Here is a 458,887-nt window from a genome sequence, read left to right as displayed (position 1 = left end):
GGTGCCGGATATGCTTGCTGCTGACCTTCGCCTGGAATACAAAGTCCGAGCCGCACTCTGCAAGGGCATTGAACTCTGTGAGCAGCACAACGACTATGTCACCCGTGAGATCCTGCGGGTGCAGTTGAATGACACCGAAGAAGACCACACCTACTGGCTGGAAAAGCAGTTGGGTCTGATCAAGCTGATTGGCCTGGAAAATTATCTGCAATCGCAGTTCTGATTCCGGCTATGAAAAAGCCCCTGCCACCGATGAGGTGACAGGGGCTTTTTATTGGGCCCGATAAATCAGGCCCGGTCGCGCTCCAGCAGTGGCTTCAAATAGTAGCCAGTATGCGATTGCGGCATTTCCGAGACCTGCTCCGGCGTACCGACTGCAATGATCTGGCCGCCCTTGGAGCCGCCTTCCGGCCCAAGGTCCACCAGCCAGTCGGCGGTCTTGATGACGTCCAGGTTGTGCTCGATCACCACCACGGTATTGCCGTGGTCACGCAAGCGGTGCAGCACGTCCAGCAGTTGCTGGATATCGGCAAAGTGCAGGCCGGTGGTTGGCTCATCAAGGATATACAGGGTTTTGCCTGTATCGCGCTTGGACAGCTCGCGGGACAGCTTCACCCGCTGCGCCTCACCACCCGACAGCGTAGTCGCCGACTGCCCCAGCTTGATATAGGACAGACCAACGTCCATCAGCGTCTGCAGTTTGCGCGCCAGCGCCGGAACCGCGTCGAAGAACACCCGCGCTTCCTCGATGGTCATCTCCAGGGTTTCGTGGATGCTCTTGCCCTTGTATTTGATCTCAAGGGTTTCGCGGTTGTAGCGCTTGCTCTTGCACACATCGCACGGCACGTAGATATCCGGCAGGAAGTGCATCTCCACCTTGATCAAGCCATCGCCCTGGCAGGCTTCGCAGCGACCACCCTTGACGTTGAACGAGAACCGGCCCGGCCCATAGCCCCGTGAGCGGGATTCCGGAACGCCAGCGAACAACTCGCGAATAGGCGTGAACAGCCCGGTGTAAGTCGCTGGGTTGGAACGCGGCGTACGCCCAATCGGGCTCTGGTCGATATCGACCACCTTGTCCAGGTGTTCCAGGCCCTTGATGCTGTCGTGGGCCGCTGCTTCCAGTGTGGTGGCGCCGTTCAGGGCGGTGGCGCTTAGCGGGAACAGCGTGTTGTTGATCAGCGTTGACTTGCCCGAGCCGGAAACACCGGTCACACAGGTCAGCAAGCCCAGGGGAATTTCCAGATCCACATTGCGCAAGTTGTTGCCACGGGCACCCTTGAGGTGCAAGGCCATCTTCTTGTTGCGTGGGGTGCGTTTGGCCGGCACTTCAATTTTTACGCGGCCGGACAGGTATTTGCCGGTCAGGGAGTCCGGGTGGGCCATTACCTCGGCAGGCGTACCTTCGGCGACGATATGCCCACCGTGTACTCCAGCCCCCGGGCCGATATCGACGACGTAATCCGCCAGCCGAATAGCGTCCTCGTCGTGCTCGACCACAATCACCGTGTTGCCGATATCCCGCAGGTGTTTCAACGTACCCAGCAGGCGATCATTGTCACGTTGGTGCAAGCCGATCGATGGCTCGTCGAGGATGTACAACACGCCCACCAGCCCCGCGCCGATCTGGCTGGCCAGCCGAATGCGCTGGGCCTCGCCACCCGACAAGGTATCGGCACTGCGATCCAGCGACAGGTAGTCCAGGCCCACGTTCACCAAAAACTGCAGTCGCTCGCGAATTTCCTTGAGGATCTTGTCGGCAATTTCCCCACGACGACCGGTCAGCTTGAGCACACCAAAGTACTCACAGGCATCGCCGATTGGCAGGTTGGTCACCGCCGGCAAGGTCTTCTCACCCACCCATACATGCCGCGCTTCACGGCGTAGGCGAGTGCCGCGGCAATCCGGGCAGGGTTGAGTGCTGAGGAATTTCGCCAGTTCTTCGCGTACGCTCGCCGACTCGGTCTCGCGATAACGACGCTCCAGGTTCGGCACGATGCCTTCGAACGGGTGGGAGCGTTTAACAATATCGCCCCGGTCGTTCAGGTATTTGAAGTCGACATTCTGCGAACCACTGCCGTTGAGGATGACCTTCTGCTGGTCTGCCGGCAGTTGATTGAACGGCACCTCCAGGCTGAACTTGTAGTGGGACGCCAACGACCCCAGCATCTGGAAGTAGTAGACGTTGCGCCTGTCCCAGCCACGTATCGCACCCTCGGCCAAGGTCAGGTCGCCATTGACCAGGCGCTTGATGTCGAAGAACTGCTTGACGCCCAGGCCGTCGCAGGTCGGACAGGCGCCGGCCGGGTTGTTGAACGAAAACAGCTTGGGCTCCAGCTCACTGATGGCGTGGCCGCAGATCGGGCAGGCAAAGCGCGCGGAGAAGATGATCTCTTCGCCCGGCTCATCGTCCATCGGCGCTACCAGGGCGATACCGTCTGCCAGCTTCAACGCGGTCTCGAACGATTCCGCCAGGCGCTGCTGCAGATCGGCACGCACCTTGAAACGGTCAACCACCACATCGATGGAATGCTTCTTCTGTTTGTCGAGCTTCGGCGCTTCATCCAGTTCATAGAGCTTGCCGTTGATGCGCGCACGCACGAAACCTTGCGCCCGCAGCTCTTCGAAGACCGACAGGTGCTCACCCTTGCGCTCGCGGATAACGGGCGCCAGCAGCATCAGCTTGGCACCTTCCGGTTGGGCCAGCACCAGGTCGACCATCTGGCTGACGGTCTGGGCTTCCAACGGAATATCGTGGTCCGGGCAGCGGGGAATACCCACCCGTGCATACAACAGGCGCAGATAGTCGTAGATTTCGGTAATGGTGCCCACGGTGGAGCGCGGGTTGTGGGACGTCGATTTCTGTTCGATGGAAATCGCCGGCGACAAACCTTCGATGGTGTCGACGTCGGGCTTTTCCATCATCGACAGGAACTGCCGGGCATAGGCCGACAGCGATTCCACATAGCGCCGCTGGCCTTCGGCGTACAGCGTGTCGAACGCCAGGGACGATTTGCCCGAGCCGGACAGGCCGGTGATGACGATCAGTTTGTCCCGGGGCAGGGTCAGGTCGATATTCTTCAGGTTGTGGGTTCTAGCCCCACGAATCAGGATCTTGTCCAAGATGGCCTCGCACGGCGGGCGTAAATAATGCCGGAGTATACGGCTAAAGACTGGATGAATATACACTGTCAAAAGGCCGCGTGCAGCCTTACATGAAAGCTGCGCGGCAAAGCGCCGCATATACCCTCTCAATCGATGGGACTGGTAGAATCGCCGCCGGTTCACACGAGGTTTTTCCATGCACGATCCCCACAGCGAACGCATGAGTAGCGGCGAGACCCGAGCGGCAAGCGGTCTGGCCCTGGTGTTCGCCTTCCGTATGCTGGGCATGTTTATGGTGCTGCCGGTGCTGGCGACCTATGGAATGGATCTCGCAGGCGCAACCCCCGCATTGATCGGCTTGGCGATTGGCGCCTATGGCCTGACCCAGGCGATCTTTCAGATTCCGTTCGGCATCATTTCCGACCGTATTGGCCGGCGCCCGGTGATCTACCTGGGGCTGATCGTGTTCGCCCTCGGCAGTGTGCTGGCGGCGCAGTCCGATTCGATCTGGGGCGTCATCGCCGGACGTGTCCTGCAAGGCGCCGGGGCGATTTCCGCGGCGGTGATGGCGCTGCTGTCGGACCTCACCCGCGAACAACACCGTACCAAGGCCATGGCCATGATCGGCATGACCATCGGTCTGTCGTTTGCCGTGGCCATGGTGGTCGGCCCGCTGCTGACGCGCGCCTTCGGCCTGCATGGGTTGTTTCTGGCCACCGGCGGCATGGCGTTGTTCGGCATCGTGATCGTGGCCTTTATGGTGCCGCGCTCTACCGGCACGTTGCAGCACCGTGAATCCGGCGTCGCGCGCCAGGCGCTGTTGCCGACGCTCAAGCACCCGGACCTGCTGCGCCTGGATTTAGGTATCTTCGTGTTGCACGCGATGCTGATGTGCAGCTTCGTCGCCTTGCCCCTGGCCCTGGTGGAAAAAGCCGGGTTGCCCAAGGAGCAGCACTGGTGGGTCTACCTCACCGCGCTGCTGATTTCGTTCTTCGCCATGATCCCGTTCATCATATACGGCGAGAAGAAACGCAAAATGAAACGAGTTTTGCTCGGCGCCGTCGCGACATTGATGCTCACTGAACTATTCTTCTGGGAGTTCGGCGACAGCCTGCGGGCGCTGGTGATCGGTACGGTGGTGTTCTTCACCGCGTTCAACCTGTTGGAGGCGTCATTGCCTTCGCTGATCAGCAAGGTTTCACCAGCGGGCGGCAAGGGCACGGCGATGGGTGTTTATTCCACCAGCCAGTTCCTCGGTTCGGCGCTGGGTGGGATCATGGGCGGCTGGATGTTCCAGCATGGCGGTTTGTCGGTTGTGTTCCTCGGATGCGCCGGGCTGGCTGCACTTTGGCTGGTCTTTGCTGTTACCATGCGCGAACCTCCGTATGTGACGAGCCTGCGCCTGCCGTTATCGCCTGAAGCGATGCGCGAGGCTGGCCTGGTCGAGCGCCTCAAGGCCGTCGTTGGAGTAACGGACGCAGTAGTGGTCGCGGAAGAAGCTGCGATCTACATCAAATTGGACACCGAATTATTGGATCGCGCGACGCTCGAGCAACTGGTCAACCCAGTGCCGACAGCGCGCCCAGCCTAGGAGAACGTTATGGCCCGTGGGGTTAACAAAGTCATATTGGTCGGTACATGCGGCCAGGATCCCGAAGTTCGCTACTTGCCCAACGGTAACGCCGTGACCAACCTGAGTCTGGCGACCAGCGAACAGTGGACCGACAAGCAGACTGGCCAGAAGGTCGAGAAAACCGAATGGCACCGCGTGTCGATGTTCGGCAAAGTAGCTGAGATCGCCGGTGAGTACCTGCGCAAAGGTTCGCAGGTGTACATCGAAGGCAAACTGCAGACCCGCGAGTGGGAAAAAGACGGCATCAAGCGTTACACCACTGAAATCGTGGTCGACATGCAGGGCACCATGCAACTGCTGGGCGGCCGTCCACAGGGCGACCAACAGGGCCAGGGCGGCATGTCCAACTCGGCACCGCGTCCTCAGCAATCGCGTCCGCAGCCAAGCCAGCAGCCTCAGCGTGAGTCGCGTCCAGCGCCACAACAGGCCGCTCCGCAGCCGGCTCCGGATTTCGACAGCTTTGATGACGATATCCCGTTCTGAGGCCTGAAACCCGGAACCCACAAAACCCCCGATAGCCCCTGGCTTCGGGGGTTTTTTATGGGGCATGCTTTACCGCTAAGAGAAGGAGAACCGTGATGACCTGGTCTGCCACGCAGTACACGATGTTCGAGCAGCAGCGCACTCGCCCCGTCCGCGACCTGGTGGCGGCGATTCCCAATACCGAGGTGGGCACGGCAGTCGACCTGGGCTGCGGCCCCGGCAATTCCACCCAGGTGTTGGCTGAGCGCTTTCCAGATGCGCACATCACCGGCATGGACAGTTCCGATGACATGCTGCGTGACGCCCGCAAGCGCCTGCCGGCCCTGAGCTTCGAACTGGCGGATATCGGCGCCTGGAACCCGACGCAACGGTTTGACGTAATCCTGGCCAACGCGTCCCTGCAATGGCTACCGGAACACGCCACGCTCTATCCGCACCTGGTTAAACAGTTGAACCCCGGCGGAACGCTGGCGGTGCAAACCCCGGACAATCTCGACGAACCCGCCCACCGGCTGGCCCGCGAGGTCGCGGCCGAGGGGCCATGGGCGGCGAAGATCGGCGCGGTCAAACATAACGAACGGCATTCAGCGAGCTATTACTACGAGCTGCTGAGCCAGCATTGCAGCACTGTCGACGTATGGCGCACCACTTACCAACACCCGTTGGCGGACCACGCGGCGGTGGTGGAGTGGTTCAAGGCTTCAGCGCTGCGGCCGTTCCTGGCGCCTTTGAACGAGGGCGAACAAGCTGCTTTCCTGCAGGAGTACCAGGCACGAATCACCCAGGCTTATCCAGCCTTGGCCAATGGCACGGTCCTGCTGCCGTTCCCGCGCCTGTTCATCATCGCCACTCGCTAACGGCACCCGGCGGTGGTCAGGCTACCGCCGCTTGGGCCTTCAGGAATTCATCGGTCGATACCACGCCCGCATACCCGAAAGCCAGCGAAGCCATGTACGCGCCGTGCACCTGCGCGGCGGGAATCACTTGCCCATTGAATTCCTGGTCACGGGTCGCGCAGGCGTCGTGAAGGACGGTGACCTTGTAGCCCAGGTCCGCCGCTGCCCGCACCACGGCGTCGATGCACATATGGCTCATGCTGCCGACCACGACCACGTCAGTGATGCTGCGCTGTTCCAGCAATTGGCGCAGGTTGGTTTGGCGGAATGAATTCACGAAATGCTTTAGAACCACCGGCTCATCGCCCTGGTTCAGCACCTTGGCATGCAAATGCGCGCCTTCGGAGCCCGGTGCGAAGAACGGCGCGTCATCGCCTGCAAATTCATGCCGTACATGAATCACTGCATCCCCGGCCTGGCGGAAGGCCTGCAGCACTTGCGCCGCCTTGTCTGCTGCGGCCTCTACACCGTCAAGTGGCCACTTGCCTTGAGGGAAGTAGTCGTTCTGGATATCGATTAGGATGAGTGCTTGCTTGGCCATGTGTATTGCCTCGTGATGGGTTGATGGGCCCAGTATCTTAGCTGGCGCCGCCGCCGGACATTGGCTGCACCGACAATAACAGGGGGAAAACTGACAATGGCCGCGGTTGAACTGGGCATATTGATCTACCAGGGCGCGCAATTAGCCGCCGTGCATGGCTTGACCGATTTGTTCGGCGTCGCCAATCGCATTGCCGCCGAGCACCAATCCGCGCAGTTGCCGACGTTGCGGGTCAGCCATTGGCAGGTCGATACCCAGGGCACGCCGGTGCGCGTGTTCGATACTCAGCCTGGCCCGGATGGCCCGATGGCTGCCGTGCTGGTGCCGCCCTCGGTGGGCGAATTCAGCGAAGAACAGACGCCCCCGGCGTTGCTCCAATGGCTGCGCCAGCAGCACGCGGCAGGCACTGTGCTCGGCGGCGTGTGTATCGGTTCGATCATGCTTGCCCGCAGCGGTTTGCTGGATGGGCGTAGCGCCACTGCCCACTGGTCGTCCGCCGAGAGCTTCGCTATCCGCTATCCGGCCGTGCGCCTGGAAGCCGATAAACCCATCGTCGATGACGGCGACCTGATTACCACCGCCGGGCTGATGGCCTGGTCCGAGCTGGGCCTGCGCCTGGTCGACCGCCTGCTGGGGCCCAGCATCGCTGCCGATACTGCGCGCTTTCTGGTGATCGAGCACAGCGACAGCGCCAGCCAATGCGGCAGCAACTTCGCGCCGATTCTCGGGCATGGCGACGCTGCAATCCTCAAGGTTCAGCATTGGTTGCAAGCCAGCGGCGCGGTGGATGTCAGTGTTGCCGCCATGGCGCGGGAAGCGGGCCTGGAAGAACGTACCTTCCTGCGCCGCTTTCGCAGCGCCACCGGTTTGAAACCTACCGAGTACTGTCAGCACCTGCGCGTGGGCAAGGCGCGGCAAATGCTGGAGTTCACCAACGGCACCATCGACCACATCGCCTGGACGGTGGGCTACCAGGACCCCAGCGCCTTTCGCGCCACCTTCAAGAAAATCACCGGCCTGGCCCCCAGTGACTACCGCAACCGCTTCGGTGTATGAATCGTGCAGAATGCCGAGTGCCCACAGCCGCGTCGTGCAAAATGGCGCAGGCTAATTGCTATTGCGTTTCTGGTAACCGGTTGATTTTAAAACGCTCCTCTTCTACGCGAGCTTGGCTTGATCCCTGCTAGTTTCCCCCTACATACATGGCCGGATGCCAAGGGGGACGCATGACCCCGATTTCACGTAAAAAACAGGTGGTCGCCCACTCAATCCGAAACGACGCACCCCAACATGAAGTTCAAACCAACCTCGCCCTGGCGCGCTGGCTAGCGCAAATATTGGGGCTCAAATTCGGCGGCAGCTACGATCCGCACAAACACGCCGGCCGCGATCTGTATGTGCTTCCCACTCAAACAGTGGTCGGCACTGCCCAGGCTCGGGCGCTGAATATCAAAGGCCCGCAAGACCTGTGGGGGGGCTATGTCGATCACGCCTTCATCTGCACCAAAGCCATCAGTCATGGCCTGTTAAGCCCTGAAGCCAAGGCGCCGGAGGGCTGGTCATCGTTGTTCAGTGAACGTGTACGTGACGTCGTCCTCGACGGCTTGAGTGTTTTCGCGCTGGAAGACGCGCGGCCTGCCGCCACGCGCTTGCTCTACAGCGGGCCGATTCGCCTGAAACCCCTGCACGCCAGCGCTGGGCGCGGTCAGCAGGTCATCCGCAGCCTCGACGAATTCGAGGCGCTGTTGGCGCGGCCCGAAGCGGCGGTTATGTTCAGCGAGGGCGTCGTACTGGAACAAGACCTGCACGACGTAGTCACTCACAGTGTGGGCCAGAGCTTTATCGGCGATCACGTGCTCAGCTACTGCGGCGAGCAATACCTGACCCGGGACGGGCAGGGTGAAGAGGTGTATGGCGGCTCCCGATTGCTGGTGGTGCAGGGTGGCTATGGCGACCTGCTCACGCTGGACTTGCCCGATGATAGACGTGAAGCCATCAGGCAAGCGCAGGTTTTCGACAGGGCCGCCGATGAAGCCTACCCCGGCTTCTACGCCTCGCGGCGCAACTACGACATCGCTCAGGGCCTGGACAGCGACGGCCAACGCCGCAGTGGCGTGCTTGAGCAGTCCTGGCGCATGGGCGGGGCCAGCAGCGCGGAAGTCGCGGCGCTGCAGAGCTTCGTCAACCACCCCGGCCTGCGCGCGATCCAGGTGGCCTCGGTGGAAAGCTACGTGGACCAGGCGCTGCCGGCGGATGCCATCGAGGTGTACCGAGGCCCGGCTGAAAACAGCGACTTTCTTCTCAAATATGTAACGGTTGATTCTTATGACGGCTAGAAGCGAGAGCATCGCGATCGATATAGACGACGAACAGATGAGCGGGACCTTCCTGAGCCCCAAATCCAAAGTGCCGGGGGTGTTGTTCGTGCACGGCTGGGGCGGTAGCCAGGAGCGCGACCTGGAGCGCGCCAAAGGCATCGCGGGGCTCGGCTGCGTGTGTTTGACCTTCGACCTGCGCGGCCATGCCGGCACCGGCATTCCGCTCTCCCGGGTCACCCGTGAAGACAACCTGCGCGACCTGTTGGCCGCTTACGACCGCCTGCTGTCCCACCCGGCGATCGACACTTCGGCGGTGGCGGTGGTGGGCACCAGCTATGGCGGCTACCTGGCGGCAATCCTTACCTCATTGCGCCCGGTGCGTTGGCTGGCGCTGCGCGTGCCTGCGCTGTACCGCGATCAGGAATGGCTCAAGCCCAAGCGTGACCTGGATAAAGTCGACTTGATGGATTACCGCAGCACGCTGGTTCATGCCGAGACCAACCGCGCCTTGCATGCCTGCGCGCAATTTAGCGGCGACGTGCTGATTGTCGAATCGGAAACCGACGACCATGTGCCCCACGCCACCATCATGAGTTACCGCGCGGCATGCCAGCACACCCATTCCCTGACCCATCGCATCATCGACGGCGCCGACCATTCGCTCAGCGATCCGGTGTCGCAGCAGGCCTACACCTCGATCCTGGTGAGCTGGATTACCGAGATGGTGGTGGGTGAACGCTTGAGCATCATTCAGTCGCAATGATTCATCTGTACCTGGGAGTAGCGGGAACGAGAAGTAACCTGTGGCGAGGGAGCTTGCTCCCGTTGGGTCGCTAAGCGGCCTCAAACAATGGGACTGCTGCGCAGTCCAGCGGGAGCAAGCTCCCTCGCCAGGTATCAGGCGGTCTTCTTCACCCGTAGCGCCTTGGCCTTGGCCTCCACCGCCAGGTACATCACCAGCGCGATCAGCAGCGGGCAGATAAAGTAGATCGCCCGATAGGCAATCAATCCAGCCAGCAAACTCCCCCGTGACGCCTCATGCTGCAGCAGGCCGATGAACACCGCTTCCAACACGCCCAGCCCGGCTGGAATATGCGTGAGCACACCGGCAATCGCGCTGATCAGCAGCACCCCCAGCACCAGCGGATAATCCAGTTTCGCCGGCAACAATGTGAAAATCACCGCCGCCATCAGCGACCAGTTCAACGCGCCCAACATCAATTGCAAACACGCCATGCGCAGCGACGGCAGGTTGATCTCCATGCCGCGAATCGTCCATGCGCGTTTTTTTGAAAACCGGCAGGCGGCCAGGTAACCCAGGCTGGCCAGTACCAGCAGCGCGCCGATGCCTTGCAATGCCGTGGTGCTGACCTTCCAACCCGGCGGCATGCTCACCAGCCCACTGCTGAACACCGCCCCGGCCAAGGCCATGTAGCCAAACCAGTTGGTCGCCAGGCTCAGCCCGAGGATCTTGGCGATATTGCCAGTGCTCACCCCGAGTCGCGAGTACAGCCGATAACGCATCGCGATACCGCCCACCCAGGCGCTGAGGTTGAGGTTGAACGCGTAGCTGATGATGCCCACCGGCAGGATCTGCTTCCAGCGCAAGGGCTGGCGAATGTAGGTGCGGCCGATCAGGTCGAAGCAGGCATAGACGATAAAGCTGCACAGGGTCAGCGCGCTGGCGATCAGCAAGGTGCGCACTTTGAATTCGCTCAAGGTGTGCAGCACTTCGCTCCAGTCGATGCGCCGTGCGAGCAAGGTGAACAGCACGATCAGCAACAGGAAGAACGCAACGGTCAGGGGTTTCTTCCAGCGCTGGAACCGTGAGCCGTGTTTTTCAGACGTCATGGGCCGGACTCTCGATAGGTTTCAAACGCGGCTTGTGTGCCGGCAACCAGCCGGTCAGCGCGGGGAAGTGGCGCATCACATGAAACACCAGGAAACCTACGGTCAGCCGCCACAACCACAGGCGTGGCTTGCGCTTTTCCGGCATCGTCTGGCAATGGTCCCTGGCGAGTGCTTCCAGGCTTTCGTACAACTGCTGATTGAAGGCCCGATCTCGAATCAGCACATTGGCTTCCAGGTTCAGGGCCAGGCTCAACGGGTCCAGGTTGCTGGAGCCCACGGTGCTCCAGTCATCGTCCACCAACGCGACCTTGCCGTGCAGCGGGCGCTGGCAATACTCGTGAATCACCACGCCATCCTTGAGCAAATAGTCATAGAGCATGCGCGCCGCCAGCTTGGCCAGCAGCACATCCGGCTGGCCTTGCATGATCAACTGCACGTGCACGCCACGGCGCGCGGCGTTGCGGATTTCGCGCAGCAGGCGATAACCGGGGAAGAAATACGCGTTGGCAATCACCGCCCGCGTACGGGCTTTGCTCAAGGCGTCGATATAGGCTTCTTCGATGTCATCGCGGTGCTGCACGTTGTCACGATAAATCAGGCGTACCAAGCCGTCTTCGTTAGACGTCGTCGATAGCCCCGGGCGTTGTGGGCGCCGCCGCCAGCCACGCCGGGCGCGCACCTGGCGACCGCTTTGCGCCAGGGCGAAGTGGTGCAGGTCGGCCACCGCCGGCCCAACGATCTGCACCGCATAATCCTGCTTGGCCTCAGGGCCGAAATCGCCCAGGTGGTCGGCGGAAAAATTGATGCCGCCGATAAAGGCCACCGCAGCGTCCACCACCACGATTTTGCGGTGCAGGCGGCGGAACCAGTTGGTGCGGATACCCAGCACTTTCGAGGCCGGGTCGAACATCTGCACCGCCACCCCGGCCTCGGCCAGCTCGCGCAAAAATGACGTACTCAATTCGCCACAACCAAAGCCATCCAGGCTGGCCACCACCTTCACGCCGCGCTGCGCCGCTTCGATCAGGATGCCTTTGAGCTCAAAGCCGACCTTGTCTTCGAAAAGGATAAAGGTCTCCAGCAGGATCTCCCGCTGTGCCGCGCGCATGGCCTCGAACACCTTGGGAAAGTAGGCCTCGCCGTTCTCCAGCAACTCGATGCGGTTGCCGCTCTGCCAGCCGTAATCCAGATCCCGCGCCTTGGCATCATCCGGCGGCTGGTCGGTGGCGATATGTTCTACAGCAACGTTCATAGCTCAATCTCCACCGACAGCGGCACATGGTCGGAAAGATGGGACCAGGGGCGCGTGGTCAGCACGCGGGGGTTATGCACCGTCAGGTTGCGCACGTAAATGCGGTCCAGCGGCAACAGCGGCAGGCGCGCCGGGAAGGTGCGCGCGGGTTTGCCCAGGGTTTGCACGAAGACCTCCTCGAGCCCGCTTTGGCTGAGGTCGGCGCGCTGGCGCCAGTCGTTGAAATCGCCGGCCACCACCAACGGCGCGTCGGCCGGAATTTCGCTGATGCGCTGCTCCAGCAAGCGCAATTGCTGCTGGCGATGCACCTCACGCAAGCCCAGGTGGATGCAGATCGCATGCACTTCCTGCCCGCTGCCTGGCAGGCGCAGGACGCAATGCAGCAGGCCACGGTTTTCATGGCCGCTTTGGGAAATGTCGAGGTTGTCGTAACGGATAATCTGGAATTTGGACAGCAACGCGTTGCCGTGGTCGCCGTGGGGGTAGACCGCGTTGCGCCCGTAGGCGAACTGCGGCCAGATGCTGTCGGCGAGGAATTCGTACTGCGGCATCTTCGGCCAGTCGCTGTAGCGTTGGGGGTGGCGTTCGTGGGTGCCGTGGATCTCTTGGAGGAATACCATGTCGGCGCCGACGCTGCGCACCGCTTCGCGCAATTCGGGCAAGATGAAGCGTCGGTTCAAGGCGGTGAAGCCCTTGTGGATATTCACCGTCAGCACGGTAAAGCGGGTGATGGCGGCGGTGGGTGTGATGGGGATCAATTCCGGCTGTGTCATGGCAGCACTCCCGGCTCGGGCAGTCGTCCGGGCTCGGTCAGCAGGTTTTTATCCAGCCCGAAGCGCTGCAGCAATTGGCGGGCATCGTAAGGCGCGCGCACCTTGATATCGTTGTCGAAAAAGCAGAACACGTCGCGCTCTTTGCGGGCGCGCGGTTTGTGTTTCGGATCGATCAAATGCGCATCTGCGGGCTGTTTGCCGTGCTGCCAACGCTCGATGCGATCGCCCCAGCGTTTGAGGGCTTCGTCGGTATAGCCGCTGGCGTACAACTGCTTGTCGCCATGCAAGCGCAGGTACATGAAGTTGGCGGTGACGTCTTCGGCATACGGCCATTTGCCGGCGGTGTCCGCCACCACCAGGGCTACGCCGTACTTATCCAACAGCTGCACAAACTCTGGCACAGCGAAACTTGCATGGCGAATTTCCACCGCATGGCGCAAGGGCTGCTTGCCATAAGCCTTCATGCTCGCCTTGCCATTCAGGCGTGGCTCATGCTGATGGGCGAGGGCGGCGGCCTGCTGGGTCGTGGTGGGCAGTTCGGCGAGGAAGGCTTCGAACACATCCGGTTCGAACTTGAAGCTGGGCGGGAATTGCCAAAGGATCGGCCCGAGCTTGTCCTTCAGTTCCAATACCCCGGACGCGAAGAAGTTCGCCATAGGCTTGTGCACATCCCGCAAGCGCAGGATATGCGTGATATAGCGCGGGGCCTTGACGCTGAACATGAACCCTTCAGGCGTGTCGCCATACCACTCGGCATAGCGCTTGGGCGTTTGCAGCGCGTAGAACGAACCGTTGATTTCAATAGCGTTGACGGCGCGTGACGCAAACTGCAACTCGCGTTTCTGGGTCAAGCCTTCGGGGTAGAAATCACCCCGCCAGGGCGTGTAGCGCCAGCCGGAAATGCCGATGTGAATCGCCGCCATGCTTACTCCCGTTGATGTTGGGTCGATTGACCTGCGTTTTGGGATGACTGCGATCTTTGGCTGAAAGTTTCCACGTTTCTACAGACGGTAAAGCAGGCGGGACAGCGTTCAGATGCAGGAGGGAGGGCGGTGAATCAGGGGAACGATCACGGCGCAAACCCGTCAGTTCCTTACAGACCCTCTGAAGGAGCCCGGTGTTTTGCTGAATATAAAGACTGCATTACTGCTCGGCGCGCTGCTGTTCTGCGGCAGCGGCGCACTGCAAGCCGCGGCCACCGCGCCTGAACCCGAGGCCCCGGCCAAGCCGGAATTGCTGGTGGAAGGCGGCCTGCTGGGGGCCATCAGTTCCAGCATCGATGATGTGCAGCAGAAGCTGGACCTCAACCAGAACTTCATTGACGAATGGCGCCTGCGTGCCGACCGGGCTGCCGACGAAGTCGGACGCCTGGTCAACCAGACTGCCGAGCGCTCGCCGTGGAGCGTGGCGGGGGATTTCCTGTTGCTCTCGGCCGTGTGGATCGGTGCCTTTGCGGTGCTGACGCTACTGGGGCGCCTGATCGTGCGGCGCTTGTGCCAGCGTGAATTTTTCCGGCGGCGCGCGCGCCTGCTGGGGCTGCTGGGGTATGTGCTGCCTTACACCATCCCGGCCGTTATCTGCCTGCCGTTGACGCTGTATGTCAGCCACTTGCTGGCCAACTCAGTGGGCCGTGCGCTGGCGCTGTGTTTTGCCTACGCCACCAGTAGCGGCATCTTCTCCACCTCGATCCTGCTGTGCGTCATCGTCATGTTCAACCTTGGCCACAAGCGCCCGGCGGTGCGGATAATTCGCGACTACTGCCCCAAGCCGCTATTTCTGATTGGCTTCCTCGCCGCCCTCAGCGATGCGCTGACCAGTCCGCAGATCGCCCGCCAGTTCGGCGGCAATATCACCAGCAGCGTCGCAGTGTTTACCGGCCTGTTCGCGACGGTGATCTTCGGCGTGCTGGTGGTGCGCCTGCGTCGCCCGGTGGCGCATCTGATTCGTAATCGGCCGCTGGCCCAGCGGCTCAAGCACCCGGCGTTGCAGCAGTCACTGCGGGTGTTTTCCGGGCTCTGGTACTGGCCAATCCTGCTGATGGTGCTGGTTTCGGCGATCAACCTGATCGGTGCCGGCGACGATAACCAAAAGGCCCTGCGCTGTGCGTTGTTCACCACGATCCTGCTGATCGGCACGGTGTTTCTCAGCACCGTGCTGCAACACCTGTTCAAGTCTCGCAGCCAAGTGGCGATCCAGCGCAGCAGCGCCTACAAGGAGCGCTTCCTCAGCCTGTTGCACGCAGTATTGCGCATCGTCATGGCCATCGCCTTTATCGAAATCCTCGGGCGGATCTGGGGCGTGTCGTTGTTTGAATTCGCCCAGCGCAACTCGGTGGGTCGGGCGATCAGCGATTCACTCAGCAGCATCGGCCTGATCCTGCTGATGACCTGGCTGTTCTGGGTGGTGCTCGATACGGCGATTCAGGAAGCGCTCAAACCCCCGGTGAACAAGCGCTCCAGCCGCCAGCCCAGCACCCGCGTGAAGACCATCCTGCCGCTGCTGCGTAACGCGGTGAAGATTATCCTGGTGGTGATTTGTGCGATCACCACCATGGCCAACCTGGGCATCAACGTTGCGCCGCTGTTGGCGGGTGCCGGTGTGGTCGGCCTGGCCATCGGCTTCGGTTCGCAGCAATTGGTGCAGGACGTGATCACCGGCCTGTTCATCATCATCGAAGACACGCTGTCGATCGGCGACTGGGTGGTACTCGACTCCGGGCATGCCGGCACCGTCGAAGGCCTGACCATCCGCACCCTGCGCCTGCGCGACGGCAAGGGCTTTGTGCATTCGGTTCCGTTCGGGCAGATCAAGGCCGTTACCAACCAGTCGCGGCAGTTTGCTTATGCGTTCTTCTCCGTGCAGTTCACCTATGACACCGATGTGGACAAAGCCGTGGAACTGATCCGCGAGGCCGGGCAATCGATACGTGACGATGTGTTCCTCAAGTACAACCTGCAAGGGCCGCTGGAGGTGTTTGGCGTCGACAAAATGGACCTTAACGGCGTGGTGCTGACGGCGCAGTTCCGCACCGTGTCGGGCGGGCAATATGCGGTGAGCCGTGCGTTTAACCAGCGTTTGAAAAAGCTTGTGGATAACTGCGATGAGGTGTTTTTTGCGCAGACTTATCCACAGCAGGTGTTTTTGCCCAAGCGCACTGCACAGGTGGATGAGACTGAGGCGGTGATGCTGAGCGAGCAGCCCAGGCCTCAATGAGGGGTGTTGTCTGTCATGGCCTCATCGGGGGCAAGCCCCCTCCCACATTTTGATCTGCGAACCCAATCAATTGTGGGAGGGGGCTTGCCCCCGCTGAGGCCCTCAACCTCAACGCCTGACCAACTTCTCCTGCACCGCCTGCTGCTCCACCTCCGACAAAATCTGCTGCTTGCCGCCCACCATCACCGCCGCCGGCACCCCATCCCGATACACGATCCGATTGCCACTCACCGCCGGCACTTTGGTTCCCGGTAACAGCGTGCCCACCAGGTTGAGCGGATCCGCCCCGCACACGGCAATCAAGCTACCGTCATGAGGGCGCCGCCGTACTTCGCGCAGCAGCGGGATAGCCTCCGGCAGCGCGAACTGTTCCCCCGCCAAGCCACTGACAAACCGCCCGCCGCGAATCTCGCCCCGCGCTTCCAGGCGGTGGAAGGTGCGCAGCAGTTCGCGCCAGCTCGGCAGCCAGTCCGCCTCGCGCTCCAGCAAGCGCCAGAACACCACGCCATAGCGGCGTAGCAGGGTCATCGCCACATGCTCCAGGGTCTCGGCCGAATGCGCGCCGGCGGCATTCGGCGTGCGGCGAATCAAGGCCCAGCGCCCGGCGTCATCCATGCCGCCGATAAAGGCGCCGCGGCCACGCCGGCTGCTGCGTGCCTGACGTTTGCTGGCGGGCGTGGTCAGGGCGCGCAGGCCGGCGAAGCTGTCGGCATTGACCAAACCCGCGCCGACCAGCTCCTGCAGGGCGGTCTCCAGTTCGCTGCGCAGCAGATGGGCTTCGTGCACCAGCTCATCGAAAAACAGCGCGCCCTGTTCGCGCAGGGCCAGATGGACTTTTTGCGCCTTGGGCGACAGCGTTGTGCTGTCCGTCTGTTCGGTCAGCCCGCTCCACAGCGGCACCTGGCTGCGCGGCAAGAGCACGATGGGCGTGCTGCGCAAGGCGATGGCGCTGGCCTTATGGCTCAGGCGCGTCCACACCAGCTTGCCGCTGCGGCACAAGTCATCCAGCCAGGTCGAGGTGTAATCCTTGATACGCGCGCTGAGCAGGTCACTGTCCCAGGCCGAGGTGGCGGCGGCATAGCCTTCGAACTGGCCGACGATTTGTGGCAGCACCGCGCTGCCCTGGCCGCGGGTGCTGTCGGACAGGTGCTGCCAGTCGAACAGAAAACGCATGAAGTCCTGTAGCGCCACCGGTTCGATTTCCCGGCGCAGGCGCTTGACCGTGTAGCGATGAATGCGCGCCAGCAGGTGCCGTTCGCACCATTGCTCCTCAACGGCGCCGGGGCTGAAGTGCCCGCGCAGCACATAGCCTTCCAGTTCCAGCCGCGCCAACGCCTGGGCCACGGTGGCGGGCGGCAACGCCAGGGGCGCGGCGATCTCGCGCAGTGTCAGCGGGCCGAACCCGCCCAGGCGCGCGCGCAGCACTTCCACCAGGGCCTCGTCGAATGCCCACGGCTCATCGAAGCCCGGCAGCAGCGGCAGGGTGTGGGGGTAAATCGCCTGCAGGCAGCTCAAGCGTTCCACGGCCACCCACAGGCTGTTTGGCAGCAGGTAAGCGCGCCCGGCCTGGGTCAACGCTTGCAACCACTCGGCCCATTGAGGCGTGAGTTCCGGCTCTGCAATGCAGGCCAGGCTCATCAGCGCTTCGTGCATTTCATCCGGCCCCTGGGGCGCCGGCCAGGCCTCCTCGCGCACGCCGGCGATTGCCTCGGCATCCAGTGCGCCGAGGTCGTCGGTACTTTGCGGGTCGCTCCAGCGACGGTTGAGCACGGCCTGGGTGCGGCGCTCTTCCAGCGGCGCGTCATCGAGAAAGGTGTAGGGCCGCGCACTGAGAATTTCAGCCGCCATCGGCGAGGGCGCGGGCAGGTCGCGGCTGACCATGCGCACCTCGCCCGCTTCCATGCGCCGCAGCAGCGCGAGCCAGCCCTCGCTGTCCATGGCTTCGTGCAGGCAGTCGTCGAGGGTTTGTTCCACCAGGGGATGGTCGGGCACTTCGCGCTCGCCGGCGAGGTTTTCAAGGCAAGCGATCTGGTCGGGAAACACGCTGGCGATCAGGTCTTCGCTTTTCATGCGCTGGATCTGCGGCGCCACCTTGCGCCCGCCGGTATAACGCGGCAAGGCCAGCGCCACCCCGGCGTTCCAGCGCCAGCGCACGCCGAACAGCGGCGCATCCAGCACGGCCTGGATCAACAGGTGTTCGGCGCTGTGGCTGTTGAGATAACGCCACACCTCATCCAGCGCGAAGCTGTGGCTGGTGGACAACGACAGCACAATCGCATTTTCGCTGGCCGCCGCTTGCAGCTCGAAGTTGAAGGTGCGGCAAAAGCGCTTGCGCAGGGCCAGGCCCCAGGCGCGGTTGATGCGGCTGCCAAAGGGCGTGTGAATGATCAACTGAGTGCCGCCGGACTCGTCGAAAAATCGCTCCATGATCAAGGTGTCCTGGGACGGCAAGGCGCTCAGGGCCAGGCGTGCGCGGGCCAGGTAATCGAGCAGTTGCTCGGCGCTGGCGCGGTTCAGGCCGAGCGTGCCGGTGAGCCAGGCCTGCGCCGGCAGCAGGTCGCCGGGGCTGGCGCTGAGCAACTGATCCAACTGCCCCTGCAAGCGGGCCACGGCCGCCGATAACTCGTGGCTGCGCCCCGGCGCTTCCCCCAGCCAGAACGGAATGGTCGGTGGCTGGCCGTGGGCGTCCTCCACCCGCACCTTGCCGGCTTCTACCCGCAGAATGCGGTAGGACGTATTGCCGAGCTGGAAGATGTCCCCGGCGATGCTTTCCACCGCGAAGTCTTCGTTGACGCTGCCGATGTTCAGGCTCTGGGGCTCCAGCAGCACGCTGTAGTCGGCGTTGTCGGGGATGGTACCGCCGCTGGTCACTGCAGTGAGCCGCGCGCCACGGCGGCCGCGCAGGGTGTGAGTCACGGCGTCACGGTGCAAATAAGCGCTGCGGATGCCCTGACGCCCGTTATAACCCTCGGCAAGCATGCGCAACAGTGCCTGGTAATGGCGCTCGTCCAACTCGGCATACGGCGCGGCGCGGCGGATAAGTGCGAGCAGGGCCGCTTCCGACCATTCGCACGCACTGACCTCGGCGATGATCTGCTGGGCCAGCACGTCCAGCGGCGCCACCGGGATGTGCAAGGTGTCGAGCTCGCCACGGCGCACGCAGTCGAGGAGTGCGGCGCATTCGATCAGGTCGTCGCGGGTGGTGGCGAACAGGCGGCCCTTGGGCGTGCCGCCGACCTGGTGGCCGGAGCGGCCGACCCGTTGCAGGAAACCATTGATCGAACCGGGCGAGCCGATCTGGCAGACCAGGTCCACATCGCCGATATCAATCCCCAGCTCCAGGGACGCGGTGGCGATCAGCACCTGCAGCTCACCGGCCTTGAGGCGTTGCTCGGCATCCAGGCGCATTTCCTTGGCCAGGCTGCCGTGGTGGGCGGCCACGGCAGTTTTGCCCAGGCGCTCGCTCAGGTGCCGCGCCAAGCGTTCGGCCAGGCGCCGAGTGTTGACGAATATCAGCGTGGTGCGGTGCTCACGGGCCAGTTCGGCGAGGCGGTCGTAGACCAGTTCCCACACGTCATTGGCCATCACCGCCGAGAGCGGCACCGGTGGCACTTCGATATCGAGGTCGCGTGGGCGAGCGTGGCCAATGTCGACGATGGCGCACTCGCGTGCAGTGCCCACCAGAAACCGCGACACCGCTTCGATGGGCTTTTGCGTGGCCGACAGGCCGATGCGCGTCAACGGCTCGGCGCACAACGCTTGCAGGCGCTCCAGGCTTAACGCCAAGTGGCTGCCGCGCTTGCCAGCGGCAATTGCGTGAATTTCATCGACAATCACCGTGCGCGTGTTGGCGAGCATCTGTCTGCCGGAATCCGAGCCGAGCAACACATACAGCGATTCCGGGGTGGTGACCAGGATATGCGGCGCACGCTTACGCATCTGCGCGCGGTCTTTTTGCGGGGTGTCGCCGGTGCGCACCGCCGTGCGGATCACCAGGGGCGGCAGGCCACGTTTGTGCAGATGCTCGGTAATGCCCGTCAGCGGATTTTGCAGGTTGATCTGGATGTCGTTCGAGAGCGCCTTGAGCGGCGATACGTAAACCACCAGGGTTTCATCGGGCAGTTGGCCGCCATTGGCCAGGCCCTGGTGGACCAGGTCGTCGAGCACCGCGAGAAAGGCGGTCAGGGTCTTGCCCGAGCCGGTGGGCGCTGCGATCAGCGTCGAACGGCGCTGACGGATCAGCGGCCAGGCCTGGGCCTGTGCGGCGGTCACCGAGGGGAAGGTGCTGCGAAACCAGGTACTGACGGCGGGGTGGAAGCCATCCAATGCATGGTCTGTTGATTGGGGAAGGTTCATGTAGTGATTGATGCCTCCTGCTGCCACAAGTTGCACGCACGTACTTTGTCCGTGACGGTTGCGCTACAAACCCGCAAAATGCAACGATTCTGGAATAAACCTACGGCAGCGCTCATGCGCCTGCCGACACAACCATCGTTCCAAACAGACCGGGCCTGCTCAATCTATGCGAATGCGCCTTATGTTACTGGGCGGCGGGAATGCCCTCGGGCAGGCGCTGATTCGCCTCGGTGCAGAGGAAGACATTGGTTTCCTCGCCCCCAAACCGCCCCAAGACGGCTGGGATGCCGCGAGCCTCACCCAATTGCTCGACGACACCCGTCCCGATGCGTTGATCAACCTCGCCTACTATTTCGACTGGTTCCAGGCCGAGGCGGTCAGCGAAACCCGCCTGGCGTCCCAGGAGTTCGCCATCGAACGCCTGGCTGAACTGTGCCAGCACCACAGTATTACCCTGGTGCAGCCGTCCAGCTACCGCGTGTTCGACGGTTCACGCGCCACCGCCTACAGCGAAAAAGACGAGCCGGTGCCCCTGGGCCTGCGCGGCCAGGCGTTGTGGCGTATCGAGCAGAGCGTACGCGCCACCTGCCCGCAACATGTACTGCTACGGTTTGGCTGGTTGCTGGACGACAGCGTCGACGGCACCCTCGGGCGCTTCCTGGCCCGGGCCGAAAAGCCGGATGAATTACTGATGGCGGACGACCGGCGTGGTAACCCGACACCGGTGGACGATGCCGCGCGGGTGATCATCTCCGTGCTCAAGCAACTCGATTGCGCGGCGCCGCTGTGGGGCACCTACCATTACGCCGGTCACGAGGCGACCACGCCCCTGGCGCTGGGCCAGGCGATCCTCACCGAAGCGCGCAACTTCCACCCGCTGGCCATCGAGTCGCCAACCGCCCAGGCCCACGCGGCCCGGCCGGATGCGGCGCAGGAACCGCAGCACGCGGTGCTGGCCTGCAAGAAAATCCTGCATACCTTTGGCATCAAGCCACGGGCGTGGCGGGCGGGCTTGCCGGCGCTGCTCGACCGCTTCTACCGCCACACCTGATACAACACAAAACCCAATGTGGGGGGGGCTTGCCCCCGATAGCGGAGTGTCAGTCAAAAGATTTCATGGACTGACCCACCGCCATCGGGGGCAAGCCCCCTCCCACATTTTGGTTATGCGTGTTGCTTAGAATTTGTAACCGATGCCCACCATGTAGACCATCGGGTCGACATCCACATTGACCTTGGCCCGGGTGCCCTGGCCCAGTGCGTTGTTGTCCACGGTGGCCTTGGTGCTGATGTCGATATAGCGCGCCTGGGCGTTGATCATCCATTTGTCGTTGATCATGTAGTCGGCACCGATCTGTGCAGCCCAGCCCCAGGAGTTTTCAGCCTTGAAGTTGCTGAAACCGGCTTGTTCGGCGCGGCTGCCGACGTGTTCGTCGTAGATCCAGGTGTAGTTGATACCGGCGCCCACATACGGTTGGAACGCCGACTTGTGGTCCAGCGGGTAGTAGACGACGCTCAAGGTCGGCGGCAAGTGTTTGAGTGTGCCGAGCTTGCCGTTGGCGGCGCCGAGGGCGGTGTTCTTGATCTTCACGTCGTGCTCGAACGGCGTGGCGGCCAGCAGTTCGATACCGACGTGGTCGGTGATCATGTAGGCGAAGTTCAAGCCCAGTTGGGTGTCGCTGCTCATGGTCGCCTTGCCGCCCAGGTTGGTGCCGGCCAATGGGCCTTGGTCAACCTTGACGCTGCTGCTGTCGGCCTTCGGGTTCACGGTGATTGCACCGGCGCGAACCAGAATGTCACCCGCCTGGTGGGCGTGAGCGACAGGGGCGACGAGGGCGAGCGCGAAGAGGGACGCGCCGAGCAGAGACTTGTTCATGGGAGCTCCAAAAGGACGTTAAAAGTTGTACGTCCAATGGTAAAGATCGTTCCGCTCGATCTTTTGACTCAGCTCAATGAAAGGCCAACCACGGCGCAAAAACTGTGGGAGGGGGCAAGTCCCCTCCCACAGTTTGATCTGCGGTGTGTTTGCAGGTAGGGGTTATTCCTGCAGTTCGTACATGTAGATTTTCTCGGCATCCATCTGGTAGCCGGCGTCGGCCAATTCACTGGACGACGGCTTGACCTGCATCGCCCCTTCGATCCAGTACGGCTGGTACAGCTCATCGAGTTTCACGCCGACTTCGCTTTTCACATGCACGATCTGGTTCGACGGCGGCGGTGGCACATGGATGCACGCGCCGAAATACGGCACCAGCAGGAACTCGGTGGTGCGGCCTTCCTCGCTCACCTCCAGCGGCACGATGTAGCCGGGCAGGCGAATGTGCTGGCCGTCGAGACTCTGCACCACCGGCGCGTTGGGCAGATCCTGCTTGGCAGCGGGCGCGGCCTCGACCGACAAGGCATCGGCCATGCTCGACAGGTCATGCAAAGGTTTCATATTCGGCACTTCCGGTGGCGCATCCGGTGGGATCATTTCCTGCCACGACAAGTCCTTGGGCTGCTCCTCGGCCCAGGCGGGCAGGGCCAGCAGCAATAGCAGGGCAAACAGGGCACGACGCATCGACAGCTTCCTCATAAACGGATGGACAGGCCATCGGCCAACGACTGGCGATAGGCACGCCACGCGGGCACGCTGCCCATCAACAGCGCCGCCGCCAGGATACCGGCGAGCAACGTCCATTCATATTCACTCGGCCATGCCATGGGCAGGTCCAGCCCGTAGTTGGCCTGCAGATAGCCGCGCGATGCTGCAATGCAGACGTACAGCAAACCCAAGCCGGCCACCACGCCGGCCAGGGCCAGGGCGAAGGCTTCGAAGATCAGCAGTGTTGCGATGTGCCACGGCCGTGCGCCCACCGAGCGCAGGATCGCCATTTCGCGGCGGCGTTCGTTGAGGCTGGTAAGGATCGCCGTGAGCATGCCGATCAAGCCGGTCAGCACCACGAACAACGAGATCACGAACAAGGCTTTTTCGGCCGTGCCCATCATGCTCCACAGCTCTTGCAGCGCCACGCCGGGCAGAATCGCCAGCATCGGCTCGCCACGGAACTCGTTGATTTCCCGTTGCAGGGCGAAGGTGGAAATCTTGTTGTTCAAACCGAGCATGAACGCAGTGATGGCTTGGGGGGTCAGGTCCATGTTGCGCGCCTGATCGGCGCTGATGCGGCCCTTGCCCTGGGCCGGTACGCCGTTGTGCCAGTCGATGTGGATCGCCTCCATGCCGCCGAGGCTGATGTGCAGCGTGCGGTCCACCGGCGTGCCGGTGCGCTTGAGGATGCCGACCACGGTGAAGGGCTTGTCATCGTGCTTGACCAGGCTGACGACCGCCACGCCATGGGCCAGCACCAGTTTGTCGCCGAGCTTGTAGTGCAGGGCGTCGGCGACTTCGGCGCCGAGCACCACCTCGAACGGGTCGGTGGCAAAGGCACGGCCGCTGGCCAGCTCGAGGTTCTGTTTGCGACCGTACTGGTAATGCTCGAAGTAGGACTCATTGGTGCCCATCACCCGGTAACCGCGATGGGAATCGCCGAGGGAAATCGGAATCGCCCATTTCACCTGGGGGCTGGCGGCGAAGTGCTCGTAGCTGTCCCAGCGGATATTGTTGGTGGCGTTGCCGATGCGGAACACCGAATACAGCAGCAGGTTCACCGAGCCCGAGCGTGCGCCGACGATCAAGTCCGTGCCGCTGATGGTGCTGGCGAAGCTGTTGCGCGCTTCCACGCGCACGCGCTCCACCGCCAGCAACAAGCAGACGGAAAGCGCGATGGCGAAAGCGGTGAGGATCGCGGTAAAGCGGCGGTTAGCCAGGCTGGCCATGGCTAGACGAAACAGATACATCTCAAACCTCTGCGAGCGTGGCGGCGCGATTGAGTTCGGCCAGCGACAGGTTGCGGTCGAACAGCGGCGCCAGGCTTTGGTCGTGGCTGACAAACAACAGGCTGGCCCCGGCTTCGCGGCATTCGGCGAACAGCAGCTGAATGAATGCCTCGCGCGCGTCGTAGTCGAGGGCGGAGGTGGGCTCGTCGGCGATCACCAGTTCCGGTTGGCCGATCAACGCACGGGCGGCGGCCACCCGTTGTTGTTGGCCGATGGACAGCGAGTCGGCGCGGCGTTCAAGCAGGCTCGGGTCTTTCAGGCCCAGATGAGCAAGCAAGGTGGCCGCGGCCTGGTCGACGCTGCCGTGGCGCTGAATCGCGCGCTGCGCCCGCAGTTTGGAGAAGTGACACGGCAACTCGACGTTCTCGCGCACCGACAAGAACGGCAGCAGGTTGAACTGCTGGAAGATGTAGCCGGTGTGGTCCACACGAAAACGGTCACGGGCGCCGGCCGACAATTCGGTCAGCTCCTGGCCGAGCAGACGAATACTGCCCCGGCTGGGTGTCTGCACGCCGCCGAGCAAGCCGAGCAGGGTGGTTTTGCCACTGCCGCTGGGGCCCTTGAGGAACAGGGTTTCCCCCGGCTCCAGGCGGAACGCGGGGATGTCCAGCAACTGCGGGTGACCGGGCCAGTTGAAGCTCAGGTCGGACAGTTGGATCAATGCTTGGGTCATGTGAACTCAGAACTTCAGGGTGGCTGCAGTGGCCGTCGCGTCAATACCTTGCTGGCCGCTCGGGCCGATCAGTTGTACCTGAATTTTCTGGGTGGCGGGGAAGGTCTTGAACACTTGGGTCAGGTCCAGGTTGCTCAGCGCCGTGGGGGTGGCGCAGGTGAGTTCGTAGTGGGCGTGGATTTCGCTGTGGTCGTGATGATGCTCGTGGGCGGCGGCGCCTTTGCCGTCGGTGGCGTGGTCATCGTCGTCGTCATCATGATCGGCTTGCGGCTTGTCGCCGAACAGCGGGCTGTTGAGTTCCTGGGAGCTGATAACGCAACCGGCGGCCTTGGGCAGGCTGAACAGCGCCAGCGGATCTTCCAGCTGTTTGCGCGCTGCGGCGACCTTGGCCTTGTCGGCGGCACTGGTTGGCGCGTGTTCGAAACCCACCAGGTTCATGGCCGGGCTGTCCAGCTCAAGCTCCAGGGACTGGCCGTCCAGCACCGCATTCAGGCGGCCGACGCCGTGTTCGTGAGCGCCGAGGCTGCCGTGCTCATGCTCGTGGTCTTCATGGGCATGAGCGACAGCCAGTGGCAGCAGGGCAAACGGCAAAGCGAGCAGCAGACGGCGCATGGCGGGACTCCAGAGATGAAAGTTTTGTTATGTAATCTTATAACGGAAGTGCCGAGAGTTTGACCGTCCGCTTGGCGTTGCGCAAGCTGCATGGGAGCATGCCCGTCAGAAAAAATGCTGGAGGAAGGACGATGTTGCGAATTCGTGGAACCGTCGGCGACCTGCCGGTGGACTTGACCCTGGAACTGGACGACGGCGATTGGGCACGGCTGGGCGCGCACTTGCAGGCTGCGCCGGCACAGAGTGCGCCAACCGTGGCACCGGCCAAGCCGAACGACGACCACTGGCAGAGCGCCCAGGCGCTGTTGCGCGATGCCGGGCAGCTCAGCGGCCTGGAATTACTGGACCGACTGGAAGGTTTGGCCGGCGATGCGGCGGCGGGCAAGCGCCTGCTGGTGCGCCTGCGCCATAGCGCGAAGGTGAAGGTGACCAGCGGCGCGGATACGCCGCTGTACACGTGGGTCGAACCTTTGTAGGAGCGAGCTTGCTCGCGAAAACCTCGTAGGCGCCGCGCTCATCCAGGATGTACGCGTTATCGTTGACGTTTTTCGCGAGCAAGCTCGCTCCTACAGGGTGAGGCTAGTACAACGCGGCAAACAATTTGCGGCGGTACACCGTGACCAGCGGGTGGTCATTGCCGAGCAGTTCGAACACCTGCAGCAAGGTCTTGTGCGGCAGGCCCTCGCTGTAGCTGCGGTTGCGCATGAACAGCTTGAGCAGGCCTTCCAGCGCAGCCTCGTATTGCTGGCGCGCCAATTGTTGAATGCTCAACTGATAAGCCGCTTCGTCGTCCTGGGGGTTCTGCGCCAGGCGGCTTTTCAGGTCGGCGGCGTCCGGCAGGTCGGCAGCCTGGCGCAAAAAGGTGATTTGCGCCTTGGCGCCGGCGAGGGCGGCCTTGTGCTCGTCGCTCTTGACCGCATCCAGCACGGCCTGGGCTTCACCCAGTTCACCGCGTTCGGCCAGGCAACGCGCGTACAGGATGAGCGCGGCGGCGTTGGTGTTGTCTTCGCCCAACAGCGCAACCAGCACGGCTTCGGCATCGCTGATGCGGCCCTCGGCAAACAGCGCCTGTGCCTGCTCCAGCGGGTCCGCCGCGGCCGGTGGCGGCATCGGCACATGAGGCTCAAGCATCGCCCGCACCGCCGACTCCGGCTGCGCCCCGGCAAACCCATCCACCGGCTGACCGTCCTTGAACAGCACCACCGTCGGCAGGCTTTGAATACCAAAACGCGCAACGATGTCCTGCTCGGCCTCGCAATCGACCTTGGCCAGCAGCAACTCGCCGCGATAGCTCTCGGCGATCTGCGCCAGCATCGGCATCAGTGCCTTGCACGGCGCGCACCACTCGGCCCAGAAATCCACCAATACCGGTCGTTCAAAAGAGTTCTGAATCACCGCCTGGTCGAAGTTGGCGGTAGTGACATCGAAGATGTACGGCGTGGGCTCACTCATGAGGCGTCTCGAATAAAGCGGGAATGGGGGCAACTATAAGGGCTGGCGCGGTTGGCCGAAAGCGAGCGCGATCAAATGTAGGAGCGAGCTCGCTCGCGAAAAACGTCCAGGCAACGCGTTCATTCTGAATAAACGCGGGGGCCTGAGTGCTTCGCGAGCAAGCTCGCGCCTACAAACGCCTTCGTGAATGGTACAGGCTCACCTTGCGAAACTCCCAAGGCTCGGCCAGGTCCGGCAGGGTCAGGGCGTCCAGCACCTCCAGGCGCTGATAATCGGGGTGCTGGAAGTCGCGCACCCGCGAATCCGCCACCAGCGCTTCGCGGCCACGGGTCAGGAACTGGTCCAGCAGCGGCAGGTTGGCGCGGTCGTAGAGCACGTCGGCCACCAGGATCAGGTCGAAGCGGTCGGCTTCGGCGAAGAAGTCCGCTGAATAACTCAGTTGCACCCCGTTGAGTTCGGCGTTCGCTCGGCAAGCCGCCAGCGCCAGCGGGTCCAGGTCGCAGGCCACGACCTCCAGTGCCCCGGCCTTGACCGCTGCAATCGCGGCCACGCCGGAACCGGTGCCGAAATCCAGCACGCGCTTGCCCGCCACCCACGCGGGGTTCGCCGCCAGATAGCGCGCCAGCGCCAGCCCGCTGGCCCAGCAAAAGCTCCAGTAGGGCGGCTCGTGCAGGATGCGGCGGGTTTCTTCCTGGCTGAAGGCGCGGTCCATGTTGTCGGCATTGAGCAGCCATAACGACAACTCCGTGCCCGGCAGTGGTCTGGGCACCAGCTGTGCGTCGCCGATCAACTCGCTCAGGGCACTTTGCAGGTGCAGCGGTGGCGTCATGGCGCCTTGACGAGCTGCAGGGGGCCGGTGGTCTGGGTGATCGCCTGGGTGATGCGCACGGCGGGCAGATGCAGGATCAACTGGCCGGATTGGCTGGCGCGACCGCGCAATTCAACCCGTGCACCGGCCGGGAACGCTTCAGGATTGAAGCGCAGGCGAAAGGCCAGGGGCTTGCCGTTGCCGGTCAACACGCTGCTGGCGAGCAGTTGCTGTGGGCGCGAGCGGTCGTCGATCACCAGCAACGCCAGCTCGACTTCGGCGCCGGCCGGCACGTTGGTCAGGTTGCCGCTGATCTCACGCTGGTAGGCGGGCAGGGGGCCCAAGTCTTCGATGCCCGGGACTTTTTTCTCTTGTGCAGGGGTTGGCTGAGGCGCGGCAGGCTTGGGGGCTTCGCTGCTGCAGGCGACCAGAAAACTGAACAGGGTAATCAAAACAAGTGGTCGTAACTGCATGTACGGCTCCAGAAAGGACAAAATCCGTGGCTTAAAAAATATGAAACATAATAACCAGCCTATATACCGTAAAGGCTATGGCTTGTCTTGCGACGGGGATGCGCTACCATGGCCCTCCCATTTTTTGTTGCCTGCCAACCATGCACTGTCCCTTCTGCGGTGCCAACGACACCAAGGTCATCGACTCGCGTCTGGTCGCCGAGGGCGACCAAGTGCGTCGCCGGCGCGAATGCCTGGCCTGTGGTGAGCGTTTCACCACCTTCGAAACCGCCGAACTGGTATTGCCACGTCTGATCAAATCCGACGGCAGCCGTCAGCCCTTCGACGAAGAAAAACTGCGCGCCGGTATGCAGCGCGCCCTGGAAAAACGCCCGGTGAGTGTCGAGCGCCTGGAAGCGGCGCTGGTGCACATCAAGCACAAGCTGCGCGCCACCGGCGAGCGCGAGGTCAAGAGCCTGGTGGTGGGCGAACTGGTGATGGGCGAGCTGCAAAAGCTCGATGAAGTCGCCTATATCCGTTTCGCCTCGGTGTATCGACGCTTCCAGGACCTCAATGAGTTCCGCGAAGAAATCGACCGCCTGGCGCGTGAGCCTTCCAAACAATGACCGCTGAACAGGCTGTGCTCGACGCCCATTACATGGCCCGCGCCCTCGAACTGGCGCGCAAGGGCCTGTACACCACCCATCCCAACCCACGGGTGGGCTGCGTGATCGTGCGCGATGGGCAGATAGTCGGCGAAGGCTGGCACGAACGCACCGGCGAGCCCCATGCCGAACCCAACGCCTTGCGCGCCGCCGGCGACAAGGCCCGTGGCGCGACGGTGTACGTGACCCTCGAACCCTGCAGCCATCATGGCCGCACGCCGCCCTGCGCCGATGCTCTGGTGAGTGCCGGTGTGGCGCGGGTAGTGGCCGGCATGCAGGACCCCAACCCGGAAGTGGCGGGGCGCGGCATGCAGCGTTTGGCCCAGGCCGGGATCGAGATTCGCAGCGGCGTGCTGGAGTCCGAAGCGCGTGCGCTCAACCCTGGCTTTCTCAAGCGGATGGAGCACGGCCTGCCGTTCGTGCGGGTCAAGCTGGCGATGAGCCTGGACGGGCGCACGGCGATGGCCAGCGGCGAAAGCCAATGGATCACCGGCCCCGCCGCCCGCGCCGCCGTCCAGCGCCTGCGTGCCGAAGCCAGCGTGGTGCTGACCGGCGCCGACACCGTGCTGGCCGACGGCGCCCGCCTGACCGTGCGCGCCGCCGAGCTGGGCCTGGATGCACAAACCACCGCCCTGGCCATGTCGCGCCCGCCGCTGCGCGTGTTGATCGATGGCCGCCTGCGCGTGCCGCTCAATGCGCCCTTCTTCAAGGCGGGCCCGGCGCTGGTCATCACCTGCGTGACCCCGGAGAACCAGTTTCCGCGTGGCCCCGAGTGCCTGGTGGTGCCGGGCGAGGAGGGTCAGGTCGACCTGCGTTCAGCGCTGGTGGCCCTGGCCGCCCGTGGCGTCAACGAAGTGTTGGTGGAGGCGGGCCCAAGCCTGGCGGGCGCGTTTGCCCAGCAGGGCCTGGTGGATGAGTACGTGATTTTTGTCGCCGGCAAGTTCCTCGGCTCCGCTGCCCGGCCGTTGCTGGACTGGCCGCTTGAGACACTCGCCGACGCCCCCCAACTCAAGATCACCGACATGCGCGCTGTTGGCGACGATTGGCGAATCACCGCCGTCCCGCTGCCGACAGCGAGCGTATAATTTGCGGCCTGCGCGTAAGCGTCAGCCCCCCGTTTTCAGGAGAACGAAATGTTCACCGGCATTATCGAGTCCATCGGCAGCATCCGTGCAATGACCCCCAAAGGCGGCGATATCCGCCTGCTGGTTGAAACCGGCAAGCTCGACCTAGGCGACGTCAAGCTGGGCGACAGCATCGCCGTCAGCGGTGTGTGCCTGACCGTCGTCGAGTTGCCGGGCAATGGCTTCGCCGCCGATGTCAGCCGCGAGACCCTGGACTGCACCGCAATGAGCGATCTTGCGGCTGGCAGCCCGGTCAACCTGGAAAAGGCCCTGACGCCGACCACGCGCCTGGGTGGCCACCTGGTCAGCGGCCACGTCGATGGCGTCGGTGAAGTCGTGGCCCGCAGCGAAAATGCGCGCGCCGTGGAATTCCGTATCCGTGCTCCGAAAGAGCTGGCCAAGTACATCGCCCACAAAGGCTCGATCACCGTCGACGGCACCAGCCTGACCGTCAACGCCGTCAATGGCGCCGAATTCGAACTGACCATCATTCCCCACACCCTCAGCGAAACCATCATGGCCTCCTACCAGCCGGGGCGCCGGGTGAACCTGGAAGTGGACTTGCTTGCCCGTTACCTGGAGCGCCTGCTGCTGGGCGAAAAGGCCGCAGAGCCTGCATCGGGTAACATCACCGAAAGTTTTCTGGCCGCTAACGGCTACCTGAAATCCTGACCAAGGGGGTGCCGCGTGGCGCTCAATAGCATCGAAGAACTGGTTGAAGACATCCGCCAAGGCAAGATGGTCATCCTGATGGATGACGAAGACCGCGAAAACGAAGGCGATATCATCATGGCCGCCGAGGCCTGCAAGCCTGAGCACATCAACTTCATGGCCAAGCACGCCCGTGGGTTGATCTGCATGCCCATGAGCCGCGAACGCTGCGAATTGCTCAAGCTGCCGTTGATGGCGCCGCGCAATGGCTCGGGTTTTGGCACCAAGTTCACCGTATCGATTGAAGCCACCACGGGCGTGACCACCGGCATCTCCGCCGCTGACCGCGCCCGCACCGTGCAAGCCGCGGCGGCGAAAGACGCCAAGGCCGAAGACATCGTCAGCCCCGGCCACATTTTCCCGCTGATGGCCCAGCCCGGCGGCACCCTGGCCCGCGCCGGCCATACCGAAGCGGCCTGTGACCTGGCGCGCATGGCCGGTTTCGAGCCCAGCGGCGTGATCTGCGAAGTGATGAACGACGACGGCACCATGGCCCGTCGCAGCGAACTCGAAGCGTTTGCCGCCGAACACAACCTCAAGATCGGCACCATTGCCGACCTGATCCACTACCGCATGATCCACGAACGTACCGTTCAGCGGATTGCCGAGCAGCCGCTGGACAGTGAACTGGGCCAATTCAATTTGGTGACCTACCGTGATTCAGTGGAAGGCGACGTGCACATGGCCCTGACCCTGGGCAACATCTGCGCCGAAGAACCGACCCTGGTGCGCGTGCACAACATGGACCCGCTGCGCGACTTGCTGCTGGTCAAGCAGCCCGGCCGCTGGAGCCTGCGCGCCGCCATGGCCGCGGTTTCCGAGGCAGGCAGCGGCGTGGTGCTGTTGCTCGGCCACCCGCTGGATGGCGATGTCTTGCTGGCGCATATCCGCGAAACCGCCGACCACGCGCCGGTGAAAAAACCGACCACCTACAGCATCGTCGGTGCCGGTTCGCAGATCCTGCGCGACCTCGGTGTGCGCAAAATGCGCCTGATGAGCGCACCGATGAAATTTAATGCGATATCCGGTTTCGACCTGGAAGTTGTAGAATACGTGCCCTCCGAATAAAGGCTGGCGATTTTTGCCCCTTGTTCGCGGTTAAATCATCACTGAGGGACGCACTTTTCGCGTCCCGGCTCTTTAAGAGATTTGTCGAATGACCCTGAAGACCATCGAAGGTACCTTCATCGCCCCCAAAGGCCGCTATGCCCTGGTGGTTGGCCGCTTCAACAGCTTCGTGGTTGAAAGCCTGGTAAGCGGTGCCGTTGACGCCCTGGTTCGCCACGGTGTGAGCGAGAGCGACATCACCATCATCCGTGCCCCTGGCGCCTTCGAAATCCCACTGGTTGCGCAAAAAGTTGCCCAGCAGGGTGAATACGCGGCGATCATCGCCCTGGGCGCGGTCATTCGTGGCGGTACCCCGCACTTCGAATACGTGGCTGGCGAATGCACCAAGGGCCTGGCCCAGGTGTCCATGGAGTTCGGCGTGCCGGTCGCATTCGGCGTGCTGACCGTGGATTCCATCGAGCAAGCCATCGAGCGTTCCGGCACCAAGGCCGGTAACAAAGGCGCTGAAGCTGCCCTGTCCGCCCTGGAAATGGTCAGCCTGCTGTCGCAGTTGGAGGCCAAGTGATTTCCGACGAAAGCGATCGTTTCAACCCACGCGACGAGCGCCCGGCCGACGCCGGCAAGCCTTCGAAAAGCGAAAAGCGCCGTGCGGCCCGCCAGCTGGCGACCCAGGCGCTGTACCAGCGCCACATGGCCGGTACGTCGCTGAACGAAATCGAAGCGCAATTTCGCGTCGATAACGATTTCACCTTCGCCGACCAAAGCTACTTCCATGACATCCTGCACGGCGTTCCGGCCAACCTGACCGAGATCGACACCGCGCTGGCGCCATGCCTGGACCTGACCCTCGAAGAGCTCGACCCGGTTGAACTGGCCGTTCTGCGCCTGTCCACCTGGGAACTGCTCAAGCGCGTCGACGTGCCGTACCGCGTGGTGATCAACGAAGGTATCGAACTGGCGAAGGTCTACGGTTCGACCGACGGCCACAAGTTCGTCAACGGCGTGCTCGACAAGCTGGCCCCGCGCCTGCGTGAAGCCGAAGTGAAGGAACACAAGCGCTAATCTGCGCTTGAGTCCTCGATGGGCGAGTTCGAGCTGATCCGCAACTACTTCGCCGCCGCGCCCTGTGCGCAAGGCGGCGAGGGCATTGCCCTGGGGATCGGCGACGACTGCGCCTTGCTTGCGCTCCCCGCCGGGGAGCAACTGGCAGTTTCCACCGATACCTTGGTGGCCGGCGTGCACTTTGCCGACCCGTGTGACCCGTTCCTGCTCGGCCAGCGCTCGCTGGCCGTGGCGGTGAGCGACCTGGCCGCCATGGGCGCCCATCCCCTCGCGTTCACCCTTGCCCTGACCACGCCGACCGTCGATGCCGATTGGTTGCAACGCTATGCCCAGGGTTTGAACGCCATGGCGCAACGCTGCGGCGTGGGCCTGGTGGGCGGTGACACCACGCGTGGTCCGCTGAGCCTGACCTTGACCGTATTTGGCCGAGTGCCGGCCGGGCTTGCCTTGACGCGCAGCGGTGCGCGGCCAGGGGATCTGCTGTGTGTTGGCGGGGAGTTGGGCAATGCGGCCGGGGCCTTGCCGCTGGTATTGGGCCAGCGCAGCGCGCAAGCCGCCATCGCTGAACCGCTGCTCGCCCACTATTGGTCGCCGCAACCGCAACTGGCGTTGGGCCTGGCCCTGCGCGGCAAGGCGACCTCGGCCATGGATATCTCCGACGGTCTATTGGCCGATTGCGGGCACATCGCCAGGGCATCGGCTGTCAGCCTGCTGATTGAACGTGACACCTTGCCGTTGTCTGCGGCGTTGCTGGCGTTTGTCGGCAATGAGCAGGCCCGTGTGGCCGCGTTGAGTGGCGGCGACGACTATGTGCTGGTGTTCACGTTGCCCCAGGCCGAACTGACCTCGTTGCGGTCGGATGGCTGGCCGATCCATGTGATCGGTCGCGTCGAGGCCGGGCAGGGCGTCACACTGCTCGACGCCGATGGCCAGGATGTCACCCCGGCCGTGCACGGCTATCAGCATTTTCGCGAGGCGCCGTAGCTGGCGTCCTGCGCTACCCTTCATATGAATATCTCCACGTAGGAAGTCGTCACTATGAGTGTGCGCTGGTTGCTGATCATGCTGTGCACCTTTACCGCTGTGCTTCAGGCGGATGAAGCCCCGGTGCCCGGCAAGATTGTGTTGGCCAGCGAGGCGTGGAACGACTACACCAACACAGATGGCAGCGGCCTGGCCTGGGACGTGCTGCGCCGGGTTTTTGAACCGGCAGGCGTCACGCTGCAAGTCCACAGCGCGCCCTATACCCGATCGATTGGCTTGGCCCAGCGTGGCGAGGTGGATGGCTGCGTAGGTGCCTATCGCGACGAAGCTGACCAGGTGCTGTACCCGCACTGGCCTTTTGACTCCGACCATATCTATGCCCTCGGGCTGGCAACCCTGCCTACCCCGAGCCTGGCGACGCTCGGCGATTACCGCCTGGCCTGGGTGCGTGGCTATAAATACGAGAAATACCTGCCAAACGTGCGCCGGTTCAACCAGGTCCAACGGCGCAGCGGTATTTTATCGATGCTGCAATACGGTCATGCAGACTTCTACATCGAGGCCCTCACCGAAGCCAAGTATGTGCTCGGTCATGCCGAAGATCCGTCACGATTCAGGCTCACCCATATCGCTGAACTGCCGCTCTATATAGGCTTTGCTGATAACGAGCGTGGAAGGGTATTGATGAAGATCTACGATGAGCGAATGACCGCCCTTGTAAAAAACGGCGAGTTGAAGCCGATTTTCGAGCGCTGGAAACAGCCTTATCCGTTCTAGTTTCCCTGTAGGAGCGAGCTTGCTCGCGAAAATCGTCAACGTTATGTGGATAGCCTGAATGAACGAGGTGTTCTTGCTTTTCGCGAGCCAGCTCGCTCTTGCATAGAACCAGGCCGAAGGCCAATCGAATCTATTGATCTTTATCAGCGATCATTCAGCTTAAGCGTCTGTAGGAACAGGCTGTTACAATGCCTGCCTCTGTGAAATCTGAAATCAGGAGCACACGGTGCCCGTCGTTTTCGTCGCCGCTTCCAAGCTGCCTACCCCCTTTGCCACATTCACCATGCATGGCTTTCTCGAAGAAGCCACCGGGCGCGAGCACGTTGTGCTCAGCCTGGGCGACATCGCTGACGGTGAGCCGGTGTTGGGCCGCGTGCATTCCGAATGCCTGACCGGCGACGCGCTGTTCAGTCAGCGCTGTGACTGCGGCTCGCAACTGGAGGCCGCGTTGCAGGCCATCGCCCGCGAAGGCCGTGGCGTGCTGCTGTACTTGCGTCAGGAAGGCCGTGGCATTGGCCTGTTGAACAAGATCCGTGCCTATGAATTGCAAGATGGCGGCGCCGACACCGTGGAAGCCAACGAGCGCCTGGGCTTCGCCGCCGACCAGCGTGACTACGCGATCTGCCTGCCGATGCTGGAGCACCTGGGCGTGAAGTCTCTGCGCCTGATGACCAACAACCCGCGCAAGGTCAAAGCCTTGACCGAAATGGGCATCACCGTGGCCGAGCGTGTACCGCTGCACACCGGGCACAACCCGCACAACAAGCTGTACCTGGCCACCAAGGCCAGCAAACTCGACCACATGATGGGCAACGAGCATCAGGGCGAGGTTGACCGCGCGTGACCCGTGGCCAGGTGAAACGGCGACTGTCCTTCAACTGGTGGCAGTACCTGGCCCTGGCGTTGCTGCCATTGTTTGTGATCAACCTGGTATTTGGCCGCGCCGAATCCCTGCTTCCCGTGTTAGCCATGCCGTTCTTTATCGCCGGCGTGGCCTCGATGTTTCTCAGCCTGCGTTATTTTCACGCCTATAAGCACGCCCTGATCGCCACCTCCAAAGCCCTCGACACGCCCGAAGAGCCCGCCGCCTGGATCGCCCTCGCGGCGCGCCGACGCACGGCCTTGCTGGTGGCAGCGTTACCGGCCTGGATCGGTGCGCTGGCGGTGTTCGTCGGCCTGGAAGCGGTGCCGCTGTTCCTGCTGGCGCTGTCGACGATGGTGTTGTTTTACCTGTATCGCATTCCGCGCCAGTTGGGATGAAGCGCTACTGGCTGGCGCTGCTGCTGGTGTTCAGCGCCCAGGTAGTGGCGGCTGAACGCGTGGTGAGCCTGGCGCCGTCGCTTTCTGAAATCGTGGCGGAACTGGGTGCCGCTGACTTATTGGTCGGTGTGCTCGATGGCGGCGAGCGTCCGGCAGCGCTGGCGGATGTGCCATCGGTCGGGCGCTACGGCCAGCTGGACATCGAACGCCTGCTCAGCCTCAAGCCCGATCTGATCCTGCTCTGGCCTGGCAGCGTCGGCGCGGCCCAGCGTGAACAGCTGCAGCGCCTGAACATCCCGGTGTACATCGCCGAACCCCATAGTCTTGATCAACTGACCTGTCAGGTCCAAACCATTGCCGAGCAATTGGGCCGCGGGGATGCGGGCCGAGCCTTGGCCGACAAGTTGCGCCAACGCCTCGCCCAACTGCGCCAGCGCTATCAGCGCGCCGAGCCGGTGCGGGTGTTTTATCAGGTATGGAACCCGCCGTTGTACACCGTGGGCGGTGGGCAGATCATCAGTGATGCGTTGAAGGTATGCGGGGCGCGCAATGTGTTCGACGACCTCAAGCTGCCGGCGCCGCAGGTCAATATCGAATCAGTGTTGCAGCGTGATCCGGAGCTGATCCTGGTGGGGGATCAGGCTCAGCTGGAGGCGTGGAAGGTCTGGCCAGGCATGGCGGGGCGGGTGCGGCTGGTGCCTGACAAGGGGCTGGAACGGCCCAGTGGGCAGATGCTGGAAGCGCTGGCGCGGTTGTGTCAGGTGATTGCGCCGAACTTGTGAGGCCGCCATCGGGGGCAAGCCCCCTCCCACATTTTGAATGTGTTCACAAATCAATAGGTGGGAGTGGGCTTGCCCGCGAAGAGGCGCCTTACATCTTCGGCGTCCACGTCACCCCGAACATCCACACTCGACCCTCTTCCCGGTAGTCCTGATTGTTCAGGAATGCCGGGTCGTCATAGCTGTAGCGCGCCCGTGAATAGGCCTTGTCCAACAGGTTGTCGACCTTCAACGACAGCAACACCGCAGGGTTCAGCGCCCAGCTGCTGCGCAGGCCCAGCAACGCATAACCGCCCAAGCGATTACGGTTGGCTTCGTCATCGTAGCTGTTGCTGATTGCCTGCCAGCTGGCGCCCACGCCGAGCTTGTCGAACTGCCGGTCCAGATCCAGATTCAACGTGCGCCGTGCGCGGCGCGCCAGGGTATGGCCACTGTCGCGATCACGCGGGTCGATCAGCGACACGCCCAAATTGCCCTGCCAACCAAACAGGTCCTGCTTGAGCGCCGCTTCAAAACCGTTGATGCGCGCCGAGGCCACGTTTTGCGGTTTGCCGCCGTCGAGGATGATCGCATCGCTCAGGTTGGTGCGGTACAGCGAGGCTTCCACGCGGGTGCTGTCGGTCAGTTGGCTGCGCCATTGCAGCTCGTAGCTCTTTGACGTCTCGGGCTGCAGGTTGGGGTTGCTGTACTGCGTATCGGGGTAGTAGAGATCGTTGAAGGTGGGCGCACGGAAGCCTTCGCTGTAGCTGAGCAACACCTCGTTGTCAGGGTTGATCGGCAGCGTCAGCGTGCCGCTCCAGCTGTTCTGGCCGCCAAACTGCTGGTTCTGGTCGCGGCGCAGGCCCAGTTCGGTGGAAAACCCCTCACCCTGGAAGCGGTGTTGCACAAAGGCGGCGCGGTTCCAGCGGCTGTCTTCGGTAAAGGTGGTAGAACCGTGGAAGCGGTCTTCGTACCAGTCGCCGCCGACGATCAGGCTGTTGCGCTCGTTGAGTGTCAGGTCGTTCTGCCAGTTGACCGAGTCGCGGTAGGTGTTGAACACGCTGAACTCATCGCTGAGGGTATCGCGCTTGGTGTCGCGGTTTTCGCTGTGGCCCAGTTCCAGGCGTGACTGCCAGCTTTCACTGAGCTTGGCGTCGAGATAACCGCTGGCACTGCTGACGGTGTAGTCGGTGTAGGGTTTCTGGCCGACGCTTTGCCCGGTAGCGAAGTCGTAGCGCCCAAAACTGTTGTCGTACTCCGACTTGCCGCGGTTATCCAATAGGTTAAAGCCCACTTCCAGGTCGTCGTTGAACGAATGGCTGAGGTTCAGGCTGAGGGACTGGTTGCGGTAGGCGTCGTGGTCGCCGTCGCTGGGAAACGACTGATGCGTTGAATTGATGCCGGCGGTTTCATCCAGGCTTGCGCCCAGGTTGAAGCGCGTCTGTTCATCGCCGCCCGACAACCCGAGGCTGCGCTCCCAGGTTTGATTGCTGCCAAAGCCCAGTTTCAAGCGCGGTTGCAAGCCTTGCTCGGCGTTGCGTCGGGTAAACACCTGAATCACCCCGCCAATCGCATCGCTGCCGTAGATCACCGAGCGTGAACCGCGCAGCACTTCCACGCGCTCGATCTGGTCGACGTTCAGGTACTGCAGGCCGCTGTCGCCGGACGTGGTATTGGCAATGCGCTGGCCGTCCACCAGCACCAGGCTTTGCGCGGATTTGGTGCCGCGAATATAAATCCCCGGCAAGCTGCCACGGCCACCGGTGGGCGCGACTTGTACGCCGGGTACACGGCTGAGTAGGTCAGTCAGGCTGGAAGGTTGCAGGCGGTCGATGTCGGCGCGGGTGAACACAGTGTTGGCGGCGCTGCTGTCGTTGCGCGCCTGCACCTGGCGGTTGGCGCTGATGACCACGTCGGAGAGCTTCAGGGCCTGGTCGCGGGTGTCGGCGAGCAGGTCCGAGGCGGGTAGAAGCAGCAGTGCAAGGTAAAGGCGTTTCATGGGCTGTCCATAGCGTTTGAAGGTTGCACACATCAAAATGTGGGAGGGGGCTTGCCCCCGATTGCAGTGCTTCAGTCAAAATAGCTACAACTGATACGCCGCTATCGGGGGCAAGCCCCCTCCCACATTTGGATCCGGTTACGAATTCAAGAGCGCCAAACGCTCGCGCACCGAAGCTTCGATACCGGCCTCATCCAACCCGCATTCCGCCAGCATCTGCGCCGGCTTGGCGTGTTCGACGTACACATCCGGCAAGCCCAGGTGCAGCACCGACTTGAGGATATTCTCCCGTGCCAGGAGCTCACTGACCGCCGCACCGGCACCGCCCATGATGGCGTTTTCCTCGACCGTCACCAGCAGCTCATGGCTAGCGGCAATCTCGCGCACCAACGCTTCATCCAGTGGTTTGACGAAGCGCATGTCGACCACGGTGGCGTCGATCTTCTCGGCGACCTTGAGCGCTTCGGCCAGTTGCACGCCGAACACCAGGAAGGCTGTCTTACTGCCTTGGCGACGCACGATACCCTTGCCGATTTCGATAGGCTCCAGGTCTTTCTCGATGACCGCATTCGGGCCATTACCGCGCGGGTAGCGCACCGCCGCAGGGCCGTTGTACAGGTGGCCGGTGCTGAGCATCTTGCGCAGTTCGTTCTCGTCGCTGGGCGTCATCACCAGCATGCCGGGGATGCAGCGCAGGTAGGACAGGTCGAAACTGCCGGCGTGGGTCGGGCCGTCTTCGCCCACCAAGCCGGCGCGGTCGATGGCGAACAGGACGTCGAGGTTCTGCACCGCCACGTCATGCACCAACTGGTCATAACCGCGTTGCAAAAAGGTCGAATAGATCGCGACCACTGGCTTGGCGCCTTCACAGGCCATGCCAGCGGCGAAAGTCACCGCGTGCTGCTCGGCAATCGCCACATCGAAGTAACGCAGCGGGAAACGCTCGCTGAAGGCCACCAGGTCGGAGCCTTCCTTCATTGCCGGAGTCACCCCCACCAGGCGTGGGTCGGCGGCGGCCATGTCGCACAGCCATTCGCCGAAAACCCCCGAATACTTCGGCCCGCTGGGCTTTTTTGGCGCGGCGGCGGGGGCGTCCAGCGGTTCCAGCTTGGTGATCGCGTGGTAGCCGATCGGGTCGACTTCCGCCGGCGCGAAGCCTTTGCCCTTTTTGGTGACGATATGCAGGAACTGTGGGCCCTTGAGGTCACGCATATTGCGCAGCGTGGCGATCAGTGTCGGCAGGTCATGGCCGTCGATCGGGCCGATGTAGTTCCAGCCCAGTTCTTCGAACAGCGTGCCGGGTACCAGCATGCCCTTGGCATACTCTTCGGTACGACGGGCGATTTCCCATGCGCCGGGCAGACGCGACAGCACTTTCTTGCTGCCTTCGCGCATGCTGGCGTAGGTGCGGCTGGAGAGAATCTTCGCCAGGTAATTGGACAGGCCGCCGACGTTTCGCGAAATCGACATGTCGTTGTCGTTGAGGATCACCAACATGTTGGCGTCCACTTCCGGCGCATGGTTCAAGGCTTCGAAAGCCATGCCCGCAGTCAGCGCGCCATCACCGATCACCGCAATCGCCTTGCGATCGCTGTTTTGCAGGCGGGCGGCAATCGCCATGCCCAGCGCTGCACTGATCGAGGTGCTGGAGTGGCCGACGCCAAAGGTGTCGTACTCGCTCTCGGAGCGACGCGGGAAGGCGGCGATGCCGTTCTTCTGGCGCAGGCTGGCCATGCGTTCGCGACGGCCAGTGAGGATTTTATGCGGATACGCCTGATGGCCCACGTCCCACACCAGCCGGTCGTCCGGGGTGTCGAAAACGTAGTGCAGGGCGATGGTCAGCTCGATCACGCCCAGCCCGGCACCGAAATGCCCACCGGTCTGGCCGACCGTGTAGAGCAATTCCAGGCGCAGTTCATCGGCCAGGGTTTCCAGCTCGGCTTCACCCAGTCGACGCAGGCCGTCCGGCGTGGCAGCACGGTCGAGCAGGGGCGTGGACGGGCGCTTGCGGGGAATCTCTTGGAACGTCGTGGGCATCAGGCGAATCGTTATAGGTATAGAAGAGGCGGCAGTTTACCTCAAGCATCGCAAACTGCCCACGCAGGGGGGCGAACTTGACCGATATGCGGCGCTGATCGCCGCCGCCATCAGTGGCGACGTTCGACGATATACCGCGCCAGGTCACGCAACGGCTCGGCGGCCGCGTCGAAAGGTCGCAGGGCGGCCAGGGCCTGATCGCGCAGTTCCAGGGCATACGCCTTGGCGGCTTCCAGCCCGAGCAGCGCAGGATAGGTCGGTTTGTCCCGGGCGATATCGGCGCCCTGGCGTTTGCCGAGGGTCGCGGTGTCACTTTCCACGTCTAGAATGTCGTCCTGCACCTGAAACGCCAGGCCGATAGCCTGCGAATAAGTCTGCAGCGCCGCCAATTGCGCGGCATCGGCCCGGCCGCTGGCCAGGGCGCCGAGGTGCACGGCGGCCTCAATCAGCGCGCCTGTCTTGTGGCGATGCATGTGCTCAAGGGCTTTCTGGTCCAGCTTGAGGCTGACCGAACCCATGTCGATCGCCTGCCCGCCGACCATGCCGGCCGGGCCTGCCGCCAGCGCCAGGGAGGTGACCATGCGCAGACGGATCTCGGCATTCACGCGGCTCAAGCGCGGGTCCAGCAACGCGCTGAACGCCAGGCTCTGCAAGCCATCACCGGCCAGGATCGCATAGGCTTCGTCAAAGGCTTTATGGGTGGTCGGCTGGCCGCGACGCAGATCGTCGTCGTCCATTGCCGGCAAATCATCGTGTACCAGGGAATAGGCGTGAATCAGTTCTACCGCACAAGCCGCGCCATTCGCCTCTTCGGCAGGTGCGCCCAGGGCTTCACACGCCGCATACGCCAGCAACGGGCGCACGCGCTTGCCGCCATTCATCACGCTGTAGCGCATGGCGTCGTAAAGGCGGCTCATTTCCGGGCCTGGCGCAACAAACAAAGGCTCCAGCGCCGCGTTCACCCGGGCTTGGCTACTGGCCTGATACGCATCGATCATTCGGGTTGTTCCGCATCGAAAGGTTCTTCGGCCAACTCCCCGTCGCGTTCAAGCAATACCTGCACTTTCTGCTCAGCCTGCGCCAACGCGCTCTGGCAGTCGCGAGTCAGGCCAATGCCTTGCTCAAACGCCGTCAACGAGTCTTCCAGCGACAACTCGCCGTTCTCCAGACGCTCGACCAGGGCTTGCAGGTCGGCGAGGGATTGTTCGAAATCGAGTGCAACTTTTTTGCGGGCCATGGCGGCAATTCCGGTAGACGGTAAACCGGCGCGACACTAGCAGACATGGGGAATGGGGGCAAATGAGTGGGGCGTCATTCGCCTTCGGTATTGGCCCGATAACGCGTGCTGCGGCCGCCTCCGGGAAGACGGACCAGGCAGTTTTTTTCCAGCAGATCGGCCAGATGTCGCGTGGCTGTCGCCTTGGACACTTTGGCCACTGCCTGGTACTGCGCAGCGCTGATGCCCTGCTCGAAGCCTTTCTCGCCACCGTCGAGCAGACGACTGAGCACCTTGATCTGTTCGGTCGATAACCCAGCGTCGCGGTGTTGGTCCCAGAACCGGGTCTTGCTCAACACACGGTCTATCTGCGCCATCGCCTGTTGCAGGCTGCGCAATAAAGTTCTGAGGAACCACTCCAGCCAGCCGGTAATATCGAGCGTGGCCTTTTGGCTGGACTCCAGTGCGGCGTAATAACCCGAGCGATCTTCAAGGATGCTGGCGGACATCGCATAAAAGCGTATCGCCTGATGTTCGCCCTGGGCCAAGGCCAAGTCAGTGATAGCGCGTGTCAGACGACCATTGCCGTCATCGAGCGGGTGAAGCGTGACAAACCAGAAATGCGCAACGCCAGCGCGTATGAACGGGTCCAGTTCCGGCTGATTGCGGCTCAGTTCGAACCACTCAAGAAACTCATCCAGGGCCTGCTCCAGTCCCAAGCGTGGCGGCGCCTCAAAATGCACGGTGGGACGGTCAAGACGCTCCGATACCACCTGCATCGACTCATCCCCGCGCAGCCCCCCGACATTTATGCTTCGCGCGGCAAGGCTCGTTTCCGGAGCCGGAAACAGCAAATGATGCCAGTGGATGAGGCGCGAGTACGTGAACGGCTCGGTGAACTGCTCGGTGGCATCGATCATCAGCTCAGCGAGGCCTTCACTACGGCGGCTGACCTGACCGTCTTTCGTCGCCTCCAAGCCTAACCGTCGCGCCAGGGAGGACCGCACCGAGCCGACATTCAGTTGCTCACCTTCGATGGCCGAAGAGGTCAGAATATTTTGCAGCAGCGTATCCAGTTCACTGCGCGCACTGGCTGCATCGGTGACGGAGCCCAGCATGCCCAGCAGCTTGCCTTGGGCCTGCCCACACTGGCGCAGCAAGGCCGCCAGGCGCCCAGGTTGCCAGTGAAAGTGCGGCCAGTCGGTGTGTTGCCAGATCCAGTGCGGGTGGTTCATGGAGAAAGTGCCTAGTGTATGAGCCGATTAAAAGGCTTATTCGGCTCACTTGGTGAGCCGACTGTGCGGGTTATTCGGCTCATCGTCTAGGGTGGTTCTGATCCAGATCGCGGTAAATTGGGATGGCCGGAACCTCTAGTGGAGACTTGGCAACAACGAAAGCCTGCTTTTCAGGGCAGGCTTGTCGTCTCATTCGGCTGACTTACTTCTGCTGCGCCGTCAGCGCCGCATACCCATTCATCAGGTTGCGATAGTTGGGAATGCGCTGCGACAACAAATTCCCCAGGCCTTCGATATCGTTGCGCCAGTCGCGGTGCAGCTCACAGGCCACCGAGAACCAGTTCATCAGCTGCGCACCCGCCTGGGTCATCCGGCTCCAGGCCGCTTGTTGCACCGTGGTATTGAACGTGCCCGATGCATCCGTCACCACAAACACTTCAAACCCTTCCGCCAGCGCCGACAAGGTCGGGAACGCTACGCACACATCCGTTACCACGCCAGCAATGATGATCTGCTTGCGCCCGGTGGCCTTGATCGCCTTGACGAAGTCTTCGTTGTCCCAGGCGTTGATCTGGCCAGGGCGGGCGATATACGGCGCGTCCGGGAACATTTCCTTCAACTCCGGCACCAGCGGGCCGTTGGGGCCTTGTTCGAAGCTGGTGGTGAGGATGGTCGGCAGGTTGAAGAACTTGGCCAGGTCCGCCAGGGCCAGCACGTTGTTCTTGAACTCGTTGGGCGAGAAATCTTGCACCAGGGAAATCAGGCCAGTCTGGTGGTCAACCAGCAGAACGATGGCGTCGTCTTTGTTCAGGCGGCTGTAGGTTGGTGTGCTCATGGTTGAATCCTTTTTTGTTTAGGTTGGTTGGGCGTTGCGTTCAACATGGGCGCAGATTAATGGTTGGGCCTGAGGTGATAAATCGGCTGTTGCGTGTCTTACCGTCAACCAGAATGAGACAATTCAAACACCGGCACTTTTTGCCCGTTGGGCGTCGAGGCGAAGGTCACCTTAAGTCGCTGGCCGATACGCAAACGGTGCGGGTCATCGCACTGGATGGCGGACAACATCGTCGGCCCTTCGTCGAGGGTGACGTAGGCAATGCAATACGCCTCATTGGCTCGCCCGCTGTAGCTGAAGCTGTACAGGCGGGCATTGCCGCTGGCGACGATCCAGTCGGTGGCCGCGCTGCCGGTAAACGGGCTGTGGTCGCGGGGGTAGAAGAACGCCTTGCCGGTGTCGAGGCAGCGGCGTAGCAGCAATTGTCCGCGATTGGCCGCCTCCCAGAACGGCGCGCTTTCGGGGGTGATGTGCGGTGAGGTCAGGTGCATATCAGCGTCGCTCCAGAATGAGTGTGGCGCTGCCGTGCCGTGAGCCCAGCAAGCCACCGGTGCCATGGGCCAGGGCCAGCGCGCAGTCGGGCCTTTGCACCGCCGGGTGCGCCTCGCCACGTAACTGACGCACCGCCTCGATCAACCTGGCCATGCCGCCGCGATGGCCCGGGTGGTTGTTGCACAGTCCGCCGCCGTCGGTGTTGACGGCCAAGCTGCCCACCCCGCTGATCAATTGGCCATCGGCGACGAACGCACCGCCGTGGCCGGGCGCGCAGAAACCGAGGTTTTCCAGCTGGATCAGTACGGTGATGGTGAAGCTGTCGTACAGCGAGGCGTAGCGGATATCGGCAGGCGTGAGCCCCGCCTCGGCGAACGCATCGGCGCCTGATTTCACCGCGCCCGAAGCCAGCAGGTCGAAATAGCCGCCGTTCAGATGGCTGATCGAATAACCCGCCCCAATCGGTGTGATCAGCGGGCGCTTGAGCGTCCGTGCGATGGACGGATGGACCACCACCAGCGCGCCACCGCCGTCGCTGATCACGCAACAGTCCAAGCGCCGCAACGGCGCGGCAATCAGCGGCGAACTCAGCACCTCCTGCACCGTCACCGGCGTGCGCAGCATCGCCTGGCGGTTGTGCTGGGCATGGTGTGACGCCGCGACCTTGATCCAGGCCAGTTGCTCGGCGGTAGTACCGTGTTCGTACTGATGGCGCATGGCGCACATCGCATACAGGTTGGTTACGGCGGCGCCGTAGGGTGTTTCGAACGGCGCTTCGCAGGCGGTCTGGGGTTGGCTGCGATGGCTGGCATCCGGTCGCTGGCGCTCGGCACGGGGGCGCCCGGCCTGGGTGATCAGGGCCACGGTGCAGCGCCCGTCGGCAATGGCGCGGGTAGCCTGGGCGACATGATGAAGGTAGGACGAGCCCCAGCTTTCTGTGGTCTCCAGGTAGCGAGGCTGGATGCCCAGATACTCGACCATGGAAAAAGGCCCTACACCCGGCGCGTCCCAACCGGGTACGTCGCCGGCGCAGAAGTAACCGTCTACATCGCTAAGGTTCAGCCCCGCATCGGCCAGGGCGCCACGGGCGACGTCCGCGTGCAGTTGCGCCAGGGAGCGGTCCACGGCGTGGCGCGTGGGGTGTTCGTAGGCGCCGACGATAAAGGCCTGGCCCTTCATGGTTGGCGCCTTTGGCTGGCGTATTCGACAAAAAACGCCAATGCCTGTGGATTGCGCATGGCGCTGGGATTGGCGACCGTTTTTGGGTCATGCCCCATCAGGATTCGGCGTACCGGCACTTCCATTTTTTTACCGGTAAGCGTCAGAGGAATCAGCGGCACGGCGAGGATCTGGTCCGGTACATGCCGGGGTGTGCAGGCCGACCGCAGACAATCGCGCACGCGCTCGCGCAAGGCTTCGTCCAGTACCGCACCCTGACGCAGTTGCACAAACAGCGGCATGAAGAAACCGCCCTCGGGCAAGTCCAGGTTCACGATCAGCGCGTCTTCGATTTCCGCCAGCGGCTCCAGGGCCCGGTAGATCTCCGCTGTACCGATCCGAACGCCAAAGCGGTTCAGGGTCGCATCCGAGCGCCCCAGCACCTGGCAGCCTCCGCGGGCATTGAGCAGGAAAAAATCCCCATGGCGCCACACCCCAGGCCAGGGTTGGAAATAGCTTTCCCGGTAGCGCTCACCGCCCGAATCATTCCAGAAACACACCGGCATCGACGGCATGGGCGAAGTCACCACCAACTCGCCGACCTGATCAACCACCGGGCGGCCATGTTCGTCAAACGCATGGGCATCCACACCCAGGGCGCGGGCCTGAATCTCACCGGCATACACCGGCAGGGTCGGCACGCCACTTACCAGCCCCGTGCAGATATCCGTCCCGCCGCTGCCGGTGGCCACCCACACATCGGCGCTGAGGTTGCGATAGAACCAGGCGTTGCACCCTGGCGAAACCGGCGAGCCCACCGGCATCACGGTGCGCAGCGCGCTCAGGTCAAAACGCTCGCAGGGCACTACGTCGTGGCGCTTCATCAGTTCGATGTAGGTGGGGCTGGTGCCGAAGAAACTGGCGCGGCTGTCTTCAAGAATGTGCCACAGCGTGTCGATGTGTGGCCAGGTCGGGTGACCGTCGTACAGCACTGGCCGCACCCTACAGAGCAAGGTGCTGAACAGGGTGTTCCACATCATCCAGCCGGTGGTGGTGTGGATGAACGCCGCTTCACCGGGGTGCAGGTCCACGTGCAAGTGCAGCGTCTTCAATTGCTCCAGCAGAATACCGCCATGGCTGTGCACGATGGCCTTGGGCAGCCCGGTGGTACCGGAAGAAAACAGCACCCACAGCGGGTGATTGAAGGGCAGTTGTTCACAATGGAAATCGGCTGCGGGCACGGTAGGACGCCGGTGCAATGCCTGCCAGTCGATGGCGTTGGCCAGCGTCAGCGGTTCATCGGGAAACAGCGTCGACAGCACGATCACGTGCTCGATACTGTCCATCTCGCGGGCGATGCAGCGTACCTGTTCGCGTCGATCGAACGCCTTGCCGCCATAGCGATAACCGTCCACCGCCAGCAGCACCTTGGGCGACAATTGCCGCACCCGATCCAGCACGCCCTGCGCGCCGAAATCCGGTGAGCAACTGGCCCATACCGCACCGATAGCCGCGCAGGCGCATAGCGCGATCATTGCCTCGGGGATGTTCGGCAGGTAGGCCACCACCCGATCACCCGGCACGATCCCCAGCTCGCGTAAACAGGTCGCCAGCATGCGCACCCGGCCGGCGAATTCGGCCCAGGGCAAGCCTTGCAGGCCGGTGGTTTCATTCAGGTAAAGCAGCGCGTCGCCGTCTTGCTCATTGCGCAAAATGTGTTCGGCGAAATTCAACTGCGCGCCAGGAAACCACTGCGCCCCCGGCATTGCGCGGGCACCCAGCACCGCCTGGTGAGGGCTGCTGGCCTGCACTTGGAAATGATCCCAGATCGATTGCCAGAACGCCTCCGGCTTATCGACCGACCACTGCCATAGCCCATGGTAATCGGCAAATCTGAGCGCGCGTTGGTGGCGCAGCCAATCCAGATAATGAGTGAGGTGGGCGTGTTGAAGACGCTCAGGGCAGGGCTGCCAGAGCAGTTCGCCCTGGGCCACACAATGGAATGCTGTTGCCACGATAAAAGACCTCTGACGTTCTTTTTATTGGGTCATGGGGTGCTCTTGCGTGACAGACTGTAGCGGCAAATTGTACGTCGTACAATTGTGAGGGTTTCCGGTTTTGCTGTGCGAATTTTCAGCGGCGGGCGGCCAGAGTTTCCAGGCCGCAGAGAATGGTGTCGACATAAAACGCAAAGCTTTCATCCAGCGCCGCGTCCACGCCGTTCTGCCAGCGCAGGCTGAACCCGCGATTGCTCAATTGGTCCATATTCTGCGCCAGGGTGGGGTGCTGTTGCGGGTCGACGGCGCGCAGGCTTTCCTGCACCTGGTGTTGCCATGCCTCGGTATTCTCCGGCAGCGGCGCGTACTCCAGCGTCGTGAAGCCGGCGAGGGCGGCGATAAACGTATTGTAGGCGCCGGACAGAGCGGCACCCCTGAAGCCGGCCTGCTGCAAGGCCGCCAACACGCCCTCGACCAACGTGAAGTCCGTGCTGGAGTTGGACACCAGTTGCGAACCCAACAACGGCGCGATGTTCGGATGCAGGCGCACGGCATCATGGCAGTTGACCATCGCCGCACGCAGGTAGTCCTGCCAGCGCTGCGCAGGTTCTGGCGCGACATGCTCCAGCACCTTGGCCAGCACTTCGCTCAGCAACAATTCGCGGGACGAGACGTACCAGTAGATGGCCGTGGGGTAAACGCCCAGGCTGCTTGCCAGGTTGCGCAGGCTGCATTTGTCCAGGCCGTCGCGGTCGATCAACGCCAGTGCGGCGGCAATGATGGTGTCTTTGTTCAACGGGCTTTGTGTGTCTGCGCCAGCGGCCTTTTTACGCCTGCCCCGTGGGTTTGCGGTCTTGCTGGTCATGGTGGTGGGTTCCGGTTGAGCGACGGCGAAAGGATAGCGGTTCACCGATTCGCTGTCGCTCTTGCGCGGCAGCCGTCAATCGCCGCCGTAGCGCTCGACAAACCCATGCGTAGCCGTTATCAGCCGGATCAGTTCGCGGTCAGTCAGCGGCAGGCTCAGCGCGAACAACCCGCGTCGCGCGCTGTAGATACCGCATTCGAGCAAGTGAAAGAAGAACAGGTCGCGCAGGTGGTTGCGGTGCGTTGGAAGATCCGAGGGGCGACGAATCGGGACGCCCGTGGGATGCAGATTCATCACCGAACCTTGCCCCGTAAATTGCATCGCCAGGGGCGCCAGCACTTCGTTGAGGTGCTCGCGCAAGCCGTCGCCGCGGGCATTGAGTTCCAGCGCCGCTTCGCGGGTGTACACCTGCTCCAGACCCGCGATACCCGCCGCCATGGTCAGCACATTATTGTTGAAGGTGCCGGCATGGGACAGGCACCCCTGGCGAGGGTCGAACTGCGCCATGATGTCCGCTCGCCCACCCAGTACGCCGCACGGCATGCCGCCACCGATGTACTTGCCCAGGGTCATCAGGTCCGGCGTGACACCGAGTTTTTCCTGCAGACCGCCGGGTGCCAGGCGCGAGGTCATCACTTCATCGAAAATCAGCAATGCGCCATGGGCCTGGCTCCTTTCACGCAGCCCTTGGAGAAAGCCCGGCTGGGCGCAGATACAGCCGCCGGCGCCCAACATCGGCTCCACCAAAATCGCCGCGATATCGACATGCTCATGCAGCAAGCGCTCGACGCTGTCCATGTCGTTGTAGTCGGCCAGGTACACACGATGCGGCACATTCATCGCCGTGTTCGCCCCGGCAAAGCTCAACACACCGCCGTGATAACCGCCGTTGAACGCGATGATTGCACTGCGTCCGGTGTAGGCCTTTGCCGCCGCCAACGCGAGAAGATTCGCCTCGGTACCGGAGTTGGTAAAGCGCACCTGCTCGATACAAGCAAAGCGCTCCACAATCAGGGTCGCCAGCCGTGCCTCCAATTCGGTGTGTGCGCTCAGGTTCAGCCCGTTCGCCATCGCCTTGGTCAACGCATGGGTGATCACCGGATGGGAGTGCCCATACAGCGCCGCTGTGTATTCCGCGAGGAAATCAACGTAGCGGTGCCCGTCCAGATCGTTGAGAAAGCAGCCGCTGCCGCCCCTCATCACCAACGGGAACGGCTCATAGAACAGCACCGAGCGCGTGTTACCGCCGGGCATCACCCGCGCGGCCCACTCCAATTGGCGTGCACTGTTGGGGTTGGCGCGGATATAGCGCTGAAGGCAACGCGTGAGCTCAAGCGTTCCAGACATCACTCACCCCCTTCGATGCGGCAGGTTTCGGATACACCAGCATCAACAACCCAAACCACGCCGCCGCCACATAGGCGGCCGCGCGCGTTTCCGGGTCGCGGATCACCAACACCGCCAGCACCGTCAAATAGCCCAACACCAGCACACTGCTGACCTTGGGCCAGGGCAGGCGGTAATGCACCTCACCCAACGTGCAGCGCTGCACCTTACGCCGATAGGCCATATGCGCCGCGATGATCACCACCCACACCCAAATCAACAGGCCCAGAATCCCGGTCATCAACAGGCTGAAAATGCTCTCCGGAATCAGATAATTGAGCAGCACCCCCACCAGCAAAATCGCCGTCGACACCATCAGGCAACGGGCCGGCACCTGGCGCGGGCTCAACACCTGCAACTGACGCGGCGCCTGCTGGATATGCGACAGCGCAAACAGCATGCGGCTGGTGGCAAACAGCCCTGTATTACACGAAGACGCCAACGCGCTGATCACCACAAAGTTGATGAACCCGGCCGCCACGCCCATGCCGATACTGTCGAACACCATCACGAACGGGCTTTGCGCCGTGTCGATCTGATTCCACGGATACAGCGCCATGATCACCGCAATGGACCCCAGGTAAAAAATCGCCATCCGCCACAAAATGCTGTTGATCGCCCGTGGCAACGTGCGCTGCGGCTCAGCCGTTTCCGCCGCCACCAGGCCGACCACCTCGATCCCCGCAAAGGTAAATGCAGCCACAGGCACCGCGAACCAGAAGCCGCTCCAGCCATTCGGAAAAAATCCATCATGGCGCCACAGATTGGTCACCGAAGGCGTCGTCGGCGCCGATGTTGGCAGCCCAAACAGCAGAATCGCCAACCCCGCCCCAATCAACCCGACAATCGTCAGCACCTTGATCAACGCCAGCCAGAACTCCACCTCGCCGAACGTCTTCACCGCAAACAGATTGATCACCATCAACACGCCCACCGTGACCAACGCCGGAATCCACTGCGGCAACTCCGGGAACCAATACTTCATCAACAAACCAATCCCGGTAACCTCCAGCACCCCCACCAGAATCCAGATCATCCAGTACGACCAGCCCGTGATAAACGCCACCCGCGGCCCCAGAAACTCCTCGGCATAGGTCGCAAACGAGCCACTGCTCGGCCGATACAACGACAACTCCCCCAGCGCCCGCGCAATCAGATAAACCATCCCCCCACACAACGCATATGCCAGCAACAACGCCGGCCCCGCCGTGGCAATCGCCTTGCCCGACCCCAAAAACAAACCGGCCCCGATAATGCCGCCGATCGCGATCAACATGACGTGGCGCTCTTTAAGCGAGCGCGACAAACCATGGTTGGAAGAGTGAAGCGGTGATGTGGACATCAGCATTCCCCCGAGCTGCAGTGAGCAGCGGTGATGGGTGTTGGCCCGGCTAAAGCCGGTTTTATTGTACGGTGTGCAATAAGCAGCTTCTGGGCCAAACGGCGAGGAATGCGGGCGATTCGGGTTTAAACGGTTTGTTTAGATATGTGTGTAGGACGTTTCATTTGGTGTTTATTGAATGGGGGAAGCAGCGGGGGCGTGTCACCGGAACACACAAGTGGGTGGGGGGAACACAAAGCGTGAAAATGCGCTGATTTTAAAGGGCCGGCAGGGCGGATCCCTTTCATTTGCAGGACGTTTCCGAGAGAATCCCAAGCGCATTGCGCCAGCGGGAATGGGTGACTAGGCTGCGGATCGTCACTGCCTATTCAGTGATCGGGTTTAGTCGCCCGGATTCGATTGGCGCATAAGCAACTCATGAGTCAGGCATCCCTTCGCCTGCATCTTATGGTGGCTGTGCGCAGGGCACCTTCGGGTGCGCCGGGTTCCCAATCGACCGGTCGACTAACCTGCGTACAGCTGCCGCCTTTCGTTTAGTCGCGGGAAATGGCAGCTCCACATTATCGATTGGAGTTTTTGCTATGGACAACGTTTGTTCAGAGTCATTGTCGTCGCCCGTGACCAAGCCATTTACCGTAAATGAAGAATTGAGCTTCGAGGACGCCTGGGTGCAGGTGGCTGAGCTGTTGCACTGTGCGGTGGCGACATCCCAAGTGCTCGGGGAGCCGATGGCTGCTCCGCAGAGAGCGGTGATGCATTTGGTGGAGATGGCGAAGATGGTGGCGGATCGGGCTGTGGGGTGTTTGCAGCGGTCATGACGCGGATTTAAAGGCTGAGCGAAGGCCCGCTTTTTTTAGCATTCAATTGTCCAGCGGCTGTTGGACAATTGAGCTGGATCGACGGGCATTAAAAAGCCGGCTTGTGGCCGGCTTCTCGGGGACTGCCTCAGCTTGTTTTTGACAAGCCTCACCAGCCTTCAAATCGCTCAGCCCACATTGCGTCGGGCTGAATAGTAGGGCATCTGCGGGAACTCCTCCGCATTGCCTGACAGGGCAAACAGCGTGAAGCCATTCCCCTGCCAAATGTGCGGCGCATGATACCCATATTCACCTCAGTTGCCCACCTCCGGTTCCGATTTAGAGCCTTCCCAGCCCAGCAGGTGTTCGTCCAGTGGTACCGGTGGGCGGCGGTTGTTGAGGGTGGACCACCAGAATACCCAGCCCACTATCTGGAAGTTCTGCTCGAAGCGCTGGTCGTAGGTGAGGTATTCGTCCGGGTGTTCGCTGGCGTTGTGGCTGCGCATGCGCAGGCCGCCGCCAGGGCGGTTGTAGAGGTATTTGATGCGCAGCATACCGTCGTGTTCGACGGCGTAGATTTCGCCGTCGATGATTTGGGTGCGGCCTTTGTCGACGGCGAGGGTGGCGCCTTGCTGGATGATGTCGATCATGCTGTTGTCGACCATGTAGGCGCCTACGGCGCGGTCGGGGTCTACGTTGAGGGTTTGGAGGGTGTGCTGGGAGACGCGGATGCGCTCGGTGGAGGTGAAGGTGGGGTGGAGGGGGATCTCCACGTCGGGGTTTTCCGGGCGGCAGGCGGGGCCTGTGAGGTATTTGCCGATGTCTTCGCGGGCGGGTGCAGTCCTTGCGGTGGGGCCGTCCAACAGGTAGTTGGCCGGTGGGTGTTTGGGGCCGCGGCCGTCGCTTAACCAGCGGCTGGAGACGCACAGCAGTTCTGCGATCTCGTTGAGTCGGCCCATGGGGACGCCGCGCTTGAACCAGTTGTTCACGTGCTGAGGCGTGACGCCGCGGTTCTTGGCGAAGTCGGAGGCGGAAAGATGAACTTCCCGTAGTAGCGCTTTTAAACGATCACCTGATGTATTCATGAACGCAGAGTTTACTGGCCGGGAAAGCTATTCAAATAAACCATGCGTTGACTTGCGCGTGTAGGCTTTTCCTTAGTTGTAGTCTTATTCTTCAGTTGCGCCGGTTAGTTGAACGTCACAAGTTAGAAAATGAACTCGATGTTTATTTTTCCCAAAAAAAAGCCCCGAATCATCGGGGCTTTTCTATTGCCGTGGCAATGCGGTGCGGGTATCAGCCTTTGTAGGCGGCAACCGACTTCATGATCTCGGCACGGGCGGCGTCTGCGTTGCCCCAACCGTCGATCTTCACCCATTTGCCTTTTTCGAGGTCTTTGTAGTTCTCGAAGAAGTGCTTGATCTGTTCCAGCAGCAGCGGTGGCAGGTCGGTGTATTCCTTCACGTCGACATACAGCTGGGACAGCTTGTCGTGTGGCACTGCGATGACTTTGGCATCGCCGCCGCCGTCGTCGGTCATGTTCAGGATGCCGACCGGGCGAGCGCGGATAACCGAGCCTGGCGTAACCGGGTAAGGGGTTACGACCAGCACGTCGAGGGGGTCGCCGTCGTCAGCCAGGGTGTTGGGGATAAAACCGTAGTTGGCCGGGTAGAACATCGGGGTGGCCATGAAACGGTCAACGAACAGGCAGTCGCTGTCTTTGTCGATTTCGTATTTGATCGGCGCGTGGTTGGCCGGAATTTCGATGGCGACGTAGATGTCGTTCGGCAGGTCTTTGCCAGCCGGAATCTTGCTGTAGCTCATTGGGCGTTGCCCCCGTAGTTGGCCATATGACATGGCCGGATTGGCCTAAAAGTGGCGGCGATTATAGGCATATTCTGACGCCGATGCCATGCGCCGAGCGTCGTACGGTCATTCGCCCTGTGGCTGGTAGCGCGGGTCGTGGGCTTGCAGTTGAGTCAGGCGGGCCAGGGGATCCTGGCGGTAGAAGCGGCTCAGTTGGGCGTACACCTGCGGGTAATGGCTGGCCAGTAAATCCGGGGCGCTGAAAAAATATTCGCTGGTCACGGCAAAGAATTCCGCCGGGTTTTCCGCTGCGTAAGGGTCGATCTCGGTGTCGGCGTCCGGGTTGGCGTCCAGTTGACGATTGAGGTCGTCAAACGCGCTTTGCATCACGCTGGCCCATTCCTGCACGCGCATGTCGTGGTGCAGCGGCGGCAGGCCGTTGGCGTCGCCGTTGAGCATGTCCAGTTTGTGCGCCAGCTCGTGGATGACCAGGTTGTAGCCTTCCCATTGTCCGCTGGCCAGTACGCCGGGCCAGGCGAGGATCACCGGGCCCTGTTGCCAGGCTTCGCCGCTGTGTTCGCCGTCCCATTCGTGTTCCACGCCGCTGGCATCGCGGTGGCGTTGCGGGCTGAGGAAGTCGTCGGGGTATAGCACGATTTCATGGAAGCCCTGATACCAGTCGAGGTCGCCCAGGTTCATCAGCGGCAGTTGCGCCTGGGCGGCGAGCAGCAGGCGCTGTTCCTGATGCAGTTCGACGCCGGGCAGGGCGGTGAGGTGTTTATCCGCCAGAAACAGCACACAGGCTTCGCGCAGCCACTGGTCTTGCTCGACCGTGATGCCATCGAGAAAGGTCAGGTGGTGACGCACCCGCTGCCAGGTGTCATCGGCAATCGGGTGCTTGGCCAGCAGGCGCCGGCGACGCCAGGCGCTGAGGGACCACACGGGCGATCAGTGCGGGTTGGCTTCGGAGGAGGTGCGGCCAAAGCGGCTGCGCACCACGCCGATGATCATCGGCACCAGGGACAGCAGGATGATGAACACCACCAGCAGCGACAGGTTCTTCTTGATAAACGGCACGTTGCCGAAGAAGTAACCCAGGGTCACCAGGCCACCGACCCAGAGGATGGTGCCGAGTACGCTGAACCCGAAGAAGCGCGGGTAAGGCATTTTGGCAATGCCGGCGACGAACGGCGCGAAGGTGCGCAAAATCGGCAGGAAGCGCGCCAGGGTCACGGTTTTGCCGCCGTGCTTGTCGTAGAAGTCGTGGGTTTTTTGCAGGTAGTCGCGACGGAAGATTTTCGAGTTCGGGTTGCTGAACAAGCGCTCGCCCACCGTTCGCCCGATCACGTAGTTGGTGCTGTCGCCGAGGATGGCCGCCAGCATCAGCAGGCCGGCCAGCAATACCGGGTCCATGCCGCCGCCGGCGGCAACGGCGCCGGCGATGAACAGCAGCGAATCACCCGGCAGGAACGGCATGACCACCAGGCCGGTCTCGCAAAAAATCACCAGGAACAGAATGGCGTAGATCCACGGACCGTAGTTGGTTACCAGCATGTCGAGGTAAACGTCGAGATGCAGGATAAGGTCTAGCGGGTTGAAATCCATGGATGGCACCTGTGTGAATGGCCCGGCTCAGCAGGCCAGTGCGGGAACGACGGGTAATAAGGCTACACGTGTATGTCGAGATTCTTACAACCCTGAGAGGTGCGCATTATACGGATTGAGAGGTGAAAAGCGTGTGGCTTTTGTAGCGGGGAGTGTCGCGAAATTGTGAAGGGGTTGGTGCCGGATTAATGTGGGAGGGGGCTTGCCCCCGATGGCGGTGGGTCAGTGATATTAATGTTGGCTGACACACTGCTATCGGGGGCAAGCCCCCTCCCACAGGGGCCCGGGGGTTATTCTTCGTTGATCGGCAGCACGTAGTTTTTGAATTCGGTGTCTTCGCGAAAGCCAATCGACTCGTAGGTCTTCTGCGCCACGTCATTGTCGCTGCTGGTGGATACCCGCAGCCGCACGGCGTGGGTTTCCTTGGCCATTTTCTTGGCGGTGCGCATCAGGTTGTCGGCGACCAGTTGCCGGCGTGCGTCTTCGGCCACATAGATGTCGTTGAGGATCCACACCCGTTTGAGCGACAACGAAGAAAAGCTCGGGTACAGCTGGCAGAACCCCAGCAGCCGCTTGTCATCATCATCGGCCAGCGCCAGGTAGATCACCGATTCCTTGCGTCGCAGGCGCTTTTCCAGAAAGGCCCGCGACGAGTCCGGGAATGGCAGGGCCCCGTAGAACTCGCGGTATTTGACGAACAGCGGGGTGAGCAGGTCCAGGTGTTCCAGGGTCGCTTGAGTAATCCGCATGCCAGGCCTCAACTTCCAAATGGGGGATGACCACACGCGCGGCCGTGACTCGATGCTGCCTAACGTCGCGAAAAAGCGCAATCGTGCCGCGATCAGCCCACAGGCGGGCTGAGCAGGAAATTGCCTTTCATCAGGTCCGGGTCATCCGACTCCAGGGTCTGCAGTTGAGCCTCGTCCTTGAGATTGACCCCGGACAGCTGCCGGCGACACGCCTCTCGCATCAGGTACAGCAGGCGATGGGCCGCCATTCCGTAACTCAGGCCTTCCAGGCGCACGTTGGAGATGCAGTTGCGGTAGGCGTCGGTGAGGCCGACCTTGGGGTTGTAGGTGAAATACAGGCCCAGGCTGTCCGGCGAACTGAGCCCCGGCCGTTCGCCGATCAGGATCACCACCATTTTGGCGCCGAGCAGTTGCCCGATCTCATCGGCCACGGCGACCCGGCCCTGTTCGACCAGGATCACCGGTGACAGCGACCAGCCTTCGGCGTGGGTCTGTTCTTCCAGGCGTGTCAGAAACGGGGCGGTATGTTTATGCACGGCCAGCGCCGACAGGCCATCGGCCACCACGATTGCCAGGTCCACGCCATCGGGGTGTGCTAAAGCGTAGTCGCGCAGGGTTTGCGCCGACTCATCACTCAGGCGGCGCCCGAGGTCCGGGCGCTGCAGGTAGGTATGCCGGTCCGTGGCGGCGCTGTGCAGCAACAGGCTGTCACGGCCGCGCTCGGCGAATTGGCGGCTCAGCCCTTCATGATCGAAGGGCAGGTGCACCGCGTCCCGCGCCTGGGCGTGGGCCAACTGGAAGTCCAGTTGCGCGCTGGTGGGAATGCTGGTGCCGGTGCGGCCCAGGGCAATGCGCGCCGGGGTCAGGCGGCGCAGTTGCAGCCAGGGGTTGTCAGGCAGGTCGAGTTGCACAGGCGGCTCCTTCATCCCAGTTGCGCCAACGCGTGGCGAAATGCCGGTGGCAGGTTGTTGCCGAAGCGTACCTTGCCGTCGGCTTGCGTAAAGATGCCCATTTTCGCCAGCCACTGCTCGAACTCCGGCGCCGGTTTCAAGCCCAGTGTCTGGCGGGCGTACAGCGCGTCGTGGAAGGAGGTGGTCTGGTAGTTGAGCATGATGTCGTCGGAGCCGGGGATGCCCATGATGAAGTTGATCCCGGCCACGCCGAGCAGGGTCAGCAGGGTGTCCATGTCGTCCTGGTCGGCTTCGGCGTGGTTGGTGTAGCAGATGTCGCACCCCATCGGCACGCCGAGCAGCTTGCCGCAGAAATGGTCTTCGAGACCGGCGCGGATGATCTGCTTGCCGTTGTACAGGTACTCGGGGCCGATAAAACCGACCACGGTGTTCACCAGAAACGGCTTGAAATGCCGGGCCACCGCGTAGGCGCGGGTTTCACAGGTTTGCTGGTCCACGCCAAAGTGCGCGTTGGCCGACAAGGCACTGCCCTGGCCGGTTTCGAAATACATCAGGTTCTGGCCCAGGGTGCCGCGCTTGAGGCTCAAACCCGCGTCGTAGCCTTCCTGCAACAGGCTCAGGCTGATGCCGAAGCTGGCGTTGGCCGCTTCGGTGCCGGCAATCGACTGGAACACCAGGTCCAGCGGCACGCCACGGTTGATCGCCTCGATGGAGGTGGTGACGTGGGTCAGCACGCAGGCCTGGGTGGGGATGTCGTAGCGCTGGATGATTGCGTCGAGCATTTCCAGCATGGCGCAGATCGAGGCGATGCTGTCGGTGGCCGGGTTGATGCCAATCATCGCGTCGCCGTTGCCGTAGAGCAGGCCGTCGAGAATGCTGGCGGCAATGCCGGCCGGTTCGTCAGTGGGGTGGTTGGGTTGCAGGCGCGTCGACAGGCGCCCGCGCAAACCCATGGTGCCGCGAAACTGGGTGACCACGCGGATCTTCTGCGCCACCAGCACCAGGTCCTGCACGCGCATGATCTTGGACACGGCGGCGGCCATTTCCGGTGTCAGCCCCGGCGCCAGTGCGCGTAGGGAGTGTTCGTCGGCTGCGTCGCTGAGCAGCCAGTCGCGCAGGCCGCCGACGGTCAGGTGGCTGACGGTGGCGAAGGCCTGTTTGTCGTGGGTGTCGATGATCAGCCGGGTGACTTCATCGCTTTCATAGGGAATCAGCGCCTCTTCCAGGAAGTGCTTCAACGGGGTGTTCGCCAGCGCCATTTGGGCCGCGACCCGTTCGCCATCATTGTGCGCAGCCACGCCGGCCAGGAAGTCGCCGGAGCGCGCCGGGCTGGCCTTGGCCATCAGGTCCTTGAGGCTGTCGAAGCGGTAAGTCTGTGCACCCACCGCGTGGGAAAAGCTTGCCATACAGTGTCTCCTTGACGACGCGGGCAAGGCGCCCGCGTCGAGGTTTACGGCAGTTAGTGCAAGGCGGCCTCTGCGGCCTGGATCGCCGCGAATTCTTCTTCCGGCGTGCCTGCTACCAAGTGATGCCGGCTGTAGAAAGCAAAGTAAGCAATTAATACTCCATAGATGATCGCCGCGCCAATCACCACGCGCGGATCCACCAGGAAGCCCGCCACCACGGCCACACAGGCCAGCACCAGCGCCACGCCCGAGGTGAAGATGCCGCCCGGCGTGCGATACGGACGCTCCATTTTAGGGCGACGGATGCGCAGGGTGATGTGCGCGGCCATCATCAACACGTAGGAAATGGTGGCGCCGAACACCGCCACCAGAATCAGCAGGTCGCCCTGGCCGGTCAGCGACAGGCCAAAACCGATGATGCCGGGGATCACCAGCGCCAGTACCGGCGCCTTGCTCTTGTTGGTTTCGGAGAGTTTGCGCGGCAGGTAGCCGGCGCGGGACAAGGCGAAGATCTGCCGGGAATAGGCGTAGATGATCGAGAAAAAGCTCGCGATCAAGCCGGCCAGGCCCACCAGGTTGACGAAGCTGCCCATCCAGGTCGAACCGCCGTAGGACAACGCCAGCGCTTCCACCAGAGGGTTGCCGGATTTGATCAGGGCGTAAGTGCCTGCACCACCCGGTGCAATCACGAGGATCAGCAGGGCGAAACTGGTCAGCACTACAATCGCGCCGATCAGCCCGCGCGGCAGGTCGCGCTTGGGGTTCTTGGTTTCTTCAGCGGCCAGGGGCACGCCTTCTACCGCGAGGAAAAACCAGATCGCATAGGGGATCGCCGCCCACACGCCGACGTAGCCGAACGGCAGGAAGCTGCTGGCGCCCTTGGCTTCGCTCACCGGGATATCCAGCAGGTTGGCGATGTTGAAGTGCGGCACCATCGACACCAGAAACACACCCAGCGCGATGGCTGCGATGGCGGTAATCACGAACATCAGCTTCAACGCTTCACCCACCCCGAAGATGTGGATGCCGATAAAGATGATGTAGAACGCCAGGTAGATCATCCAGCCGCCAATGCCGAACAGCGACTCGCAGTACGCGCCGATAAACACCGCGATGGCGGCGGGCGCGATGGCGTATTCGATCAGGATCGCCGTGCCCGTAAGGAACCCGCCCCAGGGGCCGAACGCGCTGCGGGCAAAGCCATAGCCGCCGCCAGCGGTGGGAATCATCGAAGACAGTTCGGCGAGTGAAAAGCACATGCACAGGTACATGGTGGCCATCAGCAATGTGGCGAGAAACATCCCGCCCCAGCCGCCCTGGGCCAGGCCGAAGTTCCAGCCGGCGTAGTCGCCGGAAATCACGTAGGCGACGCCGAGGCCGACTAACAGCACCCAGCCGGCAGCGCCTTTTTTAAGTTCGCGTTGTTGAAAGTAGTCGGTGCCGACTTTTTCGAAGTCGACGGAAGATCCAGTGGGTTCGCTAGGCATGGGGAAGTACCTTTCGTTGTTATTGTTTTAACTCGACCTCTGTGGGCCGAATGCAGTTCGCAAGTACTTATAAAGAACTAAGTGTGGGAGGGGGCTTGCTCCCGATGGCGGTATATCAGTTATTGAATGGTTGGCTGGTCCATTGCTATCGGGGGCAAGCCCCCTCCCACATTTTTAGTTGCATGCATAAATGTGGGAGGGGATGCTCAGTTAGTTAGAAAAAGCCCAGCGGATTAATGTCGTAGCTCACCAGCAAGTTCTTGGTTTGCTGGTAATGGTCCAACATCATCTTGTGCGTCTCACGGCCCACACCGGACTTCTTGTAACCGCCAAACGCGGCATGCGCCGGGTACAGGTGGTAGCAGTTGGTCCACACGCGGCCCGCCTTGATCGCGCGGCCCATGCGGTAGGCGCGGTTGATGTCGCGGGTCCACAGGCCGGCGCCCAGGCCGAACTCGGTGTCGTTGGCAATCGCCAGGGCTTCGGCTTCGTCCTTGAAGGTGGTGATGCTTACCACCGGGCCGAAGATTTCTTCCTGGAACACGCGCATGTCGTTGGTGCCCTTGAGCAGGGTCGGCTGGATGTAATAGCCGGTGGCCAGGTCGCCGCTGAGTTTCTCGACCTTGCCGCCGGTGAGCAACTGCGCGCCTTCGCCCTTGGCGATTTCCAGGTAGGAGAGGATCTTGTCGAACTGCTGCTCAGACGCCTGGGCGCCGACCATGGTGTCGGTGTCCAGCGGGTCGCCACGCTTGATCGACTCGATCTTCTTCATCACCACTTTCATGAAGTCGTCGTAGATCGACTCTTCCACCAGCGCGCGCGATGGGCAGGTGCACACCTCGCCCTGGTTGAAGAACGCCAGCACCAGGCCTTCGGCGGCTTTCTCGATGAATTGCGGTTCGGCTTTCATGATGTCGGCGAAGAAAATGTTCGGCGACTTGCCCCCCAGCTCAACGGTGGACGGAATGATGTTCTCGGCCGCCGCATGCATGATGTGCGAGCCCACCGGGGTAGAGCCGGTGAAGGCGATCTTGGCGATGCGCTTGCTGGTGGCCAGGGCTTCGCCAGCTTCCTTGCCGAAGCCGTGCACCACGTTGAGCACGCCGGGCGGCAGCAGGTCGCCGATCAGTTCCATCAGCACGTTGATCCCCAGCGGCGTTTGCTCGGCCGGCTTGAGCACCACGCAGTTACCCGCGGCCAGGGCCGGGGCGAGTTTCCACGCCGCCATCAGCAGGGGGAAGTTCCACGGGATGATTTGGCCGACCACGCCCAGCGGTTCGTGGAAGTGATAGGCGGCGGTGTGTTCGTTGATTTCGGCGCTGCTGCCTTCCTGGGCACGGATGCAGCCAGCGAAGTAGCGGAAGTGGTCGGCGGCCAGCGGGATGTCGGCGTTGAGGGTTTCACGCACGGCCTTGCCGTTGTCCCAGGTTTCGGTGATGGCCAGCAGTTCGAGGTTCTGTTCGATGCGGTCGGCGATTTTCAGCAATACCAGCGAGCGGTCCTGGGCCGAAGTCTTGCCCCAGGCGTCAGCGGCAGCGTGGGCGGCGTCCAGCGCCTTGTCGATGTCTTTGGCAGTGGAGCGCGGGAATTCGGCGATGGGCTTGCCGTTGACCGGCGAGGTATTGGTGAAGTAATTGCCATCGACCGGCGCAACAAATTCGCCACCGATGTAGTTGCCATACTTGGCCTTGAACGAAACGACAGCGCCTTCAGTACCGGGGTGTGCATAACGCATGGTGGGCATCTCCTGCTTTTATGTTTATTGGAGTAGAGCGCGGCAAGCGCGTGATAAAGCGTAGAGCAAAGGTTGGGCCACTGCGTTGCAGGCCAGGCAATTCAATGGGTTGGGGTTTGTTACCGGGCGTTGCTGTCACCCGCTTGGTACAGGCGCGGTGACACTTTGTGCCATAAACGGTACAGCTCGTGACCGACGGGTCGGCACAGGATTGCAATGGCCGCAGGCCTGGAGGATGCTGGGCGCTCTCACGCAGGGAGAATAATAAGAACATGCACAACGATCAGTTCAGCCGCCATGCCCAGCAAGTCTTGACCGTCGCCCGTGGGCATGACCTCGCCCAAGGCCCCGCCAGCGATCCGTCGATTGCTCGCTCCTGGCTGCGCTGCCTGGAGGACTACCACCTCGACCCCGCGCAGACCATCGCCCCCACCGTGCTTGAACAGGGCCGCCTGCTGGAAAGCCGCGAACGCCTCCAGCAAGTGCTGCACATTGCCGGCAACGAGATGAACAGCCTGCATCAGCAGCTCTCGGGGGCTGGCCATGCGGTGCTGCTCACCGACGCGCGCGGGGTGATCCTCAATTGCGTCACCGCGCCGTCCGAGCGCAAGATTTTCGAGCGCGCCGGGTTGTGGCTGGGCGCGGATTGGAGCGAGGCCCGCGAGGGCACCAACGGCATCGGCACGTGCCTGGTGGAGCGCCAGTCCGTGACGATTCACCGTGACGAACATTTTCGCGGCCGACACACCGGGCTGACCTGTTCGGCGAGCCCGGTGTTCGACCCTCATGGTGAACTGCTGGCGGTGCTGGACGTGTCGTCGGCGCGCGAAGCCGTGTCGCGCCAGAGCCAGTTCCATACCATGGCGCTGGTCAATCTGTCGGCCAAGATGATTGAAAGCTGCTATTTCCTGCGCCACTTTGAACACCACTGGCTGCTGCGCTTTCACCTGCAGGCCGAGTCGGTGGGCCTGTTCAGCGAAGGCCTGCTGGCGTTCGACGGGGAAGGGCGCATCTGCGCGGCCAACCAGAGCGCGCTGAACCTGCTCGGGCACGCGCGTAGCGGTTTGCTGGGGCAGCCGGTGGAAGCCTTTTTCGATTGCTCGCTGGACCAATTGTTGAGCCGCGCCAGCGCCAATGCGACAGCCAGTTGGCCATTGCGTACCCGTAGCGGGCGGAGTTTGTTTGCTGCCTTGCGAGGCCAGCCGCGCCGTTTGCCGACCCCGATTACGAGGCCTGAGAAGCCACCGCTTGCAGGTATCTGCCTGGGCGACCCGGCGCTGCAGGACGACATGCGCAAGGCGCTGCGGGTGTTCGAGCGCGATGTGCCGCTGCTGATCAACGGTGAAACCGGCTGCGGGAAAGAGGCGTTCGCCAAGGCCGTGCATCAGGCCAGCCAGCGTTCCGGCAAGGCCTTCGTTGCACTCAACTGCGCGGCCATTCCGGAAAACCTGATCGAAAGCGAGCTGTTTGGCTATCGCGGCGGCAGTTTCACCGGAGCCCTCAAGGAAGGCATGCGCGGCAAGCTGCAGCAGGCCGATGGCGGGACGCTGTTTCTGGATGAAATCGGCGACATGCCCGTGGCGCTGCAAACCCGTTTGTTGAGAGTGCTGGAAGACCGCCTGGTGGTGCCCATCGGCGGTGAGCCCCAGGCGGTGAACGTGCGAATTATCAGCGCCACGCACCGAAATCTGCTGGAGCGTGTGCAGGACGGCAGCTTTCGCGAGGATTTGTATTACCGCCTGAACGGCTTGGAAATCGCCCTGCCGGCGTTGCGCGAGCGCAGCGACAAGTCGCAACTGCTGGATTTTCTGCTGGCCCAGGAAGCGGGTGAGCGGTCGGTCGGATTGAAGCCTGCGGCGCGGGACGTTTTGTTGGGCTACGCCTGGCCGGGCAATATCCGACAGATGCGTACGGTATTGCGCACGCTGGTCGCGCTGTGCGACACCAGCCTGATCGAGCTTGAGGATGTGCCCGCGAGCATCCGTCAGGTTCGTTCGGCGAGTTCCGAGCCGGCCCTTTCACACTCGCCCCTGGACGATGCCGAACGCTCGGCGTTGCTGGCGACGCTTGAGCAGCAACGCTGGCACATGAGCCATACGGCGCAGCAGTTAGGGGTGAGCCGTAACACGCTGTATCGAAAACTGCGAAAGTATGACATTTCACGCAGCTCGCTCGCTCAGCGGTAAACGGTGCGGGCCACCCTGAAGTTTTGCCAGCCCGTCGACTGGCGGCGGGCTCGGTACAGTGACCTAAAGAGTGCCATTTCCTACGCCCTGCGCTAACCTGCCTCGATGTTTTACGAGGTCAACTATGCACATTCATATTCTTGGTATCTGCGGCACGTTCATGGGCTCGATGGCGGTGCTTGCCAAAGAGCTGGGCCATCACGTTACTGGCTCCGATGCCAATGTGTATCCGCCCATGAGTACCCAGCTTCAAGCGCAGGGCATCGAGCTGACGCAAGGCTATGACCCGGCGCAATTCGACCCGGTGCCCGACCTGGTCGTCATTGGCAACGCCATGTCCCGGGGTAACCCTGCGGTCGAATATGTCCTTAATAAAGGCTTGCCGTATGTTTCCGGCCCGCAGTGGCTGGCCGATCACGTGCTGCAAGGGCGCTGGGTGCTCGCCGTTGCCGGCACCCACGGCAAAACCACCACCAGCAGTATGTTGGCCTGGGTGCTGGAACATGCGGGCATGAGCCCCGGCTTCCTGATTGGCGGCGTGCCGCAAAACTTCTCGGTGTCGGCGCGCCTGGGCGATACGCCGTTCTTCGTGATCGAGGCCGACGAGTACGACAGCGCGTTCTTCGACAAGCGTTCCAAGTTCGTCCACTACCGTCCGCGCACCGCGATCCTGAATAACCTTGAGTTCGATCATGCCGACATCTTCCCCGATCTGCCGGCCATCGAGCGGCAGTTCCATCACTTGGTGCGCACCATCCCGAGTGAAGGCCTGGTGATCCACCCGACCACCGAACCGGCGTTGCAGCGTGTGATCGACATGGGCTGCTGGACCCCGGTGCAAACCACCGGCGCGGGCGGGCAGTGGCAGGTCAAATTGCTGCGTGACGACGGCTCCCGGTTTGAAGTGCTGTTCGAAGGCGAGGCGCAGGGCGTCGTCGAGTGGGACATGACCGGCCAGCATAACGTCGCCAACGCCTTGGTCACCCTGGCGGCTGCGCGGCATGTGGGCGTAGCGCCGGCCCTGGGCATTGCGGCCTTGAGCGCATTCAAAAGCGTGAAGCGCCGCATGGAGAAGGTGGCCGACGTGAATGGGATCACCATCTACGACGACTTTGCCCACCATCCTACGGCCATCGCCACCACCCTGGACGGCCTGCGCAAGCGCGTCGGTGAGGCGCAGATCATTGCCGTCGTCGAGCCGCGCTCCAATTCGATGAAGCTGGGTGCGCACCGTGATGGCCTGCCGGAAAGCGTCAATGACGCCGACCAGGCCGTCTGGTATGCACCGGCCAACCTTGGCTGGGACCTGCCGGCAATCGCCGCGCAGTGCACGGTGCCTTCGACCGTGTGTGACTCTCTGGAGGGCATCATCGAGCACGTCAAGCACCTGGCCAAGCCGGGTACCCACGTTGTGATCATGAGCAACGGCGGCTTCGGCGGCCTGCACGGTAAGCTGGCCGAGGCGCTCAAATGAGCGGCCCGGAACGCGTCACCCTGGCGATGACCGGCGCATCCGGTGCGCCGTATGGCCTGCGCCTGCTCGATTGCCTGGTGCGTGAAGACCGTGAGGTGCATTTCCTGATCTCCAAGGCGGCGCAGTTGGTGCTGGCGACGGAGACCGATGTGGCATTACCTGCCAAGGTGCAGATGATGCAGGCCTTCCTCACCGAATACACCGGCGCGGCGGCGGGGCAGATCAAGGTGTATGGCAAGGAGGACTGGATGTCGCCGGTCGCGTCCGGCTCCGGCGCGCCGGCTGCGATGGTGGTGGTGCCATGCTCCACCGGCACCCTGTCGGCGATTGCCACGGGCGCCTGTAACAATCTGATCGAGCGTGCGGCGGACGTGACCCTGAAGGAGCGCCGCCAGTTGATTCTGGTGCCGCGTGAAGCGCCGTATTCGAGCATCCACCTGGAGCACATGCTCAAGTTGTCGAACATGGGCGTGACCATTCTGCCCGCATCGCCCGGCTTCTATCACCAGCCGCAGACCATCGATGACCTGGTGGATTTCGTGGTGGCTCGGATTCTCAACCTGCTGAATATCCCGCAAGACATGCTGCCGCGCTGGGGCGAGCATCATTTGAGCAGCGATGAATAAGGCGTTGCTGATGGTGCTGGCGCTGCAATTGACCGGCTGCGCCACCGCTCGCACGCTGGATGCTGCGCAACCTGGCGCGCCAGTGGTGTATGCCGGCACGCGCCTGGATTTATATGCAATCAACGGCGGCTGTTGTGCCAAGGACCGTTTTGGCGCCGAGGCCCCGACTTATCCCCATGTGGACCTGCCAGCCAGCGCGCTGCTCGATACCTTGCTGTTGCCGCTGTCGCTGTTGACGGTGCTGGGGGTTGGCTTCAACGCTACCGGTGGGCTGTAACGCAACGCTCAACAGCACAAAAACCAATGTGGGAGGGTGCAAGCCCTCAATGTAGGAGCGAGCTTGCTCGCGAAAAACGTCCAGGCAACGCGTTCATTCTGGATAAACGCGGCGGCCCTGAGTTCTTCGCGAGCAAGCTCGCTCCTACAAAAAGCCTTAAGCCCCCTCCCACATTTATTGCTGTGTAGGCCTTATTTACCGAGCTTGCGCAGCTCATCCGACTCCACCACCCGCACCCCATCCTGCTCTTCCAGCGCCAGGCGCCACATCGCGCGGGCCAGTTCGCACACTTCGATACCGTGGTACTTGCCGGGAATCAGGCGTGACAGCGGCCCCGCCAGTTTTTCAGCCAGGCGCGGTTCCAGTCGTTCGCCCAGCAGCAGCGAGGGCCGCACGATGGTCAGTTGCGGCCAGTCTTGTGCCCTGAGCGCCTGTTCCATCTCCCCCTTGACCCGGTTGTAGAACACCGAGGATTTCGGGTCGGCACCAATCGCACTGATCACGATCAGGTGCCGCGCGCCCATCTCCCGTGCGCGCTTGGCGAAGGCCACCACCATATCCAGGTCGACGGCACGGAACGCCGCTTCCGAGCCGGCCTTTTTGATCGTGGTGCCCAGGCAGCAAAAGGCGATATCCACCTGGCCGCTCAGTTGTGGCAGGAATACGGCGGGGTCGCCCACCGGGTTTTCCAGGTGCGGGTGTTCAGCCAGTGGTTTGCGGCTGGGCGCCAGCACGCGGGTTACGGTAGGTTCGTTGAGCAGGCGGTCCAGCAAGTGTTCGCCGGTGAGGCCGGAGGCGCCGGCCAGCAAGATATGCTGCGGTGTCAGGTACATGGTGTTTCCCCCTTGTTACACGTTACAGCTTAGTTGCCTTTGGCTTCCTTGCTATTCATTGAGACGCTTTCGAGCGCCTTTCGTGCCTGCTGTTTACGTAATAATTGCCAGTGGGCGATCACGCCCTTGGGGGCCCAGATCTGCGGCTCGGAGGCTTCGAAATTGTCCGCCTGTTCGCGTTCGGCCACGTGCAGTTGTGCCAGTTTGAACGCGTGCTGCAAATCGTCCGTTTGGTTGAAGGCCTGTGCGAAAAGGGCATCACCGAAGTAAGTGAAGTCTGCCTCCTCCGAGCAGCCGAACGACACGCGATCGGCGCGCGAGGCGGTCATGATCAGCGTGTGTTCGTCCTTCAAGGCCGGGATGAACCCGCCGGAATAACAGGCGGAAATCACGATGATCTTGTCGCGGTTTTTCAGTGGCGCGAGCACGGCGGCCAACTCATCGGCCGGCAGGTCGGCCAGTTCCATGCGTGGCTGGTCGAGCACCAGTTCGTGTTCATGGGTGCCGTGGCTGGTCATATAGATAAACACCAGGTCTTCCGGCCCGCTGCGTTCGGCCAGGGTCTGCACGGCACGGCGCAGGTTTTCGCGGGTGGCCATGGGGCGGTCGGCGATATGGTCACGGTGGTTGACCAGACGGATCTGCCCATACGCACCGAAGCGGGTGGCGAGCATGTTGCTGACGTAGTCGGCTTCGCGCAGGAACACGCTTTGCTTGCCGTCGCCGGCCAAGGCCAGGGTGTACAGCTCGACGGCAGGCGTGGACGCCGGCACGGCGGCGAGGGCGTCAGCGAGTAAGCGGCCCTGGGCCAGTACGCCAATCTCCAGTGGGTCGGGCAGCAGCTTGCCCTCGGCATCGCGCACGCGCATGCCGTTGACCCAGGTGCCGGCCTGCACGGTGCCGTCGGTGAGTACCAGCGTGCCACGGCCCTGATAGCTGTCGCTGTCGAAGCCGCCGATATAGAAGCTGCCGTCGGTAAGGTTCAGGCGACCTTCGCCGCTGAAGCGCCAGTCACTGAACTGGCCCACGTAGTGGCTGCCATCAACGCCGATCAATTCGCCTTTGCCGCTCAGGGCGCCTTCCTTGAACTGGCCGATCCAGACGTCGCCGTCGGCATTTTCATAGCGACCCTTGCCGTTGAGCTGGTTCTGTTTGAACTGCCCGACGTAGATATCGCCGTCCGCGCTGTTGAAGGTACCGTTGCCTTCCAGCTGGCCATCGACAAAGTGGCCGCTGAACTGGTTGCCGCTGTCGTCGTTGCGCTGGCCTTCGCCGTTGGGTTTGCCGTGGGCGAATTGGCCCTGGTATTGGCTGCCATCGGCCAGCTCCAGGCGCCCGAGGCCGGAATACTGGTCGTCCTTGAATTCGCCGCGATAGGTCATCTGGCCCTCTTTGAGGGTGCCTTCGCCGTTGCGTCGACCGTTCTTGAAACCGCCCACGTAGCTGCTGCCCGCGGTGGTCAGGCTGCCCTGGCCGTCAAACAGGCCTTGCTTGAACTCGCCTTTGTAGACTTCGCCGTTGCTGCCGTGCCATTCGCCCTGGCCGTGCCACTGACCCTTATCGAACTCGCCGGCGTACCAGCTGCCGTTGGGGTAGTCGACGCGGCCCTGGCCTTGCAGCAAGCCGTTGACCACATCGCCCCGGTAGCGGCCGCCATCGGGCAGGCGCGCATCGGGCGGCAACAGCGATTCGCCGTCTCCGCAAGCGGTGAGCAACAGGGCAAGGGCAAGGGGAGCGAGTGGGCGCATAACGGGATCCGGATAATTAAGCGCCGAGTATGCCGCAGCCGGAAGATTCATACATAAATTTACATACACTGTGGCAAGGTTTATTGCCTCGCCACCGGCAACGTCCTACACGAAGCAGAGTGACAGCGATTCGGCAATGTAGGCAGGTTTCTCCTGGCCTTCGATTTCCAGGGTGGCGGTGGCCTTGAACAGCCACTGGCCGGGTTTTTTCTCGTTGACGTCGGTGAGGGTGACGTTCAGGCGCACCTTGGAACCGACCTTCACCGGCTGGATAAAACGCACGCTGTCCAGGCCGTAATTGACTGCCATCTTCAGGCCTTCGGGCATGATCAGGATGTCTTCCATCAGCTTGGGCATCAGCGACAGCGACAAAAACCCATGGGCGATGGTGCTGCCGAACGGGGTTTGCGCCGCCTTGACCGGGTCGACGTGGATGAACTGATGATCGCCGGTGGCCTCCGCAAACAGGTTGATACGCGCCTGGTCGATGGTGAGCCAGTCGGAACGTCCGAGTTCCTTGCCGACATACTCTTTGAGCTGCGCTACGGGTACATAGGGCATTGCGTCTCTCCTGGGTTCATCATTTTTATCCCCCCGCTGATGAGGGGTTTTTAAGGGATACAGAGAACCAATGTAGATCATCATGGGCAATCGGCCCGGTCAACGACATGCTTTTGGCGAATGCCGGAGCATAGGGCCGGCGTGCTTATAATGCGGATGGGTTTTGAGGGGGCAAAGAGGATGCTGTTACGTGGCCTGACCTGGCTGGTGCTGTTTCAATTGATGGGCACCGCGATCAACCATTTGCTGTTGCCGGTATTGCCGGGGCCGATCATCGGCCTGTTGCTGATGCTTGGCTTTTTGATCTGGCGCGGTGAAGTCAGCGAGCCGCTGAGCCTGGCGGCCAGCAGCCTGTTGCGTTATTTGCCGTTACTGCTGGTACCGCCAGCGGTGGGCGTGATGGTGTATGTCAAAGACATCGTTGCAGACTTCTGGGCCATCGTTGGCGCACTGGTGCTGTCGCTGGTGATCGCCATGGCCGTTGTGGGCGTGCTGATGCAACAGATGGTCAAGCGCAAGGAGACGGACCAATGATGTTCGACTGGCAGGGCGCCTGGACGGCGGTCATTCATCACCCGTTGTTCGGTATTGGCATCACCCTGGGCGCTTATCAACTGGTGCTGGCGGCGTTCGAGAAAACCCGCTGGATCTTTCTGCAGCCGGTGCTGGTCTCCATGTTGCTGGTGATTGGTGTGTTGCTCGGCTGCGGCCTGAGCTACGCCGAATACCGCAAGAGCACCGAGATCATGGGCATTCTGCTGGGGCCTGCGACGGTAGCGTTGGCGGTGCCGCTTTATCTGAACCTGCGACGGATTCGCCAATTGTTCTGGCCGATTTTTACTACGCTGGTAATAGGTGGGGTGCTGGCGACCGGCCTGTGCGTGCTGTTGGGCTGGTGGTTCGGCGCCGAGCACCGGGTGCTGATGACCATGGCGCCCAAGTCGGTGACCTCGCCGATTGCCATGCTGGTGGCCGAGCAGATTGGTGGCGTGGCGGCATTGGCGGCGGTGTTCGTGTTGATCACCGGGGTGGTCGGCGCGATGGTCGGCCCGGCGCTGTTGTCGCGCCTGGGCGTCTACAGCCCTGAGGCGCGCGGCATGGCCTTGGGCATGACCGCCCACGCCGTCGGCACCTCGGTGGCCCTGCAGGAAAGCGAGGAGTGCGGCGCCTTTGCGGCGCTGGCGATGAGTTTGATGGGCGTGGCCACGGCGGTATTCCTGCCGCTGGCCGTGTCGGTGATCGTTTAAACCGGGTTTAAGGAAACCTTTATGAGTCTGGCGCTGTTTCCCCTCAACACTGTGCTGTTCCCTGGCTGCACGCTCGATTTGCAACTGTTCGAGGCGCGCTACCTGGACATGATCAGTCGCTGCATGAAAAAGGGCGAAAGCTTCGGCGTGGTGTGCATCCTCCACGGCAAGGAAGCCGGCATGGCCACGGACGGCTACTCGCTGATCGGCTGTGAAGCGCTGATCCGCGACTTCAAGCAACAGGACAACGGCTTGCTGGGCATTCGTGTCGAAGGCGGGCGGCGTTTCCGCGTATATGACGTTGAGGTGCAAAAGGACCAGTTGCTGGTAGCCCAGGTGCAGTGGTTGGAAGAGCTGCCGGACCAGCCGCTGGAAGACGAAGACGCCGATCTGCTGGCGCTGCTGCAGGCATTGGCGGAGCACCCGATGGTCGCTTCGCTGGATATGGATGCCCGTGCCGAGGGCCAGCAGGCCCTGGCTAACCAACTGGCGTATCTGCTGCCATTCACCGAGTCCGACAAGGTCGACCTGCTGCAACTGGACGATCCGCAGCAGCGGCTGGATGCGATCCAGATGCTGCTGGATGAGTTGCAGGGTGAGTTGTTCACCTGAGATCTAGGCCAAGGCTCAATAGGCGTACCGGAGCAGCGCGTGCGAGGTGCCGGTAAAGGCGATGAAAGCGAGCACGGCCACCACCGCAGGCAATACCAGCCACCAGGCTTTTTGCGTCATCGGCGGCAAGGGGCTGCGGTATTGAATGACGGTGAGGCTGAACGCACACACGCTCATTGCCAACAGCGTGCCGGCCAGGATGTCCGTGGGCCAGTGAGCGCCCAGGTACACCCGTGACAAGGCAATGAACGCGGCGGGTATGCAGCCCAGCAGCAGCCAGGTCAGGCGTAACCGCGTGGGTTGGCCTCGACCGGCGAGTACCGCCAGGGCCAGAAAGAACGCAAACGAGCCTGAGGCGTGGCCGCTGGGCATGCTGAAGCTGGTGAGCGGGTCGATCAGGATTTCCGGGCGGCCACGGGCGAAGAACAGCTTGGTGCCGGTATTAATCACGGCGGCGCCGGCCAGCGTGGCGCCGACGAATACCGCGTGACGCCACTGTCGCGCCAGTAACAGCAGGCCGGTGAACACTGCGCTGGCCACGAACATCTTCTTGAATTCGCCCAACTGAGTGAGTTGCACCATCACCTGATCGAGCCATGGGCTGCGGTGTTCCTGCACCAGTGCGCTCAGGCCCTGGTCGAAATCGTTCAGGTGTGGGTAGCCGATAAACAGCGCGACCAGCAGAACCAGGCTGGCGCAGCCCACCCACAGGGTGGCGCGACGATGGCCGCGCAGGCTGCTGTTCAGGCTCAACCCCAGCAGTACCGCCAGGCAGGCGGCGACAATCGCCGCTTCCGGCCAGAAACCTTCGGGCAATGGCAGGCGGAACGCAGCGCCGGCGGCCCACCCCGGCAGCAGATAAGCCACGGTCCAACCTGCTGCGGCGACTACGCTCACGGCCGCGAAGCGCGGGAACGGCATGTCGCACATACCGGCCACCATTGGCAGCATGGGGCGCAGCGGGCCGATGAAGCGCCCGACCAGCAGGCTGGCGATGCCGTACTTATGGAAGTAGGTTTCCGCGCCATTCATCCATTCTGGATGCTGACGAAGGCCGGGCAGGCGCCGAATGTTCTGGTGGAAATGTCGACCCAGGTAGTAGGAAACCCCATCGCCCAATAAACCGCCGAGAAATCCGAGCAGCAGGGTTTCACTCAACGACAGCGCGCCGCTGCCGGCGAGTGCGGCAATCGCAAACAACAGCACGGTGCCCGGCACGATCAGCCCGGCGATGGCCAGGCACTCCACGCACGCGACGATAAACACCGCCGCCGCCAGCCATTGTGGGTTGAGGGTAAGCCAGCCGGTGATGCTATCGAGCCATTGGCCCATACAATCCACTCCATCAAGTGTGGGAGGGGGCTTGCCGCCGATGGCAATGTGTCAGGGAAACATTCATCCACTGTCACACCGCCATCGGGGGCAAGCCCCCTCCCACATTAAAATTCCTATGCGGCAGGTATCGATTCCGGCCGGTTCAGTCTGTTCAAATCAAAAAATAATCGCGGCCTTCGACCTGCCCGCGCCGCAGCGGGTTCCGCGTGCAGTAAGGCGCATAGCCAGCATCGACGAAGCGGTACATCAAATGCTCATCGCGCCCGCTGGGAATGCCCAGCCGCGTGGTCTGGATGATCTGCGTCGGTACCTGGCCCACGTCTTCCACATACAGCAGTTCCTGATCGAAGCGCTTGGCATCCCACATCGGCACTTTCAAGCCCAGGGCCTTGCACAGCAGCGTCTGGCCCGCACAGAGTTTCTGCGAGGCGCGCGGGCTACCGTCGGGGTTGGGGTTGTTCAAGAGCATTTGCGCCAGGCTCGCCGGGCCGGACACTTCATCGACCCAGGGGTAAGCTGATTTGATCAATACGGCATTGCCGGGGCCATGGGCGCTGAAGTTCAGCGAATCGCCACCACGGGCGTAGTACATGTAGATGTGCCCGCCATCCAGAAACAAAGCCTTACGTTTTTCTGTGTAGCCGAGGGAGGCGTGGCTGCCTTTTTCGGCCACGTAATAGGCTTCGGTTTCAATAATCCGCGCCGAAAGCCAGGTTTCGCCAACACGATGGCGGATGACTTTTCCAAGCAGTTCTTGCGCGAGCAACTGTGCGTCGCGGTCGAAGAAGCTGTCGGGGAGGGCGCTGGCGGGCAGTTCAGGGGTCATTCTGGACATAACGTTCAGGGTTATTACGGCTAAATGTGACGGAATCATAACAACTCCCACCTTAATTACCGCTGAACCCCGGGTTTTTACAGTTCATTTCGACCATCCGCCCCTCACCGCTGTCAGTCGAGCGGCGTCACAGCTATAATCTGCCGCTTTCCTCTTTGCCAAGACTCCCTGACTATGACTGAGTCCGTTCTTGACTACATGACCCGCCTGGGTCGCGCTGCCCGTCAGGCCTCGCGGTTGATCGCCCGTGCGAGCACCGCGCAGAAGAATCGCGCGCTGTTGGCCGCCGCCGACGCTCTGGATGCTTCGCGCTCCGAGTTGGCCGCGGCCAACGAACAGGACCTGGCCAACGGCCGTGCCAATGGCCTGGAACCGGCCCTGCTGGACCGCCTGGCACTGACCCCGGCGCGTATCGACGACATGATCGAAGGCTTGCGTCAGGTGGCCAAGCTGCCTGACCCCATCGGTGAAATCCGCGATATGCGTTACCTGCCGTCCGGCATCCAGGTCGGCAAGATGCGCGTCCCCCTGGGCGTGATCGGCATCATCTATGAGTCGCGCCCGAACGTGACCATCGATGCCGCGAGCCTGTGCCTCAAGTCGGGCAATGCCACCATCCTGCGTGGCGGTTCCGAGGCGATCAATTCTAACCGTGCCATCGCCGCCTGCATTCAGCAGGGCCTGGCCGTGGCCGAGTTGCCCGCCGAAGTGGTGCAAGTGGTGCAAACCACTGACCGTGCGGCAGTTGGCGCGTTGATCACCATGCCCGAATTCGTCGACGTGATCGTACCGCGCGGTGGCAAGAGCCTGATCGAGCGCGTCAGCCGCGACGCCAAGGTACCGGTGATCAAGCACCTGGACGGCGTGTGCCATGTCTACATCGACATTGCCGCCGACCTCGACAAGGCGATCCGCATCGCCGACAACGCCAAGACCCACCGCTACGCGCCGTGCAACACCATGGAAACCCTGCTGGTGCACGCCGGCATTGCCGAGCGCGTGCTGCCGCCGTTGGCTGCCATCTACCGCGACAAGGGCGTGGAGCTGCGCGGTTGTGAACGTACCCGTGCGTTGCTGGGCGCGGACGTGATCGAGGCGACCGAACAGGATTGGTACACCGAGTACACGGCGCCGATCCTGTCGATCCGCATGGTCGACGACCTGGACCAGGCCATCGAGCACATCAATAAATACGGCTCCAAGCACACCGACGCCATCGTCTCCGAGCATTTCAGCGATGCCCGGCGTTTCCTCAATGAAGTGGATTCCGCTTCGGTGATGATCAACGCCTCGACGCGCTTTGCCGATGGCTTCGAGTACGGCCTGGGGGCGGAAATCGGCATCTCCACCGACAAGCTCCATGCCCGTGGCCCGGTTGGCCTGGAAGGCCTGACCAGCGAGAAGTACGTGGTGTTCGGCGACGGTCATGTGCGCACTTGATGGGTAAACGCATCGGGCTGCTCGGCGGTACTTTCGACCCCGTGCACATCGGCCATTTGCGCAGTGCCCTGGAAGTCGCGGATGCCCTGGCGTTGGACGAGTTGCGCCTGATGCCCAATTTTCGGCCGCCCCATCGCGATACGCCGCAGGTTTCAGCGCAGCAGCGCCTGGAAATGGTGCGCGTTGCCGTGGAAGGAATAGCGCCGCTGGTGGTGGACGATCGCGAGCTCAAGCGCGATAAACCGTCCTACACTGTCGACACCCTGGAGCTGATGCGCGCCGAGTTGGCCGCTGATGACCAATTGTTTCTGCTTTTGGGCTGGGACGCATTTTGCGGCCTGCCCTCTTGGCACCGCTGGGAGGAACTCCTCCAGCATTGCCACATCCTGGTTTTGCAACGCCCGGATGCCGACAGCGAACCGCCGGATGCCTTGCGCAACCTGCTGGCCGCGCGGTCGGTAAGTGACCCCTTGGCCCTGACCGGGCCGAACGGGAATATTGCATTCGTCTGGCAGACCCCGCTTGCGGTGTCCGCCACCCAGATCCGTCAACTGCTGGCCAGCGGTAAGTCGGTACGTTTCCTGGTGCCTGACGCGGTCCTGGCCTACATCGATGCGCACGGGCTTTACCGTGCGTCGAACTGAAAAGGCGCGCTTGTCGCTACGCACCGTCGTGCAGCGAGCGCCCGAACATACGAGCAAAACGAGTTTTATATGACGAACAAAGACGTAAGCAAAGTTAAGCGCAAAGGCACCTTCAAAAGCGCGCCACTGCCGGTAGAAGCCCACGTTGGCCCGGAACTGGCTGGCGAAGAGCTGGTAAAGGTTGCCGTGGCTGCTCTGGAAGATGTGAAAGCCCAGGACATCCAGGTGCTGGACGTGCGCGACAAGCAGAGCATCACCGACTTCATGATCATCGCCACCGGTACCTCCAACCGCCAGATCGGCGCGATGCTGGACAAGGTTCGCGAAGCGGTCAAGGCCCAGGGCGTGAAGCCGCTGGGTGAAGAAGGCAAGGGCGACAGCGACTGGGTGCTGCTGGACATGGACGACGTGATCGTTCACATGATGACTTCCAACGCCCGCCAGTTCTATGACCTGGAGCGTCTGTGGAAGGGCGCCGAGCAGAGCCGTGCCGCCGATGGCAAGCACCACAGCCCGGAAGTGGGCCACGCGCACTTCGACAAGCTCAACAAAGACCAGGAATAAGGAACGGCTGTGCGCCTGCGTCTTATCGCTGTCGGTTCACGCATGCCCAAGTGGGTGGAAGAAGGCTGGCACGAGTATGCCAAGCGTCTGCCTGCTGAGCTGTCGCTTGAGCTGGTGGAAATACCGCTCAACACCCGGGGCAAGAATGCCGACGTGGCGCGCTTTATCCGTCAGGAAGGCGAAGCCATGTTGGCCAAGGTCGGCCCCAACGAGCGCATCGTCACCCTCGAAGTGCACGGCAAGCCCTGGAGCACCGAGCAATTGGCGGTGGAACTGGACCGCTGGCGCCTGGATTCGCGCACCGTCAACTTCATGGTCGGCGGCCCCGAGGGGCTGGCGCCGGAAGTCTGTGCGCGGGCCGACCAGCGCTGGTCGCTGTCGGCACTCACGTTGCCACACCCGTTGGTAAGGATTCTGATCGGTGAACAGCTGTATCGCGCCTGGACAGTTCTGTCCGGGCACCCTTATCACAAATAATCTGCGCCATTGCCGATGACCCAGCCGATCCGCATCAAGGACCACGAGAAAGACGCACGTCTTGTACGCGCGCGCGTGGTATTTGGCGCGGTCATGGTGGTGGCGCTGATTGCGGTGCTGATCGCGCGCCTGTATTACTTGCAGGTGATCCAGTACGAGTATCACTCCACCTTGTCGGAAAACAATCGGGTGCATGTGCAGCCGATTCCGCCGACCCGTGGGCTGATTTTCGACCGTAATGGCGTGGTGGTGGCGGATAACCGGCCCAGCTTCAGCCTGAGCATGACCCGCGAGCGTTCCGGCGACTGGCAGCAGGTTCTCGATGTGATTGTCGAGGTGCTGCAGCTGACGCCGGAAGACCGGGTCATCTTCGAGAAGCGCATGAAGCAGGGGCGCCGGCCCTTCGAGCCGGTGCCGATCCTGTTCGAGCTCAACGAAGAACAGATCGCCCGGATCGCGGTGAACCAGTTCCGTCTGCCCGGCGTGGAGGTGGTGGCGCAGTTGGTGCGGCACTACCCGCAGGGGCCGCACTTTGCCCACTCGGTCGGCTACATGGGGCGCATCAACGAGAAAGAGCTCAAGACCCTCGATCCGGTCAACTACAGCGGCACCCATCACATTGGCAAAACCGGCATCGAGCGTTTCTACGAGCCCGAACTGCATGGCCAGGTGGGTTACGAAGAAGTCGAGACCAACGCCCGTGGCCGCGTGTTGCGCGTGCTCAAGCGTACGGACCCGATACCGGGCAAGGACATCGTGCTGAGCCTGGACATCAAACTGCAGGAAGCCGCGGAAATGGCCCTGGGTGGTCGTCGCGGTGCGGTGGTGGCACTGGACCCGAAAACGGGCGAAGTGCTGGCCATGGTCAGCCAGCCGAGTTTCGACCCCAACCTGTTCGTGACGGGCATCAGCTTCAGGGCCTACGCCGAGTTGCGCGATTCCATCGACCGGCCGCTGTTCAACCGCGTGTTGCGCGGCCTGTATCCACCGGGTTCGACCATCAAGCCGGCGGTGGCGATTGCCGGCCTGGATTCGGGTGTGGTCACGGCGTCGAGCCGGGTCTATGACCCCGGCTACTACATGCTGCCCAACTACGATCACAAATACCGTAACTGGAACCGCACCGGCGACGGCTATGTCGACCTGGACACCGCCATCATGCGCTCCAACGACACCTATTTTTATGACCTGGCCCACAAGCTGGGGATTGATCGCCTGTCCGCCTACATGGGCAAGTTCGGCCTCGGCCAGAAAGTCTCCCTGGACATGTTCGAAGAATCCCCCGGCCTGATGCCGTCACGGGAGTGGAAGCGGGCGACGCGTCGCCAGGCGTGGTTCCCCGGCGAAACCCTGATCCTCGGCATCGGCCAGGGTTATATGCAGGCCACCCCGTTGCAACTGGCCCAGGCCACTGCGCTGGTGGCGAACAAGGGCATCTGGAACCGTCCCCATCTGGCCAGGACCATCGAAGGCGAGAAACCGGTGGATGAGAACCCGATCCCCGATATCGTCCTGCGCGATCCTTCCGACTGGACCAAGGTCAATCACGGTATGCAGCAGGTCATGCACGGCGCCCGTGGCACCGCACGCAAGGCGGCGGTCGGTGCGCAGTACCGCATCGCCGGCAAGAGCGGTACCGCCCAGGTGGTGGCGATCAAGCAGGGCGAAAAATACGACCGTTCCAAGGTTCAGGAGCGCCACCGCGACCACGCCTTGTTCGTCGGTTTTGCCCCCGCCGACGACCCGAAAATCGTGGTGGCGGTGATGGTGGAGAACGGTGAGTCCGGCTCCGGCGTCGCGGCCCCGGTGGTGCGCCAAGTGATGGACGCCTGGTTGCTGGCCGCCGATGGCAGGCTCAAGCCCGAGTATGGCGGCCCCCCTTCAAGCCCCGAGGTTACGGCCCGTGAAGAGTAATTTTGACCGCATCCTCTCCAGTGAGGACGTGATGCGTCGCCGTGCGACGTTGCTGCAACGCATGCACATTGATGGCCCGCTGCTGGTGCTGCTGCTCATATTGGCGGCCGGCAGTCTGTTCGTGCTGTATTCGGCCAGCGGCAAGAACTGGGACCTGCTGATCAAGCAAGCGTCGTCATTCGGCCTGGGCCTGTTGTCGATGGTGGTGATCGCCCAGCTCGAGCCGCGCTTCATGGCACGCTGGGTGCCGCTCGGTTATGTCGCCGGGGTCTTGCTGCTGGTGGTGGTGGACGTGATGGGTCACAACGCCATGGGCGCGACCCGCTGGATCAACATCCCCGGGGTGATTCGCTTCCAGCCGTCGGAATTCATGAAGATCCTCATGCCGGCCACCATCGCCTGGTACCTGTCCAAGCGCACGTTGCCGCCCCAGCTCAAGCATGTGGCCATCAGCCTGTTGCTGATCGGCGTGCCGTTCATTCTTATCGTGCGCCAGCCCGACCTCGGCACGTCGTTGCTGATCCTGGCGGGCGGCGCGTTCGTGCTGTTCATGGGGGGCTTGCGCTGGCGCTGGATTCTCAGCGTGCTGGCCGCCGCCGTGCCGGTGGCCGTGGCCATGTGGTTCTTCTTTATGCACGACTACCAGAAGCAACGGATCCTGACATTCCTTGACCCGGAGAGCGACCCGCTGGGCACCGGCTGGAACATTATCCAGTCGAAGGCGGCGATCGGTTCCGGCGGCGTGTTCGGCAAGGGCTGGCTGCTGGGTACCCAGTCGCACCTGGACTTTTTGCCGGAAAGCCACACCGACTTCATTATTGCGGTGATGGGCGAAGAGTTCGGTCTGGTAGGCATTTGCGCGCTGCTGCTGATCTATCTGCTGTTGATCGGGCGCGGGCTGGTGATTACCGCGCAGGCGCAGACGTTGTTCGGCAAGTTGCTGGCCGGCAGCCTGACCATGACGTTTTTTGTTTATGTTTTCGTCAACATCGGTATGGTCAGTGGCCTGCTGCCGGTGGTGGGGGTGCCGTTGCCATTCATTAGCTACGGCGGAACTTCGCTGGTGACATTGCTGTCAGCGTTTGGGGTTTTGATGTCGATTCATACGCATCGCAAATGGATCGCACAGGTTTGAATAAGGTGAAGATGTCAATGCAAGTAATGCGCGGCTGGGCGACTCGGCATGCGTCCTGGATGGGCCTGATCGGGCTGCTGGGCGCAACGCAGGAGGCGCAGGCCGGTGACTACGATGGTTCACCTCAGGTTGCCGAATTTGTCGGTGAGATGACCCGCGACTACGGTTTCGCCGGTGAGCAACTGATGGGCGTATTTCGCGAAGCCCAGAAAAAGCAGGCCATCCTCGACGCCATTTCGCGCCCCGCCGAACGTGTGAAGCAGTGGAAGGAATACCGCCCGATGTTCCTCACCGACGCCCGCGTGGCGCGGGGGGTGGACTTCTGGCGTCAGCATGAAGCGGTCCTGGCCCGCGCCGAACAGGAATACGGCGTGCCGGCCCAGGTCATCGTCGCAATCATCGGCATCGAAACCTTCTACGGGCGCAATACCGGCAGCTACCGGGTGATCGACGCCTTGTCGACCCTGGGCTTCGATTACCCGCCGCGCGCCGAGTTCTTCCGCAAGGAGCTGCGCGAATTCCTGCTGCTGGCCCGCGAAGAACAGGTCGACCCGCTGACCCTCAAAGGCTCCTACGCCGGGGCAATGGGCTTGCCGCAGTTCATGCCCAGCAGCTTTCGCGCCTACGCCGTGGATTTCGACGGCGACGGGCACATCAACATCTGGAGCAACCCGGACGACGCCATCGGCAGCGTGGCCAGCTACTTCAAGCGCCACGGCTGGGTTACTGGCGAGCCGGTGGTGATCCGCGCCGATGTGACGGGCGAACGCGCCGACGAAGGCCTGACCCAGGGTATCGACCCGGTGAAGACCGTCGGGGAGTTGCGAGCGCTGGGCTGGTCGAGTCAGAATGCGCCACGCGATGATATGCCGGTGACAGCGTTCCGCCTCGAAGGCGAAAATGGCCCGGAATACTGGATGGGCCTGAAGAATTTCTACGCAATCACGCGTTATAACCGCAGTGTGATGTACGCCATGGCCGTGCATCAGCTGTCAGATGAGCTGGTTCAAGCACGGGGCAACAAGTAATGCGGGTATCGCCGTTCAAAAAACCGCTCAAGCTGGTGGCGTTCGCCGCGTTGTCCTTGTTGGTCGCCAGTTGCTCCACCACGCCGAACCGTGCACCGGCCAAGAAGGCCGGTGGTACCGTGGTTCGCGCCCAGCCGGGCCTGGATATCAACCGTGCGCACAAAGACGGCGCGCCGTGGTGGGACGTGGATGTGTCGAAGATCCCCGACGCCACGCCAACCTTGCACACCGGCCCGTACAAGGCCAACCCGTACACCGTATTGGGCAAGAATTACTTCCCGCTGCAGGAATCCAAGACCTACGTGCAGTCGGGCACGGCGTCCTGGTACGGCACCAAGTTCCATGGCCAGAACACCGCCAACGGCGAAGTGTATGACCTGTATGGCATGAGTGCGGCCCACAAGACCCTGCCGCTGCCCAGCTATGTTCGCGTGACCAACCTGGACAACAACCGCACGGTGATCCTGCGGGTCAACGACCGTGGACCGTTCTATTCGGACCGGATCATCGACTTGTCCTATGCCGCCGCGAAGAAACTCGGTTACGCCGAAATCGGTACCGCACGGGTCAAGGTCGAAGGCATCGACCCGGCGCAGTACTGGGCCCAGCGTGGCAAGCCGGCGCCGTTGATGCTCAACGAGCCCGCCACACCGCAACCGCAAGTGACGGCGTCGACCGGCAAGATCGAACAATGGACACCGCCGCCCGCGCAGCATGCGCCGGACACGGTCGTCGTGCCCCATGCCGCGCCTGGCGCCTCCACCGTGGGCGGGCAGTACCTGCAGGTGGGCGCTTTCGCCAACCCGGATGCGGCAGAACTGTTAAGGTCCAAGCTCAGCGGCATGGTCAGCGCGCCGGTGTTCATCAGCTCCATCGTGCGTAACCAGCAGACCCTGCACCGTGTGCGCATGGGGCCGATCGGCTCGCCCGGCGAAGTTGCGCAAGTGCAGAACAGCGTGCGCCTGGCCAACCTGGGGTCGCCCAGCGTAGTGACTGCCGAATAAGGCAATGAAGGATTGAAGGTTCAGGCGCGTGCGCGTGCCGGGGCCCTGGTTGTTGGCTCGTTGAACAATAAAAACCCAGGGGCAAGGGGTGAGCGGGCAACCGAACACGTGACAGTCTGGAAGCGGGCTGTCTGAATAGTTTTGCCCGCGAGGGCAAGTTTCCATAAGCAATTTCGAGAGACGGATGAACATCACCACCTTAGCCAAACGTACGTGCCTGCTTATCTCGCTGATCATCACCCCGGCCGCCTGGGCGGTTGAGATGGTGCCGGCTTCCCCGCAACTGGCCGCCAAGGCCTGGGTCCTCATGGATGCCGCCAGTGGCAACGTGCTGGTGGAGAACGGCGGTGACGTGCGCCTGCCGCCTGCCAGCCTGACCAAGCTGATGACTGCCTACATCGCGACCCTGGAAATCCGTCGCGGCCAGATCGGCGAAAACGATCCGGTGACCGTCAGCGAGAACGCCTGGCGTACCGGCGGTTCGCGGATGTTCATCAAGGTCGGCTCCCAAGTCACCGTCAGCGACCTGCTGCACGGCATCATCATTCAGTCCGGTAACGACGCCAGCGTGGCCCTGGCCGAACACATCGCCGGCAGCGAAGACGCGTTCGCCGACATGATGAACAAGACGGCTGGCGATCTGGGCATGACCAACAGCCACTTCATGAATCCGACCGGCTTGCCGAACCCGGAGCACTACTCGTCGGCTCACGACATGGCGATCCTGGCGCGCGCAATCATCCGCGTCGACCCGGTGCACTACGCTATCTACTCCCAGAAGGAATTTTTCTGGAACAACATCAAGCAGCCTAACCGCAATCTGTTGTTGTGGCGCGACAAGACTGTGGATGGCCTGAAAACCGGCCACACCGACGAAGCCGGCTATTGCATGGTGTCGTCCGCGGTACGTGACGGCCAGCGCCTGATCGCCGTGGTCTTCGGCACCAACAGCGAGCAGGCTCGTGCGGCCGAGACGCAAAAACTGCTGACCTACGGCTTCCGCTTCTTCGAAACCCAGACCTTCTACCAGAAGGGTGCGGAGCTGGCGACCGCGCCGGTATGGAAGGGCGCAACCTCGCAGGTCAAGGCCGGCCTGGCTGACGATCTGACCCTGACCATGCCTAAAGGCCAGCTGAAAAAGCTCGCCGCCAGCATGACCCTGAACCCGCAACTGGTTGCGCCAATCGCCAAGGGCGACGTGATCGGCAAGGTTGAAGTGAAACTGGACGACAAAGTCGTGCACAGCGCTGACCTGATCGCACTGGACGCCGTCGACGAAGGTGGTATCTTCCGCCGCGTGTGGGATAGCATCCGTCTATTCTTCTACGGCTTGTTCAACTGATTGTGTGCACCTGCAAAGCCCCGCGTTGATCCAACGCGGGGCTTTGCCCGTCGCCACGGCTTAGCGCTTACGAGGCTGTTCTGCCATGACCGATAAAGAAGTAGAAGTAAAGGCGCCAAAGATCGAATTCCCGGTGACGGATTATCCCATCAAGGTAATCAGCGATACCGGTGTTGGCCGTAAAGACTTGATCATCGAGATTGTGCGTAAACACGCGACGATCAACGATGAGCGCGTGGATGAGCGTTCCAGCTCGACCGGCAAATACACCACGATCCAGTTGCACATCATTGCGATTGATCAAGACCAGCTCTACAACATCAACAGCGAACTGCGGGCTACCGGCTTCGTGCACATGGTGTTGTGATGTCACAGGTCCTGGGCTTTCGCGAGCTCGGCCGGATGGCTTACGAGCCGGTCTGGCACGCCATGCAGCGCTTTACCAACGAGCGCGGCAGCTCGGCACCGGATGAAATCTGGCTGGTCGAACACCCTCCGGTATTCACCCAGGGGCAGGCCGGCAAGGCTGAACATCTGCTACTTCCGGGTGATATTCCGGTGGTGCAGGTCGACCGTGGTGGTCAAGTGACTTACCATGGGCCTGGCCAACTGGTGGCTTACCTGCTGCTGGATGTGCGCAAGCTGGGGTTTGGCGTGCGTGACCTGGTAAGCCGCATGGAGGCGTGCCTGATCGAGCTGCTGGCCAGTTACGGCGTGACCGCCGCGGCCAAGCCCGATGCACCGGGTGTGTACGTGGATGGCGCGAAAATCGCCTCCCTGGGGCTGCGCATTCGTCACGGTTGTTCCTTTCATGGCCTGGCCCTGAATGTGGACATGGACCTGGCACCGTTCCGGCGGATCAACCCGTGTGGCTATGCGGGGCTTGCGATGACCCAGTTGAGCGACCATGCAACACCCATAGAATTTGCCGAGGTAAGTGCCCGGCTGCGCGCGCAGCTCGTCAAACACCTCGACTATGCTGAGCAGACGACCCTGACGGGCGGAATCGATTGATATGACTACTGATGTTGTGCAAACCATGATCCCGACGCTGGACGTTACCGAGCGTCCAGCCCCGGCCCCGCGTGCCAAGGTGGAAGCCGGCGTCAAGCTGCGCGGCGCCGAGAAGGTTGCACGCATCCCGGTCAAGATCATCCCGACCACCGAACTGCCGAAAAAGCCTGACTGGATTCGCGTGCGCATCCCGGTCTCGCCGGAAGTCGACCGTATCAAGGCCCTGCTGCGCAAACACAAGTTGCACAGCGTGTGCGAAGAGGCTTCCTGCCCGAACCTGGGTGAGTGCTTCTCCGGCGGCACCGCCACCTTCATGATCATGGGCGACATCTGCACCCGTCGTTGCCCATTCTGCGACGTAGGCCACGGTCGTCCGAAGCCTCTGGATGTCAATGAGCCGCAAAGCCTGGCCATCGCCATTGCCGACCTGAAACTCAAGTACGTGGTGATCACTTCGGTGGACCGTGACGACTTGCGTGACGGCGGTGCCCAGCACTTTGCCGACTGCATCCGCGAAATCCGCAAGCTGTCGCCGAACGTGATGCTCGAAACCCTGGTGCCCGACTACCGTGGCCGCATGGATGTGGCGCTGGAAATCACCGCCGCCGAGCCACCGGATGTGTTCAACCACAACCTGGAAACCGTTCCGCGCCTGTACAAGGCTGCGCGTCCGGGTTCGGATTACCAGTGGTCGCTGACCCTGCTGCAGAAGTTCAAGCAGATGATGCCGCACATTCCGACCAAATCCGGCTTGATGCTGGGCCTGGGCGAAACCGACGAAGAAGTCATCGAAGTCATGAAGCGCATGCGCGAACACGACATCGATATGCTGACCCTGGGCCAGTACCTGCAACCGTCCCGTAGCCACTTGCCGGTGCAGCGTTTCGTGCACCCGGACACCTTCGCCTGGTTCGCCGAGGAAGGTTACAAGATGGGCTTCAAGAACGTGGCTTCCGGCCCGCTGGTGCGCTCTTCGTACCATGCTGACGAGCAGGCCAAGCTGGTCAAGGCAAGCCTGGTTTCGTAACACAGACCCAATGTGGGAGGGGGCTTGCCCCCGATTGCGATGTGTCAGTCGATCCTGTATTGACTGTCACACCGCCATCGGGGGCAAGCCCCCTCCCACATTTTGTTGAGCGTCATCTATAGGGAGAATTGTGCATGACTGCCCCCGTACCCGCATTGCGCCCCGAAGGCACCATCGGCCTGATCGCCCCCGCCGGCCCTGCCGCGCTGGACGTCGAAAAAGCCGGGCAGTGGATGCGCGCCCGTGGCTACGAGCTGCGAATTTTCCCCGGTGTGTATGAGAACGACGGCTACCTGGCCGGCAGCGATCAAGTACGCCTCAACGACCTGCATGCGGCCTTCGCCGACCCTGCAATCGATGCAATTTTCTGCCTGCGCGGCGGCTACGGTACGCCACGTCTGCTGGACGCACTGGATTTCGACCTGCTGCGCGCGCACCCCAAACCCTTTGTGGGCTATAGCGACATCACCGCCTTGCACTTGGCGATCAACCGCTACGCGGGCTTCGTCACTTTCCATGGGCCGATGCTCAATGCCGACTTGCTCGGTGGCAAGCAGTCTCCCACCGAATCCTCGCTGTTCAGCCTGCTACGCGGCCAGCTTGGCGCCGGCAGCCTGCTGACGCACCCGGTGGCCTTCCCATTGACCACCATTGAGCCAGGCATCGCCTGCGGGCGCCTGCTGGGCGGCAACCTGTCGATGATCGCGGCGGTGATGGGGACGGCTTACGAAATTGACGCTGACGGCATCATTCTGTTCATCGAGGACGTCAACGAGCCGCTCTATCGCATCGACCGTTTGCTGACGCACCTGCGCCTGGCAGGCAAACTCGACCAGGTTGCGGGGGTATTGGTGGGGGATGTTGCGGGCGTGGATCAAGCGGGGCTTGAACGGCTGTTGAAGCAGACCTTCGCACCGCTGTGCATCCCGGTGCTGTCCGGCTGGCGCAGCGGGCATTGCGATCCGAACCTGACGTTGCCGCTGGGCGCTTTGGTGCGCCTGGATGCGGGGGGACAGCAGGTGGTGTTGGAGCAGGATGTGGTGTTGAACCGCTGATTTTTTAACGGCTGCCAAATCGTCATCGGGGGCAAGTCGAATCGTCGCACCGCCCCTCCCACAGTTGATTGCATTCCAAATGTGGGAGGGGGCTTGCCCCCGATAGCGGTAGCCGCCATACAACGATCTATCAGTTCTGCAACGACTCCAGCAACTTCACCGTCGGATACCCATCCGCCGGCCAGCCCAGCGCTTGCTGCGCCGCGCGAATCGCCTTGCGCGTGTTGGCGCCGATGATCCCGTCAGCATTGCCGGCGTCGTAGCCCTTGGCACTCAGCGCCGTCTGCAGATCGATACGTTGCGAGCGGCTCAGCGGCAGCTCGTCCTTGGGCCAGGTTCCGCGAATCACCCCACCACCACCGAACCGCTCCGACAGCAGGCCAACGGCCAGCGCGTAGGACGACGAATTGTTGTACTTCAGGATCGCACGGAAGTTATCCAGAACCAGGAACGCCGGGCCACGGTAGCCGGCCGGCAACAGCAGGGCGGCGGACAGTTGCTCGGCATTGGCAGGCAGGCTTGCGCCGGGCGGCAACTGGATGCCCAGTTTCAGCCATTCGGCGACGGTCTTGCGAATGCCGCCGTCGGCCAGTGAATAGTCGAAGCCTGGAGGCAGTTGCTGCACCTCGACGCCCCACGGCTGGCCTTTCTGCCAGCCGGAACTTTGTAGGTAATGGGCGGTGGAGGCAAGGGCGTCGGCCGGGCTGTTCCAGATGTCGCGGCGGCCGTCGCCGTCAAAATCCACAGCGTGGGTGTTATAGGTGGTAGGGATGAACTGGGTCTGGCCCATTGCGCCGGCCCAGGAGCCTTTCATCTGGTCGGCCTGGATATCGCCGTGCTGGATGATCTGCAGCGCTGCCAGCAGTTGCGCCTGCGCGAACGCCGGGCGGCGGCCTTCATAGGCCAGGGTCGCAAGGGAGCGGATCACCGAGTTATTGCCCTGGAACTGGCCGAAGTTGCTCTCCATGCCCCACACCGAGACCAGTGCCTGGCGATCAACGCCATAACGCTCTTCGATGCGCTGCAGGATATCGGCATACTTGACCAGCAACGCCTGGCCATTACGCACGCGCAGCGGCGACAACGCGCCGTCGATGTATTCCCACACCGGGCGGGAAAACTCCGGCTGGCTGCGGTCTGCACGAATCACCGCCATGTCCGGGGTAACGCCGGCAAAGGCGATATCGAAGACGTCCGCCCTGATCCCGGCTTGCAGGGCTTGGGCACGGAAGCCCGCCTGCCATTCGGCAAAGGTCTGGGTCGGTTGGATGTTCAGGTTGTCTACCGCCAGCGGCGCAACGACGGCAGGCGCAACGGCCGGTGCGGTCTTGAGCGTGGGCAGGGGTTGAGCGTCCGCGGCGGTGGGTTTTTCCGCGCAGGCGACAAGCAGAATGAGGCTGGAGGCAGCGATCAATTGGCGAACGTGCCAATGACGGGAAAGACGAGAGGGCATGCACAGGTCCAGGGAATTACAAATCAAGTACAGACCTTATCATGCCAGAGGGGCGCTTGCCTTCAGGCAGCCAGAAAGTAAGAAGCCTCCCAGCTATTAGACTGGAAGGCTTCGCGGCGGTAGGCGCCTTTGCCCTTGCCGGCGCGTTCCTGACGGCTGCGGAACAGTGGCTGGGCGATGATGGATTTGGCCTTGTTCGGGCCATGCTTGGATGGCTTTTTGCTCATGGTTGGTTCTCTCATTGAATGAAATGGAGCGGTGCAAATCATCTGCCGAAGTTGAGCGGCTGTAAAGCCCGGCGATCTGTAGGAAGAGTACGCGATCAAAATGTGGGAGGGGGCTTGCCCCCGATAGCGGTGGGTCAGACATTTATCGACCACTGATACGCCGCCATCGGGGGCAAGCCCCCTCCCACATTATTGAGTCTGTGGTGTTTTTGAGAGGGTTATTCGGCAGGTAACGTCAGGCGCTGGCCGGCCATCAACAGTGACAAGCGGCTCAGGCTCATCCAGGGCGAACCGGCCGCCTGGCCTTTGATCTGTGCGTCGATGCGCTGCGCTTCCAGCAACAGTTGCGCCCAGCGTTGCGCCGAGTGCCGTTGCAGGGCCTTGCTCATCAGGGGTTTGCGCTTGTCCCACACCGGTGGCCGGGCCTGGCTGAAGCATTTGTCCAGTGGCGTGCCCTGGCTGTATTGCAGCGCAATGTTAGCCAGCACTCGCAGTTCCCGGGCTAGCGCCCAGAGAATCACCGGCGGTTCCACACCCTCGCCGCGCAGCCCTTCAAGCATGCGCAGGGCATGGGCGGGTTCGCCGTTGAGGATGGCGTCCACCAACCCGAACACATCAAAACGCGCACTGTCAGCCACTGCGCCTTGCACGGTTTCGACGGTGATCTGCCCGTCTTCGGCCATCAGCTTGAGCTTTTCGATTTCCTGGGCGGCGGCAAGCAGGTTGCCCTCGACCCTGGCGGCGATCAGCTCGACAGCATCCTGCGTGGCCGATAAGCCGGACTGTGACAGGCGTTGGCGGATCCACTGCGGCAGCTGGCTGCTGTCCACCGGCCAGATCTGAATGAACTGGGTCTGCGGGCCTTCCACCAGCGCCTTGCCCCATTTGGTCTTCTGCGCGCTGCCGTCGAGCTTGGGCAGGCTGACCAGCAGCACCGTGTCTTCAGCCGGGCGCGAGCAGTATTCCATCAACGCTGCCGCGCCCTTGTCACCGGGCTTGCCCGAGGGCAGGCGCAGTTCCAGCAGGCGTTTTTCGGCGAACAGCGACATGCTTGCGCCGGCTTGCAGCAACGTTCCCCAGTCGAAACTGGCGTCGGCACTGAATACCTGGCGTTCGTCGAAACCTTGCTGGCGCGCCGCGGTGCGAATGGCATCGGCGGCTTCCTGGCACAGCAACGGATCATCGCCGCTGACAATGTAGACAGGCGCGAGGCCACCTTGCAGGTGTTTGGCGAGTTGGGCGGGAGCGAGTTTCATAGGCAGGGCGAACGGGGCGCCTTGGGCGCCCCGTATGGCTTACTCGACAGGCACTTCAACAGGCGACTGTTTCGGCGTGTTGTCTTCATACTCTTGGGCGGCCTTCAGGGCATCGGCGTCAGCCTTGGCCTTGTTGTCGGCGACCTGCTGCAGCTCGGCCAGTTTTTCCGGGGTCAGCGTTTGCAGGCGGGTCATCATGCGCTGAACCAGCTCACGACGCATTTCCTTGCGCACCTGAAGGGTCTCGGAGTCCGAACCCACCAGGTTGTTGCCGTCGTGGCTCACCACTTTCTGGACCTGGATCTTGTCACCCATCAGCGGCAGGTGGTCGCGGCCTTGTACTTCGAAGTTGACGGTGGTGGTCAATTCGACATCCGAGGCGCGGCCGGCACTGGCGTAGCTGATATTGCGCTGGGTTTCGCGCTCATCGACCAGGTTCAGCTTGTAGGTGGCGCCGGTATAGACGCGCACACCGCTGTTTTCCAGGGCCTGGCGCAGCTGAGTCACGGTCTCGCCGTAGGCATTGCGTGCGCTGACGTCGAGTTCCTTGAGCGACAATTCGTTGGTGCCGGTGCCGCGCAGCTGGAAGCCGCACGCGCTCAACAGAACGGCCAGGCCCATTACCAGCAGATTGCGTTTGATCATGTTGTTGCTCCCGTTGAAACCAGGCGGGCCTTATCGAGGCCCTGAAGGTTTAGTTCGGCGCAGGGCTCAAGCCCTGCGCCCGATCCGATTTAGCTGGCGACGATATTGACCAGTTTTCCGGGCACTACGATCACTTTGCGGATCGTCAGGCCTTCGGTAAAGCGCAGCACGTTCTCGTTGCAGCGTGCCGCCGCTTCGACTTCTTCACGGCTGGCGCTGGCTGGCATGTCGATCTGGCCGCGCAACTTGCCATTGACCTGAATGACCAGTTGCAGCGTGTCCTGTACCAGCGCGCTGTCATCCTGCACCGGCCAGCGGGCATCGATGACGGCACCGCTGTGGCCCAGGCGGCTCCACAATTGGTGGCTGATGTGCGGCGTGATCGGCGCCAGCAGCAGGGTAACCGTTTCCAGGCCTTCCTGGATCAATGCACGATCCTGTTCGGTGGCCTGCGCGGCTTTCTCCAGCACGTTCATCAACGTCATCACTTGGGCGATGGCGGTGTTGAACTTGTGGTTCTGCCCTACGTCCTGGCTGGCCTGGCGGATAGCCAGGTGGATGCTGCGACGAACGGCCTTCTGCTCGTCGTTCAAGGCTGCCACGTCCAGCTTGCCCGGCAGGCCCTGGCTGACGTGGGCATGGGCCAGGCGCCAGACGCGCTTGAGGAAGCGGTGCGAGCCTTCAACGCCGGAATCAGACCATTCGGCGCTCATGTCGGGCGGTGAGGCGAACATCATGAACAGGCGGCAGGTGTCGGCGCCGAACTGATCGATCATCGATTGCGGGTCGACGCCGTTGTTCTTGGACTTGGCCATCTTCTCGGTGCCGCCGATTTCCACCGGCAGGCCGTCGGACTTGAGCTTGGCACTGATGACCTTGGCTTTGCTGTCACGCTCGAGCTCGACGTCCGCCGGGTTGAACCAGGTGTAGGCGCCATTGGCTTCGCGGCGATAGTAGGTATCGGCGATCACCATGCCTTGGGTCAGCAGGTTCTTGAACGGCTCGTCGGAGCTGACGAGGCCTTCGTCACGCATCAGCTTGTGGAAGAAGCGTGCATACAGCAGGTGCAGGATGGCGTGCTCGATACCACCGATGTACTGATCCACCGGCAACCAGTGGTCGGCTGCGGATTTCTCGACCAGGCCACCTTCATAGTGCGGCGAGGCGTAACGGGCGTAATACCACGAGGACTCGACGAAGGTGTCCATGGTGTCGGTTTCACGCTTGGCCGGCGCGCCGCATTTAGGGCAGCTGCATTCATAGAATTCGGGCATGCGCGCCAGCGGCGAGCCGGCGCCGTCCGGCACCACGTCTTCTGGCAACACCACCGGCAACTGGTCTTCCGGCACCGGCACGTCGCCACAGCTTTCGCAGTGGATGATCGGGATCGGGCAGCCCCAGTAGCGCTGGCGGCTGATGCCCCAATCGCGCAGGCGGAACTGGGTGCGCGAGGCACCGAGGTTTTTCTTGATCAGCGCGACTTCGATGGCGTCGAACGCACCCTGGAAGTCCAGGCCGTCGAACTCGCCGGAGTTGATCAGGGTGCCGTGTTCGCCGTAGGCGTCTTGCCACGGGGCCGGGTTGGTGTCGCCCGAGCTGGTACGAACCACGGATTTGATCGGCAGGCTGTACTTGGTGGCGAATTCGAAATCGCGTTCGTCGTGGGCCGGTACGGCCATGACCGCGCCGTCGCCGTAGTGCATCAGCACGTAGTTGGCGACCCAGACCGGCAGTTTCTCGCCAGTCAGCGGGTGCTCGACGAACAGGCCGGTCGGCAGGCCTTTTTTCTCCTGGGTCGCGACGTCGGCTTCAGCCACGCTGCCGCCTTTGCATTCAGCGATGAACGCCTGCAGTTCAGGGTTGTTCCGTGCGGCCTGGGTGGCCAGCGGGTGTTCGGCGGCCACGGCGACGTAAGTTGCGCCCATCAGGGTGTCGGGGCGGGTGGTGAACACCTTGAGTGCGCCCGCTTCGCCGATCGAGTCGAGGTTGTACGGGAACTGCACTTCCATGCCCTTGGATTTGCCGATCCAGTTGCGCTGCATGGTCTTGACCTGTTCAGGCCAGCCCGGCAAGTCGTCGAGGCTCGACAAGAGTTCATCCGCATAGGCGGTGATCTTGAAGTAATACATCGGGATTTCGCGCTTTTCGATCAGCGCGCCGGAACGCCAGCCGCGACCGTCGATGACCTGTTCGTTGGCCAATACGGTCTGGTCGACCGGGTCCCAGTTCACGGTGCCGCTCTTTTTGTAGATCACGCCTTTTTCGAACAGGCGAGTGAACAGCCATTGTTCCCAGCGGTAGTAGTCCGGCTTGCAGGTGGTCACTTCGCGGGACCAGTCCACCGCCAGGCCCAGGCTGCGCAGCTGGTTCTTCATGTAGGCGATGTTTTCGTAGGTCCACTTGGCGGGGGCCACGTTGTTTTTCATCGCGGCGTTTTCCGCCGGCATGCCGAAAGCGTCCCAACCCATGGGTTGCAGGACGTTCTTGCCGAGCATGCGCTGGTAGCGGGAAATCACATCGCCGATGGTGTAGTTACGCACGTGCCCCATGTGTAGCTTGCCGCTGGGGTAAGGGAACATCGACAGGCAATAGTAAGTCTCCTTGCCTGGCTGTTCGCTGACTTCAAAGGACTTCTGCTCGTCCCAGAAGGTTTGTGCGGCATTTTCTATTTCACGGGGCTGATATTGTTCGTGCATGGCTACTTTTGAACTGAATAAGGGTGGCCTATTCCTCTTCGGTGCAGTGTCCGGGTTGTTCGACACCAAAAAGCGGCGCGTGCGTGCCCAAACCCTGCGGGAAGTGGAGTTACAGGAAGCGCCGTAGCATACATGACCCCACTCGATCGAGGGAAACCCTGATTGCGCAGCCAGGGCCGTCTGTCGCGGCATCGGGCAGGCGCAGCCACGGGGGCTACGCTGTTTATTGGGGAGCAAGTATTTCTTCAATGAGGTGAGGGGATGGCTGAATCGCAGCGAACTTTAATGAAACCGCAGTTATATGAAGGACTGATCGACCGTTTGGGTCGGGCATTGGATGCCGCAAGAACCGCAGGCCGATTGCGTGGTGAACGGCCTCTGGAGCTGGAGTTGCGAGGCTTGAGTCAGGCGGAGCTTGAACTGATCAAGAGCTACCTGGCGTTGCATCACCCACGCGCCTCTCATGGGCAGGCCTCCCCGCCAGTCCAGGAGCCTCGTTCAGCCAAGGTCATCTGGCTGAAGGACATGGCGGCCGGTCGCGGCCCGGAAAACTTCCGGTCCGTACGGCGCAAGTGACCCCGCGTTATCCGTTACTTTAGCAAAACAGATGGATAAGGATTGTTGCTGAACCCCGTTGCATCTAGGCTTCGGGCATCTTTGGAGATGCCCGATGCCTTTTCGTTATTTCATTAAACAACTGTTGTTGCCGCCCGGTATTTTCTTGCTGTTGCTGGCGCTTGCCTGGTGGTTGCGCCGCAGTCGTCCGCGCCTGGCGGGATGTTGCTTTGCCTTGGGGTTGGGCGGGATGTGGTTGATCAGCCTGCCGGTGATGGTGCAGTGGGGTGCACATGCCTTGGAAACCGTGCCGCCCCTGGCCCGTGAAGACTGGGCGAACCTGGCCCAGCGCGCCGATGCGATCGTGGTGCTCGGCTCTGGTCGTGAGCGCGGCGATATTGCGTGGGGCACCGATCAACCCACCGGCATCGGCCTTGAGCGTCAGCGTTTTGCGGCGCGTTTGGCCAAGGCATCCGGTTTGCCGGTGTTGACCACCGGAGGCTTGCACTACGGCACGCCGCCCAGCGAAGCAGAGCTGATGGCCGTGTCGATGCAGGATGACTTCGGCGTGAGCGTGCGCTGGAAAGAAGAGCGCAGCCGCACCACCTGGGAAAATGCGCAGATGAGCGCCGAGATTCTGTTGCCGCAGGGCATCAAGCGCGTGGTGGTGGTGACCCAGGCCTGGCACATGCCGCGTTCGGTGTGGAGCTTCGAGAAGGCCGGCTTTACCGTGGTGCCGGCGCCGGTGGGGTTCCTGGGCGTGGACAACGCGCGTCCGCTGGGTGGCTGGATGCCGGAGGTCAAGTCGGTGTGGCAGAGCGGGCAACTGATCAACGAGGCGGTGGGGCAGGTGGGGTATCGGTTGTTCTACAAATAGCGCCGAGCTACAAAATGTGGGAGGGGGTTGCCCCTAATTCCAGTCAGTGAAGCGAAAGTGATTCATTGTAGGAGCGAGCTTGCTCGCGAAAAATGCCCAGGCAACGCGCCCATTCTGGATAAACGCGGGGGTCATGAGTTTTTCGCGAGCAAGCTCGCTCCTACAAAAAGCTCGGGGACAAGCCCCCTCCCACATTTGCTTCGATTTGATTTTGTTAGACCGTTTTGGCCATCCGGGCCGCCAGCAGCGCCCAGCCGAACAGCAGCATGCACACGATGATCAACGGCCACGACCGCCATTGCAGGTATGGCGTCAGGTTGTGCATCGGCACCACTTCACCGTAGAGAATGCCGCGCTCGAACTGCGGGATCTGGGCGGTAATCTGCCCAAATGGGTTGATCAGGCCGGTCACGCCGTTGTTGGTGGCGCGGATCATCCAGCGGCCCGCTTCAAGCGCACGCATCTGCGCCATCTGCAGATGCTGCAGCGGGCCGATGGAGCGGCCGAACCACGTATCGTTGCTGATCGTCAGCAGCAGGTCGCTCTGGGCCGACAGGCCGGCGGCGAACTCCGGGTACACCACTTCATAGCAGATGAACGGCGCGATCTGATAACCCTTGGCCTGGAGCATCGGCTGGTCGGAAGGGCCGCGGGCAAAATCCGACATGGGCAGGTCGAAGAAGGCGATCAAGCCGCGCAACATATCCTGCAAGGGCACGTACTCGCCGAAGGGCACCAGCTTTTGCTTGAGGTAGGTGCCGTCACCTTCGCCGACCACGGTGATGCCATTGAAGTAGCGCTTTTCATGGCGCACCTCCTGACGAATCGGTACCCCGGTGATCAGCGCGGTATTACGGCCGGCGGCGAACTTGCCCATCATGCCGAGGTAGCCTTCGACCGACTCCTTGAGCACCGGCACGGCGGTTTCCGGCCACACCAGCAGGTCGACGCGCTTGGAGCTCAAGCTCATGTCGCGGTACAGAGCCAGCTGCGCATTGAGCTGATCCGGGTCCCACTTCATGCTCTGTTCGACGTTGCCCTGGATGGCGGCCACGCTCAGTGGCGGGCCGGAAGGCGAGGTCCAGGCATGATGCTTGAGCGCCAGGCCAATGGCCCACGGCGCAACGAGCAGCGCCAGGCCAGCGGCGATGAAGCTGTTGCGCTTGCTCGCCAACAGGCGCGGCAGATTGCACAGCACGGCGGCCGTCAGCGCCAGGGCGAACGAAATCAGCCACATCCCGCCCAGAGGCGCGAGACCGCTGAGCGGGCCGTCGAGTTGACTGTAGCCGGAGTACAACCACGGGAAACCGGTGAGGAACCAGCCACGAAACGCTTCCTGGCCGACCCACAATGCTGCAAAGGTCAGCGCATCGGCCAACGGCGCTTCATTGCGGCGCAGCCAGCGCGCCCACAGCCAGGCGGGCAGGGCGAAGAACCAGGCGATGGCGGCGGTGAACAGCAGCATCAGGAAACCCGCCAGCAGCACCGAAGCGCCGCCGAAGTGGTGGATGCTGTAGTAGATCCAGCTGGTGCCGGCGCCAAACAGGCCGAAGCCGAAGCACCAGCCGCGGCCCAGGGCCTGGCGCGGTGTCAGCTCACGCAGGCCAATATAGAACACACCAACCGCCACCAGCGCCAGCGGCCAGATGTCAAACGGCGCCAGCGCCAGGGTGGTAATGGCGCCGGCCACCACGGCCAGCAAGTTACCGGGCCAGCCGGGTGCAATCATACGGCGCATGTCAGTCCTTAGCGGGCAATCGGAGTCAGGCGGATCAGATGGATGCGACGGCTATCGGCATTCAGGATGCGGAAACGATACGCGCCGATCTCGGTGGTTTCGTTACGCTTGGGCAGATGCCCGAACGCACTCATCACCAGGCCGCCGACGGTGTCGAATTCATCGTCGGAAAATTCGCTGTCGAAGAACTCGTTGAAGTTCTCGATAGGCGTCAATGCCTTGATCAGGAAGTCACCGCTGGGCAGTGGCTTGATGTAGCTGTCTTCTTCGACGTCGTGCTCGTCTTCGATGTCGCCGACGATCTGTTCCAGCACGTCTTCGATGGTCACCAGGCCCGCCACGCCACCGTATTCGTCGATCACGATGGCCATGTGGTTGTGGTTGGCGCGAAATTCGCGCAGCAGCACGTTCAGGCGCTTGGACTCCGGCACGAAGGTGGCCGGGCGCAGCAGGTCCTTGATGTTGAAGTTGTCGCCGTTCTCCTTGAGGATCAGCGGCAGCAGGTCCTTGGCCAGCAGGACGCCCATGACGTCGTCATGGCTTTCGCCGATCACCGGGTAGCGCGAGTGCGCCGAGTCGATCACGGCCGGCAGGAATTCCCGCGGGGTCTGGGTCGCCTTGATGCTGATCATCTGCGAACGCGGCACCATGATGTCGCGTACTTGCAGGTCAGCCACCTGGATGGCGCCTTCGACGATGGCCAGCGCTTCGCTGTCCAGCAACTTGTTCTGATGGGCCTCGCGCAGCAGCTCCAGCAGCTCCTGGCGGTTTTTCGGCTCGTGGGCAAAAGCCTGGGTCAATTTACCCAGCCATGACTTTTGCCCGTTGCTCGATCGGTCTTCGCTCATAGCGATTACTCTAAATCCTTGATTGTTTCAGTTGAGTGTCGATTGGTTTTCGTCATCTGCATACGGGTCGCGGTGGCCCAGTTCTGCAAGCAACGTTCGTTCCAGTGCTTCCATTTCCAGGGCTTCGTCATCGTCTATATGGTCGTAACCCAACAGATGCAAGCAGCCATGGATGACTAGATGGGCCCAGTGGGCCTCGAGTTCCTTTTCTTGCTCCCGCGCTTCGCGCTCAACCACCGCGACGCAGATCACCAGGTCGCCCAGCAAGGGGATGTCCAGGAACTCGTCGGGCACGTCGGCGGGGAACGACAGCACGTTGGTCGCGTAGTCTTTTTGGCGCCAGGTGTGATTCAGCTCACGGCCTTCGGGTTCGTCCACCAGGCGAATGGTCAGCTCCGAATCGGCGGTGCGCTGGCGCAAGGCCAGCTCACACCACTGACGGAACTGCGCTTCGCTGGGCGCGGCCGCTTCGGTGGCCAGTTGCAGGTCAAGCTCAAGCATCGCGGCGTACGTCTTTGGATAGGCCGTCGTCGCGGTGTTCGAAGCGCTCGTAGGCCTCGACAATGCGCTGTACCAGCGGGTGACGCACCACGTCCTTGGGCATGAAATGCGTGAAGCTGATGCCTGGCACGTCCTTGAGCACTTCGATCACCTGGCCCAGGCCCGACTTGGTGCCCTTGGGCAGGTCGACCTGGGTGATGTCGCCAGTGATCACGGCCGTGGAGCCGAAACCGATACGGGTGAGGAACATCTTCATCTGCTCGACCGTGGTGTTTTGGCTTTCGTCGAGAATGATGAAGCTGTTGTTCAAGGTGCGACCACGCATGTAGGCCAGCGGCGCGATTTCGATCACCTGGCGTTCGATCAGCTTGGCCACGTACTCAAAGCCCAGCATCTCGTAGAGTGCGTCGTAGAGCGGGCGCAGGTACGGGTCGATCTTCTGGGCCAGGTCGCCAGGCAGGAAGCCGAGCTTTTCGCCCGCCTCGACGGCCGGGCGCACCAGCAGGATGCGGCGAACCTGTTCGCGCTCCAGGGCATCCACCGCACAGGCCACGGCCAGGTAGGTCTTGCCGGTACCGGCCGGGCCGATGCCGAAGTTGATGTCGTTGCCGAGGATTTCCTTGACGTACTTCTGCTGATTCAAGCCGCGTGGGCGAATCATGCCTTTCTTGGTACGCAGGGCCACGCTGGCTTCGGCCACGGGGTTGCTGGCCAGGTCTTGCACGGCGGATTCCTGCAGGTACAGGTGCACCGTTTCCGGCGACAGCTCACTGCCCTTGGTTTCGCGGTAGAGGCGACGCAGCAGGTTTTCCGCAGACGTGGTGTGCTGGGGCTCACCAATGAGCTCGAACTGATTGCCGCGGTTGCGGATCTCGATGCTCAGGCGTTGTTCGATCAGGCGCAGGTGCTCGTCGAACTGTCCGCACAGGTTGGCGAAACGGCGAGCCTCAAACGGCTCGAGGAGAAAACGATGGGGTTCTACTGTAGGTGCGTTCAAGGTCGCTTTTAGCCGCCCTTTGGCTGTTGAGGTGAAACAGAGAATAACGCCAGGCGCCGGTGTGCGAAAGCACTTACGTTATCGGAATGCTGCACGGTCCCAATGTGGGAGGGGGCTTGCCCCCGATAGCGCAGTGCCAGTCACCGCATGTACTGGCTGACACACCGCCATCGGGGGCAAGCCCCCTCCCACATTGGACCTGTGTTACTGGATCAACGACCCACGCAACGAGTGCGGTTGCGCCGCGTCGATATGCACATCGGCAAACTGGCCGATCAGGGTCGGGTTGTCGCAGCGGAAGTTGACGATGCGATTGTTCTCGGTGCGGCCCTGCAACTCGCCAGGGTCCTTCTTCGAATAATCGGTCACCAGGATGCGCTGGATCGAACCGACCATTTGTCGGCTGATCTCGAAACCCTGCTGATTCAGGCGATGTTGCAGCGCATTCAAACGTTCCTTTTTCAGCGCTTCCGGAGTTTCGTCCAGCAGGTCGGCCGCTGGGGTGCCCGGACGCTGGCTGTAGACAAACGAGTAGGAGAAGTCGAAACCCACGTCCTCGATCAGCTTCATGGTCTGCTGGAAATCCTTCTCGGTCTCGCCAGGGAAACCGACGATAAAGTCCGAGCTGATGCAGATGCCTGGCACGGCGGCGCGCAATTTGCGCAGCTTGGATTTGTACTCCAGGGCCGTGTGGTTGCGCTTCATCGCCGACAGGATGCGGTCCGAGCCCGACTGCACCGGCAAATGCAGGTGCTTGACCAACTCCGGCACTTCGGCGTGCGCCTGGATCAGGCTGTCGGAGAACTCCAGCGGGTGCGACGTGGTGTAGCGGATGCGCTCGATGCCCTCGACGGCGGCAACCACGCGGATCAGCTCCGCCAGGTCAGCCAGGCGGCCATCGTCGGTCACGCCACGGTAACCGTTGACGTTCTGGCCCAGCAGGGTCACTTCACGCACGCCGTTTTCGGCCAGGTGGATGATTTCCGCCAGCACATCGTCAAACGGCCGGCTGACTTCTTCGCCACGGGTGTAGGGCACTACACAGAAGGTGCAGTATTTGCTGCAGCCTTCCATCACCGACACATAGGCGCTGGGCCCGTCGATACGCGGCTCGGGCAAATGGTCGAATTTTTCGATTTCAGGGAACGACACGTCCACTTGCGGCAATTTGGTCATGCGCGCAGCGTCGATCATTTCCGGCAGGCGGTGCAGCGTCTGCGGGCCGAAGACCACATCGACATAGGGCGCGCGGTCGCGGATCGCGGCGCCTTCCTGGCTGGCCACGCAACCGCCAACGGCGATTACCATGTCCGGGTTGGCCAGCTTCAATTCGCGCCAGCGGCCCAGCTGCGAGTACACACGGTCCTGGGCCCGCTCGCGGATCGAGCAGGTATTGAGCAGGATCACGTCGGCATCTTCGGCGCGGGCGGTGACTTCCAGGGCCTGGTGTTCGCCCAGCAGGTCGACCATGCGCGAGCTGTCGTACTCGTTCATCTGGCAACCGTGGGTTTCGATGTAAAGCTTCTTGGCCATGGGAATCGTCAACTGGTGGTAAAGAACCGCGCATTATAGGGGGCATGCCCATTGGTTCCTAGCGCTGTGCATCGGGTGCCATGCTATAGTTCGCGCCCTCTTTTATATCCCCGATGTGTTGCTCGCCCACCATGACCAAACGTGAAGCTCCAATCTACAAGGTGATTTTCCTCAACCAGGGCCAGGTGTTCGAAATGTACGCCAAGCAGATCTATCAAAGTGATCTGTGGGGCTTTCTGGAGGTGGAAGAGTTCGTCTTTGGCGAGCGCACCCAGTTGGTAGTCGACCCGGGTGAGGAAAAGCTCAAGGCTCAGTTTGAAGGCGTGGTGCGCAGTTTTGTGCCGATGCATTCGATTGTGCGCATCGATGAAGTCGAGCGCCTGGGCACGCCCAAGATCAGCGAGGCGCGGGGCACCAGCAATGTGATGCCGTTTCCGATGCCGATGCCTGAGAAGTAAGGCAACGCTGAATCAGGGAAGGGGTGAAAAGGGCGAACGCCCGTCGGCGCTCTGCAGTTCCTGCAGGTAATTGCGGAAGATCTGCCCCAGCACCTGGGTCGCCACTTCCAGTTCATCGCGCTGCATGTGCTCGGCGACTTCGTCGGCGGTGTCCAGCGCGTCTTCGGCACCGTTGACTGCCGCCATTTTCAGCACGATGTAAGCCTGAACGTTATTGGCCGGTACGCCTTCGCCGCGAAAGAACATGTTGCCCAGCTGGAATTGCGCCTGGGCGTGGCCCTGGAGCGACGCCTTCTCGAAGTAGCTCAACGCTTTGTTGAGGTCGACGGCCGGGTTCTTGCTGTCGTGGTAGTACTCGCCCAACTCGTATTGCGCTTGCGCATCCCCCTCATCGGCCTGTTTCTGGCACGCGCTCAGGGCTTCGGCCTGGGTGTCCGGCTGGGTATTGAGGGTGCAGCGACCCATCGCTGGGATTAACAACGAGTTGCCGCCTGCTTGTGCATGTGCCAGCAGCGGTTGAAGGAGCAACAGGCAGCCCAGAACCAGGGTGCGGCCGGTGCGTTTCATGGGAATCGACTTACCTCTGACGGGGCGCGCGGACCCTCGAGGAGTCCAATAAGCGCGCATTATGAAATAAGCAGGCCTCTGCTTACAAAGTCTTTACTCGTTTTTCTGCTGCTTGGGCAAGTTATCCGCCGGATTGCAGGGCAATTCTCGAAAAAAGCAGGAAGTCTCTGTAAGCAAAGTAGCAAATCTGACGCTGCCACGGGCAACGTCGGATCAGCGCCGTCACTTATTTCAGGGCCGCAAAGGCGCGCTCGGCAGCATCCAGGGTCAGCTTCAGCTCGGCATCACCATGGGCGATCGAGGTGAAGCCAGCTTCAAAGGCACTTGGTGCCAGGTACACACCGCCTTCGAGCATCAGGTGGAAGAAGCGCTTGAACAAATCCGCATCGCTGCCCATGACGTCATCAAAGGTGACGATGTCGTCGGCGCCGCTGAAATATAGGCCAAACATGCCGCCAGCCTGGGTGGTGACAAACGGGATGCCGGCCGCGTCGGCGCGCACTTGCAGGCCGTCCAGCAGGCGGGTGGTGTAGTCGGTCAGCTCGGCGTGAAAGCCCGGGCGGCTGATCAAGCGCAGGGTGGTCAGGCCGGCGGCCATCGCCAGCGGGTTACCGGACAGCGTACCGGCCTGGTAGACCGGGCCCAGGGGGGCGATGTGCTGCATGATCTCGCGCTTGCCGCCGAAGCAGCCCACTGGCATGCCGCCACCGATGATCTTGCCGAAGGTGCTCAGGTCCGGTGTGACGCCATAGTGAGCCTGGGCACCACCGAGGGCGACGCGGAAGCCGGTCATCACTTCGTCAAAAATCAGCACTACGCCGTGCTTGTCGCACTGCTCGCGCAGGCCTTCGAGGAAACCAGGGGCTGGCGGTACGCAGTTCATGTTGCCGGCGACCGGCTCGACGATGATACAGGCCACTTCCTGGCCGACTTCACTGAGCATTTGCTCGACGGCGGCGATGTCGTTGAACGGCAGGGTCAGGGTGTGTTTGGCGAACGCCGCCGGTACGCCGGCCGAACTCGGTACGCCCTGGGTCAGCGCGCCGGAACCGGCTTTTACCAGCAGGCTGTCGGAATGGCCGTGGTAGCAGCCTTCGAACTTGATGATGCTGTCGCGGCCAGTGAAACCACGGGCCAGGCGGATGGCGCTCATGGTGGCTTCGGTGCCGGAGCTGACCATGCGCACCATTTCCATCGACGGCACGATCGAGCAGACCAGGTCGGCCATCTCGGTTTCCATCGCGGTCGGGGCGCCGTAGGACAAGCCATGCTGCAGTTGCTGGCGTACGGCGTCCAGCACGTCCGGGTGGCTGTGGCCGAGGATCATCGGGCCCCAGGAGCCGACGTAGTCGACGTAGCGCTTGTCATCTTCGTCGGTGACATAGGCGCCTTCGGCATGCTTGAAGAACAACGGCGTGCCGCCCACGCTCTTGAACGCACGCACGGGGGAGTTCACACCACCGGGGATGTGTTTCTGGGCGTTGGCAAACAGGGTTTCGGAACGGGACATGAGCGGGCTCTCTAAACTGAAGATTTAAGAAGGTCGTTGAATGCACGGGCGCGGCGCGTGACTTCCTGGGTGCTGTCGGCGCCGAACAGGCCGTGCACCACGGCGAGCAGGTCGGCTCCGTGGGCCACCAGCGGTTCGGCGTTTTCCAGGGTCACCCCGCCGATCACGCAGATCGGCAGGTGCAGGCGCTTGCGCGCCTCGGCCAGCATTTCAAGGCTGGCGGCAGGGGCGCCGGGCTTGGTCGTAGAGTTGAAGAAGCGGCCAAAGGCGACATAGCTGGCGCCCTCTTTGGCAGCCTGTTCGGCCAGTTCGATCTGGCTGTGGCAGGTGGCACCGATGATCGCTCTGGAGCCAAGCAGCGCCCGGGCCGGGGTCAGCGGGCCGTCGGTCTGGCCCAGGTGCACGCCCACGCCCAGGCGTGCGGCCAGTTCGGCATCGTCGTTGATGATCAATTGGGTCTTGTAGCGCGAGCACAGCTCCCGCAGTTTCTCGGCTTCACGCAGACGGCGCGCGTCGTCGCTGCTTTTGTCGCGGTACTGCAACAGTGTCACGCCGCCGTCCAGCGCCGCTTCGACGTAGGCGAGGAACTTGCCGGCCAACAGTTGGCTGTCGGTAATGGCGTAAAGGCCACGTAGTTTCATCGGGCAAGCCCCTTGCTGTGACGAGCGGTAAGTGGTGATGAACGGTGAACTACGAGCAGAAATCCAGTGGCAACCGACGCGGTACGAACTGGCCCTGGCCGAGTTGTTCGGCATCTCGCAGGGTGCGCCAAGTGTAGTTGAGCGCCGACTGTACGGCGCTGGCCAGGCCTTCGCCCTGGGCGAGTCGCCCCGCCAATGCGCTGGCCAGCGTGCAACCCGAGCCGTGATAGCTGCCGGGCAGACGCTGGCACGTGTAGGTATGGCGGCTGCCGTCGCGGCTGTAGAGGCGGTTGTGCACTTCGTGCTCGTCGCCGTGGCCGCCGGTGATCAGCAGGTGCTTGACGTACGGAAGCAGCTTCTCGGCGCATTCATCGGCGCTGCCGTCAGGCAATTCGGCAAGGATGCGGGCCTCAGGCAGGTTGGGCGTGGCGATCAGCGCCAGGGGCAACAGCCGCTCGCGCATCGCATAGCCGACTTCATCCTTGCCCAGGCTGCCACCGCCGCCGGCGCGCAGCACCGGGTCGCAGACCACCGGCAGGTGCGGGTGCGCCTGCAGCAGTTCGACCACCGTGTCGACCATCGCGGTAGACCCCAGCATGCCCAGCTTGACCGCCGCGACTTCGGAGTCGCCGAGCACGGCATTGGCCTGGGCCAGCACCCACTCGCGGTCGAGCACGCGGAAGTCGCTGACATTGACGGTGTTCTGCACGGTCAGCGCGGTGACGGCAGGCGCCGCGTGGCAACCCTGGGCGAGCAGGGCTTCGATATCTGCCTGCAAGCCGGCACCACCACTGGGGTCATGGCCGGAGAGACAGAGAACAACAGGGCGAGAGCTGTAGATATTCATGGTGCGCGAGCTTACCACCAAACGCTTTTTGCGTGGCCGTCCGGCGATAGGTGAATGTTGCTCAGTGGTGATGTTTTCGGGATGGCTGAAAATCCTCTGCAAATGCCCTGAAAGCCGCGTCCCAGGGCCATCCAAAAAATAGTTCCAATGGTGTCCAATGGCCTTTACCGGCTATGCTAGAGTGGATTCAAACAACTTACTGTATCGCCGGTATACGTCTTCTCAAAAGGATGGGGGGCTTTTTGACATAACCGGACAGGCCACGCTGGGGCTCTATGCGCTATTTGCTGATTTTATTATTGTGCGGTCTGCCGCTGCTGGCCGGCGCCGTCGAGTTCAATCAGAGTACCCGAAGCCTGCCACTGGGCCGAGTCATGCAAGTGCTCGAAGACCCGACCGGCAACCTCACCATCGCCGATGTCACTTCCCCCGCGTATGCGACCCAATTCAGGGCTCATGACAAGCCCACCCTCAATGCCGGTTATTCGCACTCGGTGTTCTGGTTGAAGGTCGACCTGCATTACACCGCCGTTGACCCTCGCTCCCCGCGTACCTGGTTTCTGGAACTGGCTTACCCGCCGCTCAATCGCCTGGACCTGTACCAGAACGACGGCACCGGCAACTATCGACTCACAACCCGCACCGGTAGTGCGTTACCGTTTTCCAGCCGTGAGGTGCGCCAGAGCAACTATCTGTTCAAGCTCAACTTCGTGCCCGACCAGCAGCAGACGGTCTACCTGCGCCTCCAGAGCCAAGGCTCGATCCAGGCGCCGTTGACCCTCTGGGCAGGCACCGCCTATATGGAAGAACAGCCGCTGCGCCTGTATGTGCTGGGTGCTATCTACGGCGTGTTGCTGGGCATGCTGGTCTATAACCTGTTTATTTATTTGAGCGTACGCGACACCAGCTACCTCTATTACATCCTCTATATCGCCTCGTTCGGCCTGTACCAACTGTCGGTCAATGGCGTGGCCGTGGAGTACTTCTGGCCGAACAACCCGTGGTGGGCGAACGCGGCGGTGCCGTTCCTGATTGGCTCGGCGGCCTTGTTCGGCAGCCTGTTCGCGCGCAGCTTCCTGCACACCGCGCAACACAGCCGCTGGCTCGACCGCATCCTGCTGGCGCTGGCGGCCTGTGGCGGGTTGGTCATGGTGCTGGCGCTGTTGACCAGCTACGCGGTGGCGCTGCGCCTGGCCACTGCGCTGGCGCTGGTGTTTACCGTGACCATCTTCGTGGCGGCGATCAAGGCCTGGTATTGCGGGCAGCGCATGGCGCGCTATTTCATCATCGCATGGTCGGCGTTCTTGCTCGGCGGGGTGGTCAATACGCTGATGGTGCTGGGCTATTTGCCCAACGTATTCCTCACCATGTATGCCAGTCAGATCGGCTCGGCCATCGAAGTCGCGCTGCTGTCCCTGGCCCTGGCCGACCGTATCAACGGTATGCGTGAGCAGCAGGCGCAGATCCTGTTCGACGCCAGCCAGAAGCTCGAAGTGCTCAACCAGCAACTGGCCCGCAGCAATCGACTCAAGGATGAATTTCTCGCTACCTTGACCCACGAATTACGCACGCCGATGAACGGCGTGATCGGCTCCCTTGAACTAATGCAAACCGTGCCTCTGGACGATGACCTGGCGCAGTACCAGCAAACTGCCGCAGGCTCGGCGCGGGACATGATGCGCATGGTCAACGGCATCCTCACCCTGACCGAGTTGCAGGCCGGCCGCCTGGCTGCCCGACCGCAGGTGTTCGGCTTGCGCGGCGCGCTTGAAAGCCTGCGTCAACAGTTCACCACCAGTGCCCAGGCCAAGGGCCTGGAGTTTTCCGTAGACGTTGCCGATGCCGTGCCGGACCGCGTGATCGGCGACGCCGACAAGCTGATCCAGTGCCTGGATTGCTTGCTGGACAACGCATTCAAATTCACCCACCACGGCGCCGTGCGCTTGCGCGTGGTAGGGGTTCCCCAGCCAGATGGCGAATTGCGCCTGAGCTTTATCGTGACCGATACCGGCATCGGCTTCGCCTTCCTGGACGAGGCCACGCTGTACCAGCGCTTCTTCCAGCTCGATGGCTCGATGACCCGCGAATACGGTGGCCTGGGCATTGGCCTGGCGATTTGCAGGCAGTTGATCGAGCTGGTGGGCGGGCGCCTCACCCATCATTCAGAGCCACGCAAGGGCAGTCGCTTCCAGCTGGAAATGGACGTCAAGACGGTCCCGCCCGAACCGAAGCCGGCCGCGCAGGGGCTGCCTGCACAACGAGCGCCGCAGGAATGCACGGTGCTGCTGGTGGATGACAACAGCGTGGCGCAACTGGCGGTGCGGGGCATGCTGCTCAAGCTGGGTTATCGGGTGAAGGCCGTGGACGGTGGCCCGGCTGCATTGGCAACCCTGCAGGATCACAGCTTCGATGCGGTGGTGCTGGATGTCCCCGAAGGTGGCTTCTCGTTGTGCTGTCAGATTCGCGCCTTGCCGGGCTGCGCTGAGTTACCGGTGATCGGCCTGAGCACGGCGCTCAATACCGCTGACCGTGAGCGTTGCCATGGCATCGGCATGAGCGAACACTTGGCCAAGCCGGTGCGTTTCGAGGCCCTGCAGGCTGCGCTGGAGCGTCTCGTGCTGTGCCCGCCTGAGGGCGAAAGCGCCGAACATTCGGCGCGTATGCCACTTTTTTAAGGGTTGTGACGGTGCTTAACTGAAATCAGGGCCTCGGCGTCACGTGGCCTTTTTCCAGGAGGCCCGTCATGAACCTGCACCGGTTTGCCGAAACCCACGACGTCACCAACCAGCCACCGTCCCTGGACGGTATCAACCTGTACCGCATCGACCTGCCCCTGCAAGAGTGGGCGCGTCGCTTTGGCGCCGGCTGGGCCGAGTCGCGTATCGATGCCTATGGTGCGCTGGCCGGCGGGCCTTTGATGGAGGCCGGGTTCCTGGCCAACCAGCACAAGCCGGTGTTCAACAGCCATGACCGTTATGGTCACAGGATTGATCTGGTGGAGTTTCATCCCGCCTATCACGAGCTGATGCGCACCGCCGTCGAGCATGGCCTGCCGTCGCTGCCGTGGGCCCATCCGCAATCCGGCGCCCATGTGGCGCGCGCCGCGATGACCTACCTGCACAGCCAGGCCGAAGCCGGCAGCGGGTGCCCGCTGACCATGACCTTCGCCTGCGTCCCGGCCCTGCGGTTGCAACCGGACCTGGCGGACCTCTGGCTGCCGAAGATTCTCAACACCCAATACGACCCGCGCAACGTCGGCATTGCCCACAAGGCCGGTGCCACCATCGGCATGGCCATGACCGAGAAGCAGGGCGGCACCGACGTGCGCGCCAACACTACCCGCGCCTACCCGGTGGGCGCGGGCGGCCCGGGGCAAGCCTACGAACTGGTGGGGCACAAGTGGTTCTGCTCGGCGCCGATGTGCGACGGCTTCCTCACCTTGGCGCAGACCGACAAGGGCCTGACCTGTTTCCTGCTGCCCCGGCATCGCCCGGATGACACGCGCAACGAGTTCTACATCCAGCGTTTGAAGAACAAGCTGGGCAACTGCTCCAACGCCTCCAGCGAAGTGGAGTTCCGTGGCGCTCTGGCCTGGATGATCGGTGAAGAGGGGCGCGGCGTACCGACGATCATCGAGATGGTCGCCATGACCCGCTTCGATTGCATGGTCGGCTCCAGCGCGCTGATGCGCCAGGCATTGACCCAGGCGAGCCATCACTGTGCCCATCGCTCGGTGGGCGGCCGCGTGCTGAGCGAGCAGCCGCTGATGCAGAACGTGCTGGCCGACCTGGCCCTGGAAAGCGAAGCGGCCCTGGCCCTGTGCCTGCGCATGGGCCGGGCGCTGGATCACCTGGGCAATGAACAGGAAGCCAAATTCGCCCGGCTGGTGACGGCGGTGGGCAAGTATTGGATCTGCAAGCGGGCGCCCGCCATGATCAACGAAGCCGCCGAATGCATGGGCGGCGCCGGTTATGTGGAGGACAGCATCCTGCCGCGTCTATACCGTGAGGCGCCGGTGAATTCGACGTGGGAAGGCTCCGGCAACGTGCAATGCCTGGACGTACTGCGGGCCTTGTCGAAAGAGCCAGGTGTTTTGGAAGCGTTGTTTGTCGAACTCGGCGATGGACAGGGCGACCAGCGACTGGCGCGGCACATCGAGCGGTTGAAGTCGGCGTTCATGGACACTCAGGATATTCAGTACCGCGCCCGCCAGCTGACCGAGGATATTGCCCTGGCGCTGCAGGCCAAGCTGTTGCTGGAGGCGGGCAATGCAGCGGTCAGTGATGGGTTTATTGCCAGTCGCCTGGGCGAGTCGTCGGGGCGGGTCTATGGCGCCTTGCCGCGCGGGGTGGATGTGCAAGCCCTTGTCGCCCGCTCAACACCTGCCTGAACACGAACCCATGTGGGAGGGGGCTTGCCCCCGATAGCGGTGTGTCAGCCAATACATCTGGTGGCTGACACACCGGCATCGGGGGCAAGCCCCCTCCCACATTATTGAAAGCATTCCAACTCTGATGTTTCAGTGAGGCAGGGATACAGGCAAGATAAAGGCCTGCAAGTCCAGAACACAGGATGCTTACCGTGACCGAAGCTTTTGTTGTCGTTCAAACCGCTGAAGAGGCCGTGGACCGGCTGGCCGCTCTGCATGAGCGTGCGACCGGCGCGCTCAATCAAGCCCTCAAGCAGTACCTCAAGGACCGCGTCGAACCCGACGCCGAACAACGCGCGTTGTTTCGCTACCCGGAACTGCGCCTGACTTACCACTGCCACGGCGAAGTCCCACAGACCACCCGGGCCTATGCCAAAGTGCAGCTGCCGGGTACCTACAGCGTAACCGTCACCCATCCGGCTGCCTTCCGTAAATACCTGCTGGAGCAACTGGTGCCGCTGATGCACGACTTCACCGTGACGGTGGAAGTGGGCGTCAGTCAGCAGAACATTCCTTACCCGTACGTGGTGGAGCAGGGCGACGAACTGGCCGGCTCCGGCGTGACCGCCGCAACCCTGGCCCGCGTGTTCCCCAGCACCGACTTGTCCGCCGCCACCGATGGCATCGCCGACGGCCTGTATGACTGGGAAAACACCGACCCGTTGCCGCTGGCGCTGTTCGACGCGGCCCGTGTGGACTTTTCCCTGCGCCGCTTGGTGCATTACACCGGCAGCGACTGGCGCCACGTGCAGCCGTGGATTCTGCTGACCAACTACCATCGCTACGTTGACCAGTTCATCCTGCATGGCCTGGAACAACTGCGCAGCGATCCACGGTTTATCCGCATGGTGCTGCCGGGCAACGTGGTAATCGACAAGGGCATGGTCCACGGCGAAGCGTCGGCGATTGCCGCAGGCGTGGTGTGGCACCGCTACCAGATGCCGGCCTATCACCTGCAGGCCAGTGACGGCCACGGCGTGACCCTGGTGAATATCGGCGTGGGCCCGTCCAACGCCAAGAACATCACCGACCACCTCGCCGTGCTGCGCCCGCACTGCTGGCTGATGATCGGGCACTGCGGCGGCCTGCGCCAATCCCAGACCATCGGCGACTACGTACTGGCCCACGCCTATATGCGTCGCGATGGGATCCTGGACCGTGTGGTGCCGCCGAACATCCCGATCCCGGCCCTGGCCGAGGTGCAGTTGGCGCTTCAGCAGGCGGCGGCGAACGTCACCGGCGAAAAAGGCGAAGAGCTGAAAAAACGCCTGCGCACCGGCACCGTGCTGACCTACGACGACCGCAACTGGGAGCTGCGCTGGGCCCAGGAACGGCCGTTGATCAACCTGTCGCGCGCCGTGGCGGTGGACATGGAAAGCGGCACCATCGCCGCCCAGGGCTACCGTTTGCGCGTGCCGTACGGCACCTTGTTGTGTGTGTCGGATAAACCGCTGCACAGCGAGATCAAGTTGCCCGGTTCGGCCAACGCGTTTTATGAACGTGCGGTCAGCCAGCACTTGAAGATCGGCATCGAAGCTGTCGACCTGTTGCGCACCGAACTCAACGCGCTGCACTCGCGCAAACTGCGCAGCTTCGACGAGCCGCCGTTCCGCTAAGCGGTGGGGATGGTCATTTAGCGGTCAGGCCACTAGCATTGTCGGTCCTGACCGTTAGATGTTTTGTTCGCCATGTCCCGTCCTACCCGTCCCGATGCGCGCCGCCCTGGCGTGAAACCCCCGCATGCAGGCCCGCGTCGTGTCGCCAAGGCGCCGCCCGCCGAGCCCAAGCTGATCCTGTTCAACAAGCCTTTCGATGTGCTGACCCAGTTCAGTGACGAAGGCGGGCGCGCGACCCTCAAGGATTTTATCGATATCCCCGGTATCTATCCGGCGGGCCGCCTGGACCGTGACAGCGAAGGCCTGTTGCTGCTGACCAACGACGGCCAGTTGCAGGCACGCATTGCCGACCCCCGGCACAAGCTGGCGAAAACCTACTGGGTGCAGGTCGAAGGCGAGCCCACCGAAGAGCAACTGCAACGCCTGCGCGACGGTGTGGAGCTTAACGACGGCATGACCTTGCCTGCCGAAGCCCGGCCGTTGACAGAGCCGGATTTATGGCCGCGCAACCCGCCCGTACGCTTTCGCAAAAGCGTGCCTACCCATTGGCTGGAGCTGGTGATTCGTGAAGGGCGTAATCGCCAGGTGCGGCGCATGACCGCAGCCGTGGGCTTGCCGACGTTGCGCCTGGTGCGCGTGCGCATTGGTGACTGGTCTATCGAAGGTCTCGACCAGGGCCAGTGGAGGGCCGTACCGGCGCGCTTATAACGCGCCGGACTCGATCAGGCCGATCACCACGCTCTTGATGATGAACGCGGCCACGCCCAGGCCCAGCACGAAAAACAGAATGAACGAGCCAAAGCGCCCGGCCTTGGATTTTTTCGCCAGGTCCCAGACGATAAAACCCATGAAGATAATCAGGATCGTGACCAGGCCGGTCATCATCCATTCTTCGAACAGGGCGGGGTCGATGTTGTTCATGGGGCTTCCTACTAAGGCAGGCGGGCAGTATAAGGCAGCGCTACCGACGCAACATTGACCTGGATCGAAGTGCAATCCAAATGTGGGAGGGGGCTTGCTCCCGATAGCTGAGTGTCAGTTGGTGCAGTACTGGCTGACATACCGCCATCGGGGGCAAGCCCCCTCCCACATTTGAATTTCATTTTCTCAGGTGCGCAGGTGAGTCAGGGGCAGTTCGGTACTGTTCAAGACTTGGTTGAGTACGAAGCTTGAACGCACGCTGGTCACGCCTTCAATCCGGGTCAGATGGCCCAGCAGCAGTTTCTGATAGTGGTCCATGTCCGGCACCACCACTTTCAACTGATAGTCGGCATCCATCCCGGTCACCAGGCTGCATTCCAGCACCTGGGGCAGGGTGCGGATGGCTGCTTCGAAATTCTCGAAACGTTCCGGGGTGTGCCGGTCCATGCCGATCAATACGTAGGCGGTCAGGCTCAGGCCCAGCATCTTGCGGTCGAGCAGCGCAACCTGACGGGCGATGTAGCCGTCGTCCTCCAATTGCTTGACCCGGCGCGAGCAGGGCGAAGGCGACAGGCCGATACGCTCGGCCAACTCCTGGTTGGAGATCCGTGCGTCACGCTGCAATTCCGCCAAAATACTCAGGTCGTATCGGTCAAGCTTGCTCATTGGGTTAGCCTTTGTCGTAACTATTGCGGTTAATTATCCATGAAGGGTTAAAAATTGCGCAAGCACTGTTTATTGACGCAATCTTCGCAATCATCCGTCGGGTGCAGGCAGGTATCTTTATCAACAGAATCACCGCCTGGACAACAGTCCACTGCAGCGGGCCCAATCAGGCCCGCTGCGGCCGCCACCCCAGCAGGGTTGAGCCGGCCTCCAGGCTGCACACTGTCCAGAAGACGGCGTGAGGTGAGCCAACGTCAAAAGCGTTGAGCCAGGACGAAATTCTCAAGGGGTGGCCGACGGGTCACCCCTTTTCTTTTCCTTCAAGAAAATAGTTCTCGTGACTGATAACCTCTCTCAGAACCGGGCGAGGCTTTTCCAGTCTCATGATCAAGCCCTAATCCGCAGTGAGGAAAAGCATGAAGCGCATCTGGCGTATGGCAGGTGTTGGTTTGCTGGTGGTCAGCGTGGGCGCCCAGGCGGTAGCCGACGAACGCGATAACTCACCGGGCCAGGGGCAGCGCCCACAGGGCGGCGGACAGCATGAACGGGGGCCGGAAGGCGGTGGGCGTGCGGAGAATAATCAGCCGCGCCCGCAGAACCCGCATGGCGATCACGCCGGCCAGAATGGCGGCGGCCAATGGCAAGGGCGCCCGCAGGCGAACGAACAGGGGCGGCCGCAACCGCAGCCGCAGCCGTCGAATAACCTGCCGATCCAGGGGCGGCCCGATACCGTGCGCCAGACCCAGGAGCCGCGCCAGGGCTATTACCGCGATATCCCACGGCGTAACGACGACAACCGACATTGGGAGGCGGGCGGTCCAGGTTCGCGGCCTGGCGACAACGGTCGTCCCGGCGACCATCGCTGGCCAGGTCGTCCCGATGGGCACGGCAATGGTTGGGGGGCGGGCCCGCAATATCGTCCAGGCTACGTCGTCGACCGTTTCCCCGACCGCAATTACCGCGTGCCCTACCGTGGCCAGGATTACTTCTACTCCGGCGGCTATTGGTATCGCCCGCAAGGCCCGCGCTATGTGGTTGTGACGCCGCCGTACGGCATCCGCGTGCAATACCTGCCGGATTACGCACGGGAAGTGTGGGTGGGCAGTTCGCTGTTCTTTCTCGCCGCCGGTGCCTATTACGCCTACGAAAGCAGCACTGCGCAGTACGTAGTGGTGCAACCGCCGACGGCCGTGCCAGCACCGCAACCTGCACCCCAGGGCAACGGTTATGACGTGGTGGCGTATCCCGCCAACGGCCAGTCACCGGCCCAGGTGCAACAGGACGGCTACGACTGTTATCGCTGGGCCGTGCAGCAAAGTGGGTTCGACCCTCGCACGGTCACCTACGCCCCCGACCCGGCGGTGGTGCAAACCTATCGCCAGGCCCAGGGCAACTGCCTGAGCAGTCGCGGCTATCAGGTGCAGTATTAGGCCTTGGCGCCAGTGACCACTTCCTGCGGGTCGGCATGCACCAGCACCTCGGCCTTCGGGTAGGCCTGATGAATGGCATCGGCGGCCTGGTCGCTGATGCCGTGTGCCACTGACAACGTCAGCTCCCCCGGCAATTCCAGGTGCAACTGCACGAACCAGTGGTTGCCGGACACCCGCGTGCGCAAGTCATGGGCACCCAGTACGCCCGGTACGCCACGGGCCAGGTCGAGCATGTGCTGGCTGATATCCACCGGCAACTCTTCGTCCATCAATACGGCAAAGCTTTCCCGGGCGATCTGGATGGCGCTCCACAGGATGTAAGCGGCAATCCCCAGGCCAAACCAAGCGTCCACCTGATGGAAGCCAAAACCTGCGAGCACCAGCGCCACCAGGATGCTGCCGTTGAGCATCAGGTCGGAGCGGTAATGCAGCGAATCGGCGCGCACCGCGTTGGAGCCGGTTTCGCGGATCACCCGATGTTGCAGCATCAGCAACGCCACGGTCAGCGCCAGTGAAAACACGATCACGCCAATGCTCAGCCAGGGCGCGCCCACGGGTTCGGGGTGCTGCAAACGTTGATACGCCTGGAACGCAATCAACACTGCACTGCCGCCGATAAACAGCGCCTGGGCCATGCCCGACAGTGACTCAGCCTTGCCGTGACCGTAACGGTGATCGTCATCGGCGGGGCGCAGGGCGTAATGCACCGCCAGCAGGTTGAGCAGCGAAGTTACGCCGTCGAGCAGCGAGTCGGTCAAGCCGGCGAGCATGGCCACCGAGCCACTGAACCACCAGGCGATGGCCTTGGTAATGATCAGCACACAGGCCACGCCCACCGAGGCGCGGGTGGCCAGGCGCAGGAGCCTGGCGTGTTCGGGACTGCTGGTCATGGGCTGTCCTTATGCGGCGGGTTGCAGGCCCAGGGACGCCAGTTGCTGCACGCTGCCCTTGAACTGGATCAGGCGTGGGTCGTCCAGCGGCAAGGTGCGGCCGGTTTCCTTCTGGATGATGCTCTGCAGCTTGGCGTTGTCGACCTTGCCGTCGGCGCCGATGGCCTCGTGCAGTTTTTCCGGCGCGACCTGGGCGGTCTTGCCCGGTTCGTAGTAGATCGCACCCGTGGCGAAGTCGACGCCGAACGCGATCAGGCCGGGGATCACATAAAACAGCAGGCCGACCGCATCGAGCACGGCAATCGTCGGGTCGATCTTGCCGTCGATCTGGCCGCGGCGATCTGGGTAGAAAATCGAACCGCAGGCGGTGAGTTGGCTCAGCAGGGTGACGGCCAAGACGCCGCCAATGACACGGGAAGCGATACGCATAAAACTCTCCTGAACACGATTTAAAGATGACTATAAGCCAGATCTGCCGAACGACGCCGATCCCACCTTTGATTGCATTCACAATTGAAGCGGGTGGCGTTTCTGAGACCACCACCGGCGCTCGGCAGTTCGCCGTTATACTCGTCGCTCTGCTTTGGAGCCAGTATGAATTCGTTGCCGATTGATGATGTTTTACCCGCCCTGCGTGATGCCTTGGCGATCCGCCACGAAGCCGTGCTGGAAGCGCCACCCGGCGCCGGTAAAACCACCCGCGTGCCGCTGGCCTTGTTGCACGAGCCATGGCTCGCCGGGCAAACCATCCTGATGCTCGAACCCCGGCGCCTTGCTGCACGGGCCGCTGCCGAGCGCCTGGCCAGTGAGTTGGGTGAGAAAGTCGGTGAAACGGTCGGCTATCGCATCCGCCTCGACAGCAAGGTCGGCCCCAACACCCGCATAGAAGTGGTCACCGAAGGCATCCTCACCCGTCGCCTGCAGGACGACCCGGCGCTGGACGGCGTGGGCTTGCTGATCTTCGACGAATTCCACGAGCGCAGCCTCGACGCCGACCTGGCGCTGGCCCTGAGCCTCAACGGACGCGAGCTGTTTCGCAACGATCAGCCTCTGAAAATCCTGCTGATGTCTGCCACCCTCGAAGGCGAGCGCTTGGCTGGCCTGCTGGACGACGCCCCGATCCTGCGCAGTGAAGGGCGTATGTTCCCGGTGCAGATGCGCTGGGGCCGGCCATATCAGGCCGGGGAATTTATCGAGCCACGGGTGGTGCAGACTATTCTCGAAGCCCTGCATGACGAGACCGGCAGCGTCTTGGTGTTTTTGCCGGGGCAGGCAGAGATTCGTCGGGTCAACCAGCAACTGGCCGATGCCTTGGGGGATGGCACGGATGTGCTGCTATGCCCGCTGCACGGCGAATTGGACCTCAACGCCCAACGCGCCGCCATTGACCCGGCACCGGCCGGCAAGCGCAAAGTGGTGCTGGCTACCAACATCGCCGAGACCAGCCTGACCATCAACGGCGTGCGCGTGGTGATCGACGCCGGGCTGGCGCGGGTACCGCGTTTCGACCCCGGCAGCGGCATGACGCGCCTCGATACTCAACGCATCTCCCGCGCCAGCGCCACCCAGCGTGCCGGCCGGGCAGGGCGGCTGGAACCAGGGGTGTGTTATCGGTTGTGGTCCGAAGACCAGCATGACGGTTTGGCCGCCTATGGCAGTGCGGAAATCCTTGCTGCCGACCTCGCCGGCCTGGCGCTGCAGTTGGCCCGTTGGGGGGTGGCCCCCAGCCAGTTGGTGTGGCTGGATGTGCCGCCGACTGCCGCCTATGCCCAGGCCCAGGATTTGCTGGTGCGCCTGGGCGCCTTGAATGGCGACAAACTCACCGCCCATGGCCAGAAAATGGCCGAGTTGCCGGCTCACCCGCGTATCGCCCATCTGTTGTTGCGCGGACAAGACCTGGGGCTGGCCGCCACGGCCTGTGACGTCGCCGCCCTGTTGGGCGAGCGCGATATCCTGCGCGGCGGCGGTGCCGACTTGCAAAGCCGCCTGGCGCTGTTGTCCGGTGAAGAACGAGCCCGAGGAACCCAGGGCGGCGTGCAACGGGCCAGGCAGTTGGCACGCCAATATCGCGGCTATTTAAGAGGCCAGGCAACCCAGGCGGTGGCCGACCCCGACCATCCGCGCTGGCTCGGCGCCTTGCTGGCGCTGGCGTACCCGGACCGCGTCGCCCAGCAGCGTCGTCCCGGTGGCGCCGAATATCGCCTGGCCAACGGCCGCGCTGCGCTGTTCGCCGAAGCCGACAGCCTGATGAAACAACCTTGGCTGGTGATCGCCGACCTGGGCAGCCGCCAGGGCCAACGCGAAGAGCGCATCTACCTGGCGGCGGGTTTCGACCCGGCGCTGTTCGACACGGTGCTGGCCGAGCAAGTGCGCATTGTCGATCAACTCGACTGGGACGAACGCGAAGGCGTGTTGCGCGCCGAACGCCAACGCAAAGTCGGCGAACTGGTGCTCAGCCGCGAGCCCCTGACCGGCCTGGACGAATCCGCCCGCAGCCAGGCGCTGGTCAACCTGGTGCGCCGCAAAGGCCTTGAGCTGCTGCCCTGGACCTCGGAACTGCGCCAGTGGCAAGCACGTGTGATGTTGCTGCGCCAGCTGGACGCCGGCAAAACCAGCGAATGGCCTGATCTCAGCGATAAGGCGTTGCTGGCCAATCTGGAACATTGGCTGATGCCCTATCTGGGCAAGGTTACGCGCTTGAGCCATTTCGCCAACCTGGACATTTCCAGCTACCTGCACAACCTGCTGCCCTGGCCGTTGCCCCAACGCCTGGAAGAACTGGCGCCGCAGCACGTGAAAGTGCCATCGGGCTCGTCGGTGCGCCTGGACTACAGCGAACAGCCGCCAATCCTCGCGGTGCGCTTGCAGGAGCTGTTCGGGCTGGCGGATACGCCGCGCATTGCCGGTGGGCGCCAAGTGGTGAAATTGCACTTGCTGTCGCCGGCGCGGCGGCCGGTGCAGGTCACACAGGATCTGGCGAATTTCTGGCGCAGTACCTATGCCGAGGTGAAGAAGGATTTAAAGGGGCGTTACCCCAAGCATTACTGGCCGGATGACCCGCTGGTGGCCGAAGCGACGGCCAGGATCAAACCCCGAAAGTAGCCACAATGGAAATCCCCTGTGGGAGGGGGCTTGCCCCCGATAGCGGTGTATCAGTAACAGCTTTACTGACTGACACACTGTCATCGGGGGCAAGCCCCCTCCCACATTTTATTGCGCAGCAGGCAACAGGAACCGGGCGATCACCGGCAGATGGTTGGAAATGCGCAACGTGTCCTGCTGCCGCACCTTGGCCTCTACCCGCTTGATTCTAGGGCTGTAGAACAGGTAATCCAGCGTACGATCCGGCCCTTCGAGGCTTGGATCGTTAGGGAAGTGCGTCAGCCATTTTTCCCGGTCGATCCCGCTGGATTCACTGTTGCTCGGGATCATCGGGTATTTGTCCCACAACAGATGCAGCTCACTGTCGGGCGAATATTGGCCGCGTTTTTGCGCATCCAGGCGCAGGAATTGGCCCAGCGGCAGCAAATTGAAATCCCCGCCGATCAGCCAGGGCGTGCCACGGCCTTCCAGTTTATCCAGCAGCTTCACGGTGGCCTTCACCTGCTCCTGAACGGCACTGCGCCCAGGCACGCCGCCTTCCAGTCGCGTGTTGAGCACGGCCAGTTGGCCACCGTCGCTCAGCGGCAGGTAAGTCAACAACAACGCAGGCTTGGGCTGGAACTGGCGGCTGATGAAGTTGGCCTCTGCGGTTGGCAGTTGCAGGCGCTCGGCGTGTTCGATCTGGTAACGGCTCAGGGTCGCCAATTTGCGCCCGACGCTGCCGAAGATAGGCAGGTTGGGGACAAAGTCGGCTTTCCAGTCGAAAGCCTGGGTGCTGCAGGGGTAGAGGTCGACCAGGCGCTCCTGCAACAGGGCGAGCTGATCCTGATAATGGGAGGGCTTGGCGCCTTCGTCGACTTCCTGCAACAGCAGGATGTCGGGCTGTTCGTCGCGGATCACCCGCGCCACTTCGTCGAGGCTGAAGGCCATGTCTTCAACCGTGGGGCGCTCGTCCGGGCCGCTGCCGTCGGGGGTGTCGTACCAGAACACGTAGTTCTTGCCGGCCAGGTATTGCACGTTCCAGGTCATTACCTTGAGCGCCTGCCCCGGCAGCAGGGTCGGCGCACGCGGCGCCACGCAACTGACGGGCAGGGTCTGCTTGTCGTCGGGGCGCCAGGTCAGGCTGTAGATCAGCGCCGTCAGCAGGCCCGCCATCAGCAGCAGACTCAACAGGGTGATGCGCAATAAACGGGTCATCGGCTCGGCTTATGTGCGTTTCAGAATGGGCACGGAGCATATCACCGCGCGTCGGCGTCGCCACCGATCAACATGAATAAACGGAACAGCACCACACTGGTAAACAGCTGCAGGAAACTGTGGGCGCTGTCCATCAACAGCCCCAGCAGCGGCGCGGGTTCGGGATAGGCCGCCACGCTGGCGCCCTTGAGCAGCCACAGCGGGGTCATCACGCACAGCAGGCACACCAGGATGCGCCAGAAATGCCCACGGGTCAGGCGCAGGCTTTCCTTCATCGCTTCAAGCGCCGACATGCCGCGCAGTACCAGCAAGTACTCGGCAAACGCCAGCACCACCATCAGCCACAGGCCCGGCAGGAAATACAGCGACAACCCGAGCAGAATCAGCAGCGTGCTCATGGCGGTCAGCAGGGCGAAGCGCGGCCACATCGCCAGGGCCATGGCCCACACATCCCGGGTGCGTGGCGACTCGCCACGGGTGCGCGCGTCGAGAAACAGGATCAACGCGCCGGTGTACAACGGGTACACGAGCAGTCCCACCACCACGCTGTAACCGCTGAAGGCATCCGGGCCCAGCGTGTGGTCGAGCACCTGTTGCAGCAGGGCTTCGAGGATCACCAGCGGCAGGCACAGCTGGACGATGGCGCCCAGGTTACGTTGGGTAAAGCGGAAGGAGTCGCGCAGCACGTCTAACGGATTCATCAGAGTCATCACAGGCCGAAAAAGCAGGGGCACACTTTAACCGATAGCTGGCGTGGGCAAGCAAACGTAAACCTTGAGTAAAGACCATTGAAACAATTGGTAACAGCCCCATAACTAACGCGTACCTTGCCTGATGCCAGGCGGGACCCTGATTTTTTTACCGGCAATCTAACGAGGTCGCCATGAACAGCGAAGAACAAACCCTGATCGACGGACTGTTTTCACGGTTGCAGCAAGCCGAAACGGACTCAGCCCCCCGCGACGCCCAGGCCGAAGCGCGGATCAAGGAACACATGACTCGCCAACCGGCCGCCGGCTACTACATGACCCAGTCGCTACTGGTGCAGGAACATGCGCTCAAAAGCCTCGATGCGCAGAACAAGCAACAGGCGCAGCAGATCCAGCAATTGCAGGAAGAATTAGAGCGCGCCAAATCCGCGCCAGCCGCCCCGGCGAGCGGTGGCGGGTTTCTGTCGAGCATCTTTGGTGGCGGTGGTTCGCGTGATGCTCAGCCTGCACCGAGCAACTCGGGCGGCGGTTGGCGTGAGCCGGCGCGACCCGCGTTCAACCAGCCCGCGCCGCAGCAGAATTATCAACAGCCGCAACCAACGGCCGCCGCCGTACCTGCGGGCGGCGGGTTCCTGGGGGGCGCGATGAAAACCGCAGCCGGCGTGGCCGGTGGTGTGTTGCTCGCCGAAGGCATCAGCAACCTGTTCCACCACAACCAACAGCCGCAGGTGGTGGAAGAGATCATCGAACAACCGGCGCCCGCCGGTGACCAGGGTGGCTGGGGCAACGATGACCAGAAGTTCGCAGGCAATGACAGCTGGGGCAGCAACAACGCGGACAGCTTCGCCGACAGCGATTATTCCGACGATTCCTCCTCCTTTGGCGACGACGATTCCTTCGTCTGACACACCCCAGCCGGAGCGCTGCGGCGCTCCGGTCTGATTTTTTCCCGGAAACCTTCCCTTGGCTGGCATACTGGCCCCCTTTCCGGGCGCTGGCGCCTGGCGGTCAATTGAGGAAGTGCGGTGAAAAAAATTGCAGTGTTCGCCGATGTGCAAAACCTCTATTACACCGTTCGCCAGGCCTATGGTTGCCACTTCAACTACGCCGCACTGTGGGCTGATATCAGCGCTCATGGGCAGATCGTGGAGGCGTACGCCTACGCCATCGACCGTGGCGACAGCAAGCAGCAGCAGTTCCAGCAGATCCTGCGCAACCTGGGTTTTACCGTGAAGCTCAAGCCTTACATCCAGCGCAGCGACGGCTCGGCGAAGGGCGACTGGGACGTGGGCATCACCATCGACATCATGGATGCCGCCGCTAACGTCGACGAAGTGGTACTGGCCTCCGGCGATGGCGATTTCGACATGCTGCTCGACCGCATCATTCACAAGCATGGCGTGCAAGCCGTGGCCTACGGCGTGCCGGGGCTGACGGCCAATTCATTGATACGCGCTGCCAGCCGCTATGTGCCGATCGAAGGCGCGTTGCTGCTCAAATAAGCGCGGCGGCCCACTACATTGTTAGACGGAGTTGGAACAGGTTTGGAACGTATAGCGGTCATCGACTTTGAAACCACCGGCATCACTCCGAGCAGCTACTGCCGGGCCACGGAAATTGGCGTGGTCATCCTTGAGCGCGGGCAAATCGTCGACCGCTACCAGAGCCTGATGAATGCCGGTGTACGCGTGCCGGCGTTTATCGAGCAGCTCACCGGCATCAGCAACGCCATGCTGCGCAACGCGCCACCGGCCGAGCGGGTGATGAATGAGGTCAATGAATTCGTCGGCACCACGCCGTTGATGGCGCACAATGCCGCGTTCGACCAGAAGTTCTGGGACTACGAGTTGGGCTTGATCCGCCGCACCCGCCTGCAAAAATTCGCCTGCTCGCTGCTACTGGCCCGCCGCCTCATGCCGACGGCGCCGAACCACAAGCTCGGCACCCTCAACGCCTACGCCCAACTGCCCCACACCGGCCAGGCCCACCGGGCGCTGGCGGATGCGGAAATGGCCGCCAACCTCACCGCGCACCTGGCCCAGGAACTGCGCCAGACTCATGGCCTGCGTGAGCTGTCACATGATTTGCTGTGCACCTTGCAGAAAGTGCCGGCGGCGAAGATCAATGAACACCTGAAGAAACATCGCGGGTTCTGAGCCTGGGCGCGGTTTCAAGGACACTGAAGCTCCAAATGTGGGAGGGGGGCTTGCCCCCGATAGCGGTGGATCAGCCAGCTTATGTGTAGCTGACCCACTGCCATCGGGGGCAAGCCCCCTCCCACATTTAGTTATGCGTCGCCTATCGAGCCTTTGTGCACGCCAGCGCCAGGTCCACCACCCGCTTCAGATCATTCCCTCGCGCAGCGTGGGAACGATCAGGTCAGCGACCAAGTGTATTGGCGTTTTAAACCTGTTTTGTAACTTAAGTTTATGCACCTTCGTTTCTAGAATAAGCCTCCCCCCTCCTGCCATAGAGCCACCCAATGCCTGGCCCACGTCGTTTCCCCTTACCCTTGATCGCCGCCTTTTTTGCGTTGTATGTGATCTGGGGTTCCACCTACCTGGTGATTCGCATCGGCGTGGAGTACTGGCCGCCGTTGTTGCTGGCGGGGATTCGGTTTTGCACGGCAGGCGCGTTGATGTACGGCTACCTCAGGTGGCGTGGTGTGCCGGCGCCGACGTGGACGCAATGGAAGGCTGCCGGGATGATTGGTATTTTGCTGCTTACCGTGGGCAATGGTGGCGTCAGCGTGGCGGAACATATGGGCGTATCGTCCGGCGTCGCCGCGTTGGCCGTGGCCACCGTGCCGTTGTTTACCTTGCTGTGTGGTTTTTTCTGGGGCGCCCGTAATACGCGGCTGGAATGGGCCGGGGTGATTCTGGGGATTATCGGCATCGCCATGCTCAATATGGGCAGCACCCTGCAATCGAGCCCGCTGGGTGCGGTGTTGCTCTTGATGGCGGCGGCGTCCTGGGCGTTTGGTTCGGTGTGGAGCCGTCACTTGCCACTGCCCCAGGGTGCGATGGCGAGTGCCGCTGAAATGCTGGTGGCTGGCGTAGCGTTGTTGATCGTCAGCGGCGTGTCGGGTGAGCACTTGCAGGCGATGCCGCCCTTGGAAGGCTGGCTGGCCCTGGCCTATTTGACGGTGTTCGGTTCGATCATCGCCTTCAACGCCTACATGTACCTGCTCAAGCATGTACGCCCGGCGGCCGCCACCAGCTATGCCTATGTGAACCCTGCGGTGGCGGTGTTGCTGGGGATTGTGTTCGTCGGCGAGTCCATCGGCCTGGAGGAAGCCCTGGCGATGCTGGTGATCATCAGCGCGGTGTTGCTGATCAGCCTGCCCCAGTGGCGCAAGCCGAAGGCGGAAATAAGGTAAACTGCGGCGCAATTGCGACCTTGCGCTGAATTTTTCCTACGGTAAACACATGACTTTCGCCTCCCTTGGCCTGATCGAACCCTTGCTGCGCGCCCTTGAGACGCTTGGCTACCAGACCCCGACGCCGGTGCAGGCGCAAGCCATTCCGGCGGTGCTGGCCGGTCGTGACCTGATGGCTGCGGCCCAGACCGGCACCGGCAAGACCGCAGGCTTTGCCTTGCCACTGCTGCAGCTGCTGACGATGGAAGGGCCGAAAGTCGCCGCCAACTCGGCACGTGCGCTGATCCTGTGCCCCACCCGTGAACTGGCCGAGCAGGTTCACACAAGCGTCGCCGAATACGCCCAGCACCTGCCGCTGACCACTTACGCGGTGTACGGCGGCGTGAGCATCAACCCGCAGATGATGAAGCTGCGCAAGGGCGTGGACATCCTGGTTGCCACCCCCGGCCGCCTGATCGACCTGTTCCGCCAGAACGCGCTGAAACTCAACCAGCTGCAAACCCTGGTGCTGGATGAAGCCGACCGCATGCTTGACCTGGGCTTTTCCGAAGAGCTGGCCAACATCTATCGCATGCTGCCGAAAAAGCGCCAGACCCTGCTGTTCTCCGCCACCTTCTCCGACGACATCCGTCTGCTGGCCGGGCAGATGCTCAATGACCCGCTGAGCATCGAAGTCAGCCCGCGCAACGTCGCCGCCAACACGGTGAAGCAGTGGGTGGTGCCGGTGGATAAAAAGCGCAAGGCGGAGCTGTTCGTGCACCTGATGCGCAAGGGTCGCTGGAAGCAGGTGCTGGTGTTCGCCAAAACCCGCAACGGCGTGGATGCGCTGGTGGATAAGTTGCAGGGGCTGGGCATCAACGCCGACGGTATCCATGGCGACAAACCGCAGGCCACACGCCAGCGTGCGCTGGACCGCTTCAAGGCCAGCGACGTGCAGATCCTGGTGGCCACCGATGTGGCTGCCCGTGGCCTAGACATCGAAGACCTGCCGCTGGTGGTCAACTTCGACCTGCCGATCGTCGCCGAAGACTATATCCACCGCATCGGCCGCACCGGCCGCGCGGGCAACACCGGCGAGGCGATTTCCCTGGTGTGTGCCGATGAAGTGAACATGCTCTCGGCGATCGAAATGCTGACCCGCCAAACCCTCACCCGCAAGATGGAACCGGACTTCGAACCGGAACACCGCGTGCCGGATACCGATGCCAGCGGGCAGGTGGTGAAGAAGCCGAAAAAGCCGAAGAAGCCCAAGACGTCGGGCGGAGGCGGTAAGCGCAATCTGGGCAAGTGGGTGGACAGCGGTGATGCAGCACCGGCGGAACCGTCGATCAAGCCAGTGCGCAAGGTGCCGGTTTTCAACACCGGGCCGCGTAAGAAGAAGTGATTTTGCGGTGTGGCTGATGGCCTCATCGGGGGCTTGCCCCCGATGGCGGCCTTGAATCCACCCCACCTCTCAGCGGTTAAGCCATTCCAACAGCCCAAGCCCAGCCGCCCTGCCACTGGCAAAACACCCCGTCAGCAGATACCCCCCGGTCGGCGCCTCCCAATCGAGCATCTCCCCGGCACAAAACACGCCCGGCAACTGTTTGATCATCAACCGCTCATCCAGCGCTTCGAACGGCACACCGCCGGCGGTGCTGATGGCTTCATCCAGCGGCCGGGTCCTGACCAATGTCAGCGGCAGCGCTTTGATATCCACCGCCAACTGCGCCGGGTCATTGAAATGCTCAGCAGGGGCCAGCTCACGCAACAGCGCTGCCTTGACCCCATCCAGGCCCAATTGACTGTGCAAATGCTTGCTCATCGACCGCGACCCCCGCGGTTTGGCCAATGCAGCCTGTACCTTGTCCAGAGGCCTGCTCGGCAGTAGATCGATATGCACGGTGGCGGCGCCGTCACGGTTGATCGTTTCGCGAATCGGCGCCGACAGAGCATAGATCAGGCTGCCTTCGATACCGGTAGCCGTCACCACGCATTCGCCCAGGCGCGGCTTATCGTCCCCCAGCCCAATGGCGACGTTTTTCAACGGAGCCCCGGCGAATTTGCTGACCATCAAATCGCTCCAGGCCGACACCTCGAAACCGCAGTTGCTCGGTTGCAGGCGCACATAGGGCAGGCCGCGACCTTCGAACAGGTTGAGCCAGGCGCCGTCGGAGCCCAGGCGCGACCAGCTGCCACCGCCCAAGGCCAGCAGCACCGCATCGCTGTGCACGGCTTGCTCGCCCTCCGGGCTGTGGATAAGTAAATCGCCTTCGGCATTCCACCCCACCCAACGATGCCGGGTGTGGATAACCACACCTTGCTCACGCAGGCGCTTGAGCCAGGCGCGCAGCAGCGGCGCGGCTTTCATGTCCGTAGGAAATACGCGCCCGGAGGTGCCGACAAAGGTTTGAATGCCCAGCCCATGAATCCACTCGCGCAACGCCTCGGCACCGAAGCTGCGCAGCAACGGTGCCAGGTGCGGTGCTCGTTCGGCATAACGCGAGAGGAACGCCGGGTAGGCTTCGGAGTGGGTGATGTTCATGCCGCCCACGCCGGCCAGCAGGAATTTACGCCCCACTGAGGGCATGCCGTCGTACAGGTCCACCCGCACGCCCGCCTGGCTCAGGATTTCAGCGGCCATCAGTCCGGCAGGGCCGCCGCCAATGATGGCGACACAATGAGGAGAAGTCTGAGGCATGGGCAGGGCTGCGGCGCTATGAATAGGCCGAGTATTCTACCCGACGATGGCGGCGCTGCCTGATCAAAAAATGTACAGTTTCCTGCAAGCCATACGGCTAACTGCTTTCAGACCGTTACGCTCAAGTTATCCACAGCTGGTTCCACAGGCATTGTGGGTAACGCCCACACTTCAATGACAGCCTGATGACGTCCACACACGCTGCGCGCTGTGGTGCAGGATGCCGTGGCGGCGGGCCAGGGCAGGGCGGTCCTTGCTGTAGCCGCCGCCGATCACGCCCATCACCGGAATGTCGCGGCCAAGGCAGTGACGCATCACGCTTTCATCGCGGGCGGCGACGCCGGCATCGGTGAGCTTGAGGTAGCCCAGTGCGTCGTCCTGGTGTACATCCACACCCGCGTCGTACAGCACCAGGTCCGGCTGGTACAACGGCAGCAGGTAGTTGAGCGCGTCATCGACAACCTTGAGGTAGTCGGCATCGCCCATGCCCATCGGCAACCCAATGTCCCAGTCGCTCTGGGCTTTGCGCGCCGGGAAGTTTTTCTCGCAGTGCAGCGAGACGGTGATGGCATCCGGCGTGTCATGCAGGATGCGCGCGGTGCCGTCGCCCTGGTGTACGTCGCAGTCGAAGATCAACACACGGTTGACCCGGCCGCTGGCCAGCAGGTAATGGCTGATCACCGCCAGGTCATTGAAGATGCAAAAGCCCGCCGGGTAATCGTAATGGGCGTGGTGGGTGCCACCGGCGAGGTGGCAGGCCAGGCCATGCTCCAGCGCCTGCTCCGCCGCCAGGATCGAGCCGCCCACCGCGCGCACGGTGCGTCGCGCCAGGGCTTCGCTCCACGGCAGGCCGAGGCGCCGTTGGTCTTCGCGAGACAACTTGCCGCTCATGTAGCGTTCGATATACCCAGGTTCGTGGGCCAGGCCCAGAATCTCTGCCGGGCACAACTGCGGGCGCAGCAAGTGGCGGTCCTCGGTCAGGCCACTGTCCACCAGGTGGTCGCGCAGCAGGCGAAACTTGTCCATGGGGAATCGGTGGTCCGCCGGGAACTCGGGGCTGTAGTCATCGTGGTAGATCAATGGCAAGGGCATGGGATTTTCTGACAGGAATCTGCGTCGGATCTTACCAGCGCTGTACACTCACGCACATCGCAAGGGAGGGGGACCATGGAGCCGATACTGGAGTTGGAAAGTGCACGGCTGATCATGCGCCAATGGCGTGACAGCGACCTGCAGGCCTTTGCGCAGATGTGCGCCGACCCACAGGTGATGCGTTATTTCCCGGCTAAATTGAGCCACCTGGAAAGCGCCGCACTGATTGGCCGGATTCGCGGCCATTTCGCCGAGTATGGTTTCGGCCTCTGGGCTTTGCAGCGCAGGGACACCGGCGAATTCATCGGCCTGACCGGGCTGCAGAACGTCAGTTTTGAAGCGGGCTTCACCCCGGCGGTGGAAATTGGCTGGCGCCTGGCCCGCGAGCATTGGGGCCTGGGTTATGCCAGCGAGGCGGCCTGGACCGCATTGCGCTGTGGTTTTGATCGCCTGAGCCTGGATGAAATCGTCGCCTTCACCACCGAAGCCAATCTGCCTTCACAAAAAGTCATGCAGGCCATCGGTATGCATTACGATCCGCAGGCAGATTTTGAACACCCCAAAGTCGCAGCCGATGACCCGCTGCGCCAGCATGTTTTGTACCGCATCACCCGCGCCCAATGGTTGGACACGCTGCATGGATAAGCAGCCCGGAATGCCCTATCGATTTTAGGAGTTGCTCTATGAGCCAAGTATTGGAAGATCTGGTGGACTTGCTGACCCTGGAGCCGATCGAGGAAAACCTCTTTCGCGGCCGCAGCCAGGACCTGGGTTTTCGCCAACTGTTCGGTGGCCAGGTGCTGGGCCAGTCGCTGTCGGCGGCCAGCCAGACTGTCGAAGAAGCGCGCCACGTTCATTCCCTGCACGGTTATTTCCTGCGCCCGGGCGACGCGGCATTACCGGTGGTGTACTCGGTGGACCGCGTGCGCGACGGCGGCAGTTTCAGCACGCGTCGCGTCACGGCGATCCAGAAGGGCCATCCGATTTTCACCTGCACCACTTCCTTCCAGTACGACGAAGAAGGCTTCGAGCACCAGACCACCATGCCCGTGGTGGTCGGCCCGGAGAACCTGCCGTCGGAGCTGGAACTGACTCAGCAGCGCGCGCACCTGATCCCCGAGCACATGCGCGACAAGCTGCTGTGCCCCAAGCCCATCGAAGTACGCCCGGTGACCGAAAAGGACCCGTTCAACCCGCAGCCGTCCGACCCGGTCAAGTACGTGTGGTTTCGCGCCGACGGTGCCCTGGCCGACACACCGGCGTTGCATAAATACCTGCTGGCCTACGCCTCGGACTTCGGCCTGTTGACCACCTCGCTGCTGCCCCATGGCAAGACGGTGTGGCAAAAAGATATGCAGGTCGCCAGCCTCGACCACGCGCTGTGGTTCCACGCCGACCTGCGCGCCGACGACTGGTTGCTGTACGCCATGGACAGCCCATGGGCCGGCAATTCCCGAGGGTTCTCCCGAGGCAGTGTGTACAACCGCGCCGGGCAACTGGTGGCGTCGGTGACCCAGGAAGGCTTGATTCGCCATCGCAAGGACTGGGCATGAGCCTGGCCGACGTCCGGCATTGGGTGTTCGACATGGACGGCACCCTCACGGTGGCGGTGCATGATTTCGCCGCCATTCGCGTGGCGCTGGAGATTGCGCCAGAAGACGACATTCTCACTCACCTGGCCGGGTTGCCGGCGGACATCGCGGCGGCCAAGCATGCCTGGCTGCTGGAGCATGAGCGCGAACTGGCCCTGGGTTCGGTCGCCGCCGAGGGCGCGGTGGAGCTGGTGCGTGAGCTGGCCGGGCGTGGTTATCGCCTGGGGATTCTGACGCGCAATGCGCAGGAGCTGGCGCATGTCACGCTGCAGGCGATTGGCTTGGCGGACTGTTTTGCGTTCGAGGACGTGCTGGGGCGTGAGGACGCGCCGCCCAAGCCGGATCCGGGTGGCCTGTTGAAGCTGGCGGCGGCCTGGGAGGTGGCGCCAAGCGAGATGGTGATGGTGGGCGATTATCGCTTCGACCTGGACTGCGGCCGGGCAGCCGGTGCGCGGACGGTGTTGGTTAACCTGCCGGAGAACCCGTGGCCGGAATTGGCGGATTGGCATGCCGAGGATTGCACGGTATTGCGCCAAATGATCCAGTCCAGCCAATAGAGATCAAAGGTGGGAGGGGGCAAGCCCCCTCCCACATTTTTATCCGGTTTCGGCAGCTATTGCGCGAACAGGACTTTCTGGCCCTCGGGCGAGGTGAACATCTTATCCCCGTCATGGCCCACCCCCGGCACTTCCACCAGCCTGTGGCTCAACTGCGGATGCCGTTGCTTGAGGTAGTCGAAATAGTTGTGCCCGCGGATCAGCCGGTAGGCGCCCTGGGTTTCGGCTTCGCAGCTTTTATCCAGCGCCGGATGGTTGGGGTCGGTGTCTTGCTGGCCCAGCAGGTAAGTGACATCACGTGACACATAGGCCTGTTCCAGTTGCTCGGCGCCTTGGCCCTTGGCGTACTCCGGCAGGCCTTGCATGCCGTACTTCCAGTCGTTGAAGCCAGGGCAACCGGCCGTCTCGAACTTCACCGGGCGTTGTGGGCTGAAGTAGGCGTAAGACGATGGATTGGCCACGACATAACGCAGGCGAATGCCCTCGGTCTGCAGCATCGGATGCGCGTGGCCGGTGACCGCGAAGCGCTGCACCACCTGGCCGCCACCGGAATGCCCGGCGACTACGATTTCTTTCAGCGCCGGGAACAGGGTGCGGTTGCCCAGGTGTTTGATGATCTGGTCGAGGGCGCCAAAGGAGCTGACCTGGCCGGGACCGATTGACTGCTCGCCGGCCATCCAGTCGTTGCCTTTCCAGCGCAGCACCTGGTTATCCAGATGGTTACGCTTCATATCCGACTGGTTGAGAAACTGTGGTGCAATTACCAGCACATCAGCACCAACCCCGGCATGAGCGGCGGCGTCGATACCGCTTTGCAGGTAAGTCTGCGCGTTGCGCAGGCGGCCATGCACGATAATCAGCGCGCGGGTGACCTCTGGCAGCGGCTGGCGCCAATCCTGGCTCAAGCCCAGGCTGAGATCGCCCGCATCCAAGTGAAAACGATCGGGGCTGACCATTTTGACACCGTGCTCGGCCGCCAATACTGAACAGGACATCAACAACGCGAGCAGCCACCCCATTCGTTTATTCATTTAGAGGCTCTTGGCTGCAAAGGTATCGCACTGGGTGATCTGACCCTGGGCGAAGCCCGCCTTGAACCAGCGTACGCGCTGGGCCGAGGTGCCGTGGGTAAACGAGTCCGGTACGACGCGCCCTTGGCCCTGTTGCTGCAGGCGGTCATCGCCAATGGCGTTGGCGGCATTGAGCGCCTCTTCGATATCGCCGGGCTCCAGCCAGTTCAGGCGTTTCTGCGCGCGGTTGGCCCATACGCCGGCAAAGCAGTCGGCTTGCAGTTCCTGGCGCACCAATAGGCCACCGTCGCCTTGCATCTGGCGACCCTGCTGGCGGGCGTCCTGGATCTTGGACGAGATGCCGAGCAGGGTTTGTACGTGGTGCCCGACTTCGTGGGCGATCACATACGCCTGGGCGAAATCGCCGGCGGCCTGGAAGCGTTGTGACATTTCCCGGAAGAAATCCAGGTCCAGGTACACCTGCTGGTCCGCCGGGCAATAGAACGGGCCGCTGGCGGAGGTGGCGCCCCCGCAGGCGGAGTTCACCCGGCCACGGAACAGGATCAGTTTCGGGTTCTTGTAGGCCAGGCCGTTCTCCTGGAATACCTGGCCCCAGGTGTCTTCGGTATCGCCCAGCACCGCGCGCACGAAGTCGGCCTGCTCGTCGTTGGCAGCTGGCGCCTGACGCGATTGCGGGCTGACGGACGGCGCCTGCTCCATCTGGCCGGTCAATTGGCCGAGGATCTGCATCGGGTCCTGGCCGGTGAGCCAGCCGATGCCGACGATCAGCACAATGGCGGTCAGGCTCAGGCCCTTGCCACCGCCGAAGCGCATACCGCCACCACCGCTGCCGCTGTCATCGCGGGCATCCACCACGTTGTCGCTGCGTCGGCCTTTTTTCCATAGCATGGGGCATTCCTCTTGATAAACGGTCCGGCAAAAATATGGGTGAAGTATGGTCGCAATTAGCGGCAATAGCCTTCGCCGGCGGCAACAATCAGGCAGTCTTTTTTATCTGCCAGCCATTTCAAGCCCGTGGCTGCACCATCCCCGGCGCGCAGCACCTGCGGGCCGTCCGGGCGGGTGAAGGCGATGCCGTCATCGGTGGCCTGGCCCTTGAACGTGCCGGAAGCGTCGGCATCGAGGCCGTACTGCATGGTGAGCAGGTAGTGGCCGCGGCCGATACTGTCGTCCTTGGCAATACTCAGGTTCAAGCCTTCGACGCCGATCCATTTGCCGACCCATTTATCAGTGGGTGGGGTTTGCGGTACCAGGGTCGCCTGCACGGACGCGGGGGCCGGCTTGGGCGCTTCTTTTGGGGTTTTATCGCAGGCCGCGAGCAGGGCAAGGGCAGAGAGGGCAAACAGGATTTTTTTCATAGCGGCAGGGCCTTGATTAAAAAGTGTGCAACGCCGGGGCGCGCGTGCAGGGTTGGACTCGAATCCACGGATTTAGTGCGCTGTTCGCCCGGTGTTTGGTTATGCTCTTGGGGCAGACGCCTGCCCGGCTGCTAGATTACTTCGGTTAAGTGCACCGCGTTCAGCTCGCCACACAAGAGAATTCAATGACTGTCAGTACCCCGCTTTCCGGCGTCAACCATCCGTTCAAGGGCATCCTGCTGATTGTGCTGGCGACGTTCCTGTTCTCCAGCCACGACGCGTTGTCCAAATACCTGGCCGGGTTCTACCCGATCGTGATGGTGGTGTGGGCGCGGTACATGGTGCACACCTTGCTGATGGCCGGGATCTTCCTGCCGCAATCGGGGCTGCGCGTGCTGCGCAGCAAGCGGCCGGGCATGCAGGTGGTGCGGGCGCTGTGCTTGCTGGGCACCAGCCTGTTCTTCACCACGGCGTTGCATTACATCCCCCTGGCGGAGGCCACGGCGGTGAACTTCCTCGCGCCGATCCTGGTGACAGCGCTGTCGGTGCCCTTGCTCGGCGAGCACGTCACACGAGGCCAATGGCTGGCGGTGATCTGCGGGTTTGTCGGCGTGGTGATCATCATCCATCCGGGCGGTGAGCTGTTCACGCCAGCGGTGCTGCTGCCGCTGTGTTCGGCGCTGTTCTTCTGCTTCTACCAACTGCTCACGCGCATCCTCAGCCAGTACGACAGCCCCACCACCAGCAACTTCTTCGCCGGCCTGTGCAACACCCTGGTGATGAGTGCGATGGTGCCGTTCTTCTGGCAGGTGCCGACCCTGTGGCATGGCGTGATGATGCTGGCGCTGGGCACTTGCGGGATGACCGCGCACTTGATGCTCACCCAGGCGTTCCGCTTTGCGGCGCCGGCCTTGCTGGCGCCGTTCGGCTATTGCCAGATCGTGTTTGCGGGGTTGTTGGGTTGGCTGGTGTTCAGCCATACCCCCGACATGACCACGGTGGTCGGTATCGGAGTGATCTGCATGAGCGGCTTGGCCGCTGCCTGGCAGCAGCGGCGGCGTTGATTACGCGTCTACCGTAGGAATCTTGCGTGGCGCCATGAAGTACATCCACACCAGCGCGATGAAATACATCGCCGGAATCAGGGTGAACAACAGCGTGTAGTTGTTGTTGGTCACGGTCAGGATGTGGCCGACGATCTGGGTCATGAACATGCCGCCGATGGCCGCGCACATGCCGCCGAAGCCGAACACCGTGCTCATCATGTGCTTGGGCGTGTAGTCCATGACCAGGCTCCAGATGTTGGCGGTCCAGGCCTGGTGCGCGCCGATGGCCAGGGAGATGGCGAACACCGCGACCCACAACTGACTGGAACCGGCCGCCATGATCACGCCGACGATGCAGCAGGCGAACAACAGCATCGACAGCAGCCGCGCCTTGATCGAGTTCATGCCGCGCCCGATCAGGAACGAGGACAGAATGCCACCCCCCACACTGCCGAAGTCGGCGGTGAGGTAGATGATGATCAGCGGAATACCCATCTGCGTCACGTTGATGCCCAGGTTGTATTGCTGGTTCAGGAACGGCGGTAGCCAGTACAGGTAGAACCAGAACACCGGAGCGGTCAGCGAGTAGGCCAGCGCAAAGGCCCAGGTGCCGCGCATGCGCAGGATGCGGCTGAACGGCACGCGGGGCTGTTCCGGCTCGACTTCCCGTTGCACGTAGTCCAATTCGGATTGTTTAACGGTGGGATGGTCTTCCGGGTTGTAGTACTTCAAACCCCAGAACACCAGCCAGATAGCACCGAGCGCGGACATGCACAGGAACGCCGCCTGCCAGCCCCACACGTGCAGGATCAGCGGCAGCAGCATAGGCGTCATCATCGCGCCGACGTTGGTGCCGGCGTTGAAGATGCCCGTTGCCACGGCGCGCTCGCCGGCCGGGAACCACAGTCGCGTGGTCTTCACGCAGGCCGGGTAGTTGGCGGCTTCGGTCAGCCCGAGGATAAACCGGCAAACCATGAACCCGACCGCCGAGGTGGCCAGGCCGTGGGCACCGGTGGCCAGGCTCCACAGCAGCACCGCGCAGAAAAACACACGCTTGACGCCCACCCGGTCGATCAGGCGGCCCTGTAGCACAAAGCCGATGGCGTAGCCGACCTGAAACCAGAAGTTGATGTTGGCGTAGTCCATCGCCGTCCAGCTCATTTCCTTGGCCAGAATCGGTTGCATCACGCCCAGGGCGGCGCGGTCGATGTAGTTGAGGGTGGTGGCGAAGAACACCAGGGCCAGCATGCCCCAGCGGGTTTTACCCACGGCCAGGGCGCCGCGGATCTTGTCGCCGATGCCGGCGTGCGGGGTGCCGGGGCGCGCGGCCAGGGCGGAGTTTTGCAGAGGCATGAGGTCGTACCCGTTTTTGAAATTTTTATGGTGTGTTCTGGGTCTTGGTGCAAGGTCGATGGTGCGCAGTGGTTAAAAAGTCGTCAATTCGCCAAAGGGGCATAGTGTTCGATAATCGCACTAAAAACTAACCGGTTCGTACATTTTAATTGCCGCGTGTAGGCTGGGGGCGAATAATTTGCCATAAACAACAAGTGCCGGGAGTGACCCATGCAACGTTCCATCGCTACCGTGTCGTTGAGCGGCACCCTGCCGGAAAAGCTCGAAGCCATTGCCGCCGCCGGGTTTGATGGGGTTGAGATCTTTGAAAACGACCTGCTGTATTACGACGGCAGCCCGCGTGAAGTCCGGCAGATGTGCGCTGACCTGGGCATCGCCATCACCCTGTTTCAGCCGTTTCGAGACTTTGAAGGCTGCCGCCGTGATCGCCTGGCGCGCAACCTCGAACGCGCCGAGCGCAAGTTCGACCTGATGCAGGAGCTGGGCACCGACCTGGTGCTGGTGTGCAGCAATGCCTCGGCCGATTGCGTGGGGGATGAGCGCATCCTGCTGGACGACCTCAGCCTGCTGGCCGAACACGCGGGCCGCCGTGGCTTGAGAATCGGCTATGAAGCGCTGGCCTGGGGCAAGCATGTGAACACCTGGCAGCAGGTGTGGAACCTGGTGCGTCAGGTGGATCATCCAAGCCTGGGCGTGCTGCTCGACAGTTTCCACACCTTGTCGCTCAAGGGCGACCCGAGCGGCATTGCCGAGATCCCCGGCGACAAGATCTTCTTTGTGCAAATGGCCGACGCGCCGATCCTGGCCATGGACGTGCTGGAGTGGAGCAGGCATTTCCGCTGCTTCCCCGGCCAGGGCGAATTCGACCTGGCGGGGTTTCTCGCGCCGATCATCAAGAGTGGCTACACCGGGCCCTTGTCCCTGGAAATTTTCAACGACGGCTTTCGCGCCGCGCCGACGCGGGCCAATGCGGCCGATGGTTTGCGCTCGCTGCTGTACCTGGAAGAGAAAACCCGCCAGCGCCTGGCCGCGCAGAAACCTGCTGCGCCCCTGGATATCCTGTTCGAGACCCCGGCGGCCAGCGAATACGACGGCATTGAATTCCTCGAATTCGCAGTGGATGAAAGCCTCGGCGCCAAGCTGACCCATTGGCTGGAGCGCCTGGGTTTTGCCAAGGCCGGCCAGCATCGCTCCAAGAATGTGAGCCTGTTGCGCCAGGGTGATATCAACCTGATCCTCAATTGCGAACCCTATTCCTTTGCCCACAACTTTTTCGAGGCCCATGGGCCGTCGTTATGCGCCACGGCGATGCGGGTCAAGGACAGCCCCAAGGCGCTGGAACGGGCGGTGGCCTACAAGGGCCAGCCCTATCGTGGCCTGGTCGGGCCCAATGAACTGGAGTTGGCCGCAGTGCGTGCACCCGATGGCAGCCTGATTTACCTGGTGGACCCCAGTGAAGGCGGGCTCTACGACACCGATTTCAACCTGCAACCCGCGACCGCCGCCAGCGGCGGTTTGCTGCGCATCGACCACATGGCCATGGCCCTGCCAGCCGACAGCCTGGACAGTTGGGTGCTGTTCTACAAAAGCCTGCTGGATTTCGAAGCCGATGACGAAGTGGTGCTGCCCGACCCTTACGGTTTGGTGAAAAGCCGCGCACTGCGCAGCCGCTGCAGCTCGATCCGCCTGCCGCTGAATATTTCCGAGAACCGCAACACGGCAATTTCCCACGCGCTTTCAAGCTATCGCGGCTCGGGCGTGCACCACATTGCCTTCGATTGCGCGGATATTTTCGCCGAGGTGCGCCGCGCCAAGGACGCCGGCGTGCCGCTGTTGGACATCCCGCTCAATTACTACGATGACCTGGCCGCACGTTTTGATTTCGACGATGAATTCCTCAGCGAACTGGCGTACTACAACGTGCTGTACGACCGTGATGCCCAGGGCGGTGAGCTGTTTCATGTCTACACCGAAGCCTTCGAGGGGCGATTCTTCTTTGAAATCATCCAGCGCAAGAACAGTTATGCCGGTTATGGCGCGGCCAACGTGGCAGTGCGTTTGGCGGCGATGGCCAAGTCGCGCAGCGGCGCAGTGCGCCAGGCACGTCTATAAGTCCTTCCCACATTTGAACGGCGAACACAATCAAAGTGTGGGAGGGGGCTTGCCCCCGATGGCAGTCTCCAAATCACCACCGAGGAGTGGGTAATACGGCAGGCAGGTGCTTCCTTCGGGCAGCGCCTCGGCCCATAATCGGGCCTGCATAAAACGCCGTGAGCGCACCATGACCCTGACCCCCGATCTCTCTGCCGTGTCAGACGCACCGCGCAAGAGTCGCAAGAACAATCCGGAAAAGACCCGCGAGAATATTCTCCAGGAAGCCATTGTCGAGTTTGTTCAGCAAGGCCTGTCCGGTGCCCGCGTGGACGCCATCGCCGAGCGCATCCACACCTCCAAGCGCATGATCTATTACTACTTCGGTAGCAAGGAGCAGCTCTACGTCGAGGTGTTGGAGAAGCTCTACGGCGATATTCGCAACACCGAAACCCGCATGAACCTCACGGCCCTGGAACCGCGCGAAGCGATCCGCCGGCTGGTGGAGTTCACCTTCGACCATCATGACCAGAACGTGGATTTCGTGCGTATCGTCAGCATCGAAAATATCCACAATGCCGAGTACGTCAAACGCACCAGCACGATCAAGGACATGAACAGCAAAATTCTCGAGGGGCTCGGTGAGACCCTGCGTCGAGGCGCCGACATGGGGCTGTTTCGCGAGGGGTTGGAACCGCTGGATGTGCACTTGCTGATCAACTCGTTCAGCTTTTACCGCGTCTCCAACCGGCATACCTTCAGTGAGATTTTTCAGATCGAACTGTCGGATGAGGCGATCAAGCAGCGGCACCGCGACATGATCTGCGAGTCGGTGCTGCGTTACCTGCAAGCCTGAATAATTCACAGTTTTTAGAGTAGAAATGCAAATCCTGTGGGAGGGGGCTTGCCCCCGATAGCGGTGGGTCAGTAGCAGATGCATTGCCTGACACTCAGCTATCGGGGGCAAGCCCCCTCCCACATTGGAACTGTGTTTTTTCAGTTAGCTTTCCATACTTTGGAAATGCGCCAACATCCTGCCGGCATCTGCCGCCTCGCCACTGAACAACTCAAACGCCTTTACCGCCTGAAACACCGCCATATTGCCGCCATCCAAGGTACGGCAACCCAGGGCGCGGGCGTCGCGCAGCAGCTCGGTTTCCAATGGGAAGTAGACGATTTCCGCCACCCACAGCCCTGCATGTAATAACGCGGCAGGCACCGGTGTGCCGGGCAGCTTGGCCATGCCCATCGGTGTGGTATTGACCAGGCCATCGGTCTCAGCCATGGCGTTGACCAAGTCGCTGCCGACCTGGGCGCGACCAGCACCAAAACGCTGGGCGAGGTTATCCACAAGCTCGCGGGCGCGGTGGGTGTCCACGTCGAAAATACTCAAGTGTTCCACACCTTCGGCCAGCAGCGCATGCGCCACCGCCGCGCCCGCACCGCCGGCTCCCATCTGCACCACACGCTGGCGCGGCACATCGTTCAAGTTGCGTCGGAAACCTTCGGCAAACCCCAGGCAGTCGGTGTTATGGCCGATGCGCTTGCCGTCCTTGAACACCACAGTATTGACTGCGCCAATGCCTTTCGCCTCGTCGGATAATTCATCCAGCAACGGCAGGATCGCCTGCTTGCACGGGTAGGTAATGTTCAAACCGGTGAAGTGCATCTGTTCGGCGGCGCGCAGCAGATCGGGCAGGGCGTGGCTGTCTAGGCGCAGCGCTTCCAGGTCGATCAGACGATACAGGTAGCGCAGGCCCTGGGCGTCGCCTTCCTGCTCATGCAGGGCGGGCGTGCGGGAGGCCTGGATGCCGGCGCCGATCAGGCCGGCGAGAACGCGGGGTTTCATCAGGCGCATCCTTTCAACGTGTGACTGAAGTGTTCCAGGGCCAAGTGGTAGCCGTGGCTGCCAAACCCGGCCAGTACCGCCTTGGCGATAGGCGAGACAAATGAGTGGTGACGAAACGCCTCACGGGCATGCACGTTGGATAAATGCACTTCGATCACCGGCACTTCGCTGGCCACCAGCGCATCGCGTATCGCCACCGATGTGTGGGTCCAGGCCGCCGGGTTGATCACGATCCCGGCGCAACGGGCGCGGGCGGCGTGGATCCAGTCGAGCAGCTCGCCTTCATGGTTGGTTTGGCGAAATTCGATGGTCAGCCCGAATTTTTCCGCGCTGCGACCACACAGGGCCGCGATGTCGGCCAGGGTTTCGTGGCCATAAGTGGCGGGCTCGCGGGTGCCGAGCAGATTGAGATTGGGGCCGTTGAGCACCAGCACGATGGGTGGCATCAGGTGTATCTCCACAGTTCTTATAGGTTGTGAAGATAAAATGTACTGAATGGTTAGTTTGGTCAAATGAAGTCGCTGAACCTGTTCGATTATCGAACTGTTAATCAGCAGGGCCGCTTCTGATGAAGTGTTACGTCGAATTGCAGTGTGAACACGATTTTTGGGCGCAGCCTGAGTACCCCTGGCCGTTGGCATGAGTGGTTACAACCCGGCGTTCGCCCGGTTGTTCGTCGTTACTAATCTTTGAAGCAGCTTCGTGAACATGAAGCTGGTTGTCGGGTGGCACGGAAAATTGTTACCTGGCGGAAAATAACCTAACGGATGGGTTACGATGAGAGTAGGTGCTTACAAGGGATATGTAATTTCGGTATTTCTCAGGGATGAGCATTGCCCGCCTCATGTGCATGTCAGGGGAAGGGCATGGGATGCGCGTTTTCGTTTCAGTTTTCTGGATGGGGACGTGGAGCTTTGGGATGTAAACCCTGAACGCCGCCAACCACCCAAAGCGGTCTTGGAGGAATTACGCGAGGCAATAATGCAGCGGCACTACTTGGCGCGGGCACGCAGGATCTGGTGGGAAAATCTGCAAACGGTTTGCCTGGAGAACCATTCCTGGGATTGGGAAGCCAGTGAATTGTTGCCGGGGTTGATCATTCGGCGGGGTGTCTATGTGATCGCACGTGCGCGGCACGATGTGGTGGGGCAAAAAACAATGTTGAGCCTGGTCAGGGCACCGGGGTCTGTGGAGATTGAATTATGAAGAAAATCGTAAAAGCCAACGTCAAACCCTACGTGCCTCTGAGCGATGCCGACGTCGACAAGGCAATCGCCCGTGGGCGCAAGCTCAAGCGTCTGTATGCCAACGCCAGCAACGTGCGCTATCAAGACGACTGCATCTCCATTGGCTTCAGCGATGGCAGCCGTGTCATGTTGCCGGTGGCCGGTCTGCCGGAGTTCAAAACGTTTTCCCCGCAGGACTTCCAGCAATTGGAGGTCGGTTTCGGCGGCAAGGCGCTTTGCTGTGAGGCCCAGGACCTGGACGTTTCGATCACTGGCCTTATCGCCACAAGCCAGCCTCTGATGGACCTCGCTACTAGCCTGGTAGCCTCCCGAAACGGTCGCAAACGCAGCGCCGCCAAATCGGCCGCCGCCCGGGCCAATGGCAAGAAGGGCGGCCGGCCGCGCAAGGAAGTTTTGGAACCCAGCGACTCGACGGATATATGAATTTCAGTGTGGGAGCTGATGATGCCTGACAGATTTTATCGGCGGGTCAGCAATACACCTGATTCCATATGGTGCGTCCACGGAAACTGGTCAAACATGGCGCACTGGGTAATGCGGTGCGTGTCATGCAGCTGCGCGATGTTGGCCGCCAGTGTTTCCGGGTTGCAGGAGATGTACAGGATGTTGTCGAAACGCCGGGTGAGTTCGCAGGTGTCCGGGTCCATGCCGGCGCGGGGCGGGTCGACGAATACGCTGCCGAATTCGTAGCTTTTCAGGTCGATACCCTGCAGGCGGCGGAACGGGCGCACCTCATTTAGGGCCTCGGTGAGTTCTTCGGCAGACAGGCGCACCAGGGTGACGTTGCCCACGGCATTCTCATCGAGGTTGCTCAAGGCGGCATTGACCGATGTCTTGCTGATTTCGGTCGCCAGCACGTTACGCACGCGGGTTGCCAGCGGCAGGGTGAAGTTGCCGTTGCCGCAGTACAGCTCCAGCAGATCATCCGGGCGATCGCCCAGGGCTTCGTACGCCCAGTTGAGCATCTTCTGGTTCACCGTGCCGTTGGGCTGGGTGAAGGCGCCTTCGGGTTGGCGGTAGCTGAAGGTGCGGCCGCCCACGTCGAGTTTTTCCACCACGTAGTCGTGGCCGATCACATCGCGCTTGCCCTTGGAGCGGCCGATGATGCTCACGTTCAGCTCGGTCGCCAGCTGGTTGGCGGCGGTGTGCCAGTGCTCATCCAGCGGGCGGTGATAGCACAGGGTGATCATCGCATCGCCGGCCAGTGTGGTAAGGAACTCCACCTGGAACAGTTTGTGGCTCAGGGCTGCGCTGGCTTGCCAGGCGGCCTTGAGCTGGGGCATCAACTGGTTGATGCGCTGACTGGCGATGGGGAACTCTTCGATCAGGATTGGCGTGCGCTTGTCGTCCTGAGCGAACATCGCGTAGTGGCGATCCCCGCCTTCACGCCACAGGCGGAACTCGGCGCGCAGGCGGAAGTGCTGCAGCGGCGAGTCGAAAACCTGCGGCTCGGGCGCATCGAAGGGTGCCAGCAGGTCACGCAGGCGCGTGACCTTGTCTTGCAATTGAGCGGTGTAGCGTGCGGCGTCGAAAGTCATGCGTTGAACCAGCCCAGCTTGATCACGAACAGAATCGACAGAATCACCAGTGCCGGGTTCAGCTCACGGTAGCGGCCCGAAAGCAGCTTGATGGCGGTCCAGGCGATGAAACCGAAGGCGATGCCGTTGGCGATGGAGTAAGTGAAGGGCATCGCCAGGGCGGTGATCACCACCGGCGCTGCCACAGTAATGTCGTCCCAGTCGATTTCAGCCAGGCCCGACGTCATCAGTACGGCCACGAACAGCAGCGCCGGCGCGGTGGCGAAGGCCGGTACGCTGGCCGCCAGGGGCGAGAAGAACAGCGCCAGCAGGAACAGGATCGCAACCACGATGGCGGTCAAGCCGGTACGGCCCCCGGCGCTCACGCCGGCTGCGGACTCGATGTAGCTGGTGGTGGTCGAGGTGCCCAGCAGGGAACCGGCCATGGCTGCCGTGCTGTCGGCGATCAGCGCACGGCCCATTTTCGGCATATGGCCATCCTTGCCCATCAGCCCGGCGCGCTTGGCCACGCCGATCAGGGTGCCGGAGTTGTCGAACAGGTCGACGAACAGGAAGGCGAAGATCACGCTGACCAGGCCGATGTCCAGCGCGCCCTTGATGTCCAGTTGCAGGAAGGTCGGGGCCAGGGACGGCGGCATCGAAGTCACGCCGCCGAACGGGGTGAAGCCCATGACGATGGACACGATGGTGACCGCCAGGATGCCGATCAGCACGGCGCCTCTCACCGCCAGGGCTTCCAGCGCCACGATCAGCGCGAAACCGAGGGTGGCGAGGATCGGCGCCGGTTGTTTCAGGTCACCCAGGCCGACCATGGTGGCCGGGTTGCTCACCACGATACCGGCGTTGTGCAGGGCGATCAGCGCCAGGAACAGGCCGATACCGGCGGCAATCGCCGAGCGCAGGGGCAGGGGAATGCTGTTGATGATCCACTCACGGATACGGAAGATCGACAGCAGGAAGAACAACACCGCCGAAATGAACACCGCGCCCAATGCCACCTGCCAAGTGTGGCCCATGTGCAGGACCACGGTGTAGGTGAAGAAGGCGTTGAGGCCCATGCCCGGCGCCAGGGCAATCGGGTAGTTGGCGATCAGGCCCATCACGGTCGAACCGATGGCCGCCGCCAGGCAGGTCGCGACAAATACCGCGCCTTTGTCCATGCCGGTTTCGCCGAGGATGCTCGGGTTCACGAACAGGATGTAGGCCATGGCCAGGAACGTCGTGATACCCGCAAGAATCTCGGTGCGCACGTTGGTGTTGTGGGCTTTGAGTTGAAACAGCTTTTCCAGCATGCCGGCTCCCTGTGACGCTATCTTGCGTCGTGATTTGTTGACCTCTAAGTCAAAGCACAAACTGCGCCAAGCGCTTGTGGTTTCAGAGAGGATCGGAAAAAGCGGCGCATCATACCAGCAGCCGAGGCTGTGTGGCGCATGGCCTTGAGGCATACTGCGCCGACGTTTAACAGCAGGTCATCGACAGCATGAAAAAAGCCAACGTGTGGAGTCTAGCTCTGATCCCTTGTCTGAGCCTGTGGCTCGGCGCGGCACCGGTGTGGGGCGCGGCTGCACCGGCCTTGAGCGAGGTGCGGGTGTTCAAGGTTGAATCGGCGAAGTGCAGCGAGACCATCCCGGAACGTGTGCAGACCACCCAGATGTGCGAGCACCGTGGGCCTACCAAGGTCTCTGTAATGGAGGTCGGCCTGGGCAATAGCCCCATGGGCCGTTTCAATGGCGCCGAGTTGAACGGGCAACGCACGGCGGTGTGCCAGGTGGGAAACATCAGTGAGGCCTGCAACGGCGTGGGCACGCTGATGGGCTACATCTATGTGTTCGACCTGAACGTGCAAGCCCAGGGCTGGTTCGAATTCACCAATACCTCGATTAATCCTCCGCAGAACACCTTGAAAGCCCAGCTCAATATCCGCTGATCAATTGGCTTGAACGCTCAAAACCCCGGGAAGTCGTACCCCTGAGACGGCGATTTTCCTGAACGCCGCGAATGTACACCAACCCGTGAGGTGTCTATGAGCGCGACCCCCAATGGCGCGGCGGCCCAGCCGTTCGTCGCCCACCCGATACGCTTGACCCTCAATGGCCAGGATCGCCAATTGAGTGTGTTGCCCTGGACCACCTTGCTCGACCTGTTGCGTGAACAGCTGGACCTGGTCGGCAGCAAAAAAGGCTGCGACCACGGCCAATGCGGCGCCTGCACCGTGTTGCGTGACGGCAAGCGCATAAACGCCTGCCTGACCCTGGCCGTGATGTGCGACGGCGCCGAGCTGACCACCATCGAAGGGCTGGCCCACGACGACCAACTGCACCCGATGCAGCAAGCCTTTATCAAGCACGACGCCTTCCAGTGCGGCTACTGCACGCCTGGCCAGATCTGTTCGGCCGTCGGCCTGGCCAACGAAGGCCGCGCCCACGACAGCGCACAAATCCAGGAATTGATGAGCGGCAATCTGTGCCGCTGCGGTGCCTACAACAATATCCGCGCGGCCGTCGAAGAAGCATTGCCGGCCTGCAGCAATGTGGGAGGCAAGCAATGAACCCCTTCCATTACAGCAAACCGGCCGATGTGCACGAAGCCGTGCATTTGAGCAGCGCGGCATCGCGTTTCATTGCCGGGGGCACCAACCTGCTGGACCTGATGAAAGAGAACATCAGCCGCCCCGAACACCTGATCGATATCACCGGATTGCCCCTCAATGCCATCGAAGAAACCGCCGAGGGCGGACTGCGCATCGGCGCGCTGGTCAGCAATGCCGACCTGGCCTGGCACCCGCTGATCGAACAGCGCTACCCGTTACTGTCCCAGGCCATTCTTGCCGGTGCCTCGCCACAGCTGCGCAACATGGCCAGTACTGGCGGCAACCTGCTGCAACGCACCCGTTGCTACTACTTCTATGACGCCACGGTGCCGTGCAACAAGCGCGAGCCCGGTAGCGGCTGCCCGGCGCGCACCGGCTTGAACCGCATCCATGCGATCCTCGGTGCCAGCGAGCAGTGCGTCGCTACCCATCCCTCGGACATGTGCGTGGCCCTGGCGGCGCTGGAGGCGCGGGTGCACGTCGAGGGGCGCGGCGGGGCGCGGGTGATCGAGTTTGCCGACTTCCACCGCCTGCCCGGTGATGCACCGCAACGCGACAACCAATTGGCTGACGACGAGCTGATCACCGCCATTGAGTTGCCTGCCGATAACCTGGCCCGCCACAGCCACTATCTGAAAATCCGCGACCGTGCCTCCTATGCCTTCGCGCTGGTGTCGGTGGCCGCTGCCCTTGAGCTGGACGGCGACGAGATCATCGACGCCCGCCTGGCCCTCGGCGGCGTTGCCCACAAACCCTGGCGCGACCGCGCGGTGGAAGCGTCGCTGATAGGGCGTACCGTCAGCCGGGAAACCTTCAGTAACGCCGCCGAGGCCCTGCTGCAAGATGCCGAGCCGCTGCAACACAACGGTTTCAAGATCAAGCTGGCGCGCCGCGCAATTATTCGTGCACTGAGCGACGCTGCGGTCGCAGGAGAACAGCCATGAGCGCCATCGGCAAACCCCTGGACCGTGTCGACGGTCTGCTCAAGGTCACCGGCAAAGCGCGCTATGCCGGCGAATTTCCCGAGAACGGCCTGCTGCATGGCAGCGTAGTGTCGAGCACGATCGCCAAAGGCCGGGTCATCCGTATCGATGCTTCCAGGGCCTTGGCGCTGCCGGGCGTGGTGGCGGTGATCGATCACCGCAACCGCCCGAAAATCGCCAGCTACGACGATGCCTTCGCCGATGCGGATGCCGCCGACGGCTCGCCGTTTCGTCCGCTGTACAACGACCGCGTGCTGTACAGCGGCCAGCCCCTGGCCCTGGTGCTCGCCGATAACCTGGAATTGGCGCGGCATGCCGGCTCGCTGGTCGACATCGAATACGCGGCCGAAGCCTTCGAAACGGACCTGATCACCCAGCAGGAACTGGCCCACCCTTCACCCCAGACACCGCCCGGGCCGCGTGGCAACTTCCAGGCCGAGTGGGCCGGTGCCGCCATCAGCCTCGACCTGCACTACAGCACGCCCATCGAACACCACAACCCGATGGAGCCTCACGCCAGTACGGTGCTGTACCAGCCCGACGGCACCCTGCATATCCACGACAAGACCCAAGGCCCGCAGAACTGCCAGGCCTATGTGCAAAAAGTGTTTGGCCTGGACAAAAGCCAGGTTCGCGTCTTCGCCGCGTTCGTCGGTGGCGCCTTTGGTTCGGGCCTGCGCCCGCAGTACCAACTGCCGCTGGCGGTGATGGCCTCGCTGGCGCTCAAACGCTCGGTGCGCGTGACCCTGACCCGCCAACAGATGTTCACCTTCGGCTACCGCCCGCGCACCTTGCAGCGTTTGCAGATGGGCGCCGCCGCCAATGGGCGTCTGCTGGCCCTGGGGCACACGGCGATTGGCCAGACTTCACGCTTCGAGGATTTCAGCGAACACGTGGTGGAATGGAGCGGCATGCTCTACCACTGCGACAACGTGCAGTTGACCTACAAACTGGTGCCGCTGGACGTCTACACCCCACTGGACATGCGCGCCCCCGGCGCCGCCTTGGGCGTGCTCGGCCTGGAATGCGCGATGGACGAACTGGCCTGCGCGCTGGCCATCGACCCGGTGCAGCTGCGCCTGATCAACTACGCCGAGCGTAACCAGAACGAAGACAAACCCTGGTCGAGCAAAGCCCTGCGCGAGTGTTACAGCGAAGGCGCCGAGCGTTTTGGCTGGAGCCAGCGCAACCCCGAGCCGCGCAGCATGCGCGAAGGCCGACAGTTGATCGGCTGGGGCATGGCCGGCGGTGTATGGGAAGCCATGCAGATGAAGGCCAGCGCCAAGGCGCGCATCGATGCACAGGGCAAACTTACCGTCAGCAGCGCCACCACCGATATCGGCACGGGCACTTACACCGTGATGACCCAGATCGCCGCTCAGGCCAGTGGCGTGGCCATGGCCGACGTCACTTTTCTGCTGGGCGATTCGTCCCTACCCACGGCGCCTTTGCAGGGCGGCTCGTTTACCGTGTCATCCGTCGGCACCGCCGTGCAACAGGCCTGCGAGGCACTCAATGCCAAGCTGCTGGCGACCGCTCGGCAGGTGTACCCGGTGTTCAAGGACGCTCAAACCGTTCGCTTCGAAGACGGCCAGTTGCACACCGGCGACGTGAGTGTGTCGTTGGCCCAGTTGGTCAAAGACAGCGGTGAAGACGCGCTGGAAGTGCAGGTCGACAGCGAACCCGACAAGAAACGCGAAGGCTATGCCACGGCCACCCATTCGGCGGTGTTCGTCGAAGTACGGGTGGACGAGGACCTCGGCACCATCAAGGTCAGTCGCGTAGTCAGCGCGATTGCAGCCGGGCGCGTGGTCAACCCGAAAATGGCGCGCAGCCAGATCCTCGGCGGGGTGGTGTGGGGCATTGGCATGGCGCTGCACGAAGAGACCCAGATTGACCATCAGCTGGGCCGCTATATGAACCACAGCCTGGCCGAGTACCACGTCCCGGTGAATGCCGATATCGGCGAGATTGACGTGGTGTTTGTCGAAGAGCACGACGAAGTGGTCAACGCGCTGGGGTCCAAGGGTGTGGGCGAGATCGGCATTGTCGGGGTCGCGGCAGCGGTGGCGAATGCCATCTATCACGCCACCGGCAAGCGAGTGCGGGAATTTCCGATCACCCTGGACAAGGTGCTCTAAAAAACAGCGCGTAACCTATGTGGGCCAAGTTCAGGTTATGCGGTGGGTTTTAAAGCGGGCTCTTCCAGCGGCACATGCATGCGGTCCCGATTGGCCAGGGTCGGGAACAGCTTGATCCACACCCCGGTCACCACCAGCGTACCAATCCCGCCCATGACCACGGCGGGCACGGTGCCGAACCAGTGGGCGGTGATCCCCGATTCGAACTCACCCAATTGATTGGACGCCCCGATAAACAAGCCGTTGACCGCACTCACCCGGCCGCGCATCTCATCCGGCGTTTCCAGCTGCACGAACGACGCGCGGATCACCATGCTGATCATGTCCGCCGCGCCCAGCACCACCAGCACCGCCAGGGAGAACCAGAACGACGTCGACAGCCCGAACGCGATGGTCGCCACGCCGAACACACCGACCGCGGTGAACATCACGCGGCCGACTTTGCGGTCCACCGCATAGCGCGCCAGCCACAGTGACATCAGCAGCGCCCCCACCGCCGGTGCCGAGCGCAACAGGCCCAGGCCCCAGGCGCCGGTCAACAGGATGTCCTTGGCGAACACCGGTAGTAACGCAGTGGCGCCGCCCAGCAGCACGGCGAACAGGTCCAGGGAAATGGCGCCGAGGATGTCCGGTCGGCTGCGGATAAAGCGAATCCCGGCCAGCAGCGAGTCGAGGGTGGCCTTGCCTTTGTTCAGCGGCGTCTGGCGCGCAGGCAGGTTCAGGGTCAGCACGCAGGCGATCAGGTACAGCGCCACGGTGGGGCCGTACACCCAGACGCTGCCGAATGCATAAAGCAAACCGCCGAGGGCCGGGGCGACGATGGTCGCCAATTGCTGCGCCGATTGCGACGAGGCCACGGCCCGGGGAAACAGCGCGCTGGGCACGATGCTCGGCAACAGGGCCTGGGTGGTGGGCATTTCGAATGAGCGCGCGGCGCCCAGCAGGAAGGCAAGGATGAAGATCATCTCGCGGGTCACGCTGTCTGTCAGGCCGCCGATGGCCAAAGACAGGGCAATCAGCGCCTGTACGGTCTGGCAGATGGCAGCGACTTTGCGCCGCTCATAGCGATCGGCCACATGCCCGGTGTGCAGCATGAACAGCACGCGCGGCACGAACTCCACCAGGCCGACCAGGCCCAGGTCCAGCACATTGCCGGTCAGTTGGTAGAGGTTCCAGCCGATGGCCACCGTCAGCATCTGGAAGCCGCTGGCGGTAAAGATCCGCGCCAGCCAGAACGCGATGAAAGGGCGGTGGTGACGTAAGAGCAACGCGGGTTCGCTAGGCATTGGGCGTACAGGTCGGGGACGAAAGGAACGGCGAGATTAGCATTATGTTGTAACAAAGAGTTGCAATAACCGAGGTGAGGCAAGCTGTCACGCGGCAAAAGACCACACAACCGGGCATCGGAAATGGGACTACTCTTTCAACGATGCTTGATCCAGATCAAACCCTGAACCGGGATTGTTCTGGCGGCCGAAAGGCCAGATTCCCTGCGTGACGGGTGAAAAAAGAAACGAATTGAAATTCGCCACACTCCATATCCCGTGGGGGCAGTGGGTGCAGGCTCCGAGCCCGCAGCCGGTATTACCTGACAGAGGAAGACTTATGTTCGGTTTGGAGGCGCTAGATCTCGCCCGAATTCAATTTGCGTTCACCATCTCGTTTCACATCCTGTTCCCGGCGATCACCATCGGCCTGGCCAGTTACCTTGCGGTGCTGGAGGGCTTGTGGCTCAAGACCCGCAACGATACCTACCGTGACCTCTACCATTTCTGGTCGAAGATCTTTGCCGTCAACTTCGGCATGGGCGTGGTCTCCGGCCTGGTCATGGCCTATCAGTTCGGCACCAACTGGAGCCGTTTCTCCGATTTCGCCGGCGCCGTCACCGGGCCGCTGCTGACGTACGAAGTGCTTACGGCGTTCTTTCTGGAGGCGGGTTTCCTCGGCGTGATGCTGTTCGGCTGGAACAAGGTGGGGCGCAACCTGCACTTCTTCTCCACTGTGATGGTGGCCATCGGTACGCTGATCTCGACCTTCTGGATCCTCTCGTCCAATAGCTGGATGCAGACGCCACAAGGCTTTGAAATCGTTGATGGCCGAGTGATCCCCACCGATTGGTTCGCCGTGGTCTTCAACCCATCGTTCCCCTATCGCCTGGCGCACATGGCCACCGCGGCCTTCGTGGCCACGGCGTTCTTCGTCGGCTCGTCGGCGGCCTGGCACCTGCTGCGCGGCAAGGACAACCCGGCGATCCGCAAGATGCTCTCGATGGCAATGTGGATGGCGTTGCTCGTCGCGCCTATCCAGGCGGTAATCGGCGACTTCCACGGGCTCAACACCTTGAAGCACCAACCGGCAAAAATAGCCGCGATTGAAGGCCACTGGGAAAACATCGGCAACGAGCCCACGCCGCTGATCCTGTTCGGCTGGCCGGACATGAAAGCCGAAAAAACCAAGTACGCGGTGGAAATCCCCTATCTGGGCAGCTTGATCCTGACCCACTCGCTGGACAAACAGGTGCCGGCGCTCAAGGAGTTCCCGCCTGAAGACCGACCTAACTCGACCGTGGTGTTCTGGTCGTTCCGGGTCATGGTTGGCCTGGGCTTTTTGATGATCTTCACGGGCTTGTTCAGCCTGTGGTTGCGCCGGGGCGACAAGATGTACACGTCCAGGCCGTTCCTGTACCTGGCGCTTTGGATGGGGCCGTCAGGGCTTATCGCGATTCTCGCCGGCTGGTTCACCACCGAAATCGGGCGCCAGCCATGGGTGGTCTACGGGCTGATGCGCACGGCCGATGCGTCCTCCGGGCATAGCCTGGCGCAGATGACCATCACCCTGGTGCTGTTCGTGGTGGTGTACTTCGCGCTGTTCGGCGCGGGCCTTGGCTACATGATGCGTCTGGTGCGCAAAGGCCCTGTAATTCACATCGCCACTGAGCCGGCCCATGGTGGTCCAGGCCAGAAACGCACACCGGCCCGTCCGCTCTCCGCTGCCGATGATGGCACCGGCAACGAGCACGACGACATCCAGCAAAAGGGGAATTGAGATGGGCATTGATCTTCCGCTGATCTGGGCTGTGATCATTATTTTCGGGATCATGATGTACGTGGTCATGGACGGCTTCGACCTGGGCATCGGTATCCTGTTTCCGTTCGTACAGGGCAAGACCGACCGTGACGTGATGATGAACACCGTGGCGCCGGTGTGGGACGGTAACGAAACCTGGCTGGTATTGGGCGGTGCCGGGCTGTTCGGCGCGTTCCCGCTGGCCTATTCGGTGGTGTTGTCGGCGTTGTACCTGCCGCTGATCCTGATGTTGATCGGGCTGATCTTTCGTGGCGTGGCCTTCGAGTTCCGCTTCAAGGCCAAGGACCACAAGCGTCACCTGTGGGACAAGGCGTTTATCGGCGGCTCGCTGACGGCCACGTTCTTCCAGGGTGTGGCGCTGGGGGCGTTTATCGATGGCATTCCGGTGGTGAACCGCCAGTTTGCCGGAGGCTCACTGGACTGGCTCACACCGTTCACGATGTTCTGCGGCGTGGCCTTGATCGTGGCGTATGCCTTGCTCGGCTGCACCTGGCTGATCATGAAGACCGAGGGCAAGTTGCAGGAGCAGATGCATAACATCGCGCGGCCGCTGGCCTTCGTGGTGCTGGCCGTGATCGGTATCGTCAGTATCTGGACACCGCTGACCCACCCGGAAATCGCTTCGCGCTGGTTCACCCTGCCGAACCTGTTCTGGTTCCTGCCAGTGCCGGCGCTGGTGCTGGTGACCATGTACGGGCTGATCCGCGCCGTGGCCCGCAATGCGCACTACACGCCGTTCCTGCTGACGCTGGTATTGATTTTCCTGGGTTACAGCGGCCTTGGCATCAGCCTGTGGCCGAACATCATTCCTCCGTCAGTCTCGATCTGGGACGCCGCCGCACCGCCGCAAAGCCAAGGCTTCATGCTGGTGGGCACCTTGTTCATCATCCCGTTAATCCTGGGTTACACCTTCTGGAGCTACTACGTGTTCCGCGGCAAGGTCACCCATGAAGACGGTTACCACTAGGAGGGTCGCAACATGCCGGGCAAACCTTCGTTGCACGACATCGAACAGGCCGAGAAGCAGCCACTGTGGCGGCGCCTCGGCTGGTTGGCGATGATCTGGACCGGCAGCGTGCTGGCCCTGTTCATCGTCGCCAGCCTGATGCGCATGTTCATGAATGCGGCAGGCCTGACCACCCATTGATATCCCGAGCCGGGCTTTTGTAGGAGCGAGCTTGCTCGCGAAGAACTCAGGGCACCGCGTTCATCCAGAATGGACGCGTTGCCTGGGTGTTTTTCGCGAGCAAGCTCGCTCCTACAACGGGTTTTTTATTTGCGGGCCTTGAGAATGACGAACTTGGGCGTAGATGCCACTTGTTCGACGCCGCGGAACAGGCGTGCCAATTTGCTGTGATAACCCAGGTGGCGGTTACCGACGATATACAGCGCGCCGCCCACCACCAGCGCTTCGCGCGCCTGCTGGAACATGCGCCAGGCGAGGAAGTCGCCCACCACCTGCTGCTGGTGGAAGGGCGGGTTGCACAGCACCACGTCCAGCGACTGCGCTTGCTGGCCGGCCAGGCCGTCGCCGGCACGCACGATCACCTCGCGGTCCCCCAGAGCGGCCTGCCAGTTTTCGCTGGCTGACTGCACCGCCATGAACGACTCATCCACCAGCGTGTACTGCGCGTCGGGGTTTTGCAGCGCGCTGGCAATCGCCAATACGCCGTTGCCGCAGCCCAGGTCCGCCACGCGGGCGCCACCCAGGTTGCTCGGCAAATGCGGCAGGAAGGCGCGCGTGCCGATGTCCAGGCCTTCGCGGCAGAACACGTTGGCATGGTTGAGCAATTCGACGGCCGGCGTATCCAGCGTATAGCGGGTAGGGTAGGGCGATACTGGCGCAGGGCGATCCGTAACGGTGGCGATCAGCAGCCGCGCCTTCTTGACCGCGAGGCTGGCATGCATCGGCCCGATATAGCGCTCCAGCAACTCGCCGGCGGCGCGTGGCAAGTGCTTGATCATCGCGCCGGCGATCACTTCGGCGCCCGGCGCCAACTGCCCGTGCAAGCGGATCAACTGCTCTTCCAGCAACGCCAGGGTTTTCGGCACTCGCAACAGCACCCGATCGAAAGGCCCCACCGGCACCTGGCTGGCGGGTACGAACGGCACCGCATCAAACGCCTTGCCGTTGCGCACCAGGTTTTTCTCAAGACCCTGGGCGGCGAGGAACGAGTCCCCGCTGGAGGTCACCTGCACCTTCCCTTCGAGGCTGGCCGCGAGGGCACCAAAGCTGTCATTGAGTACCAGCACACGGGTTGCCGCGCTGGGTTGCTGGCCGGCAAGATGGCTGAGCAGGTACTCGTCGGCGGCATCGAAGGCTTGCAGCGGGTCGTTGTGTTGCTCAGGCTGGCGGATCAAATCGAGCTGGGCGAAGGGGCTGTCAAGCAGGGGCATGGCGGGGGAGGCTCTGGGTAATCGACGGAACCGTCTGAGTGAACGGCGAGGCAACCTCTGAAAGGGCAGCATCAACACTCAGAATTGGCCATAAATGTTACTTTTTTTTGACCGCGATGACATGCGATGTTTCTTGCCTGGGCTAAAACAGGCCTGCCTTGGAGGCGCTGAGCACGGCCTGGATCTTATTGTGGACCCCCAGCTTCCTGAAGGTACTGCTGATATGAAAGCCCACCGTGCGCTCGGACAAGCAGAGAATGGCGGCGATTTCGGAAGCGGTCTTGCCCATGGCAGACCACTTGAGCACTTCCGTTTCCCGTGCGGTCAACTTGCTGGGCGCGCTGACTTGGGTTTCATCGGCGTATTTTTTCGCAACGACCGCATGCATCGCATGGCAGAGCCACAATACCTGGCCGGCTTTTTCGTAAAGCTCTTCAGGGCTGACCTCGCCTTTGCCTCGCGCCAGGGTCAGCATACTGAATACGCCCTGGAAATCATGGACCGCCTGGGTCCAGCCCAAGTGCACGCCAAACGACTGGGCTAGATCCCACAGTTGAGGGGTGCTGCTAAAGGTTTTTTTGTCCCAGATAATGGGCAGTACACTGTTTTTACACTGGGATACTACGGGATCTATATCGAAGAAATGTGCCTGCTTATAGAGGTCTCTCCATTCATTGGGATAGTTGCTAAGGAGTATGGGCTCTGTTTGGCTGTTTTGCGCTTGGGTACTGATCGTAAACGAGCAATATTGGAATCCCAATTCGTAGGTGTGATTGACGACCATTTCAAACACGCTAGTGATTTCGCTTTCGCCTTCCAGCTTGGGCAGCCGAGTATTGCGCCACTTGACCATCGGTAACTCTCCATAGATTCCCATCTGACTTGGGTACGTCCTGATCCCAATGCTGCTCGAAAACAAATTGTAGGATAAGTCTTGCAAGAGAGTCTGAAAATAATTCGTTTATTAGAGTGCTGTAAGACTTCGGTGGTGTACAAGAGCGACGATTTTGTATGAGTTAGTGAAGTGAGGCCTTTTTTTTCAATAGCTTGTAGGTGGTGTCAAAGTGATGTCTTTTTACAGGTTCAATTTCATCTAGTGGCGTATTCCGAAGGCGTTAATAGCAAAACGTTTAGTTGGGCGAAGGGCGCTATTGTCTTGTCAGACTGTTGTCACAAGCCTGTCGGAATCAATGCCGTTGGGTGCAATGCCAGTACAAATCAGCGGTGTTTGCGCGGCCTGCTTTGAGCCACACTAAGCCCCTGTGCAAAACGGAGTCCCCCATGACGGCCAGTGCTGAGAAATTTACCCGCCAGACCTTGCTCGACGTGCAATCGCTGACCCCCAGCCTCTTCACCCTGCGTACCACCCGCGATCCCGGTTTTCGTTTCACCGCCGGCCAGTTCGTGCGCCTGGGCGTCACCAAGGCGGATGGCAGTACGGTGTGGCGCGCTTATTCCATCGTGTCGTCGCCGTTTGACGAGCACCTCGATTTCTTTTCCATTGTGGTGCCGGGGGGGGAGTTCACCAGTGAGCTGAGCCGCCTGAAGGTAGGCGATACCTTGCTGGTGGAGCGCCAGGCCACCGGGTTCCTGACGCTGAACCGTTTTGTGGACGGGCGGGACCTGTGGCTGTTGGGCACCGGTACCGGCGTGGCGCCTTTCCTGTCGATCCTGCAGGATTTCGAGGTGTGGGAGAAGTTCGAGCGTATCGTGCTGGTGTACAGCGCTCGCGAGGCCAAGGAACTGGCGTACCAGTCGCTGATCACTGGACTGGGCACGCGTGAACACCTGGCTGAATACGCCCACAAGCTGACTTATATACCTATTGTGACCCGCGAGCAGCATCCGGGGGCGTTGAACGGTCGCATCACCGCATTGATCGAGAACGGCGAGCTGGAGCGTGCAGCCGGCGTCGCGCTCACTCCGGAACACTCCCGCGTGCTGATATGCGGCAACCCGCAGATGGTCGATGACACCCGTCAGTTGCTCAAGCAGCGCGACATGCAACTGAGCCTGAGCCGACGCCCGGGCCAGGTGGCGGTGGAAAACTACTGGTAAGAAAGCCTCACGCAGTAAGGCCTGCCAGGCAAACACCGTACCTGTGGCGAGGGAGCTTGCTCCCGCTGGGTCGCGCAGCGGCCCCAAACAATGGGCCTGCCGTGCAGTCCAGCGGGAGCAAGCTCCCTCGCCACAGGTTACTTCGCGCTGCTGCCTCTAATCCGCCGGTCAGAGCGGTTTGTCATGCTGTGCCTTGAGCAGGTCGCGGATCTCGCCCAACAGCACCTCTTCCTTCGTCGGCGTCGGCGGCAAGCTCGGGGCTACGGCCTCTTCGCGCTTCAAGCGATTGATCGCCTTCACGCCCATGAAGATGGCGAAGGCGACGATCACAAAGTCGATCACGCTCTGGATGAACTTGCCGTATGCCAGCACCACCGCGGGTACATCGCCCTGCGCCGCTTTAAGCGTGATGGCCAGGTCACCGAAGTCCACGCCACCGATCAACAGGCCAATGGGTGGCATCACCACGTCCCCTACAAACGAGGAAACAATTTTGCCGAACGCGGCGCCGATGATGATACCGACGGCCATGTCGACCACATTACCTTTGACCGCAAAGGCCTTGAACTCACTGATCACGCCCATAAGTTATTCCTTGTTACAGATGAGAAGGGTGGAGGTCAGTGTAAGTCAGTCGTAGCAGGCTTGCGCGACACAACCGTTAACACTGTTGGTTTTTATCGACACATTAAATCGCAATTAGTTTGCAAAGTGCCACCAATCGCGCGCGAAATACGCAGAATTTCAGCGGGTTACCATATTTTTTTCTCAATCGGCCCTGTGGGGTTTTTCTATTTATCTTCTGACCCGCAGGTCACTAGCCTCTGGCAAGCACAACTGAATGTGCACTAAAAAAACCAGAGGAAACCTCGATGAACAGTTCAATCAACCGCAGGCCCGTGTCGGCGCGCCAGGCGCTGGCGTTGGTGACCGCCAGCCTGCTGAGCCTTTCCGTGCAAGCCGCCAACCTGACCCGTGATAACGGTGCCAACGTTGGGGATAACCAGAATTCGCAGACCGCTGGCGCCAATGGCCCTGTGCTGTTGCAGGATGTTCAACTGATCCAGAAGCTGCAGCGCTTTGACCGTGAGCGCATTCCCGAGCGTGTGGTCCACGCACGCGGCACGGGCGCCCATGGCACCTTCACCGTGACCGACAACCTCAGCGACCTGACCAAGGCCAAGGTGTTCGCAGCCGGTGAAGCCACACCGGTATTCGTGCGCTTCTCGGCGGTGGTCCACGGTAACCATTCGCCGGAAACCTTGCGCGATCCACGAGGCTTCGCCACCAAGTTCTACACCGCCGAGGGTAACTGGGACCTGGTCGGTAATAACTTCCCGACCTTCTTCATCCGCGATGCCATCAAGTTCCCGGACATGGTCCACGCGTTCAAACCGGACCCGCGCACTAACCTGGACGATGACTCGCGTCGTTTCGACTTCTTCTCCCATGTTCCAGAGTCCACTCGTACACTGACCGAGTTGTATTCGGACTCCGGTACTCCGGCCAGTTATCGGGAAATGGACGGCAACGGCGTACATGCCTACAAGTTAATCAACGCCAAGGGCGAAGTGCACTACGTCAAGTTCCACTGGAAGAGCCTGCAAGGCATCAAGAATCTTGATCCCAAGCAAGTCACCGAAGTGCAAGGACGTGACTACAGCCACATGACCAATGACTTGGTCACCCATATCAACAAGGGCGACTTCCCCAAGTGGGACTTGTATGTGCAAGTGTTAAAACCTGAAGACTTGGCCACGTTTGATTTCGACCCGTTGGATGCCACTAAAATCTGGCCGAATGTGCCTGAGCGCAAAGTTGGGCAAATGGTGCTCAACCGCAACCCGGCCAATGTGTTCCAGGAGACCGAACAGGTCTCGATGGCCCCGGCCAACCTGGTGCCGGGTATCGAACCGTCGGAAGACCGCCTGCTGCAAGGCCGGGTGTTTTCCTACGCCGACACGCAAATGTACCGCCTGGGCGCCAATGCCTTGCAACTGCCGATCAACGCGCCACGGGTGACCGTCAATAACGGCAACCAGGACGGCGCAATGAATTTCGGCAAGACCACCACTGGCGTGAACTACCAGCCAAGCCGCCTGTTGCCACGGGAAGAGCCGCAAACTGCGCGCTACAGCCAGTCGCCGCTGTCGGGCAGCACCCAGCAGGCGAAGATCCAGCGTGAGCAGAACTTCAAGCAGGCCGGTGACTTGTATCGCTCCTACAGCAAGAAAGAGCGCCAGGACCTGATCGACAACTTCGGCGGCTCGCTGGCGACCACCGATGATGAGAGCAAGCACATCATCCTCTCGTTCCTCTACAAGGCAGACCCGGAATACGGCACCGGCGTGGCCAAGGTTGCCAAGGGCGACTTGGCACGTGTGAAAGCACTGGCTGACAAACTGAGCGACTAACCGCGCCCTCCTGTAGGAGCGAGCTTGCTCGCGAAGAACTCAAAGGCAACGCATTTATCCAGGATGCACGCGTTATCGTTGACGTTTTTCGCGAGCAAGCTCGCTCCTACAAGGGGATCTTTCTCAAGGATTTTGATCATGCGTACGTTCATATGGGCACTGCTGGCCTGCTGTTCGTTTAGTGTGCTGGCCGAACAACCCCCCTCCAATGACCCTGGTGCGCTCAAGGCGCAGCTTCAGGACTATTATTTCGACGCCGCCCGCCGTGGCGATCTCGACATGCTCAACACTTTCATTGAATCGGGCTACGCCCTGAATACTCAGGACGACAAGGGCTACACCGCCTTGATCCTCGCCGCCTATCACGGCCAAAGCACCTATGTTGAGCGCCTGTTGGCCGCCGGTGCCGACGCCTGCGTGCAGGACAAACGTGGCAACACTGCGCTGATGGGCGCCATCTTCAAAGGTGAACTGAAAATTGCCCAGCGCCTGCTGGCCACCGACTGTAACCCCGACCAGCGCAACGGCGCGGGGCAGACCGCCGCCATGTACGCCGGGCTGTTCAAGCGCGTCGAACTGCTCGGCGAACTCAAGGCCAAAGGCGCCGACCTCAACGCCGAAGACCCCATCGGTAACAGCGCTACACGCTTGGCCAATGGTGAAATCCGGACCCCGGCGCCGCGCTGAGCTATCATCGCGTTTTTTCGGTTGGAGGTTCTCGAATGGCAAAGGCCAAGCGCATGTACGGCTGCACGGAGTGCGGCGCGACCTTTCCCAAATGGGCGGGCCAGTGCGGCGAGTGCGGTGCGTGGAACACCCTGACTGAAACCATGATTGAAAGCGGTGGTGCTGCGGCGCCGACCGGCCGCGCCGGCTGGACCGGGCAACAGGCGCAGATCAAGACCCTGGCCGAAGTCAGCGTCGAAGAGATCCCGCGCTTCTCCACGGCCTCCGGCGAGTTGGACCGGGTATTGGGCGGTGGCCTGGTGGACGGCTCGGTCGTGTTGATCGGCGGCGACCCAGGCATCGGTAAATCCACGATCCTGTTGCAAACCCTATGCAGCATCGCCAGCCGCATGCCGGCGTTGTACGTCACCGGCGAAGAATCCCAGCAGCAAGTGGCCATGCGCGCCCGCCGACTGGGCTTGCCCCAGGACCAACTGCGGGTCATGACCGAAACCTGCATTGAAAGCATCATCGCCACGGCGCGCATCGAAAAGCCGAAGGTCATGGTGATCGACTCGATCCAGACGATTTTCACCGAGCAACTGCAGTCCGCCCCTGGCGGCGTCTCCCAGGTACGTGAAAGTGCCGCGCTGTTGGTGCGCTATGCCAAGCAGAGCGGTACGGCGATCTTCCTGGTGGGCCACGTGACCAAGGAAGGCGCGCTGGCCGGGCCGCGCGTGCTGGAGCACATGGTGGACACCGTGCTGTATTTCGAAGGCGAATCCGATGGCCGCCTGCGGTTGCTGCGGGCGGTGAAAAACCGCTTTGGCGCGGTGAACGAGTTGGGTGTGTTTGCCATGACTGACCGGGGGCTCAAAGAGGTCTCCAACCCGTCGGCGATTTTTCTCACCCGCGCCCAGGAAGAAGTCCCCGGTAGTGTGGTGATGGCGACGTGGGAAGGTACCCGGCCGATGCTGGTGGAAGTCCAGGCGCTGGTGGATGACAGCCATCTGGCCAACCCGCGACGGGTCACCCTCGGTCTGGATCAGAACCGTCTGGCGATGCTGCTGGCGGTATTGCATCGCCATGGCGGGATTCCGACGCACGACCAGGACGTCTTCCTTAACGTGGTCGGCGGGGTCAAGGTGCTGGAAACTGCCTCCGATTTGGCATTGATGGCGGCGGTGATGTCCAGCCTGCGCAACCGGCCGCTGCCCCATGATCTGCTGGTGTTTGGCGAGGTGGGGCTGTCGGGCGAAGTACGCCCGGTGCCCAGTGGCCAGGAGCGCTTGAAGGAAGCGGCCAAGCATGGCTTCAAACGCGCGATCGTGCCCAAGGGCAATGCGCCGAAGGAAATGCCGCCGGGGTTGCAGGTGATTGGCGTGACGCGCCTGGAACAGGCCTTGGATGCGCTGTTTGAATAATCACTAACACCGCGGAACCAATGTGGGAGGGGGCTTGCCCCCGATGGCAGTGTATCAGTGACCTATAAGTGCCTGACACACTGCCATCGGGGGCAAGCCCCCTCCCACATTTTGATCTGTGCTGAATGTTAGATTTCCAGCAATGCCGCTAACTCGCGATGCAGTTCCTCTTCGTCGCCCAGGTTCAATTCGATCAACCGTCGCAGATGGCTGATCGATTCCAGGTCGATGTGTTGGCACACAAAGCCCAACTGATCATGCTCTTCATGGGTCAGGCGTACCTGCATCTTTATATGAGCCTTCGGGTCCAGGCGTATATCGACGTCGAACGGCAGCGCCTTATTGCCTTTCCAGTCTTCAGGCCGCTTCGCCAATAAACCCTTGAGCGACAAATCCACCAACTGCACCGGCCATTCGTGTCCGTTTTGCCGAAGCTCGGTCTTGGCGTCAAAGGCAATCCGGCGAAAACGGCGGCGATCAGACGCTTGCTCGGTCATGGCGAAATCCTCTGTGGAATACAGCGATTGTAGCCCTAAGCCATCATCCGGCATTTATTTCTGCTTTTTTTGCGCCGGCAAGGCTCTAGACCAACGTAGGGGGGTGGCCTTTAAGGCCAACAGCGCTAAACTCGGGCTGGCTGTCCTTCTGTCCACCCTGGCTGGAATATAAAAATGAAAAATAATAATAGCCTGCTACGCCATCTACCCTGGCTGGTGCTGGCAATCGTAGGAGCGTGCGCCCTTGGCGTAGTGGCCTTGCGCCGCGGCGAGGCGATCAACGCCTTGTGGATTGTGGTCGCTGCGGTGGCCATCTACCTGGTCGCGTACCGTTACTACAGCCTGTTCATCGCCAATAACGTGATGCAACTGGATCCACGGCGGGCCACCCCCGCAGTGATCAACAACGACGGTCTGGACTATGTGCCGACCAACAAACACATCCTTTTCGGTCACCACTTTGCGGCAATTGCCGGCGCAGGTCCGTTGGTCGGCCCGGTGTTGGCGGCGCAGATGGGCTACCTGCCCGGCACGCTTTGGCTGATTGCCGGCGTGGTGTTGGCCGGTGCGGTGCAGGACTTCATGATCCTGTTCCTGTCCACCCGGCGTAACGGCCGTTCCCTGGGCGACATGGTCCGCGAAGAAATGGGCCGCATTCCGGGGACCATCGCGCTGTTTGGCTGCTTCCTGATCATGATCATCATCCTCGCGGTGCTGGCGTTGATCGTGGTCAAGGCCCTGGCCGAGAGCCCGTGGGGCATCTTCACGGTGATGGCAACCATCCCGATCGCGATGTTCATGGGCGTCTACATGCGCTACATCCGTCCGGGGCGTATCGGTGAAATCTCGATCATCGGCGTGCTGTTGCTGCTGGGTTCGATCTGGCTGGGCGGGCAGATTGCCGCTGACCCGGTCTGGGCCAAGGCCTTCACCTTTACCGGGATCCAGATCACCTGGATGCTGATCGGCTACGGTTTCGTGGCGGCGGTACTGCCGGTGTGGCTGATCCTGGCACCGCGTGACTACCTGTCGACCTTCCTGAAAATCGGCACCATCATCGCCCTGGCGATTGGCATCCTGGTCACCATGCCCGACCTGAAAATGCCGGCGCTCACCCAGTTCATCGACGGCACTGGCCCGGTGTGGAAAGGCGGCCTGTTCCCGTTCCTGTTCATCACCATCGCCTGCGGCGCGGTCTCCGGCTTCCATGCGCTGATTTCCTCGGGCACCACGCCCAAGCTGCTGGCCAGTGAAAGCCACGCCCGTTACATCGGTTACGGCGGCATGCTGATGGAGTCATTCGTGGCGATCATGGCGATGGTTGCCGCGTCGGTGATCGAGCCTGGCGTGTACTTCGCCATGAACAGCCCGGCGGCGATTGTCGGTAGCGACGTCGTTACCGTGGCGCAGACCGTCAGCAGCTGGGGCTTTGCAATTACCCCCGAGGCGCTGTCGGCCGTAGCCCATGACATCGGTGAAACCACCATCCTGGCGCGTGCCGGCGGTGCACCGACCCTGGCGGTGGGTATCGCGCAGATCCTGCACAGTGTGCTGCCGGGTGAAAACACCATGGCGTTCTGGTACCACTTTGCGATCCTGTTCGAAGCGCTGTTCATCCTCACGGCAGTCGACGCCGGTACCCGTGCCGGTCGCTTCATGCTGCAAGACCTGCTCGGCTCCTTCGTGCCGTCGCTCAAGCGCACTGAATCCTGGACCGCCAACCTGATCGCCACCGCCGGTTGTGTGGCAATGTGGGGTTACCTGCTGTACCAGGGCGTGATCGACCCATTGGGTGGCATCAACACCTTGTGGCCGCTGTTCGGCATCTCCAACCAGATGCTGGCGGGTATCGCGCTGATGCTGGCCACGGTTGTGCTGATCAAAATGAAGCGCCAGCGCTACATCTGGGTGACCATGCTGCCAGCGGTCTGGCTGCTGATCTGCACCACCACGGCAGGCTTTATCAAGCTGTTCGACGCCAACCCGGCGATCGGCTTCCTGTCGCTGGCCAAGAAATACAGCGATGCCCTGGCTAACGGCCAGATCCTGGCCCCGGCCAAGAGCATCGACCAGATGCAGCACGTGATCTACAACGCCTACACCAACGCAACGCTGACGGCGCTGTTCCTGTTCGTGGTGTTCAGCATCCTGTTCTATGCGCTCAAGGTCGGCGTTGCCGCCTGGGGCAACAAAGAGCGTACGGATAAAGAAGCCCCGTTCCAGGCTGTACCGGACGCATAAGCGAGGATTGCCAGCATGTTCAATGACATCAGTCGCCTCGGTAAATACCTCGGTCAGGCCGCGCGCCTGATGGTCGGCATGCCCGACTACGACACGTACGTCGAGCATATGCAAACCAAACACCCGGACAAACCGATGATGGACTATAAGGCGTTCTTCCGGGAACGCCAGGAAGCCCGTTACGGCGGCAAGGGTGGGCCCAAGTGCTGCTGACCCGTTAATTCGGGCTGGCGGTGATCCCCATGTGGGAGGGGGCTTGCTACCGATAGCGGTGTGTCAGTGACAGATAAGTGCCTGACACACTGCTATCGGGGGCAAGCCCCCTCCCACATTTGTTTTGTGTTTCTTCAGTTATAAGGAGAACTTTTTTGTCATCTCCCATACCCGTAACGGTCCTCAGCGGCTTCCTCGGTGCCGGCAAGACCACCTTGCTGCGCCATCTGCTCAAGGCCGAGCACGGCTTGAAGATCGCCGTGATCGAAAACGAATTCAGTGACGCCGGTATCGACACCCAGCTGTTGGGCGCGGAGCCGGTGCAGGTCATGACCCTCTCCAACGGCTGCGTGTGCTGCACCATCCACACCGATTTGACCAAGGCCCTCTACCTGCTCCTCGAGCGCCTGGACAGTGGCGAGATCGCTTTCGACCGCCTGGTGATCGAATGCACCGGCCTGGCAGACCCCGCCCCGGTGGCCCAGACGTTTTTCATCGACGAGGAACTGCGCGAGCGCTACATCCTCGACGGCATCATTACGCTGGTGGACGCGGCTCACGCCGAGCATCACCTGACCCAGACCATCGCCCAGGCCCAGATCGGCTTTGCCGACCGCCTGCTGGTGAGCAAGCGCGACCTGGTGGACGACGCCACCTTCGACGCCCTCAGCGAACGCCTGACCCGCATCAACCGCCGCGCCCCGATTCGGGTGGTGGACCATGGCGCCATCGACCTGGCCGAACTGCTCGACGTGCGTGGTTTCAACCTCAACGCCGGCATGAGCCTGCGCCCGGTCAGCGCGGCGCCGTCCATCGACCGCATCTCCAGCCTGGTGCTGCGCACCGACCAACCGCTGGATATCGACCGTCTCAGTGAGTTCATGAACGAGCTGCTGGAAGACCATGGCAAGCAATTGCTGCGTTACAAAGGCGTGCTGAACATTGCGGGGGAAGACCGGCGCCTGGTGTTCCAGGGCGTGCTGAAACTCTACGGTTTCGACTGGGATACCGAATGGGCCGAGGGCGAGGTGCGCGAGAGTGTGATCGTGTTTATTGCCGATGATTTGCCGGAAGACAAGATCCGCGAAGGCTTCCAGCGCCTTTACCAAGCCTGACCTGAAATACGGGCCAAATGTGGGAGGGGGCTTGCCCCCGATGACAGTGTGCCAGGCACTTATCTATCACTGACCCACCGCTATCGGGGGCAAGCCCCCTCCCACATTGATTGCATTTCACTTTGAAATTTGTGCCCATAAAAAAGCCCGGCTCAAGAGCCGGGCTTCTTATTCAAGCAACTGCCATCAAGCGCCGTACACCGGCAGCTTCTTGCAGATAGCCTTGACCTTCTCACGTACCGCGTCGATCACGGATTCGTTGTTCAAGTCGGCCAGGATGTCGCAGATCCAGCCGGCCAGTTCCTTGCACTCTGCTTCCTTGAAGCCACGCGTGGTCACAGCCGGGGTGCCGAAGCGCAGGCCGGAGGTGACGAACGGTGAACGTGGGTCGTTCGGCACGGAGTTCTTGTTCACGGTGATGAAGGCTTTGCCCAGGGCAGCGTCAGCATCTTTACCGGAAATGTCCTGCTTGATCAGCGACAGCAGGAACAGGTGGTTTTCAGTCCCGCCGGACACCACGTCAAAACCGCGTTCGATGAACACACCGGCCATGGCCTTGGCGTTCTTCACCACTTGTTGCTGGTAGGTCTTGAACTCAGGCTGCAGCGCTTCCTTGAAGCAGATCGCCTTGGCAGCGATCACGTGCTCCAGCGGGCCACCCTGGGCGCCCGGGAATACTGCGGAGTTCAGCTTCTTCTCGATCTCGGCGTTGGCACGCGCCAGGATCAGGCCGCCACGTGGACCGCGCAGGGTCTTGTGGGTGGTGGTGGTGACCACGTCAGCGTAAGGCACCGGGTTCGGGTACACGCCAGCCGCGACCAGACCGGCCACGTGAGCCATGTCGACGAACAGGTAAGCGCCAACCTTGTCAGCGATCTCACGGAAGCGTGGGAAATCCAGGATCTGCGAGTAGGCAGAGAAACCGGCCACGATCATTTTTGGCTTGTGCTCGACCGCCAGGCGCTCGACTTCGTCGTAGTCGATCAGGCCGTTGGCGTCGATGCCGTATTGAACGGCGTTGTACAGCTTGCCGGAGGAGGAGACGCTGGCGCCGTGGGTCAGGTGACCGCCGTGGGCCAGGCTCATGCCCAGAATGGTGTCGCCGCCTTGCAGCAGGGCCAGGTACACCGCGCTGTTGGCCTGGGAACCGGCGTGTGGCTGGACGTTGGCGTAATCAGCGCCGAACAGCTCTTTTGCACGGTCGATGGCCAACTGCTCAACCACGTCGACGTATTCGCAACCGCCGTAGTAGCGCTTGCCTGGGTAGCCTTCGGCGTACTTGTTGGTCAGAACCGAACCTTGAGCCTCCATCACCGCAGGGCTGGTGTAGTTTTCCGAAGCGATCAGCTCAATGTGCTCTTCCTGGCGCACGGCTTCTTGCTCCATGGCGGCGAAGAGATCGGCGTCGTACTTGGCAATAGTCAAATCACGGCTGAACATGGCGGTCCTCAAGGATCGGGGGCAGAAAAGGAGGGCATTCTAACCCAATGGGTTTTAGATGGCATATGAAAGGACATCATGTGGCGGACAAGTGGGGCTCATCTGGGGGATGGGCGGTGATTGTGCCGGCCTCATCGGGGGCAAGCCCCCTCCCACATTTGAAGGTATTCACAAGTCAAAAGGTGGGAGGGGGCTCCCCCCGACGAGGCCATCAGCCCCACACAAAATCTCAGTCAAACATGAACAGCGCATCATTGCTGAACTGTGCCTCGAACCGGTTCGCCGGCATCGGCCGCCCGAACAGGTAGCCCTGCACCTCATCGCAGCCATGCTCGCGCAGGAAGTCCAGTTGTTCGTGGGTTTCCACGCCCTCGGCGATCACCGCCAGGTTCAGGCTGTGGGCCATGGCGATGATGGCGCGGGCGATCTGTGCATCCTGTTCGCCGGATGGCAGGCCATCGACGAAGGTGCGGTCGATCTTCAATACGTCGATAGGGAATTGCTTGAGGTAATTGAGCGACGAATAACCGGTGCCGAAATCGTCGACCGCAATGCTCAGGCCGAGGTTTTTCAGGCTGGCGAGGATCTGCAAGGCCTCGTTGACTTCACGCATCAGGATACTTTCGGTCAGCTCCAGCTCCAGGCACGCCGGCGGCAGGCCGGTGTCCTTGAGGATGGTGGCGATGCGCGTGCCCAGTTGCCCGTCGGAGAACTGTCGTGCCGAGATGTTGACCGAGACTTTGGGCACCCGCACCTTGTTCTGGTGCCAGGTCTTGAGCTGGCGACAGGCTTCGCTGATCACCCAGTCGCCCACGTCCACCACCAGCCCCAACTCCTCCAGCACCGGAATGAAATCCCCCGGCGGCACCAGGCCACGGCGCGGGTGGCGCCAGCGCAGCAGGGCTTCGGCGCCGGTCAGGCGTTTGCCGTCGCCGCTGAACTGCGGCTGGTAATAGAGCACGAATTCGTTCTGGTCCAGGGCGTGGCGCAGGTCGCTTTCCAGCTCCAGGCGCTCCAGGGCGCTGGCGTTCATATCGGCCTGGTAGAACTGGAAGTTATTCTTGCCGCGCTCTTTGGCGTGATACATCGCCGTGTCGGCGTTTTTCATCAGTTGGCTCAGTTCGTTACCGTCCTGAGGGCTCAGGGCGATGCCGATGCTGGCGGTGACGAAGAACTCGCGGCCTTCCAGCACGAACGGCTTCACCAGGCTGGCCAGGATTTGCTCGGCCACGGTGATTGCACGGTTCAGCGCCATGTCGCGGCTGACGCGTGGCTGCAACAGCAAGGTGAACTCATCGCCGCCCATGCGCGCCACGGTGTCGTCTTCGGCCACGCAACCGAGCAGGCGTGTGGCCATTTCCTTGAGCATACGGTCGCCAGCGGCGTGGCCCAGGGAGTCGTTGATCGGCTTGAAGCGGTCCAGGTCGAGGAACATCAGCACCACCCATGACTTCTGCCGCTCGGCCGACTGCAGCGCGGTGTGCAGGCGGTCCTGGAACAGGGTGCGGTTGGGCAGGTGGGTCAGGGCGTCGTAATAGGCCAGGCGGTGGATGCGCTGTTCGCTGGCCTTGCGTTCGCTGATATCACTGAAGAAACACACGTAGCTGGCCAGGTCGCCTTCATCGTCGAACACCGCCGTGATGCCGACCCAGGCCGGGTAGTGCTCGCCGTTAAGGCGCTTGAGCCACACTTCACCTTCCCAGGTGCTGTGCTGGTGCAATTGCTTGAGCACGTAGCGCAGGTGGGCTTCTTGCTGTTCATCGACGGTGAGCATGTTCGGCAGCTGGTCGAGTACATCGCTCACGGCGTAACCGCTGACCCGGCTGAAGGCCTCGTTGGCCTGCACGATGTAGCCGGCCGGGTCGGTGATCAGGATCGCCGAGGTGGAGTGCTCGAACACCGTGGCCGCCATGCGCAGGTCTTTTTCGGCACGGCGTTGCTGGCTGATATCCCGGCCCACGCCGAGGATGCCCTCGAACGCGCCATGTTCGTCCCACACCAGCACCACACGCAGCTCGATCGGCACCTTGCGCCCGTCGGCGCGCAGGCAGTCGAACAGGAACAGTTGGGTCTGTACCTCATCGCGCAGGCTGTTCAATGCTTCCGGATTGCCCACGGCGCGGCTGACCTGCTCCATCAGCGCATAAATACCGGTGAGCTGTTGCGGGTTGGCAATGACGGACTGCCAGCCATTCTTGAACACCCAGTCCACGTCGTACCCCAGCACGGCGTTGACCGAGGGGCTGACGTAGTTGAGGGCCAGTTGGCTGTCGGTGGAACAGATCACGTCACTGATGCTTTCAGCCAGCATGCGGTAGCGCTGCTCGCTGTCGCGCAGGGATTCGCTGGCCTCGATCTGGTCGGTGATGTCCTTGGCCACGCCGATGATCCGCGTGACCACGGTCGACGTGTCCCTGGCCAGGGCCTGTTCGCGGATATCGAAGCGTCGCCACTGGTTATTGCGATGACGAAAGCGCAACTGGCAGTGCAGTTGGGTCGCGTAGCCCATCTGGCGTTGCTGCTGACGCGAGTCGTGGTAATGCTCGGCGTCTTCGGGGTGCAGCAGGATTTCCCAGAAGTACTCACCCATTTTCTGCAGTTCGGCCTTGTTGTAGCCGAGGGTATGGCCTAGGTGATGGTTGCTGAAAATCATGCGCTGGCTGATCACGTCCTGCACATACAGGTGATCGGGCACGGTGCGCACCACGTCCGACCAGAAACTCTCGCGCTCGACCAGCGACAGCTCGATCAGCTTGCGACTGGTGATATCGCTGATGCTGAGGATCACCGCGCGCACGTCATCCTGCTGTTCCGGCAAGCGCATCACGAGCCACAGGTACTGTTCATTGCCCGCCACATCGTTGAGCTGGATCTCCAACTCCAACTGTTTTTGCCGGGTCAGTACGGCTTCCAGCACCTGGGTGCCGATAGAAGTGGCATTGCGTGGAGAGTCGTCAATCAGGCGCTCCCAGGCTTCCTCGCAGGAACCCACGTTCAACAGGCGCACCGCCATCTGGTTGACCTCGGTGACGCGCAGCTCTTTAAGCAGTTTACGGCGCTCAATGGGGTTGGCCCCCAGCCAGGTGTGCAATTGTTCAGGGCTCTGCACCTGGGTCTTGTCGCAGAACGCCTTAAGCCCCGAAAGATCGAGCACGCACAAGGCCACGCCGGTGCCTTCGAAAATATCCTGATAGCGTCGCCGGCCTTCATGCACCTGGCGCTGGCGACGGCGCATGTTCAGCAGCACGATCACTGGGACCAGCGAAAAAGCCAGGCCCAACAGGCATTTGCCGATAAACGCAGGCAGCAGTTGTTCAAGTACTGCGTTGCGGTCGAACAGCCCGCGCAGTTGCCAGTCGCTCTTGCTCAACGGTGTGACCAGCACGGTTTTATTCAGCTCGTCCGGAGTCAACGCACTGGCCCACGGTGCCGGCATGCCGTTGTCACGGCTGACCACGCGCTGGTTCAGGCGGTTCTCGATCGCCCACATCGGGCGTTGGCCCTGGGCATCCTGGCGAGTCAGGTTAGCCAGGTAGGTGGGCGCCAGGCGCAGCGCCCAGTACATTTTCGACCCGCCGCTGGGCTGGTGCAGCAACAGGTAGATGACGGCGCCCTCGCTGTCGTTGCTCAGGTAATAGTTTTGGGCGTGGCTGCGCTTGACCAGCTCTTCAAGCAGGGCGCTGTCCTGGCTGTCGTTGGCGGTATCACTGATCAGTGCGCCGCTGGGGGCGAGCAGGGCGAAGCTGCGCAGCTCGGGTAATGAGCGCTGCAACGAGCGGATCAGGGCCTGTTGTTGTTCGGGGTTGCGCGGCGGCTCGACGATCGGCAGCAGATTCAAGGCGATCTGCGCGCTCAAGGCCATGTTCTGGCTGATCTGCTCGGCCAGGTCGGCGCTGTAGTCGATGGTGTATTGCTGCTGGTTTTTCTGGTTTTGCTGCAGTTGGTCGAGCAGTTGCCAGAACAATAACGCGAGCAACATCAGCACGAGCGTCGCCAACGCGCCTTTGAGGGTACCGTGCAGGGGCGCGCCCGGCGCTATATGAGCGGCGCGCAAGGGCGTTGGCGGCGTGACTTTGGACAAGCTGTGATCCTGCGGTTTGGCTGGACTGGCGCGCGACGTGCACTATAAGCCGGACGCCCGGAGGGCGGCTAGCATGCCTTGAGTTGTGGCAAAGTGCCAGTCCTGCCTGGCTGGACTGCCCCAGCGCATTCAGGTAGCTTTGCCGGTTACGCGGGGGCGTTCCAGCCCCAGATATTCAGGCTTTTTTCCGCTCGCTGGCATTGATGATAGTCAACGGCCCGCGCGGCGCATGGCCTGGCACGGGCTTCGTCCGCTTAATTCATCAGTCACTGACGCTAGGTTCACCATGGCTCAATACGTCTTCACCATGCATCGGCTGGGAAAAGTTGTTCCGCCGAAGCGGGAAATCCTGAAAAACATTTCGCTGTCTTTTTTTCCAGGCGCCAAGATCGGCGTGCTCGGCCTCAACGGTTCGGGTAAATCCACGCTGCTGAAAATCATGGCCGGCGTCGACACCGAGTTCGAAGGCGAAGCCCGCCCGATGCCCGAACTGAACATCGGCTACCTGCCGCAGGAACCTCAGCTGGATCCGTCCAAGACCGTGCGCGAAGTGGTCGAAGAGGCTGTCAGCGTGATCAAGGACGCCCAGGCGCGCCTGGACGAGGTCTACGCCGCCTACGCCGAACCGGATGCCGACTTCGACAAGCTGGCCGCCGAACAGGCCAAGCTCGAGGCGATCCTGCAGGCGGGCGACGGCCACAACCTGGAGCGCCAGCTGGAAGTCGCCGCCGACGCGCTGCGCCTGCCGGCGTGGGACGCCAAAATCGAATTCCTGTCCGGTGGCGAGAAGCGCCGTGTGGCCCTGTGCCGCTTGCTGCTGTCCGCGCCCGACATGTTGCTGCTCGACGAACCGACCAACCACCTGGACGCCGATTCCGTCGCCTGGCTGGAACATTTCCTTCACGACTTCCCAGGCACCGTGGTTGCGATCACGCACGACCGTTACTTCCTGGACAACGTTGCCGGCTGGATCCTCGAACTCGACCGTGGCGCCGGTATCCCTTACGAGGGCAACTACTCCGGTTGGCTGGAAGCCAAGTCCGACCGTCTGGCCGCCGAATCCAAGCAGCAATCGGCTCACGAAAAAGCCATGAAGGAAGAACTGGAATGGGTGCGCAAAGGCGCCAAGGCCCGTCAGTCCAAATCCAAGGCCCGTCTGCAACGCTTTGAAGAAATGCAGTCGCAGGAATTCCAGAAGCGCAGCGAAACCAACGAGATCTACATCCCGGCCGGCCCGCGCCTGGGTGACAAGGTCATCGAATTCAAGAATGTGTGCAAAGGCTACGGCGACCGCGTGTTGATCGATAACCTGTCGTTCTCTATGCCAAAAGGCGCGATCGTCGGCGTTATCGGCGGTAACGGTGCGGGTAAATCCACCCTGTTCCGCATGCTGATGGGCAAGGAAACCCCGGATTCGGGCAGCATCGAGATCGGCGAAACCGTGCAACTGGCTTGCGTGGACCAGAGCCGCGACGACCTCGACGGCAGCAAGACGGTGTTCCAGCAGATTTCCGACGGTTCCGACCAGATCCGTATCGGCAACTATGAAATCCCGTCGCGCACCTATGTCGGCCGCTTCAACTTCAAGGGCGGCGACCAGCAGAAGTTCGTCAAGGACCTCTCCGGTGGTGAGCGTGGCCGCTTGCACCTGGCTCTGACCTTGAAAGAGGGCGGCAACGTGTTGCTGCTCGACGAACCGTCCAACGACCTCGACGTCGAAACCCTGCGTTCCCTGGAAGAAGCCTTGCTGGACTTCCCGGGCGCCGCCATTGTGATCTCTCACGATCGGTGGTTCCTTGACCGCGTCGCGACCCACATCCTGGCGTACGAAGATGACTCCCAAGCGGTGTTCTTCGAAGGCAACTACACCGAGTACGAAGCCGACCGTAAGAAGCGTTTGGGTGAGGCCGCTGCCCAGCCGCACCGTGTGCGTCACAAAAAGCTGGCCTGATGCTGCAATAGCCGCAGCAGCCCGTTGAAAAAATACCCCTCACGCAGGGGTATTTTTTTGCCCGCGTTATGTCGGGAGCGTTGTGGGCGCCAGGGCCGGGCGGCTGCGCAGCAATTCTTCGACCACCCCCATAAACGCCTCGACCAACAGTGAGCGTGACTGCGAGCGTGTGAGTATCAGCAGGTGTGCCCAGGCATCGGGGTCTGCCAAGGGGCGGTAGACCACGCCTTTCCTGGCCAGAGTGCGGGTGCACTGGGGCACGAGCGAGACACCTTGGCCTGCCGCCACCAGGGCGATGATCGAGGTGATCTGGCGCCCCGCAGGGCCCGGGCGCAGCGCCAGGCCGCGGCGTTGATACAGGTGCTCGATGGAGCCGTTGAGGCCCGAACCGTAATCGCTGGGAAACAGAATCAACGGGTACTCACTGAGCTGGGCGAGGGTGACTTCGTCCTGCTCCGCCAGCGGGTTGTCGCTGCAAAGAGCCGCCACCAGCGGTTCTTGCCCCAACGACAGAGCCTCGACGCCGGTCTGCCCGGCCTCCGGCAGCAGGCGGCTCATGCCGACGTCGATGCGCCCGTCCAGCACGTGCGCGTGCAGGCTGCCGGAAGCGCTTTCCACCAAGGTCAGTTGCACATCGGGAAAACGCTGGGCGAAGGCTTGCAGGGTTTGGCTGAAGAGTTCCGACAGCGCGATCGAGCTGGCATAGCCTACGACCAGTTGGCCGGTCGAGCCGGCGGCCAGCTTGGCGGCGATATCTTGTGCAAGCCTGGCGTGTTCCAGCGCTGCGCGGGCATACGGCAAAAAATGCTGGCCTTGGGCGGTCAGTGTGACCGTGCGACTGGTGCGGTCGAACAGGCGAAAGCCAAGCTCGGTTTCCAGGGCCGAAATCTGCCGCGTCAGGGGCGGCTGGGCAAGGTGCAGGCGCTGGGCCGCGCGGCCGAAGTGCAGCTCTTCGGCGACCGTCAGGAAGTAACGTAACTTGCGTAGATCAAGCATTCTGTTTCCTGGGTATTGATCGGTCCGAATTCGGTATTGGTGTTCCCTGCGCTGGGTATTCTATAAACATCCTCGACTATAAGACGAGAGGTCACATGAACCCGCGCTTGCCTCACGCCCGCTTCGCCGTTTTCCTGTGTGGCTGTGCGGCGTTTCTGAATCTTTATGCGACACAGAGCATCCTGCCTGCGTTTGCCGCCAGCTTCCAGGTAAGTGCCCGACAGGCAGGGTGGAGCATCACGGTGACCACGCTGGCCGTGGCGGTGACCGCGCCGTTTGTCGGGCGCCTGACCGGACGTTTCGAGCAACGCACCGTGATTGCCGTGGCCGCGTTGCTGCTGGCGCTGCCGACACTGCTGACGGCCTATGTGGACAGCTTTGCCGAGCTGCTGGTGTGGCGTTTTGTGGAAGGGATGTTGATCCCCGTGGTGTTCGCCACCAGCGTGGCCTATATCGGCGATCGCTGGCGTGCGGCCAGCGTTACCGAGATCACCAGTTTGTACGTCGCGGGTACGGTGCTCGGTGGGTTTGCCGGTCGCTTTGTCTCGGGTGTCATGACCCAGTATGTGGGCTGGCGGGAAGCCTTCGAACTGTTGGCGGTGATCAGTCTGCTGGTCGGCCTGCTGATTGTGTGGCTGTTGCCGGCCAATCCGGTGGCGCGGCCCGGCGTCACGGCCGTGGGCATGCATGGGGTGCGCCGGCTTCTGCGCAAACCCTTGCTGGCGGCCTATGGCGTCGGTTTCTGCGTGCTGTTCTCACAAGTCGCAACCTTTACCTATGCCGGGCTGTATCTCAGCCAGGCCCCGTTCAACCTAGGCGCTGCAGCCTTGGGCACTTTGTATGCAGTGTTCCTGCTGGCGCTGGTGGTCATTCCTGTTGCGGGGCGCTTGAGCAAATCGCGACCACAATCGCAGTTACTGACCGGCGCTGTGGCGCTCGGCGTGTGTGGCTCGGCGCTGACATTGTTGCCGTCCCTGTGGCTGATCGTGCTGGGGCTGGCCCTGAGCTCGACCGGCGTATTCCTGGCACAGGCATCCGCCAATGCGTATATCGCCACCACGGCAGGCCCGGACAAGTCTGGCGCCGTGGGGCTGTACCTGACCGGCTATTACCTGGGCGGCAGCGCCGGCGCTGTGGCCCCGGCCATGCTCTGGAATCAATGGGGCTGGCCGGGCTGCGTAGCGCTGGTCGCAGGTTTTCAGCTGTTGTCGCTGGCGATCGCCCTGCTGGGCTGGAAACCGGTAAAGCCCCAGGCCCTGATCGCCGGACAGCGCGGCAAACCAGCCCGATTTCATCCAATAAAGGACTATGAGAGGTGAACATGACTAACACGGTGATCAAGCACAGCCAGTTGTTGAAGCTCATCGAGCCTGTATTGAACGACATGCCGGCCAGTGTCTTGCGCCACGCGCTGTTCGAATCCTTCTGGGCTGAGGAAGAGGCATTGGTGAGTATCGAAGACGCTTTTGCACGGCTCACCTCGCGTCGGCATTCGCCGGCGGTGCTGCGCAAGTTCTTCGCCAGTTGGTCCAAGACGAATAATTCGGCGGCCAGTGTGTCCGGCCTGGCCAACCGCATTACCTTGCTGGCGCGCTCCGATGAAGGCTCCGCTGCCGCCGCGCAGTTGTACCGGGCCTGCGGCAGCCTGCAACGCATCACCGATGAAGACCTGGGCGCGTTGGGCAACACCTTGCACGCAGACCTGTTCTACACCATGGCCACCGCGCTGTGCGGCGATGACCAGTGGATATTGAAGGACAATTGCCTGCCTTCGGCGCAGGCGTTCAAGGACTGGACCGACACCCGCCGCCTGCGCGATCGCGACCTGCTGCAGGGGTTACTGACCACGTTGATCCACGAGGTGTACACCCACGGCGAAGTGGAATTCATTCACCCGTTGTACTCGCAGTGGTTCGTGCGGGACATGGGCGTGCCGCCGGAGAAATCCCGCGCGACGGTGGCTTGGGTCACGGTGCACACCGGCGGTACCGAGAGCAACCATTTCGCCCATGCGGTGGCGGCGGTGAATGAGTTCACCACCGCCCTGCAGATTGAAGTGGACCCCGCCACGGCGCGCGACATTTTTGCCCAATACCTGCAGCGTAAAGCCAGTGTAATGAGCGACTGTGCGCAGTTGCTGGGTTAACCCGGCGTTTTGCCTGAGAGCCTCTGACCCAGATGAACATCCTGAAGCAGACCGTAGCTCCATCGTTGTCGCCGCCTGATCCGGTCACCGTGCGTCGCCGCGCTCTGGTGGCCGGCTGCGGCGCGCATGCCGTGCACGATGGGCTGACCGATGTGATTTATGTGCTGCTGCCGATCTGGCAAGCGCAGTTCGGCCTCAGCTACGCCCAGATCGGCCTGTTGCGCGGTGCTTACGCGGGCATGATGGCTGGTTTTCAGTTATTGGCCAGCCGGGCTGCCGCGCGCTGGGGGCGTGAACGCTTGCTGGTAGGTGGCACTGCATTGGCAGGCCTGGCCTACCTGCTGGCCGGCCAGGCTGGCGGGCTGGGCGTGTTGATGTTGGCGCTGCTGCTTGGCGGGCTCGGCGCGAGTACGCAGCACCCGCTGGCCTCGTCGTTGATCACCGATACGCACGAGGCCGGCGGAGGCGTCAAACAAGCGCTGTCGCAGTACAACTTCAGCGGCGATATCGGTAAGACCCTGATCCCGGGGTTGATCGGCCTGTTGCTGGCGGTCATCAGTTGGCGTGCCAGTGTCACCCTGCTGGGTGCACTCGGGCTGCTGGCGGCAGGCCTGTTGTGGTGGCTGATCCCGGCACGCACCGAGGCTTGGGCGGCGCCGGTGAAAGCCACCCATACGGGCGCTGGCGCCGGCTCCGCGAGCGGCTTGCGTGCGCTGATCGTGACCGGCACGCTGGACAGCGCAGTGCGCATGGGTTTCCTCACGTTCCTGCCGTTTTTGCTCAAGGCCAAGGGCGCCGGGCCTGCGGGCATCGGTCTGGCGCTGACGATGCTGTTCGTCGGGGGCGCCTTCGGCAAATTGTTGTGCGGTTACCTCGGTGCGCGCATCGGCATGATGAAAACGGTATGGGCCACGGAGTTCACCACGGCCGTGCTGATCGTCATGGCGGTGTACTTGCCCTACGCCGGCTTGATGGTGATGTTGCCGCTGCTGGGGCTGGCGCTGAACGGCACGTCGTCGGTGCTGTACGGCGCAGTCCCGGACCTGGCAGGGCCGGGCAGGCGCGACCAGGCGTTCGCCGTGTTCTACACCGGCACCATCGGTGGCGGCGCCTTGGCGCCGGTGCTGTTCGGCAGCCTTGGGGATGCCACCGGTGTGCCCATGGCCGTCCTGTTGCTGGCCGCCACCCTGTTGCTGACCTTGCCGCTGTCCTGGCGGGTTCAGCAAGGGTTGGAGGCCCAAGCCCGGTAGGGCGAACGAATTTTTCAGCGTGTTCTGGCAGGTATAACAATGAATAACAGTGAACCGTCTGCCGTGTCATTGCCGTTGTCCGAGCGTGCGCAACGTCTCAGCGCACCCGGCACGTCCAGCATGCGCAGTAAAGCCAATGCCTTGAAAGAAGCCGGCGTCAACGTGGTCAACTTTGCCGCTGGCGAATTGTCCTTCGATGCCTGCCCGGCCATGAAAGCCGCCGCGGCCGATGCGCTCGCCACTGCCCGCAACCGCTATACGCCGCCCATCGGCCTGCCCCAGCTTCGCCACGCGCTGGCGCAGCAGGTCACTCAGCGTTGCGGGGTGAGTTACGCCGCCGATGAAATAGCGGTGACCGCCGGTGCCAAGCAGGCGCTGTACAACGCCGCAATGGTGCTGCTCAATCCGGGGGATGAAGTCATCGTCGCGGTGCCGTACTGGGAAACCTTCCCCACCCAGATCCAACTGGCCGGTGGCGTTCCCGTCTATGTCGACACGGCTGCGGATGACTATCGCCTCACCTGCGCAGCGGTCCAGAAGGCCCTGACCCCGCGCACCCGGATGATTGTGATCAACACCCCGAACAATCCGACGGGCACGGTTTATCAGCGCGAAGAACTGTTGGGTATTGCCCGGCTCGCCTTCGCACACAGGCTTTGGGTGGTGTTCGACGAGTGTTACCGCACACTGGTGCGCGCGCCCCATGAACATCACAACATCGTGTCGCTGTTTGCGCCGCTCAAACATCAGACGGTACTGGTCGATTCGTTTTCCAAGAGCCACGCGGTCACCGGCTGGCGGGTAGGGTATGCGTGCGCGCCTGCCCCAGTCATCGCCGCCATGCACAACCTGCAAGGGCATACGACGTCCAACCCCAGCAGCCTGTCCCAATATGCCGCGCTCGGCAGTCTGATGGCTGACGCGCCGCACTTCACCCGCCAGGTCAATACCTTCCTCGACCAGCAACTGCTCGCAGCCTGCACCTGCCTGGGGCATGTCGACGGCATTCGGTGCGCCCCGCCGGAAGGGGCGTTTTATCTGTTTATCGATGTATCCCGCAAGTTGGGTGGCCGCTACCTGGGCACCGTTATTCGTGACGTCGACCACTTGGCCGATCTGTTATTGACCGAGGCCCATATCGCGGTGGTGCCCGGCTCTGGCTGTGGTGACGGCAATAGTATCCGTATCTCCTACGCCATTGAGCGTGAAGCGCTGATTGAGGGCCTCACGCGCTTTAGTCGCTTCATGTCAGAAATCGTTGCGCATTACCCCACCTTGAAAGGATATGAGCCGTGGAAAATCTGAGCCGCCAATTTATCGGGTACGTGAACCAGGCGCTGGTGGATGTAGAGGACGGACCTCTGGCCCAGGCCCTGCTCAGCGGTTTCAACAGTCAGACCGCCGCGCTGGACAAGTACTGCGAGACCTACGTCGACATGACCTCCAGTAATTGGAGCGAGTCGTCACTGTGTACGTTCTTCTGTGGCTGGCGCAGCCCGGACGGCGCCGCCCATGCCGTCTCGAGCATCATCGTGCGCATCCTCCAGGAGTCGGCATCCTTGGCGGATGACGCCCGGTTGAAAATGCTCGAGGCGGCGACCCATTGTGGGGAGATCATTGTCGAGGACATCGGGCTGGGTGAAATGCATGGGCATCCGCACCACTCCAAGCTGTATTACCGCATGGCTTCGGCCATCTGCGGCTCAGATGAATGGCGCCTGCAAGACAAATTCCTCAACCCGATCACCAAAGAATTCTCCGGTTGGGTGGGGGAAAAACGCCCGTTGGCGCCGCAACTCATCGAAGCGCTGGAAATGATGGCCATGACGGAGTTGTTCAATACCGGTGAATACAACCTGATGACCCCGCTATGGAAGCAGTGGTTGCGCGATGTGCGGGGCTATAGCGCCGGCGAGGCCAGCCGCGTCGCGAGTTTTCTCAGCGTGCATTGCGGCAGCGTGGAAGCGCGCCACTTCAAGCATGCCGCAGAGGCGTTGCGGCTGTATGCCAGCGCCACCGGGCAGGTCGTTGATTACGCGCGTATCGCACGGCTCTCCAGGGAGTACGTGACCAGGGCCTGTGAGCATCTGCAAAAGATGGCGTCGGTGCTCAAGTGCGAACAGCCCGCCTGGGATTGAGGCTGTCCGATAGCCCCCGTTGTGCCGCCGATAAGGAGCCTGAACCCTATGATGGATACCGAAGCGCGCCGACGCCCTCTGTCGGCGCTACTGGATAGCAACCGTTGCCTGCGCGTACTCGAAGCCCATAGCCCGATATCGGCGTTGCTCGCGCAACGCGCCAGGCTGGAAATCAGCCCCGGGCATACGGTGGGGTACGACGCCATCTGGTCGAGTTCGCTGACCGACTCGACCCAGCGCGGGTTACCCGACATCGAAATTCTTTCGCCCAGTAACCGATTGCCGGGGATTCGCGAAATTTTCGATGTGTGTTCGCTGCCGCTGATATTCGATGCCGATACCGGCGGCAAGGCCGAACATTTCGCGATTCATATCAAGATGCTGGAGCGCGCGGGCGTCTCGGCGGTGGTGATCGAAGACAAGTGCGGCTTGAAGAAGAACTCACTCTTGGGCATCGAGGTCGACCAGGCGCAGGAGTCCATCGAGGCCTTTTGCGCCAAACTCCAGGCCGGCTGTGCGAGTCGCACCGGATCAGGGCTGATGATGATTGCCCGGTGTGAAAGCTTGATCCTGGATCGCGGCATGGAGGAGGCGATGGCGCGGTGTCTGGCGTATGTCGAGGCGGGGGCGGATGGCATCATGATCCATAGCCGCAAGCAGGATGGTCTGGAAATACTGGAATTCGCCCGGCAGTTTCGCCTGCAACGGCCCAGGGTGCCGCTGATTTGCGTGCCGACCAGCTATGTTCACCTGAAGTTCGAGGTGCTGGAGCGAGCAGGTTTCAACGCGGTGATTTATGCCAATCACATGTTGCGCAGCGCCTATCTGGCTATGCGCGATACCGCCGTCGGAATACTCGCCAATGGCAGGACGCTGGAGCTGGAGCCACGTTGCCTGGGCATCGACGAGATACTCGATCTGGTGCCCGGGACGCGCTAGCGCGATGCGCGGGGCTGCCGTCCAGCCTTTCACTCATTGGTGCATGTGTCGTGTTGAAATCCCCGTTTCAGGGCGAAAAGCGCTGTTTATTTATATGAATGCACCATTTAAATTCATAAAGGCGACATTTTGCCCTGTCACGGTGCGAAACGAATTGATAAAGTCCGGCTCAATCTCTGTTTAACAACAATCATTTTCCCGAGACTTTTCATGCGCGAATCCGTCGAATCCTTCCTCGCCCGCCTCAAGAAACGCGACCCCGACCAACCGGAGTTCCACCAGGCCGTAGAAGAAGTCCTGCGCAGCCTGTGGCCGTTTCATGAAGCCAATCCCCACTACCTGACCTCGGGCATTCTGGAGCGCATCTGCGAGCCGGAACGCGCAATTACCTTCCGGGTATCGTGGGTGGATGATCACGGCAAGGTTCAGATCAATCGTGGTTTCCGTATCCAGATGAACAGCGCCATCGGCCCGTACAAAGGCGGCTTGCGCTTCCATCCTTCGGTCAACCTGGGTGTGCTGAAATTCCTCGCCTTCGAACAGACCTTCAAGAACTCCCTGACCTCGCTACCCATGGGTGGCGGCAAAGGCGGCTCGGACTTCGACCCCAAGGGCAAGAGCGACGCCGAAGTGATGCGCTTCTGCCAGGCGTTCATGAGCGAGCTGTACCGCCACATCGGTGCGGACGTGGACGTACCGGCCGGCGATATCGGCGTGGGCGCGCGGGAAATCGGTTTTCTGTTCGGCCAGTACAAACGCCTGAGTAACCAATTCACCTCAGTGCTGACCGGTAAGGGCATGAGCTACGGCGGCAGCCTGATCCGCCCGGAAGCCACCGGTTTTGGCTGTGTGTACTTCGCCGAAGAAATGCTCAAGCGCGACGGCCAGCGGGTCGAAGGCAAGCGCGTGGCAATCTCCGGCTCAGGCAACGTGGCGCAGTACGCGGCGCGCAAAGTGATGGACCTGGGTGGCAAGGTGATTTCCCTGTCGGATTCCGAAGGCACCCTGTATGCCGAGAGCGGTTTGACCGAGGAGCAGTGGTCGGCTCTGCTCACGCTGAAAAACGTACAGCGCGGCCGTATCAGTGAGCTGGCCGAGCGTTTCGGCCTGGAATTTCTCCCAGGCAAAACGCCGTGGGAGCTGGCTTGCGATATCGCGCTACCCTGCGCCACCCAGAACGAACTCGACGCCGACGCGGCCCGCGCCCTGCTGCGCAATGGCTGCCACTGTGTGGCCGAAGGCGCCAACATGCCGACCACCCTGGAGGCAGTGGATATCTTTATCGAAGCGGGCATTCTGTTCGCGCCGGGCAAGGCCTCCAATGCCGGCGGCGTGGCCGTAAGTGGCGTGGAGATGTCGCAGAACGCCATGCGCCTGCTGTGGACCGCCGGTGAAGTGGACAGCAAGCTGCACGCGATCATGCAGTCGATCCACCACGCCTGCGTGCATTACGGCGAAGAAAACGGCCGGGTCAACTACGTGAAGGGCGCGAACATCGCAGGCTTCGTCAAAGTCGCCGATGCGATGCTGGCCCAGGGCATCGTCTAAGCCTGGGGCTCGATGCGCAGCACTTCGATCAACTGATCGCCGACGGGGCGCTTCCACAGCACCTCGTCACCCACCTGGGCGCCCAGCAGCGCGCGGCCCAGGGGCGAACCCCAGTTGATCAAGCCCGCATTGGCATCGGCCTGGTCTTCGCCGACCAATTGGACGCGCTGCTGTTCGTCCTGCTCGTTGGCGAAGGTCACCCAACTGCCGATCTGCACCCTGTCGGTGGACGTCGCCGGTGCCACGACCTGAGCGCTCTGTACCCGCTGGTTGAAGTAGCGCAGGTCTCGCTCAATATCGGCTTGGCGTTGTTTATCGCTCTTGGCGGACTCGGTGCTGTATTCCTGTTGCAACTGCGCAACTTTGGCCTGCAATTGCGCCAACCCCTGTGCAGTCAGGCGATTGGGCTGCTCACTGACCTGGCGCTCTACCGGCTGATCAGCCTGGGCGGCGGCGTTATCTTCATTTACAAAAGCTCGGCTCATGATGTTCTCCCTCAATGGAGCTTGGGCCATGTTCGCCGTGCGATCGTTCCCACGCGTGGGAATGCCGCTTGGGACGCTCTGCGTCCGCTTCTAACGCGGCGCGCTATTGCGAGCGATAAGCCTTGGCCGCATCCCGATCTTTTTCCTGCTGCCATTCATGCTCGCGGTCGTCCCGGCGACGGTCCTGATAGTCGCGCAACTCCTCGTTCTCACGCATGGCCTTGCACTGGCGGAAACCGTCTTCCCAGCCTTCGGCGTATTGCCGGTCCTTCAGGTAGCGCGGAACGTTCTTGCGAAACTCCCCGGTGATCACCCCGGCGGCCTGGCGACCACTGCTGCAACCGTCGTCGAAGCCATCGGCAAAGGCGGGCGGATAACCCTTTGCCAGCAAATCCTGATGGGTTGTCTGGCAGCCCGACAGCCCAACCACCGCCCACAGCATGACCGCATACCGCCACATGGCGAACTCCCTTGCCGATCTACGGCTGATAGAGCAAGTCTAGAATGGGATTTGTCAGATGTATGTGAAAGGGGCGTCGGCGGGATGTGGGGTATTCGAAATTTTCTGGCTAGGCACAAACCAAATGTGGGAGGGGGCTTGCCCCCGATGAGTGACTGTCAGCCACTGCATCTGGTGACTGAGCCACCGCTATCGGGAGCAAGCCCCCCCCCCCACATTTTGATGTTTGTCCGGCTTGAGTCAGTAGTGGTACCACTTCACTTCGAGCATCACTTCATTCACCGGTGTCGACAAGTGGCTGTATTCGCGCTGGGCGCTCAAGCGCAGGCCCAGGTTGCGCGACAGTTCCCACTGCTGGTTCAGGCTGATGCTGCGCCGTACTTCACCATTGGTGAAGAAATCCCCCTTGGCTTCCAGGCTCAGGTTGCCCAGTGGGTTTTTCCACAACACGCCGGTGTTGAACCCGGCCGCCGGGGAGATGGCTTCGCTGAAGTCATTGTTGTGTTCCACGCGCACGGTGCCGAGGGCGAAGCCGAGCATGTCGTCGCTCAGCTGCCAGGTGCCGCCGGCGCCGCCGTTGACGTGGGCGACCAGGGTTTCGTCGTCATGCTTGCCCGGTACGCGCTCCAGGCCGCCGGTGACTTGCCATGACCAGGGTTGCAGCAGGGCGTTGCGTGGGGTCAGGGAGCGGATGGTGGCCAGGTCCAGTTGCTGCAGTTGCCAGTGGTTGCCTTCGTACTGGCGCAGTTTCATCTGCAGGATCTCGATCTGTGCGCCCAGGGGGAAGCCTTCGGCGTTGTCGTTGAGGTCGTGATAGGCCATGCGCAGGCCGTATTCGCCGAAGGCTTTGTCGCCACGGGTGCCGATGCCAGCTTGCCAGGTGCGCGACTCGTGACCGTTTTCCGGCAGGCCGGGCGGGGTGATCTTCAGGTCTGGCGCAGGGTTCTGGTTGATCGCGCGCAGCAGTTCAAAGCTGCGCTGGGAGCGTTCGGTGTCGCGTTCCAAACCGTTGGCGCGGTAGCGGCCGAGGCGATAGGCGGCATCGATGATCAGCGCCTGACGCTCGCGGGGCAGGGCTTTGAAAGCCGGCGCCTGCAATTGCTTCTGGTCGTCGCTGATGCTGAGCACCCATTGCTGCTCATCGCCATCCAGCGGTTTGGCACGCTCGAGCAGTTCGCGTTCACGGGAGGGGCGATAGTCGATTTTCTCCACCAGGCCCGCGTCTTTCACTGCCTTGACGGTGTCGGTGGGGATCGCAGTCAGCGGGAACTGCTCGGTCAGGCGCAGGCCGGGGCGCGCCACTTGCAGCAGTTCCAGCAGGCGGTAGGAGCAGTTTTCATCGAAGAAGAAATAGTCGAACTGGATCTGCTTGAGTTCCCACACGTGTTCGACCATGCGCTTGGTCTCGACTTCGGTGAGGTTCAGGCGGTATTCCCACAGGTCACGGTTTTCCAGGCTGCGGTATTCGGAGAGTTTTTCCTGGTAGGGCACCAGGGCGAACAGGCCGGGGTAGCCGCCCATCAGGCCCTTCCAGGCATACAGAATGCTGTTGTCCGAGCCTTCGATATAGGCGCCGAAGTTGATCGCGTAACTGAGCAGCGCTGTGTTGTTGCTTTGCACGTCGGCCTGGTCGATGCGCAGCAAGGTGTGGCCGAACATCGACGACGGGCTGTTGAGGTACGCCGCCGGGAAGATCATCACCGCGCTGTGGGGCGCGACGTCGTTGAACCATTGCTTGAATTCTTTGCAGTCCACCGCCGGCAGGTCGGTCAGTTGCAACTGGTCCTTGAGCCAGCGGGTGCGTGCGGGGTATACGCATTGGGCGTGTTTTTCACCCAGGCTGGCCGGCGCGTACAGCGCTTCCACGGTGGCCTTGAGTTCGGCGTCCGGATGGTGCGCGCCATCGGCGGCGAGGAAAAACTTCTTGTCGCTGACGTAGCTGCGCCAGCCCTTGATCTTGCCGGTTTCGTAATGGCCCAGGGATAACCAGAAAGGGTCATTGGCCAGTTGCTGCAAACGTTGATCGTCGAGGTGCGGTGCCGCATGCAGCGGGGCGCAAGCGAAGAAAGCCAGGCAAGCGAGGCGTTTGAGCATGGGGGCTACTTAAGTCGGACTGAAAAAAAGACCCAAGGGGGGCAGGTCGAAAAAATAAAACCCGCGCCTCGAAAGGCGCGGGCAGGTCGAGCTTAAGCCTGGGTAGCGTATTTCGCCAGACGGGCATCACTTTTCAGTACGGCAATGGTGTTGTTGTGCACGTCGTCAGCGGTCACGTCAGCCTTGCTGAAGATCTGCTGGAAGTGCTCGTGGGTCACGGCCGCGAAGTGCTCGCGGTCTTCCGGTGCCACGCCCAGTACCACGGCGTAGGTGGTCAGCGCTTCGCCGTTACCCTTGGCCATGTCTTCGGACAGCTCGTTCATCATGCCATTCATGGCAATCCACGACTTGCCGCCGTAGGTCAGTGCGCTGTTGGTGCTGCAACCGTTGGTGCCCGAGGTCATGCCGAAGGTGGCGTTACCCGAGGTGCCGTTAGTGGTGGAGGCCAGGAAGTGGGCCGGTGTACCGCGCTGGCCTTCGAACAACATGTTGCCCCAACCGCAGTTCGGGCCACCTGGTGATTCTGCCATTGCGTTGAGGGAGACGACGGTGAAGAGAGTACCAAGAAGGATCCGTTTCATAGCTTTGTTCTCTTTGTGTGCAAACCAATGGACAAGGGTTCAGGCGCTTCGCAACGCCCTAGGGGCCAGTTATTAGTCCAACCCGCGCAGTTTGGAGTTTAGGCAGGTTCCAGGGGTTCCGTGATTTTTTATAAAACATTCGGTCTTGAACGTTTTTTTTGTACGGCGCGGGTGCTGTCTACGCTTTCCCAAAAGCGCGCCTTGCCAGAGCGCGCAACCGAGAGCCAGAATGCCCCCATCTGCCCCGCCTGATGTAAGGAAGCCCGATGCCTGATCCTGTTGCTGCCAGCTTGCGCCTAGCGCCCGAAGCGCTGACTCGCCCTTTCTCCGCTGAACAGTTCAGCTTCTCGACCACCAATGATTTGGAGCCCTTTCGCGGTGTGCTTGGCCAGGAACGTGCGGTTGAAGCCTTGCAGTTCGGCGTGGCGATGCCACGTCCCGGTTACAACGTGTTTGTCATGGGCGAGCCGGGTACCGGTCGCTTCTCGTTCGTCAAACGTTACCTGAAGGCCGAAGGCAAGCGCCTGCAAACCCCGTCGGACTGGGTGTATGTGAATAATTTCGATGAGCCGCGCGAACCGCGCGCCCTGGAATTGCCAGGCGGCGGCGCGGCGGCGTTCATCGCCGATATCAACGGATTGGTCGACAACCTGGTGGCGACCTTCCCGGCGGTGTTCGAACACCCGACTTATCAACAGCGCAAAAGCGCCATCGACCGAGCGTTCAACCAGCGTTACGACAAGGCTCTGGACGTGATCGAGCGCCTGGCCCTGGAAAAGGACGTGGCGCTGTACCGCGACAGCTCCAACATCGCCTTCACCCCGATGCTCGATGGCAAGGCCCTGGATGAGGCTGAGTTCTCGCAACTGCCGGAAGTCGACCGCGAGCGCTTCCACACGGATATTTCCGAGCTGGAAGAGCGCCTCAACGAAGAGCTGGCGAGCCTGCCGCAGTGGAAACGTGAATCAAACAACCAACTGCGCCAGTTCAACGAAGAAACCATCACCCTGGCCCTGCAGCCTTTGCTCGCACCGCTGTCGGAAAAGTACGCGGAAAACGCTGCCGTCTGCGGTTACCTGCAGGCCATGCAGGTGTACCTGCTCAAAACCGTGGTCGAGCAATTGGTCGACGATTCGAAGACTGATGCCCAGGCGCGCAAACTGCTGGAAGAGCAGTACTGCCCGAGCCTGGTGGTTGGTCATGCGGTCAATGGCGGCGCACCGGTGGTGTTCGAGCCGCACCCGACCTACGATAACCTGTTCGGCCGTATCGAATACAGCACCGACCAGGGCGCGCTGTACACCACGTATCGCCAACTGCGCCCAGGCGCGTTGCACCGGGCTAACGGTGGTTTCCTGATCCTGGAAGCGGAAAAAATGCTCAGCGAGCCGTTTGTATGGGATGCGCTCAAGCGTTCCTTGCAGTCGCGCAAACTGAAGATGGAGTCGCCGCTTGGCGAACTGGGTCGCCTGGCCACCGTGACGCTCAACCCGCAAATGATCCCGTTGCAGGTCAAGGTGATCATCATCGGTTCGCGTCAGCTGTACTACGCGTTGCAGGATGCCGATCCGGACTTCCAGGAAATGTTCCGGGTACTGGTGGACTTCGACGAAGACATCCCGATGGTCGATGAAAGCCTGGAGCAGTTCGCCCAGTTGCTCAAGACCCGCACCTCGGAAGAGGGCATGGCGCCGCTGACGTCGGACGCGGTAGCGCGGCTGGCGACCTACAGCGCACGCCTGGCCGAACATCAGGGCCGCTTGTCGGCGCGCATCGGCGATTTGTTCCAGCTGGTCAGCGAGGCGGACTTCATTCGCCACCTGGCTGGCGACGAAATGACCGACGCCGGGCACATCGAACGTGCGCTCAAGGCCAAGGCCACGCGCACCGGTCGCGTGTCGGCGCGCATTCTCGACGACATGCTCGCCGGGGTGATCCTGATCGACACCGCCGGTGCCGCCGTGGGCAAGTGCAACGGCCTGACGGTGCTGGAGGTCGGTGATTCGGCGTTCGGCGTACCGGCGCGGATTTCCGCCACGGTGTACCCCGGCGGCAGCGGGATCGTCGACATCGAGCGAGAGGTCAACCTCGGCCAGCCGATTCACTCCAAGGGCGTGATGATCCTCACCGGTTACCTGGGTAGCCGTTACGCTCAGGAATTCCCGCTGGCCATCTCGGCGAGCATCGCGCTGGAACAGTCCTACGGTTATGTGGATGGTGACAGCGCCTCCCTGGGCGAAGCCTGCACCCTGATCTCGGCCTTGTCGAAGACGCCGCTCAAGCAGTGCTTTGCCATCACCGGCTCGATCAACCAGTTTGGTGAAGTGCAGGCGGTGGGTGGGGTCAACGAGAAAATCGAAGGCTTCTTCCGCCTGTGCGAAGCGCGCGGTTTGACCGGCGAACAGGGCGCGATCATTCCCCAGGCTAACGTGGCCACGCTGATGCTCGACGAGAAGGTATTGCAGGCCGTGCGCGCTGGGCAGTTCCATATCTACGCGGTGCGCCAGGCGGATGAGGCGCTGAGCCTGCTGGTGGGCGAGGATGCCGGTGAGCCGGACGCCGAAGGGCAGTTCCCGGAAGGCACGGTCAATGCCCGCGTGGTGGAGCGTCTGCGTGCGATTGCGGAGATGATCAGCGAGGAAGACTTGAAGGAAGCGGAAAAGGAACTGGCACAGCAGGCGTTGGCCGAGGCCAAGCCAAGCTGATTTCTTAAGGCCACCCGGGTCAAAAAATGTGGGAGGGGGCAAGCTCCCTCCCACATTTAGATTTGTGAATGCCATTAAATTGACGACGCTTCGGAGCACCGCGCCGTTGGTCCCTACAACCTTGGTTTGTCGCGTTTTTCTTCTATTCTCAGCATTAGGGATATCCACAGGAGTCGCAGGATAGAAACAGCCTCGCCTTTGCGCTGGGGCTGAACGCCGATCTACCGAGGGTCGCCGCCATGCCGCGCAACCTTTGCCTTACCCGCCAGTGCCTGGGCCTGCAAACCCGTATCGAATGCTCCATTCGCCCTCTCGCCGGGGAAAACGGGATGTGGACGTTATTGTTTGCCGCCGGCATGTCGGGCGAACAGCCTTCCACCGTCAAGTCTCAAGGCCCGTTCCACGGGCCCTTCGTGGCAGAAACCATGTTGGGCTCCATCGTCGATAGCCTGACCCTGCACGGCTACGAGCAGTTGGACGAACCGCAGATCTGGTGCCTGCACCTGCAGGCCCATCTACGCCAACTCAACGGCGGCCAGGAGCAATTGGCCCTGTAATCGCGGGCTATTTGCTTTCCGGTTTGTCCAGCTTGACCTCGAAGCCGTATTGCACGGTGTCGAGGTCGGTGCGCTGGTAGCTTTCCAGGGTGGTTGGTTGGCCGTAGAAATAATGCACGTCAAACATCGCGGTGCCGTATTCCTCGGCGCGGTGGCTTACGCCGAGAATTTCTTTGAGGTAGTTGCCGCTGCTGTCCTTGGCGTAGAAGCGCCAGCTGTCGGAGGGGAATGCGCGCTGGTCGACGATCAACGCGTTGTCCTTGAGCGACAGGCCCTTGGGCAATTGGGTGATATCAATCGAGGCCTTCTCGATGGTGGCGAGGAACAACGGCACTGAGCCGACCACGAACGCCGGGGTTTCCGGGAACAGGTTGAGGTCGTAGGTCAACGTGCCATTTGCCGCATTCAACTCAAAGGCCTCGGTCGGCAGCTCGATGGGTTCGCCGCGCTCGCCTTTATCGTCGGCCGCGAAAAAGGTGATCGGCGCATCGCTGTTGTTGCGCTCGGCGCCGACCAGGTCGTCGTTGAAGGTGAACGGGTGGTCGAACACGACTTTCGCGGCACTGGCGTCTTCGGTCGATTGGCTGATGGTGACGCTGCTTTTTAACTGTTCTTCGGTCATCGACGCGTCTTTGAGCCAACTGGCGGCAGCGTCGTCATACACCGTGACCGGCATCGGCAACGGTTGCACGGTTTGTTGCAGGCTGTTTTTGTCGAAGCGCATCACCGGCAGGTCCAGCTCTTTGCGGGTCACCGTGGTCTTGGAAAAATCCAGTACGTTGACCTGCAGGGTGTCGAGCAATCCGTTGAAGTACACCTTGGCGTAATGGCTGTTCTGTTTGTGTTCGAAGGCTTTTTGCGCGTCGGTGAGTTGTTTTTCGAACGCCTCGGACCAGGCCTTCTGCTTTTGCATCTCGGCCAACTGTTTCTCGTAGAAGGCCACTTGCGCGGCACTTTCGTTGATTGAGCCTGAGCGGGTCAAAAACTGGCCGGTGCCATCCCGTGCCTGCACCAGCAGAGGGTTAGGTGAGTCGTCGCCCAGCTCGGCGGCCAGGGGCTCGCTGTTGGTCAGTTCGAGTTCGGCGTAATTCTTCTCAAGCGAGAGCAGGTTCAGGGTGATGTTGCCCTCGGTACGCGGGTGCCCCACGTCCTTTTTCGATAAGTCGAAGGCCAGCACCTTGCCTGGCGCGGCGACTTCAATCGTACCTTTCAGGCTGACGGGCTGCGGCTGGCTCTTGTTTTCGGTCTCGATGCCCTCGATGAAGGGGTAGGTTACCGTCAGGTCGTCGGGGTTGGTCAGGTTGGAGCTGCTCGGGCTGAGCTGGATGCCGGGATCGGTTTCCGACCACTCAGGCTGGAAGGGAATGACTTTATTGTTGCTCAAGGTCACCGACTGCCATTCCAGGCCATGGGGAAAGGGGAACTGATCAGGGGCGTTGAACGTGAACGGGAAGACCGGCTGCAAGTCCGTGAGGTAGTCGGAATGGGAGGCCCTGCGCAACACGAACAGGCCATTGATGTAGGTGTCCACCAAAGCCTGGGGCGTGGGGTAGTGCTTGAGCAGGGCCAGGGTGTCTTCGCCGTATTCGGCTTCGATGGGCTTGGCGGCGAGCTTGATGCGGGCGCGTTCCAGCAACAGCAGCGAGCCGCCGAGGTCGGCGATGGCGTCGCGCAGCTTGGGGTCTTGGATGGTGTCGAGAGACTGTTCGAACTGGCTGGTTTTCTCTTCGAGGGTGGCCTGCTTCTGCTCTTCCTTGGGGGAGCAGCCGCTGGTCATCAGCAACGTCGCGAACAGGCCGAGCGTGGCCAAAGGGGATCGCACATCCATCATCAGAGTCTTCCTGTCCGACATCATCGAGCCGAGTTGATGGGCTCGACACTATCAGAAAAATTCTCTTACAGATGCCACTTTGGCTGAGTTTTCTCACGGTGACAGGTGCCGGGCGGCGGCTGGTATACTCGGCGCCATTTTTAGCCAAGCTGTGTGAGATTCAATGGAACGTTTTATCGAAAATGCTATGTACGCCTCGCGCTGGTTGCTGGCGCCCATCTATTTCGGCTTGTCCCTGGGATTGCTGGCGCTGGCGCTGAAATTTTTCCAGGAAGTGATCCACCTGCTGCCGAGCGTGTTCTCGATGGCCGAGTCGGAGCTGATCCTGGTGCTGCTGTCGCTGATCGACATGGCCCTGGTGGGCGGCTTGCTGGTGATGGTGATGATTTCCGGCTACGAGAACTTCGTTTCGCAGCTCGATATCGATGAAAGCAAGGAAAAGCTCAACTGGCTGGGCACCATGGACTCTTCGTCGCTGAAGATGAAAGTGGCGGCGTCCATCGTGGCGATTTCCTCCATCCACCTGCTGCGCATCTTCATGGACGCCAAGAACGTCGATCCCCAGCACCTGATGTGGTACGTGATCATCCACATGACCTTCGTGATCTCGGCGTTCGCCATGGGTTACCTGGACAAGGTCACCAAGCACTGATGACCCGCGCCGGCCTTACTGCTCGACGAAGTAGTAAGGCTGGCGGTTGACCGACATTTGCTTGATCACCGTTACTTGATGATCCAGTCGGTCGGTATGGTCCAGCAGCGCAACGTTGCCGGGCCTGGCGCTGAGAAATGCGCGCAGTTGGGGCTCGGTCTGCAAAATCGGCAGATAGGCCTGCAGATAAAACACGCTGGCACCGGCAATCCGCTCGTTGGGTTGGAACAGCGCCACCTCTTTACCTGCGTCTTGCAGGCTCTGCACCTGACTGATCACCGGCACGAATGATTGGCGCACATCGGCTTTCGGCGCAAACCAGAAAGCTGCGCTCAGGTAGCAGCCGACGGCCAGGCTGAACACGGCGCCGATGATGCGTCGGTGGTAGCGGTAAAGCGCTGGTTTGTGTGCTCTTACCCAGTCCAGCAGCACCTGCGCATATTCTGCAGCCAGCACGGCGGCAGCCGGAGTTAGCGCCATCAAGTAGACGGTGCGTTTGCTTGAGGCGAGTGTCAAAAGGGTGAACTGCGCCACCAGCCATACGCTGAAAAACAGGCGGTAGCGGTTGGTCAGCAGGCTTTTGCGAAAGTGCCAGAGGCCCAGGTACACCAGGATGTTCCACGGCAGGAAGGCCTCCGGCAGTTTAGCCAGGTAATAGTAGAACGGCTCGTAATGCCCGGCTTCGACAAACGAGCCGCTGAAGCGTCCAACACTGTTGGTCCACAGCACCTCCCCCACGGCCTGCATGCCGCCGCGCTGAAACAGAAACCCCAGCCAGATCAGCAGCGGCACCAGGGCCAGCAGCGTGAACAACGCTGGCTTGAGCCAGTCGCCGACACGCAGGCGTTTATCCATCAGGCTGGTGCAGGCCAGGTAGACGAAGATCACGATCCCCGGCATCGCCAGGCCCAGCACACCCTTGCTCAACGTGGCGATGACCATCCCCGCCGTAAACAACGCCCAGGCCCAAGCCGTGGAACCGTTGCGCTCGGACTCGGGGCGCATCGCCTGATAGAACCCCAGCAACGCGGCAGTCACCCCCAGGCTGAGCAACGAATCCTCGCCCACCCCGCGCACATTGCCCCAGTAACTGGCCATGGTCGCCAGGATCAACGCAGCGCTGAACGCCAGCGTCGTTGGCCGCCCGAACCGGCGCAGCATCCCGTAAAGCAGCATCACGCTGAACAACCCGGCAAAGGCTGACGCCAGGCGCACCGCCCCGGTGCTCGGGCCAAACACACGAATCGCCCCGGCATCCAGCCAAAGGCTCAGCGGCGGCTTTTCCAGGAACGGCTCGCGGAACAGGCGCGGCACTACCCAATCATTGTCCAAGTGCATGGCCATGGCGATCCCGGACACCCGGGCCTCGGTGGAGCCTTGCAGTTCATGATTGCCCAGGGCGAAGAAAAACAGCAGACCAGCGAGCAAAAGCAGCAGGGGAACGGGACGCGTCATGGAGTGGCTACCGGGCAGGGGACCGCTCGGGGGAGCGACCATGGCTGCCCGCCAGTATAGGGATGGGTTTCTTAACGATTCGTGAACGAGTGTGGGGTTTTTGTGCGGTCGGGCTAAACCGTGCCCTTGGCGGCAAACAACTCCCTGGCGTGCGCGAAACACTTCTCCGCGATGGCCGAGCGTGGTTCGGTCTTGCGCATCACCATGCCCAGTGGCGCGAGCACGCTGGCGTCCGGCAGTTGGATAAACGCCAGGTTTTCAATCGGGCTCTCCAGGGCGCTGTCCAACGGCATGATTGCGCAGCAAAAGCCTTCATGGATCGCCTGGAACAGCTGGTAGGTTGAGTCGCTTTCAAGAATAGGCTGGGGATCGAGGCCGCGGCTGCGAAAGCTCAGGTCAATGGATTTTCGATAGTGCATGCCTGTGCTGATCATCCCCAGGGGCAATGCGGCGGCGTCTTCCCAGCTCATTTCGCCGCCTTCGAAGTGGAAGTGGCGTGTGTCGTACAGTAGGCCGACACGGGTCTGGCCCAGTTCGAAAAAATCCAGGTAGTTGGGGTTTAGGTGGTCCAGGTAACACACACCCAAGTCCAGTTGATTGGTGCCCAGCGCTTCGATGATCTTGTCCGAACTCATGGACGTCAGGCTGAACTTGAGTTCCGGGAAGGTATGGGACAGGCCCTGGATATAGCTGATCGGGTTGAAACCGCTGAGCGGCACCAGGCCCAGGCGCAAGTTACCCACCAACTGGCCGCGGCACGCCGCCGCTTCGGCGAACAGCCCGTCATGGGCGGCAAGCAGGGTTCTGGCCCAGGCCAGCACGCGTTCACCGGCCTCGGTAAAGCCTTCGAACCGCTGGCCCCGAGTGACCAGCTCCAGGCCCAGCTCATCCTCCAGATTGCGCAGGCGCATCGACAGGGTCGGCTGGGTGATATGGCAGCGTGCGGCAGCCTGGCCGAAGTGGCGGGTTTGCTCCAGCGCGATCAGGAATTTGAGTTGCTTTATGTCCATCAAGGCACCTGCCAGTCAGCCGTCACGATTAGACAGCCATTGTTTAGGCGCTTTAGCCTCATGGCAATCGATTGATGGCGGCCTGCTGGAGAAAGACAGGAGCGTAACGTCAAATGCGTTGGGTGTACGGCTTCAATTCAATACACAGTCGACGGGTTCAAGGACCGGCGGCAGTTCTGTCGCGCCGTTGGCGTGCAGCACTTCGCGTTCGATCGTACGCACGATGGCGTTGCTCGGCAGATCGTTCTCGTCGTAGCCGAAGGGGTCTTCCAGCTCGTCGCCAATCGCGTCCAGGCCAAAAAATGTGTAGCTCACGATGGCGGTAAATACCGGCGTCAGCCAACCCAGCGGTTCGGCCATGGCGAAGGGCAACAAGATGCAGAACATGTAGCTGGTGCGGTGCAACAGGAGGGTGTAGGGGAAGGGCAGCGGGGTGCTTTTGATGCGCTCGCAGATGGTTTGCGTGCGAGTCAGGTTGCTCAGGTGCCCGGCCATGAGTTGATAACGCCATTCGCTCAAGGCGCCGGATTCCACCAGTGCCGAACACTGTTGAGTCACGCGGCCGACAATGCTTTCCGGGATATTTGGAGCATTGGCCGACGCCAGCCTGTCGATCCAGGGCGCTGCCGCGTCGGGCTCGTCTTCATGGCGCAGCCTGGCGTTCAAGGCATGGGCGAATCCGCACAGGTTGCGCAAGATCTCGCTGCGCTGGCGAGCGTCCTGGATTACCTGGGTTTCCCGGATCATTGCGCGTATATCCATCACCATCGCGCCGAGCGCTTTGCGCCCTTCGTACCAGCGGTCATAGCAGGCGTTGTTGCGAAAACTCATGAAGATCGAAAGCGACAAGCCCAGTAGCGTGAACGGCGTGGCGTTGACCTTGGAGAAATAGGCTGGATGAAGGGTTTCCACCAGCACGATCACCGAGGCCAGCAGTGTCACCAGCAGGCTGCGCAGTGCGATGCGCCGGGCCACGGAGCCCTTGAGCGAAGTCAATACACCGATCAGGTTGGGTTTGGCTCTGACGATCATGAGGGTAGCCTTCTGCAATGGGATGGAACCGGGTCGGTCAGCCGCCCGTCATGTTCATGAAGCGCACTACCTGCACGTCGTCATTGAGCGCGAAGGTGTGCCGATACGGTTTGAGTTTCATCGACTCGACAATCGCCTGCTCCAGCCGTTCCGGTTCGCCCGGATAACGCCGCAGCACCTGCTTGAGATCAACTGAATGCTCATTGCCCAGGCACAGCAAGAGCCGGCCTTCAACGGTGAGGCGCACGCGATTGCAAGTGCCGCAGAAGTTGTGGCTGTGGGGTGAAATAAAGCCCAGGCGAATATGCGGCGCTTCGGCCAGGCGCCAATAGCGCGAAGGCCCCTGGGTCGACTCTGCCGAGTCGATCAGCGTGTAGCGTTCGGCGATACGCTCGCGCACTTGCGCACTGGAATAGAACGCCTCGGCACGGCTGTGTTCGCTGATGACGCCCAACGGCATCTCTTCGATAAAGGACAAATCCAGGCCACGGTCGATGGCGAAGGCCACGAGGTCGTTGATCTCGTGGTCGTTGCGACCTTTCATCACCACGCAATTGAGCTTGGTGCGCTGAAAGCCCGCGGCATTCGCGGCATCGATACCGGCGATGACCTTGGCCAGGTCACCGGTGCGCGTCAGTTCCCGAAAACGCTTGGGGTCCAGGCTGTCGAGGCTGATGTTCAGGCGCTTGAGCCCGGCATCGAACAGCGGTACCGCGAGTTTGCCCAGTTGCGAACCGTTGGTGGTCATGCACAACTCGCGCAGACCGGGGAGCGCGGCGATGCGCTGGCACAGCTCCACCACGCCCTGACGAACCAAGGGCTCACCGCCGGTCAAGCGGATCTTGCGCGTGCCCAGCGCGACGAAACTTTGCGCCAAGTGATACAGCTCTTCCAGCGACAGGATCTGCTGGCGCGGCAGGAACTCCATGTCTTCGGCCATGCAATACACACAACGGAAATCGCAACGGTCGGTTACGGACATCCTGAGGTAGTCGACCCGGCGCGAAAAGCTGTCCATCAGGATTTGATCGGTCACTAAAAACCTCGGCGGCGACGTTGGGTTATATACCCAGGCGCTTCAGGCTAGAGGTGTTCTCTGCGAGCGTCTAATCACTCTTAGCAACCGGTTGATCGATGGGGTCTATGAGCGGTCAACTGACGGTTTTATTCAGCTTTTTAAGCATGGAACGCTCTGAGGTTTTACAGGCTCCAAACCAGACAGGCCCTCGATAGCGTCGGATCAAGGAGAGAGAGATGTCAGAACGTATTGATAGAGACCATCCCGTTAAATACGTGACGCAAAGCGGTGTCACCGTGATGATTGGCTTCAGCTGGAGCCCAGGGCTTGATATTCCTGTGGGTGCCCGGTTGACCTTGCCAGGCGAGGAAGCCCGGCCGGCGTACGTGGAAGGCGACCTTTGGCAGAGTTATGAGCAGGCGGTTGAAGGGGCGCAGGAGGCGGCGGAGCGGTGGGTCAAGTCTCCGCTTCGATGAGAGGCTTGGTCGGTTAGGGTTCAATAGCGTACCTGTGGCGAGGGAATTTGCTCGCCATAGGTATGGATTGGTCGCTCAACTGACAGGGATGTCTTTATGGATTTGCGCCAAGTGATTGTGTAGTGAATACCTGAGTGTCCAGCATCCGCTCCAGCAGTAACTCACCCAGCACGATCAGTTGCTGAGCACCCAGCAGCTTTTGGCGGTGCGAGCCTTCCAGTTCAAAGGCCAGATCGGTGGTCATGGCGTTCAGCGAGGCGAGGGTTTCACTGGCTTGGATAAGGAGGGTTTCGGCGGGGATGTCTGGGGCGAGGGTGAAGAGGGTTGTTGGGGGATTGGGGGTGATTTTTTTCATGACTGAAACTCCTTGATTGATGGAGTCGCCAGACATCGCTGCTAAACGAAAAGGGTGGCGACTGTACGCGGGTTAGCAGACCAGGAATCAAGGAACCCGGCGCACCCGAAGATGCCCCACGCACAGCCGCCATAACGCAATCCAGCGGATGCTGAAAGCATCGCTTGAAAGGAAGGTGGCTTTGCAGGCCTTGATATTAACCGAGCTGCTAAACCCGGTCGCTGATTTTGCAGCGACTGGAGGAGATTAGCGGGGTGGGGGGTGAAGGGGGAGTTCATTGAGGGCGTTACTTCTCGTGGGAAAATTCTGAAGGTCTGTCAGTTGGGCTTTTAAACCCCTAGAAACAACAAGCCCCGTACAAGGCGGGTTTTGTCGATGCATCAAATTGGTGGGCCGGGGGAAAGCTGAAAAGCTTTCTTATCTTATTAATATATAAAGAATAATAATCTTAAATTTTTGCTGGAATACCAATTGGAATACCGCTCTACCGGGCGATACTCACTACGATCGGTGGTATGAGTTCGCGAGAGCGGAGCTGACGTTAAGAAAGGATGTAAATCTCAAATATCTTGTAAGAAACTTCCTCATTTTTGGTAGGCTTTTGCCATCAGTCTAGAGGAAATGGAATGCCCGCAGTCATAGTTGAAAACGACACATCGCAATGGCAAGACGAAACCGGTGCTGTCTATCACTTCCCCAAGCGGTACCAAGCCTGGCTTGCTGAAGGAACCGAAGTGATCTATTACAAAGGACGCATCAAGGACAAAACCTTTGCTTCTGTCCGCCTCAGCGCCGATCCGCATTATTTTGGTAGGGCACGCATCGGCAAGGTCTACGCAGACCGGAGGAGTGATAAGGGTGACCTTTTTGCTTTGATCGAAAACTTCACTCCGTTTGAAGGCGCTATCCCCTCGAAAATTAACGGAGTGTACCTAGAGACGATCCCCGCTACTCGAGTGAACAACTATTGGCGTGACGGGGTTCGGTCTATTTCCCAACTGGATTACGATGCAATCCTAAGTCATGCGAAGCTCCTGTCTTCCCAGGCTGACCAGGTCGCACCAAATTTCGAAGGCGATCTATTGACCTTTGAATCGGCCAACGAAGGCAGCAAATTAAGTTACTTTGGAACCCGCTACGAGCGCCGGAAAGATCTGAGGGTGAAGGCCATGGCTATCCACGGCCTTGACTGCAAGGCATGTGGCTTTGATTTCGAACAGGCATACGGCGAGCACGCGAAGGGGTTCATTCACGTTCACCATATAGTGCCGATTTCGGACTTTGGTGGTGAGAAAGCCGTGAATCCTGAGACTGACCTCGTTACGTTGTGCGCGAACTGTCACGCGGTAGTCCATCGCAAGCGGCATATGACCCTGAGCGTTGATGAGCTGAAAGGAATGCTGCGCGTGCGATGGGTAATCGAGCCTTAGTTTTCTACTGTGCTCAACCTACGTTCTGTTGTGAGGCTGAACCCTGGATAGTTACATCCTACCGGCGGGCTAGCCGTTACTGTGCCTGGCAAGTCGGCTCTCAAAGTATTGCGCGGTCTCCTGATCAGTACAGTATAGGTAGCAGCCTTTCATCCCACGAGTCATCAATGTTCGATACGTGTTTTTGATGATCAGGTCTGTATCTTGCTGCGCCAGAGCAGGTTGCTCCTTCATCAACTTCTTCCAGCCACGAATCGATTTGTCGTTCTTATCTCGCTCATGCGGCGACGTTACCACCTGCCCATCACGCACGACCAGATCTGGTCCGATGATCACTCCAATATAATCAACTTCCAGCCCTTGGCAGGTGTGGATACAACCGACCTGTTCAATGGAATTCTCAGCGATGATCCACAAGCTGCCATCCTGATCCAGATTCCATTGGCGTGCGTAGTCATTGCCGATAACGATGTCATTGGCCTTGGAGTCTTTCTTGCTGAGCCAAGGCCAGCAATAGCCCGCGACCACACGAGCCTTGTTTCCATGGTTTTTCTCGTCAATGGCGTCATGCAGCGCCTGAGGTGAGTCGAATACCTTGAACTCGTACTCCGAGGTGTTGAGCGTCGGATTTGCTGTCGAGCGAATGCCAAGCATGTCATCCAGCCATGCCATGTAACCGTCAGAACCACTGCAGCGAAACTGTGAAGACAGCACATATTCCTCGACCACAGCACCCTTGGCTTTGGCAAAGGCGCGTATTGCCTGCTTGCTGCCTATGTCGCTCAGGGTCACACGCTGGTCTTCATCGATGAAGAAAATTGAGCATTTCGCTGATTCAATCAGCTCCTTGATCTGGTTTTCTCCAAGGTTCCCATAAAGCCCGCTTTTCTCATTCAGCCGGTGAGCTTCGTCCACGATAAGCGCATCGAATGTGTTGGGCTCAGTGTCGATGAACGCCCCAGAGCCTGAAAAAAAATTCGAGAAATGGCTGCGTTTGATGGTGCCAACCAGTTTGCTTTCGTAGACCTTGCGTGGGGCGGCATTCTTCGAGACATATTTGCTTAACAGCCTCAATTCTGTGAGCCTCACCAGTAAATTGATAGCCAGAACGGTTTTCCCGGTGCCCGGCCCCCCCTCAATGATCAGCACCTTTGGCGCCTGGTCCGAGGCTTCGCTTGCTGCCGCAAGCGCTGATTCAAAAATTGCTTTTTGATCGTCAATCAATACGAACTCTGGCTTGCCTGTCATCAGCCCTTCGAGGGCTTCGGCTAGCGCTTTGGACGGACGGATTTTCCCATCGGACAGTTCGTAGAGAACCTCTTTATTGTCGCCGTGAGCAATATGCTTTTTCAGGAAGCTTCTGAGTTTGGTGAGCTCATCCGGCCCTTTCAGGAACAGTGGGGCTTTGCTGATGTGGGGCTCGTAGTGAGCTGAGTCGATGATGCCGTCGCTGACGTAGTTATGAAGGTAGGCACACGGACGGATCTCGATGCTTTTGTCATACACCGCCTCGTTGAAGCCCTCCAGCAGCGCGGCGTATGACCATACTTGATAGGACGGGTGAATGGTCTCAACGAGGCCGCCACCCAATGCCGTTTTGACGATGGCATCCTTGGTAGTGGCGCTGGCCTTGCTCCATTGCTTCAATTCGATCAAGACGGCTTTTTTTGCCTGATTTTCGTCGCGACCGGTGAGCAGAAAATCGATTCGCTTCGACGACTGCGGAATGTGCAGCTCAATGGCCAGGCCCGCGTCGCTCGGCAGGCCTTCATCCCTAAGGACCTTGGCCATATACGTTAGAGATCCTTGCCACGACCTGATTTCCGACCTGCCAACGGTCTTGCCGGTGGCTTCCTTGAAATGCCTGAGGATCACCTCCTCAATGTCATCGTTATCGTTGTCTTTAAGAAATTGCTGTTTGGTCGCAGCGTAGACGATCACTGGCTGTCCTTAGATTCGAGTTGTTCAGAGTCGGTCGTACTTTTTGCTGCTGCTTTTGGCTTTATCCACGGGGTACTTCTGGCCGTTCGAGGCGAGTTTCCGTGTCACCGCCTCGTTGAGGTCGATGCCGAGCACGCTGCTCAGGCGAACCAGGTACATCAGTACGTCCGCCAGTTCGTCTTTTACGGCTAGGCCGATTTCGGGATCTTTAGCTACGGAGAGCGAATCGGCATCGCTCATCCATTGGAAAATCTCGCACAGCTCTCCTACCTCGCCAGTGAGCGCCAAGATGAGATTTTTTGGGGAGTGGAACTGATGCCAGTCGCGATCATCTGCGAAACGCTGAAGAGATGCGGCAAGCTTCACTACGTCAACCAGTGGCACGGATGAGCTGTCTGAGTCACTCACGGGGGCTATCTCTTGTGTATCAGTGGGGGCAAAAAATGTGTAGGAAATCCGATACTGGATTGTAAGAGTTTTTCTGCTCTCGCAGAATTTTTTGTATTTTTCTTACATGTTATCTGCTGGTAAGAATTGCTTGCAGTGGGGGCTACAAGCGCAGAAAGGCGGGAGCTTCTAGAGGTGCCCAGTGGGTTGAAATCCGCCGGCTCTAAGGTTTGTAAGACGAGAGGCTTATGAAAAAATGACGGACATTGGTCGTTGTTCAGAGTGACGTTGCTGCGTTGCGTGTGAGCCAGTCAGTACGCCAGCCAAGAACAACTCCATATCAAATGGCTTGCTCATGTCCGTCCACCAATGTAGGCAGCGACTACTCGATCCGGTCGTGCCCCAGCTCATAGCTGATTTGCCTTTGAGCTTCACGATCAAGGCTCCTGTCTGCCACGCAACATTGGCCGCCGTTGATCTGCGCTGCAAACCGTCACCGTCGGTGAGGACGTAATCCTTGGACGGGGGTTTGACTCCTTTGAGCCGTCGATCGGAGAGGCGGAGTTTTTGAGCAGGCATGAGATTGTCCTCAGGCTCTGATTTGGTATTCCAAAGATCAGCAACGGATGGCCTGGAATACCGTTTGGAATATCCGAATGGCTGGAATTTAAAAAATATCAGAAGACCGCAAAAGCGCTGGAAGCCCCGTATTTACTGGATTCCAGGCACAAAAAAAGACGTCCGTGGACGTCTTTAGATGATTATTTGGTGGAGCCGGGGGGATTTGAACCCCCGTCCGCCAGTACTCCGCTGTCGGTACTACATGCGTAGCCGTTTCTATTAAGTTAACCCTCAGCGACCCGAAGGGCAGGGTGCTTTGGGCGAGTTGTGTAAGTTTTAGCCGCTTCGTCCACAACGTACTGCACGGCGATTCTGTTCTATATGACAATCACTTTGGGTTTACAGACATCCCCTGGTGATTGCTGGACCCGAAGGTACCAGAAGCTCAGGATCTAAGGCTGCTTACGCAGCGAAAGACAATTCCTGGCCGTAGTTTTCGTCATTGGCAACTATAAGAAGTTGCAACAGTGGATTTACGAGTTCTGTTACCAACTCGGCATGCACCTAAAGTTTCGCGACCGGCGTCGAATCCTAAACGGCCCCGTGCTTGTAACTCGTTGTTTCTTAGTGAGTGACAAGCCTGTGTAGTGTACGCCAAACCTTCGCGGAAGGCCAACCCGAAGGTCGGCCCTATCGCTTACTGACCGCCTTTGTCGCTGTTCTGCAGGTCTTGCAGGGCCTTGGAGGTGATTTCGATGCACTTCTTGTGGTCACCGGCGGCACTGGCTGCTTTCGCTTGGGAGACGGCGGTGTCGATTTCGCCGCTTTTGCCGCTGGTGTCGGTGGCGAGCAGCGCTTTTCCGTTGTTGATTTTGTCCAGGTTGATCTGGCACAGGTCTTTGTCATTGGCCGCAAAAGCGGGGGATGCCAGCATCGCAGCGGTAACGAACAAGCCAGCAAGAGCGGAACGCTTCATCGGGTATCTCCTTGCGCAATAGGGCTCGACGCTGCTGGCGTTGCGGGCTTGCCAGCGACATCACGGATGAGCCTCGTTGGTCGAGGCTTATGCAGATGACTACGCCGGCGCGCAAGGGTTCGGTTTTTTTGCAAGGTTAATGGGCGCGGGCCTGGGTGACGCGGTCCACGAGGTACACCAGCCCGTGGTAATCAATGCCGCCGTGCTGGCTCAGGCCGATTTCGCAGGTGCGGCTGGTGGAGATGCCTTCGCTGCAATGCTGCACCGCGTCCTTGAGGGTGCGCAGTGAGTGGGCGTTGAGTTCCGGCGTGGTGAAGCCTTTGTCGCCGGCAAAGCCGCAGCAGTGAATGCCTTCGGGGATGACGACGGTTTTGGCGCAGCGTCGGGCGAGGTCGATCAACGCCTGGCTTTCACCCAGGTGTTGGGTGCTGCAGGTGACGTGCACGGCGATGGGCGCTTCCTGCGGGGTGAAGTCGAGGCGGTCCATAAGGTGGGTGCGGATAAAGCGTACCGGGTCGTAGAGGTCCAGGCGTGTCTCGCCCAGGTCTTGCACCAGGCGCAGGGTGCACGGGCTGGTGTCGCAATAGATCGGGTCGAGGCCGCCACGGCTGGCGTGGAGCAGGGCGCCGATCAGTTCCTGGCGCTTGTGTTCGGCCTGTTCGGCATAGCCTTTGGAGGCGAAGGGTTGGCCGCAGCACAGGCTGTCCTGATGGTCGGGAAACACGACTTGGTAACCGGCTTTTTCCAGCAGGCTGCGGGTTTTGTCGTACAGCGACATTTGCTCTTTATCACCCGCCGCCGGGCCCATGGCACGTGAGACGCAGGCCGCCAGGTAGACCACCCGTGGTCGCTCGTCGTTGACGGCCGGGCTGAAGCGAATGGCTTTTTCCGGTTGCGGCATGGCGTTGGTCCATTGCGGAATCTGCCCCTTGGACAGGCTGGTCAAGCTGGCCGATAACTTCGCCAGGCGCGGCGCCCCCAGCAGCATGCGGGCGCCATTGGCAACATGCAGGGTAAAGCGCGCACCTTGCAACGCCGTGGCGAAATGGGTGGCGAGCCATTCGGCGGTTTTCGTACGGTTGGCGTCGCGGCTGCGCAGTTTTTTCACCAGGTCGCCGGTATTGATGCCTACGGGGCAGCGTTGGGCGCACAGCCCGGTTGCGGCGCAGGTGTCGATGCCCTGGTAGTGGTAGGCCGCTTCCAGTTCGGTGGTGTCGATGCCATCGCGTTTTTTAGCCTGGATGTCGCGCCAGATCACGATGCGTTGGCGCGGGCTCAGGGTCAGTCCCTTGGACGGGCACACCGGTTCGCAGAACCCGCATTCAATGCACTTATCCACAAGCTCATCGGCGGCGGGCAGGGGCTTGAGGTGCTTGAGGTGAATCTGCGGGTCATGGCTGAGCACTACGTCCGGGTTGAGGATGCCGTTGGGGTCCAGCAGGCGCTTGAGCTGCCACATCAGTTGATAGGCATCACTGCCCCATTCCAGCTCGACAAAGGGCGCCATATTGCGACCAGTGCCGTGTTCGGCTTTCAGTGAGCCGCCAAACTCAACCGCCACCAACTGTGCAACGTCGTCCATGAACGCCTGATAGCGTGCGACCTCGGCGCTGCTGTTGAAGCCCTGGGTGAATACGAAGTGCAGATTGCCTTCCAGGGCGTGTCCGAAAAGGATGGCTTCGTCGTAGTGATGTTTGTCGAACAGTTCGATCAGGCGGTTAACGCCAATCGCCAGTTGCTCGACCGGGAAGGTGACGTCCTCGATGATCACGGTCGTGCCGGTTTTGCGTACGGCGCCCACGGCGGGGAAGGTGTCTTTGCGGATCGCCCAGAGCCGAGCGTTTTCCTGCGGGTCTTCGGTGAAGTCGACTTGTTTCTCCACGGGGAACGAGGCCAGGGAGGCCATGATCAGTTCCCGTTGCTCATGAAGTAATGACGGCGAGGCAGCGCGGGATTCGATCAGCAGCGCGCAGGCATTTTCCGATAGATGCTGTACGAAATCTGGCATGCCCGGCTTGTTCTGTACCGAGCGCAGGCTGCGCCGGTCCAGCAACTCGACCGCCGAGACCGGTTGGGTTTTCAGCACGGTTACTGCATTGCAGCAGGTCTCGACGTCCGGGAACACGATCAGCGCCGAGGCTTTGTTCGGGTGGTCGACCACTGTGTCGTAGGTCACCGCGCTGATAAAACCCAGCGTGCCCTCGGAGCCCACCAGCAAATGGCTGAGGATATCCAGCGGGTCATCAAAATCCACCAGGGCATTGAGCGACAGGCCTGTGGTATTTTTCAGACGGTATTTGTGGCGGATCTTTGCGGCCAGTTCGGTGTTTGCCCGCGTCTCGCGGCCCAGTGCTGCCAGGCGATCAAGCAGCGCGCCATGAGACTGGCGGAAGGCTTGGACGCTGGCGGAGTCTTCGGTGTCCAGGCGGCTGCCGTCGGCCAGCACCAGGCGCATGCCGGCCAGGGTGTGGTAGGTATTTTGTGCCGTACCGCAGCACATGCCACTGGCGTTGTTAGCGACGATGCCGCCGATTTTGCACGCATTGATCGACGCCGGGTCCGGCCCGATCTTGCGCCCGAATGGCGCAAGCCAGGCGTTGGCCTGGGCGCCGATGACGCCGGGTTGCAGACGGATCTGCGTGCCTTGCCCGCGTATTTCGCGGCCATTCCATTGGTCTCCCAGCACGATCAGCACCGAGTCGCTGATGGCCTGGCCGGACAAGCTGGTGCCCGCCGCGCGGAAGGTTACGGGGACGTGATCGCGCTGGGCCAGTTGCAGCAGCGTGACGACCTCGTCTTCAGACTCAACCCGAATCACCAACTGTGGGATCAATCGGTAAAAGCTGGCATCGGTGCCGAAGGCGAGGGTGGAAAGTGCATCGTCAAAACGACGATCTTTCGGAATCAGTTGTGTGACGTCGCTCAGGAATCCAGCAGGCAGGCTCATCGGTCCTCCAGAAATAGCTGACGCCGGCATGGTTGTCCGGCGTCGATTCTTACCCTATTACGTGCGCGTCTCAGTGCACCAGCATACCGGTGAACCAATACGCCTGCGCCAAGGTGATCAGCCCGACGAGGGTGGCAAAAAACAGGCTGTGCTTGAGGGTGAAGCGGAACAGGTCGGATTCTTTGCCCACCAGGCCGGTCGCCGCACAGGCCACGGCGATGGATTGCGGCGAGATCATCTTGCCGGTCACGCCACCGCTGGTATTTGCTGCGACCAGCAAGGTGTCGTTGACGCCGATCTGGTGTGCGGTGGTGGCTTGCAACGAGCTGAACAGGGCATTGGACGAAGTGTCCGAGCCTGTCAGGAAAACCCCAAGCCAGCCGAGGAAAGGCGAGAAGAACGGGAAGGCAGCGCCAGTGCCGGCCAGGACCAGGGCCATGGTGGACGACATGCCCGAGTAGTTGGTGACAAAGGCGAAGGCCAACACCATACCGATGGACAGGATCGGCCAGCGCAGCTCATAGAAGGTTTCTTTTAAAGTGGTAAGACCAGTTTTTAGGTCTATCTTCAGGACGATCATCGAGATCAGCGCGGAGAAGAAGATCGCGGTGCCGGTTGCTGAGATCGGATCCAGCTTGAATACGGCCGGGATGGCGGTGGGGTTGGTGACGATCGGTGCGACTTTGATCACCAGTTGGTCCAGGTGCGGGATTGCAAAGTTGAACACCCAGCTGTACATCGAGCCGCCCGCGGCAAACATGGCCTTGAAGGGTTTGAGGGTCCAGAGGGTGACCAGCACGGTGAGGATCAGGAAGGGTGACCATGCCTTGAAAATCTGCCCCAGGCTGTACGGCGAAACAAGGGTGCTGCGTGGCAAGCCGAAGCCGCCGGCGCTGGCGGTAACCGCAGTGCTCAAGGTGGCACCGGCAATCTGCGCGCCGGCGGTGCGCTTGGGTTGCCAGACTTTCAGGAACAAGGTCAGGGCGATCAGGCTGGCCAGTGCCGAAGTGATGTCTGGCAGTTCCGGGCCGATGAAGTTGGAGGTGAAGTACTGGGTGACGGCGAAGCTCAAGCCCGCCACCAAGGCTGCGGGCCAGGTTTCGCGAACGCCGCGCAAACCGTCCATCATGAACACCAGCCAAAAGGGCACGAACAGCGACAGCAGCGGCAGTTGGCGGCCGGTCATGGCGCCGATCTTGAAGGCGTCGATACCGGTGACTTGGCCTGCAACGATGATCGGGATGCCCAGCGCACCAAAGGCGACTGGCGCGGTGTTGGCAATCAGGCACAGGCCGGCGGCATAGAGTGGGTTGAAACCCAGGCCGACCAGCAGCGCGGCGGTGATGGCCACGGGCGCGCCGAAACCGGCCGCACCTTCGAGGAAGGCGCCGAAGCAGAAGCCGATCAGCAGTACCTGCAGGCGTTGGTCGTCGGTAATCGACAGGACCGAGCTGCGGATGATCTCGAACTGACCGCTCTTGACGGTCAATTTGTACAGAAATACCGCGGCCACGATGATCCACGCAATCGGCCACAAGCCATAGGCAAAGCCGTAGCCTGCGGCGGCCAGGGCCATGTCTACCGGCATCTGGAAGGCGAAAATGGCGACCAGGATCGACAGCGCGAGGGTGATGCTGCCGGCCACGTGCCCCTTGAGGCGGAACACCGCCAGGGCCAGGAAGAAAAATACGATGGGAATAACGGCTGCTAGCGCGGATAGACCGAGACTGCCCAGAGGGTTGTAGAGCTGTTGCCAGGTTTGCATATGGGGTGGCCCCTGATTGTTGTTGTTTGTATGGCTTGGTTAATTGGTAATACCAATTTACAGTCGCTGTGGGCTAGGTTAAGAGGCTTGGTGGGGGTGTGTCAATTTGCCGCCCGCAAAACTTTGGTCGTACCCAGGGCGTTGATTGCTCTGATCGGCTGAATCGAGGGCGTTCTGATAGGTGCCGCGAGCGCGGCGATAGGCCAGAATAGAGGCCCCGGCGAGTGGTCGGGATGGCGGAGAGTGGGTTATGGGGTTTGATCAGGTGCGTCAGCGCCGTTTGTCTGACGATATTGTCGAGCAGCTTGAGGGCATGATCCTTGAGGGCACGTTGAAGTCGGGCGAGCGTTTGCCGGCCGAGCGCGCTTTGGCTGAACAATTTGGCGTGTCGCGTCCTTCGTTGCGCGAAGCGATCCAGAAGCTTGCGGCCAAGGGGTTGTTGGTCAGTCGGCAGGGCGGCGGCAATTATGTCGTGGAATCGCTCGGGTCGACCTTTAGCGACCCTCTGCTGCATTTGCTGGAAAACAATCCTGAAGCGCAGCGGGACCTGCTGGAGTTTCGCCAGACGCTTGAAGCGTCCTGTGCTTATTACGCGGCGTTACGCGCAACGGAAGTTGACCGCGAGCGGCTGACGGCAGCTTTCGAGGCGCTGCAGGATTGTTACGCGCGGGTCGATGAGGTGAGTCGAGTGGAGGAGGGCGCCGCCGATGCGAGGTTTCACCTGGCCATTGCTGAGGCCAGTCATAACGCCGTGTTGCTGCATACTATTCGCGGGCTGTTTGATCTGCTCAAGCGTAACGTGGTGACCAACATTGGCGGCATGTATCAGCAGCGCACCGAGACCCGCGACATGCTGATCAGTCAGCATCGAGATCTGTACCTGGCAATTATTGAAGGGCGGGCCGAGCAGGCGCGGGAGATTTCAACACGTCACCTGCTGTATGTGCAGGAAGTGCTGGAGGAGGTTCGTCAGGAGGTTCAGCGCGTAGCCCGGGCGGAGCGACGCAAGGGCCTGTAGCCTCGGGCGAGTTGCCCGAAGCTACATTGTCACAAGGTTATTCTTCCTTGCCCTTGTTGCGCACCGCGCGATGCAATTCGCGATTGGAGTCGCGCTCGCGTTCGGTATCGCGTTTGTCGTATTCCTTCTTGCCCTTGCCCAGTGCGATTTCGCACTTGACCAGGTGCTTGCTCCAGTACCAGGACAAGCAGATGCAGGCGTAGCCTTTCTGTTGCACTGCCGCAGCGAGTTTTTCCAGCTCGCGGGCATTGAGCAACAGCTTGCGCGTGCGCACCGGGTCGGCAATTACATGAGTGCTCGCGGTGGTCAGCGGGGTGATATGACTGCCAAGCAGCCAAGCCTCGCCATCCTTGAGCAGCACATAGCTGTCGACCAGCTGCAGCTTGCTGGCACGCAGACTCTTTACTTCCCAGCCGGCCAGGACCAGACCAGCCTCGAACCGATGTTCGATGAAGTAATCGTGTCGCGCTTTTTTATTTTGCGCGATGGTCCCTGTGGGGTGTTTCTTTTGTTTAGCCATAGGGGCGGCATTATAGGGAGTTGCGAGCGTGTCGGCTACGGTCAACCTGCGTGCTTGAGCGTGTTGGACGAATCCCGGACAATACGGGCAGTTCTTTGGTTTTTTTCTCTCGCGGATCTGGCTGTTCTTTCGCGATGTTTGCCCGCTCAGCTGTGGAAATAACGCTCACATGACGACGCATATTCAACGTTCGGCCCTGCTGCCCTATCCCGCGCAGGCGCTCTATGACCTGGTCAACGACGTGGCGCGTTACCCGGAATTCCTGCCGTGGTGCTCCACTGCCGAGGTTTTGGAGAGCGGTGACGAGCACATGGTCGCCAGTGTCGGCGTAGCCAAGGGTGGGCTTAGCCAGCACTTTGTTACGCGAAATGTGCTGGTACCTGGGAAATCCATCGAGATGAATCTGCAGGAAGGGCCGTTTACCCAGTTGCATGGCGTATGGGTATTCAAGGCGCTGACGGACAAGGCCTGCAAGATCAGCCTGGATCTGTCTTTCGATTATGCGGGCCCTATTATACGGGCGACGTTGGGACCTTTGTTCAATCAGGCGGCGAATACGCTGGTGGATGCGTTCTGTGAGCGAGCCAAGCAGCTGCATGGTTGAGATTGAGGTGGTGCATGCCGCCGTTGATCGCCAGGTTTTGCTAGGGGTGGCGGTTCCGGTGGGCACGAGCCTGATGGCGGCGGTGCGAATGTCGGGGATCGCTGAGCAATTTCCCCAGTTGGTGCTGGCTGAATGCCCATTGGGGATCTTCGGTAAAGTCGTTGCGAACGCCCATGTGCGTGTTGTGCAGCCGGGTGACCGAATCGAAATCTACCGGCCGTTGCTGGCAGACCCCAAGGAAGTGCGCAGGCAGCGTGCGGCCAAAGCGGCGAAGGCCCGGCAGCAAAACTCCTAAACCACCAGACAGCAAAAAGCCCGGCATGCCGGGCTTTTTGTTGGGTGTAGCCTTGTTACTGCGGGCTGGTGTCCAGAGGCTGTGGCGTCGGGACTGGCACGGTTTCCACGCCATCGACGTCTTTCTGGATCTGGTCCAGCAAGGAGCCTGGCTTGGCCGGCACCTCGGATTTCGGCTTCTCGGCTTGCTGTGCAGGGGCGGTCACGCTGGTGCCGCTGTCCTTGCCCAACAGGGCTTCATCGCGGCTTACGCCAGGCATGAAGTCGCCGGACAGGCTGACAAGCTGGTCATTGCCATTGAAGATGACACTGACGCGCTCCTGCTGGCGCTCACCGCCGCCAGGCTGGATGCTGTAGAGATAATCCCAGCGATCGGCATGGAAAGTGTCGGTCAGCAGGGGATTGCCCATGATAAACCGTACTTGCCGTCGGGTCATTCCCGGGCGTAACTGGTCTATCATATCCTGCGTGACGACATTGCCCTGCTGGATGTCGATTTTGTAAACCCCGGGGAATGAACAACCGGCGAGTGCGAGCAGTCCCACAAAGGTGAAACTGGTTAGCAAGAGCTTGGTGTTTTGCATCGGTGGGCGACTTCCACTATCTTGGCTGGGACAACGTAAACGCCGATCATACCCGTATTAAGAGAAGCTGCGAAGCAGCATCCGCGAGAAAGCTAACCATGGTTGAAAATAGCGAACTACGCAAAGCCGGTCTCAAAGTGACTCTGCCCCGAGTCAAGATTCTACAAATGCTCGATTCTGCCGAGCAGCGCCACATGAGTGCCGAGGATGTTTACAAGGCGCTGATGGAGTCTAATGAAGACGTTGGCCTGGCCACGGTTTACCGTGTCCTGACCCAGTTTGAAGCCGCAGGACTGGTGGTTCGTCATAATTTCGACGGCGGTCATGCAGTGTTTGAATTGGCCGATGGCGGGCACCACGACCATATGGTTGATCTGGATACCAATGAGGTTATTGAGTTCACCAGCCCTGAGATCGAAGCGCTGCAGCATAAGATCGCTGAGGAGCATGGCTTCGATTTGGTCGACCATAATCTGGTGCTGTACATCCGTAAGAAAAAGTAAAAATCGACGCAGATTCGCTCTGTGAAACGATTGAAGGCGACCCTAGGGTCGCCTTCGTGCTTTATATAAGAAGCAAAATGCTCGCCTCAAGCCTTCGCGGCGACGACCATTTTCTTCGCGTGAGCCAGAGATTCCTTGGTCAAATCAATACCGCCGAGCATTCGCGCCACTTCTTCCACGCGCTCGGACTTGTTCAGCTTGGAAACCGCCGTGCGCGTCGCGTCGCTGCCTCGCACCTTGTGCACGAACAAATGCTGATGCCCCTGGGCTGCCACTTGCGGTAGGTGGGTCACCGTAAGCACCTGGCCACGATCCCCCAGGCGTCGCAACAATTGGCCAACAATCTCCGCTGTCGGCCCGCCAATGCCAACGTCCACTTCATCGAACACCAGCGTCGGTACGCGCGAGGTTTGCGCGGTGATGACCTGGATTGCCAGGCTGATCCGTGAAAGCTCGCCGCCGGAAGCGACTTTTGCCAGGGCTTTGAGCGGCTGCCCCGGGTTGGCACTGACCAGGAGCTCCACCTGTTCCAGTCCATGGGGTTGCAGCTCATTGCTGGTGTTGGCGTTTAACTGGATGGTGAAGCGGCCACCGGGCATGCCCAGGCGCTGGATTTCCTGCTCCACCGCGCCGGCCAGGCGGGTAGCGGCCTGCTGGCGGAGGTCGCTCAGCTCGCGTGCCTTTTCCTGGTAATGGCGCGCGAAGGAGGCGAGTTCTTCGCCGAGGCGTTCAATGGACTCGTCGTTCGCGTTCAGTGTCTCGATTTCGTCCAGCAATTTTTGCTGCATCGCCGCCACTTCAGTGGGCTGGATCCGATGCTTGCGCGCCAGGGTGTAGATGGTGTCCAGGCGCTCTTCTATTTCCTGCAGGCGTGCCGGGTCGGCATCGAAATGATCGAGAAAGCGGTTCAGCTCACCGACCGCTTCCTCTACCTGGATCTGCGCGCTGGTCAACAAAGTAGTGGCTTCAGTCAGCGAGCCGGATGCGTTATTCACGCTGGACAGGCGATTGAGGCTCGCCGTCAGTGCGTTAAGCACATTGCCCGAATCACTTTCGCTGCATTGCTCGACCACCTGGCGACAGATACCCAGCAGCGTCTCGGCGTTGGTCAGGTTCTTGTGTTCCTGCTCAAGCTGCTCCAGTTCGTTCTCGCCCAGGCCCAGGCTTTCAAGCTCTTCGAGTTGATAGCTGAGCAATTGATGGCGAGCGCGTTGCTCGTCGCCGGAGTTGGAAAGGCGCTCCAGTTCCTGGCGGGTCTGGCGCCAGCGCTGGGCAGCCAGTTGAACCTGGCGTGCAAGGTCGGTGGCGCCGGCGTACTCGTCGAGCAAGCGGCGATGAGTGTCGGTTTTAAGCAGGGATTGGTGTTCATGCTGGCTGTGGATATCGATCAGCAATTCGCCCAGGGCTTTCAGGTCGCCGAGGGGACAGGGCGTGCCGTTGATATAGCCACGTGAGCGTCCTTCGGCGGTGATCACCCGGCGCAGAATGCACGGCCCCTCATTGTTGAGGTCGCGCTCGGCGAGCCAGGTTTCGGCTTCGGGAATGTCCGCCAGATCGAAGGTGGCCAGGATATCGGCCTTGTCGGCGCCCGGGCGCACCACGCCGCTGTCGGCGCGGTCTCCGAGGGTAAGGCCGAGGGCGTCGAGCATGATTGACTTGCCGGCGCCGGTCTCACCTGTGATTACGCTCATGCCGCGATCCAGTTCGAGATCCAGGTGTTCAACGATGGCGTAGTTGTGTACGGACAGGTGCACGAGCATGAAGGTCGCTCCCAGGCTTTAGGTCTGGTTATTTATACAGTGTTTTGTTCTGGGCTGACAATCCTGTCGCTTAGCTCGATTTGCTTGGTTTTAGGTTTTTTTTAGCGCAATGCGCAATGACGGCGCGGGAAATGCTCCGCGGTGCACGAAAGACTTTTGGTAACGCCTGCGCCCTTGAACCTGAAAATTGTGGCCCCATATACCGGAACAGAAGCGCGAGTTGAGTTCGCGCATGATTTTGAAAGGAGAAATCTATGGCTGACGAACAGACGCAGGATACGCAAACGCCAGACGCCAATTCGGCTGCCGGCGATGAACTGGGGACTCGTGTGCAAGTGCTCGAAGAGCAACTGGCCGCAGCGCAGGATCAGTCGTTGCGTGTTGCCGCTGATCTGCAGAACGTCCGCCGCCGTGCCGAGCAGGACGTAGAAAAGGCTCACAAATTCGCGTTGGAAAAATTCGCCAATGACCTGCTGCCGATTGTCGACAGCCTGGAGCGTGGCCTTGAGTTGTCCAATCCGGATGACGAAAACATCCGCCCAATGCGCGAGGGGATCGAGCTGACCCTGAAAATGTTCCAGGACACCCTGAAGCGCTATCAGCTGGAAGCTATCGATCCGCAAGGCGGTGAGCCGTTCAACGCCGAGCACCATCAGGCCATGGCGATGCAGGAAAGCCACGACCTTGAGCCTAACAGCGTATTGAAGGTGTTCCAAAAGGGCTATCTGCTTAACGGCCGCCTGTTGCGCCCGGCGATGGTGGTGGTGAGCAAGGCTCCTGCACCCGTTTCGCCTTCTATTGATGAGCAGGCTTGAAATCCGCCGCAAGGCCCCCATTTATAAGTCAAGCGTTTAAGTGCTACCGCAGTTAGCCACAACTGCTGCGGCAACCAAATTCAAGTTTCGGGAGAGTGAATCATGGGCAAAATTATCGGTATCGACCTGGGGACCACCAACTCGTGCGTCTCGGTCATGGAAAACGGCAAGGCCAAAGTTATTGAAAACGCTGAAGGCGCGCGTACCACGCCGTCGATCATCGCTTACGCCAACGACGGCGAGATCCTGGTCGGTCAGTCGGCCAAGCGCCAGGCTGTGACCAACCCGCACAACACCCTGTACGCGGTAAAACGTCTGATCGGTCGTAAATTCGACGAAGAAGTCGTACAGAAAGACATCAAGATGGTGCCTTACAAAATCGCCAAGGCTGACAACGGTGACGCCTGGGTTGAAGTAAATGGCAACAAGATGTCTGCGCCACAGATTTCGGCTGAAGTCCTGAAGAAAATGAAGAAGACCGCCGAAGACTACCTCGGCGAGACTGTGACCGAAGCAGTGATCACCGTTCCGGCCTACTTCAACGACAGCCAGCGCCAGGCGACCAAAGACGCCGGCCGCATTGCGGGCCTGGACGTAAAACGTATCATCAACGAGCCGACCGCAGCTGCCCTGGCTTACGGTATGGACAAGGCCAAAGGCGACCACACCGTGATCGTTTATGACTTGGGCGGTGGTACTTTCGACGTTTCGGTCATCGAAATTGCTGAAGTAGACGGCGAGCATCAGTTCGAAGTATTGGCCACCAACGGCGACACTTTCCTGGGTGGTGAAGACTTCGACATCCGTCTGATCGACTACCTCGTTGACGAATTCAAGAAAGAAAGCGGCATGAACCTCAAGGGTGACCCGCTGGCGATGCAGCGCCTGAAAGAAGCTGCTGAAAAAGCCAAGATCGAGCTGTCGTCGAGCATGTCCACTGACGTGAACCTGCCGTACATCACTGCGGACGCTACCGGTCCTAAGCACTTGAACGTGAAGATTTCTCGCGCCAAGTTGGAAGCACTGGTTGAAGACCTGGTTCAGCGCACCATCGAACCTTGCCGCATTGCGTTGAAAGACGCCGGTATCGACGTTGGCTCGATCAACGACGTGATCCTGGTCGGTGGCCAGACCCGTATGCCGCTGGTACAGCAGAAAGTAACCGAGTTCTTCGGTAAAGAAGCACGTAAAGACGTGAACCCGGACGAAGCGGTTGCCATGGGTGCTGCCATCCAGGGTGCGGTATTGGCCGGTGACGTGAAAGACGTGCTGCTGCTGGACGTCAGCCCGCTGACCCTGGGTATCGAAACCATGGGTGGCGTGATGACCGCGCTGATCGAGAAAAACACCACGATTCCTACCAAGAAATCCCAGGTGTTCTCGACTGCCGATGACAACCAGGGCGCCGTGACCATTCACGTGCTGCAAGGCGAGCGTAAGCAAGCTGCGCAGAACAAGTCCCTGGGCAAGTTTGACCTGGCTGAGATTCCACCAGCACCACGTGGCGTGCCGCAGATCGAAGTGACCTTCGACATCGACGCCAACGGCATCTTGCACGTGGGTGCGAAGGACAAGGCTACCGGCAAAGAGCAAAAGATCACCATCAAGGCCAACTCCGGTCTGTCTGATGAAGAAATTCAACAGATGATTCGTGATGCTGAAGCCAACGCTGATGCGGATGCCAAGTTCGCTGAGCTGGCTGGCGCCCGTAACCAGGGTGACGCGCTGGTTCACTCGACGCGCAAAATGGTCGCTGACGCTGGCGACAAAGTGACTGCCGAAGAGAAGGCTGCAATCGAAGCCGCCGTGGTTGCTCTGGAAGCAGCTATCAAAGGCGACGACAAGGCTGCTATCGAAGCCAAGGTTGAGGAGCTGTCGAAGGTTTCCGCGCCAGTGGCTCAGAAAATGTACGCCGAGCAAGGCCAGCCGGCCGAAGGTGCTGCGCAACAAGCAGAGCCTGAAGCCAAGCATGACGATGTTGTCGATGCCGAGTTCGAAGAAGTCAAAGACCAGAAGTAACTTGGTCGCCCGGTTGACCGCTCACAAGCGGTGACTGGTAGGATGTCGCCGCGCGGGAGCTTGCTCCCGCGTTGGCGTGTCTGGGGTATGCGAATTTTTACAGTATGCGACAGCGTTCGGATGCTGGCGGTGTGATCGGGAATGCTCCTGCTTTCCGAGCAGTAAATACCGCATTTTTAGACGGGTGACCGGCTAAAAAGCAGTAATGACCAGGATCGTTGAATCGACGTGAGTTGGGTCCGGGCCTGCATAGGGGCTCAACGAGTTTGGCGAGGCTCAGGAGGGTCTGGCTGAACGTCCTTAAGAGTGCAAAGACTTATGGCAAAGCGTGACTATTACGAAGTATTGGGTGTGGAGCGTGGCTCCAGCGAGGCGGACCTGAAAAAGGCTTACCGTCGCCTGGCGATGAAGCACCACCCGGACCGTAATCCGGATAGCAAAGAATCCGAAGAAATGTTCAAAGAGGCCAATGAGGCCTACGAATGTCTGTCTGACCCCAACAAGCGTGCAGCCTACGACCAGTATGGGCATGCCGGTGTCGACCCAAGCATGGGCGGCGGCGGTGCCGGTTTTGGTGGCCAGAACTTCTCCGATATCTTCGGCGATGTGTTCAGTGATTTCTTTGGCGGTGGCCGTGGTGGCCAGCGTGGCGGCGCCCAGCGTGGCAGCGACTTGCGTTACACCCTGGAGTTGAACCTGGAGGAAGCCGTGCGCGGCACCAGCGTCAACATCCGCGTACCGACGCTGGTCAACTGCAAGCCGTGCGACGGCTCGGGTGCAAAGAAAGGCTCTTCGCCCATCACCTGCCCTACCTGCGGCGGTATCGGTCAGGTTCGTATGCAGCAGGGCTTCTTCTCGGTGCAGCAAACCTGCCCGCGCTGCCATGGCCAGGGCAAGATCATTTCCGATCCGTGCGACTCCTGTCATGGCGAAGGTCGTGTCGAAGAGTACAAGACGCTGTCGGTGAAAGTGCCGGCGGGTGTGGACACCGGCGATCGCATCCGTCTGTCGGGTGAGGGTGAGGCGGGTACGCAGGGCGGGCCTACAGGCGACCTGTACGTGGTCATCAATGTGCGCGAGCACTCGATCTTCCAGCGCGATGGCAAGCACCTGTTCTGTGAAGTGCCGATCAGCTTTGTCGATGCGGCGCTAGGCGGCGAGCTCGAGATTCCGACCCTCGATGGTCGGGTCAAGCTCAAGATCCCTGAGGGCACGCAGACCGGCAAGCAGTTCCGCATCCGCGGCAAGGGCGTTGCGCCGGTGCGCGGCGGTGGTGCTGGCGACCTGATGTGTCGTGTGGCGGTGGAAACGCCTGTCAATCTGAACCGCCGTCAGCGTGAGTTGCTGGAAGAGTTTCGCAGTTCGTTGGCGGGTGATGACTCTCACTCACCAAAAACCACGGGCTTTTTCGATGGTGTGAAGCGCTTCTTCGGCGACCTGTAAGGAATTGAGTATGCGACGTATAGCCGTAATGGGCGCTGCCGGGCGCATGGGCAAGACGCTGGTCGAAGCGGTGCAACTGCGCTCGCCGGCGTCAGGGCTGACCGCGGCGATCGTTCGCCCGGGCAGTACGTTGATTGGTGCCGATGCCGGTGAGCTGGCCTCGCTGGGTCGTATCGGCGTTTCGTTGTCCGGCAACCTGGAGCAGGTGGCGGACGAGTTCGACGTGTTGATCGATTTCACGCTGCCTGAGGTGATGCTGAAAAACCTCGCGTTCTGCCGTAAGGCCGGCAAGGCGATGGTGATCGGTACTACGGGTTTGACGCTTGAGCAGAAGCAACTGCTGGTGGAGGCGGGCAAGGATATTCCGATCGTCTTCGCCGCCAACTTCAGCGTCGGTGTGAACCTGTCGCTCAAGCTGCTTGATCTGGCGGCGCGCGTGCTGGGAGATGAGGCCGATATCGAGATCATCGAAACCCATCACCGCCACAAGATCGACGCACCGTCGGGTACAGCGCTGCGCATGGGCGAGGCGATTGCCGATGCGCTGGGTCGCGACTTGTCAAAAGTGGCGGTGTACGGCCGCGAAGGCCATACCGGTGCGCGTGCACGTGACACCATTGGTTTTGCAACCGTGCGCGGTGGCGATGTGGTGGGTGACCACACCGTGTTGTTCGCCACCGAGGGCGAGCGCCTGGAAATCACACACAAGGCGTCCAGTCGCATGACGTTTGCCAAGGGGGCGGTACGTGCCGCGCTCTGGCTGGAAGGTCGCGAGGCGGGCCTCTATGACATGCGTGATGTGCTTGATCTGCACTAATCAGTAGCTTAAACAGGGCCTCAAGCTTATGCTTAGGCCCCGTTTTTACCCGCTAGGCGACGCCCTGTCGCATTCTCCTGCCTTTAAGGCTCATTAGCGGTGGACCAAAAAAGCCTTTTTCTGTAAGCTACAGCTTTAGTGTGTCCACTAAAAGCGCGCAGAATAATTCAGTGAAGAAGCGGGGTGACGTGTCCATACGTCACTCCGCTTTTTTACAACCTGCGATCGCCCTTTCAGGCTTTATTTACGGGAGGTCTTCTTGACTAAGCCAGCCATACTCGCCCTTGCTGATGGCAGCATTTTTCGCGGCGAAGCCATTGGAGCCGACGGTCAAACCGTTGGAGAGGTAGTGTTTAACACTGCCATGACCGGCTATCAGGAAATCCTTACCGATCCTTCCTACGCCCAACAGATCGTTACCCTGACCTATCCGCACATCGGCAACACCGGCACCACGCCGGAAGACGTCGAGTCTGATCGTGTCTGGTCGGCCGGTCTGGTGATTCGCGACCTGCCTCTGGTTGCGAGCAACTGGCGTAACACGATGTCGCTGTCCGATTACCTGAAAGCCAACAATGTTGTGGCGATCGCCGGTATCGATACGCGTCGCCTCACGCGCATCCTGCGTGAAAAGGGCTCGCAGAACGGCTGCATCATGGTCGGTGACAATATTTCCGAAGAGGCGGCGATTGCCGCAGCCCAAGGTTTCCCTGGCCTGAAGGGCATGGACCTGGCGAAAGTCGTCAGCGTCAAAGAGAAGTACGAGTGGCGCTCCACTGTCTGGGACTTGAAGACCGACAGTCACGCGACCATCGACGCTGCCGAGCTGCCCTACCATGTAGTGGCCTACGACTACGGCGTCAAATACAACATCCTGCGCATGCTGGTCGAGCGTGGCTGCCGCGTCACCGTGGTGCCTGCACAGACCCCGGCCAGCGAAGTGCTCGCGCTGCAACCGGACGGTGTGTTCCTGTCCAACGGCCCGGGTGACCCTGAGCCGTGCGACTACGCCATCCAGGCGATCAAGGAAGTGCTGGAAACCGAGATTCCGGTATTCGGTATCTGCCTGGGCCACCAGTTGCTGGCCCTGGCCTCCGGCGCCAAAACCCTGAAAATGGGCCACGGCCATCATGGTGCCAACCATCCCGTACAGGATCTGGATACCGGTGTTGTGATGATCACCAGCCAGAACCACGGTTTTGCGGTGGACGAAGCGACCTTGCCGGCTAACGTGCGCGCCATTCACAAGTCGCTGTTCGACGGTTCCCTGCAGGGTATCGAGCGCACCGACAAGAGCGCGTTCAGCTTCCAGGGCCACCCTGAAGCCAGCCCGGGCCCGAACGACGTAGCGCCGCTGTTCGACCGTTTCATCAATGAGATGGCCAAGCGACGCTGACTGAGCGGCGTGCGGGCGGCCCCTGACTTCGGTGGCCCCCGCAGGCTCTTCAAGGATTGTTCAAGACGGCTTGCCGACTGACCTGCGGATTTGAGTGACAAACCCATGCCAAAACGTACAGACATAAAAAGCATCCTGATTCTCGGCGCTGGCCCGATCGTGATCGGCCAGGCCTGCGAATTCGACTATTCCGGCGCCCAGGCCTGTAAAGCCCTGCGCGAAGAGGGCTACCGCGTCATCCTGGTGAACTCCAACCCGGCCACCATCATGACCGACCCGGACATGGCCGACGCCACCTACATCGAACCGATCAAGTGGCAGACCGTTGCCAGGATCATCGAGAAAGAGCGTCCGGACGCGTTGTTGCCAACCATGGGCGGCCAGACCGCACTGAACTGCGCCCTGGACCTGGAGCGCGAAGGCGTCCTGGAAAAGTTCGGCGTAGAGATGATCGGTGCCAACGCCGACACCATCGACAAGGCTGAAGACCGTTCGCGTTTCGACAAGGCCATGAAGTCCATCGGCCTTGACTGTCCGCGCTCCGGTATTGCCCACAGCATGGAAGAGGCCAACGCGGTCCTCGAAAAGCTGGGCTTCCCCTGCATTATCCGTCCGTCCTTCACCATGGGCGGCACTGGTGGCGGCATTGCCTACAACCGTGAAGAGTTCGAAGAAATCTGCGCCCGTGGCCTGGATTTGTCTCCGACCAAAGAGCTGCTGATCGACGAATCCCTGATCGGCTGGAAAGAGTATGAGATGGAGGTTGTCCGCGATAAGAAGGACAACTGCATCATCGTCTGCTCCATCGAAAACTTCGACCCGATGGGCGTGCACACCGGTGATTCGATCACCGTGGCTCCAGCGCAGACCCTGACGGACAAGGAATACCAGATCATGCGTAACGCCTCGTTGGCGGTATTGCGTGAGATCGGCGTTGAAACCGGTGGTTCCAACGTTCAGTTCGGCATCTGCCCGGACACCGGTCGCATGGTCGTGATCGAGATGAACCCGCGTGTGTCGCGTTCTTCGGCGCTGGCATCCAAAGCGACTGGCTTCCCGATTGCGCGTATCGCTGCCAAGCTGGCGATCGGTTACACCTTGGACGAGCTGCAAAACGAAATCACGGGCGGCGCCATGCCGGCGTCTTTCGAGCCGTCTATCGACTATGTCGTGACCAAGCTGCCGCGCTTTGCCTTCGAGAAATTCGCCAAGGCTGATGCACGCCTGACCACCCAGATGAAATCGGTCGGTGAAGTCATGGCGATCGGCCGGACCTTCCAGGAGTCCTTGCAGAAAGCCCTGCGCGGCCTGGAAGTCGGTGTTTGTGGCCTGGACGAAAAGCTCGACCTGAGCAACCCGGAAAGCATGAGCATCCTCAAGCGCGAGCTGACCGTGCCGGGTGCCGAGCGTATCTGGTATGTGGCGGACGCCTTCCGCGCCGGCCTGAGCGTCGAAGATATCTTCGGCATGAACATGATCGACCCGTGGTTCCTGGTGCAGATCGAAGATCTGATCAAGGAAGAAGAGAAGGTCAAGACCCTCGGTCTGTCGTCTATCGACCGCGACCTGATGTTCCGCCTCAAGCGCAAAGGCTTCTCCGACCAGCGCCTGGCCAAGCTGCTGGGTGTGACCGAGAAGAACCTGCGTACCCATCGCCACAAGCTGGATATCTTCCCGGTCTACAAGCGCGTTGACACTTGCGCAGCCGAGTTCGCTACCGACACCGCGTACATGTACTCCACCTATGAGGAGGAGTGCGAAGCCGCGCCGTCGGGCCGCGACAAGATCATCATCCTGGGCGGCGGTCCGAACCGTATCGGCCAGGGCATCGAGTTCGACTATTGCTGCGTACACGCCGCCCTTGCACTGCGCGAAGACGGGTATGAGACCATCATGGTCAACTGCAACCCGGAAACGGTTTCCACTGACTACGACACGTCCGACCGCCTGTACTTCGAGCCGGTGACGCTGGAAGACGTACTGGAAATCTGCCGCGTCGAGAAGCCAAAAGGCGTGATCGTCCAGTACGGCGGCCAAACCCCGCTGAAACTGGCGCGTGCCCTGGAAGCGGCCGGCGTGCCGATCATCGGTACCAGCCCGGACGCCATCGACCGCGCCGAAGACCGCGAGCGCTTCCAGCAGATGGTTGAACGCCTGAACCTGCGTCAGCCGCCAAACGCCACCGTGCGCAGCGAAGACGAAGCCATCCGCGCAGCCAGCAAGATCGGCTACCCGCTGGTGGTGCGTCCGTCCTACGTACTGGGCGGGCGGGCGATGGAAATCGTCTACGAAGAAGAAGAGCTCAAGCGTTACCTGCGTGATGCAGTGAAGGTGTCCAACGACAGCCCTGTGCTGCTCGACCACTTCCTCAACTGCGCCATCGAGATGGATGTGGATGCGGTTTGCGACGGTACCGACGTGGTCATCGGCGCGATCATGCAGCACATCGAACAGGCTGGCGTTCACTCCGGTGACTCCGCGTGCTCGCTGCCGCCGTACTCGCTGCCTGCGCATATCCAGGACGAAATGCGCGAACAGGTCAAGAAGATGGCCCTGGAGCTGGGCGTGGTCGGCCTGATGAACGTACAGTTGGCGCTGCAAGGCGAAGACATCTACGTCATCGAAGTCAACCCGCGTGCCTCGCGTACCGTACCGTTCGTGTCCAAGTGCATCGGCGTGTCCCTGGCCATGATCGCTGCTCGCGTGATGGCGGGTAAGACCCTGAAGGAAATCGGCTTCACCAAGGAAATCATCCCGAACTTCTACAGTGTGAAAGAGGCGGTGTTCCCATTCGCCAAATTCCCTGGTGTGGACCCGATCCTGGGCCCGGAGATGAAGTCCACCGGTGAAGTGATGGGTGTGGGCGATACCTTCGGCGAAGCGTTTGCCAAGGCGCAGATGGGTGCCAGCGAAGTGCTGCCGACCGGTGGCACTGCGTTCATCAGCGTGCGTGATGACGACAAGCCACTGGTTGCGGGCGTGGCTCGTGATCTGATCAACTTGGGCTTTGAAGTCGTGGCTACCGCCGGGACCGCCAAGCTGATCGAGGCTGCCGGCCTGAAAGTACGTCGCGTGAACAAGGTGACGGAAGGCCGTCCGCACGTGGTCGACATGATCAAGAATGACGAAGTCACGCTGATCATCAACACCACCGAAGGTCGTCAGTCGATCGCGGACTCCTATTCCATTCGTCGTAATGCCCTGCAGCACAAGATCTACTGCACCACCACCATCGCTGCAGGCGAAGCTATCTGCGAAGCGCTCAAGTTCGGTCCGGAAAAGACCGTGCGCCGCTTGCAGGATCTACACGCAGGATTGAAGGCATGAGCATAACCAAATACCCGATGACCGTTCAGGGCGCTCGCGCCCTGGAAGAGGAGCACGCCCATCTGACCAAGGTCGTACGTCCAAAGCTGAGCCAGGACATCGGTACGGCCCGCGAGCTGGGTGACTTGAAGGAAAACGCCGAATACCACGCTGCTCGCGAGCAGCAGGGTATGGTCGAGGCGCGGATCCGTGATATCGAAGGCCGTATGCAGAATGCGGTGATCATCGACGTCACGACCATCCCGCATACTGGCAAGGTGATCTTCGGCACCACGGTGGAAATCGCCAACGTCGAGACGGATGAGCGCGTTGTCTACCAAATCGTGGGCGAAGACGAAGCTGACTTCAAACTCGGCAAGATCTCTGTTGGTTCGCCGTTGGCCCGCGCCTTGATCGCCAAAGAAGAAGGCGATGTGGTTGCCGTGAAAACGCCGAGCGGCGTGATCGAGTACGAGATTGTCGAAGTTCGTCACATCTGAAACACGGCGCCCGCTTCGCGCGGGCGCCATGCTTTGGCAGCTGTCCCAGATGCTTTGGGTCGGTGGCCTGTGGTTGTTGCACATTGGCGTGTTGCCGGCGCTGGGTTTGATAGGCCTGGCACCGTTGCTGATCGATGAGGTCGACGGACTGCTGAGTGCGTTGCTGGTGGGGTTTTCCGCAGCGTGCGTGACGCTCCAGGCGCTGGTGCTGGTCAGGGCTGAAGGCTTGGAGAGTTTGTGGCGGGATATTCGCGGCCAACTGCTGTTGATGGCGCTGTATGCGTGCGCAATGTATTGCATTGTGCATGTGTGGCTACCGCAAGCGTTGCGCTGGCAGTTATTCAGCTATCTTGTGCTAGGGTTTTCTGGCTTGGTGCTAGCGATACAGCCTGCGCTGGGATGGAGTGGCGGGGCGCGCAAAGCACGCCCTTGACCCTTGTCATCATTTGAAGCGATGAACGTTCGACAATTGCTTGTTGACGTTGAAGTTCTTGCGATGCAGCAGCGCCATCTTGCCGATAACCTGAACCAGGTCCGCTTTGCCAACCTTGCACAGTTCTGCAACGGCGGCCAGACGCGCTTCGCGATCAAGGATATTGACCTTGATCTTGATCAGTTCATGATCATTGAGTGCGCGTTCGAATTCGGCTAACACACCTTCAGTCAAACCGTTGTCTGCCACCATCAGAACTGGTTTCAGATGGTGGCCAATGGATTTGTACTGTTTCTTCTGCTCTTGAGTGAGCGGCATAATCTGACCCCTGCGTCTGATCTTGTAAAAAGCGGCGGCCAGTTTACCCGAGCGAGTCCGGGACCGCCCAGTTAATCACGACCCGTTTTATTTTCGAGGTGGCCCGTGGCCCGTTCCAAAACCAGCCTTAAGTGGCTACAAGAACATTTCAACGATCCTTACGTCAAAAAGGCGCAGAAGGACGGCTACCGTTCCCGGGCCAGTTACAAGCTGCTGGAGATCCAGGACAAGGACAAACTCATCCGGCCTGGCATGAGCGTTATCGACCTCGGCGCGGCTCCCGGTGGCTGGTCCCAAGTGACCAGTCGTCTGATTGGTGGGCAGGGCCGCTTGATCGCTTCCGACATCCTGGAAATGGACAGCATCCCGGATGTGACCTTTGTTCATGGTGACTTCACCCAGGACGCCGTGCTGGCGCAGATCCTCGATGCTGTGGGAAATTCCCAGGTAGACCTTGTGATTTCCGACATGGCCCCCAATATGAGTGGATTACCGGCTGTTGATATGCCGCGCGCCATGTTCCTGTGCGAGTTGGCGCTGGATCTGGCGGGACGGGTGTTGCGCCCGGGGGGTGATTTCCTGGTCAAGGTCTTCCAGGGCGAGGGTTTTGACGAGTACCACAAGAACATCCGCAAGCTGTTTGACAAGGTGCAGACGCGCAAACCTGACTCTTCCCGGGACAGGTCTCGTGAGCAATACCTGCTGTGCCGCGGCTTTCGCGGCGTGGAAGGCGCGGCGAGCGAAGAGCGTTTTTGAGGAATTCGAGGAGGGCGATAGGTTTTTTTATATCGCTTTCGTCACGAAGCTTTACGAATATTGTGTAGTCAAAGTTTCACAAAGGGTTACAGACGGCGCCTGCCAGTGGTGTAGGTAATGTAGTAAGTTAGGCCGGTGAATATCATGCGAAGCGCGCGCCAGTAGCGGAGCTTGCTTCAGAGGGTAGTTAATTGAACGATATGGCAAAGAATCTGATCCTGTGGTTGATCATCGCGGCTGTCCTGGTGACGGTGATGAACAACTTCTCCAGCCCTAACGAGCCGCAGACCCTCAACTATTCCGACTTCATCCAGCAAGTTAAGGATGGCAAGGTCGAGCGCGTAGCGGTTGATGGCTACGTGATTACCGGCAAGCGTGTCGATGGCGATAGCTTCAAGACCATTCGTCCGGCCATTCAGGACAACGGTCTGATCGGCGACCTGGTGGACAACAAGGTCGTTGTGGAGGGCAAGCAGCCTGAACAGCAGAGCATCTGGACTCAGCTGCTTGTAGCCAGCTTCCCGATCCTGGTGATTATCGCCGTGTTCATGTTCTTCATGCGCCAGATGCAAGGTGGCGCGGGAGGCAAGGGCGGGCCGATGAGCTTCGGCAAGAGCAAGGCGCGACTGCTCTCGGAGGACCAGGTAAAAACGACCCTGGCCGATGTCGCCGGCTGCGACGAAGCCAAGGAAGAAGTGGGCGAACTGGTCGAGTTCCTGCGCGATCCGGGCAAGTTCCAGCGCCTGGGTGGGCGTATTCCTCGCGGTGTGCTGATGGTTGGCCCGCCGGGTACCGGTAAAACCTTGCTGGCCAAGGCGATTGCCGGCGAAGCCAAGGTGCCGTTCTTCACCATTTCCGGTTCTGACTTTGTCGAAATGTTCGTCGGCGTCGGTGCCAGCCGTGTTCGCGATATGTTCGAACAGGCGAAGAAGCACGCGCCCTGCATCATCTTTATTGACGAAATCGACGCCGTTGGTCGCCATCGTGGCGCTGGCATGGGTGGCGGTCATGACGAGCGTGAGCAAACCCTCAACCAGTTGCTGGTAGAGATGGATGGTTTCGAGATGAATGACGGGATCATCGTCATTGCCGCAACCAACCGTCCCGACGTATTGGACCCTGCGCTGCTGCGTCCGGGCCGTTTCGACCGTCAGGTGGTCGTGGGCTTGCCGGATATCCGCGGTCGCGAACAGATCCTTAAAGTACACATGCGCAAAGTGCCGATGGGCGACGACGTGGCTCCGGGTGTAATTGCCCGTGGTACGCCAGGTTTCTCCGGTGCCGACCTTGCCAACCTGGTGAACGAGGCTTCGTTGTTTGCGGCCCGTACCGGCAAGCGCATCGTTGAAATGAAAGAGTTCGAGCTGGCCAAGGACAAGATCATGATGGGCGCTGAGCGCAAATCCATGGTCATGTCCGAGAAAGAAAAACAGAACACCGCTTATCACGAAGCCGGCCACGCCATCGTGGGTCGCGTTGTGCCTGAGCATGACCCGGTCTACAAGGTGTCGATCATTCCGCGCGGTCGTGCGCTGGGCGTGACCATGTTCCTGCCGGAAGAGGATCGTTACAGTCTCTCCAAGCGCGCGCTGATCAGCCAGATCTGCTCGTTGTACGGCGGTCGAATTGCAGAAGAAATGACTCTGGGCTTCGACGGGGTAACCACTGGCGCTTCCAACGACATCATGCGTGCCAGCCAGATCGCACGGAACATGGTGACCAAGTGGGGTTTGTCGGAAAAACTCGGTCCTTTGATGTATGCAGAGGAAGAAGGCGAGGTATTCCTGGGGCGTGGCGGTGGCGGTCAAAGCGCCAGCTTCTCGGGTGAGACAGCCAAGCTGATCGACTCCGAAGTGCGCAGCATCATTGACCAATGCTATGGCACGGCCAGGCAGATCCTCACCGACAATCGTGACAAGCTGGACGCGATGGCGGATGCGCTGATGAAGTACGAGACCATTGATGCCGATCAGATCGACGACATCATGGCCGGACGTACGCCTCGGGAGCCTCGCGATTGGGAAGGCGGTTCGGGTACCTCGGGCACTCCGCCAGTGGTGCAGAATGAGCGTCCTGAAGCCCCAATCGGCGGCCCTGCAGCTGACCATTAAGGTTTGAAATGATTTTCGCGTCGTCCTCCACCCGGTTGCCTTGCGGCAACCGGGTTCTTGATTTGGCCCATACGCATGTCATGGGCATTCTGAATGTCACTCCAGACTCATTCTCCGATGGCGGCCGCTTCAGCCAGCAGGATGCCGCGTTGCGTCATGCGCAGGCGATGGTGGCTGCCGGCGCGACGTTGATCGATGTCGGCGGCGAGTCAACGCGGCCTGGTGCTCGCGCTGTTTCTCCTGTGGAGGAGCTGGAGCGAGTGGCGCCGATTGTCGAGCGCATCGCCCGTGAGTTGGATGTGATCATCTCGGTGGATACGTCGACGCCTGCGGTGATGCGTGAAACCGCGCGCTTGGGCGCGGGCCTGATCAACGATGTGCGTTCGCTGCGGCGTGACGGTGCTCTCGACGCGGCTGCGGCAACGGGTTTACCTGTTTGTCTGATGCATATGCTGGGTGAGCCCGGCAATATGCAGGATAATCCGCATTACGACGATCTTGTCGGTGAAGTGAGTGGGTTTCTTGCCGACAGGGTCGCTCAGTGCGTATCTGCGGGTATTTCGGCGGAGAAGATCATCCTCGACCCGGGGTTTGGCTTTGCCAAGACCCTGCAACATAATTTAAGCCTGTTCAAGCATATGGAGGCTCTGCATGCCCTTGGTCGGCCGCTTTTGGTCGGTGTTTCGCGCAAGAGCATGATAGGGCAGGCCTTGAACCGCCCCGTTGGTGAACGCTTGTTTGGCGGCCTCGCGCTCGCTGCGCTGGCCGTGACCAAGGGCGCTCGTATTTTGCGTGTGCATGACGTTGCCGAGACGGTAGACGTGGTGCGCATGATTGCCGCTGTAGAATCAGCCGAATAAGAATGATGGAGCACTTATGACTAAAAAATATTTTGGCACCGACGGTATTCGTGGTCGGGTCGGCGAATTTCCGATCACTCCTGATTTCATGCTCAAGCTGGGTTGGGCGGCAGGTATGGCGTTCCGCAGCATGGGCGCGTGCCGCATCCTGGTAGGCAAGGACACGCGTATTTCGGGCTACATGTTTGAATCCGCACTGGAAGCAGGTCTGTCCGCTGCCGGCGCCGATGTGATGCTTCTGGGCCCCATGCCGACGCCGGCGATCGCCTACCTGACGCGTACCTTCCACGCTGAAGCCGGTATCGTGATCAGCGCATCGCACAACCCGCATGATGACAATGGCATCAAGTTTTTCTCGGGGCAGGGCACCAAATTGCCTGACGAAATCGAGCTGATGATCGAAGAGCTGCTGGATGCGCCGATGACAGTGGTCGAGTCCAGCAAGCTGGGCAAGGTTTCGCGTATCAATGATGCCTCCGGTCGCTATATCGAATTCTGTAAGAGCAGCGTTCCGAGCAGCACCAATTTTGCCGGGCTGAAGATCGTCGTCGATTGCGCCCACGGTGCGACGTACAAGGTGGCGCCGAGTGTCTTCAAAGAGCTTGGCGCACAGGTAACCGTACTGTCCGCTCAGCCTAACGGTTTGAACATCAATGACAACTGCGGCTCCACACATATGGAGCAGTTGCAGGCTGCGGTTCTTGCTGAGCATGCGGACCTGGGCATCGCATTTGATGGCGATGGCGACCGTGTGCTGATGGTGGATCACACCGGCATGATCGTGGATGGCGATGATTTGCTGTTCATCATTGCTCGTGACTTGCATGAGCGTAACAAGCTGCAGGGCGGCGTCGTTGGCACCTTGATGAGTAACCTCGGGCTTGAGTTGGCCTTGGCAGAACTGGGCATTCCCTTCATTCGCGCCAATGTCGGTGACCGTTATGTGATTGCCGAGCTGCTGGAGCGTAACTGGCTGGTGGGTGGCGAGAACTCCGGGCATGTTGTGTGCTTCCAGCACACCACGACGGGCGACGCTATCATCGCGGCACTGCAGGTGCTCCTGGCCTTGCGTCGTCGTGACGAAAGCCTGGCACAGGCGCGACAGGCGCTGCGCAAGTGTCCGCAGGTGCTGCTTAATGTGCGTTTTTCCGGCGGCGAAAATCCGATCGAGCACCCTTCTGTCAAAGAAGCTTGCGAGCGCGTGACTCAGGCGATGGCTGGGCGTGGGCGTGTGTTATTGCGCAAGTCTGGCACGGAGCCTCTGGTGCGCGTCATGGTCGAGGGCGAGGACGAAATACAGGTTCGCAGCCATGCCGAAGACCTGGCAAAACTGGTAACTGAAGTTTGCGCCTGAATTCGGCTTGCCAGTGATGATGTGGTTGGGTAACATCTGCGCCCACTTTGACCGACGGGGTACAGCATGCGTCGCACTATGGTAGCTGGTAACTGGAAGATGCACGGTACCCGCGCCAGTGTCGCTGAGCTGATCAATGGCCTTCGTCACTTGGCCTTGCCTAGCGGTGTTGATGTAGCGGTGTTTCCGCCTTGCTTGCATATCAACCAAGTGGTTGATGGCTTGAAAGGCAAGTCGATCCAGGTCGGCGCGCAGAATTCTGCGGTGGAACCCATGCAAGGTGCGTTGACCGGTGAGATTTCACCGAGTCAGCTGGTTGATGCAGGTTGTTCCTATGTGCTTGTCGGGCACTCCGAGCGTCGTCAGATGATGGGCGAGCGTGATGGGACCCTCAACCGCAAGTTCGCAGCGGCACAGGCTTGTGGCTTGATTCCAGTGTTGTGCATAGGGGAAACCCTTGAGCAGCGTGAATCGGGCAAGACTCTTGAGGTTGTCTCGCGTCAGCTGGGCAGCATCATCGAGGAGCTGGGTGTTGGTGCGTTTGCAAAAGCGGTCATTGCTTACGAGCCGGTCTGGGCCATTGGCACCGGGCTGACTGCTACACCGCAACAGGCGCAGGATGTGCACGCAGCCATCCGCGCGCAGTTGGCGGCAGAGAATTCTGAAGTCGCACAAGGTGTGCGTCTTCTATACGGCGGCAGCGTGAAGGCGGCCAATGCGGTCGAACTGTTCGGCATGCCGGATATCGATGGGGGGCTCATTGGTGGAGCTTCCCTGAATGCAGATGAGTTCGGTGCGATCTGTCGCGCCGCGGGAAACTGAAAAAATGCTGGAAACAGTCGTAGTCGTTTTTCATCTGTTGGCTGCCCTGGGCGTAGTTGCCCTGGTTTTGTTGCAACAGGGCAAAGGTGCGGATGCTGGTGCGTCTTTCGGTGCAGGTGCTTCAAATACTGTGTTCGGAAGCCAAGGTTCCTCTACCTTTCTTAGTAAGTTTACTGCTATACTTGCCGCAGGTTTCTTCATAACCAGCTTGGGGTTAGGTTACTTTGCTAAAGAGAAAGCTCATGTGCTGACTCAAGTAGGTTTGCCAAACCCAGCGGTGTTGGAAGTACCAAAAGCAAAACCGGCTTCTGATGATGTCCCGGTGCTTCAAGAGCAAAAGTCGGCTACTCCAGCGACTGACGTACCTCCAGCTCAAGAGCAGAAGTAAGAAGGGTTGTAAGCGCTGTATTGCCGAGGTGGTGGAATTGGTAGACACGCAACCTTGAGGTGGTTGTGCCCATAGGGTGTAGGGGTTCGAGTCCCCTTCTCGGTACCAATTATCAGGAGAGCCCGCTGTTGCGGGCTTTCTTGTAGGTGGAAGGTTACATTGACCCTGCAAGGGATCGGTCGTATACTTCCGCCCCAGCTTTGTCGCGGGGTGGAGCAGTCTGGTAGCTCGTCGGGCTCATAACCCGAAGGTCGTCGGTTCAAATCCGGCCCCCGCAACCAGTTTTAGCGGAGCCCCTTTTAAGGGGCTTTTTGTTAGCTGGATACTTTCAACGCCGCTGTTCGACGGCGTTTCAAGGATGGGCGTTTCGCCCATTTTTTTATTTTGCACAGCATGCACATACATGCACGAGGGGGTTCAGGTGTCGAGCAAGCTAGAAGAGTTGCAGGCCTTGCTGGCCCCGGTGGTCGTGGCCCTAGGCTATGAATGCTGGGGTATTGAGTTTTCGGCTCAAGGTCGCCACTCAATGTTGCGCGTTTATATCGATAAAGAGGGCGGTGTGCTGGTGGACGATTGTGCCATCGTCAGCCGTCAGATCAGCGGTGTGCTGGATGTTGAAGACCCAATCTCCGTTGAATACACCCTCGAAGTTTCCTCGCCAGGCATGGAACGCCCACTGTTCACTATTGATCAGTTTGCAAAATTTGCCGGTGAACAAGTGAAGATCAAGCTGCGATCGCCTTTTGAAGGGCGACGCAACTTTCAGGGCCTTCTGCGCGGTGTAGAAGAGCAGGACGTCGTGGTGCAGGTAGAAGACCATGAGTTCCTGTTGCCGATCGATATGATCGACAAGGCCAACATTATTCCCAGTTTTGACTGAGACGCGGATCCCGCGGATCCAATGGCTTGCGAAAGGCGAGGCGTACGATGAGCAAAGAAGTACTGCTGGTTGTTGAGTCGGTATCCAATGAAAAGGGCGTACCGGCAAACGTGATTTTTGAAGCGCTGGAGCTGGCCCTGGCCACTGCTACCAAAAAGCGTTTCGAAGATGAAGTTGATCTGCGTGTGGAAATCAACCGCCACACCGGTGCCTATGAGACTTTCCGTCGCTGGACGGTCGTTGAAGAAGCCGATCTTGATGATCCGGCGATTGAAACCTGGCCGAGCAAGGTTGCGCAAACGCATCCGGGCGCCAAGGTCGGTGATGTCGTTGAAGAAAAGATCGAATCGATCGAATTCGGCCGTATCGCTGCACAGACCGCCAAACAGGTCATCGTGCAGAAGGTTCGCGAAGCCGAGCGTGCTCAAGTCGTTGACGCCTATCGCGAGCGCCTGGGGGAAATCATCTCCGGCACCGTGAAGAAGGTCACCCGCGACAACGTGATCGTCGACCTGGGTAACAATGCCGAGGCACTGTTGGCCCGTGAAGACATCATTTCTCGCGAAACCTTCCGTGTCGGCGTTCGTCTGCGTGCGCTGCTCAAGGAAATTCGCACCGAGAACCGCGGCCCTCAGTTGATCCTGTCGCGTACCGCGCCGGAAATGCTGATCGAGCTGTTTCGCATTGAAGTGCCGGAAATCGCCGAAGGCCTGATCGAAGTCATGGCGGCGTCCCGTGACCCGGGTTCGCGCGCCAAGATCGCGGTCCGCTCCAAGGACAAGCGCATCGACCCGCAAGGCGCGTGCATTGGTATGCGCGGTTCGCGCGTCCAGGCAGTGTCGGGCGAGTTGGGCGGTGAGCGTGTGGACATCGTCCTGTGGGACGATAACCCGGCGCAGTTCGTGATCAACGCCATGTCGCCGGCTGAAGTGGCGGCAATTATCGTTGACGAAGATGCCCATGCAATGGACATCGCCGTTGGCGCAGACAATCTGGCTCAGGCCATTGGTCGTGGTGGTCAGAACGTGCGTCTGGCCAGCCAACTGACCGGTTGGACCCTGAACGTGATGACCGAATCGGACATCCAGGCTAAGCAGCAAGCTGAAACCGGCGATATCCTGCGCAACTTTATCGAAGAGTTGGAAGTCGATGAAGACCTGGCTCAGGTGCTGGTAGATGAAGGCTTCACCAGCCTGGAAGAGATTGCCTACGTACCGTTGGAAGAAATGCTCAACATCGACGGCTTTGACGAAGACACCGTCAACGAGCTTCGCGCTCGGGCCAAGGATCGTTTGTTGACTAAAGCCATCGCTACTGAGGAAAAGCTGGCAGACGCCCATCCGGCCGAAGACCTGCTCTCGCTTGAGGGTATGGACAAGGATTTGGCGATGGAACTGGCGGTGCGCGGCGTAATTACCCGCGAAGACCTGGCCGAGCAGTCTATTGACGATCTGCTCGACATCGACGGCATTGACGAAGATCGTGCCGGCAAGTTGATCATGGCCGCCCGAGCCCATTGGTTCGAGTAATTAGGCGCGGCCTGAGGAGAGAAGTGCATGACGCAAGTCACGGTGAAACAACTGGCCGATGAGGTCAAAACACCGGTAGAGCGCCTGTTGCAGCAGATGCGTGAGGCAGGTCTGCCGCACACCGCCGCCGATGAAGGTGTGAGCGATAGTGAGAAGCAGTCTTTGCTGACTCACTTGAAGAGCAGCCACAAGGCGAAAGTGGAAGAACCGCGCAAGATTACATTGCAGCGCAAAACCACCAGCACCCTGCGTGTTGCGGGTAGCAAGAGCATCAGCGTTGAAGTACGCAAGAAGAAAGTCTTCGTACAGCGCAGCCCGGAAGAAATCGAAGCCGAGCGCAAACGCGATCTTGAAGAACGTCGCGCAGTAGAAAATGCTGCTCGTCAGAAGGCTGAAGAAGAAGCCAAGCGTCGCGCCGAAGAAGAAGCGCGTCGCCAGCCTGCTGCTGCGCAACCTGCTAATACTGAAGCGGTTGCCGCTCCTGTTGAAGCTGTGCGTGAGGCCGCTCCGGTGGCTGCCGCACCTGCTCCTGCAGCAGACGCCCGCAAGCGCGATGAACCTCGTCGCCCGGACAAACCACGTGCCGACGATAACAATCGTCGCGGTGGTGGTGGCGATGGCGAGCGTAAAAACGCTCCGCATCGTGCCTCGGTCAAAGAGAAAGCGCCTGCTCCACGCGTTGCCCCACGTACCACCGACGAAGAGAGCGATGGCTTCCGTCGTGGTGGTCGCGGCAAGGCCAAGCTGAAGAAGCGCAACGCCCACGGTTTCCAGAGCCCAACCGGCCCTGTCGTGCGTGATGTGCAGATCGGCGAGACCATCACTGTTGGCGATCTCGCCAATCAGATGTCGGTCAAGGCTGCTGAAATCATCAAGTTCATGTTCAAACTGGGTACCCCGGCGACCATCAACCAGGTGCTTGATCAGGAAACTGCTCAGCTCGTGGCTGAAGAGTTGGGCCACAAGGTGACCCTGGTCAGCGACACCGCCCTGGAAGATTCCCTGGCCGAGTCCCTGAAGTTTGAAGGCGAGACGTTCTCCCGCGCGCCAGTTGTGACCGTAATGGGTCACGTTGACCACGGTAAGACATCCCTGCTCGACTACATCCGTCGTGCCAAGGTAGCCGCTGGCGAAGCCGGTGGTATCACCCAGCACATCGGTGCGTACCACGTTGAAACCGAGCGCGGCATGGTCACCTTCCTTGACACCCCAGGTCACGCCGCGTTTACCGCAATGCGTGCCCGTGGTGCCAAGGCGACTGACATCGTGATCCTGGTCGTTGCAGCGGACGATGGCGTGATGCCGCAGACCATTGAAGCTGTCCAGCACGCCAAGGCCGCTGGTGTTCCACTGGTTGTTGCAGTGAACAAGATCGACAAGCCGGGCGCCGATCTCGATCGCATCCGTAGCGAACTGTCGGTTCACGGCGTGACGTCCGAAGAGTGGGGCGGTGATACGCCGTTCGTTTCGGTCTCGGCCAAAGTCGGTACTGGCGTGGACGAACTGCTTGAAGCGGTCCTGCTGCAGGCTGAAGTACTCGAACTGAAAGCAACTCCGTCGGCTCCAGGTCGTGGTGTTGTGGTTGAATCGCGTCTCGACAAAGGTCGCGGCCCGGTTGCGACCGTATTGGTTCAAGACGGTACCCTGCGCCAAGGCGACATGGTGCTGGTCGGTTCGAACTATGGCCGTGTGCGTGCCATGCTCGACGAGAACGGCAAGCCAATCAAGGAAGCCGGTCCTTCCATCCCTGTCGAGATCCTCGGCCTGGACGGTACCCCGGACGCTGGCGACGAGATGAGCGTGGTTGCCGACGAGAAGAAAGCCCGTGAAGTGGCTCTGTTCCGTCAAGGCAAGTTCCGCGAAGTCAAACTGGCTCGTGCTCACGCCGGCAAGCTGGAAAACATCTTCGAGAACATGGGCCAGGCAGAGAAGAAGACGCTTAACATCGTCCTCAAATCTGATGTACGTGGTTCCCTCGAAGCGTTGAACGGCGCCTTGAACGGCCTGGGTAACGACGAAGTGCAAGTGCGCGTTGTCGGTGGCGGTGTCGGTGGTATCACCGAATCCGACGCCAACCTGGCACTGGCTTCCAACGCTGTACTGTTCGGCTTCAACGTGCGTGCCGATGCTGGCGCTCGCAAGATCGTCGAGCAAGAAGGCCTGGACATGCGTTACTACAACGTCATCTACGACATCATCGAAGACGTCAAGAAAGCCCTTACCGGCATGCTTGGCAGCGACGTCCGGGAGAACATCCTGGGTATCGCCGAGGTGCGTGACGTGTTCCGCTCGCCGAAATTCGGCGCGATTGCCGGCTGCATGGTTATCGAAGGTACCGTGTACCGCAACCGTCCTATCCGTGTGCTGCGTGAAGACATCGTTATCTTCGAAGGCGAGCTGGAATCCCTGCGCCGCTTCAAGGATGACGCTTCCGAAGTACGTGCCGGCATGGAATGCGGTATCGGCGTCAAGAGCTACAACGACGTCAAGCCTGGCGACAAGATCGAAGTCTACGAGAAGGTCCAGGTTGCTCGCAGCCTCTAACTCGCGCACTTCCGGAGCCACGCCGCGTGTGGGCATGCAAATGCCCCGCGCAGCGTACGGACTCTAAACGCAGCGCCCGGTCTGGCTTTTGTCAGGCCGGGCGTTTGCCGCTTTCAGACCCCACGGGTTTCACCGTGTGGCAGCAACAGGTAACAAGACATGGCAAAAGAATACAGCCGTACCCAGCGTATCGGTGATCAGATGCAGCGCGAGCTGGCCCAACTGATCCGTCGCGAAGTCAAAGACCCGCGCGTTGGCCTGGTCACCATCACCGCCGTTGAAGTGAGCCGTGACGTGGGTCACGCCAAAATCTTCATCACCGTGATGGGCCAGGACAACAGCGAAGAAATCGCGCAAAGCATCAAGGTGCTCAACTCCGCCGCAGGGTTCCTGCGCATGCAGTTGGCCCGTGAAATGAAGTTGCGCAGCGTTCCGCAGTTGCATTTCCACTACGACGAAAGCGTCGTGCGTGGTGCACACCTGTCGGCATTGATCGAGCGCGCCGTGGCTGAAGACAGCCAGCATCCGTCCACACCTGAAGACGCCAAGGAGTAAGCGGTGGCTCAGGTCAAACGTATCCGTCGTAACGTCAGCGGCATCATTCTGCTCGACAAGCCCATTGGTTTTACCTCCAATGCCGCTTTGCAGAAGGTTCGCTGGTTGCTCAACGCCGAGAAGGCCGGGCACACCGGCAGCCTCGACCCGCTGGCCACCGGCGTGTTGCCGTTGTGCTTTGGCGAGGCGACCAAGTTCTCGCAATACCTGCTCGATTCCGACAAGGGTTACGAAACCCTGATGCAACTGGGCAAGACCACCACCACGGCGGATGCTGAAGGTGATGTGCTGCAGGTTCGCGATGTGACCGTTGGTCGTGCCGATATCGAAGCGGCCTTACCCGCTTTTCGTGGGCAAATCAGCCAGATACCGCCGATGTACTCGGCGCTCAAGCGTGACGGGCAGCCTCTTTACAAGCTGGCGCGTGCGGGTGAAGTGGTGGAGCGTGAACCGCGTTCTGTTACTATTGCCCGGCTGGAATTGCTCGCCAGTGAAGGTGACACTGCCCGATTGGCAGTGGACTGCAGCAAAGGCACCTATATCCGTACCCTGGTGGAGGATATTGGTGAGCAGCTGGGCTGCGGCGCATATGTTGCCGAACTGCGACGTACACAGGCCGGACCTTTCACCCTGGCCCAGACGGTCACGCTGGAAGAGCTCGAAGCGGTGCACGCTGAAGGCGGTAACGAAGCGGTTGATCGCTTCCTGATGCCATCAGACAGCGGTTTGCTGGATTGGCCATTGCTGCACTTCTCGGAACACAGCGCGTTCTACTGGCTCAACGGCCAGCCGGTACGCGCTCCGGATGCCCCGAAGTTTGGCATGGTGCGAGTACAGGATCATAACGGTCGCTTTATCGGTATCGGTGAAGTGAGCGAAGACGGGCGCATCGCGCCGCGTCGACTGATTCGGTCAGAATGACCGAACGAGTGTGGCTGTTAACAGGCATGGTCAACACTCATTTTTAGATACAGGGATTTGTCCCTGGCCTGTTGAAACCATCCTTTGGGTGGTTTCCTGAAAAAAGGATTGCCTCATGGCTCTCGACGTTCAAGAAAAAGCACAAATCGTAGCTGACTATCAGCAAGCTGTTGGTGACACTGGTTCGCCAGAAGTGCAAGTTGCACTGCTGACCCACAACATCAACAAACTGCAAGGTCACTTCAAGGCCAACGGTAAAGACCACCACTCCCGTCGTGGTCTGATCCGCATGGTAAACCAGCGCCGTAAGCTGCTGGACTACCTGAAAGGCAAGGATCTGGGTCGTTATCAGGCTCTGATCGGTCGCCTGGGTCTGCGTCGCTAATCAGCGATTGCGCTAGAGGTTGGTTGTCTGCCGTGTGTCAGTGGGATTCCCGCTGGCCCATGGCAGGCTCCCAGCCTCAAGTTTTATCTGGATACACGTTTTACCCCTGGACAAGGGTTGGGCCGATTCCCGACATTGCCCAAGAATTTCGCAAGAAAACAAGTTCCCCAAGAGCCACAAAGAAGGTAGGACACCGTGAACCCGGTTATCAAAAAATTTCAGTTCGGTCAGTCGACCGTTACCCTCGAGACAGGCCGTATCGCCCGTCAAGCCTCCGGCGCAGTGCTGGTTACCGTTGACGACGACGTTACCGTACTGGTGACCGTGGTTGGCGCCAAGACCGCTGACCCGAGCAAAGGCTTTTTCCCTCTGTCCGTTCACTACCAGGAAAAGACTTACGCTGCCGGTAAGATCCCTGGCGGTTTCTTCAAGCGCGAAGGCCGTCCTTCCGAGAAAGAGACCCTGACTTCCCGACTGATCGACCGTCCGATCCGTCCGCTGTTCCCAGAAGGCTTCATGAACGAAGTGCAGGTTGTCTGCACCGTCGTTTCCACCAGCAAGAAGACCGATCCGGACATCGCTGCGATGATCGGTACTTCGGCTGCACTGGCCATTTCCGGCATTCCTTTCGATGGCCCGATCGGCGCAGCTCGCGTTGCGTTCCACGAAAGCACTGGCTACCTGCTGAACCCGACTTACGAGCAGCAGAAAGCTTCGAGCCTGGACATGGTCGTTGCGGGTACTTCCGAAGCCGTATTGATGGTTGAATCGGAAGCCAAAGAGCTGACCGAAGACCAGATGCTGGGCGCTGTGCTGTTCGCTCACGACGAGTTCCAGGTGGTGATCAACGCCGTTAAAGAACTGGCTGCCGAAGCCGCCAAGCCAACCTGGACCTGGGCTCCTGCGCCTGAAGCCACCGCACTGCTGGGCGCTATCCGCGCAGAATTCGGCGCTGCTATCTCGGACGCCTACACCATCACCGTCAAGGCCGACCGTTACGCTCGCCTGGGCGAGCTGAAGGATCAGGTCGTGGCCAAGCTGTCCGGTGAAGAAGGCCAGCCTTCCTCCAGCGAAGTCAAAGCGGCTTTCGGCGAAATCGAATACCGCACCGTTCGCGAAAACATCGTAAACGGCAAGCCTCGTATCGACGGTCGCGACACCCGCACCGTTCGCCCGCTGAACATCGAAGTCGGCGTTCTGCCGAAGACTCACGGTTCGGCGCTGTTCACCCGTGGTGAAACTCAGGCATTGGTTGTCGCGACCTTGGGCACTGCCCGTGACGCACAGCTGCTGGACACCCTGGAAGGCGAGAAAAAAGACCCGTTCATGCTGCACTACAACTTCCCTCCGTTCTCGGTGGGCGAGTGTGGTCGCATGGGTGGCGCTGGTCGTCGCGAAATCGGTCACGGCCGTCTGGCCCGTCGCTCGATCGCAGCGATGCTGCCGGCCGCCGATGTATTCCCTTACACCATCCGTGTGGTGTCGGAAATCACCGAGTCCAACGGTTCCAGCTCCATGGCTTCCGTTTGCGGTGCTTCCCTGGCTCTGATGGACGCCGGTGTGCCGATGAAGGCGCCGGTTGCCGGTATTGCCATGGGTCTGGTTAAAGAAGGCGAGAAGTTCGCCATCCTGACCGACATCCTGGGCGACGAAGACCACCTGGGCGACATGGACTTCAAAGTAGCCGGTACCGCCAAAGGCGTCACCGCGCTGCAGATGGACATCAAGATCAAGGGCATCACCGAGGAGATCATGGAGATCGCCCTGGGCCAGGCCCTGGAAGCGCGCCTGAACATCCTCGGCCAGATGAACCAGATCATTGGTCAGTCGCGTACCGAGCTGTCGGAAAATGCTCCGACCATGATCGCGATGAAAATCGACACCGACAAAATCCGTGATGTTATCGGTAAAGGCGGCGCGACCATTCGTGCGATCTGTGAAGAAACCAAGGCTTCGATCGATATCGAAGACGACGGCTCGATCAAGATCTTCGGCGAAACCAAGGAAGCGGCTGAAGCGGCACGTCAGCGCGTCCTGGGTATCACCGCCGAGGCCGAGATCGGCAAGATCTACGTCGGTAAGGTTGAGCGCATCGTCGACTTCGGCGCCTTCGTCAACATCCTGCCGGGCAAGGACGGTCTGGTTCACATCTCCATGCTGAGCGACGCTCGCGTTGAGAAAGTGACCGACATCCTGAAAGAAGGCCAGGAAGTGGAAGTGCTGGTACTGGACGTGGACAACCGCGGCCGTATCAAACTGTCCATCAAGGACGTAGCAGCAGCCAAGGCTTCGGGCGTTTAATCACCCCGCAAGCTTCACGCTGAAAAAAGGACTCCTCGGAGTCCTTTTTTTATGGGCGAGAGAAAGTGAAGCAGAATCAGCCGTTTAGCCCACCCCAAAAGCCGCAACTTGCATGCAGGCACGATGCGCTTCATGCAAGTTGCACGATTCCGAAAATTCAAGTGTTTTATAAGTCGTTGTTTTTTAACGGGTTATTTCGGTATGGCGACTTGGCACACTGCCTGCACTATCCCTGTTAGCGCTGCAGCACTAAGTTTTTATGAACTGCAGTCTTTCAATAAAACAGGAGTTACTCGTATGAAGAAGTTCGCTCTCGCTACTGCTACCGCTCTGACTCTGGCCATGGGTGCTAACGTAGCCTTTGCTCAGACTTCCCAGGCCCCTATGACTTTGGCGGCCGGTGAAGCTACCCACGCTAAAGAAAGCGTTTCGGATACTTGGATCACCACCAAGGTTAAAGCTGACCTGCTGACTGAAAAGGGCATCCCAGGTTCGGACATCAAGGTTGAAACCAACAAAGGCGTGGTTTCCCTGTCCTCGGACGTCGCTATCTCCGACTCGCAGAAAGCCACTGCCGTAGCGATTACCAAGAAAATCAAAGGCGTGACTGCTGTTTCGGCAGACGGCCTGCTGGCTGGCGGTGCTACCAAGGCTGACGGCATCGACAAAACCAAAGGCGCAGCGGCTGATGCCAAAGGCGCCACCAGCGACACTTGGATCACCACCAAAGTGAAGGCTGACCTGGTTACCGAGAAAGGTATTCCTGGCACCGACATCAAGGTAGAAACCAACAAAGGCGTAGTGTCCCTGTCGTCCCCTACCGCTGTGACTGCTTCGCAGAAAGAAACGGCTGTGGCGATCACCAAGAAAATCAAAGGCGTTAAAGCTGTATCCGCTGATGGCCTGAAAGCAGAGTAACGCACAGGTTTCGTCTGAACCGGATAGCGGCGGCTTAGGGTGAGTTAGATATCCACCCGATGCACCTCTGGAGTTCATGCGACCGACCACACGGATGTGGTCATTACAGGCCCCGGCACTTGTGTCGGGGCCTGTTCTATTTGGGCGCCATAATTTGCCGGCCAGGCAAGCAATTACAAATGTGGGAGGGGGCTTGCCCCCGATAGCGGTGTAATAGTCGACACATCATTGACTGACCTACCGCTATCGGGAGCAAGCCCCCTCCCACATGGGGTTACTCGGCATCCAAGTGCATCGGCGTAACGACTCGACCATCCTTCTCAGCCTGCCCCAACTGCGCATCAATGAAGTACACGCGGTCGTCCTCCAACTGAGCCTTATCCACCAGATAGTCCTTGATGGTACTGGCTCGGTCTTGACCCAGTTGGCGCAGAAGCACGTCGCTGCCACTCCAGAACTTGATCACGCCATCCTTGAGCTTGGCGGTGCGTTCATCGTTGCCCAAGTCTTTCCACTCGGCCGGTGGCTGTTGCTTCAGACGGGTGCGGTAGATGCCTTCCAGCAACGGCGCCTTTTCCTTCTCGGGCACGACAAGCAGTGATGCCTGAGCCGGGACTTTATCGCCGCGACGTTGCAGGATCTTGTAGTAGTTGTACTGGTATTCACGCTCAAGCCGTTGCGCAGCCAGGAATGGACCGTCACTGCTGGCTGCGGCGGTGCCCTCGATTTCCAGGCGCAGGGCAGGGCGTTCCTTGAGTGCCTTGGCGAGCGTGTTAAGGGCACCCTCGGCGTCTTTATTCAATTCACTAGAGCCGGCTGCGAACGATACGTTACCCAGGTCTTCTGAACCCCCGCCAGTGACCAGCCCGCCAATAAACTTGAAGGGCGCCGTCGCGGCACGCACCACCAGGTTACGCAGGGTTTGCCACACAATCGGCATCACGCTGAACTGCGGGTTGTTCAGGTCCCCGGTCACCGGCAGCTCGATGGAAATCTTGCCGTCGCTGTCCTTGAGCAGGGCAACCGCCAGGCGAATCGGCAAGTCCACGGCATCGGCGCTGTCGACTTTCTCACCCAGTTGCAATTGCTCGACCACCACCTTGTTCTCAGCCTTCAACTGGCCTTTGGTGATCATGTAATGCAAGTCCAGGTTCAAGCGACCTTTGCGGATGCGAAAACCCGCGAATTTGCCCGAGTACGGCGTCAGGGTGGTCAACTCGACACGTTTGAAGCTGGTCGCGATGTCCAGCGCCGCCATCGGGTCGAACGGGTTCACGCTGCCCTTGATGGTCACCGGCGCGTAGCGGTCCACCTTGCCCTTGATGTCGACGCTGGCCGGCTTGGCCTGGCGACTGTCGATGGTGCCGATCTGCCCGTTGAGCTGTTGAATCGCAGTGGCGAAATTGGGCGTGAGGCTGAAGTCGGCAAAATTGGCCGAGCCGTCGTTGATCGCGATCTGGCCGATGCGGATACCCAGCGGCTTGTCTTTGCTCGCTGCCGGCTTGGCAGAAGACTTGGCACCGTTGTCGGCGGGCTGTGGAATCAGCAGATCGTCAATGTTGGTGGTGCGGTCGTCGTTGATCATGAAGCGCGCATAGGGTTGCAGCAGGTTGACCTTGTCGATCGACAGGCTGTCGCCATGCTGGTAGTTGACGCCTTCGAGCACCAGGCGCTGCCACTTGAGGAAATCGCGCGACTTGAGGGTGTCGAGCGTATGCAACTGGTCCACCTGCGCGCGGCCGGTGACCTGAAGGGCCAGCGGCTCGGTGCCTTTAAGGTTGACATCCAGGTTGCTGCCCAGCATGCCGCTGCGCAGTTCCAGGCGGATGAACGGGCTGATATAGGATTGGGCGACGCGCAGGTCGATGTCCTGGGTGTTCACTTTCAGCTTGGCGCTGACCGGGTTGAGGTTGACCTCGCCGGTTGCCTGAATCTTGCCTTGCTTGCCCAGGCCGGTATCGACCTTCAAGGTAAAAGGGCTCTGGTTGAGGCTGTCGAAATTCTGCACGTCGACGTTCAACGGGCCCAGCTCCAGTGCTACTGCTGGCTTGGCCTGACGGTCGGCCAGGTGCACCTGATAGTTGCGCAGTTGCACGTCCTTGAGCAGCACTTGCCAGGGTTTGTTCGGCACGGCCGGTTTCGCTTCAGGCGAATCGGCGGTGGCGGGCGCAGAGGCGGGCTCCGGCGGCTTGGCCGGTTTGTTCGGTTGGCTGGCGAACAGCTTCTGCCAGTCGAGCTGCCCGTCGGCTTCACGGGCCGCCCAGGTTTCCAGTTTGTTGCTGCGGATCTTGCCGATCACTACCTTCTGCTTGGCCAGGTCTACCGTGGTCTCGCTGACATCCAGGCGTTCCAGGCGTGCCAATGGCCGGCCATCCGGCGCCTTGATCGCAAAGGGCGCGATGCTGGCAGCGGTGTTGGTCAGGTTCAGTTCGGTCTCTTTGGCCAGGCTGAAGGTGTAATCGGTGCTGAAATTGAGCACACCGTCCTCAAGCACCAGCGGCAAGGCGTCGCGCACATACGGCCACCAGGCTTTCATTTTGCCGTCGGTGACTTTCAGTGAGCCTTGGGAGGTGATCGGCACCAGGCTGAAATTGCCTTTCCAGTCGATCTGCCCGCCTGCGGGGCCAGCGGCCACCAAGGTCATGTCGGCGTTATCTTCGGGCAAGGTGCTGAGGTTTTTCAGCTCGAAGTCGAGTTTGTCGTAGAGAAATTCGATGGGTTCGCTGGGGCGCAGGTCCTCGAAGTGCACATAGCCGCCCGCCAGCTTGATGCTGTCGATACGCAGCGGGAAGGGCTTGGCGTCGGGATTGGTCGGGGTTGGCTCGCTCGCAGGCAATTTGAATAGCTGCGCCAGGTTCAATTGGCCGGATTTGTCGAAGAGCAATTCGGTCTTGGGTTGTTCCAGTTGCACATCGGCCAGGTGCAGGGCGCGGGTCCACAGGCTGTCGATCTGCAGGTTGGCATAGAGGCGCGCGAAACCCAGCTGTTCTTTGCCCGGGTCACCAATTTTCAGGCCCCATAGCGTCAGCTCCAGGCTGAACGGGTTGAGTTCGATACGCTCGATGCGTGCCGGCACCGTCGCGTAATTGGCCAACTGCTGGTTGGCAATGCGAAGGGCAATGCCGGGCAGAATCAGGAAGCCCAGCAAGCTGTACAACGCAAGGGCGGTCAACAAGGCGCCTAGGGCGCGGATCAATCCTTTGGGCATGGGTGACGCCATCTATGTCGAACGAGAGTGCCTTGGAGTATGGCACGTGATTTCGGTTCCGAAGAACAGCGGGGCTTGGGAAGCTTCCTACAATTGCAGCATCAGGGTCTTCAGTGGAGGTTGCTGGTCTTTCGATGGAAAGTCCGCTCCCGGTGCCATAACCTGCCAATCGCGTACCGGGCGACCGGCTTTTTCCGCGCAACGCAGCACCTGTTCGCGCCAGTCATCCATGCTCACTTTCGCCAGGTTGTTGCAGCAAATGAGTACGCCATTCTCGGCGGTTGCCAACAGTGCCGGCTTGAGCAGGCTTTGGTAGTCGCGCAACAGGTCGACGGTGCCGAAGGCGCTTTTGGCCCAGGCGGGAGGGTCGAGCACCACCAGGTCATACTGGCGCTGTTCCAGGCGCGGGTAGCTGGGCAGTTTCTGGCCACGGCGCTGAGTGATCGCGAGGCCGGCCAGTTGGCGAATGGCTGGAAAGTAATCGGACTGTACGAATTCCATGGTCGGCAACTGCGGGTTGAGCAGGCCGTTCTCGCGACCGACCGCCAGGTTCCCCTCGGCAAAGTCCAGGTTGCAGACTTCGCGCGCGCCACCGGCCGCTGCGCTCAAGCCGACACCACAGGTGTAGGCGAACAAGTTCAGCACGCTTTTACCGGCGCTGTGCGCCTTGACCCAGCCGCGGGTGTTGCGCAGGTCGAGGAACAGCAGTGGATCCTGCCCCGCATGGCGCCCGCGGACACGGTAGCTGAGGCCCCATTCGTGACCGACCAGGTCCTCCAGTGCGGCAGGCTCGGCGCGGTAGACGGTGTCTTCACGGTCGATCCGCGAATTGCCACGGGAGCGGTCGTTGTAGACCAGCAGCAACTCCAGGCCCATGTAGTGGTTGATCAGTTGGTGCAGGTCCAACAGATCAGCGCGCTCCAGGGATTGGTGGAAGCTTTGCACCAATAATTGCGGGCCGTAGCGATCGATCGTCAGGCCGCCGGCGCCTTCCTGGCTGCCATGGAACAGCCGGTAGCAATCGGTACCTTGGGCATGCAGTTCACTGATCAGGTCTTGGCGATGATCGAGGGCGGCGCGCAGCGCCTGGTTCAAGGGAGTCATGGAGCGCGCCTTGCTTGCAGGTAAATGAGGACAATTGCGGTCGCGCAGTTTAACAGCCCCGGCCTGAACAGGCCGGGGGTTATTTCGAGGCTATCGGTTCAGGCGTTCCTCGATCAAGCCGTCCACGACGCTCGGGTCGGCCAGCGTCGAGGTGTCGCCCAGGCTGTCCAGCTCGTTGCAGGCGATCTTGCGCAGAATCCTGCGCATAATCTTGCCGGAACGGGTTTTCGGCAGGGCGGGTGCCCACTGGATCAACTCCGGCTTGGCGAAGCTGCCGATTTCCTTGCTGACCAATTCCAGCAGGTGCTTTTTCAGTGCATCGCTGGGTTCGACGCCGTTCATTGGCGTGGCGAAGGCATAGATGCCCTGGCCTTTGACGTCGTGGGGGTAGCCGACTACTGCGGCTTCGGCGACCTGGTCATGCAGGACCAACGCGCTTTCGACTTCGGCCGTACCGATGCGATGGCCGGATACGTTGATGACGTCGTCGATCCGCCCGGTGATCCAGTAATCGCCGTCCTCATCGCGCCGCGCGCCATCGCCCGTGAAGTAGTAGCCGGGGTAGGGTTTGAAATAGGTGTCGATCATGCGCTGCGGATCGCCGTAGACGCTGCGAATCTGCCCCGGCCAGCTGGCTTTGATCGCCAGCACGCCACTGCCGGCGCCGCTGATTTCCTGGCCTTGTTCGTCCAGCAACACCGGTTGCACGCCGAACATCGGCTGGGTGGCGCAACCTGGCTTGATGCGCTGGGCGCTGGCCAGCGGGCTGAGCATGATGCCGCCGGTTTCGGTCTGCCACCAGGTATCGACAATCGGGCAGCGCTGTTCGCCGACCGCGTTGAAGTACCAGTCCCACGCCTCTGGGTTGATCGGCTCACCGACACTGCCCAGCAGGCGCAAGCTGGCGCGGGAAGTGCTCTGCAGTGGGGCATGGCCTTCACGCATCAAGGCGCGCAATGCGGTGGGCGCGGTGTAGAAAATATTCACCTGATGTTTATCGATGACCTGCCAGAAGCGCGAGCTGTCCGGGTAGCTCGGCACGCCCTCGAACATCAACGATGTCGCCCCATTGGCCAGCGGGCCATAGACGATGTAGCTGTGGCCGGTGACCCAGCCCACATCGGCGGTGCACCAGAACACCTCGCCCTCCTGGTAGTCCAGCACGTACTTGAAGGTCATCGCCGCTTGCAGCAGATACCCGCCAGTGCTGTGCAACACGCCCTTGGGTTTGCCTGTGCTGCCGGAGGTATAGAGAATGAACAGCGGGGCCTCGGCGTCCATTGGTTCGGGCGGGCAGTCGTCGCTCGCGGCATCCACGGCTTGTTGATAGTTGAGGTCGCGGCCTTCGCTCCAGTTCACGCTTGCGCCGGTGCGTTGTACTACCAGTACGGTGCTGACGTTCGGGCAACTGGCCAGTGCCTTATCCACGTTGTGCTTCAGTGCTACCGACTTGCCACCGCGTATGCCTTCGTCGGCGGTGATGACCGTGCGACAGTCGGCGTCCAGTATGCGGTCGCGCAGGGCGTCGGGCGAGAACCCGCCAAACACCACCGAGTGCACCGCGCCGATGCGTGTGCAGGCCAGCATGGCGTAGGCCGCTTCCGGGATCATCGGCATGTAGATGCACACCCGGTCGCCTTTGCTTACGCCACGGCTCTTCAGCACGTTGGCCAGGCGGCTGACGTGTTGATGAAGTTGACGGTAAGTAATGGTGGAGGATTTTGTCGGATCATCGCCCTCCCAGATGAAGGCCGGCTGATCGGCACGCTGTGCCAAATGGCGGTCGATGCAGTTGTAGCTGACGTTGAGCTGGCCACCGGCAAACCATTGCGCGGCACCCGTGCTGATGTCGGCGCTATGAACGGTGTGCCAAGGCGTTATCCAATCGAGGAAGCCCTTGGCCTGGTCGGCCCAGAAGGTGTCCGGCTGTTCGAGGGATTGGCGATAGAGGCGCTGATAGTCCGCTTGACTGAGTTGCGCAGCCCGACGGACGGCATCGGCGATAGGGAATTGGCTGATATCGAACATGAGCGCTCCTTATTCTTGTTTTGCGACAAGTTATAAAGATGCACCCTGAGGTGGGAGGGTTCAAGGCCAATGTCCGAACGGACATTGGCCTTGCCATACCTGGATCAGCCGCGGTGACGACCGCGGAAGTAGTTGATCAGGCCCTGGGTCGAAGCATCCTCGGCCGAGGTTTCTTCGGCGCCGGTCAGGCGGTTGTAGACGCCTTTGCCCAGCTCCTTGCCCAGCTCCACACCCCATTGGTCGAAGGCGTTGATGCCCCAGATAACGCTTTGCACGAACACCTTGTGTTCATACATGGCGACCAACGCACCCAGACGACGTGGGCTGATGCGCTCGACCACGAGGGTGTTGCTCGGGCGGTTGCCCGGGATCACCTTGTGGGGCGCCAGTTTCTGCACCTCGGCCTCAGGGATGCCTTTTTCGCGCAGCTCGGCTTCTGCTTCTGCGCGAGTCTTACCGAGCATCAGTGCCTGGCTCTGGGACAGGCAGTTGGCGTACAGCCACTGATGGTGGTCGGACACCGGGTTGAAACTCACGATCGGCACGATGAAGTCGGCCGGGATCATTTGGGTGCCTTGGTGCAGCAACTGGTGATAAGCATGTTGCCCGTTGCAGCCCACGCCGCCCCAGATGACCGGGCCGGTGTCGGTGGCGACCGGCGTGCCGTCCTGGCGCACGCTCTTGCCGTTGGATTCCATGTCCAACTGCTGCAAATGTTTGGTGATGTTACGCAGGTAGTGGTCGTACGGCAGGATCGCGTGGCTCTGCGAACCCCAGAAGTTGCCGTACCACACGCCCAGCAAGCCCAGCAGCACCGGCATGTTGGCTTCGAATGGAGCGTTCTGGAAATGCTGGTCCATGGTGTAGGCACCGGACAGCAGTTCCTTGAAGTTGGACATACCTATCGCCAGCGCAATCGGCAAGCCAATCGCGGACCACAGCGAGTAACGCCCGCCCACCCAGTCCCACATCGGGAAGATGTTTTCTTCGCGGATACCGAACGCCACGGCCGCTGCGTTGTTGCTCGACACGGCGATGAAGTGGCGGTAGAGCTCGGCTTCCGAACCGCCCTGCGCCAGGTACCAGGCGCGGGCGGCCTGGGCATTCTTCAGGGTTTCGAGGGTATTGAAGGATTTGGACGAGACGATGAACAGGGTGGTCTCGGCGCGCAGCTTCATGGTCAGCTCGTGGAACTCGCTGCCGTCGATGTTCGCCAGGTAATGGCAGCGCACGCCTTTGTGGGCGTAGGACAACAACGCTTCGGAGACCAGCTCCGGGCCGAGGAACGAACCACCGATACCGATGTTCACCACGTCGGTGATCGGCTTCTCGGTGTAGCCACGCCACAGGCCATCGTGAATGCGGCCGACCAGGTCAGTGATCTGGTTCAGCACCTTGTGCACGTCCGGCATGATGTTCACGCCGTTGACCGACAACTTGTCACCGACCGGGCGGCGCAGGGCGGTATGCAGCGCCGGGCGGCCTTCGGAAGAGTTGACTGGCTCGCCGGCATACAGCGAGTTGATCGCATCTTTAAGACCGACCTCGTTGGCCAGGCCCACCAGCAGGTCGCGGGTTTCGCGGGTGATCAGGTTTTTCGAGTAGTCGAGGAAAAGCCCGCAGCTGCTCAGGGTGAATTCTGAGAAACGCTGGGGGTCGGCATTGAACGCCTCGCGCATGCTGAAATCCTGCATGGCTTGGCGATGTTGATTGAGCGCTTGCCAGGCGGGCAGCGCGGTAACGTCATGAGGGGTGCGGTAGTACGCCATCGCTGCGGGTTTCCTTTTTATTACGGGGACTGCCTTTTAGGACACTTCGAAATCCGGAACATCCAGTCTTTTCACTGGCCACGGGTTCCAGACAGCGCTAACCATACGCGCAGGGCGATTACATTAAACCTAGCGTGTCGATATGTCTTGGCTTTGTCTGCGCTGTAGCCGGTACTTTTTTATACCGGCACAGCGTTCAGGGCAATCGGCGAGGTGTCAGGAGGGGTCAGTCGAGGTTCAAATGCAGATTGTCGATCAGGCGAGTCGCGCCCAGATAGGCGGCGACCAGGATCACAATGTCCCGATCTTCTGGCGTGGCTGGGCGAAGGTGCACGCCCTGGCGCACTTCCAGGTAATCCATGCGCAAGCCAGCGGCTTCGATCTGCTGGATGTGCTCGGCGCGCAGCCTGGCAAAATCATGCTCACCGTTTTTGATGGCGGCGGCGATCTGGCTGAGGCTGCGGTACAGCACGGGCGCAATCGCGCGTTGCTCTTGGGTGAGGTAACCGTTGCGCGATGACAGCGCCAGGCCATCGGCTGCGCGTACGGTCGGTTCGCCGATGATCTGGATCGGCATGTTCAGGTCATGCACCATGGCGCGGATCACCGCCAGTTGCTGATAATCCTTTTGGCCAAAGACGGCCATATCCGGCTGCACCATGTTGAACAGCTTGCTGACCACCGTGGCGACGCCTTCGAAATGCCCGGGACGGCTGGCCCCACACAGGCCTTCGGACAGCTGAGGCACGCTGACGCGGGTTTGTCCGGTCATGCCGTCGGGATACATTTCCTCGACCGTTGGCGCAAACAGCAGGTTGCAGCCGGCTTGCAACAGCATCTCCTGGTCGGCGGCGAGGGTGCGCGGGTATTTGTCCAGGTCTTCGCCGACGCCGAATTGCAGCGGGTTGACAAAAATGCTCGTCACCACGAAATCCGATTGCTGCGCCGCCTTGCTCACCAGGGTGGCGTGGCCATTGTGCAGGTTGCCCATGGTCGGCACAAAGCCGATGCGCTTGCCGGCGCTGCGCGCGTGGGTCACGGCGGCGCGCAGTTCGCGTAGGGTTTTAACGGTGTTCATGCAGAGAATCCGTGTTCAGTGCCAGGGAAGGTCACAGCCTTGACTTCGCTGACGTAAGCGCTCAGCGCGGCGTGAATGCTGGGCTGACCAGCCATGAAGTTTTTCACGAACTTGGGCACGTGGCCGCTGATCGACAGGCCGAGCATGTCGTGCAGCACCAACACCTGGCCATCGGTGGCGGAGCCGGCACCGATGCCGATCACGGGTACCTTGACGGCCTGGGTGATTTCGGCGGCCAGTTCACTGGGTACGCACTCCAGTAGAATCATCGCGGCGCCAGCTTGCTCCAGGGCAATGGCATCAGCGCGCATCTGGCGTGCCTGGGCTTCATTGCGGCCCTGCACCTTATAGCCGCCCAGAAGGTTGACCGACTGCGGGGTCAGGCCCATGTGCGCACAGACCGGTACGCCGCGCTCAGCCAGCAGACGGATCGACTCGGCGAGCCAGACGGCACCTTCGACCTTGATCATGTGCGCGCCCGCCTGCATCAGTTTGCCGGCGTTCTGGAAGGTCTGTTCGAGCGTGGCATACCCCATGAACGGCAGGTCGGCGATGATAAATGCACCGTCGTTGCCACGCTTGACGCTGGCGGTGTGGTACGCGAGCTCGTCGGTGGTGACGGGTAGCGTGCTGTCATTCCCTTGAAGAACCATGCCCAGGGAGTCGCCTACCAGCAACACCTCGACCCCGGCCTGGCAACTGGCGTGGGCGAAGGTAGCGTCATAGCAGGTCAGCATGGTGATTTTTTCACCCTTGAGCTTGAGGCTCTGCAAGGTGGTCAGGGTAATGTCTGGCATGAAAAGGGTCCTCGTTCAGGCGCTTGGAAACAGCGAGTAACGCGCGTGAGTCTTCGTTTATACAGGCGCACCGTCTTGAGAGCAGTGCTTATAAGGCCTGGATTGCGCCCTTTAGCGCCGGGTTGGCGGCAGCGGGACGCCTATAGTCGTGAGGAGGACACGGGAAGTCAATTGGATGTGTTACCGCATTGTTACGATGGCGGTGTTACCGCTGTTACTAACGCGATTGTAGGAGCGAGCTTGCTCGCGAAGAACCCACAGGCACTGCGTTTAATCAGGCTGGGCGAGTGATCGTTGACGATTTTCGCGAGCAAGCTCGCTCCTACAGAGGTAGGCGTTCCAGGCCGACGAATGGGCAGGCTGCCAGCAGTTCACTCAGCGTTTGGCCATCAGGCAACTGAAAATCGGCAGGCACCAACTCAGCCAATGGATAAAGCACGAACGCCCGCAGGTGCATCTGATAATGCGGCACCTTGAGGCGCGGCTCATCAATCGGCCGATCACCGAATAACAGAATATCCAGATCGAGGGTACGTGGCCCCCAGCGCTCAACGCGCTCGCGGCCCTGGTCGTTTTCGATGGTTTGCAGCGCATCGAGCAGGGCCAGCGGCGCGAGGGTGCCGTCCAGGGCTGCAACCGCGTTGGTGTAACGCGGTTGGCCGGGAAGCAGGGAGTCGCTTTGGTAGAAAGCGGATACACCGGCGAGTGCAGTGCCGGGCAGGTGCGCTAAGGCGTCGATAGCGCTGCGCAGTTGCTGCGCCGGGGCAGCCAGGTTGCTGCCCATGCCGATGTAGATACGTTCCACGTTTATTCGCCCGTTGCGCCCGAGGCATCGGCGGCGCTGCGCTTGCGCTTGCTGGTACTGCGGCGGCGCTTCTTCGGCCCTTCACCGGTGCTGTCGCCTTTGCTGCCGAGTTCACGAATCATCTCGCGGCGCTGGCTGTCATTGGCGTCCTGATAGTCGGTCCACCATTCACCCAGGCCGTCGGTCTGCTCGCCGGCGCTTTCGCGCAGCAACAGGAAGTCGTAGCCGGCGCGGAAACGCGGGTTCTCCAGCAACAGGTCGGCGCGTTTGCCGCTGCGGCGCGGCAGGCGCTCTTGCATGTCCCAGATTTCGCGGATCGGCAGGGTGAAGCGCTTCGGAATGGCGATGCGCTGGCACTGCTCGGTGATCAACTCGTGGGCGGCTTCCTGCATGGCAGGGATCGGCGGCATGCCACGGTCCTGCAGGCGCAGTACGCGTTTAGGCAGGGCCGGCCACAGCAGGGCGGCAAACAGGAACGCCGGGGTGACCGGCTTGTTCTGCTTGATGCGCAAGTCTGTGTTGATCAACGCTTCGCTGATCAGGGTGTGGGTGTACGTCGGGTTGTGTTCCAACGCCTCGGCGCTGGCCGGGAACAGTGGATCGAACAACTGCAGGTCGACGAGCATTTCAAAGGTGTCGGCGGCGTAGCCCGACAGGAACAGCTTGAGCACTTCTTCAAACAAGCGTGCCGACGGGATTTCCCGCAGCATCGGTGCCAGCTCGCGAATCGGTGCGGCCGTATGTTTTTCGATACCGAAGTTGAGCTTGGCGGCGAACCGCACGGCGCGCAGCATGCGCACCGGGTCTTCCTGGTAGCGCTGCGTCGGGTCGCCGATCAGGCGGATCAGGTTGTTGCGGATATCGTGTACGCCGTTGGCGTAATCGAGGATGCGCTCGCTGACCGGATCGTAATAGAGGGCGTTGATGGTGAAGTCGCGGCGTTGCGCGTCTTCTTCCAGCGTGCCGTAGACATTGTCACGCAGGATGCGCCCGCTTTCGTTGCGGGAAGACTGATTGGTGTCTTCCTCTTCATCGTTCTGCGGATGACCGGCGCGGAACGTCGCGACTTCGATGATTTCGCGCCCGAAATGGATATGCACCAGCTTGAAGCGACGGCCGATGATCCGCGCATTGCGGAATTCGGCACGCACCTGTTCAGGCGTGGCGCTGGTGGCGACGTCGAAATCCTTCGGCGTGATATTGAGCAGCATGTCACGTACGCAGCCGCCCACCAGGTAGGCCTGGTAACCGGCGTTCTGCAAACGTTCGACGATGTTCACGGCATAACGGCTGAACTGAGCGCGCTGCAATGAATGCTGATTGCTGTTAAGCACTTCAGGCGTGCTGCGAATGTGTTGCGTACGACGCAAGGGAGAACGGAATGACTGGAACAACTTCTTCAGCATGGGATGCACTGTTTGAAGGAATGTTCGGCCATAACGAAGAATGACCGCATGATGGGCCGGGATTCTAGCATTTAGTCAGGGGATGGTGTAGGAACAAGCTGCAGGCGTTGCGCCATAAGCGTTTGAAGGGCAATCCAGAGGAATCTATCGGAAACTACAAGGGGAGCCGAAGCTCCCCCAGAAGTAGTTGCGTGCTCTATTTTTATTATGGGTTTCGGGCTTCTTGTTTTTGTTGATCGCCCTCGCCATGAAGCTTCACCTTCATGACACTCCCAATCGGGAGTCAAGAGCAAACGGATTGCTTTGGTCGCTGTGTTGCTGATCTACGATCCAACCAGTTCAGGCTCTGCCTTAGGGCAGTTTTTGTTGTTCTCGGCCTGGTTGCGGGGCAAGCCCCAATGCAACGCCTCTCCAAAAGAATCAGTTAGCTGCGCCTCCGCCGTGTTGTTTTTGTTATGCGTGAGTCGATTCGTCTTATTTTTATTGTCTTGTACAAAGCTTGTTATTGTTTTTGTACTAAGCATATAGCAGGGTGCGTGCCAACTTTTGCGCCGCCCAGCAAAATCAGGGGTCCAAGGCGATTCTCGGCTTTTGACGGACGAAAAAAAGCCGGGGCTTCGTTACCGTAAGCCCCGGCTTTTGTTACGCGCAATGTCCGCGGTAACAGTTTTTTCACATAAGCAGGTGTTACCTGTGGCGCGGGCCCTCAACTCTCGCTGGCGACACCGGTCTTGCGCCGTGGAATGCCCAGGCGCTGGCGGCGTTCCCACAGGCACTTGCGGCTTACGCCCAGCTTGCGTGCCAGTTCGGTCTCGGTCATGTGGTCCTGGTGCTCGAGGACGAAATGCTGGAAGTAGTCTTCCAGGGACAAGTCCTCCGTTGGCTCATGGCTGGTGTTGCTACCAGTACCCTGTTGCGGCGACAGGCCGATGAAGTCGTCGTCGTCCAGGTCGCTGAGCTCGATATCGATGCCCAGCAGCTCGGCGGATATTTCCGGGCTTTCTGACAGGATGACCGCACGCTCGACCGCGTTCTCCAGTTCCCGCACGTTGCCCGGCCACGAGTAATGCCGGATTGCTTGCTCCGCGTCCGGGGCGAACTTCAGGTCGGTACGGTTGATGCGCGCGCTCTGGCGCAGCAGGAACGCATTGGCGATTTCGTTGACGTCGGCGCCACGCTCCCGCAGGGCTGGCAGCTTGAGCGCAATCACGTGCAAGCGGTAATACAAGTCTTCGCGGAACTGGCCGATCTTGGCCAAGCTCTTGAGGTCGCGGTGCGTCGCTGCGATCAGGCGCACATCGACCTTTTGCGATTGCACCGAACCGACCCGGCGAATTTCACCTTCCTGCAGCACCCGCAGCAGGCGCGCCTGTGCTTCCAGGGGCAACTCGCCGATCTCGTCGAGGAACAAGGTGCCGCCGTCGGCGGCTTCGACCAGGCCCGCACGCCCGGCGCTGGCACCGGTGAACGCGCCTTTTTCGTGACCAAACAATTCGGATTCGATCAGGGACTCGGGGATCGCCGCGCAGTTCACCGAGATCATCGGTGCCTTGGCGCGCTTGGACAGGTTGTGCAGGGCGCGGGCCACCAGCTCCTTGCCGGTGCCCGACTCGCCCTGGATCAACACATTGGAGTCGGTGGGTGCCACTTTGCGGATCTTGCTGTAAAGGTCCTGCATCGGCGGGCAGGAGCCGATGATGCCGATCTCGCCGTTGCTGTTGTCGACGCCCGGTTTGTCGGCGGCTTTTCCTGCTGGACGCGGCTCGGCTGGCGCACTGCTGGCCGACTGGCGGTCACGCAGGATGCGGGCCACGGCCTGAAGCATCTCGTCATGGTCGAAAGGCTTGGCGATATAGTCCACCGCGCCCATCTTCATCGAGTCCACGGCCGAGCGCAGGCTGGCGTAGCTGGTCATGATCAGCACCGGAGTGCCCTGGCCCAGCTTGATCAGCTCGGTACCCGGTGCGCCCGGCAACCGCAGGTCGCTGACGATCAGGTCGAACGTGGGAATGCTGAACCGCTCCTGTGCTTCCTGCACCGAGCCGGCTTCGCTGACCTGGTACTGATTACGTTCAAGCAGGCGACGCAAGGCAGAGCGGATAATGGTTTCGTCTTCGACGATCAAAATGTGCGGCATTGATTCAATTCTCTCGACGGTCTCAGTTCACAGCGGACGTCGCTTCGACATGACGCGGCAAGGTCACCCGGATACGGGTGCCGCGTTGGCTTTCGGTGTCAGCCGGGCTGTCGATGGTGATTTGTCCATAATGCTCTTCAACGATGGAATAGACCAGTGCAAGGCCCAGACCGGTACCTTCACCCGGGTCCTTGGTGGTGAAGAAAGGTTCGAACAATCGGTCCATGATGTTCTGTGGAATGCCGCTGCCTTCGTCTTCCACGATCAGGTCGACCGTGTGCTCGAAAGCCTCGCTCTTGACGCGTACCGCACTGTGCGGCGGGGACGCATCGCGGGCGTTGGACAGCAGGTTGATCAGCACCTGCGCCAGGCGTTGTGAGTCGCCATCGACCCAATGGTCCGGATCGCACAGGTTAAAGAACTGTACTTCGAAATTGCGCCGGTTCAAGGCCAACAGCCCAATGGCATCCTGCGCCACTTCGGCCAGGCATACCGCTTCGTCCTGATGCTGATGGGCGCCGGAGTGGGCAAAGCTCATCAGCGACTGCACGATGCGAGACACGCGCTTGGTCTGCTCGAGGATCTGCCCGCTGATCTCGGTGATTTCGCCGTCCTCCTCGCGCTCCTCGCGCAGGTTCTGCGCCAGGCAGGCGATACCGGTGATCGGGTTACCGATCTCGTGAGCCACGCCGGCGGCCAGGCGACCAATGCTGGCCAGGCGCTCGGAGTGCACCAGCTTGTCTTCGAGCATCTGGGTGTCGGTCAGGTCCTCCACCAGTAACACCAGGCCGCTGTTGCCAGGGGCCAGGGGCTCGTCAATCGCGGCCTTGTGCAGGTTGAGCCAGCGGGTCTGGCCGTCGAGGGCCAGGTGTTGCTTGTGCAAATGCTCGTCGGGCAGGTTGATAAAGCCTTGCAGCAGTTCCTTCCACGGGTCGCCCAGGGTATTGAGACGAGAGCCCACCACGCGTTGTGCGGCGATGCCGGTCAGCTCCTCCATGGCCTTGTTCCACATCAGGATTTCCTGGTCCTTGGCCAGGGAACACACGCCCATCGGCAGTTCTTGCAGGGTCTGGCGGTGGTAGCGGCGCAGGGCGTCGAGCTCGGCGGCAAGGCCGGTGAGGCGTGAGTGATAGTCCTCCAGCCGGCTTTCGATGAAGTGAATGTCTTCGGTCACGTAGTTTTCGCCGCCGGCCTTGTAGGGCAGGAAGGTTTCCACCATGTCCTGGGACACGCTGGGGCCCATCAACCCTGACAAGTTGGCTTCGATACGGTCACGCAAGCGCCGCAGGGCATAGGGGCGGCGCTCGTCGAACGGCAGGTACAGATCGCGCAGGGCCTGCTCCACTTCCTTTTGTGCGGCCTTGGCACCCAGTGGCTTGGCCAGTTGCGTGGCGAATTCCTGGGGCGAGGCTGCATGCAGCTCGCGGCGTTGCGGGCGGCGCACGTTATCTACCGCGCAGGCCTCGGCGGCGCTGGTTTCTTCGGGGCTGGCGTTGGTGAACAGCGAGATCAGGGTGAACATCAGCACGTTGGCGGCCAGCGAGGCGATTGCGGCCATGTGCCAGCTGGTGTCGTCCAGCACGTAGATCATGTTCAGCAGCGGTATGTAGAAGCCCTGCAGGTTGCCGACCAGCGGTAGCAGCATGGTCACCAGCCACACCAGTACGCCCGCCAGCAAACCGGCAATAAAGCCGCGGCGATTGGCGGTTGGCCAGTACAGTACCGACAGCACGCCCGGCAGGAACTGCAGGGTGGCGACAAAGGCCACGATGCCCAGGTTGGCCAGGTCCTGCCCGGCACCCAGCAACAGGTAAAAGGCATAGCCGGCCATGATGATCGCGACGATCAGCGCGCGGCGTGTCCATTTCAGCCAGCGGTAGATGTTGCCTTCGGCGGGCGGTTGGTACAGCGGCAGCACCAGGTGGTTAAGCGCCATCCCGGAAAGTGCCAATGTGGTGACAATGATCAAACCACTGGCCGCCGACAAACCGCCGACATACGCCAGCAGCGCCAGGGCCGGGCTGTTGGCGGCGATGCCGATGCCGAGGGTGAAGTACTCAGGGTTGGTGGTTGCCCCCAGTTTCAGGCCGGCCCAGAGAATCAGCGGCACTGCCAGGCTCATCAACAGCAGGAACAGTGGCAAGCCCCAGCTGGCGCTGACCAATGAGCGCGGGTTGAGGTTTTCGGTGAAGGTCATGTGGTACATGTGCGGCATTACAATCGCCGAGGCGAAGAACACCAGCAGCAGCGTACGCCAGGGGCCTTCCTGCAACGGCGTGTGCAAGGCGGCGAGGGCGGTCTGGTTTTGCAGCAGCCACAATTCCAACTGCTGCGGGCCGTCGAACACGCCGTAGAGCGCGTAAAGGCCAACGCCGCCAATGGCCACGAGCTTGATCACCGATTCAAAGGCAATCGCAAACACCAGGCCCTGGTGTTTTTCCCGGGTGGCGATATGGCGTGAGCCAAAGAAAATGGTGAACAGGCTGATCAAGGCGCAGAAGGCCAGAGCCACGCGATGTTGCACGGGCTCACGGGTGAGAATGCTGATGGAGTCGGCCACTGCCTGGATCTGCAGGGCCAGCAACGGCAGCACGCCGATCAACATGAAAATCGTGGTGAGCGCGCCGGCCCAGGTGCTGCGAAAGCGGAAGGCAAACAGGTCTGCCAGCGACGACAGCTGGTAGGTACGGGTGATTTTCAGGATGGGGTACAGCAACACCGGCGCCAGCAGGAACGCGCCGGACACCCCCAGGTAGCTGGACAGGAAACCATAGCCGTATTGATAGGCCAGGCCCACCGTACCGTAGAACGCCCAGGCGCTGGCGTACACGCCCAGGGACAAGGTGTAGGTCAAGGGATGGCGAATGATCGCCCGCGGAATCATTCCGCGCTCACTGATCCAGGCGACGCCGAACAGCGCAGCCAGGTAGGCGGCGCTGATCAGCAGCATCTGGGTGAGGCTAAAGCTCATCGGCATCTTTTTGGCTCTGCAGAATGAAAGTCACGACGATCAGGATCAGCCAGAGCAGGTAAGGGCGGTACCAGGCGCCCGTGGCATCGATCCACCAGTCCATGATGGCGGGGGAAAACAGGTAGATCCCGACGACCAGCAGCAGGACCAATCGATAGATGTACATGTTGGCCTCTGATTGAAGAATTGCGGCGATGGTAACGGATGGCTGGGAAGCTGCAAGCGCCTTCAGTTCAATTGCGCTTCGGCCAGCGTGAGTGTGCGAGGGATCAGTGTGGCATCCCACTGCCGGGTGCCCCAGTCCAGCAGTTCCCTGGGGCTTGCGTAAAGCAGCTCGTCCCCGGCCGGCTGGCCGAGGGCGCGCAGCGCTCTGAGCAATAACGGTGTGGCCTGGTCCGCCGTCAGCGGTGGCGAGCGGTACGACTTGCCCAGTTTGTTACCGTCCGGCTGGACGATCAGCGGCACATGCAGGTAGCGCGGCTGGCGCAGGCCCAGTAATTCCTGCAGGTAAAGCTGGCGTGGCGTAGAGTCGAGCAGGTCGGCACCGCGTACGATGTCGGTAACGCCCTGCCAGGCGTCATCCAGGACCACGGCCAGTTGATAGGCGTACAGGCCATCGCGGCGGCGGATGACGAAGTCGCCTGAATCGCGCCCCAGATGCTGTCGGAACTGGCCCTGAACACGGTCGGTAAAATGATACTCAAGCTCGGGCACGCGCAGACGGATGGCGGCATCCTGCTGCTCATGGCCGGCATTGCGGCACAGTCCGGGGTAAATCCCGTTGTAGGGTTCCAGCTGTTTGCGCGAGCAGGTGCAGGCGTAGGCCAGGCCGTGGTTGAACAGCTCGTTCAATACCTTGGCGTAGGCCTCGTGTCGCTCGCTTTGCCGAACCAGTTCGCCATCCCATTCAAAGCCGTAGCTTTCCAGGGCATGCAGGATTGCCGCCTGGGCGCCGGGTTCTTCACGGGGTGGGTCGAGGTCTTCCATGCGCATCAGCCAGCGGCCTTGATTGGCGCGGGCGTCGAGGTAGGACGCGAGGGCGGCGACCAGGGAACCGAAGTGCAGGTGGCCGCTGGGCGTGGGGGCGAAGCGCCCGATATAGGTAGAGGCAGTCATGGGCCGGATACTACTGGAAAACGGGTAAACGCCAGCAACAAAAATGGGGCGTTCGCACGCCCCATTCGTTCAGCTCAGCCGCTATTACTTGCCGACCTGTTTTTCCTTGATTTCAGCCAAGGTCTTGCAGTCTACGCAGAGGTCCGCGGTTGGGCGGGCTTCCAGGCGACGAATACCGATCTCGACGCCGCAGGATTCGCACCAGCCGTATTCTTCGTCTTTGATCAGTTGCAGGGTCTTGTCGATCTTCTTGATCAACTTGCGCTCGCGGTCGCGGGCGCGCAGTTCGAGGGCGAACTCTTCTTCCTGGCTGGCACGGTCGGCCGGGTCGGGGAAGTTGGCTGCTTCGTCCTTCATATGGTCAACCGTGCGGTCGACCTCCTGCATCAAATCCTGTTTCCACTTGTTCAGGATTTTGGTGAAGTGCTCGCGCATGGGCTCGCCCATGTACTCCTCGCCCTTTTTTTCCACATAGGGTTCGAAGCCGCCGAGGCCTTGAGTCTGCTGTTGCTTTGCTTGGGTGGACATGAATAGACCGCCTCTCACTCTTCTAATCCATTGCGCAGGATTGCAACGTCACCGACACCTGCCGGCCCTGCGGCTGCAAGCGGGCGAACTTACCAGATAGATTCGGGGTGCGCCACTCCCGGTTGTCGAGCCTGTCGCGCCGGGGTTGTAAACTACTGCGCCCCGTCGTGGCTGGCTATGTCCTGTCTGGAATGTTGATTTTAGTCGTTTTACCGGCGCTTGCCCGGCCCGTAAAGTGGGCTGGATAGGCAATAGAGCATGTTTTAACGCGGGGGTTCGGTAGAATCCGGATTTGTCCTCACCGTCTAAGGAAGGCTAATGGCTCAGCCCTACAGTGCGCGCAGTCGCGCCATCGAACCTTTTCATGTCATGGCATTGCTGGCGCGCGCCAATGAGCTGCAGTCAGCCGGCCACGATGTGATCCACTTGGAAATCGGCGAGCCGGATTTCACCACCGCCGAACCGATCATCCAGGCAGGCCAGGCCGCGTTGGCCAATGGCAAGACCCGCTACACCGCCGCCCGTGGGCTGCCCGAATTACGCGAGGCGATCAGCGGTTTCTACCAGCAGCGCTACGGGTTGAACATAGATCCGCAGCGCATTCTGGTCACGCCCGGTGGCTCCGGCGCGTTGCTGTTGGCCAGCAGCCTGCTGGTGGATCCGGGCAAGCACTGGCTGCTGGCGGACCCAGGCTACCCCTGCAACCGGCATTTTCTGCGCCTGGTCGAAGGCGCGGCGCAGTTGGTGCCGGTTGGCCCGCAGCAGCGCTACCAATTGACCGCCGACCTGGTGGCTCAACACTGGAACCAGGACAGCGTCGGTGCGCTGGTTGCCTCTCCGGCCAACCCTACCGGGACGATCCTCACCCGGGACGAATTGGGCGGGCTGTCGAATGCCATCAAGGCGCGCGATGGTCACCTAGTGGTTGACGAGATCTATCACGGGTTGACCTACGGCACCGACGCCGCCAGCGTGCTGGAGGTCGACGACGATGCATTTGTTCTGAATAGTTTTTCGAAGTATTTCGGCATGACCGGCTGGCGCCTGGGCTGGCTGGTGGCGCCACCCGAAGCAGTCGGTGAATTGGAGAAGTTGGCGCAAAACCTCTACATCAGTGCGCCTAGCATGGCCCAGCATGCGGCCCTGGCCTGTTTTACCCCGCAAACCCTGAGTATTCTGGAAGAGCGCCGCGCCGAATTTGGCCGGCGCCGTGACTTCCTGCTGCCGGCCCTGCGGGAGTTGGGGTTTGGCATCGCCGTGGAGCCGGAAGGCGCGTTCTATCTGTATGCGGATATCAGCGCGTTTGGCGGTGATGCCTTCGCGTTCTGCGGCCATTTCCTGGAAACCGAACATGTGGCCTTCACCCCGGGGCTGGATTTTGGTCGTTATCAGGCGGGGCATCACGTGCGTTTTGCCTACACGCAAAACCTTGATCGGCTACAAGAAGCGGTTGAGCGAATTGCCCGTGGCTTGCAGAGCTGGCAAGGCTGATGCGTTTTCATCCTCCCCTCGAAGAAGGTCGGCTGATCCGCCGCTACAAGCGCTTTCTCACCGATATCCAAACCCTTACCGGCGAGTTGCTCACCATTCACTGCCCGAACACCGGTTCGATGCTCAACTGCATGGTGGAGGGTGGCCAGGTGTGGTTCAGCCGTTCCACCGACCCCAAGCGTAAATTGCCTGGCACCTGGGAAATCGCCGAAACGCCCCAGGGCCGGCTGGCGTGCGTCAACACGGCACGCGCTAATCAGTTGGTCGAGGAAGCATTGCGCGCCGGGGTGATCACTGAGCTCAACGGCTTTACCGCGCTGAAACGCGAAGTGCCTTACGGTCAGGAAAACAGCCGGATCGATTTTCGCCTGGAGTACCCCGATGGGGCCGCGTTTGTTGAAGTCAAAAGTGTCACTTTGGGCTTTGATGGCAGCTCTGTGGCGGCTTTCCCGGATGCGGTGACCCAGCGCGGTGCCAAGCACCTGCGGGAGTTGGCGCACCTGGCGCGCGAAGGTGTTCGGGCCGTGCAGTTGTATTGCGTCAATTTGTCGGGAATTGACGCGGTGCGTCCGGCGGTGGAGATCGACGCGGGTTATGCCGCCGCGTTGCGCGAGGCCAAGGCCGCGGGTGTCGAGGTGCTGGCGTACGGTGTGCGCGTCACGCCTGAAGAAATCTGTGTCGAACGTGCATTGAAGGTGCTGCTGGGCAACTAGAGTTCAACCCACAGGCCGTGTTCGTCCTCGCGGCCGGGCAGGGCGGTGAGGCTTTGGCCTGCGCAGGGGCCGGCGATGCATTCGCCGCTTTCGATCAGGAACAGCGCGCCATGGGTGGCGCATTGGATCAGGCTGGCGCTGGAATCGAGGAAGCTGTCCGGCTGCCATTCCAGCGGGATGCCACGATGGGGGCAGCGGTTGATATAGAAGTAGGCAACGCCAGCGCGCCGCACGGCCAACAGTTTGCAGCCGTCGATATCAAAACCGAGGCTGCTGTCGGGCGCAAGGGCCGCGGAGGGGCAGAGAAACTTCATATCAATCCTTAAGTGCCTTGACGTGCAAATGCAAACAATTATCAAATGCCCGCTTCGCCCGTCAGCTGATCGGGTGCTCATTACGATGCCGGGTAGGGGTTATCTGTCACATTGGTGAGTACTTGAATGGCCCTGCCTTGGAAGGAAACCCTGTTATGCGCCTGAGTGCCAGTGTTATTGCGCTTGTTGCCGGACTGCTGGTCAGCCATGCGGCCCAAGCCCTGGACCTGCCGCAACGCTGGGTGAGCGCCGGTGGCGCGTTATCGGAATGGGTGACGGCATTGGGAGGTGAGTCGAAGCTGGTGGGCGTGGACACCACCAGCCAGCATCCTGCATCGCTCAAGGCATTGCCCAGTATCGGTTATCAGCGCCAGTTGTCGGCCGAAGGCATTCTCAGCCTTCGCCCAGAGGTGCTGGTGGGCACCGAAGAGATGGGCCCACCGCCGGTGCTGGCGCAAATCCGTGGCGCGGGGGTGCAGGTAGAGATGTTCTCGGCGCAGCCCGATTTACCCAGCCTGAAAGCCAACCTGCTGCACTTGGGCAAGCTGCTGGGCAACGAAGCCACGGCCGGCGAATTGTTTCGCGGCTATGAACAAACGTTGGATCAGCAGAAAACCACGGTGGCCAAGGCCCGGTTGACGCAAAAAGCCCCCGGTGTGTTGCTGTTGCTCGGGCACGCTGGCGGCAAACCGTTGATCGCCGGTAGGGATACTGCCGCCGATTGGATACTGCAACAGGCCGGCGGGCATAACCTGGCGACTCATACCGGTTACAAACCGTTCTCGGTGGAATCGCTGGCCGGGTTGAGTCCTGATGTGCTGGTATTTGCCGATCGGGCGCTCAGCGGTGAAGCGGCCCGTGCGGCGCTGTTCAAGGAAAACCCTATCCTCGCTTCCACGCCAGCGGCCAAACACGGCCGGGTGATCGAGTTGGATCCGACGCTGCTGGTGGGCGGGCTCGGGCCGCGCTTGCCGCAGAGCCTGGTGCGGTTGTCCGCCGTGTTTTATCCGGCACAGGCTGAACCCGCCCCATGACGACGTTGGTTAAACCGAAAACCCTGTTTATCGGGCTGGCGCTGTTATGTCTGCTGGCGGTCTGGCTTTCATTGGCCCTGGGGCCGGTCAGCCTGCCGTTGTTCGACACCCTCAGGGCGGCGTTGCGATTGATGGGCGTGCCGATTGAGCCCCTGGGGCTCGAGCAGGCCGAACTGATCCTGGGGCAGATCCGTTTACCACGCACGCTGCTGGGCCTGGCCGTGGGGGGTGTGCTCGCGTTGTCGGGCGTGGCGATGCAGGGATTGTTCCGCAACCCGCTGGCCGACCCTGGCTTGGTGGGCGTGTCCAGTGGCGCGGCGTTGGGCGCTGCGGTGGCAATCGTCGGGGGCTCGTTTTTTGGCGGGCTGCCGGATGCATTTGGGCCCTATCTATTGTCGATTTGTGCGTTTCTGGGAGGGCTGGGCGTCACGGCGCTGGTCTACCGATTGGGGCGGCGCAATGGCCAGACCAACGTCGCGACGATGCTGCTTGCCGGCATTGCGCTGACGGCCCTCGCCGGTTCTGCGGTGGGGCTGTTTACCTACCTGGCGGACGATGCCACCTTGCGTACCCTGACGTTCTGGAACCTGGGCAGTCTCAATGGCGCCAGCTACTCGCGGTTATGGCCGCTGCTGCTGGTGAGTGCGGGTGTGGCGCTGTGGTTGCCGCGCCGAGCGAAGGCCTTGAATGCGCTGCTGCTGGGTGAATCCGAGGCCAGCCATCTGGGCATTGATGTGGAAAGGCTCAAGCGTGAGTTGGTGTTCTGTACGGCGTTGGGCGTTGGCGCGGCCGTGGCTGCAGCGGGCATGATCGGCTTTGTCGGGTTGGTGGTGCCGCACCTGGTGCGGTTGCTCGCAGGGCCTGATCACCGTGTGCTGTTGCCTGCGTCGGTGCTGGCGGGCGCGAGCTTGCTGCTGTTTGCGGACCTGGTGGCGCGCTTGGCGCTGGCGCCGGCGGAACTGCCGATCGGTATTGTTACCGCGTTTATCGGCGCGCCGTTTTTTCTGTATCTGTTGCTGCGAGGGCGCGCCTGATGCTGCGGGTGGAAGCGTTGCAGATCCGCCGCGGGGGCAAGACCGTATTGGCGGATATCAGCCTGAAACTGCTGCCGGGCGAAGTGTTGGGTGTACTGGGGCCCAATGGTGCAGGCAAAAGTACCTTGCTGAGTGCGCTGTGCGGCGAATTGACCCCCGATCAGGGCACGGTCTGGCTGGATCAGCACGAGCTCAAGCATCTGAGCGGAGCGCAGCGCGCCCGGCGCCTGGCGGTACTGCCGCAGAGTTCGACGCTGGACTTCGCTTTCCGTGTCGAGGAGGTGGTCGGCATGGGGCGTTTGCCCCATCAGACCGGGCGAGTGCGCGATGAAGAAATCATCAGCGCGGCACTGCACGCAGCGGATATCGGGCACCTGAGTGGTCGCAGTTACCTGGCTTTGTCGGGCGGCGAGCGCCAGCGGGTGCACCTGGCCCGCGTCTTGGCGCAATTATGGCCGGGCGAAGCAGGGCAGACGCTGTTGCTGGATGAGCCGACGTCAATGCTCGACCCGTTACATCAGCATACGACCTTGCAGGCGATCCGCAGCTTTGCCGATCGTGGCGCAGCGGTGTTGGTGATCCTCCATGACCTGAACCTGGCTGCGCGTTACTGTGACCGTATCCTGTTGCTGGAAAATGGACGCCCTCATGCTCTGGATACGCCGAAGCGAGTGCTGCAACCCGAGCCGCTCAAGGCAGTGTTTGGTCTGGATGTGCTGGTGCAGTCGCATCCGGAGCGGGGGCACCCCTTGATCATCGCGCGTTGAATTCAGTTTTCACAGGCAAAAAAAGACCCGGCAAGAGCCGGGTCAAATAACCGTGATTAGCCTGATGAGGAGATAATCTGAGAGTCCGAACCAATGGTCTTTCAGTTATCGGCTGATCTCGCGACCAGTTGTGGTAATCATAACGATTCTCATTTGAGAGTCAACTACTGTTTTATCCCTCTGTGTATTTTTGTCAAAAACGCCTAGGTTTGATCGCTGGCTCTAAATCTTCTGGCGCGTCGAAAGCGCATCCAACTGACGGTTCAGCGCCTCCTTGCGCTCCGTAGGAATATCGTTCCAGTGCACATCCATCAATGCGCCTTCAATCGCATACAGCAACACTTTCGATGCCCGGAACCCGCGCGTGCGCACGGCCCGGTAAGCATCGACCGCTCCCAGCCGGCGCAGGTCGGACGCACTGTGGATGCCCGCCGCATGCAACCACTGCGCCGAGGTCTTGCCAAGATTTTTCAGGTGTTGCAGCTCATCGTTCATCAAGCCTCCTTGCGACGGCCGAATGGTGCGGTGGGTATCGTGACCAGCAAGCCTGAAAATGAGTGTAGCGCTCAGTAGGAAAAGCGTGATTCTTTGGTTTGGAACTACTCAAAAGCTTATAAGAATGGCGCTGCATGTCAGGCAGGGGAAAGCGCCCGGCAGGCTTGATGCGCAGCCGGGAGCAGGCGGTTTCGGGGTTATTTGGTGCGGTAACGCAGGCGGGTACCGAAATTCACCGACATCAGGATCTCGTCAGCCGTCAGGTCGGGTGAGAAGTACGTACCGGAAATCTGCGCATGAGCCAGGCTGGCACCTTCCAATGAGCAATCGCGTAAATCCAGCCCACGCAGGTCGGTGGAGCGGAAGTAGGCGTCGGTAAAGTCGATACCCGCAGCGTTCAGCTCACGCAAGTCCAGGCCGCGGAAGTCACCGCCGCGCATGTCGATCACGCCGTTTTCGGGGCGCTGCTGATTGAAGCCCCGAATGTCGTCTTTGTGCAGGAGCGCGTAGAGCGGGGTATCAAGAAGCTTGGGCTGACTCATGACAGGCGACTCCTGTTGGAATTATGACGCCATTATAGTGCCACTATCGCGCGGTCGTGCGCCAAAGTAGGCGACACGACCGAGAAATATTTCTTACAGGCCAGGCAAGTGCTGACGAATATGCGCAACCAACGCATCGAGGGTCCCGCTTTCATTGGTCTCGACGCGTTTGCTCAGCAGCAGCTCCTGCGCTGTCAACGGGTCACGATTGGCCTGTTGTTCTTCGACGACTACCAGCGTTGCGTCGGACGGATCGTTTTTATCGGCCTGACGTTGTGCCAACCAACTGGCGATGACGGCCTGTGGTGCATTGCAATCGAGGATCAGGAACGGGGCGCCGGTGGCTTCGGCAACGCGGGCCGCCGCGTCACGTTGTTCGCGTTTGAGGAAGGTCGCATCCAGTACCACCGGGAAACCGGCGCGAAGCACGGTGTCGGCGATTTCGTTCAGGCGTGCGTACGTTGCAGCACTGGCGTCATGGCTATAGATGCCGGCTTGCAGGGTGTTTTCCACCTGCTGTTCGCCAAACAGGCGCTTGCGCTCCACGTCCGAACGCAGGCGAACAGCACCCAGGGCCTCGACCAGGCGCATGGCGACATGGCTTTTGCCCACGGCCGAAACACCATGGGTGATCGCCAGGAAGCGCGACGGAATCGTGCTGTAGCTTTCAGCCAGGTTGGCATAATTGCGGTATTGGCGCAGGGTGGTGGCGCGTTGCACGGGGTCGGCTTCGCTTGGCATGCTGAACAGGGCCACTTTCGCCCGCACCAGTGCACGATAAGCCTTGTAGAAGTTCAGCAGCTCCAGGCCCTGATAGTCGCCGGTCAGTTCCAGGTACTGGCTGATAAAACGGCGCGCCAGGCATTTGAGGCCACGGTCTTCCAGGTCCATCGCCAGGAACGCGGTGTCGGCGTACACGTCGGTGAAGCGGAACGGCTCGTTGAATTCGATGCAGTCGAAGATCACCACATGGCCATCGATCAGCGTGGCGTTACCCAGGTGGATATCACCGTGGCACTCGCGCGTGAAGCCATTGAGCTTGCGCTGTTCCAGCAGCGGCTTGAGCCGTTCGAAGCTGCTTTCGGCCCAGGCTTGCAGGGCTTCAAGCTGAATGAGGTCGGCCTTGTCACTGAGGAACGGGCGGATCTGATCGAAGTTCTGGCGTACCGGTGCCATTACTTCTTCCGGGGTGCCGGCCGGGTGCTCCTGCGCGACCTTGGGAGCGTTGAGGTGGAAGTGCGCAATCTGCTCGGCCATTTCGTCGATGTGCGCGCTGGTGAGCTCACCGTTGGCTTGCAAGGTGCTCAACATCTGGCTTTGCGGGAACTGACGCATTTTCAGCGCATATTCGATCACCGGGCCGTCGCCCGCCAATTGCGGTGCGTCGGCCGTGCCGGTAATTGGCAACACTTCGAGATACAAATTTTCGGTGAGACGCTGGTTGAGGCGCAGTTCTTCGTTGCAGAAATGGCCGCGCTTTTCCAGGTCGGTAAAATCCAGGAACCCGAAGTTCATCGGTTTCTTCAGTTTATAAGCATAGGGGCCGGTCAGGATCACCCAGGAAATATGGGTTTCGATGACTTGAAACGCTTGCACCGGATGCGGGTACAAAGCCGGGTTTTGCAGGGCGGCAATCAGGGACTGGCTCACGGGCGATCCTTCAAAGTCTGGGAGAAATCATGGCGGGCATTATGGCCGCTACGGGCGGTCGTGCAAACCGCTGTCCGGCTCATGTTGATCATCAATAAAGTGCGTATAATCCGCCGCCATGACTCGAACCCGATCTCCCCGTTCCCGTAAAAAACCTCCTTCGCGCAGCCTGCGCCCTTGGCTAGGCTGGGCGCTCAAGCTCGGCCTGGTGGGCCTGGTAGCGCTCGCCGGCGTTGCGGTGTATCTCGACGCCGTGGTCCAGGAGAAATTCTCCGGCAAGCGCTGGACCATTCCGGCCAAGGTGTATGCACGCCCGCTGGAACTGTTCGCCGGCCAGAAGCTGAGCAAGGAAGATTTCCTCACCGAGCTTGATGCGTTGGGCTATCGACGCGAGCCCGTGAGCAACGGCCCGGGCGCGGCGGCGGTCAGCGGCAATACGGTTGACCTGAACACCCGCGGCTTCCAGTTCTATGAAGGTCTGGAAAAAGCCCAGCCGGTACGCGTGCGTTTTTCCGGCGACTACGTGGCCGAGCTGTCGTCGCTCAACGGCGCCAAGCTGCCGGTGGTGCGCCTTGAGCCGCTGATGATTGGCGGTATCTACCCGAAGAACCTTGAAGACCGGATTCTGATCAAGCTCGATCAAGCGCCTCCGTACCTGCTGGAAACCCTGGTTGCAGTGGAGGACCGCGACTTCTACAGCCACTGGGGCGTTTCGCCGAAGTCGATTGCCCGCGCGGTCTGGGTCAACACCTCCGGCGGCAAGATGACCCAGGGCGGCAGTACGCTCACCCAGCAATTGGTAAAGAACTTCTACCTGACCAATGAGCGCAGCCTGACCCGCAAGCTCACCGAAGCCATGATGGCGATGCTGCTGGAGCTGCATTACAGCAAGCAGGAAATCCTTGAGGCCTACCTCAACGAAGTCTTCGTCGGCCAGGATGGTCAGCGCGCGGTGCACGGTTTCGGCCTGGCCAGCCAGTTCTTCTTCGGCCAGCCGTTGTCCGAATTGAAGTTGCACCAGGTTGCGTTGCTGGTGGGGATGGTCAAGGGGCCGTCCTACTATAACCCGCGTCGCAACCCTGAGCGTGCGCTGGAACGCCGCAACCTGGTGCTCGATGTACTCGAGCAGCAAGGCGTTGCCACGGCCGAACAGGTCGCCGCCGCGAAGAAAATGCCCCTGGGCGTCACCACCCGCGGCAAGCTGGCAGACAGCTCCTTCCCCGGCTTTATCGACCTGGTCAAACGTCAGCTGCGTGAAGACTATCGCGACGAAGACTTGACCGAAGAAGGCCTGCGCATCTTCACCAGCTTTGACCCGATTCTGCAGATGAAGGCCGAGGCGTCGGTCAATGACACCTTCAAACGCCTGACGGGCCGTAAAGGCTCCGATGAAGTAGAGGCCGCCATGGTCGTGACCAACCCGGAAACCGGTGAGGTGCAGGCCATGATCGGCAGCCGTCAGGCCAGTTTCGCCGGGTTCAACCGCGCTCTGGATGCCGTGCGCCCGATCGGCTCGCTGGTCAAGCCGGCGGTTTACCTGACCGCCCTGGAAAAACCGAGCAAGTACACGCTGACCAGTTGGTTGTCGGATGATCCGTTGTCGATCAAAGGTGCCGATGGCCAGGTATGGACGCCAAAGAACTTCGACCGCCGCTCTCACGGCACCGTATTCCTGTATCAAGGGTTGGCGCATTCCTACAACATCTCGACGTCGCGCCTGGGGCTCGAAGTCGGTGTGCCGAATGTCCTGAAGACGCTGGCACGATTGGGGATCGAACGAGAGTTCCCGGCGTTCCCGTCGATGCTGCTGGGTGCGGCGGCGATGAGCCCGATGGAAGTGGCCACCATGTACCAGACCTTGGCCAACGGTGGTTTCAATACGCCGATGCGCGGCATTCGTAGCGTGCTGACGGCCGAGGGCGAACCGCTCAAGCGTTACCCGTTCCAGATCCAGCAGCGTTTCGACGCGGGCTCCATCTACCTGATCCAGAACGCCATGCAGCGCGTGATGCGTGAAGGTACCGGGCGTTCGGTCTACAGCGTGCTGCCGTCGAACCTGACGCTGGCCGGCAAGACCGGCACCAGTAACGACTCGCGCGACAGCTGGTTCGCAGGGTTCGGCCAGGACGTACTGGCCGTGGTATGGCTGGGCCGTGACGACAATGGCAAGACCCCGTTCACCGGTGCGACCGGTGCGCTGCAGGTCTGGACCAGCTTCATGCGCAAGGCTGACCCGTTGCCGCTCAACATGCCGCAGCCGGATAACATCGTGCAGGCCTGGATTGATCCGCACACCGGCCAAGGTTCGGATGCCAACTGCCCGGGCGCGGTGCAGATGCCGTATATTCGTGGCAGCGAGCCACCACCCGGTGCCGCATGCGGGGGCAGCGCCCCGGCGGACGCGGACTCGGTGATGGATTGGGTCAAGGGCTGGATGAATTAAGCAAAGAGGGTTTCAAGTGAACAAGTTGTGGATTCCAGCGATTACCGTTCTGGCTTTGCTCGGCGGTTGCTCCAGCGTGCAGCGCGGCTCGATCCCGGTTGTGGATTCGAGTACGAACGTCTCCAGTAACGACCGTATTTCGGCCAATGGCGGGTTTCGTCAGACGGTGACGAACCGTCCGGCACAGGCCAAGCCTCAGGCAATGCCGCAGGATTCGGGCGTAGTGGTGATGGTGCCGGGCAGTGGGGCTGCAACCGCAGCGCCGATCAGTGCCGAACCCTGGACCCCAGGGCCGAGCACGTCGGGGCCGATCGATTCGACGCCGATGCAAGCGGCGCCGATCAACCAGGGCACCTACACCATGCCATCGACGCCAAGCGGCATCCCTTCGTCGTCCGCTGCTGGCGGCCTGTCGGCGGACGAGCAACTGGATGGCCCGGTATTGGCGCTGCTCACCACCGCCCAGCAACAGCAGGCCGGTGGCGATCTCAATGGCGCTTCGTCGAGCCTTGAGCGCGCCCAACGCGTTGCCCCGCGCGAACCCCAAGTGTTGTATCGCCTGGCGCAGGTACGCATGGCCCAGGGTGATGCGCCGCAAGCCGAGCAGTTCGCGCGTCGCGGTTTGACAATGGCTAATGGTCGTCCGGACCTGCAAGCCAGTCTGTGGGCGTTGATTGGAGATGCGCGTGCCGCGCAGGGCGATGCCGCCGGCGCTGCCCAGGCGCGAGCAAAAGCCAAGGTCAATCTCTGATGGATGCACGTTTTCCGGCAATTGCTGAACAATTGTTGTTGATCGAACGAGAGTTGCGCGTGCAGGGCTGGTGGGACGAGGTGCCCCCCAGCGCTGAAGCGCTCGGCAGCGTCGAGCCGTTTTCGGTCGATACCCTGGATTTCCACCAGTGGCTGCAATGGATTTTCCTGGTGCGCATGAAGCAGATCCTCGAGCAGGACCTGCCTCTGCCCAATGCGTCCGGCATTCTGGAAATGGCCGAGATGGTGTATGCCGACCGTCCTCGCGAGAGCCTTGGCTTGCGTAACGCGCTGAAAAAGTTCGACCAACTGATCGCTGACGCTCGTTAATTGCCTGACTGCCGGGTTTTCCGGCAGTCTTGCGCACATTTCTACCGCTTGACGACATTCAGGCGAGTTTTATCCCTCCTCAAAGGCCTTTCTTCTACGTTCTCATGCGCTTAGTTGGAAAAAAGCGCAATTATTGCTTGACTTGAAGGGCCTGAAACAGAAGAATCCAAAGTCCGCTGTATCGGGACTGCCAGAAGCAGGCCCGCTCAGCAGATCATGAGGCGCACATCCGCGCCGACCTGTAACACCCGCAACGCGTTACCTCGCGCTGGGTGGGAAAAGCCCGCAACACTTGGGACGATCCCAATACTTGCTCAGTCAGTGCTGACGTAGTCGGCGACCACCGTCGCTCATGCTCTGTTGAGAAGTAAACCTATTAAGACCCGTCGGTTTTCAACGGACGGTATTCTGGCGTTTTAGAGGTGAACAACGTGGAGCTTTTATCTGGCGGTGAGATGCTCGTCCGCTTTTTGCGTGACGAAGGCGTCGACTATATCTACGGGTACCCGGGTGGTGCTCTGCTGCATGTCTACGACGCACTGTTCAAGGAACCGGCTGTTACCCACATCCTGGTTCGCCACGAACAGGCCGCGACCCATATGGCTGACGGTTACGCCCGTGCCACCGGTAAAGCCGGCGTGGTACTGGTAACGTCTGGCCCAGGCGCAACCAATGCCATCACCGGCATCGCGACGGCCTATATGGACTCCATTCCGATGGTGATCATTTCCGGCCAGGTTGCCAGCACCATGGTCGGCACCGACGCGTTCCAGGAAACCGACATGATCGGTATCTCCCGGCCGATCGTGAAACACAGTTTCATGATCAAGCACGCGTCGGAAATCCCGGAAGTCATGAAGAAGGCGTTCTACCTCGCACAATCCGGTCGTCCGGGTCCTGTCGTGGTGGATATCCCCAAGGACATGACCAACCCGGCCGAGAAATTCGAATACGTTTTCCCGAAGAAAGCCAAGCTGCGCTCCTACAGCCCGGCCGTGCGTGGGCACTCTGGGCAGATCCGCAAGGCCGCAGAAATGCTCCTGGCGGCCAAGCGCCCGGTGCTGTACTCCGGCGGTGGCGTGATTCTGGGGGGCGGTTCCGCACCGCTGACCGAATTGGCCAAGCTGCTCAACCTGCCGGTCACCAATACCCTGATGGGCCTCGGCGCCTACCCGGGTTCTGACCGTCAGTTCGTCGGCATGCTCGGCATGCACGGCAGCTACACCGCCAACCTGGCCATGCACCACGCCGACGTGATCCTGGCGGTTGGCGCACGGTTCGATGACCGCGTGATCAACGGCGCGAGCAAGTTCTGCCCGAATGCCAAGATCATCCATATCGACATCGACCCGGCGTCCATCTCCAAGACCATCAAGGCCGACGTGCCGATCGTAGGTCCGGTGGAAAGCGTGCTGACCGAAATGGTCGCCGCGCTCAAGGACATCGGCGAAGCGCCGAACAAGGAATCCGTTGCCAGTTGGTGGAAGCAGATCGACGAATGGCGCGGTGATCGCGGCCTGTTCCCTTACGACAAGGGTGACGGCAGCATCATCAAGCCGCAAACCGTGATCGAGACCCTGTGCGAAGTGACCAAGGGCGACGCCTTTGTGACCTCCGACGTGGGCCAGCACCAGATGTTCGCCGCGCAGTACTACAAGTTCGACAAGCCTAACCGCTGGATCAACTCCGGTGGCCTGGGCACGATGGGCTTCGGTTTCCCGGCGGCCATGGGCGTCAAGCTGAGCTTTCCGGATGCCGACGTGGCCTGTGTCACCGGTGAAGGCAGCATCCAGATGAACATCCAGGAGCTGTCGACGTGCCTGCAGTACGGTCTTCCCGTGAAGATCGTCTGCCTGAACAACGGCGTGCTGGGCATGGTTCGTCAGTGGCAGGACATGAGCTACGGTAGCCGTCACTCCCATTCCTACATGGAATCGTTGCCGGATTTCGTCAAATTGGTTGAAGCCTATGGCCACGTCGGCATGCGCATCACCGATTTGAAAGATCTGAAGCCGAAGATGGAAGAGGCGTTCGCCATGAAGGACCGCCTGGTGTTCATCGATATTCAGGTGGATACCAGCGAGCACGTCTACCCGATGCAGATCAAAGACGGCTCTATGCGCGACATGTGGCTGAACAAGACGGAGCGTACTTAATCATGCGGCACATTATCTCCCTGCTTCTGGAGAACGAACCCGGCGCTCTGTCTCGTGTTGTCGGCCTGTTTTCGCAACGCAACTACAACATCGAAAGCCTGACCGTGGCCCCGACCGAAGACCCGACCCTGTCGCGCCTGACGTTGACCACCGTGGGCCACGATGAGGTGATCGAGCAGATCACCAAGAACCTCAACAAGCTGATCGAAGTGGTCAAGCTGGTCGACCTGTCGGAAAGTGCTCACATCGAGCGCGAGCTGATGCTGGTCAAGGTCAAGGCCACAGGCGCCCAGCGTGCCGAGATCAAGCGCACTACCGATATTTATCGCGGGCAGATCGTCGATGTGAGCGCCAGCGTTTATACCGTGCAACTGACCGGTACGAGCGACAAGCTGGACAGCTTCATCCAGTCGATCGGGACGGCCTCGATTCTGGAAACCGTACGCAGTGGTGTCACCGGGATTGCCCGTGGCGACAAAGTACTCAGCATCTAACCCAATTAGCGAATGGCCTTACGGCCTGGATATATAGAGGAACCTCATGAAAGTTTATTACGATAAAGATTGTGACCTGTCGATCATCCAGGGCAAGAAAGTCGCCATCATCGGTTACGGTTCCCAGGGCCACGCTCAAGCGTGCAACCTGAAAGATTCCGGCGTTGACGTTACCGTTGGCCTGCGCAAAGGCTCGGCTACCGTTGCCAAGGCAGAAGCCCACGGCCTGAAAGTGACTGACGTTGCTTCCGCTGTTGCGGCTGCCGACCTGGTCATGATCCTGACCCCGGACGAGTTCCAGTCCGCGCTGTACAAGAACGAAATCGAGCCGAACATCAAGAAGGGCGCCACCCTGGCCTTCTCCCACGGCTTCGCGATTCACTACAACCAGGTTGTGCCACGTGCTGACCTCGATGTGATCATGATCGCGCCGAAGGCTCCGGGCCACACCGTGCGTTCCGAGTTCGTCAAGGGTGGCGGTATCCCGGACCTGATCGCTATCTATCAGGACGCTTCGGGCAACGCCAAGAACGTTGCGCTGTCCTACGCGGCCGGTGTTGGCGGCGGCCGTACCGGTATCATCGAAACCACCTTCAAGGACGAGACTGAAACCGACCTGTTCGGCGAACAAGCCGTACTGTGCGGCGGTACCGTTGAACTGGTAAAAGCCGGTTTCGAAACCCTGGTTGAAGCTGGCTACGCGCCAGAAATGGCCTACTTCGAATGCCTGCACGAACTGAAGCTGATCGTTGACCTCATGTACGAAGGCGGTATCGCCAACATGAACTACTCGATCTCCAACAACGCCGAGTACGGTGAGTACGTGACTGGCCCGGAAGTGATCAACGCCGAGTCCCGTCAGGCTATGCGCAACGCCCTGAAACGCATTCAGGACGGCGAGTACGCCAAAATGTTCATCAGCGAGGGCGCTACCGGCTACCCTTCGATGACCGCCAAGCGTCGTAACAACGCCGCTCACGGTATCGAAGTCATCGGCGAGCAACTGCGCTCCATGATGCCGTGGATCGGTGCCAACAAGATCGTCGACAAAGCCAAGAACTAAGTCGTACGTATCAAGGGAAAACGCGGCTTCGGCCGCGTTTTTTCGTTTGGGCAAGCCGGTTCTGGTATAAAGCTGCATCGTTTGCCGGCGAACACTCGCGGCAAGTATCTGTCGAATTTTTTTCACACCGTTGCAAGGTAAAGTCCATGAGCGAACGTCCCGAAGAGCCAAACCAGGCTTCTGACGCCGAAAGCCTGCTACCGATCGATGAACATGTCGAAGAAGGGCATGACGCGGAAGGCCGCAAGGTCCGGCATCGTGGCATCTATCTGCTGCCCAACCTGTTCACCACGGCGAACCTGTTTGCCGGCTTCTATTCCATCATCAACTCGATGAGTGCCCAGAGCGCGCTGGCGGCAGGGGATGCCGCGAGTGCCAGCAAGTACTTTGGTTTTGCGGCCATCGCCATCTTCGTCGCCATGGTGCTTGATGGCCTGGATGGTCGTGTCGCGCGCATGACCAATACCCAAAGTGCCTTCGGTGCCGAGTACGACTCGCTGTCGGACATGGTTGCCTTTGGTGTTGCCCCTGCGTTGCTGGCGTTCGCCTGGGCGCTGGGTGATATGGGTAAGGTCGGCTGGATGGTGGCCTTCATCTATGTGGCGGGCGCAGCGTTGCGCCTGGCGCGCTTCAACACTCAGGTAGGCACTGCCGACAAGCGCTACTTCATTGGCCTGGCCAGCCCGGCGGCTGCTGGCGTGGTGGCGGGAATCGTCTGGGCGTTCAGTGACTACGGCATCCAGGGTTCGAAGATGTCGTTCCTGGTGGCGTTGATGGTTGCGGCGGCCGGCATGCTGATGGTCAGCAACATCAAGTACAACAGCTTCAAGGAGCTCGACCTGAAGGGCCGTGTACCGTTCGTGGCGATTCTTGTTGTGGTGCTGGTGTTTGCGGTGGTGTTCAGTGACCCGCCGAGAATTCTATTGCTGGCCTTCCTGGTCTACGCTGCTTCCGGGCCGATTCAGTATCTGCTGCATCTGCGCCGGGACAAAACGTTGCCTTAATGTAATTTCCCTCATACTCCGCAGTCTATTGGTGCACCTGTCCTCCAATGCTGCGGAGTTGCCATGTTAATCAAATTGCCCAAAGCGTCCGATTGCCACGAGTCGGATGTCACGCCTGAATCCTTCTATCTCTCTCGCCGCAGCTTGCTCGGTGGTGCGCTTGCCGGTATTGCCGCCAGCAGCCTGCCACGTTGGGCCAGTGCCGAAGAGGCGGCACGTTATGCCGATGTCGAGCCGGGCAAGGCGCCCAGCTGGTTTGCGCAAAAGTTACCAGGCACGAAGTGGCAGGCAGTTACGGTCAAGGATGAGGCCATCACGCCGTTCAAGGATGCGACCCACTACAACAACTTCTATGAGTTCGGCACAGACAAGGGCGATCCGGCGGCAAACGCGGGTTCACTCAAGACTGAGCCCTGGAGTGTTGTGATTGATGGTGAGGTCGGCAAGCCTGGGCGCTACGCCCTGGAAGACTTCATGAAGCCCTACGAGTTGGAAGAACGCATCTACCGTCTGCGTTGCGTCGAGGCGTGGTCGATGGTTATCCCCTGGATTGGTTTTCCTATTTCCGCCTTGCTCAAGCAGGTTGAACCTACCTCCAAAGCAAAATTCATCCGCTTCGAGACGCTGCAGGATCCGAAGAGCATGCCGGGTCAGCGCTCCAGCTTTGGCCTGATCGACTGGCCTTATATAGAAGGGCTGCGTCTGGACGAGGCGATGAATCCATTGGCGATCCTCGCCGTAGGTATGTACGGGCGAGAGCTGCCTAACCAGAACGGTGCGCCCTTGCGTTTGGTGGTGCCTTGGAAGTATGGCTTCAAGAGCGTGAAGTCGATTGTGCGGATCAGCCTTGTGAGCGAGCAGCCTAAAACGACCTGGCAAAGCATCGCTGCCGATGAGTACGGATTTTATGCGAACGTGAACCCTACGGTTGATCATCCGCGTTGGACACAGGCGCGTGAGCGTCGGTTGCCGAGCGGCCTTTTCAGTCCGAACGTGCGTGAGACGCAGATGTTCAATGGCTATTCGGATGAGGTTGCTTCTCTCTATACAGGTCTCGACCTGAAGAAGAACTACTGATGCGGTATTCGGCCTGGCGCATCGGCGTCTTTATTGCAGCTGCCGTATGGCCGTTGTTCTGGCTATATGAGGCCTGGAGTTTTGCCCTGGGGCCCGACCCGGGCAAAGTGCTGGTTGATCGCCTAGGGCTGGGCACCTTGATTCTTTTGTTGGTCACGCTCGCGATGACGCCGCTGCAGAAGTTGAGCGGTTGGGCGGGGTGGATAGCGGTGCGTCGTCAGCTGGGGTTGTGGTGCTTTGCCTATGTGGTACTGCATCTGGCGGCTTATTGCGTATTCGTCCTCGGGCTTGACTGGTCGCAGCTGGGTGTGGAATTGCGTAAGCGCCCGTACATAATTGTCGGTGCGTTGGGGTTTTTGTCTCTACTGGTTTTGGCTGTGACCTCCAATCGTTACAGCCAGCGTCGGCTGGGCAGTCGCTGGAAGAAATTGCATCGCTTGGTGTACGTGATTCTGGGGCTCGGTTTGCTGCACATGCTGTGGATAGTCCGGGCTGACCTTAAGGAGTGGGCTATCTATGCTTCTATAGGTGCGCTACTGCTGATTTTGCGTGTGCCGCCGGTGATGCGTCGGATCCCGCGTCTTATTACTAAAAAAGCGCCCTCAGCAACAAAAGCGTAATTAACCCTTGACGGCAGATTCTGGAAGCCTATAATTCGCCCCACTTCCGGCGCAGTCGAAACGGAAAACTCCTTGGTAAACAATGAGTTAAGTAGGTTTCAGCAGCAGGGTGCTTCAGTTCATCGAAGCCAAAAGGAAGTTGAAAAAGAGGTGTTGACAGCAGCGTGTAACGCTGTAAAATTCGCCTCCCGCTTACGAGAGATCGCAAGCGCAAGTGGTTGAAGTTGTTGAAGAAATCTTCGAAAACTTCTGAAAATAACCACTTGACAGTAAATGAGGCTGCTGTAGAATGCGCGCCTCGGTTGAGACGAAAGATCTTAACCAACCGCTCTTTAACAACTGAATCAAGCAATTCGTGTGGGTGCTTGTGGAGTCAGACTGATAGTCAACAAGATTATCAGCATCACAAGTTACTCCGCGAGAAATCAAAGATGTAACCAACGATTGCTGAGCCAAGTTTAGGGTTTCTTAAAAACCCAAAGATGTTTGAACTGAAGAGTTTGATCATGGCTCAGATTGAACGCTGGCGGCAGGCCTAACACATGCAAGTCGAGCGGTAGAGAGAAGCTTGCTTCTCTTGAGAGCGGCGGACGGGTGAGTAATGCCTAGGAATCTGCCTGGTAGTGGGGGATAACGTTCGGAAACGGACGCTAATACCGCATACGTCCTACGGGAGAAAGCAGGGGACCTTCGGGCCTTGCGCTATCAGATGAGCCTAGGTCGGATTAGCTAGTTGGTGAGGTAATGGCTCACCAAGGCGACGATCCGTAACTGGTCTGAGAGGATGATCAGTCACACTGGAACTGAGACACGGTCCAGACTCCTACGGGAGGCAGCAGTGGGGAATATTGGACAATGGGCGAAAGCCTGATCCAGCCATGCCGCGTGTGTGAAGAAGGTCTTCGGATTGTAAAGCACTTTAAGTTGGGAGGAAGGGCAGTTACCTAATACGTGATTGTTTTGACGTTACCGACAGAATAAGCACCGGCTAACTCTGTGCCAGCAGCCGCGGTAATACAGAGGGTGCAAGCGTTAATCGGAATTACTGGGCGTAAAGCGCGCGTAGGTGGTTTGTTAAGTTGGATGTGAAATCCCCGGGCTCAACCTGGGAACTGCATTCAAAACTGACTGACTAGAGTGTGGTAGAGGGTGGTGGAATTTCCTGTGTAGCGGTGAAATGCGTAGATATAGGAAGGAACACCAGTGGCGAAGGCGACCACCTGGACCAACACTGACACTGAGGTGCGAAAGCGTGGGGAGCAAACAGGATTAGATACCCTGGTAGTCCACGCCGTAAACGATGTCAACTAGCCGTTGGGAGCCTTGAGCTCTTAGTGGCGCAGCTAACGCATTAAGTTGACCGCCTGGGGAGTACGGCCGCAAGGTTAAAACTCAAATGAATTGACGGGGGCCCGCACAAGCGGTGGAGCATGTGGTTTAATTCGAAGCAACGCGAAGAACCTTACCAGGCCTTGACATCCAATGAACTTTCCAGAGATGGATTGGTGCCTTCGGGAACATTGAGACAGGTGCTGCATGGCTGTCGTCAGCTCGTGTCGTGAGATGTTGGGTTAAGTCCCGTAACGAGCGCAACCCTTGTCCTTAGTTACCAGCACGTCATGGTGGGCACTCTAAGGAGACTGCCGGTGACAAACCGGAGGAAGGTGGGGATGACGTCAAGTCATCATGGCCCTTACGGCCTGGGCTACACACGTGCTACAATGGTCGGTACAGAGGGTTGCCAAGCCGCGAGGTGGAGCTAATCCCACAAAACCGATCGTAGTCCGGATCGCAGTCTGCAACTCGACTGCGTGAAGTCGGAATCGCTAGTAATCGCGAATCAGAATGTCGCGGTGAATACGTTCCCGGGCCTTGTACACACCGCCCGTCACACCATGGGAGTGGGTTGCACCAGAAGTAGCTAGTCTAACCTTCGGGAGGACGGTTACCACGGTGTGATTCATGACTGGGGTGAAGTCGTAACAAGGTAGCCGTAGGGGAACCTGCGGCTGGATCACCTCCTTAATCGACGACATCAGCTGCTCCATAAGTTCCCACACGAATTGCTTGATTCATTGAAGAAGACGAAAGAAGCAGCCCGAAATTGGGTCTGTAGCTCAGTTGGTTAGAGCGCACCCCTGATAAGGGTGAGGTCGGCAGTTCGAATCTGCCCAGACCCACCAATTTTGTGTGGGAAACGCCTGTAGAAATACGGGGCCATAGCTCAGCTGGGAGAGCGCCTGCCTTGCACGCAGGAGGTCAACGGTTCGATCCCGTTTGGCTCCACCACTACTGCTTCTGTCGGTATAAAGCTTAGAAATGAGCATTCCATCGTTGTGATGGTGAATGTTGATTTCTAGTCTTTGACTAGTTCGTTCTTTAAAAATTTGGGTATGTGATAGAAAGATAGACTGAACGTTACTTTCACTGGTAACGGATCAGGCTAAGGTAAAATTTGTGAGTTCTCTTAACTGAGAAATTCGAATTTTCGGCGAATGTTGTCTTCACAGTATAACCAGATTGCTTGGGGTTATATGGTCAAGTGAAGAAGCGCATACGGTGGATGCCTTGGCAGTCAGAGGCGATGAAAGACGTGGTAGCCTGCGAAAAGCTTCGGGGAGTCGGCAAACAGACTTTGATCCGGAGATGTCTGAATGGGGGAACCCAGCCATCATAAGATGGTTACCTTACACTGAATACATAGGTGTATGGAGCGAACCAGGGGAACTGAAACATCTAAGTACCCTGAGGAAAAGAAATCAACCGAGATTCCCTTAGTAGTGGCGAGCGAACGGGGACTAGCCCTTAAGTGGCTTTGAGATTAGCGGAACGCTCTGGAAAGTGCGGCCATAGTGGGTGATAGCCCTGTACGCGAAAATCTCTTAGTCATGAAATCGAGTAGGACGGAGCACGAGAAACTTTGTCTGAATATGGGGGGACCATCCTCCAAGGCTAAATACTACTGACTGACCGATAGTGAACTAGTACCGTGAGGGAAAGGCGAAAAGAACCCCGGAGAGGGGAGTGAAATAGATCCTGAAACCGTATGCGTACAAGCAGTGGGAGCCCACTTTGTTGGGTGACTGCGTACCTTTTGTATAATGGGTCAGCGACTTATTTTCAGTGGCGAGCTTAACCGAATAGGGGAGGCGTAGCGAAAGCGAGTCTTAATAGGGCGTCTAGTCGCTGGGAATAGACCCGAAACCGGGCGATCTATCCATGGGCAGGTTGAAGGTTGGGTAACACTAACTGGAGGACCGAACCGACTACCGTTGAAAAGTTAGCGGATGACCTGTGGATCGGAGTGAAAGGCTAATCAAGCTCGGAGATAGCTGGTTCTCCTCGAAAGCTATTTAGGTAGCGCCTCATGTATCACTGTAGGGGGTAGAGCACTGTTTCGGCTAGGGGGTCATCCCGACTTACCAAACCGATGCAAACTCCGAATACCTACAAGTGCCGAGCATGGGAGACACACGGCGGGTGCTAACGTCCGTCGTGAAAAGGGAAACAACCCAGACCGTCAGCTAAGGTCCCAAAGTTATGGTTAAGTGGGAAACGATGTGGGAAGGCTTAGACAGCTAGGAGGTTGGCTTAGAAGCAGCCACCCTTTAAAGAAAGCGTAATAGCTCACTAGTCGAGTCGGCCTGCGCGGAAGATGTAACGGGGCTCAAACCATACACCGAAGCTACGGGTATCACGTAAGTGATGCGGTAGAGGAGCGTTCTGTAAGCCTGTGAAGGTGAGTTGAGAAGCTTGCTGGAGGTATCAGAAGTGCGAATGCTGACATGAGTAACGACAATGGGTGTGAAAAACACCCACGCCGAAAGACCAAGGTTTCCTGCGCAACGTTAATCGACGCAGGGTTAGTCGGTCCCTAAGGCGAGGCTGAAAAGCGTAGTCGATGGAAAACAGGTTAATATTCCTGTACTTCTGGTTATTGCGATGGAGGGACGGAGAAGGCTAGGCCAGCTTGGCGTTGGTTGTCCAAGTTTAAGGTGGTAGGCTGGAATCTTAGGTAAATCCGGGATTCTAAGGCCGAGAGCTGATGACGAGTCATCTTTTAGATGACGAAGTGGTTGATGCCATGCTTCCAAGAAAAGCTTCTAAGCTTCAGGTAACCAGGAACCGTACCCCAAACCGACACAGGTGGTTGGGTAGAGAATACCAAGGCGCTTGAGAGAACTCGGGTGAAGGAACTAGGCAAAATGGCACCGTAACTTCGGGAGAAGGTGCGCCGGTGAGGGTGAAGGACTTGCTCCGTAAGCTCATGCCGGTCGAAGATACCAGGCCGCTGCGACTGTTTATTAAAAACACAGCACTCTGCAAACACGAAAGTGGACGTATAGGGTGTGACGCCTGCCCGGTGCCGGAAGGTTAATTGATGGGGTTAGCTAACGCGAAGCTCTTGATCGAAGCCCCGGTAAACGGCGGCCGTAACTATAACGGTCCTAAGGTAGCGAAATTCCTTGTCGGGTAAGTTCCGACCTGCACGAATGGCGTAACGATGGCGGCGCTGTCTCCACCCGAGACTCAGTGAAATTGAAATCGCTGTGAAGATGCAGTGTATCCGCGGCTAGACGGAAAGACCCCGTGAACCTTTACTATAGCTTTGCACTGGACTTTGAATTTGCTTGTGTAGGATAGGTGGGAGGCTTTGAAGCGTGGACGCCAGTCTGCGTGGAGCCAACCTTGAAATACCACCCTGGCAACTTTGAGGTTCTAACTCAGGTCCGTTATCCGGATCGAGGACAGTGTATGGTGGGTAGTTTGACTGGGGCGGTCTCCTCCTAAAGAGTAACGGAGGAGTACGAAGGTGCGCTCAGACCGGTCGGAAATCGGTCGTAGAGTATAAAGGCAAAAGCGCGCTTGACTGCGAGACAGACACGTCGAGCAGGTACGAAAGTAGGTCTTAGTGATCCGGTGGTTCTGTATGGAAGGGCCATCGCTCAACGGATAAAAGGTACTCCGGGGATAACAGGCTGATACCGCCCAAGAGTTCATATCGACGGCGGTGTTTGGCACCTCGATGTCGGCTCATCACATCCTGGGGCTGAAGCCGGTCCCAAGGGTATGGCTGTTCGCCATTTAAAGTGGTACGCGAGCTGGGTTTAGAACGTCGTGAGACAGTTCGGTCCCTATCTGCCGTGGACGTTTGAGATTTGAGAGGGGCTGCTCCTAGTACGAGAGGACCGGAGTGGACGAACCTCTGGTGTTCCGGTTGTCACGCCAGTGGCATTGCCGGGTAGCTATGTTCGGAATAGATAACCGCTGAAAGCATCTAAGCGGGAAACTAGCCTCAAGATGAGATCTCACTGGAACCTTGAGTTCCCTGAAGGGCCGTCGAAGACTACGACGTTGATAGGTTGGGTGTGTAAGCGCTGTGAGGCGTTGAGCTAACCAATACTAATTGCCCGTGAGGCTTGACCATATAACACCCAAGCAATTTGCGTCGAAAGGCCAGATTGCGGTGTGTGAAGACGCAATGAACCGAAAGTTCGACGCTCGCAAAACACCGACTTCTATTACATACCCAATTTGCTGAAGCGAGGCCAGCTGGTCACGACTCAGTACCCGAATTTCTTGACGACCATAGAGCATTGGAACCACCTGATCCCATCCCGAACTCAGCAGTGAAACGATGCATCGCCGATGGTAGTGTGGGGTTTCCCCATGTGAGAGTAGGTCATCGTCAAGATTAAATTCCAGAACCCCAATTGCGAAAGCAGTTGGGGTTTTGTTTTGGGCGGTCGAAAAGTGTCTGGACGCTCATTGCAGTGGTCTTCAGTGCTAAAGTCCATGCCTCGATTTTTGCTTTTCCAAGGAAACCGTTATGCCGGGTGCGACGTCCCTCAGCGCTGGATTCATGGTGGTTCACGGTAACCGCCTGGACGAGTTGCGCAGCCTGGTCGTGAGCTGGATGCGTCGCTATCCCCTGGCGCCTCTGGAAAATGAAATCGCCCTGGTCCAAAGCAACGGCATCGCCCAATGGCTCAAGCTTGCCCTGGCCGAAGACCCGCAAGAGGATGATATGGGCGGCTGTGGCATCGCAGCGGCAATCGATGTGCAACTGCCCGGCAGCTTCATGTGGCAGCTCTATCGCATGGTGTTGGGGCGTGACGAAATCCCCTCCAAGTCTCTCCTTGATAAGGCCCCGTTGACCTGGCGCCTCATGCGTCTGCTCCCCGAGCTTATCGACCAACCCCACTTCGAGCCGCTGCAACGCTTCCTGACCCACGACACCGACCTGCGCAAACGCTACCAGCTCGCCGAGCGCCTGGCCGACTTGTTCGACCAATACCAGGTGTACCGCGCCGATTGGCTGGAAGACTGGGCAGCGGGCCGTCATCAGTTACGCAACGGACGCGGCGAAGCCAAACCGCTTAACCCCGCCAACTGTTGGCAGGCCGAGTTATGGCGCGCATTGCTGCTCGACGTAGGTGCACAGGGCATGGCCCAGAGTCGCGCGGGCGTTCACCAGCGCTTTATCGAACGCATCAACACGCTCGAGCAAGCGCCTCCTGGCTTGCCTTCCCGCGTGATCGTCTTTGGCATTTCATCGCTGCCCGCCCAAGCGCTCGAAGCCCTGGCGGGCCTGGCCCGTTTCAGCCAAGTTCTGCTGTGCGTGCACAACCCTTGCCGCCATCATTGGTCGGACATCGTGGCCGACAAGGACCTGCTGCGTAACGAATACAAGCGCCAAGCGCGCAAAGCGGGCATGCCGGTCACCATCGATCCACAAACGTTGCACCAGCACGCCCACCCCCTGCTCGCCGCCTGGGGCAAGCAGGGCCGTGACTACATCAGCCTGCTGGACAGTTACGACGACCCCAACAGCTACCGCGCCGCCTTCCGTGATGGTCGTATCGACCTGTTCAGCGACAGCCAGCCCACCACGCTGCTCAACCAGCTTCAGGACGATATTCTCGAACTGCGCCCACTCGATGAGACCCGCGAGCGCTGGCCGGCGGTCGACTTGCAGAATGACTCATCCATTCGCTTCCACATCGCCCACAGCGCCCAGCGCGAAGTAGAGATTCTCCACGACCAATTACTCCAGCGCTTCAGCGCCGACCCCACATTGCGCCCTCGGGACATCATCGTTATGGTCCCCGATGTCGACAGCTATGCACCCCACATTCGCGCGGTTTTCGGCCAGCTGGAAAGAAATGACCCACGCTTCATTCCGTTTACCCTGACAGACCAGGGCCAACGCGGCCGCGACCCGCTGTTGATCGCCGTGGAGCACCTGCTCAAACTCCCCGACAGCCGCTTCCCTGTCAGTGAGATTCTCGACTTGCTCGACGTTCCCGCCCTGCGCGAACGTTTCGCCATCCATGAGCGCGACCTGCCGACGCTGCACCGCTGGATTGAAGGCGCCGGCATCCGCTGGGGGCTCAATGCCGAACAGCGCGCCGGCTTGGGGCTACCCACGGAACTGGAGCAGAACAGCTGGCGTTTCGGCCTGCGGCGCATGCTGCTGGGTTACGCCGTCGGCACCGGTGTCGCATGCGATGGCATTGAGCCCTACGACGAGATCGGTGGGCTTGATGCCGCACTGATTGGCCCACTGGTCGCCTTGCTTGATGCGTTAAACGACGCGCATCACGCCCTGTCACAACCAGCGCCTCCACAGGCGTGGGGCGAACGCCTGCAACGCTTGATGCAGCTGTTTTTCCTGCCCAGCAGCGAGCACGATGACTACCTGTTGGGCCAACTCGAGCAATTGAGAGAGACCTGGCTGGAAACCTGCGAGTCCGTCGGCCTGCAAGACGAATTACCGCTGACTGTGGTCCGCGAGGCTTGGTTAGCCGGGCTTGACCAGGGCCGCCTGTCCCAGCGTTTCCTCGCGGGAGCGGTCAACTTTTGCACCCTGATGCCCATGCGTGCGATCCCGTTCAAGCTGGTCTGCCTGCTCGGCATGAACGACGGCGACTACCCGCGCGCCCAACCCCCGCTGGACTTCGACCTGATGGGCAGCGATTACCGTCCCGGCGACCGTTCCCGCCGTGAAGATGATCGCTACCTGCTGCTCGAAGCTCTGCTTTCCGCGCGCGACCAGCTCTATATCAGTTGGGTCGGCCGCAGCATCCGCGACAACAGCGATCGCCCGGCCTCGGTGCTGATCGGCCAATTGCGCGACCATCTCGCCAGCGGCTGGCATAACGCCCAAAGCGAGCACCCCCTGATCGAAGCGATGACCCAGGAACACCCGCTCCAGCCTTTCAGCGCTCGCTACTTCCATGAAGGCGACCCGCTGTTCAGTTACGCCCGCGAATGGCAGTTGCTGCACCAAGCCCCCGCCGCAGTGACACAGGAGCACGCGTTGGCGCCGCACCACCAGGAAGATCCCCTGAGCCTCGGCCAGTTGCAGGATTTTCTGCGCAACCCGGTAAAACATTTCTTCAGCCAACGTCTGAAAGTCTTCTTCGAAGCCGCCGAAGTCCCGCTGGCCGACGAAGAACCTTTTGTCCTCGACGCGCTGCAACGCTACAACCTCAGCGACAGTCTGCTGAACGCGGCACTGACCCGGCCCGACCAGTTCGACCAGGCCCTCAACGCCCAAGCCCTGCGCCTGCAGGGCAGTGGCCTGCTGCCTATGGTCGGTTTCGGCGAATGCCTGCGTAACGAGCTGATCGAGCCGTTGCCGGATCTGCTGCAGCGCTACCAACACCTCCTGGCGCTCTGGCCAACCCCGCATACCGGCGCGGAACCTATCAGTTTTGAATATCAGGGCATCCAACTCGAAGGCTGGATCAGCGGCCTGCATCGCCGCAGTGATGGCGGATTGTTAAGCGTTACCACCATCCCTAACAGCATCGGCTCGATCAAGACGCGCAAGTGGCACCGTCTGATTCGCCCTTGGGTCAATCACGTGGTCGCCTGTGCCTGCGGCGTGCCGTTGAGTACCGGTTTGGTGGCGAGTGACGACACCCTGCTGCTGGCCCCCCTCGACACATCCGCCGCTCGGAGCATCCTCGGAGACTTGCTGCTCGCCTGGCACACCGGCATGAGCCAACCGCTGCCCGTCGCCGTCAAAACCGCCTTTGCCTGGCTCGGCCAAACCGACCCGGCCAAAGCCCAGGCCGCTGCCTGCAAGGCCTACGAGGGCGACGGTATGACCACCGACGGCGAACGCCGCGAAACGCCCGCGCTCACTCGCCAATTCCCCGACTACGCCGCGCTGGTTGCCAGCGAAGAATTCGAAGGCTGGTGCGAAACCCTGTATCGCCCGCTGATCAACGCCCCATGGCGTTCACTGTCCAGCGAAGGGGCCGACGCATGAATGGCAAACCCTTGGCCTTGGCCTTCCCGCTCAAAGGCAGCCAGCTGATTGAAGCCAGCGCGGGCACCGGCAAGACCTTTACTATTTCGGCCTTGTACCTGCGCCTGGTCCTCGGCAACGGCGGTGATGAGTCCGGCTTCGGCCGCGAATTGCTACCGCCGCAAATCCTGGTGGTGACCTTTACCGAGGCGGCCACCAAGGAATTGCGTGAACGTATCCGTATTCGCCTGGCGGAAGCCGCGCGCTTCTTCCGGGGCGAAATCGAGCAGCCCGACGCCTTGATCGCCGACCTGCGCGGCCAATACCTCGAGGAACAGTGGCCCGCCTGCGCCAATCGGCTGGACATCGCCGCGCAATGGATGGACGAGGCCGCAGTCTCGACGATCCACAGTTGGTGCCAGCGCATGCTGCGCGAACACGCCTTCGACAGCGGCAGCTTGTTTACCCAGACCCTGGAAACCGATCACAGCGACCTGCTCGGTGAGGTGCTGCGCGACTATTGGCGTCTGTTCTGCTACCCGATGCACGATGACGCGCTCAACTGGGTGCGCAACCACTGGGGCGGCCCGGCCGCGCTGATGCCACGGGTGCGCGCACTGTTCGGCAGTGAGCGGCCCGCCGAAGACAGCCGCGAGCCGGCTGAAATGATCACCGCCTGCCTGCAAGAGCGCCGCGAGGCCTTGGCCAGCATCAAGGCACCATGGCAGCAGTGGGCCGCAGAGCTGCGTGATCTCTGCCTGCAAGCTGTTGCTGCCAAGGCGGTCGACGGTCGTAAAATGCAGGCGCGTTACTTCGAGCCCTGGTTCGAAAAAATCAGTGCCTGGGCCGCGGACGAAACCCTGGAGCAACTGGACATCGGCACCGGTTTCACCCGTCTGACCCCCGAAGGCATGGCCGAAGCCTGGAAAGGCGAGCCGCCGCAGCATCCCGGCATCGATGCCATGGCCGGTCTCAAAGCTGCCCTTGACGCCTTGCCAACCCCGGACGCTGCCGTGTTGCAACACGCCGCCGCCTGGGTGGGCAAGCGCTTCGAAGAGGAGAAGCGGCGCCGCGCTGAAATGGGTTTCGACGACATGCTGATCCGCCTCAACGCCGCGCTGCAGGCCGACGGCGGCGAGCGCCTCGCCAGTGTGATCCGCGATCAATTCCCGGTGGCCTTGATCGATGAATTCCAGGACACCGACCCGGTGCAATACAGCATCTTCGACAGCATTTACCGCATCGAAGAAAACCACCTGGACAGCGGCCTGTTCCTGATCGGCGACCCCAAACAGGCGATCTACGCTTTCCGCGGCGCGGATATCTACACCTACCTGCGTGCCCGGCAATTCACCACCGGTCGTCATCACACCCTGGGCACCAACTTCCGCTCCAGCCATGCGATGGTCGAGGCGGTGAACCATGTGTTCCAACGCGCGGAAACAGGCCGAGGCGCATTCCTGTTCCGTGAACCCGACGGCCATAACCCGGTGCCGTTTCACCCGGTGCTGTCCCAAGGCCGTAGAGAACAGCTGCAGGTCGACGGCCAAACGCTAGCGGCGATGAACTTATGGCACCTGCCCACCGACCAGCCGATTTCCAATGCGGTGTATCGCCAGCAACTGGCCGCCGCTTGCGCCACGCAGATCGTCGCGTTGCTCAATGGCGGTCAGCAAAGTAGCGCGGGTTTTGTAAAAGACAGTACCTTCAAAGGGGTGCTGCCGTCAGACATCGCCATCCTCGTGCGAGATGGCAAGGAAGCCCAGGCCGTGCGCGCCGAACTGGCGGCGCGAGGCGTGCGCAGTGTGTACCTGTCAGATAAGGACTCGGTCTTCGCCGCCCAGGAGGCCCACGATCTGCTGGCCTGGCTCAAGGCTTGCGCGGAGCCGGACGTGGAACGCCCGCTGCGCGCGGCCCTGGCCTGTGTCACCTTGAACCTGTCACTGGCGGAACTGGAACGTCTGAATCAGGACGAACTGGCGTGGGAAAGCCGCGTGATGCAGTTTCGTGGCTACCGCGCGATCTGGCGCACCCAAGGCGTACTGCCAATGCTGCGCCGCCTGCTGCATGACTTCCAGCTGCCGCAAACCCTGATCGCCCGCAGCGACGGCGAGCGTGTGCTCACCAACCTGTTGCACCTGAGCGAACTGCTGCAACAGGCCGCGTCCGAACTGGACGGCGAACAGGCGTTGATTCGCCATCTTGCCGAGCACTTGGCGCTGTCGGGGCAGGCCGGCGAAGAGCAGATCCTGCGCCTGGAAAGTGATGAGCAACTGGTCAAGGTGGTGACGATCCACAAATCCAAGGGCCTCGAATACGATCTGGTGTTCCTGCCCTTCATCTGTTCGGCCAAACCCGTGGACGGCAGCCGCTTGCCACTGCATTACCACGACCAGCAGGGCAAATCCCAGGTGAGCCTGCGGCCCACCGCTGAGTTGATCGCCCAGGCTGACGATGAGCGCCTGGCCGAAGACCTGCGCTTGCTTTATGTGGCACTGACCCGCGCCAAGCATGCCTGCTGGCTGGGCATCGCCGATCTCAAGCGGGGTAACAGCAGCAGCTCGGTGCTGCACCTCTCGGCGCTGGGTTATTTGCTTGGCGCCGGTGCGTCGCTGGGTGAGTCCGCCGGCCTGGCACGCTGGTTGATGGATCTGCAGGAGGGTTGTCCGGCGATCAGCTATGCTCACGTGCCGCAAGCGCAAGACATCGTCTTCCATCCGCCGCGCAATGAAGCCACTTTGCTGGCCCCGCTGCTGCCCAAGCGCAAGGCCGCGGAGAACTGGTGGATCGCCTCCTACAGCGCGTTGCGCATTGGCGACAGCATGAGCGCGGTAAATCTCGAAGCGCCTGAGAGCCCGCAGGCCCAGAAACTGTTCGATGACGAGCGCCTGGACCCCGACGCACCACGGGAAGTGGCAGCGTCTGGCGGTGATATTCATCGATTCCCACGCGGTCCGAATCCAGGGACCTTCCTTCACGGCTTGCTGGAGTGGGCCGGTGAGGAAGGTTTCAACGTGAGCCCCGAGGCCATCGAAAAAGCCGTCGGAGCCCGTTGCAACCGCCGCAATTGGGAAGGCTGGATCGTTACCCTCAGCGCTTGGCTTGGCCACTTGTTGCAAACGCCACTGCCGCTGTATGACGGTCGGGTCAGCCTCAGCACCCTGCAGCAGTATCAGATCGAGATGGAATTCTGGTTCGCCAGCCATAAGGTCGACGTACTGGCCCTCGACAAACTGGTGTGCCAGTACACCCACAACGGCGTTTCCCGCGTGGCAGCCGAACCGGTGCTGCTCAACGGCATGTTCAAGGGCTTTATCGACCTGACCTTCGAGCACGACGGCCGCTATTACGTGGCTGACTACAAATCCAACTGGCTAGGCCCCGACGATTCGGCCTACACCCTGGATGCCATGGAACAATCGATCCTCGAGCATCGGTATGACCTGCAATACGTGCTTTACCTGCTGGCACTGCATCGTCAGCTCAAGGCGCGCCTGCCTGACTACGACTATGAACGCCACATCGGCGGTGCCCTTTACCTGTTCCTGCGCGGCACGCAATCGGTGAGTCAGGGCGCGTATTTCACCCGGCCGCCGCGAGAGCTGATCGAAGGGCTGGACCTGTTGTTCCAGGGCAAGCCTATCCCGCCCAAAGCCGAGCCTGCCTGGGAACAAGGAGTGCTGCTATGAGCCTGTCGCCGCTACTGCTGGAGGAACTGACGCCCCTCAGCCGCGCCGCCGACCTGGTGCACCTGCTGGAGCGTTGGGTCGAACGTGGCTGGCTGCGGGCGCTGGACAAAGCGTTCGTGGGCTTCTTGCATGAGCTTGATCCAGAGGCCGATCCCCTAGTGCTACTGGCGGCGGCATTGACCAGCCACCAATTGGGTCACGGCCATGTGTGCCTCGACCTGTTCGAAACCCTCAAGGCGCCGGACTTTGCCTTGTCGTTGCCGCCCGAAGGTGACCTGCAAACCGGTGCGATGCTGTTGCCGTCGCAATTGCTCGAAGGTCTGGACGGCGCCCACTGGTGCCATACGCTGGCCTCCAGCCGCTTGGTTGCGCTGGCGGTCGATGGCAGTGAGTCGGCCCAAAGCCGTCCGTTGGTGCTGTCCGGAAAGCGTCTCTATCTGCGCCGCTATTGGGCTTACGAACGGCGCATCGACAGCGCCTTGCGTCGGCGCCTGGCCAGCCACGAAAGCGTCGCCGCCGACTTGCCGCAGCGCCTGAACGGTTTGTTCGATCAACCGGCGCCCGAGGGCGTGATCGACTGGCAAAAACTCGCCTGTGCCCTGGCCACCCGTGGCGCATTCAGCATCGTCACGGGTGGCCCCGGCACCGGCAAGACCACCACCGTGGTTCGCCTGCTCGCGCTGTTGCAGGCGCCGGCCGTGGAAACCGGCAATCCCTTGCGTATCCGCCTGGCCGCGCCCACCGGTAAAGCCGCCGCACGTCTTACCGAGTCCATCAGCCAGCAAGTGCTGTCGCTGAAAGTGCCCGACACTGTGCGCGAAAAAATCCCGACCCAGGTCACCACGGTTCATCGCTTGTTGGGCAGTCGCCCGGGCACTCGGCACTTCCGTCATCACGTCGGCAACCCTTTACCGCTGGATGTGCTGGTAGTGGACGAAGCGTCAATGATCGACCTGGAAATGATGGCCAACCTGCTCGACGCCTTGCCGCCCCATGCTCGCCTGGTGCTGCTGGGGGACAAGGACCAACTCGCCTCGGTAGAGGCGGGCGCCGTGCTGGGCGACTTGTGCCGCGATGCCGAGGCCGGTTGGTACAGCCCGGCCACTCGTCAATGGCTACAAGCGGTCAGCGGCGAAGACCTCGGCAACAGCGGCTTGCAAGAGGATCTCGATGGCAGCCATCCCCTGGCCCAGCAGGTGGTGATGCTGCGCTACTCCCGTCGTTTCGGCGAGGGCAGCGGCATCGGCCAACTGGCGCGTTGGGTGAACCAGCAGAACGCTGAAGAAGCGCGCAAGCTGCTGGCCGCGCGCAGTCATGACGACCTGTTCTGCCTCAGCCTCAAGGGCGAGCACGATCATGCGCTTGAGCGCCTGGTACTGGATGGGCAGGGCGACGGCGCCCAGGGCTATCGCTATTACTTGAACCTGTTGCAGTCGGCGCGTCCTGCAGTGGCGACCCCGCGTGACGACCACGCCTGGACCCACTGGGCGCAACAACTGCTGCAGGCCTTCGACGCGTTCCAGCTGCTCTGCGCAGTACGCAAAGGCCCTTGGGGAGTCGAAGGGCTGAACCTGCGCATCACCGCCGCCTTGCGCAAGGTGCGGCTGATCGAGGGCGATGAGCAGTGGTATGAAGGCCGCCCGGTGTTGATGACCCGTAACGACTACGGCCTCGGCCTGATGAACGGTGACATCGGCATCGCCTTGAAGCTGCCCGAAAGCGACGGTGGCCCCCAGGTGCTGCGCGTGGCCTTCCCGCGAAATGACGGTCAGGGCGGTGTGCGCTTCGTGCTGCCCAGCCGGCTCAACGACGTGGAAACGGTCTATGCCATGACCGTGCACAAATCCCAGGGGTCGGAATTCACGCACACCGCGCTGATCCTGCCGGACGCGTTGAACCCGGTACTGACCAAGGAGCTTATCTACACCGGTATCACACGCGCCAAACGCTGGTTCAGCCTGATCGAACCGCGTGCCGGGGTATTCGAGGAAGCCGTACGGCGCAGGGTCAAACGCTTGAGCGGGCTGATGCTTGAGCTGGACGCCACACCCGAAGAAACTGACTGAACGGTCATGTAATATTTTTGATTCAGTTGTCAGACTTTTCTGAAAAAATAGGCGGTCCCGCGAAAGGCTCGCTTCGTGGGGGCTTCCGCCGCTGTGCTATCGTTGCGGCATCACTTTGAAATTTCTTGAGAGAATCGCTGCATGAACGTGGCCGTCTCGCTCACCGAGCGTAGTTTGAGCTGGAGGCGCCTGTTACAGGTGGTGGTGCTATGCCTGCTCACTCCGCAGGCGTGGGCGCAAACGCCCAGCCCGGCTGAGCAGCGCGCCCAGGCGGTCACTCAAGTCGTGCTCGGTATCCTCAGCTATGCCCGTTGGCCGGTGGAGCCTGCGCAATTGCGCCTGTGTATCGTCGGGCCCACCCAATACACCGACGATCTGATCAAAGGCACCACCCAGGCGACCGGCCGTCCGGTGGTCGTGCGGCGCCTGCTGGCGAACAACCCCGATATCGTCAGTGCCTGCGATGCCGTTTACATCGGCAAACTCAGCGCTGACGAACGCACCGCGTTGTTTGCCTCATTGATGGGGCACCCGGTGCTCAGCATCAGCGAAGGCGGTGACCATTGCACCGTGGGTAGCCTGTTCTGCCTGCGGGTGAGTGATGCGCAGGTGTCGTTCGAGGTGAACCTGGACTCCGTCGCCCGCAGCGGCGTACGCATTCACCCCAGCGTGCTGCAACTGTCGCGCCGTCGAGCGCCGGCGCCGTGAGGCCTTTTAAAGCGCGGCCGACCCTGGGCTCGGTCATCGGCAGAGGACACTTGATCCTGGCCCTCGTGGCAGTGACCCTGGCCAGTGTGTCCCTGACCCTGCTCGGCGTGCTGGCACTGCGGGTGTACGCCGAACATAACCTGCACTTGATCGCACGCTCGATCAACTACACGGTGGAAGCGGCAGTGGTGTTTGACGACAGTGCTGCAGCCACTGAAGCCCTTAGCCTGATCGCCTCCACCGAAGAAGTCGCCCAGGCCGAAGTCTTTGACGCGAGCGGCAAACTGCTTGCGCAATGGGTGCGGCCGAACACGGGCATGTTGTCACGGGTTGAGCTTGAGCTGGCGCATGCTTTGCTCGAACAGCCCATCAGCCAGCCGATTCTTCATCAAGGGCAAACGGTCGGCAGCATTCACCTGACCGGTCATGGTGGCAGCCTGTTGCGCTTCCTGCTCAGTGGCCTGGCAGGCATTGTGATCTGCACCGCGCTCAGCGCCTGGATAGCCCTGCACCTGGCACGGCGTCTGTTGAAGGGGATCACCGGGCCGCTGCAAAGCCTCGCCGCCGTGGCCCACGCCGCACGCAGTGAGCGCGATTTCGACCGCCGCGTACCGCCTGCGAAGATCGCCGAACTCGACAGCCTTGGCAGCGACTTCAACGCCCTGCTTGGCGAGATGGAAGCCTGGCAGAGTCACCTGCAAAGCGAAAACGAAACCCTTGCCCACCAGGCCAGCCACGACAGCCTCACCGGCCTGCCCAACCGTGCGTTCTTCGAAGGCCGCTTGATTCGGGCCTTGCGCAGCGCCGCCAAGACCAACGAGCGGGTGGCGGTGCTGTTTCTCGACAGCGATCGGTTCAAAGACATCAATGACAATTTCGGCCACGCCGCCGGCGATGCCGTGCTGATGGCCGTTGCAGACCGTGTGCGGGCACAACTGCGCGAAGATGACTTGGTGGCACGCCTGGGCGGCGATGAGTTCGCCGTCCTGCTCGCGCCGCTGCACAAAGCCGAAGATGCGCAACGCATCGCCGACAAGATCATTGCCAGCATGGACAAGCCGATCCCGCTGCCCGGCAACACCCAGGTCGTGACCTCCCTCAGTATCGGCATCGCCATTTATCCCGAGCATGGCGCCACGCCAGGCACCTTGCTCAATGCCGCCGACGCGGCGATGTACCAGGCCAAACGGCTGTCCTCGGGCAGCCAGCAAACGGCGGAGTCGGAGCACCCTGTCGTCAATGTCCAACACAGGAGTTAATCCCTTGTTCTCTAATCTACGCGTTCTATTCATCACCTTGCTCGTCGCCTGCCTCGCCCTCGGCGGCTGCCAGACCCCACCGCCCAAAGGCCTCACCCCGGCGCAAGTGGCAGTGCTCAAGCAGCAGGGCTTCGAGCTGACGGACGAAGGTTGGGCCTTCGGCCTGTCTGGCAAAGTGCTGTTTGGCAGCGACGTCGAAACCCTCAACAAGCCCAGCACCGACATCGTCGAACGCATCGGCAAAGCCCTGGTGGGCGCGGGCATCCAACGCGTGCGCGTCGACGGTCACACCGACGCATCAGGCAAAGAAACCTACAACCAATCCTTGTCCCTGCGCCGCGCCAAAAGCGTGGGCAAGGTGCTGACCAGCGTGGGCATGAAAGAAGAAAACATCCAACTGCGCGGCCTGGGCAGCAGCGAGCCGGTGGCGGCGAATACAACCACGGCGGGTCGCACCGAGAATCGTCGCGTATCGATTGTTGTCATCGCGGACTAAGGCATTTCACCTTTTCCAATCTGAAATGCATTCCAAATGTGGGAGGGGGCTTGCCCCCGATAGCGGTGTAACAGTCAGCGATTTTTTAACTGACAGACCGCCATCGGGAGCAAGCCCCCTCTCACATTTCCACTTGTGCGGTGCTATCAATCGGCGAACCGCATCTCCCGCGTCTGCCCCATCAACAAGCCCTGGTTCTGTTCCGTCACTTCCCGAATGTAATCCCACAACAACGTAATCCGCTTCAACTTGCGCAAATCCTCCCGACAATACATCCAGAACTGCCGCGTAATCGCTATCTGTTCCCCCAGCACCGGCAGCAAGCGCGGGTCCTGCGCCGCCAGGAAGCACGGCAATATCGCCATCGACCGCCCTTGCTGCACCGCGACGTACTGTGCGATCACACTGGTGCTGCGCAGGCTGGCGCTTGCCCCGGGCACTACGTTCGCCAGGTACAGCAGCTCCGAGCTGAACGCCAGGTCATCCACATAGCTGATAAACGGATGCTCGGCCAAATCCGCCGAGCGTTGGATGGGCGCGTGTTGGTCCAGATAATCCTGGGTCGCGTACAGCTGCAGTTTGTAATCGCACAGTTTGCAGCACACATAGGGCCCGTGTTCCGGGCGTTCCAGGGCGATGACGATGTCGGCTTCGCGCTTGGACAGGCTGATGAAGTGCGGCAGTGGCAGGATGTCCACCGAGATCGCAGGGTAAGTATCGACAAAGTGACTCAATTGCGGGGTGACGAAAAAACTGCCGAAGCCTTCGGTGCAGCCCATGCGCACGTGCCCGGACAGTGCCACGCCGGAGCCGGAGACCTGCTCGCATGCCATGTGCAAGGTGCTTTCGATGGATTCGGCATAGCCCAGTAAACGCTGGCCCTCGGTGGTGAGCACAAAACCGTTGGTCCGGGATTTTTCGAACAGCAGGGTGCCGAGCGACACCTCCAACGAGCTGATGCGCCGCGACACGGTGGTGTAGTCCACTGCCAGGCGCTTGGCGGCCACGCTGGCCTTGCGGGTGCGGGCCACTTCGAGGAAAAACTTCAGGTCATCCCAATTCAGGGAGCCCAGTGAGGTGATGTTTTTTTGCATATTGGACCGGCTTTTATGTGCGTTCTTATTAGAGATTTGCACATCTATACTCCAAAAACAGTCCGAACGCCTCATCCTCAAGGCGATTCACCGCCTTGGTTCTCTGCATAATTATAAAAGTTGGAGACCCCATGAACGCATCTGCCGATATTTCCGTTAAACAGGTCAAGTTGTTGATCAACGGTGAATGGGTCGAGTCCAGGACCACCCAGTGGCAAGACATCGTCAACCCGGCCACCCAGCAAGTGCTGGCCAAAGTCCCGTTCGCCACGGCCGATGAAGTCAACGCTGCCATCGACGCCGCCCAGCAAGCCTTCCAAACCTGGAAACTCACCCCGATCGGCGCGCGCATGCGCATCATGCTCAAGCTGCAAGCCTTGATCCGCGAGCACTCCAAGCGCATCGCCGCGGTGCTTAGCGCCGAGCAGGGCAAGACCATTGCCGACGCCGAGGGCGATATTTTCCGTGGGCTTGAAGTGGTGGAACATGCCTGCTCCATCGGCACCCTGCAAATGGGCGAGTTCGCCGAGAACGTCGCCGGTGGCGTCGACACCTACACCCTGCGCCAGCCCATCGGCGTATGCGCCGGTATCACGCCGTTCAATTTCCCGGCGATGATTCCCCTGTGGATGTTCCCGATGGCCATCGCGTGCGGGAATACCTTCGTCCTGAAGCCGTCTGAGCAAGACCCGCTGTCGACCATGCTGCTGGTGGAGCTGGCGCTGGAAGCCGGTGTCCCCGCTGGCGTGCTTAACGTTGTGCACGGTGGCAAGGACGTGGTGGATGCGCTGTGCACCCACAAAGACATCAAGGCCGTGTCCTTCGTCGGCTCGACCGCCGTGGGCACCCACGTCTATGACCTGGCCGGTAAACACGGCAAGCGCGTGCAGTCGATGATGGGCGCCAAGAACCACGCAGTAGTGCTGCCGGATGCCAACCGCGAGCACACCCTCAACGCTCTGGTCGGTGCCGGGTTCGGCGCGGCGGGCCAGCGTTGCATGGCCACCTCGGTGGTGGTGCTGGTGGGCGCGGCCAAGCAGTGGCTGCCGGATCTCAAGGCGCTGGCGCAGAAACTCAAGGTCAACGCCGGCAGCGAAGCGGGCACCGATGTCGGCCCGGTGATTTCCAAGCGTGCCAAGGCGCGCATCCTGGAGCTGATCGAAAGTGGCGTGAAAGAAGGCGCGAAGCTGGAGTTGGACGGCCGCGATATCAAGGTGCCGGGTTTCGAGCAAGGCAACTTCGTCGGCCCGACGCTGTTTTCCGGTGTGACCACCGATATGCAGATCTACACCCAGGAAATCTTCGGCCCGGTGCTGGTGGTGCTGGAAGTCGACACCCTCGATCAAGCCATCGCGCTGGTCAACGCCAACCCGTTTGGCAACGGCACCGGCCTGTTCACCCAGAGCGGGGCGGCGGCGCGTAAGTTCCAGAGCGAAATCGATGTGGGCCAGGTGGGCATCAACATCCCGATCCCGGTGCCGGTGCCGTTCTTCAGCTTCACCGGTTCGCGCGGTTCCAAGCTTGGCGACCTGGGCCCGTACGGCAAGCAAGTGGTGCAGTTCTACACCCAGACCAAAACGGTCACCAGCCGCTGGTTCGATGACGACACGGTCAACGATGGCGTCAACACCACCATCAACCTGCGCTGAGTCCGGGAGGCAACCATGAACATTGCATTTATCGGCCTGGGCAACATGGGCGCGCCCATGGCCCGCAACCTGATCAAGGCCGGGCACGCGCTGAACCTGTTCGACCTGAACCAGACCGTGCTCAAGGAGCTGGCCGAATTGGGCGGGCGCATCAGCGCCTCACCGCGTGACGCGGCCCAGGGCGCTGAGCTGGTGATCACCATGCTGCCGGCCGCGGCGCATGTACGTAGCGTGTGGCTGAATGAAGACGGTGTGCTTGCCGGCATCGGCGAAGGCATCCCGGCTGTGGATTGCAGCACCATCGACCCGCAGACCGCCCGTGATGTCGCGGCGGCTGCGGCCAGGCAAGGCGTGGTGATGGCCGACGCGCCGGTCTCCGGCGGCACCGGCGGGGCGCAAGCCGGGACGCTGACCTTCATGGTCGGCGCCACGCCCGAACTGTTCGCCACCTTGCAACCGGTGCTGGCGCAGATGGGCCGCAATATCGTGCACTGCGGCGATGTCGGCACCGGGCAAATCGCCAAGATCTGCAACAACCTGCTGCTGGGCATCAGCATGGTCGGCGTCAGTGAAGCCATGGCCCTGGGCGATGCGCTGGGTATCGACACAAAGGTGCTGGCCGGAATCATCAACAGCTCCACCGGGCGCTGCTGGAGTTCGGACACCTACAATCCGTGGCCGGGCGTGATTGAAACTGCGCCGTCGTCGCGTGGCTATACCGGTGGTTTTGGCGCCGACCTGATGCTCAAGGACCTTGGGCTGGCCACTGAAGCGGCGCGCCAGGCACACCAACCGGTGATCCTCGGGGCAGTGGCGCAGCAGTTGTACCAGTCAATGAGCCAGCGTGGGGAAGGCGGCAAGGACTTCTCGGCGATCATCAACAGCTATCGCAAACCCGCATAAACACTGTGGCGGGGGAGCTTGCTCCCTCGCCACAACGGGTTGCTCAAGCAAACACAAAATACTTGCGCACCGTCTCCACCACCTCCCACGTCCCTTTCATCCCCGGCTCCACCACAAAGATATCCCCAGCCCGCAGATGGATCGGCGCCATGCCTTCGGGTGTGATCACGCAGTAGCCTTCCTGGAAATGGCAGTACTCCCACTTCACGTATTCCACGTACCACTTGCCCGGCGTGCAGATCCAGGTGCCCATGATCTTGCTGCCGTCTTCGCTGGTGTAGGCGTTGAGGTTGACGGTATGGGGGTCGCCTTCGAGCTTTTCCCATTTGCAGGCATCCAGGACCGGCAAGGGGTGGGTATCGCGCAGTACGGTGATGGGCTGGGACATGATGACTCCGAGGCAAGGAAACAGAAGTCGAACCCTATAGCGCCGAGCTGTTTGCCAGTGGTCTGAACTCGACATCCGGATGCCCAGAAGCGCAGCAGCATGCGATCCCCCAGACACAATGCAGTCAAATGTGGGAGGGGGCTTGCCCCCGATAGCGGTGGTTCAGTTAACCAACCCGTGACTGACACACCGCCATCGGGGGCAAGCCCCCTCCCACCTGAGTCATCGTGAGCATTTCCGAGCGTCAAGCAGCTCTTTTCTCGCAGTAAGTGCGAAAGATTTCCCGCTTCACGGCAGAATTCGCAAGAAAATTCACAGCGGGCCCTCGTATCATTCACTCCAGTGACAGCCGAGAGCCTTGAAATGAATCCAATAAAAACGTGGTGGGATATCAGCCCGCCCTTGAGCGTGGCGACCCCGACCTGGCCGGGCGATACGCCGTTCCAGGAAGAGCGCGTGTGGCAGTTTGGTCCCGAGTGCCCGGTGAATGTGGGGCGCGTGACCCTGTCGCCGCACACCGGCGCCCACGTGGATGCGCCGTTGCATTACAGCGCCGACGGCGCCCCGATTGGCGAGGTGTCGCTGGACGTGTACATGGGCCCGTGCCGGGTGTTGCACTGCCTGGGCAGTGGCGCCCTGGTGCAACCGCATCAGCTCGAAGGACGTGTGGATAACCTGCCCGAACGGGTTCTGCTGCGCACTTATCCACAAGCGCCATTGACGCACTGGGATTCGAACTTCACCGCCATCGCGCCGCAAACCATCGAGCTGCTCGCCGGCCTCGGTGTGCGGTTGATCGGTATCGATACGCCGTCCCTGGACCCCCAGGAGTCCAAGACCATGGATTCGCACAATGCCGTGGCGCGCCATGGCATGGCGATTCTCGAAGGCATCGTGCTCGACGACGTACCGGAGGGCGACTATGAACTGATCGCGCTGCCGCTGCGTTTTGCCAACCTGGATGCCAGCCCGGTCCGCGCAATCCTGCGCCCGCTTTTGGAGCCCTCGCGATGAGCCAATGTCCTTTCTCTTCAGAATATAAGCCTGCCGACGGCCAGTCTCAGGAAGAATGGCACAACGCTGAACTGAATTTTTCCGAGTCCATGAGCTACGGCGACTACCTGGACCTGGGCAAAGTGCTCAGCGCCCAGCACCCACTGTCGCCGGACCACAACGAAATGCTGTTCATCATCCAGCACCAGACCTCGGAGCTGTGGATGAAGCTGATGCTGCACGAACTCAAGGCAGCCCGTGAGCACGTGCGCCTGGGCGAGTTGCCGCCAGCGTTCAAGATGCTGGCGCGGGTCTCCAGGATCTTCGACCAACTGGTGCACGCCTGGGCGGTGCTGGCGACCATGACACCCTCGGAATACATGGCGATCCGCCCGTTCCTCGGGCAATCGTCGGGGTTCCAGTCGTTCCAGTATCGAGAGATTGAATTCATCCTCGGCAACAAAAGCCCGGCGCTGTTGCGGCCCCATGCGCATCGCCCCGAGTTGTTGCAGCAGCTGCAGGTGGCGATTGCCACGCCGTCGCTGTATGACGAGGCGATCAACCTGATGCTCAAGGCGGGCCTGGCGATCGATCCCAAGCGCGCCGAACGCGACCCAACGGCCGCCACGGTGCACGATGACTCCGTAGAGGCCGCGTGGCGTGAGGTGTACCGCGACCCGAGCCGGTATTGGGATTTGTATCAATTGGCCGAGAAGTTCATCGACCTGGAGGACTCGTTCCGCCAGTGGCGCTTCCGGCATGTGACCACGGTGGAGCGCATTATCGGCTTCCAACCAGGCACTGGCGGCACCGAAGGCGTAGGCTATTTGCGCAAGATGCTCGACACGGTGCTGTTCCCCGAACTGTGGCGAGTACGTTCCACCCTCTAACCAAGAAAGCCCCGGATCACCGGGGCTTTTCATATGCAATGCAATCCAATGTGGGAGGGGCAAGCCCCCTCCCACATAGGTTACTGCGCTGTCACGACCTGCGTGTTTCGGACCCGCAACCGGTAGGCAACGTAGATAACCCCCACCCACACCGGCATCGCATACACCGACTCGCGTATCCCCGGGATCGCCAGCATCACGCTGACGATCATCAGCATGAACGCCAGGCACAGGTAATTGCTGAACGGGAACCAGAAGGTCTTGAACGACGGCGTCACGCCTTGCTCGCCCATGGCCTTGCGGAACTTGATGTGGGTGATGCTGATCAGCGCCCAGTTGATCATCAGCGAGGCAACCACCAGGGCGAACAGCAGCTCAAGTGCACTCTGCGGCGCGACGTAGTTGACCACCACGCACAGCAGGGTCACTGCCGCCGAAATCGCCAGCGCCCGCAGCGGCACGCCTTGCTTGTTGAGCTTCATCAGCGCCTTGGGCGCATCGCCTTGCTCGGCCAGGCCGAACAGCATGCGGCTGTTGCAGTACACGCCGCTGTTGTACACCGACAGCGCCGCGGTCAGCACCACGAAGTTGAGGATGTGTGCCGCGGTGTCATTGCCGATCAACGAGAAGATCTGCACGAACGGGCTGCCGCTGTAGGCATCGCCCGACGCGCCGAGGGTTTGCAGCAGTTGATCCCACGGGTACAGCGACAGCAGCACGGTGAGGGCGCCGACGTAGAAGATCAGGATGCGGTAAACCACCTGATTGATCGCTTTCGGGATCACCTTGCGCGGTTCGCTGGCCTCGGCGGCGGTGATGCCCACCAGCTCCAGGCCGCCGAACGAGAACATGATGAACGCCATCGACATCAGCAGCCCCATGCCGCCGTTCGGGAAGAAACCACCGTGGCTCCACAGGTTGCTGATCGACGCCTGCGGGCCGCCGGTACCGCTGAACAGCAGGTAGCAGCCGAGCACGATCATGCCGACGATCGCCACCACTTTGATGATCGCGAACCAGAACTCGGCTTCGCCGAAGAACTTCACGTTCAAGGTGTTGATCAGGTTCACGGCGACGAAGAACACCAGTGCGCTGACCCAGGTCGGGATTTCGGGCCACCAGAACTGGATGTACTTGCCCACGGCCGTCAGTTCGGCCATGCCCACCAGCACGTAGAGCACCCAGTAGTTCCAGCCCGCGAGAAAGCCCGCGTAACCGCCCCAGTATTTATGCGCAAAGTGGCTGAAGGAACCGGCCACCGGTTCTTCGACGATCATCTCGCCGAGCTGGCGCATGATCAGGAAGGCGATGAAGCCGGCAATCGCGTAGCCCAGGATCATCGACGGCCCCGCCGACTTCAGCACCCCGGCCGAGCCGAGGAACAATCCCGTACCAATCGCCCCTCCCAAGGCGATCAGCTGAATATGCCGGTTCTTCAGGCCACGTTTGAGGCCCACCGGGTTAACCATGTCATCCGCCATTAACGTTCCCTTCTACTTGTTTTTCTTAAGGGTGAGTGCAGGCCGCATCAGCCCCTCAGAAGTGCTGAGGGTCAGATATTACTCTGCGTAAACTTTTCGTAATACAGTTGAACGCTATCAAGTGCCTGATCCGCCAGCCATTGTTGGATCGATTCGACCATGGGCGGCGGGCCGCAGACGTACATATCCGCCGATCTGTCCCGCAGTTCGGCCAGGTCGAAATGCTCGGTGAGGTAGCCGCGCTTGCCCGTCCACTGCGCCGAGGCGTCGCTGAGCACTTCGGTGTAGCGAAAATCGGCGATCTTCGATGCGTAGCCGCTGATGCGTGCGGCTTCGCACAGGTCCTGCTCGGTGCGTACGCCATAGTAAAGGTGCACGGGCTGATCGCAGCCGTTGGCGGCCAGTTCATCGAGCATGCCCAGCAAGGCCGACAACCCGGTGCCGCCGGCGACCAGTACCAGCGGCTGGGTGACGTGCCGCAGGTAGAAAGCCCCCAGCGGCGCCTCCAATACCACCTCATCCCCGACCTGGCAGCGCTCGCGCAAGTAGTTGCTCATCACCCCGTCGGGCAACAGGCGCACCAGAAACTGCAGGTAATTGCCCGGCAGGTTGGCGAAGGAGTAGGAGCGCCAACTGTCGATGCCGGGCACGGACAGCCGCGCATACTGGCCCGGCAGGAAATCCAGCGACGCCTCCACCTGCACTTGCAGGATCGCGGTACTGGCTGACACCAATTGCACTTCACTCACCGTGCCGCGTACGTGCACCGGCCCCGGCACGTTGCACAGGCTCGAATCAAAATCGAAGTAGAAGGTTGCGTCGGACTTCACTCGCGTCTGGCAACTGAGCATTTTGCGCTGTTGCAGGTCGAGGCTCGACAGCGCTTCCTCGTCGACATCGTCCTGAGTGTAATCGCCGGATTCGCAGCGGCCCTGACAGGTGCCGCACACGCCTTCGCGACAGTCCAGCGGGATCTTGATGCCGTTGCGCAAGGCTGCGTCCAGCAGGATCTCATGGGCGCCCACCGGGAAGAACAGGGTCTTGCCATCGGCAAAACTGAAGGCCACTTTGTGATTCATCCACAGTACTCCGTGGGTTAAGTGTGATCTCCTGTAGGAGCGAGCTTGCTCGCGAAGAACGCAAGATCACCTCGTGCATCCAGCATGCCCGCGTCATCGTTGACGTTTTTCGCGAGCAAGCTCGCTCCTACAGGGAGGAACCTGTTTGATCAAAGGTGATAAAAATCCAGCACCGAATTGATGGTGTCGTTGAGCAATAACGCGTGCTTGCGGGTGATCAGCCAGCTGTCGCCATGGGGCTTGAGGCGATAGGTAGCCTGCCCGTAGAACTGCTCCGAGGTGGCCAGCCGATAGAACAGCGTGTGCCAATTCAACCGTACCTCCAGCCCGCCATCCGCCAGCTCGCCAATGCGCACGTTGTTGATCAGGTGCAAGGTGCGTGGCATCGGCGTGGCCGACGCCGCCTTGCCGGTACGCAGGCGAAATACCCGGTCCTCCAGCCCCGAGCGGTTGGCGTAATAGATCAGCGACATCTCGCGCTTGGGGTCCTGGGTGTAGACATGTTCGGAGTCCCATTGCGGCAGGTGGAATTCACTCTGCGGGTCGAACAGCTGCACATAGGCATCCCAGTCCTGGGCGTCGCACAGTTCGGATTTGCGGTAGAAGAATTGCTCGATCTGGTACTGCAACTGGGCATTCATCACTTCACCTCCCGCAGTTTCAGCGCTTGCTGGTCCAGGCCGTCGAGCAGGAACTGCTGCCAGTTGCGGTGCTGGTTGACGTAGAGGCCTTCGTGGGTGAATTCGGTGCCGGTCATGGCGGGCTGGATGCCAATGGCTTCGCTGTTGGGCGTCGGCCCGGTTTCCCAGCGATGGCTGCCGCGCGAGATATCGCTCCAGCGCTCCAGGCGGCCCTGGAAACCCCGTTGGGCCTCGCGAAATTCCACCAGGTCATCCGGCGTGCCCATGCCCGACACATTGAAGAAATCCTCGAACTGGCGAATGCGGTTTTCGCGGTCGGCCTCGGACTCGTTCTTCACCCCCAGGCACTGGCTGATGATCTCGGTCTTGTTCCACGCCAGCGGGCGGATGATGCGCAGTTGGGAGCTGATCTGGTCGAGAAAGAACAGGCTCGGGTAGATATTCAGGTTGCGCAGGCGGTGCATCATCCATTCGGCTTTCTGCTGGCCGTGTTCCGCCACCAGGCGCGGCATGATGGTGGCGTAGCCGGAGCGCACGCTGGGGTTGGGCATGTCGCTGAACAACAGGCTGTGGCCGTTCTTGAAGGCGAACCAGCCGTCATCGGTGTTGGCATCGCCGGCGCCGAGCTTGCTGTAGTCCAGGGTGCTGCCAGCACTGGAGCCATTTTCGGTATTCACCTGCTGGCGATGCTGCACCGTGGCCACGTAGTTGTAGTGCACGGTGCTGACGTGATAACCGTCCAGGCCGTTTTCGTTCTGCAGCTTCCAGTTGCCGTCGTAGGTGTAGGCGGACTTGCCCGGCAGCACCTCCAACTCACCGGTGGCGGACTGGGCCACCATCATGTCGAAGAACACTTTGGCATCGCCCAGGAAGTCTTCCAGGCTGTCGGTGCCGTTCACGTCGAGGCTGATAAACACAAAGCCCTTGTAGCTGTCGATGCGCGCCTTTTTCAGGCCGCGCGTGGCCTTGTCGAAACCTTCCGGGTATTCCCCCGGCGCCTTGACCTTCACCAGCCGGCCGTCGCTCTTGTAGCACCAGGCGTGGAACGGGCAGGTGAACGTGGACTGGTTGCCCTTGCCTACGCGAGTAAGGGTGGTGCCGCGATGCTGGCAGGCATTGATCAGCGCATTGAGCCGACCTTCGCCGTCGCGGGTGATGATCATCGGCTGGCGCCCGGCGCGCAGGGTCACGAAGTCGTGGTTATTGGCCAGCTCGCTTTCGTGACAGGCGTAGATCCAGTTCTTCTCGAAGATCAGTTCCATTTCCAGGTCGAACAGTTCGGGCTCGGTGAACATGTCGCGGGCGATGCGGAACACCTCATCGGCCGGGCGAAAGTCCAGGCAACTTTCGATAAAGGTTTTCCACTGCTCGACGTTTCTTGCACCACTCATGGGAGGCACCTTTTTTGGTCAGGGCTAATCGGTGGTCCATTAGAGGCAGTGGGGCAGGGCGCGGGCTATCCGCTTAATCGGGGAAGATGGGCCGCAAAGTTGGGCAGCAAATACCCACTGCGGTGCGGTGGGCGAAGGTGATGCGCTACTGTGATGGGCGGTAAGGGTCAAAAACAGCCGTGAGTTATCCACATAGTCGGCCTTTGCTATCCGCCCAGTGACGACCGCGCTGGCGTGGCGTGGAACTTGCTGTCGAACACTGACGACGCGCCGCCAGAGCGCGCAAACGCCTAACCGCCGTGGGTGCACCCCGATGAGTAGCCAGACACGTGATATCCGTATTCAACGCTTCGACCTGGAGGGCGCCTGCAGCTGGATGTCCGGCATCTGCGGGCCCCATCGTTTGGCGACGGCCACGCCTGAACGCTTGCGTTTTCACCACAGCGCCAACGTGTTCAAGTCCCGCGCCACCACCCTGGGCGTGATCGAATATGGCACCGACGTGACCATCGACATCGAAGACGCCGAACACTTCAGCAGCTACAGCCTGAGCCTGCCGCTGATCGGCGAGCAGGAGCTGAGCAAGAACGGCGAGCGCCTGAGTTCCAACCGTGACCAGGGCGTGATCATCGCCCCCAACGAGCATCAGGTGCTGGCGATTTCCGGTGACTGCCGCAAGTTGCAGGTGGTTATCACACGCGCCGCCATGAGCGAGTCGCTGGAAGGCTTGCTGCAACGGCCGATCGAGGCGCCGCTGCGCTTCGAACCGGTGATGGACGCAGTGGACGGCGCCCCGGCCTCGTGGTGGCGCATGGCGCGCTACTTCATTGCCGAGTTCGAGCGCAGCAGCGAGCTGTACGAGCAAGCGGCCTTCACCCGAGACCTGGAAAGCTCACTGATCAAGGGCCTGATCCTGGCGCAGCCGAACAACTACTCCGAAGAACTGCGCGACGTGCTGGGCGTGAAGCTGCCGCACTACCTGATCCGTGCGCGCCAGTACCTGCATGACAACGCGCGCGAGGCGGTGCACCTGGAAGACCTGGAGGCGGTGGCCGGCGTGTCGCGTTTCAAGCTGTTCGATGCGTTTCGCAAATACTTCGCGCTGTCGCCCATGGCGTATCTGAAAAAGCATCGGCTGGGGGCGGTGCGTCAGGAAATCCTCGAGCATGGCGACACGCGGACCATCTCCGAGATTGCCTTGGGCTGGGGCTTTACCCACTTGGGGCGGTTCTCGGCGGAGTACCGCAAACTGTTCGATGAATCCCCCAGCCAGACCCTGCAACGCAAGCGCCTGCGCAGTCTCTAAAAACCATGGAGATCCAATGTGGGAGGGGGCTTGCCCCCGATGGCGGCATGTCAGTAAACAAATCACTGACTGACCCACTGCTATCGGGGGCAAGCCCCCTCTCACATTTGAACTGTGGTGTCTGGAGGGTTTCAGATCAGTTCTTCGACCAGTTGCAAGCAATGCCGCAGCCCCGGCGACTGGTCATTCACCCGTCGGCTGAGAATGATCGGCGAGGTCGCGGTGGCTTCTACTATCGGTGTGTAACCAATATCCGCCCGGTGCAGCACCTGCACCGAAGCCGGCACCAACGTCACGCCCATGCCTGCGCCCACCAGGCCGATAGCGGTCTGCAGCTCGTTGGTCCATTGCGCCACTTGAAGACTCAGGCCGTGGGCGTCGAACAACGCGATCACATGGTCGGCATAGCTGGGCCGCGGGTTGCCGGGGTAGAGCACAAACGGCTCGGCGGCCAACTGCGCAAGGCTCGCGGGCGCGCCCAGCAACGGATGACCGCTGGGCAATACGGCCACCAGTCGATCTTCCACCAGTACACGCTGGACGATAGCCGGGTCGTCGATGCGGATTCGCCCGAAGCCCACGTCGATGCGCCCGGCCTTGAGGGCTTCGACCTGCTGCAAGGTGGTCATCTCCGACAAGCCCAACTCCAGCTCCAGCGACTCATGGCTGCGCAGCTGGCGAATCAGTTCCGGCAGCACGCCGTACAAGGTCGACGGCGCAAAGCCGATGCCCAGCCAGGTCTTCTGGCCCAGGCCGATGCGCCGGGTGTTGTCGCACACCTTGCCCAGCTGTTCGAGCAGCACGCTGGCGTGCTCATAGAAAAACCGCCCGGCCTCGGTGAGTCGCAGCGGTCGGCCGCGTTCGAGCAGCACCACGCCCAATTCATCTTCCAATTGCTGGATCTGCCGACTCAACGGCGGTTGGGCGATGTGCAGGCGCTCGGCGGCACGGGTGAAGTTGAGGGTTTCCCCCAGCATCTGGAAATAGCGCAGGTGACGCAGTTCCATGTTGGCTCCTTTAATACCTTGAAGGTATTGAATCAGACCAATTCTATATTGGAACCCGTCAACCCTGCAGCACAGAATCGGCGCAAACCTATAAAGAACCCAACGGGTATTGCCATGCCGATTTGCCCCATCGAGTCGATAGAAACCGTCATCGTCGATCTGCCCACCATTCGCCCGCACAAGCTGGCGATGCACACCCTGCAGAAGCAGACCCTGGTGATCATCCGCCTGCGTTGCGCCGACGGCATCGAAGGCATTGGCGAGTCCACCACCATCGGTGGTCTGAGCTATGGCAACGAGAGCCCCGAAAGCATCAAGACCAACATCGACCAGCACTTTGCGCCGCTGCTGATCGGCCAGGACGCGAGCAATGTCAATGCGGCCATGTTGCGCCTGGAGCGCAGCATTCGCGGCAACACCTTCGCCAAGTCGGGTATCGAAAGTGCCTTGCTCGACGCCCTCGGCAAGCGCCTGAATCTGCCGGTGAGCGAACTGCTCGGCGGCCGTGTGCGCGATGCGTTGCCGGTGGCCTGGACCCTGGCCAGCGGCAACACCGCACAAGACATTGCCGAAGCCGAGAAGATGCTGGAGCTGCGCCGCCACCGCATCTTCAAGCTGAAGATCGGCGCGGGCGAAGTCGGCCGCGACCTGGCCCATGTGGTCGCGATCAAGCAGGCGCTGGGTGAGCGCGCCAGTGTGAGGGTCGACGTCAACCAGGCCTGGGACGAAGCCGTGGCGCTGCGCGCCTGCAAGGTACTGGGTGATCACGGTATCGACTTGATCGAGCAGCCGATCTCGCGCAATAACCGAGGCGGCATGGCGCGGCTGAACCTGTCGAGCCCGGCGCCGATCATGGCCGATGAATCCATTGAATGCGTCGAAGATGCCTTCAACCTGGCCCGCGAAGGCGCGGCCTCGGTGTTCGCCCTCAAGATCGCCAAGAACGGCGGCCCACGGGCGGTACTGCGTACGGCGGCGATTGCCGAGGCGGCGGGCATCGGCCTTTACGGCGGCACCATGCTCGAAGGCGGCATCGGCACCCTGGCCTCGGCTCACGCGTTCCTCACGCTGAACCAGTTGGCGTGGGGCACCGAGTTGTTCGGCCCGTTGCTGCTCACCGAAGACATCCTCACCGAGCCGCCGCTGTATCGCGATTTCCAGCTGCATGTCTCCACCGCGCCGGGCCTGGGCCTGGCAATCGATGAAGAGCGCCTGGCGTTCTTGCGTCGTGACAAACACTAAGAGGCGCCTGCCATGTTGTTCCACGTAAAGATGACCGTGAACCTGCCGCTCGACATGCCAGCCGAGCGCGCCGCTGGCCTCAAGGCCGAAGAAAAAGCGCTCGCGCAGCGCCTGCAACACGAAGGCAAATGGCGCCACCTGTGGCGCATCGCCGGGCACTACGCCAACTACAGCGTGTTCGATGTCGATAGCGTGCAAGACCTGCACGACACGCTGATGCAACTGCCCTTGTTTCCCTATATGGCCATCGAAGTGAACCCGCTGTGCCGGCACCCGTCGTCGATCCATGATGACGACCGCTGAGTCTGTATCGCACCCAATAATTACAAGATGAGGATTGCACCATGTCCATCCGACTATCCCAGACGGCCCACGCCCAGCAGTTTCTCGAAGAAGCCAGCGGTAACCTCAATGACGGCGGCAACCCGCGCACCAAGGCACTGATCTACCGGATCCTGCGCGACACCGTGAACATCATCGAAGACCTGGAAGTGACCCCGCAAGAGTTCTGGAAGGCGGTCAACTACCTCAACGAGCTAGGCAAAAACCAGGAAGCCGGCTTGCTCGCCGCCGGGTTGGGCCTGGAGCATTACCTGGACCTGCTGATGGACGCCGCTGACATCGAAGCCGGCAAATTCGGTGGCACTCCGCGCACCATCGAAGGCCCGCTGTATGTGGCTGGTGCGCCGCTGTCCACATACGAAGCACGGCTGGACGATGGCAAGGACGATGCCGTGCCGCTGTTCATGCGCGGGCAGGTGCGCGACACCGATGGCAAGCCGTTGGCCGGGGCGATTGTCGATGTGTGGCAGGCCAATACCGGCGGCACCTATTCCTGGTTTGATCCCAGCCAGTCGGAATTCAACCTGCGCCGACGCATCGAGACCGACGCCCAGGGCAACTATCGTTTTCGCAGCATCGTGCCGTCCGGCTACGGCTGCCCGCCGACGGGGCCGACCCAGCAGTTGCTCGACCAGTTGGGGCGCCACGGGCAGCGTCCGGCGCACATTCACTTCTTCATCTCGGCGCCGGGCCATCGGCATTTGACCACCCAGATCAACCTGTCGGACGACCCGTACCTGCATGATGATTTTGCCTACGCCACCCGCGACGAATTGATCGCCGAGATTCGCTTCAGCGACGATCCGCAACTGGCGCGGGAGTTCGGCGTGGAAGGGAGGTTTGCACAGATTGATTTCGACTTTGAACTGCAGGTAGCCGCTGCCCCGGTAGAGCAACAACGCCTGCAGCGCGTACGCGCCCTCGAGGACTGAACGCGGTCAAAAAAATGTGGGAGGGGGCAAGCCCCCTCCCACATTTGAACGGTGGTGTTGCGGGTTATTTGCGAATGACCAGGTCCAGCACCTCATCCCGATCCTTGATCTTCTGCAACACAATCTCCGAACGTATATCCATCACCCCCGCCGTGCGGTTCAGGTGATTCACGATAAAGTCCGAAAAATGCTTGAGGTTGCGCGCCTGTACCCGCAGCACATAGTTGCTGGCGCCGGTGATCACATAGGCGCTGGCCACTTCCGGCCAACCCTGCACTTTCTTGATGAACGTCTCATGCCAGTCTTCCACATCCTGGCGCAATGACAGGTGCACGATGGCCTCCAGCTCGATGCCCAACTGCTCGGCGTTGAGCACCGCCCGATAGCCGCTGATCACGCCTTCGCTCTCCAGCAGGCGTAAACGGCGCAGGCAGGCGGAGGGCGACAGCGCGACTTTTTCCGCCAGTTCCTGGTTGCTGATACGGCCATCCTGTTGCAGGAAATGCAGGAGGCGCAGGTCGGTGGCGTCAAGAATCATGGTTAGAATAAATCCGCGTGTTTAGTGGCTAAATTCGAATTTCCTACGGCTTAAATAGCCGGTTGCCCACCAGTTTGCACGAAAATTCTCTAAAACTTCGTTCATTATTTGGTCCATATTCCTCATAAAAACCAGGACCGCTCATGACCACCCGAAGCCATTGCCAAACCCTCGACACCCAAGACCCGCTGGCGCCATTGCGCAGCGAATTTGCCTTGCCCGAGGGCGTGATCTACCTCGATGGCAATTCCCTGGGCGCGCGCCCGGTTGCGGCGTTGCAACGGGCACAACAGGTGATCGAGCAGGAGTGGGGCAATGGCTTGATTCGCAGCTGGAACAGCGCCGGCTGGGCAGAGCTGTCCCAGCGCCTGGGCAATCGCCTGGCGCCGCTGATCGGTGCACGGGAAGGCGAAGTGGTCATCACCGATACCACCTCCATCAACCTGTTCAAGGTGCTCAGCGCCGCGCTGACCGTACAGCGCCAACGCCAGCCTTCGCGCAAGGTGATCGTCAGCGAAGCGAGCAACTTCCCCACCGACCTGTACATCGCCGAGGGCCTCGCCGAGCTGCTGCAACAGGGTTACTCCCTGCGCCTGGTCAACAGCCCGGACGAGCTGCCCCAAGCCATCGACCAGGACGTGGCGGTGGTGATGCTTACCCACGTCAACTACAAGACCGGCTACCTGTATGACATGCGCGCACTCACCGCCTTGAGCCATGAATGCGGCGCGCTGAGCATCTGGGACCTGGCGCATTCGGCGGGCGCGGTACCCATCGACCTGCACGCGGCCGGGGTGGATTACGCGATTGGCTGCACCTACAAGTACCTCAATGGCGGCCCCGGCTCCCAGGCGTTCGTGTGGGTCAACCCGGCATTGGTGGACCTGGTCCGCCAGCCGCTGTCGGGCTGGTTCGGGCACACCCGCCAGTTCGCGATGGAATCCAACTATGCGCCGAGTGCCGGCATCGCCCGCTACCTGTGCGGCACCCAGCCGATCACCTCGCTGGCCATGGTGGAATGCGGCCTGGAGATTTTCGAACGCACCGATATGAGCCATCTGCGCAGCAAGTCGCTGGCTTTGACCGACCTGTTTATCGCCTTGGTCGAAACCCGCTGTGCGGCCCATGGCCTTGTGCTGATCACACCCCGTGAGCATGCCCGGCGCGGCAGCCATGTGAGCTTCGAACACCCCCAGGGCTATGCCGTGATCCAGGCCCTGATCGCCCGTGGCGTGATCGGCGACTATCGCGAGCCGCGCATCATGCGATTCGGTTTCACCCCGCTGTACACCAGCTTCACCGAAGTGTGGGACGCCGTGGAAATCCTCGGTGACATTCTCGACAACAACACCTGGGACCAGCCGCAGTTCAAGATTCGCCATAGCGTTACCTGAAAACAACGCCGATCAAAATGTGGGAGGGGGCTTGCCCCCGATGGCGGCGTATCAGTAGCCACATCAGTGACTGGCACACTGCTATCGGGGGCAAGCCCCCTCCCACAGGGATCTGTGACAACCGCTAAATAGTGCAACCACAATAATAAAAGGGGCACATCACGTGACCACGCCAGACAACGGCTTTGCAGAAATTACCCACCGCGAACTGGGCCTCCGGCGCCAGCTCACTTCCGGGCAGATGAGCATGATCGCCATCGGCGGCGCCATTGGCACCGGGCTGTTCATGGGCAGCGCCTACGCGATTGGCTACGCCGGCCCCAGCGTGTTGCTGAGCTACGCCATCGGTGCGCTGATCACCTTGATCCTGATGGGGTGCCTGGCCGAGATGACGGTGGCCCATTCCACCTCCGGCTCTTTTGGCGCCTACGCCGAGTTCTACATCAGCCCGCTGGCCGGGTTCCTGGTGCGGTATGCCTACTGGGCGGCGATCGTGTTGGCCGTGGGGGCCGAGGTGACGGCGGTGGCGATGTACATGAAGTACTGGTTCGCCAACGTGCCGGAATGGGTGTGGATCGTGTCGTTTTCCAGCGTGCTGATTCTGCTCAACGCGATCAGCGTGAAGACCTTCGGCAACTTCGAGTACTGGTTCTCCACCATCAAGATCAGCGCCATTGTCGGCTTCATTATCCTGGCGGTGTACGTGGTGTTCGGTTCGGGCAACCCGGATTACGGCGTGCAGAACTACACCGCCCATGACGGGTTTTTCCCCCATGGGTTGAGCGGTATGTGGATGGCGGTGATCGTGTCGATCTTCAGTTATTTGAGTGTGGAGATGATCGCAGTGGCGGCCGGTGAAGCGGCCGACCCGGAACAGGCGGTGAAGAAAGCCTTTCGCGCAACCATCGTGCGCCTGGTGGTGTTCTACCTGCTGACCCTGGCGCTGATGCTCGCCATCGTGCCGTGGAACCAGGCCGGTCAGGCCCAGAGCCCGTTCGTCACGGTGATGCAGACCATCGGCATTCCCGGCGCCACCGGGGTGATGAACTTCGTGATCCTGATCGCCGCGCTGTCGGCGATGAACAGTCAGCTCTACATCACCACGCGCATGATGTTCAGCCTGTCGCGCGCAGGTTTTGCGCCCAGGTCCATGGGCGCGTTGAGCAAGAGCGGCATCCCGCTGAATGCGTTGCTGCTGTCCAGCTCCGGTATCGCGTTGGCGACCCTGCTCAACGTGGTGTACCCGGAAAGCTCGTTCACGCTGATGATGGCAATCTCGATGTTCGGCGCAATCTTCACCTGGTTCATGATCTTCCTCACCCACCTGTTTTTCCGGCGCTACCGCAGGCGCCATGGCGGGCCGAGGCTGTCCTTCGAGCTGCGCCTGTTTCCCTACAGCACGCTGCTGGGGCTGGTGCTGATGGGCGCGGTGATGATCACCACGTATTTTACCGAAGCGTTCAGGATGACCCTGGTGTTTGGCGTGCCGTTCCTGCTGATCCTCAGCGCGGTGTACTACGGGTTTTTCCGCAAGGGCAGGGCCAAGGTGTCGAACAAGGCCCTGGCATAACCGGGCAGTTGGTCGAACGATCGCGCGCAGAGCAGCAGTTGGCGACAGGCCCAGTCTTCCTTGAGGGGCTGGGCCTTGATGCAACCTTGCTGCGGCCAGCGGTCCAGGGCGGCCTGGGGCACGATGCCCAGGCCCGCACCGCGGGCGACCATGCGGATCACCCCGTCGAAACCTTCGGCGCGAATGCGCGTTTGCAGACGAAACCCCGCATGCAGTGCCTGCTCCTCAAGGTAAACCGCCAGCGCACTGCTGGCGGCGAGGCCCACATAGTCGTGTTGCAGGCTGTCGATGAAACTCACCGTGCTGCTCGCCAGCGAATGCCCCAACGGCATGATCAGCACCAGCGGGTCGTCGTGAAAGGGCAGGGTCTGCAAGCCGGAGGTGTCAACCGCATCGGAGATGATGCCCAGGTCGGCCGTACCCTGGCGCAGCGCCTGGGTGATACGCAGGCTGGGCAACTCCTGCAGGTCGATATCCAGGTTGGGGTGCTCGCACAGAAAGTCGGCCAAGCGTTCCGGCAGGTATTCGCTGAGGGCGGTGGTATTGCACAGCAAGCGCACCTGGCCTTTGACGCCGTTGGCGTACTCCGCCAGGTCGTGTTGCAGATGCTCGGCCTGTTGCAACAGCAGGCGGGCGTGGCGGCCCAGGGCTTTGCCGGCCGGTGTCGGGGTGACGCCACGCCGGCCACGCTCGAGCAACTCGATGCCCAGTGACGCCTCCATCGCCCGAATGCGGGCGCTGGCGGCGGCCAGGGATAAATGGCTGCGGGCGGCGCCGGCGGTGATGTTGCCGGTGTCGAGTATGTTCAGGTAGAGGCGCAGGTCGGTCAGGTCAAAGTGCATGCTCAGGTTGTCCTCAGCCTCATTCAAAACAAGAGGCTGCCTCAGTATATGGTGAATTTCCAGCGGCTCAGCAACATCGCACAATCGGGTCATGACTACTTTCCTGACGTTCTACCAAACCCTCGGTCCAGCCCTGACTCTGCTGGTGATGGGCACCTTCCTGCTGGCCGGCACCGTCAAGGGCGTGATCGGCCTGGGCCTGCCCACCGTGGCCATGGGCATGCTCGGCCTGGCTATGTTGCCGGCGCAGGCTGCGGCATTGCTGATCATTCCTTCGACGGTCACCAACCTCTGGCAACTGGCGCTGGGTGGTCACTTGAGTGCCTTGCTCAAGCGGTTGTGGCCGATGTTCGTGCTGATTGCCCTCGGCACCGGGCTGGGCACGCTGTGGCTGGGCATGGACGCTGGGCCGTGGGTGGTCCGCGCGCTGGGCGGGGCGCTGTTGGTGTATGCGCTGAGTGGTTTGTTCTTGCCCACCTTCAAGGTCGCGCCCCGAACCGAGCGCTGGCTGGGCCCGCTGTGTGGGTTGATCACCGGCCTCATCACTTCGGCCACCGGCGTGTTCGTGATTCCTGCGGTGCCGTACCTGCAAGCATTAGGCTTGAGTCGCGATCAACTGGTGCAGGCGCTGGGGCTGTCGTTCAGCGTGTCGACCCTGGCGTTGGCCGCCGGGCTGGCCTGGCGCGGTGCGCTCGGCGGCGGTGAGGTCGGTGCGTCGTTGTTGGCACTGGTGCCGGCATTGCTGGGCATGTGGCTGGGCCAGGCGCTACGCCAGCGCATCAGCGTGCTGTGGTTCAAGCGGGTTTTTTTCACGGGCATGGCTCTGCTGGGCGCTCATTTGTTGCTGGTTGGTTAATAATGAGCGCTGATTCGTGAGCCGATGAGAAGGACTGCCCATGAGAGCCCGATCCGATGAACTGCAGATTTTCGTCAGTGTGATTGAATGCGGCTCGATTTCCGCTGCCGCCGAGCAGGTCGGGCAAACGCCGTCGGCGGTCAGCCGCAGCTTGTCGCGCCTGGAAGCCAAGCTCGACACCACCCTGATCAACCGCACCACGCGACGCATGGACCTGACCGAGGAGGGCCGTTACTTCTTCGAGCAGGCCAAGGTGATCCTGGCGCAGATGGAAGCGCTGGAGGAGCGTCTGTCGTCACGCCAGAAAAAACCCGCCGGACGGCTGCGCATCAATGCGGCGGTGCCGTTCATGCTGCACGGGATCATGCCCTACATCGGCGAGTTTCGTAGCCTCTACCCGGACATCCAGCTGGAGCTGAACAGCGACGACCTGATCATCGACCTGTTGGAGCAAAGCACCGACATTGCCATCCGTATCGGCACCCTGGCCGACTCCACCCTGCATGCCCGCGCGCTGGGCAGCACGCCGCTGCACATCCTGGCCAGCGCCGACTACCTCAAGCAGCGCGGCACGCCGAGCACCGTCGCCGAACTGGCCGAGCATACGTTGCTGGGGTTCACCCAGACCGACTCCCTCAACCATTGGCCGCTGCGCCATGTGGAAGGCGACCGCTGGCTGATCCAGCCGGACATTGCCGCCTCCAGCGGTGAAACCCTGCGCCACCTGGCCCTTGAGGGGCAGGGCATTTGCTGCCTATCAAACTTCATGACCCATGAAGACATCGAGGTCGGGCGCCTGGTACCGCTGCTGGAAACGTTCAATAGCGGCTATCGCCAGCCGATCCATGCGGTGTACTACCGCAACTCGCAACTGGCATTGCGTATCCAGTGCTTCCTGGATTTTATCCAGGCCAAGCTGGCGCGTTATGCCCTTTGATTCGTGACTGCCACGCAAGAGTGAATTGGCCGACACGGGCTTATTCGGCCGCATAGGCTGCTGGATACTGGGCCCATCACTTACCCAGTCAGGAGCACTCTCCATGCATGTATTCGTTACCGGCGCAGCCGGTTTTATCGGCGGCTCCATCGCCACCGGTCTGGCCAAGGCCGGGCACACCGTCACCGGCTTGGTGCGCAGCGCCGAGCAAGCCACTGAAATGACTGCGCTCGGTATAATCCCGGTGATCGGCACCCTGGATGACGCCGCCGTATTGACCGAACAGGCGCAGCACGCCGATGCGGTGATCAATGCCGCCAGCAGCGACCACCGTGCTGCCGTTGAAACCCTGCTGGCCGCCTTGAAAGGCTCCAACAAGGTGTTTCTGCACACCAGCGGTTCAAGCATCGTCGGCGATGCGTCGGGCGGTAAGGCCAGTGATGTCATTTACTTTGAAGACAATCTGCCGCAGCCGACCGTCGACAAGGCCGCTCGCGTGGCGATCGATGACCTGGTCCTGGCCGCGGCCAAGGACGGGGTGAATTCGGCGGTGATCTGTAACACCCTGATCTACGGTCACAGCCTGGGCGTGAAGCGTGACAGCGTGCAATTGCCGCGCTTGCTCAAGCAGGCCCGCAAAAGTGGCGTGGTACGCCATGTGGGGCCGGGGCAGAACATCTGGTCCAACGTGCATATCGAAGACGTGGTCGCGTTGTATCAGCTGGCGCTGACGAAGAATGTGCCGGGCACGTTCTACTTCGTGGAAAGCAGCGAAGCTGCGTTCATCGACATGACCACCGCCATCGCGCAGGCGCTTGGCCTGGGCGAACCGCAGGACTGGCCACTGGCCGAGGCGGAGGCCGAGTGGGGTTATGAAATGGCCAACTATGGCCTGGGCTCCAACAGCCGGGTGCGCGGCAAGCAGGCCCGTGAACTGCTGGGCTGGGCGCCGAAGCGTACGTCGGTGGTTGAGTGGATTCGCAACGAGATGGTGTGATGTTCGGGTGATACCGAGGTGCGGCCATCGGGGTGTAGAACCGTAGACATCGTTTACATCTGAAACCGGGGACATCGTTTACACATTTGAGGCCTGGACGCGGGTCATACCTCGCCCAAGCCTCCCCAGGGGATAATCACACAGGTACAAATCCCAAACATCATCTTCAACTTCTTTGAGTCCTATCCTTTCCCCAGATAGTGCCTCGCTGACAAATAACAACTTGCCGTTCCATTTGATCGATCCGTCCTGTCTGACGCTGCGAACCCTCATTTCTGCGGGATACTCCACATCGGGCAAACAGCCTGGGTAAAGTCGGGTAGACGGCACATATAGGTCTCCCGGACGTTTCATGCCGAGGGCTTCATGAGGGCGTACGTAATTGAACTCATGCCTGAAATGCTCCAGCAAAAGCTGCTGCTCGACTAAGTTTTTCCCTATGGGCAGCTCAAGTTTCAAACTACGGTGCATTCGCTCATGGCGACCATTCTGGGCGGGTCTTCCTGGCATGGTGCGCTCCGGATAGATGCCCAGACGAATCCACCAAACTGCCAATGTGGACATTCTTGCCAGACCCGGAGAGGCGAACGGAACCCCGTTGTCCGAACGGATAACTTCCGGCATGCCGTACTCCTGAAAAAGCCTTTCAAATGCTTGTTTTACTGGCTGGGTCTTGATCTGGGGATGGGCCCTGCACGCCAGAATCATCCGGGACGCGTGGTCTGTAACGGTCAAAGGGAAGCACATCTGCGCGTCAAGCATCTTGAATTGCCCTTTGTAATCAGCGCACCAAGTCTTGTTAGGTTCGTTGGCCTCTCGCATTTCTGCCTGGGAAATACTGTGCCGGCGCTTGAAACGTCGTTTGTTGACGAGCCCAAGTCGTTCAAGCCACTGGCCCGCTGTACTTGGAGAAGGCCAGGCGACGGAAGGATCTTCAAGCCGTAATAGTTCGAGAAGCTTCTTAGGCCCCCATTTATCGTGGGCCTCCTTCATCGCCACCACACGAGCCAAGATCTCGTCGTCGGTTTTATTTGGGCTGTTGTGAGGTCGTCGGGACAGCTCGGATAAGGACTTTAAATCGCCGTTGTGCCGGGCAATCCATTTGTCGACCGTAGGCCGACTAACGTCAAAGCGACGTGCCAACTGGCTTTTGGTGTAGTTGCCAGAAAGCCAGTCGGCAACCAGTCTGATTCGTTGATTCATCGGAGACTCTTGGTTCCAGGGCATGATCAGTTACCTCCTGATCATGCGTATTAACCTGTAAACCATGTCCCCGGTTAGAAATGTAAACGATGTCCCCGGTTTGTACCGGGGCAAGCCCCCTCCCACACTTGACGGTGTTCCAACTCTGGAATGCATTCAATGTGGGAGGGGGCTTGCCCCCGATTGAGACGACCGAAGTCCTCGAGGCTAGCCCCACCTCGCTCAATTCCGTACCATTCCCCGCCTCATCCCCGCAATTCCCGGTATTCCATGAACCTCACCCGTCTGCGCGCCGACGCCCTGGCCGGCCTCACCACGTCATTTGCCTTGCTGCCCGAATGCATCGCCTTCGCCCTGGTGGCCCATCTCAACCCGTTGATGGGGCTCTACGGCGCGTTCATCATCTGCACCCTCACTGCGCTGTTCGGTGGTCGCCCCGGTATGGTCTCCGGAGCGGCCGGTTCGATGGCTGTGGTGATCGTGGCGCTGGTGGTGCAGCACGGCATGGAGTATTTGCTGGCGACGGTGCTGCTGGGCGGATTGATCATGGTCGCTTTCGGCCTGTTGCGCCTGGGCAAGCTGGTGCGCATGGTGCCGCACCCGGTGATGCTGGGGTTCGTCAACGGCCTGGCGATTATCATTGCGCTGGCGCAGCTGGAGCACTTCAAGAGCGGTGACACCTGGCTCAGCGGTACGCCGCTGTACGTGATGGCCGGGCTGGTTGCGGCCACCATGGCCATTGTCTACCTGCTGCCGCGCCTGACTCGCGCCGTGCCGCCTGCCCTGGTAGCGATCCTCGGCGTGGGCCTGGCGGTGTACCTGCTCGGCCTGCCCACCCGTACCCTTGGCGACATGGCACACATCGCCGGCGGCCTGCCGACCTTCGCGCTGCCGCAGATCCCCTGGACCTTCGAAACCCTGGGCATCATTGCGCCCTATGCGTTCCTGATGGCCATGGTCGGCCTGCTGGAAACCCTGCTGACCCTCAACCTTACCGATGAAATTACCGAAACCCGTGGCTACCCCGACCGCGAAAGCGTGGCCCTGGGCGCTGCGAACATGGTCTCGGGCCTGTTCGGCGGCATGGGCGGTTGCGCGATGATCGGGCAAACCGTGATCAACCTCAGTTCCGGCGGGCGTGGACGGTTCTCCGGGGTGTTCGCCGGGGTGATGATCCTGTTGTTCATTCTGTTTCTGTCGCCGCTGATCGAGCGGATTCCGCTGGCGGCGCTGGTGGGGGTGATGTTCGTGGTGTCCCAGCAGACCTTTGCCTGGGCGTCGTTGCGGGTGATCAACAAGGTGCCGCTCAATGACGTGCTGGTGATCATGGCGGTGACGGTGATCACTGTGTTCACTGACCTTGCGACCGCTGTGCTCTGCGGCATCGTGATTGCGGCGCTGAACTTCGCCTGGCAACAGGCGCGTGAGCTGTATGCCGATGAACACCTGGAAGCCGACGGCAGCAAGCTCTACCGTCTGCACGGCACCTTGTTCTTTGCCTCGACCACGCCGTTCCTGAATCAATTCGACCCGGCCAACGACCCGGCCCAGGTGACGCTCGATTGTCGTCACCTGAGCTTCGTCGACTATTCAGCGATTGCCGCGCTGATGACCTTGCGCGAGCGCTACAGCAAGGCGGGCAAACATCTGCGCGTGCTGCATTTGTCGGAGCGCTGCAAGAAGCTGCTCAAGCGTGCAAAGGTGCATCACGATTGATCGGGTGCGGTGGCAGGCCACCGTGTTACGGCCCGACCAGGTCTTCCAGTTCCTGGGCGCGGGTCTGGGTCATGTCCAGCACGCAGCCGGAGCCGTTGACCTGATCGATGGTGCCGCCGGTGGCACTGCCGGCAAAGGCGCAATTGGCGTCACGGTACTTGATCCACAGGCGCTGCAGATCCTGCAATTGGTCCCTGCGGTTGCCTTCCTGGGCGGCCAGCGCGGTCTTGTAAGCCTTGTTCAGCCGGGCGTCCTGCACCTTGGCCTCCTTGACGTTGCAACCGACCATCTCTGCGGTGGTGTTGGCGCCGTCCATGCATTTTGTCAGCGCCGGGTTATCGGCGGCGGCCGCAGTGCCGCACACGGCAAGAAACAGGGCGCCGGCGGCGAGTGTCGTGCGAATCATCTGTGTTTTTCCTGGCATCGATGGATGTGCAGTGTATGACTCAACCGCGCTCGTTGAGTTTCCAGCCTTGTTCTCGGACGTCATGTAAGAACACCCCCTGAATTTTCATCTGGCTGCGTCGGGCATATCCCATCGCGACAGTGCTTATCCGTGGGCGAAAATTATTTTCATGAGGTTTGAAAATCCTCCTCGGTAATGATTTATGAGTTTCACAACCTATTCGACGTGACCCTTTCCGAGGAGTACCGCATGGCCGCATCACCGGGCTTCGGGCTGTTGGCATACGCTGCCATCGCCATCATCGCTTTGATCGTGCTGATCGCACGTTACCGACTCAACCCGTTTATCGTCATCACCCTGGTGTCCATTGGCCTGGCGCTGATGGCCGGGATGCCAGCGGACACCATCATGGGCTCCTACGAAGCCGGGGTTGGCAAGACCCTGGGGCATATCGCCCTGGTCGTGGCGCTGGGCACCATGCTCGGCAAGATGATGGCCGAGTCCGGTGGCGCGGAGCAGGTGGCGCGTACGTTGATCAACCGTTTCGGCGAGCGCAACGCCCACTGGGCGATGGTCTGCATCGCGTTTCTGGTGGGGCTGCCGCTGTTTTTCGAGGTGGGCTTTGTCTTGCTGGTGCCGATCGCTTTCACCGTGGCACGGCGCGTGGGCGTGTCGATCCTGATGGTCGGCCTGCCGATGGTGGCCGGCCTGTCGGTGGTGCATGCGTTGGTACCGCCGCACCCGGCGGCGATGATGGCGGTGCTGGCGTATAACGCCTCGGTCGGGCAGACCGTGCTGTATGCAATCCTGATCGGTATTCCGACGGCGATTATCGCCGGCCCGGTCTACGCCAAGTTCATCGTGCCGCGTATCCACCTGCCGGCGGAAAACCCGCTGGAACGCCAGTTCATCGAGCGCGAACCACGGACCCGTCTGCCGAGCTTCGCACTGACCATGGCCACCATCCTGTTGCCGGTGGTGCTGATGATGATCGGCGGCTGGGCCAACGTGATTTCCACGCCGGGCACCGGTTTCAACCAATTCCTGTTATTCATCGGCAACTCGGTGATCGCGCTGCTGGTGGCGACCCTGGTGAGTTTCTGGACCTTGGGCCTGGCCCAGGGCTTCAACCGTGAGTCAATCCTCAAGTTCACCAATGAATGCCTGGCGCCTACGGCGAGCATCACCCTGCTGGTGGGCGCGGGCGGCGGCTTGAATCGCATTCTGGTGGATGCCGGTGTCACCCATGAAATTCTCGGCCTGGCCAACGCGTTCCAGCTATCGCCGCTGGTGATGGGTTGGTTGTTCGCCGCGCTGATGCGTATCGCCACGGGCTCGGCCACGGTGGCGATGACCACGGCGTCGGGTGTGGTCGCGCCGGTTGCCCTGGGGATGGGTTATCCACACCCTGAATTGCTGGTACTGGCGACGGGTGCGGGTTCGGTGATCTTTTCCCACGTCAACGACGGCGGCTTCTGGCTGATCAAGGAATACTTCAATATGACGGTGATCCAGACCTTCAAGACCTGGACCGTGCTGGAAACCCTGATTTCGGTGGTTGCCTTCGGTCTCACTTATGGTCTGTCCTGTCTCTTGTAACCGGAGCCCCCATGGACATCCTCTACCAGATCCGCGCCCGCCAGGATTCCTTCAGCGCCGGCGAAGGGCGCATCGCCAAGCTGATGCTCGATGACGTGGGCTTTGCCGCGTCGGCCAGTCTGGAAGAGCTGTCGCAACGGGCCGAGGTCAGCACGGCCACCTTGTCGCGTTTTGCCCGCAGTGTCGGTTGCCGCGATTTGCGTGACCTGCGCCTGCAACTGGCCCAGGCCAGCGGGGTGGGCAGCCGCTTCCTGGACCCGGCGGGGTTGCCGGAACAGTCGGCGTTTCATCGGCAGATACTCGGCGATATCGAAGCGACGTTGCGCCAGCACCTGTCGGGCTTCAATCAGCACAGCTTCGCCGACGCCGTCAGCCTGCTCGGCAAGGCCCGCATGATTCACGCGTTTGGCATGGGCGGCCCGTCGAGCCTGTGCAGCGATGAACTGCAGGTGCGCCTGGTGCGCCTGGGCTATCCGATTGCGGCCTGCCATGACCCAGTGATGATGCGCGTGACCGCCGCGACCCTCGGGCCGGAACAGGCGCTGATTGTCTGCTCGCTGACGGGTCTTACCCCTGAACTTCTGGACGTGGTGACGCTGGCGCGCAACTACGGCGCGCGCATTATCGCCATCACCCTGGCGGATTCGCCCCTGGCCGGGCTGGCGGATGTGCTGCTGCCGCTGCAACCGGCGGAAACCAGCTTTATCTACAAACCCACGGCTGCGCGCTACGGCATGTTGCTGGCCATTGACCTGCTGGCCACCGAGCTGGCACTGGCCAAGCCTGACGCCAACCAGGAACGCCTACGCCGGATCAAACTGGCCTTGGACGACTACCGCGGCGGCCCCGACAGCCTGCCGCTTGGAGACTGAAATGAAGTACGACACGCTGATTCGCCAGGCGCTGATCATTGATGGCAGCAACAGCCCTGGGTACCTCGCGGATGTGGGCGTGCGCAACGGGCGTATCGAGACGATCGGCGACCTGTCCACGGCGGTGGCGGAGCATGTGATCGACGCCGCTGGCCGCGTCCTGGCGCCGGGCTTTATCGATGTGCACACCCACGACGACACGGTGGTGATCCGCCATCCGCAGATGCTGCCCAAGCTCAGCCAGGGCGTGACCACGGTGATTGTCGGCAACTGTGGCATCAGCGCATCGCCTGTCAGCCTGCGCGGCGATCCGCCGGACCCGATGAACCTGCTGGGCAACGCCGAAGCGTTTGCCTACCCGCGTTTTGTCGATTATCGCGCCGCCGTGGAACGCGCCCACCCTGCGGTCAATGTCGCTGCACTGATCGGCCACACGGCACTGCGCAGCAACCATATGGACGACCTGCACCGCACCGCTTGCGCAGATGAAATCGCGGCCATGCGGGTGCAGCTGCAGGAGAGCCTTGACGCCGGCGCCCTCGGTTTATCCACAGGCCTGGCCTACGCCAGCGCCTTCAATGCAGAGACCGATGAGGTGTTGCAACTGAGCGAAGAACTGACGGCTTACGGCGCGGTGTACACCACCCACTTGCGCAGTGAATTCGAACCAGTGCTGGACGCGATGGACGAAGCGTTCCAGATCGGCCGGCATGCCAGGGCGCCCGTGATTATTTCCCACCTCAAGTGCGCGGGTGCGGGTAACTGGGGGCGCAGCCCGCAGCTGTTGGCGGCGCTGGAAGCCGCGGCGAAAACCCATCCGGTGGGGTGTGATTGCTATCCCTACGCGGCCAGTTCTTCGACCCTGGACCTCAAGCAGGTCACCGACGCGTTTCGCATCACCATCACCTGGTCCACGCCACAGCCTGAAATGGGCGGGCGTGACCTGCAGGACATTGCTGGCGAGTGGGGCGTTTCGCTGATGGACGCCGCCCGCCGCCTGCAACCGGCGGGGGCGGTGTACTACGGAATGGATGAAGCGGACGTGCGACGTATTCTCGCGCACCCGCTGTCGATGGTGGGCTCCGACGGTTTGCCCGAAGACCCGTTTCCGCACCCGCGGTTGTGGGGCGCGTTCCCTCGGGTGCTGGGACATTTCAGCCGTGATGTCGGCTTGTTCCCGTTGCACACGGCGGTGCACAAGATGACCGGGCTCTCGGCGGCGCGCTTCGGCCTCACTGAACGCGGGCAGATTCGTGAAGGGCACTGGGCCGACCTGGTGTTGTTCGACCCGCTGCGCGTGCGCGACGTGGCGGATTTTATAGAGCCGCAGCGTGCCGCCGAAGGGATCGAAGGGGTGTGGGTCAACGGGGTGTTGAGCTACCGCGAAGGGCAGGTGACGGGCCAGCGGCCGGGTCGATTCCTGGCGCGTAGTGGGGATTTGCGGCGGGGGTTTTCAACTCTATAGTGGGCGCTCTCAAACATGGAGCGCGCGCGATGCACTTAGGAAAAGTCACCCCTGTCCTGCGGATTTTCGACGAGGCCAAGGCATTGGAGTTCTACGTCGACTTCCTGGGGTTCAAGGTCGATTGGCAGCATCGCTTCGAGGCCAATTTCCCGTTGTACCTGCAGGTGTCGCTGGGTGAGTGCGTGCTGCATTTGTCCGAGCACCATGGCGATGCGTCGCCGGGCGCAGCGGTGCGGATCCAGGCGCAAGGGGTGGACGCGTACCAGCAGCAGTTGCAGGCCAGGGATTACCGTTATGCCAAGCCTGGCGTTGAGCAAACACCTTGGGGCTCGCGGGAGATGAGTATCAAGGACCCGTTTGGAAATCGGCTGGTGTTTGTTGAGGAGGGCGAGGGCTGAGAGCCGTAACGCGGGCAATAAAAAACCGCCTCGGTTAATGCCGAGGCGGCTTCTTTGGTTCTTACACCCGGAAATGACTGACCATCTGCTGCAACTGGCTCCCCAGCCTCGCCAGTTCCACACTCGACTTGGCCGTCTCGTCACTCGCCGTAGCGGTCTGCTCAGACACATCGCGCACGTTCACGATGCTGCGGCTGATCTCTTCGGCCACGGCGCTCTGCTCTTCGGCGGCGGCGGCGATCTGCTGGTTCATCGACTGGATGTTCGACACTGTGCGGGTGATGTTTTCCAGTGATACGCCAGCCTTGCGGGTCAACTCGACGCTGCTGTCGGTGAGGCTGCGGCTGTTGTTCATCACATTGGCCACTTGCTGGGTGCCGTTCTGCAAACCGGCCACCAGGCCTTCGATTTCTTCGGTGGATTTCTGCGTACGCTGGGCCAGGCCACGCACTTCGTCGGCAACCACGGCGAACCCACGTCCGGCTTCACCGGCGCGCGCCGCTTCAATCGCGGCGTTGAGGGCCAGCAGGTTGGTCTGTTCGGCCACGGCCTTGATCACATCCATGACGCTGCCGATCTTGTTGCTCTCCTGTTGCAGGTGCGCCATGGCGTCGGTGGAGCGTGCCACTTCAGCGGCCAGGCGTTCGATCTGGGCGATGGCCTCGGCCACCACTTTGTCGCCCGCACGGGCCTGCCCATCGGCATCGGCTGCGGCCAGGGAAGCCTGTTCGGCGTTGCGCGCCACTTCCTGCACGGTGGCGGTCATCTCATGCATCGCCGTGGCGACCTGGTCTGTCTCGATCTTCTGGCTGTTGACGCCGGCGCTGGTCTGCTCGGTGACCGCCGACAGCTCTTCGGCGGCGCTGGCGATCTGGGTCACACCATCACGGATCCCGCTGATCAGTTCACGCAAGGTGGTGCCCATGCGTTGGATGCCTTGTTGCAGCACACCCAGCTCATCACGGCGGGTGACCTGGATGTTGTGGCTCAGGTCTCCGGAGGCAATGCGTTCGACCACGGCCAGGGTGTCTTGCAGCGGACGGGTGATCTGGCGAGTGATCACCAGCGCCGCGATGATGCCGACCAACAGCGCCAGCAAGGTACTGATCAATTGCAGGCTACGGGCCTGGGCGCTTTCGGCGTCGCGGCGTTCCAACTGGATGTCGTACAGCTTGTCGCTGATGGTGACGATATCGGTGCCTTGGGTGGTCATCTCGGCACGGGCTGTGACGATATTAGCGTTGGCCGCCTTGTAGCTCTGCACGGCGCTGCGATAGGCGCCGAGTGCGGTGTCCAGCGAAGCCAGCGCGGTTTGCTGGCTGCTGCCGAAGACGGCGTTGAGGCTTTTCAGCACGGTGATGGTTTTTTCGATTTGTGCAGCGGCGCGGGCTTCATTTTCTGCGTTGACGTTGTTGGTGTAACCACGCACTTCGTAGCGCGCCAGCAGGAACTCTTGCTTGGCGTTGGCCACGGCCTGGAATTGTGCGAAACGCTCCGGGCTTTCCGGCATCTGCTGCACGTTGGTGTCCAGTGCGTTGATTTGTGCGTTGGCGACGTCGGCTTTATCGCCCATCACCTGTCGCGCAGCGTTACCGTTGCGATAGGCCTCGCGCATTTTGTTCAGCGATTGCTGATACGCGTTGATGACGGCTTTCTGTTCATTGAGCAGCTTGAGGTTTTCCGGGCTCTTGAAGCTATCCAGCAGTTTTTGTTGCTGGGCGGCGAAGGCATCAAGGCTGGTCTGTACGTTCTGCGCCACGGCTTCATCACCGTTGGCCAGCATATATTGCAGGCGCACGATGCGCAGTTTGGTCAGTGAGGCGTTGAGCTGGGTGATATCGCTCATCCAGTTGCTGCGGTCGATCAAACCGCCCAGGCTGGTCCAGCCGGTCAGGGCCAGGATCGAGGTGAGGACCAGCACCAGGCCGAAGCCAAGGCCGAGTTTGAGGTTGACGCTGATGTTGCCGAACCAGCTATTCATTGAATGCTCCGCAAGAATGAGGGGGGGCTGGGCGGTTATTGATTTTGGAGCCAGCTGCAGGGTGTGGAGTTGTATCGGCAGCTGGGCGTGAATCTGAAACGACTTTTTTGTTTGGGGCTTCATTGCTCAGAAAAGCCCTGCGAGCCATTCGCAGGCAGGGCGTGTCAGGCGATCAGTAAGGTTCGAGCGGCGTCAGCTTGACCACGTTAATCAGATCGTCGATCAGCTCTTCCAGGCTTTCATACCTGTTGTTCTGGATCGATGTCCAACGGTCAATATGGAACAGGCCGTTATCGTCAATCTGGATCGGAGTATTCTTCACTTGGTCGTCCAATGAACGATGCCAGAGTTTTATTTCTGAGGGGGATGACTGATGTATCAGAAACTCACCCTTGTGTTTGATCCGGCTTGTGTCCAGCGCAGAGGGTGCGCGCTGGCCGGCGATGCTGACGTCCAGCTTGAAATCACTGCGTGATGCGTACGTGAGTTGCTCTCCGATAGCTTTGGGTTTGACTCGCCAATAACCCGTATGCAATTCCCGGCCAAGACCTGGCGCTGCGTCCTCAATATCCAAGCTGACCGCATCCTGTAGCTGGGCGACACCGGGTATTTTCATATACGTGTCGGTGTGAGAGTTCCCCATGAACGCGACCCATTTGTGCGGACCTTGCGCGGCCTGGTCGGCCTCGATCACTTTGTGGGCGTGGAAGTTGAATAGGCGGGTGCGCGCTATTTTTGACTCTTCCATGCCTTTGAGATAGTAGCTGGCGCTGCAATCCAAAGCGCGTATGCGTATGCCCAGTTTGTTGGCGGCCTCCAGCACGTTGGTGTAATTATCAGGCCCCGAATACTCCCGCATGTGCCCTCTGTTCTGGCTGATGAGGAAGTTTTTCAGGTTGTCGGGCATGCGCCCGGTGCGGTTGAAAAGATCCAGGTCAGCTTGATGCAGGTCGGTTTGCAAGTGTTCCACGTACAAGGTTTTGACCTTTTGCTGTTTCAGGTCGGTAAGGTGTTCGATCAGCCATCTTTTGCTGCTCTGGTGCGCATGGGTCTCACCGATTATCAGGCCGTTACCTCGCTTGTAGACGGCCTTCAAAAAGTCCTTGAGCTTGCCGGAAGGGCCCAATGTTGGCAGCGCGGCGCGGACTCTCGAGGTGTAATGGGTGAAAAAGTCCCTGGTTGCACCGTCCAGTCGTACGCGGTTATTTACGAAGGCTATTTGTGCTCGTTGCTCCGGGGAACCGATCGGTGCCCCGTACCGACTGTCCGCCCCATGCTGCCTCCCTTCCACACGCCTGAACGGATCCAGATGCTGCTCATCGAGATCAAACTGACTGAAGTGCGGTTCCACGGCTGGCGGCTGAAGTGTCCTCGACGTACCCGGCTGCGGCGCGGCGCGGTAGCTGGACGGCACCGTCAATTTGAAATCGGCTTTGGCGGCAAGATCTCCCGGTATTGAGCCCGGCAAGTCCTTGGCGATCGCGGCGGGCTGGCCGATGGCGATGTCTTCGATGCGGATGCTGACGGTCTTTTGCAAGTCCGCCAGCCCCGGCACCTTGTTGTAGGTGTTCACGCGTTGCTGATCGGTAAGGACTACCCAGCGTTCTGTGGGGGCGGCTTTAATGTCGGCCTCAAGGACTTTGCTTGAATAGAAGTTGCGTACGAAATTGGGCTGGGGCACCCAGGTGCGGTTATCGCCCAGGCTCAAAAGGTTATCCATGTCGTAGGAGCTGCTGGCGTCAAGGCCGTGCAGATTGACACCGTGTTCACGAGCTTCACGCATCAAGGCCCGATAGGAGTAGGGCGCGTCCTTGGCAAAGCCCAGGCTTTCATCCATAAGCTTGAGGTGCTTATCGATGTGTTTTGAGAGCTTGACGGTGTTGTGCTTGGTCAGCTTGAGTTTGAAAACGTCCCGTGGCAGAAACTCGATGTATAACCGCTTGACCCCCAGGTCGGCGAGCTGCTTCATGTTCTGGATCAAAAACTGCTTGCTGGCAATGGATGGGGCTATTTCACCGAGGATTATGCCGTTGGCTTCGCTGAACGCCTTGGTCAGAATCTGTGCGTGAGTGTCTGTGTCGGCGAAGTCCAGAACATCGACGCGCGGTGGTTCAACCGGCCGGTTGCTGAAGAAATCTTGCGCATCTGCCTTCAACTGTTCGACCTGTTTGAAGTGCATTCTGCGCTGCGGTTCCAGGGCTGCGGCGCTGTTTTGCAACTGCGCTTTTTCGAAACCCGCAGCGGCATAAGAAGCCAGATCGCGCTGCTGTTGAGCAAAACGTGGGTCCAGCACGGCTTCAAAATCGCGCCATTCGCCCGGCGGTATTTCGTAGCGGGCCAGTGGGTGCAGTTCTTCCGGAAGTTTTTTATAGGGGCGGCCACCGCCGGGCACGGCGAAACGCACCCAACGCCCTTCATTGTCGGGGCTGACCAGCCTCGAGGTGGACAATAGCTGGTCACTGGCGGCGTCGTAACGGTACAGCAGATAGCGCCCCATCGAGTTAGGTTGCCGTGTGGTCCAGAGCGACTGGCCCTCGAACATCACCGGTTGCATGCCGGCCAGGGTGGGCGACTCGGGCTCCAGTTGCTTGATCAATCTGGCGGCCTGCTCATTCACCGTGTTGCGTAGTAGTAAACGGGGGGCCTTTTTGATGATATTGGCGGCTGTCAGCGCGGGGCGCAGGTCGGTCAGCAGCCCGCCGGCACTGTTGAGCAGGTAGCTGAATAAATGTTGCAAGGCTTCGCTGTGGTCGCCCTGGTTATAGGCGTGCAAGGCGAGCATGGCATCCTTGAACGCCAGCAACAGGCCGGTGCTCAGGCTCAGTATCGGGAACGGAGCCGTGACGACGGCGGTGACGAGCTCGATACAGGTCCACAAAATATCGGTGATCATCTTCGTGCGATTGACCGTGGTGGCATGCACGTCGTCGATCTTGCGTTGCAGCTTCATGTTGTACAGCGACTGACGCAGGTCGGTCAGCGGAGCAATGTGTTCGAGGCTGTCATAACGCGGGGTACTGGACGTGGTTTTATCCAGCGTTTGAGGCAGTTGCTCCCTGGCCTGCGCCAGCCATTGCCGAATGCGCGGCTGCGAAGCTTTTGCCGTTTTAAGCACAAGGTAGTCGAGCATCCCCTCGGTGTGCTTCAGCAGGAAGTTGAACAGTCGCGCTTCACGCCAGGCGATATTGTCCGGCGCATTGGGCGTGTAGAGCAGGCTAGGCTTGCCTTCATGGCTGAACACATACAGGTCCATCAGCCATTCGCCGTCAACCAGCAGGCGATGGATAGGGTAGCGCTGCCGGGTGGCGGTGTCGCTGTCACCCATGCCCTTGATACTGGATTGCAACCAGTCCAGATCGACACTGGCCAGATGGCCTTGCAGCTGGCTTCCCAGCGCGCCATAGAGCATCTGCAGTTGAGTGATAGCCAGGGTTGCATCGCGCCGGTTCCGGTAGCCGAGGCTGCTGGTGCTCAACAATTTTGCGCGCACTTCGTCAGCGTAGCGTTGGCCGATCCAGACGCCGGTCACCGAGCGTGCGACGATTTGCGGTGTCAGCGCAGACAAGTCGATGTCCGCAGGGCCCGTAAAGGTGGCCGAGGTGGAAAACTTGTTGTTGATAAACCCAATGCCATCCTCATAACCGTCCCGGTACAACTGGGTATAAGTCATCGGCGGGGTGGTGAACCGTTCGAACAGAGCCTTTGGGGAGTGCACACGTATATCGTCCGGGTCGACGTCGTTGGCGGGGCGGCCCAGCAGGCGGTTGATGCTGAGCTTGGCCTGAGCCTTCAGGTAGGTCTTGAACGTCGGGAAACTCGCCGCCGAGAAGGACAGCGCGTCATGCGCGCGGGTAGCGCCGTCGATGTCCTCGGCGAGGCTGGCCAACCGTGTGCGTTGCGCATCGGTCGCTGAGTGATACCAGGTCGGGCTGGCCAGCAGGTAGTCGTCGAGTTGAGTGGAAAGGAAGTGGCCTGTCATCGACTTCAGGCATTCAGCGTGCGTGCAGGAGGGCCCGAGCACCACCTTCAGATGCTCCTTGTCCAGGGGCTTGAAGCTCAAGCCCGTCAGGGTCTTTCTCATGCTCGGGCGAAAGCGCAAGGCCACGCGCCCCACCAGGTAGTTCCCCATGGTTGGCGTGGCTGAAACCGGGTCGTCCTCGCTCCATTTGAGTACAAAGGCCTGGCAGTCGAACGCCCGGTTGAAGCCAAAGAATTGTTGCGTATTGGGTGCGCCCGGCGCGCAGAGCAGTATGCGTTCGGTTTGCCCTTCGTCATCGATATGGCGCAGCAGCCACAAATCATTGAGCTGGGCGCCATGGAATGACAGGGTAACGGCACTCAGGTTGCTAGTCTGGCCGCCACGCAGGTCTTGAATAAGTTGGTAATCGTCTTTGCTGATGTGGTTCTGCAACATGGCGACATAGGCCAGGGCGTTGATTCGCAGGTCCAGCATACGGCCGATGGCCTGCTTGAGTTGAGGCGAGCTGTGAATGTGTTGCTGCACTTCCCGAAAGCGCAGGCGTGGCTGCAGGCGGGCGAGCAGTTGGACCAGATAACCAGGGGTCAGCTCCGAATACTCTTCAGGCAGGGTATCGCCGTTGTAGGTGATGCGGGTATGGCTCAGGAAGTCCGAACCCGCCACCTCGTCGTCGGTGTGCAGGCCACGCAGTGCGAGTTGGACCAGGCTGCTCTGTTGCTCATAGTCGCCAACCCCGGCCACGGTCCGACGGGTGCTGACTTGCACGTGTTCGGGGTCAAGGTCGTTTATTTCAAGATCCTCGGCCAAGTGCTCAAGCACTTGGTAGCGCGCCAGGGCTTCGGGGCTGGCGGCGGGGCCGAACGATTCGAGCAGGTCCGTGCGTGCGCGGTTGTAGGCGCCCAGGTGTTGGGCGACCGAGGTGCGTTCGGCGACGGTGGCGCTGCGATACCAGTCGGGTGCGCTGAGCAACAGGTGGCGGTCCAGCAAGACCTGGGCGCGAAGTTCCAGGCGGGCGCTGAGGTCCGGTGCGGCGGCGGTGATGGCGCGTTCCAGGTCGGCCGACAGCTGGCGGGCGCTGTGGGTTGGATTGTCTTCCAGGGACAAGGCCCAATCGATATCCAGGCTGCGCTTGTCGAGCAGGGCATCGTAGGCGTGTTCGAACACGGGCTCGCCCTCAATCGGCAGCAGGACCAACGGCCAGATCGCTCCCGTTGCCAGGGATTGATAGCGCCGGGGCAGTAAGTCGGCAAATTCTTCCCTGCCCAAAGGGCTATCCAGGCTCTGGCGCAGGCGATCGTTCAGGTCGGCCAGGCTGGTAAAACTGTCCAGGCCTCGACGTGGGGTAAACAGCAGGACGCCGCCCACGGCTTCGGTGCTGGTTAATGTGCTGATCACGGGGGTATTTTTTTCAACGATCACAAACGCACCGGCCAGCTCCACGGTTTTTTCGCGGTAATCGAAGGTCAAGGCATAGAGGCCTGGGCGCAGGTCCGGGCGCAGGCCGATGGCATTGACCCAGCCGGCTTCATTCGGGTGTAGCAGGCGATCCCGCTGACCGAGACTGGCTTCCTTCTCCAGGGCCAGTTGCCCGGCTTGGGCGGTGAGGTAGGTGCGGCGCCCTTTGCCGTCGGCCACCGACGTCTGGTCGAGGGTTTGCAGGCGTTTATTCAGGTTGGCTTTCAAATCGGCCAGCAATTGCAGGCCTGCGGCGCTTTTCAGATCGGCATCCGGCACGGCTTTATAGAGCGCGCGGCAACTGTCGAGAAAGGTCTGGTTGTGTGACTTCAACGCGGTGTCGAAGGCCTCCAGCGCGACCAGCTCGGGTGGCGGGTCGGGCTCGGCGAAGTCTTCAGTCTCCAGCAACTGGTGGCCGATCTGGTGGAGGTCGCTGCGAAGGTGTTCGAAGCGGGGGTGTGTGGCAGTGCTCATCGGTACAGTCTCCAGGGTGACGTATGAGCCGTGAGCATGGGATGGCGATGATGGGGCAAGGCTTTAGATAGTTATGGGCGCGCGTTCGCTGAAATGGCCAAGACAGGGCGGGGCTCATCAAGCGTCGGACTTGTGTGCTAGTCTGCTGGCCCTTTTAGTTCTGGGCGGTCAGAAAAATCCTGCTGTGCTGGGGTTTTTCAGCGTCGCCCTACAGCGGAGCCTCTTCATGTCCGAAGTTAATCTGTCCACCGACGAAACCCGCGTCAGCTACGGTATCGGCCGTCAGTTGGGCGACCAACTGCGTGACAACCCGCCACCGGGTGTGAGCCTGGACGCAATCCTGGCCGGCCTGACCGACGCGTTCGGCGGCAAGCCAAGCCGTGTTGACCAAGAGCAAATGGCTGCCAGCTTCAAGGTGATCCGCGAAGTCATGCAAGCTGAAGCGGCCGCGAAGGCTGAAGCCGCTGCGGGCGCCGGCCTGGCATTCCTGGCTGAAAACGCCAAGCGTGACGGCATTACCACCCTGGCTTCCGGCCTGCAGTTTGAAGTACTGACTGCCGGTGATGGCGCCAAGCCGACCCGTGAAGACCAAGTGCGCACTCACTACCACGGCACCCTGATCGACGGCACTGTATTCGACAGCTCCTACGAGCGTGGCCAGCCTGCGGAATTCCCGGTCGGCGGCGTCATTGCCGGCTGGACCGAAGCGTTGCAACTGATGAATGCCGGCAGCAAATGGCGCCTCTACGTGCCGAGCGAACTGGCTTACGGCGCTCAGGGCGTTGGCAGCATCCCGCCGCATAGCGTTCTGGTGTTCGACGTCGAGCTGCTCGACGTTCTGTAAGATTGGCTGTTGAACACCTGTAGGAGCGAGCTTGCTCGCGAAAAACGTCAACGATGACGCGGGCATCCTGGATGAACGCGTTGTTTATGCGGTCTTCGCGAGCAAGCTCGCTCCTACAAGGTATTGCAGGGTGGTTCATGGGTGGAACTTGCCACTGAGTTCCGTCGCCGGGCGCAACGCTCGGGCGTAGCAGAATAGAAACAAGTTACGCACCACTTCCTTCAGCACGCCGGGCTCACTTGAGCTCAGGCCATTCACATCCAGGTCACCCTGGTCCTGCAGTTCATTCAGCGCTTCTTCTTCCAGCACAGCACATACTTCGCCGGTTTCCCGATGCAGGATCCGCAGGTAGGGGTGTGGGCGGTCCAGCCAGGCGTCTATCAAATAAGTCATGGTCGTTCTCCTTGATGGGTTTCAATGAGAATAATTCTTATTCGTAGAATAGCAAGCGCCTATTGGCGGTTTCCGAGCTTTTCTGGGTGGCGATTGCGATGGGTCAACGAAGAGGGCGAAACGCCATCCCACGGCGGGCGTGGGATGGATGCGACAAAATCAGACTTTACGCACGAACTCGGACTTAAGTTTCATCGGGCCGATGCCGTCGATCTTGCAATCGATATCGTGGTCGCCGTCGCACAGGCGGATGTTCTTGACCTTGGTGCCGACCTTGACCACCAACGAAGTCCCTTTGACCTTGAGGTCCTTGATTACGGTGATGGTGTCGCCGTCCTGCAGGACGTTGCCCACAGAGTCTTTCTTCACGGTTTCATCGCTGCTCACGTCGGCTTCGCCATTGGCGGACCATTCATGGGCGCATTCCGGGCAGACCAACTGGGCCCCGTCTTCGTAGGTGTATTCGGAATTGCATTTCGGGCAGGGTGGCAACGTGCTCACTAAAGCTCCTTGAGAGTCAGGATGACTAAAAGTCGCACATTATATAGGGTTTTTTTGTCTTGCAGACTGTATGAAATTCAAATGTGGGAGGGGGCTTGCTCCCGATGGCGGTGCAGCAGCCAACTTCTCCATTGGCTGACACTCTGCTATCGGGAGCAAGCCCCCTCCCACATTGTCCTGCGGCGCTGGTGCTTTAGTGTGTACGGGCGACCGCAAACTCACTCAGCTCGACCAGGGCATCCCGGTACTCGCTGGCGGGCAGGGCTTGCAGGCACTGGATCGCACGGGCCACGTAGTCACGTGCCAGTTGTGCGGTGTACTCCAGGGAACCGGAGGCTTCGACGGCGGCGCGGATGGCCTCCAGATCTTCGATGCCGCCTTTCTGGATCGCCTTGCGCACCAGGGCAGCCTGTTCCGGCGTGCCTTCGCGCATGGTGTAGATCAGCGGCAAGGTCGGCTTGCCCTCGGCCAGGTCGTCACCGACGTTCTTGCCCAGGGTCTCGGCGTCGCCACGGTAGTCGAGCAGGTCGTCCACCAGTTGGAACGCCACGCCCAGGTGGTCGCCAAAGGTGCGCAGGGCTTCGGCCTGTTCGGCGCTCGCCCCACACAGCGCAGCGGCGCTGTGGGTGGAGGCTTCGAAGAGCATCGCGGTTTTGCCGCGAATCACTTCCATGTAGGTTTCTTCGGTGGTGCTGGCGTCGCGCACCTTCGACAGCTGCAACACTTCGCCTTCGGCGATGATGCGCGTGGCCTGGGACAGAATCTTCATCACCGGCATCGAGCCCAGCTCGACCATCATTTCGAACGAGCGCGAATACAGGAAGTCGCCCACCAGCACGCTCGGGGCGTTGCCCCACATGGCATTGGCGGTCTCGCGGCCACGGCGCATGCCGGACATGTCGACCACGTCGTCGTGCAGCAGGGTGGCGGTGTGCAGGAATTCGATGGTGGCCGCCAGCAGGCGCAGGTCATCGCCTTCGCGGCCCAGGGCCTTGCCGCACAGCAACACCAATAAAGGACGCAGGCGTTTGCCGCCGGCCGACGTAATGTAGTCGCCAATTTTGGAGACCAGCGGCACTTTAGACGTCAGCTGCTGCTTGATGATGCCGTCGACGGCGGTAAAATCGTCCGCGACCGCGCGGTAGAAAGCTTGGGGTTGCATCAGCGACAGTCGCTCCAGAAGGGTTGCGCGGCATGCTAGGACCCATGTCCCTGGGTGTCAAGGCGCGATGGACGGCCTCTTGCAACACTTCTGTTGCTTGCGTACAATCGCGCACCCTGAACTTCCTGGGCAGCACCTGCCTTACGCAATTGCATTCGGGACGTCCATCCCATGCAGCCATGCCAGCCAATACCTCTTCTTATAAAGAGCTGGGTGAGCAGGATTATCGGAGAAATACCATGTCGTACGCAGTAATTGTTACTGGTGGCAAGCAATACAAGGTCGCCCCAGGTGAATACCTGAAGATCGAAAAACTGGAAATCGCTACCGGCGAATCCGTTACTTTTGATCGCGTTCTGTTGGTCGCCAATGGCGATGACGTGAACATCGGCGCTCCAGTTGTTGCTGGCGCTACCGTTGTGGCTGAAGTGATCTCCCAAGGTCGTCACGATAAAGTCCGCATCATCAAGTTCCGTCGTCGTAAGCACCACATGAAGCGTATGGGCCACCGCCAGTGGTACACCGAGATCAAAATCACCGGTATTCAGGCTTAATTTCAGCCTAATTCCTCACTAGGAGAATTGACTCATGGCACACAAAAAAGCTGGTGGTAGTACCCGTAACGGTCGCGACTCAGAAGCCAAACGCCTTGGCGTGAAGATGTATGGCGGCCAGAAAATCATTCCGGGCAACATCATCGTGCGTCAGCGCGGCACCCAATTCCACGCCGGTTACGGTGTTGGCATGGGTAAAGATCACACCCTCTTCGCTAAAATCGAAGGCGTGATCAAGTTCGAAGTAAAGGGCGCGTTCAACCGCCGTTACGTGAGCGTTGTCGCAGCTTAATTGCGAGATCGCTGGGAAAGCCCTGTCTTGCGACGGGGCTTTTTCGTTTGTGGAGTGAGTCTCTTGCAAAGCTGTTTGTAATGGGCGAGGGCAGCAGGATTTGCGGTCGTTGCTTGAGGTCGCTGCGCTCATTTTTGCAAGAGTCTTATGTCTTGGTTTCTTAAGCTCGTCCGTGCGGCGAGAGGCGTTTTGTTATGAAGTTCGTTGATGAAGTTTCCATCCGAGTAAAAGCAGGCGACGGCGGTAACGGTTGCATGAGTTTCCGTCGCGAAAAATTCATCGAAAACGGTGGCCCCAACGGCGGTGATGGCGGTGACGGCGGTTCCATCTACATGATGGCCGACGAAAACCTCAACACCCTGGTCGACTACCGTTACACCCGGCACTTCGATGCCGAGCGTGGCTCCAACGGCGGCAGCACCGACTGCACCGGCAAGAAAGGCGAAGACCTGGTGCTGCGCGTACCGGTCGGCACCACGATCATCGACTCCGCCACCCAGGAAGTGATCGGCGACCTGACCAAGGCCGGCCAGAAGCTGATGGTTGTGCAGGGCGGCTGGCACGGGCTGGGTAACACCCGCTTCAAGTCCAGTACCAACCGTGCGCCACGCCAGACCACGCCGGGCAAGCCGGGCGAGCAGCGTGACCTCAAGCTGGAAATGAAAGTACTCGCTGACGTCGGCCTGCTGGGCCTGCCGAACGCCGGCAAAAGTACCTTCATCCGCTCGGTCTCGGCCGCCAAGCCGAAAGTTGCCGACTACCCGTTCACCACCCTGGTGCCAAACCTGGGCGTGGTCAGCGTCGACCGCTGGAAAAGCTTTGTGATCGCCGACATCCCCGGCCTGATCGAAGGCGCTTCCGATGGCGCGGGCCTGGGGATTCGCTTCCTCAAGCACTTGTCGCGTACCCGTTTGCTGCTGCACCTCGTCGACATGGCGCCGCTGGATGAAACCAATGCCGCAGACGCCGCCGAAGTGATCGTCAGCGAACTGACCAAGTTCAGCCCGGCCCTGGCCGAGCGTGACCGTTGGCTGGTACTGAACAAGTGCGACCAGATCCTCGAAGAAGAGCACGAGGAACGCGTCAAGGAAATCGTTGATCGCCTGGAATGGGAAGGCCCGGTCTATGTGATCTCGGCCATCGCCAAAGAAGGCACCGAGCGCCTTTGCCGCGACATCATGCGCTACCTCGAAGACCGCGCCGACCGCCTGGCGGCCGACCCGGTATTCAAGGCAGAACTGGCTGAACTCGACCAGCAGATCGAAGACGAAGCCCGTGCCCAGCTCCAGGCCCTGGACGACCAGCGTGCCCTGCGCCGCAGCGGCGTGAAGTCGGTGCATGACATCGGCGACGATGATTGGGACGAAGAAGACGTGGATGATGAAGACGGTCCGGAAATCATTTACGTGCGCGACTGATTCGTTGCGATAAACTTGAACGCCGCTCCCTGGAGCGGCGTTTTGGTATCCGGGTATAACGTTATGGGCGGCGCTGGGTCGCGCGGCCCTCACTCTAAGGTTGAAGATGATGCGGAGCAAAGTGACAGGCGCGCAGCGCTGGGTCGTAAAGATCGGCAGCGCATTGCTGACGGCGGATGGCAAGGGTCTGGATCGCGCAGCCATGAGCGTCTGGGTCGAGCAGATGGTGGCCTTGCATGAGGCCGGTGTCGAGTTGGTGCTGGTATCGTCCGGGGCGGTTGCCGCCGGGATGAGCCGCCTCGGCTGGACCGCGCGACCCAGCGCGATGCACGAACTGCAAGCCGCCGCCGCCATCGGCCAGATGGGCCTGGTGCAAGCCTGGGAGTCGAGCTTTGCCGAGCACGGCCGCCACACGGCGCAGATCCTGCTGACTCACGACGACCTGTCCGACCGCAAGCGCTACCTCAACGCCCGCAGCACGTTGCGTGCGCTGGTGGAGCTCAAGGTCATCCCGGTCATCAACGAGAACGACACCGTGGTCACCGACGAAATCCGTTTCGGCGACAACGACACCCTGGCCGCGCTGGTGGCCAACCTGGTGGAGGCGGACCTGCTGGTGATCCTCACCGATCGCGACGGCATGTTCGACGCCGACCCGCGCAACAACCCCGACGCCCAGTTGATCTACGAAGCGCGCGCGGATGACCCGGCGCTGGACGCCGTGGCCGGCAGTGTCGGTGGCGCATTGGGCCGTGGCGGCATGCAGACCAAGTTGCGCGCCGCTCGTCTGGCCGCGCGTTCCGGCGCCCATACCATCATCGTCGGCGGGCGCCTGGAGCGCGTGTTGGACCGTCTCAAGGCCGGCGAGCGCATCGGTACGCTGCTGTCGCCGGAGCGCGGCATGCTGGCGGCACGCAAGCAGTGGCTGGCCGGGCACCTGCAAACCCGTGGCACTCTGGTGCTGGATGCCGGGGCGGTGTCGGCGTTGTCTCAAGGCAACAAGAGCTTGCTGCCGGTGGGCGTCAAGTTGGTGCAAGGCAGCTTCCGCCGCGGCGAGATGGTGGTGTGCGTGGCGCCGGATGGCCGTGAGATCGCCCGCGGCCTGGCTAACTACAGTGCGCTTGAGGCGCAGAAAATCATCGGGCAGTCGTCTGACGCGATTGTCGGTCTATTGGGTTATATGGCCGAACCGGAACTGGTTCACCGCGACAACCTGATCCTGGTTTAACCAAAGGAATACACGATGCGCATCATGAAGGGATTGCTCGGCCTGTTACTGGCCATGCCACTGCTGGCCTCGGCCGAAGAGATCGGCCAGGTGTCGACGGTGTTCAAGTTTGTCGGCCCCAACGACCGGATCGTGGTCGAAGCCTTCGATGACCCCAAGGTCGACGGCGTGACGTGTTACCTGTCGCGCGCCAAGACCGGCGGGGTGAAGGGCGGCCTGGGCCTGGCCGAAGACCGCGCCGAAGCCTCGATTGCCTGCCGCCAGGTCGGCCCGATCCACTTCAAGGGCGAACTCAAGGACGGCGACGAAGTGTTCAAGGAGCGCACTTCCCTGGTATTCAAGACCATGCAGGTAGTGCGTTTCCTCGACAAGAAGCGCAATACCCTGGTTTACCTGGTGTACAGCGACCGCCTGATCGAGGGCAGCCCGCAGAACGCGGTGACGGCGATTCCGATTTTGCCCTGGCCGACCGCTCAGTGATCAGTAGGCGAGTTTTCTAATCGGCGTCTATGATTGCTGACTTGCGGGTTGTAATCTCGACGTGCCGCAACGCAAAGAATATAGGATATCTGGAGTTCGTCATGAGTGCTTTCCACGACCTGAAACTCAAAGCTTTGGACGGACAAGAGCTGCCGCTGGCGCCTTTCAAGGGCCAAGTGGTGCTGGTGGTCAACGTGGCCTCCAAGTGTGGCCTGACCCCGCAATACGCGGCGTTGGAGAACCTCTACCAGCAATACAAAGGCCAGGGTTTTACCGTGCTTGGCCTGCCGTGCAACCAATTTGCGGGCCAGGAGCCGGGCAGCGAGGACGAAATCCGCGAGTTCTGCAGCCTCAATTACGGCGTGACCTTCCCGCTGGGCAGCAAGCTCGACGTCAATGGGCATGATCGCCACCAGCTCTACCGCCTGCTGGCGGGCGAGGGCGCTGAATTTCCTGGGGACATCACCTGGAATTTCGAGAAATTCCTGCTCGGCAAGGATGGCCGCGTATTGGCGCGCTTTTCGCCACGTACCCCGCCGGACGATCCCTCGATCATCCAGGCCATCGAAAAAGCCCTGAGCTGACCCTGCTCCCTGCAGGAGCGAGCTTGCTCGCGAAAATCGCCAACGATAACGCGTGTGCCCTGAATATACGCGGCGTCCTCAGGTTCTTCGCGAGCACGCTCGCTCCTACAGGTATTCGGGTGCTTTTATCGCGTTAATCACCCAGATCAATAGTGCTATTCAGCCAGCCGTGGCGCCCATATTATCTACATCATAAATCCGTCTGATGTGGAGTGCTCCATGCCCGTTCAAGCCCTGTTCAAACCGTTCCAGCTCGGTGCTCTGCAGCTGTCGACCCGTGTGGTCATGGCGCCCATGACGCGTTCGTTCTCACCGGGCGGCGTACCTAATTCCAAAGTGATCGAGTATTACCGCCGTCGCGCTGCTGCCGGTGTAGGGCTGATCATCACCGAAGGCACCGTGGTCGGCCATCGGGCCTCCAACGGCTACCCCAACGTTCCGCATTTTTACGGCGAAGCGGCGCTGGCAGGCTGGAAGAAAGTGGTCGATGCGGTCCACGCCGAAGGCGGCAAGATCGTTCCGCAGTTGTGGCATGTGGGCAGCGTGCGCCGTATCGGCACCGAACCGGACGCCAGCGTGCCGGCCTATGGCCCGATGGAAAAGCTCAAGGATGGCCATGTCGTCGTCCATGGTATGACCACCCAGGACATCAAGGACGTGATCGACGCCTTCGCCCAGGCGGCCAAGGACGCCCAGAGCATTGGCATGGACGGTGTGGAAATCCATGGCGCCCACGGCTACCTGGTCGATCAGTTCTTCTGGGAAGGCAGCAACCAGCGTACCGACGAGTACGGCGGCAGCCTGGCCAACCGCTCACGTTTCGCCATCGAACTGATCCAGGCCACCCGCGCTGCAGTCGGCCCGGACTTTCCGATCATCTTGCGTTTTTCCCAGTGGAAGCAGCAGGACTACACCGCGCGCCTGGTGCAAACCCCCGAGGCGTTGGGCGAATTCCTCAAGCCGCTGTCCGACGCCGGCGTGGATATTTTCCATTGTTCCACGCGCCGTTTCTGGGAGCCGGAATTCGAAGGTTCCGACCTCAACCTGGCCGGCTGGACCCGCCAACTTACCGGTAAGCCGACCATCACTGTGGGCAGCGTCGGCCTGGACGGCGAATTCCTGCAGTTCATGGTCAACACCGACAAAGTTGCGCAGCCGGCCAGCCTGGAGAAACTGCTCGAGCGCTTGAACAACGACGAGTTCGACCTGGTCGCCGTGGGCCGCGCGCTGCTGGTAGATCCGGATTGGGCCGTGAAGGTGCGTGAAGGGCGTGAGGCTGACATCCTGCCGTTCAGTCGTGAGGCGTTGACGAGCCTGGTGTAAGCGACGCCCGGGTGGGCACCGGGTGCCCGTCCTGGCATACATCGCGCAACTGGCGCTCGAATTGCTCGATGATCGCCGGCCACCCCTGGCGGCTGGCGTGCTGTCGCGCATTCAGGCGCGCCCGGCGCAGCGTCTCGCGCTCTTCGAGCAGCCACACGGCTGCATCGCAAAACGCGTTCTCATCCCCCGGCATCGCTAGCACACCGTTGTAACCATGGCGAATATGCTGGGTCGCGGCCGCCTGGTCGTACGCCACCACGCCCAGCCCGCAAGACATGGCTTCCAGCACCACATTGCCGAACGTCTCGGTCAGGCTGGGAAACAGAAACAGATCGCCCGAGGCGTAATGCCGTGCCAGTTCTTCACCGCGCTGGGTACCGCAGAACACTGCTTCGGGCAAATCGCGCTGCAACAGGCTGCGCTGCGGTCCATCGCCGACAATGACCAGCTTCAGTCGCCGTGATGGATAAGCGCTCTGCAACGTATCGAAACAGCGTTTGAGCAGCCCGAGATTTTTCTCTTGGGCCAAGCGTCCTACGTGCAGCACCACAATATCGTCGCTCTCCAGGCCCCAGCTTTCGCGCAGGCTATAGTCGCGTTTGGCTGGGTGGAACAGTTGGCTATCGACCCCCCGCGACAACATTCCAAGACGCTCGAAGTGCCGGCGCTCCAGCTCCAGGCGCTGGCTCGCGCTGGGCACCAGCGTCAACGTCGAGCGGTTATGAAACCAGCGCAGGTAATGGGTGACCAGGCGACTTAACAGACTCAAGCCGTACTGGTTCGAATACTGTTGAAAGTTGGTGTGAAAGCCGCTGACCACGCTGATGCCCAAGCGTCGCGCCGCCCGTAACGCCGACAGGCCCAACGGCCCTTCGGTGGCGATGTACAAGACATCCGGACGCGAACGGGTCCAGCGCCGCAGGAGTTTGTGCATTGACGATTGGCCCCATTGCAGCCCCGGATACCCCGGCAACGGCCAGCCCCGGCACAGCAGCAACTCATCGTCACTCGGTCGGCTCTGATCGACACCCTGGCGCGGGCGCACCAGTTCGATCTGGTGGCCACGTGCGCGCAAACCGTCGCACAGGCGGCCAAGGGTATTGGCCACCCCGTTGATTTCCGGCGGGAAGGTTTCGGTGATCAGGGTGATGTGGAGCGAGGCTGTCGTCATGACCCACAGTGTCGCTGCGGGCCATGTCGTCATTGTGTCACTGGGATGATGGATTTATGACCGGGCCACCTGTTGCCCCGCCATCGCCTCAGCACCTTGCTCGCGCACCCAGAACAGCGTGGCCCCGGCCACCGCCGCTGGCATCATCAGCAAATTGACCACCGGCACCAGCAGCACCAGGTAGACGATCCCGCCAAAACTCATGCTCTGCCAGCGCTTCTGGCGCAGCCAGGCGAGCATTTCGTTCCAGCCTAGCTTGTGGTTATCCGCTGGGTAGTCGATGTATTGGATCGCCATCATCCACACGCCGAACAGCAACCATAAGGGTGCGGCGATCAGGTTGACCACGGGAATGAACGACAGGATGAACAGGCCGATGGCCCGTGGCAGGAAGTAGCCCAGCTTGCGCATTTCCCGGGCCAGGGTGCGCGGGACCATCGCTACCAGCTCGCCCCAGCTGAACGGCGGGAAGTCGTCGGTGCCGCGCACCACGACCTCGACTTTCTCTGCGAGAAAGCCGTTGAATGGCGCCGCGATGATATTGGCCAGCATGGTAAAGGTGAAAAACACCATCAACACCACCAGCACCACGAACAGCGGCCACAGCAGGTAATTCAAAAAGCTCAGCCAGCTGGGCAGCGTGGGCATCAGGTGATCGACCCACAGGCTGAATTGGTGCCCTGCAAAGTAGATCAAGCCAAAAAACAGCACCAGATTGATCGCCAGCGGCAGCAGCACGAACAGGCGCAGGCCTGGGCTTAACACCAGTTTGAGGCCTTCACGCAGGTATTGCGGACCGGAAAGAACGGGGGCAGGCATGGAAGACTCCGAGCAGAAGGGCGAACGCGCCGACCTTACCGGCTTTGCCGTGACGGTGAAAGTGGCGACATCAGCAGTAGCACCTGAGTTAGGACAAGGTCGATCAAACCAGTGGACTACATAGAGACTACCTATGAGCTGGATTGTTATTGCGTATTTCCTTAATCTTGCCCCCCTCTATACGCTGCACCCATTATTTTCAGGATCCGCGAGTTCAAGCCTTCCCCAAGTGCTTCGCGGTCCTTTTTTATTCCAGCCGTCCTGTTGTGCGGGCGGTCGATAGGAGTGAGTCATGTCTGATACCCGTCATTCGCGAGTGATTATTCTCGGTTCCGGCCCTGCCGGTTACAGCGCTGCTGTCTACGCTGCCCGGGCCAACCTCAAGCCGCTGCTGATCACCGGCATGCAGGCGGGCGGTCAGTTGACCACCACCACTGAAGTCGACAACTGGCCGGGCGACGTCCACGGCCTGACCGGCCCGGTGCTGATGGAGCGTATGAAAGAACACGCCGAGCGCTTTGAAACCGAGATCGTGTTCGACCACATCAACAAGGTCGACTTCTCCAAGAAGCCTTACAGCCTGACCGGCGACAGCGGCGTGTACACCTGTGACGCGCTGATTATCGCCACTGGCGCCAGCGCCCGTTACCTGGGCCTGCCATCGGAAGAAGCGTTCATGGGCAAGGGTGTTTCCGCCTGCGCGACCTGCGACGGTTTCTTCTATCGCAACAAGCCAGTGGCTGTGGTTGGTGGCGGCAACACTGCCGTGGAAGAGGCGCTGTACCTGGCCAATATCGCCAGCACCGTGACCCTGGTGCACCGCCGCGAAACCTTCCGCGCCGAGAAGATCCTGATCGACAAGCTGCACGCCCGTGTCGCTGAAGGCAAGATCATCCTCAAGCTCAACGCCACGCTGGACGAAGTCCTGGGTGACAACATGGGCGTGACCGGTGCCCGCCTGAAGAACAACGACGGCAGCTTTGACGAGCTGAAAGTCGACGGTGTGTTCATCGCCATCGGCCATACCCCGAACACTTCGTTGTTCGAAGGTGTGCTGGAAGCCAAAGACGGTTACCTGGTGGTGCAGGGCGGCCGTGAAGGCAATGCCACAGCCACCAACATCGAAGGTATCTTCGCTGCCGGTGACGTGGCTGACCACGTCTACCGCCAGGCCATCACCTCGGCCGGCGCCGGTTGCATGGCGGCCCTGGACGCCGAGCGTTACCTCGATGGGTTGAAAGACGCTTCGTTCTAAGTTGTTGAAATAAAAAAACCGGCTGAGAGGCCGGTTTTTTTATGTGCGCAATTTAAATGTGGGAGGGGGCTTGCCCCCGATGGCCATGTATCAGTTGATGAATGGTTGACTGATACACTGATACACCGCTATCGGGGGCAAGCCCCCTCCCACATGTTGATCTGTGTTTGACTCAGGATTTGCGCGTCAGAGGCTGTGCGGTGAATTTCACACCGGCCAGACCATGGGCGATCAACGCGCGGATATTTCCGTGGTCAGTGCCTTCAGGCGTCGCCACCACCGAGCGGTAGTGTTCGCCAAACGCCAGCAGTGCCTCCTGATCGCTCAGGCCTTCCAGTAACGCCAACCCCAGGGTCTTGCACGAACCTTCGTTTTGCCCGGCAGCGTTTTCGACGTCGCCGTTGGTGAAAGCTTGCTGCTGGTAGTCGTAACCTGCGGCGACAAACGCCAAGGTGTCGGCAAACGCGTGGTTACCGCTGGTGAGGTTGGCGCGCAGGGTGTTCAGGTCAGTCATGGGTTTTTCCTTTGGCAAACGCCGCTTGCTGGTCGACGCTGGCTTCTTGCTGGTATTGGGCTTTCCACTCGGCGTACGGCATGCCGTACACCACTTCACGGGCGTCATCGAGGCTCAGCTCGATCTGGCGCTCATCGGCCTCGGCCTTGTACCACTTGGACAGGCAGTTGCGGCAGAAGCCGGCCAGGTTCATCAGGTCGATGTTCTGCACATCCTTGCGGCTGTCCAGGTGAGCTACCAGCCGGCGAAAAGCGGCGGCTTCGAGTTCGAGGCGTTGTTGGTCGTTCATAGGGCTCACTTGAGTATCAGCGGCTGGCCGCCAGAGTGATCGAAACCGACTCGGCAAAGCGCAGCGCGTGGGGCTTGTCCACTTCGACTTCGGCGTACAGCACCGATTCGTTGCTCATCACCAGGTCCAGCAGCTCCTGGGTCAGGCGCTCGAGCAAGGCAAAACGGTTGCCCTCTACGTGCGCGATGATCGCCTTGGTGATGGTGCGGTAGTTCAGCGCGTGATCGATGTCATTATCGCGCACGGCTTCCTGGGCGGCATACAGGATGGTCAGGTTGATCAGCACGTCCTGCTTGTTGAGGATTTCGTCTTCGTTGATGCCGATAAAGGTGCGCAGGCACAGGTCCTTGACCCGGATGCGCGCCATGCCTGGTTGAAGTTGTGGCATTGCTACTTGCTCCGTCCAATCAGTTGCAGGAACTCCATGCGAGTGGTGTTCGACTCGCGGAACGCGCCGAGCATCACCGAGGTGTTCATGGTTGAGTTCTGTTTTTCCACGCCGCGCATCATCATGCACATGTGCTTGGCTTCGATCACCACCGCCACGCCGGCCGCCTGGGTGACCTGCTGGATCGCGTCGGCGATCTGCCGCGTGAGGTTTTCCTGGATCTGCAGGCGCCTGGCGTACATGTCGACGATGCGCGCCAGTTTCGACAGGCCCAGCACCTTGCCGGTCGGAATATAGGCTACATGGGCCTTGCCGATAAAGGGCAGCAGGTGGTGTTCGCACAGCGAGTACAACTCGATGTCCTGCAGGATCACCATCTCGTCATTGTCGGACGCGAAGAGCGCGCCATTGACGATTTCTTCCAGGTTCTGCTCGTAGCCGTGACACAGGTATTGCATGGCCTTGGCGGCGCGCTTGGGCGTGTCGAGCAGGCCTTCGCGCTCGGGATCTTCACCCAGGCCCTTGAGGATTTCTCGGTAATGGTGGGGCAGGGACACAGTCATACAACATCCTCAAATACGGCTTACTTGATATGCCGCCCGCCGTTGACGGTCAGGGTGGTCCCGGTGACATAGGGGTTGTCCAGCAGGTAACGCACGCTCTGGTAGATCACCTCGGCCCCGGGCTCGATGCCCAGCGCCGACTTGGCCAGGACCTTGGCGCGGTAGGCCGCGTCGTCGTCCTCGTTGAACATCACCATGGCCGGCGCAATGCCGTTGACCTTGATCAACGGCGCGAACTGCGCAGCAAACGACAGGGTAAGGCTGTCGAGACCGGCCTTGGTGGCGCAATAAGCAATATGCTGACGGCTGCCCTTGCGCACCACATCGTCGCTGATATGCACGATATCGGCGGGTGTCGAGCGTTGCAGCAAAGGTGAACAATGCCGGTTGATCAGGTACGGCGCAAGCATGTGCACGCTGAACATGTCGGTAAAGGCATGGCTTTCGTCGTCAGGCGTTTCTGCGATCCAGGCCGAGGCGTTGTGGATGATCGCGCGCAGCGAATCGGTGTGGGTCTTGAGCGCGGTGATGAACGCCAAAATCCCTGCTTCGCTGGAGAAGTCGGCAAACACGCCGACCGCGCCGCGTTCGCGCAGCAATTGCACACCCGGGCGTTCACTGCGGTAGCTGAATATCACCGACTGTCCTTCGTCCAGCAGGCGTTCGGCGCAATACAGGCCGACACGCTGGCCGGCTCCGGTGATCAGGATCGGGGCGTTGGTTGCAGTCATGGGAAGCTCGCGTCGCTGGCAGGTGGAAACTATACCAGCGACGCGTCTGCCCTGTACTCAAGCAGCCGCTTCGCTGGCCTTGCGGGGTGGCGTGGGATGCAGCCAGTTTGCCAGCAGGTGTGTCGACAGCGGAATAAAGAAGTACACCATCAGCGGTGTGAGCGCCAAGGTGCTGACCAGCACCCGGCTGAACAAATCCAGGTCGCCGAGCAAGGGGGCCAGGCCAAAGTTGAACAGCAGCGACACCGGGAAAAAGGCCAGCCAGATTGCCACTGCCTGTTTCCAGCGGGGCGGACGGGCGCCCACGGCACCGAACCAGCCATCGATGCCGCTTACCCGATGTTCGGACGGGTCGGCGAACAGCTCGCTGCCACGGCTCAGCCAGGCGCTGCGCGAGGCGGAAAACTCCCAGGCATGCAGGGTTTTTTCATCGGCGAAGCGGAAGATGATCTGGAATTCGTCGTCATGGGGCGGCGGAGCCAGCACGCCGGAACCCAGGTAACCGGGGAAGTCGGTAGCCAATTGCTCGCCTTCGCGCAGCCAGGCCATCAGCTCTTCGTAGCGACCCTTGGCCACGCGGCGCGCGACCATCAGGGTGACGGGTGAGGTAGACATTGTGTATCTCCAGATAGACGGGTGCGCTGAACCGGGTAGGTGGCGCACAAAGAGGGAGCCGGATAAGGCCACCCTCTGAAAAACAGGCAAGGATTATTCCTCTTTTGCCGAAATACACCAGAGACATTGGTCCGATAAGTACGGGCCTTGAAAAAGACAGCTCTAAAAGCGTTAAATAAGGTTCATTCAGCGCTGCACATTTGGTCAACAATGCCCGTGATTATTGCTCCGACTGATAGCATTTCGCGACTAACTCCGACAGATTCGAATCAGCTGTTTCCAATTCGGGAAGTCTCGAGATTGACAGGCGTCAACCCAGTCACCTTGCGTGCCTGGGAGCGGCGCTACGGGCTGATCCAGCCCACGCGCACCGAAAGCGGGCACCGCCTCTACTCCAGGACCGATATTGAAACCGTCAATCGGATTCTCGACTGGATCGAGCGCGGCGTGACCGTGAGCAAGATCGGCAAGCTCCTCGCCCGTGACGATGAACAGGCCCAAGCGGTCCACGCCGAACGCGACGGCGTGGAGGAGAACCAATGGTCGCAGTGGCAGGTGCGCTTGATGCAGGCGGTCAAAGCCTTTGACGATCGTCAATTGGCGAGCCTCTATGCGCAAGTCAACGCCACATACCCGCTTCACGTTGCCTTTCAAGACGTTTTCATGCCCCTCTGGAATGACCTGCTGCGCCACCAGGGCTATTTCGGCCAGGCCAGCGAGTGGCTTTTTTATGATGCCTTCCTGCGCATGCAGGCGTTCGAACAACTGAACCGGGCGAGCACCTGCGCTGCACCGCGCCTGCTGCTGGCGGCTATGCCCGGTGAGTGCCGTAAACTGGAATTGCTCATCGCGGCGCTGATGCTAAGCGGCGATGACCGGGTAGTGAAGGTGTTGGGCATGGGCCAGCCGTTCGAGGAATTGACGCTGGTGTGCGAGCGGATGAAGCCCCTGGCGCTGGTAGTGTTCTCCAACCACTCGCACAACCATGACTTGGCCGGGCGTTTGAATCGCCTGGGGTTGACCCTGGATTGCCCGTTGTTTCTGGCCGGTGCCGCGTCGGACCTCGCTGAGGAAGACCTGCAGGATTCAGCCGTGGGCTGCCTGGGCAATGACGGGCGCTTGATGCCGCAACGCTTGCAGCAGTTTCTCGATGGGCGCCTGGACAGCTGAAATCAGGCGTGGACCTGGGGATGGACCAGGCGGTGCTGGTGCAGAATGAACTGACGCAGGCGCTCGATCTCGTCGACATCGCTCTGGCTCAGGCGATAGGCGAACAAGCCCCGGGCGGTTTCCCGCTCCAGCGTGCCACGCAGCGCAATGCGCTCGTAACCGGATGGGCTGAACCATAAAGAAAAAGTCTTCGGCGGTTTGGCTCGGCCACGCCCTTCTACCAGCACACCCTTGAACGACACTTCGTGCACCCACAGTGCGCTGGCGTAGCCCTTGACGTTCTCCAGGGCTACCGGTGTTTCCAGGGCCAGGCGCCACGGGCGGACCATCGGCCCGTCTTCAAAAATACTCGGCACGCCCAGGCGAAGATGCACCGCATGAAACTCATCTTCCACCAGATGCAGGGGGAAGGTCAGTTGCTGGTTGTCGAACTGCGCCTGGATGGTGACTTGGTCGTGAGCGGCCAGCCGAGTGAGCAAGTCGCGAATCTGCGCACCGCCATTGACCGTCAGGCTCGACCATGCATCCCGCAGGTTGAGCTGCGGGTTGTGCTGCATATTCTGGATAAAATCCAGCTCGTCCTGAGTCAGTAGAGCATCGCGGTGCATTGATATAGCTCAAGGGTTGGGCATTAAAAGGCCATTATCGCTCTAAAGACCGCCATTTTTACAGCTTGTTAATTCCGCTCGTCGCCTTGAGCGCCGCCAGCTCAGCTTTAAGCTCGGCTACCTGGGCTTCCAGCTGGGCGACGCGCTGTTGCGCCTTTACCTGCGTGGTGACGTCTTTTTGCACACCGACGAAATACGTCTGCTGGTCGGCCGTGTTGTACACCGTTGACAGTGAAAGCTCGTTCCAGAAATGCGTGCCGTCCTTGCGGTAGTTGCGCAGGATCTCCCGGCACGCGCCACCGTTGTCGAGCGCCTCGCGGATCGCCATCAGGGCCGGCTGGTCACGGTCGCCCGACTGCAGGAAGCGACAATCCTGGTAAAGAATCTCGTCCAGGGTATACCCGGTCAGGCGTTCGAAGGCCGGGTTGACGTAGATCAGCGGCTTGTCCGCACCTTCTCGTTCGGCGACGACAATCCCGTCGTTGGAGGCGTTGATCACCATTTGCATCAGCTTGGCGTTGATCATTGAGCGGTCCATGGCTTGTTATTGAGATCTGAAGTTTATGACACGTCTTGAATGTTGCACGGCGCGCACTGAAAAATCTGCACCAGCTGCTAATATCCCACGCTTTCGCTCAACTACAGGATCAGATTGATGAAAGTCGCCATCCTTTCCGGCTCGGTCTACGGTACGGCTGAAGAAGTCGCCCGCCACGCCCAGAAAATCCTGGAAGCTGCGGGTTTTGAAGCCTGGCACAACCCGCGTGCCACGCTGGCGGACGTACAGGCCTTCGGCCCCGAAGCGTTCCTGGCGGTCACATCGACCACCGGCATGGGCGAGCTGCCCGATAATCTGCAGCCGCTGTATTCAAGCATTCGCGACCAACTGCCCGCCGCCTGGCGCGGCCTGCCCGGTGCGGTGATCGGCCTGGGTGACGCCAGCTACGGCGACACCTTCTGCGGCGGCGGCGAGCAAATGCGCGAACTGTTCGCTGAGTTGGGCGTACACGAAGTGCTGCCGATGCTGCGCCTGGACGCCAGCGAAAGCGTGACTCCGGAGGCCGACGCCGAGCCGTGGCTGGCCGAGTTGAGCACTGCACTGCAGCGTTGACCGGACGTGAGGCGCTGCCCCCGCGTGCTTTTATTGGCGGCGCTTCTCTGACGCCCGTTTGGACTATTCTCTTGGCTGACTCGCTCAGTCATCAAGCTGGCTGCCAAGGCAACTCCGCAAGCCAGGGCGTCTGACTAGACTGGCCTCTCACTCGCAAAACAATAATAAGTGCGCCAAGGAGGTCCTTATCGTGAGCCTAGCCCCCGTTCTATCGTCGCAGAATGTCAAAGACCAGGTCAGCGCGGCCGAATGGCAAGCCCGAGTCGACCTGGCGGCCTGCTATCGCCTGGTGGCGATGCACGGCTGGGATGACCTGATCTTCACGCATATTTCGGCCAAGGTGCCGGGCACCGATGACTTTCTGATCAACCCGTACGGGCTGATGTTCCACGAGATCACCGCCTCGAGCCTGGTCAAGGTGGACCAGGCCGGTAACAAGCGCATGGACAGCCCCTACGAGATCAACCCCGCAGGCTACACCATCCACAGCGCCATCCACGAAGTGCGCCATGACGTCACCTGCGTGCTGCACACCCACACCGCTGCCGGTGTCGCCGTGTCCGCGCAAAAGCAGGGCGTGTTGCCGATCAGCCAGCAATCGCTGTTTGTGCTGTCGAGCCTGGCCTATCACGCTTATGAAGGCGTGGCACTCAATCACGATGAAAAGGCGCGCCTGCAGGCGGACCTGGGCGAAAACAACTTTCTGATGCTGCACAACCACGGCCTGCTGACCTGCGGGGCGACCATTGCCGACACCTTTCTGATGATGTTCACGTTCCAGCGTGCCTGTGACATCCAGGTGCTGGCACAGAACGGCGCTGCCGAGTTGATCTCCATCGAGCCGCAGGTGCTGGCCGGTGCCAAGGCGATGGTGGCAGCTGTCACAAAAAGCGCCCAAGGTATGGGGGGGGCGCTGGCCTGGCCGGCGTTGCTGCGCAAATTGGACAGTCAGGACCCCGGGTATAAAAGCTGATGCCACTTGCCGAAATACCGCTCAGCGCCTGGCGCAAACGCGGCCAGGATTTCGTCTTTCGCGGCCGCTCCATTCGTTATTGGGTGGCCGGACAGGGCGAGCCGCTGCTGCTGATTCATGGTTTTCCCACAGCCAGTTGGGATTGGCATTACCTGTGGCAGCCCCTGGCCCAGCGCCATTTGGTGATTGCCTGCGACATGCTCGGTTTTGGCGACTCGGCCAAGCCGCTGGACCACGAGTATTGCCTGCTGGAGCAAGCGGACCTGCAACAGGCGCTGCTTGAACACTTGGGAGTGGCAAAGCCGGTGCACGTATTGGCCCATGATTACGGCGACAGCGTTGCCCAGGAACTCCTGGCCCGGCATTACGAGGGCCGGTTCCAAATGGCCAGTTGTGTGTTCCTCAATGGTGGGCTGTTCCCTGAAACCCACCGCGCAACCTTGGTGCAAAAATTATTGCTCAGCCCCCTGGGCTGGATGATTGGCCGCGCCACTGGACGAAACGGCCTGGCCAACAGTTTCAACCAGATATTCGGACCTAAGACGCGGCCCAGCGAAAGCGCGCTGGATGATTTCTGGAGCCTGCTTGAACACAACGACGGCCCGCGCATCCTGCATAAACTGATCAACTATATTCCCCAGCGCCGGCGCCTGCGTGACCGCTGGGTGGCGGCGATGCAACGTGATGAAGTGCCGCTGCGCGTCATCGACGGTGAGGTCGACCCTATTTCCGGCGGGCATATGGTGGAGCGCTATCAACAGCTTGTGCCGCATGCCGACGCGATATTGCTGGCCAACATCGGCCATTACCCACAGATCGAGGCGCCGGTACAGGTGCTCAGGCATTACCAGGTGTTTCGCGAGCGTATCGGTCAGCGATCAGCGCGTGTGGCCTGTTCCTGAGCCTCGCGCCGGCCGACGGCATCATCCCGCTGCCTTATTGAGCACCATTCAGCGTCGGCCGTATTTATTGTGACCAAAGGCCCCGTGCCTGACACTCTGCCCATCGCCATCGTCGCCACAGGAGTTCGGTATGAGTCAGTCAGTGCAGTTGCAGGATAAGGTCGTGATCGTCACCGGTGCCGGCGGTGGATTGGGCCGGGCCCATGCACTGCTGTTTGCCCGGCACGGTGCCAAAGTACTGGTCAACGATCTCGGTGGCTCGACCCAGGGTGAGGGCGCCAATGCCTCGGCGGCCGACCGGGTGGTGGCCGAAATCCGCGAAGCGGGTGGTATTGCGCAAGCCAACCATGACTCCGTCACCGACGGCGATAAAATCGTGCAGAACGCGCTGGATGCATTCGGCCGTATCGACGTCGTGGTGAACAACGCCGGTATTCTGCGCGACAAGACCTTCCACAAGATGGAGGACAGCGACTGGGACCTGGTTTACCGGGTGCATGTCGAAGGCGCCTACAAAGTCACTCGCGCCGCCTGGCCGCATCTGCGCGAACAGGCGTATGGCCGGGTGATCTTCACCGCGTCCACCTCGGGCATCTACGGCAACTTCGGCCAGTCCAACTACGGCATGGCCAAGCTTGGCTTGTATGGCTTGACCCGCACCCTGGCGCTGGAAGGACGCAAGAACAACATCCTGGTCAACGCGATTGCCCCCACCGGTGCTACGCGCATGACCGAAGGTCTGATCCCGCCGCAGGTGTTCGAGCGCCTCAAACCGGAACTGATCAGTCCATTGGTGGTGTACCTGGGTAGCGAAGCCTGTCAGGAAACGTCGGGGTTGTTCGAGGTGGGCGGCGGCTGGATCGGCAAGACCCGTTGGGAGCGCAGTCTGGGCGTGGGGTTTGATCCTGAGGCGGGCTTTTCGCCAGATGACGTGGCGGCGCACTGGCAGCAGATCTGTGACTTCGAAGGCGCGGCGCACCCCAAGGACACGATCGAGGCATTGAAGGAGATGATGGCCAACTTGCAGAAGTTCAGTCTCTGATCGTTGCCATAAGAATAGTGAATCTCACGGGGCGTCGACGGCGCCCCGTGTTTATTTCAGGCATAAAAAAGGCCGCTGCAAAGGCAGCGGCCGAAGTAAGACGTTGGATCAAGGAGCGATAAATCAACGTCAGTGAACACCGGTAACAGATTGAATATACGAGCAATCCGTTGAATTCAGGCTTTTCTCCCGAGTCTGGAAGCGGGCCGTTTGCCCTGAAAGCGAGTTAAGAATAGTCGCTTGTAACAGAATGAGTAATAGCAAATCAGGACAATGACTGTTACCAAAACGACAATAATTGCCACCACGCCATCGATTCTTCTGATAGCGCCTCATCCATCCAATCCATGACACCTGCCGCAACCCCAGCCGGCGCGGCTTGTCATCCTTTCGAGCGACAACACGAATACCTCCTTGGTGCGCTTATCGCTCCCCATGGGCGGCAGTAGGGTGGGGCCTTCTGTCACTCACCGGGGAAGACGCATGACAAAAACAACAATGCGCGCCATCTTCAAGCCAGAGGCGCTGGCCGCAGCGGTTGCACTGGGCTGCTGTGCCCAGGCTCAGGCTGTTTCGTTCAACATTGGCGAGATCGAAGGGCAATTCGATTCCTCGCTGTCGGTCGGTGCGAGCTGGGGCATGCGCGATGCCGACAAGAGCCTGGTTGGCACCGTCAACGGCGGCACAGGCCAGGCGTCCACCGGGGATGACGGGCGGCTCAACTTCAAGAAGGGCGAGACTTTCTCGAAAATCTTCAAGGGCCTGCACGACCTTGAGCTGAAATACGGCGACACCGGTGTGTTCGTGCGGGGCAAGTACTGGTACGACTTCGAACTCAAGGACGAAGACCGCGAGTTCAAGCCCATCAGCGACCACAACCGCAAGGAAGGCGCCAAATCCAGCGGTGCGCAGATCCTCGACGCCTTCGTCTATCACAACTATTCCCTGGGCGACCTGCCTGGCACCGTGCGCGCCGGCAAGCAGGTGGTCAGTTGGGGCGAAAGTACCTTCATCGGTAACTCCATCAACAGCATCAACCCGATCGACGTGTCAGCGTTTCGTCGTCCGGGAGCCGAGATCAAGGAAGGGCTGATCCCGGTGAACATGCTGTTCGCCTCCCAGAGCCTGACCAATCAACTGACCGTCGAAGGCTTCTACCAGCTTGAGTGGGACCAGACCGTGCTGGACAACTGCGGCACCTTCTTTGGTGGTGACGTAGCGGCGGATGGCTGCACCGGTAACTACACGGTGGGCAGCCCGGCGATTGCACCGCTGCAACCGATCGCAGCAGCGCGTGGCCAAGGCTTTGTCGTCACCCGCGAAGGGGTGGTGGTGCAGCGCGCCGCCGACCGTGATGCGCGTGACTCCGGCCAGTTCGGCGCCGCCTTGCGCTGGCTGGGCGACGACACCGAGTACGGCCTGTACTTCATGAATTACCACAGCCGCACCCCGACCGTGGGCACCATCACCGCCAATACCAACCTGGCGACCATCGGCGCCATTGGTGCCGCCGCCCCGCCGGGCTTTGGTTCGGCGCTGGCCCAGAGCACCATGCTCGGACGTGGCCAGTACTACCTGGACTACCCGGAAGATATCCGTCTGTTCGGCGCCAGCTTCTCCACCACCTTGCCCACAGGCACGGCGTGGACCGGAGAAATCAGCTACCGCCCCAATGCCCCGGTGCAGCTCAACACCACCGACCTGACCCTGGCGCTGGTCAACCCCATCGCCGGCAATACCGCGTCGCCGATCCGCAGCTCGTTTGGCGCCGACAACAAAGGCTACCGCCGCAAGGAAATCACCCAGATCCAAAGCACCATGACCCAGTTCTTCGACCAGGTGCTGGGCGCCGAGCGCTTGACGTTGGTGGGCGAGGCGGCCGTGGTGCACGTCGCGGGCCTGGAAGACAAAACCAAGCTGCGTTATGGCCGCGACTCGGTGTACGGCGCCTATGGTTTCCAGGGGGATACCGACGGTTTCGTCACCTCCACCTCCTGGGGCTACCGCGCGCGGGCGATCCTGGATTACAACAACGCGATTGCCGGGGTGAATCTCAAGCCCAACCTGTCCTGGTCCCATGACGTCGCCGGCTACGGCCCCAACGGCTTGTTCAACAAGGGCGCCAAGGCCATCAGCGTCGGCGTGGATGCGGACTACCGCAGCACCTACACCGCTAGCCTGAGCTACACCGACTTCTTTGGCGGCGACTACAACACCCTGACCGACCGCGACTTCCTCGCCCTCAGCTTCGGCGTGAACTTCTGATTTGGCTTAAAGAAGGACAAGAACCTATGCGTAAGACAATTGCAGTGCTGGCCCTGAGCCTGTTGGCCGCCCACGTGATGGCCGCGGTATCGCCGGAAGAAGCCGCCAAGCTCGGCACGACCCTGACCCCGGTGGGCGCTGAAAAAGCCGGCAACGCCGATGGCTCGATCCCGGCCTGGACCGGCGGCATCCCGAAAAACGCCGGCGCGGTGGACAGCAAGGGCTTTCTCGCCGACCCGTTCGCCAGTGAAAAACCGCTGTTCGTGATCACCGCCGCCACCGTCGACAAGTACAAGGACAAGCTCTCCGACGGCCAGGTGGCGATGTTCAAGCGCTACCCCGAGACCTACAAGATCCCGGTGTATCCGAGCCACCGTACGGTCAACCTGCCGGCGGATATCTACGAGTCGATCAAGCGCAGCGCACTGAACGTCAAGGCGATCAACGACGGCAACGGCCTGGAGAACTTCACTGGTAACCGCTACTACGCCTTCCCGATTCCAAAGAACGGCGTGGAGGTGCTGTGGAACCACATCACCCGTTACCACGGCGGTAACCTGCGCCGCATCATCACCCAGGCCACGCCGCAGACCAACGGCAGCTACACACCGATCCGCTTCGAAGAAGAAGTGGCGGTGCCCCAGGCCATTCCCGATATCGACCAGGCCAAGGCGGCCAACGTACTGAGTTACTTCAAGCAATCGGTCACGGCGCCCGCGCGGCTGGCCGGCAACGTGCTGCTGGTGCACGAAACCCTCGACCAGGTGAAGGAGCCACGCCTGGCCTGGATCTACAACGCCGGCCAGCGCCGCGTGCGGCGGGCGCCGCAGGTTTCCTATGACGGGCCTGGCACCGCCTCGGACGGCCTGCGCACCACCGACAACTTTGACATGTTCTCCGGCGCGCCCGACCGCTATGACTGGAAACTGGTGGGCAAGAAGGAACTGTACATCCCCTACAACAGCTACAAGCTCGATTCGCCGAGCCTCAAGTACGACGACATCATCAAGGCCGGGCATATCAACCAGGACCTGACCCGCTACGAGCTGCATCGCGTCTGGGAAGTGGTCGGCACCGTCAAGCCGAGCGAGCGCCATATCTACGCCAAGCGCCACATGTACATCGACGAAGACAGCTGGCAGGTGGCCCTGGTGGACCACTACGACGGTCGCGGCCAACTGTGGCGCGTCGCCGAAGGCCATGCCCAGTTCTATTACGACCACCAGGTGCCGGCCTACACCGTGGAAACCCTGTACGACCTGATCGCCGGGCGCTACCTCGCGCTGGGGATGAAGAACGAGGAGAAGAGCAGCTTCGTCTTCGGCTTCGCGGCCAAGGCCGCGGACTACACCCCGGCGGCGCTTAGGTCCGAAGGCGTACGCTGATTCTGGACGTGAAATGTGATCACACTGTGGGAGGGGGCTTGCCCCCGATGAGGGAGTGTCAGTCAATGGATGGGTCGACTGATGCACCGCCATCGGGGTGTAGAACCGTAGACATCGTTTACATCTGAAACCGGGGACATCGTTTACACATTTGAGGCCTGGACGCGGGTCATACCTCGCCCAAGCCTCCCCAGGGGATAATCACACAGGTACAAATCCCAAACATCATCTTCAACTTCTTTGAGTCCTATCCTTTCCCCAGATAGTGCCTCGCTGACAAATAACAACTTGCCGTTCCATTTGATCGATCCGTCCTGTCTGACGCTGCGAACCCTCATTTCTGCGGGATACTCCACATCGGGCAAACAACCTGGGTAAAGTCGGGTAGACGGCACATATAGGTCTCCCGGACGTTTCATGCCGAGGGCTTCATGAGGGCGTACGTAATTGAACTCATGCCTGAAATGCTCCAGCAAAAGCTGCTGCTCGACTAAGTTTTTCCCTATGGGCAGCTCAAGTTTCAAACTACGGTGCATTCGCTCATGGCGACCATTCTGGGCGGGTCTTCCTGGCATGGTGCGCTCCGGATAGATGCCCAGACGAATCCACCAAACTGCCAATGTGGACATTCTTGCCAGACCCGGAGAGGCGAACGGAACCCCGTTGTCCGAACGGATAACTTCCGGCATGCCGTACTCCTGAAAAAGCCTTTCAAATGCTTGTTTTACTGGCTGGGTCTTGATCTGGGGATGGGCCCTGCACGCCAGAATCATCCGGGACGCGTGGTCTGTAACGGTTAAAGGGAAGCACATCTGCGCGTCAAGCATCTTGAATTGCCCTTTGTAATCAGCGCACCAAGTCTTGTTAGGTTCGTTGGCCTCTCGCATTTCTGCCTGGGAAATACTGTGCCGGCGCTTGAAACGTCGTTTGTTGACGAGCCCAAGTCGATCAAGCCACTGGCCCGCTGTACTTGGAGAAGGCCAGGCGACGGAAGGATCTTCAAGCCGTAATAGTTCGAGAAGCTTCTTAGGCCCCCATTTATCGTGGGCCTCCTTCATCGCCACCACACGAGCCAAGATCTCGTCGTCGGTTTTATTTGGGCTGTTGTGAGGTCGTCGGGACAGCTCGGATAAGGACTTTAAATCGCCGTTGTGCCGGGCAATCCATTTGTCGACCGTAGGCCGACTAACGTCAAAGCGACGTGCCAACTGGCTTTTGGTGTAGTTGCCAGAAAGCCAGTCGGCAACCAGTCTGATTCGTTGATTCATCGGAGACTCTTGGTTCCAGGGCATGATCAGTTACCTCCTGATCATGCGTATTAACCTGTAAACCATGTCCCCGGTTAGAAATGTAAACGATGTCCCCGGTTTGTACCGGGGCAAGCCCCCTCCCACATTGGGTTTTGCGCATGTCTTTCAATCACCCCGCTGAATACTTCTTCAACAACCGCCCACCACAGGACTAGGGTTGCATCACAATAAAAAAGCAGGATGCAGCAATGACCGCCATGACACGCTGCCTGGACCGTCCTGGATTCATGCCTCGGCTGTCCGCTCACCACGTTCTGCGCCCGCGTCTGGCTGCGCCTTTGCTCGCGGCGCCGACGCGGGTGAAGTTGCTGTGCGCACCGGGCGGCAGTGGCAAGAGCGCGCTGCTCGCCGAGTGTGCATTGCAGGCGCCGCCTGGGTGTCAGGTTCATTGGCTGGCGCTCAATGGTGTGGTTGCATGCCCTGGCGATTTCTCCCGGCGCCTGGCCCACAGCCTGGGGCTGCCGTATACCGATGAAGCGACGTTATTGCTGGATCTGGAGCGATGGCAGCCCACGGCCTGGTTGTTCCTGGATGATTTTTGCCGTCTACCCGCCCCTGAGCTGGACGCCTTGCTGGATCGGTTGCTCACCGCCAGCAGCCCGGCGCTGACCTGGTGGCTGGGGGCGCGACGGCGGCCGGCGTGCAATTGGCCGCGACTGCTGCTCGATGACGAACTGCTGGAGTGCGGCAGTGCTGAACTGGCTTTCAGTGCTACGGAAACCCAAGCCTTGCTCAGCCCAGGGCAGAGCGTCGATAGCATCATGCAATTGAGCGCAGGCTGGTGTGCCGGCGTGCGCATCGCGCTGCTCAGCGACGGCCATCCCGATAAAACCGTGCTCGATTATCTGCAACACGAAGTGTTCAGCAGCTTGCCGGCGGAATTGGCCGAAGCCTGGCGGGTGCTGGCCAATCTGCCGCGTTTCAATACGAGCCTGTGTGAACACCTGTTTGGCTCGGGTGACGGCGCGCAGTATTTGCGGGAGTTGCAAACCCTGGGTGCGTTTATCCAGCCCTGGGAGGGCACCACTGAATGGCTGCAGATCTTTCCCCCGCTGGCGCGCGTGCTGCGCGACGAGCCCTGGGCCGCCAAGCGCGCCTGGCACCGGCGCGCTTGCCAGTGGTTCAGCACTGAGCAGGACTGGCAGGCCGCCTTCGAGCAAGCGCTGCTGGCGCAGGAATATGAAGGGGCGGTGAGTCTGTTGCAGCACTTCAGTTTCGAAGACTTGTTTCGCGGGCAAAATGCCCAGTTGCTGTTGCGCCTGCATGAACAGCATGGTGATGAACTGATGCTCGGCTCGGCGCAATTGGTAGGCCTGGTCACGGCCGCACTGCTGTTTGCCGGACGGTTCGAGCAGGCGGCGTTGTGCATCGACCAGTTGGCGCGCTTTGCACCGCGCCCGACCGCGACTGCGCAGCGCCACCTGGTGGCGCGCTGGCAGGCGCAAGTCGGCTGGTTGTTGCACTTGAGCGGTGATGCCGAGCCTTCGCGCGAGCATTTCCTCGAAGCGCTGCAAGCCTTGCCCGAGAGTGCCTGGACATCGCGCCTGATGTGCTTGTCGGGCCTGACCCAGCAAGCCATGCTGCGCGGTGAACTGGACATCGCCCAAGCCCTGAACCGTGAAGCGCTTTGCCTGGCCCGCGCCCACGGTTCGCTGGTGCTGGAAGCCTTGCTTGAGCTGGATCACGCCCAACTGCTGGAACAGCGTGGTGCGCCTTACCGGGCGCAAAGCCTGTTGGAAGGCGTGCAGGCGATGCTGGTCGGGCAGCGCTTGCAGGCTGGGCCACTGATGGGGCGGATTGCCCTGCGGCGCGGGCATCTCGCGTTGCGTCAAGGGCAGGACGCCCTGGCGAGCGAGTGTTTCGAGGCCGGTTTGAACCTTTGCCTGCACAGCCAGGACAAGCGTGTGCTTTACGGGTTTCTCGGGCTGGCGTTGCTGGCGGCCAATCGCGGTGATTACGCCCAGGCGTTTATCCAACTGCGCGATGCCGAGCGGCTGATGCAGCAGCGCCACGTCCCGGTCCTGGTGTACCGCGCGGTTCTTTTGCTGGTTAGCGGGCATTTCTGGTTGCAGCAAGGGCGCGCGGAATTGACCGTGGAAGCGGTTCGTCGGGTGCTGCGTCACTTTCAAGGGCCATATGCCAAGCAGGCGCCGCCGGCCACACTGGAATTGATCCCGCGTCTTGAGTACCTGCTGGTGCTGGCCGAGGTCAGCCTGGGCTGCGCCGAACACCCGCTCGAGCGGCTCAGCGCCTTGCTCGACAGCACCCGGCAACGTGGCATGCTGTGCCTGGAAACCGAACTGCAACTGGTGCAGGGGGAGGTGAGCTGGCGGCTGGGAGAGCCGGTCCAGGCGCGACTGGCGCTGCAAGCCGGACTGGAATTGGCCGCGCGTTGCCAGGTGCAGCAGGCGGTTCGCGAGTTGCGTTTACGTGCACCGGGACTGCTCAGTGAGTTGGGGCTGGAGCCGCAAGCCTCGCCAGTCGGTGTCACGGAAAACCCGCTGAGCCAGCGCGAACTGGAAGTGCTGCAGTTGATCGCCCTGGGCAATTCCAACCTGGAAATAGCCGACCGTCTGTATATCTCCCTGCACACCGTCAAGACTCACGCGCGGCGTATCCACAGCAAACTGGGGGTGGAACGGCGCACCCAGGCCGTGGCCAAGGCCAAGACCCTGGGCCTGATGGGCTAGCGGCGAAACGCCTGACGATAGTCCCCCGGCGCCGCCCCCACGGCCTGGCGAAAGCGCTGGTTGAAATGACTGGCGCTGGAAAAACCGCACCTCCAGGCAATCTCGCCTACGGCCAGGGCGCTGCTGCGCAACAGGCTCTGCGCACGGGCCAGCCGGCGCGCCAGCAGGTACTGGTGCGGCGGCAGGCCGAAACTCTGCCGGAACATGCGCGCAAAATGGTACTCCGACAGGGCGCACAGATCGGCGAGTTGGCCGAGGCTGATGGCGTCTTGCAGATGATGATCGATGTACTCCACCAACCGCCGCCGCTGGTGCGCGGCCAGCCCACCTTTGACGCGCAGCCCCTCGCGGGCGCCGACCTGGCTGAGCAGGGTGTGGCTGAGCATTTCGTGGGCCAGGCTGCTGGTCAGCAGGCGTTCGCCGGGTTCGTGCCAGTTGAGGGCGATCAATTGGTGAAAGCGTGCGGCCTGGCTGGCGTCTTCGAGGAAGGTGCTTTCGCGCAGTTGCAGCTCGCGAGGTTCGCGGTCGAGCAGGGTGACGCAGCCGAGGGCGAATTGTTCGGGGCTGAAGTAGACATGGGCCAGGCGAATTTCGCCATTGATCACCCAGGCCGACTGATGCTCGGCCGGCAGGATGCACAGTTTGTCGGGCCCACCCTTGGTGCCCGGCTGGTCACGGCGAAAGGTGCCGGTGCCGCCGCCGATGTAGCACGACAAGGTGTGATGGCTGGGCGCCTGGTAATCCTGGGCGTCGTGGTGGTTGCTCCACAACGCCGCGGACACACCGTCACCGAGCTCGGCGCAGGCTTCCAGGCGTGCGTTGGGCGAGCGGTTGAGGGCTTGGAAGACGTGTAGGGATTCGAGCGCTGGCATGGTGTGATCTCCGACCTTTTGCATCCTACTCCGCCGCCAGGGCGCTGTGATCCCCGCCCCCGACAAAAGCGCAAGAATGTGCAAGAGATCCGTACGCCATGAGGGCGACACTGTGGCTCTATCACCGGAGCCTGTTATGAACCTTTTCCTGTACTTACTCACTGTGCTGATCTGGGGCACCACCTGGATCGCACTCAAATGGCAGTTGGGCGTGGTGGCAATTCCCGTGTCGATCGTTTATCGCTTCGCCCTGGCGGCCCTGGTGCTGTTCGTGCTGTTGCTGCTCAGCCGCCGGCTGCAAGTGATGAACCGGCGCGGGCACCTGATTTGCCTGGCGCAGGGCCTGTGCCTGTTTTGCGTCAACTTCATGTGTTTTCTCACCGCCAGCCAGTGGATCCCCAGCGGGCTGGTGGCGGTGGTGTTTTCCACGGCGACCTTGTGGAACGCACTGAACGCCCGTGTGTTTTTCGGCCAGCGCGTCGCACGCAATGTGTTGATGGGCGGCGGCCTTGGCTTGCTCGGCCTGGGCTTGCTGTTCTGGCCAGAGCTTGCCGGCCACGCCGCCAGCCCGCAAACCCTGCTCGGCCTGGGCTTGGCGCTGTTGGGCACGATGTGTTTTTCGGCGGGCAATATGCTTTCCAGCCTGCAGCAGAAAGCCGGGCTGCGGCCCTTGACTACCAACGCCTGGGGCATGGCCTATGGCGCGGCGATGCTGGCGGCCTATTGCGCCGTGCGCGGTATTGCGTTCGAGATGGACTGGAGCGCACGTTACCTGGGGGCCTTGTGGTACCTGGTGATTCCGGGCTCGGTGATCGGCTTTACCGCCTACCTGACACTGGTGGGGCGCATGGGCCCGGAGCGGGCGGCGTATTGCACGGTGTTGTTTCCGGTGGTGGCGCTGAACGTGTCGGCATTTGCGGAGGGCTATCAGTGGACGGCACCGGCGCTGGCGGGGTTGGTGCTGGTGATGCTGGGTAATGTGCTGGTGTTCCGTAAGCCTAAGGGTGTGAGCCCGGTCTTCAAGGCCAAGACAGTCTAAATGTGGGAGGGGGCTTGCCCCCGATGGCGGTGGGTCAGTTGCCAATGTGCTGGCTGACACACTGCTATCGGGGGCAAGCCCCCTCCCACATTGGTTATTTCATTCCAAGGCGCTTGGCCATGCGGCCGAGGTTGGCGCGGTCCAGGCCCAGTTCGCGGGCGGCGCCGGCCCAGTTGTGGTGATGGCGTTCCAGGCAGGCGTTGATGATCTGGCGCTGGTAGTGCTCGGTGGCCTGGCGCAGATCGCCGGTGACTTCGGTGACGGCGGCGGCCGGTGCTTCGACGGCTGTTGCACTGACATCAGGCAGATCCAGATCCGCAGCACTCAGGCTCAGAATTTTCGGCCGTTCGCGGCAGTGACCCAAAGCTTTGAGTGCACTGCGTCCGATCAGGTGTTCCAGCTCACGCACATTGCCCGGCCAGTCGTAGGCCAGCAGCGCCGCCTGGGCATCGCTGGTCAGGCGCAGGCTGCCCAGGCCCATGCGTGAGCGGTTCTGTTCCAGAAAGAAGCCAGCCAGCAGCAACACATCGCGCCCGCGTTCGCGCAACGCAGGCACCTGCAGCGGGTAGACGCTCAAACGATGGTAGAAGTCGGCGCGGTAGCGGCCATTGCGCACCTCTTCGGCCAGGTCTCGATTGGTGGCAGCGATCAAGCGTACATCCACCTGATGCTCCTTGTCCGACCCCAGGCGCTGCAACTGGCCGCTTTGCAACACCCGCAGCAGCTTGGCCTGCACGGCCAGCGACAGCTCGCCCACTTCATCGAGGAACAGCGTGCCGCCATTGGCCAGTTCGAATTTGCCTCGGCGTTCATTCAGCGCACCGGTGAAGGCGCCGCGCACATGGCCGAACAGCTCGCTTTCCACCAGGGTCTCGGGCAGCGCGGCGCAGTTGAGGCTGATCAGGGGCTTGTCGGCACGCGGCGACGCAGCGTGAATCGCTTGGGCGACCAACTCCTTGCCGACCCCGGTTTCACCGGTTATCAGCACGGTCAGGTCGCTGCCGCCCACCAGTTTGATTTCCTCGATCAGGCGTTTGTGCGTCTTGCTCTGGCCGATCATTTCTGTGTGTTGCTGGCCGCTGGCCTGGCGATAGATCTCGGCGCGCTGGTGCTCGTCTTCGGCGCGCAACGCCAGGCGTTCAATGCGCTCGGCGACGTTGACCGTGGCCGCGGCGAGGCTGGCGAAGGCTTGCAGGGCGTCGAGTTCGACCCGTTCGAAACGCTCGGTGTCCAGAGCATCCAGGGTCAGCAGGCCCCATGGCTGATCATCGATAAACAGCGGGCAGCCCATGCAGTCGTGAACTTCCAGATGCCCGTGCAGGCCGTCGACCAGGCCGTCATAGGGGTCGGGCAATTGGCTGTCGCTGTCGAAGCGGGTAGGGCCGGGGCTACTCAGCAGCACCTCGAAACGCGGGTGTTCGCTGATCTTGAAGCGTCGGCCCAGGGTGTCGGCGCTCAAGCCGTCCACGGCCAGCGGCACCAGCCACTCGCCCTCCAGGCGCAGCAACGCGGCGGCATCACACGGCAGCAAGGCGCGCATGGCTTGCAGCAGGCGTCGATAACGCTCGCCTTCGGGCAGTTCCCGTGACAAGTCAGCGACCAGGGGCAGCAGTGTGGTGAGCAACGATTGTGCGGTCATAATGACTCCTTGTAGTCCTTGTGACTATAAGCTGTAGGAGGTCAAACTGACTACATGAGTTTTAACTGGCTGAAAAATAAAGATTTATGAGTTGGCACGATTACTGAGTACCTAAACGCAATGAGTTAAAAGACCTAGGAGTCTCCCATGCTGAGTGCCCAAGACCGTGCCATCGTCAAATCCACTGTGCCCCTGCTGGAAAGTGGCGGCGAAGCGTTGATCACCCATTTCTACCGCATGATGCTGGCCGAATACCCTGAAGTGCGCCCACTGTTCAACCAGGCCCACCAGGCCAGCGGCGACCAGCCCCGTGCCTTGGCCAATGGCGTGCTGATGTATGCGCGGCACATCGACCAGCTGGACCAGCTGGGCGATCTGGTGGCCAAGATCATCAACAAGCACGTGGCCCTGCAGATCCTGCCGGAACACTACCCGATCGTCGGGGCCTGCCTGCTACGGGCGATTTCCGAAGTACTGGGCAGCGAGATTGCCACCCCGCAGGTGATGAGTGCCTGGGGCGCGGCGTACGGCCAGTTGGCGGATATCCTGATCGGCGCCGAAGCGGCGATCTACGAGGAGAAAGCCCAGGCGCCCGGCGGCTGGCGCGGTGCGCGGCCGTTCCTGCTGGTCAAGCGCGTGGAGGAGAGCGACGAAATCACCTCGTTCTACTTCGCCCCGGCGGACAACGGCCCGATCCTCGAGGCTGCTCCGGGCCAGTACATCGGCATGAAACTTAAGCTCGATGGCGAGGAAGTGCGGCGCAACTATTCCCTGTCGGCGTTGAGCGATGGCGGCCTGTACCGCATCAGCGTCAAACGCGAAGCCGGTGGGCGCGTGTCCAACTACCTGCACGACCAACTGCATGTCGGCGCGAGCATTGACCTGTTCCCGCCTTCGGGTGAATTCACCCTGGTCGCCAGCGATAAGCCGTTGGTACTGATCAGCGGCGGGGTGGGCATCACGCCCACCCTGCCGATGCTCGAAGCGGCACTGGCCACCGAGCGCCCCGTGCACTTTATCCACTGCGCGCGTAACGGCGGGGTGCATGCATTCCGTGACTGGGTAGACGCCCTGGCGGCCCGGCACCCGCAGCTCAAGCGCTTCTACTGCTACGCCGAGGATGACGGCGTGAGCCCCGCAGCGGACACGGTCGGCCTGCTGAGCCAGGAGCAACTGGCGGCGTGGTTGCCCGAGCAGCGTGACATCGATGCCTACTTCCTGGGCCCTAAAGGGTTCATGGCGGCGATCAAGCGCCACCTCAAGGCCCTGGGCGTACCCGAGAAACAGAGCCGCTACGAATTCTTCGGCCCGGCTGCAGCCCTGGAGTAACACGCTTAACAATGTGGGAGGGGGCTTGCCCCCGATGGCGGTGGGTCAGCTGCACATACGCTGGCTGATCCACTGCTATCGGGGGCAAGCCCCCTCCCACATTTAACGCTTCATTTTTGCTGATTAATCCGTTGTTAACCCCTCTCTGTTTTAACGAGTGCCTGTGTGTAAACTTGCGCCATTGGCACAATAGAGAAAGGGAACCGGGATGACTGACGAAATGCGTTTGGGCAGGGAGCGGCGCTTTCTGGTGTTGCTGGGCATCATCTGCCTGGCGCTGATCGGCGGGGCGCTGTACATGCAAGTGGTGTTGGGCGAAGCGCCGTGCCCGCTGTGCATCCTGCAGCGCTACGCCTTGCTGCTGATCGCGGTCTTCGCGTTCATCGGTGCTGCGATGCGCAGCAAAGGGGCGGTCACCTTTTTTGAAGGGCTGGTGGTTGTCAGCGCACTGGGCGGTGTGGCTGCGGCCGGTCACCATGTGTACACCCAGTTCTTCCCGCAGGTCAGTTGCGGCATCGACGTGCTGCAGCCGATCGTCGATGACCTGCCCCTGGCCAAAGTGTTTCCCCTGGGCTTTCAGGTCGACGGCTTCTGCAGCACACCCTATCCGCCGATCCTTGGCTTGTCCCTGGCGCAATGGGCGCTGGTGGCGTTCGTGCTGACGGTGATCCTGGTGCCCCTGTGCATCTATCGTAATCGCCACCCCAAAGCCTGACCCCGTTCCATGAAACGCTCCGGTCTCCCTAACGGAAGGCCGGGGCGTTTTTGTTCGCAGGGTTTGTGAAAGAGCCGTGACGGGCAGCAACAAATGGTGCGCGCAGCGTGCGACATGTTGTCACACGAAGGCTGTCGCAGGTGGTTTCTGACCGGCCGAACCGGCCTGTGGATTTGCATCAGCTGCGCAAATTGTGCTGTCAATTCGTGGCTTGGAAGACACCGCGAGGCGCGTGGGGTCCGAGCACGGCCACGCTCTGTAAATGCCTTGTTTTATGGGCACTTCGCTCCGTTTGTTATGCCCTTACCAGCTGTAAGGGGAGTGGCAATCTGCCCAATAGCAGCGCAATTTTTGTGGTTTTTGTTGAGAATTGAACGCGATAAGATCGCGAACCGTTGCAAGAATGGTGAAGGATTATTGCTGTAATCGATAAAAATTATTTCTTTCTCAGACATGGTTTATACATCGCTAGCTAACTACAATCGCCCGCACTGAATGTCCGGTGCTGTTCAATATTTGAGCATTGGAGCGGTCGAGGAGCAGATGGAAGGCTCTGTGCGACCCCAGGTTCCGGCAGCCTTTCAACTATCCGCACCAAATGGAATTGGTCTGTAACAAGGCCTTTAGCCACGAAATCGAATAAGAACTCACCGCAGGTCCGTGAAACGTGCAGCTATGACGTGACGGGCAGGCTCTTATTCAATCGAAGAGAAATGCCAACCCTTGGCAGGGTGAAGTGTTGGCGATCAAAACCCAACTGCATTGCGCAAGCTGCTTTAGAGGTCGTGAGATGAGTAAAAACAGGTACCCCCGATTACTAGGCTTTTTGCCGCTGCTTGGCATGATGTTAATGCTGGGAGGCTGCAAGTGGACCTTGATGGACCCGAAAGGACAGATCGGTCTGGATCAACGAAACCTGATCATCACCGCCACGCTGCTGATGCTGTTGGTCGTGGTGCCTGTGATTATCATGACCTTCGCCTTCGCCTGGAAATACCGCGCGTCGAACACCAGCGCGACCTACGCGCCGAAGTGGTCGCACTCCACCAAGATTGAAATCGCGGTGTGGCTGGTTCCGGTCCTCATCATCATCGCCCTGGGTTACATCACCTATAAGTCGACCCACGAGCTGGACCCGTACCGTCCGCTGGAATCCGACGTCAAGCCGATCAACATCGAAGTGGTCGCGCTGGACTGGAAGTGGCTGTTCATCTACCCGGACCTGGGTATCGCCACCGTCAACGAAATCCAGTTCCCAGAGAACACTCCGCTTAACTTCCGGATCACCTCCGACGCCGTGATGAACTCGTTCTTCATCCCAGCCCTGGGCGGTCAGATCTACGCGATGGCAGGCATGCAGACCCGCCTGCACCTGATCGCCAACGAAAAAGCTGAAATGGAAGGCATCTCCGCGAACTACAGCGGCGCTGGCTTCACCGGCATGAAATTCAAAGCGATCTCGACGAGCCAGGAAGATTTCAACGCCTGGGTAGCCGAAGTCAAGGCCGCACCTAAACAGCTTGATCAAGCTGAATACGACGCCCTGACCAAACCGAGCCAGAACAACCCAGTCGCCCTGTACTCCGCGTACGAGCCGAACCTGTTTCAGAAAATCGTCGACAAGTACGAAGGTATGAAGCCAGGCAAGCCGGTCAAGCACGAGAAGAAAGAAGTGGCCGTGGTTGAAGGTTCTGACACGGGCTCGCATTCAACTGCTGGGGCAGAGGAGTAAACGATGTTTGGTAAATTAAGTTGGGACGCGGTCCCATTCCACGAGCCGATCGTAATGGTGACCATCGCCATGATCGCGCTGGGTGGTCTGGCACTGTTTGCAGCCATTACGTATTTCAAGAAGTGGACCTACCTGTGGACCGAGTGGTTGACGTCGGTCGACCACAAGAAAATCGGTGTCATGTACGTCATCGTTGCCATGGTCATGCTGCTGCGTGGCTTTGCCGACGCCATCATGATGCGTACCCAGCTGGCCATGGCCACCGAGGGTTCGCCTGGCTACCTGCCGCCTGAACACTATGACCAGATCTTCACCGCCCACGGTGTGATCATGATCATCTTCATGGCGATGCCATTCTTCACCGGCTTGATGAACCTTGCCTTGCCGCTGCAGATCGGTGCCCGTGACGTTGCCTACCCGTTCCTGAACTCCCTGAGCTTCTGGCTGCTGGTATCCGGCGTTGTACTGATCAACCTGTCCCTGGGCGTCGGCGAGTTCGCCAAGACCGGTTGGGTTGCGTATCCACCTCTGTCGGGCCTGCAATACAGCCCGGGCGTGGGTGTGGACTACTACATCTGGGCGCTACAGCTATCAGGACTCGGGACGACATTGACGGGGGTCAACTTCCTGGCCACCGTCCTCAAGATGCGCGCCCCTGGCATGAAACTGATGGACATGCCGATCTTCACCTGGACCTGCACCTGGGCAAACGTGCTGATCGTGGCTTCGTTCCCGATCCTGGCCGCTACCATGGCGCTGCTGTCGCTTGACCGTTACCTGGATTTCCACATTTTCACCAATGAACTTGGTGGCAATCCAATGATGTACGTGAACCTGTTCTGGGCATGGGGTCACCCTGAGGTGTACATCCTGATCCTGCCAGCGTTCGGTATCTTCTCCGAAGTGATCTCGACCTTTACCGGCAAGCGCCTGTTCGGTCACCACTCGATGGTCTATGCATCGGGCGCAATCTCGGTACTGGGCTTCATGGTGTGGTTGCACCACTTCTTCACCATGGGTTCGGGTGCCAGCGTCAACGCCTTCTTCGGCCTGGCGACGATGCTGATTTCCATCCCGACGGGGGTGAAGCTATTCAACTGGCTGTTCACCATCTACCACGGTCGTTTGCGCATGACCAGCCAGGTCCTGTGGACCCTGGGCTTCATGGTGACGTTCGCCATCGGCGGCATGACCGGCGTACTGCTGGCCATCCCGGGTGCTGACTTCGTACTGCACAACAGCCTGTTCGTGATCGCTCACTTCCACAACGTGATCATCGGTGGTGCGGTATTCGGTTACATCGCTGGTTTCAGCTTCTACTTCCCGAAAGCGTTCGGCTTCAAGCTGCACGAAGGCTGGGGCAAGGCTGCATTCTGGTTCTGGATCTCGGGCTTCTTCGTCGCGTTCATGCCGCTCTATGCACTGGGCTTCATGGGCATGACCCGTCGTCTGAACGCTACGACCAACCCTGAGTGGGTGCCGTACCTGTACGTCGCCATGTTCGGTGCGCTGATGATCGCTGCCGGCATCGCCTGCCAGTTGATCCAGCTGTACGTGAGTATCCGTGACCGTAAGCAGAACGCTTGCGACTCCGGTGACCCATGGAATGGCCACACCCTGGAATGGTCGACCTCGTCGCCACCGCCGTTCTACAACTTCGCCGTGATCCCGACTGCGAACACTATCGATGCGTTCACCGAAGCCAAGGAAGACGGTACTGCGTACCAGCGTCCCAAGCATTACGAACCGATCCACATGCCAAACAACACCGCCACTGGCGTGGTGATGGGCGCGCTGTTGACCGTGTTCGGTTTCGCGATGATCTGGCACATCTGGTGGCTGGCAATCGTAGGCCTGGTGGGCACTATCGGTTACTTCATCATTCACGCAGCGCGTGATGATCAAGGCTACATGGTGCCGGTCGAAACGATCGAACGCATCGAAGCCGAGCAGCACGCTCGCCTGGTAGCCGAGAAGAAGATCCCGGCCAACCGTGTAGAAACCTCGTTGGAACAGGCTTAAACCATGTCGAACTTAGTGACCAATGCTGGACACGCCCATGTCGATGACCATGGGCACGATGACCATCACCACGACTCGGGGCCGATGACCGTTTTCGGTTTCTGGCTCTACCTGATGACCGACTGCATCTTGTTTGCGTCGATCTTCGCGGTGTACGCGGTACTGGTAAACAACGTAGCGGGTGGCCCGTCGGGCCACGACATCTTCGAACTGCCTTACGTGCTCGGCGAAACCGCCTTGCTGTTGTTCAGCTCGATCACCTACGGCTTCGCCATGTTGGCCTTCTACAAGGGCAACAAGAAAGGCGTACTGAGCTGGTTGGCACTGACCTTCCTGTTCGGCCTGGGCTTCATCGGCATGGAGATCAACGAGTTCCACCTGCTGATCTCCGAAGGCTACGGCCCGCACCGTTCCGGCTTCCTGTCCGCGTTCTTCACGCTGGTAGGCACCCACGGTCTGCACGTAACAGCCGGCCTGCTGTGGATGGCGGTGATGATGTATCAGGTCAATAAACACGGCCTGACCAACACCAACAAGACTCGCCTGAGCTGCCTGAGCCTGTTCTGGCACTTCCTGGACGTGGTCTGGATCTGCGTCTTCACCGTTGTTTACCTGATGGGGACCCTGTAATGGCTAATGCACACTCCCATGACCATGACAGCCATGATGCAAGCCACGGCAGCGTCAAGTCGTACGCCATCGGCTTCATCCTGTCGGTAATCCTGACGCTCATCCCGTTCGGTCTGGTGATGTACCCGACCCTGCCGAAGTCGATCACCCTGATGATCGTACTGGCGTTCGCGGTGATTCAGGTGCTGGTTCACCTGGTGTACTTCCTGCATTTGGATCGTTCCAAAGAGCAGCGCGATAACGTGATTGCGTTCGTGTTCGCAGGCTTGGTCATCCTGCTGCTGGTTGGCTTGTCGATCTGGATCATGTTCAGCATCCATACGTTCATGATGGCGAAGTGAGGTAAAACCCGATGTCGCTTAAGCACTTTATCCAAATCACCAAACCGGGGATCATTTTCGGTAACGTGCTTTCTGTGGCGGGCGGTTTCTTCCTGGCCTCCAAGGGACATGTCGATCTGGCCATCTTCCTGGCTGCGATGATCGGTACGTCCCTGGTGGTTGCTTCCGGTTGCGTGTTCAACAACTGCATCGACCGTGACATCGACATCAAGATGGAGCGCACCAAGAATCGTGTGCTGGTCCAGGGCCTTATCTCCCTGAAACTGGCACTGATCTTCGCGACCGTCCTGGGTGTTGCGGGCGTGGTGTTGTTGTACAAGGTGGCCAATCCGCTGGCGGCGCTGTTTGCCGTGATCGGTTTTGTCATCTACGTCGGCCTCTACAGCCTCTACCTCAAGCGCAAGTCGGTACACGGCACGCTGGTGGGTAGTCTGTCGGGGGCAATGCCGCCGGTGATTGGTTATGTGGCTGTAACCAATAGCTTCGACATGGCAGCGCTGGTGCTGCTGGTGATGTTCAGCCTGTGGCAGATGCCGCATTCCTACGCCATCGCGATTTTCCGCTTCAATGACTACCTGGCTGCGTCGATTCCGGTTCTGCCGGTCAAGCGTGGCATCCAGGTAGCCAAGAAACACATCCTGCTCTACATCCTGGCCTTCCTCGTGGCGACCTTGATGTTGACCTTCAGTGGCTACGCCGGCATGAGCTACCTCGCCGTCGCCGCGGCCATGGGCATGTACTGGTTGTACATGGCCTGGACCGGCTACAAGGCGGTGGATGACACCGTCTGGGCGCGCAAGCTGTTCGTGTTCTCGATCTTCACCATCACCGCGCTCAGCGTGATGATGTCCCTGGATTTCCAAGTGCCGAAAGAGCTGTTGCTGACCTACGCACACTGAGTGGTCTTGCAGTGAAAAGCCCCGCCTTCGGAAGATGCGCGGGGCTTTTTATTGAGTGCTGTGTCAAACGGGATGCGCTGCGTTATCGTTGACGTTTTTCGCGAGCAAGCTCGCTCCTACTTAATTCCACGACTGCGGGAAGCCATGCAATGAGTAAAAAAGCCGTTATGGTGTTCAGTGGCGGGCAGGACTCGACCACCTGCCTGATCCAGGCGCTGAAGCTGTATGACGAAGTGCACTGCATCACCTTCGATTATGGCCAGCGCCACGTGGCGGAAATCGAAGTGGCCCGCAAGCTGGCCAAGCAACTGGGCGCCACCGTGCACAAAGTGATGGATGTGTCGCTGCTCAATGAGCTGGCGATCAGCAGCCTCACCCGCGACAACATCCCCGTGCCGACCGTGAACAGCTCAGGTGAGAGCCTGCCGAGCACCTTCGTGCCGGGGCGCAATATCCTGTTCCTGACCCTGGCCGCGATCTACGCCTATCAAGTCAAGGCGCAGACCGTGATCACCGGCGTCTGCGAAACCGACTTTTCGGGCTACCCGGATTGCCGTGACGAGTTCGTCAAAGCGCTCAACCAGGCCCTCAAGCTGGGCATGGAATACGACGTGCGTCTCGACACCCCGCTGATGTGGCTGAACAAGGCCGAGACCTGGGCCCTGGCCGATTACCATGGGCAACTGGAGCTGGTGCGCGAGCAGACACTGACCTGCTACAACGGCATCATCGGCACCGGCTGTGGCGAATGTGATGCGTGCAACCTGCGCGCGCGAGGCTTGAATGAATACCTGCAGAACAAGGCGGATGTGATGCAAAGCCTCAAGCACAAGTTGCAACTGAAGTAGCTCGATCCAGAGCCAGGTGATCAAATGTGGGAGGGGGCTTGCCCCCGATGAGGCCGTGTCAGTGAATGGATGTTCAGCTGACACACCGCCATCGGGGGCAAGCCCCCTCCCACATGAGCAGCAGCCCATAGAGCTTATGCGCTGGCACTGGTCAGATAGCGTTTGAACAACGAACGCGCCCCATAGGCGGGCAGGATGTTGAAGAACGCAAAGCCGACTTTGATCGCGATCTGTACATAGATCATGCTCAAGATGTCGCTGGTCTGCATGACGCCATAGAAAGCGATAAAGCAGAACAGGAAGCTGTCGATGATCACCGCAAAGAACGTACTGAGGAAAATCCGCAGGTACAGGTATCGGGAGTTGGTCAGTTCCTTGATTTTGCACAGCAGGTAGGAATTGATGTTCTCCGACACCAGGAACGACACCGAAGAGGCGATCAGCACCGACGATACTTGCAGGATCACGTCGTTGTAAGGTCCATCGAGTTTCCAGCCCGGCAACCCAGGCAGGAACGTCGAGCCATAGAGCAGGATGATGATCATCGCGTTACTGGCAAACGCAAACAGAATCGCCCTGCGGGCCAGGCGCAGGCCGAAGTTCTCGTTCAGCAGGTCCACGATCAGGAAGGTCAACGGGTAGAGAAAAGTGCCCGGCGTGACGATGATGCCCATCGATTCCAGGTAAATCGGTTTGGTCGCGGCGATGCTGGTGAAAATATAGAACGTGAACAGCAACAGGTTCAGGATGATGTAGATCATCCACGAGTTTTCATTGCGGTCGTTCATCTCGTACGCGGTGAGTGTGCCGGCCTGTGAGTAGAACTTCTTGTAGAGGTTCTTGATTTCCAGCTTGTTGAAGTTGTCCATCATTTCGCTGTTGAGCACTTCGCTGAGCTTGATCTTGATGACCTTGCCGGTGGCGATCACCATGACCACCGCCAGGCGCTTGTCATTTTCAAAGCCCAGCAGCTTGTATTTGCTGTTTTCAATGCTTGTTTCAGCCGTGGTCATTGAAGCGCTCCTCGAGAATATCGCCGATGACACACAGGCGATCTGAATGTGCACAGGGTTCGAGGCTAATGAACAGTTTTTTGGTGGCACGGTCGTACACCAGCTTTTCCTTGTCGTCGCTGGACGCACCCTTTTGCACGATCAGCAGGTCCCCTGGCTCATTGAGGCCCGGAATCCCGTGTTCCAGCTCTACGCCGATCAAATTGCAGGACACGCCGAAGTAGTACGTCAGCGGAAACAGCGTGGCCAGCTCGCCGATACGCTTGCCCAGGTTCTGCATCAACAGGCTTTCCTTGAGCACCGGCACCGCCGCCGGGTTCATATTGCCCAGCGGAGAAACATTGCTCTCGATGATTTCCTTGGCTTCGAAGTTGATGGTCTCGATTTCTTCGTAGGAGACGCCGAAAAAGTCGGAGATCTTGCGAATGGTCGACTGCTGTACGTTGGCGACCTTGCCCTCCAGGATGTTGTAGATGGTGGTCCTGGTCAGGCCTGCGGCGCTGCTTAACGAAAGCTGGGTTTCGCCGCGACTTTTGATCAAGTACCTGATGTTGCTTTTCAGGTGCTCGGTTTTTTCCCGTCTGTGCATCACGTGCTCACCCGTTCCTTTTTCCTGATCGTCCATTGCCGCGTGAGACCCGCAGCCTAGAGCGTGTCGTGAAGCATTTCTGGCTTCCCGGCGAGGAGTGTTACATGCGTCCTCCTCGACAATAAAGCGTTGAGTGCATCGTGCTGGCAGGTCAGGCGTGGTGGACGGCGCTGGCGTGGCTAAGCGGGTGTTGCTAAATCGGGCGACATTTTCCTCGTCATACTCCTCTGTACGACTCGTACGAATTTCCCGTTCGCCTACAAGGAGTAGTCACCATGGTCAGCGTCAGTCGTCGGTCCCTTCTCGCCCTGGGCGCGGCCTTGCCTGTGCTTGGGCATCTCGATTGGGCGGTCGCCAGCCCTGCGCCGACGGCGTCTGGCCCTGTATTGCTCAATTACAACGAAAGCCCTTATGGGCCATCAAAAGCGGCGCTTGAGGCGATGCAGACGGGGATGGCGGCATCGGGGCGTTATCCTTACCCGCACATGTATGCGTTGGCGGCGCTGTTTGCCCGGCAGCAAGGCATCAACGAGGACAACGTGGCGGTGTTCGCCGGCTCCATGGCCGCTCTGCGCTATGCCGTGTTGGCATTCACCAGCCCGGCCCGAGGCCTGGTGATGGCCACGCCGTCCTACGAAGTTCCTCGCCAGGCCGCCGAATCGAACAAGGCAGCGGTGCATGAAGTGGACCTCAATGCCCAGCATGCCCATGATGTACCGGCCATGCTCGCGGCCAATCCCCAGGCCGGCATGCTGTACCTGTGCAACCCGAACAACCCGACCGGCACCCTGACTCCCACCGAGGCCATCCGCCAGGCACTGGCGAACAAACCCGAAGGCAGCGTGCTGGTGGTGGACGAAGCCTATATCGACTTCTGCGATGCCCCCAGTTGCGTGAGTTGGGTCAAGGATCACGACGATGTGCTGGTTTTGCGCACCTTCTCGAAGATTTACGGTATGGCCGGCGCGCGCCTGGGTTTGGCGATCGGCCATCCCAGGCTGTTGGAGCGCCTGGCGGTGTTCGGCGGCGACAACGTACCGGCCGGCACCAGCCTGCTGGGTGCGCAGGCCAGCCTGGAAGACGTCAAGTTGCTGGGCCAGCGCAAGGCGCTCAATGCCAGCTTGCGTGATGAGACGATCGCTTGGCTCAAGGGCCGGGGCTATGCCTGCACGGCTTCACAGAGCAATTGTTTCATGATCGACGTGAGGCAGCCGGCAGAGCAGGTGGTTGAGCGCCTGGCTGTCCAGCAGGTGCTGGTCGGACGGGTGTGGAAGAACTGGCCGCAGTGGGTGCGGGTGACGGTGGGTAATAAGCAGCAAATGCAGCGGTTTTGCGAGGTGTTCGCGGCACAGATAGCCTGATTGAAAACGGCTGCACCTGCTCGCCGTCGGCTCACCATCGCAAGCACTGGACAAGTTCGCTAGGCGTGTTTCATTCTTTCCCTTGTATAGAGGAATTTTCCTACGGTGTGGGTCGGTTCTGGTCGGAAGCTTACGGATTGAAGCTCTCCTGTCGGATCGTTAACCTCACCCGTTGTCACTCATCAGGGACGATATTCATGCGAAGCGATGGACAAACCAATAACAACACGCTCATGCAACCTGCCGATGTGCATCAATTGCTCGATGCCGAGCTGAGCCGACGTGGCCTCGGGCATTTTGAGGTCTATCAGTGTGGGCCCACGCTGGATGAAGCGGAAATCATCACTAACTACCCCGATGCGCTGGACCGTGGTGACACTGCGGATGACTTTTACCAGCGTGGTCAATTGCTGTCCTTGTCCAAAAACCGCATAAAGCCGTTTTTCTGGAGCGATGAAAACATCCTTGCACCCGCGGCAGAAGCGGTCCCGGTGCCAGGGCCGTGTGCCCCCGTCGCTGAGGGTGCCAGTTTTATCGTGCATGGAAACCGGGGGTTTTATTCCATCCTCAACTTGTGCAGTTTTGGCGAACATCAACAGTTTCGTGATCGGGTGCTCGCCAATAAAAGTGAACTGCAGATGCTGCTGGTCTCGGTCTATGACGAGGCCCTGGAAGCGGCGCAAGCCGTGGTCCCCACAGAAACCGTGCTGACACCTCGGGAGACGGAGGTATTGTCCTGGACCAGCCTGGGCAAGACCTATAATGAAATAGCGCTGCTGGTTTCAATGAGTCCGCGCACGGTCAAGTTCCATATGAAGAATATCTTCAGCAAGCTGGATGTGACCAACGGGAAGTCCGCCATTCGCAAAGCCCTGCAGCTGGGTTATATCCGCCAACAGGCCTGACCCTCAGGCATTTTCTTTATTACCCCCGCGCCCTCCAGTGAATTTTCACCGGAGGGCGCGTGCCTGCGCCTGTGTTTTGGCGCTACCTGTCTAAAAGGGCAGCTTGTTCACTATCAAGCGGTGCTTTAGTTTTTTTGCAGCCAATGAGTTTAGCTCAGGCAAAAAAACAAGAGCCGCAACACCCCAAAAAATCATCGTCGCTCTAGGCGATAGGCGTGTTGCAGCGTGCCGCTTAATTATGGAGTGATTATGCTGGTCGATAAAAACATAGAGCCAGGTGGCCAAAACGCTGCGGGTATTTCCCGTGAAACCTTCGGGATGCTCAAGCACCTGTGCAAGAAAGATAACTACCATTGGGCGATAGCACTGGGTAAGGATTATTCAATCATCGCCTTTGCCATTTATCTGTCCGTGGGCGTCAGCTATTGGTTTTATCCCGTTTCGCTGTTTCTCATCGGCACCACTCAACGTGCCCTGGCGAACGTGTTGCACGAGTCAAGTCACAAACTGTTGGCGAAAAACCGGGCGATCAACTGGTTTGCCGGTACCTTTCTCTCGGGGTACCTGATCTTCCATCTTTACCAGTCCTACAGCACCTCGCACGTCAAAAACCACCATGTGCACCTGGGGCACCCGGAAAAAGACCCGGACTACAATTTCCATCTCAAGTGCGGCCTGTACGACCTCCAGCAAAGCGAGCGCGAGTTCTTCCTGAAGAACGTGGTGATGGCGTTATCGGGTTACCGCACCCTTCAATACATCAAGTACATCGTCAAGGACCGGCTCCAGGGCCAGGACGCGCGCATCCGCAAGGAACGCGTGCTGATGTGGGCCTACTGGGCAGTGATTTTTGCAGTGGTTGCCTGGTTTGGCCTTGCGGTTGAACTGGTGCTGTTCTGGTTCGTGCCGCTGTTCACGGCCGCCGTAGCCGTGGGTTGGATCATCGAGCTGGCCGAGCATTATCCGTTGCCCGCCGTTGAAAGCGAAAAGCTCCTGCTGACCCGTAACCGTAAGGGCAATGCGCTGGAAAACTTCTTTTTCGGCCGCCACGACGATAATTACCACCTCGTGCACCACCTGCACCCGTCTATCCCCCACTGGAACATGCGCAAGGCCCATGAGCTGCTGATGTCGCACCCCGAGTACGCGCGTTGGGACAACCTCTGGGCCGGGATTTTTACCCGTGACCGGCATAGCCGCCACAAGGAAACCCTGCTCAGTTACGCGGCCAAATTCCGCGCTCACAAAATTGCCAACCACGCCGACGACTCGAGTTTCGCACGTCGCATGCTCAACCAGGCCTACGGGGTTTAATGCCATGAACACGACCGACAACAGCCTGCTGGCAACCTTGGCCCTGAAGAAGCTGGCGGCGAACAAGACCTATCGCGACTTGTTCCTGGCCAGCGAGACGCTGCGCGATTTCCTGCGTCCTGCAGCCCTTCGCTACATTATTTCCGAAGACCGCCTGGAGATGCTCGACAAGCTGGGCGCCCTGTTGGAGAAGGGCTATCGCACCGGCGTCGAGTTCGTCGGCGAGGAAGCGACTACGCTGGCCGAGGTGACCACCGCAACCGATGAGTACCTGAAGCTGATCGACTTGATCGCGCAGCACCCCAAGCTGGGCGAGCCGCCTCAGTTGGGGTTTGACCTGTCCAACGTCGGCACCATCATTTCCAGGGAGCTGGCGATCGAGAACTGCTCGAAGATCCTGGCCCATGCAGACGACAAGAATGTCGGTGTAATCATCAGCATGGAGCGCTCCCAATGGACGGATTCGATCCTCGATATCTTCCTGCAACTGAGCGGGCGTTTTCCCAACGTCGGTATCACCCTCCAGGCGCAATTGAACCGCACCCCGGATGACTTGGGCGCGGTCCTGGAAACCGGCTGCAAGGTACGCCTGGTCAAAGGCGTCTATGCTGAGCCTGCCGCCATTGCCTTACCCCGTGGCGAGGCGCTCAACGAGCGTTACCTGGGGTTGCTGGACCGGATCAACGGTGGCCGCGGGCCGTTTGCTTTCGCCACCCAGGACCCACTGCTGGTTGAAGAGATTCTCACCAGCCGCATCGCCGACCGAGGCGAGCTGGAGATGCTCCACGGCGTGCGCCCTGAACTGATCAAGGCGGTAAAGGACCAGGGCCAGGTCAAGGCCCGGGTGTCGGCGGTGTACGGCACCAACTGGTACTTGCACCTGCTGCACCGTGTGGCTGAGTTTCCGCAGAACATTTTCCTGGCGCTGGATGACGTAGCCTCGCAGCGGGCCTCTGAAACCGCCACTCATTACTGAAAAGGATATTCTTATGAAGCAGTACGTCGCATTGGTGGATGTCTACTCGAGCGGTAATTTCCTGCCCCAGTATTTTCGAGATGCCGGTTTCAGCCTGATCCATGTTCAGAGTACGCCCGAGCTGATGCCGAGCATGCTTGGGCCGAACCTGTCCGAGTTCGAGCACAATTTGGCGTTCAACAACAACGCTGAAGAGATCGTGCAACGCCTGCGTGAATTCAACGTCACCGCCGTCATTGCTGGCCAGGAGCCGGGCGTGCCATTCGCCGACTACCTGAGTGAACAATTGCAACTCTCCACCACCAACGGCAGTGCAGGTTCGCGTGCTCGCCGCGACAAGTTTGAAATGATCAACAAAGTCGCCGCCGCGGGGCTGTTGACCGCACGCCAGATCAAATCCTCGGACCCCGCCGAGCTGCTGGCCTGGGTAGAAGCCGGCCAGGTGTTTCCCTGCGTGATCAAACCGTTGAGCTCGGCGTCCACCGACGGGGTTTCCATCTGCCACAACCTTGAGGACGTCAAGCGCGCCTGTGAGGAGGTGGTGTCCAACCTGGATATCTTCGGCCTGCCCAACACGGAGATTCTTTGCCAGTCCTACCTCAAGGGGTCGGAGTACATCGTCGATACCGTCAGCCGTGATGGACAGACCTACGTGTGTGGGATCTGGCGCTATGTGAAGCGAGAAATCAGCGGCGGCAAGAACATCTACGACCGCGACGTGCTGATTGCCCCGGACAGTGCCGAGGCCAACGTGCTGGTGGACTACATCGTGCAAGTCCTCAAGGCATTGGGTATCAATAACGGCCCGGCCCATTCGGAAGTCATCCTCACCGAAGCCGGCCCCGCGCTGGTGGAAGTCGGTGCGCGCTTGAACGGCAACATGGAACCCAGGTTCCATGACATCAGCCTGGGCGGCAACCAGGCACAGCTCACCTACCTGGCGTACTGCGACGGTGAGGCGTTCAAGGCAAACTACGCCGCCAAGCGCTACCACAAGCTGCGGGAAGCTTGTGTCATCAACACCGACACCACGCTTCAAGGCGAGGTGACCGGCTTCAACGAAGAGGCGATCCACCTGATCGAGGGGCTGCCCTCGGTGCATAAGCTGAGCGTCAAATACAAGGCCGGCAAGCTGATGAAAAAGACCGTGGACCTGCTCAGCAGCCCGCTGCGAGTGTTCCTGTTATCGGAGAATCAGCGCGATATCGATCAGGATTACGAGCAGATCCGCCAATACAAAGACAACGTTTATGTGATTCGCTGATGATGGGCACGTATCGCGCGTTGCGCGGGCTCAACGCTCGCCTGCAGTTGCTGTTCCTGATCACCCTGGTGTTCCGCATGGGCACCATGGCGTTCCCTTTCTACGCGGCGTACCTGATTCATCAGCACGCCGTATCGGCGGCAACCGCAGGGCTGCTGGTGGGCGTATATGGCGCGGGCGCGTTGTTCGTGGACTTGATCATCGGCGGCGTGATCAAGCGGTTTTCCGCCAATCGGGTGATCCTCGGTTCGTTGCTGCTTAATGCGGTGCTGCTGCTGATCATTCCGTCGGTGGATAACACGGCGGTGCTGTTTGTACTGTCGTTCCTGTGGGGCGCCTGTTACGAGGCCTTCACGCCGGCGACGTTCTCCGAAACGGTCACCCACAGCAGCAGCGAATCGCGCAAAGTGGCGTTCTCTTGCAACCGTCTGGCGATCAATATCGGCATGGCGATCGGGCCGCTGTTGGGTAGCCTGATCTTCCTGAGTAATGCCGACGCGGTGTTCTACCTCAACGCGGCATTGTCCCTGGTGGCGTTCGTGGCCTGCCTGCGGTTCGGGCGCGCGGTGCCGGTGGCCCAAGGCGCCGCCGTCGCCAGCAAGGGCAACGGTTTGCCGGAGAGCGCATTGCACGAGCGCTCGCGCTTGTTGGTGATTTTGTTGGCTGCATTGCCGGTGCACATTGCCTACGCGCTGCCGCCGACGTTTCTGTCCGCCTACATCATCAATTACACCGATTTGCCGGCGTACTACGTCGGGATCATCTTTTTCATCAATGCACTGCTGGTGATTCTGTTCGAGGTGCCGATCAATCAGCGGATGTCGCACCTGTCGAGCAGCCGAGCGCTGGTGGCCGGTTTTCTGTTCGCGGGCGTGGGGTTCTTCCTCATGGGCTTCAGCCATATCGGCGCGTTGCTGCTGGTGGCGACCGTGCTCTGGAGCCTGGGCGAGATGATCATCTTTCCCGGCATCACCCATTACGTCAGCAGTATCTCCAGCCGTCACACCGTGGACCGTAACCTCGGCTATTACTCGGCGGGGGTGAATATCGGCGTGATGATCACCCCTTCGCTGGCGTTCATGCTGGTATCACAGCCATCCCTGCCTTCGCCCTGGTTGCTGGCGGGCACGATATTGCTGTTGTTCGCGGTGGCGGTGGGCGTGATGAAGGGCTCAGCTGTGTTGTGGAACAAGGAAGCATGAAAATGAATAGAGTTCATCTGAACACCGCCGGCGCAGGGCTGATGTCGCCGGCCACTGTGAATGCGATGCAGCGCTTCATGTCCATGGAAGCGCAAATAGGCAGCTACGAAACCGAGCTGGCCTACGAAGAATTGCTCAACGTCGACCTGTACCGGGTGATGGCCGGCCTGCTGAATGCGCAGCCTTCGCAGATTGGCTTTTTCAGCAGCGCCACCGAAGCCTGGACCAGCATTCTTGGCAAACTGCAATTTCCTCAAGGCAAGCGGGTGTGGGTGTCTACCTCGGAATATGCCGCGAACCTGATCTTTTTCAACTACCTCAAGCTATCGCGTGGGATTCGCGTCGAAGTGATACCGACCACGGCCACCAGCCCGCTGGACCTTGAATGGGTACAGCGCCATCTGGACGACGACGTGTTTCTGGTCAGCGTGTCGCACCTGCCTTCGTGCTGTGGGGTGATCAACCCGGTGGAAGCACTGGGCGCGCTGCTCAAGGGGTCGAACGCGTTGTATGTGGTGGATGCGTGCCAGTCGCTGGGGCAGTTGCCGTTGGACGTGCGTGATATGCACTGTGATTTATTGACGGGCGCGGGGCGCAAGTTTCTTTGCGGGCCGCGTGGCAGCGGGATTGCCTATGTGTCGCCACGCCTGCTGGGTCAATTGCAGCTCAATTTTGCCGATCTGCACGCTGCCAGCACCGATGGCCAGGTTAACCGGGTAGACGCGTGTGGCGCTCGGGTGCTGGAGATCGCAGAAAAGAGTTTTTCGTCCCTGGTGGGTTTGCACACCGCATTGCAGGAATACGCGCAGGCAGGAGGCGGGCAAGTGAGCACGGAGCCCTATGGGCTGCTGGCGCAGGAGTTGCGCCGCCTGCCGCAGTTGACCCTGATGTGCGACCAGTTCGAACAGACCGCAATTGTCTCGTTCGTGCCGCACAACAGACCAGCCAAGGCATTTGTGGGCCAGGCCCGCGAACTGGGGCTCAATCTCTGGGCGGGCACGGCCGCCCATACCCCGTTGCTGCTCAAGGACCTGGGCGTCACCCACTTCGTGCGTGCCTCGGTGGGCCGGCACGTCACCCTTGCCCAGGTCGAACAGGCGCTGGTCATCCTGCGCAGTCTATAGCGTCGAGCGCTTACTGGGCGGCGATGGAGTAACCGTCAAAAGCGCTTTGTTGTTGCAGTGCGGTCACGATGCTCCTGCGCGTGACCGGCTGCTCCACACCGCTGTTGTCAACGAAGGTTTCACTTTCCAGCTCCGCCTCGCTGCCTTCACCCACGAAGGTAAGTCCCAGGAACTCCAGCGCTTCGCGGTCCACATTGAGCTTGGAGCGCGGTGTGCGCAGCGGCAGGGTGACGCTGATGCCATCCTTGCTGATCACAAACACCTCGGCTTCCTTCTTGCCGCGTGCGGCCTTGCCCTTGCCGGCGCTTGGGTTGCTGATGGCCTGGTGTGACTGGTTCAGCACCTTCAGGGCCAGGCCGTAGACCAACTCCTGGAATTGGGGATCGTCCTTGAAACTGGACAGAATGCGACTGATGGAGAACTGGCTGCTCAGGTCTTCCAGGGCGGCGTTATCGGCGGCTTCGGCGTCTTTCAATTGCTTGAGCTGGCCCATCAGCTCGTAGGCTTTATCATCGTCGAAGGCGTCATGGGCCTGGCGGATGGCCACGCGCAACTCGCGGATCTGGTCGCTTTCCTTGGAGGTATGAAACGCGTCCAGCACCATTTCGCTGATGATCTTGGCCGCCGGCACATGCTGTGAAAGATGGATGGCATTTTCGTACTCGGCTTTGGCGTGCAAGGCGACTACGGAGGCTTCGGCGGATTCAGCGGTGTACGAATCGGACATTGAAATTTCACTACTTCAGTAAACGGGGAGACAAAAAAGCGTCGGGCATTTTCAGGGGGCAGGGGAGTCAGGTCAAGGCGCCCCGTCAGAGAGCTCAGTGAGCGTACGCGTCTAGTCCAGTTGCTCGAGGCAGGCTTGGAGTTTGTCCAGCCCTTCGGCCAGCACCGCCGGTTCGGTGGTCAGTGGTGCCAGCAAGCGGATGATATGCCGTGACTTGCCACTGGGCATCAGCAGCAGGCCGGCAGCGCGCGCCAGGTCCAGCAATTGGGCCAGCTGCCGGGTGGCCGGCGTGCCGTCGGCATGCGCCAGTTCAATGCCGCGCATGGCGCCCACGCCGGTGAGACGGCCTAGATAAGGCGACAGGCGCTGCGCGCGCCACGCGTGATAACGTTCCATGATGGCCGCTTCCTGCTGCGAGCCCCATACCTGCAGGCGCTCATCGGTCATGACCTCAAGCGTCGCCAGGGCGGCGGCGCAGGCGATGGGGTTGCCGGAATAGGTACCTCCCAGGCCGCCTTTGGGCAGGTTGTCCATCAGTGCCTTGCGCCCCACCACCGCTCCCAGCGGCATACCGCCGGCGATGCTTTTGCCGAGCAGGATCAGGTCGGGTTCAATGCCCAGGCGCGAGAAGGCAAATCGCTGCCCGGTACGACCGAAACCGGACTGGATTTCGTCGGCGATCAGCAGGATCTCGTGCGCGTCACAAAAGCGTCGCAGGGCCTGGGCGAACTCGATATCCAGGGCGAGGAAACCGCCTTCGCCCTGTACCGGTTCAATGATGAAACAGGCCACATCGTTGACGTCGATTTCCACGCTGAACAGGCGGTCCATGGCCTTCAGCGCTTCGGCGCAGGTCACGCCGTTATCGGCGCTGGGGTAGGGCAGGTGATACACGGGACCTGGCAGTACGCCGACCTTTTGCTTGTAGGGCGCGACCTTGCCATTGAGGTTGAGGGTGGCCAGGGTGCGGCCATGGAACGCGCCGTCAAACGCGATCACCGCCGTGCGGCCGGTGGCGCCGCGTACTATCTTCAAGGCGTTTTCCGCCGCTTCCGCGCCGCTGTTGGTGAGCATGCCGCTGACCGGGTAGCTCACCGGAATAAACGCAGTCAGGCGCTCCATCAACTCGATGTAGGGCCTGTGCGGCGCGGCGTTGAACGCATAGTGGGTGAGCTGGGTCGCTTGCTCGCGAATCGCTTCCACCACCGCAGGGTGGCAATGGCCGAGGTTGAGTACGCCGATGCCGCCGACAAAATCGATGTAGCGCTTACCCGTGGTATCCCAGACTTCGGCGTTTTTACCGTGGCTGAGGCTGATGGGATGGACGATGGAAATCGACTGGCTGATCGTTTCGCGGCTCATGAATCGTTGACTCGGCAGTGATGGGCTGGGTTTTATCTAAGCCGCGCAAGCGCCCTTGCCGCAAACGAAATAAAGTCGCCGGATCATTATTAAAAGTCGGGATGTGCGCTCGGGGCGCCACGCTCCAGTACACACTGACCGGTGGCTAACGGTTATCTATTCCGACACTCCATTCTTCCCCGCCGCCTTGGCCCGATAAAGCGCTTGGTCAGCGCGCGCCATCAGGGCTGCCGGTGACTCGCCCAATTGCCGCTCCACCACGCCCAGGCTCAGGGTAATCCGGGTATCACCAACGGCGGCCGTTTCCTGGACTTTATGGCGCAGCCTTTCGGCCAGCTCCTTGGCCGTCTGCAGAGTAGTGTTGGGCAAAACCAGCATAAACTCGTCGCCGCCCCAGCGTGCCAGCAAGTCACCTGCACGTACGCAGGCTTCCAGGCCCTCCACTACCCGGATCAGCGTCTGGTCGCCTACTTCATGGCCATATTGGTCATTGATTGGCTTGAAATCATCGATATCCATAGCCACCAGCGCCAGTGGCAAGCGAAAGCGCTCGGCACGGTCGCACGCCTGGAGCATTACGTTTTCCAGGCGATAACGGTTGGCGATGCGCGTCAGGGCATCCCGTTCGGCCAGGGAGCGGTTTTCGTCCAGTTGCAATTGCAACTGCTGATTGACTCGTGACAATTCAAGGGTGCGCTCGACCACCAAGGCCTCAAGGGTCCGGTTACGCTTTTCAAGGCGTTCGATGGAACACTTGCGTGCATGGATATCGCGGTGCGCGCCCACCATGCGCGCTACCGAATTGTCAGGATTGCGCGCAAGGATATAGCCGCGGTCTTCGACCCAGAGGTAAGTGCCGTCGTATTTTCGACAGCGGTATTCGGCTCGGTAATGGGGGGTGCGTTGGCAGATATAGTCATCAAACCCGGCCATGACAAGTGCGTAATCTTCAGGATGGATTACGTTCTCCCAGGTGAATACGCTGTTTTCCAGGGAGTGCCGCGGATAGCCCAGCATTTCGTACCAACCGGGATTGCGGTAGACGAACCCGGTATTGGCGTTCCAATCCCATATCCCGTCGCTGACCAGTTCCATGATGGCGTGCAACATGTCGGCACTGAGGTCGGAAATGTCATTGCGCAGCGGCTCGTTGCCGGCTGTATCGTCCATCTACGCGCTTCCTGCGTGAACCGGCTTCCAAGGCCAGCTGTCGTTGACGCCGATACTCCATGGCTGACGCTACTGTACACCGCGGTCGGCGGCCTTTGAATAGGGAACATGGGGTGTTTTTTAAGGGCGCGGCGCCATCATTTTCGTCCGAGGCTTCCCATCGGCGTTGTGCTGATAAATCGCCTCAGGTTGGCCCTGTTCGTTGAAAAACACCTGGCCGATCCCGGCTGAGTTCCACAATCGCTCGCCGGCCTCGGCATGTTCCGGAATGTGCGGCACCACTTGCATGGTGCGGCGCCGGGTAAACCAGTTGAGTGGCGAGCGTGGGGAGTAGAGCCAGCGGTTGAGACGGTCGAACCATTCCAGCAGGCGTGGCGGGAATTCATTCTTGATGCCGCTGCTGGTGATCTGCCAGATCCTGGGGCCAGCGTTGCGGTGGCGAATCAGCACCTCGTAGACGAACGAATAGTGCACATCGCCCGACAGAATCACGTAGTTACCCGGTGTGCGGGAGTGGCGGAAAATGTTGAGAATCACCTGGGCGGCGCCGCGATGGGCCATCCAGTTTTCGGCGTCCACCAGCAGCGGATAACCGCACCAGCTGAACACTTTTTGCACAGTCTCGATCAGCTTCACGCCAAAAATCGGTGCGGGCGAGACGATGATGGCCGAAGGGTGGTCGAGCAGCGCCTGCTGCAGTTCGCTCAGCGCTTCCCAGTCCAGCAGGCCGGAGGGTTGCTTGAGGGTGAACTCGCTGCGCCAGCGCCGGGTGCGGGTGTCCAACACCAGCAACGCTGGGGTGGTGGGCAGTACGTAATGCCAGTGTTGGAATCTGCGCAGCGCTTCGAGTAATGCGTCCTGGGCGGCTGCGTCCAGGTGGTTGGCCTGGGTTTGGGTGGTCAGCGCTTGGGTTTGGCGCAGCAGTTCGGCAAACGCATCCGGCTGGTTGCCCCAGCCCTGGCACAGCAGATAAGCAAGCAAGGCATTGCCGATGATGCGCCTGGAGAAGGGGTGGCCGTACGCGGTTTCTTCCCATTGGGCGCTGAGGTTCCAGTCGTCGGTGATGTCATGGTCGTCAAAGATCATCAGGGTCGACAGGTGGGCAAATACCCGCGCGACGCCGGGCAAGCCGTCGCGGAATCGCTCGATCCGCACCTCTTCGCTGGCGTAACGCTGCTGTCGTTCAAGGCTCAGCGGTGGGCGCTCAAGGGTGATCAGCGTCCAGGGCGTGGGCGACCACACCAGCAGGTACATCGCGATGACTTCGGCGAAGCTCACCAAGTGGTTATCGGCGGTGCTGCTGGTGAAAATCGGCTTTTTCACGCCACCGAAGAAGCGCTCGCGCAAGGTCTCGTTGCTGTCCAGTGCCGGCAGCAGATCGGCGCGCTGATAGTAACTGGCGGCGTGCCCGTAGAGGCTGGCGCTGTCATCGACCACCGCGCCTTCGAGGTATTCATCGAACAGCCCCAGCCGTGCAATCAAGCCGTGTATCGCATGCAGCATCGGCCCGGCGACATCGTCGGCGTAAACCTGATCGCCACTCATCATCAACAAGGCCGGACGTTCGGCTGGGGTTCTGGCCTCGGCCAGCAGGCGGTCGACGCACAGCAACCCTTCGTCGGCACTGTGATGGGGTTTGCGGCATGAGCCGTGCACCAACTGATGGATACGGCTATGCAACACGAAACTGGGGTATTGAGCGTCGGCGTACAGCAGGTGCGGTGCCCAGTCGGCGATGCCGGTGTTGTCAAACACCAGGTCGTAGCTGATCGCGACGTCCAGGGGCAGCGTTTCGTCCAGCGACACATCGATCAAATGAATGAACGCCTGGCGCCCCACGGGGACGACCTGGCACTGGTCCAGGGTAATGTCCAGTGCGTGCGTGGGCAGGTGCAGCTTCAGGGTCAGTTCCAGTGGTCGACTGGCTACCAGCCACAACACCAGACGCCGAGCTTCAAGGCGTCGCAGCAGTGGGCCGGCCAGTACGGCGGGTAGTGTGTCGGAGTGCGACATGCAGACGGTGGTTCCAGGCTGGATTGAACCGGAGTTTAAGCGAGCGAATGTGATGGCAGTGTTAAGTAGGGTACGAAAGGCCGTGCACCTGCCCCTCGTACACGGCAGGTTAAAGTATGTTGCCGCGGCCTAGGCTGTCCAGCCCACCACTTCTTTTCTTGCTGTGGTCACTGGCCTCCATGCCGTCAAGCCCGGTGGTATTCAGTTGCACCTGTGTGGTGTCGATGCTGCGCTTCCTTCGCTGGGGCCCTGCATCATCCTGCTGCAGGGGAGGGTATTGAATGTTGCCCAGTGAGTGGTTGATTCCGCTAATCATGGATGTTTCCTTCTTTGAAGAGAGGATGACTTCGCCTCTTGGAGCGAAGCCAGGCCAACCTTAATAGCGGTGCAAGCGAGGCCGCTATAAACGCGTCGCTGCAAAATATGACTGCGATATTGAAGAGTGTTTCAGAGAACAATGTTCCCATGGCGGCCTTGGGCGAAGATGTCAGGTTTATTACGTGGTTGACGCTTTATTGCACGGTTGAAATATATGACGGGCCGCGTCGAATAGTTTTAGATGGCGCCTTTACCTAGCCGAGTGAAGCCTGCCGGTGAGCAATCTGTTAATTGTCGACGATGACCTTGAAGTCCTCTCCCTGCTTAAGAAATTTTTCCTGCAACACGGCTATTCGGTAGAGACCGTCGCCAGTGGCCCCGAGTTGTGGACGGCCATGGAACATCAGCCCGCCGACCTGATCATCCTTGACCTGATGCTGCCCGGCGATAACGGTCTGCTGCTGTGCCAGCGCCTGCGCCAGCAATACGCTACGCCCGTGATCATGCTCACGGCCATGGGTGAGCTCAGCGACCGCGTGGTGGGCCTGGAAATGGGCGCCGATGATTACCTGAGCAAACCCTTCGACGCCCGCGAACTGCTGGCGCGGGTGCGTGCGGTATTGCGCCGAGCGGGTGAAAGCCGACCGTCTGCGGGGCAGACCGCGCGCCCGCTGATCCGTTTTGACGGCTGGCAACTGGACCTCACGCGCCGGGAGTTGCGCTCGCCCGACCAAGTGATGATTGCGCTGTCGTCCGGTGAGTTCGACCTGCTGCTGGTGTTTCTCGAACACCCGCAACGCGTGCTCACCCGCGAACAGTTGCTGAGCCTGGCGCACGGCCATAGCCATGACGCCGTCGACCGCAGCATCGACGTGCAAGTGAGCCGTCTGCGCCGCAAGCTGGAGTTCGATACCAAGCGCCCGGCAATGATCCGCACCGTGCGCAACGGCGGTTATCAGTTCACCGCCAGCGTGAGCCGCTCATGAGCCAGCGTCCGCGCGACACCGTGGCGCGTTGGATCGCGCTGACCGTGCTGGTCGCGATGATCACCGCGCTGGCGTTCAATGCTTTGTTCGTGCAACTGGCGGGGGTGTGGGCCAGGCCACCGCTGACCGAAACCGGCCTGCTGGAAAAAGTCGCCGTGGTGGTGCGGGTGATCGAGGCGTCCGAGCCGGCGCAGCGGGCGCGTCTTGCTCAGGTGATGGGCGATGGTTCTTTCAGCGTGACCTGGGCGGCGCAGCGAGCGACGTTTGGTTTGCCGGTGCTTACTGATCCGGATCTCAGCACGGGAGAAGAGGTGTTCAAGCACCTGCTGGATGGCCCGACGCGGCCCACGGAAGTGTATGGGCCTGCCGACTGGCCGGACGGCAACGGCCAGTATGTGCTGCTGATGCAACTGGCCGATCGATCCTGGCTGATGTTCAGCACCGGCACCCGCAGTTGGGGACTGGACGATGAAGTGCGCGGCCTGATCGTGGTGCTGCTGGTACTGGTTTCTACCGCGATCGTCACCCTGGTCGCCACCCGGCGACTGGCGCGCCCTCTGCAACACTTCGCCCAAGGTGTGCGGCGCTTTGGCAGCGACTTTCGCGCGCCGCCAATCGAACCGGTGGGGCCTCACGAAATGCGTCAGGCGATCCTGGCCTTCAATAGCATGCAAGCGCAGTTGCGCCACTTCATCGAGGACCGCACCCAGATGCTTGCCGCCATCTCCCACGACCTGCGCGCACCGCTGACCCGCCTGCGCCTGCGCGGTGAATTCATCGAGGATGCCGACCAGCAGCAGCGACTGTTTCGCGACGTCGATGAAATGCAGGCCATGATCAACACCGCCCTGGAATTTTTCCGCGACGATGCCCGCCTGGAGCAAGCCACCCAGCTGGACCTGGCGGAGTTGCTGCAGACCCTGATCGACGATTATCGCGACCAGTCCATCGACCTCACCTTCAATGGCCCGTCGCGCCTGGTGTACTTCGGCCGGCCCCTGGGCCTAAAACGGGTGATGACCAACCTGATGGACAATGCGATCCACTACGGCACGGCGCCGCAGATCGAGTTGCACAGCAAGCATGGCGAGGTGGTGATTCGCGTGCTGGACCGTGGGCCGGGCATTCCTGCCGCGCATCGCGAAGACGTATTCCTGCCGTTCTATCGCCTGGAGGGGTCACGCAACAAAAGCACGGGTGGTGTAGGCCTTGGGCTGTCGACCGCCCGAGCGATTGTGCTGGAGCACGGCGGCAGCCTGACGCTGTGCGAGCGCCAGGGCGGCGGGTTGGCAGCGGTTGTTATATTGCCAGTATGAGATTTACCCGCTCACACATTTTTACCGCATCAGGTCAGTAAGCCTTCAATCACCCTGGGCACTGTAAACCGGAACTCACTGCCCCGACCCACCTCACTTTCGGCAACGATTTGGCCGCCGTGGGCCTGGACGATGCCCTGGGTGATGTACAGCCCCAAACCGCTGCCGGTGGGGTTGTTTTCGGTTTTTGTCCAGTAGCGTTCGAACACATGAGGCAACTGGTCTGGCGCGATGCCTTCGCCGGAATCGCGCACCGAGAACACGATTTCTTCACCGTTGCTCATGGCGCTGATGCCGATATTGCCTTGGCGCGGGGTGAACTTGATGGCGTTGCCGATCAGGTTCGACAACACTTGGAACAAGCGCTCCGGGTCGGCATTGATCAGCAGGCCGGGCTCGGCGTTGAACGACAGGTCGATGCCTTTTGCCATCGCCAGCGGGGCGAGCAGCGAGTAGGCCTCATCGAACATCTGGCTCACATCCAGCGGCACAGGCTTGACCACATAGCGCCCGGCCTCGATTTTCGAGGTGTCGAGCAAGTCCTCCAGCAGCACGTTCATGCGCCCGGCGGCCTGTTGCATGGTGTCGATGGCTGAGGAGATCCGTCGCGAGGTGTGCGGGCCTTCGGAGCTGAAGGCTTTTTGCATCATGCCGCAAAGCATGGAGATGACGGTCATCGGGTTACGCAAGTCATGAGACACCACGGCCACCAGGTCATCACGCGCACGCACCGCCAACTGCTCGCGCTTTACCTGGCGGGCCAGGTCGTTCTCCAGGGCCGAGCGGCGCAGGTCGTTGGCGGCGAACAGGTCGCCATGGCTCCACTTGGTGGAAATGCCCGCCATCACCACTTTCCAGATTTCAAACGAGGTGCGTGGGCGAAGGCGCAGGCTACCGTCGGAGTTTTCCAGGTCCAGCGGCTTTTGCGGGTCGCCGCTCCAGTTGATGTTTTCCTTAACTTCCGGGCGGAACCACAGCACACCGTTGTCCACCGGCTTGGGCAGGTGCAGGGCCAGCACGCCACTGGCCAATTGCTGGAACTCGGCGGCCGGTGGGTAGACCGAGGCCAGGTTGTGGCTGGAAAACACCGGTTCGTCGCGTTCCTGCAGCCATTTGTGCAGGGCTCGGATCTGCGCCGGTTCCGGACAGTTGCCGTAGCGGTGCAACTGCCGGTCCTCGATGATCGCCACGCCGCCCGCCCGAGTCAGGTCCATCAGCAACCGGCCTTGTTGGGCCAGGCCGTCGAACACAGTGTCTTGCGAGCCCTTCATTGCCTGGTCGAGCAGTGCCAGCGCCTGGACCTTTTCCTCGCGCTGACGACTCAGTTCCAGGGCCTCCATGGCACTGATCTGCAACGACAGCACCTGGCCGATCGTCTGGCAGGCGGTGCGCAACTCGTTTGGCACCAGCAGCGGCTCGCGGTTGCCGCAACTGATCAGGCCCCACAGCTTGTCGCCCTTCATCAGCGAGATGCTCATGGACGACAGCACGCCCATGTTCTTCATGTATTGGCAGTGAATCGGCGACACGCTGCGCAGGGTGGCGAAGCTCAGGTCCAGCGGCGTGCCGGTGTCTGGCCGTAGCTTGGGTAGCAGCGGTACCGGCTCGTAGGCCGCGTTGGGGATAATCCGCAGCCAGTTGGTGCGATACAGCTCGCGGGCCTGCTCCGGGATGTCGGACGCTGGGAAGAACAGCCCGTTGAAAAGCTCCATGGACGGCGCCGACGCTTCGGCGATCACTTGGCCATGGCCTTCGTCTTCGAAGCGGTAGATCAGCACGCGGTCGTAACCGGTCATGGCCTGGATTTCATTCACGCTGATTTCGTACAGCGCTTGCAGGGTTTTCGCGGCCTGCAAGCGTTGCAGCATCTTGCCCAGGTTACTGGTGCGACCGTTCAGCGCACGCGGTTTGAAATTTTCCAGGTGCGGCTCGAATTCAAGTATCAGCACGTTTTGATGGCGGTGCAGCAGGCCCTCGAAGGGCGTGCCGTTAAGCGTGACATGCAGCGCTGGCGCGTCGAGAAACGTGTTGTGCTGCGCCATGGCCTGCACGGCGTGCGCCTGCTCCGTACCGATCAGCGTGTGCAGTGGCTGGCCCAGCAGCGCCTCGGGCGCACGGTTGAACAACGTATCCACGTTGGCGCTGACCTGGATGATGTTCAGGTCAGGCTCCGACAAGGTCAGCAGCGCACCATGAGGCTGGATCGCCCCCGGAAAGCGGATGGGCTCGTCAGCACAGTTGGCAAGCAGCTCTTCAAAATCGTCGGGTTTCATAGCAGTACCTCCTGGCTGTCGAGCCATTGCTCAAAGCCGCTGAATGTGGAACGCGCAGCGATGACTGCGCGCTCTCTGGCGGTCGCGTCCAGCGGCAGGCGAGCCAGGTAGTCGAGAAAGTCTTTCCAGCGTCGGCCGGTCTCTACGCCATAAATATCCAGAAACGCACCGCCGTTATCGGCATCCACCGCCAGGCGTAACGCCATTTCGCGGCGCAGCACCTGCCCACCGAGGGTCGCGCCTTCCAGCACATACAAGGCGCCCAGGCAGGCAGCTGGTGTATCCAGGTCGGGGAGCTGGGTGCAACGGGGCAGGGTGCGCAGGGTGTGCTCGTTCAGGCCGAGGGCGTAGAGGTCGTTGACCAGTGTGGGCGTTTTCGTACGCAATGCAGCGTCATAGCCATCGGGAATCAAGCCGCTGTCATACAACGCAGCTTCCATCGGCTGATAAAAACCGTAATACGCCTGCAACAAGCGCCGGTACCAGTCGGTGCTCAGGCGTTCGGAAAAGAACGGCAGACGCTTTTCCAACGCGACATGCAGCAGCCCCGTGCCTGTGCGCAACGTTTCCAACAAGGAGGGCGCACCAACGTCATGGGCCTTTGAATGCATTCAATGAGCTCGAACTGTGGGCCTCTCGGCCATGAATGACGCGTGAAAATGGGCGACGATTCTACACAATTCATGGTCGTCAGCTGAACGCGAGCAGCGAAAAGGCTGACCAGCGGATCAGAAATGTCGCTCCTTTCGGGTTTAGTGACCGCAGAACGGGCCGCGAAGTTCGATTTAAGTGATATCGCGACGCTATCAATGCATCGACAGACCTTGCTGGCTCAAAGCGGTCTGCACGCATTCAATCAAGTGGTCGGTACTCCAGGGCTTGGGCAAAAAACGCACCGACCCGCCCAGTTGCGACGCTATAGTGGTGTTGCCCGACGTCAGTACCACCTGAACCTCAGGCCAGCGATGAGCCACCACACGGCTCAAGTCATAACCGTTAAGCAGGCCGGGCATCTGCACATCGCTGACAATCAGGTCCACCGGCTCGTCGCCCCGCTCCAGATAAATCATCCCTTCATCGGCCGAAGGGAACGACGTTACCACTGCGCCGAAGTCCTCCAGCACATCCACCATTAACGCCCGAATGATCTCGTCGTCTTCCAGCACTAAAATCGATGGCTGAGCCATGATCCTTACTCCACCATCAGGGTTCAGTAGGTGGAGTGGGGGCCGGGCATATAGGTTCGATTGGATGTTTTTTAAACGATGGGTGGTCGTTTGGTGGTTTGCTTGAGAGTACGAAGGGGGAGTCGCTTTTAAACAGGCATAATCGCAGGCAACACTCGATGCGGAGCCCTCTAATGAAGTATGCCTTGTTGACCCTAGCCCTGATCTTCAATGCCCACGCGGCGTTTGCTGCCGGCGACGCCGAGGCGGGCGGCAAGCTGTTCACCAAGACGTGCGGCGGCTGTCACAGTGTCGGTGAAGGCGCACGGGGTGGGTTCGGGCCGCAACTCAACGGCATCATCGGCCGGCCGGCGGGAACGACCACGGATTACCAATATTCCGACGCGATGAAAAACTCCGGTGTTGTCTGGACCCGCGACAAACTGGCGGCCTATATCGAAGCACCGAAGAAGGTGGTGAGTGGTACGCGGATGATCTTCTGGGGTATTAGTGACCAGGAGAAGATTGAAAATATATTGGCGTATCTTGAGACGTTTCAGTCCAAATAAGCGTTGAGGCACAGCTGATCAATTTTGGACGCTGTCGTGCCCCAGCGAAGCGGCGACTGGCCACCGTTCGCGCGGTAAAGCGTGCGCGAACACCACACCGTTAAACGTTTGCGTGCAGCAGTCGTAAAAGTGTGTCATGTGCTCGGGCGTTAGCTGCGGGTTGACCTTTTGCAGCAGGCCAGCCTCGTCCACCCACAAGCCGCTGTAGTAGCTGTTTTCGTCCGTTCTTACGTATTCCTGCTTGTCGCTTTCATGCAGCGCAACCATCCAGAACACCGGGTCCGGACGGTCCAGGCGAGCGTTGGCTTCGCTGAAAACCTGGCTCCATGGGTGGCCGACTTTGGACAGGAGAAAGCGGAATAGTGGTGTGTAATCGAGCCCGTGTCGTTGATGGCTGTGCATTGATCCGCGAGTTGATAGCGCGCGCTTTTCATCTTTGCTGTGCCGTTCGTACCGGTAAGCGCCGCAGCTTCCGTGGCGTACACCATGGGTTCGGGTGTTGACTGAGCGATAAAGAGGCTTTTGCGATGCAGGTCTCATTGCATCATGACTCCTTCTTAGGTTGTTTCGGGGGCGGTGGCCACGCGCCTTGGTAACGGAACGAAATCTGGTAGTCGAACTGGCCGGGTTCAATCGTGTGCTGGAAATACGGCTGGATGATCGTTATCCAGTTAGGCAGCAGGTTGAATACATCCGCATATATCGCGGCTTCCTCACCTAAACCCAACGCGTCCAGAATACCGTCCGAGTCTTCGATAGCCGCTGAGTACTCATCCGCTTTCAAGTTATCACTGTGTTTTTCGTACCACCGCAACCTGATTTTCATCGCCATTTGCGCGTTCCTCTTTATTTGTAAATCCGACGTTTTGGGTCCGCAGGTCCTCGACGCTCGGCGGTGTAAGGGTCAAACGCGCCGAGGTGTTCCAAATCACTTTTTCGATAGACTTCCAGTTCGCCTTTTTTGGAATCCCATTCAAATATTCTCCTTCCTTTTGCGTCTATCCATCGTTCACGTAAGCCCGCTCCGCCTTTTCTTGGTGTCACCGGCTTTTGGGGGATCAGCCCAGGGAAGCCTGTTATGTCTTCGGCTTCGAGTGCAGGGAAGTAATTATGATCTGGGTTTCGTAGCCCCTTCCTCGGCTCATTAACCACCACATACAACGACCGAACCCCCGACTCCACCGGGAACACCAGAATAAAATCCCGGTACTGCGGCGGATAAATCGGGTTCACCAGAATCTGCGCGGCCTTCTCCGTCGGCGGGTAGATCCACACCACCGGCGCTTGGGGCGCAGCTTCCAACGCCGGGATGCCAAGGGTGTCGCCAGGGTCAACCGCAGGCGTCCAGATCAGCTCGACGCCCTGGCCCAAATCCGCCACAAACTGATCGCCACGGCTTTGGAATTGCACGACATCGATCATCTGCCAGTTCGGGTGGTTGCCGGTGTAAAAACCGTACCCCTTGAGCGTGCCGTCCTCGCGTTGCTCGATATGCAAGCGCATCTGCGAGCGTGCCTTTTGCATCGAGCGCAATTGCTCTTCGCTATAAAGCGCGCTATCGCCCAACGCCGATGGCCAAACCAGCCCCACCAAACCTGCCAGCAGGCCAGCGCCTACGGTGCCTGCAGCCGCAGCAGCGGACTCCACGACGGCCGAGCGCAACGCCAACTGACCCAAGCCAACCGGGAGCGCGCTGCCGCTGATCTTGCGCAGGGCCACCGCGCCTCGGCTGTCCAATTCGCGCCCACCCAGCAGGCTGAAATGGCCGTAGTCTTTGATCAGTTCAAGGGGGACGTAACCGGCAGGGTCGGCGTAATGAATGATTCCATCGGGTAACTGGCAGGGTTTGGTGAAGGTACAGCCGGGCAGCTTCTCGGGCGCTGATATAGGGCCGGGGAGTGGCTCGGATAGGTCAATGAGTGGCGAATAGGGCACGCGTTTGGGCTGCGGCGACAGGATGCGCCTTCTGAGCTGTTCTTCTTCGGTGATGGGGTATGCGCGTTCTGACATGACGGCTCACTTCCTTGTGCGAGGCAGTGAGACTACGAGGCAGAATCGGGGGCTGATATTGGCTTTGTTCGATGGCTTGCGTGGGAAAAGTCAGTTGGTTGAAGCTATGCGTAGCGCGGACTGCTTAGGTGTAACACTGAGAGTTTGGCGGCGTTTGGGCTGGCGTCTTCGCAGGCAAGCCAGCTCCTACAGGGTGAGCGGTGTACAGGGATTGAATTGGGCCAGTTGCTCAGACTGACGAAGCCTTTGTTATTGAAATCGATCATGGGCCTGCCCTGGTTGAGTGGTGTCGCTTGTGTATGACGTTTTGATCACGGATCTGTGTCTAACGCGCGCATTTTGAACGCCCTACCATGGCGTCCAACCTTACAACGTTGACCAGATGTTTAGCGTCGACAGAACAGACCTCCCCAGAGCCCAACCATGCCTGAATCGTCCAATTGGCTCGCTTATGCGCTGATATCACTCGGCATGGTGCTCACACCCGGCCCGAACATGATTTACCTTATTTCGCGGTCGATCTGCCAAGGGCGCGCGGCCGGGTTTATTTCCCTGGGCGGCGTTGCGTTGGGGTTTCTGGTTTATATGCTGTGCGCGGCCTTGGGCATTACCGCGTTGGTGATGGCGGTGCCCTTTGCGTACGACGCGCTGCGGTTTGGCGGGGCGCTGTACCTGGCTTATCTGGCCTGGCAGGCGGTAAAACCGGGCGGACGCTCGCCGTTCCAGGTGCAAAGCCTGCCCCAGGACAGCCCGCGCAAACTGTTCACCATGGGCCTGGTGACCAACCTGCTGAACCCCAAGGTGGCGGTGATGTACTTGTCGCTGCTGCCCCAGTTCATCGACCCGAACGGCCACGGCAGTGTGCTGATGCAATCGTTGGTGCTGGGCTTCACGCAGATTCTGATCAGCGTGAGCGTGAATGCAGTGATTGCCACGCTGGCCGGGTCCATCGCAGTATTTTTCGTCACCCGGCCGGGCTGGCAAGTGGTGCAGCGCTGGCTGATGGGCTCGGTGCTGATGGGGCTGGCGATGCGGATGGCAGTGGAAGGGCGGCGGTAGGCTGCGGGCGATCTCGATTTACTGGATATCTTTTAGGTTCCCTTTAAGGGTGGTTAGCGGAACGGAAGCTCCCAAACACCGCACCGCATAATTTTATGACGATTTTCAAGTATACGTTTTGACGGTGGGGTAGGTCGCTTCGAATAGTAGAAACAGCGTACGAGAAGCGGACAAATTTTAGTTCAAAGCCGAACCAGCCAGGCGACCAAGAAGCGTCGAGGCAAAACAAAAGAGGGTGATAGACGTGACCCGGTTGATCTTCAATGTGGTAAACCGCGTTTGATGGAAATTTTTAAACCGAGCGCCCAAAAATATCCAAGCAGATCCCACCGAAATAGTCACCAACGAGAGAGCTGCCATGAATTCGACGTAATTCTCCAACTCCGTGAACGTATGAATTGGAGCAATAAATGAAACGATCAGAAGGCCTTTAGGATTCATCAACGTCAGCAGGAAAAAATAAGGCCCGGAGAACCGATCCTTGGCTGTGTTGGTTATACTGTTTTTGCGTTGCCACAGCTTATAAGAAATATAAAGGAGATAGCATGCTGCGCCAAACTGGACGATTTTCACGGTCAAAGGAGAGTATGCCGATAGGTAGAGTAATGTGATTCCCCATAGCGATACTTGAATCAGATAAGCAAGAGATTCGATAAAAGCAAGGCGCTGCGACACGCTGAACCCATACAGTACCCCTGCACGAAACAATAGCGTGTTAGTTGGGCCGGGTATTATTAATAGCAGTAAAAGAGCGGAAAGGGTAGCTAGCATACGGAAATCCTCTTTAGGGAACGATCATACTGTAATTCTGCTTTATCTATAGCGTTAATCTGTCAGCATAAATGACCAAGCTACCGTCGCGACCATTAGCACCGCGAAGCTGACATTGAGTATTCGGCTCCAAGTGGGGTGAATGAATAATTTACGGAGCTTGCTTCCCGCAAGAAGCCAGAAAAAATCGAATATCACGCAAACCAATTGGCAGATAGCTGCCTTGGTAAACAGCTCCCATGTTGGCGTAACACCTAACGTAAAACTGCCCAGTAACGCAGCAAAGGCAGCGTACGCTTTAATGTTTTTTGCTACACCCAGAGCAAAACCCGCACCCAGCCCCGGAGTGACCGTTTTTTGCTCATCGTTAATGGGGGGCGCAGCAATGGTATAAGCCAGATAAAGAATGTAAAGAATGGATACTTCAGCGAGACCAACGCCCAATAAGGGAAAACTGTGCACACATATAGCCCCGTGGAGACTAATGCCATGGCGATGACCAATCCCACGGTAATACCCACGAAAAATTGAATAGAGCGTTTCATGCCATAGGCGTCGCCACTCGCCGCCAAGGCCAGGGTGGCCGGACCGGGACTGGCGAGAAGCGCGATGGCGGCACGGCGAATGTTAGCGTCGCCTGATAGACAGAAAATAGAGTTTCGAGCATTTATGTATTCCTGAACATACGAATAAAAGTGCCTGTGGGGGTGATCCAACTGACAATCGATTACCCATTGAATGCATTATTGATGAGCTGACGCAAAGCCTCGTTTAAAATCAATTTCGGACGAGCTCATCGCGCGGTAAGAATATCCGACCTTCAGGAAACGCTCGTCGTAAAACTTTTTAAGTAGTCGCAAGTACAAGATCATTTCAATTGCTTTAAAAGTTTAAACTGAAATATAGGCGATGATGTACGCCTTGCTATGCAGCGCCGGCTGATGGCCTCGGTGCTGATGGGCTTTGCCGTGTAGATAGCGGTTGAAGGGCGCAAGTAGTTCAGCGCGCCATCACATTTACGATCACATGCAAAATGAACTCAGGGCCGTAGCACGGTTGCCCGTGTTCATCCTCTATCCGCCAGATGGAAGTGACCGCGCAGGTTTCCTTGGGCGCGGCGAATTCCACAGTGATATGCACCGGTTGCCCAGGCAGTGTTTCTGCGATGAGGGTTTCGTTGTTAAGGCTGCGCAGGTGCGTGTCCATCACGACTTCCAATGGCGCGCCCGTGGCGGTGCGTCGGGCTATGACGTATTCACCGTCAATGCGTACCAGTTTTCGGCCTCGCCACGGGCGTATACCGAGGTTCTGGATCTCCCATGTTTTCTGAAAAATCTCGCCAGGCAGCACGACGGTCTGGTCGGGCGTGGTGACGTCTGCGTTGAAGACGGCGATGTCGCTTGAATCACACAGGCCTACAGCCCGGTTGGTGGTCGCCATTGAGTTGGAGTCAACCGGAGCGCCCGCCAAGTCGGCGAAGTAACGGAACAGCAGCAGCGGGGAAACCTGCAGCACTTTGGCCAGTTTGATCAAGGTGCGTACCGAGGGATCTTGTGAGGCGCCGCCTGCCAGCCCGTATAGGTAGGTCCGGGAAATGCCGGCCTCCTTGGCCAGGGTTGTCATGGACTTACCCAGTTCCCGGCTGCGCCGTACGACCAGGGATCGGAGGGTGTCGCGTGTCTTGATACTCATACTCGGTTGTGATCCCCAGTCCTCGGTGAGGCTGCTCACCTTGTTCGCCAAAAAGAACAACCTGCTCGCCGCCACGTGTAATGAGCAATGCACACTCACTCCCAGCTGGCGACGTTGTGAAGGACATGGATAGGTCCCTATGGTTGGCTATATCCAGTGTCGCGGTTTCTCACATGCTTGCGAACCTAGTGTGTGTTGCATTCCTTTACATCTATCTTTGGATATAGCTATGACTCAAATAAAAAAATGCTGTGAATCCATCGTCCGATCAGGCTTCGGTATCTTGCAAATACCTGAAGTCATGCTGGGAAACTACAAACAAATTGTTGATGGATACTCGTCAATCTCCCAAGCAACCAAGGCAGAATTTTCGTTCAGTCAGGACACAGACGGTTTTTTCCCATTTGGTGCTGAGTATTCAGGTATTGAGGACCAGCCTGACCTCTGTGAGCGATTCTGTTACTGGCCTGCGCATGCGTCCAAACGAATAGGTTTTGAATTCGCCCGAAGTGGCTTTTTCGCGGCGGTGGATATCTTTGAACAACAGATCAGCACGTTAGCGCAGGAGTTAATGGACGGCATCTGCGACGAGTTTGGAGTGGCCCCACTTGCCCCATTTCGCTTGGCTTCCTACGTGCAGGTGTGTGTCTACGGTGCTCAGGCTGTAAACATTGAGCGTCGATTCGCCCAGGATCCTCATGAAGACGGTCATATGTTGTCTTTTATCAAACCTACCCGCGAAGGGCTGGTTTTGGTGAAAGGGGGCTCGCTTGAACCTGTGCGTCTTTTGGAGAATGAGATTGCGGTGCTAGCAGGGTCTTTGCTGACTGAGCTGTCTGATCATGCAATTCCTGCGGCTTATCACGCGGTTCTCGCGCCTCAGAGGCCGATAGCCAGAAGCTCGTTGATCTACTTTGCGAACCCGAGCCCAGGGCAAGTGCTAACCAGTTTTTTCCGCAGGCAGGCAATTGACATGAGTGGCGCCGTAAACGCCCGTCACATCCGGTTTGGTAACCAACCTATTCAGCTCCTCTAAATGTGCCCATGGGCACGGACACTTTATGGCTCCCTACTTCAGTGCGCTCTACCTCGAAGGCTTGCTCCTGGGCATCGGTCTGTTCGCAGCCCCAGGCCCGAAAGACACCTTGGTCATCCGCCAAGGTGTCAGCCGTGGCCCCATCTGGGGAGTGGTCGCCATCTGCGTAGTCTCCGATATGCTGTTGATCGCTATGGGCATCACGGGCTTGGGTTCGCTATTGGACAGCCGTCCCAAGCTGGTAGCGCTCTTGCTACTTTCCGGCGCGGCCTATTTGCTTTTGTTCGGTGGCCAGCGCCTGCTGGCTTGCCTGCGTGACCAGTCCATGCCGGCCACCCAAGTCGGCCATTCGCAACGAGGGCTGTTGCGTGCGGCAATGGTGCTGGGTTTTGCCAACCCCTATGCGTGGCTTGATACCGTCGTGCTGATCGGCTCGATCGGCGCCGCTAAACCGGCAGGCCAGCAAGTACTCTTTGCGACGGGGGCGATGACCGCATCGCTAGTGTGGTTTGTAGTGTTGGCGCTTGGCTGTCAGCGCTTGACGGGGTTGTTTCGAACGCGGGCGGTGTGGCGCTGGCTGGATGCGGGCGTGGCGGTGTTGATGGTGTACCTCGCCGGAATGCTGATCACCGATTCACTGGATGTCTTTCAGGTAGTCCTTGAGGGTGGTTAGCGGTGCGCTCAATGCATCGAGCTGATCCGTATTGTGTACGGCGGTCGCGAGCCTTTGCAGTTCGCGCCCCATTACCGTATCGGTTCCACCCAGTGCAGTCAGCGCCTGCCTGATGCACTCATCGATTTTGAGCTGAATTGTCCCCACATCCCCCTGGCGCACCAACAACCCAAACACCTCACGGTCATACGCTTGCATCACCAGATCATCCCGCAAAACCGGACTGCCGCCGTCTGTCTCATGCACAAGCTTCAGTGCAAAGAGCGCAACCGCTTCCAGCGTCAATTCCATGGTCTCTGTTCCTGGGGATTTAAAGGAGGGCGATGATCACTGTTCCAAGCGCGAAAAAAAAGAACCAAATGCTGCGAATCGTTTGGCTTGAACTTCTTGGTGATGGCTGGGGCGAGCGAAAAGGGGACGATTCATTTTTCCTGAAAATAATCCGTCCCCTCTTTTCGTTTTTACAGTGGGGTAGCGAGCGGTAAAACCAGGCCTAACTGGCCGCCGCAATCAATCCGCGCCGTTCCAATGCCACTTGCGTCTGCTCTGGATTCATCCGCACCAGGTTCACCGGGATGGATTTCGCCGCCGGTGTGTTACTGCGGCTGTCCCGATTCGCCAGTGGCAGCAAGCCATTGGTCTCCGGGTAGTAGGCGGCGCAACAGCCTTGCGGTACGTCGAAGGGGATGACTTTGAAGCCGGGCGCACGACGCGGCGTTGTCTCGTCGAGGGCTGTCTGGAATTCGACGTAGTCCCCAGCCTTGAGTCCCAGGCGCTCGATGTCCTGCGGGTTGAGCATCACCACCATGCGGTCGCCGTAGATACCCCGGTAGCGATCATCGTTGGAATACACCGTGGTGTTGAACTGGTCATGGCTGCGGATCGTCATCAACTGCAGATGATCAGCGCCCGGTGGCGTGTCGTCTTCGTCAAAAACCCCCTCGGGAAAGAGGAAGTTGGCCTTGCCCGAATGGGTGTTCCACTGGCGCTCGCTGGCGCCATTGGGCAGGCGGAAACCGCCTGGCTCTTTGATGCGCTGATTGAAGTCATAAAACTGCTCGGGCAGCACGGCTTCGATCTTGTCGCGGATACGCGCGTAATCGCTCACGTAGCTGTCCCAATCCACGTTGGGGTTGGGTGCAAGCGTCGCCTTGGCCATACCGGCGATAATCGCCACTTCGGAGATCAGGTGTTTCGACGCAGGCTCCAGCATGCCGGTCGAGCCGTGCACCATCGACATCGAGTCTTCCACCGTAACGGTTTGCGCCACGCCGTTTTGCATGTCCAGCTCCGAGCGGGCGATGCACGGCAGCAAAAACGCTTTCTGGCCATGGACCGTTGCACTGCGGTTGAGCTTGGTATTGACCAGCACGGTCATTTTCAGGCGCTTGACGGTCGGGCACACCACGTCGATATCCGGGATGGCACGGAAGAAATTGCCGCCCATCGAAATAAACGCTTCCACCTCGCCGCGCAGCAGCGCTTCACAGGCCTCGGCCACATCATGCCCACCTTTGCGGGACGCCTCGAAACCGAACACCTTGCTCATGCTGGCCAGGAACGGCTCGCCGGCTTTTTCGTAGATGCCCATGGTGCGGTCACCCTGCACATTGGAGTGGCCGCGAATAGGGCAAGCCCCCGCGCCCAGCTTGCCGATGTTGCCGCGCAGCAGCAGCAGGTTAATGATCTGCTGCATCGCGTCGCCACCGCGCTTGTGTTGCGTAATGCCCATGCCCCAGCAACAGATCACCCGCTGCGAACGCATATACACCGCCGCCACCTCTTCCAGCGCCTGACGCGTCAGGCCCGAATGACGCTCGATGATCTCCCACGGCAGCTGCCGGCAGTAATCAGCGAACCGCTCAAGGCCGTGGGTGTGCTCCTCGATGAAGTCGACATCCAGCACACGCGGCAGCCCTTCACGCTGCGCCGCATCGTCCGCCTCGATCACCGCTTTGCAGATGCCCTGCACGGCAATCATGTCGCCGCCGATTCTGACCTGATGGTATTGCGAGCTGATCTTCACGCCGCTGCGACTGAGCATATCGCGCGGGTCCTGGGGTGACGCAAACCGCACCAGCGCCTTCTCGCGCAGCGGGTTGAACGAGATGATGCTCGCACCCCGGCGCGCGGCGGCGTGCAGCTCCGACATCATGCGCGGGCTGTTGGTACCAGGGTTCTGACCGAAGATGAAAATCGCGTCGGCATTCTCGAAGTCCTCCAGCGTGGTGGTGCCTTTGCCAACCCCGATCGACTCGGGAAGCGCCACGCTGGTGGTCTCGTGACACATGTTCGAGCAGTCAGGAAAGTTAGCCATGCCATACAAGCGGCCAAACAACTGATACAAAAACGCCGCTTCGTTTGACGTACGCCCCGAGGTGTACAACTCCAGCTTCCACGGGTCGCTCAATTGGCGCAGCTCCTGCCCGATCTCGGCGAAAGCCTCGTCCCAACTGACCGGCAAGTATTTGTCGCTGCCCGCGTCATAACGCATCGGCTCAGTGATACGGCCCTGATCCTCCAGGTCGTGATCGCTCCAGGTAGCCAGCTCACTCACCGTATGCTGAGCGAAAAACTGGGGCGTGACCCGCTTTTTGGTCGACTCCCACGCCAGCGCCTTGGCCCCGTTCTCACAGTATTCAAAGGTGTGCGGCTTCTTTGGGTCTGGCCAGGCACAACTGGGGCAGTCGAAACCGTCCGGCTTGTTCATGGATAGCAAGGTGCGGTTGCCCTTGAGCAGGACGTGCTGGTGGAGCAGGTGCTTGTTGACGGCGTTTAGTGCAGGCCAGCCGCCGGCGGCAGAACCGTCGGACTGGGAGCCTTGGAGCTGGGGATTTTTGGGTTCAGACATTGCGGAGATTCTCCCTGTTGACGCCCGTGGAGGCGTGGTGCGTATGGTTGTGATGCATACGCATGGGGAGAATTCGGCTTGATCGACGAGCGTTAGCGACCAGGTGGATGGGTGGGAGGTTCAGCTAGGGGGCGAGCTGTTCAGACGAAACTCAACTCCACGTTGAAACGTTTCCCAGAAATAAATCCGTCTCCTTTTTTCCTGTGAGCGTTGCAGTTACGCGACCCCATATCTCGGTATGGATCAACTGGTTATCGCATGGATCGCAGCGCGGGACGCCGAAATGGGAGAAAACTGCGCAGCTATAAAGCTGCTTCCCTTAGTCAAGGGCGGCTTTCGGCCAAAAGCAGCCTCTCAGAGAATGAGGTATCTCTCCTGACGATCCGCCGAGCAAGCTCTAGGGAGAATAAGCTGCCAGGTTGAAAGCTCGCGCAAAGCCTACATACCTGCTAAGTCCTTTGGCTCATAGCGTACTGCTATATTGAGATGCCAAAGCCTCATATAAAGCTGCTTTCCATAAGTTCTTTTTCTTAGCTCGCTCAACTGTAGCAATCGTGGCAAACTCCTTAGCTCTCGACGATAAGTCGCCACTATAACTAAGCAAGTCTGCTATTTCGGATGCTGCGCGCTTTGCATATCGACTCTCAAGTTCCAAATCCTGGAAATAATTCGATATTCTTTTCTTTAATTGTGGTGACCAATGCGCAGGGGGATCTACGAAAAACTTCGCCACTGGTAGTGCGGTCCCTTTCAACTGAGCATAGAGCCATGGCTCGCTAGTGAGAATTGAATGCTCAAAATATGGGTGTAAAGATTCATTTTTTTTCGATATTACGGAAGCACCCTTGCTTTTATTGCACTTCATACAAGCTGGCACTAGGTTGTCTACAAGAACAGAAAAAAGTGGATATCGAGACTTGGAGGCGAAATGATCAACACTGTCGACATGAGTCAAATCGCACAGCGGACACATACTAAGAGGTATACTATTTAGAATTTTGTCATAATAAACTCTCCCGTTACTTTCGGGACCAACCATGCACTGTGTATAAAGTTGCTTGAAGTGCCCTTTAGTTAGAGACTTAATTATAGTTTGCCAGTCTTTTCCATGTTCGCAGGATTTCAAACAGGATAAATTCTCCAAAGCTGCGTGGCCGACATAGCTCCGAAACTCAGCTAGAATATCGTTCTTTGAGTCAACGAATTTGGCGCGAAGCCCGGGATCTTTAATACTGCTAACACAGGCATCGAAAACATCAACCGAGTCAATATTCAGTTTGGGCAGGATATTCATTCAGTCAATCCCCGACTGACTTTTCGACTCAAGCATTGCTCTTAATATTAACTGCCCTTCCAGCCCTAAATGTCCGGAATACTCAGATAGAATTTCTTCGAATGACTGTCCGCTTTGTACTGAGCTCGCTAGAATGTCATGAAATCCGGATTTTATTGATTCTAACCCAAATACTGATTTGGTGAGCGCCCCAACATTTTCCCCAAAAGTCTCTCTTTCGGGCGGATCGATCCGCTGTTGATCGCCGTTTCGCGTCAATACGAAAGCACATGAATTTGGCACCTCTTGCAAGACCACTGGTGAATGCGTGGCGATAAGAGCAATAGCGTTGCGATCCATTAGGAGATCTGCCAGCGCCCTCATGAATGCAGAAAGCAGCGGTGGGTGCAGGTGGGTCTCTGGCTCATCCATGAGGACGAGCGTTTTTTCTTCTACTACGTCAACCAAATGCGTAATAGTGTGCAAAATTATAAAGTGGCCTGAACTGGCGCTTCTTATTTTTTCAATAATTTTATCTTTAACCCATTCAAAAGGCTGCAAGGAGAGTTCGGCTAGGTTCATCTCGGCAAAATTCAAGTCTGACTCTAGTCGTTTGATCGCTGCGACCCACCTACTGCGCTTTCTTTCCTGGCTCCAGCAGGACTCAATAGACTCTAATGTTTCAGCGAGGAAATCTGAGGGCCCCTTTGCTATAGCGGAAATCTCTCCATTATCGCAAATAACTCGGCGCTTCATACCGATATAAAAGTAAGCTACTCCTTCAGATCTATTTTGGCGATTATCGGGTGGCATGAACGTATCAAATGCGCTGAAAGAGACAGAAACCACGCTACTGAAATATTGCTTGGGCATTTCTGAATACACTCCTGCCACACTTACCAGAAAACCTCCATCGCAACAATGAACTCTATCAACAATACTTGAAACCATAGAGTTAAGTATCGTTGTTTTGCCAGCTCCATTCCTCCCAATAAGAACATGTATGTTAGTTGGCGGCATTGAGCCAGGCTTAACATTAAAGCCTAACGATATATTGCTGCCATTTTTTTTTGAGTGATTATAGCAAAACTTGTAAGGGGTGAGGGGTGGAAGGCCTCTGGCAGTTCTTTTATATTGAGGGAAAGCTGCCAGGCTCACCGTTCTTAATAGTGAGTAACGGAAAACTTCATGTTTCTGGGACTGGCGTAATACCTCATCCATCCACGAGGCGTCACGCATTGATTCCAATATGTTATTAACATCGCTTGGGCTAAAGTTCTCATGTAGAATTTCGTAATAGGCGATATCTTGGCCTATCGAGAAAAAATTCTTTGGAAGACCTAGTAGCTCTTTACCTTTAAGAACATCCCGAGTCCATCCAGCCGGTTGATCTTCATACCCGATTTTTACTTCACCAAGGCGGAGTACTGAACCTTGGCAGAGCACAGATACTGAAAATGTTGTCTTGAAATTATAATCATCCCAGCTGCTAGGCGATAAATAAACCCACCCTGACGATGGGTGTTTATTATAGTCACTCTCTAATAATATTTTGTACACAAACTTCCCTTTTATATGTTATTCACGATTAGCGATTTGGCGCCTTCCGATCGTCCTATCAACGCCGTTCAACTCCTGCGCTCCGCCTTGCCTACTGATTGGAAAATGTTCCTTCCATATCGTCCATTTCGCGAAAAACCTTAAACTTCGTCGCGCTAGCAAGTGACGACACGTGCGCTCCAGTACCTATCCACCGTCATTTTTTACATCTACGGGGGGCCTTACTTCGCTCGCGAGAACCGGTTATGGCTGGCAGCTTCTGGCCGAAAGCGGCCCGCCGGTGTATCCCCTCACCCGGTAAGCGTGATAGGAGGGGCTGACCACCATGTCGTTTCCGCCGACGCTCGCCTAATCCCGGTCTGCCTGCCAGAAACTTCTCGCCACAGATCCAGCCTTCCAGCCCCAATCCCTCCTGCGCTACCTTCCACCGTCGCTTCCAATCCAGCGACCGGACCTGATAATCCGAAAACAATAGGCTCACTTACTTAGGAGCTTATTAATGAGCGTTTCTGATCAGTCGTACCCTCGCAATTCCGTAGTCTACGCCTCCACCCACCTGGGAGGTGCCCAATGATCAACCCACCCCTCAACAAAACCCTCGGCGTCATCACCTTTTCCACCTGCGGCAAACAGCCCAACCTCCACCGTCTATTCCGCGTCAATTCCGGCGTACCCATCCGCGATGCCCTGGAGCATGCCTCCGAGCTTCTGCACTGTTCCAAAATGCTGGCTTTGGACGCAGCGATGGATAACAGCGCAGATCGCTACGCCTGGGCGGCGCATTATTTGGGGGAGATGGCGAAGGCGGTGGTCGATGATTTGGCGAAGGGGATGTTGCCCAATGGGGTGGTGGAGGAGGGGGAATCGGTTGGTGTGTAGGCAGGTGGTTTTGAGGGTGTTTGGGCTGGCGTAATCGCAGGCAAGCCAGCTCCCACATTTGGATCGTGTTTCAGGTTGAAAGGGGGTGGTGGGCGATGAAGCAGCCGACTGCCCACTTTTCTGCAGGCGAAAAAAAGACCTTGAATTTCAAGGTCTTTTTTTAAGATGGTGCCCCGAGGGAGACTCGAACTCCCACTCCTTTCGAAAACGGATTTTGAATCCGCCGCGTCTACCAATTCCGCCATCAGGGCTCAATGGCGGCGAAGTATAGAGATGAGATTACCGTTGGTCAATCACGTTTCATGGTCAATTTTGACTATTTCGGCTAGACTTCCCGGCCCTGCTAGACGAACCCCATCATGCGCGTTGCTGACTTTACTTTTGAGCTCCCTGATTCGCTGATCGCTCGCCACCCTTTGGCCGAGCGTCGCGCCAGTCGACTGCTGACCCTGGACGGGCCGAGCGGTGCCCTCGCACACCGTCAATTCACTGATTTGCTTGAGCATTTGCGCCCGGGCGATTTGATGGTGTTCAACAATACCCGGGTGATTCCGGCGCGGCTGTTTGGCCAGAAAGCCTCCGGCGGCAAGCTGGAAATTCTGGTGGAGCGGGTGCTGGACAGCCATCGTGTGCTGGCCCATGTGCGCTCCAGCAAGTCGCCCAAACCGGGGTCGAGCATCGTGATCGATGGCGGTGGCGAAGCCGAGATGGTGGCGCGTCATGACGCGCTGTTCGAGCTCAAGTTTGCCGAAGAGGTGTTGCCGCTGCTCGAACGCGTCGGCCACATGCCGTTGCCTCCTTATATAGACCGCCCCGACGAAGACTCGGACCGCGAGCGCTACCAGACGGTGTACTCCCAGCGCCTCGGTGCCGTGGCGGCGCCGACGGCCGGGTTGCATTTCGACCAGCCGCTGCTGGACGCCATCGCCGCCAAGGGCGTCGAGACGGCCTATGTGACCCTGCACGTGGGGGCCGGCACGTTTCAGCCGGTGCGTGTGGATAACATCGAAGACCACCACATGCACAGCGAATGGCTGGAAGTCAGCCAGGAAGTGGTGGACGCGGTTGCCGCGTGCAAGGCGCGTGGCGGTCGGGTGATTGCCGTGGGCACCACCAGCGTGCGTTCGCTGGAGAGCGCGGCGCGGGATGGCGTGCTCAAGCCGTTCAGCGGCGACACCGATATCTTCATCTACCCAGGCCGGCCGTTCCATGTGGTCGACTGCCTGGTGACCAACTTCCATTTGCCCGAATCCACGCTGTTGATGCTGGTTTCGGCATTTGCCGGCTACCCGGAAACCATGGCCGCGTACCAAGCCGCCATCGACAATGGGTACCGTTTTTTCAGCTACGGTGATGCGATGTTTATCACCCGCAATCCGGCGCCGCGCGGCCCTGAGGACAACTTATGAGTCGTATGTCGTTTGAATTATTGGCCACCGATGGCAAGGCCCGTCGTGGTCGCCTGACGTTCCCGCGCGGCACCGTCGAGACCCCGGCCTTCATGCCGGTCGGCACCTATGGCACCGTCAAGGGCATGCTGCCGCGTGACATCGTTGCCACCGGCGCCGAGATCATCCTGGGCAACACGTTCCACCTGTGGCTGCGCCCGGGCACGGAAGTGATCAAGAAGCATGGCGATCTGCATGACTTCATGAAGTGGCAAGGCCCGATCCTCACCGACTCCGGTGGTTTCCAGGTGTTCAGCCTGGGCGCCATGCGCAAGATCAAGGAGGAGGGCGTGACCTTCGCCTCGCCGGTGGACGGTTCCAAGGTGTTCATGGGCCCGGAAGAGTCGATGCAGGTGCAGCGCGACCTGGGCTCGGACATCGTGATGATTTTCGACGAGTGCACGCCGTACCCGGCCGACGAAGACGTCGCGCGTATTTCCATGGAGCTGTCGTTGCGCTGGGCGCAGCGCTCCAAGAATGCCCACGGCGATAACACCGCCGCGTTGTTCGGCATCGTGCAGGGCGGCATGCATGAAAGCTTGCGTAAACGCTCGCTGGAAGGCCTCGACAAGATTGGTTTTGACGGCTTGGCCATCGGCGGTTTGTCGGTGGGCGAGCCCAAGCACGAGATGATCAAGGTGCTGGATTACCTGCCGGGCCTGATGCCGGCAGACAAACCTCGTTACCTTATGGGCGTTGGCAAACCGGAAGATCTCGTAGAGGGTGTGCGCCGCGGTGTGGACATGTTCGATTGCGTGATGCCAACCCGTAATGCCCGCAATGGGCATCTGTTCATCGATACAGGCGTGCTGAAGATCCGTAACGCGTTCCATCGCCATGATGATTCGCCGCTGGATCCCACCTGTGACTGCTACACCTGCCAGAACTTCTCGCGTGCTTATCTGCACCATCTGGACAAGTGCGGGGAAATGCTGGGTAGCATGTTGAATACCATCCACAATTTGCGCCATTACCAAGTCCTGATGGCTGGTTTGCGCGAGGCTATTCAACAGGGTACATTGGCCGCCTTCGTCGATGCCTTCTATGCCAAGCGCGGGCTCCCTGTGCCGCCCTTGGACTGAGTTTCCCGACCCTAAGATTCACTATTTGCAACTGGAGTGCTAAATGAGCTTTTTTATCTCTAACGCCATGGCTGACGCCGCTGCGCCTGCCGCTGCCGGCCCTATGGGCGGTGGTTTCGAGTGGATTTTCCTGGTCGGCTTCCTGGTCATCTTCTACCTGATGATCTGGCGTCCACAGGCCAAGCGCGCCAAAGAGCAGAAGAACCTGCTGGGCAGCCTGCAGAAAGGCGACGAAGTCGTGACCACTGGCGGTATCGCCGGCAAGATCACCAAGGTTTCCGATGCTTTCGTGGTACTGGAAGTCTCCGACACCGTGGAAATGAAGTTCCAGAAGGGCGCCATCGCCGCCACGCTGCCTAAAGGCACGCTCAAAGCGATCTAAGTAACAACCTTTACCAATCGACGGGGCGCGCAAGGCGCCCCGCGTTATAAGCGGGCGGCGTGATGCTGAACAAATACCCTCTGTGGAAATACGTACTGATCCTGGCGGTGCTGGCGATCGGTTTTATTTATTCCGCTCCCAATCTCTATCCTGATGACCCGGCGATCCAGATCACTGGCGCCAGCACTGCGCTGCAGGTCAATCAGGCTGATCTGGAACGCGCGAGCAAAGCGCTCACTGACGCGGGCATCCAGGTCAAGGCGGCAACATTGGCGGCTGGTGCGAAGGGCGGCTTGTTGCGCCTGGCCAAGCAGGAAGACCAATTGCCGGCCAAAGACGTTGTGCGCAAGGTCATGGGTGATGACTACGTTGTCGCCCTCAACCTGGCACAGACCACGCCACAATGGTTGCGCAGCATTGGCGCGCACCCGATGAAGCTGGGTCTGGACTTGTCCGGCGGTGTGCACTTCCTGCTGGAAGTCGACATGGACAAAGCCCTCGACGCGCGTCTGAAAGTCTACGAAGGCGACGTGAAGAGCCTGCTGCGCAAAGAGAAGCTGCGCTATCGCAGCCTGCCGCAACTCAATGGCGCCATTCAGCTGGGTTTTGCTGACGAAGCTTCCCGCGAACAGGCCCGTGCGCTGATCCGCAAGAACTTCAATGATTTCGACATCGTGCCGGCTGACCTGAATGGTCAGGCGGTGCTGCGTCTGGCGATGAGCCCGGCCAAGATCGCGGAAATCCGCGAATACTCGATCAAGCAGAACTTGACCACGGTGCGTAACCGCGTCAACGAACTGGGTGTGGCCGAGCCGATCGTGCAGCGCCAGGGTGCCAACCGTATCGTGGTTGAGCTGCCGGGCGTGCAGGACACCGCTGAAGCCAAGCGTATCCTGGGTAAAACCGCCAACCTGGAATTCCGCCTCGCGGCTGAGCCGGGTGCTTCGCGCGCGACTTCCGAAGAGTTTGAATTCCGTGAAGGCAACCGTCCTCCTGCATTGATCGAGCGTGGCTTGATCATCACCGGTGACCAGGTCACCGACGCCAAGGCCGGTTTCGGCGAGCACGGTACCCCTGAAGTGAACATCCGCCTGGATGGTCACGGCGGCGAACTGATGAGCCGCGCCACGCGCAGCAACGTCGGTCGCAGCATGGCGGTGATCTTCATCGAGCAACGTCCTGTTACCACCTACACCAAGCAGATGGTCAACGGCGTCGAAAAAGACGTGCCGGTGCAGACCTTCAAGGAAGAGAAGAAGATCATCAGCCTGGCGACCATCCAGTCGCCGCTGGGTGCGCAATTCCGTATCACCGGCCTGAACGGCCAGGGCGAGTCTTCGGAACTGGCCTTGCTGCTGCGTGCCGGTGGCCTGGCTGCGCCGATGTACTTCGCTGAAGAACGCACCATCGGCCCGAGCCTGGGTGCCGACAACATCACTAAGGGTGTCGATGCGGCGCTGTGGGGCATGTTGTTCGTGTCGCTGTTCATCATCGCCATCTATCGCTTCTTCGGCGTGATCGCCACGGTGGCCCTGGCGGGCAACATGGTGATGCTGCTGGCCCTGATGTCGCTGCTGGGCGCTACGCTGACCCTGCCAGGCATCGCCGGTATCGTGCTGACCATGGGTATGGCGGTTGACGCCAACGTGCTGATCTTCTCGCGGATTCGTGAAGAGATCGCTGCCGGCATGACCGTACAGCGTGCAATCAACGAAGGCTTCGGCCGGGCATTCACCGCGATTCTCGACTCCAACCTGACCACGTTGCTGGTCGGCGGGATTCTCTTTGCCATGGGCACCGGCCCGGTCAAAGGTTTTGCGGTGACCATGTCCCTCGGTATCTTTACCTCGATGTTCACGGCCATCATGGTGACCCGCGCAATGGTCAACCTGATCTTTGGCGGGCGTGACTTCAAGAAGTTGTGGATTTAAGGGGCTGCCATGTTACGTACAATCAACTTCATGGGCGTTCGCAACATTGCGTTCGGCGTCACCGTGCTCCTTACCGTTCTGGCGTTGTTCAGCTGGTTCCATAAGGGCCTGAACTACGGCCTGGACTTCACCGGCGGTACGCTCATCGAGCTGACCTACGAGAAGCCGGCCGACGTAACCAAGGTGCGTGACGAGCTGGTCAAGGCCGGCTATCACGAGGCGGTGGTGCAGAGCTTTGGCGCCACGACCGACCTGCTGGTGCGCATGCCTGGCGAAGACCCACAACTGGGTCACCAGGTGGCCGAGGCCTTGCAGAAGGTCGGTGGCGACAACCCGGCGTCGGTCAAGCGCGTCGAGTTCGTCGGCCCGCAAGTAGGCGAAGAACTGCGCGACCAGGGCGGCCTCGGCATGCTGATGGCGCTGGTCGGCATCATGATCTACCTGGCGTTCCGCTTTCAGTGGAAGTTCGGTGTCGGCGCCATTGTGTCGCTGATTCACGATGTGATCGTGACCGTTGGCATCCTGGCGTACTTCCAGATCACCTTCGACCTGACGGTACTGGCCGCGGTACTGGCGATCATTGGTTACTCGCTCAACGACACCATCGTGGTATTCGACCGGGTTCGTGAGAACTTCCGCGTACTGCGCAAGGCGACGTTGATCGAAAACATCAACATCTCCACCACCCAGACGCTGTTGCGGACCATGGCCACGTCGATCTCCACCTTGCTGGCGATCGCGGCACTGATGATCTTCGGTGGCGACAACCTGTGGGGCTTCTCCCTGGCACTGTTCATTGGCGTTCTGGCGGGTACCTACTCGTCGATCTACATCGCCAACGTGGTGCTGATCTGGCTGAACCTCAACAGCGAAGACCTGATCCCTCCGGCCAGCACTGGCAAGGAGGTCGACGACCGTCCTTGATGGGCGTTTGTTGATCCAAGGTTGCAAGAAGGGCGCGAGATTGAACTCGCGCCCTTTTTTTTGCTCCAAGGCTGGGTATAGCGCGGATCTTTCGATCCGTTTGTGATGGTCAGGAGGTTCAACGTGAACAAGTCGTTGCTGGTTGGTGCGGTATTGGGTGCTGTCGGTGTGACTGCCGGGGGTGCTGTTGCCACCTACAGCCTGGTAAAAAGCGGCCCTGAGTATGCGCAAGTACTGGCGGTACAGCCGGTGAAAACCCAGATCAAAACCCCGCGTGAGGTCTGCAAGGACGTCACAGTGACCCGGCAGCGTCCGGTGCAGGACCAGCATCAAATCGCCGGTACCGTGGTGGGCGCCCTTGCCGGTGGCCTGCTGGGCAACCAGATCGGCGGTGGTAACGGCAAGAAGCTGGCTACCGTAGCCGGTGCGGTTGGTGGCGGTTACGCGGGTAACAAGGTTCAGGAAGGTATGCAGAACCGTGATACCTACACCACTACCCAGACCCGTTGTAACACCGTGAACGACATCAGTGACAAGGTTGTGGGTTACGACGTGCGTTACAACCTGGACGGCAAGGAAGGCACGGTACGTATGGAGCGTGATCCAGGCGGCCAGATTCCGGTCGACAAAGAAGGTCGTCTGATCCTCGGCCAGAACCAGTAGTAACAGATTCAAAAACCGATACAGCTCAAAATGTGGGAGGGGGCTTGCCCCCGATAGCAGTGTATCAGCCAGCCAATCAGGCTCTGACCCACTGCCATCGGGGGCAAGCCCCCTCCCACATTTGAATGGTGGTGTTGCTAGAGTTTCACTACACAGCAAATCCCAGGCATAAAAAAAGCACCCCTCGGGGTGCTTTTTTGTGCTCGCTCGCTTAGCGCTTCAGCGAAGCCGGCAGGTGCGGCTGGATCGCCGTCAGTACTGCCTTGAAGCATTTGGTGTTGCCGGCAACCACGTGGCCTTTTTCAAGGAAGTCATGACCGCCGGTGAAGTCGCTCACCAGGCCGCCCGCTTCCTGGATCAGCAGGGCGCCTGCAGCCATGTCCCATTCGGACAGGCCCGACTCCCAGAACGCGTCGAAACGACCGGCAGCCACATAAGCCAGGTCCAGGCTCGCTGCGCCAGCGCGACGGATACCTGCGGTCTGGCCGACCAGGGCGCGAAACATGCCCAGGTAGTTTTCCAGGTTGTCCATTTGATCGTCGCGGAACGGGAAGCCGGTGCCCAGCAGGGCGCCATCCAGGCTGGTGCGGCCGCTGACGCGCAGGCGACGGCCATTGAGCTGGGCGCCACGGCCACGGCTAGCGGTGAATTCTTCCTGGCGAACCGGGTCCAGAACAACGGCGTGTTCCAGGCGGCCACGGTATTTGCAGGCGATGCTCACGGCAAAGTGTGGGATGCCGCGCAGGAAGTTGGTGGTGCCATCCAGTGGGTCGATGATCCACAGGTAGTCTTCGCCTTCGCCGCTACCTTTGTGCAGGCCGGTTTCTTCACCGAGGATGCCGTGGGTAGGGTAGGCCTTGCGCAGGGCGTCGATGATTTTCTGTTCGGCGGCGCGATCCACCTCGGATACATAATCCTTGGCGTCTTTTTCGTCGACCTTGATGGTATCCAGGCGCTCGATAGAGCGGAAGATCAATTCACTGGCGCTGCGGGCGGCGCGCAGCGCGATATTCAGCATGGGCTGCATGGATGTGTCACCTAAGGTTGTTAAAGAAAGCCGGGCATTCTAGCAGAAACTTTCTTCAGGTGAAGGACGACGTTAGCTTTCGTGGCATAACCTTGGGCGGTTCTGTAAGATTTGCTCCCCTTTCCCGTGTCCGAGAGCGCCTCCCTTGCTGCAAAACATTCGTGTCGTCCTGGTCAATACCAGCCACCCCGGCAACATCGGCGGGGTAGCTCGAGCCATGAAAAACATGGGGCTGACACGCCTGGTGCTAGTCGAGCCGCGTGTATTTCCGCACCACGAGGCCGATGCGCGTGCATCCGGCGCCAATGACATCCTGGAAAACGCCCAGGTTGTCGCCACTCTGGAAGATGCCCTGGTCGGCTGCAACCTGGTGCTCGGCACCAGCGCTCGTGATCGTCGCATTCCCTGGCCGCTGCTGGATCCGCGTGAGTGCGGCACCAAAGTGGTGGAGGAGGCCGCCGGTGGCGCAGAAATCGCCCTGGTGTTTGGCCGTGAAGACTCCGGTCTGACCAACGAAGAGCTGCAGCGATGTCACTACCACGTGCACATCCCATCAGACCCCGAGTTCAGTTCGCTGAACCTCGGCGCGGCGGTGCAGGTGCTGACGTACGAAGTGCGCATGGCCTGGCTGGCAGCTGCCGGTCAGCCCAGCAAGATGGAGAAGGAAGAGGTTGCATCGACCAAAAGTGGCGAGCTCGCCACCATGGACGAGCTGGAACGATTCTATGAACACCTGGAGCAAACCCTGGTGGCCATCGAGTTCCTCGATCCTGAAAAACCACGGCACTTGATGGCGCGCCTGCGTCGCCTTTACGGACGCAGCTCGGTCAGCCGGGCAGAAATGAATATATTGCGTGGCATCCTCACGGAAACCCAGAAAGCGGCCCGTGGCGAGCTCCTTAAGCGGAAGGATTAAAAATGTTCGAGCGTTTGCGAGAAGATATCCAGAGTGTTTTCCACCGTGACCCGGCGGCGCGCAACGCCTTTGAAGTGCTGACCTGCTACCCGGGCATGCACGCGATCTGGATTCACCGTCTGTCCGGCGCCTTGTGGGGCATGGGCTGGAAATGGCTGGCGCGCCTGGTGTCGAACTTCGGGCGTTGGTTGACCGGGATCGAAATCCATCCGGGCGCCAAGGTTGGCCGTCGCTTCTTTATCGACCACGGCATGGGCATCGTGATTGGCGAGACGGCTGAAATTGGTGATGACGTGACGCTCTATCAGGGCGTGACCCTGGGCGGTACCACCTGGAATAAAGGCAAGCGCCACCCGACGCTGGGCGATGGCGTAGTGGTGGGTGCTGGCGCCAAGGTGCTCGGCCCGTTCACTGTAGGCGCCGGTGCCAAGGTGGGCTCCAATGCGGTGGTCACCAAGGCAGTGCCACCCGGTGCCACGGTGGTGGGCATTCCTGGGCGGATCATCGTCAAGCCCGAAGTTGGCGACGAGCAGGAAGCCAAGCGCAAGGCCATGGCCGAGAAGATCGGTTTCGACGCTTACGGTGTCAGCGAAGACATGCCCGACCCGGTGGCTCGCGCCATTGGCCAACTGCTCGATCATCTGCAAGCGGTGGATGGCAAGTTGGACGGGATGTGCGGCGCGCTGAAGGACCTGGGCAGCCCTTACTGCGCCAAGGAATTGCCTGAGTTGCGCGAAGAAGACTTCGCCCAGATCAAGGACGAAGCCGCCACCAAGGCCGGCTGAGTTCTCGTCACCACCACAGATCCCCTGTGGGAGGGGGCTTGCCCCCGATTGCGGTATGTCAGGCCCCCATGTATTGACTGATCCACCGCTATCGGGGGCAAGCCCCCTCCCACATTTTGATCTTCATTGGTCTGGGAATTCCTGCCCTGTCCTGTTCCTGCTGTTCGCTTGCGCCCCGTCCTGCTATGATTCGCGCGCCCTTTTTACGGGTAATCCTGACTAAAGTACTAGGTCTTATAGTTGACTTAAATACTCGGGAATCGCATACTTGCTCCCATTCTGAAACACCTTGGTACTTGTCCATGAGACTGACTACAAAAGGCCGATACGCGGTGACTGCCATGCTCGACCTGGCTTTGCACGCGCAAACTGGGCCGGTGTCCCTGGCCGATATCTCCGAGCGCCAAGGCATTTCCCTGTCCTACCTCGAGCAGCTGTTCGCCAAGTTGCGCCGTAGCAACCTGGTTTCCAGTGTGCGGGGGCCGGGTGGTGGCTATCAGTTGTCCCGCGACATGCAGGGCATCCAGGTGGCTCAGGTGATCGACGCGGTCAACGAATCCGTCGACGCCACCAAATGCCAGGGCCTGGGTGACTGCCACGCCGGCGACACCTGCCTGACGCACCACTTGTGGTGTGACTTGAGCCTGCAGATCCATGAGTTTTTGAGTGGTATCAGCTTGGCTGATCTTGTGACTCGCCGTGAGGTGCAAGAAGTAGCCCAGCGTCAGGACCAGCGCCGTTGCAACACCAAGGCGCCGCGTCTGGACAAGATCGAAGCGTCCGCCGTCGAGTGACAGCCGCAGAGCTAACGGCACGCCAGCCAGCCTGATTTAGGAGAAAGTCCATGAAATTGCCGATTTACCTTGATTACTCAGCGACCACCCCGGTTGATCCACGTGTCGCGCAAAAAATGAGCGAATGCCTGCTGGTTGACGGAAACTTCGGCAACCCGGCCTCCCGCTCCCACGTATTCGGCTGGAAAGCCGAGGAAGCGGTCGAGAACGCTCGTCGCCAGGTCGCCGACCTGGTGGGCGCCGACCCACGTGAAATCGTCTGGACCTCCGGTGCCACCGAGTCCGACAACCTGGCGATCAAGGGCGCAGCGCATTTCTACGCGACCAAGGGCAAGCACCTGATCACCACCAAGATTGAGCACAAGGCTGTCCTCGACACCATGCGCCAACTGGAGCGTGAAGGTTTTGAGGTCACCTACCTCGAGCCGACCACCGACGGTATCGTCACCCCGGCCATGATCGAAGCCGCGCTGCGTGATGACACCATCCTGGTGTCCGTGATTCACGTGAACAACGAAATCGGCACCATCAACGACATCGAAGCGATCGGCGAACTGACCCGCTCCAAGGGCATTCTGCTGCACGTCGACGCTGCTCAGTCCACCGGCAAGGTCGAGATCGACCTGTCCAAGCTGAAAGTCGACCTGATGTCGTTCTCGGCCCACAAGACCTACGGCCCTAAAGGCATCGGCGCGCTGTACGTGAGCCGTAAGCCACGCGTGCGTATCGAAGCCACCATGCACGGTGGCGGCCACGAGCGCGGCATGCGTTCCGGTACCCTGGCGACCCACCAGATCGTCGGGATGGGCGAAGCCTTCCGCGTAGCCAAGGAAGACATGGCTGCCGAAAACGTGCGCATCAAAGCGTTGAGCGATCGCTTCTACAAGCAGGTCGAGAACCTTGAAGAGCTGTACATCAACGGCAGCATGACTGCACGTGTACCGCACAACCTGAATTTGAGCTTCAACTACGTCGAAGGCGAGTCGCTGATCATGGCGCTCAAGGACCTGGCGGTATCGTCCGGTTCGGCCTGCACCTCGGCATCCCTTGAGCCTTCGTATGTATTGCGCGCCCTGGGCCGTAACGACGAACTGGCACACAGCTCGATCCGCTTTACCTTCGGCCGCTTCACCACTGAAGAGCAAGTCGACTACGCCGCGCAGAAAGTCTGCGAAGCCGTCAACAAGCTGCGCGTTCTGTCGCCGCTGTGGGACATGTACAAAGACGGTGTCGATATCTCCAAGATCGAGTGGGCGGCACACTAAATATAGAAGCCGCCACCCAAGCTCTGTAGGAACGTGGCGGAAAACGCAGGCGTTTCTACAGGGTTCCAGAGCGGCCCTGATGAGTGAGGAATCAGTACCATGGCTTACAGCGAAAAGGTCATCGACCACTACGAAAACCCGCGCAACGTCGGCAAGATGGACGCGCAAGATCCTGATGTCGGCACTGGCATGGTTGGCGCTCCGGCGTGCGGCGATGTGATGCGCCTGCAGATCAAGGTCAACGACGCTGGCGTTATCGAAGACGCCAAGTTCAAGACCTACGGCTGCGGTTCGGCTATCGCCTCCAGCTCCCTGGCGACCGAATGGATGAAAGGCAAGACCCTGGATGAGGCTGTCACCATCAGCAACACCCAGCTGGCCGAAGAACTGGCCCTGCCGCCAGTTAAAATTCACTGCTCGGTACTCGCAGAAGACGCCATCAAGGCGGCCGTTCGCGACTACAAGCAGAAGAAAGGCTTGATCTAAGCATTTGGCGACGAGTAAGGAGTCAACGATGGCTATCAGCATGACAGAAGCGGCTGCGCAGCACATTCGCCGCTCCCTGAATGGGCGCGGTAAAGGTGAGGGGATTCGTCTGGGTGTTCGCACCACGGGCTGTTCCGGCCTTGCCTACGTGCTGGAGTTTGTCGACGAGGTAGTGGCGGAAGACCAGGTGTTCGAAAGTCACGGCGAGAAAGTGATCATCGACCCGAAAAGCCTGACCTACCTGGACGGCACCGAGCTCGATTTCGTCAAGGAAGGGTTGAACGAAGGCTTCAAGTTCAACAACCCCAACGTACGCGGTGAATGTGGCTGCGGCGAAAGCTTCAACATCTGAGGCTTCTTGTGGGTACTCCTTGTCATTTCGCTTTATTCGAGCTGCAACCGAGCTTTCGGCTGGACCTCGAGCAGCTTGCCACGCGCTATCGAGAATTGGCGCGTGGCGTGCATCCGGACCGTTTCGCTGACGCTTCCGAGCGTGAGCAGCGCCTGGCGCTGGAGCGGTCAGCCAGCCTCAACGAAGCCTATCAGACGCTCAAGAGTCCGCCCAAGCGCGCGCGTTACCTGCTCGCGATGAACGGTGGCGAGCTGCCGATCGAGGTCACGGTGCACGATCCGGACTTCCTGATGCAGCAGATGCAATGGCGCGAAGAACTCGAAGACTTGCAGGACGAAGCCGATGTGGCCGGAGTCGCGGTGTTCAAGCGTCGTCTGAAAACCGCCCAGGATGAGCTCAACGAAAGCTTCGCGGCCTGTTGGGATGATGCAGCGCAACGCGAGCAGGCCGAGCGCCTGATGCGCCGCATGCAGTTCCTCGACAAGCTCACCTACGAAGTGCGCCAGCTAGAAGAGCGCCTCGACGATTAACCCAGTGCTGCCCGTGATGCACGCCTGATAGACAGATAAGACCTGATTACCATGGCTCTACTGCAAATCGCCGAACCCGGCCAAAGCCCTCAACCGCACCAGCGTCGCCTGGCGGTCGGGATTGACCTGGGCACCACCAATTCCCTGGTCGCCGCCGTGCGCAGCGGCCTGTCCGAGCCGTTGCCCGACGCCGATGGCCAGGTGATCCTGCCGTCCGCCGTGCGTTATCACGCCGACCGCATCGAAGTGGGCGAGTCCGCCAAGCTGGCGGCGTCTACCGACCCGTTGAACACCGTGCTGTCGGTCAAGCGCTTGATGGGTCGTGGGTTGTCCGACGTCAAGCAATTGGGCGACCAGCTTCCGTACCGCTTTGTCGGCGGCGAATCCCACATGCCGTTCATCGACACCATTCAAGGCCCGAAAAGCCCGGTGGAAGTGTCAGCCGATATCCTCAAGGTACTGCGCCAGCGCGCGGAAACCACATTGGGTGGCGAACTGGTCGGTGCAGTGATCACGGTTCCGGCCTATTTCGATGACGCTCAGCGCCAAGCCACCAAGGATGCGGCAAAGCTTGCCGGCCTGAACGTGCTGCGCTTGCTTAACGAGCCGACCGCTGCTGCCGTGGCTTATGGCCTTGATCAGCATGCCGAAGGCCTGGTCGCGATTTACGACCTGGGCGGCGGCACCTTCGATATTTCGATCCTGCGCCTGACCGGCGGTGTCTTTGAAGTGCTGGCCACCGGTGGCGACAGCGCCCTGGGCGGCGATGACTTCGACCATGCCATCGCAGGCTGGATCATCAGCAGTGCGGGCTTGTCTGCCGACCTGGACCCAGGCGCGCAGCGCAACCTGCTGCAAACCGCCTGTGCTGCCAAGGAAGCGCTGACGGATGCTGCAACCGTTGAAGTTTCCTACGGCACCTGGTCGGCCCAGCTGACCCGTGAAGCCTTCGATGCGTTGATCGAGCCGATGGTTGCCCGCAGCCTCAAAGCCTGCCGCCGTGCCGTGCGCGATTCCGGTATCGAGCTCGAAGACGTCGGTGCTGTGGTCATGGTGGGCGGCTCCACCCGCGTTCCCCGCGTTCGTGAAGCCGTGGCCGAAGCCTTTGGCCGCCAGCCGCTGACTGAAATCGACCCGGACCAAGTGGTCGCCATCGGTGCCGCGATCCAGGCCGATACCTTGGCTGGCAACAAACGCGATGGTGGCGAACTGCTGCTGCTCGACGTGATTCCGTTGTCCCTTGGGTTGGAAACCATGGGCGGCCTGATGGAGAAGGTGATTCCGCGCAACACCACCATCCCTGTCGCGCGTGCCCAGGACTTCACCACCTATAAAGACGGCCAGACGGCCATGATGATTCATGTGCTGCAAGGCGAGCGCGAGCTGATCAGCGACTGTCGCTCCCTGGCGCGCTTCGAATTGCGCGGTATCCCAGCCATGGTTGCGGGTGCGGCGAAGATTCGCGTGACCTTCCAGGTAGACGCCGATGGCCTGCTCAGCGTCGCGGCTCGCGAACTGGGTTCGGGCGTCGAGGCCAGCATCCAGGTCAAGCCGTCCTACGGGCTGACTGACGGTGAAATCGCCAAGATGCTCAAGGACTCGTTCCAATATGCCGGCGATGACAAGGTCGCCCGCGTGCTGCGTGAGCAGCAAGTCGACGCCCAGCGCCTGCTCGAAGCGGTGCAGGGCGCGCTTGATGCCGATGGCGAGCGTCTGTTGGATGCCGAAGAGCGCATGGTCATCGACCTGCAGATGCAGGAACTGGCCGAACTCATGAAAGGCAACGATGGTTACGCCATCGAGCAGCAGACCAAGCGCCTGTCACAAGTCACCGATGCCTTTGCCGCCCGCCGTATGGACCAGACGGTAAAAGCCGCCCTGGCGGGTCGCAACCTGAATGAAATTGAGGAATAACTGATGCCGCAGGTCATTTTTCTGCCACACGCCGAGCATTGCCCGGACGGTATGGTTGTTGAGGCTGAGACCGGCAAGTCCATCCTCGAAGTCGCCCACGACAACCATATCGAGATCGAAAGCGCTTGCGGCGGTGTGTGCGCCTGCACCACCTGCCACTGCATCATCCGCGAGGGCTTCAACTCCCTTGAGGAAGCAGACGAACTGGAAGAGGATTTTCTTGACCGCGCCTGGGGCCTGGAGGCGACTTCTCGCCTAAGCTGTCAGGCAAAGGTCGGCACTGAAGACATCACTGTCGAAATCCCGAAATATTCGCTCAACCATGCGGCCGAAGCGCCGCATTGATTCAAGGAACTGTCATGAGCCTGAAATGGGTTGATGTACAAGAAATCGCTATACAACTTGCCGAAGCTCATCCTGAGGTCAATCCTCTGACAGTGAACTTCGTCAAATTGCGTGATCTGGTGATGGCGCTGCCGGACTTTGACGACATCCCTGATCGGGGTGGCGAAAAGGTCCTGGAGGCGATTCAAGGCCTGTGGATCGAAGAAGCAGACTGAGCCGCCTTTTTACGCAGTTAGGCAATACCCAATAACCCGCGTATAATTCGCGGGTTTAATTTTTCGTAAATTACCGTTTCTGGAGTTACACCATGGCTGTTCAACGTACTTTCTCCATCATCAAGCCTGACGCTGTTGCAAAAAACGTCATCGGCGAGATCACCACTCGTTTCGAAAAAGCCGGCCTGAAGGTTGTAGCTTCGAAACTCAAGCAACTGTCCAAGGCTGAAGCTGAAGGCTTCTACGCTGAGCACAGCGCTCGTGGCTTCTTCGGCGACCTGGTTGCCTTCATGATCTCCGGCCCTGTTGTTGTTCAGGTTCTGGAAGGCGAGAACGCTATCGCTCTGAACCGTGAGCTGATGGGTGCTACCAACCCTAAAGAAGCGGCTGCCGGCACCATCCGTGCTGACTTCGCTGAATCCATCGACGCCAACGCTGTACACGGTTCGGACTCCGAAGCCGCTGCTGCTCGCGAAATTTCGTACTTCTTCGCCGCTACTGAAGTAACCGCTCGCTAAGCATCGGCTTAAAGAGTGAGGGTGAATCCATGACGACATCGACTGTTAAAACCAACCTGCTGGGTCTGACTCAGCTGGAAATGGAGAAATTCTTCGACTCAATCGGGGAGAAGCGTTTCCGTGCCGGTCAGGTAATGAAGTGGATTCACCACTTTGGCGTCGACGATTTCGACGCCATGACGAACGTCAGCAAGGCCCTGCGCGACAAGCTCAAGGCCATTGCTGAGGTCCGTGGTCCCGAAGTGGTCAGCGAGGACATCTCCAGCGACGGCACCCGTAAGTGGGTGGTGCGCGTGGCGTCCGGCAGCTGCGTCGAGACCGTGTACATTCCCCAGGGCAAGCGCGGCACCTTGTGCGTTTCGTCCCAGGCAGGCTGTGCCCTGGACTGCAGTTTCTGCTCCACCGGCAAGCAAGGCTTCAATAGCAACCTCACCGCCGCCGAAGTCATCGGCCAGGTGTGGATTGCCAACAAATCCTTTGGCAGCGTCCCGGCGACCGTCGACCGTGCCATCACCAACGTGGTGATGATGGGCATGGGTGAGCCGCTGCTGAACTTCGACAACGTGATTGCGGCCATGCACCTGATGATGGACGACCTGGGCTACGGCATCTCCAAGCGCCGTGTGACCCTGTCGACCTCCGGCGTGGTGCCGATGATCGATGAGCTGGCCAAGCACATCGACGTTTCCCTGGCGTTGTCGCTGCACGCACCTAATGACGCATTGCGTAACCAATTGGTGCCAATCAACAAGAAGTATCCGCTTAAGATGCTGCTCGAATCCTGCCAGCGTTATATGGCTACCCTGGGTGAGAAGCGCGTGCTGACCATCGAGTACACCATGCTCAAGGACATCAACGACAAGGTCGAGCATGCCGTGGAGATGATCGAGCTGCTCAAGAACACCCCATGCAAGATCAACCTGATTCCGTTCAACCCGTTTCCGCATTCTGGCTACGAGCGGCCGAGCAACAACGCCATCCGCCGTTTCCAGGATCAACTGCACCAGGCCGGCTACAACGTCACCGTCCGCACCACCCGCGGCGAAGACATCGACGCCGCCTGTGGCCAATTGGTAGGGCAGGTGCTGGATCGCACCCGTCGCAGTGAGCGCTACATCGCCGTGCGTGAATTGAGCGCCGCCGACGATGCACCGCAAAGCGCTGCAAACCGAACCTGAGAGAGGACCTCTATGCCCTTGCGCCTTGCGCTGCTGTTGCTTGTTACCGGTCTGGCGACCGGTTGTGTTTCATCGGGCCACGAGAGCCCGTTGCAAACCGGCAAGGGTCGTGAAGCGGCGCGAGTGGCGTATGTGCAACTGGGCCTGGGCTATCTGCAACAAGGCATGAGCGAGCAGGCCAAGGTGCCATTGAAGAAAGCCCTGGAGCTGGATGCCGACGATGCTGATGCCAATGCCGCGCTGGCGTTGGTGTTCAAGGCCCAGGCCGAGCCCGAGTTGGCTGATGGGTATTTCATCAAGGCGCTGGCGTCCCGTCCTGGTGACGCGCGCTTGTTGAACAACTACGGCAGTTTCCTGTTCGAGCAGAAACGTTATGAACAGGCGGCCGGTTATTTCCAGCAGGCCAGTACCGATACCCTATATCCTGAGCGTTCGCGCGTGTTCGAGAACCTGGGGGTGGCTTCGATCCACCTGGGCCAACGCGAGCTTGCGCGCCAGCAGCTGGAAAAAGCCCTGCTCCTGAACGCTCGCCAGCCACGCGCTTTGCTTGAAATGGCTGAGTTGTCTTACGAAGATAGGCATTATGTGCCGGCACGTGACTATTACGAGCGTTTCAGCCAGCTCAGCGGGCACAATGCACGTAGTCTGTTACTTGGTGTGCGCCTGGCGACGGTTCATGAAGAACCGGCCACAGCCGCACGTTTTGGCCAGCAACTCGAACGACTCTATCCCGGTACGCCGGAATATCAGCAATACCTGTCGGAGCAATGATGAAAGCCGCGCACCCGGAAGTTGTAGCAGCTAATCGCGTCAACCCAGGCGAGACCTTGCGTCAGGCCCGCGAAAGCAATGGTTGGTCGCTGGCGGAAGTGGCCCTCAAGCTCAATCTGACCACCACCTCCCTGGCCAACCTGGAGGCTGGCGCGTTCGACAAGCTGCCTGGGCATACCTTTGCCCGCGGTTATATCCGTGCCTATGCCAAATTGCTGGGGATCGACCAGACCGTGCTGGTCCAGGCGTTCGACGAGTTCACCGGCACCGACTCCCAGGGCAGCAATGTCCATGGCCTCGGGCGTATCGAAGAACCTACTCGGGTTTCCCACACGATCTTGCGCATCGTCAGCCTTTTGCTGTTGATTGCGGTGGTCGGCGGCGGCTTCGTCTGGTGGCAGGACCAGACCACCCAGCGCAACAAAGACCTGACCAGCAACGCCCTGGAGCACGTCGAAGTCGAAAGCGCCGACGGCACCACCCAGATTCATCCACTGGATGAGCCGGAAGACCAGGCGGTCGCCGAAGGGCAGGCCGCGCCAGAAGCGCCGGCCAGCGTCGAGCAACCTGCTCCAGACACCGGCAGCGCACCAGCGGCGACTGCGGCTGCAACAACACCGGCTCCGGTTCCGGCAGCACCTGCCGCGCCAGCACCGGCTGCCTCTGCACAGGCTCCGGCGCCGACTGCGCCAGCCATTTCGCCGCCCACCACCCCAGCGTTGATCGCCGGTGACGGGCGCGTACAGATCACCTTCGTCGCTGACTGCTGGACGCAAGTCACCGATGGCAATGGCAAAGTGCTGTTTAGCGGTCTCAAGCGTAAGGGAGATACTCTGGACCAGGGCGGCAAGCCTCCTTTGACGCTGCGTCTGGGCTTCGCCCGTGGCGCGCAAGTGGTCTACAACGGCCAGCCTGTGGACGTGGCGCCGTTCACCAGTGGCGAGACAGCTCGCCTCAAGTTGGGACAATAGTCATGCACGGCGAATCTCCAATCAAACGTCGCGTATCGCGCAAGATCTGGGTCGGCTCGGTGCCGGTGGGCGGCGATGCCCCCATCGCGGTGCAGAGCATGACCAACAGCGACACCAATGACGTGGCCGCCACCGTCGCCCAGATCAACCGTCTGGAAGCGGCCGGCGTGGACATCGTGCGGGTTTCCGTACCGGACATGGACGCTGCCGAAGCGTTCGGCCGTATCAAGCAATTGGTCAAGGTGCCCCTGGTTGCCGACATTCACTTCGACTACAAGATTGCGTTGCGCGTAGCCGAACTGGGTGTGGACTGCCTGCGCATCAACCCGGGCAACATCGGTCGCGAAGACCGTGTGCGCGCTGTGGTCGATGCGGCCCGTGATCGCGGGATTCCGATCCGCATCGGCGTCAACGCCGGCTCGCTGGAAAAAGACCTGCAAAAGAAATACGGCGAGCCTACCCCGGCGGCGCTGGTCGAGTCGGCACTGCGCCACGTTGAACACCTGGAACGCCTGAATTTCCAGGACTTCAAGGTCAGCGTAAAGGCTTCCGACGTGTTCATGGCCGTAGAAGCCTACCGCCTGCTGGCCAAGGAAATCGTGCAGCCACTGCACCTGGGTATCACTGAAGCGGGCGGTTTACGCTCAGGCACAGTGAAATCTGCGGTGGGTCTCGGTATGCTGCTCGCCGAAGGGATTGGCGATACCATCCGCATCTCCCTGGCGGCAGACCCCGTAGAGGAAGTGAAGGTCGGCTACGACATTCTCAAATCCCTGCGTTTGCGTTCCCGTGGCATCAACTTCATTGCCTGCCCGAGCTGTTCGCGGCAGAACTTCGACGTGGTGAAAACCATGAACGACCTGGAGTTGCGCCTGGAAGACCTGCTGGTGCCGCTGGATGTGGCGGTGATCGGTTGCGTGGTCAACGGCCCGGGCGAGGCCAAAGAGGCGCATGTGGGCTTGACCGGCGGCACCCCGAACCTGATTTACATCGACGGCAAGCCGTCGCAGAAATTGACGAATGACAATCTGGTGGATGAGCTGGAAAAGCTGATCCGCGAGAAAGCGGCCGAAAAGGTCGCCGCTGACGCAGCGCTGATCGCTCGCGGCTGATTGAACGAATTTAAGGATTTGATGTGAGCAAGTCTCTGCAAGCCATTCGTGGCATGAACGACATCCTGCCGGAGCAGACGCCACTGTGGCGTTACTTCGAGAGCACTGTCGCGCGCCTGCTGGATAACTACGGTTACAAGCAGATTCGCATGCCAATCGTCGAGTTCACCGAGCTGTTCAAACGCTCCATCGGTGAAGTGACCGACATCGTCGAAAAAGAAATGTACACTTTTGAAGACCGTAACGGCGACTCCCTGACCCTGCGTCCGGAAGGTACCGCGGCGTGCGTTCGCGCTGTGCTGGAGCATGGCATCACCGGTGGCGGCCAGACCCAGAAGCTGTGGTACATCGGCCCGATGTTTCGCCACGAGCGGCCGCAGAAAGGTCGTTATCGCCAGTTCCACCAGATCGGTTGCGAAGTCTTTAACCTGGACGGGCCGGACATTGACGCCGAGCTGATCGTGCTGACCTGGCGCCTGTGGGGCGAGCTGGGCATCCGTGACGCGGTCAAGCTCGAACTCAACAGCCTGGGCACCAGCGAGTCCCGTGGCCGCTACCGGGTCGCCCTGGTCGAGTACCTGTCTGCCCACCTGGACAAACTGGACGAAGACAGCCAGCGCCGCCTGAAGACCAACCCGCTTCGCGTGCTGGATACCAAGAACGCCGACACCCAGGCCATACTGGTCGACGCGCCGAAAATGGCCGACTACCTGGACGACGAATCCCGCACGCACTTCGAGGGCCTCAAGGCTCGTCTGGATGCAGCGGGTATTCCGTACGTGATCAACCCCAAGCTGGTGCGCGGCCTCGATTACTACAGCAAGACCGTGTTCGAATGGGTCACCGACAAACTCGGCGCCCAGGGCACCGTGTGTGCCGGTGGCCGTTACGATGGCCTGGTCGAGCAGATGGGCGGCAAGCCCACTGCGGGCGTGGGTTTCGCCATGGGCATTGAGCGGCTGATCCTGCTGCTGGAAACCCTGGAGCAGGTGCCGCAAGAGATTTCCCGCCAAGTGGACGTGTATCTTTGCGCGTTTGGCGAGGCCGCCGAACTGGCTGCCTTGGCCCTGAGCGAAAAAGTGCGTGACCAGCTGCCGAACCTGCGCCTGCAGATCAATGCCGGTGCGGGGAGCTTCAAGAGCCAGTTCAAGAAGGCCGACAAGAGCGGCGCGTTGTATGCGCTGATCCTCGGCGATGACGAACTGGCCCAGCAAGTGATAGGTTTCAAACCCCTGCGTGGCCAGGGCGAACAACAGAACATTGCCTTTGATGCGCTCGCTGCGCACCTGGCCACCTGCGTCGTGCAGGGTTGAAGCTGTCGAACAGCCGAATTTAGCGATTAAGGAGTATTGGGGTGTCGAGTACTGATGATGAGCAACTGGCCGAGTTCAAGGACTGGTGGCAGCGTAACGGCAAGCCCCTGGTTACTGGCGGCCTGCTGGCTTTAGTGGTGGTGTTCGGCTGGCAAGCCTGGACCAAGTATCAGGCCAACCAGTCCCAGGGCGCCTCGATCGTTTATCAGCAACTGCTGGAAACTACCCTGACGCCGGACGGCAAGCCGGACCCTGCCCAAGTGGCAGACCTGGCCGGCAAGCTGAAGAACGAATTTGGCGGCACTACCTACGCCCAGTACGGCAGCCTGTTCGTCGCGAAAGTCGCGGTCGACACCGGCAAGCTGGATGATGCAGCCACCGAGCTCAAGGCCATCGCCGACAAGCCGACCAACCCGACCCTGGGTGAAATCGCACGTCAGCGCCTGGCACAGGTATTGGCGGCACAGAACAAGGCTGACGAAGCACTCAAACTGCTCGACGGCGATGCTGACAAGGCATTTGTAGCCACTCGCGAAGAGCTCAAGGGCGACCTGTTGGTCCAATTGGGTCGTACCGACGAAGCCAATGCTGCGTACCAAAAAGCCAAGGCGGCGCTGTCTGATGAAGCGGCGGTCGGTGGCTTACAAATCAAGCTGGACGACCTGGCCAAAGGGGATGCGTGACGTGATCCGTTGGAAACATGCAGCATTGCTGGCTCTGGCCGTTCTGGCCGCGGGTTGCAGCAGCAACAGTAAAAAAGAACTGCCGCCTGCGGAGCTGACCAGCTTCAAGGAAGAAGTGGTCCTGCAGAAGCAGTGGAGCCGCTCCATCGGTGACGGTCAGGGCGAAACCTACAACATGCTGGTACCGGCAATCGACGGTGACAACATTGTGGCCGCTGACGTAACCGGCATCGTGACCTCCATGGATCGCATGAACGGTGACGTGAAGTGGAAGAAAGACCTGGAATTGCCAGTTTCCGGCGCCGTAGGCGTGGGTTACGGCATGGTCATGCTCGGCACCCTCAAGGGTGAGGTCGTGGCCCTGGATTCCAGCACCGGTGAAGAGAAATGGCGCGCTCGCGTGACCAGTGAAGTCCTCGCACCGCCTGCCACCAACGGCGATATCGTCGTGGTGCAGACCCAGGATGATCGCGTGATCGGTCTGGACGCCGCCACCGGCAACCAGCGCTGGTTGTACGACAGCACCCCGGCGGTGCTGACCTTGCGCGGTACCAGTGGTCCGATTGTGACCAACAATCTGGCCGTTGCCGGGCTGTCGACCGGTAAAGTGGTCGCCCTGAATACCCAGAATGGCGTACCGGCCTGGGAAACCCGTGTGGCAATCCCACAAGGTCGCTCCGAGCTGGACCGCGTGGTGGACATCGACGGCGGCCTGTTGCTGTCCGGCGAGACCCTCTACGTCGCCACCTACCAGGGCCGCGTTGCGGCGCTGGACCTGCAGAGCGGTCGGGTCAACTGGCAGCGTGATGCTTCCAGCTACGCCGGTGTCGCCCAAGGGTTTGGCAGCGTCTACGTAAGCCTGGCGTCCGGCACCGTTGAAAGTGTCGACGAGCGTTCCACCACTGCGCTGTGGAGCAACGATTCCCTGGCTCGCCGCCAACTGTCGGCACCGGAAGTCTTCTCCAGCTACGTAGCGGTCGGTGACTTCGAAGGCTACCTGCACCTGCTGAGCCAGGTGGACGGTCGCTTTGTAGGTCGCGAGCGTATCGACAGCGACGGCCTGCGTGCGCGTCCGCTGGTGGTGGGTAACATGCTTTATGTGTATGGCAACAGCGGCAAGCTGGAAGCCCTGACCATCAAGTAAGAACGACGCCTGGGGCTAAACTCCTAAGGCAGCTTCAACCTGTAGGAGCGAGCTTGCTCGCGAAAATCGTTAACGATAACGCGTGATGCTTGAATGAACGCGGTGCCTTTGCAATTTTCGCGAGCAAGCTCGCTCCTACAGTCGAGCACCAGCCGCTGCCCTGCAGCGGCTTTTGTATTTTCTGAAATAACGAAGTGGAGAGCCGCATGGTTCCCGTAATCGCCCTGGTGGGCCGACCTAACGTCGGCAAGTCCACCTTGTTCAACCGCCTGACCAGGACTCGCGACGCCATCGTCGGCGACTTGTCCGGTCTTACCCGTGATCGCCAATACGGTGAGGCAAAGTGGCAAGGGCGCTCCTACATTATTGTCGACACCGGTGGTATCTCCGGTGACGAACATGGCATGGACGAAAAAATGGCCGAGCAGTCGCTGCTGGCCATTGAAGAAGCCGATGTCGTGTTGTTCCTGGTGGACGCCCGTGCGGGCTACACCGCAGCCGACCAGATGATTGGCGAGCACCTGCGCAAGCGCAACAAGCGTTCCTACCTGGTCGCGAACAAGATCGATAACATCGATCCTGAGGCGGCCCGTGCCGAATTCAGCCCGATGGGCCTGGGTGATGCGATCCCGGTTGCCGGTGCCCACGGTCGCGGCATCACGCAGATGCTGGAAATTGCCCTCAGCACCTTTCCCAAGGATGACGATGAGGAAGAAGAGGGCGAGGAGGAGATCGTCGCCGAAGGCGAGGAAGCCAAGCGCATTCCTGGCCCGAGCGAAAAAGACGGGATCAAGATCGCCATCATCGGCCGCCCTAACGTCGGCAAGTCGACCCTGGTCAACCGCATGCTCGGTGAAGACCGGGTCATCGTCTATGACGAACCCGGCACCACCCGTGACAGCATCTACATCCCGTTCGAGCGTAACGACGAGAAGTACACGCTGATCGACACCGCCGGTGTGCGCAAGCGCGGCAAGATCCACGAGGAAGTTGAAAAATTCTCCGTGGTGAAAACCCTGCAGGCGATCAAAGACGCCAACGTAGTGATCTTCGTGATGGACGCCCGCGAAGGCGTGGTTGACCACGACCTGAACCTGCTGGGCTTCGCCCTGGAAGCCGGGCGTGCCCTGGTGATCGCGATCAACAAGTGGGACGGCATGACGCCGAGCGAGCGCGATTTCGTCAAGATCGAGCTGCAGCGCCGCCTGTTCTTCGTTGAGTTCGCCGATATCCACTTTATCTCGGCACTGCACGGCACTGGCGTGGGCAACCTCTACGCGTCGGTACAGAACTCGTTCAAGTCCGCGGTTACCCGCTGGCCGACCAACCGCCTCACCCAGATCCTGGAAGACGCGGTGGGCGAGCACGCGCCGCCGATGGTCAACAACCGCCGCATCAAGCTGCGTTACGCCCACTTGGGTGGTGCCAACCCGCCGATTATCGTGATCCACGGTAACCAGATCGAGAAGGTGCCCAAGTCCTATGTGCGCTACCTGGAAAACACCTACCGCCGTGTGCTGAAACTGGTCGGTACGCCGATCCGTATCGAGTTCAAGGGTGGCGAGAACCCATACGAAGGCAACAAGAACACACTGACTGACCGTCAGGTGAACAAGAAGCGTCGTTTGATGACTCACCACAAGAAGGCCGACAAGAAGCGCCGCGATAAAAAATAGCGGCAACTTCAAGTTGTAAGCGACAAGCTGCAAGAAAGGGCTCCTTTGGAGCCCTTTTTTGTGCCTGGCGGTTTGCCCCTTGACCTCCTTGCAGCTTGCAGCTTAAAACTTGGGCTCACCCGAAGGGGGCTCCCATGATCACCAGCAAGCTGCCGAATGTCGGCACCACCATCTTCACCACCATGTCACAGCTCGCTGCCGAAACCGGCGCGCTCAACCTGTCACAGGGTTTTCCTGACTTCAACGGTCCCCAGGGTTTGCTCGATGCGGTAGGCAAACATGTCGCCAGCGGGCATAACCAGTATTCCCCCATGACCGGCTTGCCGTCGCTGCGCCAGCAAGTGGCGGCCAAGATCGCCCGCAGTTACGGCGCCAAGGTCGACGCCGATAGCGAAGTGACCATCACCCCCGGCGCGACCGCCGCCATCTTCTGCGCGATCCAGGCGGTGATTCGCCAGGGCGATGAAGTCATCGTGTTCGACCCCTGCTACGACAGCTACGAGCCTTCGGTCGAGCTGGCCGGGGGCCGTTGTGTGCATGTGCAACTGAGCCAGCAAGGCTTCGCGCTGGACTTTGAGCAGATCAAGGCCGCGCTTTCTCCACGCACGCGCATGATCGTCCTCAACACGCCGCATAACCCCACTGGCGCGTTGATCACCCGCGCCGAGCTGGACCAACTGGCCGAACTGATCCGCGATCGCGACATCTACCTGGTCAGCGATGAAGTCTATGAACACCTGGTGTTCGACGGCGTGCCCCACGTCAGCGTGCTCGCCCACGAAGAGCTGTACCAGCGCGCGTTCGTGATCAGCTCCTTCGGCAAGACTTACCACGTCACCGGCTGGAAAACCGGCTATGTGGTCGCGCCGCCCGCCCTGACCGCTGAACTGCGCAAGGTGCACCAATACGTGAATTTCTGCTGCGTAACGCCGTTGCAGTTCGCGCTGGCCGACTTCATGGCCGCGCATCCGCAACATGTCGATGAGCTGCCTGCGTTCTATCAGGCCAAGCGCGACCTGTTCTGCGACCTGCTCGCACCGTCCCGTTTCAATTTCACTCGGGTGACGGGCACTTATTTCCAACTGGTGGATTACTCACAGATCCGCCCGGACCTGGATGACGTCGCCATGTCGCTGTGGATGACCCGTGAACACGGGGTGGCGAGTATTCCGGTGTCGGTGTTCTACCAGACTCCCCCGCAGGGCCAGCGCCTGGTGCGCCTGTGCTTTGCCAAACGCGAGGATACGCTGCGACAGGCAGCCGAAAAATTATGCGTGATTTGACCGCTCTGCCCAATCTCACTATTGCCCTGGTCCAGACCACCCTGGCCTGGCACGACCGTCCAGCCAACCTCGAACATTTCGAGTTGCTGTTGGAGCAGGCCAACGGCGCCGACCTGATCGTATTGCCGGAGATGTTCACCACCGGCTTCTCCATGGAGTCGGCTGCCCTGGCCGAACCGGAAAACGGCCCGACTCACCGCTGGCTTCAGGCTCAGGCCGCGAAATACAACGCCGTGATCACCGGCAGCGTCATCATCCAGGCGGCCGACGGCAGCCACCGTAACCGCCTGCTGTGGGCGCGGCCGGACGGCGAGGTGCTGCACTACGACAAGCGCCACCTGTTCCGAATGGCCGGCGAGCATGACCACTACACCCCCGGCGAGCGTCAGGTGCAGTTCGAGCTGAACGGTTGGCGTATTCGGCCGTTGATTTGCTACGACCTGCGCTTTCCGGTGTGGAGTCGTGATGCCCAAGACACAGATCTGCTGCTGTACACCGCCAACTGGCCGGGCGCGCGGCGTCAGCATTGGAACCGGCTGTTGCCTGCGCGGGCCATCGAGAACCTGTGCTACGTAGCCGCGGTGAACCGGGTGGGCACGGACGGGAAAGGCTTTGCCTACACCGGGGACAGCCAGGTGCTGGACTTCCAGGGCGAGACCCTGCTGAGCGCGGGAGAGGCGGATGGGGTGTTTCAGGTGAGGCTGGATGCGGCTGAACTGGCGGCGTATCGCACACGGTTTCCGGCGAACCTGGATGCCGATAGCTTTCAATTTACCTGACGGACCGTCATCGGGCGCAAGCCCCCTCCCACATTTGGAATGCATACCCCTGTGGGAGGGGGCTTGCCCCCGATGAGGCCGCTAGCAACACCATAGTAAAAAGGCCCCTGGATTCTCACCCAGGGGCCTTTTGCATTGCGCCGATAAAGCTTACGCCGCTTTCGCTTCCTGCTGGCTCAGCGAGCGGTTCAGCGCACTGAACAGCGCCTTGAAGCTGGCGGTGGTGATGTTTTCATCGATGCCCACACCATGCACCGGACGTTCACCGTTCACACGCAGTTCGATGTACGCCGCTGCTTTAGCGTGGGTGCCCGCGCCGATTGCATGTTCGTTGTAATCCATGATCTCCACACCAATCGGCAAGCCCGCCACCAGCGCTTCCAGCGCGCCGTTGCCTTTGCCTTTCCAGTGCAGGTTGGTTTCGCCCTGGCCCTTGCCGGAGACTTCCACTTCCACGTAGCTGTTGCCGTTTTCTTCCTGCAGGCGATGGCTGACCAGCGCGTAAGGGGTGTTGGCCTGCAGGTATTCGCGTTGCAGCAAGGCGTAGATCTGCGGTGCGGTCATTTCCAGGCCGACGCGGTCGGTTTCAGCCTGCACCACCTGGCTGAATTCGATCTGCATGCGGCGTGGCAAGCTGATGTCGTATTCCTGCTCCAGCAGGTAGGCGATACCGCCCTTGCCCGACTGGCTGTTCACGCGGATCACTGCCTCGTAGCTGCGGCCGATGTCGGCCGGGTCGATCGGCAAGTACGGTACTTCCCACAGGGCGTCGTCTTTCTGCTGGGAGAAGCCTTTGCGGATTGCATCCTGATGGGAGCCGGAGAACGCGGTGTGCACCAGGTCGCCGACATACGGGTGACGTGGATGCACCTGGATCTGGTTGCACTCCTCGACGACTTTGCGCACGCCGTCGATATCCGAGAAATCCAGCTGGGGGTCGAGGCCCTGGGTGTACATGTTCAGCGCCACGGTGACCAGGTCGACGTTACCGGTGCGCTCGCCGTTGCCGAACAGGCAGCCTTCGACGCGATCAGCCCCGGCCATCAGGCCCAGCTCGGTGGCGGCCACGCCCGTGCCACGGTCGTTGTGGGTGTGCAGGCTGATGATCACGCTGTCACGGCGGTTGATATGGCGACCGAACCACTCGATCTGGTCGGCATAGATGTTTGGCGTGGCGCATTCCACGGTGGCCGGCAGGTTGAGGATCATCTTGTGCTCGGGCGTCGGGTTCCACACCTCGATCACCGCGTCACAGACTTCCTTGGCGAACTCCAGCTCGGTGGCGCTGAAGGTCTCCGGCGAGTATTCGAAGGTCCACTGGGTTTCCGGCTGCTGGGCAGCGTATTTGACGAACAACTTGGCCGCGTTCACTGCGATTGCCTTGATGCCGTCCTTGTCCTGGTTGAACACAATGCGGCGGAACGACGGCGAGGTGGCGTTGTACAGGTGCACGATGGCCTTCTTGGCGCCGCGCAGGGATTCGAAGGTACGGGCGATCAAGTCCTCGCGGCCCTGGGTCAGCACCTGGATGGTGGTGTCCTCGGGGATGTGGTTGTCTTCGATCAGGGTGCGTACGAAATCAAAATCGGTTTGCGACGCGGCCGGGAAGGAGGCTTCGATTTCCTTCACGCCGACGGCGACCAGCGTCTTCCAGAAGCGCAGCTTTTTCGCGGCGTCCATCGGTTCGATCAGCGACTGGTTGCCATCACGCAAGTCCGAGCTGCACCAGATCGGCGCGGTGGTAATGGTGTTGGACGGCCAGGTGCGGTCCGGGATATCGATGGTCGGAAACGCACGGTATTTCGAAGACGGGTCTTTGAGCATGCTCATCGCAAAATCCTTTGTTATAGGGCCGAGAAAAGGCGGCCTGCCGAATCACTAGTGTTGGGACGACGCTTGGGCGAGACAGATCGATTCAGCTTGGCAGTCGTGCGCTGACGAGGCACAGACTGCGGTGCTGGCGGCGCTGAATGAGGGTGTGAGAGGTTTTCATAAGCTCAACCCTAACCGTCGGGATAAAGGATGGCAAGCAGTCGAGAAAATTTGAGAGAAGTTCTGCTATTTACGTAGAAATCGAGATTTTATGACCGATAATTTTCTTATGGGTGACTTTAATTGCGCAGCCTTTCGCAGCTGCGCAATCGAGCGGTTCAGGGCTGAAAAGCACCGATGAAGATCGCCGGATCCACTCTCGCATCGTTAAGGCTGACGTTCCAGTGCATGTGCGGGCCGGTTGCCCGACCGGTCGAGCCGACCTTGCCCACTACCGTGCCGCGTGCGAGTGGGTCGCCGACCTTCACGTCAATCTTCGACATATGGCAGAACATGCTGATAAAACCCTGGCCATGGTCGACAAATACTGTGTTGCCATTGAAGAAGTAGTTGCCAGTAAGGATCACCTTGCCAGCCGCAGGCGTCTTGATTGGCGTACCGGCCGCCACCGCAAAGTCCAGGCCCGAGTGCGGGTTGCGCTCCTCGCCATTGAAGAAGCGGCGCACGCCGAATTTGCTCGACAGCGGCCCGTTCACCGGCTTGTCCAGTACCAGGTTGCTCGGCACGTTCGGGCTGAAGCTGCGGTAAGCCTTGAGCTGCACGGCCAGTTCGCCCTCGATGCGCTTCAACTGCGCCGGGTCGGGGTTGACCTGGCTTTTGTTTTTCAGGGTGATGCGCTGTTCCGGGTACTTCTTGTAACCCACCACAAACGGCAGGTTGCGCCCGCCGCTGCTGATGCGTTCATTGCCCGGCTTGACCGTCAGCGGGATGCCGACAATTGCCAGCCAATCGCTCTGCTCCTTGACCACCAGCACCGGCCGGCCCAGGTAGACCGCCTTGGGTGCCGTTGCGGCAGGCCCCAGGTCGACCACTGCCACGCCACCGGGCACCGGCTTGTTCAACGTGCGGGTGATGTAGCTGTCGGCGTGGGCATTGAAGGTCAGGCAAGCGAGCATCAACAAACTGAGAAAGCGTGGCATCGGTCAATCCAGTAGCGAAAGGGTGACAGGCGTCAGGTGGTTGTCTTCCACCCGCACTTGCAATTGGCCCTCACCGAGGCGCGCGGTCAGGCGCTGGCCGGTATGGGTTTGCGCGGCGTTGCGAATGGCCTGGCCACGTTCGTCCAGCAGAATGCTGTAGCCCCGGCCGAGGGTGGCCAGCGGGCTGACCACTTGCAGTGTCTGGACCTGGCTTTGCAGTTGCAGGCGCCGCGCCTTGAGCCCTTCACGCATGGCGCGGGGCAGGCGTTCGGCGAGGCTGTCCAGGCGCTGGCGCAGCAGCGCCAACTGGCGGCCCGGGTGCTGACCGGCGAGGCGGGTTTCCAGGCGGATCAAGCGTTCGCGACGGGTATTGAGACTGCGCTCGAAAGCGCGGCGCAGGCGCATGTCCAGGTCGTCCAGGCGCTGGGCCTGCTGGCGCAGACGCTCGCCGGGGTGACGCAGGCGGCGGGCCATGCCTTCCAGGCGCAGGCGGCTGTGGCTCAGGCGGTTGCGCATCAGCATCACCAGGCGGCGATGCAGGTTTTCCACCTGGCGCACCAGGTGGCTGGCATCCGGTGCCAGCAGTTCAGCGGCGGCCGATGGGGTAGGGGCGCGCACGTCGGCGACGAAGTCGCTGATCGACACATCGGTTTCATGCCCGACGGCACTGACAATGGGCGTGACGCAGGCATCTATCGCGCGGGCCACGGCTTCTTCGTTGAAGCACCAGAGGTCTTCCAGCGAGCCGCCGCCACGGGCCAGGATCAGTGCGTCGAAGCCACGGGCGTCGGCGAGTTTCAACGCCCGCACAATCTGCGGGATGGCTTCGCGGCCCTGCACGGCGGTCGGGATCAACGTCAGTTCGATGTTCGGCGCGCGGCGGCCGAACACGCTGATGATATCGCGAATCACCGCGCCGGTTGGCGAGCTGATAATGCCGATGCGCCGAGGGTGCGCCGGCAGGGGCACCTTGCGCTCGGCACTGAACAGGCCTTCTGCGCTGAGTTTTTCCTTCAAGGCATCGAAGGCCAGGCGCAGCGCACCATCACCCGCCGGTTCCACGGTGTCGAGGATTAACTGGTAGTCGCCACGGCCTTCGAACAACGAGACCTTGCCGCGTACCTTCACCGCCAGGCCATCCTTCAGCGCCTGGCGCACCCGCGCAGCGTTGTTTCGAAACAACGCGCAACGCACTTGGGCGCCGCTGTCCTTGAGGGTGAAATACACATGGCCGGAAGCCGGGCGGGCGAGGTTGGAGATTTCGCCTTCAACCCAGATATTGGTGAACACGTCTTCGAGCAACACCCGCGCGCGGCCGTTGAGCTGGCTGACAGTCAGGACTTCGCGGTCCAGGCCCAGTCGGGCAAAAGGATCTTTAATCATGGGCCGCAGTTTATAGGCATTCGCGCAAGGTTTGGCAGAATTGCTCCACCAGCGCGCTCGGCGCCTGGGCACAGGCCAGGGCCACGGTGCTGTGGCAGCCCGGGTCGGCCAGCGGCAAAAAGTGCAGGTCAGCAGGCGCGATGTCCTGCATGGATTTTGGTAACAAGGCAATACCGAAGCCGGCCTGGATCAGCTGCAATTGCGTGGTCTTACGCGACATCACCCGTGCCGCCCTGGGGAAAAACCCGGCACGCATGCACAACTCTGCCGACAGATAACTCAGCCCGCCGCGCTGGGGATGGGGCACTGAGATAAACGCCTCGTCCTTGAGCTGTGCCAATTCCACAGGCGTATCGCGGCGTGCCAATGGATGACCTGGCGGCACCGCCAATAACAGCGGCTCGCTGTATAAAGGCAGCACGCGTACGCCTTCGCGCTGGCGCAGCACCGGCAGGCGCAGCAACCCTGCTTCGAGGCGACCGTCGGCGATTTCCTCCAGCTGGGCTTCGGAGGACAGTTTGACGATATCCATCGACACGCCGGAGCAGCGCTCCAGCCAAGTACTGACGCCGCGCAGCAACGCGCCGCTCATCGGTACGGTGCTCGAATGGCTCAGGCGCAGGGTGCCGAGTTGGCCGTTGCCGACCTGCGTGGCCATTTCGCTCGCCTTGTTCAGGTCGCTCAACAGGTTGCGCGCCCGAGGGTAGAAGGCTTCTCCGGCTGCAGTCAGGCGTGGCTGGCGTGCGGTGCGTTCGAACAGCGGGGTTTGCAGCTGGGACTCAAGCTCCTTGATCTGCCGGCTCAACGCCGATTGCGCCACGAACAGGCGTTCGGCCGCGGCACTGAAACTGCCGCTGTCGGCGATTTCGACGAAGTAACGCAGCTGGCGAGTAGAAATCACGGCTCATGCCTTTTTGAGATGGGTAGCGGGCTTTGACGATATTAGTCGCAACACTCGGCGATGGCTAAAGTGAACGCCATGTCTATTTAGGGAAGAGCCCATGAGCCTGGTTGAGTGGATGAGTCAGTGGCCGTTCGGCGCTGTGGACTGGCTGGTGATCGGCCTGGGTGTGGTGGTGGCCTATGTGGTGTTTGGCATTGCCGGGTTCGGTACGGCATTGGTCGCGGGGCCGATCCTGATCGTTTTCATGCCGCTGTCGAAGATCATCCCGCTGCTGGTGCTGCTGGATTTCGTCGCGGCGTTTGGCAACCTGCTGCAATCTCGGCGAGACGTGAACACATCAGAACTGCTGCGATTGCTGCCGTGCATGGCGATGGGTTGCACGCTGGGTGTGGTGTTTTTGCTCAACCTGCATTCGGACCTGCTGCTCTTACTGATGGGCCTGTTTATCAGCGCGTACGCGATCTACAGCCTGGCGGTGAAGGCGCGGCCCACGCAGTTGGCGACGGGGTGGTCGATCCCCATGGGTACAGTCGGGGGCCTGTTCGGTGCACTGTTCGGCAGTGGCGGCTTTTTATATGCGATCTATTTGAATAGCCGTCTACCCAAGGACGCCGCGCGAGCCACGCAAAGCGCGCTGATCAGTTGCAGCACGGTGGTGCGCCTGAGCCTGTTCCTGATGGCCGGGGTGTATGCGGATTTACCCTTGTTGATGCTGGCGGTGTGCCTGTTGCCGGCGATGGCCCTGGGGCTGTGGTGCGGGCGCAGGTTGACGCTGCGCATGTCCCGCGAGGCGTTTGTGCGGTTGGTGACGTGGTTGGTGCTGGCCAGTGGGATCGCGTTGATTGGGCGATATTTGAGTACTTGACCTGGGTGGAACAGGGATTAAGCTGCCAGCCTTCAGGGCGCCATCGGGGGCAAGCCCCCTCCCACATTTGAATTGTGAACACAGTTAACTGTGGGAGGGGGCTTGCCCCCGATAGCGTCAGCAGCCACACCGCAGGACTCCCATGAATTCCCAAAGCATCCTTGTCCCGAAAATCTCCACCTTGCCCGTCCACGAGCCCCGCGCGCGGGCAATCGTGCGCTGGCTGGTGCGCAAGAACATCATCAAGGAAGAACTGACCACCTGCGGCCGTACCGGCAACCGCATGGCCTACGCCCTGGCCGACGGCGCCCGTGCGGTGGTGCTGCACCCTGAGGCACTGCCGTTCAACGAACCGGTCAATGGCCTGGAAATCATCTACAAACGCTGCATCTATACGCCGGCCAAAGGCTTTCTTGAAGAAGCCGGCTGCCCGGAATGCCGCAAGGAAGTCGGTGAGGCCCTTTTCGAAAGCCTGGAAGACTGGATGCCCGGCCACACCGACAATTTCACCTGCCCGCTGTGTGGGCACGAAGACGACATCAACGGCTTCCTGTTCCTGCAGGAATGCGGGTTCTCCAACCTGGGGTTTATCTTCAACAACTGGGCGGAGGCGGGTTTCAAGCAGAGCTTTATCGATGAATTTGCCGACTGGCTGGACCAGAAGATCGCCTGGGTCAAAGTCGAGCTTTGACCCCACCTATCCGTATTCCCAAATATGTCAGAGTTTTACGTTGAGACCCGAGGGGTGTCTGAGTATAATGGCGCGCTTCCATTTTCCCGCTCGGGAGCCCCCGCGATGCTGCGTATCAGCCAAGAAGCTCTGACATTCGACGACATTCTACTAGTGCCCGGTTATTCCGAGGTGCTTCCTAACGAAGTCAGTCTCAAGACCCGCCTAACCCGTGGCATCGAGCTGAACATTCCCCTGGTTTCCGCTGCCATGGACACCGTCACCGAAGCCCGTCTGGCCATCGCCATGGCTCAGGAAGGCGGCATCGGCATCATCCACAAGAACATGACCATCGAGCAGCAAGCTGCCGAAGTGCGCAAGGTCAAGCGTTACGAAGCCGGTGTGGTGAAAGATCCCATCACCATCGAAGCTGACGCTACCGTGCGTGATCTGTTCGAACTGACCCGCATGCACAATATCTCCGGCGTTCCGGTACTGCACGATGGCGACCTGGTCGGCATCGTCACTTCCCGTGACGTGCGTTTCGAGAACCGTCTTGAAGTCACCGTCCGCGAAGTGATGACGCCCAAAGAGCGTCTGGTCACGGTCAAGGAAGGCGCCGACAAGAACGATGTGCGCGAACTGCTGCACAAGCACCGCATCGAGCGCGTGCTGATCGTCGACGAAAAATTCGCCCTCAAAGGCATGATGACCGTCAATGACATCGAAAAAGCCAAGGCTTACCCGCTGGCCAGCAAGGATGACCAAGGTCGTCTGCGCGTGGGCGCCGCCGTCGGTACCGGTAAAGACACCGGCGACCGCGTTTCGGCCCTGGTTGCCGCAGGCGTTGACGTGGTGGTGGTCGACACCGCTCACGGTCACTCCAAAGGCGTGATCGACCGTGTTCGCTGGGTCAAGCAGAACTTCCCTGACGTGCAGGTGATCGGTGGCAACATCGCCACTGGCGCTGCCGCCAAGGCCCTGGCCGAAGCGGGCGCGGACGCCGTCAAGGTCGGTATCGGCCCAGGCTCGATCTGCACCACGCGTATCGTCGCCGGTGTCGGCGTGCCGCAAATCAGCGCCATCGCCAACGTCGCCGCTGCCCTTGAAGGCACCGGCGTTCCGTTGATCGCCGACGGCGGCATCCGTTTCTCCGGTGACCTGTCCAAGGCCATCGTTGCCGGTGCTTCCTGCGTGATGATGGGCTCGATGTTCGCCGGTACCGAAGAAGCGCCGGGCGAGATCGAACTGTTCCAGGGCCGTTCGTACAAGGCTTACCGTGGCATGGGGTCGCTGGGCGCCATGTCCCAGGCGCAGGGTTCGTCCGATCGTTACTTCCAGGATTCCTCGGCAGGCGCCGAGAAGCTCGTCCCGGAAGGTATCGAAGGCCGTGTGCCGTACAAAGGCACCCTGAGCGCGATCATCCATCAACTGATGGGTGGCCTGCGTTCCTCGATGGGCTACACCGGCAGCGCCGACATCGAAGAAATGCGCACCAAGCCAGAGTTCGTACGGATCACCGGCGCCGGCATGGCTGAATCCCATGTCCACGACGTGCAGATCACCAAGGAAGCGCCAAACTACCGCGTAGGTTGAGGCTTCCAGCAAAACGTTAAGTAACCGGGGCTGTTCTTTCAGCCCCGAGTTGTTTCTGATTCATTAGACGAGACTGACCTCATGGCCCTCGACATTCACGCCCACCGCATCCTGATCCTCGACTTCGGTTCCCAGTACACCCAGCTGATCGCCCGCCGCGTGCGTGAAATCGGCGTGTACTGCGAACTGCACCCGTTCGACATGGATGACGAAGCGATCCGCGAATTCGCGCCCAAAGGCGTCATCCTGGCCGGTGGCCCCGAGTCTGTACACGAAGCCAACAGCCCGCGCTGCCCGCAAGCGGTGTTCGACCTGGGCGTGCCGGTCTTCGGCATCTGCTACGGCATGCAGACCATGGCCGAGCAACTGGGCGGCAAGGTTGAAGGCTCCGAGCTGCGTGAATTCGGTTATGCCCGTGTCGACGTGGTCGGCAAGAGCCGGCTGCTGGACGGCATCGAAGACCACATCGACGCCGACGGCCTGTTCGGCCTCGACGTGTGGATGAGCCACGGTGACAAGGTCACCAAGATGCCGGAAGACTTCCACATCCTGGCCAGTACCCCGAGCTGCCCGATCGCCGGCATGTTCAGCGACGAGCGTCGTTACTACGGCGTGCAGTTCCACCCGGAAGTGACCCACACCAAGCAAGGCGGACGCATCCTGTCGCGCTTCATCCTCGACATCTGCGAGTGTGAAGCCCTGTGGACCCCGTCCAAAATCGCTGAAGACGCCATCGCTCAAGTGCGTGCCCAAGTCGGCACCGATAACGTCCTGCTCGGCCTGTCCGGCGGCGTTGACTCCTCGGTGGTTGCGGCCCTACTGCACAAGGCTATCGGCGACCAACTGACCTGCGTCTTCGTCGACAACGGCCTGCTGCGCCTGCACGAAGGTGAGCAGGTGATGGCCATGTTCGCCGAGAACATGGGCGTCAAGGTGATCCGCGCCAACGCCGAGGACCAGTTCCTCAACAACCTGGCCGGCGAGTCCGACCCGGAGAAGAAGCGCAAGATCATCGGCCGCACCTTCATCGACGTGTTCGATGCCCAGGCCAAACACCTGGACAACATCAAGTACCTCGCCCAGGGCACCATCTACCCCGACGTGATCGAGTCGGCCGGCGCCAAGAGCGGCAAGGCCCACGTGATCAAGTCCCACCACAACGTGGGTGGCCTGCCTGAGGAAATGAACCTCAAGCTGGTAGAACCGCTGCGCGAACTGTTCAAGGACGAAGTCCGCCGTCTGGGCCTGGAACTAGGCCTGCCCTACGACATGGTCTACCGCCACCCATTCCCGGGCCCGGGCCTGGGCGTGCGCATCCTGGGTGAAGTGAAGAAGGAATACGCCGACCTGCTGCGTCGCGCCGACCACATCTTCATCGAAGAACTGCGCAAGGCCGACTGGTACCACAAAGTCAGCCAGGCGTTCGTGGTGTTCCAGCCGGTGAAATCCGTAGGCGTCGTAGGCGATGGCCGTCGTTACGCGTGGGTCGTGGCCCTGCGTGCGGTGGAAACCATCGACTTCATGACCGCCCGCTGGGCACACCTGCCGTACGAACTGCTGGAGACCGTCAGCGGCCGAATCATCAATGAAATCGAAGGCATTTCGCGCGTGACGTATGACGTGTCGAGCAAGCCGCCGGCGACGATTGAGTGGGAATAACCCCTCTTAGCTACACACAAAAGCCCGCGTAACAGCGGGCTTTTGTTTGTGTCGCCTACAGCGGCTGAACGTCAAGGCTTGGGCTTTGGTCCCCTCATGGCCTCGGTCACCCTGGCCACCTCACACGGCGCGACGGCGGGTATCTTCGCCCAGCAGTCTATGCTGGTCTGAGTGCGCAAAATGCCTTTGAGAACGCCAGTCCAGAACGAACCCGAACAAGGAGACAGCATGACCGAGCAAAATGCCTATCAGGTCGCCGATTGGAATGGCAAAAGCGGAGAGTACTGGGTGGCCAACCAGGCTCGGCTTGACGCGATGATGGCGGTGTTCGGCCAGGCTGCGATCGAGGCCGCTGCGCCCGCCACGGGCGAACGCGTGCTGGATGTCGGCTGCGGCGCAGGCGCGACCAGCCTTGAGCTGGCCGTTCGCGTCGGCGCAAGCGGCCATGTGCTCGGCGTGGATATTTCCGAGCCGCTGATCGGCAGAGCGCGCACGCTGGCGCCGCCGAATGCGCCGGCCCTGTTCCAGGTGGCCGATGCCAGCAGCGCCGAGCTGCCCGAGGGCGCGTTCGACATCCTGTTTTCGCGCTTTGGCGTGATGTTCTTTGACGATCCGGTGGCGGCGTTCGCTAACATGCGCCGTGCCCTCAAACCGGGCGGGCGGGTTGCTTTCGTCTGTTGGCGCGGCGCGGCCGAGAACGATTGGGTACGCCTGCCGATGGGTGCGCTCAAGGGCATCGTCCCGCCGCCCGCGCCGCCTGCTCCCGAAGCGCCCGGCCCGTTCTCGTTCGGCGACCCTGAGCGCGTGGTACGCATCCTCACAGCTGCCGGCTTCACCGATATCGCTATCGAGCCCTTCGATGCCGCCATCCCGTTCGGCGCGGGTGGGACGCGGGAAGCTGCGATCGACGACGCGGTGAAGATGGCGTTCGAGGGCGGCCCGTTGTCACGTGTGCTCGCCGATCAGTCCGACGACATCCGCGCCCGCGCTGCGGCTGCGGTTCGTGCCGCCTTTGCAGGCCTTCCGGGCGAGCGGTCGGTGTTGATCGACGGTGCTACGTGGATCGTAACGGCACGTCATTCGGTGTGATGACGCAGGGCTCAACGACCAGCCCACGGCCTACGTCAGGGGCTGGTTGTGTTGAACGGTGATCTCAGAGGTGTCTAGGCTTGTCCGCGAGGGTCATGCCAGTTTGCTCAAGGGCGATGACCAGCTGTTTCAAACTGTCGAACCGCTGCCCGTCAATGGTCGGCCATTTGGGCTGTTCGATGAAAAACTGGCCCGCGTTATGCCGGATTGCGGTATCCACCAAGTCGCCTGCCCGACTGCGGTGCACCAGGGTATGCGAGTTAGGTAATTGCTTGATGGTAAACATGCCGGGTTTTTGCAACAGTCTTGAGTATTCCTGCAGTGTGTTGGGCTGGGCGGGGATCGGTGTCTCGAATAACAGATCGCTTTTCAGGCCGGAATGGTCCGTGGTCGGTTCTATACCGGGATCGGGCCTGAACCTGCCCGGTTGCCCTGGTGGCACATCCTTCACGCGTACGCTGAACGCTTCCTCGATCTCGTCCAGTCCGGCAATGCCCTTGAAATTGCTCGCGTGGGTATTGCCCACCAATGCCACCCACTTGTGAGCGCCGCGCGCGGCCTGGTCGGCGCGAATCACCGTGCTGGCGTAGTAATTCATCATGGCTTGGCGGGGTGCATTGTTGGCCAGTTGTTGGCCTTCCACGCTGGGCGCGGTCAAACCCTGCAGCCGGTAACTGGCCATGCAGTCAAGGGACTGTATGCGGATCTTGTTCGCTTGTGCGGCCTTGACCAGTTCCAGGAAGTTGTACTGCCCCAGTCGATCGGTGACGTGGCCGAAGTCCAGGTTTTGCAGGTAGCGTCGCAGTTTCTCGGACATGAAGCCGGTTTCGTGAAAAACGTCGAGTGCCGCCTGGTGGAAATCGGTCAGCAGGTGTTCCAGGTAAATCGTCTTGACGTCAGCCTCGGCCAGCACCGCCATGTTGTCGATCAATAACTGTTTGCTGCCTACCGAAGCGTGGGACTCACCGAATACGATAGCGCGGTCGTTACGCAACAGGGTTCGCAGCGCGTCGCTGGTGGAAGCGTTGGCCGGTAGCTGCGGCACTGGTGGGCGGGGGCGCGGCGTATAGCCGTTGAGGTAGGTCGCTGCGTCGCGGAACAGGCGCTGCCGAGCGGCCTTGAACGAGGCGTGCGGGTCTTCACCTACGAAGGCGGCATCGTCGGCGAAGGTATAGCGGCCGGGGGGTGGGTAGCTGGCTGCGCTGTCCAGGGCGGGCCGTTCGCTCAGGGGAATTTCATAGTCACTCAGCGGGTTTTGCACCGTGGGCGGCAGTGCGGGAGGGCGGCGGAAGATTTTTTTAAAGAGCCCACCCGTACCGCCGGCGAGCTTCAGATCGGTCATCGGTTCCCATTCGCCGGCAGTATTCAGCCGTATCGGAATCGGTTTGGACAACGGCGAGCCGCTGGGGTCTATGGCGGTCCAGAAATCCGGCCCGTTCACATCGCGTTCCAGGCGGGCGTAGTAACCCAGCCCCTTGATCATCACCGCATACCAGGGCTCGGATCGTAGTTTATAGATACCCTGATAAGTCCCGGGCTCGGTGCCCAGCATGTCGTCCTCCAGCAACTCGTTGATTTGCCAGGATTCGGGAATTACGCGCGGCGCAACGTCGGGTGGCGCCGGGGGCTCGATCACCGGGGTGGCGCCGGGAGCGACGGTATTGACCGGTGGGCTTTCAGGCGGTTCTTCGGGCTCCAGCCGCTCTCGCCATTGGGCACTCTCTTTTGCCAGCGACGCCTCGACTTCCTCGCCCACTTCTTCCATCGGGCCTGGGCCTTTGATAGCCAGCAGGTCGAGCAGGATGAAGATGCCGGCGAACACTGCGCCCAGCACGCCGGCCTTGCGTTCTTGCGGCGTCTTGCCCTGTTGCGCCTGGTCGATGTTCAGGCCAAGGCTGGCAATGCCCGCGCCGAGCACCGGCAATGCCACTGGCCAGCCCACGGCGGCCATCGGCCCGAAGACCCGCAGGCCAGCGCTGAGATAACCGATCCAGAGTTTTTTGCGTAAATCGCCATTGGAGGTCAGACATAGGTCGGCTTCGGCGAACATTGCGCTGCGCGTCGAGTCCCGCAGCCAGGTGAAGGCATCGCCGGTAATAACCTGGTTTTTCTGGTTGATCAGGTGATGATCCGCAGTGCCCCAGGCGTGCACCAGTTTGCTCATCAGCGCTGGAATGTCCTCGCTGATGGCGTGGCGATCAGCCAGCGGGAAGTGATAAAGCAAGTTCGTGCGCGGCTGTTCCTTGTCCAATTGTTGCATGAACCACCAATGCAGATCGGCAGCGGTCTTGAACACTTGGAAACCTGGATCTTCCCCGGGTATGTAGACGATTTGCCGACCGTCCTGGGTGACGATTCGCAGCAGATTGGTGGCGACATGGCCGGCAATGTCTACGGTACGCACCCGCGAGGCGTCGCCGTGGCTGGTGGTTTTCAGCGCGGCCAGGGTAATGGGCCAAGTCAGGCCGGGCGCCACGGCGTCGAGCACCGCTTGCAAGTCCGTCTCGCTCAGTTGCCGGTGTTCGAGGGCCTGCACGGCCTTGCTCAGGAATGAACACTTGGCCAGGGTGCGAAAGTCATCGGCGGATTTATCCCAGAAGTTGTGCAGTTGCTGGTTATAGCGCTCGCTGAACTGGATGCTCCAGAAATCATTCAGCACATCCCGGCCGTGCAGGCGCACTTCATTGGTTTGATTGAAGTCTGTGAACACGGGGCCAACATCGTAAAAGCCGGCCCACAGGTCCAAAAGGTCGGCGTTGTCTTGGTCGGTGGCACGGAAGCGATGGATCACCAGTTGCGTCAGGGTCTGCGTTTCGTAGGGCTTTTCGCGGATATGTTCCCAGCCGGTGAACGTGTGCGGGTTGCTTTGTGCGGCCTTGAAACGGTGAAAGTAGACCTTGTCCGGGTCCAGGCCATGGAGGTTGTGTTTCTCCAGCAGTTCGCGGGCCACCGTGTGGGCACTGTCGTGCAAACTGGGGCACGTCTGCACGACCATGCTGGCCAGTTGCTTGAGCACCGCCTTGTCCGCGGCGTTGGGCAGAATGCGTGATTCAGTCGTCTTCATGAAGCCCTCAATATTCAGCGTTGAGGGCTCAGGATTGCCGACCCACAAGGGGCCGGGGCAGTACATGTTTGCCACCCGGCGACGTTATTTCTCGGCGTCGGCTGCTTCAGCCAGGATCATGCCTTTGTCGTTCAGGGCTGCTTGCAGTTCGTTGCGGTTGGCGAAGATTCTGCCATCGATGTCCGGCCACTGCTCTGCACGAATGTAGAGACCTTCAGGGGCGTCGTGGACGCGGGTGAACTCCAATGTTTCGGTCACTTCGTTTCGGTGGACGAGGAAGGGCCGGCCGTCCTTCGTGACCAACCGGTACATGAGCTTTTTGGACAGGCTTTGTTCCAGCGCGGCCTTGAAGTCCTCGTTGGTGATGATCTCCATTTGCACGATGAAGTCGGCTCGTGGGGGCTTGGGCAGCACAGTGGATGTGGATTCCAATGATTGGCGGATACTGGTTTGCAGGCCCTTGGCAACGTCTTCGACCCGCAGGCTGATGGCGCCCTGCAATTCAGTCACACCGGGGGTATCCAGGTAGGTGTTGGCGCGCGTGTCGGGGATCAGTGCCACCCATTTTCCGTTGCCGCTCTCGGCACTGATGATGCGGCTGGCCAGGTAGTTCTCGGCCTCGATCAAGGTTTGCTCGTCGGCCTCGGCGGTCGTCACAAACAGTGGGCTGGTGGCGAGGTTATCGAGGGTGCGTACGCGAATGTCTTCATTCACGGCGTCTTCCACCACACTCTGCAGGCTGTCACGGCCGAAGCTGTCGGGGCGCTGGATTCGATCAATGTCAGCCAGCGAGATCTCAAGTTCACGTTTCATTGTCAGGTGCGAGGCCTGACGCTCAAGCTCGGCCTGGTCCAGTTCGGCGGCCGGCCCTTTGATGAAGAGGGTCTTGACGTTCTGGCGGGCGAAAACCGGCATGAGTTTTTTCAGCAGGGCCCGACTGTTCAAGCCGCCTGGCGGGGTGGAAATCACTAGTCCGGGAGCATCTTTCAACGATTCTTCGACGAACTTTTCAATATTGACATTGGCGGCGAAGGCCGGAATCTGCGGACGCGGCGTCGTCTCCAGGGTTTTGAAAAACGCCTTGGCGTCGGTTCTCAACTGCACCTTGAGTCGGTCGATTTCACGCAGCAGGGGCCGGCGTGCCACGCTCAAGCCGCCACCCGGCACGGGCTCCATCGCAACGCTGTCTTGGGGTTGTGCATCAAGCTCGATCCAATTCTGGTCGACTTCATACAGGTGTTTGTAGGGGCTGCCTTCGGTAACGCCGCTTGTACCCACTTCTGGCTGGGCCGTCATGGGGCGGTAACCCTTCTTCAATTTGCCGAGTGACTTGCCACCGCCCGCCAACTTCACCCGTGATACCGCCTGCCATTGCTCGTTACTGTCCAGGCGCACGGGGATCGAGCCGGTAAAGGCATCGGGGTTGGCCGGATCGACAATGGCCCAGAAACCCGGCCCGTTGACGTCGGTTTCAAAGCGCACCATATAGGCATGGTTCAGGATCTTGATGTAGGCCGAGGGGTTTCTCCTGAGCAGGTAGATCTGGTTGAACTTGCCGGGCGTGGTGATGGGGACGTGGCCGTCCAGCACTACAGTGCTTCGATAGGATGCCGGGATATTCACGCTGGAGGATGAGGAGGGAACGCCGTCGATTTCGGGCTTGATCGAAATGTCATTGCTCAATTGTTGATTGTCATCCTTCACGACCAAAGGTTCTTCAGGTGTTTCCTGGCTGGGTTTGACGATCACCGATTCGGTTTCCTTCGTGGCAGTAAACGTCTCGCTGGCAGTGGCGATGTCGGGCAATCGGCCGTTGATTTTCAGCAACGTCGCGTTGAACAACACGTTGATTCCTGCAAGCAGCGATTGATTGATGCCGTCCTGGCGCTCGGCCTCGGTCTTGCCGGTGATAGCCTGATCGACAGCCAGCCCCAGGCTGGCCAGGCTGGCACCCAATACCACCAGCGCCACCGGCCAGCCGATTATGGCCATCGGCCCGAATACCTTGAAGAATGCCGCCAGATAAGCCTGGGCCATTTTCTTGCGCAGCTCACCATTGGCGTGCAGCGAAAATTCGGCATCGGCTCGGGTGCGCGCCTGCACCGAGTCCCGCAGCCACGAAAACACATCGCTGCTGATGGCCTGGGGCTGCTGGTTGAGCACTGTCGATTCGGCGTGGCCCCAGGTGGCAAACACTTGATCGATTCGCGTATCTAGGCCGTTGTCTATCCAGTCGGCGGGCAGGTTGCCGCTGAACAGTTGGTAGGTGCGAATCACCACACGTGGCGTCCACACCATCTCCCTCCAGGTGGCGGCCTCGCTGTAGTCGCGCGAGGTTTGCGCGGACAGCAGGAAGTGCGTCATGAACTGCGCGCGTTTGGCCGGCGTGTTGGTGCGTGACATCACCCACCAGTGCAGGTCGCGGGGCGTCTTGAGAAAATAGAAGGCTTGCGCATCGTTGGGTAGGTAAACAATTTGTTGGCCCTGGCCGTCGACGATGCGCAGGATATCGGTGGCAACATGTCCTGCGATGTCGAGAGTACACACGTGCAGGCCGCCGGGTGGGGATGCTTCGGCGCTGAGCCCTGCGAGGGTCGGCGGCCACGTCATGTTGCTGGCTACGGCTTTGATCACGGTCTGGAAGTTGGCGTCGCTCAGGTGCTTGTCATGACGCGCCTGCAAGGCTTTGCTGATGAACGTCGCCTTGGCCTGGGTACGAAAATCGGTGCCGTGATCATGCCAGAAACGCTCCAGTCGATGACCGTAGCGGTTGGCGAAGTCGATGGCCCACAGATCCTGGAGCACTTCGCTACCGCGCAGGCGCACTTCATTACTTTGATCGAACACCGTGGATGTGGCGCCATTGCTGTAGAAACCGCCATCGCAATCGAGCAGGTCGGCGTTGTCCTGGTCATGGAGGTTGAAGCGGTGCATGACCAGTTGTGGCAGGGTCATGCTTTCAATCGGCCGGATGCCGGTATGTTCCCAGCCTGTGAAGGTCTGCGTGCTGCTGATGGCGCCTTTGAAGCGGTGCCAGTGCACCTGGTCGGGCGTTTTGTCGGTGACCTTGTGCTTGCTGAGGATTTCGCGCGCAGCCTCGCGGGCCATGCCCAGTACGTCGGGGCATTTACCGGTAAGGGTGGTGGCGAGAGTCTTGAGACGTTGCTGGTCGTCGGGTTGCTGCGGGGTATCGGTCATGGTCCGGTTTTCCGTTAGGGGAGCGGACCAGCGTGCCGGGAAGTGAGGCCGGCACGGCGGTGCATACGTCAGCGGCGAGCGATATCCGAGAAATAGAATTTGTCCAGCGTATGCCGCGACTCGGTGTACTCGAACTGCCGCCCATCCTGCAAAAACGTCTGGTTGCTCACCACGATCACATGGCTTTGCCCATCCAGGTCCAGATGGGCCTGGTCGTCCTTGCTGCGGGGCAGGGCTTCGATGGTGCGTTGGGCGTAGCTGATCTGCAGCTGCAAGGTGCCTTCGATGAACGCGTAGATCGACTGTCTGGCGATGTCCGGATCCAGCCCGGGGATCAGGTCGGCGACGAAGTGGTTGATGTCGAGGATCACCCGTTTGCCGCCGATGCGACGTACACGCTTGATACGGGTGATCAGCGTGCCGGGTTCGGCCTCGATGTGCTGCAGCAGTGCGCCTTCCAAAGGCAACTGGGTGAACTCGACTACTTCGGTGTGTATGTCATCGCCCAGGTCGGCGTGGGTTTCATGGAAGCTCACGATGCCGCCCAATTGAAACTCGATCGGGTTCGGCGACAGCACAAAGGTGCCTTTGCCGTGGATTTTCTGTGCGAACCCGCGCTCCTGTAACTGTTCAATGGCACGGCGCACCGTGCCTCGGCTGGCCTGGTAGCTGTCCATCAGTTCGGTTTCGGAGGGAAGGCGCGTGCCGCGTTGCAGGCGTTCAGTGGTGATGCTGGCAAGCAGATCCGTATAGATCTGGTTGTATTTGCTCATGGGGATGGCTCTGTGCCGTGTTGGCGTTCAAGGACCGAACCTTAGTGGCAGAGAGGCGTTTTGTCTATTGGACCCGTGCATCTGTGCGGCTCGCGGCGGGGCGGTGGCCGATCAAAATCAAACAATATGTAACTCGTACAGACGAGTTGTTGCTTTAACTCGTCTGTACGAGTACTTTTCACTTCGGCGTGCTGCCAATGACCGCCCCAATAACAAAAAATCAAAGTGGAATATCAAGCATGAGCCACGACTATCCGAACATTGCCCGCCAGATCCTCCAGGGCCTGGGGGGCCGCGACAATCTTGAGCAAGCCGCGCACTGTGTGACCCGTCTGCGCCTGGTGCTCAAGGACCCGGGCCTGGTAAAAAACGCCGAATTGAACCAGGTCGAACTGGTCAAGGGCTCGTTCTTCACCGGCGGGCTTTTCCAGGTGGTGATTGGCCCAGGCGAAGTGGAAAAGGTCTACGCCGCCCTGCGCGAGCAGACGGGCCTTGCCGCCGCCACCATTGCCGACGTCAAGAAGAAGGGCGCCGACAAGACCAACGCCCTGCAGCGTCTGGTGCGGGTGTTTTCCGATGTGTTCATGCCGATCCTGCCGGCACTGATCATTGCCGGCCTGTTGATGGGCATCAACAACCTGATGGGCGCCAAGGGCATGTTCATCGAGGGCCAGACGCTGCTGGAGGCCTACCCAAACCTGGACGGCGTGTGGAGCCTGATCAACCTGATGGCCAACACCTCGTTCGTGTTCCTGCCGGCACTGGTGGGTTGGTCGGCGGCCAAACGCTTTGGCGGCAGTGAAATCCTCGGCATCGTGCTCGGCCTGATGCTGGTGCACCCGGACCTGCTCAACGCCTGGAACTACGGCAAGGCCGTGGCGGGGCTCGACGGCCAGAGCCTGCCGTACTTCGATATCTTCGGCTGGTTCAGGATCGAGAAAGTCGGTTATCAGGGCCAGATCCTGCCGATCCTGATGGCGGCATACGTGATGAGCGTCATCGAGAAATGGCTGCGGGCGCACGTGCCAAACGCCATCCAGCTGCTGGTGGTCCCGATCACCACCATCGTTATTACCGGCGTGCTGGCCCTGGCGGTGATCGGCCCGGTGACCCGTCACCTGGGCATCCTGATCACCGAAGGCCTGGTCACGCTGTTCGACCTGGCGCCAATGGTCGGCGGGCTGATCTTTGGCCTGCTGTATGCGCCGCTGGTGATCACCGGCATGCACCACATGTTCCTCGCCGTCGACCTGCAACTGATCTCCACCCAGGGCGGCACCTTTATCTGGCCGATGATCGTCATGTCCAACCTGGCCCAGGGCAGCGCCGCGCTTGCGGTGTTCTACACCACGCGCAATGCGCGGGATAAAAGCATGGCCTCGACGTCGGCGATTTCCGCTTACTTCGGCATCACTGAACCGGCGATGTTCGGGGTCAACCTGCGCTTCAAGTTTCCCTTCTACGCCGCGTTGCTCGGCTCGGCCCTGGGCAGCATTTTCCTCTCGATGAGCAAGGTCCAGGCCTCGGCCATCGGGGTCGGTGGCTTGCCGGGGTTTATCTCGATCATTCCGCAGTTCATCCCCAACTTTGTGGTCGGGATGGTCATCGCGATCGTGGTGCCGTTCGGCCTGACCTGTGCGTTGAACATGAAAATTGTGCGGCCCGGTTATCGCGTCGCCTGAGCTGCCGCTATCGGGGGCAAGCCCCCTCCCACATTTGGAATGCATTCCCCTGTGGGAGGGGGCTTGCCCCCGATGAGGCCCTCAAGGCCTGCACAAAACTATTTAAAGGAACCGCCCATGCAAACCTGGCAACACTCGGTGATCTACCAGATCTACCCCAAAAGCTTCCACAGCCACGCGGGTAATGCCACCGGTGACCTGTTGGGCATCGTGGACAAGCTCGACTACCTGCAATGGCTGGGTATCGATTGCCTGTGGATCACCCCGTTCTTGCGTTCACCGCAACGCGACAATGGCTACGACATCAGCGACTACTACGCCATCGACCCCAGTTACGGGACCATGGCCGATTGCGACCTGCTGATCGGCGAAGCGGCCAAGCGCGGCATCAGGTTGATGCTCGACATCGTGGTCAACCACACCTCCATCGAGCACGAGTGGTTTCAGCAGGCGCGCAGCAGCCTCGACAACCCCTACCGCGACTTCTACATCTGGCGCGACCAGCCAAACAACTGGGAATCCAAGTTCGGCGGTTCGGCCTGGGAATACGAGGCGCAAACCGGGCAGTACTACCTGCACCTGTTCGACCACACCCAGGCCGACCTCAACTGGGACAACCCCAAGGTACGCGCCGAAGTCTTCAGGATGATGCGCTTCTGGCGCGACAAGGGCGTGGGCGGTTTCCGCCTGGACGTGATCAACCTGATCTCCAAGCCTGCGGATTTCCCCGACGACAACACCGATGGCCGACGCTTCTACACCGACGGCCCGAACGTGCACCGCTACCTGCAGGAAATGCACCGCGAAGTCTTCGAGGGGCATGACCTGATCAACGTCGGCGAAATGTCCTCCACCAGCCTGGAACACTGCATCCGCTACTCGCGGCCGGAGTCGAAAGAGCTGTCGATGACCTTCAATTTTCATCACCTGAAAGTCGATTACCCGAACCTGCAGAAGTGGGTGAAGGCTGAGTTCGACTTCCTGCAACTCAAGCAGATCTTCTCCGACTGGCAATTGGGCATGCAGGCCGGGGGCGGCTGGAACGCGCTGTTCTGGTGTAACCACGATCAGCCACGGGTGGTCTCGCGCTTTGGTGATGACGGTGAATACCGCGTGGTCTCGGCCAAGATGCTCGCCACGGCGTTGCACTTCCTTCAGGGCACGCCCTTTGTGTACCAGGGCGAAGAGCTGGGCATGACCAATCCGGGCTTTGACAGGATCGATCAGTACCGTGACGTGGAGACCCTGAACATCTTCCGTCTCAAGCGCGATGCCGGTGAGTCCGAGGCGTCCAGCATGGCGGCAATCATGCAGAAGTCTCGCGACAACGGCCGCACACCGATGCAGTGGAACGGGCAGGCCAATGCCGGTTTCAGCCAGGGTGAACCGTGGATCGGCATCCCGGCCAACGCGGCGCAGATCAACGTCGAGTGCCAACTCGACGATCCCGATTCGGTGCTGCATCACTACCGCGCATTGATTGCCTTGCGTCGCCATGAACCCCTGATCCAGGAAGGCGTTTACCGCCCGCTGCTGCAAGACCATCTCCAGGTGTGGGCGTACCTGCGCGAGGGCCGTGGCGAACGCTTGCTGGTAGTCAGCAACTTCTATGGCACACCGTGCGAAATCCAGTTGCCTGACCACGCCATCAACGTGGCGAGCGAACAACGCCTGCTGATCAGCAACTACCCCGACTGCCCGCTGCGTACGGCGGCGGTGGCGCTGCGCCCCTATGAGTCGTTTGTGCTGCACCTCAAGGACTGAGACCGCTGTAACCCCGCATCAGGGAGTGCGGGTGGACTTTACAAAACATAATAAAAATATCGGAGCACGTCATGAAGACAACAATAAAGCTGGGCCTCGTTGCATCCTGCCTGAGCCTGCCGTTTGGTGCCCAAGCCCTGGAATTTGCTGGCTACCTGCGCAGCGGCGCCGGCACTTCCACCGGCAGCGGCAAGCAGCAGTGTTTCCAATTGCCGGGGGCGCAAACCAAATACCGCCTGGGTAACGAGTGCGAGCAATACGCCGAACTGGAATTGCGCCAGGACCTGCTGACCTTCGACGATGGCTCGGTGCTCAGCGTCGACGCCATGGCTTCCCTCTATAACAAGTACGACCGCGCCCTGACATTCCAGGGCGAGGACAACGGCTCCGCGCGCATGCCACAGATGTACGCGCAATGGTCCAACCTGCCCAGCCTCAATGGCGGTTCGCTATGGGCCGGGCGGCGTTACTACAAACGTAACGACATCCATATTTCCGACTTCTACTACTGGAACCAGAGCGCCACGGGCGGTGGTATCGAGGACGTGCTGATCGGCGATCTCAAGTACAGCTACGCCCTTTCCCGCAAGGACAACCTGTACCAGAAGGAATACGTCACGCGCCACGACTTCAACGTTGCCGGCTTCAAGACCAACCCCGGCGGCGAGCTGGAACTGGGCTTGAGCTACATCGAAAAAGCCGGCGGGCGCGATGCCCACAGCGGTTGGGCGATCACCGCGCAGCATGTACAGAAACCGTTCCTCGGCGGCAAAAACAAATTCGCCTTGCAGTACGGCGAAGGCCCCGGCACCGGCCTGGGTTACACCGGTAATACCTTCCTGGACAACACCAGCAAAAGTTACCGCGCGGTGGAGTTTTTTGACTGGCAGGTGACCCCGCGTTTCGGTGGGCAGGTCGAAGCCGTGTACCAGAAGGATATTCGTCCGGGCAGCCAGGACCAGACCTGGATGTCGCTCGGCGTGCGCCCGGCGTATGCCATCAGCGAGCAGTTCAAACTGGTCGCCGAGCTGGGTCACGATCAGGTCGACGCCACGGGGGGCACGCGCAAGCTGAGCAAATTCACCTTCGCCCCGACCTGGTCGCCCAAGGGGCCGGAATTCTGGGCGCGGCCGGAAGTGCGCTTGTATTACACCTATGCCACTTGGAACGAAGCGGCCAAGCGCGCGGCGAACGAACTGGCGGCGGGCTCGGCGTTGTCCGATACCGGCGCGTATGGCACAGCGCGGCATGGGTCGAATGTCGGTGTGCAAGTCGAATACTGGTGGAAATAACGGTCACCCCATGATTTTTAAAGAATATAACAACAGGTGAAGCCATGAACCCAACTCAACCCCTGGAACTGCTGGCGCCCCTGTCCGGGATGCTGCTGGCGTTGGATCAGGTTCCAGACCCGGTATTTTCCAGCCGCATGATCGGCGATGGCCTGTGCATCGATCCCACCTCGCAAATCCTCTGCGCACCGCTGGCCGGAACCATCAGCAATATTCAGGACAGCGGCCATGCGGTCAGCGTCACCGGCGACAACGGTGTGCAGGTGCTGATGCATATCGGCCTGGACACCGTGAGCCTGGCAGGCAAGGGCTTCACCCGCCTGGTCGAAGAGGGCCAGCGCGTGACGGCCGGGCAGCCGTTGATCGAGTTCGACGCCGACTATGTGGCGCTCAATGCGCGCAGTTTGCTGACCTTGATGCTGGTGGTCAGTGGCGAGCCGTTCAGCCTGTTGGCGAGCGGTTTGGTAGAGCCCGGCCAGCCGCTGCTGCAGTTATCCCCACGTGAAGCGGTTGAGGCGCCGGACGAGGCGGACGGCGATGCGCTGTTTTCCAAGCCGCTGACCTTGCACAACCCCAACGGCCTGCACGCACGCCCGGCAGCGGTGCTCGCGCAGACGGCGAAGGGTTTCAACGCCAGCATTTACCTGCACAAGCAAACCCAGAGCGCCAACGCCAAATCGCTGGTGGCGATCATGGCCCTGCAAACGGTGCAGGGCGACACCCTGCAAGTGAGCGCGGCGGGGCAGGATGCCGAGGCGGCGATCAATGCCCTGGTGACCTTGCTGGCTCAGGGCTGCGGCGAGAGCGTGAGCAAGGATGTCGAGCCGGTCGCCAGCGTGCCGTCGGTGACCTTGCTCAGAGGTGTTTGTGCATCACCGGGGTCGGCGTTTGGGCAGGTCGTCCAAGTGGTCGAGCCTGAGCTGACGATCACCGAAGCAGGCTCCGGTGAAGCGGTTGAACGTGCCGCCCTGGAACGTGGCCTGCTGGCTGCGACCCACGCATTGCAAGCCCTGCAGGACAAGGCCGCCGGCAGTGCCCAGGCAGAGATTTTCCGCGCTCATCAAGAGCTGCTTGAGGACCCGACTCTGCTGGAGCAAGCGCATCGTTTGCTGGCTGAGGGCAAGAGCGCCGCGTTTGCCTGGAACAGCGCCACGCTCACGACGGCCGAACTGTTCCAGGGTTTGGGCAATGCGCTGATCGCCGAACGTGCGGCGGACCTGGCCGATGTTGGCCAGCGTGTGTTGAAACTGATCCTGGGCGTTCCGGACAGCGTGTGGGATGTGCCGGAGCGCGCGATCCTGATCGCCGAGCAACTGACGCCTTCGCAGACCGCCAGCCTGGATCCGCGCAAGGTGCTGGGGTTTGTCACGGTCGGCGGTGGCGCCACCAGCCACGTCGCGATCCTCGCGCGGGCGTTGGGCCTGCCGGCCATATGCGGCGTTTCGGCCCGGGTACTGGGGTTGGCCAACGGTAAACAGGTGCTACTCGACGCCGACAAAGGCGAGTTGCACCTGGAGCCGAACCTGGCCGAAATCGAACAGCGGGACACCGCCCGCAAGCAGCAGGCGCTGCGCCATCAACGCGACGTGGCGCAGGCCTCGCAGCCGGCAACCACCCGCGACGGTCATCACATCGAGGTCACGGCCAATGTCGCCTCATTGCAGGAAGTCGAGCAAGCCCTGACCCTGGGCGGCGAAGGCGTCGGCCTGTTGCGTTCGGAGTTTCTCTACCTGGACCGCAACCGCGCGCCCAGCCCCGACGAGCAAGCCGCGACTTACACTGCTATCGCCCGCGCCCTGGGCAGCGAGCGCAACCTGGTGGTGCGCACCCTGGATGTCGGCGGCGACAAACCGCTGGCCTACGTCCCGATGGAAGCCGAGACCAATCCGTTCCTGGGCTTGCGTGGCATCCGCCTGTGCCTGGAGCGGCCGCAACTGTTGCGCGAACAACTGCGCGCGATCCTCGCCAGTGCCGGCCTGGCGCGACTGCACATCATGCTGCCGATGGTCAGCTTGCTGTCGGAACTGCACCTGACGCGCAAGATGCTCGAAGAGGAGGCGCGGGCGCTCGGGCTCAGCGAGATGCCCAAGCTGGGCATCATGATTGAAGTGCCGTCCGCCGCGTTGATGGCGGATGTGTTCGCGCCCCATGTGGATTTTTTCTCCATCGGCACCAATGACCTGACCCAATACACCCTGGCCATGGACCGCGACCACCCACGCCTGGCCAGCCAGGCCGACAGCTTTCACCCGGCGGTGCTGCGCCTGATCGCTACCACGGTCAAGGCCGCCCATGCCCACGGCAAGTGGGTGGGGGTATGCGGTGCGTTGGCCTCCGAAACCCTGGCGGTGCCGATGTTGATCGGGCTGGGGGTGGATGAACTGTCGGTCAGCGTACCGTTGATCCCGAGCATCAAGGCCACCGTGCGCGAACTGGACCTGGCCGACTGCCAGATCATCGCCCGCCAGGTGCTGGGCCTTGAAGAAGCCGGCCAAGTGCGTGAGGCCCTGCGCCAGTACCACGCCGCTACCGTTGAAACCTCACCTGTCGTGGAACACTGAGCATGTTCGAAAAATTGCAGCGCGCGTTCTGGAAAGCCCTGACGCCGGATTTGATTGCCGAACCCGTAGAGGCACCGGCGCAGGGGCTCTTGTCGGCCGAGGTGGTGAGTGCGCTGGGCGGCGCGGATAACCTCAAATCGCAGCAACGTGTGGCGCTGACGCGGGTGCGGGTGCAGTTGCAGGATGCAGCGCGGTTGGATGCGGTGGCGTTGAAGGCGGCGGGTGTGCCGGCGATGATGGTGCTGGCGGGCGGGGTAGTGCACCTGATCACCGGCCTCTGAAGCCAAGTAGAGATCAAAAAGTGGGAGGGGCGGTGCGACGATTCGACTTGCCCCCGATTGCGGTGTGTCAGCCAGCCTATCGGTAGCTGACACACTGCCATCGGGGGCAAGCCCCCTCCCACATTGATTCTTCAGTGGTCTTAGAGTTGTGGGCTATCTTCGGCCGGCTTGGTCTTGTCCACACCCGGCACATGCAGGTTGCCTTCCACCACCTGGTTGCCTTCCAGCTGCGGCTGGGTCACCCAGGTCAGAATGTCGTAGTAACGCCGGATGTTCGCCACGAAATGCACCGGCTCGCCGCCCCTGGCATAACCGTAGCGCGTCTTGCTGTACCACTGCTTCTGCGACAGGCGCGGCAACATCTTCTTCACATCGAGCCACTTGTTCGGGTTCAGGCCTTCCTTCTTGGCCAAAAGACGAGCGTCGTCCAGGTGGCCGGTGCCGACGTTGTAGGCGGCAAGGGCGAACCAGGTGCGGTCGGGCTCGGCGATCTTGTCGTCCAGCTCGTCCTTGATCTTGGCCAGGTACTTGGCGCCGCCCATGATGCTTTGTTTGGCATCCAGGCGGTTGGACACGCCCATCGCCTGGGCGGTGTTCTGGGTCAGCATCATCAGGCCGCGCACGCCGGTCTTGGAGGTGACCGCCGGTTGCCACAGCGATTCCTGATAGCCGATGGCCGCCAATAGCCGCCAGTCGACCTTTTCTTCCTTGGCGTAGGTGCGAAAGTGCTTCTCGTACTTGGGCAGGCGCTGTTGCAAATGCTGGGCGAAGGTATAGGCGCCGACGTAACCCAGTACATCGACGTGCCCGTAATAGCGATCTTTCAGACGCTGGAGCGTGCCGTTCTTCTCGACCTTGTCCAGGTAAGTGTTGATTTCGTTGAGCAGGCTGTTGTCTTCGCCTGCGGCCACGGCCCAGCTCTGATTGCTGGCGTTGCCCAAGTCGAAGGCTACGCGCACATTGGGGAAGTACACCTGGTTCATGGCGACTTCGTTGGAGTCCACCAAGGTCAGGTCGATCTGCCCTTCGTCGACCATGCGCAGCAGGTCGACCACCTCGACGGCGTCGGACTCTTCATATTCGATGGCAGGATTCTGCTTTTTAAGCTGCGCCAACTGCTCGGCGTGGGTGCTGCCCTTGAGCACCATGATCTTCTTGCCCACCAGGTCCGCCGCGTTGGTCGGCCGCGACTGGCCGTTGCGATAGATGATCTGCGGGGTGACTTCGAGGTAGGGGTGGGAGAAGCGCACTTGCTGCTGGCGCTGCTCGCTGCTGACCAGGCCGGCGGCAGCCAGAACCGGACCGTTGGGTTTGCCCAGCTGGCCGAACAGGTCATCGAGATTGTCGGCGGTTTCGATTTCCAGCTTTACGCCCAGGTCATCGGCAAAGCGCTTGACCAGTTCGTACTCGAAACCGGTTTCACCGTTGCGGTCCTGGAAATACGTCGCCGGACTGTTGCGGGTAACCACCCGCAATACGCCATCCTCCTTGATTCGCTCGAGCGTGCTGGGTTTATCAACACAGGCGCTGAGCATCAGGAAGAGTCCGGTTGCGATGAGCCATTTGGCGCATCGCGGGCGCAAAGCAGTTGGGGAGAACATCTGCGCAGTATACGCAAACGGCCCACGGCGCCATATCTCGACAGCGGCACACTTGTCTGCTAGTCACCGCAAAACTGTGCTGCATCCCGCAGAAACGCGGCCTGGCGCGTGATTGTGACGGTTAAAATATCTGAGCTCGACGCCGTGGATTTCCTTTCGACGCCACGCAAACCGTGCCAACTGACGTCCGGCAGCGGCCAACGGTAGCGTTTCGGGTGCCGTTGGCGAAGGTTTACGCTAGAATGCACGGCCTCAAAGCACACCCCCTTCCCGAGGCTGTCCCGAAGATGTTGATCCTGCGCGGTGCTCCTGCCCTTTCTGCCTTTCGCCACAGCAAACTCCTTGAGCAACTGAGCCAGAAGGTTCCAGCTGTTACAGGCTTGTATGCTGAATTTGCTCACTTCGCCGACGTAACCGGCGTCTTGACCGCCGACGAACAGCAAGTGCTGGCACGCCTTCTGAAATATGGCCCAAGCGTTCCCGTGCAAGAGCCGACCGGCCGCTTGTTCCTGGTTCTGCCACGGTTCGGCACCATCTCGCCCTGGTCGAGCAAGGCCAGCGACATCGCCCGCAACTGCGGCCTTTCGAGCATCCAGCGCCTGGAGCGGGGTATCGCTTTCTACGTCGCCGGGCAGTTCAGCGAGGCCGAAGCCGAGCTGATCGCCAGCAGCCTGCACGACCGCATGACCCAGATCATCGTCAGCCAGCTGGAACAGGCTGCCGGCCTGTTCAGCCACGCCGAGCCCAAGCCGCTGACTGCGATCGACGTGCTCGGCGGTGGCCGCGCCGCCCTCGAGAAGGCCAACACCGAATTGGGCCTGGCCCTGGCCGAAGACGAGATCGACTACCTGGTCAACGCCTTCAACGGCTTGAAGCGCAACCCGCACGACATCGAACTGATGATGTTCGCCCAGGCCAACTCCGAGCATTGCCGTCACAAGATCTTCAACGCCAGTTGGGACATCGACGGCGAAAGCCAGGAAAAAAGCCTGTTCGGCATGATCAAGAACACCTACGTGATGCACAGCGAAGGCGTTCTGTCGGCTTATAAGGACAACGCCTCGGTGATCGTCGGCTCCGTCGCCGGCCGTTTCTTCCCGGACCCTGAAACCCGCCAGTACGGCGCGGTGCAGGAGCCGGTGCACATCCTGATGAAAGTCGAGACCCACAACCACCCGACCGCGATTGCCCCGTTCCCCGGTGCAGCCACCGGTTCCGGCGGCGAAATCCGTGACGAAGGCGCGACCGGCCGTGGCGCCAAGCCAAAGGCGGGCCTCACTGGCTTCACCGTGTCCAACCTGCAGATCCCGGGCTTCGAACAGCCGTGGGAAGTGCCGTACGGCAAGCCCGAGCGCATCGTTACCGCGCTGGACATCATGATCGAAGGCCCGCTGGGCGGCGCCGCGTTCAACAACGAATTCGGGCGTCCGGCCCTGACCGGCTACTTCCGTACCTTCGAGCAGTCCATCACCACTCCACGTGGCGATGAAGTGCGCGGCTACCACAAGCCGATCATGCTGGCCGGCGGCATGGGCAACATCCGTGAAGAACACGTCAAGAAAGGCGAGATCCTGG

The 458,887-nt window shown here is 60.5% G+C and carries 405 protein-coding genes, 5 tRNA genes, 3 rRNA genes, 1 other RNA gene and 4 pseudogenes (2 of these 418 cut by a window edge); 240 read left to right on the top strand and 178 right to left on the bottom strand.

Going from position 1 to position 458,887, the window contains the following annotated elements; translation table 11 throughout:
• A protein-coding gene (gene bfr, locus C4J94_RS24290; protein ID WP_122576597.1) for a bacterioferritin crosses the window boundary here: on the top strand, positions 1 to 223 show its 3' end. 242 nt of this gene lie to the left of the window's left edge; the window shows 223 of its 465 coding nt (coding positions 243–465); its start codon lies beyond the left edge, outside the window; the stop codon is at positions 221 to 223.
• Positions 224 to 288: 65 nt separating this feature from the next.
• Here bfr and uvrA read toward each other — a convergent pair whose 3' ends face one another.
• Positions 289 to 3,123 (bottom strand): excinuclease ABC subunit UvrA, encoded by a 2,835-nt coding sequence (gene uvrA / locus C4J94_RS24285; RefSeq protein ID WP_124388407.1) that lies wholly within the window; start codon positions 3,121 to 3,123, stop codon positions 289 to 291.
• 178 nt (positions 3,124 to 3,301) lie between these two features.
• On the opposite strand from uvrA, the gene C4J94_RS24280 reads away from it, so the two are divergent.
• The 3 genes from C4J94_RS24280 (at position 3,302) to tam (ending at position 6,078) form a co-directional block, all read left to right on the top strand.
• On the top strand, positions 3,302 to 4,696 hold the full coding sequence (locus C4J94_RS24280; protein WP_124388406.1) for an MFS transporter: 1,395 nt from the start codon (positions 3,302 to 3,304) through the stop codon (positions 4,694 to 4,696).
• A gap of 9 nt (positions 4,697 to 4,705) precedes the next feature.
• Positions 4,706 to 5,221, top strand: a complete 516-nt coding sequence (locus C4J94_RS24275; RefSeq protein ID WP_003232445.1) for a single-stranded DNA-binding protein — start codon at positions 4,706 to 4,708, stop codon at positions 5,219 to 5,221.
• 95 nt (positions 5,222 to 5,316) lie between these two features.
• Complete coding sequence (gene tam, locus C4J94_RS24270) at positions 5,317 to 6,078, top strand: trans-aconitate 2-methyltransferase (RefSeq protein WP_124388405.1); 762 nt, start codon at positions 5,317 to 5,319, stop codon at positions 6,076 to 6,078.
• A gap of 16 nt (positions 6,079 to 6,094) precedes the next feature.
• Here the strand turns inward: tam and C4J94_RS24265 are convergent, their stop codons facing one another.
• On the bottom strand, positions 6,095 to 6,658 hold the full coding sequence (locus C4J94_RS24265; protein WP_124388404.1) for a cysteine hydrolase family protein: 564 nt from the start codon (positions 6,656 to 6,658) through the stop codon (positions 6,095 to 6,097).
• 96 nt (positions 6,659 to 6,754) lie between these two features.
• Here C4J94_RS24265 and C4J94_RS24260 point away from each other — a divergent pair, with 96 nt between their 5' ends.
• The 3 genes from C4J94_RS24260 (at position 6,755) to C4J94_RS24250 (ending at position 9,739) form a co-directional block, all read left to right on the top strand.
• Entirely contained in the window at positions 6,755 to 7,714 is a 960-nt protein-coding gene (locus C4J94_RS24260) for a GlxA family transcriptional regulator (protein ID WP_124388403.1), read from the top strand.
• A 170-nt stretch (positions 7,715 to 7,884) separates the two neighbouring features.
• Entirely contained in the window at positions 7,885 to 8,994 is a 1,110-nt protein-coding gene (locus C4J94_RS24255; protein ID WP_124388402.1) for a DUF3182 family protein, read from the top strand.
• Positions 8,984 to 9,739 (top strand): S9 family peptidase, encoded by a 756-nt coding sequence (locus C4J94_RS24250; RefSeq protein ID WP_124388401.1) that lies wholly within the window; start codon positions 8,984 to 8,986, stop codon positions 9,737 to 9,739. Before C4J94_RS24255 ends, C4J94_RS24250 begins: the two co-directional genes overlap by 11 nt.
• 134 nt (positions 9,740 to 9,873) lie before the next feature.
• Here C4J94_RS24250 and C4J94_RS24245 read toward each other — a convergent pair whose 3' ends face one another.
• From C4J94_RS24245 to C4J94_RS24230, 4 genes are read right to left on the bottom strand one after another with little or no spacing between them, the layout of a single operon-like run.
• Positions 9,874 to 10,827, bottom strand: coding sequence for a lysylphosphatidylglycerol synthase domain-containing protein (locus tag C4J94_RS24245; protein WP_124388400.1), 954 nt, complete (start codon positions 10,825 to 10,827; stop codon positions 9,874 to 9,876).
• Positions 10,817 to 12,079, bottom strand: a complete 1,263-nt coding sequence (gene clsB / locus C4J94_RS24240; protein ID WP_124388399.1) for a cardiolipin synthase ClsB — start codon at positions 12,077 to 12,079, stop codon at positions 10,817 to 10,819. The genes C4J94_RS24245 and clsB overlap by 11 nt, the downstream gene beginning before the upstream one ends.
• Complete coding sequence (locus C4J94_RS24235; RefSeq protein WP_124388398.1) at positions 12,076 to 12,852, bottom strand: endonuclease/exonuclease/phosphatase family protein; 777 nt, start codon at positions 12,850 to 12,852, stop codon at positions 12,076 to 12,078. Before C4J94_RS24235 ends, clsB begins: the two co-directional genes overlap by 4 nt.
• Positions 12,849 to 13,775 (bottom strand): DUF72 domain-containing protein, encoded by a 927-nt coding sequence (locus C4J94_RS24230; RefSeq protein ID WP_124388397.1) that lies wholly within the window; start codon positions 13,773 to 13,775, stop codon positions 12,849 to 12,851. The genes C4J94_RS24235 and C4J94_RS24230 overlap by 4 nt, the downstream gene beginning before the upstream one ends.
• 199 nt (positions 13,776 to 13,974) lie before the next feature.
• Between C4J94_RS24230 and C4J94_RS24225 the strand changes: the two genes are divergently transcribed.
• Complete coding sequence (locus tag C4J94_RS24225) at positions 13,975 to 16,065, top strand: mechanosensitive ion channel family protein (RefSeq protein ID WP_124388396.1); 2,091 nt, start codon at positions 13,975 to 13,977, stop codon at positions 16,063 to 16,065.
• Positions 16,066 to 16,173: 108 nt separating this feature from the next.
• Here the strand turns inward: C4J94_RS24225 and C4J94_RS24220 are convergent, their stop codons facing one another.
• Positions 16,174 to 20,421 carry a DEAD/DEAH box helicase gene (locus C4J94_RS24220; RefSeq protein WP_124388395.1) on the bottom strand — a complete coding sequence of 1,416 codons (4,248 nt, stop codon included), beginning with the start codon at positions 20,419 to 20,421 and terminating at the stop codon, positions 16,174 to 16,176.
• A 166-nt stretch (positions 20,422 to 20,587) separates the two neighbouring features.
• Here C4J94_RS24220 and C4J94_RS24215 point away from each other — a divergent pair, with 166 nt between their 5' ends.
• Positions 20,588 to 21,472, top strand: a complete 885-nt coding sequence (locus C4J94_RS24215; protein WP_124388394.1) for a sugar nucleotide-binding protein — start codon at positions 20,588 to 20,590, stop codon at positions 21,470 to 21,472.
• Between the two features lie 126 nt (positions 21,473 to 21,598).
• Here the strand turns inward: C4J94_RS24215 and C4J94_RS24210 are convergent, their stop codons facing one another.
• From C4J94_RS24210 to C4J94_RS24190, 5 genes are all read right to left on the bottom strand, one after another.
• Entirely contained in the window at positions 21,599 to 22,297 is a 699-nt protein-coding gene (locus C4J94_RS24210) for an OmpW family protein (RefSeq protein ID WP_014720136.1), read from the bottom strand.
• 162 nt (positions 22,298 to 22,459) lie between these two features.
• Complete coding sequence (locus tag C4J94_RS24205; protein ID WP_124388393.1) at positions 22,460 to 22,981, bottom strand: DUF3299 domain-containing protein; 522 nt, start codon at positions 22,979 to 22,981, stop codon at positions 22,460 to 22,462.
• An 11-nt stretch (positions 22,982 to 22,992) separates the two neighbouring features.
• Positions 22,993 to 24,258: an ABC transporter permease gene (locus C4J94_RS24200; RefSeq protein WP_124388392.1), complete on the bottom strand. Its 1,266-nt coding sequence runs from the start codon at positions 24,256 to 24,258 to the stop codon at positions 22,993 to 22,995.
• A 1-nt stretch (position 24,259) separates the two neighbouring features.
• On the bottom strand, positions 24,260 to 24,970 hold the full coding sequence (locus C4J94_RS24195; protein WP_124388391.1) for an ABC transporter ATP-binding protein: 711 nt from the start codon (positions 24,968 to 24,970) through the stop codon (positions 24,260 to 24,262).
• Positions 24,971 to 24,976: 6 nt separating this feature from the next.
• Positions 24,977 to 25,582 carry a DUF2796 domain-containing protein gene (locus tag C4J94_RS24190; protein ID WP_124388390.1) on the bottom strand — a complete coding sequence of 202 codons (606 nt, stop codon included), beginning with the start codon at positions 25,580 to 25,582 and terminating at the stop codon, positions 24,977 to 24,979.
• 131 nt (positions 25,583 to 25,713) lie between these two features.
• On the opposite strand from C4J94_RS24190, the gene C4J94_RS24185 reads away from it, so the two are divergent.
• Complete coding sequence (locus tag C4J94_RS24185; protein ID WP_124388389.1) at positions 25,714 to 26,058, top strand: hypothetical protein; 345 nt, start codon at positions 25,714 to 25,716, stop codon at positions 26,056 to 26,058.
• Between the two features lie 103 nt (positions 26,059 to 26,161).
• Here C4J94_RS24185 and trxA read toward each other — a convergent pair whose 3' ends face one another.
• The 3 genes from trxA to C4J94_RS24170 all read right to left on the bottom strand — a co-directional run bounded on the left by trxA (position 26,162) and on the right by C4J94_RS24170 (position 28,315).
• Positions 26,162 to 27,034, bottom strand: coding sequence for a thioredoxin (gene trxA, locus C4J94_RS24180; protein WP_124388388.1), 873 nt, complete (start codon positions 27,032 to 27,034; stop codon positions 26,162 to 26,164).
• 169 nt (positions 27,035 to 27,203) lie between these two features.
• Positions 27,204 to 27,863 carry a methyltransferase gene (locus tag C4J94_RS24175; protein ID WP_124388387.1) on the bottom strand — a complete coding sequence of 220 codons (660 nt, stop codon included), beginning with the start codon at positions 27,861 to 27,863 and terminating at the stop codon, positions 27,204 to 27,206.
• Positions 27,860 to 28,315, bottom strand: coding sequence for a YbaY family lipoprotein (locus C4J94_RS24170; RefSeq protein ID WP_124388386.1), 456 nt, complete (start codon positions 28,313 to 28,315; stop codon positions 27,860 to 27,862). Before C4J94_RS24170 ends, C4J94_RS24175 begins: the two co-directional genes overlap by 4 nt.
• 140 nt (positions 28,316 to 28,455) lie before the next feature.
• Between C4J94_RS24170 and nrdR the strand changes: the two genes are divergently transcribed.
• The 11 genes from nrdR to C4J94_RS24115 all read left to right on the top strand — a co-directional run bounded on the left by nrdR (position 28,456) and on the right by C4J94_RS24115 (position 36,727).
• The gene (gene nrdR, locus C4J94_RS24165) at positions 28,456 to 28,920 is read left to right on the top strand and encodes a transcriptional regulator NrdR (RefSeq protein ID WP_019818855.1); all 465 of its coding nucleotides are present in this window, start codon (positions 28,456 to 28,458) and stop codon (positions 28,918 to 28,920) included.
• Complete coding sequence (gene ribD, locus C4J94_RS24160) at positions 28,917 to 30,044, top strand: bifunctional diaminohydroxyphosphoribosylaminopyrimidine deaminase/5-amino-6-(5-phosphoribosylamino)uracil reductase RibD (protein WP_124388385.1); 1,128 nt, start codon at positions 28,917 to 28,919, stop codon at positions 30,042 to 30,044. The genes nrdR and ribD overlap by 4 nt, the downstream gene beginning before the upstream one ends.
• Before the next feature lie 48 nt (positions 30,045 to 30,092).
• Complete coding sequence (locus C4J94_RS24155; protein WP_124359998.1) at positions 30,093 to 30,755, top strand: riboflavin synthase; 663 nt, start codon at positions 30,093 to 30,095, stop codon at positions 30,753 to 30,755.
• Positions 30,756 to 30,770: 15 nt separating this feature from the next.
• Positions 30,771 to 31,862, top strand: coding sequence for a bifunctional 3,4-dihydroxy-2-butanone-4-phosphate synthase/GTP cyclohydrolase II (ribBA, locus tag C4J94_RS24150; RefSeq protein ID WP_124388384.1), 1,092 nt, complete (start codon positions 30,771 to 30,773; stop codon positions 31,860 to 31,862).
• An 88-nt stretch (positions 31,863 to 31,950) separates the two neighbouring features.
• Positions 31,951 to 32,427 (top strand): 6,7-dimethyl-8-ribityllumazine synthase, encoded by a 477-nt coding sequence (gene ribE, locus C4J94_RS24145; RefSeq protein WP_003176356.1) that lies wholly within the window; start codon positions 31,951 to 31,953, stop codon positions 32,425 to 32,427.
• On the top strand, positions 32,424 to 32,924 hold the full coding sequence (gene nusB / locus C4J94_RS24140; protein ID WP_122539989.1) for a transcription antitermination factor NusB: 501 nt from the start codon (positions 32,424 to 32,426) through the stop codon (positions 32,922 to 32,924). Before ribE ends, nusB begins: the two co-directional genes overlap by 4 nt.
• A gap of 18 nt (positions 32,925 to 32,942) precedes the next feature.
• Positions 32,943 to 33,908, top strand: a complete 966-nt coding sequence (gene thiL / locus C4J94_RS24135) for a thiamine-phosphate kinase (protein WP_124388383.1) — start codon at positions 32,943 to 32,945, stop codon at positions 33,906 to 33,908.
• A 54-nt stretch (positions 33,909 to 33,962) separates the two neighbouring features.
• Positions 33,963 to 34,685, top strand: coding sequence for an ABC transporter substrate-binding protein (locus C4J94_RS24130; RefSeq protein WP_124388382.1), 723 nt, complete (start codon positions 33,963 to 33,965; stop codon positions 34,683 to 34,685).
• A gap of 226 nt (positions 34,686 to 34,911) precedes the next feature.
• Positions 34,912 to 35,529: a GTP cyclohydrolase II gene (gene ribA / locus C4J94_RS24125; RefSeq protein WP_124388381.1), complete on the top strand. Its 618-nt coding sequence runs from the start codon at positions 34,912 to 34,914 to the stop codon at positions 35,527 to 35,529.
• A complete protein-coding gene (locus C4J94_RS24120; RefSeq protein WP_124388380.1) occupies positions 35,526 to 35,945 on the top strand; it encodes a nuclear FMR1 interacting 1 family protein in 420 nt (139 codons plus the stop codon). The genes ribA and C4J94_RS24120 overlap by 4 nt, the downstream gene beginning before the upstream one ends.
• Entirely contained in the window at positions 35,942 to 36,727 is a 786-nt protein-coding gene (locus C4J94_RS24115) for a cobalamin-binding protein (protein ID WP_124388379.1), read from the top strand. The genes C4J94_RS24120 and C4J94_RS24115 overlap by 4 nt, the downstream gene beginning before the upstream one ends.
• 88 nt (positions 36,728 to 36,815) lie before the next feature.
• On the opposite strand, the gene C4J94_RS24110 is transcribed toward C4J94_RS24115, so the two are convergent.
• The 12 genes from C4J94_RS24110 to C4J94_RS24055 all read right to left on the bottom strand — a co-directional run bounded on the left by C4J94_RS24110 (position 36,816) and on the right by C4J94_RS24055 (position 51,265).
• Positions 36,816 to 38,702: a TonB-dependent receptor domain-containing protein gene (locus tag C4J94_RS24110; RefSeq protein WP_124388378.1), complete on the bottom strand. Its 1,887-nt coding sequence runs from the start codon at positions 38,700 to 38,702 to the stop codon at positions 36,816 to 36,818.
• Between the two features lie 138 nt (positions 38,703 to 38,840).
• A complete protein-coding gene (gene dxs / locus C4J94_RS24105; RefSeq protein WP_124388377.1) occupies positions 38,841 to 40,739 on the bottom strand; it encodes a 1-deoxy-D-xylulose-5-phosphate synthase in 1,899 nt (632 codons plus the stop codon).
• Between the two features lie 110 nt (positions 40,740 to 40,849).
• Positions 40,850 to 41,737 (bottom strand): (2E,6E)-farnesyl diphosphate synthase, encoded by an 888-nt coding sequence (gene ispA, locus C4J94_RS24100; RefSeq protein WP_124388376.1) that lies wholly within the window; start codon positions 41,735 to 41,737, stop codon positions 40,850 to 40,852.
• The gene (locus C4J94_RS24095) at positions 41,734 to 41,976 is read right to left on the bottom strand and encodes an exodeoxyribonuclease VII small subunit (protein WP_003194556.1); all 243 of its coding nucleotides are present in this window, start codon (positions 41,974 to 41,976) and stop codon (positions 41,734 to 41,736) included. Before C4J94_RS24095 ends, ispA begins: the two co-directional genes overlap by 4 nt.
• Positions 41,977 to 42,050: 74 nt before the next feature.
• A complete protein-coding gene (locus C4J94_RS24090) occupies positions 42,051 to 43,190 on the bottom strand; it encodes a Fic family protein (RefSeq protein WP_124388375.1) in 1,140 nt (379 codons plus the stop codon).
• Positions 43,191 to 43,392: 202 nt separating this feature from the next.
• On the bottom strand, positions 43,393 to 44,025 hold the full coding sequence (ycaC, locus tag C4J94_RS24085; RefSeq protein WP_003239464.1) for an isochorismate family cysteine hydrolase YcaC: 633 nt from the start codon (positions 44,023 to 44,025) through the stop codon (positions 43,393 to 43,395).
• A 104-nt stretch (positions 44,026 to 44,129) separates the two neighbouring features.
• Positions 44,130 to 44,516 (bottom strand): Zn-ribbon domain-containing OB-fold protein, encoded by a 387-nt coding sequence (locus C4J94_RS24080; protein WP_124388374.1) that lies wholly within the window; start codon positions 44,514 to 44,516, stop codon positions 44,130 to 44,132.
• Between the two features lies 1 nt (position 44,517).
• The gene (locus C4J94_RS24075; RefSeq protein ID WP_124388373.1) at positions 44,518 to 45,696 is read right to left on the bottom strand and encodes a thiolase domain-containing protein; all 1,179 of its coding nucleotides are present in this window, start codon (positions 45,694 to 45,696) and stop codon (positions 44,518 to 44,520) included.
• The gene (locus C4J94_RS24070) at positions 45,693 to 47,690 is read right to left on the bottom strand and encodes an acetoacetate--CoA ligase (RefSeq protein ID WP_124388372.1); all 1,998 of its coding nucleotides are present in this window, start codon (positions 47,688 to 47,690) and stop codon (positions 45,693 to 45,695) included. The genes C4J94_RS24075 and C4J94_RS24070 overlap by 4 nt, the downstream gene beginning before the upstream one ends.
• A 118-nt stretch (positions 47,691 to 47,808) precedes the next feature.
• Positions 47,809 to 48,537: a TetR/AcrR family transcriptional regulator C-terminal domain-containing protein gene (locus C4J94_RS24065; RefSeq protein WP_124388371.1), complete on the bottom strand. Its 729-nt coding sequence runs from the start codon at positions 48,535 to 48,537 to the stop codon at positions 47,809 to 47,811.
• 75 nt (positions 48,538 to 48,612) lie between these two features.
• On the bottom strand, positions 48,613 to 49,884 hold the full coding sequence (locus tag C4J94_RS24060; protein WP_124388370.1) for an aspartate aminotransferase family protein: 1,272 nt from the start codon (positions 49,882 to 49,884) through the stop codon (positions 48,613 to 48,615).
• Complete coding sequence (locus C4J94_RS24055; RefSeq protein ID WP_124388369.1) at positions 49,868 to 51,265, bottom strand: amino acid permease; 1,398 nt, start codon at positions 51,263 to 51,265, stop codon at positions 49,868 to 49,870. Before C4J94_RS24055 ends, C4J94_RS24060 begins: the two co-directional genes overlap by 17 nt.
• A 581-nt stretch (positions 51,266 to 51,846) precedes the next feature.
• Here C4J94_RS24055 and C4J94_RS24050 point away from each other — a divergent pair.
• Positions 51,847 to 52,083: a hypothetical protein gene (locus C4J94_RS24050; RefSeq protein ID WP_124388368.1), complete on the top strand. Its 237-nt coding sequence runs from the start codon at positions 51,847 to 51,849 to the stop codon at positions 52,081 to 52,083.
• 293 nt (positions 52,084 to 52,376) lie between these two features.
• Here the strand turns inward: C4J94_RS24050 and C4J94_RS24040 are convergent, their stop codons facing one another.
• The 9 genes from C4J94_RS24040 to C4J94_RS24000 form a co-directional block, all read right to left on the bottom strand.
• Positions 52,377 to 53,147 carry a S24 family peptidase gene (locus C4J94_RS24040; protein ID WP_124388367.1) on the bottom strand — a complete coding sequence of 257 codons (771 nt, stop codon included), beginning with the start codon at positions 53,145 to 53,147 and terminating at the stop codon, positions 52,377 to 52,379.
• Between the two features lie 211 nt (positions 53,148 to 53,358).
• Complete coding sequence (gene ppa, locus C4J94_RS24035; RefSeq protein ID WP_003176323.1) at positions 53,359 to 53,886, bottom strand: inorganic diphosphatase; 528 nt, start codon at positions 53,884 to 53,886, stop codon at positions 53,359 to 53,361.
• A gap of 108 nt (positions 53,887 to 53,994) precedes the next feature.
• Positions 53,995 to 54,810, bottom strand: coding sequence for a zinc-dependent peptidase (locus tag C4J94_RS24030; RefSeq protein WP_124388366.1), 816 nt, complete (start codon positions 54,808 to 54,810; stop codon positions 53,995 to 53,997).
• A gap of 6 nt (positions 54,811 to 54,816) precedes the next feature.
• Positions 54,817 to 55,473: a DedA family protein gene (locus tag C4J94_RS24025; protein WP_046069710.1), complete on the bottom strand. Its 657-nt coding sequence runs from the start codon at positions 55,471 to 55,473 to the stop codon at positions 54,817 to 54,819.
• 290 nt (positions 55,474 to 55,763) lie between these two features.
• Entirely contained in the window at positions 55,764 to 56,222 is a 459-nt protein-coding gene (locus C4J94_RS24020) for an N-acetyltransferase (protein ID WP_034117713.1), read from the bottom strand.
• Between the two features lie 92 nt (positions 56,223 to 56,314).
• Positions 56,315 to 57,148 carry an ethanolamine ammonia-lyase subunit EutC gene (gene eutC / locus C4J94_RS24015; protein WP_124388365.1) on the bottom strand — a complete coding sequence of 278 codons (834 nt, stop codon included), beginning with the start codon at positions 57,146 to 57,148 and terminating at the stop codon, positions 56,315 to 56,317.
• Positions 57,145 to 58,539 carry an ethanolamine ammonia-lyase subunit EutB gene (locus C4J94_RS24010; protein WP_124388364.1) on the bottom strand — a complete coding sequence of 465 codons (1,395 nt, stop codon included), beginning with the start codon at positions 58,537 to 58,539 and terminating at the stop codon, positions 57,145 to 57,147. The genes eutC and C4J94_RS24010 overlap by 4 nt, the downstream gene beginning before the upstream one ends.
• Positions 58,540 to 58,592: 53 nt before the next feature.
• Positions 58,593 to 60,026 carry an ethanolamine permease gene (gene eat, locus C4J94_RS24005; RefSeq protein ID WP_124388363.1) on the bottom strand — a complete coding sequence of 478 codons (1,434 nt, stop codon included), beginning with the start codon at positions 60,024 to 60,026 and terminating at the stop codon, positions 58,593 to 58,595.
• Between the two features lie 214 nt (positions 60,027 to 60,240).
• Positions 60,241 to 61,761, bottom strand: coding sequence for an aldehyde dehydrogenase family protein (locus C4J94_RS24000; protein ID WP_124388362.1), 1,521 nt, complete (start codon positions 61,759 to 61,761; stop codon positions 60,241 to 60,243).
• Positions 61,762 to 62,033: 272 nt separating this feature from the next.
• Between C4J94_RS24000 and C4J94_RS23995 the strand changes: the two genes are divergently transcribed.
• The 4 genes from C4J94_RS23995 (at position 62,034) to C4J94_RS23980 (ending at position 66,324) form a co-directional block, all read left to right on the top strand.
• Positions 62,034 to 63,947 (top strand): sigma-54-dependent Fis family transcriptional regulator, encoded by a 1,914-nt coding sequence (locus C4J94_RS23995; protein ID WP_124388361.1) that lies wholly within the window; start codon positions 62,034 to 62,036, stop codon positions 63,945 to 63,947.
• 124 nt (positions 63,948 to 64,071) lie between these two features.
• On the top strand, positions 64,072 to 65,421 hold the full coding sequence (mpl, locus tag C4J94_RS23990) for a UDP-N-acetylmuramate:L-alanyl-gamma-D-glutamyl-meso-diaminopimelate ligase (RefSeq protein WP_124388360.1): 1,350 nt from the start codon (positions 64,072 to 64,074) through the stop codon (positions 65,419 to 65,421).
• A complete protein-coding gene (gene ubiX / locus C4J94_RS23985; protein WP_065910043.1) occupies positions 65,418 to 66,047 on the top strand; it encodes a flavin prenyltransferase UbiX in 630 nt (209 codons plus the stop codon). The genes mpl and ubiX overlap by 4 nt, the downstream gene beginning before the upstream one ends.
• Positions 66,040 to 66,324 (top strand): YceK/YidQ family lipoprotein, encoded by a 285-nt coding sequence (locus C4J94_RS23980; protein WP_124388359.1) that lies wholly within the window; start codon positions 66,040 to 66,042, stop codon positions 66,322 to 66,324. The genes ubiX and C4J94_RS23980 overlap by 8 nt, the downstream gene beginning before the upstream one ends.
• A 191-nt stretch (positions 66,325 to 66,515) precedes the next feature.
• Here C4J94_RS23980 and C4J94_RS23975 read toward each other — a convergent pair whose 3' ends face one another.
• The 3 genes from C4J94_RS23975 to C4J94_RS23965 all read right to left on the bottom strand — a co-directional run bounded on the left by C4J94_RS23975 (position 66,516) and on the right by C4J94_RS23965 (position 69,466).
• Positions 66,516 to 67,157, bottom strand: coding sequence for an oxidoreductase (locus C4J94_RS23975; RefSeq protein WP_124388358.1), 642 nt, complete (start codon positions 67,155 to 67,157; stop codon positions 66,516 to 66,518).
• Between the two features lie 29 nt (positions 67,158 to 67,186).
• Entirely contained in the window at positions 67,187 to 68,905 is a 1,719-nt protein-coding gene (locus C4J94_RS23970) for a C13 family peptidase (RefSeq protein WP_124388357.1), read from the bottom strand.
• A 105-nt stretch (positions 68,906 to 69,010) separates the two neighbouring features.
• Positions 69,011 to 69,466, bottom strand: a complete 456-nt coding sequence (locus tag C4J94_RS23965; RefSeq protein WP_124388356.1) for a MaoC family dehydratase — start codon at positions 69,464 to 69,466, stop codon at positions 69,011 to 69,013.
• Positions 69,467 to 69,646: 180 nt separating this feature from the next.
• Between C4J94_RS23965 and C4J94_RS23960 the strand changes: the two genes are divergently transcribed.
• Genes C4J94_RS23960 through C4J94_RS23950 form a run of 3 tightly spaced genes read left to right on the top strand, consistent with a single transcriptional unit; the run spans position 69,647 to position 71,325 of the window.
• Positions 69,647 to 70,000 carry a CidA/LrgA family protein gene (locus tag C4J94_RS23960; RefSeq protein WP_124388355.1) on the top strand — a complete coding sequence of 118 codons (354 nt, stop codon included), beginning with the start codon at positions 69,647 to 69,649 and terminating at the stop codon, positions 69,998 to 70,000.
• Positions 69,997 to 70,713: an LrgB family protein gene (locus C4J94_RS23955; protein ID WP_124388354.1), complete on the top strand. Its 717-nt coding sequence runs from the start codon at positions 69,997 to 69,999 to the stop codon at positions 70,711 to 70,713. The genes C4J94_RS23960 and C4J94_RS23955 overlap by 4 nt, the downstream gene beginning before the upstream one ends.
• Positions 70,714 to 70,734: 21 nt before the next feature.
• Entirely contained in the window at positions 70,735 to 71,325 is a 591-nt protein-coding gene (locus C4J94_RS23950) for an LON peptidase substrate-binding domain-containing protein (protein WP_124388353.1), read from the top strand.
• A 15-nt stretch (positions 71,326 to 71,340) separates the two neighbouring features.
• Here the strand turns inward: C4J94_RS23950 and C4J94_RS23945 are convergent, their stop codons facing one another.
• Together C4J94_RS23945 and C4J94_RS23940 are read right to left on the bottom strand one after the other, a co-directional pair.
• On the bottom strand, positions 71,341 to 72,657 hold the full coding sequence (locus C4J94_RS23945) for a bifunctional DedA family/phosphatase PAP2 family protein (protein WP_124388352.1): 1,317 nt from the start codon (positions 72,655 to 72,657) through the stop codon (positions 71,341 to 71,343).
• Between the two features lie 154 nt (positions 72,658 to 72,811).
• Positions 72,812 to 73,495, bottom strand: coding sequence for a DNA-3-methyladenine glycosylase (locus tag C4J94_RS23940; protein ID WP_124388351.1), 684 nt, complete (start codon positions 73,493 to 73,495; stop codon positions 72,812 to 72,814).
• Between the two features lie 174 nt (positions 73,496 to 73,669).
• Here C4J94_RS23940 and C4J94_RS23935 point away from each other — a divergent pair, with 174 nt between their 5' ends.
• The 13 genes from C4J94_RS23935 (at position 73,670) to C4J94_RS23875 (ending at position 86,139) form a co-directional block, all read left to right on the top strand.
• The gene (locus C4J94_RS23935) at positions 73,670 to 74,935 is read left to right on the top strand and encodes a glutamate-5-semialdehyde dehydrogenase (protein ID WP_124388350.1); all 1,266 of its coding nucleotides are present in this window, start codon (positions 73,670 to 73,672) and stop codon (positions 74,933 to 74,935) included.
• On the top strand, positions 74,935 to 75,579 hold the full coding sequence (gene nadD, locus C4J94_RS23930) for a nicotinate-nucleotide adenylyltransferase (RefSeq protein WP_124388349.1): 645 nt from the start codon (positions 74,935 to 74,937) through the stop codon (positions 75,577 to 75,579). The genes C4J94_RS23935 and nadD overlap by 1 nt, the downstream gene beginning before the upstream one ends.
• Before the next feature lie 69 nt (positions 75,580 to 75,648).
• Complete coding sequence (gene rsfS / locus C4J94_RS23925; protein ID WP_003176298.1) at positions 75,649 to 76,143, top strand: ribosome silencing factor; 495 nt, start codon at positions 75,649 to 75,651, stop codon at positions 76,141 to 76,143.
• 9 nt (positions 76,144 to 76,152) lie between these two features.
• Entirely contained in the window at positions 76,153 to 76,620 is a 468-nt protein-coding gene (gene rlmH, locus C4J94_RS23920) for a 23S rRNA (pseudouridine(1915)-N(3))-methyltransferase RlmH (RefSeq protein ID WP_003176297.1), read from the top strand.
• A gap of 15 nt (positions 76,621 to 76,635) precedes the next feature.
• Positions 76,636 to 78,534 (top strand): penicillin-binding protein 2, encoded by a 1,899-nt coding sequence (gene mrdA / locus C4J94_RS23915; RefSeq protein ID WP_124388348.1) that lies wholly within the window; start codon positions 76,636 to 76,638, stop codon positions 78,532 to 78,534.
• A 31-nt stretch (positions 78,535 to 78,565) separates the two neighbouring features.
• The gene (gene rodA, locus C4J94_RS23910; protein WP_164485628.1) at positions 78,566 to 79,669 is read left to right on the top strand and encodes a rod shape-determining protein RodA; all 1,104 of its coding nucleotides are present in this window, start codon (positions 78,566 to 78,568) and stop codon (positions 79,667 to 79,669) included.
• Between the two features lie 17 nt (positions 79,670 to 79,686).
• The gene (gene mltB / locus C4J94_RS23905; protein ID WP_124389037.1) at positions 79,687 to 80,697 is read left to right on the top strand and encodes a lytic murein transglycosylase B; all 1,011 of its coding nucleotides are present in this window, start codon (positions 79,687 to 79,689) and stop codon (positions 80,695 to 80,697) included.
• Positions 80,697 to 81,701 carry a septal ring lytic transglycosylase RlpA family protein gene (locus tag C4J94_RS23900; protein WP_124388346.1) on the top strand — a complete coding sequence of 335 codons (1,005 nt, stop codon included), beginning with the start codon at positions 80,697 to 80,699 and terminating at the stop codon, positions 81,699 to 81,701. Before mltB ends, C4J94_RS23900 begins: the two co-directional genes overlap by 1 nt.
• 184 nt (positions 81,702 to 81,885) lie before the next feature.
• Positions 81,886 to 83,043 carry a D-alanyl-D-alanine carboxypeptidase family protein gene (locus C4J94_RS23895; protein WP_124388345.1) on the top strand — a complete coding sequence of 386 codons (1,158 nt, stop codon included), beginning with the start codon at positions 81,886 to 81,888 and terminating at the stop codon, positions 83,041 to 83,043.
• 85 nt (positions 83,044 to 83,128) lie between these two features.
• On the top strand, positions 83,129 to 83,410 hold the full coding sequence (locus C4J94_RS23890) for a DUF493 domain-containing protein (RefSeq protein ID WP_124388344.1): 282 nt from the start codon (positions 83,129 to 83,131) through the stop codon (positions 83,408 to 83,410).
• Complete coding sequence (gene lipB / locus C4J94_RS23885; RefSeq protein WP_124388343.1) at positions 83,410 to 84,057, top strand: lipoyl(octanoyl) transferase LipB; 648 nt, start codon at positions 83,410 to 83,412, stop codon at positions 84,055 to 84,057. Before C4J94_RS23890 ends, lipB begins: the two co-directional genes overlap by 1 nt.
• A 25-nt stretch (positions 84,058 to 84,082) precedes the next feature.
• Complete coding sequence (lipA, locus tag C4J94_RS23880; RefSeq protein WP_164485627.1) at positions 84,083 to 85,084, top strand: lipoyl synthase; 1,002 nt, start codon at positions 84,083 to 84,085, stop codon at positions 85,082 to 85,084.
• Between the two features lie 134 nt (positions 85,085 to 85,218).
• A complete protein-coding gene (locus C4J94_RS23875; RefSeq protein WP_124388341.1) occupies positions 85,219 to 86,139 on the top strand; it encodes an LD-carboxypeptidase in 921 nt (306 codons plus the stop codon).
• A gap of 130 nt (positions 86,140 to 86,269) precedes the next feature.
• Here C4J94_RS23875 and C4J94_RS23870 read toward each other — a convergent pair whose 3' ends face one another.
• The 5 genes from C4J94_RS23870 to leuS form a co-directional block, all read right to left on the bottom strand.
• Positions 86,270 to 87,592, bottom strand: a complete 1,323-nt coding sequence (locus tag C4J94_RS23870) for a lytic murein transglycosylase (protein WP_124388340.1) — start codon at positions 87,590 to 87,592, stop codon at positions 86,270 to 86,272.
• Positions 87,593 to 87,654: 62 nt separating this feature from the next.
• The gene (gene arfA / locus C4J94_RS23865) at positions 87,655 to 87,819 is read right to left on the bottom strand and encodes an alternative ribosome rescue factor ArfA (protein WP_124388339.1); all 165 of its coding nucleotides are present in this window, start codon (positions 87,817 to 87,819) and stop codon (positions 87,655 to 87,657) included.
• Positions 87,820 to 88,037: 218 nt separating this feature from the next.
• Positions 88,038 to 89,075 (bottom strand): DNA polymerase III subunit delta, encoded by a 1,038-nt coding sequence (holA, locus tag C4J94_RS23860; protein ID WP_124388338.1) that lies wholly within the window; start codon positions 89,073 to 89,075, stop codon positions 88,038 to 88,040.
• A 39-nt stretch (positions 89,076 to 89,114) separates the two neighbouring features.
• Entirely contained in the window at positions 89,115 to 89,720 is a 606-nt protein-coding gene (gene lptE, locus C4J94_RS23855; protein WP_124388337.1) for an LPS assembly lipoprotein LptE, read from the bottom strand.
• Positions 89,721 to 89,809: 89 nt separating this feature from the next.
• On the bottom strand, positions 89,810 to 92,416 hold the full coding sequence (gene leuS, locus C4J94_RS23850; protein WP_124388336.1) for a leucine--tRNA ligase: 2,607 nt from the start codon (positions 92,414 to 92,416) through the stop codon (positions 89,810 to 89,812).
• A gap of 261 nt (positions 92,417 to 92,677) precedes the next feature.
• Between leuS and C4J94_RS23845 the strand changes: the two genes are divergently transcribed.
• Both C4J94_RS23845 and C4J94_RS23840 read left to right on the top strand, forming a co-directional pair.
• Complete coding sequence (locus C4J94_RS23845) at positions 92,678 to 92,992, top strand: hypothetical protein (RefSeq protein WP_124388335.1); 315 nt, start codon at positions 92,678 to 92,680, stop codon at positions 92,990 to 92,992.
• A gap of 94 nt (positions 92,993 to 93,086) precedes the next feature.
• Complete coding sequence (locus C4J94_RS23840) at positions 93,087 to 93,848, top strand: YdcF family protein (RefSeq protein ID WP_124388334.1); 762 nt, start codon at positions 93,087 to 93,089, stop codon at positions 93,846 to 93,848.
• A 214-nt stretch (positions 93,849 to 94,062) separates the two neighbouring features.
• Here C4J94_RS23840 and lnt read toward each other — a convergent pair whose 3' ends face one another.
• The 5 genes from lnt to miaB all read right to left on the bottom strand — a co-directional run bounded on the left by lnt (position 94,063) and on the right by miaB (position 99,465).
• Entirely contained in the window at positions 94,063 to 95,586 is a 1,524-nt protein-coding gene (lnt, locus tag C4J94_RS23835) for an apolipoprotein N-acyltransferase (protein ID WP_124388333.1), read from the bottom strand.
• Between the two features lie 8 nt (positions 95,587 to 95,594).
• Entirely contained in the window at positions 95,595 to 96,434 is an 840-nt protein-coding gene (locus C4J94_RS23830) for an HlyC/CorC family transporter (RefSeq protein ID WP_065886853.1), read from the bottom strand.
• 27 nt (positions 96,435 to 96,461) lie between these two features.
• Entirely contained in the window at positions 96,462 to 96,935 is a 474-nt protein-coding gene (gene ybeY, locus C4J94_RS23825) for an rRNA maturation RNase YbeY (protein ID WP_124364542.1), read from the bottom strand.
• Entirely contained in the window at positions 96,928 to 97,932 is a 1,005-nt protein-coding gene (locus tag C4J94_RS23820; RefSeq protein ID WP_124388332.1) for a PhoH family protein, read from the bottom strand. Before C4J94_RS23820 ends, ybeY begins: the two co-directional genes overlap by 8 nt.
• Positions 97,933 to 98,136: 204 nt before the next feature.
• On the bottom strand, positions 98,137 to 99,465 hold the full coding sequence (gene miaB / locus C4J94_RS23815; protein ID WP_124388331.1) for a tRNA (N6-isopentenyl adenosine(37)-C2)-methylthiotransferase MiaB: 1,329 nt from the start codon (positions 99,463 to 99,465) through the stop codon (positions 98,137 to 98,139).
• A 131-nt stretch (positions 99,466 to 99,596) separates the two neighbouring features.
• On the opposite strand from miaB, the gene C4J94_RS23810 reads away from it, so the two are divergent.
• Positions 99,597 to 99,923 carry a DUF1820 family protein gene (locus tag C4J94_RS23810; RefSeq protein ID WP_003194436.1) on the top strand — a complete coding sequence of 109 codons (327 nt, stop codon included), beginning with the start codon at positions 99,597 to 99,599 and terminating at the stop codon, positions 99,921 to 99,923.
• A 12-nt stretch (positions 99,924 to 99,935) separates the two neighbouring features.
• Here the strand turns inward: C4J94_RS23810 and C4J94_RS23805 are convergent, their stop codons facing one another.
• The 4 genes from C4J94_RS23805 to C4J94_RS23790 all read right to left on the bottom strand — a co-directional run bounded on the left by C4J94_RS23805 (position 99,936) and on the right by C4J94_RS23790 (position 103,488).
• A complete protein-coding gene (locus C4J94_RS23805) occupies positions 99,936 to 100,490 on the bottom strand; it encodes a tetratricopeptide repeat protein (RefSeq protein WP_057724919.1) in 555 nt (184 codons plus the stop codon).
• 226 nt (positions 100,491 to 100,716) lie between these two features.
• Complete coding sequence (gene hemL, locus C4J94_RS23800; RefSeq protein WP_124388330.1) at positions 100,717 to 102,000, bottom strand: glutamate-1-semialdehyde 2,1-aminomutase; 1,284 nt, start codon at positions 101,998 to 102,000, stop codon at positions 100,717 to 100,719.
• Positions 102,001 to 102,011: 11 nt separating this feature from the next.
• Positions 102,012 to 102,641 (bottom strand): thiamine phosphate synthase, encoded by a 630-nt coding sequence (gene thiE, locus C4J94_RS23795; protein WP_124388329.1) that lies wholly within the window; start codon positions 102,639 to 102,641, stop codon positions 102,012 to 102,014.
• A gap of 49 nt (positions 102,642 to 102,690) precedes the next feature.
• The gene (locus tag C4J94_RS23790; protein WP_124388328.1) at positions 102,691 to 103,488 is read right to left on the bottom strand and encodes a hydroxymethylpyrimidine/phosphomethylpyrimidine kinase; all 798 of its coding nucleotides are present in this window, start codon (positions 103,486 to 103,488) and stop codon (positions 102,691 to 102,693) included.
• Positions 103,489 to 103,763: 275 nt separating this feature from the next.
• On the opposite strand from C4J94_RS23790, the gene C4J94_RS23785 reads away from it, so the two are divergent.
• The 4 genes from C4J94_RS23785 (at position 103,764) to C4J94_RS23770 (ending at position 110,241) form a co-directional block, all read left to right on the top strand.
• A complete protein-coding gene (locus tag C4J94_RS23785) occupies positions 103,764 to 106,163 on the top strand; it encodes a hybrid sensor histidine kinase/response regulator (RefSeq protein WP_124388327.1) in 2,400 nt (799 codons plus the stop codon).
• Positions 106,164 to 106,231: 68 nt separating this feature from the next.
• Positions 106,232 to 107,878, top strand: a complete 1,647-nt coding sequence (locus tag C4J94_RS23780) for an acyl-CoA dehydrogenase family protein (protein WP_124388326.1) — start codon at positions 106,232 to 106,234, stop codon at positions 107,876 to 107,878.
• A gap of 182 nt (positions 107,879 to 108,060) precedes the next feature.
• On the top strand, positions 108,061 to 109,533 hold the full coding sequence (gene amn / locus C4J94_RS23775) for an AMP nucleosidase (protein ID WP_164485599.1): 1,473 nt from the start codon (positions 108,061 to 108,063) through the stop codon (positions 109,531 to 109,533).
• A 72-nt stretch (positions 109,534 to 109,605) separates the two neighbouring features.
• Positions 109,606 to 110,241, top strand: a complete 636-nt coding sequence (locus tag C4J94_RS23770) for a pseudouridine synthase (protein ID WP_124388324.1) — start codon at positions 109,606 to 109,608, stop codon at positions 110,239 to 110,241.
• On the opposite strand, the gene C4J94_RS23765 is transcribed toward C4J94_RS23770, so the two are convergent.
• Together C4J94_RS23765 and C4J94_RS23760 are read right to left on the bottom strand one after the other, a co-directional pair.
• Positions 110,236 to 110,445, bottom strand: a complete 210-nt coding sequence (locus tag C4J94_RS23765; RefSeq protein WP_025999909.1) for a DUF2788 domain-containing protein — start codon at positions 110,443 to 110,445, stop codon at positions 110,236 to 110,238. The two genes, C4J94_RS23770 and C4J94_RS23765, sit on opposite strands and share 6 nt — an antisense overlap.
• A gap of 195 nt (positions 110,446 to 110,640) precedes the next feature.
• Positions 110,641 to 111,120: an Lrp/AsnC family transcriptional regulator gene (locus C4J94_RS23760; RefSeq protein WP_003194418.1), complete on the bottom strand. Its 480-nt coding sequence runs from the start codon at positions 111,118 to 111,120 to the stop codon at positions 110,641 to 110,643.
• Positions 111,121 to 111,536: 416 nt separating this feature from the next.
• Between C4J94_RS23760 and C4J94_RS23755 the strand changes: the two genes are divergently transcribed.
• Complete coding sequence (locus tag C4J94_RS23755; RefSeq protein ID WP_124388323.1) at positions 111,537 to 112,550, top strand: DUF6515 family protein; 1,014 nt, start codon at positions 111,537 to 111,539, stop codon at positions 112,548 to 112,550.
• Here C4J94_RS23755 and C4J94_RS23750 read toward each other — a convergent pair.
• Both C4J94_RS23750 and C4J94_RS23745 read right to left on the bottom strand, forming a co-directional pair.
• Complete coding sequence (locus tag C4J94_RS23750; protein WP_124388322.1) at positions 112,547 to 113,440, bottom strand: cation diffusion facilitator family transporter; 894 nt, start codon at positions 113,438 to 113,440, stop codon at positions 112,547 to 112,549. The two genes, C4J94_RS23755 and C4J94_RS23750, sit on opposite strands and share 4 nt — an antisense overlap.
• A gap of 9 nt (positions 113,441 to 113,449) precedes the next feature.
• Positions 113,450 to 113,869 (bottom strand): polyribonucleotide nucleotidyltransferase, encoded by a 420-nt coding sequence (locus C4J94_RS23745; RefSeq protein WP_124388321.1) that lies wholly within the window; start codon positions 113,867 to 113,869, stop codon positions 113,450 to 113,452.
• A gap of 165 nt (positions 113,870 to 114,034) precedes the next feature.
• On the opposite strand from C4J94_RS23745, the gene hrpB reads away from it, so the two are divergent.
• Positions 114,035 to 116,542: an ATP-dependent helicase HrpB gene (gene hrpB / locus C4J94_RS23740; RefSeq protein WP_124388320.1), complete on the top strand. Its 2,508-nt coding sequence runs from the start codon at positions 114,035 to 114,037 to the stop codon at positions 116,540 to 116,542.
• A gap of 108 nt (positions 116,543 to 116,650) precedes the next feature.
• Here hrpB and C4J94_RS23735 read toward each other — a convergent pair whose 3' ends face one another.
• Both C4J94_RS23735 and C4J94_RS23730 read right to left on the bottom strand, forming a co-directional pair.
• Positions 116,651 to 117,739: an endonuclease/exonuclease/phosphatase family protein gene (locus C4J94_RS23735; RefSeq protein WP_124388319.1), complete on the bottom strand. Its 1,089-nt coding sequence runs from the start codon at positions 117,737 to 117,739 to the stop codon at positions 116,651 to 116,653.
• A gap of 41 nt (positions 117,740 to 117,780) precedes the next feature.
• Positions 117,781 to 118,440, bottom strand: a complete 660-nt coding sequence (locus tag C4J94_RS23730; RefSeq protein ID WP_124388318.1) for a YciC family protein — start codon at positions 118,438 to 118,440, stop codon at positions 117,781 to 117,783.
• Positions 118,441 to 118,622: 182 nt separating this feature from the next.
• Between C4J94_RS23730 and C4J94_RS23725 the strand changes: the two genes are divergently transcribed.
• The 5 genes from C4J94_RS23725 (at position 118,623) to C4J94_RS23705 (ending at position 123,212) form a co-directional block, all read left to right on the top strand.
• Positions 118,623 to 119,354 (top strand): DUF2076 domain-containing protein, encoded by a 732-nt coding sequence (locus tag C4J94_RS23725; protein WP_124388317.1) that lies wholly within the window; start codon positions 118,623 to 118,625, stop codon positions 119,352 to 119,354.
• A 120-nt stretch (positions 119,355 to 119,474) separates the two neighbouring features.
• Entirely contained in the window at positions 119,475 to 119,951 is a 477-nt protein-coding gene (locus C4J94_RS23720) for an NYN domain-containing protein (RefSeq protein WP_124364522.1), read from the top strand.
• A gap of 42 nt (positions 119,952 to 119,993) precedes the next feature.
• Complete coding sequence (locus C4J94_RS23715) at positions 119,994 to 120,605, top strand: PolC-type DNA polymerase III (protein WP_124388316.1); 612 nt, start codon at positions 119,994 to 119,996, stop codon at positions 120,603 to 120,605.
• Positions 120,606 to 120,931: 326 nt separating this feature from the next.
• Complete coding sequence (yedA, locus tag C4J94_RS23710; RefSeq protein ID WP_124388315.1) at positions 120,932 to 121,828, top strand: drug/metabolite exporter YedA; 897 nt, start codon at positions 120,932 to 120,934, stop codon at positions 121,826 to 121,828.
• Between the two features lie 49 nt (positions 121,829 to 121,877).
• On the top strand, positions 121,878 to 123,212 hold the full coding sequence (locus tag C4J94_RS23705) for a DEAD/DEAH box helicase (RefSeq protein WP_124388314.1): 1,335 nt from the start codon (positions 121,878 to 121,880) through the stop codon (positions 123,210 to 123,212).
• A 69-nt stretch (positions 123,213 to 123,281) separates the two neighbouring features.
• Here the strand turns inward: C4J94_RS23705 and C4J94_RS23700 are convergent, their stop codons facing one another.
• Both C4J94_RS23700 and C4J94_RS23695 read right to left on the bottom strand, forming a co-directional pair.
• Positions 123,282 to 124,508 carry a TIGR03862 family flavoprotein gene (locus C4J94_RS23700; RefSeq protein WP_124388313.1) on the bottom strand — a complete coding sequence of 409 codons (1,227 nt, stop codon included), beginning with the start codon at positions 124,506 to 124,508 and terminating at the stop codon, positions 123,282 to 123,284.
• 171 nt (positions 124,509 to 124,679) lie between these two features.
• Complete coding sequence (locus C4J94_RS23695; RefSeq protein ID WP_124388312.1) at positions 124,680 to 125,600, bottom strand: histone deacetylase; 921 nt, start codon at positions 125,598 to 125,600, stop codon at positions 124,680 to 124,682.
• Positions 125,601 to 125,675: 75 nt separating this feature from the next.
• On the opposite strand from C4J94_RS23695, the gene C4J94_RS23690 reads away from it, so the two are divergent.
• Genes C4J94_RS23690 through C4J94_RS23680 form a run of 3 tightly spaced genes read left to right on the top strand, consistent with a single transcriptional unit; the run spans position 125,676 to position 127,749 of the window.
• On the top strand, positions 125,676 to 126,245 hold the full coding sequence (locus tag C4J94_RS23690; protein ID WP_124388311.1) for a GNAT family N-acetyltransferase: 570 nt from the start codon (positions 125,676 to 125,678) through the stop codon (positions 126,243 to 126,245).
• Between the two features lie 38 nt (positions 126,246 to 126,283).
• Entirely contained in the window at positions 126,284 to 127,153 is an 870-nt protein-coding gene (gene tesB, locus C4J94_RS23685; RefSeq protein ID WP_032884635.1) for an acyl-CoA thioesterase II, read from the top strand.
• Positions 127,150 to 127,749 carry an HAD family hydrolase gene (locus C4J94_RS23680; protein WP_124388310.1) on the top strand — a complete coding sequence of 200 codons (600 nt, stop codon included), beginning with the start codon at positions 127,150 to 127,152 and terminating at the stop codon, positions 127,747 to 127,749. The genes tesB and C4J94_RS23680 overlap by 4 nt, the downstream gene beginning before the upstream one ends.
• 56 nt (positions 127,750 to 127,805) lie before the next feature.
• On the opposite strand, the gene C4J94_RS23675 is transcribed toward C4J94_RS23680, so the two are convergent.
• The 3 genes from C4J94_RS23675 to C4J94_RS23665 are packed head-to-tail and all read right to left on the bottom strand — an operon-like array spanning position 127,806 to position 130,138.
• Complete coding sequence (locus C4J94_RS23675) at positions 127,806 to 128,780, bottom strand: alpha/beta hydrolase (protein WP_124388309.1); 975 nt, start codon at positions 128,778 to 128,780, stop codon at positions 127,806 to 127,808.
• Entirely contained in the window at positions 128,781 to 129,668 is an 888-nt protein-coding gene (locus tag C4J94_RS23670; protein ID WP_124388308.1) for a neutral zinc metallopeptidase, read from the bottom strand.
• A 56-nt stretch (positions 129,669 to 129,724) separates the two neighbouring features.
• A complete protein-coding gene (locus C4J94_RS23665; RefSeq protein ID WP_124388307.1) occupies positions 129,725 to 130,138 on the bottom strand; it encodes a lipoprotein in 414 nt (137 codons plus the stop codon).
• A 185-nt stretch (positions 130,139 to 130,323) separates the two neighbouring features.
• Between C4J94_RS23665 and C4J94_RS23660 the strand changes: the two genes are divergently transcribed.
• Entirely contained in the window at positions 130,324 to 131,202 is an 879-nt protein-coding gene (locus tag C4J94_RS23660; protein WP_065935812.1) for a DMT family transporter, read from the top strand.
• On the opposite strand, the gene C4J94_RS23655 is transcribed toward C4J94_RS23660, so the two are convergent.
• A complete protein-coding gene (locus C4J94_RS23655) occupies positions 131,203 to 132,537 on the bottom strand; it encodes an MFS transporter (RefSeq protein ID WP_124388306.1) in 1,335 nt (444 codons plus the stop codon).
• 210 nt (positions 132,538 to 132,747) lie between these two features.
• Here C4J94_RS23655 and quiC point away from each other — a divergent pair, with 210 nt between their 5' ends.
• Together quiC and C4J94_RS23645 are read left to right on the top strand one after the other, a co-directional pair.
• Positions 132,748 to 134,649 carry a 3-dehydroshikimate dehydratase QuiC gene (gene quiC / locus C4J94_RS23650; protein WP_124388305.1) on the top strand — a complete coding sequence of 634 codons (1,902 nt, stop codon included), beginning with the start codon at positions 132,748 to 132,750 and terminating at the stop codon, positions 134,647 to 134,649.
• Between the two features lie 169 nt (positions 134,650 to 134,818).
• Positions 134,819 to 135,484: a TetR/AcrR family transcriptional regulator gene (locus C4J94_RS23645; protein WP_124388304.1), complete on the top strand. Its 666-nt coding sequence runs from the start codon at positions 134,819 to 134,821 to the stop codon at positions 135,482 to 135,484.
• Positions 135,485 to 135,628: 144 nt separating this feature from the next.
• Here the strand turns inward: C4J94_RS23645 and C4J94_RS23640 are convergent, their stop codons facing one another.
• Positions 135,629 to 136,480: a shikimate dehydrogenase gene (locus C4J94_RS23640; RefSeq protein WP_164485625.1), complete on the bottom strand. Its 852-nt coding sequence runs from the start codon at positions 136,478 to 136,480 to the stop codon at positions 135,629 to 135,631.
• Positions 136,477 to 136,923 carry a type II 3-dehydroquinate dehydratase gene (gene aroQ / locus C4J94_RS23635; RefSeq protein WP_124388302.1) on the bottom strand — a complete coding sequence of 149 codons (447 nt, stop codon included), beginning with the start codon at positions 136,921 to 136,923 and terminating at the stop codon, positions 136,477 to 136,479. Before aroQ ends, C4J94_RS23640 begins: the two co-directional genes overlap by 4 nt.
• Before the next feature lie 331 nt (positions 136,924 to 137,254).
• Between aroQ and C4J94_RS23630 the strand changes: the two genes are divergently transcribed.
• Positions 137,255 to 137,683, top strand: a complete 429-nt coding sequence (locus C4J94_RS23630) for a DUF4160 domain-containing protein (RefSeq protein ID WP_124388301.1) — start codon at positions 137,255 to 137,257, stop codon at positions 137,681 to 137,683.
• Positions 137,680 to 138,147 (top strand): DUF2442 domain-containing protein, encoded by a 468-nt coding sequence (locus C4J94_RS23625; protein WP_124388300.1) that lies wholly within the window; start codon positions 137,680 to 137,682, stop codon positions 138,145 to 138,147. The genes C4J94_RS23630 and C4J94_RS23625 overlap by 4 nt, the downstream gene beginning before the upstream one ends.
• A 35-nt stretch (positions 138,148 to 138,182) precedes the next feature.
• On the opposite strand, the gene trmA is transcribed toward C4J94_RS23625, so the two are convergent.
• Positions 138,183 to 139,262: a tRNA (uridine(54)-C5)-methyltransferase TrmA gene (gene trmA / locus C4J94_RS23620; RefSeq protein ID WP_124388299.1), complete on the bottom strand. Its 1,080-nt coding sequence runs from the start codon at positions 139,260 to 139,262 to the stop codon at positions 138,183 to 138,185.
• Positions 139,259 to 140,554, bottom strand: a complete 1,296-nt coding sequence (locus tag C4J94_RS23615; RefSeq protein ID WP_034100857.1) for an NCS2 family permease — start codon at positions 140,552 to 140,554, stop codon at positions 139,259 to 139,261. Before C4J94_RS23615 ends, trmA begins: the two co-directional genes overlap by 4 nt.
• Before the next feature lie 188 nt (positions 140,555 to 140,742).
• On the opposite strand from C4J94_RS23615, the gene C4J94_RS23610 reads away from it, so the two are divergent.
• The 4 genes from C4J94_RS23610 to C4J94_RS23595 all read left to right on the top strand — a co-directional run bounded on the left by C4J94_RS23610 (position 140,743) and on the right by C4J94_RS23595 (position 144,976).
• Entirely contained in the window at positions 140,743 to 141,189 is a 447-nt protein-coding gene (locus C4J94_RS23610; protein WP_124388298.1) for a DUF4879 domain-containing protein, read from the top strand.
• Positions 141,190 to 141,285: 96 nt separating this feature from the next.
• Positions 141,286 to 141,810 (top strand): (2Fe-2S)-binding protein, encoded by a 525-nt coding sequence (locus C4J94_RS23605; RefSeq protein WP_124388297.1) that lies wholly within the window; start codon positions 141,286 to 141,288, stop codon positions 141,808 to 141,810.
• Positions 141,807 to 142,796: a xanthine dehydrogenase family protein subunit M gene (locus C4J94_RS23600; RefSeq protein WP_124388296.1), complete on the top strand. Its 990-nt coding sequence runs from the start codon at positions 141,807 to 141,809 to the stop codon at positions 142,794 to 142,796. Before C4J94_RS23605 ends, C4J94_RS23600 begins: the two co-directional genes overlap by 4 nt.
• Positions 142,793 to 144,976 (top strand): xanthine dehydrogenase family protein molybdopterin-binding subunit, encoded by a 2,184-nt coding sequence (locus C4J94_RS23595; RefSeq protein ID WP_124388295.1) that lies wholly within the window; start codon positions 142,793 to 142,795, stop codon positions 144,974 to 144,976. Before C4J94_RS23600 ends, C4J94_RS23595 begins: the two co-directional genes overlap by 4 nt.
• Positions 144,977 to 145,011: 35 nt before the next feature.
• Here the strand turns inward: C4J94_RS23595 and C4J94_RS23590 are convergent, their stop codons facing one another.
• On the bottom strand, positions 145,012 to 146,262 hold the full coding sequence (locus C4J94_RS23590) for an MFS transporter (protein WP_124388294.1): 1,251 nt from the start codon (positions 146,260 to 146,262) through the stop codon (positions 145,012 to 145,014).
• A 319-nt stretch (positions 146,263 to 146,581) separates the two neighbouring features.
• On the opposite strand from C4J94_RS23590, the gene C4J94_RS23585 reads away from it, so the two are divergent.
• Genes C4J94_RS23585 through C4J94_RS23575 form a run of 3 tightly spaced genes read left to right on the top strand, consistent with a single transcriptional unit; the run spans position 146,582 to position 149,210 of the window.
• Positions 146,582 to 148,021: a cytochrome ubiquinol oxidase subunit I gene (locus tag C4J94_RS23585; protein ID WP_124388293.1), complete on the top strand. Its 1,440-nt coding sequence runs from the start codon at positions 146,582 to 146,584 to the stop codon at positions 148,019 to 148,021.
• 1 nt (position 148,022) lies between these two features.
• Positions 148,023 to 149,030 carry a cytochrome d ubiquinol oxidase subunit II gene (gene cydB / locus C4J94_RS23580; RefSeq protein ID WP_124388292.1) on the top strand — a complete coding sequence of 336 codons (1,008 nt, stop codon included), beginning with the start codon at positions 148,023 to 148,025 and terminating at the stop codon, positions 149,028 to 149,030.
• Between the two features lie 12 nt (positions 149,031 to 149,042).
• Positions 149,043 to 149,210 carry a DUF2474 domain-containing protein gene (locus C4J94_RS23575; RefSeq protein ID WP_124388291.1) on the top strand — a complete coding sequence of 56 codons (168 nt, stop codon included), beginning with the start codon at positions 149,043 to 149,045 and terminating at the stop codon, positions 149,208 to 149,210.
• Positions 149,211 to 149,335: 125 nt separating this feature from the next.
• Here the strand turns inward: C4J94_RS23575 and C4J94_RS23570 are convergent, their stop codons facing one another.
• Together C4J94_RS23570 and C4J94_RS23565 are read right to left on the bottom strand one after the other, a co-directional pair.
• Positions 149,336 to 150,460: a class I SAM-dependent methyltransferase gene (locus C4J94_RS23570; protein ID WP_124388290.1), complete on the bottom strand. Its 1,125-nt coding sequence runs from the start codon at positions 150,458 to 150,460 to the stop codon at positions 149,336 to 149,338.
• 142 nt (positions 150,461 to 150,602) lie between these two features.
• Positions 150,603 to 151,313 carry a LuxR family transcriptional regulator gene (locus C4J94_RS23565; protein WP_124388289.1) on the bottom strand — a complete coding sequence of 237 codons (711 nt, stop codon included), beginning with the start codon at positions 151,311 to 151,313 and terminating at the stop codon, positions 150,603 to 150,605.
• A 428-nt stretch (positions 151,314 to 151,741) separates the two neighbouring features.
• On the opposite strand from C4J94_RS23565, the gene C4J94_RS23560 reads away from it, so the two are divergent.
• Positions 151,742 to 152,518, top strand: coding sequence for a ferredoxin--NADP reductase (locus tag C4J94_RS23560; protein ID WP_124388288.1), 777 nt, complete (start codon positions 151,742 to 151,744; stop codon positions 152,516 to 152,518).
• Positions 152,519 to 152,686: 168 nt separating this feature from the next.
• On the opposite strand, the gene mscL is transcribed toward C4J94_RS23560, so the two are convergent.
• Positions 152,687 to 153,103 carry a large-conductance mechanosensitive channel protein MscL gene (gene mscL, locus C4J94_RS23555; protein ID WP_124388287.1) on the bottom strand — a complete coding sequence of 139 codons (417 nt, stop codon included), beginning with the start codon at positions 153,101 to 153,103 and terminating at the stop codon, positions 152,687 to 152,689.
• Positions 153,104 to 153,390: 287 nt separating this feature from the next.
• Here mscL and C4J94_RS23550 point away from each other — a divergent pair, with 287 nt between their 5' ends.
• From C4J94_RS23550 to radA, 3 genes are all read left to right on the top strand, one after another.
• Complete coding sequence (locus tag C4J94_RS23550; RefSeq protein WP_124388286.1) at positions 153,391 to 154,932, top strand: catalase; 1,542 nt, start codon at positions 153,391 to 153,393, stop codon at positions 154,930 to 154,932.
• Positions 154,933 to 155,070: 138 nt separating this feature from the next.
• Positions 155,071 to 155,619, top strand: a complete 549-nt coding sequence (locus tag C4J94_RS23545; protein ID WP_124388285.1) for an ankyrin repeat domain-containing protein — start codon at positions 155,071 to 155,073, stop codon at positions 155,617 to 155,619.
• Positions 155,620 to 155,654: 35 nt separating this feature from the next.
• Entirely contained in the window at positions 155,655 to 157,022 is a 1,368-nt protein-coding gene (radA, locus tag C4J94_RS23540) for a DNA repair protein RadA (RefSeq protein WP_032884669.1), read from the top strand.
• A gap of 128 nt (positions 157,023 to 157,150) precedes the next feature.
• Here radA and C4J94_RS23535 read toward each other — a convergent pair whose 3' ends face one another.
• The gene (locus C4J94_RS23535; protein ID WP_124388284.1) at positions 157,151 to 157,519 is read right to left on the bottom strand and encodes a PilZ domain-containing protein; all 369 of its coding nucleotides are present in this window, start codon (positions 157,517 to 157,519) and stop codon (positions 157,151 to 157,153) included.
• Between the two features lie 174 nt (positions 157,520 to 157,693).
• Here C4J94_RS23535 and C4J94_RS23530 point away from each other — a divergent pair, with 174 nt between their 5' ends.
• From C4J94_RS23530 to yjiA, 3 genes are all read left to right on the top strand, one after another.
• Positions 157,694 to 159,760 (top strand): carbon starvation CstA family protein, encoded by a 2,067-nt coding sequence (locus C4J94_RS23530; protein WP_124388283.1) that lies wholly within the window; start codon positions 157,694 to 157,696, stop codon positions 159,758 to 159,760.
• Positions 159,761 to 159,775: 15 nt separating this feature from the next.
• Positions 159,776 to 159,973 carry a YbdD/YjiX family protein gene (locus C4J94_RS23525; protein ID WP_003176208.1) on the top strand — a complete coding sequence of 66 codons (198 nt, stop codon included), beginning with the start codon at positions 159,776 to 159,778 and terminating at the stop codon, positions 159,971 to 159,973.
• A 155-nt stretch (positions 159,974 to 160,128) separates the two neighbouring features.
• Positions 160,129 to 161,088, top strand: a complete 960-nt coding sequence (gene yjiA, locus C4J94_RS23520; protein ID WP_124388282.1) for a GTPase — start codon at positions 160,129 to 160,131, stop codon at positions 161,086 to 161,088.
• 186 nt (positions 161,089 to 161,274) lie between these two features.
• Here the strand turns inward: yjiA and glyA are convergent, their stop codons facing one another.
• Positions 161,275 to 162,528, bottom strand: coding sequence for a serine hydroxymethyltransferase (gene glyA / locus C4J94_RS23515; protein ID WP_124388281.1), 1,254 nt, complete (start codon positions 162,526 to 162,528; stop codon positions 161,275 to 161,277).
• Between the two features lie 229 nt (positions 162,529 to 162,757).
• The gene (locus C4J94_RS23510) at positions 162,758 to 166,609 is read right to left on the bottom strand and encodes a bifunctional diguanylate cyclase/phosphodiesterase (RefSeq protein WP_124388280.1); all 3,852 of its coding nucleotides are present in this window, start codon (positions 166,607 to 166,609) and stop codon (positions 162,758 to 162,760) included.
• Positions 166,610 to 166,895: 286 nt separating this feature from the next.
• On the opposite strand from C4J94_RS23510, the gene ettA reads away from it, so the two are divergent.
• Positions 166,896 to 168,560 (top strand): energy-dependent translational throttle protein EttA, encoded by a 1,665-nt coding sequence (gene ettA, locus C4J94_RS23505; protein WP_124388279.1) that lies wholly within the window; start codon positions 166,896 to 166,898, stop codon positions 168,558 to 168,560.
• Positions 168,561 to 168,626: 66 nt separating this feature from the next.
• Here the strand turns inward: ettA and C4J94_RS23500 are convergent, their stop codons facing one another.
• Positions 168,627 to 169,556 carry a LysR family transcriptional regulator gene (locus tag C4J94_RS23500; RefSeq protein ID WP_124388278.1) on the bottom strand — a complete coding sequence of 310 codons (930 nt, stop codon included), beginning with the start codon at positions 169,554 to 169,556 and terminating at the stop codon, positions 168,627 to 168,629.
• Positions 169,557 to 169,651: 95 nt separating this feature from the next.
• On the opposite strand from C4J94_RS23500, the gene C4J94_RS23495 reads away from it, so the two are divergent.
• The 7 genes from C4J94_RS23495 (at position 169,652) to gdhA (ending at position 177,577) form a co-directional block, all read left to right on the top strand.
• Positions 169,652 to 170,875, top strand: coding sequence for an MFS transporter (locus tag C4J94_RS23495; protein ID WP_124388277.1), 1,224 nt, complete (start codon positions 169,652 to 169,654; stop codon positions 170,873 to 170,875).
• Between the two features lie 2 nt (positions 170,876 to 170,877).
• On the top strand, positions 170,878 to 171,702 hold the full coding sequence (locus C4J94_RS23490) for a hypothetical protein (protein WP_124389036.1): 825 nt from the start codon (positions 170,878 to 170,880) through the stop codon (positions 171,700 to 171,702).
• 32 nt (positions 171,703 to 171,734) lie between these two features.
• On the top strand, positions 171,735 to 172,952 hold the full coding sequence (locus C4J94_RS23485) for an MFS transporter (RefSeq protein WP_124388276.1): 1,218 nt from the start codon (positions 171,735 to 171,737) through the stop codon (positions 172,950 to 172,952).
• A gap of 39 nt (positions 172,953 to 172,991) precedes the next feature.
• Positions 172,992 to 174,257, top strand: a complete 1,266-nt coding sequence (locus tag C4J94_RS23480) for an aminotransferase class I/II-fold pyridoxal phosphate-dependent enzyme (protein ID WP_124388275.1) — start codon at positions 172,992 to 172,994, stop codon at positions 174,255 to 174,257.
• Positions 174,245 to 175,090 carry a hypothetical protein gene (locus C4J94_RS23475; RefSeq protein WP_124388274.1) on the top strand — a complete coding sequence of 282 codons (846 nt, stop codon included), beginning with the start codon at positions 174,245 to 174,247 and terminating at the stop codon, positions 175,088 to 175,090. The genes C4J94_RS23480 and C4J94_RS23475 overlap by 13 nt, the downstream gene beginning before the upstream one ends.
• Positions 175,091 to 175,138: 48 nt before the next feature.
• Positions 175,139 to 176,029 carry a phosphoenolpyruvate mutase gene (gene aepX / locus C4J94_RS23470; protein ID WP_032904173.1) on the top strand — a complete coding sequence of 297 codons (891 nt, stop codon included), beginning with the start codon at positions 175,139 to 175,141 and terminating at the stop codon, positions 176,027 to 176,029.
• A 210-nt stretch (positions 176,030 to 176,239) separates the two neighbouring features.
• Positions 176,240 to 177,577, top strand: a complete 1,338-nt coding sequence (gdhA, locus tag C4J94_RS23465; protein WP_124388273.1) for an NADP-specific glutamate dehydrogenase — start codon at positions 176,240 to 176,242, stop codon at positions 177,575 to 177,577.
• Here the strand turns inward: gdhA and C4J94_RS23460 are convergent.
• From C4J94_RS23460 to C4J94_RS23445, 4 genes are all read right to left on the bottom strand, one after another.
• Positions 177,574 to 178,062, bottom strand: coding sequence for a GreA/GreB family elongation factor (locus C4J94_RS23460; RefSeq protein ID WP_124388272.1), 489 nt, complete (start codon positions 178,060 to 178,062; stop codon positions 177,574 to 177,576). The genes gdhA and C4J94_RS23460 overlap by 4 nt on opposite strands.
• Positions 178,063 to 178,165: 103 nt before the next feature.
• Entirely contained in the window at positions 178,166 to 178,522 is a 357-nt protein-coding gene (locus C4J94_RS23455) for a hypothetical protein (protein WP_124388271.1), read from the bottom strand.
• A 240-nt stretch (positions 178,523 to 178,762) separates the two neighbouring features.
• The gene (locus C4J94_RS23450; RefSeq protein ID WP_124388270.1) at positions 178,763 to 180,616 is read right to left on the bottom strand and encodes a DUF4105 domain-containing protein; all 1,854 of its coding nucleotides are present in this window, start codon (positions 180,614 to 180,616) and stop codon (positions 178,763 to 178,765) included.
• Positions 180,617 to 180,708: 92 nt separating this feature from the next.
• Positions 180,709 to 181,197 carry a DUF3015 domain-containing protein gene (locus C4J94_RS23445; RefSeq protein WP_124388269.1) on the bottom strand — a complete coding sequence of 163 codons (489 nt, stop codon included), beginning with the start codon at positions 181,195 to 181,197 and terminating at the stop codon, positions 180,709 to 180,711.
• 266 nt (positions 181,198 to 181,463) lie between these two features.
• On the opposite strand from C4J94_RS23445, the gene C4J94_RS23440 reads away from it, so the two are divergent.
• Both C4J94_RS23440 and C4J94_RS23435 read left to right on the top strand, forming a co-directional pair.
• Positions 181,464 to 183,902 (top strand): Lon protease family protein, encoded by a 2,439-nt coding sequence (locus tag C4J94_RS23440; protein ID WP_124388268.1) that lies wholly within the window; start codon positions 181,464 to 181,466, stop codon positions 183,900 to 183,902.
• A 239-nt stretch (positions 183,903 to 184,141) separates the two neighbouring features.
• On the top strand, positions 184,142 to 184,459 hold the full coding sequence (locus C4J94_RS23435; protein ID WP_124388267.1) for a hypothetical protein: 318 nt from the start codon (positions 184,142 to 184,144) through the stop codon (positions 184,457 to 184,459).
• Between the two features lie 7 nt (positions 184,460 to 184,466).
• On the opposite strand, the gene C4J94_RS23430 is transcribed toward C4J94_RS23435, so the two are convergent.
• Positions 184,467 to 186,290, bottom strand: coding sequence for a hypothetical protein (locus C4J94_RS23430; protein WP_124388266.1), 1,824 nt, complete (start codon positions 186,288 to 186,290; stop codon positions 184,467 to 184,469).
• A 163-nt stretch (positions 186,291 to 186,453) separates the two neighbouring features.
• Here C4J94_RS23430 and C4J94_RS23425 point away from each other — a divergent pair, with 163 nt between their 5' ends.
• A complete protein-coding gene (locus C4J94_RS23425) occupies positions 186,454 to 186,942 on the top strand; it encodes a TIGR00645 family protein (RefSeq protein ID WP_016976786.1) in 489 nt (162 codons plus the stop codon).
• 15 nt (positions 186,943 to 186,957) lie between these two features.
• Here C4J94_RS23425 and C4J94_RS23420 read toward each other — a convergent pair whose 3' ends face one another.
• The 4 genes from C4J94_RS23420 to moaA form a co-directional block, all read right to left on the bottom strand.
• Complete coding sequence (locus tag C4J94_RS23420) at positions 186,958 to 188,397, bottom strand: glycosyltransferase family 39 protein (RefSeq protein ID WP_124388265.1); 1,440 nt, start codon at positions 188,395 to 188,397, stop codon at positions 186,958 to 186,960.
• A gap of 113 nt (positions 188,398 to 188,510) precedes the next feature.
• Positions 188,511 to 189,407: a LysR family transcriptional regulator gene (locus C4J94_RS23415; RefSeq protein WP_124388264.1), complete on the bottom strand. Its 897-nt coding sequence runs from the start codon at positions 189,405 to 189,407 to the stop codon at positions 188,511 to 188,513.
• Positions 189,408 to 189,539: 132 nt separating this feature from the next.
• Positions 189,540 to 190,439, bottom strand: a complete 900-nt coding sequence (locus tag C4J94_RS23410; protein WP_124388263.1) for a bestrophin family protein — start codon at positions 190,437 to 190,439, stop codon at positions 189,540 to 189,542.
• A 37-nt stretch (positions 190,440 to 190,476) separates the two neighbouring features.
• Positions 190,477 to 191,457 (bottom strand): GTP 3',8-cyclase MoaA, encoded by a 981-nt coding sequence (moaA, locus tag C4J94_RS23405; RefSeq protein ID WP_372240906.1) that lies wholly within the window; start codon positions 191,455 to 191,457, stop codon positions 190,477 to 190,479.
• 236 nt (positions 191,458 to 191,693) lie between these two features.
• On the opposite strand from moaA, the gene C4J94_RS23400 reads away from it, so the two are divergent.
• A complete protein-coding gene (locus tag C4J94_RS23400; RefSeq protein WP_124388261.1) occupies positions 191,694 to 191,933 on the top strand; it encodes a hypothetical protein in 240 nt (79 codons plus the stop codon).
• 94 nt (positions 191,934 to 192,027) lie between these two features.
• Here C4J94_RS23400 and C4J94_RS23395 read toward each other — a convergent pair whose 3' ends face one another.
• Positions 192,028 to 192,288, bottom strand: a complete 261-nt coding sequence (locus C4J94_RS23395) for a DUF6124 family protein (RefSeq protein WP_124388260.1) — start codon at positions 192,286 to 192,288, stop codon at positions 192,028 to 192,030.
• A gap of 626 nt (positions 192,289 to 192,914) precedes the next feature.
• Between C4J94_RS23395 and C4J94_RS23390 the strand changes: the two genes are divergently transcribed.
• Positions 192,915 to 193,718 carry an HNH endonuclease gene (locus C4J94_RS23390; RefSeq protein ID WP_124388259.1) on the top strand — a complete coding sequence of 268 codons (804 nt, stop codon included), beginning with the start codon at positions 192,915 to 192,917 and terminating at the stop codon, positions 193,716 to 193,718.
• Positions 193,719 to 193,787: 69 nt separating this feature from the next.
• Here the strand turns inward: C4J94_RS23390 and C4J94_RS23385 are convergent, their stop codons facing one another.
• From C4J94_RS23385 to C4J94_RS23350, 7 genes and pseudogenes are all read right to left on the bottom strand, one after another.
• Positions 193,788 to 195,659: a DUF2075 domain-containing protein gene (locus C4J94_RS23385; protein WP_124388258.1), complete on the bottom strand. Its 1,872-nt coding sequence runs from the start codon at positions 195,657 to 195,659 to the stop codon at positions 193,788 to 193,790.
• 24 nt (positions 195,660 to 195,683) lie between these two features.
• Positions 195,684 to 196,067, bottom strand: a complete 384-nt coding sequence (locus C4J94_RS23380) for a nucleotide pyrophosphohydrolase (RefSeq protein ID WP_124388257.1) — start codon at positions 196,065 to 196,067, stop codon at positions 195,684 to 195,686.
• 332 nt (positions 196,068 to 196,399) lie between these two features.
• A pseudogene (locus C4J94_RS27930) lies at positions 196,400 to 196,530 on the bottom strand (integrase); the annotation flags it as partial.
• Between the two features lie 282 nt (positions 196,531 to 196,812).
• Positions 196,813 to 197,210, bottom strand: a transfer-messenger RNA (tmRNA) gene (gene ssrA / locus C4J94_RS23365).
• A gap of 94 nt (positions 197,211 to 197,304) precedes the next feature.
• Positions 197,305 to 197,583: a hypothetical protein gene (locus tag C4J94_RS23360; protein WP_124388256.1), complete on the bottom strand. Its 279-nt coding sequence runs from the start codon at positions 197,581 to 197,583 to the stop codon at positions 197,305 to 197,307.
• Positions 197,584 to 197,719: 136 nt separating this feature from the next.
• Entirely contained in the window at positions 197,720 to 200,530 is a 2,811-nt protein-coding gene (locus C4J94_RS23355) for an FAD-binding and (Fe-S)-binding domain-containing protein (RefSeq protein WP_124388255.1), read from the bottom strand.
• Between the two features lie 70 nt (positions 200,531 to 200,600).
• Complete coding sequence (locus C4J94_RS23350; protein ID WP_124388254.1) at positions 200,601 to 202,295, bottom strand: lactate permease LctP family transporter; 1,695 nt, start codon at positions 202,293 to 202,295, stop codon at positions 200,601 to 200,603.
• 250 nt (positions 202,296 to 202,545) lie between these two features.
• On the opposite strand from C4J94_RS23350, the gene C4J94_RS23345 reads away from it, so the two are divergent.
• Positions 202,546 to 203,313, top strand: coding sequence for an FCD domain-containing protein (locus tag C4J94_RS23345; RefSeq protein WP_124388253.1), 768 nt, complete (start codon positions 202,546 to 202,548; stop codon positions 203,311 to 203,313).
• Positions 203,314 to 203,350: 37 nt separating this feature from the next.
• Here the strand turns inward: C4J94_RS23345 and smpB are convergent, their stop codons facing one another.
• Entirely contained in the window at positions 203,351 to 203,833 is a 483-nt protein-coding gene (gene smpB / locus C4J94_RS23340; RefSeq protein ID WP_003176160.1) for an SsrA-binding protein SmpB, read from the bottom strand.
• Positions 203,834 to 204,002: 169 nt separating this feature from the next.
• Here smpB and C4J94_RS23335 point away from each other — a divergent pair, with 169 nt between their 5' ends.
• Positions 204,003 to 204,437, top strand: coding sequence for a type II toxin-antitoxin system RatA family toxin (locus C4J94_RS23335; RefSeq protein ID WP_124388252.1), 435 nt, complete (start codon positions 204,003 to 204,005; stop codon positions 204,435 to 204,437).
• Positions 204,430 to 204,732, top strand: coding sequence for an RnfH family protein (locus tag C4J94_RS23330; RefSeq protein ID WP_124388251.1), 303 nt, complete (start codon positions 204,430 to 204,432; stop codon positions 204,730 to 204,732). The genes C4J94_RS23335 and C4J94_RS23330 overlap by 8 nt, the downstream gene beginning before the upstream one ends.
• 55 nt (positions 204,733 to 204,787) lie before the next feature.
• Here C4J94_RS23330 and C4J94_RS23325 read toward each other — a convergent pair whose 3' ends face one another.
• A complete protein-coding gene (locus C4J94_RS23325) occupies positions 204,788 to 205,315 on the bottom strand; it encodes an outer membrane protein assembly factor BamE (RefSeq protein ID WP_124388250.1) in 528 nt (175 codons plus the stop codon).
• 98 nt (positions 205,316 to 205,413) lie between these two features.
• On the opposite strand from C4J94_RS23325, the gene fur reads away from it, so the two are divergent.
• Positions 205,414 to 205,818, top strand: coding sequence for a ferric iron uptake transcriptional regulator (fur, locus tag C4J94_RS23320; RefSeq protein WP_003194220.1), 405 nt, complete (start codon positions 205,414 to 205,416; stop codon positions 205,816 to 205,818).
• Positions 205,819 to 205,904: 86 nt separating this feature from the next.
• On the opposite strand, the gene recN is transcribed toward fur, so the two are convergent.
• Positions 205,905 to 207,578, bottom strand: coding sequence for a DNA repair protein RecN (recN, locus tag C4J94_RS23315; RefSeq protein ID WP_124388249.1), 1,674 nt, complete (start codon positions 207,576 to 207,578; stop codon positions 205,905 to 205,907).
• Positions 207,579 to 207,832: 254 nt separating this feature from the next.
• Here recN and grpE point away from each other — a divergent pair, with 254 nt between their 5' ends.
• From grpE to C4J94_RS23275, 8 genes are all read left to right on the top strand, one after another.
• Entirely contained in the window at positions 207,833 to 208,393 is a 561-nt protein-coding gene (gene grpE, locus C4J94_RS23310; RefSeq protein WP_124388248.1) for a nucleotide exchange factor GrpE, read from the top strand.
• 102 nt (positions 208,394 to 208,495) lie between these two features.
• The gene (gene dnaK, locus C4J94_RS23305; protein ID WP_124388247.1) at positions 208,496 to 210,412 is read left to right on the top strand and encodes a molecular chaperone DnaK; all 1,917 of its coding nucleotides are present in this window, start codon (positions 208,496 to 208,498) and stop codon (positions 210,410 to 210,412) included.
• A 318-nt stretch (positions 210,413 to 210,730) separates the two neighbouring features.
• Positions 210,731 to 211,855, top strand: a complete 1,125-nt coding sequence (gene dnaJ, locus C4J94_RS23300) for a molecular chaperone DnaJ (RefSeq protein WP_124388246.1) — start codon at positions 210,731 to 210,733, stop codon at positions 211,853 to 211,855.
• Positions 211,856 to 211,865: 10 nt separating this feature from the next.
• Positions 211,866 to 212,672: a 4-hydroxy-tetrahydrodipicolinate reductase gene (dapB, locus tag C4J94_RS23295; RefSeq protein ID WP_124388245.1), complete on the top strand. Its 807-nt coding sequence runs from the start codon at positions 211,866 to 211,868 to the stop codon at positions 212,670 to 212,672.
• A 259-nt stretch (positions 212,673 to 212,931) separates the two neighbouring features.
• Positions 212,932 to 214,068, top strand: a complete 1,137-nt coding sequence (gene carA / locus C4J94_RS23290) for a glutamine-hydrolyzing carbamoyl-phosphate synthase small subunit (RefSeq protein ID WP_124388244.1) — start codon at positions 212,932 to 212,934, stop codon at positions 214,066 to 214,068.
• Positions 214,069 to 214,173: 105 nt separating this feature from the next.
• The gene (carB, locus tag C4J94_RS23285) at positions 214,174 to 217,395 is read left to right on the top strand and encodes a carbamoyl-phosphate synthase large subunit (RefSeq protein ID WP_124388243.1); all 3,222 of its coding nucleotides are present in this window, start codon (positions 214,174 to 214,176) and stop codon (positions 217,393 to 217,395) included.
• 2 nt (positions 217,396 to 217,397) lie between these two features.
• The gene (gene greA, locus C4J94_RS23280) at positions 217,398 to 217,874 is read left to right on the top strand and encodes a transcription elongation factor GreA (RefSeq protein WP_124389035.1); all 477 of its coding nucleotides are present in this window, start codon (positions 217,398 to 217,400) and stop codon (positions 217,872 to 217,874) included.
• 28 nt (positions 217,875 to 217,902) lie between these two features.
• A complete protein-coding gene (locus C4J94_RS23275) occupies positions 217,903 to 218,307 on the top strand; it encodes an MFS transporter (RefSeq protein WP_124388242.1) in 405 nt (134 codons plus the stop codon).
• Positions 218,308 to 218,316: 9 nt separating this feature from the next.
• Here C4J94_RS23275 and C4J94_RS23270 read toward each other — a convergent pair whose 3' ends face one another.
• Positions 218,317 to 218,625, bottom strand: a complete 309-nt coding sequence (locus tag C4J94_RS23270; RefSeq protein WP_124388241.1) for a YhbY family RNA-binding protein — start codon at positions 218,623 to 218,625, stop codon at positions 218,317 to 218,319.
• A 105-nt stretch (positions 218,626 to 218,730) separates the two neighbouring features.
• Between C4J94_RS23270 and rlmE the strand changes: the two genes are divergently transcribed.
• The 16 genes from rlmE to C4J94_RS23190 all read left to right on the top strand — a co-directional run bounded on the left by rlmE (position 218,731) and on the right by C4J94_RS23190 (position 234,949).
• Entirely contained in the window at positions 218,731 to 219,381 is a 651-nt protein-coding gene (gene rlmE / locus C4J94_RS23265; protein ID WP_124388240.1) for a 23S rRNA (uridine(2552)-2'-O)-methyltransferase RlmE, read from the top strand.
• Between the two features lie 200 nt (positions 219,382 to 219,581).
• A complete protein-coding gene (ftsH, locus tag C4J94_RS23260) occupies positions 219,582 to 221,492 on the top strand; it encodes an ATP-dependent zinc metalloprotease FtsH (RefSeq protein WP_124364440.1) in 1,911 nt (636 codons plus the stop codon).
• A gap of 8 nt (positions 221,493 to 221,500) precedes the next feature.
• Positions 221,501 to 222,352: a dihydropteroate synthase gene (folP, locus tag C4J94_RS23255; RefSeq protein WP_124388239.1), complete on the top strand. Its 852-nt coding sequence runs from the start codon at positions 221,501 to 221,503 to the stop codon at positions 222,350 to 222,352.
• 16 nt (positions 222,353 to 222,368) lie between these two features.
• Positions 222,369 to 223,706: a phosphoglucosamine mutase gene (gene glmM / locus C4J94_RS23250; RefSeq protein WP_124388238.1), complete on the top strand. Its 1,338-nt coding sequence runs from the start codon at positions 222,369 to 222,371 to the stop codon at positions 223,704 to 223,706.
• Between the two features lie 66 nt (positions 223,707 to 223,772).
• The gene (gene tpiA / locus C4J94_RS23245) at positions 223,773 to 224,528 is read left to right on the top strand and encodes a triose-phosphate isomerase (RefSeq protein ID WP_003194193.1); all 756 of its coding nucleotides are present in this window, start codon (positions 223,773 to 223,775) and stop codon (positions 224,526 to 224,528) included.
• 4 nt (positions 224,529 to 224,532) lie between these two features.
• Entirely contained in the window at positions 224,533 to 224,916 is a 384-nt protein-coding gene (gene secG, locus C4J94_RS23240; RefSeq protein ID WP_010206600.1) for a preprotein translocase subunit SecG, read from the top strand.
• A gap of 22 nt (positions 224,917 to 224,938) precedes the next feature.
• Positions 224,939 to 225,024: transfer RNA gene (locus C4J94_RS23235), tRNA-Leu, on the top strand.
• A gap of 96 nt (positions 225,025 to 225,120) precedes the next feature.
• Positions 225,121 to 225,197, top strand: a tRNA-Met gene (locus tag C4J94_RS23230).
• 140 nt (positions 225,198 to 225,337) lie between these two features.
• The gene (gene rimP / locus C4J94_RS23225; protein WP_003235029.1) at positions 225,338 to 225,796 is read left to right on the top strand and encodes a ribosome maturation factor RimP; all 459 of its coding nucleotides are present in this window, start codon (positions 225,338 to 225,340) and stop codon (positions 225,794 to 225,796) included.
• Between the two features lie 47 nt (positions 225,797 to 225,843).
• Positions 225,844 to 227,325, top strand: coding sequence for a transcription termination factor NusA (gene nusA, locus C4J94_RS23220; RefSeq protein WP_124388237.1), 1,482 nt, complete (start codon positions 225,844 to 225,846; stop codon positions 227,323 to 227,325).
• Positions 227,326 to 227,352: 27 nt separating this feature from the next.
• Positions 227,353 to 229,869: a translation initiation factor IF-2 gene (gene infB / locus C4J94_RS23215; RefSeq protein ID WP_124388236.1), complete on the top strand. Its 2,517-nt coding sequence runs from the start codon at positions 227,353 to 227,355 to the stop codon at positions 229,867 to 229,869.
• Positions 229,870 to 230,028: 159 nt separating this feature from the next.
• On the top strand, positions 230,029 to 230,424 hold the full coding sequence (gene rbfA, locus C4J94_RS23210; RefSeq protein ID WP_003176137.1) for a 30S ribosome-binding factor RbfA: 396 nt from the start codon (positions 230,029 to 230,031) through the stop codon (positions 230,422 to 230,424).
• A gap of 3 nt (positions 230,425 to 230,427) precedes the next feature.
• A complete protein-coding gene (gene truB / locus C4J94_RS23205; RefSeq protein ID WP_124388235.1) occupies positions 230,428 to 231,345 on the top strand; it encodes a tRNA pseudouridine(55) synthase TruB in 918 nt (305 codons plus the stop codon).
• 115 nt (positions 231,346 to 231,460) lie between these two features.
• On the top strand, positions 231,461 to 231,730 hold the full coding sequence (gene rpsO / locus C4J94_RS23200; protein ID WP_003176135.1) for a 30S ribosomal protein S15: 270 nt from the start codon (positions 231,461 to 231,463) through the stop codon (positions 231,728 to 231,730).
• A gap of 195 nt (positions 231,731 to 231,925) precedes the next feature.
• Positions 231,926 to 234,031: a polyribonucleotide nucleotidyltransferase gene (pnp, locus tag C4J94_RS23195; RefSeq protein WP_124388234.1), complete on the top strand. Its 2,106-nt coding sequence runs from the start codon at positions 231,926 to 231,928 to the stop codon at positions 234,029 to 234,031.
• Positions 234,032 to 234,328: 297 nt separating this feature from the next.
• A complete protein-coding gene (locus C4J94_RS23190; protein ID WP_124388233.1) occupies positions 234,329 to 234,949 on the top strand; it encodes a BON domain-containing protein in 621 nt (206 codons plus the stop codon).
• Between the two features lie 274 nt (positions 234,950 to 235,223).
• On the opposite strand, the gene C4J94_RS23185 is transcribed toward C4J94_RS23190, so the two are convergent.
• The 13 genes from C4J94_RS23185 to dksA all read right to left on the bottom strand — a co-directional run bounded on the left by C4J94_RS23185 (position 235,224) and on the right by dksA (position 253,896).
• The gene (locus C4J94_RS23185) at positions 235,224 to 238,157 is read right to left on the bottom strand and encodes a DUF748 domain-containing protein (protein WP_124388232.1); all 2,934 of its coding nucleotides are present in this window, start codon (positions 238,155 to 238,157) and stop codon (positions 235,224 to 235,226) included.
• 87 nt (positions 238,158 to 238,244) lie between these two features.
• Positions 238,245 to 239,261, bottom strand: a complete 1,017-nt coding sequence (locus C4J94_RS23180) for a class I SAM-dependent rRNA methyltransferase (protein ID WP_124388231.1) — start codon at positions 239,259 to 239,261, stop codon at positions 238,245 to 238,247.
• A 90-nt stretch (positions 239,262 to 239,351) separates the two neighbouring features.
• Positions 239,352 to 241,289 carry an acetate--CoA ligase gene (gene acs / locus C4J94_RS23175; RefSeq protein WP_124388230.1) on the bottom strand — a complete coding sequence of 646 codons (1,938 nt, stop codon included), beginning with the start codon at positions 241,287 to 241,289 and terminating at the stop codon, positions 239,352 to 239,354.
• A gap of 104 nt (positions 241,290 to 241,393) precedes the next feature.
• Positions 241,394 to 243,058, bottom strand: a complete 1,665-nt coding sequence (pgi, locus tag C4J94_RS23170) for a glucose-6-phosphate isomerase (protein WP_124388229.1) — start codon at positions 243,056 to 243,058, stop codon at positions 241,394 to 241,396.
• 226 nt (positions 243,059 to 243,284) lie between these two features.
• Positions 243,285 to 244,136 carry a pantoate--beta-alanine ligase gene (panC, locus tag C4J94_RS23165; RefSeq protein ID WP_124388228.1) on the bottom strand — a complete coding sequence of 284 codons (852 nt, stop codon included), beginning with the start codon at positions 244,134 to 244,136 and terminating at the stop codon, positions 243,285 to 243,287.
• Positions 244,133 to 244,933 carry a 3-methyl-2-oxobutanoate hydroxymethyltransferase gene (gene panB / locus C4J94_RS23160; RefSeq protein ID WP_124388227.1) on the bottom strand — a complete coding sequence of 267 codons (801 nt, stop codon included), beginning with the start codon at positions 244,931 to 244,933 and terminating at the stop codon, positions 244,133 to 244,135. Before panB ends, panC begins: the two co-directional genes overlap by 4 nt.
• Positions 244,934 to 245,255: 322 nt before the next feature.
• The gene (gene folK, locus C4J94_RS23155) at positions 245,256 to 245,738 is read right to left on the bottom strand and encodes a 2-amino-4-hydroxy-6-hydroxymethyldihydropteridine diphosphokinase (RefSeq protein ID WP_124388226.1); all 483 of its coding nucleotides are present in this window, start codon (positions 245,736 to 245,738) and stop codon (positions 245,256 to 245,258) included.
• Between the two features lie 2 nt (positions 245,739 to 245,740).
• Positions 245,741 to 247,144 (bottom strand): polynucleotide adenylyltransferase PcnB, encoded by a 1,404-nt coding sequence (locus tag C4J94_RS23150; protein WP_124388225.1) that lies wholly within the window; start codon positions 247,142 to 247,144, stop codon positions 245,741 to 245,743.
• Between the two features lie 706 nt (positions 247,145 to 247,850).
• Complete coding sequence (locus C4J94_RS23145) at positions 247,851 to 249,281, bottom strand: sigma-54 dependent transcriptional regulator (protein WP_124388224.1); 1,431 nt, start codon at positions 249,279 to 249,281, stop codon at positions 247,851 to 247,853.
• Between the two features lie 22 nt (positions 249,282 to 249,303).
• Complete coding sequence (locus C4J94_RS23140) at positions 249,304 to 252,258, bottom strand: sensor histidine kinase (protein ID WP_164485598.1); 2,955 nt, start codon at positions 252,256 to 252,258, stop codon at positions 249,304 to 249,306.
• Entirely contained in the window at positions 252,242 to 252,418 is a 177-nt protein-coding gene (locus tag C4J94_RS23135; protein ID WP_003176118.1) for a hypothetical protein, read from the bottom strand. The genes C4J94_RS23140 and C4J94_RS23135 overlap by 17 nt, the downstream gene beginning before the upstream one ends.
• A gap of 62 nt (positions 252,419 to 252,480) precedes the next feature.
• A complete protein-coding gene (gluQRS, locus tag C4J94_RS23130; protein ID WP_124388222.1) occupies positions 252,481 to 253,368 on the bottom strand; it encodes a tRNA glutamyl-Q(34) synthetase GluQRS in 888 nt (295 codons plus the stop codon).
• A gap of 84 nt (positions 253,369 to 253,452) precedes the next feature.
• Positions 253,453 to 253,896, bottom strand: a complete 444-nt coding sequence (dksA, locus tag C4J94_RS23125) for an RNA polymerase-binding protein DksA (protein WP_003194150.1) — start codon at positions 253,894 to 253,896, stop codon at positions 253,453 to 253,455.
• A gap of 318 nt (positions 253,897 to 254,214) precedes the next feature.
• Here dksA and C4J94_RS23120 point away from each other — a divergent pair, with 318 nt between their 5' ends.
• Together C4J94_RS23120 and sfsA are read left to right on the top strand one after the other, a co-directional pair.
• A complete protein-coding gene (locus tag C4J94_RS23120; protein ID WP_124388221.1) occupies positions 254,215 to 255,387 on the top strand; it encodes a pyridoxal phosphate-dependent aminotransferase in 1,173 nt (390 codons plus the stop codon).
• Positions 255,387 to 256,100 (top strand): DNA/RNA nuclease SfsA, encoded by a 714-nt coding sequence (gene sfsA, locus C4J94_RS23115; protein ID WP_124388220.1) that lies wholly within the window; start codon positions 255,387 to 255,389, stop codon positions 256,098 to 256,100. Before C4J94_RS23120 ends, sfsA begins: the two co-directional genes overlap by 1 nt.
• Here sfsA and C4J94_RS23110 read toward each other — a convergent pair.
• Entirely contained in the window at positions 256,097 to 256,414 is a 318-nt protein-coding gene (locus tag C4J94_RS23110) for a Rieske 2Fe-2S domain-containing protein (RefSeq protein WP_124388219.1), read from the bottom strand. The genes sfsA and C4J94_RS23110 overlap by 4 nt on opposite strands.
• A 155-nt stretch (positions 256,415 to 256,569) precedes the next feature.
• Between C4J94_RS23110 and C4J94_RS23105 the strand changes: the two genes are divergently transcribed.
• Genes C4J94_RS23105 through C4J94_RS23095 form a run of 3 tightly spaced genes read left to right on the top strand, consistent with a single transcriptional unit; the run spans position 256,570 to position 259,249 of the window.
• On the top strand, positions 256,570 to 257,448 hold the full coding sequence (locus C4J94_RS23105; RefSeq protein ID WP_124388218.1) for a hemin ABC transporter substrate-binding protein: 879 nt from the start codon (positions 256,570 to 256,572) through the stop codon (positions 257,446 to 257,448).
• 50 nt (positions 257,449 to 257,498) lie between these two features.
• Positions 257,499 to 258,482 carry an iron ABC transporter permease gene (locus C4J94_RS23100; RefSeq protein ID WP_164485623.1) on the top strand — a complete coding sequence of 328 codons (984 nt, stop codon included), beginning with the start codon at positions 257,499 to 257,501 and terminating at the stop codon, positions 258,480 to 258,482.
• A complete protein-coding gene (locus C4J94_RS23095; RefSeq protein WP_124388216.1) occupies positions 258,482 to 259,249 on the top strand; it encodes a heme ABC transporter ATP-binding protein in 768 nt (255 codons plus the stop codon). Before C4J94_RS23100 ends, C4J94_RS23095 begins: the two co-directional genes overlap by 1 nt.
• A gap of 222 nt (positions 259,250 to 259,471) precedes the next feature.
• Here the strand turns inward: C4J94_RS23095 and C4J94_RS23090 are convergent, their stop codons facing one another.
• From C4J94_RS23090 to C4J94_RS23080, 3 genes are all read right to left on the bottom strand, one after another.
• Positions 259,472 to 259,744, bottom strand: a complete 273-nt coding sequence (locus C4J94_RS23090) for a TfoX/Sxy family protein (protein ID WP_124388215.1) — start codon at positions 259,742 to 259,744, stop codon at positions 259,472 to 259,474.
• 197 nt (positions 259,745 to 259,941) lie between these two features.
• Positions 259,942 to 260,286, bottom strand: a complete 345-nt coding sequence (locus C4J94_RS23085) for a pentapeptide repeat-containing protein (RefSeq protein ID WP_124388214.1) — start codon at positions 260,284 to 260,286, stop codon at positions 259,942 to 259,944.
• A 93-nt stretch (positions 260,287 to 260,379) separates the two neighbouring features.
• Complete coding sequence (locus C4J94_RS23080; RefSeq protein WP_124388213.1) at positions 260,380 to 261,936, bottom strand: bifunctional aminoglycoside phosphotransferase/ATP-binding protein; 1,557 nt, start codon at positions 261,934 to 261,936, stop codon at positions 260,380 to 260,382.
• A 118-nt stretch (positions 261,937 to 262,054) separates the two neighbouring features.
• Between C4J94_RS23080 and mrcB the strand changes: the two genes are divergently transcribed.
• The 20 genes from mrcB (at position 262,055) to C4J94_RS22975 (ending at position 289,353) form a co-directional block, all read left to right on the top strand.
• Entirely contained in the window at positions 262,055 to 264,379 is a 2,325-nt protein-coding gene (gene mrcB / locus C4J94_RS23075) for a penicillin-binding protein 1B (protein WP_124364413.1), read from the top strand.
• Positions 264,380 to 264,395: 16 nt separating this feature from the next.
• Positions 264,396 to 265,130 carry a M48 family metallopeptidase gene (locus tag C4J94_RS23070; protein ID WP_124388212.1) on the top strand — a complete coding sequence of 245 codons (735 nt, stop codon included), beginning with the start codon at positions 264,396 to 264,398 and terminating at the stop codon, positions 265,128 to 265,130.
• Entirely contained in the window at positions 265,130 to 265,459 is a 330-nt protein-coding gene (locus tag C4J94_RS23065) for a YqcC family protein (protein WP_124388211.1), read from the top strand. Before C4J94_RS23070 ends, C4J94_RS23065 begins: the two co-directional genes overlap by 1 nt.
• Positions 265,460 to 265,890: 431 nt before the next feature.
• The gene (locus tag C4J94_RS23060; RefSeq protein ID WP_124388210.1) at positions 265,891 to 267,615 is read left to right on the top strand and encodes an acetolactate synthase 3 large subunit; all 1,725 of its coding nucleotides are present in this window, start codon (positions 265,891 to 265,893) and stop codon (positions 267,613 to 267,615) included.
• Between the two features lie 2 nt (positions 267,616 to 267,617).
• Positions 267,618 to 268,109 (top strand): acetolactate synthase small subunit, encoded by a 492-nt coding sequence (gene ilvN, locus C4J94_RS23055; RefSeq protein WP_003176102.1) that lies wholly within the window; start codon positions 267,618 to 267,620, stop codon positions 268,107 to 268,109.
• Between the two features lie 46 nt (positions 268,110 to 268,155).
• On the top strand, positions 268,156 to 269,172 hold the full coding sequence (gene ilvC / locus C4J94_RS23050; RefSeq protein WP_003176099.1) for a ketol-acid reductoisomerase: 1,017 nt from the start codon (positions 268,156 to 268,158) through the stop codon (positions 269,170 to 269,172).
• A 146-nt stretch (positions 269,173 to 269,318) separates the two neighbouring features.
• A complete protein-coding gene (gene pssA / locus C4J94_RS23045) occupies positions 269,319 to 270,176 on the top strand; it encodes a CDP-diacylglycerol--serine O-phosphatidyltransferase (protein ID WP_003176097.1) in 858 nt (285 codons plus the stop codon).
• A 63-nt stretch (positions 270,177 to 270,239) separates the two neighbouring features.
• Complete coding sequence (gene msrP / locus C4J94_RS23040) at positions 270,240 to 271,253, top strand: protein-methionine-sulfoxide reductase catalytic subunit MsrP (protein ID WP_124388209.1); 1,014 nt, start codon at positions 270,240 to 270,242, stop codon at positions 271,251 to 271,253.
• Positions 271,253 to 271,873: a protein-methionine-sulfoxide reductase heme-binding subunit MsrQ gene (gene msrQ / locus C4J94_RS23035; RefSeq protein ID WP_124388208.1), complete on the top strand. Its 621-nt coding sequence runs from the start codon at positions 271,253 to 271,255 to the stop codon at positions 271,871 to 271,873. The genes msrP and msrQ overlap by 1 nt, the downstream gene beginning before the upstream one ends.
• Positions 271,874 to 272,361: 488 nt before the next feature.
• A 16S ribosomal RNA gene (locus tag C4J94_RS23025) occupies positions 272,362 to 273,898 on the top strand.
• A gap of 81 nt (positions 273,899 to 273,979) precedes the next feature.
• Positions 273,980 to 274,056 (top strand) — tRNA-Ile (locus C4J94_RS23020).
• A 30-nt stretch (positions 274,057 to 274,086) separates the two neighbouring features.
• Positions 274,087 to 274,162: transfer RNA gene (locus tag C4J94_RS23015), tRNA-Ala, on the top strand.
• A gap of 247 nt (positions 274,163 to 274,409) precedes the next feature.
• Positions 274,410 to 277,301: ribosomal RNA gene (locus tag C4J94_RS23010) — 23S ribosomal RNA — on the top strand.
• A 151-nt stretch (positions 277,302 to 277,452) separates the two neighbouring features.
• A 5S ribosomal RNA gene (rrf, locus tag C4J94_RS23005) occupies positions 277,453 to 277,568 on the top strand.
• The 16S, 23S and 5S rRNA genes sit together here with 2 tRNA genes alongside, the layout of an rRNA operon.
• A 135-nt stretch (positions 277,569 to 277,703) precedes the next feature.
• Positions 277,704 to 281,156: an exodeoxyribonuclease V subunit gamma gene (gene recC / locus C4J94_RS23000; RefSeq protein ID WP_124388207.1), complete on the top strand. Its 3,453-nt coding sequence runs from the start codon at positions 277,704 to 277,706 to the stop codon at positions 281,154 to 281,156.
• The gene (gene recB / locus C4J94_RS22995; protein WP_124388206.1) at positions 281,153 to 284,824 is read left to right on the top strand and encodes an exodeoxyribonuclease V subunit beta; all 3,672 of its coding nucleotides are present in this window, start codon (positions 281,153 to 281,155) and stop codon (positions 284,822 to 284,824) included. The genes recC and recB overlap by 4 nt, the downstream gene beginning before the upstream one ends.
• Positions 284,821 to 286,890 carry an exodeoxyribonuclease V subunit alpha gene (gene recD, locus C4J94_RS22990; protein WP_124388205.1) on the top strand — a complete coding sequence of 690 codons (2,070 nt, stop codon included), beginning with the start codon at positions 284,821 to 284,823 and terminating at the stop codon, positions 286,888 to 286,890. Before recB ends, recD begins: the two co-directional genes overlap by 4 nt.
• A 141-nt stretch (positions 286,891 to 287,031) precedes the next feature.
• Positions 287,032 to 287,598, top strand: a complete 567-nt coding sequence (locus C4J94_RS22985) for a YfiR family protein (RefSeq protein WP_124388204.1) — start codon at positions 287,032 to 287,034, stop codon at positions 287,596 to 287,598.
• On the top strand, positions 287,595 to 288,857 hold the full coding sequence (locus C4J94_RS22980; protein ID WP_124388203.1) for a diguanylate cyclase domain-containing protein: 1,263 nt from the start codon (positions 287,595 to 287,597) through the stop codon (positions 288,855 to 288,857). Before C4J94_RS22985 ends, C4J94_RS22980 begins: the two co-directional genes overlap by 4 nt.
• A gap of 4 nt (positions 288,858 to 288,861) precedes the next feature.
• On the top strand, positions 288,862 to 289,353 hold the full coding sequence (locus C4J94_RS22975) for an OmpA family protein (RefSeq protein ID WP_124388202.1): 492 nt from the start codon (positions 288,862 to 288,864) through the stop codon (positions 289,351 to 289,353).
• Between the two features lie 146 nt (positions 289,354 to 289,499).
• Here C4J94_RS22975 and C4J94_RS22970 read toward each other — a convergent pair whose 3' ends face one another.
• Positions 289,500 to 290,447 carry a LysR family transcriptional regulator gene (locus tag C4J94_RS22970; RefSeq protein ID WP_124388201.1) on the bottom strand — a complete coding sequence of 316 codons (948 nt, stop codon included), beginning with the start codon at positions 290,445 to 290,447 and terminating at the stop codon, positions 289,500 to 289,502.
• A 131-nt stretch (positions 290,448 to 290,578) separates the two neighbouring features.
• Here C4J94_RS22970 and C4J94_RS22965 point away from each other — a divergent pair, with 131 nt between their 5' ends.
• Positions 290,579 to 292,096, top strand: coding sequence for a CoA-acylating methylmalonate-semialdehyde dehydrogenase (locus C4J94_RS22965; RefSeq protein WP_124388200.1), 1,518 nt, complete (start codon positions 290,579 to 290,581; stop codon positions 292,094 to 292,096).
• 15 nt (positions 292,097 to 292,111) lie between these two features.
• Positions 292,112 to 292,999: a 3-hydroxyisobutyrate dehydrogenase gene (mmsB, locus tag C4J94_RS22960; protein ID WP_124388199.1), complete on the top strand. Its 888-nt coding sequence runs from the start codon at positions 292,112 to 292,114 to the stop codon at positions 292,997 to 292,999.
• 43 nt (positions 293,000 to 293,042) lie between these two features.
• On the opposite strand, the gene C4J94_RS22955 is transcribed toward mmsB, so the two are convergent.
• The gene (locus tag C4J94_RS22955) at positions 293,043 to 293,387 is read right to left on the bottom strand and encodes a cupin domain-containing protein (protein WP_124388198.1); all 345 of its coding nucleotides are present in this window, start codon (positions 293,385 to 293,387) and stop codon (positions 293,043 to 293,045) included.
• A gap of 363 nt (positions 293,388 to 293,750) precedes the next feature.
• Between C4J94_RS22955 and kynB the strand changes: the two genes are divergently transcribed.
• Both kynB and kynA read left to right on the top strand, forming a co-directional pair.
• A complete protein-coding gene (kynB, locus tag C4J94_RS22950) occupies positions 293,751 to 294,401 on the top strand; it encodes an arylformamidase (protein ID WP_124388197.1) in 651 nt (216 codons plus the stop codon).
• A complete protein-coding gene (gene kynA, locus C4J94_RS22945) occupies positions 294,398 to 295,270 on the top strand; it encodes a tryptophan 2,3-dioxygenase (RefSeq protein WP_124388196.1) in 873 nt (290 codons plus the stop codon). The genes kynB and kynA overlap by 4 nt, the downstream gene beginning before the upstream one ends.
• An 80-nt stretch (positions 295,271 to 295,350) precedes the next feature.
• Here the strand turns inward: kynA and C4J94_RS22940 are convergent, their stop codons facing one another.
• From C4J94_RS22940 to antA, 4 genes are all read right to left on the bottom strand, one after another.
• Positions 295,351 to 296,751 (bottom strand): amino acid permease, encoded by a 1,401-nt coding sequence (locus C4J94_RS22940; RefSeq protein WP_124388195.1) that lies wholly within the window; start codon positions 296,749 to 296,751, stop codon positions 295,351 to 295,353.
• Positions 296,752 to 296,822: 71 nt separating this feature from the next.
• Positions 296,823 to 297,830, bottom strand: coding sequence for an anthranilate 1,2-dioxygenase electron transfer component AntC (gene antC, locus C4J94_RS22935; RefSeq protein ID WP_124388194.1), 1,008 nt, complete (start codon positions 297,828 to 297,830; stop codon positions 296,823 to 296,825).
• Positions 297,831 to 297,979: 149 nt separating this feature from the next.
• Complete coding sequence (gene antB / locus C4J94_RS22930; RefSeq protein WP_124388193.1) at positions 297,980 to 298,471, bottom strand: anthranilate 1,2-dioxygenase small subunit; 492 nt, start codon at positions 298,469 to 298,471, stop codon at positions 297,980 to 297,982.
• A complete protein-coding gene (antA, locus tag C4J94_RS22925; protein WP_124388192.1) occupies positions 298,471 to 299,862 on the bottom strand; it encodes an anthranilate 1,2-dioxygenase large subunit in 1,392 nt (463 codons plus the stop codon). Before antA ends, antB begins: the two co-directional genes overlap by 1 nt.
• 313 nt (positions 299,863 to 300,175) lie before the next feature.
• Here antA and C4J94_RS22920 point away from each other — a divergent pair, with 313 nt between their 5' ends.
• Positions 300,176 to 301,168, top strand: coding sequence for a helix-turn-helix domain-containing protein (locus C4J94_RS22920; RefSeq protein ID WP_124388191.1), 993 nt, complete (start codon positions 300,176 to 300,178; stop codon positions 301,166 to 301,168).
• A 131-nt stretch (positions 301,169 to 301,299) separates the two neighbouring features.
• Here C4J94_RS22920 and C4J94_RS22915 read toward each other — a convergent pair whose 3' ends face one another.
• On the bottom strand, positions 301,300 to 302,175 hold the full coding sequence (locus C4J94_RS22915; protein ID WP_124388190.1) for a LysR family transcriptional regulator: 876 nt from the start codon (positions 302,173 to 302,175) through the stop codon (positions 301,300 to 301,302).
• Positions 302,176 to 302,289: 114 nt separating this feature from the next.
• On the opposite strand from C4J94_RS22915, the gene C4J94_RS22910 reads away from it, so the two are divergent.
• Genes C4J94_RS22910 through catA form a run of 3 tightly spaced genes read left to right on the top strand, consistent with a single transcriptional unit; the run spans position 302,290 to position 304,691 of the window.
• Entirely contained in the window at positions 302,290 to 303,417 is a 1,128-nt protein-coding gene (locus tag C4J94_RS22910) for a muconate cycloisomerase family protein (RefSeq protein WP_124388189.1), read from the top strand.
• 12 nt (positions 303,418 to 303,429) lie between these two features.
• Positions 303,430 to 303,720 carry a muconolactone Delta-isomerase gene (gene catC, locus C4J94_RS22905; RefSeq protein ID WP_124388188.1) on the top strand — a complete coding sequence of 97 codons (291 nt, stop codon included), beginning with the start codon at positions 303,430 to 303,432 and terminating at the stop codon, positions 303,718 to 303,720.
• A gap of 41 nt (positions 303,721 to 303,761) precedes the next feature.
• Positions 303,762 to 304,691, top strand: a complete 930-nt coding sequence (gene catA / locus C4J94_RS22900; protein WP_124388187.1) for a catechol 1,2-dioxygenase — start codon at positions 303,762 to 303,764, stop codon at positions 304,689 to 304,691.
• A 64-nt stretch (positions 304,692 to 304,755) separates the two neighbouring features.
• On the opposite strand, the gene C4J94_RS22895 is transcribed toward catA, so the two are convergent.
• A complete protein-coding gene (locus C4J94_RS22895) occupies positions 304,756 to 305,229 on the bottom strand; it encodes an Lrp/AsnC family transcriptional regulator (RefSeq protein WP_058420006.1) in 474 nt (157 codons plus the stop codon).
• A gap of 143 nt (positions 305,230 to 305,372) precedes the next feature.
• Between C4J94_RS22895 and kynU the strand changes: the two genes are divergently transcribed.
• Positions 305,373 to 306,623 (top strand): kynureninase, encoded by a 1,251-nt coding sequence (gene kynU, locus C4J94_RS22890; RefSeq protein WP_124388186.1) that lies wholly within the window; start codon positions 305,373 to 305,375, stop codon positions 306,621 to 306,623.
• A gap of 163 nt (positions 306,624 to 306,786) precedes the next feature.
• Positions 306,787 to 308,193, top strand: coding sequence for an amino acid permease (locus C4J94_RS22885; RefSeq protein WP_124388185.1), 1,407 nt, complete (start codon positions 306,787 to 306,789; stop codon positions 308,191 to 308,193).
• Here C4J94_RS22885 and C4J94_RS22880 read toward each other — a convergent pair.
• Positions 308,139 to 309,035, bottom strand: coding sequence for a LysR substrate-binding domain-containing protein (locus C4J94_RS22880; RefSeq protein WP_124388184.1), 897 nt, complete (start codon positions 309,033 to 309,035; stop codon positions 308,139 to 308,141). The genes C4J94_RS22885 and C4J94_RS22880 overlap by 55 nt on opposite strands.
• Positions 309,036 to 309,126: 91 nt before the next feature.
• Here C4J94_RS22880 and C4J94_RS22875 point away from each other — a divergent pair, with 91 nt between their 5' ends.
• From C4J94_RS22875 to C4J94_RS22865, 3 genes are all read left to right on the top strand, one after another.
• Entirely contained in the window at positions 309,127 to 309,891 is a 765-nt protein-coding gene (locus C4J94_RS22875; protein ID WP_124388183.1) for a sulfite exporter TauE/SafE family protein, read from the top strand.
• A gap of 40 nt (positions 309,892 to 309,931) precedes the next feature.
• Positions 309,932 to 310,828 carry a LysR family transcriptional regulator gene (locus C4J94_RS22870; protein WP_124388182.1) on the top strand — a complete coding sequence of 299 codons (897 nt, stop codon included), beginning with the start codon at positions 309,932 to 309,934 and terminating at the stop codon, positions 310,826 to 310,828.
• A 103-nt stretch (positions 310,829 to 310,931) separates the two neighbouring features.
• The gene (locus C4J94_RS22865) at positions 310,932 to 311,825 is read left to right on the top strand and encodes an NAD-dependent epimerase/dehydratase family protein (RefSeq protein WP_124388181.1); all 894 of its coding nucleotides are present in this window, start codon (positions 310,932 to 310,934) and stop codon (positions 311,823 to 311,825) included.
• 78 nt (positions 311,826 to 311,903) lie between these two features.
• Here C4J94_RS22865 and C4J94_RS22860 read toward each other — a convergent pair whose 3' ends face one another.
• The gene (locus C4J94_RS22860) at positions 311,904 to 313,052 is read right to left on the bottom strand and encodes an integrase core domain-containing protein (protein ID WP_124384542.1); all 1,149 of its coding nucleotides are present in this window, start codon (positions 313,050 to 313,052) and stop codon (positions 311,904 to 311,906) included.
• Positions 313,053 to 313,298: 246 nt separating this feature from the next.
• Between C4J94_RS22860 and C4J94_RS22855 the strand changes: the two genes are divergently transcribed.
• Complete coding sequence (locus C4J94_RS22855; protein WP_124388180.1) at positions 313,299 to 314,744, top strand: SulP family inorganic anion transporter; 1,446 nt, start codon at positions 313,299 to 313,301, stop codon at positions 314,742 to 314,744.
• Positions 314,745 to 314,769: 25 nt separating this feature from the next.
• On the opposite strand, the gene C4J94_RS22850 is transcribed toward C4J94_RS22855, so the two are convergent.
• Complete coding sequence (locus C4J94_RS22850; protein WP_124388179.1) at positions 314,770 to 315,150, bottom strand: lysozyme inhibitor LprI family protein; 381 nt, start codon at positions 315,148 to 315,150, stop codon at positions 314,770 to 314,772.
• Between the two features lie 249 nt (positions 315,151 to 315,399).
• On the opposite strand from C4J94_RS22850, the gene C4J94_RS22845 reads away from it, so the two are divergent.
• Genes C4J94_RS22845 through C4J94_RS22830 form a run of 4 tightly spaced genes read left to right on the top strand, consistent with a single transcriptional unit; the run spans position 315,400 to position 319,484 of the window.
• On the top strand, positions 315,400 to 316,749 hold the full coding sequence (locus C4J94_RS22845) for a gluconate:H+ symporter (RefSeq protein WP_256657587.1): 1,350 nt from the start codon (positions 315,400 to 315,402) through the stop codon (positions 316,747 to 316,749).
• A gap of 11 nt (positions 316,750 to 316,760) precedes the next feature.
• Complete coding sequence (locus C4J94_RS22840) at positions 316,761 to 317,621, top strand: MurR/RpiR family transcriptional regulator (RefSeq protein WP_124388177.1); 861 nt, start codon at positions 316,761 to 316,763, stop codon at positions 317,619 to 317,621.
• A 1-nt stretch (position 317,622) separates the two neighbouring features.
• Positions 317,623 to 319,086, top strand: a complete 1,464-nt coding sequence (locus C4J94_RS22835; RefSeq protein WP_124388176.1) for an amidohydrolase family protein — start codon at positions 317,623 to 317,625, stop codon at positions 319,084 to 319,086.
• A gap of 29 nt (positions 319,087 to 319,115) precedes the next feature.
• Complete coding sequence (locus C4J94_RS22830) at positions 319,116 to 319,484, top strand: glyoxalase superfamily protein (protein WP_124388175.1); 369 nt, start codon at positions 319,116 to 319,118, stop codon at positions 319,482 to 319,484.
• 61 nt (positions 319,485 to 319,545) lie between these two features.
• Here C4J94_RS22830 and C4J94_RS28210 read toward each other — a convergent pair.
• The 3 genes and pseudogenes from C4J94_RS28210 to C4J94_RS22820 form a co-directional block, all read right to left on the bottom strand.
• Positions 319,546 to 320,139: pseudogene (locus C4J94_RS28210) on the bottom strand (methyl-accepting chemotaxis protein); the annotation flags it as partial.
• 309 nt (positions 320,140 to 320,448) lie between these two features.
• Positions 320,449 to 321,465: pseudogene (locus C4J94_RS28205) on the bottom strand (methyl-accepting chemotaxis protein); the annotation flags it as partial.
• Positions 321,466 to 321,637: 172 nt separating this feature from the next.
• Positions 321,638 to 327,373, bottom strand: coding sequence for a membrane-targeted effector domain-containing toxin (locus tag C4J94_RS22820; protein ID WP_124388173.1), 5,736 nt, complete (start codon positions 327,371 to 327,373; stop codon positions 321,638 to 321,640).
• A gap of 226 nt (positions 327,374 to 327,599) precedes the next feature.
• Between C4J94_RS22820 and C4J94_RS22815 the strand changes: the two genes are divergently transcribed.
• Positions 327,600 to 328,217 carry an FKBP-type peptidyl-prolyl cis-trans isomerase gene (locus tag C4J94_RS22815; RefSeq protein WP_010206497.1) on the top strand — a complete coding sequence of 206 codons (618 nt, stop codon included), beginning with the start codon at positions 327,600 to 327,602 and terminating at the stop codon, positions 328,215 to 328,217.
• A gap of 135 nt (positions 328,218 to 328,352) precedes the next feature.
• Here the strand turns inward: C4J94_RS22815 and C4J94_RS22810 are convergent, their stop codons facing one another.
• From C4J94_RS22810 to C4J94_RS22800, 3 genes are all read right to left on the bottom strand, one after another.
• Entirely contained in the window at positions 328,353 to 328,610 is a 258-nt protein-coding gene (locus C4J94_RS22810; protein ID WP_057724031.1) for a hypothetical protein, read from the bottom strand.
• A gap of 159 nt (positions 328,611 to 328,769) precedes the next feature.
• Complete coding sequence (locus C4J94_RS22805) at positions 328,770 to 329,111, bottom strand: zinc ribbon domain-containing protein YjdM (protein ID WP_124388172.1); 342 nt, start codon at positions 329,109 to 329,111, stop codon at positions 328,770 to 328,772.
• A gap of 193 nt (positions 329,112 to 329,304) precedes the next feature.
• On the bottom strand, positions 329,305 to 330,273 hold the full coding sequence (locus tag C4J94_RS22800) for a polyprenyl synthetase family protein (RefSeq protein ID WP_124388171.1): 969 nt from the start codon (positions 330,271 to 330,273) through the stop codon (positions 329,305 to 329,307).
• Positions 330,274 to 330,512: 239 nt separating this feature from the next.
• Here C4J94_RS22800 and rplU point away from each other — a divergent pair, with 239 nt between their 5' ends.
• The 7 genes from rplU to C4J94_RS22765 all read left to right on the top strand — a co-directional run bounded on the left by rplU (position 330,513) and on the right by C4J94_RS22765 (position 336,152).
• Positions 330,513 to 330,827 carry a 50S ribosomal protein L21 gene (gene rplU / locus C4J94_RS22795; protein WP_003176051.1) on the top strand — a complete coding sequence of 105 codons (315 nt, stop codon included), beginning with the start codon at positions 330,513 to 330,515 and terminating at the stop codon, positions 330,825 to 330,827.
• Between the two features lie 34 nt (positions 330,828 to 330,861).
• Entirely contained in the window at positions 330,862 to 331,119 is a 258-nt protein-coding gene (gene rpmA / locus C4J94_RS22790) for a 50S ribosomal protein L27 (RefSeq protein ID WP_003176049.1), read from the top strand.
• Positions 331,120 to 331,313: 194 nt separating this feature from the next.
• Positions 331,314 to 332,537 carry an Obg family GTPase CgtA gene (gene cgtA, locus C4J94_RS22785; RefSeq protein ID WP_124388170.1) on the top strand — a complete coding sequence of 408 codons (1,224 nt, stop codon included), beginning with the start codon at positions 331,314 to 331,316 and terminating at the stop codon, positions 332,535 to 332,537.
• 109 nt (positions 332,538 to 332,646) lie between these two features.
• A complete protein-coding gene (gene proB / locus C4J94_RS22780) occupies positions 332,647 to 333,765 on the top strand; it encodes a glutamate 5-kinase (protein ID WP_057013120.1) in 1,119 nt (372 codons plus the stop codon).
• Between the two features lie 15 nt (positions 333,766 to 333,780).
• Positions 333,781 to 334,245, top strand: coding sequence for a CreA family protein (locus tag C4J94_RS22775; RefSeq protein ID WP_124388169.1), 465 nt, complete (start codon positions 333,781 to 333,783; stop codon positions 334,243 to 334,245).
• A 101-nt stretch (positions 334,246 to 334,346) separates the two neighbouring features.
• Positions 334,347 to 334,829: a glutathione peroxidase gene (locus C4J94_RS22770; protein WP_124388168.1), complete on the top strand. Its 483-nt coding sequence runs from the start codon at positions 334,347 to 334,349 to the stop codon at positions 334,827 to 334,829.
• A gap of 219 nt (positions 334,830 to 335,048) precedes the next feature.
• Positions 335,049 to 336,152 (top strand): NADH:flavin oxidoreductase, encoded by a 1,104-nt coding sequence (locus tag C4J94_RS22765; protein ID WP_124388167.1) that lies wholly within the window; start codon positions 335,049 to 335,051, stop codon positions 336,150 to 336,152.
• Here C4J94_RS22765 and C4J94_RS22760 read toward each other — a convergent pair.
• Positions 336,121 to 337,323, bottom strand: a complete 1,203-nt coding sequence (locus tag C4J94_RS22760; RefSeq protein WP_124388166.1) for a glycosyltransferase family 1 protein — start codon at positions 337,321 to 337,323, stop codon at positions 336,121 to 336,123. The genes C4J94_RS22765 and C4J94_RS22760 overlap by 32 nt on opposite strands.
• 54 nt (positions 337,324 to 337,377) lie before the next feature.
• Positions 337,378 to 338,142 carry a sulfate transporter CysZ gene (cysZ, locus tag C4J94_RS22755; RefSeq protein WP_124388165.1) on the bottom strand — a complete coding sequence of 255 codons (765 nt, stop codon included), beginning with the start codon at positions 338,140 to 338,142 and terminating at the stop codon, positions 337,378 to 337,380.
• Between the two features lie 292 nt (positions 338,143 to 338,434).
• On the opposite strand from cysZ, the gene trxB reads away from it, so the two are divergent.
• Positions 338,435 to 339,397: a thioredoxin-disulfide reductase gene (gene trxB, locus C4J94_RS22745; protein ID WP_003194076.1), complete on the top strand. Its 963-nt coding sequence runs from the start codon at positions 338,435 to 338,437 to the stop codon at positions 339,395 to 339,397.
• A 172-nt stretch (positions 339,398 to 339,569) separates the two neighbouring features.
• Here trxB and C4J94_RS22740 read toward each other — a convergent pair whose 3' ends face one another.
• The 6 genes from C4J94_RS22740 to C4J94_RS22715 are packed head-to-tail and all read right to left on the bottom strand — an operon-like array spanning position 339,570 to position 342,497.
• Positions 339,570 to 339,911, bottom strand: a complete 342-nt coding sequence (locus tag C4J94_RS22740) for a HopJ type III effector protein (protein ID WP_124388164.1) — start codon at positions 339,909 to 339,911, stop codon at positions 339,570 to 339,572.
• Complete coding sequence (locus C4J94_RS22735; protein ID WP_124388163.1) at positions 339,904 to 340,200, bottom strand: DUF1244 domain-containing protein; 297 nt, start codon at positions 340,198 to 340,200, stop codon at positions 339,904 to 339,906. The genes C4J94_RS22740 and C4J94_RS22735 overlap by 8 nt, the downstream gene beginning before the upstream one ends.
• 16 nt (positions 340,201 to 340,216) lie before the next feature.
• Positions 340,217 to 340,588: a dihydroneopterin triphosphate 2'-epimerase gene (gene folX / locus C4J94_RS22730; RefSeq protein ID WP_003194073.1), complete on the bottom strand. Its 372-nt coding sequence runs from the start codon at positions 340,586 to 340,588 to the stop codon at positions 340,217 to 340,219.
• A 2-nt stretch (positions 340,589 to 340,590) separates the two neighbouring features.
• The gene (folE, locus tag C4J94_RS22725; RefSeq protein WP_124388162.1) at positions 340,591 to 341,151 is read right to left on the bottom strand and encodes a GTP cyclohydrolase I FolE; all 561 of its coding nucleotides are present in this window, start codon (positions 341,149 to 341,151) and stop codon (positions 340,591 to 340,593) included.
• 20 nt (positions 341,152 to 341,171) lie between these two features.
• Positions 341,172 to 341,882: a dihydromonapterin reductase gene (folM, locus tag C4J94_RS22720; protein ID WP_124388161.1), complete on the bottom strand. Its 711-nt coding sequence runs from the start codon at positions 341,880 to 341,882 to the stop codon at positions 341,172 to 341,174.
• A 57-nt stretch (positions 341,883 to 341,939) separates the two neighbouring features.
• The gene (locus tag C4J94_RS22715; RefSeq protein ID WP_124388160.1) at positions 341,940 to 342,497 is read right to left on the bottom strand and encodes an antibiotic biosynthesis monooxygenase; all 558 of its coding nucleotides are present in this window, start codon (positions 342,495 to 342,497) and stop codon (positions 341,940 to 341,942) included.
• A 210-nt stretch (positions 342,498 to 342,707) separates the two neighbouring features.
• Here C4J94_RS22715 and C4J94_RS22710 point away from each other — a divergent pair, with 210 nt between their 5' ends.
• Positions 342,708 to 343,667 (top strand): MerR family transcriptional regulator, encoded by a 960-nt coding sequence (locus C4J94_RS22710; protein WP_124388159.1) that lies wholly within the window; start codon positions 342,708 to 342,710, stop codon positions 343,665 to 343,667.
• 2 nt (positions 343,668 to 343,669) lie between these two features.
• Here C4J94_RS22710 and C4J94_RS22705 read toward each other — a convergent pair whose 3' ends face one another.
• Positions 343,670 to 344,275 carry a hypothetical protein gene (locus tag C4J94_RS22705; protein ID WP_124388158.1) on the bottom strand — a complete coding sequence of 202 codons (606 nt, stop codon included), beginning with the start codon at positions 344,273 to 344,275 and terminating at the stop codon, positions 343,670 to 343,672.
• Positions 344,276 to 344,333: 58 nt separating this feature from the next.
• Positions 344,334 to 344,801 (bottom strand): PAS domain S-box protein, encoded by a 468-nt coding sequence (locus C4J94_RS22700; protein ID WP_124388157.1) that lies wholly within the window; start codon positions 344,799 to 344,801, stop codon positions 344,334 to 344,336.
• Positions 344,802 to 344,930: 129 nt separating this feature from the next.
• Between C4J94_RS22700 and C4J94_RS22695 the strand changes: the two genes are divergently transcribed.
• The 6 genes from C4J94_RS22695 to C4J94_RS22670 all read left to right on the top strand — a co-directional run bounded on the left by C4J94_RS22695 (position 344,931) and on the right by C4J94_RS22670 (position 351,953).
• Entirely contained in the window at positions 344,931 to 345,386 is a 456-nt protein-coding gene (locus C4J94_RS22695) for a flavodoxin (RefSeq protein WP_124388156.1), read from the top strand.
• A gap of 190 nt (positions 345,387 to 345,576) precedes the next feature.
• The gene (locus tag C4J94_RS22690; protein WP_124388155.1) at positions 345,577 to 346,359 is read left to right on the top strand and encodes a class II aldolase/adducin family protein; all 783 of its coding nucleotides are present in this window, start codon (positions 345,577 to 345,579) and stop codon (positions 346,357 to 346,359) included.
• The gene (locus tag C4J94_RS22685; RefSeq protein WP_124388154.1) at positions 346,359 to 347,261 is read left to right on the top strand and encodes an alpha/beta fold hydrolase; all 903 of its coding nucleotides are present in this window, start codon (positions 346,359 to 346,361) and stop codon (positions 347,259 to 347,261) included. The genes C4J94_RS22690 and C4J94_RS22685 overlap by 1 nt, the downstream gene beginning before the upstream one ends.
• Before the next feature lie 130 nt (positions 347,262 to 347,391).
• Positions 347,392 to 348,303 carry an SDR family oxidoreductase gene (locus tag C4J94_RS22680; RefSeq protein WP_124388153.1) on the top strand — a complete coding sequence of 304 codons (912 nt, stop codon included), beginning with the start codon at positions 347,392 to 347,394 and terminating at the stop codon, positions 348,301 to 348,303.
• 483 nt (positions 348,304 to 348,786) lie between these two features.
• Positions 348,787 to 350,568 carry a DUF1302 domain-containing protein gene (locus tag C4J94_RS22675; protein WP_124388152.1) on the top strand — a complete coding sequence of 594 codons (1,782 nt, stop codon included), beginning with the start codon at positions 348,787 to 348,789 and terminating at the stop codon, positions 350,566 to 350,568.
• Positions 350,569 to 350,594: 26 nt separating this feature from the next.
• Positions 350,595 to 351,953, top strand: a complete 1,359-nt coding sequence (locus C4J94_RS22670) for a DUF1329 domain-containing protein (RefSeq protein ID WP_124388151.1) — start codon at positions 350,595 to 350,597, stop codon at positions 351,951 to 351,953.
• A 143-nt stretch (positions 351,954 to 352,096) separates the two neighbouring features.
• On the opposite strand, the gene C4J94_RS22665 is transcribed toward C4J94_RS22670, so the two are convergent.
• Positions 352,097 to 353,245 carry an integrase core domain-containing protein gene (locus tag C4J94_RS22665; protein WP_124384938.1) on the bottom strand — a complete coding sequence of 383 codons (1,149 nt, stop codon included), beginning with the start codon at positions 353,243 to 353,245 and terminating at the stop codon, positions 352,097 to 352,099.
• Positions 353,246 to 353,451: 206 nt separating this feature from the next.
• Here C4J94_RS22665 and C4J94_RS22660 point away from each other — a divergent pair, with 206 nt between their 5' ends.
• Positions 353,452 to 355,953 carry a LuxR C-terminal-related transcriptional regulator gene (locus C4J94_RS22660; RefSeq protein ID WP_124388150.1) on the top strand — a complete coding sequence of 834 codons (2,502 nt, stop codon included), beginning with the start codon at positions 353,452 to 353,454 and terminating at the stop codon, positions 355,951 to 355,953.
• Here C4J94_RS22660 and C4J94_RS22655 read toward each other — a convergent pair.
• Positions 355,950 to 356,825, bottom strand: a complete 876-nt coding sequence (locus C4J94_RS22655) for a helix-turn-helix domain-containing protein (RefSeq protein WP_124388149.1) — start codon at positions 356,823 to 356,825, stop codon at positions 355,950 to 355,952. The genes C4J94_RS22660 and C4J94_RS22655 overlap by 4 nt on opposite strands.
• Before the next feature lie 136 nt (positions 356,826 to 356,961).
• Between C4J94_RS22655 and C4J94_RS22650 the strand changes: the two genes are divergently transcribed.
• Positions 356,962 to 357,864, top strand: a complete 903-nt coding sequence (locus C4J94_RS22650) for a DMT family transporter (RefSeq protein WP_124388148.1) — start codon at positions 356,962 to 356,964, stop codon at positions 357,862 to 357,864.
• Positions 357,865 to 357,958: 94 nt separating this feature from the next.
• Here the strand turns inward: C4J94_RS22650 and norR are convergent, their stop codons facing one another.
• Positions 357,959 to 359,503: a nitric oxide reductase transcriptional regulator NorR gene (gene norR / locus C4J94_RS22645; RefSeq protein WP_124388147.1), complete on the bottom strand. Its 1,545-nt coding sequence runs from the start codon at positions 359,501 to 359,503 to the stop codon at positions 357,959 to 357,961.
• A 147-nt stretch (positions 359,504 to 359,650) separates the two neighbouring features.
• Here norR and hmpA point away from each other — a divergent pair, with 147 nt between their 5' ends.
• Positions 359,651 to 360,832 carry an NO-inducible flavohemoprotein gene (hmpA, locus tag C4J94_RS22640; protein WP_124388146.1) on the top strand — a complete coding sequence of 394 codons (1,182 nt, stop codon included), beginning with the start codon at positions 359,651 to 359,653 and terminating at the stop codon, positions 360,830 to 360,832.
• Positions 360,833 to 361,040: 208 nt separating this feature from the next.
• Positions 361,041 to 361,547 carry a disulfide bond formation protein B gene (locus C4J94_RS22635; protein WP_124388145.1) on the top strand — a complete coding sequence of 169 codons (507 nt, stop codon included), beginning with the start codon at positions 361,041 to 361,043 and terminating at the stop codon, positions 361,545 to 361,547.
• A gap of 472 nt (positions 361,548 to 362,019) precedes the next feature.
• Here the strand turns inward: C4J94_RS22635 and C4J94_RS28030 are convergent.
• Positions 362,020 to 362,310 (bottom strand): annotated as a pseudogene (locus C4J94_RS28030) (hypothetical protein).
• Positions 362,311 to 362,337: 27 nt separating this feature from the next.
• On the opposite strand from C4J94_RS28030, the gene cyoA reads away from it, so the two are divergent.
• From cyoA to queC, 6 genes are all read left to right on the top strand, one after another.
• Positions 362,338 to 363,279, top strand: a complete 942-nt coding sequence (gene cyoA, locus C4J94_RS22625) for a ubiquinol oxidase subunit II (protein ID WP_124388144.1) — start codon at positions 362,338 to 362,340, stop codon at positions 363,277 to 363,279.
• Between the two features lie 3 nt (positions 363,280 to 363,282).
• Positions 363,283 to 365,301, top strand: coding sequence for a cytochrome o ubiquinol oxidase subunit I (gene cyoB, locus C4J94_RS22620; protein ID WP_124388143.1), 2,019 nt, complete (start codon positions 363,283 to 363,285; stop codon positions 365,299 to 365,301).
• A 3-nt stretch (positions 365,302 to 365,304) separates the two neighbouring features.
• A complete protein-coding gene (locus tag C4J94_RS22615; protein ID WP_010206435.1) occupies positions 365,305 to 365,931 on the top strand; it encodes a cytochrome o ubiquinol oxidase subunit III in 627 nt (208 codons plus the stop codon).
• Positions 365,931 to 366,272 carry a cytochrome o ubiquinol oxidase subunit IV gene (gene cyoD / locus C4J94_RS22610; protein WP_010206434.1) on the top strand — a complete coding sequence of 114 codons (342 nt, stop codon included), beginning with the start codon at positions 365,931 to 365,933 and terminating at the stop codon, positions 366,270 to 366,272. The genes C4J94_RS22615 and cyoD overlap by 1 nt, the downstream gene beginning before the upstream one ends.
• 11 nt (positions 366,273 to 366,283) lie before the next feature.
• On the top strand, positions 366,284 to 367,171 hold the full coding sequence (gene cyoE / locus C4J94_RS22605) for a heme o synthase (protein WP_003176002.1): 888 nt from the start codon (positions 366,284 to 366,286) through the stop codon (positions 367,169 to 367,171).
• Between the two features lie 149 nt (positions 367,172 to 367,320).
• Positions 367,321 to 368,019, top strand: a complete 699-nt coding sequence (gene queC, locus C4J94_RS22600) for a 7-cyano-7-deazaguanine synthase QueC (protein ID WP_124388142.1) — start codon at positions 367,321 to 367,323, stop codon at positions 368,017 to 368,019.
• Between the two features lie 134 nt (positions 368,020 to 368,153).
• On the opposite strand, the gene C4J94_RS22595 is transcribed toward queC, so the two are convergent.
• Both C4J94_RS22595 and C4J94_RS22590 read right to left on the bottom strand, forming a co-directional pair.
• Positions 368,154 to 369,032 carry a queuosine precursor transporter gene (locus C4J94_RS22595; RefSeq protein ID WP_124388141.1) on the bottom strand — a complete coding sequence of 293 codons (879 nt, stop codon included), beginning with the start codon at positions 369,030 to 369,032 and terminating at the stop codon, positions 368,154 to 368,156.
• Positions 369,019 to 369,621, bottom strand: a complete 603-nt coding sequence (locus C4J94_RS22590) for a helix-turn-helix transcriptional regulator (protein ID WP_124388140.1) — start codon at positions 369,619 to 369,621, stop codon at positions 369,019 to 369,021. Before C4J94_RS22590 ends, C4J94_RS22595 begins: the two co-directional genes overlap by 14 nt.
• A gap of 275 nt (positions 369,622 to 369,896) precedes the next feature.
• On the opposite strand from C4J94_RS22590, the gene C4J94_RS22585 reads away from it, so the two are divergent.
• The 7 genes from C4J94_RS22585 (at position 369,897) to C4J94_RS22555 (ending at position 377,767) form a co-directional block, all read left to right on the top strand.
• Positions 369,897 to 370,982: a pyridoxal phosphate-dependent aminotransferase gene (locus C4J94_RS22585; protein ID WP_124388139.1), complete on the top strand. Its 1,086-nt coding sequence runs from the start codon at positions 369,897 to 369,899 to the stop codon at positions 370,980 to 370,982.
• Positions 370,983 to 371,047: 65 nt separating this feature from the next.
• Positions 371,048 to 371,887 carry a LuxR family transcriptional regulator gene (locus C4J94_RS22580; protein WP_256657583.1) on the top strand — a complete coding sequence of 280 codons (840 nt, stop codon included), beginning with the start codon at positions 371,048 to 371,050 and terminating at the stop codon, positions 371,885 to 371,887.
• 249 nt (positions 371,888 to 372,136) lie between these two features.
• Positions 372,137 to 373,201, top strand: coding sequence for a fatty acid desaturase family protein (locus C4J94_RS22575; RefSeq protein ID WP_124388138.1), 1,065 nt, complete (start codon positions 372,137 to 372,139; stop codon positions 373,199 to 373,201).
• A 4-nt stretch (positions 373,202 to 373,205) separates the two neighbouring features.
• Positions 373,206 to 374,177 carry a proline dehydrogenase family protein gene (locus C4J94_RS22570; protein WP_124388137.1) on the top strand — a complete coding sequence of 324 codons (972 nt, stop codon included), beginning with the start codon at positions 373,206 to 373,208 and terminating at the stop codon, positions 374,175 to 374,177.
• Between the two features lie 13 nt (positions 374,178 to 374,190).
• A complete protein-coding gene (locus tag C4J94_RS22565; protein ID WP_124388136.1) occupies positions 374,191 to 375,441 on the top strand; it encodes an ATP-grasp domain-containing protein in 1,251 nt (416 codons plus the stop codon).
• On the top strand, positions 375,441 to 376,643 hold the full coding sequence (locus C4J94_RS22560) for an MFS transporter (RefSeq protein WP_124388135.1): 1,203 nt from the start codon (positions 375,441 to 375,443) through the stop codon (positions 376,641 to 376,643). The genes C4J94_RS22565 and C4J94_RS22560 overlap by 1 nt, the downstream gene beginning before the upstream one ends.
• 2 nt (positions 376,644 to 376,645) lie before the next feature.
• Entirely contained in the window at positions 376,646 to 377,767 is a 1,122-nt protein-coding gene (locus tag C4J94_RS22555; protein ID WP_124388134.1) for an aminotransferase class V-fold PLP-dependent enzyme, read from the top strand.
• Between the two features lie 10 nt (positions 377,768 to 377,777).
• On the opposite strand, the gene C4J94_RS22550 is transcribed toward C4J94_RS22555, so the two are convergent.
• The 5 genes from C4J94_RS22550 to C4J94_RS22530 form a co-directional block, all read right to left on the bottom strand.
• A complete protein-coding gene (locus tag C4J94_RS22550; RefSeq protein WP_124388133.1) occupies positions 377,778 to 378,494 on the bottom strand; it encodes a hypothetical protein in 717 nt (238 codons plus the stop codon).
• 111 nt (positions 378,495 to 378,605) lie between these two features.
• Positions 378,606 to 379,856: an aspartate aminotransferase family protein gene (locus C4J94_RS22545; protein ID WP_124388132.1), complete on the bottom strand. Its 1,251-nt coding sequence runs from the start codon at positions 379,854 to 379,856 to the stop codon at positions 378,606 to 378,608.
• A gap of 156 nt (positions 379,857 to 380,012) precedes the next feature.
• Positions 380,013 to 381,026 (bottom strand): diguanylate cyclase domain-containing protein, encoded by a 1,014-nt coding sequence (locus C4J94_RS22540; protein ID WP_124388131.1) that lies wholly within the window; start codon positions 381,024 to 381,026, stop codon positions 380,013 to 380,015.
• A gap of 120 nt (positions 381,027 to 381,146) precedes the next feature.
• Entirely contained in the window at positions 381,147 to 383,039 is a 1,893-nt protein-coding gene (locus C4J94_RS22535; protein ID WP_124388130.1) for an alkaline phosphatase D family protein, read from the bottom strand.
• Positions 383,040 to 383,148: 109 nt separating this feature from the next.
• Positions 383,149 to 383,355 (bottom strand): hypothetical protein, encoded by a 207-nt coding sequence (locus C4J94_RS22530; protein WP_124388129.1) that lies wholly within the window; start codon positions 383,353 to 383,355, stop codon positions 383,149 to 383,151.
• A 277-nt stretch (positions 383,356 to 383,632) separates the two neighbouring features.
• On the opposite strand from C4J94_RS22530, the gene C4J94_RS22525 reads away from it, so the two are divergent.
• Positions 383,633 to 384,343 carry a response regulator gene (locus C4J94_RS22525; RefSeq protein ID WP_124388128.1) on the top strand — a complete coding sequence of 237 codons (711 nt, stop codon included), beginning with the start codon at positions 383,633 to 383,635 and terminating at the stop codon, positions 384,341 to 384,343.
• The gene (locus tag C4J94_RS22520; RefSeq protein WP_124388127.1) at positions 384,340 to 385,659 is read left to right on the top strand and encodes an ATP-binding protein; all 1,320 of its coding nucleotides are present in this window, start codon (positions 384,340 to 384,342) and stop codon (positions 385,657 to 385,659) included. The genes C4J94_RS22525 and C4J94_RS22520 overlap by 4 nt, the downstream gene beginning before the upstream one ends.
• A gap of 29 nt (positions 385,660 to 385,688) precedes the next feature.
• Here the strand turns inward: C4J94_RS22520 and C4J94_RS22515 are convergent, their stop codons facing one another.
• From C4J94_RS22515 to C4J94_RS22505, 3 genes are all read right to left on the bottom strand, one after another.
• Entirely contained in the window at positions 385,689 to 387,932 is a 2,244-nt protein-coding gene (locus C4J94_RS22515) for an ATP-binding protein (protein WP_124388126.1), read from the bottom strand.
• Positions 387,929 to 388,543 (bottom strand): biliverdin-producing heme oxygenase, encoded by a 615-nt coding sequence (locus C4J94_RS22510; protein WP_124388125.1) that lies wholly within the window; start codon positions 388,541 to 388,543, stop codon positions 387,929 to 387,931. The genes C4J94_RS22515 and C4J94_RS22510 overlap by 4 nt, the downstream gene beginning before the upstream one ends.
• A 195-nt stretch (positions 388,544 to 388,738) precedes the next feature.
• Positions 388,739 to 389,119 carry a response regulator gene (locus C4J94_RS22505; protein WP_124388124.1) on the bottom strand — a complete coding sequence of 127 codons (381 nt, stop codon included), beginning with the start codon at positions 389,117 to 389,119 and terminating at the stop codon, positions 388,739 to 388,741.
• A 173-nt stretch (positions 389,120 to 389,292) separates the two neighbouring features.
• Here C4J94_RS22505 and C4J94_RS22500 point away from each other — a divergent pair, with 173 nt between their 5' ends.
• Complete coding sequence (locus C4J94_RS22500; protein ID WP_124388123.1) at positions 389,293 to 389,667, top strand: cytochrome c family protein; 375 nt, start codon at positions 389,293 to 389,295, stop codon at positions 389,665 to 389,667.
• A gap of 18 nt (positions 389,668 to 389,685) precedes the next feature.
• Here C4J94_RS22500 and C4J94_RS22495 read toward each other — a convergent pair whose 3' ends face one another.
• The 3 genes from C4J94_RS22495 to C4J94_RS22485 are packed head-to-tail and all read right to left on the bottom strand — an operon-like array spanning position 389,686 to position 391,677.
• Positions 389,686 to 390,207 (bottom strand): hypothetical protein, encoded by a 522-nt coding sequence (locus C4J94_RS22495; protein ID WP_256657582.1) that lies wholly within the window; start codon positions 390,205 to 390,207, stop codon positions 389,686 to 389,688.
• 4 nt (positions 390,208 to 390,211) lie between these two features.
• The gene (locus tag C4J94_RS22490) at positions 390,212 to 390,499 is read right to left on the bottom strand and encodes a colicin E3-like toxin immunity protein (protein WP_124388122.1); all 288 of its coding nucleotides are present in this window, start codon (positions 390,497 to 390,499) and stop codon (positions 390,212 to 390,214) included.
• Positions 390,500 to 390,513: 14 nt separating this feature from the next.
• Positions 390,514 to 391,677: an S-type pyocin domain-containing protein gene (locus C4J94_RS22485; RefSeq protein ID WP_124388121.1), complete on the bottom strand. Its 1,164-nt coding sequence runs from the start codon at positions 391,675 to 391,677 to the stop codon at positions 390,514 to 390,516.
• Between the two features lie 423 nt (positions 391,678 to 392,100).
• On the opposite strand from C4J94_RS22485, the gene C4J94_RS22480 reads away from it, so the two are divergent.
• A complete protein-coding gene (locus tag C4J94_RS22480; RefSeq protein WP_124388120.1) occupies positions 392,101 to 392,736 on the top strand; it encodes a LysE family translocator in 636 nt (211 codons plus the stop codon).
• A gap of 177 nt (positions 392,737 to 392,913) precedes the next feature.
• Here C4J94_RS22480 and C4J94_RS22475 read toward each other — a convergent pair whose 3' ends face one another.
• From C4J94_RS22475 to C4J94_RS22465, 3 genes are all read right to left on the bottom strand, one after another.
• The gene (locus C4J94_RS22475) at positions 392,914 to 393,507 is read right to left on the bottom strand and encodes a LysE family translocator (protein WP_124388119.1); all 594 of its coding nucleotides are present in this window, start codon (positions 393,505 to 393,507) and stop codon (positions 392,914 to 392,916) included.
• Positions 393,508 to 393,561: 54 nt separating this feature from the next.
• Positions 393,562 to 393,969, bottom strand: a complete 408-nt coding sequence (locus C4J94_RS22470) for a hypothetical protein (protein WP_256657581.1) — start codon at positions 393,967 to 393,969, stop codon at positions 393,562 to 393,564.
• 537 nt (positions 393,970 to 394,506) lie between these two features.
• Complete coding sequence (locus C4J94_RS22465) at positions 394,507 to 395,199, bottom strand: NBR1-Ig-like domain-containing protein (protein WP_124388118.1); 693 nt, start codon at positions 395,197 to 395,199, stop codon at positions 394,507 to 394,509.
• Between the two features lie 229 nt (positions 395,200 to 395,428).
• Here C4J94_RS22465 and C4J94_RS22460 point away from each other — a divergent pair, with 229 nt between their 5' ends.
• Positions 395,429 to 396,235, top strand: a complete 807-nt coding sequence (locus C4J94_RS22460) for a 2OG-Fe(II) oxygenase family protein (protein ID WP_124388117.1) — start codon at positions 395,429 to 395,431, stop codon at positions 396,233 to 396,235.
• Positions 396,236 to 396,260: 25 nt separating this feature from the next.
• On the top strand, positions 396,261 to 396,908 hold the full coding sequence (locus C4J94_RS22455) for a LysE/ArgO family amino acid transporter (protein ID WP_124388116.1): 648 nt from the start codon (positions 396,261 to 396,263) through the stop codon (positions 396,906 to 396,908).
• On the opposite strand, the gene C4J94_RS22450 is transcribed toward C4J94_RS22455, so the two are convergent.
• The 4 genes from C4J94_RS22450 to C4J94_RS22435 all read right to left on the bottom strand — a co-directional run bounded on the left by C4J94_RS22450 (position 396,870) and on the right by C4J94_RS22435 (position 402,592).
• A complete protein-coding gene (locus tag C4J94_RS22450) occupies positions 396,870 to 397,199 on the bottom strand; it encodes a hypothetical protein (RefSeq protein WP_124388115.1) in 330 nt (109 codons plus the stop codon). The two genes, C4J94_RS22455 and C4J94_RS22450, sit on opposite strands and share 39 nt — an antisense overlap.
• Before the next feature lie 202 nt (positions 397,200 to 397,401).
• On the bottom strand, positions 397,402 to 399,759 hold the full coding sequence (locus C4J94_RS22445; RefSeq protein ID WP_124388114.1) for an FdhF/YdeP family oxidoreductase: 2,358 nt from the start codon (positions 399,757 to 399,759) through the stop codon (positions 397,402 to 397,404).
• Between the two features lie 463 nt (positions 399,760 to 400,222).
• A complete protein-coding gene (locus tag C4J94_RS22440; RefSeq protein ID WP_124388113.1) occupies positions 400,223 to 401,053 on the bottom strand; it encodes a hypothetical protein in 831 nt (276 codons plus the stop codon).
• Entirely contained in the window at positions 401,054 to 402,592 is a 1,539-nt protein-coding gene (locus C4J94_RS22435; protein WP_124388112.1) for an AAA family ATPase, read from the bottom strand. It lies immediately after the preceding gene.
• A 570-nt stretch (positions 402,593 to 403,162) separates the two neighbouring features.
• On the opposite strand from C4J94_RS22435, the gene C4J94_RS22430 reads away from it, so the two are divergent.
• Complete coding sequence (locus C4J94_RS22430; RefSeq protein WP_124388111.1) at positions 403,163 to 403,471, top strand: DUF3077 domain-containing protein; 309 nt, start codon at positions 403,163 to 403,165, stop codon at positions 403,469 to 403,471.
• A 166-nt stretch (positions 403,472 to 403,637) separates the two neighbouring features.
• Here the strand turns inward: C4J94_RS22430 and C4J94_RS22425 are convergent.
• A tRNA-Leu gene (locus tag C4J94_RS22425) sits at positions 403,638 to 403,722 on the bottom strand.
• A 108-nt stretch (positions 403,723 to 403,830) separates the two neighbouring features.
• Between C4J94_RS22425 and queA the strand changes: the two genes are divergently transcribed.
• The 6 genes from queA (at position 403,831) to C4J94_RS22395 (ending at position 409,901) form a co-directional block, all read left to right on the top strand.
• A complete protein-coding gene (queA, locus tag C4J94_RS22420; RefSeq protein ID WP_124388110.1) occupies positions 403,831 to 404,880 on the top strand; it encodes a tRNA preQ1(34) S-adenosylmethionine ribosyltransferase-isomerase QueA in 1,050 nt (349 codons plus the stop codon).
• 5 nt (positions 404,881 to 404,885) lie between these two features.
• Positions 404,886 to 406,001: a tRNA guanosine(34) transglycosylase Tgt gene (gene tgt / locus C4J94_RS22415; RefSeq protein WP_003175976.1), complete on the top strand. Its 1,116-nt coding sequence runs from the start codon at positions 404,886 to 404,888 to the stop codon at positions 405,999 to 406,001.
• Between the two features lie 43 nt (positions 406,002 to 406,044).
• Entirely contained in the window at positions 406,045 to 406,383 is a 339-nt protein-coding gene (gene yajC, locus C4J94_RS22410) for a preprotein translocase subunit YajC (protein ID WP_003175975.1), read from the top strand.
• Positions 406,384 to 406,445: 62 nt separating this feature from the next.
• Positions 406,446 to 408,314: a protein translocase subunit SecD gene (secD, locus tag C4J94_RS22405; RefSeq protein ID WP_124388109.1), complete on the top strand. Its 1,869-nt coding sequence runs from the start codon at positions 406,446 to 406,448 to the stop codon at positions 408,312 to 408,314.
• Positions 408,315 to 408,323: 9 nt separating this feature from the next.
• Positions 408,324 to 409,238, top strand: coding sequence for a protein translocase subunit SecF (secF, locus tag C4J94_RS22400; RefSeq protein ID WP_124388108.1), 915 nt, complete (start codon positions 408,324 to 408,326; stop codon positions 409,236 to 409,238).
• A gap of 123 nt (positions 409,239 to 409,361) precedes the next feature.
• Positions 409,362 to 409,901 (top strand): glycine zipper 2TM domain-containing protein, encoded by a 540-nt coding sequence (locus C4J94_RS22395; protein ID WP_124388107.1) that lies wholly within the window; start codon positions 409,362 to 409,364, stop codon positions 409,899 to 409,901.
• A gap of 211 nt (positions 409,902 to 410,112) precedes the next feature.
• Here C4J94_RS22395 and suhB read toward each other — a convergent pair whose 3' ends face one another.
• Complete coding sequence (gene suhB / locus C4J94_RS22390) at positions 410,113 to 410,928, bottom strand: inositol-phosphate phosphatase (protein WP_003175971.1); 816 nt, start codon at positions 410,926 to 410,928, stop codon at positions 410,113 to 410,115.
• Between the two features lie 145 nt (positions 410,929 to 411,073).
• On the opposite strand from suhB, the gene trmJ reads away from it, so the two are divergent.
• The 21 genes from trmJ to C4J94_RS22285 all read left to right on the top strand — a co-directional run bounded on the left by trmJ (position 411,074) and on the right by C4J94_RS22285 (position 429,958).
• Positions 411,074 to 411,844 (top strand): tRNA (cytosine(32)/uridine(32)-2'-O)-methyltransferase TrmJ, encoded by a 771-nt coding sequence (gene trmJ / locus C4J94_RS22385; RefSeq protein ID WP_124388106.1) that lies wholly within the window; start codon positions 411,074 to 411,076, stop codon positions 411,842 to 411,844.
• 2 nt (positions 411,845 to 411,846) lie between these two features.
• Entirely contained in the window at positions 411,847 to 412,629 is a 783-nt protein-coding gene (gene cysE, locus C4J94_RS22380) for a serine O-acetyltransferase (RefSeq protein WP_124388105.1), read from the top strand.
• A gap of 302 nt (positions 412,630 to 412,931) precedes the next feature.
• The gene (iscR, locus tag C4J94_RS22375; RefSeq protein ID WP_003194020.1) at positions 412,932 to 413,423 is read left to right on the top strand and encodes a Fe-S cluster assembly transcriptional regulator IscR; all 492 of its coding nucleotides are present in this window, start codon (positions 412,932 to 412,934) and stop codon (positions 413,421 to 413,423) included.
• Positions 413,424 to 413,473: 50 nt separating this feature from the next.
• Positions 413,474 to 414,688 (top strand): IscS subfamily cysteine desulfurase, encoded by a 1,215-nt coding sequence (locus C4J94_RS22370; protein ID WP_065887478.1) that lies wholly within the window; start codon positions 413,474 to 413,476, stop codon positions 414,686 to 414,688.
• Positions 414,689 to 414,787: 99 nt separating this feature from the next.
• On the top strand, positions 414,788 to 415,174 hold the full coding sequence (iscU, locus tag C4J94_RS22365) for a Fe-S cluster assembly scaffold IscU (RefSeq protein WP_034100437.1): 387 nt from the start codon (positions 414,788 to 414,790) through the stop codon (positions 415,172 to 415,174).
• A 28-nt stretch (positions 415,175 to 415,202) separates the two neighbouring features.
• Positions 415,203 to 415,526 carry an iron-sulfur cluster assembly protein IscA gene (gene iscA / locus C4J94_RS22360; protein ID WP_003175963.1) on the top strand — a complete coding sequence of 108 codons (324 nt, stop codon included), beginning with the start codon at positions 415,203 to 415,205 and terminating at the stop codon, positions 415,524 to 415,526.
• A gap of 8 nt (positions 415,527 to 415,534) precedes the next feature.
• Positions 415,535 to 416,056: a co-chaperone HscB gene (gene hscB, locus C4J94_RS22355; protein ID WP_124388104.1), complete on the top strand. Its 522-nt coding sequence runs from the start codon at positions 415,535 to 415,537 to the stop codon at positions 416,054 to 416,056.
• 51 nt (positions 416,057 to 416,107) lie between these two features.
• Positions 416,108 to 417,970, top strand: a complete 1,863-nt coding sequence (gene hscA, locus C4J94_RS22350; RefSeq protein ID WP_124388103.1) for a Fe-S protein assembly chaperone HscA — start codon at positions 416,108 to 416,110, stop codon at positions 417,968 to 417,970.
• A 3-nt stretch (positions 417,971 to 417,973) separates the two neighbouring features.
• On the top strand, positions 417,974 to 418,315 hold the full coding sequence (fdx, locus tag C4J94_RS22345; RefSeq protein ID WP_003175958.1) for an ISC system 2Fe-2S type ferredoxin: 342 nt from the start codon (positions 417,974 to 417,976) through the stop codon (positions 418,313 to 418,315).
• Between the two features lie 14 nt (positions 418,316 to 418,329).
• Positions 418,330 to 418,530: a Fe-S cluster assembly protein IscX gene (gene iscX / locus C4J94_RS22340; RefSeq protein WP_034128025.1), complete on the top strand. Its 201-nt coding sequence runs from the start codon at positions 418,330 to 418,332 to the stop codon at positions 418,528 to 418,530.
• 92 nt (positions 418,531 to 418,622) lie between these two features.
• Positions 418,623 to 419,048: a nucleoside-diphosphate kinase gene (ndk, locus tag C4J94_RS22335; protein ID WP_003175956.1), complete on the top strand. Its 426-nt coding sequence runs from the start codon at positions 418,623 to 418,625 to the stop codon at positions 419,046 to 419,048.
• A gap of 29 nt (positions 419,049 to 419,077) precedes the next feature.
• Entirely contained in the window at positions 419,078 to 420,226 is a 1,149-nt protein-coding gene (gene rlmN / locus C4J94_RS22330; RefSeq protein WP_124388102.1) for a 23S rRNA (adenine(2503)-C(2))-methyltransferase RlmN, read from the top strand.
• A 12-nt stretch (positions 420,227 to 420,238) separates the two neighbouring features.
• The gene (gene pilW / locus C4J94_RS22325; RefSeq protein WP_124388101.1) at positions 420,239 to 420,997 is read left to right on the top strand and encodes a type IV pilus biogenesis/stability protein PilW; all 759 of its coding nucleotides are present in this window, start codon (positions 420,239 to 420,241) and stop codon (positions 420,995 to 420,997) included.
• Positions 420,997 to 421,968, top strand: coding sequence for a RodZ family helix-turn-helix domain-containing protein (locus tag C4J94_RS22320; protein WP_124388100.1), 972 nt, complete (start codon positions 420,997 to 420,999; stop codon positions 421,966 to 421,968). Before pilW ends, C4J94_RS22320 begins: the two co-directional genes overlap by 1 nt.
• Before the next feature lie 2 nt (positions 421,969 to 421,970).
• Positions 421,971 to 423,080 carry a flavodoxin-dependent (E)-4-hydroxy-3-methylbut-2-enyl-diphosphate synthase gene (gene ispG / locus C4J94_RS22315; protein WP_003175952.1) on the top strand — a complete coding sequence of 370 codons (1,110 nt, stop codon included), beginning with the start codon at positions 421,971 to 421,973 and terminating at the stop codon, positions 423,078 to 423,080.
• A 23-nt stretch (positions 423,081 to 423,103) separates the two neighbouring features.
• Entirely contained in the window at positions 423,104 to 424,393 is a 1,290-nt protein-coding gene (hisS, locus tag C4J94_RS22310; protein WP_124388099.1) for a histidine--tRNA ligase, read from the top strand.
• Between the two features lie 41 nt (positions 424,394 to 424,434).
• Positions 424,435 to 425,076 (top strand): YfgM family protein, encoded by a 642-nt coding sequence (locus tag C4J94_RS22305; RefSeq protein ID WP_124388098.1) that lies wholly within the window; start codon positions 424,435 to 424,437, stop codon positions 425,074 to 425,076.
• Positions 425,069 to 426,220, top strand: a complete 1,152-nt coding sequence (gene bamB, locus C4J94_RS22300; RefSeq protein WP_124388097.1) for an outer membrane protein assembly factor BamB — start codon at positions 425,069 to 425,071, stop codon at positions 426,218 to 426,220. Before C4J94_RS22305 ends, bamB begins: the two co-directional genes overlap by 8 nt.
• Positions 426,221 to 426,426: 206 nt before the next feature.
• A complete protein-coding gene (der, locus tag C4J94_RS22295; RefSeq protein ID WP_122540547.1) occupies positions 426,427 to 427,896 on the top strand; it encodes a ribosome biogenesis GTPase Der in 1,470 nt (489 codons plus the stop codon).
• A 134-nt stretch (positions 427,897 to 428,030) separates the two neighbouring features.
• Positions 428,031 to 429,179, top strand: coding sequence for a pyridoxal phosphate-dependent aminotransferase (locus C4J94_RS22290; protein WP_124388096.1), 1,149 nt, complete (start codon positions 428,031 to 428,033; stop codon positions 429,177 to 429,179).
• A complete protein-coding gene (locus C4J94_RS22285) occupies positions 429,167 to 429,958 on the top strand; it encodes an amidohydrolase (RefSeq protein ID WP_124388095.1) in 792 nt (263 codons plus the stop codon). The genes C4J94_RS22290 and C4J94_RS22285 overlap by 13 nt, the downstream gene beginning before the upstream one ends.
• Positions 429,959 to 430,108: 150 nt before the next feature.
• On the opposite strand, the gene leuA is transcribed toward C4J94_RS22285, so the two are convergent.
• The 4 genes from leuA to C4J94_RS22260 form a co-directional block, all read right to left on the bottom strand.
• Positions 430,109 to 431,788 carry a 2-isopropylmalate synthase gene (gene leuA, locus C4J94_RS22280; protein WP_124388094.1) on the bottom strand — a complete coding sequence of 560 codons (1,680 nt, stop codon included), beginning with the start codon at positions 431,786 to 431,788 and terminating at the stop codon, positions 430,109 to 430,111.
• Positions 431,789 to 432,108: 320 nt separating this feature from the next.
• Positions 432,109 to 432,930: a M23 family metallopeptidase gene (locus C4J94_RS22270; RefSeq protein WP_124388093.1), complete on the bottom strand. Its 822-nt coding sequence runs from the start codon at positions 432,928 to 432,930 to the stop codon at positions 432,109 to 432,111.
• Positions 432,931 to 432,933: 3 nt separating this feature from the next.
• The gene (xseA, locus tag C4J94_RS22265) at positions 432,934 to 434,313 is read right to left on the bottom strand and encodes an exodeoxyribonuclease VII large subunit (RefSeq protein WP_124388092.1); all 1,380 of its coding nucleotides are present in this window, start codon (positions 434,311 to 434,313) and stop codon (positions 432,934 to 432,936) included.
• A gap of 10 nt (positions 434,314 to 434,323) precedes the next feature.
• Positions 434,324 to 435,214 (bottom strand): LysR family transcriptional regulator, encoded by an 891-nt coding sequence (locus C4J94_RS22260; RefSeq protein WP_124388091.1) that lies wholly within the window; start codon positions 435,212 to 435,214, stop codon positions 434,324 to 434,326.
• Between the two features lie 100 nt (positions 435,215 to 435,314).
• Between C4J94_RS22260 and C4J94_RS22255 the strand changes: the two genes are divergently transcribed.
• The 5 genes from C4J94_RS22255 (at position 435,315) to C4J94_RS22235 (ending at position 441,096) form a co-directional block, all read left to right on the top strand.
• Entirely contained in the window at positions 435,315 to 436,082 is a 768-nt protein-coding gene (locus tag C4J94_RS22255) for a sulfite exporter TauE/SafE family protein (RefSeq protein ID WP_124388090.1), read from the top strand.
• Positions 436,083 to 436,224: 142 nt separating this feature from the next.
• A complete protein-coding gene (locus tag C4J94_RS22250; RefSeq protein ID WP_124388089.1) occupies positions 436,225 to 436,773 on the top strand; it encodes a sugar ABC transporter ATPase in 549 nt (182 codons plus the stop codon).
• A gap of 105 nt (positions 436,774 to 436,878) precedes the next feature.
• A complete protein-coding gene (gene guaB, locus C4J94_RS22245) occupies positions 436,879 to 438,348 on the top strand; it encodes an IMP dehydrogenase (protein ID WP_124388088.1) in 1,470 nt (489 codons plus the stop codon).
• An 81-nt stretch (positions 438,349 to 438,429) separates the two neighbouring features.
• Positions 438,430 to 440,007, top strand: coding sequence for a glutamine-hydrolyzing GMP synthase (gene guaA, locus C4J94_RS22240; protein ID WP_124388087.1), 1,578 nt, complete (start codon positions 438,430 to 438,432; stop codon positions 440,005 to 440,007).
• Positions 440,008 to 440,235: 228 nt separating this feature from the next.
• Complete coding sequence (locus C4J94_RS22235; protein WP_124388086.1) at positions 440,236 to 441,096, top strand: class I SAM-dependent methyltransferase; 861 nt, start codon at positions 440,236 to 440,238, stop codon at positions 441,094 to 441,096.
• Positions 441,097 to 441,160: 64 nt separating this feature from the next.
• Here C4J94_RS22235 and C4J94_RS22230 read toward each other — a convergent pair whose 3' ends face one another.
• From C4J94_RS22230 to treR, 3 genes are all read right to left on the bottom strand, one after another.
• Complete coding sequence (locus C4J94_RS22230; RefSeq protein ID WP_164485597.1) at positions 441,161 to 444,160, bottom strand: membrane-targeted effector domain-containing toxin; 3,000 nt, start codon at positions 444,158 to 444,160, stop codon at positions 441,161 to 441,163.
• Positions 444,161 to 444,244: 84 nt separating this feature from the next.
• Positions 444,245 to 447,358, bottom strand: coding sequence for a membrane-targeted effector domain-containing toxin (locus tag C4J94_RS22225; protein ID WP_124388084.1), 3,114 nt, complete (start codon positions 447,356 to 447,358; stop codon positions 444,245 to 444,247).
• Positions 447,359 to 447,426: 68 nt separating this feature from the next.
• Positions 447,427 to 448,131 carry a trehalose operon repressor gene (treR, locus tag C4J94_RS22220; protein WP_124388083.1) on the bottom strand — a complete coding sequence of 235 codons (705 nt, stop codon included), beginning with the start codon at positions 448,129 to 448,131 and terminating at the stop codon, positions 447,427 to 447,429.
• A 239-nt stretch (positions 448,132 to 448,370) separates the two neighbouring features.
• Here treR and treP point away from each other — a divergent pair, with 239 nt between their 5' ends.
• The 5 genes from treP (at position 448,371) to C4J94_RS22195 (ending at position 455,711) form a co-directional block, all read left to right on the top strand.
• On the top strand, positions 448,371 to 449,813 hold the full coding sequence (gene treP, locus C4J94_RS22215; RefSeq protein ID WP_124388082.1) for a PTS system trehalose-specific EIIBC component: 1,443 nt from the start codon (positions 448,371 to 448,373) through the stop codon (positions 449,811 to 449,813).
• A gap of 117 nt (positions 449,814 to 449,930) precedes the next feature.
• The gene (treC, locus tag C4J94_RS22210; protein WP_124388081.1) at positions 449,931 to 451,577 is read left to right on the top strand and encodes an alpha,alpha-phosphotrehalase; all 1,647 of its coding nucleotides are present in this window, start codon (positions 449,931 to 449,933) and stop codon (positions 451,575 to 451,577) included.
• Positions 451,578 to 451,648: 71 nt separating this feature from the next.
• On the top strand, positions 451,649 to 452,869 hold the full coding sequence (locus C4J94_RS22205) for a carbohydrate porin (RefSeq protein WP_124388080.1): 1,221 nt from the start codon (positions 451,649 to 451,651) through the stop codon (positions 452,867 to 452,869).
• A 44-nt stretch (positions 452,870 to 452,913) separates the two neighbouring features.
• Positions 452,914 to 455,430 carry a phosphoenolpyruvate--protein phosphotransferase gene (gene ptsP / locus C4J94_RS22200; protein ID WP_124388079.1) on the top strand — a complete coding sequence of 839 codons (2,517 nt, stop codon included), beginning with the start codon at positions 452,914 to 452,916 and terminating at the stop codon, positions 455,428 to 455,430.
• 2 nt (positions 455,431 to 455,432) lie between these two features.
• Positions 455,433 to 455,711, top strand: a complete 279-nt coding sequence (locus C4J94_RS22195; RefSeq protein WP_124388078.1) for a PTS transporter subunit EIIB — start codon at positions 455,433 to 455,435, stop codon at positions 455,709 to 455,711.
• A 140-nt stretch (positions 455,712 to 455,851) separates the two neighbouring features.
• Here C4J94_RS22195 and mltF read toward each other — a convergent pair whose 3' ends face one another.
• Positions 455,852 to 457,312: a membrane-bound lytic murein transglycosylase MltF gene (mltF, locus tag C4J94_RS22190; protein ID WP_124388077.1), complete on the bottom strand. Its 1,461-nt coding sequence runs from the start codon at positions 457,310 to 457,312 to the stop codon at positions 455,852 to 455,854.
• A gap of 287 nt (positions 457,313 to 457,599) precedes the next feature.
• Here mltF and purL point away from each other — a divergent pair, with 287 nt between their 5' ends.
• Positions 457,600 to 458,887, top strand: the start of a protein-coding gene (gene purL / locus C4J94_RS22185; protein WP_124389033.1) for a phosphoribosylformylglycinamidine synthase. Its footprint extends 2,609 nt past the window's final position; only the first 1,288 of its 3,897 coding nucleotides appear in the window; the start codon lies at positions 457,600 to 457,602; its stop codon lies off the right edge, out of view.

It is taken from the genome of Pseudomonas sp. R5-89-07 (assembly GCF_003851685.1).
Classification (GTDB): Bacteria; Pseudomonadota; Gammaproteobacteria; order Pseudomonadales; family Pseudomonadaceae; genus Aquipseudomonas.
Note: the sequence above shows the minus strand (reverse complement) of the source record. Positions and strands in the feature narration are given on the sequence as shown.

Bases quoted from the DNA above. Each gene is read 5' to 3' on its own strand.
- C4J94_RS24280 (WP_124388406.1), top strand. From the start codon at position 3,302: ATGCACGATCCCCACAGCGAACGCATGAGTAGCGGCGAGACCCGAGCG.
- C4J94_RS24275 (WP_003232445.1), top strand. From the start codon at position 4,706: ATGGCCCGTGGGGTTAACAAAGTCATATTGGTCGGTACATGCGGCCAG.
- tam (WP_124388405.1), top strand. From the start codon at position 5,317: ATGACCTGGTCTGCCACGCAGTACACGATGTTCGAGCAGCAGCGCACT.
- C4J94_RS24265 (WP_124388404.1), bottom strand. From the start codon at position 6,658: ATGGCCAAGCAAGCACTCATCCTAATCGATATCCAGAACGACTACTTC.
- C4J94_RS24260 (WP_124388403.1), top strand. From the start codon at position 6,755: ATGGCCGCGGTTGAACTGGGCATATTGATCTACCAGGGCGCGCAATTA.
- C4J94_RS24255 (WP_124388402.1), top strand. From the start codon at position 7,885: ATGACCCCGATTTCACGTAAAAAACAGGTGGTCGCCCACTCAATCCGA.
- C4J94_RS24250 (WP_124388401.1), top strand. From the start codon at position 8,984: ATGACGGCTAGAAGCGAGAGCATCGCGATCGATATAGACGACGAACAG.
- C4J94_RS24245 (WP_124388400.1), bottom strand. From the start codon at position 10,827: ATGACGTCTGAAAAACACGGCTCACGGTTCCAGCGCTGGAAGAAACCC.
- clsB (WP_124388399.1), bottom strand. From the start codon at position 12,079: ATGAACGTTGCTGTAGAACATATCGCCACCGACCAGCCGCCGGATGAT.
- C4J94_RS24235 (WP_124388398.1), bottom strand. From the start codon at position 12,852: ATGACACAGCCGGAATTGATCCCCATCACACCCACCGCCGCCATCACC.
- C4J94_RS24230 (WP_124388397.1), bottom strand. From the start codon at position 13,775: ATGGCGGCGATTCACATCGGCATTTCCGGCTGGCGCTACACGCCCTGG.
- C4J94_RS24220 (WP_124388395.1), bottom strand. From the start codon at position 20,421: ATGAACCTTCCCCAATCAACAGACCATGCATTGGATGGCTTCCACCCC.
- C4J94_RS24215 (WP_124388394.1), top strand. From the start codon at position 20,588: ATGCGAATGCGCCTTATGTTACTGGGCGGCGGGAATGCCCTCGGGCAG.
- C4J94_RS24210 (WP_014720136.1), bottom strand. From the start codon at position 22,297: ATGAACAAGTCTCTGCTCGGCGCGTCCCTCTTCGCGCTCGCCCTCGTC.
- C4J94_RS24205 (WP_124388393.1), bottom strand. From the start codon at position 22,981: ATGCGTCGTGCCCTGTTTGCCCTGCTATTGCTGCTGGCCCTGCCCGCC.
- C4J94_RS24200 (WP_124388392.1), bottom strand. From the start codon at position 24,258: ATGTATCTGTTTCGTCTAGCCATGGCCAGCCTGGCTAACCGCCGCTTT.
- C4J94_RS24195 (WP_124388391.1), bottom strand. From the start codon at position 24,970: ATGACCCAAGCATTGATCCAACTGTCCGACCTGAGCTTCAACTGGCCC.
- C4J94_RS24190 (WP_124388390.1), bottom strand. From the start codon at position 25,582: ATGCGCCGTCTGCTGCTCGCTTTGCCGTTTGCCCTGCTGCCACTGGCT.
- C4J94_RS24185 (WP_124388389.1), top strand. From the start codon at position 25,714: ATGTTGCGAATTCGTGGAACCGTCGGCGACCTGCCGGTGGACTTGACC.
- trxA (WP_124388388.1), bottom strand. From the start codon at position 27,034: ATGAGTGAGCCCACGCCGTACATCTTCGATGTCACTACCGCCAACTTC.
- C4J94_RS24175 (WP_124388387.1), bottom strand. From the start codon at position 27,863: ATGACGCCACCGCTGCACCTGCAAAGTGCCCTGAGCGAGTTGATCGGC.
- C4J94_RS24170 (WP_124388386.1), bottom strand. From the start codon at position 28,315: ATGCAGTTACGACCACTTGTTTTGATTACCCTGTTCAGTTTTCTGGTC.
- nrdR (WP_019818855.1), top strand. From the start codon at position 28,456: ATGCACTGTCCCTTCTGCGGTGCCAACGACACCAAGGTCATCGACTCG.
- ribD (WP_124388385.1), top strand. From the start codon at position 28,917: ATGACCGCTGAACAGGCTGTGCTCGACGCCCATTACATGGCCCGCGCC.
- C4J94_RS24155 (WP_124359998.1), top strand. From the start codon at position 30,093: ATGTTCACCGGCATTATCGAGTCCATCGGCAGCATCCGTGCAATGACC.
- ribE (WP_003176356.1), top strand. From the start codon at position 31,951: ATGACCCTGAAGACCATCGAAGGTACCTTCATCGCCCCCAAAGGCCGC.
- thiL (WP_124388383.1), top strand. From the start codon at position 32,943: ATGGGCGAGTTCGAGCTGATCCGCAACTACTTCGCCGCCGCGCCCTGT.
- C4J94_RS24130 (WP_124388382.1), top strand. From the start codon at position 33,963: ATGAGTGTGCGCTGGTTGCTGATCATGCTGTGCACCTTTACCGCTGTG.
- C4J94_RS24115 (WP_124388379.1), top strand. From the start codon at position 35,942: ATGAAGCGCTACTGGCTGGCGCTGCTGCTGGTGTTCAGCGCCCAGGTA.
- C4J94_RS24110 (WP_124388378.1), bottom strand. From the start codon at position 38,702: ATGAAACGCCTTTACCTTGCACTGCTGCTTCTACCCGCCTCGGACCTG.
- dxs (WP_124388377.1), bottom strand. From the start codon at position 40,739: ATGCCCACGACGTTCCAAGAGATTCCCCGCAAGCGCCCGTCCACGCCC.
- ispA (WP_124388376.1), bottom strand. From the start codon at position 41,737: ATGATCGATGCGTATCAGGCCAGTAGCCAAGCCCGGGTGAACGCGGCG.
- C4J94_RS24095 (WP_003194556.1), bottom strand. From the start codon at position 41,976: ATGGCCCGCAAAAAAGTTGCACTCGATTTCGAACAATCCCTCGCCGAC.
- C4J94_RS24090 (WP_124388375.1), bottom strand. From the start codon at position 43,190: ATGAACCACCCGCACTGGATCTGGCAACACACCGACTGGCCGCACTTT.
- ycaC (WP_003239464.1), bottom strand. From the start codon at position 44,025: ATGAGCACACCAACCTACAGCCGCCTGAACAAAGACGACGCCATCGTT.
- C4J94_RS24080 (WP_124388374.1), bottom strand. From the start codon at position 44,516: ATGCACCTGACCTCACCGCACATCACCCCCGAAAGCGCGCCGTTCTGG.
- C4J94_RS24075 (WP_124388373.1), bottom strand. From the start codon at position 45,696: ATGAAGGGCCAGGCCTTTATCGTCGGCGCCTACGAACACCCCACGCGC.
- C4J94_RS24065 (WP_124388371.1), bottom strand. From the start codon at position 48,537: ATGACCAGCAAGACCGCAAACCCACGGGGCAGGCGTAAAAAGGCCGCT.
- C4J94_RS24060 (WP_124388370.1), bottom strand. From the start codon at position 49,884: ATGTCTGGAACGCTTGAGCTCACGCGTTGCCTTCAGCGCTATATCCGC.
- C4J94_RS24055 (WP_124388369.1), bottom strand. From the start codon at position 51,265: ATGTCCACATCACCGCTTCACTCTTCCAACCATGGTTTGTCGCGCTCG.
- C4J94_RS24050 (WP_124388368.1), top strand. From the start codon at position 51,847: ATGGACAACGTTTGTTCAGAGTCATTGTCGTCGCCCGTGACCAAGCCA.
- C4J94_RS24040 (WP_124388367.1), bottom strand. From the start codon at position 53,147: ATGAATACATCAGGTGATCGTTTAAAAGCGCTACTACGGGAAGTTCAT.
- ppa (WP_003176323.1), bottom strand. From the start codon at position 53,886: ATGAGCTACAGCAAGATTCCGGCTGGCAAAGACCTGCCGAACGACATC.
- C4J94_RS24025 (WP_046069710.1), bottom strand. From the start codon at position 55,473: ATGGATTTCAACCCGCTAGACCTTATCCTGCATCTCGACGTTTACCTC.
- C4J94_RS24020 (WP_034117713.1), bottom strand. From the start codon at position 56,222: ATGCGGATTACTCAAGCGACCCTGGAACACCTGGACCTGCTCACCCCG.
- eutC (WP_124388365.1), bottom strand. From the start codon at position 57,148: ATGAAGGAGCCGCCTGTGCAACTCGACCTGCCTGACAACCCCTGGCTG.
- C4J94_RS24010 (WP_124388364.1), bottom strand. From the start codon at position 58,539: ATGGCAAGCTTTTCCCACGCGGTGGGTGCACAGACTTACCGCTTCGAC.
- eat (WP_124388363.1), bottom strand. From the start codon at position 60,026: ATGCCTAGCGAACCCACTGGATCTTCCGTCGACTTCGAAAAAGTCGGC.
- C4J94_RS24000 (WP_124388362.1), bottom strand. From the start codon at position 61,761: ATGCGTTATGCACACCCCGGTACTGAAGGCGCTGTCGTTTCGTTCAAG.
- C4J94_RS23995 (WP_124388361.1), top strand. From the start codon at position 62,034: ATGCACAACGATCAGTTCAGCCGCCATGCCCAGCAAGTCTTGACCGTC.
- mpl (WP_124388360.1), top strand. From the start codon at position 64,072: ATGCACATTCATATTCTTGGTATCTGCGGCACGTTCATGGGCTCGATG.
- ubiX (WP_065910043.1), top strand. From the start codon at position 65,418: ATGAGCGGCCCGGAACGCGTCACCCTGGCGATGACCGGCGCATCCGGT.
- C4J94_RS23980 (WP_124388359.1), top strand. From the start codon at position 66,040: ATGAATAAGGCGTTGCTGATGGTGCTGGCGCTGCAATTGACCGGCTGC.
- C4J94_RS23975 (WP_124388358.1), bottom strand. From the start codon at position 67,157: ATGTACCTGACACCGCAGCATATCTTGCTGGCCGGCGCCTCCGGCCTC.
- C4J94_RS23970 (WP_124388357.1), bottom strand. From the start codon at position 68,905: ATGCGCCCACTCGCTCCCCTTGCCCTTGCCCTGTTGCTCACCGCTTGC.
- C4J94_RS23965 (WP_124388356.1), bottom strand. From the start codon at position 69,466: ATGCCCTATGTACCCGTAGCGCAGCTCAAAGAGTATGTCGGCAAGGAA.
- C4J94_RS23960 (WP_124388355.1), top strand. From the start codon at position 69,647: ATGCTGTTACGTGGCCTGACCTGGCTGGTGCTGTTTCAATTGATGGGC.
- C4J94_RS23955 (WP_124388354.1), top strand. From the start codon at position 69,997: ATGATGTTCGACTGGCAGGGCGCCTGGACGGCGGTCATTCATCACCCG.
- C4J94_RS23950 (WP_124388353.1), top strand. From the start codon at position 70,735: ATGAGTCTGGCGCTGTTTCCCCTCAACACTGTGCTGTTCCCTGGCTGC.
- C4J94_RS23945 (WP_124388352.1), bottom strand. From the start codon at position 72,657: ATGGGCCAATGGCTCGATAGCATCACCGGCTGGCTTACCCTCAACCCA.
- C4J94_RS23940 (WP_124388351.1), bottom strand. From the start codon at position 73,495: ATGTCCAGAATGACCCCTGAACTGCCCGCCAGCGCCCTCCCCGACAGC.
- C4J94_RS23935 (WP_124388350.1), top strand. From the start codon at position 73,670: ATGACTGAGTCCGTTCTTGACTACATGACCCGCCTGGGTCGCGCTGCC.
- nadD (WP_124388349.1), top strand. From the start codon at position 74,935: ATGGGTAAACGCATCGGGCTGCTCGGCGGTACTTTCGACCCCGTGCAC.
- rsfS (WP_003176298.1), top strand. From the start codon at position 75,649: ATGACGAACAAAGACGTAAGCAAAGTTAAGCGCAAAGGCACCTTCAAA.
- mrdA (WP_124388348.1), top strand. From the start codon at position 76,636: ATGACCCAGCCGATCCGCATCAAGGACCACGAGAAAGACGCACGTCTT.
- rodA (WP_164485628.1), top strand. From the start codon at position 78,566: ATGCGTCGCCGTGCGACGTTGCTGCAACGCATGCACATTGATGGCCCG.
- mltB (WP_124389037.1), top strand. From the start codon at position 79,687: ATGCAAGTAATGCGCGGCTGGGCGACTCGGCATGCGTCCTGGATGGGC.
- C4J94_RS23900 (WP_124388346.1), top strand. From the start codon at position 80,697: ATGCGGGTATCGCCGTTCAAAAAACCGCTCAAGCTGGTGGCGTTCGCC.
- C4J94_RS23895 (WP_124388345.1), top strand. From the start codon at position 81,886: ATGAACATCACCACCTTAGCCAAACGTACGTGCCTGCTTATCTCGCTG.
- C4J94_RS23890 (WP_124388344.1), top strand. From the start codon at position 83,129: ATGACCGATAAAGAAGTAGAAGTAAAGGCGCCAAAGATCGAATTCCCG.
- lipB (WP_124388343.1), top strand. From the start codon at position 83,410: ATGTCACAGGTCCTGGGCTTTCGCGAGCTCGGCCGGATGGCTTACGAG.
- lipA (WP_164485627.1), top strand. From the start codon at position 84,083: ATGATCCCGACGCTGGACGTTACCGAGCGTCCAGCCCCGGCCCCGCGT.
- C4J94_RS23875 (WP_124388341.1), top strand. From the start codon at position 85,219: ATGACTGCCCCCGTACCCGCATTGCGCCCCGAAGGCACCATCGGCCTG.
- C4J94_RS23870 (WP_124388340.1), bottom strand. From the start codon at position 87,592: ATGCCCTCTCGTCTTTCCCGTCATTGGCACGTTCGCCAATTGATCGCT.
- arfA (WP_124388339.1), bottom strand. From the start codon at position 87,819: ATGAGCAAAAAGCCATCCAAGCATGGCCCGAACAAGGCCAAATCCATC.
- holA (WP_124388338.1), bottom strand. From the start codon at position 89,075: ATGAAACTCGCTCCCGCCCAACTCGCCAAACACCTGCAAGGTGGCCTC.
- lptE (WP_124388337.1), bottom strand. From the start codon at position 89,720: ATGATCAAACGCAATCTGCTGGTAATGGGCCTGGCCGTTCTGTTGAGC.
- leuS (WP_124388336.1), bottom strand. From the start codon at position 92,416: ATGCACGAACAATATCAGCCCCGTGAAATAGAAAATGCCGCACAAACC.
- C4J94_RS23845 (WP_124388335.1), top strand. From the start codon at position 92,678: ATGGCTGAATCGCAGCGAACTTTAATGAAACCGCAGTTATATGAAGGA.
- C4J94_RS23840 (WP_124388334.1), top strand. From the start codon at position 93,087: ATGCCTTTTCGTTATTTCATTAAACAACTGTTGTTGCCGCCCGGTATT.
- lnt (WP_124388333.1), bottom strand. From the start codon at position 95,586: ATGCGCCGTATGATTGCACCCGGCTGGCCCGGTAACTTGCTGGCCGTG.
- C4J94_RS23830 (WP_065886853.1), bottom strand. From the start codon at position 96,434: ATGAGCGAAGACCGATCGAGCAACGGGCAAAAGTCATGGCTGGGTAAA.
- ybeY (WP_124364542.1), bottom strand. From the start codon at position 96,935: ATGCTTGAGCTTGACCTGCAACTGGCCACCGAAGCGGCCGCGCCCAGC.
- miaB (WP_124388331.1), bottom strand. From the start codon at position 99,465: ATGGCCAAGAAGCTTTACATCGAAACCCACGGTTGCCAGATGAACGAG.
- C4J94_RS23810 (WP_003194436.1), top strand. From the start codon at position 99,597: ATGACCAAACGTGAAGCTCCAATCTACAAGGTGATTTTCCTCAACCAG.
- C4J94_RS23805 (WP_057724919.1), bottom strand. From the start codon at position 100,490: ATGAAACGCACCGGCCGCACCCTGGTTCTGGGCTGCCTGTTGCTCCTT.
- hemL (WP_124388330.1), bottom strand. From the start codon at position 102,000: ATGTCCCGTTCCGAAACCCTGTTTGCCAACGCCCAGAAACACATCCCC.
- thiE (WP_124388329.1), bottom strand. From the start codon at position 102,641: ATGAAACTACGTGGCCTTTACGCCATTACCGACAGCCAACTGTTGGCC.
- C4J94_RS23790 (WP_124388328.1), bottom strand. From the start codon at position 103,488: ATGAATATCTACAGCTCTCGCCCTGTTGTTCTCTGTCTCTCCGGCCAT.
- C4J94_RS23785 (WP_124388327.1), top strand. From the start codon at position 103,764: ATGCGCTATTTGCTGATTTTATTATTGTGCGGTCTGCCGCTGCTGGCC.
- C4J94_RS23780 (WP_124388326.1), top strand. From the start codon at position 106,232: ATGAACCTGCACCGGTTTGCCGAAACCCACGACGTCACCAACCAGCCA.
- amn (WP_164485599.1), top strand. From the start codon at position 108,061: ATGCTTACCGTGACCGAAGCTTTTGTTGTCGTTCAAACCGCTGAAGAG.
- C4J94_RS23770 (WP_124388324.1), top strand. From the start codon at position 109,606: ATGTCCCGTCCTACCCGTCCCGATGCGCGCCGCCCTGGCGTGAAACCC.
- C4J94_RS23760 (WP_003194418.1), bottom strand. From the start codon at position 111,120: ATGAGCAAGCTTGACCGATACGACCTGAGTATTTTGGCGGAATTGCAG.
- C4J94_RS23755 (WP_124388323.1), top strand. From the start codon at position 111,537: ATGAAGCGCATCTGGCGTATGGCAGGTGTTGGTTTGCTGGTGGTCAGC.
- C4J94_RS23750 (WP_124388322.1), bottom strand. From the start codon at position 113,440: ATGACCAGCAGTCCCGAACACGCCAGGCTCCTGCGCCTGGCCACCCGC.
- C4J94_RS23745 (WP_124388321.1), bottom strand. From the start codon at position 113,869: ATGCGTATCGCTTCCCGTGTCATTGGCGGCGTCTTGGCCGTCACCCTG.
- hrpB (WP_124388320.1), top strand. From the start codon at position 114,035: ATGAATTCGTTGCCGATTGATGATGTTTTACCCGCCCTGCGTGATGCC.
- C4J94_RS23735 (WP_124388319.1), bottom strand. From the start codon at position 117,739: ATGACCCGTTTATTGCGCATCACCCTGTTGAGTCTGCTGCTGATGGCG.
- C4J94_RS23730 (WP_124388318.1), bottom strand. From the start codon at position 118,440: ATGAATCCGTTAGACGTGCTGCGCGACTCCTTCCGCTTTACCCAACGT.
- C4J94_RS23725 (WP_124388317.1), top strand. From the start codon at position 118,623: ATGAACAGCGAAGAACAAACCCTGATCGACGGACTGTTTTCACGGTTG.
- yedA (WP_124388315.1), top strand. From the start codon at position 120,932: ATGCCTGGCCCACGTCGTTTCCCCTTACCCTTGATCGCCGCCTTTTTT.
- C4J94_RS23705 (WP_124388314.1), top strand. From the start codon at position 121,878: ATGACTTTCGCCTCCCTTGGCCTGATCGAACCCTTGCTGCGCGCCCTT.
- C4J94_RS23700 (WP_124388313.1), bottom strand. From the start codon at position 124,508: ATGCCTCAGACTTCTCCTCATTGTGTCGCCATCATTGGCGGCGGCCCT.
- C4J94_RS23695 (WP_124388312.1), bottom strand. From the start codon at position 125,600: ATGCCCTTGCCATTGATCTACCACGATGACTACAGCCCCGAGTTCCCG.
- C4J94_RS23690 (WP_124388311.1), top strand. From the start codon at position 125,676: ATGGAGCCGATACTGGAGTTGGAAAGTGCACGGCTGATCATGCGCCAA.
- tesB (WP_032884635.1), top strand. From the start codon at position 126,284: ATGAGCCAAGTATTGGAAGATCTGGTGGACTTGCTGACCCTGGAGCCG.
- C4J94_RS23680 (WP_124388310.1), top strand. From the start codon at position 127,150: ATGAGCCTGGCCGACGTCCGGCATTGGGTGTTCGACATGGACGGCACC.
- C4J94_RS23675 (WP_124388309.1), bottom strand. From the start codon at position 128,780: ATGAATAAACGAATGGGGTGGCTGCTCGCGTTGTTGATGTCCTGTTCA.
- C4J94_RS23670 (WP_124388308.1), bottom strand. From the start codon at position 129,668: ATGCTATGGAAAAAAGGCCGACGCAGCGACAACGTGGTGGATGCCCGC.
- C4J94_RS23665 (WP_124388307.1), bottom strand. From the start codon at position 130,138: ATGAAAAAAATCCTGTTTGCCCTCTCTGCCCTTGCCCTGCTCGCGGCC.
- C4J94_RS23660 (WP_065935812.1), top strand. From the start codon at position 130,324: ATGACTGTCAGTACCCCGCTTTCCGGCGTCAACCATCCGTTCAAGGGC.
- C4J94_RS23655 (WP_124388306.1), bottom strand. From the start codon at position 132,537: ATGCCTCTGCAAAACTCCGCCCTGGCCGCGCGCCCCGGCACCCCGCAC.
- quiC (WP_124388305.1), top strand. From the start codon at position 132,748: ATGCAACGTTCCATCGCTACCGTGTCGTTGAGCGGCACCCTGCCGGAA.
- C4J94_RS23645 (WP_124388304.1), top strand. From the start codon at position 134,819: ATGACCCTGACCCCCGATCTCTCTGCCGTGTCAGACGCACCGCGCAAG.
- aroQ (WP_124388302.1), bottom strand. From the start codon at position 136,923: ATGCCACCCATCGTGCTGGTGCTCAACGGCCCCAATCTCAATCTGCTC.
- C4J94_RS23630 (WP_124388301.1), top strand. From the start codon at position 137,255: ATGAGAGTAGGTGCTTACAAGGGATATGTAATTTCGGTATTTCTCAGG.
- C4J94_RS23625 (WP_124388300.1), top strand. From the start codon at position 137,680: ATGAAGAAAATCGTAAAAGCCAACGTCAAACCCTACGTGCCTCTGAGC.
- trmA (WP_124388299.1), bottom strand. From the start codon at position 139,262: ATGACTTTCGACGCCGCACGCTACACCGCTCAATTGCAAGACAAGGTC.
- C4J94_RS23615 (WP_034100857.1), bottom strand. From the start codon at position 140,554: ATGCTGGAAAAGCTGTTTCAACTCAAAGCCCACAACACCAACGTGCGC.
- C4J94_RS23610 (WP_124388298.1), top strand. From the start codon at position 140,743: ATGAAAAAAGCCAACGTGTGGAGTCTAGCTCTGATCCCTTGTCTGAGC.
- C4J94_RS23605 (WP_124388297.1), top strand. From the start codon at position 141,286: ATGAGCGCGACCCCCAATGGCGCGGCGGCCCAGCCGTTCGTCGCCCAC.
- C4J94_RS23600 (WP_124388296.1), top strand. From the start codon at position 141,807: ATGAACCCCTTCCATTACAGCAAACCGGCCGATGTGCACGAAGCCGTG.
- C4J94_RS23595 (WP_124388295.1), top strand. From the start codon at position 142,793: ATGAGCGCCATCGGCAAACCCCTGGACCGTGTCGACGGTCTGCTCAAG.
- C4J94_RS23590 (WP_124388294.1), bottom strand. From the start codon at position 146,262: ATGCCTAGCGAACCCGCGTTGCTCTTACGTCACCACCGCCCTTTCATC.
- C4J94_RS23585 (WP_124388293.1), top strand. From the start codon at position 146,582: ATGTTCGGTTTGGAGGCGCTAGATCTCGCCCGAATTCAATTTGCGTTC.
- cydB (WP_124388292.1), top strand. From the start codon at position 148,023: ATGGGCATTGATCTTCCGCTGATCTGGGCTGTGATCATTATTTTCGGG.
- C4J94_RS23575 (WP_124388291.1), top strand. From the start codon at position 149,043: ATGCCGGGCAAACCTTCGTTGCACGACATCGAACAGGCCGAGAAGCAG.
- C4J94_RS23570 (WP_124388290.1), bottom strand. From the start codon at position 150,460: ATGCCCCTGCTTGACAGCCCCTTCGCCCAGCTCGATTTGATCCGCCAG.
- C4J94_RS23565 (WP_124388289.1), bottom strand. From the start codon at position 151,313: ATGGTCAAGTGGCGCAATACTCGGCTGCCCAAGCTGGAAGGCGAAAGC.
- C4J94_RS23560 (WP_124388288.1), top strand. From the start codon at position 151,742: ATGACGGCCAGTGCTGAGAAATTTACCCGCCAGACCTTGCTCGACGTG.
- mscL (WP_124388287.1), bottom strand. From the start codon at position 153,103: ATGGGCGTGATCAGTGAGTTCAAGGCCTTTGCGGTCAAAGGTAATGTG.
- C4J94_RS23550 (WP_124388286.1), top strand. From the start codon at position 153,391: ATGAACAGTTCAATCAACCGCAGGCCCGTGTCGGCGCGCCAGGCGCTG.
- C4J94_RS23545 (WP_124388285.1), top strand. From the start codon at position 155,071: ATGCGTACGTTCATATGGGCACTGCTGGCCTGCTGTTCGTTTAGTGTG.
- radA (WP_032884669.1), top strand. From the start codon at position 155,655: ATGGCAAAGGCCAAGCGCATGTACGGCTGCACGGAGTGCGGCGCGACC.
- C4J94_RS23535 (WP_124388284.1), bottom strand. From the start codon at position 157,519: ATGACCGAGCAAGCGTCTGATCGCCGCCGTTTTCGCCGGATTGCCTTT.
- C4J94_RS23530 (WP_124388283.1), top strand. From the start codon at position 157,694: ATGAAAAATAATAATAGCCTGCTACGCCATCTACCCTGGCTGGTGCTG.
- C4J94_RS23525 (WP_003176208.1), top strand. From the start codon at position 159,776: ATGTTCAATGACATCAGTCGCCTCGGTAAATACCTCGGTCAGGCCGCG.
- glyA (WP_124388281.1), bottom strand. From the start codon at position 162,528: ATGTTCAGCCGTGATTTGACTATTGCCAAGTACGACGCCGATCTCTTC.
- ettA (WP_124388279.1), top strand. From the start codon at position 166,896: ATGGCTCAATACGTCTTCACCATGCATCGGCTGGGAAAAGTTGTTCCG.
- C4J94_RS23500 (WP_124388278.1), bottom strand. From the start codon at position 169,556: ATGCTTGATCTACGCAAGTTACGTTACTTCCTGACGGTCGCCGAAGAG.
- C4J94_RS23495 (WP_124388277.1), top strand. From the start codon at position 169,652: ATGAACCCGCGCTTGCCTCACGCCCGCTTCGCCGTTTTCCTGTGTGGC.
- C4J94_RS23490 (WP_124389036.1), top strand. From the start codon at position 170,878: ATGACTAACACGGTGATCAAGCACAGCCAGTTGTTGAAGCTCATCGAG.
- C4J94_RS23485 (WP_124388276.1), top strand. From the start codon at position 171,735: ATGAACATCCTGAAGCAGACCGTAGCTCCATCGTTGTCGCCGCCTGAT.
- C4J94_RS23480 (WP_124388275.1), top strand. From the start codon at position 172,992: ATGAATAACAGTGAACCGTCTGCCGTGTCATTGCCGTTGTCCGAGCGT.
- aepX (WP_032904173.1), top strand. From the start codon at position 175,139: ATGATGGATACCGAAGCGCGCCGACGCCCTCTGTCGGCGCTACTGGAT.
- gdhA (WP_124388273.1), top strand. From the start codon at position 176,240: ATGCGCGAATCCGTCGAATCCTTCCTCGCCCGCCTCAAGAAACGCGAC.
- C4J94_RS23460 (WP_124388272.1), bottom strand. From the start codon at position 178,062: ATGAGCCGAGCTTTTGTAAATGAAGATAACGCCGCCGCCCAGGCTGAT.
- C4J94_RS23455 (WP_124388271.1), bottom strand. From the start codon at position 178,522: ATGTGGCGGTATGCGGTCATGCTGTGGGCGGTGGTTGGGCTGTCGGGC.
- C4J94_RS23450 (WP_124388270.1), bottom strand. From the start codon at position 180,616: ATGCTCAAACGCCTCGCTTGCCTGGCTTTCTTCGCTTGCGCCCCGCTG.
- C4J94_RS23445 (WP_124388269.1), bottom strand. From the start codon at position 181,197: ATGAAACGGATCCTTCTTGGTACTCTCTTCACCGTCGTCTCCCTCAAC.
- C4J94_RS23440 (WP_124388268.1), top strand. From the start codon at position 181,464: ATGCCTGATCCTGTTGCTGCCAGCTTGCGCCTAGCGCCCGAAGCGCTG.
- C4J94_RS23435 (WP_124388267.1), top strand. From the start codon at position 184,142: ATGCCGCGCAACCTTTGCCTTACCCGCCAGTGCCTGGGCCTGCAAACC.
- C4J94_RS23430 (WP_124388266.1), bottom strand. From the start codon at position 186,290: ATGATGGATGTGCGATCCCCTTTGGCCACGCTCGGCCTGTTCGCGACG.
- C4J94_RS23425 (WP_016976786.1), top strand. From the start codon at position 186,454: ATGGAACGTTTTATCGAAAATGCTATGTACGCCTCGCGCTGGTTGCTG.
- C4J94_RS23420 (WP_124388265.1), bottom strand. From the start codon at position 188,397: ATGACGCGTCCCGTTCCCCTGCTGCTTTTGCTCGCTGGTCTGCTGTTT.
- C4J94_RS23415 (WP_124388264.1), bottom strand. From the start codon at position 189,407: ATGGACATAAAGCAACTCAAATTCCTGATCGCGCTGGAGCAAACCCGC.
- C4J94_RS23410 (WP_124388263.1), bottom strand. From the start codon at position 190,439: ATGATCGTCAGAGCCAAACCCAACCTGATCGGTGTATTGACTTCGCTC.
- moaA (WP_372240906.1), bottom strand. From the start codon at position 191,457: ATGGACAGCTTTTCGCGCCGGGTCGACTACCTCAGGATGTCCGTAACC.
- C4J94_RS23400 (WP_124388261.1), top strand. From the start codon at position 191,694: ATGTCAGAACGTATTGATAGAGACCATCCCGTTAAATACGTGACGCAA.
- C4J94_RS23395 (WP_124388260.1), bottom strand. From the start codon at position 192,288: ATGAAAAAAATCACCCCCAATCCCCCAACAACCCTCTTCACCCTCGCC.
- C4J94_RS23390 (WP_124388259.1), top strand. From the start codon at position 192,915: ATGCCCGCAGTCATAGTTGAAAACGACACATCGCAATGGCAAGACGAA.
- C4J94_RS23360 (WP_124388256.1), bottom strand. From the start codon at position 197,583: ATGAAGCGTTCCGCTCTTGCTGGCTTGTTCGTTACCGCTGCGATGCTG.
- C4J94_RS23355 (WP_124388255.1), bottom strand. From the start codon at position 200,530: ATGAGCCTGCCTGCTGGATTCCTGAGCGACGTCACACAACTGATTCCG.
- C4J94_RS23350 (WP_124388254.1), bottom strand. From the start codon at position 202,295: ATGCAAACCTGGCAACAGCTCTACAACCCTCTGGGCAGTCTCGGTCTA.
- C4J94_RS23345 (WP_124388253.1), top strand. From the start codon at position 202,546: ATGGGGTTTGATCAGGTGCGTCAGCGCCGTTTGTCTGACGATATTGTC.
- smpB (WP_003176160.1), bottom strand. From the start codon at position 203,833: ATGGCTAAACAAAAGAAACACCCCACAGGGACCATCGCGCAAAATAAA.
- C4J94_RS23335 (WP_124388252.1), top strand. From the start codon at position 204,003: ATGACGACGCATATTCAACGTTCGGCCCTGCTGCCCTATCCCGCGCAG.
- C4J94_RS23330 (WP_124388251.1), top strand. From the start codon at position 204,430: ATGGTTGAGATTGAGGTGGTGCATGCCGCCGTTGATCGCCAGGTTTTG.
- C4J94_RS23325 (WP_124388250.1), bottom strand. From the start codon at position 205,315: ATGCAAAACACCAAGCTCTTGCTAACCAGTTTCACCTTTGTGGGACTG.
- fur (WP_003194220.1), top strand. From the start codon at position 205,414: ATGGTTGAAAATAGCGAACTACGCAAAGCCGGTCTCAAAGTGACTCTG.
- recN (WP_124388249.1), bottom strand. From the start codon at position 207,578: ATGCTCGTGCACCTGTCCGTACACAACTACGCCATCGTTGAACACCTG.
- grpE (WP_124388248.1), top strand. From the start codon at position 207,833: ATGGCTGACGAACAGACGCAGGATACGCAAACGCCAGACGCCAATTCG.
- dnaK (WP_124388247.1), top strand. From the start codon at position 208,496: ATGGGCAAAATTATCGGTATCGACCTGGGGACCACCAACTCGTGCGTC.
- dnaJ (WP_124388246.1), top strand. From the start codon at position 210,731: ATGGCAAAGCGTGACTATTACGAAGTATTGGGTGTGGAGCGTGGCTCC.
- dapB (WP_124388245.1), top strand. From the start codon at position 211,866: ATGCGACGTATAGCCGTAATGGGCGCTGCCGGGCGCATGGGCAAGACG.
- carB (WP_124388243.1), top strand. From the start codon at position 214,174: ATGCCAAAACGTACAGACATAAAAAGCATCCTGATTCTCGGCGCTGGC.
- C4J94_RS23275 (WP_124388242.1), top strand. From the start codon at position 217,903: ATGCTTTGGCAGCTGTCCCAGATGCTTTGGGTCGGTGGCCTGTGGTTG.
- C4J94_RS23270 (WP_124388241.1), bottom strand. From the start codon at position 218,625: ATGCCGCTCACTCAAGAGCAGAAGAAACAGTACAAATCCATTGGCCAC.
- ftsH (WP_124364440.1), top strand. From the start codon at position 219,582: ATGGCAAAGAATCTGATCCTGTGGTTGATCATCGCGGCTGTCCTGGTG.
- folP (WP_124388239.1), top strand. From the start codon at position 221,501: ATGATTTTCGCGTCGTCCTCCACCCGGTTGCCTTGCGGCAACCGGGTT.
- glmM (WP_124388238.1), top strand. From the start codon at position 222,369: ATGACTAAAAAATATTTTGGCACCGACGGTATTCGTGGTCGGGTCGGC.
- tpiA (WP_003194193.1), top strand. From the start codon at position 223,773: ATGCGTCGCACTATGGTAGCTGGTAACTGGAAGATGCACGGTACCCGC.
- secG (WP_010206600.1), top strand. From the start codon at position 224,533: ATGCTGGAAACAGTCGTAGTCGTTTTTCATCTGTTGGCTGCCCTGGGC.
- nusA (WP_124388237.1), top strand. From the start codon at position 225,844: ATGAGCAAAGAAGTACTGCTGGTTGTTGAGTCGGTATCCAATGAAAAG.
- infB (WP_124388236.1), top strand. From the start codon at position 227,353: ATGACGCAAGTCACGGTGAAACAACTGGCCGATGAGGTCAAAACACCG.
- rbfA (WP_003176137.1), top strand. From the start codon at position 230,029: ATGGCAAAAGAATACAGCCGTACCCAGCGTATCGGTGATCAGATGCAG.
- rpsO (WP_003176135.1), top strand. From the start codon at position 231,461: ATGGCTCTCGACGTTCAAGAAAAAGCACAAATCGTAGCTGACTATCAG.
- C4J94_RS23190 (WP_124388233.1), top strand. From the start codon at position 234,329: ATGAAGAAGTTCGCTCTCGCTACTGCTACCGCTCTGACTCTGGCCATG.
- C4J94_RS23185 (WP_124388232.1), bottom strand. From the start codon at position 238,157: ATGCCCAAAGGATTGATCCGCGCCCTAGGCGCCTTGTTGACCGCCCTT.
- C4J94_RS23180 (WP_124388231.1), bottom strand. From the start codon at position 239,261: ATGACTCCCTTGAACCAGGCGCTGCGCGCCGCCCTCGATCATCGCCAA.
- acs (WP_124388230.1), bottom strand. From the start codon at position 241,289: ATGTTCGATATCAGCCAATTCCCTATCGCCGATGCCGTCCGTCGGGCT.
- pgi (WP_124388229.1), bottom strand. From the start codon at position 243,058: ATGGCGTACTACCGCACCCCTCATGACGTTACCGCGCTGCCCGCCTGG.
- panC (WP_124388228.1), bottom strand. From the start codon at position 244,136: ATGAACACCGTTAAAACCCTACGCGAACTGCGCGCCGCCGTGACCCAC.
- panB (WP_124388227.1), bottom strand. From the start codon at position 244,933: ATGCCAGACATTACCCTGACCACCTTGCAGAGCCTCAAGCTCAAGGGT.
- C4J94_RS23150 (WP_124388225.1), bottom strand. From the start codon at position 247,144: ATGCTGAAGAAGTTGTTCCAGTCATTCCGTTCTCCCTTGCGTCGTACG.
- C4J94_RS23145 (WP_124388224.1), bottom strand. From the start codon at position 249,281: ATGCCGCACATTTTGATCGTCGAAGACGAAACCATTATCCGCTCTGCC.
- C4J94_RS23140 (WP_164485598.1), bottom strand. From the start codon at position 252,258: ATGCCGATGAGCTTTAGCCTCACCCAGATGCTGCTGATCAGCGCCGCC.
- C4J94_RS23135 (WP_003176118.1), bottom strand. From the start codon at position 252,418: ATGTACATCTATCGATTGGTCCTGCTGCTGGTCGTCGGGATCTACCTG.
- gluQRS (WP_124388222.1), bottom strand. From the start codon at position 253,368: ATGACTGCCTCTACCTATATCGGGCGCTTCGCCCCCACGCCCAGCGGC.
- dksA (WP_003194150.1), bottom strand. From the start codon at position 253,896: ATGTCCACCCAAGCAAAGCAACAGCAGACTCAAGGCCTCGGCGGCTTC.
- C4J94_RS23120 (WP_124388221.1), top strand. From the start codon at position 254,215: ATGGCTCAGCCCTACAGTGCGCGCAGTCGCGCCATCGAACCTTTTCAT.
- sfsA (WP_124388220.1), top strand. From the start codon at position 255,387: ATGCGTTTTCATCCTCCCCTCGAAGAAGGTCGGCTGATCCGCCGCTAC.
- C4J94_RS23110 (WP_124388219.1), bottom strand. From the start codon at position 256,414: ATGAAGTTTCTCTGCCCCTCCGCGGCCCTTGCGCCCGACAGCAGCCTC.
- C4J94_RS23105 (WP_124388218.1), top strand. From the start codon at position 256,570: ATGCGCCTGAGTGCCAGTGTTATTGCGCTTGTTGCCGGACTGCTGGTC.
- C4J94_RS23095 (WP_124388216.1), top strand. From the start codon at position 258,482: ATGCTGCGGGTGGAAGCGTTGCAGATCCGCCGCGGGGGCAAGACCGTA.
- C4J94_RS23090 (WP_124388215.1), bottom strand. From the start codon at position 259,744: ATGAACGATGAGCTGCAACACCTGAAAAATCTTGGCAAGACCTCGGCG.
- C4J94_RS23085 (WP_124388214.1), bottom strand. From the start codon at position 260,286: ATGAGTCAGCCCAAGCTTCTTGATACCCCGCTCTACGCGCTCCTGCAC.
- mrcB (WP_124364413.1), top strand. From the start codon at position 262,055: ATGACTCGAACCCGATCTCCCCGTTCCCGTAAAAAACCTCCTTCGCGC.
- C4J94_RS23065 (WP_124388211.1), top strand. From the start codon at position 265,130: ATGGATGCACGTTTTCCGGCAATTGCTGAACAATTGTTGTTGATCGAA.
- ilvN (WP_003176102.1), top strand. From the start codon at position 267,618: ATGCGGCACATTATCTCCCTGCTTCTGGAGAACGAACCCGGCGCTCTG.
- ilvC (WP_003176099.1), top strand. From the start codon at position 268,156: ATGAAAGTTTATTACGATAAAGATTGTGACCTGTCGATCATCCAGGGC.
- pssA (WP_003176097.1), top strand. From the start codon at position 269,319: ATGAGCGAACGTCCCGAAGAGCCAAACCAGGCTTCTGACGCCGAAAGC.
- msrP (WP_124388209.1), top strand. From the start codon at position 270,240: ATGTTAATCAAATTGCCCAAAGCGTCCGATTGCCACGAGTCGGATGTC.
- msrQ (WP_124388208.1), top strand. From the start codon at position 271,253: ATGCGGTATTCGGCCTGGCGCATCGGCGTCTTTATTGCAGCTGCCGTA.
- recC (WP_124388207.1), top strand. From the start codon at position 277,704: ATGCCGGGTGCGACGTCCCTCAGCGCTGGATTCATGGTGGTTCACGGT.
- recB (WP_124388206.1), top strand. From the start codon at position 281,153: ATGAATGGCAAACCCTTGGCCTTGGCCTTCCCGCTCAAAGGCAGCCAG.
- recD (WP_124388205.1), top strand. From the start codon at position 284,821: ATGAGCCTGTCGCCGCTACTGCTGGAGGAACTGACGCCCCTCAGCCGC.
- C4J94_RS22985 (WP_124388204.1), top strand. From the start codon at position 287,032: ATGAACGTGGCCGTCTCGCTCACCGAGCGTAGTTTGAGCTGGAGGCGC.
- C4J94_RS22970 (WP_124388201.1), bottom strand. From the start codon at position 290,447: ATGCAAAAAAACATCACCTCACTGGGCTCCCTGAATTGGGATGACCTG.
- C4J94_RS22965 (WP_124388200.1), top strand. From the start codon at position 290,579: ATGAACGCATCTGCCGATATTTCCGTTAAACAGGTCAAGTTGTTGATC.
- mmsB (WP_124388199.1), top strand. From the start codon at position 292,112: ATGAACATTGCATTTATCGGCCTGGGCAACATGGGCGCGCCCATGGCC.
- C4J94_RS22955 (WP_124388198.1), bottom strand. From the start codon at position 293,387: ATGTCCCAGCCCATCACCGTACTGCGCGATACCCACCCCTTGCCGGTC.
- kynB (WP_124388197.1), top strand. From the start codon at position 293,751: ATGAATCCAATAAAAACGTGGTGGGATATCAGCCCGCCCTTGAGCGTG.
- kynA (WP_124388196.1), top strand. From the start codon at position 294,398: ATGAGCCAATGTCCTTTCTCTTCAGAATATAAGCCTGCCGACGGCCAG.
- C4J94_RS22940 (WP_124388195.1), bottom strand. From the start codon at position 296,751: ATGGCGGATGACATGGTTAACCCGGTGGGCCTCAAACGTGGCCTGAAG.
- antC (WP_124388194.1), bottom strand. From the start codon at position 297,830: ATGAATCACAAAGTGGCCTTCAGTTTTGCCGATGGCAAGACCCTGTTC.
- antB (WP_124388193.1), bottom strand. From the start codon at position 298,471: ATGAATGCCCAGTTGCAGTACCAGATCGAGCAATTCTTCTACCGCAAA.
- antA (WP_124388192.1), bottom strand. From the start codon at position 299,862: ATGAGTGGTGCAAGAAACGTCGAGCAGTGGAAAACCTTTATCGAAAGT.
- C4J94_RS22920 (WP_124388191.1), top strand. From the start codon at position 300,176: ATGAGTAGCCAGACACGTGATATCCGTATTCAACGCTTCGACCTGGAG.
- C4J94_RS22915 (WP_124388190.1), bottom strand. From the start codon at position 302,175: ATGGAACTGCGTCACCTGCGCTATTTCCAGATGCTGGGGGAAACCCTC.
- C4J94_RS22910 (WP_124388189.1), top strand. From the start codon at position 302,290: ATGCCGATTTGCCCCATCGAGTCGATAGAAACCGTCATCGTCGATCTG.
- catC (WP_124388188.1), top strand. From the start codon at position 303,430: ATGTTGTTCCACGTAAAGATGACCGTGAACCTGCCGCTCGACATGCCA.
- catA (WP_124388187.1), top strand. From the start codon at position 303,762: ATGTCCATCCGACTATCCCAGACGGCCCACGCCCAGCAGTTTCTCGAA.
- C4J94_RS22895 (WP_058420006.1), bottom strand. From the start codon at position 305,229: ATGATTCTTGACGCCACCGACCTGCGCCTCCTGCATTTCCTGCAACAG.
- kynU (WP_124388186.1), top strand. From the start codon at position 305,373: ATGACCACCCGAAGCCATTGCCAAACCCTCGACACCCAAGACCCGCTG.
- C4J94_RS22880 (WP_124388184.1), bottom strand. From the start codon at position 309,035: ATGCACTTTGACCTGACCGACCTGCGCCTCTACCTGAACATACTCGAC.
- C4J94_RS22875 (WP_124388183.1), top strand. From the start codon at position 309,127: ATGACTACTTTCCTGACGTTCTACCAAACCCTCGGTCCAGCCCTGACT.
- C4J94_RS22870 (WP_124388182.1), top strand. From the start codon at position 309,932: ATGAGAGCCCGATCCGATGAACTGCAGATTTTCGTCAGTGTGATTGAA.
- C4J94_RS22865 (WP_124388181.1), top strand. From the start codon at position 310,932: ATGCATGTATTCGTTACCGGCGCAGCCGGTTTTATCGGCGGCTCCATC.
- C4J94_RS22860 (WP_124384542.1), bottom strand. From the start codon at position 313,052: ATGCCCTGGAACCAAGAGTCTCCGATGAATCAACGAATCAGACTGGTT.
- C4J94_RS22855 (WP_124388180.1), top strand. From the start codon at position 313,299: ATGAACCTCACCCGTCTGCGCGCCGACGCCCTGGCCGGCCTCACCACG.
- C4J94_RS22850 (WP_124388179.1), bottom strand. From the start codon at position 315,150: ATGATTCGCACGACACTCGCCGCCGGCGCCCTGTTTCTTGCCGTGTGC.
- C4J94_RS22845 (WP_256657587.1), top strand. From the start codon at position 315,400: ATGGCCGCATCACCGGGCTTCGGGCTGTTGGCATACGCTGCCATCGCC.
- C4J94_RS22840 (WP_124388177.1), top strand. From the start codon at position 316,761: ATGGACATCCTCTACCAGATCCGCGCCCGCCAGGATTCCTTCAGCGCC.
- C4J94_RS22835 (WP_124388176.1), top strand. From the start codon at position 317,623: ATGAAGTACGACACGCTGATTCGCCAGGCGCTGATCATTGATGGCAGC.
- C4J94_RS22830 (WP_124388175.1), top strand. From the start codon at position 319,116: ATGCACTTAGGAAAAGTCACCCCTGTCCTGCGGATTTTCGACGAGGCC.
- C4J94_RS22820 (WP_124388173.1), bottom strand. From the start codon at position 327,373: ATGAGCACTGCCACACACCCCCGCTTCGAACACCTTCGCAGCGACCTC.
- C4J94_RS22815 (WP_010206497.1), top strand. From the start codon at position 327,600: ATGTCCGAAGTTAATCTGTCCACCGACGAAACCCGCGTCAGCTACGGT.
- C4J94_RS22810 (WP_057724031.1), bottom strand. From the start codon at position 328,610: ATGACTTATTTGATAGACGCCTGGCTGGACCGCCCACACCCCTACCTG.
- C4J94_RS22800 (WP_124388171.1), bottom strand. From the start codon at position 330,273: ATGCAACCCCAAGCTTTCTACCGCGCGGTCGCGGACGATTTTACCGCC.
- rplU (WP_003176051.1), top strand. From the start codon at position 330,513: ATGTCGTACGCAGTAATTGTTACTGGTGGCAAGCAATACAAGGTCGCC.
- rpmA (WP_003176049.1), top strand. From the start codon at position 330,862: ATGGCACACAAAAAAGCTGGTGGTAGTACCCGTAACGGTCGCGACTCA.
- cgtA (WP_124388170.1), top strand. From the start codon at position 331,314: ATGAAGTTCGTTGATGAAGTTTCCATCCGAGTAAAAGCAGGCGACGGC.
- proB (WP_057013120.1), top strand. From the start codon at position 332,647: ATGCGGAGCAAAGTGACAGGCGCGCAGCGCTGGGTCGTAAAGATCGGC.
- C4J94_RS22775 (WP_124388169.1), top strand. From the start codon at position 333,781: ATGCGCATCATGAAGGGATTGCTCGGCCTGTTACTGGCCATGCCACTG.
- C4J94_RS22770 (WP_124388168.1), top strand. From the start codon at position 334,347: ATGAGTGCTTTCCACGACCTGAAACTCAAAGCTTTGGACGGACAAGAG.
- C4J94_RS22765 (WP_124388167.1), top strand. From the start codon at position 335,049: ATGCCCGTTCAAGCCCTGTTCAAACCGTTCCAGCTCGGTGCTCTGCAG.
- C4J94_RS22760 (WP_124388166.1), bottom strand. From the start codon at position 337,323: ATGACGACAGCCTCGCTCCACATCACCCTGATCACCGAAACCTTCCCG.
- cysZ (WP_124388165.1), bottom strand. From the start codon at position 338,142: ATGCCTGCCCCCGTTCTTTCCGGTCCGCAATACCTGCGTGAAGGCCTC.
- trxB (WP_003194076.1), top strand. From the start codon at position 338,435: ATGTCTGATACCCGTCATTCGCGAGTGATTATTCTCGGTTCCGGCCCT.
- C4J94_RS22740 (WP_124388164.1), bottom strand. From the start codon at position 339,911: ATGACTGACCTGAACACCCTGCGCGCCAACCTCACCAGCGGTAACCAC.
- C4J94_RS22735 (WP_124388163.1), bottom strand. From the start codon at position 340,200: ATGAACGACCAACAACGCCTCGAACTCGAAGCCGCCGCTTTTCGCCGG.
- folX (WP_003194073.1), bottom strand. From the start codon at position 340,588: ATGCCACAACTTCAACCAGGCATGGCGCGCATCCGGGTCAAGGACCTG.
- folE (WP_124388162.1), bottom strand. From the start codon at position 341,151: ATGACTGTGTCCCTGCCCCACCATTACCGAGAAATCCTCAAGGGCCTG.
- folM (WP_124388161.1), bottom strand. From the start codon at position 341,882: ATGACTGCAACCAACGCCCCGATCCTGATCACCGGAGCCGGCCAGCGT.
- C4J94_RS22715 (WP_124388160.1), bottom strand. From the start codon at position 342,497: ATGTCTACCTCACCCGTCACCCTGATGGTCGCGCGCCGCGTGGCCAAG.
- C4J94_RS22710 (WP_124388159.1), top strand. From the start codon at position 342,708: ATGCCCGTGATTATTGCTCCGACTGATAGCATTTCGCGACTAACTCCG.
- C4J94_RS22705 (WP_124388158.1), bottom strand. From the start codon at position 344,275: ATGCACCGCGATGCTCTACTGACTCAGGACGAGCTGGATTTTATCCAG.
- C4J94_RS22700 (WP_124388157.1), bottom strand. From the start codon at position 344,801: ATGATCAACGCCAAGCTGATGCAAATGGTGATCAACGCCTCCAACGAC.
- C4J94_RS22695 (WP_124388156.1), top strand. From the start codon at position 344,931: ATGAAAGTCGCCATCCTTTCCGGCTCGGTCTACGGTACGGCTGAAGAA.
- C4J94_RS22685 (WP_124388154.1), top strand. From the start codon at position 346,359: ATGCCACTTGCCGAAATACCGCTCAGCGCCTGGCGCAAACGCGGCCAG.
- C4J94_RS22680 (WP_124388153.1), top strand. From the start codon at position 347,392: ATGAGTCAGTCAGTGCAGTTGCAGGATAAGGTCGTGATCGTCACCGGT.
- C4J94_RS22675 (WP_124388152.1), top strand. From the start codon at position 348,787: ATGACAAAAACAACAATGCGCGCCATCTTCAAGCCAGAGGCGCTGGCC.
- C4J94_RS22670 (WP_124388151.1), top strand. From the start codon at position 350,595: ATGCGTAAGACAATTGCAGTGCTGGCCCTGAGCCTGTTGGCCGCCCAC.
- C4J94_RS22665 (WP_124384938.1), bottom strand. From the start codon at position 353,245: ATGCCCTGGAACCAAGAGTCTCCGATGAATCAACGAATCAGACTGGTT.
- C4J94_RS22660 (WP_124388150.1), top strand. From the start codon at position 353,452: ATGACCGCCATGACACGCTGCCTGGACCGTCCTGGATTCATGCCTCGG.
- C4J94_RS22655 (WP_124388149.1), bottom strand. From the start codon at position 356,825: ATGCCAGCGCTCGAATCCCTACACGTCTTCCAAGCCCTCAACCGCTCG.
- C4J94_RS22650 (WP_124388148.1), top strand. From the start codon at position 356,962: ATGAACCTTTTCCTGTACTTACTCACTGTGCTGATCTGGGGCACCACC.
- norR (WP_124388147.1), bottom strand. From the start codon at position 359,503: ATGACCGCACAATCGTTGCTCACCACACTGCTGCCCCTGGTCGCTGAC.
- hmpA (WP_124388146.1), top strand. From the start codon at position 359,651: ATGCTGAGTGCCCAAGACCGTGCCATCGTCAAATCCACTGTGCCCCTG.
- C4J94_RS22635 (WP_124388145.1), top strand. From the start codon at position 361,041: ATGACTGACGAAATGCGTTTGGGCAGGGAGCGGCGCTTTCTGGTGTTG.
- cyoA (WP_124388144.1), top strand. From the start codon at position 362,338: ATGAGTAAAAACAGGTACCCCCGATTACTAGGCTTTTTGCCGCTGCTT.
- cyoB (WP_124388143.1), top strand. From the start codon at position 363,283: ATGTTTGGTAAATTAAGTTGGGACGCGGTCCCATTCCACGAGCCGATC.
- C4J94_RS22615 (WP_010206435.1), top strand. From the start codon at position 365,305: ATGTCGAACTTAGTGACCAATGCTGGACACGCCCATGTCGATGACCAT.
- cyoD (WP_010206434.1), top strand. From the start codon at position 365,931: ATGGCTAATGCACACTCCCATGACCATGACAGCCATGATGCAAGCCAC.
- cyoE (WP_003176002.1), top strand. From the start codon at position 366,284: ATGTCGCTTAAGCACTTTATCCAAATCACCAAACCGGGGATCATTTTC.
- queC (WP_124388142.1), top strand. From the start codon at position 367,321: ATGAGTAAAAAAGCCGTTATGGTGTTCAGTGGCGGGCAGGACTCGACC.
- C4J94_RS22595 (WP_124388141.1), bottom strand. From the start codon at position 369,032: ATGACCACGGCTGAAACAAGCATTGAAAACAGCAAATACAAGCTGCTG.
- C4J94_RS22590 (WP_124388140.1), bottom strand. From the start codon at position 369,621: ATGCACAGACGGGAAAAAACCGAGCACCTGAAAAGCAACATCAGGTAC.
- C4J94_RS22585 (WP_124388139.1), top strand. From the start codon at position 369,897: ATGGTCAGCGTCAGTCGTCGGTCCCTTCTCGCCCTGGGCGCGGCCTTG.
- C4J94_RS22575 (WP_124388138.1), top strand. From the start codon at position 372,137: ATGCTGGTCGATAAAAACATAGAGCCAGGTGGCCAAAACGCTGCGGGT.
- C4J94_RS22570 (WP_124388137.1), top strand. From the start codon at position 373,206: ATGAACACGACCGACAACAGCCTGCTGGCAACCTTGGCCCTGAAGAAG.
- C4J94_RS22565 (WP_124388136.1), top strand. From the start codon at position 374,191: ATGAAGCAGTACGTCGCATTGGTGGATGTCTACTCGAGCGGTAATTTC.
- C4J94_RS22560 (WP_124388135.1), top strand. From the start codon at position 375,441: ATGATGGGCACGTATCGCGCGTTGCGCGGGCTCAACGCTCGCCTGCAG.
- C4J94_RS22555 (WP_124388134.1), top strand. From the start codon at position 376,646: ATGAATAGAGTTCATCTGAACACCGCCGGCGCAGGGCTGATGTCGCCG.
- C4J94_RS22550 (WP_124388133.1), bottom strand. From the start codon at position 378,494: ATGTCCGATTCGTACACCGCTGAATCCGCCGAAGCCTCCGTAGTCGCC.
- C4J94_RS22545 (WP_124388132.1), bottom strand. From the start codon at position 379,856: ATGAGCCGCGAAACGATCAGCCAGTCGATTTCCATCGTCCATCCCATC.
- C4J94_RS22540 (WP_124388131.1), bottom strand. From the start codon at position 381,026: ATGGACGATACAGCCGGCAACGAGCCGCTGCGCAATGACATTTCCGAC.
- C4J94_RS22535 (WP_124388130.1), bottom strand. From the start codon at position 383,039: ATGTCGCACTCCGACACACTACCCGCCGTACTGGCCGGCCCACTGCTG.
- C4J94_RS22530 (WP_124388129.1), bottom strand. From the start codon at position 383,355: ATGATTAGCGGAATCAACCACTCACTGGGCAACATTCAATACCCTCCC.
- C4J94_RS22520 (WP_124388127.1), top strand. From the start codon at position 384,340: ATGAGCCAGCGTCCGCGCGACACCGTGGCGCGTTGGATCGCGCTGACC.
- C4J94_RS22515 (WP_124388126.1), bottom strand. From the start codon at position 387,932: ATGAAACCCGACGATTTTGAAGAGCTGCTTGCCAACTGTGCTGACGAG.
- C4J94_RS22510 (WP_124388125.1), bottom strand. From the start codon at position 388,543: ATGCATTCAAAGGCCCATGACGTTGGTGCGCCCTCCTTGTTGGAAACG.
- C4J94_RS22505 (WP_124388124.1), bottom strand. From the start codon at position 389,119: ATGGCTCAGCCATCGATTTTAGTGCTGGAAGACGACGAGATCATTCGG.
- C4J94_RS22500 (WP_124388123.1), top strand. From the start codon at position 389,293: ATGAAGTATGCCTTGTTGACCCTAGCCCTGATCTTCAATGCCCACGCG.
- C4J94_RS22495 (WP_256657582.1), bottom strand. From the start codon at position 390,207: ATGAGACCTGCATCGCAAAAGCCTCTTTATCGCTCAGTCAACACCCGA.
- C4J94_RS22490 (WP_124388122.1), bottom strand. From the start codon at position 390,499: ATGGCGATGAAAATCAGGTTGCGGTGGTACGAAAAACACAGTGATAAC.
- C4J94_RS22485 (WP_124388121.1), bottom strand. From the start codon at position 391,677: ATGTCAGAACGCGCATACCCCATCACCGAAGAAGAACAGCTCAGAAGG.
- C4J94_RS22480 (WP_124388120.1), top strand. From the start codon at position 392,101: ATGCCTGAATCGTCCAATTGGCTCGCTTATGCGCTGATATCACTCGGC.
- C4J94_RS22475 (WP_124388119.1), bottom strand. From the start codon at position 393,507: ATGCTAGCTACCCTTTCCGCTCTTTTACTGCTATTAATAATACCCGGC.
- C4J94_RS22465 (WP_124388118.1), bottom strand. From the start codon at position 395,199: ATGAGTATCAAGACACGCGACACCCTCCGATCCCTGGTCGTACGGCGC.
- C4J94_RS22460 (WP_124388117.1), top strand. From the start codon at position 395,429: ATGACTCAAATAAAAAAATGCTGTGAATCCATCGTCCGATCAGGCTTC.
- C4J94_RS22455 (WP_124388116.1), top strand. From the start codon at position 396,261: ATGGCTCCCTACTTCAGTGCGCTCTACCTCGAAGGCTTGCTCCTGGGC.
- C4J94_RS22450 (WP_124388115.1), bottom strand. From the start codon at position 397,199: ATGGAATTGACGCTGGAAGCGGTTGCGCTCTTTGCACTGAAGCTTGTG.
- C4J94_RS22445 (WP_124388114.1), bottom strand. From the start codon at position 399,759: ATGTCTGAACCCAAAAATCCCCAGCTCCAAGGCTCCCAGTCCGACGGT.
- C4J94_RS22440 (WP_124388113.1), bottom strand. From the start codon at position 401,053: ATGAATATCCTGCCCAAACTGAATATTGACTCGGTTGATGTTTTCGAT.
- C4J94_RS22430 (WP_124388111.1), top strand. From the start codon at position 403,163: ATGATCAACCCACCCCTCAACAAAACCCTCGGCGTCATCACCTTTTCC.
- queA (WP_124388110.1), top strand. From the start codon at position 403,831: ATGCGCGTTGCTGACTTTACTTTTGAGCTCCCTGATTCGCTGATCGCT.
- tgt (WP_003175976.1), top strand. From the start codon at position 404,886: ATGTCGTTTGAATTATTGGCCACCGATGGCAAGGCCCGTCGTGGTCGC.
- yajC (WP_003175975.1), top strand. From the start codon at position 406,045: ATGAGCTTTTTTATCTCTAACGCCATGGCTGACGCCGCTGCGCCTGCC.
- secD (WP_124388109.1), top strand. From the start codon at position 406,446: ATGCTGAACAAATACCCTCTGTGGAAATACGTACTGATCCTGGCGGTG.
- secF (WP_124388108.1), top strand. From the start codon at position 408,324: ATGTTACGTACAATCAACTTCATGGGCGTTCGCAACATTGCGTTCGGC.
- suhB (WP_003175971.1), bottom strand. From the start codon at position 410,928: ATGCAGCCCATGCTGAATATCGCGCTGCGCGCCGCCCGCAGCGCCAGT.
- cysE (WP_124388105.1), top strand. From the start codon at position 411,847: ATGTTCGAGCGTTTGCGAGAAGATATCCAGAGTGTTTTCCACCGTGAC.
- iscR (WP_003194020.1), top strand. From the start codon at position 412,932: ATGAGACTGACTACAAAAGGCCGATACGCGGTGACTGCCATGCTCGAC.
- C4J94_RS22370 (WP_065887478.1), top strand. From the start codon at position 413,474: ATGAAATTGCCGATTTACCTTGATTACTCAGCGACCACCCCGGTTGAT.
- iscU (WP_034100437.1), top strand. From the start codon at position 414,788: ATGGCTTACAGCGAAAAGGTCATCGACCACTACGAAAACCCGCGCAAC.
- iscA (WP_003175963.1), top strand. From the start codon at position 415,203: ATGGCTATCAGCATGACAGAAGCGGCTGCGCAGCACATTCGCCGCTCC.
- hscA (WP_124388103.1), top strand. From the start codon at position 416,108: ATGGCTCTACTGCAAATCGCCGAACCCGGCCAAAGCCCTCAACCGCAC.
- fdx (WP_003175958.1), top strand. From the start codon at position 417,974: ATGCCGCAGGTCATTTTTCTGCCACACGCCGAGCATTGCCCGGACGGT.
- iscX (WP_034128025.1), top strand. From the start codon at position 418,330: ATGAGCCTGAAATGGGTTGATGTACAAGAAATCGCTATACAACTTGCC.
- ndk (WP_003175956.1), top strand. From the start codon at position 418,623: ATGGCTGTTCAACGTACTTTCTCCATCATCAAGCCTGACGCTGTTGCA.
- rlmN (WP_124388102.1), top strand. From the start codon at position 419,078: ATGACGACATCGACTGTTAAAACCAACCTGCTGGGTCTGACTCAGCTG.
- pilW (WP_124388101.1), top strand. From the start codon at position 420,239: ATGCCCTTGCGCCTTGCGCTGCTGTTGCTTGTTACCGGTCTGGCGACC.
- C4J94_RS22320 (WP_124388100.1), top strand. From the start codon at position 420,997: ATGAAAGCCGCGCACCCGGAAGTTGTAGCAGCTAATCGCGTCAACCCA.
- ispG (WP_003175952.1), top strand. From the start codon at position 421,971: ATGCACGGCGAATCTCCAATCAAACGTCGCGTATCGCGCAAGATCTGG.
- bamB (WP_124388097.1), top strand. From the start codon at position 425,069: ATGCGTGACGTGATCCGTTGGAAACATGCAGCATTGCTGGCTCTGGCC.
- der (WP_122540547.1), top strand. From the start codon at position 426,427: ATGGTTCCCGTAATCGCCCTGGTGGGCCGACCTAACGTCGGCAAGTCC.
- C4J94_RS22290 (WP_124388096.1), top strand. From the start codon at position 428,031: ATGATCACCAGCAAGCTGCCGAATGTCGGCACCACCATCTTCACCACC.
- C4J94_RS22285 (WP_124388095.1), top strand. From the start codon at position 429,167: ATGCGTGATTTGACCGCTCTGCCCAATCTCACTATTGCCCTGGTCCAG.
- leuA (WP_124388094.1), bottom strand. From the start codon at position 431,788: ATGAGCATGCTCAAAGACCCGTCTTCGAAATACCGTGCGTTTCCGACC.
- C4J94_RS22270 (WP_124388093.1), bottom strand. From the start codon at position 432,930: ATGCCACGCTTTCTCAGTTTGTTGATGCTCGCTTGCCTGACCTTCAAT.
- xseA (WP_124388092.1), bottom strand. From the start codon at position 434,313: ATGATTAAAGATCCTTTTGCCCGACTGGGCCTGGACCGCGAAGTCCTG.
- C4J94_RS22255 (WP_124388090.1), top strand. From the start codon at position 435,315: ATGAGCCTGGTTGAGTGGATGAGTCAGTGGCCGTTCGGCGCTGTGGAC.
- C4J94_RS22250 (WP_124388089.1), top strand. From the start codon at position 436,225: ATGAATTCCCAAAGCATCCTTGTCCCGAAAATCTCCACCTTGCCCGTC.
- guaB (WP_124388088.1), top strand. From the start codon at position 436,879: ATGCTGCGTATCAGCCAAGAAGCTCTGACATTCGACGACATTCTACTA.
- guaA (WP_124388087.1), top strand. From the start codon at position 438,430: ATGGCCCTCGACATTCACGCCCACCGCATCCTGATCCTCGACTTCGGT.
- C4J94_RS22235 (WP_124388086.1), top strand. From the start codon at position 440,236: ATGACCGAGCAAAATGCCTATCAGGTCGCCGATTGGAATGGCAAAAGC.
- C4J94_RS22230 (WP_164485597.1), bottom strand. From the start codon at position 444,160: ATGAAGACGACTGAATCACGCATTCTGCCCAACGCCGCGGACAAGGCG.
- C4J94_RS22225 (WP_124388084.1), bottom strand. From the start codon at position 447,358: ATGACCGATACCCCGCAGCAACCCGACGACCAGCAACGTCTCAAGACT.
- treR (WP_124388083.1), bottom strand. From the start codon at position 448,131: ATGAGCAAATACAACCAGATCTATACGGATCTGCTTGCCAGCATCACC.
- treP (WP_124388082.1), top strand. From the start codon at position 448,371: ATGAGCCACGACTATCCGAACATTGCCCGCCAGATCCTCCAGGGCCTG.
- treC (WP_124388081.1), top strand. From the start codon at position 449,931: ATGCAAACCTGGCAACACTCGGTGATCTACCAGATCTACCCCAAAAGC.
- C4J94_RS22205 (WP_124388080.1), top strand. From the start codon at position 451,649: ATGAAGACAACAATAAAGCTGGGCCTCGTTGCATCCTGCCTGAGCCTG.
- ptsP (WP_124388079.1), top strand. From the start codon at position 452,914: ATGAACCCAACTCAACCCCTGGAACTGCTGGCGCCCCTGTCCGGGATG.
- C4J94_RS22195 (WP_124388078.1), top strand. From the start codon at position 455,433: ATGTTCGAAAAATTGCAGCGCGCGTTCTGGAAAGCCCTGACGCCGGAT.
- mltF (WP_124388077.1), bottom strand. From the start codon at position 457,312: ATGTTCTCCCCAACTGCTTTGCGCCCGCGATGCGCCAAATGGCTCATC.